This window comes from Kitasatospora sp. Ki12 (assembly GCF_054601375.1).
In genome coordinates this window covers 228850-690222 of record NZ_BAAIHT010000001.1, presented here as the reverse complement: position 1 = coordinate 690222, position 461373 = coordinate 228850, and the positions used below count along the sequence as shown (strand labels likewise).

Genomic DNA, 461373 nt, shown 5'->3' with positions numbered 1-461373 from the left:
GCAGGCCGGTGAGGTGCAGGCGGGTGACGCGCAGGCGGGTGGCGTGCAGGCCGGTGGGGTGCAGAGCGGCATGCGGATCGACGTCGTCTCGATCTTCCCGGAGTACCTGGAGCCGCTGAACATCTCGCTGGTCGGCAAGGCCCGGGCGCGCGGCCAGCTGGACGTGCACGTCCACGACCTGCGCGAGTGGACCCACGACGTGCACCGCACGGTGGACGACAGCCCGTACGGCGGCGGCCCCGGCATGGTGATGAAGCCGGAGCCGTGGGGCGAGGCGCTGGACGCGGTGGTCGCCGGCGGGCCCGAGGGTGAACTGCCCACGCTGGTCGTGCCGACCCCGAGCGGGCGCCCGTTCACCCAGGAGCTCGCCCAGGAGCTGGCCGGCCGCCCCTGGCTGGCCTTCACCCCCGCGCGGTACGAGGGCATCGACCGCCGGGTGATCGAGGAAGCGGCCACCCGGATGCCGGTGGTCGAGGCCTCGATCGGCGACTACGTGCTGGCCGGCGGCGAGGTCGCGGTGCTGGTGATGGTCGAGGCGATCGCCCGGCTGCTGCCCGGGGTGCTCGGCAACGCCGAGTCCCACCGCGACGACTCCTTCGCGCCCGGCGCGATGGCCGACCTGCTGGAGGGCCCGGTGTACACCAAGCCCGCCGAGTGGCGCGGCCGGACCGTGCCGGACGTGCTGCTCAGCGGCAACCACGGCCGGATCGCCCGCTGGCGGCGCGAGCAGGCCTTCGCCCGCACCCTGTCCAACCGGCCCGACCTGGTCGAGCGCTGGCAGTACGGCTCCTTCGACAAGAAGGACCGGGAGGCGCTCAGCATCCTCGGTCTCGCCTGGGACGAGCGGCTCGGCCGATTTCGGTCCGCGGCCGGTGATGTGGAAGAATAGGCCGCTGCTGTCTGTCGCTGGTCCCCTCCCGTAGGGGGCACGTGGACCGGCGCCCTCGCCACGGGGGGATCGTCGTCAGCCGATGCGGCCCGCAGCAAACCCCATTGTGACGACTTTCCGTGGGCGGCCCGTGGCGCCTGCGATGGAGAGCACCATGAGCAACAAGCTCGCTGCTGTCGACGCGGCCTCGCTGCGTAGCGACATCCCGGCCTTCCGCGCCGGTGACACCCTGAAGGTTCACGTCCGGGTCATCGAGGGCAACCGCTCCCGTGTCCAGGTCTTCCAGGGCGTTGTCATCCGCCGCCACGGCGCCGGCATCGGTGAGACCTTCACCGTTCGCAAGGTCAGCTTCAACGTCGGCGTGGAGCGCACCTTCCCGGTGCACACCCCGGTCGTCGAGAAGATCGAGGTCGTGACCCGCGGTGCGGTTCGCCGCGCCAAGCTGTACTACCTGCGTGACCTCCGCGGCAAGGCCGCGAAGATCAAGGAGAAGCGCGACCGCTGATCCACCGACCCCCGGCCTCGCCGGGGGACCGGAGTTCTTCGGGGGGCCGAACGGCCGCACGGTAAGCTCACCCCCCGATGAGCACGCACGAACCACCCGCGGACCGCGACGGCAGTCCCGCACCGACCGGTGCGGACTCGCTGTCGCGGTCCGCGGTCGTTTCCGGAGTGGGTTCCGGGGTCGCTTCCGGTGCCGCCGCCGAGAGCCCGGAGCGGGGCCGTGAGCGGGCTGGCGATCGGGACAGTGAGCCGGCCGGCGACCGGACCGGCGACCGGGCCGGCGACCGGGCCGGTGATTCCGTTGGTGATCCGGTTGCGGATCCGGTCGGCGATCCGGACGAGGCCGAGGGCCCGGAGCAGGAGGACCAGGAGTCCGGCCGGCCCGGCCACTCGCGCTCGCGTGACCTCCTGCTGTTGGTGGGGATCTGCCTGGCGGCCCTGCTCCTGGTGAACGCCTTCGTCGCGCGCCCGTTCTCGGTGCCCTCCGGGTCGATGGAGGACACCCTGCGTCCGGGCGACCGGCTGATCGCGAACCAGTTGGCGTACGCCTTCGGCGGCCACCCCCAGCGGGGCGACATCGTGGTCTTCGACGGGACGGGCTCCTTCCTGCGGGAGTCGGCGAAGCCGACCGGCTTCTGGGACGGCGCTCGGTCGCTCGCCCGGGACCTCGGGCTGGCCCCGGCCGGGGACACCCTCTACGTCAAGCGCGTGATCGGGGTCGGCGGGGACCGGGTGACCAGCACCGGCCCGGGGGCGCCGATCACCGTCAACGGCGTGCCGGTGGACGAGACGTCCTACCTCTCCCCGGGGGACGACCCGTCGAGCGTCGCCTTCGACGTGGTGGTGCCGACCGGTGAGCTGTGGGTGATGGGGGACCACCGCAGCGCCTCCAGGGACTCCCGCGACCACCTCGGCGAGCCGGGGGGCGGCTTCGTGCCCGAGGAGAAGGTGATCGGCCGGGCGGACTGGGTGGTCTACCCGTTCTCGCGCTGGACCGGTCTGGACCGGCCGGCGGCCTTCGCCGTGACTGCGGGGACGGGTGGTCATGGGGACCAGAGGTAGAGGGCGGCTCGCCGACCGCCCGTCCCGCGAGCCGGCCCGCCCGCGGGCGGGTGGCACGGGGTCGGGTAGCACTGGCGAGGGTGGCACGGGCGCGAGTGGCGCCGATCGCGGCACGGAGGGCGCCGGCCCCGGGGCGGAGGGCACCGGTCCCGCCGCGGTCCCGCCCGTGCGCGGCCGGGCCGATCGTCGTCGCAGCGCCCGACGGGCGGCCCGTCGGCGCAAGCGGTCGCTGGTGCGCGAAGTGCCGCTGATCATCCTGGTCGCCCTGTTGGTGGCGCTGGTGATGAAGACCTTCCTGATCCAGGTGTTCGTGATCCCCTCGGGCTCGATGGAGCAGACCATCCGGATCGGCGACCGGGTGCTGGTGGACAAGTTGACCCCCTGGTTCGGCAGCGAGCCGCAGCGCGGCGACGTGGTGGTGTTCAAGGACCCGGGCGGCTGGCTGGAGAGCGACCGCAAGCGCTCCGACGACGGCCCGGTGCTGGGCGGGGCCAAGCACGTGCTGACCTTCGTCGGGCTGCTGCCGTCCGACAACGAGCAGGACCTGATCAAGCGGGTGATCGGCGTCGGCGGGGACACCGTCGAGTGCTGCGACGCTCAGGGGCGGCTCAGCGTCAACGGCCACCCGGTGGACGAGACCTACCTCGCGCCCGGCAACCCGCCGTCCCGGCAGCCCTTCAAGGTGAAGGTGCCGAAAGGCCGGCTGTGGGTCATGGGCGACCACCGGGACGTCTCCGCCGACTCCCGCTTCCACATGGGCAATCCGGGCCAGGGCACGATTCCGCTGAGCGGCGTGGTCGGTCGCGCGTTCGTCATCGCCTGGCCGCTGGACCGCTTCCATCAACTCGATGTGCCGGGTTCACTCTCCTCTCTCGCCCCGGCTCCGCAGGCCGGTGGAACTGCCGCGGAATCCGTGGGCGTTGGGCCGGTTCCGATGGAACCCCCGCTCGTTATGGGTGTGTTGGGCATCCTTCCGCTTGTCGTACGCCGGCCGGGGCGGCCTCCGGAGTGAGCCTCGCAGGCCGCTGACCGGCCGGGCCTCGCGTGTGGGACCGCGAGCCGGATGCCCTGGAGTGATAGAGAAGTGCAGGTGCGGCCGGGAGTGGTCCCGGCCGTGCGCCGAGGCTGTGCTGGTGTCAGGGGAGCCCGCGGTGGGCAACCCTGATGCGTTCATGGTCGTGGCGAGCGTGGTGCCCGCTGTGCGGCACTCTGAGCGCGGGCGCGCGGGCGTCCGCACAGCAGGGAGGAGACGTTGTGGGGGATTTGGTGATCGGCGCCCGCTCGGGCGCCGGAGAGCCCGAGGGCCCAGGCCGTCGGGCGGCCCGGTCCGCCGAGCCGTCGGCGCCCTCGGCCGCGGTCGACGACGCCGCGGCCCAGACCGCCGACGAGCAGGGCACCGGGGCCGAGGACTCGCCGGAACCCTCGCACCCGGAGACCGGGCCGGCGGACGGGTCGGAGTCGGATGGGCAGGCCAAGCCGCGCAAGCAGCGCTCCTTCTGGAAGGAGCTGCCGATCCTGATCGGCATCGCGCTGATCCTCGCGCTCGTGATCAAGACCTTCTTCGTCCAGGCGTTCTCCATTCCGTCGGAGTCGATGCAGAACACGTTGCAGGTCGGCGACCGCGTCCTGGTGGACAAGCTGACCCCGTGGTTCGGGGCCGAGCCCGAGCGTGGCGAGGTCGTGGTGTTCCACGACCCGGGCGGCTGGCTGAACGACGAGCCGACCCCGCAGAGCAGCAACTCCTTCGTCCGTGGTGTGCAGGACGTGCTCAGCTTCGTCGGCCTGATGCCCTCCGCGAACGAGAAGGACCTGATCAAGCGGGTCATCGCGGTCGGCGGGGACACCGTCGAGTGCGAGGGCGAGGGACCGGTGAAGGTCAACGGCGTCGCGCTCAACGAGCCGTACGTCTACCAGGGCAACACCCCCTGCGGTGACCACCCCTTCGCGCCGGTCAAGGTGCCCGAGGGCCGGATCTGGGTGATGGGCGACCACCGCGCCAACTCGCTGGACTCCCGCTTCCACATGGACCAGCCGGGCGGTGGCACCGTTCCGGTGGACAACGTGATCGGGCGCGCCTTCGTGGTGGCCTGGCCGATCGACCACTGGTCGACGCTGCCGGTGCCGGGCACCTTCGACCAGAAGGGGCTGGCGGCGGCCGCGCCGATGGCGCCCCCCGTGGCCGGTGCGGTGGGGGCCGTCGCGCTGCTCCCGCTGGTGCGTCGGGTGCGGGGCCGGAAGGAGCGCCGGCAGGAGTCCTGAGCTCCACCGGATCGTCCCCGACCCTTGCGCGGGCCGTGGTACCGACGAGTAATCTGCTCGGACGTGCCACGGCCCGTCGGCATTCCCGCCGGTGCCTCCGGCGTGCCAGTGGTGTTCTCCGGTCGGCCAGAGGTGGACGGTGACGATGAGCAGTGTCGTGGAGCAGACGGCCGATCACCCGGTCGCGCCCGCCCGTGAGCGCCGTCGGCCCGCCGCGGTGCTGCAGGGCGTCGCGCTGGCGCTCGGGCTGGTGCTGATGATCGGCGGGTTCGCCCTCATCGCGATCGACTACCGGCCGTACAACATCCCCACCCCCTCGATGCACCCGACGCTGCAGGCCGGGGACACCGTGCTCGCCCGCAAGACCGACGGCGCGGCCGTCGGCCGGGGCGACGTCGTGGTCTTCCGGGACCAGGCCTGGGGCGGCGAGCTCATGGTCAAGCGCGTGGTCGCGGTCGGCGGGGACACCGTCGCCACCACCGGGGACAACCGTCGGCTGACGGTCAACGGACAGCCGGTCGACGAGCCCTACCTGGCGACGCAGGGCCGCCAGGGCGAGTCGTTCAGCGTGACGGTGCCGCAGGGCCGGCTGTTCCTGCTCGGCGACAACCGGGTCGGCTCGCTCGACTCCCGCACCCACCTGGAGGCCGACGGCGGGACCGTCCCGGCCGACGCCGTCGAGGCCAGGGTCGAGGCCACCCTGAAGCCCTTCGGCCGGACGGGCCTGCTCGACCGGAGCACGGCCTTCGACGCCTTCACGGGGCCGAAGGCGTCGCAGCCGGGCCCGCTGGAACCCGCCGCCTACGCCACCGTCGCCGGTGCCGCCCTGATCCTGCTGACCTCGGCGGTCGGCGGGGTGGCGCGCCTGGCCCGCCGACTGCGCCGGGGGCGCAGCTCCTGAACGGGGCCGTCGCGGCGCGGGCCGCTCTGCCGAACATCGCCCCGGACGGCCGCGCCGGGTGGCAGGATCGGTAGCACCACCGATGCGGACGGAAGGAGCGTGGAGCGCTGCCATGACAGCACAGCGTCGCCGGGCGGCGCGGATCCTGCTGCTGGACGGGCTGGACCGCATCCTCCTCTTCCTGGGCGCCGACCCGGCAGTCCCCGGGGAGACGTGGTGGTTCACGCCCGGTGGCGGCTTGGAAGCGGGGGAGGACGTGCGCGAGGCCGCCGAGCGGGAGCTCGCGGAGGAGACCGGCTTGCGAGGTGTGGACCTGGGGCCCTTGGTGGCGTACGGCACGGTGTCGTTCTCCTTTCGGGGACAGCGCTACGAGCAGGAGCAGTGGTTCCACCTGGCCCGGACCACGGACACGGGGCTGGACCACTCGGGAATGGGCGCGGACGAGCACGCCCAGCTGCTGGCGGTGCGCTGGTGGACGGTCGAGGAACTGAGGGGGACCGCCGAGACGGTCTATCCGGCCGGCCTGGCGGAATTCCTGGAACGGCTGCTGGTCGAGGGCCCGCCGGTGGAACCGGTACGGCTCTGACCGTGGGTGCGGTGGTCCACAATGGGTGGACGTGACAATTGAGGGGACGCCTGGATGAGTGCCGAAGATCTCGAGAAGTACGAGACCGAGATGGAGCTCAAGCTCTACCGGGAGTACCGGGACGTCGTCGGCCTGTTCAAGTACGTGATCGAGACCGAGCGACGGTTCTACCTCACCAATGACTACGAGCTGCAGGTGCACTCGGTCCAGGGCGAGGTGTTCTTCGAGGTGTCGATGGCGGATGCGTGGGTCTGGGACATGTACCGGCCGGCCCGGTTCGTCCGCAAGGTCCGGGTGCTGACCTTCAAGGACGTGAACATCGAGGAACTCGCGAAGAGCGATCTGGAGCTGCCCTCGGACGAGTCCGGCTTCGGGAACTGACGTTGGACGACTCCGTACCGCGTTGTCCAGCCGAATATCGCGGGAGCGGGGTCTCTCACCCCTGCGGGTGACAGAAGTTCTCCGCAGATCCGAGTTATCCACAGGCGAAGGGAATTTCCGGGCCGCGACGTGCGCGGTGGGGCAGCCTCCTCGGCGGAGGTGGTCACCATGCAGCACACCGTCGTGCAGGACCAGGCCGTACCGAACGCGGCCGCGCCGGCCGGTGCAGTGCCGGCCGTGGCAGTACCGGACACGGCCGCACCCGGGAAGAAGCCACGGGCGGTCCCGGACCGCAACACCAGGACCGGACTCGGCCGCTACGGGGAGCGGGTCGCCGCCCGCCGCCTGACGGAGGCCGGGCTCCGCATCCTGGACCGCAACTGGCGCTGCGTCGAGGGCGAGCTGGACATCGTCGCCCTCGACGGCGACACCGTGGCGGTCTGCGAGGTGAAGACCCGCTCCGAGCGGGGCTTCCAGCAGCCCACCGAGGCCATCGACCAGGCCAAGGCCGCCCGGCTGCAGCGCCTGGCCGAGCGCTGGATGGCCGAGCGCTGGCCCGGCCACTTCGCCCGGCTGGCCGGCGCAGACGAGGACGCGGCGCCGACGGATCCGCACTGGCCCCCCGCCCCACCGGGCGGGGTGCGGATCGACCTGGTCGCCGTGGTCAACCGGGCGCGGGGTGCGGCCCTGGTCGACCACCTGCGGGGGGTGGTCTGAGATGGCCTTCGCCCGTACCTGTTCCGTCGCACTGGTCGGTGTCGACGGGGTGGTCGTCGAGGTCCAGGCCGATCTGGAGCCCGGGGTGGCCGCGTTCACCCTGGTCGGCCTGCCCGACAAGGCGCTCACCGAGGCCCGTGACCGGGTCCGCGCCGCACTGGTCAACAGCGGCGAGGTCTGGCCGCAGCGCAAGCTGACGGTCGGCCTCAGCCCCGCCTCGGTGCCCAAGAGCGGCAGCGGCTTCGACCTCGCGGTGGCCTGCGCCGTGCTGGCCGCCGCCGAGCGGCTCGACCCGTCGTCCATCGCCGACCTGCTGATCATCGGCGAGCTGGGGCTGGACGGCCGGGTGCGGCCGGTGCGCGGGGTGCTGCCGTCGGTGCTGGCCGCCGCGGACGCCGGCTACCAGCGGGTCGTGGTCGCCGAGCAGACCGCTCCCGAGGCCTCGCTCGTTCCCGGGGTGACGGTCATCGGCGTCCGCAGCCTGCGCCAGCTGGTCGCGATCCTGACCGGCGCGACGCCGCCGGAGGAACCGCCGGATCCGATCGGCGGCCGCCCGGATCCGCTGATGGCCGGGCTGATGCTGCCCAGCGCGAGCGTGCGGGGTCTGCCCGACGACAAGGCGGCCCGCCTCGACATGGCCGACGTGGCCGGTCAGTACGAGGCGCGGCGGGCCCTGGAGATCGCCGCCGCCGGCGGGCACCACCTCTATCTGAAGGGGCCGCCGGGTGCGGGCAAGACCATGCTGGCGGAGCGGCTGCCCGCGCTGCTCCCGCCGCTGACCCAGAAGGAGGCGCTGGAGGTCACCGCCGTGCACTCGGTGGCGGGCCTGCTCCCGGCCGGGCGCCCGCTGATCGACACCGCGCCCTACTGCGCCCCGCACCACTCCACCACGATGCCCGCGATCGTCGGCGGCGGCAGCGGCCTGCCGAGACCGGGCGCCGTCTCGCTGGCCCACCGGGGCGTGCTGTTCCTGGACGAGGCGCCGGAGTTCCCGGTCCGGGTGCTCGACGCGCTGCGCCAGCCGTTGGAGGCGGGCGAGGTGGTGATCGCCCGCTCGGCAGGGTCGCTCCGGCTGCCGGCCCGCTTCCTCCTCTGTCTGGCCGCCAACCCGTGCCCGTGCGGGCGGTACTCACGGCGGGGCGAGGGGTGCGAGTGCACCCCGGCGATGGTCAGCCGCTACCAGGGGCGGCTCTCCGGGCCGCTGCTGGACCGGGTCGACCTCCAGGTGCAGGTCTCGCCGGTCACGAGGGTCGAACTCATGGAGCGGGACGCCTCGGCGGAGACCACCGAGACCGTCGCCGCCCGGGTGCTGGCCGCACGGGAGCGAGCGGCGGCCCGGCTGGCGAACACCCCGTGGCGGACCAACGCGGAGGTGCCGGGCCACGAGTTGCGCACGCGCTGGCAGCTCGCGTCCGGCGCGCTCAACGACGTCGCGCGCCAGCTGGAGCGGGGGCTGCTGACCGCCCGGGGCCTGGACCGGGTGCTCCGGGTCGCCTGGACGGTCGCCGACCTCGCCGGACGCGACCGGCCGGACCAGCGGGACATGCGCACCGCCCTGGTCCTGCGGACCGGGGTGGAGCACGGGCTGCCGTGGACCGAACGGGTCTTCGGTCGGCTCGGAGGCATCCCGGCCCAGCGCAACGGCTCGCCGGACGACGGTCGGCCGGACGACGGCCGGCCTGGGCGTGACGAACCTGCGGAGAACACGGAGGGCGAGGCATGAACCAGCTGTTGCGGCACCCGCGGACAGACGGTGACGTCGGGGCCGGGGTCGGGCCCGGGCCCGCCGGAGGGCCCGCGGTCGGAGCCGGCACCACCGGCACCACCGGCGCCTCCGCGGCGCCCGACGCCGAGCGCGTCGCCCGCGCGCTGCTCAGCCGTCTCGGCGAGCCCGGGGACGCGGTGATCGGTCGCTGGCTCGCCCGGCTCCCCGCCGTCGACGTGGTCGAGGCGATCCGGACCGGGGCGGTCCCCGACCACCCCGGGCTGGACGCCGCCCGGCTGAGCGGGTACCAGGCGAGACTCCCGGGGCCGGACCCGGAGACGGACCTGAAACGGGTACGGCACGTCGGTGGCCGGTTCATCATTCCGGGGGACACGGAATGGCCCAGCCAACTCGATGATCTGGGCGACGGACGGCCCATCGGGCTCTGGACGGTCGGCACCGGCTCGCTGCGGCTGCTCGCGCTCCGCTCGGTCGCGATGGTGGGCTCCCGCGCCTGCACGGCCTACGGCGCCCACGTCGCCGGGGAGCTGGCGGCCCAACTGGCCGAGCGCGGTTGGGTGGTGGTGTCCGGCGCCGCCTACGGGATCGACGCGGCCGTCCACCGCGGGGCACTCGCCGTCGGCGGGATGACGGTCGCGGTGCTCGCCTGCGGAGTCGACGTCGCCTACCCGAAGGGGAACGCCGAGCTGATCAGGCGGATCGGCGTCCAGGGCCTGCTGGTGAGTGAACTCCCGCCGGGGGAGCACCCGAACCGCTTCCGCTTCGTCCTCCGCAACCGGGTCATCGCGGCGCTCACCCGCGGCACCGTGGTGGTCGAGGCGGCCGTGCGCAGCGGGGCCCTGAGTACGGCCAGACGGGCGCGGGACCTCAACCGCCACACCATGGGTGTCGCCGGCCCGGTGACCTCGGAGCTCTCGGCCGGGGTGCACGCCCTGATCCGCAGCGGCGGCGCCACGCTGGTCACCGACGCGGCCGAGATCACCGAGCTGATCGGGGCGATCGGGGACGATCTGGCCCCGCAGCGCAGCGGTCCGGTCCTGCCGCGGGATCTGCTGGAGCCGCCGGTGGCCAGGGTGCTGGAGGCCGTACCGGCGACGGCGGAGGGTGCGCCGGTCGAGCGGTTGGCCCGACAGTCGGGGCTCCCGCCGGACGAAGTGCTCCAGCGGCTCTACGAGTTGAGCTCGCTCGGCTACGTCGAGCGACACGGCGCGCACTGGCGCATGGTGCGGAGGAGGTGAGTGTCAGGACGGAGAACGAGTGTGCGCCCTGGGAGGGCGTGTCCGGACCGCCCGGCTGACCTGCTGATCCGGTTCTTCCGCTCGCGTGGCCGGATCCGGTGAGTGAACGCCACCGGATCGGGGGACGACCGAGTGGCGGTAGCGCTTTGCAGTGAGTCGGTCACGCTACGCTCCACATGCCTTCCCTATCAGCACATGACTCGGCAGAACGGCGCAGACCAACGCATGCCCACACACATTCCCGGACACAGAGTGACCGGTGGCGCTCGGTCCTCGGGAGGGCCGCGGACCGAGCGGCGCCCGGCAACGGAGTTCCCGCCCAAGCCGGCGGGGACGATGGGCGGCCTGTCGCGCCAGGGCGGCCGGCCGACGGTGGTGCCAGGCCAGCCCGCCGACGCGGCCCGGGGCGCGGAGGCGGACGGTGCCGCCGACGCACCGACCGACGCGCACGCAGACGCGCACACCGGCGTGCTCACCGACACGGCGGCGGTCACGGCGGCGGACGCGCCCCCGGCCACCTCCGCCGGCAGGCCTGCCGACCCTTCCGCCGGTACTCCGGTCGGCACTCCCGTCGGCACCTCCTCGGACACGGCCGCCGGCACCTCCGCCAGCACGGCCGCCAACACCCCCGCCGGTACCTCCGCCGACCCGGGGCAGGCCGGCCGGGGCGCCGTGGCCCAGGGGCGCAGCGCGCTCGAAGAGCTCTGGCGCTCCTACAAGGAGACCGGCGACCAGCGGCTGCGCGAGCAGCTGATCCTGCACTACTCACCGCTCGTCAAGTACGTGGCGGGGCGGGTCGGGGTCGGTCTGCCCTCCAACGTGGAGCAGGCGGACTTCGTCTCCTCCGGGGTCTTCGGACTGATCGACGCGATCGAGAAGTTCGACATCGGTCGCGCCATCAAGTTCGAGACCTATGCGATCAGCCGGATCCGCGGCGCGATCATCGACGAGCTGCGCGCCCTGGACTGGATCCCGCGTTCGGTCCGGCAGAAGGCGAAGGCGGTCGAGCGGACGTACGCGACGCTGGAGGCCCGGCTGCGCCGGACGCCGCACGACCCCGAGGTCGCGGCCGAGATGGGTATCGCGATCGAGGACCTGCACGCCATCTTCAGCCAGCTGTCGCTCGCCAACGTGGTGGCCCTGGACGAGTTGCTCCACCCGGTGGGGGAAGGCGGCGACCGGCTGAGCCTGATGGACACCCTGGAGGACCACGGCGCGGACAACCCGGTCGAGGTGGCCGAGGACCGCGAGCTCCGCAGGCTGCTGGCCCAGGCCGTCAACACCCTCCCGGAACGGGAGAAGACCGTGGTGACGCTCTACTACTACGAGGGGCTCACCCTCGCCGAGATCGGGCAGGTGCTGGGGGTGACGGAGAGCCGGGTGAGCCAGATCCACACCAAGTCCGTCCTCCAGCTGCGCGCCAAGCTCTCGGACATCCGGTAGCGCGCCGGTCCGGGAGTCGGTAGCCGGCAACCGGTGACCGGCCGTCGACAGCCGGGCGCTCGCCGGCGCGGGCCGGACCCGCCCGGTGGGGCCGTGCTCCCGTTCGGATGCGCGGCGCCGTTCCGGCCGTGGGTAGGGCTCCGTACAGTGGGAGCGTGCCGAAGATCCGAGCGGCCACGGTGGCCGAGCATCGCCAGCTGCAGCGGGCAGCCCTCCTCGACGCTGCCCGCGTTCTGCTCACCGAGGGCGGCAAGGAGGCCTTGACCTTCCCCGCGCTCGCGGCGCGCACCGGGCTGGCGCGCTCCTCGGTCTACGAGTACTTCCGCTCCCGCGCCGCCGTGGTGGAGGCGCTCTGCGAGGTGGACTTCCCGCTCTGGGCGGCCGAGATCGAGGCCGGGATGGCGAGCAGGGACACCGCCGCCGAGCGGATCGAGGCGTATGTCCGGGGCCAGCTGGCGCTGGCCGCCGACCCGCGCCACCGCGCGGTCGTGGCGATCTCGGCGCTGGAACTCGACGAGGCCGCGCGGGAGCGGATCCGGGCGGCGCACGGCAGGCTGGCCGGTCTGGTCGTCCAGGCGCTGGAGGACCTGGGCCACGAGCAGCCCAGGCTCGCCGCGGTGCTGCTGCAGGGGGTCGTGGAGGCGGCGGTCCGTCGAGCGGAGCAGGCGGCCTCGGGTGGCCGGGCAGGCCGGGCCGGCTGCCTGTCCGAGAACCCCGAGGAGGTCGCGGACGCCGCTGTCGCTTTCGCGCTGCACGGCCTCAGTCGGGCGTGACGGTCCGCTCGTCCTCGGCTGGGCCCGGGCCCAGCGGCAGCAGTCGTGCCCGGCCCGCGCCGAACAGGGCCAGCGGGTCCAGGTAGCGGCCGCCGCGCAGCAGCCCCCAGTGCAGGCAGTCGCGCCCGGCGCAGTGCCGCCCGTCCGGGGCGAGCCGTCCGATCACCTGCCCGGCGGCCACCGCGGTGCCGACCGGGAGGACGCCGGTGACGGGCAGGTAGGTGGTCCGCAGCGGGGGAGAGCCCGAGCCCGGGTGGGAGACGGTCACCACCGGGCGCCCCGCCACCTGCCCGGAGAAGACGACCACCCCGGCTGCCGCCGCCCGTACCTCCGCCCCGGGAGCGGCGGCGAGGTCCACGCCACGGTGCCCGGCGGCCCAGGGCTTCGCCGGCGGCTCGAAGCGCTCCAGGACCCCGCCGGGCCCACCCACCGGCCAGGCTCGCGCAGCCCCGGAACCACCACCCCCGGACCCGCCCACGCCCACACCGCCCACACCGACGCCGCCCACGCCCACACGGCCCACGCCGGAGGCCCCCGCCGCCCCCGGCGCGCCGAGCGCGCCGACCGCCCCCAGCACCCCCGTCGCCACCCCCACGGCGACCAGCCCCCGAACCCCGACGAACCACGCGCGAGCACCCATGCGCGAAGGCTCGCCGCTCCGGCGCCCCCGCACCACCCACATCGGGACTCCTGTGGACAAACCGTCCCCGCGCCGGAACCCCGTCCCCCGGACGGGTGTACGGGTGCCGCCATCCGGTGTACAAGCGGCATACCAGAGACCGGCCGCGGGCAGGCAGCCCGTCGGAGCCCGCCGCTCCCCAGCCGTCGCCGGGAGCCGCCGTCTCCCCGCCCGTTCCGGCCGTTCCCAGGCTCTTCCCAGGTCCCCGGAGGGTCTCCGGCCGCTCGTGAAGTCGCCCGCCGCTCGGCGCTTCCCGTACACTTCACACGCGACCCGGTCCGCCGGGTCGACTTCGCACGCCCCGCCACCGGTGGTCGGACGCGGTTCGTCCGCAGCCCCGCCAGGTGCGAGTGCCGCTCGGTCCGCCGAGCCCGACCGGCCCCTGGCCGACCGGGCAGAAGCGGCTCGGCACGTTCGGGGCGTCAGGCGTGGCTGTCACCTGGCCGCCACGGACAAACCGAGAATGACCCGGCTGTGAGCGTCGCTCGCAGAGCTGCCGCCGCCGGGCCGTAACACCTGAGGAGCACGGCAATGGCCGTCGTCACGATGCGGGAGCTGCTGGAGAGCGGCGTCCACTTCGGTCACCAGACCCGCCGCTGGAACCCGAAGATGAAGCGCTTCATCATCACCGAGCGCAACGGCATCTACATCATCGACCTCCTGCAGTCGCTGAACTACATCGACCGCGCCTTCGAGTTCATCAAGGAGACCGTTGCCCACGGCGGCAGCGTCCTCTTCGTCGGCACGAAGAAGCAGGCCCAGGAGGCCATCGCCGAGCAGGCCACCCGCGTGGGCATGCCCTACGTGAACCAGCGCTGGCTCGGCGGCATGCTGACCAACTTCTCGACCGTCTACAAGCGCCTGCAGCGCCTGAAGGAGCTCGGCGAGCTGGACTTCTCGGATGTGGCCGGTTCCGGTCTCACCAAGAAGGAGCTCCTGGTCCTCCAGCGCGAGCACGACAAGCTGGAGAAGACCCTCGGCGGTATCCGCGACATGCAGCGCGTTCCCAGCGCCGTCTGGATCGTGGACACCAAGAAGGAGCACATCGCGGTCGGCGAGGCCCGGAAGCTCAACATCCCGGTCGTCGCCATCCTCGACACCAACTGTGACCCGGACGAGGTCGACTACAAGATCCCGGGCAACGACGACGCGATCCGCTCCGTCACCCTGCTGACCCGCGTGATCGCCGACGCCGTCGCCGAGGGCCTGAAGTCCCGCGCCGGTGTCGCCAAGGGCGACGTCAAGGCCGAGCCGGGCGCCGACCAGCCGCTGGCCGACTGGGAGAAGGACCTCATCGAGGGCGAGAAGAAGGCCGAGGAGGCCCCCGCCGCCGCCGAGGCCCCCGCTGCCGCTGAGGCCGCTGCCGAGGCGCCGGCCGTCGAGGCCCCCGCCGCCGAGGCCCCGGCCGAGCAGGCCTGACGTACCAAGGGTGAGGGGCGCCCGCCGGTACGACACCGGTAGGTGCCCCTCTCTCCCGCGCCGGGACCGAACCATCGGTCCCGGCGCATCCCCACGCAGACACGCGAGACGCGAGAAGAGATTCACACCATGGCGAACTTCACCGCCGCGGACGTCAAGAAGCTCCGTGAGCTCACCGGCGCCGGCATGATGGACTGCAAGAAGGCCCTGGACGAGGCCGAGGGCAACGTCGAGAAGGCCGTCGAGCTCCTGCGCATCAAGGGCCAGAAGGGCGTTGCCAAGCGCGAGGGCCGTGACGCCTCCAACGGCGCCGTCGCCGCGCTGATCGCCGAGGACAAGAAGTCCGGCGTTCTGGTCGAGCTGAACTGCGAGACCGACTTCGTCGCCAAGGGTGACAACTTCGTCAAGGTCGCCGACGCCATCGCCGCCCACGTCGCCAAGACCGCCCCGGCCGACCTGGACGCCGCCCTGGCCTCCGAGATCGAGGCCGGCAAGACCGTCCAGCAGTTCGTGGACGAGGCCAACGCGACCCTGGGCGAGAAGATCGTCTTCCGCCGCTTCGCCCAGTTCGACGGTGACGGCTTCGTCGCGGTCTACCTGCACAAGACCAGCCCCGACCTGCCGCCGGCCGTCGGCGTCCTGGTCGAGCTGGACAAGGAGAACGCCGAGGTCGCGAAGGACGTCGCGCAGCACATCGCCGCCTTCGCCCCGAAGTACCTGTCCCGCGAGGACATCCCGGCCGAGGACATCGAGAACGAGCGCCGCGTCGCCGAGGCCACCGCTCGCGAGGAGGGCAAGCCGGAGGCCGCCCTGCCGAAGATCGTCGAGGGTCGCGTCACCGGTTTCGTCAAGGAGTTCTCCGTCCTGGAGCAGGCCTTCGCGAAGGACAACAAGAAGACCGTCGCCAAGGTCCTCGAGGAGAACGGCGTCACCCTCAAGCGTTTCGCGCGTTTCCGCGTCGGCGCCTGAGCCACGTTCCACCTGGTCCCCGGCCCCCTTACGCTGGGAACCGCCCCCGCCCGCTGACCGGGGCGGGAGGAACGCCGAACGGGCTCACCCAGCGCCAACCGTCCACGGGCGGGCTCGCGTCGGCACCATGAACGACGAGGAGGCCATTGCCGTGCAGGACACCGAACCGGTTCCCGCGGCAGTGGCCTCCTCGCGTGTACGCGCAGGCGGGGCATCCGCACACCCACGCCTGTGACCAGTAGGTGCAAAAAGGAGAAGTCCATGCAGGAGACGCAGGAGACCGCGCAGGACCCCAAGGACGGCTCGCGCCGCCGGGTGCTGCTGAAGCTGTCCGGTGAAGCCTTCGCCGGTGGCGGCGGGCTCGGCGTCGACCCGGACGTCGTGCACGCGATCGCCCGGGAGATCGCCACCGTCGTCCGCGCCGGTACCGAGGTCGCGGTGGTCATCGGCGGCGGGAACTTCTTCCGGGGTGCCGAGCTGCAGGTGCGCGGCATGGACCGGGCCCGGTCCGACTACATGGGCATGCTCGGCACCGTCATGAACTGCCTGGCGCTGCAGGACTTCCTGGTCAAGGAAGGCATCGAGACCCGGGTCCAGACCGCGATCACCATGGGCCAGGTCGCCGAGCCGTACCTGCCGCTGCGGGCCGTCCGGCACCTGGAGAAGGGCCGTGTGGTGATCTTCGGCGCCGGTATGGGCATGCCGTACTTCTCGACCGACACCACGGCCGTCCAGCGCGCGCTGGAGATCCACGCCGACGTCCTGCTGATGGGCAAGAACGGTGTGGACGGCGTCTACGACTCCGACCCGCGGACCAACCCGGACGCCGTCAAGTTCGACGCGCTGGAGTACTCCGAGGTCATCGCGCGCGACCTCAAGGTGGCCGACCTCACCGCGATCACGCTGTGCAAGGACAACAACCTCCCGATGCTGGTCTTCGAACTGCTGGCGGAGGGCAATATCGCGCGTGCGGTGAAGAGTGAGAAGATCGGCACACTCATCAGCCAGGATTCCGTCCGGGCCTGAGCCGCAACCAGCCGTACGGAACGGCGCGGGAGCCGCGACCGGCCTCCGCGCCGACACCGGTCGGGACAACAGCAGATGAACCGGACAGGGAGACCACAGTGATCGAAGAGACCCTCCTCGAGGCCGAGGAGAAGATGGAGAAGGCCGTCAGCGTCGCCAAGGACGACCTCGCGGCCATCCGCACCGGCCGCGCGCACCCGGCGATGTTCGCCAAGATCGTCGCGGAGTACTACGGCGCCATCACGCCGATCAACCAGCTGGCCTCGTTCTCGGTGCCGGAGCCGCGGATGGCGGTCGTCTCGCCGTTCGACAAGACCGCGCTGAAGGCCATCGAGCAGGCGATCCGCGACTCCGACCTGGGCGTCAACCCGTCGAACGACGGCTCGATCATCCGCGTGGTGCTGCCGGAGCTGACCGAGGAGCGTCGCCGGGAGTTCATCAAGATCGCCCGTACCAAGGGCGAGGACGCCAAGGTCTCGATCCGTTCGGTGCGCCGCAAGGCCAAGGACGCCATCGACAAGCTGGTCAAGGACGGCGAGGTCGGCGAGGACGACGGCCGCCGCGCCGAGAAGGAGCTCGACGACACCACGGCCAAGTACGTGGCGCAGGTCGACGAGCTGCTGAAGCACAAGGAATCCGAGCTGCTCGAGGTCTGATGAACGACGCCCCTGACGCCCCTGGCTACTGGGGCTCGTCCGACCAGCAGTTCCAGCCCTACCGTCCGGCGCCGCAGCCGCAGCCGCAGGCACCCCGTACCCCGGCCCACCCGGCGCCGGGGTACGGCGAGCCGCCGGCGCCGGTCCAGGGACACCCCGGCCGCCCAGGCGGCCACGCCGTGCCGCCCGGCGCGCCCGGCGGCGTCCCGGGGGAGCGGGGCCTCCGTTCGGATCACCCGCAGCAGCCTCCGGTGTACTGGGGTGGCGACGCGGAGGAGACTCAGGTCATGCCTCCCGTACCGGCCGACCCCGGCCCGCTGCCCGGCGCGCCCGCCCACGGCACGTCAGCTCACGGCGCGTCAGCCCACGGCCCGGCCGACCCCGCCGCGGGACCGGCCCGGGAGGCCGGCCGGCTGAGCGGCCCGCTGTTCCGGGACGAGCAGCCCGGTGCCGCACAGCCCGGTGCTCCTCAGCCCGGTGCTCCTCAGCCCGGTGCCGCGCAGTCCGGGAACGCGCAGCCCGGCGTGACGGAGACGGTCGTGTTGCGCGCCATATCCGACGCCGCCCCCGGCCACGGCACCCCGCCGTACTCGGGGGCATCGGTGCATCCCGCGCCGCCGCCCAGCCACCCGGCGGCCGGCCGGCCCCACTTCGTGCCGTCGTCCCATCCAGGGCAGGAGACACCCGTGGCCGCCCAGCCCGACCCGCAACCGCAGCCGCGCAAGCAGCGCGGTGGCCGTAACCTCCAGGCCGCCATAGGCGTCGGGGTCGGCCTCGGGGCGGTGATCGTCGCCTCGCTGTTCGTGGTGAAGGCACTGTTCCTGGTCGTCGTGATGGCCGCGGTCGCGGTGGGCGTCTGGGAGCTGACCAGTCGGCTCGCCGAGCGCAAGCAGATCAAGGCGCCGCTGGTCCCGCTGGTCGTGGGCGGCATCGCCATGGTCGCCACCGGCTACTGGTCCGGGATCCAGTGGGCCGCGGCCTCGCTCGCGCTGACCGGGCTGGCGGTGATGGTCTGGCGGATGGCCGAGCCGCCGGAGGACTACCTGCGGGACATAACGGCGGGGGTGTTCACCGCCTTCTACGTGCCGTTCCTGGCCACCTTCGTGGCGATGATGCTGGCGGCCGACGACGGCCCCCAGCGGATCGTGCTGTTCCTGATCGTCACGATCTGCAGCGACACCGGCGCCTACGCCGTGGGCTACAAGTTCGGCAAGACCAAGCTGGCCCCGACGATCAGTCCCGGCAAGACCCGCGAGGGCCTGGCCGGCGGCATCGCGCTGTCGATGCTGGCGGGCGCGCTGCTGATGCAGCTGATCATCGACGACGGCAGCTGGTGGCAGGGCCTGATCCTGGGCGGCTGCGCGGCGGTCACCGCGACCCTGGGCGACCTGGGCGAGTCGATGATCAAGCGCGACCTCGGGATCAAGGACATGGGCACGCTGCTGCCCGGCCACGGCGGCATCATGGACCGGCTGGACTCGCTCCTGCCGACCGCCCCGGTGGTCTGGCTGCTGCTGGCGGCCTTCGTGGGCAGCTGATCCGCGCGTAGGAACGCAGGGCCCCGGACGTCTGACGTCCGGGGCCCGCGCGCGTCCGGACACCGGAGCACCGGTATCCGGACCGGGGAGGCGCCCCCGGTGGGCGAACCGGCGCCAGCCCCATTCCCACGGGTATTCCGGCGGCCGGCGGTCTTCCTCGTGCCGGCGGTCTTCGTACCGGAACGGTTGCGTCCTGTTTCCGATGGTCTTCGCACGCACGGGAGCGGTCGCGTCCTCCTGCCGTTCGGGGACGTTCCGACCGGCGGGAAACGGCCCGCCGACGGCCTTGGGGACGCGGTCGCGCCCGTCCGGCAAGCACGCGCGAGGAGAGCGGGCGGGGAGCGAACCGGGACGTGAGCCGGGCCGCGGGGCAGCCGGGAACCCGAGCGGCTCCGACCAGGCCCCACCGGGTCCTCGCAGGCCGGAGCGCTGATCGCACCCCCAGGCGTGGCCGGTGAGCGGTCGTCGGGGAGAATCCGCCGGTCCGGTCCGCACGACCGGGCGGCGGTGATCGGCACAAAGGGGACGGGTCCCCAAACGGACGCGTGATCGTTACCTGAACTCAATGAAAAATTCTCCCGGTCGCATACGATCTCCGGCAGCGCAATGGGGCTCCCGTCAGGGGCGATGGGTGGAGAGGAAGCCGGTGAAAACGGACCTTCAGGCATAAGGCACTTTCTCCCCGCCATTTCGCGTCGTCGCCCCTCAGCCCCCCCTCTTGGAGTTTCCGTGTCCGTACGCCCGGCCCGTCTCAGCACCGCGATGCGCCCGTTCGCCGCGCTGGCACGCCGTCGCCGGCCCGCCGCGGGCGAGGGTGTCGGCCAAGGGCCGGTCCGGGAGCGGACCGCGCCGGAAGCCGCGCCGGAAACCGGGCCGGAGGCCGCGGTGGAGGAGCCGCTCGCCGCGATCGAGCGGCTGGCCCAGGAGCGTGCCGCGCGCGAGGCGGAGCTGATCTCCTCGCTCCCCGGGGTGGCCCGCTGCGGCGACCTGCTGGCGGAGCCGCACCGCACGCTCCTGCCGGGGCAGCGCCGGGACGGAAACCTGGCCGAGGTGGCCGGGGTGCTGAGCGGCACGGGCATCGCGCACGGCATCGTGCCCGACCGGCACCCGCGTCACCGGCTGGCGATATCCCCCGGCGACCGGCCGGCGGTCCTGGAGGCGCTGGCCGCCTCGTTCGCCGGGCAGGCGGTCTACGCGGACCTGCTGGAGCACGGGCGCACCCTCGGCACCGTCCTGGCCGAGCAGCTGCCCGCCGCGGTGGCCCTGGTGGAGGACGCGCCGGGCTCCCCGGACGACGCCCCGGCCGGTGAGCCGGACGGCGACCGGGCGCCGGACGGCGAGGCCCAGGTCGGTCCGATCTGGCCGGAGGACCGGGTCAAGGGCGTGCGGATCTACCGGCCCGCCGCCATCGGCACCCTGCTGTACGGCTCCGACACCGGCTGCGACGTCGAGTTCTGGGACTCCGCCGCCCCCTCCGAGGGCGCGATCGCCTCGATCGACGAGACCCCGCTCGGCTGGTGGGTGCCCTCGCTGGAGGCCACCGCCACCACGACCGTCGACGGCCGGCCCTACCCGCTGCTCGACATCTTCGCCACCGACCTGCCGGACCGGGTCACCTTCCCCGTGGACGTCGTGATCACCTGGGTGGACGACGCCGACCCCGCCTGGCAGGAGCGCCGCGCCGCCGCCCGGGCCCGGCTCGCGCACACCGCGGCCCCGATCGCGGAGGAGGACGGCGTCGCGGCCAGCGGCATCGCGGGCGACGCCGACCAGCGCTTCCGCAACCGCGACGAGCTCAGGTACTGCCTGCGCGCCCTCGCCGCGCACGCGCCGTGGATCCGGCACATCCACCTGGTCACCGACGACCAGGTGCCGCACTGGCTGGACACCGACCAGCCGGGCCTGTCCGTGGTCCCGCACCGCGAGCTGTTCGCCGGCACCGACGCCGGGCCGGTGTTCAACTCGCACGCCATCGAGAGCCGGCTGCACCTGGTCCCCGGGCTGTCCGAGCACTTCCTGTACGTGAACGACGACGTCTTCCTCGGCCGCACCCTCGTGCCGGAGGACTTCTTCCTCGGCAACGGCCTGCCGCGCTGCTTCCCCGACAGCCGAATCGTTCCGCCGGGCGCGGCCGCCGCCGACGACTCGGTCTACGTCGCCGCCCTGAAGAACACCCGCGCCACGCTGGCCGCCGCCGTAGGCAAGACCTACCCGCGCACCCTCAAGCACTCCCCGCACCCGCTGCGCCGGAGCGTGCTGGCCGAGAGCGCCGAGCGGTTCGCGGAGGAGCTGGACGGCACGGTCCGGTCGGCCTTCCGGGCCGCCACCGACCTCGCGCCGGTCACCCTGGCGGTCCACTACGCCCACGCGACCGCCCGCGCGGTGGAGGGGCACCTCTACGACGGCTACTTCGTCACCGACAGCGCCGAGGACCTCGCCCGGCTCACGGACCTGCTGGACGAGCGCTGGGCGGACCACTTCTGCCTCGCCGACGGCACCCGTGACCACATGCCCCCGCAGGAGCAAGAGGCGGCCGTCACCGCCTTCCTGCGGGCTTACTTCCCGGTGCCCTCCCGCTTCGAGGCCCAGCTGCCCGAGGAGGCCGGTCCGGCCCGCCCGGCGGTCCACGCCTCCGCCGCCGCAGGGGAGTAACGCGGGCCGCGCCGCCTCGACCCGCCGCCCCGCCTCGACCCGCCGCGTCGCACGGGGTCCGCAGAGGCGATCGGGCCGTCCCTGGGCCGCCCCGGAGCCCGCCCCGGACCCCTCTCCGCACCGCCCCGCTCCCGTTCGCGACCGGCGGTGTCCGCCACGCACTGACGTGGTGTGATAATCCCTTCGGAATCGCCCCAGGGGCGGACACGACCGGGGCGGGCGAAGGGGCGGGTGCGGGGTGGGGCGGGTGACGACCGCCATGGCGGCGCTGGCCTTGGCACTGTCGCAGACGTGGACGGCACCGGCGGCGCTGACGGCCGGACCGAGGCACCGGCCCGCCGTGGCCGACGAGCCCGCGGGGGTCGTCCAGATCGTCGCCCACCAGGACGACGACCTGCTGTTCATGAACCCGGACCTGTCCAACAGCATCCGGGCGGGCCTGAAGGTGACCACCGTCTACGTGACGGGCGGCGCCGCCGGCAGCGGGGCGGCCTTCGCCGCCCACCGGCAGGACGGCGCCCGGCTCGCCTACGCCCGGATGGCCGGCGAGGCCGCCGGGACCGGGGCCGGTGACTGCGCCGACGACCCGGGCCCGGCCTGCTGGGACCGGGACGACTACCGGCCGATGCCGGACGGTCCGGTGGCCGAACGCTTCACCCTCAAGACGAACCGGTCGCTGCAGCTCGTCTTCCTCAACCTCCCCGAGTTCGCCGACTCCGCCTACCTCGGCGGGAACGCCCTGCGCCGGCTCTGGGACACCAGGGCGAGCGCCGAGCCCGCCCGGACCGGGACGCTGGACATGGACGGCCCCGGCACCGTCTGGCCGCAGACCTACGACGGCGCGCGGCTGATCGACATGCTGCACGCGGTGCTCGCCGACCAGGGCCCGACCCTGGTCAGGGTGCAGGACCCGGCACCGGACCCGACGCTGTGGGCCTCCCACGCGGAGCACGACCACGCGGACCACATCTCCGCCGCGTGGTTCGGGGACGCGGCGGCCGCGGCGTACACGGCGGCTGGGCACCGGGTGGTGATCGAGCACTACCGCGCCTACAACATCTGGTCCTCGCCGGCCGTCCTCTCCTCCGAGGAGACCGCCGACAAGTACGCCACCTTCCGCGAGTACGCCGGGCGGGACACCAAGCTGCCCACCGGAGCGGCCTTCGCCGCGGGCGCGTACGCGGGGTGGCTGTCCCGGCAGTACCAGCGCTCCCCACGGTCCACCCAGGTGGTGGCCGCGGACCGGAGCGGGGCCCTGCACGCCTTCGTGGTGGAGAGCGGCTCGCTCCTGGAGTGGGCCGAGGACGAGAACGAGGCGTGGCACGGCCCGGTCGCGCACGACGGCCCGGGCGGGCCGCTGGCGGCCGGCGTGACAGTCACCCGCCGCCCGGACGGCGGGCTCGCGGTGTTCGGCCAGCGCGCGGACACCGGCGTGATCGTCTCCGGCACCCAGGATCCGGCCGGCGGCTGGACCTGGTCCGACCTGGGCAGTCCCGACCCCGTCGCCGCCCCGGCGGTCTCCAAGCTCGCCAACCCCGCGCTCCAGGTGAGCATGCCCGTGGTGGCCGCCGACGGCGAGGGGCGGCTGCACCTGTTCGTCCGCAACCGGGGCGGCGGCGTCAGCGCCCGGGCGCAGACCGGTCCCGACGGGAGGTGGGGCGCGTGGGCCGCGCTCGGCGGTACGGACGTGCAGGGCGCGCCCTCGGCCGTCACCACCGCGGACGGTCGGATCGAGGTCTTCGCCGTCTCCGTGAAGGCCGCCGGCACGCGCCCGGTCGTACTGCACTGGTCCGGGTCCGGGTCCGGGTCCGCCGACGGCGCGCTGCTGCCCGACCACGACTTCCCGGCCGTCTCCCCGTCCGGCGGCATCGGGGCAGGGACGGACCCCGACGGCCGTCCGGTGCTGTTCTACCGGCAGCTCCCGAGCGGCCCGCTGCCCGGGCCGACCACCCGGTCGGCCCTGATGCGCCTCGTCCGGAGCGCCCCGGACGGGCGCTGGGCGCCGGCCGAGCCGGTCGGCGGCGGGGCCGATCCCGGCGGCAGCGGCGAGCCCGCCGCGGTGGCGCCCGCCTCCGCCGGGCACCCGATGGTGGTGGCGGTGCGCAACGGGGACGGCGGCGTCAGCGTGACCCGGCAGGGCGCCGACGGACAGTTCGGCGACTGGAGTGCCCTGGACGGCTTCACCGTCGGCGCCCCGGCCGCCGGGGTCGACCGCGACGGCCGCACGGACCTGGTGGCGCTCGGCGCGGACGGCCGGCTGCGCCACAGCCGGGAGCGGGCGGACGGTTCGTTCGGCGACTGGAGCACCGTCGAGGAGCCGTGACCCGGCCGCGGCCGGACCCCGCCCCGGCCTGGGCGGGGCCGACTCCCGACGTCTGCGACACTGGAACAACCATGCCTAAGCCCGGAGAACTCACCTTTGTCGCGCCGCGCGGCGCCAAGCCCCCGCGACACCTCGCCGACCTGAGCCCCGCCGAGCGCAAGGAGGCCGTCGCCGAGCTGGGCGAGCAGCCGTTCCGCGCCAAGCAGCTCTCCAACCACTACTTCGGCCGGATGTCGAACGACCCGGCGAGCTGGACGGACATCCCCGCCGCCAGCCGGGAGAAGCTCACCGAGAGCCTGCTGCCCGAGCTGATGTCGGTGGTGCGGCACGTCTCCTGCGACGACGACGCCACCCGCAAGACGCTGTGGAAGCTCTTCGACGGCACGCTCGTGGAGTCCGTGCTGATGCGCTACCCGGACCGGGTCACCATGTGCATCAGCTCGCAGGCCGGCTGCGGCATGAACTGCCCGTTCTGCGCCACCGGCCAGGCCGGTCTGACCCGCAACCTCTCCACCGCCGAGATCGTCGAGCAGATCGCGGCCGGGATGCGCTCGCTCAAGTCCGGTGAGTTCGGGGGGCAGGGGGAGTCGTCCTCCGGGGACGGCAGCGGCCCGGGCGCGGAGGCGCGGCTGTCCAACGTGGTCTTCATGGGCATGGGTGAGCCGCTCGCCAACTACAACCGGGTGCTGGCCTCGATCCGCCGGCTGACCGACCCGGCGCCGGACGGCTTCGGCCTGTCCCAGCGCGGCATCACCGTCTCCACTGTCGGGCTCGTCCCGGCGATGCACCGCTTCGCCGACGAGGGCCTCAGCTGCCGCCTGGCGCTGTCGCTGCACGCCCCGGACGACGAGCTGCGCGACGAGCTGGTGCCGGTGAACACCCGGTGGAAGGTCGCCGAGGTGCTGGACGCGGCGTGGAACTACGCGGAGAAGTCCGGCCGCCGGATCTCCATCGAGTACGCGCTGATCAAGGACATCAACGACCAGGCCTGGCGGGCCGACCTGCTGGGCCGGCTGATCAAGAACCACCGGGTGCACGTCAACCTGATCCCGCTGAACCCGACCCCGGGTTCCAAGTGGACCGCGTCCCGGCCCGAGGACGAGCGGGAGTTCGTCCGCCGGCTGCGGTCGTACGGCGTGCCGACGACCGTCCGCGACACCCGCGGCCAGGAGATCGACGGCGCCTGCGGCCAGCTCGCCGCGGCGGGCTAGTCCCGGCCGGCCGGACCCGGCGGGGACCGACCCGCCGCGGCGCCGGCCCTCACCGGGGCCCGGTGGTCACCGCAGTCCGGCGGCCGCCAGTGCGGCGGTCGCCCCGCCGGTCAGCAGCAGCGTGGTGCCGACCGCCAAGGTGCGCAGCGCGACCGCGCCGAAGAGCAGCCGGGGCGAGGTCCCGAGGCGCAGCAGTGCCTCGGCGACGTCCCGGCGGTCGGTGCGCACTTCGGCGAGCCGGACGGCCACCGCGGCGGCCGCGCAGCCCAGCACCAGGCAGGCCTCGACGGCGGGCAGCGCGTCGGCGCTGTCGGGGGTGCCGATCCAGTAGCGGACGGTGGTGAGCACCAGCGCGACGGCGAGGGTGAGGACGGCGAGCGGCGCGCCGAGGCGCGGGGCCTGGGCGGTGAGCCCTCGTCCGGCGAGCAGCCGCAGCGGGGTGGGCCGGCCGAGGGCGAGCAGCCGTCCGGCCCAGGCCAGCAGCGGTCCGGTGAGCAGGGCGAGGCCGAGCGCGCCGGCGGCCCAGCCGCCGAGGGCGGCGGTGCTGGTGGTGCCGAGTCCGGCGGGCAGGTGGACCGGGCGGCCGTCGGCCGCGGCGCCGGGCCGCAGGGCGATGAGTTCGAGCGCGGCGCCGATCACGACCAGTCCGGTCGGCAGGGCGATCCGCCAGGCGGCGAAGCCGGTGCCGTGGGGGTTGCGACCACCGGGCCGGGCCTCGGTGGCGGGCACCGCGCAAGCGGCGGCGAGGCCGGCCGTGAGCGGGACCAGCGCGAGCAGGGTGACCGGGGCGGCGGCCGGCAGCGGCACGCCCATGCCGAGGTCGGGAGCGAGCGAGGGCCCGGCGATGTCGTTGCGCAGCACCAGGAAGACCAGCAGGGTGAGCACGCTGCCGAGGGTGCAGGCGAGGGCGACCTCGCCGGCGATCAGGGTGCGGATCCGGCGGGAGCCGGCTCCGGCGGCGGTGAGGCCGGCGATCCGCTCGGGGCGCCGGGCGGGCACCGCGCGGGCGGCGACGGCCGCGAACCAGGCGACGGCGGCGAGCGGGGGCAGGCACCAGAGCAGCCGGACCAGCGGGTCGGCGTCGCCGATCCGGTCGCTCATCGCCCGGCCGAGGGAGCGCAGCAGGAAGGCGGCGACCACGGCGGCGGCCACGGCGGTGAGCAGCCAGCGGCCCAGGTCGGGCACCCGGTAGCCCCGGGCCAGACGGAGATAGAACACGTCGACTCTTTCAGCGGCTCGGCGTCGTCAGCGGCGGACGGCCGTGACGGCGGACGCTCCGGAGGCCGCGGACACGGCGGTGCCGCGCGGGACGGGCGCGGCGGGGGCGGTCAGCCGGCCGTCGACGAGGGCGACGGCCCGGTCCGCGAACCGGACGAGCTCGGGATCGTGGGTGGCCAGGACGAGGGTGAGCTGGTGCGAGCGGGCCGCGCTGGTCAGTATCCGCAGGACCTGGTCGGCGGCCTCGCGGTGCAGCGGGGCGGTGGGGTCGTCGGCGAAGACGACGGGCGGCAGCGGGGCGAGGGCGCGGGCGACGGAGACCCGCTGGCGCTGGCTCTGGACCAGCCGGTCCGGGCGCTGCCTGCCGACGTCGCCGACGTCGAGGCGCTCCAGCCACTCGTCGGCGGCGGTGTAGGCGGCCTTGTTGCCGGCTCCGGCGAGCAGCAGCGGCAGGGCGACGTTCTCCCGGGCGGTGAGCTCGGGGACCAGGTGCGGCTCGGAGCCGACGAAGCCGAAGCGGTCGCGGCGCAGCCGTTCGCGGCCGGCCCGGGTGAGGGTGTGCACGGGGGAGCTGTTGAACCAGACCTCGCCCTCGTCGACCGGGAGCTGGGCGGAGAGGCAGGCCAGCAGGGTGCTCTTGCCGGAGCCGCGCGGGCCGGTGACGGCGAGCACCTCGCCCTCGCGGACGCCGAGCGAGATGCCGCGCAGGGCGGGGGTGCCGTGATGGGACTTGACGATCCCTCGGGCCCACAGCACGTCGTTGTCAGGCGGTGCCGCTGACATGAGGTTCCATCCTGGGGGCCGCAGGGATATGACAGTCGTCAGATTAGAACGACCGGGGCGGGGCGCGGTTGCGGCGCACTGGTCCATCACGGGCAAATCACCCGCATTCAGGCATGTTTGGTCGTTGGACTGTGATGTTGGGGTGACGGGGACGTCGCGGTGCGGGAACGCCGAAGGGCGGCCCCGCGGGAAGCGGGACCGCCCTTCGGCGGAGGGTGGGGAAGAGGGCTCAGGGGATCAGAGCTTCGCCCACGCGTCGGTGAGGCTGGTCCGCAGGATCTGCTCGATCTCGTTGAAGGTCGACTGGTCGGAGATCAGCGGCGGGGCCAGCTGGATGACCGGGTCGCCACGGTCGTCGGCGCGGCAGTACAGGCCGTTGTCGAAGAGGGCCTTCGACAGGAAGCCGTAGAGCACGCGCTCGACCTCGTCGTCGTTGAAGGACTCCTTGGTGACCTTGTCCTTGACGAGCTCGATGCCGTAGAAGTACCCGTTGCCGCGGACGTCGCCGACGATCGGCAGGTCGCGCAGCTTGTTCAGGGTGCCCAGGAAGGCGGCCTCGTTGTCGAGGACCTTCTGGTTGAGGCCCTCGCGCTCGAAGATGTCGAGGTTGGCGAGTGCCACGGCCGAGGAGACCGGGTGGCCGGCGAAGGTGTAGCCGTGCAGGAAGGTGTTGTCACCCTTGTAGAACGGCTCGGCCAGGCGGTCGGAGATGATCGTGGCGCCGATCGGGGAGTAGCCCGAGGTCATGCCCTTGGCGCAGGTGATCATGTCGGGCTGGTAGCCGAACTTGTCGGCGCCGAACATGGTGCCCAGGCGGCCGAAGGCGCAGATGACCTCGTCCGAGACCAGCAGCACGTCGTGGCGGTCGCAGATCTCGCGCAGGCGCTGGAAGTAGCCGGGCGGCGGCGGGAAGCAGCCGCCGGCGTTCTGCACCGGCTCGACGAAGACGGCGGCGACGGTCTCGGCACCCTCGTTGAGGATGGCGACCTCGACCTCGTCGGCGCACCAGCGGCCGTACGCCTCGGGGTCGACGGTGCCGTCCGGGCCCTCGAGGAAGGCCGGGGCGCGGTAGATGTTGGTGTTCGGGGCCTTGTGGGTGCCCGGCACCAGCGGCTCGAACGGGGCCTTCAGGCCCGGCAGACCCGTGATGGACAGCGCGCCCTGGGGGGTGCCGTGGTAGGCGACGGCGCGGGAGATGACCTTGTACTTGGTCGGCTTGCCGATCAGCTTGAAGTACTGCTTGGCGAGCTTCCAGGCGGTCTCGACGGCCTCGCCGCCGCCGGTGGAGAAGAAGACCTTGTTCAGGTCGCCCGGGGCGTAGTTGGCCAGGCGCTCGGCCAGCTCGACGGCCTTGGGGTGCGCGTAGCTCCAGATCGGGAAGAACGCGAGTTCCTTGGCCTGCTTGGCGGCGACCTCGGCGAGCTCGGTGCGGCCGTGACCGGCCTGCACGACGAACAGGCCGGCCAGGCCGTCGATGTACTTCCGGCCCTTGTCGTCCCAGATGTAGGTGCCCTCGCCCTTGACGATCGTCGGCACGGGGGAGTTCTCGTACGACGACATGCGGGTGAAGTGCATCCACAGGTGGTCGTAGGCGGTCTTGGAAAGGTCCTTCTGCGCCGGGTCGGCTGTCATCGGGTGCCCCAGGTGTAGGTCTGTTTCCGGAGCTTCAGGTAAACGAAGCTCTCGGTGCTCCGCACGCCGGGAAGCGCGCGGATGCGCTTGTTGATCAGTTCGAGCAGGTGCTCGTCGTCCTCGCAGACCAGTTCGGCCAGGAGGTCGAACGAACCTGCGGTGCAGACGACGTAGTCGACCTCGTCGAGGGCGGCCAGCGCGTCGGCGACGGGCTCGATGTCACCCTCGACCCGGATCCCGACCATCGCCTGGCGGGTGAAGCCGACGGTGAGCGGGTCCGTGACGGCGACGATCTGCATCACGCCCTGGTCGAGCAGCTTCTGGACGCGCTGTCGCACGGCCGCCTCGGACAGGCCGACGGCCTTGCCGATGGCGGCGTACGGGCGGCGCCCGTCCTCCTGGAGCTGCTCGATGATCGCCTTGGAGGCGGCGTCGAGGGGAACGCTGGCGTTCCGGTCGCGGTTGGCCACGCCGCCACTGTGCCTGATCAGATCCGTGTTCGCAAGCTTGGAAACTGCTGATTTCGTCGTGATCTTGGAAATCGCGTACGGATTTCATCGCGTACGCCGACTCCGTCTGTCGATAACGGCAGTCATGCGGCTACCCTGGCACCGTACGCGCGCGGCCCCGCGAGGAGCCGTGCGTACCGCCACCAGTGGACCGCGTCCTCCCGGGCCCGGCCACTCGGCACCCTTCGTGCGTCGGACCCGCCGACGTACCATGGCGCCGGAATCTGCAACGCCGCAGGCTCAGACCGAGGAGAGATCCGTGAGCGACCTTCGTACGCTGCGCAACTACATCAATGGTGAGTTCGTCGACGCGGCTGACGGCCGCACGCTCGACATCGTCGACCCGACCACCGGTGAGGTGTACGCGACGTCGCCGCTGTCCGGTGCCGCCGACGTGGACGCCGCCATGGCCTCCGCCGCCGCCGCGTTCCCGATCTGGCGGGACGCCACCCCGAGCACCCGGCAGAAGCTCCTGCTCAAGATCGCCGACGCGGTCGAGGCCCGGGCCGACGAGATCGTCGACGCCGAGGTGCGCAACACCGGCAAGCCCCGCGCGCTGACCCTCTCCGAGGAGATCGGCCCGATGGTGGACCAGATCCGCTTCTTCGCCGGCGCCGCCCGCCTGCTGGAGGGCAAGGCCGCCGGTGAGTACATGGACGGGATGACCTCGATCATCCGCCGCGAGCCGGTCGGCGTCTGTGCCCAGGTCGCGCCGTGGAACTACCCGATGATGATGGCCGTCTGGAAGTTCGCCCCGGCCATCGCCGCGGGCAACGCCGTCGTCCTGAAGCCCTCGGACACCACCCCGGCCTCCACCGTGCTGCTGGCCGAGATCATCGGCGGCGTCCTCAAGGACCTCGACCTGCCGGCCGGCGTCTTCAACGTCATCTGCGGCGACCGCGAGACCGGCAAGCTGATGGTCGAGCACAGGACCCCGGCGATGGCCTCCATCACCGGCTCGGTCCGGGCCGGCATCCAGGTCGCCGAGTCGGCCTCCAAGGACGTCAAGCGCGTCCACCTGGAGCTGGGCGGCAAGGCCCCGGTCGTGGTCTTCGAGGACGCCGACATCGCCGAGGCCGTCGAGGGCATCTCGGTGGCGGGCTACTTCAACGCCGGCCAGGACTGCACCGCCGCCACCCGCGTGCTGGTGCACGAGTCGATCCACGACGCCTTCGTCGAGGCGCTGGCCAAGGCCGCGGCCGAGACCAAGACCGGCGGCGTGGACGACGAGGACGTCCTGTACGGCCCGCTGAACAACGCCAACCAGCTGAAGCAGGTCAGCGGCTTCATCGAGCGGCTGCCCGCCCACGCCAAGGTCGAGGCCGGTGGCCACCGGGTCGGCGACAAGGGCTACTTCTACGCCCCGACCGTCGTCTCCGGCCTGAACCAGGACGACGAGATCATCCAGAACGAGGTCTTCGGCCCGGTCATCACCGTGCAGAAGTTCACCGACGAGGACCAGGCCGTCGAGTACGCCAACGGCGTCGAGTTCGCGCTGGCCTCCTCGGTGTGGACCAAGGACCACGCCCGCGCCATGCGGATGTCGCGCCGCCTGGACTTCGGCTGCGTCTGGATCAACACCCACATCCCGCTGGTCGCCGAGATGCCGCACGGCGGCTTCAAGAAGTCGGGCTACGGCAAGGACCTGTCGTCGTACGGCTTCGAGGACTACACCCGGGTGAAGCACGTCATGACCGCGATCTAGCGGGTCATGACCGTCGGGCGCAGTATGACCGCGATCTAGCGGGTCATGACCGTCGGGCGCAGTATGACCGCGATCTGATGTAGTTCAGGTCGTATGAACTGACCAAGGGTCCGGGGCTTTTCGCCCCGGGCCCTTGTGGCTTTGCACCCTGTCGACGGATCGCGCGACCGGCTGACACGATGGAACTGCACTTCCCGAGCAACTCGCCCTAGCCTTACCGGCATGAGCATCCCCACCGCTGACTCAGCCGCCGGCCAGGCCGTCAAGGCCGCCGACCGCGCGCACGTCTTCCACTCGTGGTCCGCCCAGGCGCTGATCGACCCCCTCGCGGTGGCCGGCGCCGAGGGCTCGTACTTCTGGGACTACGACGGAAACCGCTACCTCGACTTCTCCTCGCAGCTGGTCAACACCAACATCGGCCACCAGCACCCGAAGGTGGTCGCCGCGATCCAGGAGCAGGCGGCGAAGCTCTGCACCATCGCCCCCGGCTTCGCGGTCGAGGCGCGCAGCGAGGCGGCCCGGCTGGTCGCCGAGCGCACCCCGGGCGACCTGGACAAGATCTTCTTCACCAACGGCGGCGCCGAGGCCAACGAGAACGCCATCCGGCTGGCCCGGCTGCACACCGGCCGGCAGAAGGTCCTCTCCACCTACCGCTCGTACCACGGCGCCACCGCCAACGCGATCGCCCTCACCGGCGACCCGCGGCGCTGGGCCAACGAGACCGGCGTCTCCGGCGTGGTGCACTTCTGGGGCCCGTACGCCTACCGCTCCAACTTCCACGCCGAGAACGAGGCGCAGGAGTGCGAGCGCGCGCTGCGGCACCTGGAGGAGGTGATCGCGTTCGAGGGGCCGGGCACCGTCGCGGCGGTCATCCTGGAGACCGTGGTCGGCACGGCGGGCATCCTCGTGCCGCCGCCGGGCTACCTGGCGGGGGTGCGGGAGATCTGCGACCGCCACGGCATCGTGTTCATCCTCGACGAGGTGATGGCGGGCTTCGGCCGCACCGGCGAGTGGTTCGCCGCCGACCACTGGGGCGTCACCCCGGACCTGCTCACCTTCGCCAAGGGCGTCAACTCCGGCTACGTGCCGCTCGGCGGCGTGGCGATCAGCGCCGAGATCGCGGCCACCTTCGACGAGCGGCCGTTCCCCGGCGGGCTCACCTACTCCGGCCACCCGCTGGCCTGCGCCTCGGCGGTGGCGACCATCAACACGATGGCGGAGGAGGGCATCGTCGAGAACGCCAAGCGGATCGGCGAGGACGTGCTCGGCCCCGGCCTGCGTGAGCTGGCCGAGCGGCACCCGTCGATCGGCGAGGTCCGCGGCATGGGCGTGTTCTGGGCGCTCGACCTGGTGAAGGACCGGACGACCCGCGAGCCGCTGGTGCCGTACAACGCCGCGGGCGCCGCCAACGCGCCGATGGCCGAGCTGGCCGCCGCCTGCAAGCAGCGCGGGCTCTGGCCGTTCGTCAACATGAACCGCTTCCACGTCGTCCCGCCGTGCACCGTCACCGAGGAGGAGGCCAAGACCGGCCTCGCGGTGCTGGACGAGGTGCTGTCGCTCACCGACGCGCACACCGTCTGACGTTCCTACCAGGACGGCCCCGGACACCTGTGTGCCCGGGGCCGTCCCACGCTCCGGAAGGCTCGCCATGCCCAGCTCCACCCTGACCCGCCGTTCGTACGACTCCACCGCCGTGCGCCGGCGTTCCGTGCTCGGCGGGGCCGCGCTGCTCGGCGCGGGCACGCTGACCGGCTGCGGGATCCCGTCCGCGTACGTCGCCGAGGACCGCCGGTCGGCGCCGGACCGCTCGGACAGCGACAGGCGGCTCGCCTTCTCCAACTGGACGCAGTACATCGACACCGACGACCAGGGCGGGCGCCCGACCCTGGACGCCTTCGTCGCGAAGAGCGGCATCGAGGTCGCCTACACCGAGGACATCAACGACAACGACGAGTTCTTCGGCAAGATCAGCCCGGTGCTCACCCAGGGCGCGGACCCCGGCCGGGACCTGATGGTGGTCAGCGACTGGATGGCCGGGCGGTACGTCTCGCTGGGCTGGGTGCAGGCCATGGACCGGGCCAACCTGCCCAACGTCACCGCCAACCTGGACCCGCAGCTCGCGAACCCGGCCTTCGACCCCGGGCGCCGGCGCAGCGTGCCCTGGCAGTCCGGGATCACCGGCATCGCCTACAACCGCAAGGCGCTCGGCCGGGAGATCAGGTCCACCGCCGACCTGTGGGCGCCCGACCTCAAGGGCCGGGTCACGCTGTTCGCCGGGCTGGACGAGGCGCTCGGGCTGCTGATGCTCTCCCAGGGCGCGGAGCTCGCGGCGTTCACCGACGACGACGCGCGCAAGGCGATGGACCTGGTGCAGAAGATGGTCGACACCGGCCACGTCCGCCGCTTCACCGGCAACGACTACACCAGCGACCTCGCCTCCGGTGCGGCCCTCGCCTGCCAGGCCTACTCCGGGGACGCCGTCCAGCTCACCGCCGAGAACCCGGACATCGAGTTCGTGGTGCCGGAGGAGGGCGGCGAGCTGTGGGCGGAGAGCCTGATGATCCCCAACCGGGCCACCCACAAGCGCAACGCCGAGGCGCTGATCGACTACTACTACCAGCCCGAGGTGGCCGCCGAGCTCGCCGCGGCCGTCCAGTACATCTGCCCGGTGCCGGCCGCCCGCGAGGTGCTGGCGGCCAGTGGCGACAAGGAGAAGGCCGAACTCGCCGAGAACCCGCTGGTCTTCCCGACCGAGGAGATGCGCGCCCGGCTGCGCACCATGCGCGACGTCACCTCGGCGGAGCGGCCCGGGCTGCACAAGGTCTGGGGCCGCATCACCGGGGTGTGACCCACCGGACGGACTCCGGCTCAGCGCCGTACGGCGTCCAGCGCGAGCAGGGCGACGTGCAGGGAGAGACAGGACTCGACCTGGTCGAGGTCCACGCCGAGGATCCGCTCGACCTTGTGCAGCCGGTCGTAGAAGGACGGCCGGGACAGGTGCGCGGCGTCCGCCGCGGCCGACTTGTTCCGGCCCTGCTCCAGGTAGATCCGCAGCATCTGCACCAACTGGCCGTTGTGCTCGGCGTCGTGGGCCAGCAGTGGGCCCAGCTCGCGCTCCACGTAGGTCTGCAGCCGGGCGTCGTCGCGCAGCAGGTGGAGCAGGCCGCGCAGCCGGACGTCCGGCAGCCGGTAGTAGGAGGCGGTGCGGCCGCCGGGCGCGTCGTGCAGGGCGGCGTCGGCGACCTGGGTGGCCTCCAGCAGGGTGCGCCGGGCGTCGCGCACCGAGCCGACCGAGGAGCCGACCGCGACCACCGGGCCCGCCGGGTCGGCGCCCTCCCGGGCGGCCTCGGCGGACATCCGGCGCAGCGCGGCCGAGAAGGCGTCCAGCGCGGCGTGCTCGTCCTGCTGGGCGCCGAGCGAGATCAGCAGGCCGACCGCCTCGTCGTCCAGGGCGCCGACCAGCGCGGAGAGCCGGCTGGCCCGGACCGCGCCGGCCGCCAGTTCGGTGAAGTCGCGCAGCCTGGCCTGTGCCTCCAGCGCGGCCGGGATCGGCCCGCGCCGCTGCCGCAGCACCACGCCGACCAGCCGGCGGCCCTCCAGCGGGACGCCGAGCGCCTGGGCGCGCAGCGCCGCCTCGGAGACGGTCAGCGCGTGGGTGAGGATGCCGGAGAGCAGGGTGCGGTGGGTCTGCCGCTCCAGGCTCTCCCGGTCGCGGACCACCAGCCGGTTGAGCGCCAGCGCGGACGCCCCGCGCTCCAGCAGCATGCCGTGCGGGTGGGCCTGGCCCTCGGGCAGCGGGCCGGGCTCCTGGACCAGCACCAGCCGGCCCCAGTCCTGGCCGCGGGCGCCGACGGTGGTGACCAGCCAGCCGCTGCGCGGGTCGTGGCCGGTGCGGCCGGGCGGCCGCACCCCGCGCGAGCGGCGCTCCCAGTGCTCCAGCACCTCGGCCTCCGGACGCCCGGCGGTGTCGTGGGCGAGCACCTGGTGGGCGAGGTTCTCCAGGACGACCGGCGCGCCCGCCATCCGGGCCACCTGCCGGATCACCTCGGGCGGCTCGGCGCCCTCCACCACCAGTTCGTTGAACACCTGGTGGACGGACTCGGAGACCCGCAGCTGCTCCAGCTGGGCGTTGACCACCAGGGCGTGCACGGCCTCGGTGACGGCGACGAAGCGCAGCTCGCGGCGGAGCGTGATCAACGGCAGCCCGCGCTGCTCGGCGGCGTTCACCAGTGCCCGGGGGAGCGTGTCGAAGTAGCGCCGCCCGAACTCGACGACCAGGCCGGCCACCCCGACCTCGTCCAGGTCGCGGATGTAGCGGGCCAGGCCCTCGCGGTCCTCGGGCAGTGCGATGCCGGTGGTCAGCACCAGTTCGCCGCCGCGCAGCATCCCGGCGACGTCGGGCAGTTCGCTGACGTGGACCCAGCGGACGGGCCGCTCCAGGTGGTCGGCGCCGGCCACGACCTGGGGCAGGCCGCGCCGCATCACCTCCAGGTCGAGTACGCGGGCGACGGTGGGGAGCATCGCGGGCCTCCATGGCCGTGGGGCCGGTGCGGGGGATCGGTGCGGGGATCGGTTGTGCGGTTGCGTGGGGAACGGTGTGCGGGGGATCGGCGCTGGTCAGAGTGTCAGGTGAATCATCCATCCTCCCGACGACCTGTCGCCCTGCCGGGACCCTTGCACCCTGTAAGGCCCTTCGTATCGAGATTGCCGCAGTGACCCTTGTCACGCCCCGGCGGCACCGGGCATGGTCAGCGGGTCGGCGCTGTGGCGGAAACCCGACCCCGCGCCGGAATCCGTCGCGTTAACGAGAACGCAACCGTGGAATCCCTTGTCCGGAGCGGATCGGACTGTCAGGATCGCGCAACCCCGATGATCGACCGGACGGACTCCCGCACCCCCGCAGACCCCCACCGCGGAGGCGGGCGCTCCGTCGCCCAGTCGTACACCGGCACTTGGAGGAACCAGATGGACCTGACCGACTTCGGCGCGGGCGCCCAGTACATCGCGGGCCGCCGGACCCGGGGGAGCGGCGAGCCCTTCCAGGTCGTCAACCCCGCCGACGGCAGCGTGGTCCAGCAGGTCGCCCTGGCCACCGTCGGGGACGTCGACGCGGCCGTCGCCGCCGCGAAGGCCGCCCTGCCCGGCTGGTCCTCCGCCACCCCCGGCGCCCGCTCCGAGGCGCTCACCCGGCTGGCCGCCGTACTGGCCGGCGCCGGCGCGGACCTGGCCCGGGTGGAGACCGCGCAGACCGGCAAGCCGGTCAAGCTGGCCACCGAGTTCGACGTCCCCGGCACCGTCGACAACGCGGCGTTCTTCGCCGGCGCCGCCCGCAACCTGGAGGGCAAGGCGGCCGGGGAGTACTCCGGCGACCACACCTCGTACGTGCGGCGCGAGGCGATCGGCGTGGTCGGCTCGATCTCGCCGTGGAACTACCCGCTGCAGATGGCCGCCTGGAAGATCCTCCCGGCGATCGCGGCGGGCAACACCATCGTGCTCAAGCCGGCCGAGCTGACCCCGCTGACCTCGCTGATGTTCGCCGCGGCCTGTACGGAGGCGGGCATCCCGGACGGCGTGGTCAACGTGGTCACCGGCGCCGGCCGCACCGCGGGCGAGCACCTGGTCGGGCACCCGGACGTCGCGATGGTCTCCTTCACCGGCTCCACCGCCGTCGGCAGGCGGGTCGCCGAACTCGCCACCGCGAGCGTCAAGCGCACCCACCTGGAGCTCGGCGGCAAGGCCCCGTTCGTGGTCTTCGACGACGCCGACCTGGACGCCGCCGTGCACGGCGCCGTCGCCGCCTCGCTGATCAACGGCGGCCAGGACTGCACCGCCGCCACCCGCGCGTACGTCCAGCGCCCGCTGTACGAGGCCTTCGTGGCCGGGGTGGCCGAGCTGTTCGCGGCGGTCCGGATCGGCGACCCGCTGAACCCGCGCACCGACCTCGGCCCGCTGGTCTCGTACACCCACCGGGACCGGGTGGCGGGCTTCGTGGAGCGCGCCCGCGGGTACGCCACCGTGGTCACCGGCGGCAGCGTGCCGCGGAAGGGCCACGACGGCTTCGACCTCGCCCGGGGCGCGTACTACCCGCCGACCCTGATCACCGGCGCCGCCCAGGACAGCGAGGTCGTCCAGGGCGAGGTCTTCGGGCCGGTGCTGGTCGTGCTGCCCTTCGACGGCGACGACGAGGGGCTGCGGCTGGCCAACGACACCCCCTACGGCCTGGCCGCCTCCGCCTGGACGGGCAACGTGCACCGCGCGCTGCGCGCCACCCGGGAGATCGCGGCCGGGTGCGTCTGGGTCAACGACCACATCCCGATCATCAGCGAGATGCCGCACGGCGGCTACAAGGCGTCCGGCTACGGCAAGGACATGTCCCAGTACTCGCTGGACGAGTACACGCAGGTCAAGCACGTCATGTTCGACACCACCGCGGTGGCCCGCAAGGACTGGCACCGCACCGTCTTCGGCGACCGATAACCCCCGGACCAGCAACCCCCGGACCCAGGGCGCTTCCCCCACACGCCCCTTCTCCCCCAGGAGGCCCGTTCCATGGCGTTCAACGAGCTCACCGACGGTCTGCCCGAACCGGTCCGTAAGGCCTGGGAACGCAGCCTGACCAGCGGCCGGGCCGCGCTCGGCCGCCGCGCCCTGCTGCGCGCCGCCGCCCTGACCGCCGGAGCGGGCACCCTGGCGGCCTGCGGCATCCCGGCGGCGCCCCGGGCGACCGGTGACTCCACCGCGAACGCCGCCAAGGACCTCTCGGACACCGAGAAGGAGGTCTCCTTCTCCAACTGGCCGCTCTACGTGGACACCGACGAGCAGGACAAGGAGAAGCACGGCACCCTGGAGGCCTTCACCGCGGCCACCGGGATCAAGGTCAAGTACACCGAGGACGTCAACGACAACGTCGAGTTCTTCGGCAAGATCAAGCCGCAGCTCGCCTCCGGCCAGGACACCGGCCGCGACCTGATGGTGCTCACCGACTGGATGGCCGCCCGGCTGATCCGGCTCGGCTGGGTGCAGAAGCTCAACCCGGCGAACGTCACCACCGCGATCACCAACGTCGAACCGCGCTTCCGCGCCCCCGACTGGGACCCGGGCCGGCTCTACTCCTACCCGTGGGCCGGCATCCAGGTCGTCGTCGCCTACAACAAGAAGGCGACCAAGGGGAAGGAGGTCACCAGCGTCTCCCAGCTGCTGGACGACCCCGACCTCAAGGGCCGGGTCACCTTCCTCTCCGAGATGCGCGACAGCATCGGGATGGTCCTGCTGGACATGGGCAAGGACCCGGCGAAGTTCACCGCCGACGACTTCGAGGCCGCGATCGCCCGGGTGCAGAAGGCCGTCGACAGCAAGCAGATCCGCCGCTTCACCGGCAACGACTACGGCCAGGAGCTCTCCTCCGGGGACATCGCCGCCTGCGTCGCCTGGGGCGGCGACCTGATCCAACTGCGCGCCGACAACCAGGACATCGAGTTCGTCGTCCCGGAGAAGGGCTTCATCTCCTCGACCGACAACCTGCTGGTCCCGGCCAAGGCGCAGCACAAGGCGAACGCGGAAAAGCTGATCGACTTCTACTATCAGCCGAAGATCGCGGCGCAGCTGGTCGCGGGCATCGGCTACGTCTCCGCCGTCACCGGGATGAAGGACGAGCTCACCGCCCTCGCCCCGGACAGCGCGGCCAACCCGCTGGTCGTACCCACCCCCGAGATGGCGGCCAAGGCGCACGTGTTCCGCACGCTCACCGAGAGCGAGGAGACCGACTTCGAGCAGAAGTTCTCCAAGCTCATCGGCGCCTGACCCCCACCCCCGGCAGAGAGACCCAGGAAGACACCACCCCATGACAGACCAGCAGCGCGACGCGGCCGCCGGCGGCGACGTCCGGCTCACCGGCATCGGCAAGACCTACGGTTCCTTCACCGCCGTCCACCCCCTCGACCTGACCGTCCCCCAGGGCTCCTTCTTCGCCCTGCTGGGTGCCTCCGGCTGCGGCAAGACCACCACCCTGCGCATGATCGCCGGCCTGGAGGAGCCCACCAGCGGCACCGTCCTGATCGGCGGCCAGGACGTCACCGCCCTGCCCCCGTACAAGCGGCCGGTGAACACCGTCTTCCAGAGCTACGCGCTCTTCCCGCACCTGGACATCTTCGAGAACGTCGCCTTCGGCCTGCGCCGGCGCGGCAAGAAGGACGTCAAGAAGCAGGTCGAGGACATGCTGGAGCTGGTCGAACTCGGCCAGTACGCCCGGCGCAAGCCGCACCAGCTCTCCGGCGGCCAGCAGCAGCGCGTCGCGGTCGCCCGCGCGCTGATCAACCACCCGCAGGTGCTGCTCCTGGACGAGCCGCTCGGCGCGCTCGACCTCAAGCTCCGCCGCCAGATGCAGCTGGAGCTCAAGCGGATCCAGACCGAGGTCGGCATCACCTTCGTGCACGTCACCCACGACCAGGAGGAGGCCATGACCATGGCCGACACCATCGCGGTGATGAACGGCGGCCGGGTCGAGCAGCTGGGCGCGCCCGCCGACCTGTACGAGAACCCCGCCACCACCTTCGTGGCCAACTTCCTCGGCCAGTCCAACCTGCTGCCCGCCGAGGTCACCGGCACCGCCGGCGAGGACCTGCTGCTCAGCGCCGCCGGCACCCGCCTCACCGTGCCGAAGGCCCGCTGCGCCACCGACGCCAAGCGCGTCCACCTCGGCGTCCGCCCGGAGAAGATCACCATCACCCACGTCACCGAGGAGGTCGCCGAGGGCCGCAACGCGCTCGTCGGCACGGTGCTCGACTCCAGCTTCATCGGCGTCTCCACCCAGTACGTGGTGCGCACCGACGGCGGCCAGGAGGTCACCGTCTTCGAGCAGAACATGGAGCGCGACGCCCGGATCGTCCCCGGCGCCGGCGTCCGGCTGCACTGGAACCCGGCGCACTCCTTCGCCCTGGACGCCTCGCAGGCGATCGACGCGGGCACCGGGGAGGAGGCCGCATGACCACCACCACCCCGGCGGCGCCGCCCCAAGTCATCCCGTTGACCCCCGCGGAGGGCAAGCCCCGGCGCAAGCTCACCCCGTACTGGCTGCTGCTGCCCGGCATCGCCTGGCTGGTGGTCTTCTTCGCCGTCCCGATGCTCTACCAGGCGTCCACCTCGCTGCAGACCGGCTCGCTCGAAGAGGGCTTCAAGGTCACCTGGCACTTCTCGACCTACTGGGACGCCCTGGTCGAGTACAAGTGGCACTTCGTCCGCTCGTTCTCCTACGCGGCCGTGGCCACCGTGCTCTGCCTGGCCGTCGGCTACCCGCTCGCGTACACGATCGCCTTCAAGGCGAGCAAGCGCTGGCGCAACGTCATCCTGATCCTGGTCATCGCGCCGTTCTTCACCAGCTTCCTGATCCGCACGCTGGCCTGGAAGACCATCCTGTCCGACGGCGGCCCGGTGGTCGGCGCGCTGAACGCGCTGCACGTCCTGGACCTCACCAACCTGGTCGGCCTGACCTCCGGCGACCGGGTGCTGGCCACGCCGCTCGCGGTGGTCTGCGGCCTGACGTACAACTTCCTGCCGTTCATGATCCTTCCGCTGTACACCTCGCTGGAGCGGATCGACCCGCGGCTGCACGAGGCGGCCGGCGACCTCTACGCCCGCCCGTTCACCACCTTCCGCAAGGTCACCTTCCCGATCTCGCTGCCGGGCGTGGTCGCGGGCACCCTGCTGACCTTCATCCCGGCCTCCGGCGACTACATCAACGCCCAGCTGCTGGGCTCGCCGAGCGAGCAGATGGTCGGCAACGGCATCCAGAAGCAGTTCCTGAACGTGCTCGACTACCCCATGGCGGCCGCGCTGAGCTTCATCCTGATGGCCCTGATCCTGGGCATGGTGACGGTCTACATGCGCAAGGCCGGGACGGAGGAACTGGTCTGATGTCCCGGATTCTGAAGTGGGTCCGCGCCCACCTGGTGGTGCTGGCCGGACTGCTGGCCCTCGCCTACCTGGTGCTGCCCAACCTGGTCGTGCTCGCCTTCTCGTTCAACAAGCCGGTGGGCAAGTTCAACTACGAGTGGAACGAGTTCTCCACCGACGCCTGGACCAACCCCTGCGGCGTGGCCGACATGTGCCAGTCGCTCTCGCTCAGCCTGCAGATCGCGGTGCTCGCCACCATCGGCGCCACCGTGCTCGGCACCATGGTCGCCTTCGCACTGGCCCGCTACCGCTTCCGCGGCCGCTCCGCCACCACCGCGATGATCTTCCTGCCGATGGCCATGCCCGAGGTGGTCATGGCCGCCTCGCTCGGGACGCTCTTCCTCAACATGCGCATCCCGTTCGGCTTCACCACCATCCTCATCGCGCACATCATGTTCTGCCTCAGCTTCGTGGTGACGGCGGTCAAGGCCCGCGTGATGAGCATGGACCCGAGGCTCGAACAGGCCGCCCAGGACCTCTACGCGACCCCCGTCCAGACCTTCCTCCGGGTCACCCTGCCGCTGGCGGCACCCGGTATCGCGGCGGGCGCGCTGCTCAGCTTCGCGCTCTCCTTCGACGACTTCATCATCACCCAGTTCAACTCGGGCCCGACCACGGTCACCTTCCCGATGTTCGTCTGGGGCGCCTCGCAGCGCGGCATCCCGGTGCAGGTCAACGTGATCGGCACCGCGATGTTCCTCGCCGCCGTCGTGTTGACCGTCGCCGGCCAGTGGCTCGGCAACCGCCGCAAGGCCACCGCCTGACGTGCCGCACGGCCACCGCCTGACGTACGGTCGGACGGCGGTGGCCCGTAATGTCATCTATCCGTGGAAAGTGGCTGATAATGCATGGACTCCGCCCGCGCGCTCAGTGACGCCAGGCCCACCCCCTTCTGGCTGGAGGACCCCGGCCGGCCGGCGGCGCTGCCCGCCCTGGTCGGCGACACCACCTGCGACCTGCTGGTCGTCGGCGGCGGCTACTCCGGTCTGTGGACCGCCCTCATCGCCAAGGAACGCGACCCCTCACTGGACGTCGTCCTGGTCGAGGGCAACGAGGTCGGGTGGGCCGCGTCGGGGCGCAACGGCGGGTTCTGCGCGGCCAGCCTCACCCACGGCTTCGGCAACGGCCTGGAGCGCTGGCCCTCCGAACTCGCCCAGCTGGAACGTCTCGGCGCCGCCAACCTCGACGGCATCGAGGCGACCGTCAAGCGCTACGGCATCGACGCAGAGTGGGAGCGCACCGGCGAGATCGACGTCGCCACCCAGCCCCACCAGGTCGAGGAGCTGCACGAGGTCGCCGAGGCGGTCGCCCGCTACGGCCTCGACATCACCGTGCTGGACGCCGACCAGCTGCGCGCCGAGGTGAACTCGCCGACCTTCCTCGGCGGCCTCTGGGACAAGGAGGGCGTGGCCATGGTCCACCCCGCCAAGCTCGCCTGGGGCCTCAAGGCCGCCTGCCTGAGCCAGGGTGTGCGCGTCTACGAGCACACCCGCGCCACCGACCTGCGCGAGTACGGCAGCGGCATGGCCGCCCGCACCACGTACGGCCGGGTCTTCGCCCGTCGGGTCGCGCTCGGCACCAACGTGTTCCCGTCCCTGCTCAAGCGGGTCCGCCCGTACATCGTGCCGGTGTACGACTACGCGCTGATGACCGAACCGCTCGACGAGGCGCAGCTCGCCTCGATCGGCTGGCGCGGGCGCCAGGGGCTCGGCGACAGCGCCAACAAGTTCCACTACTTCCGGCTCTCCGCCGACAACCGGATCCTGTGGGGCGGCTACGACGCGGTCTACCACTACGGCGGCCACGTCCGGCACGAGTACGACCAGCGGCCGGAGACCTTCCGCACCCTGGCGAACAACTTCTTCCGCTGCTTCCCGCAGCTGGAGGGGGTGCGCTTCACCAACGCCTGGGGCGGCGCGATCGACACCTGCAGCCGGTTCTCGGCCTTCTTCGACACCGGGTACCGGGGCAAGGTCGCCTACGCGGTCGGCTACACCGGGCTCGGCGTCGGCGCGACCCGCTTCGGCGCCGAGGTGATGCTCGACCTGCTCGCGGGCGAGCGCACCGAGCGCACCTCGCTGGAGATGGTGCGCAGCAAGCCGCTGCCGTTTCCGCCCGAGCCGGTCCGCTGGGCCGGGATCGAGATCACCACCCGCTCGCTGGAGCGGGCCGACCGCAACGGCGGCCACCGCAACCTCTGGCTGCGCACGCTCGACCGGCTGGGGCTGGGCTTCGACAGCTGACCCCGCGCGAGCAGGTCCGAAGCTTCCCCGGACCCGTGTAAGAGGGACCCGCCGTCCGCCTCTCCTTGGTGGCGGCGGGTCGCGGTCCTTCCCGCCGCCGCCCGAACAGTACGAACGGCGAGAAGCGGGGACAGACATGGAGAGCACCGGACTGCACTGGCTCGCCCAGGTGGCACCGGACCCGGAGTCCTTCCGGAAGCAGTGGGAACGCACCGGGCTGGGCCTGATGCTGCTACCGGCCGGCCGCCGCTGGGACGTCCTCTCCGTCCCCGGACGGCTCGGGCACCCGGCCCTGGAGCTCCTCGACGGCGGCCTCCGCGGCCCCGTCCTCACCGACTTCGGCGCGGAGCACGTCAGCTTCCTGGTGCCGGTCGGCACCGCCGCCCGCTGGGTCGGCACCGGGGTGCGCGGCGCGGGGGAGGGCACCTGGATCGTCGTCCCGCACCCCGAACGCACCAGCCGCGGCGTGCGCTGGCTCGTCCCGCCGGACGGCTCCGGGCGGCTGAACGACCCGGTACTGCTGGAACTCGCCCTGCACGAGGCGGCGGCCGGACTCGGCGGGTGGTGACCGCATCGGCGGTGGCGCGCCGAGCGGGCGGCCGGGTCAGACTGGAGGGGTGACCAGCGCCCCGCACACCGTCGACGCCTCCCTCCGGCCGGGCCGCGCCCAGCTGCGCCTGGCCGGTCTGGCCGCGCCGGTCTGCGACCGGTACGGGCTCGTCCTCGCCGGCGGGCACGCGCTGCGCGCCCACGGCATCGCCGCCTGCGCGCAGGACGGGCTCACCCTGGCGACCGGCGGCGCCGACCTGCCGGAGGTCGCCGACGCCCTCACCGAGGCGTACCGCGCCGCGGGCGGCGGGGTGGCCGAGCGGCCGGGCACCCCCCGGCTGGAGCAGCTCACCGTACGGCTCGCGCTGGGCGGCCGGACGCACTCGGTGGAGCTGCGCAAGGAGCCGCTGGCCCACCGGCCGGTCCGGCTCGACCTCGGTGCGCCCGGGCCGGACGAGCCGCCGGTGGTCCTGCCGGTCGTCGCCCTGGAGGACGCGGCGGCGCTGACCACCGTGCTGCTCGTGGACCGGGGCATGCCGCGCGACCTGATCGACGTCCACGCCCTCACCCGCTTCTACCGGGAGGGCGAACTGATCGCCCTAGCAGGTGAGTTGGACCCGGACCTCCAGCCGGCGGCGCTCGCCGACCGGCTGGAGACGCTCGCCGAGGCGGCCGACGGGCGGTTCCGCGCCCGGGGCGTGCCGGCCGGAGCCGTGGGTGAGCGGAAGCGGTGGGCGCTGGCGTGGGCGCAGGACCTGCGGCTGGACCTGCTGGAGACCCGGGAGGCGGCGGACGGACTGCACGATCCGTACCTGGAGGACCCGTACCCGGAGGACCCGTACCTGGAGGAGTCGTCCCCGGAGGACGAGGAGGCCTGAGGACTCGCGGCTGGGCGGGGCCGGGGGCCGGGGGGAGCAACACGTTCGGAGTAGCGACCGGACGACCTGTAAGGCTGAATCCGAGATCCCCGTCAGCCTGTTCGTTGAGCCCGGCCCGGTCGGGGACCAGACTGGGAGACGAGCGCGGTAGCCCCGTGAATTTCCGTCGCCCGGCCCACTCGCGGGCGGCGCCAGACCGGACCGGTGGCAGGACGCCGCCCGGGACTTCGGAGGCAGACGGACCTTGAGCAAGCACATCATTCACTGGATCTCCGGCAAGCCGGTCGCCACCGCCGGTGCGGCGCCCCGCCGCGGTGACATCTTCGACCCGGCCACCGGACAGGTCGCCGGCCAGGTCGACTTCGCCGGCATCGCCGAGGTCGACCAGGCCGTGGCCGCCGCCGCCTCGGCGTTCACCGAGTGGCGCACCGCCTCGGTCGCCAAGCGGTCGACCGTGCTCTTCGCCTTCCGCGAGCTGCTGAACGCCCGCCGCGAGGAGCTGGCCTCGATCATCGTGTCGGAGCACGGCAAGGTCCACTCCGACGCCCTGGGCGAGATCGCCCGCGGCCTGGAGGTCGTGGAGTACGCCTGCGGCATCCCGCAGCTCATCAAGGGCGGCTTCACCGAGCAGGCCTCCACCGGCATCGACGTCTACTCGATCCGCCAGCCGCTCGGCCCGGTCGCGATCATCTCGCCGTTCAACTTCCCGGCCATGGTGCCGATGTGGTTCTTCCCGATCGCGATCGCGGCCGGCAACACCGTCGTGGTCAAGCCCTCGGAGAAGGACCCGTCCGCCGCCAACTTCCTCGCCGGACTGTGGAAGGAGGCCGGCCTGCCGGACGGCGTCTTCAACGTCGTGCACGGCGACAAGGTGGCCGTCGACCGCCTGCTGGAGCACCCGGACATCAAGTCCGTCAGCTTCGTCGGCTCCACCCCGATCGCCCGCTACGTCTACGAGACCGGCACCCGCTACGGCAAGCGCGTGCAGGCCCTGGGCGGCGCCAAGAACCACATGCTGGTCCTGCCCGACGCCGACCTGGACCTCGCCGCCGACGCCGCCGTCAACGCCGGATTCGGCGCGGCCGGCGAGCGTTGCATGGCGGTGTCCGTCCTGGTCGCGGTCGACCCGATCGGCGACGAGCTGGTCGAGAAGATCAAGCAGCGGGTCGCCGGCCTCAAGGTCGGCCCGGGCTGCAACGGCGACTCCGAGATGGGCCCGCTGGTCACCGGCCAGCACCGGGACAAGGTCACCTCCTACGTGGAGTCCGGCATCGCCGACGGCGCCGAGCTCGCCGTGGACGGCCGCAAGCACCCGATCGCCGCCGAGGACAAGGACGGCACCCCGACCACCGACGGCTTCTGGCTCGGCCCGACGCTGTTCGACCACGTGAAGCCCGGCATGTCCGTCTACAACGACGAGATCTTCGGCCCGATCCTCTCGGTCGTGCGCGTCGCCTCCTACGAGGAGGGCCTGGAGCTGATCAACGCCAACCCGTACGGCAACGGCACCGCCCTGTTCACCAACGACGGCGGCGCCGCCCGGCGCTTCCAGTTCGAGGTGGAGGTCGGCATGGTCGGCATCAACGTCCCGATCCCGGTGCCGGTCGCCTACTACTCCTTCGGCGGCTGGAAGGCCTCGCTCTTCGGCGACGCCCACGCGTACGGCCCGGACGGCGTGCACTTCTTCACCCGCGGCAAGGCCGTGACCCAGCGCTGGCTGGACCCGTCGCACGGCGGCATCAACCTCGGCTTCCCCACCAACAGCTGAGCCCGCGCTTCACCGACCCGTCGACCGGACCCCATCTCCCCGGGGCCCGGTCGACGGGCGTTTGCCTGCCGTTTGCATCCGACCGCAGGAGAGCGTAGAGTTCTTCGAGCTGCCTGGCAGGGAGCACCGGACACGCATCTGCGCGGACGGTCCCGGGGCAGCCAATCCTCTGAAACACCACTTCCCAGTTCGGGCTGGGTCGCGTTCGCATTTCCGCGTCGTGGCTCGGTTCTTATTCGGCGTGCTCGTTTTAATGGGTTGCGGTCGATTCGCTTTTCGGAGCGGGGATCGGCTAGAGTTTGAAACGTCGGACGGGGCGTCAAGCCGCAGAAGACACCGGCGAGTTGGATGAGGAAGCCCGGAAACGGCGCGGAAAACATCTGATAAGCTGGAAACACGAAAGAACGAAGCCCGGAGGGCCTGCTGGAAGGCAGTCCGAAGGAAGCGTCCGTTCCTTGAGAACTCAACAGCGTGCCAAAAGTCAACGCCAGATATGTTGACATCCCCGGCCTCAGATTTTTCTGGGGTTGGAGATTCCTTTTGAAGTAAAACACTAGCGAGGACGCAGTGCGCGGGGCCGCCCTATTCCGGTGGTTGCCGTGCCGCTCAACGCGGGTGTCGACCCGATTACGGGTATACATTCACGGAGAGTTTGATCCTGGCTCAGGACGAACGCTGGCGGCGTGCTTAACACATGCAAGTCGAACGGTGAAGCCCTTCGGGGTGGATCAGTGGCGAACGGGTGAGTAACACGTGGGCAATCTGCCCTGCACTCTGGGACAAGCCCTGGAAACGGGGTCTAATACCGGATATGACCTTCCTCCGCATGGGGGTTGGTGTAAAGCTCCGGCGGTGCAGGATGAGCCCGCGGCCTATCAGCTTGTTGGTGGGGTAATGGCCTACCAAGGCGACGACGGGTAGCCGGCCTGAGAGGGCGACCGGCCACACTGGGACTGAGACACGGCCCAGACTCCTACGGGAGGCAGCAGTGGGGAATATTGCACAATGGGCGAAAGCCTGATGCAGCGACGCCGCGTGAGGGATGACGGCCTTCGGGTTGTAAACCTCTTTCAGCAGGGAAGAAGCGCAAGTGACGGTACCTGCAGAAGAAGCACCGGCTAACTACGTGCCAGCAGCCGCGGTAATACGTAGGGTGCGAGCGTTGTCCGGAATTATTGGGCGTAAAGAGCTCGTAGGCGGCCTGTCGCGTCGGATGTGAAAGCCCGGGGCTTAACCCCGGGTCTGCATTCGATACGGGCAGGCTAGAGTGTGGTAGGGGAGATCGGAATTCCTGGTGTAGCGGTGAAATGCGCAGATATCAGGAGGAACACCGGTGGCGAAGGCGGATCTCTGGGCCATTACTGACGCTGAGGAGCGAAAGCGTGGGGAGCGAACAGGATTAGATACCCTGGTAGTCCACGCCGTAAACGTTGGGAACTAGGTGTTGGCGACATTCCACGTCGTCGGTGCCGCAGCTAACGCATTAAGTTCCCCGCCTGGGGAGTACGGCCGCAAGGCTAAAACTCAAAGGAATTGACGGGGGCCCGCACAAGCAGCGGAGCATGTGGCTTAATTCGACGCAACGCGAAGAACCTTACCAAGGCTTGACATATGCCGGAAACACCTGGAGACAGGTGCCCCCTTGTGGTCGGTATACAGGTGGTGCATGGTTGTCGTCAGCTCGTGTCGTGAGATGTTGGGTTAAGTCCCGCAACGAGCGCAACCCTTGTTCTGTGTTGCCAGCATGCCTTTCGGGGTGATGGGGACTCACAGGAGACTGCCGGGGTCAACTCGGAGGAAGGTGGGGACGACGTCAAATCATCATGCCCCTTATGTCTTGGGCTGCACACGTGCTACAATGGTCGGTACAAAGGGCTGCGATGCCGCGAGGCGGAGCGAATCCCAAAAAGCCGGCCTCAGTTCGGATTGGGGTCTGCAACTCGACCCCATGAAGTTGGAGTTGCTAGTAATCGCAGATCAGCATGCTGCGGTGAATACGTTCCCGGGCCTTGTACACACCGCCCGTCACGTCACGAAAGTCGGTAACACCCGAAGCCGGTGGCCTAACCCGTAAGGGGAGGAGCCGTCGAAGGTGGGACCAGCGATTGGGACGAAGTCGTAACAAGGTAGCCGTACCGGAAGGTGCGGCTGGATCACCTCCTTTCTAAGGAGCACATGGCCGCTTGCAGGCGAATGTTCTGCACGGTCGCTCATGGGTGGAACGTTGACTATTCGGCACAGCTCGTAAGGGCCTGTTAGTACTGCTTCGGCGTGGAAAACAGAGCACTGCGGGTTGTGTCGGGCACGTTGTTGGGTCCTGAGGGAACGGGTTTCCGTTGTCTCAGTGCCGGCCTCACTCGAGGCGCTCTTCGGAGTGTTGAGGGTGTGTGACTGGTCGTTGTTTGAGAACTGCACAGTGGACGCGAGCATCTGTGGCCAAGTTTTTAAGGGCGCACGGTGGATGCCTTGGCACTAGGAACCGATGAAGGACGTGGGAGGCCGCGATAGGCCCCGGGGAGCTGTCAACCGAGCTTTGATCCGGGGGTGTCCGAATGGGGAAACCCGGCAGTCGTCATGGGCTGTCACCCGCTGCTGAACACATAGGCAGTGTGGAGGGAACGCGGGGAAGTGAAACATCTCAGTACCCGCAGGAAGAGAAAACAACCGTGATTCCGGGAGTAGTGGCGAGCGAAACTGGATGAGGCTAAACCGTATTGGTGTGAGACCCGGCAGGGGTTGCCAATGCGGGGTCGTGGGATTTTTCTTGATCGGTCTGCCGGCCGGTCGGCGAGTCAGAAACCGTATGGGTAGTCGAAGGACATGCGAAAGGTCCGGCGTAGAGGGTAAGACCCCCGTAGACGAAATCTGTACGGCTCGTTTGAAGAACTCCCAAGTAGCACGGGGCCCGAGAAATCCCGTGTGAATCTGGCGGGACCACCCGCTAAGCCTAAATATTCCCTAGTGACCGATAGCGGATAGTACCGTGAGGGAATGGTGAAAAGTACCGCGGGAGCGGAGTGAAATAGTACCTGAAACCGTGTGCCTACAAGCCGTGGGAGCGTCGTTCATCAGCTTGCTGGTGGGCCGTGACTGCGTGCCTTTTGAAGAATGAGCCTGCGAGTTTGCGGTGTGTAGCGAGGTTAACCCGTGTGGGGTAGCCGTAGCGAAAGCGAGTCCGAATAGGGCGACCCAGTTGCATGCCCAAGACCCGAAGCGGAGTGATCTAGCCATGGGCAGGTTGAAGCGCGGGTAAGACCGTGTGGAGGACCGAACCCACCAGGGTTGAAAACCTGGGGGATGACCTGTGGTTAGGGGTGAAAGGCCAATCAAACTCCGTGATAGCTGGTTCTCCCCGAAATGCATTTAGGTGCAGCGTCACGTGTTTCTTGCCGGAGGTAGAGCACTGGATAGGCGATGGGCCTTACCGGGTTACTGACCTTAGCCAAACTCCGAATGCCGGTAAGTGAGAGCGTGGCAGTGAGACTGTGGGGGATAAGCTCCATGGTCGAGAGGGAAACAGCCCAGAACACCGACTAAGGTCCCTAAGCGTGTGCTAAGTGGGAAAGGATGTGGAGTCGCAGAGACAACCAGGAGGTTGGCTTAGAAGCAGCCACCCTTGAAAGAGTGCGTAATAGCTCACTGGTCAAGTGATTCCGCGCCGACAATGTAGCGGGGCTCAAGCACATCACCGAAGTCGTGTCATTCACATGCGAAGGCCTAACGGCTGTGGATGGGTAGGGGAGCGTCGTGTGCCGGGTGAAGCGGCGGTGGAAACCAGTCGTGGACGGTATACGAGTGAGAATGCAGGCATGAGTAGCGATACAAGAGTGGGAAACTCTTGCGCCGATTGACCAAGGGTTCCTGGGTCAAGCTGATCTGCCCAGGGTAAGTCGGGACCTAAGGCGAGGCCGACAGGCGTAGTCGATGGACAACGGGTTGATATTCCCGTACCCGCTTTGAAGCGCCAACGCTGAACCTCTTGATGCTAAGCCCGTGAAGCCGTCCTGGAGCCTTCGGGCAAAGGGAAGTGGTGGAGCCGGTGACCCAACAGGGTAGTAGGTGAGCGATGGGGTGACGCAGGAAGGTAGTCCAGCCCGGGCGGTGGTAGTCCCGGGGTAAGGGTGTAGGCCGAGTGATAGGCAAATCCGTCACTCATTGAGGCTGAGACCTGATGCCGAGCCGATTGTGGTGAAGTGGATGATCCTATGCTGTCGAGAAAAGCCTCTAGCGAGTTTCATGGCGGCCCGTACCCCAAACCGACTCAGGTGGTCAGGTAGAGAATACCGAGGCGTTCGGGTGAACTATGGTTAAGGAACTCGGCAAAATGCCCCCGTAACTTCGGGAGAAGGGGGGCCATTCCTGGTGATGGGTCTTGCACCTTGAGCTGGGGGTGGCCGCAGAGACCAGCGAGAAGCGACTGTTTACTAAAAACACAGGTCCGTGCGAAGCCGTAAGGCGATGTATACGGACTGACGCCTGCCCGGTGCTGGAACGTTAAGGGGACCGGTTAGCTCCATTTCGGTGGGGCGAAGCTGAGAACTTAAGCGCCAGTAAACGGCGGTGGTAACTATAACCATCCTAAGGTAGCGAAATTCCTTGTCGGGTAAGTTCCGACCTGCACGAATGGCGTAACGACTTCTCGACTGTCTCAACCATAGGCCCGGTGAAATTGCATTACGAGTAAAGATGCTCGTTTCGCGCAGCAGGACGGAAAGACCCCGGGACCTTTACTATAGCTTGATATTGGTGTTCGGTTCGGCTTGTGTAGGATAGGTGGGAGACTTTGAAGCAGCAACGCCAGTTGTTGTGGAGTCGCCGTTGAAATACCACTCTGGTCGTGCTGGATGTCTAACCTGGGTCCGTGATCCGGATCAGGGACAGTGTCTGGTGGGTAGTTTAACTGGGGCGGTTGCCTCCTAAAGGGTAACGGAGGCGCCCAAAGGTTCCCTCAGCCTGGTTGGCAATCAGGTGTTGAGTGTAAGTGCACAAGGGAGCTTGACTGTGAGACTGACGGGTCGAGCAGGTACGAAAGTAGGGACTAGTGATCCGGCGGTGGCTTGTGGAAGCGCCGTCGCTCAACGGATAAAAGGTACCCCGGGGATAACAGGCTGATCTTCCCCAAGAGTCCATATCGACGGGATGGTTTGGCACCTCGATGTCGGCTCGTCGCATCCTGGGGCTGGAGTAGGTCCCAAGGGTTGGGCTGTTCGCCCATTAAAGCGGTACGCGAGCTGGGTTTAGAACGTCGTGAGACAGTTCGGTCCCTATCCGCTGTGCGCGTAGGAGTGTTGAGAAGGGCTGTCCCTAGTACGAGAGGACCGGGACGGACGAACCTCTGGTGTGCCAGTTGTCCTGCCAAGGGCATGGCTGGTTGGCTACGTTCGGGAGGGATAACCGCTGAAAGCATCTAAGCGGGAAGCCTGCTTCGAGATGAGCACTCCCACCTCCTTGAGAGGGTAAGGCTCCCAGTAGACGACTGGGTTGATAGGCCGGATATGGAAGCCCTGTAAGGGGTGGAGTTGACCGGTACTAATAGGCCGAGGGCTTGTCCTCAGTTGCTCGCGTCCACTGTGTTGTTCTGAAACAACGACCCACCCGATTCTTGGTCGGGTGTCGGTTGACAGTTTCATAGTGTTTCGGTGGTCATAGCGTGAGGGAAACGCCCGGTTACATTCCGAACCCGGAAGCTAAGCCTCACAGCGCCGATGGTACTGCAGGGGGGACCCTGTGGGAGAGTAGGACGCCGCCGAACAATCATTCCAAAAAGCCCCATCCGGATCCCGGATGGGGCTTTTTGCGTTACCCTCTGCCAATGCAGAATCTGACCCTCACCTGGCAGTCGGCCGGGGGCGCCGCCGCCGGCCTCTACGCGGGCGCGTACGTCGCGTCGAGGGTTCGGAAGCCGGGGCTGACGGCGTTGCTGCGGGAGGCCGGCACGCTGCTGGCGCTCTTCGCGCTGTGGCAGCTGGTCGGGCACCTGTCGGTGATGAGCGCGGACCACGCGCTGGACCGGGCGGACTGGATCCACCACACCGAGCAGGTGATCGGGTTGCCGGACGAGGCGTCCTGGCAGGCGGCGGTGACGCCGTACCCGGTGCTGGTGCGGCTGGCGAACTACTACTACGCGGTCATGCACTTCGCGGTGATGCTCGGCGTCCTGCTCTGGGTGTTCGTGCGGCACCGCGAGCGGTACGCGTGGGTGCGGAACACGGTGGTGATCACGACCGCGGTCTGTCTGCTGGTGCAGTTCATCCCGGTGGCGCCGCCCCGGATGCTGCCGGGGAGCGGTTTCGTCGACGTGGCCGCGCAGTACGGGCAGTCGGTGTACGGGGGCGCGATGGGCGGCGTCGTGGTGGCGGACCAGCTGTCGGCGATGCCCTCGGTGCACGTGGCCTGGTGCGTGCTGGCCGCGGTCGCGGTGATCCGGGTGTCCCGGAGTTCGCTGCGGTGGGCCGTGGTGCTGCATCCGGTGTTGACGGTCGCGGTGGTCGTGGTGACGGCCAACCACTTCTGGGCGGACGGCGTCGTCGCCGTGGCGATCCTCCTGTTCGCCTACGCCGTCCTGGCGCTGGCGGCACGCCGACGGGGCCGGGTCTCCGTCGGGACGGAGACCCGGCCCCGCACCGCCGATGAGCGGTTGGAGCAGGTCGGTTGAGCCTCGGTCGAGCTGGCGGTCGAGCCGTCAGCGACTCAGCCGTCAGCGTCTCACTTGACCGGTAGGGCGAGCTTTCCCCAGGCGCCGTTGCTCAGCGCGGAGGTGGCCCAGTACCAGGCGGCGAGCCCGGAGGCGGCCGCGACCCAGCCGGCGAGCTTGGCCAGGCCGCCGTAGCCGCCGAAGGTGGCGATGGCGGACAGGAGCAGGGAGAGCGTCAGCAGGCCGTAGACGGCGCGGCTGAGCAGGCCCGCGCCCCAACCCGCCGCGGTGAGGGTGAGGGCGAGCAGGGCCCACAGGAGCAGGAACAGTCCGGCGGCGTTCTTGCCCGCTCCGCCGGCGGCGGACCAGGTCGCCCAGAAGGCGCCGAGGGTGGTGAACGCGGTTCCGGTGAAGCCCTCGCCGCCGCGGAGCTGCCAGAGGCCCGCGATGAAGAGGGTGACGCCGCCGAGCAGGTGGGCGAGGTGGGCCGCGTCCCCGACGCCGGCGCCGTGCAGGATGCCGGTGGAGAGCAGGCCGTAGGCGAGCAGTGTCAGGCCGAGGGCGAGGTAGCCGAGGTTACCCGCGTCGGCTCCGGTGGAGCGGGCGTTCGTTGCCCCGGTAGCGTCATTGCTCACCGGAGGCTCCTTTCACTCTGGGCGCGCGCAGGGCGCAGTAACGCTGTGGTGTGGTTCCGATGGGTGGATGCGCGCGACCGCGCCGAGGACGCACGGCTGTGAGCGTGCGTGGGCTGCGGTCGGAAGTGATGGGCCAGCGGAGAGCCCGCTGGTCACGTCCCCGCCGGGTGGATTTCCCGGTGGGATCGGTCTACCCGGCGTCGGGCGCTTGTACCCTTGTGAAGATAACAATTTGTGACTGCGTCAGCTGTGGAACGCTCACGGCTGGCGCTGGTTGGGCACCCGCAGGGTCAGGATCGCCATGTCGTCGGAGGGCGGCTCGGGGGCGAAGCGCTCGACGGCGCGCTGGACGCGGGCCGCGACGGCGCCGGCGGTCAGGCCGGTGCAGCCGGTGAGCACCTCGGCGAGGCCGTCGTCGCCCAGCATCCGGCGGCCCTCCCGGCGTTCGGTGACGCCGTCGGTGACGCAGAGCAGGACCTCGCCCGGGGAGAGCACCAGGTGCTCGGCGGTGAGGTCGAGGTCGTCCATGACGCCGAGCAGCGGCTGCGGGGTGGCGGCGCGGTCGACCCGGCCGTCGGTGCGCAGCCGCAGCGGCAGCGGGTGGCCGGCGCAGACCAGGGAGAGCTCGGTGCTGCCGTCCGGGCGGGGCGTCAACTCGCCGTAGAGCAGGGTGAGAAAGCGGCTGCGCGCACCCTCGTCCAGGATGGCCGCGTTGAGGCGGCGGAGCACCTGCGGGGCGTCCAGGCCCTCGCGGGCGAGCAGGCGCAGCGAGTGCCGGGCCAGGCCGGTGACCGAGGCGGCCTCGGGGCCGGTGCCGCAGACGTCGCCGATGGCGAAGCCGTAGGTGCCCTCGCGGATGGTGAACAGGTCGTAGAAGTCCCCGCCGACCTCGTTGCCCTCGCCGGCGGCCTGGTAGTAGACGTCCACCTCGACGCCGGGGATCTCCGGCAGGTCCGGCGGGAGCAGGCTGCGCTGCAGGGCCTGGCTGGTGGCGGTGCGCTCGGAGTAGAGGCGGGAGTTGTCCAGGGCGAGGGCGGCGCGGCGGGAGAGGTCCTCGGCGAGTTCGAGGATCTCCTGGCGGAAGCGGACGCCGGACGGGACGCCCAGCGCCAGCAGGCCGATGACCCGGTTGCGGGCGGTCAGCGCGATGACGACGGTCTCGCCCAGCAGACCGGCGAGTTCGGGGCTGTCGGTGAGGCCGCCGGCCTCGGCGGTCTCGGCCGGTGCCCGCCAGAAGCGGACGCCGTGGGTCGGGCCGGCCTCCGGGACGGGGGTCTTGTCGAGCAGGTCGCGCAGCGGGTCGATGCGGTCCTCGTCCTCGTGCAGGACGAAGGCGAGCCGGGCCGGGGAGGTGTGGTCGGCCGTGGTGTAGAGCGCGCACCAGGAGGCGAGGGTGGGCACGGCCATCTGGGCCATGAGGGCGAGGGTCTGCTCGTGTTCGAGGGTGCCGGCCAGCAGGTCGGAGGCCTCGACGAGGAAGGAGAGCGAGCCCCGGCGCAGCCGTTCGAGTTCGGTCAGCCGGGTGCTCTCGACCGCGAGGGCGACCCGGTCGGCGGCGAACTGCAGGCGCAGCGCGTCCTCGTTGTCGTAGCGGCCGGGGGCGGTGGCGGCGATGCCGAGCGAGCCGATCAGGCGGCCCTCGACCTTGAGCGGCACGGTCAGCAGGGAGCGCATGCCGCTGTCGGAGAGCAGGGGCAGGCCGGTGGGGCGGGCGGAGAGGTCCTCGTGGACGGAGGGCAGCCGGGCGGAGTGGTAGCGGCTGCCGGTCTCGACCGGGAAGCGGGTGTGCCGGCGGTGCCCGGAGGTGAGGCCGGTGGCGGCGCGGACCTCGAACTCGGTCTCGTCCTCGGTGGTGAGCAGCAGGTACGCGGCGTCGCCGTCGAGCAGGTCGCGGGCGCGTTCGACGGTGCGCTGCAGCAGGGTGTCGAGGTCGTCGGTGGCGACCGGGCCGGCCAGCAGGTCGAGCCGGGGGCCGGCCTGGTCGGGGCGCTCGCCGGGCAGGGCGCGGGCGGGGGAGCGCAGCACGGCGCGGTCGGGTTCGAGGACGAGCAGGCAGAGCGTGGAGGGGACGCCCTCGGTGTCGCGGACCCGGACCTGGACGCCGTACACCTCGACCTCGTGGCCGTCCCGGCGGCGGATCCCGTAGCCGCCCTCCCAGCGGGCCATCCGCAGGGTGTCGGCGAGGCCGGGGCCGCGGCCGGGGGACTGCGGCCAGACGGCCAGGTCGGCCCAGGGGCGGCCGAGGACGGTGGCGGCGGGGTACCGGAAGAGGGCTTCGGCGTCCGGGTTCCAGGCCAGGACGCGGCCGTCCTCGTCGAGTTGGACGACGGCGACGTGCACCGGGCCGGGGCCGCTCGGCAGGTCGCTGCCGGGGGTGGCGGGAACGGCGTAGCGGGTGCCGACCACCTGTGCGGGCAGCAGGAGGCGGAACCAGACGGTCTTGCGGCCGGCCCCGTACTCGACGCCCCACCGTTCGGCGAGGGCGGAGCACATCAGGAGTCCGCGGCCGCCCTCGCCGTCGGGGTCGGCGTAGCGGTCGGAGGCGGTGACGGGTCCGTCGCCGAGGGAGGGCAGGCCGCGTTCCGGGTGGTGGTCGGTGACCTCGATCCGGACGGTCTCCTCCTCGCGGAGGCAGCAGACCTCGGCGGCGGTGCCGGCGTGCACGACGGCGTTGGTGACCAGCTCGCTGACCAGGACGACCGCGTCGTCGACGACCTCGGGCAGGCCCCAGCCGAGCAGCGCGTCCCGGACGAAGCCCCGGGCGGCGGCCGCGGACCGGCCGTCGGGGTCGAACGTGGCGGCTGCGCGTGCGGTGACCACGTTGCCACTTCTCCTCTGCTGCTCTGGCCCTGGCTGTCCGGGGTGCGGCGACTTCCCCGTACGCGCCGCCGGGGGGTGAGCGGCGGCGCTGGGTCGGGTCGTGGCCCGGTGCAGCGCTCCACCCTACTTTCCGCTTGGTTCCCCGTGGGGGCGGGGCGCCGAAACAGGCACCTGAGGGTGATTCTGCCCACCTGTTTCGGACGGTGCGGTACCAACCGTGCGCAACCGGCCGTGCACCGGGCGCAGGTGCTGCCAGACTGGGGGGTCCGCGATGACCGGTACGAGCAGTACGGTCGTGTGGGTGCCGGCGCGCCGAAGGCCGCCGGTACGCAGCCCAGCCGGGCCGGTGCCCGGGCGCGTGCCGGGCCCGGCACGGGCGGCCACCGGACGGTTCACGATGTGGGAGGGGCCCGTTGAGTTCGGCCACCAAGGACGCAACCGGTACGACGCCGCCCGCCCAGCGCGGCGGCCGCTCCGGGACCGCGCCGCGGAACGCGGCCGGCCGGCGAGCGAGCCACAACCGTGGCGCGGAGCCCGCCGACCTGCGCAAGCTGCTGTCCGCGCTGACCGCGATGCGGGACGGGAACTTCCGCCGCCGGCTGACCGTGCCGGGTGACGGACCGCTGGCGGAGATCGCCGCGGTGTTCAACGAGGTCGCCGAGCGCAACCAGCACCTGACCGGCGAACTGGCGCGGGTGCGGCGCGCGGTGGGCCGCGAGGGCCGGCTGAACGAGCGGCTGGAGACCGGCGCGGGCGAGGGCGCCTGGATGGCGGCGGTCGACAACTGCAACGCGCTGATCGACGACCTGGCCCGGCCGATGGCCGACGTGGGCCGGGTGCTGACCTCGATCGCCGAGGGCGACCTGGACCAGAAGATGGAGCTGCGCTCGCTGCACGGCAACGGGGTGAGCCACCCGCTGCGCGGCGAGTACCTGAGGATCGGGCGGACCGTCAACGGGCTGGTGGACCAGCTCTCGGAGTTCACCGACGAGGTGACCCGGGTGGCCCGCGAGGTCGGCACCGAGGGCAAGCTCGGCGGCCAGGCCAAGGTCCGCAGCGTGTCGGGCAGTTGGAAGGACCTGGCGGACTCGGTCAACACCATGGCCGGGCGGCTGACCGCGCAGGTGCGCAACATCGCCCAGGTGACCACCGCGGTGGCCAAGGGCGACCTGTCCCGCAAGGTCACCGTCGAGGTGGCCGGCGAGATGCTGGAGCTGAAGAACACCGTCAACACGATGGTGGACCAGCTGAACGGCTTCGCCGCGCAGGTCACCACGGTGGCCAGGGACGTGGGGACGGAGGGCCGGCTGGGCGGCCAGGCGCAGGTGCCGGGCGTGGCCGGGGTGTGGCGGGACCTCACCGACTCGGTGAACTTCATGGCCGACAACCTGACCGGCCAGGTCCGCAACATCGCCCAGGTGACCACGGCGGTGGCGCGCGGGGACCTCTCGCAGAAGATCGAGGTGGACGCGCGCGGCGAGATGCTGGAGCTGAAGAACACCATCAACACGATGGTGGACCAGCTCTCCGGCTTCGCCGAGCAGGTGACCAGGGTGGCCCGTCAGGTGGGCACCGAGGGCCGGCTGGGCGGCCAGGCGCAGGTGCCCTGGGCGGCCGGGGTGTGGCGGGACCTGACCGACAACGTCAACTTCATGGCGAACAACCTCACCGATCAGGTGCGCAACATCGCCCAGGTGACGACCGCGGTGGCCAAGGGCGACCTGTCGCAGAAGATCCAGGTGGACGCGCGCGGGGAGATCCTGGAGCTGAAGAACACCATCAACACGATGGTGGACCAGCTGGGCGCCTTCGCGGACGAGGTCACCAGGGTGGCCCGGGACGTCGGCACCGAGGGCATCCTCGGCGGCCAGGCCAGCGTGCCCGGGGTGGCCGGCATCTGGAAGGACCTGACCAACTCCGTCAACCTGATGGCCAACAACCTGACCAGTCAGGTCCGCAGCATCGCCGAGGTGACCACGGCGGTGGCGCGCGGCGACGTGTCGAAGAAGATCACCGTCGACGCCCGGGGCGAGATCCTGGAGCTGGTGACGACCGTCAACACCATGGTCGACCAGCTGTCGGCCTTCGCCGACGAGGTGACCCGGGTGGCCCGCGAGGTGGGCACCGAGGGGATCCTGGGCGGCCAGGCGCGGGTGCGCGGGGTGTCGGGCATCTGGAAGGACCTGACCGACAACGTCAACTTCATGGCGTCCAACCTGACCGGCCAGGTGCGCAACATCGCCGAGGTGGCCGGCGCGGTGGCCCGCGGCGACCTCTCCAAGAAGATCTCCATCGACGCGCAGGGCGAGGTGGCGGCGCTCGCCGGGACCCTCAACACCATGGTCGACCAGCTCTCCTCCTTCGCGGTGGAGGTGACCCGGGTGGCCCGCGAGGTGGGCACCGACGGCACCCTGGGCGGCCAGGCGAGCGTGCCGGGCGTGGCCGGCATCTGGAAGGACCTGACCGACAACGTCAACCTGATGGCCAACAACCTCACCGGCCAGGTGCGGAACATCGCGCTGGTGATCACCGCGGTGGCCCGCGGCGACCTCTCGCAGAAGATCGACGTCGACGCGAGCGGCGAGATCCTCCAGCTCAAGACCAGCATCAACACCATGGTCGACCAGCTCTCCGCGTTCGCCGACGAGGTCACCCGGGTCGCCCGCGAGGTGGGCACCGACGGACGCCTCGGCGGCCAGGCCCGGGTGCCCGGGGTGGACGGCACCTGGCAGGACCTGACCGAGTCGGTGAACGAACTGGCCAACAACCTGACCCGGCAGGTGCGCGCGATCGCCCAGGTCGCCACCGCGGTGACCAGGGGCGACCTGAGCCTGCGGATCGACGTGGACGCCGCCGGCGAGCTCGACGAGCTCAAGGACAACATCAACCAGATGATCGCCAACCTGCGCGAGACCACCCGCACCAACCAGGAGCAGGACTGGCTCAAGACCAACCTGGCCCGGATCTCCGGCCTGCTCCAGGGCCGCCGGGACCTGGAGGCGGTCGCGTCGCTGATCATGACCGAGCTGACCCCGGTGGTCTCCGCCCAGCACGGCGCCTTCTTCCTCGCCCAGCCGGCCGGCCGCACCGCCGAGCTGATCACCGAGGACGACGACGAGAACGACACCGTGCTGCGGCTGATCGGCAGCTACGGCTACCAGCGGCGGGCGATGCCGACCACCTTCCGCCCCGGCGAGTCGCTGATCGGCCAGGCCGCGGTCGAGAAGCGGGCGATCATCCTCAAGGAGGCGCCGCCCGGGTACCTCAAGATCGCCTCCGGTCTCGGCGAGGCCTCCCCGGCCCACATCGTGGTGCTGCCGGTGCTGTTCGAGGGCCGGCTGCTCGGGGTGATCGAGCTGGCCACCTTCAGCTCCTTCACCACCGTCGCGCTGGACTTCCTGAACCAGATCGCCGACCTGATCGGCGTCACCGTCAACACCATCAGCGTCAACACCAAGACCGAGGGCCTGCTGCTGGAGTCCCAGCGGCTCACCGCGGAACTCTCCATGCGGTCGGCGGAGTTGGAGGCGCGCCAGGAGGAACTGGAGCGCACCAACGAGGAGTTGCAGGAGAAGGCCGAGCAACTCGCCCAGCAGAACCGCGACATCGAGATCAAGAACAGCGAGATCGAAGAGGCCCGGCAGGTCCTGGAGGAGCGCGCCGAACAGCTCGCCCTGGCCTCCCGGTACAAGAGCGAGTTCCTCGCCAACATGTCGCACGAGCTGCGCACCCCGCTCAACTCGCTGCTGATCCTGGCCAAGCTGCTCTCCGACAACAACGAGGGCAACCTCTCGCCGAAGCAGGTCGAGTTCGCCGACACCATCCACGGCGCCGGCTCCGACCTGCTCCAGCTGATCAACGACATCCTCGACCTCTCCAAGGTCGAGGCCGGGAAGATGGACGTCCGCCCGGCCCGGATCGCCCTGGTCCAGCTGGTCGACTACGTGGAGGCCACCTTCCAGCCGGTCGCGCTGGACAAGAACCTGGACTTCGCCGTCCGGGTCTCGCCCGCCCTGCCGGTCACCCTGCACACCGACGAGCAGCGGCTCCAGCAGGTGCTGCGCAACCTGATCTCCAACGCGGTGAAGTTCACCGACGCCGGGGCCGTGGACTTCTCGATCCGCCCGGCCGGCCAGGAGGTCCCGCAGCACGTGCGGGAGCGGCTGCTGGAGTCCGGCTCGATCCAGGGCCCGGACGACGGGCTGATCGCCTTCTCGGTCTCCGACACCGGCATCGGCATCCCCGACAACAAGCTGCGGGAGATCTTCGAGGCGTTCAAGCAGGCCGACGGCACCACCAGCCGCAAGTACGGCGGCACCGGCCTCGGCCTGTCGATCAGCCGGGAGATCGCCCGGCTGCTCGGCGGCGAGATCCACGCCGAGAGCGAGCTGGGCAAGGGCTCCACGTTCACGCTCTACCTGCCGCTGCGCACCGAGGCCCCGGACCCCGCCGGGGAGCCGCGCCCGGGCGAGCGCCTGGCCGGGTCGAACGCCCAGGCGCCGCGCGCCTCGGTCGGCGTGACCCCGGTGGGCCTCCCGGTGCCGGTCGGGGAGAACCCGGCCGACCACTGGGCCCAGGAGGTCCGCGAGCTGGCCGAGGAGCGCCGCCGCGGCGCCGTGGAGCGCCGGCGCAGCGCGGCGCTGGAGAGCGCCGCCGGGCCGCGGCCGGTGGAGCCGGTGCGGCCCCGGCCGGTCAACGGCGACCGGCGCTTCGACGGCCAGCAGGTGCTGATCGTGGACGACGACGTCCGCAACGTGTTCGCGCTCACCAGCGTGCTGGAGCAGCACGGTCTGACCGTCCTGTACGCCGAGAACGGCCGCGAGGGCATCGAGATGCTGGAGCAGCACGAGAACGTGGCGCTGGTCCTGATGGACATCATGATGCCGGAGATGGACGGCTACGCGACCACCGAGGCGATCCGCCGGATGCCCCAGTTCGCCGGTCTGCCGATCATCGCGCTGACCGCCAAGGCGATGAAGGGCGACCGGGAGAAGTCGCTGGAGGCGGGCGCCACCGACCACATCACCAAGCCGGTGGAGACCGACCACCTGTTGTCGGTGATGCACGAGTGGCTGAGCGGGGACCGTGCGTGAACGGGCGTACCGGGGCGGGCGCGTGGCGGCCCGGGGAGGCGTGAAGCCCGGGCCGGGCCCCGCGGTTCACGCCTGCCGGTCGGTCGGTTTGCTGGCGGTCGGCCCCGGGAACCCGGTAGGGTCACCGATCGTTGCGAACAGTGACCGGATGGCAACGCCCTGCTGAGCGTGCGCCGGAGCACTGGCCGCGCGCCGCTCCGGATCGGGTCCCGACGGGGCGATGTGCCGGGCGAGGGGGTGCGGCTAGCATGACCGGGGTAGCGGTGGGCGGTACGCGGGTGCCTGCACCGGCGAGCAGGCAGGCGACAGGAGGGCGGGCCCTGATGCAGAAGGCGAAGATCCTCCTGGTCGACGACCGACCGGAGAACCTGCTGGCGCTGGAGGCGATCCTCTCCGCGCTGGACCAGACGCTGGTGCGCGCCGCCTCCGGCGAGGAGGCGCTCAAGGCGCTGCTCACCGACGACTTCGCGGTGATCCTGCTGGACGTCCAGATGCCCGGGATGGACGGCTTCGAGACGGCCGCCCACATCAAGCGCCGCGAGCGCACCCGGGACATCCCGATCATCTTCCTGACCGCGCTCAACCACGGCCCGCACCACACCTTCCGCGGCTACGCGGCCGGGGCCGTGGACTACATCTCCAAGCCCTTCGACCCGTGGGTGCTGCGCGCCAAGGTCTCCGTCTTCGTCGACCTGTACGTCAAGAACTGCCAGCTGAAGGAGCAGGCCGCGCTGCTGCGGCTGCAGCTGGAGTCGGGCGGCGGCGAGTCGGCCCTCGGCGGGGCGCTGCTGGGCGAGCTGTCCGCGCGGCTGGCGGCGGTCGAGGAGCAGGCGGAGGCGCTCGGCAAGCAGCTGGACGGGGTCGAGGACGCCGGGGTGGCGGCGACCGCCGCGCACCTGGAGCGCAAGCTCGTGGGGCTGCGCCGGGCGTTGGACGCGATGCGCCCCGGAAGCTCCTGATCCGCTGCCCCGCGTTCACCCGTACGGGTGGTCCGGGTGCGGCGGCCGGGTGAATCCCGGTCAGCGTGACGGTGTGTCTGCGACACGTCCGGGCGGCCCGGCTCCGGCGCATGTGCACCCGTGGTCCACACCGGTAGGCTGCTGACCCATGGCCACTCGCACGCCCGGGAACGCAGCACGTAAGACGAGTCCGGGACCGTCCAAGAAGGCCGCGGCGAAAGCCCCGGGCAAGCCGCCCGCGAAGAAGGCGGCGGCGAAGAAGGCGGCTCCCGCGAAGAGGACGGCGGCCAAGTCGGCCGCGCCGTCCGCGCCGCCGTCCAGGTCGGTGCTGATGGGCGCCCTCAACGCGATCGCCAGCCCGATCGCCGCGATCTTCCGGGGCTTCGGCGACGGGGCCAAGAACCTCGACCCGGCCCACCGCAAGGACGGCGTGGGCCTGCTGCTGTTCGCGCTCGCGCTGGTGACCGCCGCCGGCACCTGGTTCAGTCCGCAGGGCTGGCTGGGCGAGGCGGCCACCGCTGTGGTGTCCGGGCTGTTCGGCCGGCTCGACGTGCTGGTGCCCTTCCTGCTGGCCGCGATCGCGATCCGGCTCTGGCGCCACCCGGAGCTGCCGGAGGCCAACGGGCGGATCGTGATCGGGCTGAGCGCGCTGCTGGTCGGCGTCCTCGGCCTGGTCCACATCGGCTGCGGCGCACCCATGATGGGCAGCGGCGCCTCCCGGATAAGGTCGGCCGGCGGCATCATCGGCTGGGCCGCGTCCACCCCGATGATGGCCGCCGCCGGGCCGGCGCTCGCCGTGCCGCTGCTCCTGCTGCTGGCCTTCTTCGGCCTGCTGGTGGTCACCGCCACCCCGGTCAACCGCATCGGCGAGCGGATCCGGGGCATCGGGATACGGCTCGGCGTGGTCGAGCCCGGGCCGGAGGACGAGCTGCGCCGGGGGCGCACGCCGGAGCGCGAGCTGTCCACCGAACCGCCGGAGGACGCCGACCCCGACGCGCTGCCGTTCACCGTGGACACCGGTGGTGACGGCCCGACGGACGAGGTGGCCGCCCGCCGGCGCCGCCGCCGGCGCGGGACGGGCGACGCGGAGGACCCGGCGGAGGCCGTCCGGGTCTCCCTGGACAAGGAGCCGCTGGACCCGTACGCCACCCGCGACCTGGCCGCCGGCGCGGCCGCCGACCTGGACGGCGCGCTGGTCTACGGCGTGCCCGCCTCCTCCGCGGTGGCGGACATGATGCACCAGGTCCAGGACTACACCGCCGCGCCCGAGGAGCCCGCCGTCCCGGCCGCCCGCAGCGGCGGCCCCGGCGCCCCCGAGGAGCACGGCCCGGCGCCGGTGCGGATGGAGCAGCTCCAGCTCGGCGAGGGCGTCACCTACGCGCTGCCACCGCTCGACCTGCTGGAGCGCGGCGGCCCGGCCAAGGCCCGCAGCGCGCTCAACGACGAGGTGGTCGCCCAGCTCACCAGCACCTTCTCCGAGTTCAAGGTGGACGCCCGGGTCACCGGCTTCACCCGGGGGCCGACGGTCACCCGCTACGAGGTCGAGCTCGGCCCGGCCGTCAAGGTGGAGCGGATCACCGCGCTCGCCAAGAACATCGCGTACGCCGTGGCCAGCCCGGACGTGCGGATCATCAGCCCGATCCCGGGCAAGTCCGCGGTCGGCATCGAGATCCCCAACCGGGACCGCGAGATGGTCAACCTCGGCGACCTGCTGCGCTCGCGCGCGGCCGCCGAGGACAGCCACCCGATGGTCGTCGGCATGGGCAAGGACGTCGAGGGCCACAGCGTGATGGCCAACCTGGCCAAGATGCCGCACATCCTGGTGGCCGGCGCGACCGGCGCGGGCAAGTCGTCCTGCATCAACTGCCTGATCACCTCGATCCTCGCCCGGGCCACCCCGGACGAGGTGCGGATGGTGCTGGTCGACCCCAAGCGGGTCGAGCTGACCGCCTACGAGGGCATCCCGCACCTGATCACTCCGATCATCACCAACCCCAAGAAGGCCGCCGAGGCCCTCCAGTGGGTGGTGCGCGAGATGGACATGCGCTACGACGACCTCGCGGCGTACGGCTTCCGGCACGTGGACGACTTCAACGCGGCGGTGCGGGCCGGCACCGTCACCCCGCCGCTCGGCAGCGAGCGGGAGCTGCGGCCGTACCCGTACCTGCTGGTGATCGTCGACGAGCTGGCCGACCTGATGATGGTCGCGCCGCGCGACGTCGAGGACTCGGTGGTCCGGATCACCCAGCTGGCCCGCGCGGCCGGCATCCACCTGGTGCTCGCCACCCAGCGGCCCTCGGTGGACGTGGTCACCGGCCTGATCAAGGCCAACGTGCCGTCCCGGCTGGCCTTCGCGACCTCCGCGATGGCCGACTCCCGGGTCATCCTGGACCAGCCCGGCGCGGAGAAGCTGATCGGCAAGGGCGACGCGCTCTTCCTGCCGATGGGGGCCAGCAAGCCGATCCGGATGCAGGGCGCGTTCGTCACCGAGGCGGAGATCGCCAAGGTGGTGCAGCACTGCAAGGACCAGCTGACCGCCGTCTACCGGGACGACGTCACGGTCGGCGGCGGGCCGAAGAAGGAGATCGACGAGGAGATCGGCGACGACCTGGACCTGCTGATCCAGGCGGCCGAGCTGGTCGTCTCCACCCAGTTCGGCTCGACCTCGATGCTCCAGCGCAAGCTCCGGGTCGGCTTCGCCAAGGCGGGCCGGCTGATGGACCTGATGGAGTCGCGGGGGATCGTCGGCCCCAGCGAGGGCTCCAAGGCCCGCGACGTCCTGGTCAAGCCGGACGAGCTGGACGGGGTGCTGGTGACCCTGCGGGGCTGAGGGCGGGCCCGCGGGGCCGCGGGTGAGCCTGCGGAGCCGGGGCGGCCCGGCGGGCCCGGTGGACCGGTCGTCCGGCGCCCCCGCGGGCCGGACGAACCCGTGTCCCGGACGAGGTGTCACTCGTTCGGAGGAGGGTAGGCGCGGAGTGGGGAACCGAACGTCCGCGCACCGCGTCACAGGCCGGAAAGCGAAGATCGGGTCCCCAGCGTGCGGCTCCGCTGACGACCGTTCAGCCGGGTGCCGGACCCCGGTCGGACCGGGTGTGCGCATTCGGGCCCGTTCCGCTTGAGAAACGATCCGCCCACGCCCCTAGACTGTTCCCCAGCAGGTGGCCATCCGCTCGAAAGGCGTGCCCCGTGACCATCGGCAAGTCCACCGACCGCGAGAACACCCCGTCGTCCGTCGAGCCGACCGACGACGCGGTGCAGGCGGCCGATGCCCCGAGCATCGGCCGGGTGCTGTCCGCCGCCCGGATCGACGCGGGACTCACGGTGGACCAGGTGAGTACCGCCACCCGCGTCCGGGTGCCGATCGTCCATGCCGTCGAGGAGGACGACTTCGGCCGCTGCGGAGGCGACTTCTACGCCCGCGGGCACATCCGGCTGATCGCCCGCGCCGTCGGCGTCGACGGCGAGGAGCTGGTCGCCCGCTACGACGCCGCGCACGGCGGCTCGCCGGCCGCCAAGCGTCCGGCGAGCGCCCTGATCGACAACGGCCCGATCAAGGTGCCCAGCCGCGGCCGGCCGAACTGGGCGGCCGCCATGGTCGCCGCGATCGTCGCGGTGGTCGCCCTGATCGGCTTCAACCTGGTCAGCGGCAAGGGCGGGCACGGCACCACCGGCTCCGCCAGCGCGCCGCTGCCCAGCGGCTCCGGCACCGGCTCGGTGGCCCCCGCCGCCTCGCCCGCCGTCCAGCCGCCGGCGCCCGCCCCGAGCGCCGCCGCGATCGCCGCCGTCCCGGCCGACAAGGTCACCGTGAAGCTGGTCGCCGAGGGCACCAGCTGGGTCTCGGCGATGAACAGCAACGGCAAGTCGCTGTTCCAGAACAACATCAGCGACGGCCAGGACCAGACCTTCACCGACCCCAAGCAGATCAAGCTGGTGCTGGGCAACGGCGGGGCCGTGCACGCGTACGTCAACGGCAAGGACCTCGGCCTCCTCGGCAAGGACGGGCAGGTGGTGCACGTCACGTACACCCCCGGGGACCCGCAGGCTGGCTGACCACAGGGGCCGCACAGGCCCGGTGATGATCAGCTGATCCGAGGCGCGCGGCCTCCGGGGCGAACGGCACCGGAGGCCGCGCGTTAATCTTGGGCCTATGCCTGAACGCCGTACTGTCGCCCTTGTCACGCTCGGATGCGCCCGCAACGAGGTGGACTCCGAGGAACTCGCCGGGCGACTGGAGGCGGACGGCTGGTCGCTCGTCGACGACGCCGCCGAAGCGGACGTCGCCGTAGTCAACACCTGCGGCTTCGTCGAGGCCGCCAAGAAGGACTCCGTGGACGCCCTGCTGGAGGCCAACGACCTCAAGGGGCACGGCCGCACCCAGGCCGTCGTCGCGGTCGGCTGCATGGCCGAGCGGTACGGCAAGGAGCTCGCCGACGCGCTGCCCGAGGCCGACGGCGTGCTCGGCTTCGACGACTACGCCGACATCTCCGACCGCCTCCAGACCATCCTCTCCGGCGGCCACCACGCGCCGCACATCCCGCGCGACCGCCGCAAACTGCTGCCGATCAGCCCCGCCGAGCGGCAGTCCGCCGCCGAGGCGGTCGCCCTGCCCGGCCACGGCGCCGAGGCCGCCGCCGAGCCGATCGCGGACCTGCCCGAGGGCCTCGCCCCGGCCTCCGGCCCGCGCACCCTGCGCAAGCGCCTGGACGACAACCCGGTCGCCTCGGTCAAGCTCGCCTCCGGCTGCGACCGCCGCTGCTCCTTCTGCGCCATCCCGGCCTTCCGCGGCTCCTTCATCTCCCGCCGCCCCTCCGACGTGCTGCACGAGGCCCAGTGGCTGGCCGGGCAGGGCGTCCGCGAGGTCGTCCTGGTCAGCGAGAACAACACCTCGTACGGCAAGGACCTCGGCGACATCCGGCTGCTGGAGACGCTGCTCGGCGAGATCTCCTCGATCGAGGGGGTCGAGCGGGTGCGGGTCTCCTACCTGCAGCCGGCCGAGATGCGCCCGGGCCTGATCGACGCGATGACCGGGACCGCCGACGTGGTGCCCTACTTCGACCTGTCCTTCCAGCACTCGGCGCCCGCCGTGCTGCGCCGGATGCGCCGCTTCGGCTCCACCGACCAGTTCCTGCAGCTGCTCGGGACCATCCGGGACAAGGCCCCGCAGGCCGGGGCCCGGTCCAACTTCATCGTCGGCTTCCCCGGTGAGACCGAGGAGGACTTCGCCGAGCTGGAGCGCTTCGTCACCCACGCCGGGCTGGACGCGATCGGCGTCTTCGGCTACTCCGACGAGGACGGCACCGAGGCCGCGACCTACGACGGCAAGCTGCCCGAGGACGTGGTCGCCGAGCGCGTCGACCGGCTGAGCCGGCTGGCCGAGGAGATGACCGCCCAGCGGGCCGAGCAGCGGATCGGCACCGAGATCGAGGTGCTGATCGAGTCGATCGAGGACGGCGTGGTCGAGGGCCGGGCCGCCCACCAGGCGCCGGAGACCGACGGCCTGACCACCCTGGAGGGCGTCGAGGCCCCCGAGGTCGGGCAGTTCTGGCGGGCCAAGGTGGTGGCCAGCGAGGGCGTCGACCTGATCGCCGAGGCGCTGGAGCAGGTGCGACTGCCCCGGACCGCGCAGACCGGGACCGCGCAGACCGGCGCCCCGGAGGCCGGCGCCCCGGAGGCCGGGACCTCGGGGGCCGAGGCCTCGGGGGCCGAGGCCTCGGGAGTCGGGGAATGACCCAGGGGCCCGGCGCCCCGGCCGCGGCCCACCCGGGCAGACCGGCGGCCGCGGCGGCGCCGACCCCGGGGATCTGGAACATCGCCAACGTGCTCACGATGGTCCGGGTGCTGCTGGTGCCCGTCTTCGTGGTGCTGCTGTTCGCCGACGGCGGACACGACCCCAAGTGGCGCTCGGTCGCCTGGGCCTCGTTCGCCGTCGCGATGATCACCGACCTGTTCGACGGGGAGCTGGCCCGCCGCAAGGGCCTGGTCACCGACTTCGGGAAGATCGCCGACCCGATCGCGGACAAGGCGATCATGGGCTCGGCGCTGATCGGCCTCTCGGTGCTCGGCGACCTGCCCTGGTGGGTCACCGTGGTGATCCTGGCCCGCGAACTGGGCATCACCCTGATGCGGTTCTGGGTGATCCGCTACGGGGTCATCCCGGCCAGCCGCGGCGGCAAGCTCAAGACGCTGACCCAGGGCACCGCGGTCGGCATGTACGTCCTGGCCCTGACCGGCTGGCTGGCCACCGGGCGGGCCGTGCTGATGGGGCTGGCGGTGCTGCTGACCGTCGGCACCGCGCTGGACTACGTCGGGCAGGCACTGCGCCTGCGCCGGGAGGGACGGGCCGCGGAGCGCGCGGGCCGCTGAGCGACGGGGGAGAGCGGATGGCGGAGCACGACTACCTGCTGGCCGAGCGGGCGCACGCCGCGCTGCGGGCCGGCGGCGGCACGCTGGCCGTCGCCGAGTCGCTGACCGGCGGTCTGCTGGCGGCCGCGCTGGTGGACGTCCCCGGGGCCTCCGCGACCTTCCGGGGCTCGGTCACCGCCTACGCGACCGAGCTGAAGGCCTCCGTGCTCGGGGTGGACGAGGGCCTGCTGGACGTGTACGGGCCGGTGCACCCGGTGGTGGCCCGGCAGATGGCCGAGGGCGTGCGCGGGCTGCTGGGGGCGACGTACGGGCTCGCGACGACCGGGGTGGCCGGTCCGGACCCGCAGGACGGGCAGCCGGTGGGCACCGTACACCTGGCCGTCGCCGGCCCGGGGGGAACTCTGGTCAGTTCACCCCTGCTGTCGGGCGGGCGTGCCAGAATCCGTCAGGGGGCGGTGACCGCCGCGCTGGAGCTGCTCGTCGGCCGGCTCGCGGGCTGAACGGGCGGGCCCCGACGGGGCGGGCTCAGCCGGGCCTCCACCGGAACGGGATCCGGTGGTCTGGCGCCCGGGTATGACACAGCTGGAGGATCGTGTTACATCCAACAGCCTGGTTGGGCAGAAACCAGGTGGCGAACGAGTTGCGTGACGGTGGCCGGGTCGCCCGCGCCGGGTACCACGAGGGGCCCGCAAACCCGGGAACGACACCGGAACGAGGAGGGGGACAGCCTTGCAGCCCACAGTGAACACGACCAGGGTCCCCGCACGCGAAGCGGGCAAGGCGGTACGGTGGGGTCGTGACATCTCGATCCGCAGTCCGAGGAGGGAGGCACCGATGATCCTGCTCCGTCGCCTACTGGGCGATGTACTGCGTCGGCAGCGCCAGCGCCAGGGCCGCACACTCCGCGAGGTGTCGGCGGCCGCCAGGGTTTCGCTCGGATACCTCTCCGAGGTCGAGCGGGGACAGAAGGAGGCCTCCTCGGAGCTGCTCTCCGCCATCTGCGACGCACTCGACGTCCGGATGTCCGAGGTCATGCGCGAGGTCAGCGACGAACTGTCGCTCGCCGAACTTGCGGCGATGGCCACCCTCTCCGAAGGTGATCTGCTGAGGCCGGTACTCGAACCGGTTCCGCTGCCCGCCCCCGGCACCGACCGGGCGAACATGTCGCCCAAGGCCGCCGCGATGGACGTGGTCGCCGCCTGATCCCGGCCTCGCCGAGCGCGGGCAGCACTGCCCGGGGCGAGCGAAGGGATGGCGGTCGTGCGGAGAGACGCGATGATGCGCCCGGTGGCCCGAATACGGGCTCGGGCGCGACTGTTGCCCCGGGAGCGGCGTCCGGTGCGGTGGATCCTGGCAGCCGTGGCGGCCGGGCTCGCCTGGTGGCTCCTGGTCGTCCGGGGACAACTGGCCGACGGTGCGGCCCTCGGGCTGCTCGCGGCCGGAGGGTGGGGACTCGGTCTCATCCCGGTCCACGCCGACCGGAACGCGACCGGACCGGCCCCGCGCCGCCGAGCGGAGACGGTACGACCGGTGGAGGCACAGCCGCCGCCGATCGGGTGATTCGACGTGGCCGGAGGCCGCGGGGTCCACGACCCCGCGGCCTCCGGTGCGTTCCGGCGCGGGCCCGAGGGCGCTACGGGCGCAGCCGCAGGCCGCGCGGGGTGGCGTGGAAGCCGGCCTCCTCCAGGGCGCGGCCGAGGTCCGAGCCGAGGGCGGGCCCGCCGTTGGCCCGCTCCACCGTGACGCTGCCCAGCGCGCCCTCCCGCACCGCGCGGGCCAGCGCCGCGGCCGCGAGCGCCCGGGTGGCGCCGTCCTCCGGCCAGGCCAGCAGGGACTTGCCGCCGCGCTCCACGTACAGCACCAGTTCGCCGTCCACCAGGACCACCAGCGCGCCCGCCTTGCGGCCCGGGCGGTGGGCGGTGGACTCCTTGCCGTCGGGGGCGGCGGGCGGCTCCGGCCAGGGCAGGGCGGCGCCGTAGGCGTTCGCCGGGTCGGCGGCGGCCAGCACCAGCGTCTGCGGCGGCTCGCCGGCCGGGGCGGCCGGCCACTCGGCGGCCCCGGCCCGCTCCAGCCGGCTGTTGACCGAGCGCAGCCGGTCCGGCGCGCCCTCCATGGCGAACTGGGCGCCGCCCAGGCCCTCGACGAAGTAGCCCCGGCGGGCCCGGCCGCGCTCCTCCATCGCGGCCAGCACCCGGTAGACCCCGGCGAAGCCGCCGGGCACCCGCTCGGCCGCCACCGTGCCCCGGGTGAGCAGGCCGTGCCGGTCCAGCAGGCTCTGCGCCCGGGCGGTGGCCCGAACCGTCGGGTCGGCGGCGAAGGCGGGCAGCAGCGACCAGCGGCCGGCCACCGTCGGCGGGCCGCTGCGCAGGGCGCCGCCGGCCCGGCCGAAGGCGCGGCCGGCCCCGCCGTAGCGGCCGCGCGGGGTGGCCCGGGGCGCGCGGTGCGCGGTGGCGCCCGCCGTCCGGCCGGAGCCCAGCAGGGCGCGCAGCGGGGCGAGGGTGTCATTGGTGACGTAGCCGGCCCAGACCAGGTCCCAGAGGGCCTCGACGACCTCGGGCTCCGGGGTCTCCTCCGGGAGCCGCTGGACCAGTTGGCGGAAGAACAGGCCGTAGCCGCCGGCCAGGGCGGACATCAGGGCGCTGTGCAGCGGGGTGTGCGCGGGCGGGACGGGCTCGGGGCGCAGCAGGTGGGCGTTCTCGGCGAGGTGCAGGCTGAGCCAGCCGTCCTTGCCCGGCAGGGCGCCGGCCCCGCACCAGCCGATCTCGCCGGCCGCCGTCAACTCGTCCAGCAGACCGGGGGAGTAGTCGGCGAGCCGGGCCGGGAGGATCAGCTTCTCCAGGGCGGAGGCGGGCAGTGCGGTGCCCTGGAGCTGCTCGACCACCCGCAGCAGGCCGTCCGGGCCGCGCAGCCGGTGGCCGGCCAGGTGCTGCCACTGGGGGAGGAAGGCGGCCAGGGCGCGCGGCGGGACGGGCTCGACCTCCTGGCGCAGGGCGGCCAGCGAGCGGCGGCGCAGCCGGCGCAGCACCTCGGCGTCGCACCACTCGTGGGCGGTGTGCTGCTCGGCGGGCCGGTACTGGCCCTGGACCAGGCGGCCGGCGGCGGTGAGGCGCTGCAGGGTGCCGGTGACGACGGCGGTGCCGAGGCCGAAGCGGTCGGCGGCCTCGGCGGCGGTGAACGGGCCGTGGGTGCGGGCGTGGCGGGCGATCAGATCGCCCAACGGGTCCTTGACCGGCTCGGTGAAGGCCTCGGGGACGCCGACCGGCAGCGGGGTGCCGAGCGCGTCCCGCAGCCGTCCGGCGTCCTCGATCGCGGCCCAGCGCTGTTCGCCGCCGATCCGGACCTGGATCACCCGGCGGGCGGCCTCCAGCTCCAGGGCCCAGAGCGGCTCGGCGCCGCGGACGGTCAGTTCGGCCTCGCTGAGCGGGCCGAGCAGCCGCAGGGCGTCGGCGACCCCCTCGGCGTCCCTGATCCGGCGCTCGGGGGTGAGGCGCTGGAGCTCGGCCTCCAGTTCGGCGAGCACCCGGGGGTCGAGCAGCTCGCTCAGCTCGGCCTGGCCGAGGAGTTCGGACAGCAGCCGGGAGTCCAGCGAGAGGGCGGCGGCGCGGCGCTCGGCCAGCGGGGAGTCGCCCTCGTAGAGGAACTGGGCGACGTAGCCGAAGAGGAGTGAGCGGGCGAAGGGGGAGGGCTCGTGGGTGGTGACCTCGACCAGGCGGACGGCGCGGGACTCGAGGTCCCCCATCAGCTCGACCAGGCCGGGGACGTCGAAGACGTCCTGCAGGCACTCCCGGACGGCCTCCAGGACGATCGGGAACGAGCCGTACTCGGAGGCGACTTCGAGGAGTTGGGCGGCGCGCTGGCGCTGCTGCCAGAGCGGGGTGCGGCGGCCGGGGTTGCGGCGGGGGAGCAGCAGGGCGCGGCCCGCGCACTCGCGGAAGCGGGAGGCGAACAGGGCGGAGCCGCCGACCTGGTCGGTGACCAGCTGCTCGATCTCGGCGGGGTCGAACAGGGCGGCGTCGGCGCCGACCGGGGCGTCGTCAGGTGCGCCGTCGGGGGCCGGGCCCGCGGGGTCGGAAGGGCTGCCGAAATCGAAGTCGGGGGCCAGCAGGTCGGCGTCCGGCAGGCGGAGCACGATGCCGTCGTCGGCGTGCATGACCTGGGGGTCCAGCCCGTGCTTCTCGCGCAGCCGGGCGCCCAGGGCGAGGGCCCAGGGGGCGTGCACCTGGGCGCCGAAGGGGGAGTGGATGACGATCCGCCAGTCGCCGAGCTCGTCCCGGAAGCGCTCGACCACGATGGTGCGGTCGTCCGGGAGGTGGCCGCAGGCGGCGCGCTGCTCGGCGAGGTAGTCGAGCAGGTTGGCGGCGGCCCAGTCGTCCAGGCCGGCCCGCTTGAGGCGCTCGGTGGCGGCCGCGGGCTCCAGGGCGCCCAGCTCGCGGGTGAACGCGCCGAGGGCGCGGCCGAGTTCGAGCGGACGGCCGAGGGTGTCGCCCTTCCAGAACGGCAGCCGGCCGGGCACACCGGGGGCGGGGGTGACCAGCACCTTGTCGTGGGTGATGTCCTCGATCCGCCAGGAGGTGGTGCCCAGGGTGAAGACGTCGCCCACCCGGGACTCGTAGACCATCTCCTCGTCGAGCTCCCCGACCCTGCCGCCGCCCTTCCCGCTCTTTCCGCCGGTCTTTGCGTCGGACGCGTCCGAGCCGGCGATGAAGACGCCGAACAGGCCGCGGTCGGGGATGGTGCCGCCGGAGGTGACGGCCAGCCGCTGGGCGCCGGGGCGGCCGGTCACGGTGCCGGCCACCCGGTCCCACACCACCCGGGGGCGCAGCTCGGCGAAGGCGTCCGAGGGGTAGCGGCCGGCCAGCATGTCGAGCACGGCGTCGAAGGCGGACTGCGGGAGGGCCGCGAAGGGCGCGGCCCGGCGGACCACGGCGAGCAGCTCGTCCACCGGCCAGGCGTCCAGGGCCGTCATCGCGACCAGCTGCTGGGCCAGGACGTCCAGCGGGTTGCTCGGGACGCGCAGCGCCTCGATCAGGCCGTCCCGCATACGCTCGGTGACCACCGCGGACTGCACCAGGTCACCCCGGTACTTGGGGAAGAAGACACCGGTGGAGACGGCGCCGACCTGGTGGCCGGCCCGGCCGACCCGCTGGAGGCCGGAGGCGACCGAGGGCGGGGACTCGACCTGGACGACCAGGTCGACGGCGCCCATGTCGATGCCCAGCTCCAGGCTGGAGGTGGCGACCACGGCGGGCAGCCGGCCGGCCTTCAGCTCCTCCTCGACCAGGGAGCGCTGCTCCTTGGAGACGGAGCCGTGGTGGGCCCGGGCGATGACGGCGGGGGCGCCCTTGGCCGCCCCCGAGCCGCCCATCAACTGGGCCGGGGCGTGCGCCTCGGGGACGGCGGTGCCGGTGGCGCGCTCGTGGGCGATCTCGTTCAGCCGGTTGCACAGGCGCTCGGCCAGGCGGCGGGAGTTGGCGAAGACGATGGTCGAGCGGTGTGCCTCGACCAGGTCGACGATCCGCTCCTCGACGTGCGGCCAGATCGAGGCCTGCCGCTTCGGGTCGTCGTCGGCGGCGCCGCCGGTGGCCGGGGCGGCGGGCAGGTCGTCCAGGTCGGGGACGGGGACGACCACCGAGAGGTCGAAGGCCTTGTCGGCGGGGGGCTGGACGACGACGGCGCCGCGCCGCGGGCTGAGGAAACGGGCCACCTCCTCGACCGGGCGGACCGTGGCGGACAGGCCGATCCGGCGGGCCGGGCGGTCCAGCAGCTCGTCCAGCCGCTCCAGGGTGAGGGCGAGGTGGGCGCCGCGCTTGGTGCCGGCGACCGCGTGCACCTCGTCCAGGATCACCGTGTCCACGCCGCGCAGGGCCTCCCGGGAGGCGGAGGTGAGCAGCAGGAACAGGGACTCGGGGGTGGTGATCAGGATGTCCGGCGGGTGGGTCGCGAAGCGGCGGCGGTCGGCGGCCGGGGTGTCGCCGGAGCGGATGGCGACCTGGACCTCCGGCTCGGGCAGGCCGAGCCGGACGGCGGCCTGGCGCAGGCCGGCCAGCGGGGCGCGCAGGTTCCGCTCGACGTCCACCGCGAGGGCCTTGAGCGGTGAGACGTAGAGGACCCGGCAGCGGCGCTTCGGCTCGGCCGGTGGCGGGGTGCTGCTGAGCCGGTCCAGGGCGGAGAGGAAGGCGGCGAGCGTCTTGCCGGAGCCGGTGGGGGCGACCACCAGGACGTCGGTGTCCCGGCCGATGGCGCGCCAGGCCTCGGCCTGGGCGGCGGTGGGGGCGGAGAAGGCGCCGGTGAACCAGGCCCGGGTGGCCGGGGCGAAGCCGGCCAGGGGGTCTTGGGCGGACGAGGGGTCGTCGGCGGACGGGGTCGGGTGCTGGGGCGCCATGCCCCCATGGTGCCGGGTGGGACTGACAACCGGGGGGTCGTGGGGGTGGGGGTGAGGGCGGTCGTGGGGCGGTGGTGAGGGTGGGGCGGGCGCGGTCGTGCGGGTGGGGGTGAGGGTGGGGTGTACGTCGAGAAGCGGAAGCGACAATCCGCTCATATGGTGATGATTCGGAAACATGATCCATCCGAGACCCACCGGACCGACGAGCGGAGGCCGTGCGATGGCGCAGGCGAACCCGTCGGGCAGGCCCGGACGGCCCCGCCGGGTCCGCGGGCCCGTCCGGGCGCTGCTCGCGATGCTGCTCACGGCGCTCGTGGTGGGCGGGGCCGTCCCGTACGTCTCCGGGCCCGGGCGGGCCTACCTCAGCTACCTGGTGCTGGCCGGACGGGAGGACGCCGCCGGCGCCGAACTGGCGGGCGCGGAGAGCCGGGCGGCCGGCGGGCGGGTGGTGCAGGAGTACCCGCAGATCGGGGCCGTCCTCGCGTACGCGACCGGGGGGTTCGCTGACCGGGTGCGCGCCCGGCCGGGGATCGCCGCCGTCGGGGCGACCCGGACCGCGCCGGTGGTGGCACCGCCCCGGGCGGTGGACGGGGCGGGGGACTTCACGGCCGGCGTGGCCGGTGGGGCCGGTGGGGCCGGTGTGTCCGGTGCGGCCGGTGGCGGGCGGGGGGCTTTCGGGGCGGACCGTGCTGGGACCGACACTGCCAGGGCGGGTGACGCCCGCGTCACCGGTCGTGCCGGTGGTGGCCGGGCGGACAGCGGCGCCGGCACCACCACCGTCCCGGACCCGGCCGAGGGGGGCGCCTGGAACCTCGCCCTGATCGGCGTGGGCACCCGGACCGGGGCCGGCGACGCCTCCCCGGTCGCGGGCGGCGTACCGGACCCCGGCACGCTGCACCGGGTGCTGGTCGCGGTGCTGGACTCCGGCGTGGACGACACCCACCCGGACCTGCGCGCCGCCGTCGACCCGAAGGCCTCCGCCTCCTGCGCCGACGGCCGCCCCGACGCCCGCACCGGCGCCTGGCGGCCCGACCCCGGGGTGGGCGAGAGCGGCCACGGCACCCACGTCGCCGGGATCGTCGGCGCCGCCCGGGACGGCCGAGGCGTCACCGGGGTCGCGCCCGGCGTGCGGATCGCCGCCGTCCGGCTGCTCGGGCCGCTCGGGCAGTACTACGCCGAGAACATCGTCTGCGGACTGCTCTGGGCCGCCGACCACGGCGCCAAGGCGGTCAACAACAGCTACTTCGCCGACCCGTGGAAGTACAACTGCCCCGAGGACCGGGACCAGGCCGCGCTGACCGCCGCCGTCGACCGGGCCGTCCGGTACGCCCGGGGCAAGGGCGCGGTGGTGGTCGCCTCGGCCGGCAACGACGCGCAGGACCTCGGCGCCGCCCGGACCGACGAGCGCAGCCCCAACGACCGGGTCTCCGGCCCGGCGCAGACCCGCTTCCTGGGCACCGAATGCGTCCGGCTGCCCGGCGAACTGCCCGGCGTCCTCACCGTCACCGCCGTCAACCGGGACGGCCACCCGTCCGGCTACTCCAACTACGGCCGCGGCCGGGTCTCGCTGGCCGCCCCCGGCGGGGACCCGGACGGCGGGTCGCAGAACGCGGTCGTCTCCGACTGGCCCGGCGGGCAGTACGCGGCGCTGGCCGGCACCTCGATGGCGGCCGCGCACGTGACCGGCGCGGTCGCGGTGGCGGCGGCGCTGCACCCCGACTACGGGTCCGACGCGCTGGCGGCGCTGCTCGCGAGCACGGCGGCGGCGGGGTGCCAGGGTGGGCCGTACGGCTGTGGGGACCGTGCTTATTTTGGGGCGGGGGCGGTGGTGGTGTCGCGGTGAGGGGCCGCTGCGCGGGGCTTTGTGGGGGTGGGGCTTTCGGGAGGGTGGGGGCGGGGCGGCTCCGGGGGTGGGTGCTCCGGGGGCTGGATGATTTTCAGACTGCCGACTCTGTGGGGTGGGGCTGGTCGCCGTTGGCAGTCTGAAAATCACCCGCAACGCCCCTCTCCGCACCCACCCCCTGCGCCGCCCCTTCCGCGGCGCGTCCCTCTCGCCGGTGAGGGGGAGGGGAGGGGGTGGGTGGGATGGGGGGTGGGGGTGGGTGGGTGTTGGGGGTGGGGTGGGGGTGGTGGGCTTCGGGAAAAGCGGGTGACGGGGTGGTGGGGGGCGGGTGAGGATCGGGGGATGGATGATCTGGGCAGGTCTGTGCACCTCACTACTGAGCGGCTGGTGTTGCGTCGCTTCACGTCCGCGGATGCCGACGACCTTGTGGGGCTGGACGGTGACCCGGAGGTGATGCGTTTCCTCACCGGGGGGAAGCCCAGTGCGCGGGAGTGGGTCGAGTCCACGTTGATTCCGCGGTACCTGGAGCACTACCGCCGGTACGGAGACCTCGCCTGGTGGGCGGCGGAGGAGCGGGCGAGTGGGGAGTTCCTGGGCTGGTTCGAGTTCCGGCCGACGGTGGAGGGTGTGCGCGCCGAGGTCGAGCTCGGCTATCGGTTGCGTCGGGCGGGGTGGGGGCGCGGGTATGCGACGGAGGGCGCGCGGGCGCTGATCCGCCGCGGCTTCACCGACGCGGGGTCGGGTGTCGAGCGGGTGGTGGCGTACACCATGACGGTGAACGAGCGCTCGCGGCGGGTGATGGAGAAGTGCGGGCTCGGGTACGTCCGCACCTTCCACGAGGACTACCCGGAGATGATCCCCGGCAGTGAGCACGGCGAGGTCGAGTACGCGCTGACCGCCGAGCAGTGGCGGGCCCGGGATAATTGAGCCATGAGGCTGACGGAGTTCTGGCGACGGATGTACGAGCACTTCGGGGAGGCGTACGCGGAGTCGTTCGCGACCGACCACGTGATGACCGAGCTGGGCGGGCGGACGGTGCGCCAGGCGCTGGACGCGGGCTGGGAGGCCAAGGACGTCTGGCGCGTCGTCTGCGCGACCCAGGGGGTCTCGACGCTGCTGCGCTGAGCCTCCGGCGCCGCTGAGTCGGCCGGGGCCGCCCGGTCGGTATGGGACAGACTGTCCGGGTGGCAAGCAGCGCAGATCAGAAGAATTCGGACAGGGCGGGGTGGAAGGGCGGCGGGGCCCTGTGGGGTGGCGGGATGCCGCGCTGGCTGCCCCGGGCGATGGTGCTGTTCCTGGTGCTGGTCGGGCTGTTCCAGCTCGCCGACTGGGCCTTCCGGCAGCTGATCGACCTCTTCGTGATGCTGCTGGTGGCCTTCTTCCTCTCGCTCGCGCTGGAGCCGGCCGTGGACCGGATGGCGGCGCGCGGGGTGCGTCGGGGGGTCGGTACCTTCCTGGTGTTCGTCGCGGTCGGGGTCGCGGTGCTCGGGTTCCTGGCGGCGCTCGGCACGCTGCTGGTCGACCAGGTGGCGAAGATCGCCGGGGATCTGCCGCACCTGGTCGACAACCTGATCGGCTGGATCAACCGGACTTTCCACCAGGACCTGTCGCTGGGGCAGTTGCAGCAGAAGCTGCTCAAGGACTCCGGGACCATCGAGAACTACGCCCAGCAGGCCGCCGACAACGTCTGGGGCGTCTCCTCCACCGTGATCGGCGGGCTCTTCCAGGCCTTCACGGTCGGGCTGTTCACCTTCTACTTCACCGCCGAGGGCCCGCGGGTGCGCCGGACGGTCTGCTCGCTGCTGCCGCCCGCCAAGCAGGGCGAGGTGCTGCGGGCCTGGGAGATCGCGCTCGCCAAGACCGGCGGCTACCTCTACTCCCGGGCGCTGCTCGCGGTGGTGTCGGCCGCCGGGCACTGGGTGATGTTCGCGCTGCTGGACCTGCCGTACTCGGCGGCGCTGGCGATCTGGGTGGGCGTCATGTCGCAGTTCGTGCCGACCATCGGGACGTACCTGGCCGGGGCGCTGCCGGTGCTGGTGGCGCTGACCGTGGAGCCGGTGGACGCGCTCTGGGTGCTGGTGTTCGTGGTGGTCTACCAGCAGGTCGAGAACTACCTGCTGCACCCGAGGATCACCGCGCGGACGGTGGACGTGCACCCGGCGGTGGCCTTCGGCGCGGTGATCGCGGGCGCGGCGCTGCTCGGCGCGGTGGGCGCGCTGATCGCGATCCCGGCGGCGGCGACCCTGCAGGGCTTCGTCGGCACGTACGTGCGGCGGTACGAGGTGGCCGTCGATCCGCGGATCGACCGGGGTGAGCAGCGGCGGGCCCGGCGGGAGCTGCGCCGGGAGGCGGCGCGGCGGCTGCGGCGGATGGTCGGCGGGGACGGGAAGTGAGGCGGGGGCGGCGCCCCGGGGGTGAGTCCCGGGGCGCCGGGGCGCGGACGTGCGAAGCTTGAATCGAACAGATGTTCTTTGTACTCTCCGGCGAAGAGTTTTCCACAGGGCGAGCCCGGTCGGTCTCGTTTGTCAGTGGGACGCGCTAGCGTCGATGACGATGAAGCGCACAGCACAGAACCCGAGGGAAAAAGCCATGGCAGGTACGGACCGCGAGAAGGCCCTGGAAACCGCGCTCGCCCAGATCGAGCGGCAGTTCGGCAAGGGCTCGGTGATGCGCCTCGGCGAGAAGGCCAACGAGCCGGTCGAGGTGATCTCCACCGGATCCACCGCCCTGGACGTCGCCCTGGGGGTCGGCGGCATTCCGCGCGGCCGCGTGGTCGAGATCTACGGCCCCGAGTCCTCCGGCAAGACCACCCTGACCCTGCACCTGGCGGCCAACGCCCAGAAGGCGGGCGGCACGGTCGCCTTCGTCGACGCGGAGCACGCGCTCGACCCGGAGTACGCGAAGAAGCTCGGCGTGGACACCGACGCCCTGCTGGTCAGCCAGCCGGACACCGGTGAGCAGGCGCTGGAGATCACCGACATGCTGATCCGCTCCGGCGCGATCGACCTGGTGATCATCGACTCGGTCGCGGCGCTCGTCCCGCGCGCCGAGATCGAGGGTGAGATGGGCGACTCGCACGTCGGTCTGCAGGCCCGGCTGATGAGCCAGGCGCTGCGCAAGATCGCCGGTGCGCTGAACCAGTCGAACACCACCGCGATCTTCATCAACCAGCTGCGCGAGAAGATCGGCGTGATGTTCGGCTCGCCGGAGACCACGACCGGTGGCCGGGCGCTGAAGTTCTACGCCTCGGTCCGGCTGGACATCCGCCGGATCGAGACCCTGAAGGACGGCACCGAGGCGGTCGGCAACCGTACCCGCGTCAAGGTGGTCAAGAACAAGGTCGCCGCGCCGTTCAAGCAGGCCGAGTTCGACATCCTCTACGGCGTCGGCATCAGCCGCGAGGGCGGCCTGATCGACATGGGCGTCGAGCACGGCTTCATCCGCAAGTCGGGCGCCTGGTACACCTACGAGGGCGACCAGCTCGGTCAGGGCAAGGAGAACGCCCGTAACTTCCTGAAGGACAACCCGCAGCTCGCCGACGAGATCGAGCGGAAGATCAAGAGCAAGCTCGGCATCGGCCCGAAGGTCGAGGAGCCGGCCGAGGCCTCGGCGGACGCCGCCACCGCCGCGACCGCCGACGGCGCCGCGAAGCCGATCACCGCGACCGTCGCCAAGACGGCCGCGGCGAAGAAGACGGCGGCGGCCAAGGCCTGAGCCGTTGACGCAGTACGACACGGTGGGCGACGGCCCGGCGGGCCCGGAGGACGACGACTACGGGCCGCCGGACTGGTTCGCCGCGGTCGCGGAGGAGCCGGAGTCCGCGCCGGAGCCGCCCGCGCCCCCGTCCTCGCGCCGGGGGCGGCGGGAACGCCCGTCCACCGCACGCCGGACATCCGGTCAGGAGCCGGAGTCCGACCAGGCCCCGGCCCGGGCGGCGCGCGGCGCGGCGCCCGGGCCGGCTTCGGAGTGGGAGCGGTCGGCGGAGGCCCCGATCGAGACGCTCGGGCTGGTCTCCGCCTCCGAGCTGCCCACCGGCCGCCGCCGACGGCGTTCGGCCCTGGCAGCCGAGGAGCCCGGAGCGGGCCTGCCCGCCCCGGCACCCGACGGCTCGGCGGGGAACGGCTTCGACGCGGACGGCTCCGAGGCGAACGGCTTCGCGGGGATGGAACGCGGTTTCGGCGATGGTGGGGCGGCCGGTCACGGGGGTGCGGCCGCCTCGACCCTTCGCTCCGGTCCCCGGCGCGGCCGTACCCGGCGCGGGCGTTCCGCCGAGGGTCCGTCGGGTGAGGGGGCGTTCGGGGCGGAGACGCCCGGCGAGGACCCGTCCGGCGGCGGGCGCGCCGGCCGCAGCTCGCGGAGGAAGCAGGACGAGGACTCGGTCGATCCGGAGACCCGCGCCCGGGACATCTGCCTGCGGCTGCTGACCGGTGCCGCCAAGAGCCGTAAGCAGCTCGCCGACGCCCTGCGCAAGCGGGAGATCCCGGACGAGGTCGCCGACGGGGTGCTCACCCGGCTGGAGGAGGTCGGGCTGATCGACGACGCCGCCTTCGCCGCGGCCTGGGTCGAGTCCCGGCACGCCGTCCGCGGGCTGTCCCGGCGGGCCCTCACGCAGGAGCTGCGCACCAAGGGGGTGGCCGCCGACCTGGTCGAGGAGGCCGTCGCCCAGGTCGACCACGACGACGAGGAGGAAGCGGCCCGGGCGCTGGTCGAGCGCAAGCTGCGGTCCACCCGGGGCCTGGACCGGCAGGTCCGCACCCGACGGCTGGTCGGGATGCTGGCCCGGCGCGGCTACTCCGAGGGGCTGGCGTTCCGGGTGGTGCGCGCCGCGCTGGACGAGGAAGCGGGTGAACCGTCGGAGGGCCCGTGGGAGTGACGGTCCGCCCGGATGCGGCGGACGGCCTCGGAGCCGCGCTCGCCCACCCGGGACGGATCCGGGGCACCGTGGGCCGGCGTCCTTTCCCCGGCCGGGCGGGCACTCCCTAACTGGGTGAGTCGACCTGCTGCGGCGCGTGCCGGTCGAGGTGCTCGTGCTCGGGCTCGTGGTCCGCGACGGGCTCCGGGGCGGGTTCGAGCGGGGCCGGGCCGCCGCGGGCGTGGTCGGCCAGGGCGAGGAGGTCCTCGGCGACGGCGCCCTGGGTGGCGCCGACCAGGTGGCCGTCGGGGCGGATCAGCAGCACGGTGTGCGGGCCGGCGCCCGGGTACTCCTCGGTGACCAGCACCTCGGCGGGTACCGGCAGGGCGGCGGCGACCTCGGCGAGCCGGGGCATCAGCCCGGCGCCGAGCCAGTGCTCGGACGACCAGACGGCGGTGCCGGGGGCGACCAGCAGCAGCAGGAAGGTGGCGCCGAGGCGGGCGTGCAGGTGGTCGGGGGTGCCGTCGGTGGCGAGCACCGGCAGGTCCGGGACGAGCACGCCGGGTGCGGTGGCGGGCAGCAGTTCGCTGAGCGAGGTCGCGCCGCGCGCGCCGCGCTGCACCGGGACCCGGGCGGGCACGCCGGAGGGCGCCGCCGGGTAGGCGGGCGCGCCGCCGAAGCGGCCGGTGCCGAGCTGACCGTCGGCGAGCAGCGGGGCGTGCTTGCGGAAGCCGCCGACCAGCAGCGAGCGCCTGGTCTGCTGCCAGCCGCGCAGCGGGCGCAGCAGCGGCATGGACTGGTCGACGGCGCGCAGCCGGGCGCCGACCGCGCCGCGCCGCTCGGCCTCGTAGCCGTCCAGCAGGGAGCCGCCGGGCTGCGGGCCGCCGGAGTGGAGGTGCCAGGCCAGGGCGAGCCGCCAGGCGAGGTTGTCGGCGTCGCGCAGCCCGTCGGTGAGGTTCTGCATGCCGAGCGCGCCGTGCAGGTGGGCGGCGTCGCCGGCCAGGAAGCAGCGGCCGACCCGGAACCGGGCGGCGAGGCGCTGCTGGGCGGTGTGGTCGGCGGCGGCGAGCAGTTCGAAGCGGGGGAGTTCGCCGCACCAGCCGGTGAGGGTGGAGGTGACCCGGGTGAGCAGGGTGTCGCCGGTGACGATGCCCGGCCAGGTGGCGTGCGGGTCGACGTTCTCGGTGGGCGCGGGCCGGCCGGGGGGCAGCCGCCAGTCGAGCCGCCAGACGCCGTCCGGCAGTGGACGGGCGGAGGCCTCGCGGTCGCCGCGCCACGGGGGCTCGCGGTGCAGCCGGGCGCCGTCGAAGGGCAGGTCGACCCGGACGGTGGCGATGGCGTTGCGGTCGACCGCCGGGCGGCCGGGGAAGCGGATCTTCAGGAGCTTGCGGACGGCGGATCTCGCGCCGTCGCAGCCGACCAGGTGGCTGCCGCGCCACCAGGTGGTGGTGCCGTCCTGGGTGCCCACGGTGCGGACGCTGACGCCGTCCCGGTCCTGTTCGAGTTCGAGGACCCGGTTGAGCGGGACCAGCTTGATCAGCGGGGTGCCGGTCAGGGCGTCGCGCAGGCCGCGCTGGAGGCGGTGCTGGGGGAGGTGGAAGGTGGGCGAGTCGGTGAGGTCGATCCGCAGCACCTCCTGGCGGCGCCGCCAGATGGTGAAGGAGTCCCACAGGGCGGAGTCCGAGACCGCCCGGGGGTAGCCGATCCGGGTCAGGAAGGCGGCGCCGTCGGCGCCGACGACGAGGCTGCGGGGGCCCTCGGGGCAGAGCCCGGAGCCCTCGTCCAGGACGACGGTCGGCACCTCGTGCCGGGCGAGGGCGAGGGCCAGGGCCAGACCGACCGGTCCGGCCCCGACCACGATCACCGGGTCCATGTGGGGACCTCCGGGCACGAACCGGCCGATCGGCCGGCGTCAGTTACCGCTGCCGCATATGCCGCGTGGATGCTCCCGGGAGGTGTCACGAAGAGCAATGCAACAGTTCACCTGCGTGTCCGTCAAGCAGCAGCTGAAGTGCGCCGGTTCGCGCCGCGACGGCCGCGTGCCTCGATCCAGCGCGCGAGCGCGGTCAGCAGCAGGCACAGGGCGATGTAGATCGGGCCGATCACCAGCACCACGGGGATGTAGGGGAAGCCGGCGGCGTTCAGCGGCTGGCTGGCGATCTTCTTGCCCATGAACAGCAGCTCGTTGTAGGTGATGATGTACCCGAGCGAGGTGTCCTTGAGGGTGACGACCAGCTGGCCGATCATCGAGGGCAGCATCGAGCGGACGGCCTGCGGCACCAGAATACTGGTCATGACCTGGGTCTTGCGCATGCCGAGGCCGTAGGCGGCCTCGCCCTGGCCGCGCGGGACGGCGTTGACGCCGCTGCGGATGATCTCCGCCTGGACCGAGCCGTTGTAGAGGGTGAGGCCGAGCACCAGGGCCCACATCGGGTCCTTGGCGAAGAAGGCGTAGTAGAGCCCGACGATCAGGATCAGCAGCGGCATCGCCCGGAAGAACTGGACGATGCCGACGCAGAGCCAGCGGACCGGCTTGTGGTCGGAGAGCTGCCCGGCCGCCAGGAGTGCGCCCAGCGTGAGCGAGAACGCCGCCGCCAGGCCGAAGGCCTTCAGGGTGGAGACCAGGCCGTCCAGGATCATCTGCTGGACATACGTGTACTGGAAGGCGTCCCACAGGTCGGCGTCGAACTGGCCGTTGTCACTGAGCGCGGTGACGACGTACCAGAGGAGCCCGGCGACGCCGATCAGGGAGAGGGCGCCGAACAGGCGGTACCGGGCGCGGGTCTTCGGGCCGGGGGCGTCGTAGAGGACGCTGGCCGTCGCGGGGCGGTTCAGAAGACTCATCGGGCCACCGCCAGTCGGTTTTCCAGGAAGCGGAAGAGCGTGGCGACCGTCGCGCTGATCAGCAGGTAGGCGCAGGCCACCCAGAAGAAGATCGCGAAGATCGAGTAGCCGCGCTCGGAGAAGGTCTGCTGGGCGCTGTACAGCTCGCCCACGCTGAACGCGCCGGCGATCGCCGAGTTCCTCGGCAGGGCGATGAACACGCTGCTCATCGGGGCCAGGACGGTGCGGGTGGCCTGCGGCAGGATGACCAGGGTGAGGGTCTGGCCGAAGGTCATGCCGAGGCTGCGGGCGGCTTCCGCCTGGCCGAGCGGCACGGTGTTGATGCCGGAGCGGATCACCTCGCAGACGAACGAGGCGGTGTACCCGCCGAGCGCCAGCACCGCGAAGACCAGGTGGCTGAAGTGCACGCCCAGCGGCGGCAGGCCGAAGGTGACGGCGAAGAACAGCAGGGTCAGCGGGGTGTTGCGGAACAGCGTCACCCAGGTGGTGCCGAAAGCGCGCAGCACCGGCACCGGGGAGACCCGGAAGGCCGCCAGCAGGGTGCCCAGCAGCAGGGCGAGCAGGGCGCTGAGGGCGCTCAGCTCGATCGTCTGCAGGAAGCCGTCGCGGAACAACGCGAAGTTGTCGTCCTCGAACAGGAACCCCATCCGGCGGCCCTCCTCTCAATCAGGGTCGGGAATGTCGATCGACGGGTCGATCGGGGATGTCGTGCGGGCTGATCGGGCGGGCTGATCAGTAGCGGTCGAGGGCCGGGACGTCCGGGGCCGGGGAGCCGGAGGCGCCCAGGGTGGCGTCGTAGGCCTTCTTCCAGTCGCCGTTGTCCTCGTGGGCCTTCAGGGCGTCGCTGATGGCGTTGCGCAGCACCGCGTCGTCCTTGTTGAGGCCGACGCCGTAGTTCTCCTTGGTGAACGGCTTGCCGACGACCTTGAGCTTGCCGGCGTACTTGGAGGCGTAGCCCTTGAGGATGGCGTCGTCGGTGGTGACGGCGTCGACCTCGCCGGAGAGGAGCTTCTCGACGCAGGCCGAGTAGGTGTCGAACTGCGTGATCTTCGGGCTGTACTGCTGGATGTTCTTGATCGAGGTCGAGCCGGTGGCGGTGCAGACGTTCTTGCCGTTGACGCTCTCCGCCCCGGTGATCGTCGTGTTGTCCTGCTTCACCAGGAGGTCCTGGCCGGCGATGTAGTACGGGCCGGCGAAGGAGACGGTCTTCTTGCGCTCGTCGTTGATGCTGTAGGTGCCGACGTAGAAGTCGATCTGGCCCTTGGCGATGGCGGGCTCGCGCTGCGAGGAGACCAGGGTCTGCCACTTGATCTGCTGCGGGGTGAAGCCGAGGTCGGCGGCGATCATCTTGGCGACCTCGATGTCGAAGCCGCTGCGGTCGCCGCTGGCGACGTCCTCCCAGCCGAGGTTCGGCTGGTCGGCCTTGGCGCCGATGATCAGCTGGCCGCGCTTCTTGGCCTCCGCGATGATCGGGGAGTCGACCTTGGCGTCGGTCTTGACCGTGTAGGTCGGGAGCTTCGGGGCGTCGCTCGCGGTGGCGGCGGCGCCGGGGGTGCCGTCCTTGCCGCAGGCGGCGGTGGCGGTGAGCGCGACGGCACAGAGCGCGACGGCGAGGGTGCGGGAAGTCCTCATGAGGGCTGTTCTCCTGGGGCTGGGCCGCGGTCGCAACCGGGCTCTGGCGTCTGGAAGTTCGTGCACGGGCAGGGCCGGTCGGCACAGTCGCCGGTGGCGGCCCGTGTGGTCTGGAGACGTCCGGTGGGCGTCAGTGGTGCAGGATCTTCGAGAGGAAGTCCTTGGCGCGCTCGGAGCGCGGCGCGGTGAAGAAGGCGTCCGGGGTGTTCTGCTCGACGATCTTGCCGTCGGCCATGAACAGCACGCGGTTGGCGGCGGAGCGGGCGAAGCCCATCTCGTGGGTGACCACGACCATCGTCATGCCGTCCGCGGCCAGCTGGCGCATGACCTCCAGCACCTCGTTGACCATCTCCGGGTCGAGGGCCGAGGTGGGCTCGTCGAAGAGCATCACCTTGGGCTTCATCGCCAGCGCCCGGGCGATCGCCACGCGCTGCTGCTGGCCGCCGGAGAGCTGGGCCGGGAACTTGTCGGCCTGCGCGGCGACGCCGACGCGCTCCAGCAGTCCGCGGGCGGTCTTCTCGGCCTCCGGGCGGGGCACCTTGCGCACCTTGACCTGGCCGATGACCACGTTCTCCAGCACGGTCTTGTGCGCGAACAGGTTGAAGCTCTGGAACACCATGCCGACCTCGGCGCGCAGCCGGGCCAGCTCCTTGCCCTCGGCGGGCAGCGGCCGGCCGTCGATGGTGATCGCGCCGGAGTCGATGGTCTCCAGCCGGTTGATCGTCCGGCAGAGCGTGGACTTCCCCGAGCCGGACGGGCCGATCAGCACGACCACCTCGCCCTGGGCGATCGAGAGGTCGATGTCCTGCAGCACGTGCAGCGCGCCGTAGTGCTTGTTGACGTTGCTCAGCACGACCAGTGGGGCGGCTGCGGGGGTGGAGTCCTGGACCGGGCTCTCGGTCATCGCGCCTGCTCCCTCTGTGTATCGAATCGTGCCTACCTGAGAAGTCTCAACTCCCTTGGGAGGCAATGGTGGTGCGAATCCGGGAGCCGCGACCGGCGGAGCCGCAGCCCCCGGTGGGCCGACCTTAGGAGCCGTGACGGCACCCCGTCAGCCGATCTGAGCGGAACTTGAGGATCACGAAACGGCCACACGGTGCGCGCGCACTGTTCGCACGGGTGCCGACGGGGCATGTCACAGCGGGAATCCGCGCCGGCGCTCCCCGTCCCCCACGAGCCCGGTGCGAGGTCGAACCTGGCGTCGGGCCGTCCGCTGGCTCATACTGCGCAGGACCGGACCGGACCGATCGGTCCGATGATCACCGGTGATCACGTGGGGGAAGGAGGAGAACAGGATGCGACTGCTGCTCGTCGAGGACGACGAACGCGTGGCCGCCGCGCTGGTCGCGGTACTGGGCCGGCACGGCTTCCAGGTCCGGCACGCCCGCAGCGGGCACGAGGCGCTCGACGCCCTGGTGCCGGACGGAAACGAGCCGTACCGGGTGGTGCTGCTCGACCTCGGGCTGCCCGATCGCGACGGCTTCGAGGTGTGCAGCCGGATCAGGGCCGGCAGCGGCGTCCCGGTGATCATGGTCACCGCCCGCGCCGACGTCCGCTCCCGGATCCACGGCCTCAACCTGGGCGCCGACGACTACGTCACCAAGCCGTACGACATGGGCGAGCTGCTCGCCCGCATCCACGCCGTCGCCCGCCGCGGCGCCGCCCCCTCCGTGGTGCCGGTGCCCGCGCCCGACGCCGTACCGCAGCAGCGCGGCCCGCTGGAGTCCCGCGGCATCCGGATCGACCGGGAGCGCCGCCGGGTCAGCGTGGACGGCCGCGACGTGCCGCTCACCCGCAAGGAGTTCGACCTGCTCGCCCTGCTCGCGCAGAGCCCGGGCGTGGTCTACCGGCGCGAGCAGATCTTCAGCGAGGTCTGGCGCAGCGGCTGGGAGGGCAACGGGCGCACCCTGGAGGTCCACATCGGCTCGCTGCGCAACAAGCTCGCGCTGCCCGGCCTGGTCGAGGCCGTCCGCGGCGTCGGCTACCGGCTGATCCCCGAGTGCCCGGCGGCCACCCCGGCGGACCAGGCCCCGAACGCCCCCGCGGAGCACTGACCGCACGTGCGCACCCGCCTGCTCGGCATCCTGATCGCCCTCATGCTCTGCGTCCTGGCAGCCCTGGGGCTGCCGCTCGCGGCGGCGGTCGCGGCGGCCGAGCAGACCAAGGTGGTCGTCGACCGGCTCGACGACGCCGCGCGGTTCGCCCAGGACCTGCCCACCTCCGGCGCCAACGACGCCGCCCGCAAGGGCGAGCCCGAACCCGCCCCCGGGGACCTCAGCCGGCAGCACTCGATCGACGCCGAGGTCAACCGCTACTTCGACCTGTACGGCGTACGGCTGGGCATCTTCCAGCGCGACGGCCTGCCGATCGCCGCCGCGCCCGCGAACTGGCGGGTGCCCGCCGCCGGCTGGGGCGCCCAGGCCTTCCAGGAGGCGCTGGACGGGCGGCGCAGCCACAACCCGCCGCAGGTCTGGCCCTGGACCCCGGACCGCACGATCACCGTCGCCGCCCCCGTGGTGCGCGACGGCGACGTGGTGGCGGTGGTGCTGAGCGAGTCCCCGACCGGGGCGCTGAGCACCCGGGTGCTGCACAAGTGGCTGGTGCTCGTCACCGGCGAGGCCGCCGCGATGATCGTCGCCGTCCTGCTGGCCGTCCGGCTCACCGAGTGGGTGCTGCGCCCGGTGCGCACCCTGGACCGGGCCACCCACGACATCGCCACCGGCCGGATGGCCGCCCGGGTCGCCCCCGGCGGCGGACCGCCCGAGCTGCAGCGGCTGGCCCGCTCGTTCAACGAGATGGCGGACCACGTGGTGCTCGCGATGGACCAGCAGAAGGCCTTCGTCGCGGACGCCTCGCACCAGCTGCGCAACCCGCTCTCGGCGCTGCTGCTGCGGGTCGAGCTGCTCGGCCTGGAGCTGCCCGAGGGCCACGAGGAGGAGCTCAGCGGCGTCCGCGAGGAGGGCACCCGGCTGGCCCGGGTGCTGGACGACCTGCTCGGGCTGGCCACCGCCGAGCACGCCCGCCCCGAGCCGGAGCGCACCGACCTCGCCGAGCTCACCCTGGCCCGGATGGACGCCTGGCGGCCGGTCGCCGAGCGGAGCGGGATCGCGCTGCGCTGGGAGGGCCCGGCGCTGGCCATCGGCATGGCCGACCCGATCGGCTTCGGCTCGGCCCTGGACGCCGTGGTGGACAACGCGATCAAGTTCAGCCCGGCCGGCGGCGAGGTGCGGGTACGGGTCGCGGTCCGCCGGGACGAGGTCGCGGTGACCGTCGTCGACGCCGGGCCAGGCCTCACCGAGGACGAGCTGTCCCGGGCCGGCGACCGGTTCTGGCGCAGCCCGCGGCACCAGAACGTGGACGGCTCCGGGCTGGGCCTGTCCATCGCCCGCACCCTGCTGGCGGCCGGCGGCGGCTCGCTCGCCTTCGCACCGGTCAAGCCGACCGGGCTCGCGGTGACGCTGGCGGTGCCGCGGCCGGAGAAGTGACGGCGGCGGGCGGTACAGCGGGCGCTACGGTGGCCGCTACGGCTTGACCGAGCGGTAGTAGCGCGCCGCGCCCGTGTGCAGGGGGAGCGGGTCGGTGTAGACGGCGGTGCGCAGGTCGACCAGCTGGGCGGCGTGCACCTGGGCGCCGATCTGGTCGCGACTGTCGATCACCGCCCGGGTCATGCCCTCGACCAGGCCCGGGTCCACGTCGTCCCGGGTGATCAGCAGGTTGGGCACGGCCATCGTCGCGACCGCGTCCTTGGGCTCGGCGTTCGGGTAGGTGCCCTTGGGCATGGTGGCCGCCCGGTACGCGTCGATGCCGCCGCCCTCCGCCTTGTGCAGCGCCTCGGACAGGTCGTTCAGCGGCACGATCCGGATCTTGACGTGGTCGGAGAGGTCGGTGAGCGCGCTGGTGGGCAGGCCGCCGGACCAGAAGAAGGCGTCCAGCTGGCCCGCGCGCAGCGCGTCGGCGGCCTCGCCGACCCCGGCCGGGACCGCGACGACGTCGTGCTCGGGGTTCAGCCCGGCGGCGGTCAGCAGCCGCTTGGTCACCAGGTTCACCCCGGACTGCTTCAGGCCGACGCCGACCCGCAGGCCCTTGAGGTCGGCCGTGCGGTGCACCGGGGAGGAGGCCGGGACGACCAGCTGCAGGTAGTCGTCGTAGAGCCGGGCGATCGCCCGCAGCCGGTCCTTGCCGGGACCCTGGTAGTCGGCGACCGCGTCGGCGGTGGCGATCGCGAAGGTGTCCCGGCCGGTGATCACCCGGGTGAGGTTGTCTATCGAGCCCTCGGTGTTGTCCAGGGCCAGCCGCACCCCCGGCATCGTCCCGGAGACGTGCGTCTGCAGCAGCTGCCCGTACCGGTCGTAGACGCCGCGCTGCACGCCGGTGGCGAAGCGGACCTCCCCGCGCGGGTACCCGGGCGAGCGGCCCGCCGACAGCCACCAGCCGCCGAACCCGGCGACCAGCAGCACCAGCACCAGCACCGTCCGCCACAGCGGGCTGCGGGCCGCGGTGCGGACGGCGGCGCCGAGACGTGACGGGGTGGTGGGGGTCATGCAGGGATACTGCCAGGCGCTCCGGCGGAACGGGAGGGGAACGGGCCGGGGAAAGCTCCGGGGAAGGGCGGGGAGGGGCTGCGGAGGGAGCGGGGAGAGGTCGGGGAGCTGCCGGGGAGGGGCGGGGGAGTTTCCCGGAACGGACGGGGCCCGCTCCGGGAAAAGCGCTTCGCGGCTGCCCGTACCCTGGTCTGGTGAGCGGTGAGAGCGGATTGAAGAGCTACAAGGTCGTCACGCACGGCTGTCAGATGAACGTCCACGACTCCGAGCGGCTGTCCGGGCTGCTGGAGGAGGCGGGCTACGTCAAGGCCGGGCCCGAGGGCGACCCGGACCTGGTGGTGTTCAACACCTGCGCGGTGCGCGAGAACGCCGACAACAAGCTGTACGGCAACCTCGGCCAGCTGGCGCCGGTCAAGACCCGCCACAAGGGCATGCAGATCGCCGTCGGCGGCTGCCTGGCCCAGAAGGACCGCGACACCATCGTCACCCGCGCCCCCTGGGTCGACGTGGTGTTCGGCACCCACAACATCGGGCACCTGCCCGCACTGCTGGAGCGGGCCGCGATCGAGAAGAAGGCCCAGGTCGAGATCCTCGAATCGCTGGAGACCTTCCCCTCCACCCTGCCGACCCGCCGCGACTCCGCGTACGCCGCCTGGGTCTCGATCTCGGTCGGCTGCAACAACACCTGCACCTTCTGCATCGTCCCCGCCCTGCGCGGCAAGGAGGAGGACCGCCGCCCCGGCGACGTCCTCGCCGAGATCGAGGCGCTGGTGGACGAGGGCGTCATCGAGGTGACCCTGCTCGGCCAGAACGTCAACGCCTACGGCTCCGACCTGGGCGACCGCGAGGCCTTCTCCAAGCTGCTGCGCGCCGCCGGGCAGATCGAGGGCCTGGAGCGGATCCGCTTCACCTCGCCGCACCCGCGCGACTTCACCGACGACGTGATCGCCGCGATGGCAGAGACCCCGACCGTGATGCACCAGCTGCACATGCCGCTGCAGTCCGGCTCCGACCGGGTGCTCAAGGCGATGCGCCGCTCCTACCGGCAGGAGCGTTTCCTCGGGATCATCAGATCGGTCCGCGAGGCGATGCCCGACGCGGCGATCTCCACCGACATCATCGTGGGCTTCCCCGGCGAGACCGAGGAGGACTTCGAGGAGACGATGCACACCGTCCGCGAGGCCCGCTTCACCAACGCCTTCACCTTCCAGTACTCCAAGCGCCCCGGGACCCCGGCGGCGGAAATGGAGGACCAGGTGCCGAAGGAGGTCGTGCAGGCCCGCTACGACCGGCTGATCGCCCTCCAGGAGGAGATCTCCTGGGAGGAGAACAAGAAGCAGGTCGGCCGCACCCTGGAGATCCTGGTCGCCGAGGGCGAGGGCAAGAAGGACGACCAGACCCGGCGGCTCTCCGGGCGCGCGCCCGACAACCGCCTGGTGCACTTCACCAAGCCCGAGGAGCCGGTGCGCCCGGGCGACATGGTGACCGTCGAGATCACCTACGCCGCCCCGCACCACCTGCTGGCCGAGGGCCCGGCGCTCTCGGTGCGCCGCACCCGGGCCGGCGACGCCTGGGAGAAGCGCCAGGCCAAGCCCGCCGCCAAGCCGGCCGGCGTGATGCTCGGCCTGCCGTCCATCGGCGCCCCGGCCGCGCTGCCGCTCGCCGCGCCGGCGGGCGGGGCCTGCTGCGGCGACTGACGGCCTGCTTCCGGCTCGGTGCGGTGAGAGCCGCGCCGAGCCGAAGGGGCGCGCCGGTGCCGAAAGCGAGGAGCGAGGAGGCCCGAGACGGGGGTCCCCCCCGGCCGAAGGCTGGGGGAGAGGGCCTTGGAGCGACGACCGTCGGCACCGGGCCAAGAGCGCCCCGGAGGCGAGCGCGCGAGTCACAGCTTCTGCGGGGCCGCCGTTCCCGTTGGCTAGAGTGATCCACATGCTGGTAGCCGCCGCCGTGTGCCCCTGTCCGCCGCTGCTCGTCCCGGAGGTCGCCGCCGGGGCGGCGGCCGAGCTGGACGCGCTGCGCGCCGCCTGCGACGAGGCGCTGGCGGCACTGGTCGCGGCCGAGCCGGAGCTGGTCGTGGTGGTCGGCACCGGGCCGGAGGCCGAGGTGTGGACCGAGGGCGGGGCCGGCTCCTTCCGCCGCTACGGGGTGCCGCTGGTCGCCAAGCTGCCCGGTGACCGGGTCGAGGGGCCGGAGCTGGCGCCCTCGCTGACCGTCGGCGCCTGGCTGCTGGAGCGCGCCGGGGTGACCCTGCCCACGCACGCCTGCGCGGTGCCCGCCGACGCCCCGGCCGACCGGATGCTCGGCCTCGGCCAGGGCCTGGCCGGGCTCGCCGACCGGGTCGCCCTGCTGGTGCTCGGCGACGGCAGCGCCTGCCGCTCGGTGAAGGCGCCCGGCTACCTGGACGAGCGGGCCGAGGACTTCGACGCCGCCCTGGCCGCCGCCCTGGGCGCGGCCGACCCGGCGGCGCTGGCCGCCCTGGACGCGGGCCTGGCCGCCGAGCTCAAGGCCGAGGGCCGGGCGCCCTGGCAGGTGCTGGCCGGCGCCGCGGAGGGCGCCGGCCTCACCGGGCGGCTGGGCTACCAGGACGCGCCGTACGGCGTCGGGTACTTCGTGGCGAGCTGGGCCCACGGGGCCTAGCCGGTCCCTGGCGGGCCCCGGTCGGGCCCCCGGCGGGTCAGGACTTCGGGGGCTGTCCCGGCTCGCCCGGCTTCGGCTTGTGCGCGAAGTCGTCGACGGCGTGCTTGGCCTTGCCGGCGCCGTGCTCGATCTTGTCGCTGTACTTGCCCTTGGTCGCCTTGTCGATCGCGCCGCCGGCCTTGTCCACGGCCTTCTCGATCTGGTCGCTGTGCTTGCCGGCCAGCTCGCTCGCCTTCTCCTTGAGCTCCTCGGCCTTGCCCTTGAGGTTGTCCATCAGACCCATGGCGGTCTCACCCTTCCCTGTCGTCCGTCCATCCCCGTCCCCTGCACAACGTCCGCGCTCGGCGAAGCGTTCGCAAACCGGGCGCCAACTGGGAAAACGTCCGGAAACGGTCCGGAGAACAGTCATATCGTCGCGCAGCTCCGGGCGACCGGCAGCCCGGTCCCCGTCCCCGCCGCGGTTTTGCGAGACTGGAGCGGTGAGCAGCTCCCTTACCCCGCGTGTCGCCCCTGCCCGTGTGATCTGCGTCGTCGGCGCGACCGCCGCCGGCAAGTCCGACCTGGCCGTCGCCCTCGCCCGCAGCCTCGACGGCGAGGTGATCAACACCGACTCGATGCAGCTGTACCGGGGCATGGACATCGGCACCGCCAAGCTCACCACGGCCGAGCGCGAAGGGGTCCCGCACCACCTGATGGACGTCTGGGACGTCACCGAGGCCGCCAGCGTGGCCGAGTACCAGCGGCTGGCCCGGGCCGAGATCGACCGGCTGCTCGCCGCCGGGCGCACGCCCGTCCTGGTCGGCGGCTCCGGGCTGTACGTCCGGGCGGCCATCGACGAGATGGAGTTCCCCGGCACCGACCCGGCCGTCCGGGCCCGGCTGGAGGCCGAACTGGAGGAGCTCGGCCCGTACGCGCTGCACGGCCGGCTGGCCGGCCTGGACCCGGCGGCCGCCGAGGCGATCCTCACGAGCAACGGACGGCGGATCGTCCGCGCGCTGGAGGTCATCGAGATCACCGGGCAGCCGTTCACCGCCAACCTGCCGAGCAACACCGCCGTGTACGAGGCGGTGCAGATCGGCGTCGCCGTGCCGCGTCCCGAGCTGGACGAGCGGATCACGCTGCGGGTCGACCGGATGTGGGAGGCCGGACTCCTGGACGAGGTGCGGGAGCTGGAGAAGGCCGGACTGCGGGAGGGGAGGACCGCCTCCCGGGCGCTCGGCTACCAGCAGGTGCTCGACCACTTCGCCGGCGAGTGCACCGAGGACGAGGCGCGGGCCGAGACCGTCCGGGCCACCAAGCGCTTCGCCCGCCGCCAGGAGTCCTGGTTCCGCCGCGACGACCGGATCCACTGGCTCTCCCGACCGGCCGGAACCGACCCCGTCGAGATGCTGGAACGGTCCCTCGAACTGATCGGCCGTCAGGGTGTTCCGGCCGCGTAGGACGGGTTCCGGCCAATTCGGCGGTGCACCTGCGCGGGCAGGTGACCGTGCAGGACGAACCGGCGGTCACGGCCCGATCACGTGATGGCCACGGATCACCCGTCGACCCCGGTCAGGCCCGGAATGACCGTCTGGACATGCCATCATCGAAGGCATAGGAGTCGGCCGAACGGGCCGACCGAGCCCGGCCGCGAGTCCGCTCGTGTCGAACTGTCAGGGGAGGCCGTGTGTCGACGGGTACCGGCCCCGAACCCGGTCAGAGCGGGAGTGTCACCGCGCCGGCCGAGGCCTTCGACGAGTCGACGATGGGCGACCTCCCCGTGCTGACCGGACTTGAGGCGCCGACCTCGTACGCGGTCGCGATGCCCGCCCTGGACACCCGTACCCCGCCCGGCGGCGCGGTGCACGAGCGGGAGATCCGGCCGCTGCGCCGGCTGCGCTGGTGGCAGACCCTGCCGATCGCGCTGCTGGGCACCCTCGGCTCGCTGATGTTCGCCTTCCCGCTCGCCTTCGGCTCGGCCGGCGCGCGCGCCACCATGGTCGGGATGCTCGGGCTGCTGCTCACCGCCGCCTCGGTCGGCTGGGGCGCGATGGCCGCCCGGCACGCCGGCTACAAGTGGCCGGGGCTGCCCCGCCGGGGCTCCGGGCAGCGCGCCGGGTGGAAGGCGATCGTGCTCTACACCGTGATCGCGCTGGCCGCCTGCGCGCTCGCGGTCTGGCGCGTCGCCTACCTGCGCTGAGCTCCGCCCGGGTCCCCGCCCCGAGCCGAAGGGGCGCGCCGGTGCCGAAAGGGAGAGCGCGAGGGAGCGACGCAGGAGCGAGGGAGCGCCGACCGTCGGCACCGGGCCGGAGCGCCCCGGAGGCGAGCGGGCGAGTATCAGTACCATCGGGAGGGTGAGCGCATCCTCTTCCCAGCACGGCGGCATCCCCTTCTTCAAGGGGCACGGCACCCAGAACGACTTCGTCATCGTCCCGGACCCGGACGGCGCGCTGGAGATCGGTCCCGCGGCCGTCGCAGCGCTGTGCGACCGGCGGGCCGGCATCGGCGGGGACGGGCTGCTGCGGGTGGTGCGGGCGGCCGCGGACCCGGCCGCCGCGGGGATGGCCGACCGGGCCGAGTGGTTCATGGACTACCGCAACTCCGACGGCAGCGTCGCCGAGATGTGCGGCAACGGCCTGCGGGTCTTCGCCCGCTTCCTGGTCGGGGCCGGTCTGGCCAAGCCGGGTGAGCTGGCGATCGCCACCCGCTCCGGGGTGCTCACCGCGAGGGTCGCCGAGGACGCCGGGGACGGCACGCCCGGTGACGTCACCATCGACATGGGCCGCGCCCGGCTGCCCGGGCCGGACGGCATCGAGGTCGCGGTCGGGGAGCGGCGCTGGCCGGCCCTGAACGTCAACATGGGCAACCCGCACGCGGTGGCCTTCGTGGAGAGCCTGGACCACGCGGGCGACCTGTACACCGCGCCGCTCACCAGCCCCGAGGGCACCTACCCGCAGGGCGTCAACGTCGAGTTCGTGGTGGACCGCGGCCCGCGGCACGTCGCGATGCGGGTGCACGAGCGCGGCTCGGGCGAGACCCGTTCCTGCGGCACCGGCGCCTGCGCCGTCGCGGTGGCGGCGATCCGCCGGGACGGCGTCGACCCGGCGGTCACCGGTGAGGCCGTCGCGTACACCGTGGACGTGCTGGGCGGCCGGCTGGTCATCACCGAGCACCCGGACGGCCGGGTGGAGATGACCGGGCCGGCCGTGATCGTGGCCGAGGGACGGCTGGACGAGCGCTGGTGGGAGTCCGTCCGCCGGAGCTGACAGCCCGGTTTGCCCAATTCGTACGGCGACGAATCCCCCCGATCGGGTGATACCGGTCGCGGACGGGAATCACGGCGTCGCGGAACGTGCTCTGCTCGGTAGCATGGACCACCGGGTCGATCACCCCACGGGGAGGGGCGCCGCCCGGCGACCGTTGCCGGAGGTGCCGATGACCATCGAAGCCGGGCAGTCCCTGACGGGGCAGCCGACGACCGTACGGCAGGCCGGGGCCAGGAGGCCCCTCGGAGAGCTCGGCCGGGCAGCCCTCGGCCGGGCCGGCCGGGCCGCGCTGCTGGCGACCGGCCGGCCGCCGGTGCCGGACGCCCTGGAACCGCTCGTCCGGGTCCACCGCCAGCACCATCCGCAGGCCGACCTCGGCCTGCTCGCCAGGGCGTACCGGCTCGCCGAGGCCAGCCACCGCGGCCAGAAGCGCAAGAGCGGCGAGCCGTACATCACCCACCCGCTGGCCGTCACCATGATCCTGGCCCAACTCGGCGCCGGGACGACCACCTTGGTCGCCTCGCTGCTCCACGACACCGTCGAGGACACCGAGTTGACGCTGGACCAGGTGAGCGCCGGGTTCGGGCCCGAAGTCGCCTACCTGGTCGACGGGGTGACGAAACTGGAGAAGGTCGACTTCGGCGCCGCCGCCGAGGCGGAGACCTTCCGCAAGATGCTGGTCGCCACCGGGGACGACGTCCGGGTGATGGTGATCAAGCTGGCCGACCGGCTGCACAACATGCGCACCATCCGGCACATGAAGCCGGCCAGCCAGGTGCGGATCGCCAAGGTCACCCGGGACGTGCTGATCCCGCTGGCCGAGCGGCTCGGCATCCAGGTGCTCAAGGCGGAGCTGGAGGACATCGTCTTCGCCACCCTGCACCCCGAGGAGCACGCCCGCACCCGTGCCCTGATGGCCGGCCACGAGGCCGAGCCGGACACCGTGCTGGAGCCCTTCGCCCGGCAGCTGGCCCGGCAGCTGGCCGAGGCCGGGGTGGCCGCCGAGGTGACGGTCCGCCCCCGGCACTGCGTCTCGCTGCACCGGGTGCTGCTCAAGCGGTCCGGCGCGCCCGGGCCGGACGGCCGGCCGCAGGGGCCGCGGCCCGCCGACTTCGGGCGGCTGCTGGTGGTGGTCGAGGAGAACGCCGACTGCTACGCGGTGCTCGGCGAGCTGCACACCTGCTGGACGCCGCTGCCCGGGGAGTTCAAGGACTTCGTCGCCGCGCCCAAGTTCAACCTGTACCAGTCGCTGCACACCGCCGTGGCGCTGAGCGACGGCGCGGTGGTCGAGGTGCTGGTCCGCACCCGCCGGATGCACGAGGTCGCCGAGACCGGGGTGGTCACGCTGGGCGGCCCGTCCCCGGCCGGCGCCGCCCAGGACACCGACGAACTGGACCGCACCGACCCGGCCAGGCCCGGCTGGCTCAGCCGGCTCCTGGAGTGGCAGCAGGAGACGCCCGACCCGGACGCCTTCTGGTCCGCGCTCACCGCCGACCTGGCCGGCGACCGCGAGATCACCGTGGTCACGGAGAGCGGCGAAACGCTTCAGCTGCGGGCCGGCGCCACCTGTGTGGACGCGGCCTACCTGCTCGGCGAGGAGACCGGCCACCGATGTATCGGCGTCCGGGTCAACGGACGGCTCAGCGCGCTCTCCACCGTGCTGGAGGACGGCGACCTGGTCGAGGTGCTCACCGAGAGCCCCCCGGCCGGCGGTGGACAGCCCTCCGGCCCCGCCCCCGAGTGGCTGGCGCACGCCCGCACCCCGGCCGCCCGGCTGGCCATCGAACGCTGGCTGGCCGACCCCCCGGCCCGGCTGCCCGCCGTCCGCACCGGCCCGGCCGGGGCCCAGCCCGCCCCGCCCGGCCGCCGTACCGCCGAGAAGCGGTCCGCCCCGGTCGCGGTGACCGGACGGCCCGGGGCGACCGTACGGCTGGCGCGCTGCTGCACGCCCGTCCCGCCGGACGAGGTGGCCGGCTACCCGATCCGCGGCGGCGCGGTGGCCGTGCACCGCACCGGCTGCCCGGCGGGCGAGCGGATGCGGGCGGACGGGCGGACCGCGCTGGAGGTCCGCTGGCAGCCGCAGTCCACCCCGGCCACCGGGCACCGGGCCACCCTGCGGGCCGAGGCGCTGAACCGGCCCCGGCTGCTCGCCGACATCACCGCGGCGATCTCCGCGGCCGGCGTCGGCATCGTCTCGGCCGGGGTCGAGCCGCCGCAGGAGTCGCGGGTCCGGCACACCTACACCGTCGAACTGCCCGAGCCGGGCGCGCTGCCCGGGCTGATGCGGGCGATGCTGCGGGTCTCCGGGGTCTACGACGTCAGCCGCCCGCACGCCCCGGAGGTGGGGTAGGGCCCGCCCGGCCCGCCCGGCCCGGTCGGCCGGGGCCATGGGGCCGGGCGCCGGGCCCGGGGCCGCCGGGCCGGTGCCGCCGGGCCGGTGCCGCCGCGCGGCGAAATGGGGATGACCGGTCCCGGCCGGGCGTGCGACCATCGTGGGGAATTCACGGCCGGTCCACGGCGTTCACAGGGCACAGGAGTCCCGGTGGCACCCGAGGACCCGAGGGGTTAGCTCACCCCCGCCCGGACGGTAGCCGGGGCGGCAGCTGGGCAGACTCCGTACGGGACCGCGCGGCGGTCCCGGAAGGCCACCCTCACCAGCGAGCCAAAGGACAGAATGACCTCCACGTTCGACACCCGCGACCACGCCGACGCCACGCGCCGCATCGACGGTCTGCGGGCGGAAGCCCTCATGGACGAGGACCTCGCGGCCATCGACGAGGACCACGGCCACCACTACGACGGCGACCAGTACGACCGCAGCGAGCGCGCCGCCCTGCGACGGGTCGCCGGCCTCTCCACCGAACTCGAAGACGTCACCGAGGTCGAGTACCGCCAGCTCCGCCTGGAGCGCGTGGTGCTCGTCGGCGTCTGGACCGACGGCACGCTGGAGGAGGCGGAGAACTCCATGGCGGAGCTCGCCGCGCTCGCCGAGACCGCCGGCTCCCAGGTGCTGGACGGCGTGATCCAGCGCCGCGACAAGCCCGACGCGGCCACCTACATCGGCTCCGGCAAGGCGAAGGAGCTGCGCGACATCGTCGCCTCCACCGGCGCCGACACCGTGGTCTGCGACGGTGAGCTCACCCCCGGCCAGCTGATCCACCTGGAAGACGTGGTCAAGGTCAAGGTCGTCGACCGGACGGCCCTGATCCTGGACATCTTCGCCCAGCACGCCAAGTCCCGTGAGGGCAAGGCGCAGGTCTCGCTCGCGCAGATGCAGTACATGCTGCCGCGGCTGCGAGGCTGGGGTCAGTCGCTGTCCCGGCAGATGGGTGGTGGCGGCTCCGGCTCGTCCGGCGGCGGCATGGCCACCCGTGGTCCCGGTGAGACCAAGATCGAGACCGACCGGCGCCGGATCCGCGAGAAGATGGCGAAGCTGCGCCGGGAGATCGCGGACATGAAGAAGGGCCGCGACACCAAGCGCCAGGAGCGCCGGCGCCACCAGGTGCCGTCGGTGGCCATCGCCGGCTACACCAACGCCGGCAAGTCCTCCCTGCTCAACCGGCTCACCGGCGCGGGCGTGCTGGTGGAGAACTCGCTGTTCGCCACCCTGGACCCGACCGTGCGCCGGGCCCAGACCCCGAGCGGGCGGGTCTACACCCTGGCCGACACGGTCGGCTTCGTCCGGCACCTGCCGCACCACCTGGTCGAGGCCTTCCGCTCGACCATGGAGGAGGTCGCCGACGCGGACCTCATCCTGCACGTGGTCGACGGCTCGCACCCCGAGCCGGAGACGCAGCTGGCCGCCGTCCGCGAGGTCATCGTCTCGGTCGACGCGCAGAACGTGCCGGAGATCGTGGTGATCAACAAGGCCGACGCCGCCGACCCGCACGTGCTGCAGCGGCTGCTGCGCCGCGAGCCGCACGCCATCGTGGTGTCGGCCCGCAGCGGCGCCGGCATCGAGGAGCTGCTGACGCTCATCGACGACGAGCTGCCGCGACCGGCCGTCGAGGTGCGGGCCCTGGTGCCCTACACCCAGGGCGCGCTGGTCTCCCGGGTGCACGCGGAGGGCGAGCTGATCGCCACCGAGCACACCGGCGAGGGCACGCTGCTGCACGCCAAGGTGCCGGCCGAGCTGGCCGCCGAGCTGGAGCACTTCGCGGTGGCCCTGCACGGCTGAGGCGCGACCGCACGGAAGGGCCCCCGGACCGCACGGTCCGGGGGCCCTTGCGCGTGCCGGGCGCGCGGAGGCCGCGTTGCGGGGGCCCTGGCGCGCGCGGGTCGGCGATCGCGGTCGGTGCCCGGGAGGTCAGCGGACGTTCTTGGCGAAGAAGTCGAAGGCCTGCTTCGCCTGCTCCTGCAGGGAGGGCCCGGCCTGGTAGCCGGCCGGGTTGCGGTTGCCGATCGCGCCGACGCTGATCAGGTTGGGCTTGCCGTCCTTGGTGATGAACCAGCCGCCGCCGCTCGAACCGGCGGTCATGGTGCAGCCGAGCACGTACATCGGCGGGCGGGTCCGGTCGAAGGAGAGCCGGACGGGCGGCGCCGGGGAGTCGCAGTGCTCCAGTTCCGTGCCGTCGAAGGGCCGCTCGGCGGGGTAGCCGTAGGCGGCGACCGAGGTGATCTGGTCGCGCGGGGCGTCGAACCAGACCGGGACCGAGCCGCCGACCGTCTCCTCCAGGGACTTGCCGGAGTCGTTCTCGGCGCGCACCCGCAGGACCCCGTAGTCGAACTGGTTGTGGGCGCCCACGCCGCTCTCCTGGAGCCAGGTCGGCGACACCAGCGCGCGCACCGCCGTCCACCGGCCGTACGGGGCGGCCAGCGCGTCGGGGTACGGCTTGCCGCGGGTCGCCCGGCCGTCCCGGTTGAAGCCGGGCACGAAGACCAGGTTCTTCAGCCAGCCGCCGCCCTTGCCGTCGTGCAGGCAGTGCGCGGCGGTGTAGACCAGGTTGCTGCGGCCGGGGTTGACCGGGTCGGAGACCACGGTGGCGGAGCAGGCCGCGTCGCCCTGCGGCGTGGTCATGAAGAGCCGGCCGACCACCGCGGTGGCCTGCCCGTACGGGTGCGGCTGCGGCTGGGCGGGCACGGCGGCGGGCGGGGCGTCCCGCTCGACACCGGGGGCCGCCGTGGCGGTGAGCGAGTACTCCGGGGTGGGCCGGGGCTTGGCGGCGTCCATCCGGGCGGTCGTCCAGGCGCCCGGGGCCGCCTCGTTGGCGAACCCGCTCTCCGCGACGTACTTGGTCCACTCCTCCAGCTTCCAGCCCGTCAGGTCGCCCAGGCTGGTCGGTGCGGACTTGGGCAGGGCGGGGGGCGGGGTGGCGGGCCTGGCGGGGCCGTCCGGGCCGCAGCCGGCCGCGGCGAGGGCGGTCACGGCGAGCAGCGCGGCGCCGGCCGTCCCGGCCCGGCGCCCCCGGTTGGTGGTTCTCGGCATGCTCCATCGTCCCCCGTGCTGTGCTGGTGTTCCCGTACCGCCCCCCGGTGGCGGATCACTGCTTCCTGGAGATCCAGTCCAGGGCCTGCTTGGCGACCGCCTCCAGGTAGGGGCCGCTGAGCGAGGTGTGGTCCTGGGTCCCGATCGAGGTGTTGCTGACCAGGGCGGTCCTCCCGTCGGGCATGGTGGCGAACCAGCCGCCGCCGCTGGAGCCCTGGGTCATGTTGCAGCCGATGGTGAGCATCGTGGGGCGCTTGGCGTCGAAGGAGAGCCGGGTCGGCTTGCCGCCGTCGCACTTGTACAGCTCCTGGCCGTCGAACGGCTTGAGCAGCGGGTAGCCGGTGGCCGACACGTTCAGCTTGTCGCGCGGGGCGTCGAACCACACCGGGACGGCCGAACCGACCGTCTCCTCCAGGGACTTGCCGGTGTCGTTCTGGTTGTGCACGCGCATGACGGCGAAGTCGTACTGGTTGGCGGCGTCCCCGGTGCCGCCGCCCTCGACCATCCACTGCGGCGAGGTGGTGACCTGGTCGGCCCACCAGGTGCCGAGCGGGGCCAGCTCGGACAGTGGGGCGCGCTTGCCGCCGCTGGAGGCACCCGAGTTGTTGTAGGCGGGCACGAAGACCAGGTCCTTGTAGAAGTTCCCGCCCTTGCCCTCGTGCACGCAGTGGCCGGCCGTCCAGACCAGGTTGCTCCTGCCGGGGTGCTGCGGGTCGGCGATCACCGTCGCCGAGCAGTTGCCGCGGCCGCCCTTGGCGGAGAAGAACACCTTGCCGGAGGGCTGCTTGGTGTACGGGCGGGGCACCGCCACGGCGTTGACCACCGCGGGCTCCGGGTCGGTCACCCCGTCGTCACCGGGCTTGGGGGTGGCCGGCGAGGGCTTGCTGGCGGGCGGGGCCGGGTCGGCGGGCTTGGAGTCGCCCATCTTGTCCGGGTCCCAGAAGTCCTTCACCACCGGGTTGTTGAAGACGTGCTTGGACGCCCAGGTGTCCCAGTCCTCGAACTTCCACTTCTTCAGGTCGTCCCAGGTCTTCGGCAGGCCCTCCAGCAGACCGGACGGCAGGCCGGACGGCAGGGTGATCCCGCCGATCACGCCGCCTCCGCCCGCGCCGCCGCTTGCCGCGGCCGAGGAGGGCGGCGGCGCGGCGCTGCCCCCGCCGTCGCCCGCCGGGCCGTCCGGCCCGCAGGCGCTCACGGCGAGCAGGGTTCCCGCGACCGCGGCGGCGGCCAGGGCTGACCGGTGGATCGTAGGCATCTGTGCGTTTCCCCCTGTGCTCGGTCGGTCTGTGGTTTCTGTCGGTGCTCGGTGCTCGGTGCGCTGTTGTCGCTCTGTGGGTGCTCGGTGCTTGGTGCTCGGTGCTCGGCGCCCGGTCGGCGGTGCGCGTCCGGTCGCTGACGGCTCGTCCGTGTCCGGCCGGTCCGTGCCGGTCCGTGCCGCGGCGGCCCGCCGTCCTGGAGTCTTCCATCGGGGATGAGGACGGCCGTGCCCGCCCCCCGGGTTGCGGCGCGGGCCGGAGGACTCCGATCCGTGACGCGGGCCCGGTCGGCTCGTTGGCACAGCAGGCCCTTTCGCCCGGGTGGCGGACAATCCCCGATTCTCACCCGGACGAGTGAGCGGTCCTTGTGATCACCCCTCAGGGATAGGTAACCCTTACCTGACGCGACGGTGCGAGCGCCCGCCGCCCCCTCCACCGCAGAGCGCGTCCGCACCCCCACGCGCCCCAAGGAGCAGCCTTGAGCACCGCCCTCACCGGAGCCCCGCCCGAACCGCCGCAGCCGACGGAGCCCCCTCGGGCGTCCAAGGGCGAGCGGACACCGCAAGCGACGAGCGAGGAGCGAACGGTGGGGGCACCCCCGGTCGAAGGCCGGGGGAGAGCGTCGGCGCAGCGGCCCGAGCACCCGGAGGCGGGCGGCCAGGGGCGGCCCGAGCCGGACCCGCTGCTGCACCCCGATCCCGCCGTGGCCGCCGAACAGGCCGCCCTGGAAGCCCTGTTGCGCTGCTGGGCCCGGGAGACCGGGGCCCGGCCGGGCCCCGACGGCCGACTGCGGATCGCCGTCCTCGGCGGCGCCGCGCGGCTCACCGCCCCGGTGCGCTACTGGTCGCCCGGCGGCTGGCACCGCTTCGGCCCGGCCACCCTCGCGGTCGGCGAGGGCGGGGCGGCGGGAGAGGGGGCCGCCGCCCCGGTGGACGCCGTCACCGCCGCCGCGCTGCTCGCCGCCGCGGCCGCCGACCGCCCCGACCCCGGGCAGGTCGCCGACCTCGCGGCCCGGGTCGCCGACTCGGTCGTCCGCACCGCTGAGATCCTCGCCCACCGCCGGACCGCCGCCGAGCCCGGCGGCCCGGAACGCTCCCACTTCCTCGCCGCCGAACAGTCCCTGCTGCTCGGCCACCCGCTGCACCCCACCCCGAAGAGCCGCGACGGCCTCGGCCCGGCCCAGAGCGTCGCCTACTCGCCCGAACTGCACGGCTCCTTCCAACTCCACTGGTACGCCGTGGACCGGGAACTGCTCGCCGCCGGCTCCGCCGTCGCCGAGAGCGCCGAACAGCTCACCGCCGGCCTGCTCGACGGCCGCCTCGCCCTGCCGCCCGGCACCGCCGCCCTGCCGCTGCACCCCTGGCAGGCCCGCGAACTCGCCCACCGCCCGGCCGTCGCCGCGCTGCTCGCCGACGGGCTGCTGCACGACCTCGGCCCGGCCGGCGAGCCCTGGCACCCCACCTCCTCGGTGCGCACCGTCTACCGGCCCGGCACCCCCTGGATGCTCAAGCTCTCGCTGGGCCTGCGGATCACCAACTCCCGCCGGGAGAACCTCCGCAAGGAACTCCACCGCGGCCTGGAGATGCACCGGCTGCTGGAGAGCGGGCTGGCCGCCGAGTGGCGGGCCGCCCACCCCGGCTTCGACATCGTCCGCGACCCGGCCTGGATCGGCGTCGACCATCCGACCCTCGGCGACCCGGGCGGCCTGGACACCGTGCTGCGCGCCCAGCCCTTCGCGCCCGCCGAGCGCGCGCTGTGCGTCGCCGGGCTGGTCGCCGAACAGCCGCTCGGCACCGGCGACACCGTGCCGTCCCGGCTCGGCGACATCCTGCGGGCGCTCGCTGCGCGCAGCGGCCGCCCGCTGCCGACCGTCGCCGCCGAATGGTTCCTGCGCTACCTGGACGCCGTCGTGCTGCCCATCCTCTGGCTGGACGGCCGGGGCGGCATCGCCCTGGAGGCGCACCAGCAGAACAGCCTCGTCCTGCTCGACGAGGACGGCTGGCCGAGCGGCGGCCGCTACCGCGACAACCAGGGCTACTACTACCGGGAGAGCGCCACCGAGCGGCTCACCGCCCGGCTGCCCGGGCTCGGCGCCGACAGCGACACCTTCCTGCCGGACCCGGTGATCGACCACCACTTCGCCTACTACCTCGGCATCAACCACGTGCTCGGCCTGATCGGCGCCCTCGGCTCCCAGGGGCTGGCCGAGGAGCCGGTGCTGCTGGCCGCGCTGCGCCGCTTCCTCGCCGGGCCGCGGGCCGCCGCCACCGGCTCGGCGCTGCCCGGGCTGCTGCTGGAGGCGCCCACGCTGCCCTGCAAGGCCAACCTGCTCACCCGGATCAACGGCATGGACGAGCTGGTCGGCCCGGTCGCCAGCCAGTCCGTCTACGTGGACATCCCCAACCCGGTGGCGGGCGGCTGATGCTGGACGACCTGCCCGGGTGGGGCGCGATCCCCACCCCGGCCGGCGAGTTCCGGCTCAGCCCGGTCCGGCTGCCGGCCGACCTGGACCTGCTCGCCGGATGGATGAACGACCCCGAGGTCGCCGCCTTCTGGGAGCTCGCCGGACCGCCGGAGGTCACCGGGCGGCACGTCCGGGCCCAGCTGGACGGCGACGGCCGCAGCGTTCCCTGCCTCGGCCTGCTCGACGGCGAGCCGGTCAGCTACTGGGAGGTCTACCGCGCCGACCTCGACCCGCTGGCCGCGCACTACCCCGCCCGGCCGCACGACACCGGCGTCCACCTGCTGCTCGGCCCGGCCGCCAGCCGCGGCCGGGGACTGGGCGCCGTCCTGCTGGCCGCCCTCGCGGAGCGGATCCTGCGCCGCCGCCCGTCCTGCCAGCGGGTCGTCGCCGAACCGGACGTCCGCAACCGGCGCTCGGTCCGGGCCTTCGAACGGGCCGGGTTCCGGGCGGCCGCCGAACTCGACCTGCCCGACAAGCGCGCCGCCCTGATGGTGCGGCCGCGCGCCCCCGGCCCGGGCCCGTCTCACCTCGGTCCGGCTCACCCCGGCCCGTCCGACCCCGGCCCCGGCCCCGACCCCGCCTAGGACACCCCGTGGACACCCCCGCACCGCCGCCGCCGTACGACCTGCTCGGCGTCGGCATCGGTCCGTTCAACCTCTCGCTCGCCGCGCTCGCCGAGCCCGTTCCCGGCCTGCGCACGCTCTTCTGCGACCAGCGCCCGGAGTTCCGCTGGCACCACGGGATGCTGGTGGACGGGGCCAGGATGCAGGTGCCGTTCCTCGCCGACCTGGTCTCCCTGGTGGACCCGACCAACCGGTGGTCCTTCCTCAACTACCTGCGCGAACAGGACCGGCTGTTCCCGTTCTACTTCGCCGAGCGCTTCCAGCTGCCGCGCCGCGAGTACGACCACTACTGCCGCTGGGCCGCCGAGCGGCTGGCCAACTGCCGCTTCGGCACCGAGGTCACCGCCCTGCACTGGGACGCCGTACCGGGCGAAGAGCCCTGCTACCGGGTCGAGTTGACCGACACCGCGACCGGCCGGCGGTCCACCGTACGGGCCCGCAACCTCGCCCTCGGCGTCGGCACCCGGCCGGTGCTGCCCGAGGCCTTCGCCGGCCTGGCCGGCCACCCGCGGTCCTTCCACTCCGCCGACTACCTGGAGCGCCGGGCCGGCCTGGCCGACGCCCGGGACATCACCGTGGTCGGCAGCGGCCAGTCCGGCGCCGAGGTCTTCCTCGACCTGCTCCGCCGCCACGAGGGCGACGGCGTCCGGCTGCGCTGGCTCACCCGCACCCGGGCGCTCGCCCCCATGGAGTACTCCAAGCTCGGCCTGGAGCACTTCACCCCCGACTACACCCGCTACTTCCACGGCCTGCCCGGCCCGGTCCGGGACGCCCTGGTCACCGCCCAGTGGCAACTGCACAAGGCCGCCAGCGCCGAGACCCTCGCCGAGATCCACGACCACCTCTACGAGCGCACCATCGGCCGCCCGATCGACACCGCCCCGGTCGAGATCACCCCCGGCACGGCCGTCACCGGGACCCGCCCCGGCCCCTGCGGCGGCCTCGAACTGCACTGCCGGCACACCGACTCCGGCGCCGAGCACGTCCTGCGCACCGACGCCGTGGTGCTCGCCACCGGCTACCGGGCCGCCCGGCCGGCCGCACTCGAACCGCTCGCCGACCTGATCGACTGGGACGAGGCCGGCCGCTACCGGGTCGACCTCGACCACCGGGTCGCCACCCGGCCCGGGCTCACCGGCGGCCTCTACGTCCAGAACGCCGAACTGCACACCCACGGCGTCGGCACCCCCGACCTCGGGCTCGGCGCCCACCGGGCCGCCGTGATCCTCAACGCCGTCACCGGCCGGACCGTCCACCGGCTGCCCGAGCGCACCGCCTGGACCGGCTTCGCACCGCCCGCCCCCGCCCCCCTCGACCGGACCCCCGTCCTCCCTCGCCCCCAGGAGCTGACCCGTGCCGCAACAGCCGGCCGCTGAACCGCCGCTCTACCTGCCCCCGCACCTCACCACCGGGCACTGGCAGCGGGCCGGCCGGGCCCTGCTGGCCAAGATGCTCGGCGAGTTCGCCTACGAGGAACTGCTCAAGCCCGTCCCCGGCGCCCTCGACGGCGAGTACCTGCTGAAGCTCCCCGAGGCCGAGTACCGCTTCACCGCCCGGCGCGGCGCCTACGACGGCTGGCAGGTCGACCCGGAGTCGATCCACTGCTCCGCACCGGACGGCCTGGACCCGCTGCGCTTCCTCCCGTACGCCCGGCAGACCCTCGGGATGCGCGGCGAGACCACCGCCCACCTGATCCGCGAGCTCTCCGCCACCCTCACCGCCGACGCCCGCCAGCTCGCCACCGCCCTCACCGCCGCCGAACTCGCCGACCTCGACCACGCCGCGCTGGAGGGACGGCAGGGCGGCCACCCCTGGATCGTCCCCAACAAGGGCCGGATCGGCTTCTCCGCCGCCGACGCCGCCCGCTGGGCCCCGGAGGCCCGCAGCCCGCGCCCGCTGCCCTGGATCGCCGTCCACCGCCGGCTCGCCGAGTACCGCGGCGTGCCCGGCCTGGAACGGCCCGAGCAGCTGTACGCCCGCGAGCTGGACGACGTGGACGCGCTGCGCGCCGCGCTCGGCCCGGACGCCGACGACTACCTGCTGCTGCCCGTCCACCCCTGGCAGTGGGACGAGACGGTCCTGCCGCTGTTCGCGCCCTGGATCGCCTCCGGCGAGATCGTCCCGCTCCCCACCGACGGCGACCCACGACTGCCCCAGCAGTCCATCCGCTCCTTCTTCAACACCGCCCGCCCCGAACGCTGCACCGTCAAGCTGCCGCTGTCCATCCTCAACACCCTGGTCTGGCGCGGCCTGCCCACCGAACGCACCCTCGCCGCGCCCGCCGTCACCGCCTGGCTGCTCGGCCTGCGCGACGCCGACCCCTTCCTGCGCGACGAGTGCCGGGTGATCCTGCTCGGCGAGATCGCCTCCGTCACCGTCGACCACCCGCTCTACCGGGAGATGCCCGAGGCCCCCTACCAGTACAAGGAGCTGCTCGGCGCGATCTGGCGCGAACCGCTCGGCCCCTTCCTGGACGACGACGAACGCGCCCGCACCCTCGCCGCCCTGCTGCAGACCGGCTCCGACGGGCGGGCGCTCGCCGCCGAACTGATCGCCCGCTCCGGCCTCACCCCGGCCGAGTGGACCGGCCGGCTGTTCGCCGCGATGCTGCCCCCGCTGCTGCACTTCCTCTACCGCTACGGGCTGGTCTTCTCCCCGCACGGCGAGAACGCCATCGTGGTCTTCGACCGGCGCGACGCCCCGAGCCGGCTCGCGGTCAAGGACTTCGTCGACGACGTCAACCTCAGCAACGCCGACCTGCCCGAGCTGAGCGAGGTGCCCGCCGAGGTCGCCGACGTGCTGCTGCGGGACGGCGCCCAGGGGCTCTGCCAGTTCATCCACTCCGGGCTGTTCATCGGCGTCTTCCGCTTCCTCGCCCCGCTGCTGGAGGCGCAGACCGGACTGCCCGAGACCGAGTTCTGGGCCCTGCTGCGCGCCGAGGTCCTCCGCCACCAGGACCGCTTCCCCGAGCTGCGCGAGCGCTTCGAGCTGTTCGACCTCTTCCGGCCCCGGATCGACCGGCTCTGCCTCAACCGCAACCGGCTGCTCCTCGACGGCTACCAGGACCGCCCGCACCGCCCGCACGCCGCCCGGTTCGGGACCGTACCGAACGCCCTGGTGGCCGTGGACGTGCGGCTTCCCGCGCGACGGGACCGGATTGTCACCCCCGCCCCGTAGGGTGGGAGGGTCATGACGAACGACTCCGAATCCCACGACTCCGAATCCCAGCGGGCGGTGGACCTCGGCGACGAGGCCGAGGAAGCCGTCGCCGTCCCGCGCTCGCGGATCCCCGAACTGCTGCACGCCGCGGTGGCGGCCGTCGGCGGCGTCGAGCGCCCCGGCCAGGTCCGGATGGCCGAGGCCGTCGCCGACGCCGTCGACCACGGCGAGCACCTGCTCGTCCAGGCCGGCACCGGCACCGGGAAGTCCCTGGCCTACCTGGTGCCCGCGCTCGCCCACGGGGACCGCGTGGTGGTCGCCACCGCCACCCTGGCCCTGCAACGCCAGCTGGTGGAGCGCGACCTGCCGCGCACCGTGGACGCGCTGCACCCGGTGCTGCGCCGCCGCCCGCTGTTCGCGATGCTCAAGGGCCGCTCCAACTACCTCTGCCTGCACCGGGCCAACGAGGGCACCCCGAGCGAGGAGGGCGAGGGCCTGTTCGACCCGGTGGACGCGCTCGGCGGGCCCACCGGCAAACTCGGGCAGGACGTGCTGCGGCTGCGCGACTGGGCCGACGAGACCGACACCGGCGACCGGGACGACATGAGCCCCGGCGTCTCCGACAAGGCCTGGGCCCAGCTCTCGGTCACCTCCAAGGAGTGCCTGGGCGCCACCCGCTGCGCTTACGGGCAGGAGTGCTTCGCCGAGAAGGCGCGGGAGCGCGCCAAGCTCGCGGACGTCGTGGTCACCAACCACGCGATGCTCGCCATCGACGCGATCGAGGGCGCGCCGGTGCTGCCCGAGCACGGGCTGCTGATCGTCGACGAGGCCCACGAGCTGGTCAACCGGGTCACCGGCGCGGCCACCGCCGAGCTCACCGTCGGCGCCGTCAACCGGGCCGTGAAGCGGGCCGCCCGGCTCGCCAACGAGAAGGCCGTGGACCTCCTCCAGGCCGCCGCCGAGAACTACCACGGCCTGATGGAGACCGCCCAGCCCGGCCGGGTCGAGGAACTGCCCGAGTACCTGGCCTACGCGGTCACCGCGATCCGGGACGCCGCCCGCCAGGTGATCACCTCGCTCGGGGAGACCAGGGACAAGGGGCTCAGCGACGAGGACGCCGTCCGCAAGCAGGCGATGGCCTCGGCCGAGACGCTGCACGAGACCGCCGAACGGCTGCTGGAGGGCTCCGAGTACGACGTGGTCTGGATCGAGCGCAGCGACCGCTACGGACTGGGCACCGCCTCCCTGCGGGTCGCCCCGCTGAGCGTCTCCGGGCTGCTGCGCGAGGGCCTGTACAAGGAGCGCTCGGTCGTCCTCACCTCGGCCACGCTCAAGCTCGGCGGGGACTTCAACGGCGTCGCCGCCTCGGTCGGCCTGCCCTCCGAGACCAGGCTGCCGGACGCCCGCACGGAGGGGGACAACCCGGAGCCCGGCCCCGGCTTCGGCGAGGACGCCGTGCCGCACTGGCGCGGGATCGACGTCGGCTCGCCCTTCAAGTACCCCAAGCAGGGCATCCTGTACGTCGCCAAGCACCTGGCCGACCCCGGGCGAGACCCCGAACGGCCGGACATGCTCGACGAGTTGGCCGAGCTGATCGACGCGGCCGGCGGCCGGACGCTGGGCCTGTTCTCCTCGATGCGCGGCGCCCAGACCGCCGCCGAGGCGATGCGCGAGCGGCTGGACCACCGGATCCTGCTCCAGGGGGAGGACACCCTGGGCGAGTTGATCCGGGAGTTCGCCTCGGACGCCACCACCTGCCTGTTCGGCACGCTCTCGCTCTGGCAGGGCGTGGACGTGCCCGGCTCGGCCTGCCAGCTGGTCGTGATGGACCGCATCCCGTTCCCCCGGCCGGACGACCCGCTGATGAGCGCCCGCCAGCGGGACGTCGAACAGCGCGGCGGGAACGGCTTCATGGCGGTCGCCGCGACGCACGCGGCGCTGCTGATGGCGCAGGGCGCGGGCCGGCTGGTGCGCGCGGCGGACGACCGCGGGGTGGTCGCGGTGCTCGACCCGCGGGTGGAGACCAAGCGGTACGGGAGCTTCTTCCGCTCCTCGATGCCCGAGTTCTGGTACACCACGGACCGCAACCAGGTGCGCCGCTCGCTGGCGGCGATCGACGCCTCGGCGGCGCCGGTGCGGCCGGTGGCGAAGCGGGGCTGAGGCGGCCCCGGGGCGACGGAGGAACGCCGGAGGAACGCCGGAGGGGCTCGCCGCGTGAGCGGTGAGCCCCTTCCCGGTGTCATGGTGCGTGGGTGGTGCCTGTGGGTGGACCTGGGTGGTCCCGCGGGACCACCGTGGCCCCTGTGGGGGCAGCGGACCGCGGGCGCTGTTCAGAGGCGGCGCAGGACCGCGACGACCTTGCCCAGGATGGTCGCGTTGTCGCCGTTGATCGGCTCGTACGCCGGGTTGTGCGGCATCAGCCAGATCCGGCCGTCCTCGCGCTTGAGCCGCTTGACGGTGGCCTCGCCGTCGATCATCGCGGCCACGATGTCGCCGTTCTCGGCGACCGGCTGGCGGCGCACGGTGACCCAGTCGCCGTCGCAGATGGCCGCCTCGATCATCGAGTCGCCGCGCACGGTGAGCGCGAACAGCTCGCCCTCGCCGACCAGTTGGCGGGGCAGCGGGAAGACGTCCTCGACCGTCTGCTCGGCCAGGATCGGCCCGCCGGCGGCGATCCGGCCCACCAGCGGCACGTACGAGGTGGACGGGCGCCCGGCCGTCTCGGCGGTGTTGGGACGGGCCACCTCGACGCCGCGGACCTCGTAGGCGCGCGGACGGTGCGGGTCCCGGCGCAGGAAGCCCTTGCGCTCCAGGGCCATCAGCTGGTGCGCGACCGAGGAGGTGCTGGACAGGCCGACGGCCTGGCCGATCTCGCGCATGGACGGCGGGTAGCCCCGGCGCTGGACGGAGTCCCGGATGACCTCGATCACCCGGCGCTGGCGCTCGGTGAGCCCGGCCTCGTCGGTCCGGATGCCGGGGGGGCGGCCGGGCATCGCCCGGGCGGGCGAGGGGTGGGAGTCATCCATGGTGGCGGAGTGTTCGATCGGCTGGTCGGGCACCCGGTTCGAGCCGGAAAGGGCCGTACCGGAGAGGCGGTGGTCTTCGCTGCGGTCCATGCTGATGTCCACGCTCTGCTGATTCGTGGTGCGCTGCCCCACCTTGAACTGGGAGTGTTCCTGCACCGGGATGGTGTTGCTTTCGATCGTGTTCACGGCGGCCCCTCTCGACGGCTGTCCTCTCCCTTTTCCAGCCCAACGCACCTCCTATCGAAAGGTTGCGCCAAACACACGTTCGAGTGAATTATTCGGGACTTGGCTGACTCGATCAAGGCTTTGTTGTACATCGAGTAAATGTTCGACCGGAACCCGACCCGGGCAGTCTAATCGGCGCCGACACGCCAGGGGTGTCACCTCCCCCGGAGACCTAGATGTAGTGGCTACAGTCCTCTCCGTGCCCAGTACTAGTGGTTGCCGCGCATGATCAGCTTGCCGAGGCCGGGGGCACATCGCATAGACTCAAGAGGTCCGCACGATCTGCCAGGGAGGGATCCCCAGGTGCACTGCCCCTTCTGCCGGCACTCCGACAGCCGCGTTGTCGACAGCCGGACCACCGAGGACGGCAGCTGTATCCGCCGCCGCCGGCAGTGCCCGGACTGCGGCCGCCGCTTCACCACCGTGGAAACGGCCGCGCTGATGGTCATCAAGCGCAGCGGCGTCACCGAGCCGTTCTCCCGGCAGAAGGTCATCACCGGCGTCCGCAAGGCCTGCCAGGGCCGACCGGTCACCGAGGACGCGCTCGCCCAGCTCGGCCAGCGGGTCGAGGAGTGCGTGCGGGCCAGCGGCAGCGCCGAGCTGACCACCCACGACGTGGGCCTGGCCATACTGGGCCCGCTCAAGGAACTCGACGTGGTCGCCTACCTGCGCTTCGCCAGCGTGTACCAGGCCTACGACGGACTGGAAGACTTCGAGGTCGCCATCGCGGAACTCCGCGCCGAGCGGCCCCTCACCCCGGAGACGGACGACGCCTGCGTCTCCGTCCCCGCCGCCGCGCCCTAGGAGGCGCCGGCGCACCGGCCCCCGCCGCGGGGTCCAGCCGCACCACAACGGCCCCACGGGGCCCCGGCGCGCCCGGAAACGGCGCGCAGAACACTACAAACCGTGCGAAAACAGGCAGGGTCTCCGCCTGCCCGCACACCGGAAGAACGAACCAGCGGTGCCCGGACTTTTCAGGGCACTACGGGCGTTTGCCCAGGAGGAGGAGCGAGAAGTGACAGACACCACGAGCGGTTCCGCACGCGGGTCGAAGTCCGAGAAGGCCGTCGCCAAGGGCGCCAAGGCCCCGAAGGGCGGTCTCCGGGCGGAGCGCATCTACACCACTCCCGGCGTGCACCCGTACGACGAGGTCCGCTGGGAGCGTCGTGACGTCGTCATGACCAACTGGCGCGACGGCTCGATCAACTTCGAGCAGCGCGGTGTCGAGTTCCCCGACTTCTGGTCGGTCAACGCCGTCAACATCGTCACGTCCAAGTACTTCCGCGGCGCCGTCGGCACCCCGCAGCGCGAGTGGAGCCTCAAGCAGATCATCGACCGCGTGGTGCTCACCTACCGCGCCGCCGGCGAGAAGCACGGCTACTTCGCCACCAAGGACGACGCCGAGATCTTCGAGCACGAGCTGACGCACGCCCTCCTCCACCAGGTGTTCAGCTTCAACTCGCCGGTCTGGTTCAACGTCGGCACCAAGCAGCCCCAGCAGGTCAGCGCCTGCTTCATCCTGTCCGTCGACGACTCCATGGAGTCGATCCTCGACTGGTACAAGGAAGAGGGCATGATCTTCAAGGGCGGCTCCGGCGCCGGCCTCAACCTCTCCCGGATCCGCTCCTCCAAGGAACTGCTGTCCTCCGGCGGCAACGCCTCCGGCCCGGTCTCCTTCATGCGCGGCGCCGACGCCTCGGCCGGCACCATCAAGTCCGGCGGCGCCACCCGCCGCGCCGCCAAGATGGTCGTCCTCGACGTCGACCACCCGGACGTCGAGGCCTTCATCGAGACCAAGGTGAAGGAGGAGGAGAAGATCCGCGCCCTCCGCGACGCGGGCTTCGACATGGACCTCGGCGGGGACGACATCACCTCCGTCCAGTACCAGAACGCCAACAACTCCGTCCGCGTCTCCGACGAATTCATGACTGCCGTCGAGAACGGCACCGAATTCGGCCTGCGCGCCCGGATGACCGGCGAGGTCATCGAGACCGTCGACGCGAAGAAGCTGTTCCGCAAGATGGCCGAGGCCGCCTGGGCCTGCGCCGACCCCGGCATCCAGTACGACTCCACGATCAACCACTGGCACACCTGCCCGGAGTCCGGCCGCATCAACGCGTCCAACCCCTGCTCCGAGTACATGCACCTGGACAACTCCAGCTGCAACCTCGCCTCGCTCAACCTGATGAAGTTCCTCCGCGACGACGACTCGTTCGACGCCGAGCGCTTCGCCAAGGTCGTCGAGCTGGTCATCACCGCGATGGACATCTCCATCTGCTTCGCCGACTTCCCCACCGAGAAGATCGGCGAGACCACCCGCGCCTACCGCCAGCTCGGCATCGGCTACGCCAACCTCGGCGCCCTGCTGATGGCCACCGGCCACGCCTACGACAGCGAGGGCGGCCGCGCCCTGGCCGGCGCCATCACCTCGCTGATGACCGGCACCGCCTACCGCCGCGGCGCCGAACTCGCCGGCGTGGTGGGCCCGTACGACGGCTACGCCCGCAACGCGGCCGCCCACCAGCAGGTCATGAAGCAGCACGCGGACGCCTCGCTCGACGCCGTCTCGGTCGACGAGCTGGACGCCCCGGTCTGGCTGGCCGCCAACAAGACCTGGCAGGACGTCGTGCGCGTCGGCGCGCAGAACGGCTTCCGCAACGCCCAGGCCTCCGTGCTCGCCCCGACCGGCACCATCGGCCTGATGATGGACTGCGACACCACCGGCGTCGAGCCCGACCTCGCCCTGGTCAAGTTCAAGAAGCTCGTCGGCGGCGGCTCCATGCAGATCGTCAACGGCACCGTCCCGCGCGCCCTCAAGCGCCTCGGCTACCAGGACGAGCAGATCGAGGCGGTCGTCGCCCACATCGCCGAGCACGGCAACGTGGTGGACGCCCCGGGCCTGAAGTCCGAGCACTACGAGGTGTTCGACTGCGCGATGGGCGAGCGCACCATCTCCCCGATGGGCCACGTGCGGATGATGGCCGCGATCCAGCCGTGGATCTCCGGCGCCATCTCCAAGACCGTGAACATGCCGGCCGCCGCGACCGTCGAGGACGTCGAGGAGATCTACTTCGAGGCGTGGAAGATGGGCGTCAAGGCGCTCGCGATCTACCGCGAAAACTCGAAGGTCGGCCAGCCGCTCTCGGCCAAGAAGAAGGACTCCGAGGCCAAGGCCGAGCAGGCCGAGGCCCCCGTCGCGGTCGAGAAGGTCGTCGAGTACCGCCCGGTCCGCAAGCGCCTGCCCAAGGGCCGTCCGGGCATCACCACCTCCTTCACGGTCGGTGGCGCCGAGGGCTACATGACCGCCAACTCCTACCCGGACGACGGCCTCGGCGAGGTCTTCCTGAAGATGTCCAAGCAGGGCTCGACCCTCGCGGGCATGATGGACGCCTTCTCCATCGCCGTCTCGGTCGGCCTGCAGTACGGCGTGCCGCTGGAGACCTACGTCTCGAAGTTCACCAACATGCGCTTCGAGCCGGCCGGTCTGACCGACGACCCGGACGTGCGGATGGCACAGTCGATCGTCGACTACATCTTCCGCCGCCTGGCCCTGGACTTCCTGCCGTTCGAGACCCGCTCGGCGCTCGGCATCCACTCCGTCGAGGAGCGCCAGCGCCACCTGGAGACGGGCTCGTACGAGCCGCTGGAGGCCGAGGAGCTCGACACCGAGTCGCTCGCCCAGTCCGCCCCGGTGGTCGCCGCCAAGCCGGCCCCGGCCGTCGAGGCGCCCAAGCCGGCCGCCCCGAAGCAGGCCCACAACTCCACGGAGCTGATGGAGATCCAGCTCGGCCTCAACGCCGACGCCCCGCTCTGCTTCTCCTGCGGCACCAAGATGCGCCGAGCCGGCAGCTGCTACCTCTGCGAGGGCTGCGGCTCCACCAGCGGCTGCAGCTGATCGCGTTCGACCCCGGTTTCACCCGCTGAGGTGAATCCCTGAGGCGGGGCGAGGACTTCACGTCCTCGCCCCGCCTTTTCGCGTTCTCCTCCGTTCTTCCGGGCCGTCGATGTCGTCGATGTCACGGATCGGGGCCGTGGTCGGTCTGTAGGGGGAAGGGCAGTCGACGGGAGGAGTGGCGTGGTGAACGGGACGGTGCTGGTGACCGGGGCGACGGGGACGTTGGGGCGGGAGGTGGTGCGGCTGCTGGTGGCGCGCGGGGTGGCGGTGCGGGGGTTGAGCCGGCGGGTGCGGGGCGGGGGTGACGGGGTCGAGTGGGTGGTCGGGGACCTGGTGACCGGGGCGGGGATCGCGGAGGCGATGGCCGGGGTCGAGGTGGTGGTGGACTGCGCGACCACGCAGAAGAAGGCGGACGTGGCCGGGGTGCGGACGCTGGTGGCGCGGGCGCGGGAGGCGGGGGTCCGGCACCTGGTGTACGTGTCGATCGTGGGGATCGACCGGGTGCCGATCGCGTACTACGGGGCGAAGCTGGCCTGTGAGTCGGTGGTGCGGGAGTCGGGGCTGGGGTGGTCGGTGCTGCGGGCCACGCAGTTCCACGACCTGTTGCTGAGGTTCTTCGACGCCGGGGTGCGGCTGCCGGTGTTCCCGGTGCTCGACGGGGTGCGGTTCCAGCCGGTGGACGTCCGGGAGGTGGCCGCGGCGGTGGCCGGGCTGGTGGGGGAGGAGCCCGTCGGGTTCGCGCCGGAGGTGGGCGGGCCGCAGGTGCGGTCGTACCGGGAGCTGGCCGGGGCGTACCTGCGGGCGGCGGGCAAGCGGCGGGTGCTGCTGCCGTTGTGGATTCCGGGGGCGGGGGGCCGGGGGCTGCGCGGGGGCGGGCTGTTGGCGCCGGGGCGAGCGGTGGGCCGGGGGACCTTCGAGGAGGCGCTGGAGCGGAGGTTCGGGCAGCGCTGACGCCGGGGTTTTGTCAACCGGGGTTGACATCGTCGTGGCTGTCAACCAAAGTTGACAGCATGAGCGAGAGCGGAGAACTCGCGGCCGCGGCGAGCAGTCGTGACCCTGCGGTGGGGCTCCGGTCGGTCCGCGCCCTGCGTGACCTGGCGGACCGGCTGGAGGCCCTGCAGGTGGGCAACGCCCGGTCGCAGGGCTGGTCCTGGCAGGACATCGCGGTCTGCCTCGGGGTGACCAGGCAAGCGGTGCACAAGAAGTACGCGAAGCGCGGCGCCGGTGGCGACCAGGACGGAGGTTGAGCGATGTTCGAGCGTTTCACCGAACGGGCCCGGCGGGTGGTGACCGGTGCGCAGCAGGAGGCGCGGGAACTGCGGCACGGCTACATCGGGACGGAGCACCTGCTGCTGGCGATCCTCGGCGTGCCGGAGGACCCGGCGGCCGCCGTCCTGGTCGAGGCGGGCCTGGACCACGAGACCGCGCGGCGGGCGGTGCGCCGACTGGTCGGGCCGGGGGACGACGCCGCCGCCCTGGCGGCGATCGGGGTCGACCTGGACGCGGTGCGGGAAGCGGTCGAGTCGGCGTTCGGGGAGGGGGCCCTGGACGTCCGGCCCGAGGAGGAGCCGAAGCGCCGGGGCTGGCTCCGCTCAGGCGGTTCCTCCGTCGGGCGCAGCCCGTTCACGGCCCGGGCGAAGAAGGCCCTGGAGCTGTCGCTGCGGGAGTCGCTGCGGCTGAAGTCGGGGGAGATCGGCGTGGGGCACCTGCTGCTGGGTGTGCTCCGGGAGGGGGAGGGGGAGGGGCCGGCGGTGCGGGTGCTCCTCGATCACGGGCTGGACCCGGGGGCCGTCCGGCGGGCGGTCGAGCGGACGCTGGGCTGAACCGTTCGGGCGTGAACGTTCGGGCACGAGGATTCGGCCGTGAACGTTCGGGCACGAGGATTCGGCCGTGAACCGATGGCACGACGGTTCGGCTGTGAACCGTCGGGTGTGGCCCATCGGCTGTGAACGTGCGGGTGTGAACCCGGCCACTCGGCGGTGCGGCGGTTGCGTCGCCAATCGGTGTACGGGACGTGGATGAAGGAGACTGCCCGTCAACTGGCCACTTGAGGCCAATGTCTGAATCGATATGATCGGCCGAAAGCGTGAACCGATCAGCCGCCCGGAGACGTTTCGTCGCGTCCCCGGGCGGTCTGGCATGCGCCCGACCAGCTGTCGGCGGTCGCGAGAGTCGCCGACCCGCCGCCGTGCCGCCGCCCGCCGCCCGCCGACGTTGCCGAGGACCGCACCGATGAGAGAAGCCACCAGCCCCGACGGCCGGCCGAGCCGACGGCCCGCGCCGCGCACCGTCGCCCTGACGGCGGCCGCCGTCCTGCTGGCACTGGCCGCCGCACCGGTCGGTGTCAGCCGGGCCCTGGACGCGAACCAGCCGCTCACCGCCCTCGCCGTGGGCGCCGTCGCCGTCCTCTGGCTGATCGCCGTCGGTCTGGCGGCGATCGGCGCCGAGCGCTCCCGCCGGCTCGCCGAGGAGGTGGCGGAGAAGCACGAGGAGGCGATGACGGCGCTCGTCGTCGCGGGCTCCGCCCGGCAGTCCGAGGCAGCGGCCAGGGGACGGGCCGGCGCGGCCGAGGCCGAGCGGGACGCCGCCCGCGCCGAGCTGGCCCGGGCCGAGGCGGACGTCGCCACGGTGCGGGCCGAGCTGGCCGGGGTGCGGGCCGAGCTGGACGCCGAGCGGGCCGGCCTGGAGGCGGAGCGGGCGCGGGCCGAGGCGGAGCGCGCCGAGCTGGACCTGATCGCCGAGGGGGTCCTGCCCGAGGTGGTGGAGAGGCTGCGCGCGGGCGCGGCCGTGGACAGCGCGCTGGCCGCCCACCGCAAGCACCCCCAGTACGCGCTGCTGCGGGCCGTCGGCGAGGAGATCGGCCGCGGCGAGCGGCTGCGGGCCGCCGCGCTCGCGGTGTGCGCGACGGCCGCCGGGCGGGTCCAGGCGCTGGCCACGAGCATGCACGCGGAGCTGCGCGAGATGCAGCACCGGCACGACGAGGAGGTCCTCGGCGACCTGCTGAGCCTGGACCACTCGACCGCCCAGGCGGGCCGGATGGCGGACAGCATCGCGGTGCTCACCGGTGCCCGCTCGGGCCGCCGTTGGGCGAAGCCGATCGCGGTGGAGTCGGTGCTGCGCGGTGCGCTCGGCCGGATCGGCGCCTACCAGCGGGTGCGGCTGCACAACGCCAGCTCCGCCGCGGTCGCCGGGTACGCCGCCGAGGGCGTCATGCACGCGCTGGCCGAGCTGCTGGACAACGCCACCAACTTCTCGGCCCCGCCGGCCGAGGTGCACGTCTACGTCGAGGAGGTGCCCGCCGGGCTGGCGGTCACCGTCGAGGACAGCGGCCTCGGCCTGGGCGACAGCTGGCTCCGCCGGGCCGAACGGGCGGTCTCCGCCGAGCCGCTGGACCTGACCACGCTCTCCGCCGGTACCCGGCTGGGCCTCGCGGTGGTCGGCATGCTGGCGCGCAAGCACGGGCTGCAGATCTCCTTCCGGCCGTCGGCGCGCGGCGGTACCGGGGTGGTGATGCTGATCCCGCAGCAGCTGATCACGCACCAGGCTCCGGCGCCCGCCCCGGTGTCCGTTCCCGTGTCCGGCCCGGCGTCCGCCCGGACGAAGGCGCCGGTCGTGGAGTCCGCGCGCCCCGTGCTCACCCCCGCCCGCCCGGCTCCCGCGCCCCTGCCGCCGGCGCCCGCCGCACCGACCGCGCTCACCGCCCCGGCCGCGCTCGCCGCCCCGCCCGTACCCGCCCCCCTCGCCGCGGCCCCCCTGCCGCCCGCGCCCGCCCGGATGACCGACAGCGGCCTGCCGCAGCGCCGGCGCGGGCAGACGCTGGCCACCACCCCGGCGGCGGACCGGACCGCGAAGCCCGTACGGGCCGACGCGGCGACCGCCGCCGCCCGGTTCGGCGCGTTCCGGCGGGCAGCCGCCCGTCCGGTGGAGGGCGAGCAGCGCTCCACCGGGATCCCGACGCCGACCACGGACCCCGACACCACGCCCGACGCTTCCCCCGTCACCGAGAAGGACACCTGATGAGCAGCGCCCCCGATCGCGACCTCGACTGGCTGCTGGAAAACCTGCTGGCGGCAACCCCCGGCACCCGGCACGCCCTGGTTCTCTCCGCCGACGGCCTCAAGCTCTGCCACACGGCCGGGCTGAGCACCGACCAGGCCGACCAGCTGGCGGCGATCGCCTCCGGTCTGCAGAGCCTGGCGCACGGCGCCTCGATCGAGTTCGGCGACGGCAGCGGCGGCGTCCGGCAGTCGATGACCGAGTTCCACGGCGGCATCCTGTGCATCGTGGCGGCGGGCGAGGGCGCGCACCTCGCGGTGGTCACGGACGACGAGGCGGACGTCGGCGTGGTCGGCCACAACATGCACGGCCTGATCGAGCAGATCGGCGTCCACCTCAGCGCGCCGGCCCGCGACACGGCGGGCGGTCCGGTGGACGGCTCGGCGGGCGGACCGGAGGACGGGGCCGCGGCCGGAGCCCCGGACGGCGCCGCCGACCCGAGCGCCGCCACACAGGAGGGCGCGGGGATATGACCGACGGGCCGGTGCTGCCGGGCCGCGACGACGACCCGGACCGCCTCTACACCATCACCAAGGGCCGAAGCCGCTCCCCCGAGAACGCCTTCGACCTGGTCACCCTGATCGTCGCCGAACGGCAGCCGGCGTCGGGGATGCAGTCGGAGCACGTCCGGATCCTGCGGATGTGCGAGGCCCCGACCGCCGTCGTGGAGGTGGCGGCGGAGCTGGCGCTGCCGATCTCGGTGGTGAAGATCCTGCTCGGCGACCTGCTGGAGTCCGGGGCGGTCACCGCCCGCCACCCCAGGTTCGCGCCGAACAAGGCCCGGCTGCCCGACCTCGACACGCTGAAGCAGGTGCTGCATGGCCTCCAACGGCTCTGACGTCCGGCCCGCCGCCCCGCGGACCCCGCTGCGGGCGACCGCCGACAACGCGCTGAAGATCGTCGTGGTCGGCGGCTTCGGCGTGGGCAAGACCACGCTGGTCGGCTCGGTCAGCGAGATCCGCCCGCTGAACACCGAAGAGGTGATGACCCGGGCGGGGGAGGGCATCGACCCGGCCGGTGACTGGGGCAAGCGCTCCACCACGGTCGCCTTCGACTTCGGCCGGATCACCCTCTCCGCGCGCCAGGTGCTGTACCTGTTCGGCGCGCCCGGACAGGAGCGCTTCTGGTTCCTCTGGGACCGGCTGTTCAGCGGCGCCCTGGGCGCGGTCGTCCTGGTGGACACCCGGCGGCTGGAGGAGTCCTGGTACGCGATCGACCGGCTGGAGCACCACGGCACCCCGTTCATCGTGGCCCGCAACAACTTCGGCGAGCCGACCCACACCCTGGAGCAGGTCCGCGAGGCGCTGGACCTGCCGGCCGAGGTGCCGCTGGTGGACTGCGACGCGCGTGACCGCGAGTCCGGCAAGCGGGTGCTGATCGAACTGGTCCACCACCTGGCGGCCCTGGCCGGGGCCGACGAGGCCGACCTGGCCGGGATCGACGAGGCCGTCTTTGCCGGGGCCGACGAGACCGCCGGGGCCGACGAGACCGCCCGGGCCGGGACCGACGAGGCCGACCTGGCCGGGACCGACGAGGCCGTCGCTCCGGCAGCGGCCCCCACCGCGATGTACGAGGAGAGCACCCCGTGACCGAGCCCGCCGCCACCCCGCCCCCGGGCTGCCCGGCGCACGCCGGCGCCACGCCGCTGTACGGGCCGCGCTTCCAGACCGACCCGGCCCAGCTCTACCGCGAGCTGCGTGCCGCGCACGGCCCGGTCGCCCCGGTCGAGCTGGCCGGCGGCGTGCCCGCGTGGCTGGTCATCGGCTACCGCGAGCTGCAGCTGGTCACCGGGCAGCCGCAGTTGTTCGGCCGGGACTCCAGCCGCTGGCACGCCTGGGAGACGCTGCCCGCCGACTGGCCGCTGAAGCCGATGATGGCGCCGGTGCCCTCGATCCTGTACGCCGAGGGCGAGGAGCACGTGCGGCGTTCGCGCGCGGTCACCGACGCGCTGGCCGGGATCGACCCGTACGAGCTGCGCAAGCACTCCGAGGAGATCGCCGACCAGCTGATCGACGAGTTCGCCGGGCGCGGCGAGGCGGACCTGGTCGCCGAGTACGCGCACCGGATGCCGCTGCTGGTGCTGTGCCGGGTGTTCGGCCTGGACGAGGAGCAGGCGCCGCAGCTGATCGCGGCGCTGCTGGCGATGCTGGACGGCGGCCCGGACGCGCCGGCCGGCGCACAGCGGCTGCTGGAGCTGATGCTCGCGCTGGTCGAGGAGAAGGCCGAGTACCCGGGCGCCGACGTGGCCTCGCGGATGCTGGAGCACGAGGCGGGGCTGACCCACGACGAGGTGATGCGCGACCTGCGGGTGCTGCTGATCGCCGGCCACCAGCCCTCCTCGTACTGGATCTCCAACGCGCTGCGGCTGATGCTCACCGACGAGCGGTTCGCCGCCTCGCTGGCGGGCGGCCGCCGCAGCATCAGCCAGGCGCTCAACGAGGCGCTCTGGGAGGACACCCCGACGCAGATCTTCGCCGGGCGCTGGGCGGTCCGGGACACCCAGCTGGGCGGTCAGCGGATCGGCGCGGGCGACATGGTGCTGCTGGGCTTCGCCGGGGCCAACGCGGACCCGTCGGTCCGGCAGCCCGACGGCCGCCCGGCCGAGGGCAACCGGGCGCACATGAGCTACTCGTACGGCGAGCACGGCTGCCCGTTCCCGGCGCAGGAGGCGGCCGAGGTGATCGCGACCACCGCGATCGAGGTGCTGCTGGACCGGCTGCCGGACCTGCGGCTGGCGGTGGCGGAGCACGCGCTGGTGTGGCGGCCGTCGGCCTGGGTGCGCGGGCTGGTGGCGCTGCCGGTCTCGTTCACCCCGGGCCACCAGGCCTGATCCGTCGACGTTCGTCGCCGTTCGCCGACACCCGTCGCCGTTCGCCGACACCCGTCGCTGTCCGTCGACACCCGGCCCGATCGGCCGGGACCCGTCGACGCCCGTCGTCCGAAAGAGAGTTGCGATGACTGCTGCCCCGGCCCCGATCGTCCTCGACCCGCTGGCCCGTGACAACGCGGCCGAGGGCGCCCTGCTGCGGGCCGCCGGCCCGGTGGTGCCGATCGAGCTGCCCGGTGGCGTGGCCGCCTGGGCGGTGACGCAGCACGCGGCGGCCCGCGAGCTGCTGACGGACGCCCGGGTGGTGAAGGACGCCGCGCACTGGGGGGCCTACCAGCGCGGCGAGGTGCCGAAGACCTGGCCGCTGATCGGCCTGGCGGTGCCCGGCCCGAGCATGGTGACCACGGACGGCGCCGAGCACCGCCGGCTGCGGGCGCTGGTCGCGCACGCCTTCACCCCGCGCCGGGTGGAGCTGATGCGTCCGCGCGTCGAGGAGATCACCCACGCGCTGCTGGACGCCCTGGCGGCGGGGGAGGCGGAGGTCGACCTGAAGACGGCCTTCGCCTTCCCGCTGCCGATGACGGTGATCTGCTCGCTGCTGGGCGTGCCGGAGTCGGAGCACGGCGTGCTGCGCGACCTGTACGAGCGGTTCTTCGGCGTCAAGCCGGACCCGGCGGGCATCCAGGCGACCATCGCCGGGCTGAACGCCTTCGTCAACGACCTGGTGGCGCAGCGCCGTTCGGCCCCCGGGGAGGACCTGGCGAGCGTGCTGCTGGCGGCCGACACCGAGGGCGGGGCGCTGACCGACGCGGAGGCGGCGGCCACCCTGCGGGTGATCATCGCGGCCGGTCACGAGACCACGGTGAACCTGATCGGCAACGCGGTGCGGGCGCTGCTGGCGCACCCGGAGCAGCTGGAACTGGTGCGCGCGGGGAAGGTGTCCTGGGACGCGGTGGTGGAGGAGTCGCTCCGCTGGACCCCGCCGACCAGCAACTTCCTGTTCCGCTTCACCGCCGAGGACGTCGCGGTGGGCGACGTGGTGATCCCGGCGGGCGAGCCGGTGCTGGTGTCGTACAACGCGATCGGCCGCGACCCCTTGCAGCACGGGGTGACGGCGGAGCTGTTCGACATCACCCGGGACCCGAGCCGCCACCTGTCCTTCGGCCACGGCCCGCACGTCTGCCCGGGCTCGCCGCTGGCCCGGCTGGAGGCGGCGATCGCGCTGCCGGCGCTGTTCGAGCGGTTCCCGGACCTGTCGCTCGCGGTGCCGGACGCCGAGCTCCGGTCGAGCGGGTCGCTGGTGGTGAACAGCCTGCTGGAGCTGCCGATCCGGCTGTTCTGACGTGCTGGTCTGACGCGCCGGTGACGTGCTGTTGTGGCGCGCTGTCGTGACATGCTGTCGTGACATGTCGTTCTGACGTACCGTCACGACATGGGCCCCGTCCGGGTTTCCGGGCGGGGCCTTCGACTTCTGGTGGCGGCGGTTCGGAAAGCGCCTGGTCGCGGGTCACGGTCGGGACACCGGGTCGTGAAGGTCGAACGTGGACCTTGGCGGGGGGCTGCTGCTGCGTTAACGTCTTCGATCAGTCCGGCCCGCCCGCCGGTCGCCGCCCGTCAGCGGCCGTCCGCGATCCCTGCACGCCCGTCTCCGGTACAGCGCGATGTCGTTCAGCCACCGTCGGCAGCAATGCCCTGGCGAGGAGGACCGCATTGACTCCCAACCCGACCGCGCCGCATCCGAGGCACCGCCGCCGTCTGGCCGCCGTGGCGGCACTGGCGCTGACCGCGGCCTGCTCCAACAGCTCCGGCGGCTCGGGTGACGGCGGGGGCGGTGCGGCCCAGACGCTGTCCGGCGACTGCGCCAAGTACCAGCCGTACGCCGGGCATTCGGGCACGACCGTGACGATGTTCGCCTCCATCCTGAGCCCGGAGTCGGACAACCTGGAGAAGTCCTGGTCCGAGTTCAGCAAGTGCACCGGGATCAAGATCAGTTACGAGGGGTCGAACGACTTCGAGTCGCAGCTCCCGGTCCGGGTGGCCGGCGGCAACGCCCCGGACTTCGCGATCATCCCGCAACCGGGCCTGCTGGCGCAGATGGTGAAGAGCGGCAAGGTGGTCAAGCCGCCCGCCCAGACGGTCGCCAACCAGGACAAGTGGAGCCCGATCTGGAAGACCTACGGCTCGGTCAACGGCACCTTCTACGCGGCCCCGATGAGCGCCAACATGAAGTCGCTGGTCTGGTACTCGCCGAAGGCCTTCACCGCGGCCGGCTACGAGACGCCGAAGACCTGGGCGGACCTCATGGCGCTCAGTGACCGGATCGCGAAGGCGGGCGGCGCCAAGCCCTGGTGCGGCGGCATCGCCTCCGGTACGGCCACCGGCTGGCCGGCCACCGACTGGCTGGAGGAGGTGGTGCTGGGCAGCTACGGCGGTGAGGTGTACGACCAGTGGGTCGGCCACCAGGTGAAGTTCTCCGACGAGAAGATCACCACGGCGATGAAGACGGTCGCCGACTGGATGCAGAACCCGGCCTGGGTCAACGCGGGCTTCGGCGACGTGAAGTCGATCGCCACCACGACCTTCCAGGACGCCGGCACGCCGGTCCTGAGCGGCAAGTGCATGATGCTGCAGCAGGCCTCGTTCTACGAGGCGCAGTGGCCGAAGGGCACCAAGGTCGGCCCGGACGGGGACGTCTTCGCCTTCCACCTGCCCGCGGTGAACCCGTCCGTCGCCAACCCGGTCGAGGGCGGCGGCGAGTTCCTGGCCGCGTTCGCCGGCCGGCCCGAGGTGCAGGCGGTGCAGAACTACCTGTCCAGCTCGGACTGGGCGAGCAGCCGGGTGAAGACCGCGACCGGCTGGGTCTCGGCCAACCAGGGCGTGGACAAGAGCCTGTACACCGACCCGATCGACAAGCTGTCGGCCGAGGCGCTGACCGACCCGGCCGCCACCTTCCGCTTCGACGGCTCCGACCTGATGCCGGCCGCCGTCGGGTCCGGGCAGGAGTGGAAGTCGCTGACCGCCTGGTTCGCCGAGGGGCAGTCGATCCAGAAGACGGCCGCCGACATCGACGCCGCCTGGCCGCAGTAGCCGGGGGCCGGCGCCCGCCGCCCGGCGCCCGGTTCGTCGCCCGGCCCGTGTTGTTCGCGGGTGCGGACACGGGCGCGGGCGCGGGCACGGGCGGTGGGTGCGGGCACGGCGCACCGAGGACCACCTGTCGAGGGCGGTGCGGGGCCACCCACCCGCACCGCCCGCCCCTTCCCACCGACTCGAAGGGACACGCAGCCATGTCCGTATCCGGATCCGCGTCACCCGTCGCCGCGTTGGCCGGCGCCGCGTCACCCGTCGCCGCGCTGGCCGACGAGAGACTGGCGGGCGGCGCCTGGGGCGACGCGGCGGTCAAGTTCGGCAACACCTTCGGCGCCGTCGCCGGCTTCCTCGGCATCCTGCTGGTGGTCTTCCTGGTCGCCGGACGGGCCCGCGGCCGGCTGGCCCGCCCACTGGCCGTCGGGGTCTTCCTCGGCCCGGCGGTGCTGCTGCTGGCGGTCGGCCTGGTGGTGCCGCTGGTCCGCACGGTCTACCTGAGCCTGCAGAACGACGACGGCAGCCGGTTCGTCGGCGGCGAGAACTTCGGCTGGGCCCTCACCACCGACTCGGTCCAGGAGGTGCTGCTCAACACCCTGCTGTGGCTGGTGGTCGCCCCGCTGGTGGCGACCGGGCTGGGGCTGGTGCTGGCGCTGCTGGTGGACCGGATGCGCGGCCAGGCGGTGTACAAGTCGCTGATCTTCATGCCGATGGCGATCTCGCTGGTCGGCGCCTCGATCATCTTCAAGTTCGTCTACGAGTCGCGCGGGCCGGGGCAGCCGCAGATCGGCCTGCTCAGCCGACTCGCCGTCGCGGTGGGCTGGGACGACCCGCCGAACTGGCTGCTCTCCCAGCCGCTGAACACCTTCCTGCTGATGGCGGTGCTGGTCTGGGTGCAGACCGGCTTCGCGATGGTGGTGCTGTCGGCGGCGATCAAGGCGATCCCGGACGAGGTCGTGGAGGCGGCCCGGCTGGACGGCGCGAGCGGGCTGCGGCTGTTCTGGTACGTCACCGTGCCGATGATCCGTACGACGGTGATGGTGGTGCTGACCACCGTCATGATCATCACGCTGAAGGCCTTCGACATCGTCCGCACCATGACCGGCGGCAACTTCGGCACCCAGGTGCTGGCCAACGAGATGTACTCGCAGTCCTTCGTGCAGTTCAACACCGGGCGGGGCAGCGCCCTCGCGGTGATCCTCTTCCTCGCGGTGCTGCCGCTGGTGGCCTACAACATCGTCCAGCTGCGGAAGGAGCGTGAGGTGCGGTGACCTCGCTTCGGAAGGACTCCGTCCCGGAGGGTCCGGTGCCGGAGGACGGCGTACCGGAGGGCGCGGTACCGGGCCGACGTGTGCGCGGGCGCGGTGGCCGCGGTGGTCCCGGGGGCCCGGCGGGCGTCGGCGGTCCGGTCCGGAAGGCCTTCAGCAGTCCGCTGGCCTCGGTGTTCGTGATCGCGATGACGGTGCTCTGGACGATCCCCACCCTGGGCCTGCTGGTGACCTCGCTGCGGCCCAAGCAGGACGTGACCTCCAGCGGCTGGTGGACCGCCCTGCTCCACCCGGACTTCGGTCTCGGCAACTACCGTTCCGTGCTGTTCGAGGGAGGTTCCGGGGCTTCCACGGGCCTGCTGCCGTTCCTGGTGAACTCGCTGGCGATCAGCGTCCCGGCCACCGTCTTCCCGCTGGTGCTCGCGGCGATGGCGGCCTACGCGCTGGCCTGGGTGCGGTTCCGGGGGAGCGACGCGGTGTTCTTCACGGTGTTCGCGCTGCAGGTGGTGCCGCTCCAGATGGCGCTGATCCCGCTGCTGCGGCTGTTCGCCGGCGGCGCGCACCTGGGTTCGCTGACGCTGATCCCGGCGGTGGACCTGAAGGGCAGTTACGCGCCGGTCTGGCTGGCGCACACCATGTTCGCGATGCCGCTGGCGGTGTTCCTGCTGCACAACTTCATCGCCCAGCTGCCGCGCGACCTGATGGAGGCGGCGGTGGTGGACGGCGCCTCGCACTTCAAGATCTTCCGCTCGATCGTGCTGCCGCTGAGCGCCCCGGCGCTGGCCTCGTTCGCGATCTTCCAGTTCCTGTGGGTCTGGAACGACCTGCTGGTCGCGCTGACCTTCGCGGGGGGCACGCCGGAGGTGGCGCCGATGACGGTGCGCCTGGCGCAGCTGTCGGGCTCGCTCGGCGGGCGCTGGGAGCTGCTGACGGCCGGGGCGTTCCTGTCGATCATCGTGCCGCTGATCGTCTTCTTCAGCCTCCAGCGGTACTTCGTCCGGGGGCTGCTGGCCGGGTCGGTGAAGGGGTAGTCGATGGCGGGAGGGTTCTGAACGTGTTCAGAACCAACTTTTGAACCTGTTCAGAATGGTCTACAGTCGGCAGCGGAGGCGGCGCCCGTCGCGCCCGCCGGCGGACTGCCCCGAGGGCGGATTCCGCATGCCCGTTGACCACTGAGGGGGACTCATGTCCGCTCTGCCCGCGCCCGCCCCAGCCGATCCGCCACCCCTGCCCGGGGCGGCCGGCCCGCGCGGTCCCGGCGGTTCTGGTGGTGCCGGCGATGCTGATGGTGCTGGCGGTGTCGGTGGTGCGGCCTACGCGGAGGGGCCGGAGGGGTCGGGGGGACCGCTCGGCCCGGGTGGCCCTGAAGGTCCCGACGGGCCGTACCCCTCGTACGACCCGTACGACCCGTACGGTCCGTACGCCGCCTCGGATCCGTACGCCGCGTCGGGTCCGTACGACAGGTCGGGCTCCTACGGCGCGGCCGGTCCGTACGGTTCGTCGCGTCCGTACGGCGCGGCCGGTCCCCGGCGCTCGCCCGGCGTGCGCGTGGCGGTGGGGGAGAGCTGGCTGCGCCGCAGCGACCCCGAGCGCCGGGCGGCGGCCACGCCCCGGGTGATGCTGGCCGCCCTGCTCACCGGCCTGCTGACGGCCTGGCTGCTGTACGACGGCCTCGGGGTCAACCTGCTGGTCTGCGGTGTCGTCGTCGCCGTCGGGGCCGGTACCGCCGCCCGCACGGCAGGTCGCCGGATACGGCCCTGGACGGCCGTCTGGAGCGTGGCCGCCGTCGCCCTGCTCGTCGTCCCGGCCGTCTGGAACGCGGGCTGGCCGGCCGTGCTGGCGGCCGTGGGCGCGCTCGGCCTGGCCTCGCTGGCGCTGCACGGGGGGCGCCGTTGGCCGGGTGTGCTGCTCGCCCTGCCCGGCTTCCTGTGGCAGCCGGTGCCCGCGGTGGGCTGGGTCCGGGTCGGCCTGGAGGTGCGTTCGCTGCCCGGACGCGACCGGATCGTCCCGGTGCTCAAGGCGCTCGCGGTCGCCGCCGTCCTGCTGACCGTCTTCGGCCTGCTGTTCGCCAGCGCCGACGCCGGCATGGCCGACCTGATGGGCAACCTCAGCCCGGACCTCGACCTCGGCCGACTCCCGGCGCGCGCGGCGCTCTTCGTGCTCGGGACGGTGACCGCGCTGGGCTTCGCCCACATCGCGGCCGGCCCGCGCCGCTGGGACCGGACCGAGATCCGGCCGGGCCGGGAGCGGCGCCGGCTGGAGTGGGCGCTGCCGTTGGTCGCGCTGAACCTGATGTTCGGCGCCTTCACGGTGATCCAGGCCGTGGTGGTGCTCGGCGGCGCGGACGCCGTGCTGAGCAACACCGGGATGAGCCGCGCCGCGTACGCCCGGCAGGGCTTCTGGCAGCTGAGCGTGATCACCGTGCTGACCCTGGCCGTGGTGGCCGTCGCCAAGCGCTGGGCGCCGCGCACCACCGGCGCTGACCGGCGTCTGGCGAAGGTCCTGCTCGGGCTGCTCTGCGTGCTGGCGCTGGCCGTGGTCGCCGCGGCGCTCGGCCGGATGTGGTTCTACGTGGACGCCTCCGGGCTCACCCGGCTGCGGCTCTGGGTGCTCGTGGTCGAGGTCTGGCTGGGCGTCGTCTTCCTGCTGCTGATCGCCTCCGGGCTGACCGGCCGCACCGGCTGGCTGCCGCGCGTCGTCGTCCTCAGCGGGGTGCTCACCCTGGCGGTCTACGGACTGATGGGCCCGGACGCGATCATCGCGAACCAGAACGTCACCCGGTACGAGCGGGCGCTGAAGACCGACCCGGCCACCGCGACCATCGACCTGCGCAACGTCCGCACGCTCTCGGCGGACGCGGTGCCCGCCCTGGACCGCCTCCCCGAGCCTCAGCGCAGCTGCGCGATGCAACTGATCAACGAGGACCTGCGCGGGAAGGCGAAGCCCTGGTACGCGACCGACCTCGCGGCCGCCCGGGCCCGGCAGGTCCTGAAGGAGCGGCCGCTGCTGGTGCAGTCTCCGGCGGACGTCCGCTGGCTCTGCGACCTGACGGGGGCGCGGTAGGACGTCTGGGCGCGAGGGCGCCGGGCTGCCGGGGCGGCCCGTGGACAGCGGAAGGGCCGGCCGGGAGCGTGCTGCTCCCGGCCGGCCCTCGGCGCCGTTCTCCGGCGCCGTTCTCCGGCGTCGCTGTCCGGTGTCGTCGTCCGGCGTCGTTCTCCGGCGCCGTACTCCGGCGTCAGTGCATCGCGACGGCGGAGTCTCCGCTCGGCAGGTCGCCGGCCTTGGCCTTGATCGCGAAGACCGCGACCAGCAGCGCGACCGCCGCGAGCGCGGCACCCACGATGAAGCCGTGCGAAATGCCCTCGGTGAGCACGGTGTTGGCGGCGTCCGTGCCCGCCGGGAACTCGTGGTGCTGCTGGAGGTAGGCCAGCTGGTTCGGGCTCGCGCTCTGCATGAACTTCGGCATCTGCGTGGCGGCCTCGGCCGTGGCGTAGTGCGCGAAGACCGTGGTCAGGATCGACAGGCCGAGCGAACCACCGATCTGCTGCATCGAGTTGAGCAGGCCGGAGGCGGCGCCGGTCTCCTCGCCGGGGACGCCCGCGACCGCGAGCAGCATCACCGGGACGAAGATCAGGCCCATGCCGAAGCCGAAGACCACCGTGGGGCCGAGCACCCCGTCCAGGTAGCCGCTGTCCTTGCTCATCTGGGTGAGCCAGCTGAGGCCGACGGTGACCAGCAGCGCGCCGCCGGCCATGAACGGCTTCGGGCCGTACTTGGCCTGGAGGGTGGACGCGATCTGCGCGGCGATGATGATCGCGACGCTGATCGGCAGGAAGGACACGCCGGCCATCAGCGGGCTGTAGCCGAGCGGGCCCTGCACGAACAGCACCACGTAGAAGAAGATGCCGAACATGGCCGCGGCCAGGCAGAGCATCATCACCAGGCCGCCGGTGCGGTTGCGGTCGGCGAACAGGTGCATCGGGGTGATCGGCTGGTCGGTGCGGCTCTCGATCACGAGGAAGGCGGCCAGCAGGATCACGCCGGCGGCGAAGGAGCCGAGCGTGATGCTGTCCGACCAGCCGTCCGAGGCGGCCCGGATGAACCCGTAGACCAGGCCGACCAGGCCGAGCGTCGAGGTGAGCGCGCCGGGCAGGTCGAAGCGGCCCGGGTAGCGCTTGGACTCGGCGATGTAGCGCGGCGCGGCGACCGCGATCAGCACGGCGATCGGCACGTTGACGAAGAACACCCAGCGCCAGTTCAGGTACTCGGTGAGCAGACCGCCGGCCAGCAGGCCGATCGCGGCGCCCGAGCCGGCCACCGCCGAGAAGACGCCGAACGCCTTGTTGCGTTCCGGCCCCTCCTCGAAGTTGGTGGCGATCAGCGCGAAGGCCGTCGGCGAACAGATCGCGCCGCCGATGCCCTGGAGCGCGCGGGCGGCCAGCAGCAGGGTGCTGTCCTGGGCGAAACCGCCGAGCAGCGAGGCCAGGCCGAAGAGCAGGGTGCCGAAGATGAACACCCGGCGGCGGCCGAGGATGTCACCCGCACGACCACCGAGCAGCAGCAGCCCGCCGAAGGTCAGGGTGTAGGCGTTGATGACCCACGACAGGTCGGTGGTCGAGAAGCTCAGGGCGTCCTTGATGTGCGGCAACGCGATGTTCACGATGGTCGCGTCGAGCACCACCATGAGCTGGGTGGCCGCGATGACGGTCAGGGTGATGCCCTTGCCCCGCCCCTTCGTGGCCTTCGGTGGTGGGTTCTTGCTGAGCGTGTCGGAGATAGCCACGAATGTGCCCCCTGCTGGCTATGTGCTCGGTGCTGTGGACCCGGCGGACCCGCCGGACCCGCCGGTGTCCGGGCGCGGTGCTGCGCCCTTGCGCAGACCGGGAAGGAACGGGATCGTTCACTAATCTGGACGATAACCTGTGCTTGATTGTGAACGCAAGCGTTCCTTAAGGGTGGTGGCGATGGAACGGTTGGTGCGACGCCTGGTGGCGGACCGGTCCGGTCGGTCCGCGGGGCGGTCGACCGGCAGGGCGGCGGGTGCGGCGGCCCCACCTGCGGGGCCCGCGGGTGTTCCGGGCGTCCCCGGTGCCCCGGGCGTCCCCGGTGTTCCGGCTGTCTCGGTTGTGTCCGACGTCCCGGTGTCGGGGGGCCCGGGGGCCGAGTCGCCCCTCTGTCCGGTGCGGGCCGCCCATCAGGCCCTGACGCGGCCCGGGAGGCGCCGGGGGAAGGAGTTGGAGAACGCGATCTTCGAGGCCACGCTCGACCAGCTCACCTCCGGCGGATACGCGCGGCTGACCATGGAAGGGGTCGCCGGCGCGGCGCGGACCGGGAAGGCCGCGCTCTACCGGCGCTGGGCGTCCAAGGACGAACTCGTCATCGACGCCCTGGACGCCACTCTTCCACGCCCTTACGACACCCCCGACCTCGGGTCCGCCCATGACGAACTCCTGCAGCTCATCGGGGCGTTCACGACCGCGGTGACCTCCCGGGTGGGCGCCGCCCTCCACGCGCTGATGGCCGAGATCGACCAGGAGCAGGCCGAGGTCTTCAAGGGCTTCATCGAGGACCGGGTCATCGGGCCGACCACGGCGACCATCCTGGAGATCCTCCGCCGCGGCGCCGAGCGCGGGGACGTCCGGCCGGGCGCGGCCACCCCGCTGGTGGCCGACGTCATCCCGGCGATGCTGCTCTACCAGGCCAAGATCCGCGGATTCCAGGACCTGGGGCCGGACTTCGCGGCCAGGCTGGTGGACGAGGTCCTCCAGCCGATCATCCGCGCCTGAGGGCTCGGCGGGAGCCGGGGCTCGGCCTGGCCGGGCCGGGCCGGGCCAGGCCAGGCCAGGCCGGTGGTCGGGGCGAGGTCGGGGGCGCGGTCGTGGCCGTGGCGGGGTTGCGGGCGCGGGGCCTGGGCCAGGGCCGGGGCCGGGGACGGAGTTCGGGGGCGGGGACGGAGTTCGGGTGCGGGTGTGGGGCGGGCTTAGGCTGGAGGCCGCCCCAGCTGAACGGAAGCCGCCATGCCCATCGTCCCTCCGACGCACTCCGTCGAACGCTCGCTCCGCCGGGCCGGCGCCAAGATCGTCGTCGGCCTGGACGAGGTGGGGCGCGGCGCCTGGGCCGGACCGGTCACCGTGGGTGCGGCCGTCACCGGCCTGCGCAAGGCGCCGGACGGGCTGACCGACTCCAAGCTGCTCACCGAACTGCGCCGCCAGTCGCTCGCCCCGGTCCTCGCCGACTGGGTCAGCGCGTACGCCCTCGGGCAGGCCTCGCCGCAGGAGTGCGACGAACTCGGCATGACGGCGGCGCTGCGACTGGCCGCCGTCCGCGCGCTGGAGGCGCTGCCGGTCGAGCCCGACGCGGTGATCCTGGACGGCAAGCACGACTACCTGGGCGGCCCCTGGCGGGTGCGCACGGTGATCAAGGGCGACCAGTCCTGCATCTGCGTCGCCGCCGCCTCGGTGCTCGCCAAGGTCCACCGCGACGGCCTGATGGCCGAACTGGGCGAATCGTGCCCGGAGTACGGCTTCGCCGCCAACGCAGGCTACCCGTCCCCGGTGCACCGTGCGGCACTGGAGGAACTCGGCCCCACCGAACACCACCGGCTCTCCTGGGCGTACATGGACGGACTGCCGAAGTGGCGTCACCTCAAGCGTGTCCGGGAGGTCGTCGGCGCGGGTCACGCGTCCGCCGACGAACAGTTGACGCTCGGTTTCTGACGGTCCGTCTGGAATTGCCCCAGGTGGGGGTGGCGGCGTTCTGGTGCCCGAAGGGTGGGGCGCCCGTGCGCGTTCGACCGGCATTTGATAGATATCCGGGTATGCCTGTCTTCCCCGAGGAGCCGGAGATTCACGAGAGCCTCCCGGGCCCCGGCGTTCCCTTCCCCCGAGAGTCGGACGCACAAGCCCTCCGCGCGCCTGCCACCGGCGCGCCCGCCACCGCACCCACCACCGTCGCCGCCCCGGCCGCGGTGCCCGGCCCCCGGCCGGCGCCCCCGCGTCCGGCACCGCCGCGCGCCGCCAGGCCCGGTCCGCCCGGGCTGATCCCCAAGCCCGGTCCGGCGCCGCGCCGCCCGGCTCCCGCCGCCCCGAAGGCCGAGGTCCAGCGGATCGCCGCCACCCCGGCCCAGGCGGTGGAGCGCGCGGACGACGCCGTCGACCGGCTGCTGGACTCCGGCCGTGACCCGGGCGAGGTCCTCGTCCTCACGGTCGGCGAGGCGCACCCGTGGCAGCAGCACGAGCTGTCCTTCGGTGAGGAGCGCTACTGGGCGCAGCTCACCGACGGCGGGGACGTGTTCTACGCGGATGCCGCGTTGGACCGTCCGGTTCGCCGCGAGGTGGTCGTCCTGGTGGTCAACGGTGGAACGCCCGCCCGGGCCGCCAAGGCGTACGCCGAGGCGCTCGACCGGGCGACCGCCCTGCTGCTGGTCTGCGGCGACGCCGGCCCGGCGACCGCGGTGGCGACCGGAGCCGCGCCCGCGCGCCCGGTCAAGGCCTGACCCAGCCGTTCCCTCCCGTTTCGTTCCGGGCCCGGTGCCGTACGGTGCCGGGCCCGAAGTCCGTTCCCACGGTGGGCGGTTGTCGTCCTGAACTCGTCCGGTGCCGGTGCGAGTGTCGGAGCCGGTCCCGTGTCCGTCCCTCCGCCGTGCGGTCGAAACGCCGAGGCACAGGGCGCCGGGGCGGTCGGAGGGTCCGACCGTCGGCGCTCCCGCGGTGCGCGCCGCCTGCCGGGTGTCCGCGGGGTGTCCGCCGGGTGTCCGCCCGGCCGGGTCAGCGCGTGCCGGTGCGGCGGGTCGGCTCGGTCGTCGCGACCCGCGCGGGGATCCACGGAGGCTCGGACTGCGGGGAGCGCTGCGCCTCGCCGAGGTGCTCGGCCTGCTCCGCCGCCGGTCGGCGGGTGCGCTGGCCGCGCGGTACGTCGAGGGACGAGCGCGGCGGCAGCTCCGTCACGGTGTGCACCGGCCCGTCCGCCCATGACCCCGCGTGCGGGTTGCGCCCGTTGCGCCCGTCCCCGAGGACCTGCCAGCCCGCCGGGGTGAGTCCGATGTACGCCCCGCAGCGCATCCCGTGCAGTACGGACGCGTCCCGCAGTGCCCACATCCAGGCGCCGTCCTGTTCCGTCCAGCCGGGCGCGCCGTCGCGGCAGCGCACCAGGACGGCCGTGCGGGTCGGCTCGGGCAGTCGGAGGTCGTGCGGGACGACCCGGCGCAGGTGCGCCAGCAGGGCGTTCCGGTGCTGCCAGCCGTCGGTGTCGTGCGGCCAGGGGGTGAAGGATGCCGAGGCGGCGAGGCGGTGGAGCGCGTCCAGGACGGCGACCACGACGGTGCCCGGCTGGGGCAGGTGGCGCTGGTGCAGCTCCAGGACGAACTCGCGGGGGTCGCGCAGCAACGGGATCCCCGAGGCGGCCCAGGCCTCCAGGTCCAGCACCCGTCTGGGTACCGAGCTCCCGGAGAGGGGATGCTGACCTCGGTCGATGCCGTTGATCACGATCCTCCTTCCTGACCCGTGGGAAGACGGGTGCCCGGGTACGCCGAAAGGTGGGTCCGGCGGACCGAGTTTCGGGTACCCCCCAATTCTCGGGGCATCGGGGCCGGAGCGGCAACGATGAAATGATGAACGCCACCCGATAGCCCATGGTCTGCCGGATATGTTCCACCGTGGCCCGGGTGCCGCCGGGGTGCTGCCGGGCCTTGATCCACAACGCCCGAAGTGCGAGGTGAGCCGTCGTCGGCACGGTGACCACTCCTTTCCGGGGTCCGTCGGCCGGTGTGATCGAAATCGCTCCGCTTGATCCTTTCTGTTAGGCCATTCGAGTGAAGGCCGTTGGGCTCTCCACGGCCTTCTGCCGTTCTGTCACCCCTGCACCGCCAGTACCAGAGGCAACACCGCACTCGCCCCGGCCCGGCGCAGCAGCCGGGCGGCCACGGTGACCGTCCAGCCCGAGTCGACGAGGTCGTCCACCAGCAGCACCGGTCCGGCGGCGGCCGCCACCGCCTGCTCCACCTCCGGCGGCAGGACCAAGGCCCCGGCCAGTGAGTGCAGCCGCTGGGCGCTGTTGCTGCGGGCCCCGTGCGGCGGGAGTCCGCCCGCGTACTCGATCCGGCCGAGCAGCGGCAGCCGTCCGATCTCGGCGATCCGCGCGCCGAGGCTGCCGACCAGCTGGGGCCGGGACGAGGAGGCCATGGTCACCACGCCGACCGGCCGCGCCAGCCGGGAGCCCTCCGTCGTCTCGGGCCCGGCCCAGCCGCCCGGCCCGCGCGCCCAGTCGGCGAGCACCGCCACCAGCGCGTCCACCGCCTCGCCGGGCACCGGCACGTCCGGCGCCTGGTCGGCGAGCAGGGTGCGCAGCCGGTTGCCCCACCCGATGTCGGACAGCCGGCCGAGTGCCCGGCCGGACTCGGCCTGCTCGCCCGCCGGGATCCGGCCCTTGAGCGGCACCCCGAGCGCGTCCATCCCGGTCGGCCAGAGCCGGCGCGGCTCGAAGCTCACGCCCGGGCGGCCGAGCGCGGCGCGGGCGGCGGCCAGCGTCTCGGCGGTGACGTCCGGGGTGTGCAGCGGCCCCGCGCAGTTGTCGCACCGCCCGCACGGCGCGGCCTGCTCGTCGTCCAGCTGGCGGCGCAGGAACTCCATCCGGCAGCCGGTGGCCGCCGCATAGTCGCGCATCGCCCGCTGTTCCGCCTCTCGGGAGGCGGCGACCTTGGCGTAGCGGGCGGTGTCGTACGCCCAGCTCTGGCCGGTGGCCGTCCAGCCGCCCTTGACCCGGCGGACGGCGCCGTCCACGTCCAGCACCTTGAGCATGGTCTCCAGCCGGGCCCTGCGGAGGTCCACCCGGGGCTCCAGCGCGGCGGTGGAGAGCGGGCGGCCGGCCTCGGCCAGCGCGTCGATGGTGCGGCGCACCTGCTCCTCCGGCGGGAAGGCCAGCGAGGCGAAGTAGCGCCAGATCGCCTCGTCCTCGCGACCGGGCAGCAGCAGCACCTCGGCCCGGTCCACGCCGCGCCCGGCCCGGCCGACCTGCTGGTAGTAGGCGATCGGCGAGCTGGGCGAGCCGAGGTGCACGACGAAGCCGAGGTCGGGCTTGTCGAAGCCCATGCCGAGCGCGGAGGTGGCGACCAGCGCCTTGACCCGGTTGGCCAGCAGGTCGGCCTCGGCGGTGCGGCGCTCGGCGTCCTCGGTGCGGCCGGAGTAGGAGGCCACCGGGAAGCCGCGCTCGCGCAGGAAGGCCGTCACCTCCTCGGCCGCGGCCACCGTCAGGGTGTAGACGATGCCCGAGCCGGGGAGCCGGTCGAGGTGGTCGGCCAGCCAGGCGAGCCGGTGTGCCGGGTCGGGCAGGGCCAGCACGCCCAGGGTGAGGCTCTCCCGGTCGAGCGGCCCGCGCAGCACCAGGGCGCGCTCGTCGGAGGTGCCGGTGCCGAGCTGCTCGGCGACGTCCGCGGTGACCCGGGCGTTGGCGGTGGCGGTGGTGGCCAGCACCGGGACGCCGGGCGGCAGGTCCGCGAGCATGGTGCGCAGCCGGCGGTAGTCGGGGCGGAAGTCGTGGCCCCAGTCCGAGATGCAGTGGGCCTCGTCGACCACCAGGAGGCCGGTGGAGGCGGCGAGCTTGGGCAGCACCTGGTCGCGGAAGTCCGGGTTGTTCAGCCGCTCGGGGCTGACCAGCAGGACGTCGACCTTGCCGGCGGCGACCTCGGCCTGGACCTCGTCCCACTCGTCGGTGTTGGCCGAGTTGATGGTGCGGGCGTGGATGCCGGCCCGGGCCGCCGAGTCGACCTGGTTGCGCATCAGGGCCAGCAGCGGCGAGACGATCACCGTCGGCCCGGCTCCGCGGGCCCGGAGCAGGGCGGTGGCGATGAAGTAGACCGCGGACTTCCCCCAGCCGGTGCGCTGGACGACCAGGGCGCGGCGGTGGTCGACCACGAGGGCTTCGATGGCCGTCCACTGGTCCTCGCGCAGGGCGGCGCCGGGGCCGGCGAGCTCGCGCAGGACGGCCTCGGCCCGGGCTCGGACCTCGGCGCGGTCGGCGGGGGCGGTGGTGTGGGTGTCGGGCTGCTGCATGGCGTCCATGTAACCCCGTGCCGCCGACAAGCGGCGAATGCCGGGGAGGCGGACAAGGGGAAGACCGGGTGTATTTCATCCGCTGATCCGCTGAACGGCAGTCAAAATCCACTCGGTCGAGGGCGTGTCGCTTGCTCCGAATGAGCGAAGGAAAATCTGAGGCCGGAGTTATCCACAGAAAAAAGTCGGTTTCGGCGCCGTTCGCGGATTGCGTCCACTCTTGCGGCCATGAACGCGATGAACAACGAACACGTCATTCTGTCCCTCGGCCCGGCTTCCGAGCACCGGCCGGTCGTCATGCGCGGTCCGGCCGACATGGCCGAGCTGCTGCCCTACTTCCTGGGGTTCTACCCCGACGACAGCATCGTCGCGGTCGGCCTCCACGGTCCCGATCTGCGCCAGGGCGGGGTGATCCGGGCGGACCTGCCGGACTCGCCCGCGCAGTGGCCGGCCGCCGCGGAGGAGACGGCCGCTCTGTTGGTCGCCCTCGCCGAGCGGCACGGCGCCCGACCGCTCCAGGTGCTCCTCTACCTCTGCCAGGATCCCGGCGCGCCGCACGCCCCGCCGGTGGTGGACGGCCTGCGGCCGCTGGCCGCCGACCTCAGGGCGGCCTTCGGACGCCGGGGCGTCGCGGTCAAGGAGTCGCTGTGCGTCTCCGACGGCCGCTGGTGGTCCTTCCTCTGCCGCGGCACCGGGTGCTGCGACCAGGCGGGCAACCCGGTGCGGCGCGGCCCCGACCCGGGCCCGGCGGCCGCCGCCGCGACGGTCGCCGGCCTGGTGCCGCGCGGCAGCCGCAAGGCGATCCTCGGCGGGCTGGTCCCGATCGGCCCGCCGGAGGACGCCGCGCAGCGCGAGGCGCTCGTCCGGGCCGAGGCGGCCGTGGGCTCCTTCTCCCGGGAGCAGGGCATCGCGCTGCTCGACCAGGCGGTCGCCGAGTTCGCGGCCGGCGCCCGGGAGCTCGATCCGGACCGGACGGCCCGGCTGCTGCTCGCCCTGCGGGACCGGATCGTCCGGGACCGCGGCGTCGAGTACGCCCGGCCCGCCGAGCTGGCTCCCGCCGAGCGGCTCTGGCGCTTCCTCGCCCGGCGGGCCGTCCCGTCGTACGAGAGCTGTGCGGTGGCCCCGCTCACCCTGCTCGCCTGGGCCTCCTGGGTCGCGGGGGACACGGCGACGGCCAGGGTCGTGCTCGGCCACGTCCTGCGGCTCGACCCGGACTACCTGCTGGCCGAGCTGCTCTACGAGTCGCTCAACGACGGGATGAGGCCCGGGGCGCTGCTGGCCGCGGTCGAGGCCCAGCGGCGGCGGCGCGAGCAGCACGCGTCCGGGTCGGCCCCGGACGGTGCCCCGCTACCGGCCGATGACCCGTCGCCCTCCGACGGGGCGGCGCCCGCGGCCCCGGTGCCCTCGGTCACGGCATCCCCGACGCCGGTGGGTGAGGTCCCCGACGGGGGGCCCGGCCGGGCCTCCGGCGCCCGCCGACGCCGCCGGGGCGGCCGTCGGAAGGGCGCGCCCGCGGCACCGGCACCCGCCCCGGCCGACCCCGGGCCGGGCGGCATCCCGCGCCCGTCCGGTCCCGACGGGCCGGCGCCGGACGGTGGCGCCCCCGGTCCGGTCGCCCTGCTGCCCGCACCCGCCCGGGCCTCGGCCCCCGGGTGCGCCCGCCCGGCCGGCGAACGATCCGCCAGGGGCCTGCGGCTCGGCCGCGCGGCGGGGTGCGCGCCGGCCGCTCGCTCCGGAAGCGGCCTGCACCGGTGCCGCGGGGTCCGGCGGGCGGCGAGGGGAGGTCGCCGTGCCCACTGAACCTCCCTCGCCGGACGGGGCGGTGGGCTGCTAGACCTCGCCGTGCGCCATCTTGATCAGGCGGTCCAGCACCTTGCCGCCGCTCACCCGCAGGCCGTCGTGCTCCCACTCGTTGGTGATCCAGGTCCGCAGGCCGCGCACCGCGCGGGCGGTCTCCAGCGAGTCGGCGGTGTCCACGTACATGTCGTCGTGGTACACCGCCGCCACGACCGGGACGCTGTTGGCGGCCAGCCGCGCCCGGTCGTACAGGTCCGGCCAGTCGGTGCGGGCGGCGAGCAGCTCCGCGGTCTCCTTCAGCGGGCGCAGCGCCGGATCGGTGTCGAACATCCAGGGGTAGATCATCTCCCCGGTGAACAGCACCGGTGCGTCGGACCCGAGCGCGGCCCGGGCGTCGAACTGCGGGAACTCCTTGCGGAGCCGCTCGGCCGACCAGGCGGTGCCGCCCTGGTCCACCGACCGCTGGCCGTAGATCGACTCGTGCAGCACCGCGTACAGCGGGCCGCCCGCGAAGGAGAGCTGGGCCTGGGCGCCGGCCAGGAAGGTGTCGGAGAGCTCGGGCCCGGCCGCGCCCTCCACCCAGGCCTCCTCCAGCAGGTAGTGCAGGACACCGGAGCCGCTGCCGCCGCCGAGCAGCATTCCGAGGGCCTGGAACGCCTCGACGGTGAGCACCCCGCCGTCCGGCAGGGCGGCGGGGGAGTGGGCGAGGTGCGCGGCGATCCGCCGCACCGCCTCGACGTCCTGCGGGAACCGGGCGTAGTGGTTCTCGTTCTTGCTGACCACGCGCGGGTAGGCGGCGCGGTAGACGTCGTCGGCCGAGCTGCCGAGGCCGGCCAGCCCGCCGGTGATGAAGGCCTCGGTCAGGCCCTCAGGAGCGATGGAGAGGTAGGTGAGGGTGCAGAAGCCGCCGAAGCTCTGGCCGAGGACGCTCCAGCGCCGATCGGCGCCGAGCAGCCGGGCGCGGATCAGCTCGGCGTCCCGGACGATCGAGTCCGCGCGGAAGTGGGCCAGGTAGTCCGCCTGCTCCTGCGGGCCGCCGCGCCGGACGAGGGTCTGCCGGGTCGCGGGCGTGGACCGCCCGGTGCCGCGCTGGTCGAGCAGGAGGACCCGGTAGTCGTCCAGGGCGCGCTCCAGCCAGGCGTCCCGGCCGAGCGGGCGGGCGGCCTTGCCGCCGGGCCCGCCCTGGAGGAAGAGCAGCCAGGGCAGGTCGTCCCGCTCACGACCGGCGGCCACCACCTCGCGGGCGTACACCTCGATCTGCTCGCCCTGCGGGGCCGCGTGGTCGAGGGGTACCTGGAAGGCGTGGTCGGTCGTGACAATCCCGGGCAGCCGGCTGATGGTGGACATGCAACTCCTCGGTCTCTGCTGGTCACAGCGCTGGCGTCGCGGTTCACGGGGTCACCGGGTGCGGGGCCGCGACCCCCGCACCGTATCCTGGCGGCGGTCGAGCGCCGGTTCGACCGTCCCCGCCGATCCGAGCGGGCGGCCGGCACCGGCCGGAGCCGCCACGAGCCGCCACGAGCCGCACCGACGGCAGTCGGGGAAGCCCGGATCCGGGCCCGGGTCGCGGGCGACGACGGGCCCGCGGCGAGGCCGTGGTGACACTCCGGCGGAAGCGGCACGACCGCCCCGACGGGGCCGGTCCCGACCAGCGGCGGCCACGGCGGGGCGTGACCTGGCGGCGGTGCGCGGCGTTCACCCCGGGGGCCCTGCGCCCGGACGGACTCCGACCGGCGGCGCGGCACCCGGCCGCCCCGGGCACCGACGGTGGCCCGGCCACACGCGGCACCGGGGCCCGGTCGCCACGAGCGGCCGGCCGGTCCGGAGGACGCGGCCCACGGGGCGGGGCGTCACCGGTGGTCCGGGACACCGGGCCCGACGGTGTGCCGGGTACGGCGCCCGGGCCCGACGCGAAGGCACGGCGGTACCGGTTCCGGCCCGGTACCGAGCACCGCTTGGCACGGCCCGGCACCGGGTACGGCCAGACACGGCACATCCGCCGACGGGGAACCCCGCCGGCCCGGCACCATCAGCACGCGATCGAGCATGCTCGCGGCCCACCGGCCTGACCCGGCCACCGGACCGCCGAGGGGAGGAGAGTCCGGTGACCGCCATGAGGCCACCACAGGCCATGCCGGCCGAGAGCGTGGTCGGCGCGCCGAGACCGGTCGGGCGTTCCGACCAGGTCCCGCCGACCGGCCCCGGGGGCGCACCCGTCGGCCCGGGTCGGCCCGCGGCCCCGCCGCGCCCGCAGCCACCCGCCGTCCACCACGCGGTGATCTGCGTCAACGCCCCGGCGATGGCCGCCTCCGGCCCCGACGGCCAGCTGCGCGGCCACGGCCTGCACGGCTTCTACCGCAACGGCGTCCGGGCGCTCGCCCGGATGGAGCTGCGACTGGGCGGCATGGAGCCGCTGCCGCTCCAGGGCGCGCTGACCAGCACCGCGCAGGCCCGCTTCCTCGGCGCCGTCCGCCTCCCCGGCGACCTCGACCCGGACCCGGCGCTCACCGTCGAGCGGCTGCGCCACGCGGACGGCGTGGAGACGGTCGTCGTGCGCAACACCGGCGCCCGACCCGCCCGGCTGCCGCTGGAGATCGCCGTCGGCACGGACCTCGGCCCGGTCGCCGAGATCGCCGCCGGGCACCGCTCGCCCGACCTGCCGGGGCAGGTGCAGTCCGCCGGGCTGCGCTGGTCGGGCCCGGTGCACAGCGCCGTAGTGAGCGCCAAGCCCTCCCCGCACGCCGTCCTGGCCGGCGCCGGGGTGCTCCGCTGGGACCTGGAGGTCCAGCCCGGCGCCCGCTGGTCGGTCGAGCTGCGCACCGAGCTGGAGAGCGCGGCCACCGGTCCCCGCCCGCCCGGTGGCCGCGGCACCGGCGTGCCGCTGCCCTGGTCCGAGCCCGATGTCCGCAGCGACGACTCCCGGGCCGCCCCGCTGGTCTCCCGCTCCCTGGACGCCCTCGGCGGGCTGCTGTTCGCCGACCCGGACCGGCCGACCGATCTCTACCCGGCCTCCGGCGCGCCCTGGCGCTTCGGCCTCGCCCCGGCCGACGCGCTCTGGGCGGCCCGGCTCACCCTCCCGCTCGGCACCCGGCTGGCCGCCGGCACCCTCCGGGCGCTGGCCCGCCGTCAGCAGCTCGCCCCCGCCCCGGGCCGCACCGAGGGCTTGCTGCCCGGCGCCCTGCGGCACGGCGGCCCGGAGCTGCCGCCCACCTGCACCGCCACCGAGGCCACCCTGCTGTTCGTCACGGTGCTGGCGGAGGCCTGGCGCTGGGGCCTGCCCCGGGCGGAGGTCGCCGAGCTGCTCCCCGCCGCCGAACGGGCCTTGGCCGCCCTGCACGAGGGCCTGGCCGACGGCTTCGTCATCGACCTGAGCCGCCCCGCCGAGGAGCGCTCCGCCCACCCGGCGGCCGCCCGCGCCGAAGTCCAGGCGCAGGCCCATCGGGCCGCCCTGCACGGCGCCGAACTGCTGGAGGCCTTCGGCCGTCCGGGCGCCGACGGCTGGCGCAGCTGGGCCGCCGAGCTGCGCGGCCGCTTCCGCGAGCGGTTCTGGATCGACGACCTCTCCGGGGGCCGTCCGGCCGCCGGGCTGGCTCCGGGCGGCCAGCCGCTGCCCGCCGTCGCCTCCTCCCTGGTGCACCTGCTGGACACCGGGCTCGCCGCCGACGGCGAACGGCACGAGAGCCTGCTGGACCGCGAGCAGACGCGGCTGCTCGCCCAGCGCCTGGTCGCGCCGGAGCTGGACAGCGGCTGGGGCCTGCGCACCCTCAGCGCCAAGTCCCCCCGCTTCAACCCGCTGGGCCACCGCGGCGGCGCGGTGCGGGTCCACGAGACGGCGCTGGCGATCGCGGGGCTGGCCGAGGCCGGCCACGAGAACGAGGCCGGCGCCCTGCTGGAGGGCCTGCTCGCCGCGGCCGCCCACTTCGAGGGGCGGCTGCCGGAGATGTACGCGGGGGAGCAGCGCACCCCGGGCTGCCAGCCCGTGCCGCACCCGGCCGCCTGCCGCCCGGCGGCGGTCTCCGCGGCCGGTGCCGTGCACGCGGTGTTCGCGCTGGCCGGGGTCCGGCCCGACGTGCCGGGAGGCCGGGTCCTGGTCCGCCCGGCCAGCACCGCCCCGCTCGGCGAGCTGGAGCTGACCGGACTGCGGGTGGCGGGCGAGCCCTTCTCGGTCCGGGTGAGCCGGATCGGGGTGGCGATGGTCGAGGAGGCGCCTGCGGCCCTGCAACTCGTCGCCCGCTGAGCCGCCTGAGCTGCCCGGCCGCCCGCTGAGCCGCCTGCGGCGCCTGCCGGGCGACCGGCGCCGCTCCGCGGACACCGGCCCGAGAGGCCCGGCCCGCCCGTGCGCGAACCGTTCCGGGCGGGCGGGCCCGCCGGTCTCACGCGGTCCGTGTGCAAGGCCTGTGCTTATCGTCAGAGAGACGACTATGATCGGCGCCATGTCGCGTTACGATCCGTCGGCCTTCCCCCCGTTCGCAGTCACGGTTGACCTGGTGGTGCTGACGGTGCGCGACCACTCGCTCTGCGCCCTGCTGGTCAGACGAGGCGAGCCACCCTTCCAGGGGTACTGGGCCCTGCCCGGTGGCTTCGTCCGCCCGGACGAGGGCCTGGCCGAGGCCGCCTCGCGGGAGCTGGCCGAGGAGACCGGTCTGCGCGCGCACTCGGCACCGGGCCACGAGGCGGTCGGGCCCGGTGCGGCCGGAGCCCACCTGGAGCAGCTCGCCACCTACGGCCATCCGCAGCGCGACCCCCGGATGCGGGTGGTCAGCGTCGCCTACCTCGTGCTCGCCCCCGACCTGCCGACGCCCCGGGCCGGCGGCGACGCCAGCAGCGCCCGCTGGGCCCCGGTCGGCGAGCTCCTCGGCGACAACCCGGTGGACGGCGTGCCGCTCGCCTTCGACCACGGGCTGATCCTCGCCGACGGAGTGGAGCGCGCCCGCTCCAAGATCGAGTACTCCTCCCTCGCGACCGCCTTCTGCCCGACCGAGTTCACCGTCGGCGAGCTGCGCCGGGTCTACGAGGCGGTCTGGGGCGTGGTACTGGACCCGCGGAACTTCCACCGCAAGGTCACCGGCACCCCCGGCTTCCTGCTGCCCTCCGGCGGCACGACGACCCGCCAGGGCGGCCGCCCGGCCCAGCTGTTCACCGCCGGTGGCGCGACCGTTCTCAACCCGCCCATGCTCCGCCCGGAGTCCTGAGCCGCACCGGCCTCGTCCGGGTCGGGCACCCGGGGCCCGCCCGCAGGCGGCTCCCCGCGGCCCGACCGCAGGCCGCTCCCCGGAGTTCGACCCCGGCTGCCTCCCGGGCCCGTCGGCGGGCAGCCGAACGGCCCGGTCCGGCTGCGGTTCCGCGGGGACCGGCGCACAGTGGCCGGTGGACGCTTCGGCCGCCGGGGCCGAAGGCCCTCCGGACCCCGGGAGCCCCGTGATGGTCCCCAAGGACTGCGCGCACCAGCGATTCCTCATCGAGGGGCTGGTGGCCGACTACGAGAGCCTCGACGCGACCACCACCGCCACCGAGCAGGAGCTGGCCGCCCTCGAGGCCGGGCGGGCGGCGCCCGAGTCGATCGCCGCCGTGGAGGAGAGGCTGGCGGCGGAGCGCGAGCAGCTGGGCCAGCTCACGGTCGAGGGTCGGGCGGCCGTCGACGAGTTCCGGGCGGTCTGCGGCGGCGAGAAGCTCCCGCCGCTGCCCTGGTCGCCCGGCTAGGAGCGGCGGCCGGGAGCGGGGCCCTCCGCCCGCGGTCCGGGAGGGGCCGGAGCGCACGGTCACGTGAATCGCAGGATCGGATTTTCCCCTGATCGGGTGAGGCGGGCAGGCGGCGGGCCCGCGCCGTTCCCGTAATGCCCGGAATAGCCCCCGCCGCCCCCTAATGTGCTGGCGCGGAGCCGTGCGGGCGCAGGCCGGCCCATCAGGGGGCGCTCCGTGCCGAGCAGGTCGGCCGAGGGCATGGGAGCAGCCAGCGATGATCCAGATCACCGGACTGACCAAGGTCTACCGCAAGGGGGCCCCGCCCGCGGTGCTCGACCTGACCTTCGACGCCAGGCCCGGCGCGGTGACCGCGCTGCTCGGCGCCGAGGGTGCGGGCAAGTCCACCGCGCTGCGGCTGATGCTCGAACTCGAGCGCGGCCAGGGCGTCACACTCTTCGACGGCCGCCCCTACCGCAGGCTGCGCCGTCCCGAGCGTGAGGTCGGCGTGCTGCTGCCCGGTCCGGGAGAGGGCGTGGCCGCGGTGGCGGGGCACCCCGGTCGCAAGGCGCAGGGCCACCTGCGGATGCTCGCCGCGGCCGTCGGCGTCCCGGCCCGGCGGGCCGACGAACTGCTGGAGCAGACCCGGCTGGCCACCGTCGCCGGGCAGCGGCTGCGCACCTTCTCGCCCGGTATGCACCGTCGGCTGGCCCTGGCCGCCGCCCTGCTCGGCGACCCCGGCACGCTGCTGCTGGACGCGCCCACCGAGGGGCTGTCGCCGCGCAACGTCGAGTGGTTCCATTCCTTCCTGCGCTCGTTCGGCGTCGCCGGGGGGACGGTCCTGGTGACCACCCGCACCCCGCAGGAGGCCTCGCAGCTCGCGGACCGGGTCGTCACCCTGGACCGCGGACGCCTGGTGGCCGATCAGCCGGTCGCGGAGTTCCGCCGGACCAGGCTCAGCCCCGAGGTCGCCGTCCGGGGGCCGCAGATGGCGCGGCTGGCGGACTTGCTGGTCAGCCAGGGCGCCGAGGTCCGCCGTGACGGCAGCGTGGGCCTCGCGGTAGCCGGCATCGACCGCACCGAGATCGGCGAACTCGCCTACCGCCACGGGATCCTGCTGCACGAGCTGGCCGACCGGGTGGTCGAGCAGCCAGCGCCCAGGGTCGTCCTGCCGGTCGCCTCGGGCCGCTCCGGTCACCTCCGGGTCCGTCCGGTACCGGACGCCGAAGCGAGCGCCGAGCCCAGCCCGGAGCCGGTCGTCGACCCGGTGGCCCTCGACCCGGTGGCTCCGGACTCGGGAGCTTCTAAACCGGCGACCGACGAGCCGGCCCCCGGGCCCGCGCTGCCGTCCGCCGTCGGGCCCGCCGAACCCGCCGAACCCGCCGAACCCGTAACTGGACCCGCCGCTGACGCACCCGGCAGCGACCCCGACCGCGTGGCCACCACCCCGCAGCGCCGGGTGCCGCGACCCCAGGACGACGCCTCCCTGCCCACCCGTGCCCTGCCCGTCGCGGTGGTCGCGGCCCTCCCGGCCCTGGGCACACCCGCACCCCGGCCCGCCGAGCACGACGACCGCACCGAACGCGCCCAGCTCACCCAGCGCACCGAACGCGCCGACCGCACTCGGCGCACCGCCCGCGCCGAGCCCGTCGAGCGCAGCGGGATCGGCGCGCCGGCCCCCACCGTCGCCGTCGACCGGCTCTTCCGCGACGACCCCGTCCCGGCCGACGTCCCGGCCGATCACCCGGTCCCGGCCGGGGAGGCGGCCCGTGCCAAGCCCCCGGGCCGCCGGGTGAACGCCGACCTGCTGACCGACGACACCGTCCGCCTCCGTCGCCTCACCTCGGGCGCGACCGCCGCCCCGGCCCCCGCCACCACCGACGACCACCGGAGCGAGTGAACCGTGCGTGTCCTGGCCTACGAGCTGCGCCGCCTGTGCGGCCTGCGTTCCACCTGGCTGCTGCTCGCCGCCGTGCTGATCGGCGACGCCGCCGTGGCCGCCGTCCTGGCGAGCCAGACCCCGGGCGGCCAGTTGGCCGCCCCCGCCGGGGTGCGGCTGCTGACCGCCACCGTCCCGCTGATCCCGCTGCCGTTCGCCGCCCTCGGCGCCGGGGTGCTGGGCGCGCTGTCGTACGGGCACGAGGTGCGCCACCCGGGGCTGCCGGCCTCGCTGGTGTCGTACCCGCGCCGGGTGCGGCTGCTGCTGGCCAAGCTGCTGGTGGTCGGCCCGGTGGCGGCGCTGCTGGCGCTGGCCACCCTGCTGCTGGACACGGTGGCCGTGCACCTCGCGCTGCCGGGCGGGGTGACGGTGGCGGCCTGGGCGGAGCCGGCCGCACTGTCGGCCCGGGTGTCCGAGGTGGTGAGCGGCGCCGGGCTGTCCGGCCTGTCCGACCTGCCGGGCTTCTTGGCCCCGTTGGCGCTGCCGGCGGGTCACGGGGCGCCGGCCGCGCTGCTGGCGTTCGTCCTGCTGACGGTCGTGGCCGCCTGGACCGGGGTGCTGACCGCGTCGCTGACCCGCAGCGCCGCCGTCGGGGTGCTGCTGCTCTGCGCGCTGCCGCCGCTGCTGGAGTCCGGCGTGGCCCTGCTGCTGCGCCGCACCGGTCGGCCGTGGCCGGTGCGCGCGGCCGAGCTGCTGCCGTTCCAGTCCGGCATCGAGTGGGCCTACGGCTGGGTGTACGGCGGGGCGCACGAGGCGGTGGTCGGGAGCGTGTCGCTGACCGACCCGGCGCTGCTGGCGGCGGTCGCGGCCCCCGCGGCCGTGCTGCTGCTCGCCGCCCTGCTCGTCCAGGCCCGCCGTCGTACGCCGTAAGACCTCGCCGTCGCACGCCGTAGAGCCTCGCCGTCGTACGCCGTAGAGCCTCGCCGTCGTACGCCGCGGACTCCCGCCGCCACGGGGTACCGGGGGTCGGCTGCCCCGAAGGACCAAGATCGACCAGCAGTGACCGTATTGAGCGGTTCTTCCTGATAAGAAGTCAATTATCCAGTCACGGGCGATCACCCTTTCGTGTGCTTTTCACGAGAATTCTCAAGCCGCGCCTGCCGATCGCCGACAAAGGAGGCGTGAGTACCCTTGCGCACCCCACCATGACCCCCGCCCGTTCCGCCGATGGGCCCATCCACGGCTCCGGCGACCTGGACCGCTTCTCGTACGCCGACCGGCCGACCCCGCCGGCGCCCCGCTGGGAGGGCGCCGAGTCCGACATCGCCCGGGTCGGCCGCAAGACCACCAGCAGCCGCGGCCGCGGTCTGCACGGCCAGCTGGTCCAGCAGCTCGGCCAGATGATCGTCTCCGGCGACCTCGGCGCGGACCGCCCGCTGGTGCCGGAGGAGATCGGCCAGCGCTTCGAGGTCTCCCGGACGGTCGTCCGCGAGTCGCTGCGCGTGCTGGAGGCCAAGGGCCTGGTCAGCGCCCGGCCGAACGTCGGCACCCGGGTCCGTCCGGTCACCGACTGGAACCTGCTGGACCCGGACATCATCGAGTGGCGCGCCTTCGGCCCGCAGCGGGACGAGCAGCGCCGGGAGCTGTTCGAGCTCCGCTGGGCGATCGACCCGCTGGCCGCCCGGCTGGCCGCCGGCCACGGCCGGGAGGACGTCCAGCAGCGGCTGGTCGAGCTGGTCGAGATCATGGGCCACGCCGCCGCCCAGGCCGACCTCTCCACCTACACCCGGGCCGACGCCGAGCTGCACGGCCTGGTCCTGCAGATGGCCGGCAACCGGATGCTGGAGCACCTGTCCGCGATCGTCGCCTGTGCCCTGCAGGTCTCGGGCGGCCCGGCGATCTCCTGCGAGCGGCCCACCGAGTCCTCGGTCGGCCTGCATGCCCGGCTGGTGGACGCGCTGGGGGCCGGCGACGGCGCCGCGGGCGAGGTCGCGATGCGGGCGCTGCTCACCGTCCACCCCGAGATCGAGCCGTCCGTCCCCGCGCCCCGGGAGCACTGAACGGGCCGTTCCCGACGGGCGGAGGCAGCGGGCCCGACGGCCCGCTCCGCCGGAGGCCCTCCGGTCGCACCGCGCGGCGCAGCCGGAGGGCCTCCGCATGCGTGCGGCGGCCCGGGGTCCGGAAGGGGTGGGCCGACACCCCTCCGCAACCCGCCCGGTCCATGACAAAGGTTTCGGCGCGAGTGCGCGATGATGGAATCCGGCCCGGTGGCCGCGGGCACCACGTGGTGTGACCCGCGACACGAAGGCCATGCGTAACACTTGACGAGTAGCAGCGATGTCTCCTGAGCGGGAGCAGCTCCGGAATACTCCAACATGTCAGAATGCTGTGTTGGTCCGCGGCGCTGCTGCCGTCCTGCAAACCCAGTCCTCAAGCCCGAGTCGGTCGGAATCGACACCGCGCGTCCGACGCGCGATTTCCTTCCCCGCCCGCTCGGGCGGCCGGTACGGGTTCGAGTCCACTCATCGTCCGAGAGGTTGTTCGTGTCGGCCAGCACATCCCGTTCGCTTCCCCCCGAGATCGCCGAGTCCGCGGCTCTGCTGGCGCTCATCGAGCGGGGCAAGGCCCAGGGGCAGATCGCCGGTGACGACGTGCGCCAGGCGTTCGAGGCGGACCAGATCCCGGTCACCAAGTGGAAGAACGTCATGCGCAGCCTCAACCAGGTGCTGATTGAGGAGGGGGTGGACCTCATGGTCAGCGCGGCCGAACCGGCCGGCGCCAAGCGCAAGAGCGTTGCTGCCAAGAGCCCCACCAAGCGCACCGCCACCAAGGCTGTCACCACCCGGACCCCGGCCGCTCCGTCGGCCCCGACCAAGCCGCCCGTGCGGATCGCCCCCGGCGCCCCCGTCGCGGCTCCGGCCGTCGCCGCCGCCGCGGCCCCGGCCCCCACCGTCTCCGCCGAGATCACCGTCGACGAGTCGACCGCCCTCGGCACCGAGGTCAAGGCCGTCGCCGCGAAGAAGGCCGCCCCGGCGAAGAAGGCCGCGGCCAAGAAGACCGCCGCGCCGGCCAAGAAGACCGCCGCCAAGAAGACCGCCTCCGCCAAGTCCGGCAAGGGCGGCGAGGAGGAGCTGCTCGGCGAGGAGGAGCTGCTCGAAGAGACCGCTCTGCCGGGCGACAAGGCCGAGGCCGAGACTCCGGAGGAGGAGTCGGACCAGGGCTTCGTCCTCTCCGACGACGACGAGGACGACGCGCCGGCCCAGCAGGTCGCCGTCGCCGGTGCCACCGCCGACCCGGTCAAGGACTACCTGAAGCAGATCGGCAAGGTCCCGCTGCTCAACGCCGAGCAGGAGGTCGAGCTCGCCAAGCGCATCGAGGCCGGCCTGTTCGCCGAGGACAAGCTCTCGGCCGCCGACAAGCTCGCCCCCAAGCTCAAGCGCGAGCTGGAGATCATCGCCGAGGACGGCCGCCGCGCCAAGAACCACCTGCTGGAGGCCAACCTCCGTCTGGTGGTCTCGCTGGCCAAGCGCTACACCGGCCGTGGCATGCTCTTCCTGGACCTGATCCAGGAAGGCAACCTGGGCCTGATCCGTGCGGTCGAGAAGTTCGACTACACCAAGGGCTACAAGTTCTCGACCTACGCCACCTGGTGGATCCGTCAGGCGATCACGCGCGCGATGGCCGACCAGGCCCGCACCATCCGCATCCCGGTGCACATGGTCGAGGTCATCAACAAGCTGGCCCGCGTCCAGCGTCAGATGCTCCAGGACCTGGGCCGCGAGCCCACCCCGGAGGAGCTGGCCAAGGAACTCGACATGACCCCCGAGAAGGTCATCGAGGTCCAGAAGTACGGCCGTGAGCCGATCTCGCTGCACACCCCGCTGGGCGAGGACGGCGACAGTGAGTTCGGTGACCTGATCGAGGACTCCGAGGCGGTCGTCCCGGCCGACGCGGTCTCCTTCACCCTGCTGCAGGAGCAGCTGCACTCGGTGCTGGACACCCTGTCCGAGCGCGAGGCCGGCGTGGTCTCGATGCGTTTCGGCCTGACCGACGGCCAGCCGAAGACGCTCGACGAGATCGGCAAGGTGTACGGGGTCACCCGTGAGCGCATCCGCCAGATCGAGTCGAAGACCATGTCGAAGCTGCGCCACCCGTCGCGCTCCCAGGTGCTGCGCGACTACCTGGACTGATCGGCGGCGATCGTCGAAGAGGAGGCCCGGAGCCGTTACGGCTCCGGGCCTCCCGGCGTTTCAGGGTCCGTCCAGGGTCTGTCCAGGGTCCGTGCCGGGGAGGTTCGCGGGCCCCGTCGGCTCCGTCGCGGCCGTTCAGGGGCCGCGCAGAGGCTGTTCAGGGGGCCTCCGGGGCTGTTCGGGTCCGGGCGTGTCAGCGTCCGGGTGGTGGTTGTCGCTCGTCCGGGTGGCGGGGCGGCGGGAAGCGGTCGCACCGCGTAGTCGATCACCTACGCTGTGCCGGTTGCCTGCTGCCGAGCCTTCTGGAGTCACGGTGCCGACCGAGCCGGACCGCACTGACCTGTCGATCCCCGCCCCGCTCCGGGCGGACCCGGCCGCCGCCCGGGCGAACCGCCGTCGCCGGGCCGCCGTACTGGCGCTGCTCGCCGCGGTGCCCGTCCCGCTGGTCGCCCTCGGGGCGGCGGCGCCGGCCCAGGCGCAGCGCCGGGTGGTCGGCGGCAACGCCGCGAGCACCGTCGACCACCCGTGGATCGTGGCGCTGGCCAGTCGCCAGCAGTTCGGCAGCGGCCGCTCCGGTCAGTTCTGCGGGGGTGCGCTGGTCACACCGACCAAGGTGGTGACGGCCGCGCACTGCTTCTACGACGAGGCCAAGGGCCGGGTGGAGCGGCCGGGTCTCAAGGTGATCGTCGGCCGGGACGACATGCGCGGGACCTCCGGTCGGGAGGTGGCGGTGCAGTCGGTCTGGATCCACCCGGAGTACTCCTTCGCCGCCAACATGGACGACGTCGCGGTGCTCACCCTGGCCGAGTCCCAGGGTTCGAGGCCGGTGGTCGAGTTGGTCGGCCAGGGCGAGACCGGGCCGTACGCGGCCGGGACCAGGGCGCAGGTGTACGGCTGGGGGGACACCACCGGGCGGGGCGACTACTCGCCGGTGCTGCGCGGGGTGGACGTGTCGGTCGTCCCTGACCAGACCTGTGCGCACGCCTATCCGGGCGGGCAGGACGGCAAGTTCGACGCCCGGGGCATGGTCTGCGCGGGCGAGGAGAAGGGCGGCAAGGACGCCTGCCAGGGTGACAGCGGCGGCCCGCTGGTGGTCGGCGGGCGGCTGGTCGGCCTGGTGTCCTGGGGGACGGGCTGTGCCGAGGCGGCCCACCCGGGCGTCTACACGCGGGTGTCCTCGGTCGCGGACGCGGTGCGCTCGGTGCTGTGAGGGGTCGGGCGCACTCCGTGGGCGTCGCGCCGGGTGAGGCGGCGGTCACGTTCTGACGCCGCGTCGGGCGACGGGCCAGAGGGCGGGCTGAACGCGGGAGAAGCGCCGGGAGAACAGCAGAGCCGGACGACCGGCCCCCGGAGGGGTCGGCCGCCCGGCTCACCGGTCGCACGTGGTGTGCAACCGGACACAGCTCGACGCTGGCTGCTGGTGGCGCCTGGGATCAGCGCTCTTCCTCGGCGGCCGTTGCCGTCGTGGTGGTGGTGAGACGGCCGCTCTCGTCCTGTATCTCCACGGCGATCTTCTTGAGCTCGGGCTCGAACTTCCGGCCGTGGTGGGCGCAGAAGAGCAGCTCGCCGCCGCTGGCGAGTACGACGCGCAGGTAAGCCTGGGCGCCGCAGCGGTCGCAGCGGTCAGCCGCGGTGAGCGGGCTCGCAGGTGTCAGAACAGTAGTCACGTCGCCTCTTCTCTAGCTCGACGAGCTGTCGTACCAGGGTCAACATCCAACCAGGCCGAAAACGTTCCCGCTCGTGGCTTTTCTTCTCTGAGGATTCTGCTGTGTTGATGAGGACGTGCCCCGGGCGCCGGTGGTTCATGCCTGCCGGATACCGGGATCCGCCCGTCGCTCGAACGTCCGATCGGGATCGGGTCCGAGGTCCGCGTAGCATAATCCTCTGCCGGGTTGGAGCATAAGCCCCGTCCCGGGCCCCGGTAGCCTGCATAACGGCAGTTCCGGAGCCTGTGCCAGGCCCCACGAACCGCCAGGACCGGTGCTACCGGGAGGAGATGGCACCCCCGGGCTCACACCCGGGAGCAGTCCTTGTTCGCGCAGCGCGTACAAGCTGCGCGGGGCCGGTTCGTCGTGCTGCGCACCCGGCGGAGGGGCGCGGGCACGCAGAGCGACGGGTGTCGGTGCGGCGTGCTGCACTGGCGTTTGATCCGGATCCGTCCGGATGTGACCGATGAGACAGAACTTCACCGAGGAGAGTGCCGCGTGAGTGCCGAAACGACCGTGCCGTCCGCGCTGCTGGCCGGCGACGACGGTTCCAACTACACCGCGCGGCACCTGCTCGTCCTGGAGGGGCTGGAGGCGGTCCGCAAGCGCCCCGGCATGTACATCGGCTCGACCGACAGCCGCGGCCTGATGCACTGCCTCTGGGAGATCATCGACAACTCCGTCGACGAGGCGCTGGGCGGCTACTGCGACCGCATCGACGTCGTGCTGCACCCGGACTCCTCCGTCGAGGTCCGCGACAACGGCCGCGGCATCCCGGTGGACGTCGAGCCCAAGACCGGGCTGTCCGGCGTCGAGGTCGTGATGACCAAGCTGCACGCCGGCGGCAAGTTCGGCGGCGGCTCCTACGCGGCTTCCGGCGGTCTGCACGGCGTCGGCGCCTCGGTCGTCAACGCCCTCTCCGCCCGGCTGGACGTCGAGGTCGACCGCAACGGCCACACCCACGCGATCAGCTTCCGCCGCGGCACCCCCGGCATCTTCACCGAGACCAGCCCGGACGCGCCGTTCGAGCCCGCCAACGGCATGACCAAGGCCCGCAAGGTGCCGAAGACCCGCACCGGCACCCGGATCCGCTACTGGGCCGACCGGCAGATCTTCCTCAAGGACGCCAAGCTCACCCTGGACACGCTGCACAGCCGCGCCCGGCAGACGGCCTTCCTCGTCCCCGGCCTGACCATCGTCGTGCGTGACGAGCGGCTCACCGAGAGCGAGAAGGTCGAGGAGTCGGTCTTCCGCTACGACGGCGGCATCGCCGAGTTCTGCGAGTTCCTGGCCCCCGACAAGCCGGTCTGCGACGTGCTGCGGCTGCGCGGCGAGGGCAGCTTCAAGGAGACCGTGCCGGTCCTGGACGAGCTCGGGCACATGACCCCCACCGAGGTCACCCGCACCCTCGGCGTGGACATCGCGCTGCGCTGGGGCGCCGGCTACGACACCACCCTGCGCTCCTTCGTCAACATCATCGCCACCCCCAAGGGCGGCACCCACGTCACCGGCTTCGAGCGCTCGCTGGCCAAGACCGTCAACGAGGCCCTGCGGGCGGGCAAGCTGCTGCGCGTGGCCGAGGACGACATCACCAAGGACGACGCCACCGAGGGCCTCACCGCGGTGGTCACCGTCCGGCTGGCCGAGCCGCAGTTCGAGGGCCAGACCAAGGAGGTGCTCGGCACCTCCGCGGCCAACCGGATCGTGGCCGCCGTCGTCGCCAAGGAGCTCAAGGCCTTCCTCACCTCGTCCAAGAAGGACGAGAAGCTGCAGGCCAGGGCCGTGCTGGACAAGGTCGTCGCGGCCGCCCGCACCCGGGTCGCCGCCCGCCAGCACAAGGAGGCCCAGCGCCGCAAGACGGCGCTGGAGACCAGCTCGCTGCCCGCCAAGCTGGCCGACTGCCGCAGCGACGACGTCGACCGCAGCGAACTGTTCATCGTCGAGGGTGACTCCGCGCTCGGCACCGCCAAGCTCGCCCGCAACTCCGAGTTCCAGGCGCTGCTGCCGATCCGCGGCAAGATCCTCAACGTGCAGAAGGCCTCGGTGAGCGACATGCTCAAGAACGCCGAGTGCGCCGCGATCATCCAGGTGATAGGGGCCGGTTCGGGCCGCACCTTCGACATCGACCAGGCCCGCTACGGCCGGGTCATCTTCATGGCCGACGCCGACGTCGACGGCTCGCACATCCGCACCCTGCTGCTCACCCTCTTCCACCGCTACATGCGGCCGATGGTCGAGCAGGGCCGGGTCTTCGCCGCGGTGCCGCCGCTGCACCGGATCGAGCTCACCAGCCCCAAGCGCGGCCAGGAGAAGTACCACTACACCTACTCCGACGCCGAACTGCGTTCCACCCTGCTGGAGTTCCAGCGCAAGGGGCAGCGCTGGAAGGAGCCGGTGCAGCGCTACAAGGGTCTGGGCGAGATGGACGCCGACCAGCTGGCCGAGACCACCATGGACCCGCGCCACCGCACGCTGCGCCGGATCAACCTGGGCGACCTGGAGCAGGCCGAGCGGATCTTCGACCTGCTGATGGGCAACGACGTCGCCCCGCGCAAGGAGTTCATCGTGGACTCGGCGGCCACCCTGGACCGCTCCCGCATCGACGCCTGACGCAGGTCTGCTGACCCGTCCGGCCGGGCCCTCCACCCACGGGTGGAGGGCCCGCGCGTTTTCCTTCCACCCGAGCTCCACCCCGGCTCCGATCAGCGGGAACGCCCCGGTCCGTAGCGTCGGAGAGGTCAGCAGAACCCTTTCCGTCGGGACGGAGAAACAGCCGATGAGTGCCCTCGCCAACCTCCTCGTCATCGCCGTGGTGGTGATCGTGGTGGTCCAGCGCCAGATGCGGGTGCAGCGCCTGGAGACCGAGCGCCGCTTCTGGCTGCTGCCACTGATCCTGGGCGCGCTCGCGCTGCGCGACCCGCAGCTGATCGACCACGGGCACACCGGTCTCTCGGTCGCCCTGCTGGCCGCCGGACTGGTCACGGTGCTCGCCATGGGCTCCGTCTGGGGCTGGACCGTCCGGCTCTGGCGGGACGCCGACGGCACCGTCCTGGCCAAGGGCACCAAGGCCACGATGGCCGCCTGGGGTGGGATGATCGCCGTCCGGGTCGCCCTGTACGGGATCGGCTCGGCGCTGCACGTCCACCAGTCGGGCAGTTCGCTGATGCTCGGCATGGCGGTCCTGCTGCTGGTGCGCTCGCTCGTGGTGAACTGGCGGGCCCGGATGCTGGAGCCCGCGTAGCGGTCCGCCGCGCCGTGCGGCGGACCGCAGTGATCCAGCGCAGTGACCACCGCCGGTGAGCCCCGGGCCACCGTGAGCACGAGGAGGCATCCGTGGCCGGGTGGTACGGGACCCGCTGGCCGTCCCGCGAGGGGCTGGAACGCGAGGCCGAGAGCCGGCCACGGCGGATCCTCACGGTGCTGGGGCGGATCGTCCTGCTGAGCGTGGTCTGCTGGGGCACCTTCTCCGGCGGCCGGTACACCGGCTGGGCCCTCGCGGCGGCGGTGGCCGGACTGGTCGCAGCCGTCGCCCTCAGCGTCGGTTTCCTGCGCGCCACCCGGGAGCAGCGCCCGGTGCCGTCGTCGGTGTCCGCCGTCGCCGTGTTCGGGGCCGGCTGGGTGGCCCACTGGGGGCAGGCCCCCACGCTCGGCGACGTCCTGTGGTGCGGGCTGGCCGTGATCTCGCTGGTCCGGTTGCCACTGGTGCCCGCGGTGGTCGTCGCGGTGGCGGCCATGGGCTCGTACACGGTGGTCAGTCCGGCGGACTGGGTGGGGATCGGCGGCACCGTGGTCGGGATCGCTCTGCTCGGCTACCTGCTGCGGCTGGACGTCGAGGCGCGCGGCACCGCGCGCCGGCTGCTGGTGCAGGAGCGTGCCGCCCGGGCGGCCGAGGCGGAGAGCGCCGCGCTCGCCGAACGGGCCAGGATCGCCCGGGAGATCCACGACGTGCTCGCCCACAGCCTCTCCGCGCAGCTCGTCCACCTGGAGGCGGCCCGGCTGATGCTGGAGCGCGGCACCGACCGGGAGCAGATCCGCGAACGGGTCGTCGCCGCCCGGAGGATGGCGCAGGACGGGCTGGTCGAGACCATGCAGGCGCTCTCCGCGCTGCGCGGGGAGCTCACGCCGGTCGGGGAGTTCCTGGTCGAGCTGACCGGCCGGGAGCGGGCCGCCCTCGTCGTCACCGGCACGCCCCGGCCGCTCGCCGCCGAGCCCGCCCTCGCGCTGCGGCGCACCGCGCAGGAGGCGGTGACCAATGTGCGCAAGCACGCGCCCGGCGCCCGCTGCTCCGTGGAACTGCGCTACCTGGAGGGGGTGGTGGAGCTGGAGGTGCGCAACACCCGCCCGCCGCGCGCCCAGGCCGGGGGTGAGCTGGCCGACAGCGGCAGCGGGTACGGTCTGCTGGGAATGCGCGAACGCGCGGAACTGCTCGGCGGCACGCTGCGGGCGGGGCCGGAGGACGGAGGGTGGCGCGTGCTGCTGCGGGTGCCGGCATGACGGAGGCGGTCACCAGGGTGCTGGTGGCGGACGACCAGACGGTGGTGCGCGAGGGCATCGTGATGCTGCTGGGGCTGCTGCCCGGCATCGAGGTGGTCGGCGCGGCGGGGGACGGGGAGGAGGCCGTCGCCCTGGTGGAGCGGTACCACCCGGACGTGGTGCTGATGGACCTCCGGATGCCGCGCTGCGACGGCGTGGAGGCGACCCGGCGGATCCGGGCGGCGCACCCGGAGACCGAGGTGGTGGTGCTCACCACCTACGCCGACGACGACTCGCTGTTCCCGGCGCTGCAGGCCGGAGCGCGCGGCTACCTCACCAAGGACGCCGGCGCCGAGGAGATCGCCCGGGCTGTCGCGGACGTCCGCGCGGGTGCGGCCGGGCTCTCGCCGCAGGTCCAACTCCGCTTGCTGGAGCGGCTGTCGGAGCAGCCGGGCCGGTCCGGCCCGGCGGCCGAGCGGCCCGCCGCCCGGCCGCGGGAGCTGCCCGACGGGCTGACCGTGCGGGAGGCCGAGGTGCTGGCGCTGATCGCGGAGGGGCTCTCCAACGCCGAGATCGCCCAGCGGCTGTTCGTCAGCCAGGCCACCGTGAAGACGCACATCAACAACCTGTTCGCCAAGACGGCGGTGCGGGACCGGGCGCAGGCGGTCGCGTACGCGTTCCGACACGGAATCACCGGTACGCAGTAGTAGTCGGATGAGTGCCTGTCGGATCATCGACCACCTCATCGAGTGAACGTATCTGCGATGGTCGGAGGGGCCGTCCGGCGGCCTCCATCATGGTTCGGGACAGAACGTCCGGCCCGTCGCAGGAGCAGCAGTGCCACAGCAGCAGACGAGCAGTCCCGGTCAGGGGCAGCGTTTCGACTGGTGGGCCGCTCCGGCTGCCGCCACCCCGTCGGACGCCGTCCCGTCCGACCCCCCTGTGCCCGGTGCCGCTCTGTCCGGCGTCCCCTCGCCCGGTGCCCCGTCCGGCACCCCGTCCGAGCCGCCGGCCCCGCACCGCCGACCGGCCGTACCGGCGCAGCCCGCACCCGCCCGGACGGCCCCCGTCCGGGCGGAGCGGTCACCGGCGCCGGCCACGGCCGAGCCGGTGGCCGGCAGCGCTCCGGCGGGCCGGTCCGCGGGACCGGCGGACCGGCGGGACACCCCGGTCCCGGCGGCGGTCCCGGCGGCCGAGGCCGCCCCGGCCGCCACCACCGACAGCACCGAGGTCTACCGGGCCGTCCAGGCCAGCGCCGCCTTCCAGGACATCCGCCACAGCTACCGGTCGTTCGTCTTCCCGGTCTCCGGCGTCTTCCTCGGCTGGTACCTGATGTACGTCGCCGCCCAGGCCGCCGCCCCCGGCCTGATGCGCATCCAGGTGGCCGGGCCGTTCAACGTCGCCTGGCTGCTGGGCCTGCTGCAGTTCGCCTCCACCTTCCTGCTCACCTGGCTCTACGCCCGCAACGCCCGGACCAAGCGCGACCGCGCCGCCCTGGGGCTGCGCTGGGACACCCAGGACCAACTGCGATGACGAGCGTGATGACCACCCTGATGACCGGCGCGGTGAAGAACACGGTGACGACCGTGCTGACGACCGCCACCCCGCCCCCCGTCGCCCCCACCGGCGACCACCACTCGCTCGCGATCGCGCTGTTCGCCGTCGTCGTCCTGGTCACCCTGGGCATCACCCTCTGGGTCGGCCGCCGGGGCAACGCCGCCGAGGACTTCTACGCCGGCGGCCGCGACTTCACCCCGCTGCAGAACGGCTTCGCGCTCTCCGGCGACTACCTGTCCGCCGCCTCCTTCCTGGGCGTCGCCGGGCTGATCGCCCTGTACGGCTACGACGGCGTGCTCTACAGCATCGGCTTCCTGGTCGCCTGGCTGGTCGTGCTGATGCTGGTCGCCGAGCTGGTCCGCAACGCCGGCCGGTACACCCTCGCCGACGTGCTCGCGCTGCGGCTGCGCCGGCGCAAGGTGCGCGCCGCGGCCGGCGGCGCCAGCGTCGTCGTGACCCTGCTCTACCTGGTCGCCCAGATGGTCGGCGCCGGTTCGCTGGTCGCCCTGCTGCTCGGCACCGACAGCCCGGCCGCCCGGACCTGGACGATCATCGCGGTCGGCGCCCTGATGATCGTCTACGTCACGATCGGCGGGATGCGGGCCACCACCTGGATCCAGATCATCAAGGCCTTCCTGCTGGTCACCGGCTCGGTGCTGCTCACCGTGCTGCTCGTGGTCCGCTTCCACGGCGACCTCGGCGAGCTGATGCGCCAGGCGGCGCAGCACAGCGGCGCCGGGCGCCGCTACCTGGAGCCCGGGCTCAAGTACGGCAAGACCTTCACCAGCCGGCTGGACTTCTTCAGCCTCGGCCTCGCCCTGGTGCTCGGCACCGCGGGCCTGCCGCACATCCTGTCCCGCTTCTACACCGTGCCCACCGCGCGGGCCGCCCGGCGCTCCACGATGTGGGCGATCGGCCTGGTCGGCGGCTTCTACCTGATGGCCATCGCGCTCGGCCTCGGCGCCACCGCGCTGGTCGGCTCGGCCGAGGTGCGGCACGCCAACTCGGCCGGGAACACCGCCGTCCCGCTGCTCGCCCTGGTGCTCGGCGGCGGCAACGGCAGCACCGGCGGGGTGGTGCTGTTCGCGCTGATCTCGGCGATCGCCTTCGCCACCATCCTGGCCGTGGTCGCCGGGCTGACCCTGGCCTCCTCGGCGGCCTTCGCCCACGACATCTGGGCCGGGGCCTGGCGCAACCGGCCACGGCGGGAGCGGACGGGGCGGCAACGGGCGGGGCGGCAACGGACCGGCCTGCGCGGCCGGGTGAGCCGGCCGGCGGCCGAGGGCGTCCCGGCCTCCCGGTCGGGCGAGGACCCGGGGCCCGCGGCCGGCGAGCAGCAGGAGGTCGTGGTCGCCCGGTTCGCGGCCGGCGGGATCGGCGCGGCGGCGATCGTGATCAGCCTCTACGCCCAGCAGCTGAACGTCGCCTTCCTGGTCGGCCTGGCCTTCGCCGTCGCGGCCTCGGCCAACCTGCCCGTCCTGCTGTACAGCCTGTTCTGGTCGCGGTTCACCGCCCGGGGTGCGGTCTGGTCGGTGTACGGCGGGCTGGTCCCGGCCATCGTGCTGGTGTTCTTCTCGCCGGTGGTCTCGGGCACCAAGGTGGCGCTGTTCCCCGGTGTCGACTTCCACTGGTTCCCGCTGGAGAACCCCGGCATCGTCTCGATCCCGCTCGGGTTCCTGGCGGGCTGGATCGGGACGATCACCTCGCCCGAGCCGGCCGACCCGGACCGCTTCGCCGAGCTGGAGGTGCGTGCCCTCACCGGTGCGGGCGCGGCCTGAGCCGTCGCGCCCCGGGGAACCCCGGCGGGCCTGGGGCCGCCGGGGTTCCCGCCTGTCCGGGGGCGGATCCGGGCAGCCGGGGTTAGGGCGTGTCTGACAATTCCCGCCGGGCGCGCGACGCCGGGGCACGCACCTCGCCGCGTTGTCGTCGGTCGCCGATGCTCCGCATGGACTCCCTCCTCCGCCTTGCGATGCACACACCCCAACGCCGCGCGCTGATCCGACGCGAATTGTCAGACACGCCCTAGGCCCGGGCCGCCAGCCCGTAGCGGTGCTCCGGGCGGCCGGTGTCGCCGTAGCGCAGGGTCAGCCGCAGCCGGCTGTCGCGTTCCAGCTGCTTGAGGTAGCGCTGCGCGGTGGAGCGGCTCAGCCCGGTGGCGTCCGCGACCTCCTGGGCGGACAGCGGCCGGCCCGCCCGGCGCAGCACCCCCATCACCAGGTCGGTGGTCGGCGCCGAGTGGCCCTTGGGCAGGGGCCCGGCCGGGGCGGCGGCGCTGCGCAGGGTCGCGAACAGCCGGTCCACCTCGTCCTGGCCCGCCTCCCGGGCGGGCGCGGCCAACGCGTGCCGCAGCTGCGCGTACGCCACCAGCTTCTCGCGCAGGCCGGCGAAGGTGAACGGCTTGACCAGGTACTGCAGCGCGCCGTGCTGCATGGCGGCGTGCACCGTGGACACGTCCCGGGCGGCGGTCACCATCATCACGTCGCAGGCCACCTGGCGGTCCCGGAGCCGGCGCACCAGGGCCAGTCCGGTCTCGTCGGGCAGGTGGTGGTCGAGCAGCAGCAGGTCCACCGGGCGGCGTTCCAGCGCGGCGAGCGCCTCCCCGGCCGAGTGCGCGGTGCCGGTGACCCGGAAGCCGGGCACCTTGGCCACGTACGCGGCGTGCACGTCGGCGACCCGGAAGTCGTCGTCCACCACGAGTACGTCGATCATCACGCCTCCACGAGCCGGTCGGTGAGCAGGGCCTCGGGCAGTTCGACGGTGAACCGGGCGCCGCCCAGCGGCCCGGTGTCGAGCACGATCCGGCCGCCGGTCCGTTCGACCAGCCGCCGCACCATCGCCAGCCCCAGCCCGCGCGGACGGTGCGCGGGTGCGTCCTTGCTGGTCCACCCCTCCTCGAAGACCTGCTCGCGCAGCTCCTCCGGCACGCCCGGGCCGCTGTCCGCGACCTGCAGCAGCAGGGTGGAGCCGGCCGCCGCCAGGCTCACCTCCACCCGGCCGCTCCCACCGGGCGTCACCGCGTCGACCGCGTTGTCGACCAGGTTGCCGAGCACCGTCACCAGCGCTCGGGCGTCCACCACCGTGTCCGGCAGGTGCGCCGCCGGGGCCAGCGCCAGCCGGACCCCGCGCTCGCCCGCCACCGCGGTCTTGCCCGCCAGCAGCGCCGCGACGTGCGGGTCCTGCACCTGCTCGGCGATCCGGGCGGCGACCACGGCGTGCGAGCCGGACTGCTCCGAGATGAACGCCACCGCCTGCTCGTGGCGGCCCAGCTCCAGCAGGCCCAGCAGGGTGTGCATCCGGTTGGCGTGCTCGTGGTCCTGGGCCCGCAGCGCCTCGGTCAGGCTGCGGGTGGTGTCCAGTTCGCGCACCAGCGACTCCAGCTCGGTGCGGTCGCGCAGCGTGACCACCGCGCCGCCCTCGGGGGTGGCCATCCGGTTGACCACCAGCACCCGGTCGTCCCGGACGGCCGGCAGGTCGGCGCCGGTGATCCGCCCGGTGAGCACGTCGGCCAGCCGGCCCGGTGGCAGCACCCGGTCGATCGGGCGGCCGGCGCAGTCCTCCGGCAGGCCGAGCAGCCGGACCGCCTCGTCGTTGGCCAGCCGGATCCGGCCCCGCTCGTCCAGCGCCACCATGCCCTCGCGGATGCCGTGCAGCATCGCCTCCCGCTCCACCAGCAGCGCGGAGATGTCGGCCAGCGCGATGTTGTGGGTGCGGCGCTTGAGCCGGCGGGCCAGGGCCAGCGTGGCGACGGTCCCGGCGGCCAGGCCTGCGCCCGCGCACAGCAGGATGCCGGTGAGCATCTTCAGCAGCCGGCGGCGGATCGAGTCGTCGCTGATCCCGACCGACACCTCGCCGACGATCCGGCCGTCCGCCATCCGCAGCGGCACCTTGCCGCGGGCGGTGCGGCCCAGGGTGCCCTGCTGGATCGCGGTGACGCTGCGGCCGCCCAGCGCGGGCTCCGGGTCGGTGCTGACCCGGTGGCCGATCCGGCCCGGGTCGGTGTGCGAGAGCCGGATCCCGTCCAGGTCGGTGACCACCACGAAACTGGCGCCGGTGGCCAGGCGGATCTGCTCGGCGTTGCGCTGCGCGGTCACCACGTCGCGGGCGGCGGCGGCCCGGGCGATGGTCTCGTCGGTGGCGGTGGCCTGGGCGATCGACAGCGCCCGCTGCATCGCGTCGTGGTCCAGCTCGCTGCTGACCGGGGCCAGGAAAAGCCCGGCGGTCACGGCGGTGACACCGACGGTGACGACGGTCTGGCTCAGCAGCAGCTGCGCGAAGACCCGGCGGGGCCAGTGGGGGAGCTTCATCCGGGCCTCCTCTCGGCGGCTTCGGGCGGTTCTGCGGACCGTTCCGTGGGGGGTGGGGGCGTTCCGGGGGCGTTCCGAGGGGGTGGGGGTGTTCCGAGGGGGTGGTGGTGTCGGCCCGCGGGGGCGGGGATCGGGACACCTTACGTTTCCGGCGTGTTTCTGTCAGCCGCGTCCCCGCAGTTGTAGCGGAAGCAAAACGAGCAGAACAGCCCTCAACGCGGAGAACCCGCACTACGCGGAGAAGGCTCCCGCCGGGGCCGGCGCGCTCCTACCTTTCCGGGGCAAGCACTGATCCGGGAGGAACGCATGAGCAAGACCCCGGCGATCGAGCTGACCGGCGCGACCAAACGGTTCCGCACCCCGTCCGGGGCCCTGCACACCGCCGTCCGCGATCTCGATCTGACCGTCGCCCAGGGCGAGTTCGTCGCCGTCGTCGGGCCCACCGGCTGCGGCAAGTCGACCACGCTGACCCTGGTCAGCGGACTGGAGGAGCCCACCGAGGGCGAGGTCAGGGTGTACGGCGAGCCCGTCACCGGGATCGACCCCAAGGTCGGGTTCGTGTTCCAGCAGGACGCCGTCTTCCCCTGGCGCACCGTCCTGTCCAACGTCATGGCCGGCCCGCGCTTCCGCGGCGTGCCGGCCGCCGAGGCCAGGGAACGGGCCAGGGACTGGCTGGGCCGGGTCGGCCTGGCCGCCTTCGAGGACCGCTACCCGCACCAGCTGTCCGGCGGCATGCGCAAGCGCGTCGCGCTCGCCCAGACCTTCGTCAACGACCCGGCGATCCTGCTGATGGACGAGCCGTTCTCGGCGCTGGACGTGCAGACCCGCGCCCTCATGTCGGACCAGCTGCTGGAGCTGTGGGCCGGAACGGGCTCGTCGGTCGTCTTCGTCACCCACGACCTGGACGAGGCCATCGCGCTCGCCGACCGGGTCGTCGTCATGACCGCCGGACCGGCCACCGTCAAGGAGGTCTTCACCGTCGACCTGCCACGACCGCGCACCGTGGAGGCCGTCCGGCTGGAGCCGAGGTTCGTCGAGCTGTACCGCGAGATCTGGGCCTCGCTCGGCGAAGAGGTGCGCATCACCCGGGAGAGAGGAGCGGGTCGTGCCGCTTGAGACCGAGACCACGTCCGAGACCGCGGTGCCCGGCGCCGGGAAGCCCCCGGCCGTCACGACGAGAACCGAGGCCCGACAACGGGCCGCCCGCAACCGGAAGTTGGGTGTCTACGGCGCCCGGGTGGCGGTCCTGGTCGCCTTCCTCGGGCTCTGGGAGGTCTGCGCCCGCACGGACGTCATCGACCCGTTCAACTTCTCGCAGCCGTCGAGGATCTGGGACCAGATCTGGCAGTGGATCACCCACGGCACCGCTCAGGGCTCGCTCGGCGAACAGATCGGCTACACCCTGTACGAGGCCCTCACCGGCTGGGTGATCGGCGTCGTCGGCGGTGTCCTGCTGGGCATCGCGCTCGGCCGGATCCGCTTCCTGGCCGACGTGTTCGGGCCGTACATCAAGGTGCTCAACGCGATCCCGCGGATCGTGCTCGCGCCGATCTTCCTGATCTGGTTCGGCCTCGGCCCGGCCTCCAAGGTCGCCTCCGCCGTGGTGCTGGTGTTCTTCCCGGTGTTCTTCAACGCCTTCCAGGGCGCCCGCGAGGTGGACCGCAACCTCGTCGCCAACGCCCGCATCCTGGGCGCCGACAACCGCAAGGTCACCTTCCAGGTGGTCATCCCCGCCGCCACCACCTGGATCTTCACCAGCCTGCACGTGAGCTTCGGCTTCGCGCTGATCGGCGCCATCGTCGGCGAGTACATCGGCGCCACCAAGGGCCTCGGCCTGATGGTCGCCGCCGCCCAGGGCACCTTCAACGCGGCCGGCGTGTACGCGGCCATGACCATCCTCGCCGTCGTCGCGCTGCTCACCGAGGGGCTGCTGACCTTCGCCGAGAAGAAGCTGTTCCGCTGGAAGCCCGCCGACGCGGGCGACGGCCGCTGACCCCTGCCAGCCAGAGCCGCTGACCCCGCTCCTGACCCCCCCGCCGCCGGCCAGAGCCGCTGACCCCCGCTGCTGACCCCGCCGCCGGCCAGAGCCGCTGACCCCTGCCAGCCAGAGCCGCTGACCCCCGCTGCTGACCCCGCCGCCGGCCAGAGCCGCTGACCCCCGCCGGCAAGAAGAGAGAGGCACCCCCACCCATGCGCCCCAACCCGACCGGCAGAGTCGCAGCCGCCGCCCTCGCCGCCGCCCTGATCCTCCCGCTCTCCGCCTGCGCCAACGACGCCGCCGCCGGCCACGGCGCGGTCGCCGCCCCCGCCGGGCAGCAGGTCGACGGGCCCAAGGTCAAGATCATGGTCGGCGGCCTGGACAAGGTCATCTACCTCCCCGCGATGCTCACCCAGCGGCTCGGCTACTTCGCCGAGGCCGGCGTCAACGTCGAGCTGATGACCGAGCCCGCCGGTGTCAACGCCACCACCGCCCTGCTCGCCGGGGACGTCCAGGGCGCCGTCGGCTTCTACGACCACACCATCGACCTGCAGGCCAAGGGCAAGCACGTCGAGTCCGTGGTGCAGTTCTCCCAGGCGCCCGGCGAGGTCGAGGTGGTCTCCACCAAGCAGGCCGACGCCGTCCGGTCCGGCGCCGACTTCAAGGGCAAGAAGCTCGGCGTCACCAGCATCGGCTCCTCGACCGACTTCCTCACCAAGTACCTCGCGGTCAAGAACGGCACCGCCGTCAGCGAGTTCAGCCCGATCGCGGTCGGCGCCGGGCAGACCTTCATCGCCGCCCTCCAGCAGGGCAGCATCGACGCCGGGATGACCACCGACCCGACCGTCGCCACCGTCCTGGACAAGGGCCTCGGCAAGGTCCTCTACGACATGCGCACCCCCGAGGGCTCGCGCCAGGCGCTCGGCGGGCTGTACCCCTCGTCCTCGCTCTACATGAACACCGACTGGGTGGAGAAGAACAAGGACACCACCCAGAAGCTCGCCAACGCCTTCGTGAAGACCCTCAAGTGGATGTCCACCCACACCCCCGAGGAGATCGCCGCGAAGATGCCCGCCGACTACGGCCAGGGCGGCGCCGAGCAGTACGCGGCGGCGATCAAGGCGACGCTGCCGATGTTCACCACGGACGGCGTGATGCCGGCCGACGGGCCGAAGACGGTGCTCGCGGTGCTCGCCGCCTTCCACCCGGACGTCAAGGGCAAGGAGGGCTCGATCGACCTGTCCAGGACGTACACCACGGAGTTCGTCGGCAAGGCCACCGGCTGAGCGGGCCGCCCCCGTTGCCGCGGTCCCGCGCCCACCCCCACGGGCGCGGGGCCGTGACCCGTTCCCCGAACGCGGGGCCGTGACCCGTTCCCCGAACGCGGGGACTCCCCGGCCCTCTCGTCAGACTCCCCGGACGGACAGCACGTCCATCCGCGACGGCGTCCCCGCCGCCTTGCCGCAGCTCTCCGGACGCGCCGGCTCGCTCACCGCCTCGATCACGTCCACCTCCCAGGCCCGGCCGTCCCGGTGCAGCACCCCCACCAGCCAGCGGCCCTCGCCGTCCGGCCGCTGGGTCAGCGTCAGCGCGTCCACCGCGGTCTCGCCGGTCGACAGCCGCACCGCGTGCTCGGCCGCCTGACCCGGACGCTCCCACCCCGAGCAGCCCCGCGACCACTCCGGCACCACGTGCCCGGCCGCCGTCGCCGCCAGGACCTCCTTGGCGCTCTCCGGCGTCAGCCGCCCGTACGCGTAGCCGTACGGCAGCACCAGCATCGTCGGGGAGAAGCGGTGCCCGCCCAGGTGGGTCACCTCCCACACCTCGCTGTGCCCGGCCGCGGCCAGCTCCGCCGCGAGCGGGCGGCCCAGCAGCGCGCAGCAGCGGTCCCGCCGCCCGTTGGTGCACACCAGGGCCAGCGGGCCGCCGACGTGCTCCGCCCCGAAACCCGTGTGGTCGCCGGCGCCCAGCGCCGCGAAGTCCAGCCCCAGCAGCTCCGCCGGGTCCGCCACCTGCGCCCGGCGCACCCAGCCGCGGCCGGGCAGCGTGTGGGCCACGATCACCTCGTGCCGCGCCGTCGGCAGGCAGTCCGCGTGCCGGCCCGGCCGCCGGACCAGCGCCACCCGCACGCCCGTCCCCGCCGCGGCCTCCTCCAGCGCCCGCCCGACCGCCGCGTCCAGGTGGCTTTCGCTCAGCGCCTTCGCACCCCACGGCCCGTTCTGCTCCACCAGCAGCCAGGTGCTCGCCACCGCCGCCGTCGCGGCCAGCGGCTCCGAAAGTTCACGCGACACGGTCGCACAGGTGCTCACGCGGGCAAGGCTACCCTCACCTGCCACCGCGGCCACCGAGCCGGGGAACGGAGGGCCCCGGGAACGGTGGACAGCCCAGGGAACGGCGGAGGGAGGGCCACCCGCGGGCGCCCCTCCCTCCGTCCGCGCGCCGTTACGCCGGGCCGGCGACCACCGCGACCGGGGTGGTGACCGGGGTGCCCGAGCCGTCACGACGCGGGTCGCGCTCCGGCAGGTCGACCGGGACGCCCTTGGCGGTGGCCGCGTGGGCCGGGGCGGCGCCGGCCCACGCGAAGGCGAGGGCGTCCTCGCCGCGCAGGAAGCGCTGGCAGCGCACGCCGCCGGTGGCGCGGCCCTTGCGCGGGTACTGCTCGAACGGGGTGACCTTCCAGGTGGTCTGCTCGCCGTCGGACAGCGTGCCGGTGGCCGTGGCCACCGAGACCACCACGGCGTCCGCGGACGGGTCCACCGCCGTGAAGGAGAGCACCCGGGCACCGTCGGTCAGCTTGATGCCCGCCATGCCGCCGGCCGGGCGGCCCTGCGGACGGACCTGGCCCGCCGGGTAGCGCAGCAGCTGGGCGTCCGAGGCGATGAAGACCAGGTCCTCGTCGCCGGTGCGCAGTTCGACCGCGCCGATCAGCTCGTCACCCTCCTTGAGGGCGATCACCTCGAACTCGTCCTTGTTCGCCGGCCACTCCGGCACCACCCGCTTCACCACGCCCTGCAGGGTGCCCAGCGCCAGCCCCGGCGAGGACTCGTCCAGCGTGGTCAGCGCCAGCACCCGCTCGCCGGCCTCCAGCCGCAGGAACTCGCCCACCGCGGCACCGCCGGCCAGGTTCGGCGACGGCGTCGGCGGCAGCGCCGGCAGGTCGATCACCGGCAGCCGCAGCACCCGGCCCGCCGACGTCACCACACCCACGTCCGCACGCGCCGTCGCGTGCACCGCCGACACGATCACGTCGTGCTTGGAACGCTTCTCCGACAGCTCGAACGGCTCGCCGTCCGCCGTACGCGCCAGCAGGCCCGTCGAGGACAGCAGCACCCGGCACGGGTCGTCCGCGACCTCCAGCGACACCGACAGCGCCGCCGACGGCGCCGCGCCCGCCTCCAGCAGGACCGTCCGCCGCTCGGTGCCGAACTGCTTGGCCACCGCGCCGAGTTCGGAGGACACCACGCTGCGCAGCTTGGTGTCCGACTCCAGGATCTCGGTCAGGTCCGCGATCTCCGAGTTGAGCTTCTCCTGCTCCTGCTCCAGCTCGACCCGGTCGAACCTGGTCAGCCGGCGCAGCGGGGTGTCCAGGATGTACGCCGTCTGCGTCTCCGACAGCGAGAAGCGCTCCATCAGGCGCTCCTTCGCCTGCTGCGCGTTGTCACTCGACCGGATGATCGCGATGACCTCGTCGATGTCGAGCAGCGCCACCAGCAGGCCCTCGACCAGGTGCAGCCGCTCCTGGCGCTTGCGGCGACGGAAGTCGCTGCGCCGGCGCACCACGGTGAAGCGGTGGTCGACGTAGACCTCCAGCAGCTCCTTCAGACCCAGCGTCAGCGGCTGCCCGTCCACCAGCGCCACGTTGTTGATGCCGAAGGTCTCCTCCATCGGCGTCAGCTTGTAGAGCTGCTCCAGCAGCGCCTCCGGCACGAAGCCGTTCTTCACCTCGATGACCAGCCGCAGCCCGTGCTCGCGGTCGGTCAGGTCCTTGACGTCCGCGATGCCCTGCAGCTTCTTCGCGTTGACCAGGTCCTTGATCTTCGCGATGACCTTCTCCGGGCCGACGTTGTACGGCAGCTCGGTCACCACGATGCCCTTGCGGCGCGCCGTCACCGCCTCGATCGTCGTCGTCGCCCGGATCTTGAACGTGCCGCGGCCCGACTCGTACGCGTCCCGGATGCCCGACAGGCCCACGATCCGCCCACCGGTCGGCAGGTCGGGACCGGGGACGAACCGCATCAGCGTGTCCAGGTCGGCGGTCGGGTGCTTGATCAGGTGCCGGGCCGCCGCCACCACCTCGGACAGGTTGTGCGGCGGCATGTTCGTCGCCATGCCCACCGCGATGCCCGTCGCGCCGTTCACCAGCAGGTTCGGGAACGCCGCCGGCAGCGCCAGCGGCTCCTGCTCGCTGCCGTCGTAGTTCGGACCGAAGTCGACGGTGTCCTCGTGGATCGACTCCACCATCGCCATCGAGGCCGCGGTGAGCCGCGACTCGGTGTAACGCATCGCCGCCGGCGGGTCGTCGTTGCCCAGCGAACCGAAGTTGCCGTGCCCGTCGATCAGCGGCAGCCGCATCGAGAACGGCTGCGCCATGCGCACCACGGAGTCGTAGATCGACGCGTCACCGTGCGGGTGCAGCCGGCCCATCACCTCGCCCACCACACGGGCGCACTTCACGTGCGCGCGGTCCGGACGAAGGCCCATCTCGTTGGCCTGGTACAGGATCCGGCGGTGCACCGGCTTCAGACCGTCCCGCGCGTCGGGCAGCGCACGCGAGTAGATCACCGAGTAGGCGTACTCCAGGAAGGAGCCCTGCATCTCGTCCACGACGTCGACGTCGAGGATCCGCTCCTCGAAGTCTCCGGGCGGCGGGGTCTGCGAACTGCGGCGGGCCATCGCGGCGGGGCTCCCTTACGTGTCGCTGGCTGTGTCTCGGTCGGACGTCGGTCGGTCCGTGCCGGCCGGTCGCCGGACCCGTCAACCGGACACGGTCGACAGGGCGCGGCGCCCCCATTGTGGACCCTCGCGCGGACACTCCCGGTCAGCGGCCCTCTTCAGCCCCTGGCGAACGACCCGGTCCGCGCGGACACGAACGCGGCTCCCGGACGTTGCACCACAATGGGGGACGCCACACGAACCCCGACATCGACGACGGGAAGGACCCGAGCGCATGGCCAACCCGGCCCCCGCCTCCAGCCGAGGCATCGCCATCACCGAGCACCGCCTGGCCAACGGCCTGCGCGTCGTCCTCTCCGAGGACCACCTCACCCCGGTCGCCGCCGTCTGCCTCTGGTACGACGTGGGCTCCCGCCACGAGGTCAAGGGCCGCACCGGCCTCGCGCACCTCTTCGAGCACCTGATGTTCCAGGGCTCCGCCAACGTCTCCAACAACGGCCACTTCGAACTGGTCCAGGGCGCCGGCGGCTCGCTCAACGGCACCACCAGCTTCGAGCGCACCAACTACTTCGAGACCATGCCCGCCCACCAGCTGGAGCTCGCCCTCTGGCTGGAGGCCGACCGCATGGGCTCGCTGCTCGCCGCCCTCGACGACACCTCCATGGAGAACCAGCGCGACGTCGTCAAGAACGAGCGCCGCCAGCGCTACGACAACGTGCCCTACGGCACCGCGTTCGAGAAGCTCACCGCGCTGTCCTTCCCCGACGGCCACCCGTACCACCACACGCCGATCGGCTCCATGGCCGACCTCGACGCGGCCACCCTGGAGGACGCCCGGACGTTCTTCCGCACGTACTACGCGCCGAACAACGCCGTGCTCTCCGTCGTCGGCGACATCGACCCCGAGCAGACCATCGCCTGGGTCGAGAAGTACTTCGGCTCCATCCCCGCCCACGACGGCAAGCAGCCGCCGCGCTCCGGCGAACTCCCCGACACCATCGGCCGGGAGATCCGCGAGGAGATCCACGAGGACGTCCCCTCCCGCGCCCTGATGGCCGCCTACCGCCTCCCGCACGACGGCACCCGCGAGGCCGACGCCGCCGACCTCGCCCTCACCATCCTCGGCAGCGGCGAGTCCAGCCGCCTCTACAACCGGCTCGTCCGCCGCGACCGCACCGCCGTCGCCGCCGGCTTCGGCCTGCTGCGCCTGGCTGGCGCCCCCAGCCTCGGCTGGCTCGACGTCAAGACCTCCGGCGACGCCACCCTCGCGCAGATCGACGCCGCCGTCGACGAGGAACTCGCCCGCTTCGCCGCCGAGGGCCCCACGCCCGAGGAACTGGAGCGCGCCCAGGCCCAGATCGAGCGCGAATGGCTCGACCGGCTCACCACCGTCGCCGGCCGCGCCGACGAACTCTGCCGCTACGCCGTCCTGTTCGGCGACCCCAAGCTGCTGAACGACGCCCTTCCCAAGGTCCTCGACGTCACCGCCGAGGAGGTCCGGGCCGTCGCCGAGGCCAGGATCCACCCCGGCAACCGGGCCGTCCTCGCCTACGAGCCGACCGCCGCCGAGACCGCGACCGAGAGCGCCGCCGCCGCCGACGCCGACTCCGACGCCGCTTCCGAAGAGGAGGGTGCCGCCGTATGAGCACCGACTACGTCCCCGCCATGACCTTCCACCCCCAGCCGCAGCCCGGCACCCCCAGCCCGTGGGCCTTCCCCGCCCCCGAGCGGGCCGCGCTCGGCAACGGCATCACCGTGCTGCACTGCCACCGGCCCGGCCAGCAGCTGGTCGCCGTCGAGGTCCTCCTCGACGCCCCGCTCGCCGCCGAACCCGAGGGCCTCGACGGCATCGCCGCCATCCTCGCCCGCGCCCTCAGCGAGGGCACCGACACCCTCAGCGCCGAGGAGTTCGCCGGCGAACTGGAGCGCGCCGGCGCCACCCTGGACGCCCACGCCGACCACCCGTGCATCCGGGTCTCCCTGGAGGTCCCGGCCTCCCGGCTCCAGCGCGGCCTCTCCCTGCTCGCCGACGCCCTGCGCGCCCCCGCGCTGCCCGAGGCCGAGATCGAGCGCCTGGTCGCCAACCGCCTGGACGAGATCGTCCACGAGCAGGCCAACCCCGCCCGGCGCGCCGCCAAGGCCCTCTACGCCGAGCTGTTCGACGCCGCCGACCGGCTCTCCCGGCCCCGCTCCGGCACCGCCGACACCGTCAAGTCGATCGACCGGGCCGCCGTCAAGGCCTTCTACGAGGCCCACGTGCGCCCCGCGACCAGCACCGTCGTCGTGGTCGGCGACCTCACCGGCGTCGACCTGCCCGCCCTCCTGGAGAGCACCCTCGGCACCTGGAAGGGCGCGGCCGCCGAGGCCGCCGCGCACGCCCCGGTCACCGGCGACGACCACGGCCGCGTGGTCATCGTGGACCGCCCCGGCTCCGTCCAGACCCAGGTGCTCATCGGCCGGATCGGTCCCGACCGCCACGACCCGGTCTGGGCGGCCCAGACCCTCGGCACCTACTGCCTGGGCGGCACCCTCACCTCCCGCCTGGACCGCGTCCTGCGCGAGGAGAAGGGCTACACCTACGGCGTCCGCGCCTTCGCCCAGCCGCTGCGCTCCGCCGCCGACGGCAGCGGGCGCTCGCTGATCGCCATCAGCGGCTCGGTGGACACCGCCTCCACCGCCCCGGCGCTCGCCGACACCTGGACCATCCTGCGCACCCTCGCCGCCGAGGGCCTGACCGACGCCGAGCGCGACGAGGCCGTGCAGTTCCTGGTCGGCGTCGCCCCGCTGAAGTACGAGACCGCGGGCTCGGTGGCCGGCACGCTGGCCGACCAGGTCGAGCAGCACCTGGCGGACGACTACCAGGCCGAGGTCTACCGGCAGCTCGCCGAACTGCCCACCGCCGCCGCCACCGAGGCGGTCGTCGCGGCCTTCCCGCCGGACCGCCTGGTCACCGTCCTGGTCGGCGACGCGGCCGTGATCGCCGACGACGTGCGGGCACTCGGCATCGGCGAGGTCACCGTCGTCAGCTGACGCCCCTCGCCGTTCACGTCCGGCCCGGTGGAGCACCCGCTCCGCCGGGCCGGAGGCGTTTCTAAATCCCTTGCAGGCCGGTGCCGTTCCGTGGATAGATATCCCCCGGCACACACGTACGAACTCTGACGAACGAAGGGAGGCGGTCACCATGCGGGTCGAGCGAGCCATACGACGACGCTCCCCAAGGCCGTCCTCCCCCTGTGCCCAGGGCGCCTGAGCCCCACCCCGAACTTCCCCGAGCCACGCCGGGATCCTTTCGCGCGGCACCCCACTCTCTCGTGAACCACCCGACCCATGGAGGTCGTTCGATCATGACGTACACCGAAGTCCCCGGCGTCCGGGTCCCGATCCGGATGTGGACCGACCCGGCGACGGTCGAGGGCCAGGCCCTGCAGCAGCTGCGCAACATCAGCTCGCTGCCCTGGCTGCACGGCCTCGCCGTGATGCCCGACGTCCACCTGGGCAAGGGCGCGACGGTCGGCTCCGTCATCGCCATGAAGGACGCGGTCTGCCCGGCGGCGGTCGGCGTCGACATCGGCTGCGGGATGAGCGCGGTGAAGACCTCGCTCACCGCCGACGACCTCCCGGACGACCTGTCCGGCCTGCGCAGCAAGATCGAGCAGACCATCCCGGTCGGCCGAGGCCTGCACACCGACCCGGTCGACCCGGCGGGGCTGCAGGGCTTCCGGGCCACCGGCTGGGACGACTTCTGGCGGCGCTTCGACCACATCGCGGAGGACGTCAAGTGGCGCCGCGAGCGGGCGATGCAGCAGATGGGAACGCTCGGATCCGGGAACCACTTTTGCGAGGTTTGTGTCGATACGTCCGGTTCTGTCTGGCTGATGCTGCACTCCGGTTCCCGGAACATCGGCAAGGAGCTGGCGGAGCACCACATGGGCGTCGCCCGTTCGCTGCCGCACAACCAGGGCCTGATCGACCGGGATCTGGCGGTCTTCCTCGGGAAGACCCCGGAGATGGGCGCCTACCGCCAGGACCTGTTCTGGGCGCAGGAGTACGCGAAGCTCAACCGCGCGGTGATGATGGCGCTCTTCCAGGACGTCGTCCGGCGCGAGTTCGCCAAGGCCGAGGTGACCTTCGACGAGGTCATCAGCTGCCACCACAACTACGTGGCGGAGGAGCGGTATGACGGCGTCGACCTGCTGGTGACCCGCAAGGGCGCGATCCGGGCCGGCTCCGGCGACCTCGGGATCATCCCGGGTTCGATGGGGACGGGGTCCTACATCGTCCGCGGCCTGGGCAACGCGTCGTCGTTCAACTCCGCCTCGCACGGCGCCGGCCGCAAGATGAGCCGCAACGCCGCGAAGAAGAAGTTCACCACGCGTGACCTGGCCGAGCAGACCGCGGGCGTGGAGTGCCGCAAGGACAGCGGCGTGGTGGACGAGATCCCGGGCGCCTACAAGAACATCGAGAAGGTCATCGAGCAGCAGAAGGACCTCGTCGAGGTGGTCGCGCACCTCAAGCAGGTCGTCTGCGTCAAGGGCTGACCACAGCGGATCGGGGTGCCACCGGATTCCGGTGGCACCCCGATCGGGCGTTCGCGAGGCCTCAGGCGGCGGGGAGCTCGTCGAGGCCTTCCTGGACGAGCTTGGCGAGGCGGTCGAGCGCGGCGTCGGCGTTCTCGGCGTCGGAGGCGAGGATGACCTCGTCGCCGCCCTGGGCGCCCAGGCCGAGGAGGCCGAGCATGGAGGCGGCGTTGACCGGGTTGCCGCCGGGCTTGGCGATGGTGATCGGCACGCCGGTGGCCGTGACGGCCCGGACGAAGACGGAGGCGGGACGGGCGTGCAGGCCCTCGGCCCAACCGATGGTGACGCGGCGCTCGGCCATGAGACGTGCCTTTCCGGTGAAGCTGGTCACGGCCGTGCTCGGGGGAGCGGGGGAACGGCCATGTTGTCTAGACCAGTGTTGCATGCAGGTGGCCCCTGCGAGCCGCCGTGTTCAGGAGTTGTGATTGTTTCTTTTCGGGGCATAAACCCCCGCGGCGGATCCCGTCCACCCTGCCGTGGGCACTGGTCCGGCGCCATTCGGCTCGCCGCCGGATAACCTGACGAATGTGGACGACTCCGCGGTGGCGAACCCCGAGCAGCAACCGGACTATCCGCAGCACTGGGAGGCCGACATCCTCCTGCGGGACGGCGGTACGGCGCGGATCCGGCCGATCACGCCCGCCGACGCCGGGCGCCTCGTGGAGTTCTACGAGCAGGTCTCGGACCAGTCCAAGTACTTCCGCTTCTTCGCCCCTTATCCGCGGCTCTCCGCCAAGGACGTCCGCCGCTTCACCCACCACGACTTCGTGAACCGGGTGGGCCTCGCGGTGGTCGTCCGCGACCACTTCATCGCCACCGTCCGCTACGACCGGATCGACGCCGAGGGCCGCCCGTCCGCCACCGGGACCGACGCCGAGGTGGCCTTCCTGGTGCAGGACGCCCACCAGGGCCGGGGCGTGGCCTCCGCGCTGCTGGAGCACATCGCCGCCGTCGCCCAGGAGCGCGGCATCCGCCGCTTCCAGGCCGAGGTGCTGCCGGAGAACCGGAAGATGGTGAAGGTCTTCACCGACGCCGGCTACACCCAGCACCGCAGTTTCGCCGACGGCGTGGTGCACCTGGAGTTCGACCTCGAACAGACCGACCGCTCGCTCGCCGTGATGCGGGCGCGCGAGCACCGTGCCGAGGCGCGCTCGGTGCAGCGGCTGCTGACCCCGCGCTCGGTGGCGGTGATCGGGGCCTCCCGCACCCCGCAGACGGTGGGCCGGGCGATCCTGCGCGACCTGCTGGGCACCGCCCCGGACGGGTTCCCCGTCCACGCGGTGAACCGCAACGCCCCGCCCGGCACCGAGCTGGACGGCGTCCCGGTGCACCGGTCGATTCTGGACATTCCCGGGCCGGTGGACCTCGCGGTGGTCGCCGTCCCCGAGGGCGCCGTCCCGGCGGCCGTCGCCGAGTGCGGCGCGCACGGCGTGCAGGGCCTGGTGGTGGTCACCGCCGGTTACGCGGAGACCGGTCCGGAGGGCCGGGACCGGCAGCGGGCGCTGGTCCGCCAGGCCCGCGCGGCCGGGATGCGGGTGGTCGGCCCGAACGCCTTCGGCCTGATCAACACCGACCCGGCGTACCCGCTGAACGCCTCCCTCGCGCCGCGCCTGCCCGGCCGCGGCGGCTTCGGGATCTTCTGCCAGTCCGGCGCGATCGGGGTGGCCCTGCTGGAGGCCGCCCACAAGCGCGGCCTCGGCGTCTCCTCCTTCGCCTCGGTGGGCAACCGCGCCGACGTCTCCGGCAACGACTTCCTGCAGTACTGGGCCGAGGACGAGGCCACCCAGGTGGTGCTGCTGTACCTGGAGTCCTTCGGCAACCCGCGCAAGTTCACCCGGATCGCCCGCCGGCTGGCCGCCGTCAAGCCGGTGGTGGTGGTCAAGGGCGCCCGGCACACCGGCAGCCTGCCGCCCGGCCACGCCGTCCCGGCCACCGCCACCGCCCTGCGCGACGCGACCGTCGACGCGCTGTTCGAACAGGCGGGCGTCCTCCGGGTCTCGACCATCACCGAGCTGTACGACACCGGAGAGCTGCTGGCCCTGCAGCCGCTGCCGAAGGGGGACCGGGTGGCGGTGGTCGGCAACTCGGACTCGCTCGGCCTGCTCACCTACGACGCCCTGCTGAGCGCGGGCCTGCGCCCGCGCACGCCGGTCGACCTGACGACCGCCGCGACCGGCGAGAACTTCCGGATCGCGCTGGACGTGGCCCTCGCCGACCCGGCCGTGGACGCGGTGATCGCCGTCGCCATCCCGCCGATCGGCACCTCCGCGCACGCCTTCATGGGCGGCCGGCTGACCGGCGAGGACGACCCCGCGATGGGCACCGACGACCCGGAGATCGCCGTCGCCCTGGTCGAAGCCGGTGAGCGCGCCCGGGAGCTGGGCAAGCCGCTGGTGCTCGCCCACCTGGCGCTGACCGACCTGCCGGCCCGGCTGCGCCCCGGCGGCATCCCCGCGTACCCGGCGCCCGAGCGGGCCGTGAACGCCCTCGGCCACGCCGTCCACTACGCGCAGTGGCGCCGCCGGACGGCCGAGGCGGAGGAGACGGCGCGCGTCCCCGAGCTGGACCGGATCGACGAGCCCGGCGCCCGCACCCTGGTGGCGGCGGCGCTGAGCACCCGGACGGCGGTCGCGGCGCGCACCCAGCCGGGCGGCGCCCGGATCACCCTGCCGGACGCCGGGACCCGTGAGCTGCTGGCCCGCTACGGCATCGACGTCTCGCCGACGCTCCCGGCGCCGGACGAGGAGACGGCGGTCGCGGCGGCGGCCTCGCTCGGCTACCCGGTGGCGTTGAAGGCGACCGCCCCGCACCTGCGCCACCGCCCCGACCTGGGCAGTGTCCGGCTGGACCTGACCGGGGAGCCGGGTCTGCGCCGGGCCCACCGCGAGCTGGACGCGCTGCTCGGCGGCGCCGCGCAGGCCGAGCTGGTGGTGCAGCGGCTGGCGCCGCGCGGGGTGGACACCGTGATCGGTGCCACGGTCGACCCGGCGGTCGGCGCGATCCTCTCCTTCGGGCTGGCCGGCGCGCCGGCCGAACTGTTGGGCGACACGGCGCACCGGCTGGTTCCGGCCACCGACCAGGACGTCGCCGGGCTGATCCGGGAGGTACGGGCGGCGCCGCTGCTGTTCGGCTGGCGCGGCGCGGAGGCGGTGGACACCGGCGCCCTGGAGGAACTGCTGCTCAGGGTGTCGCAGCTGGTGGACGACGTCCCGGAGATCGCGTCGGTGGATCTCGAACCCGTGGTCGTGGCCCCGCACGGGCTGGCGATCCTGGGGGCGCGGGTGCGGGTCGCACCCCTGCCGGTCCGCAGCGATCTGGGCCCGCGCGCGATGAGCACGCTGTAACCTTCCTTGGTTGCGCCCTGCCCGGGCGCTGTTGTCCGAAGCTCGGCGCCGTGCCGCCCGCTTCGTCGGCGGACCATGCCAGGATGGAGATATGGCGAAGACCGGTACCACCAGCACTCAGGACCTGCGCTCGGCTATCGAGCGCAGCGGTTACTACCCGGCCCTGGTGTCCGAGGCGGTGGAGGCCGCGGTGGGCCCGGAGCCGATCAGCTCCTACCTGGTGCACCAGGAGACGACCTTCGACGCCAACGAGGTCCGCCGGCACGTGACCGTGCTGGTGCTGACCCCGACCCGGTTCGTGGTGAGCCACACCGACGAGCAGTCGGGGGCCGAGGGCAGCCCCTCGGTGCCGTTCGCGACGACGTCGACGGAGAGCGTCCGGCTGGACCGGATCGGCTCGGTCGTGCTGAGCCGGATGGTGGCGAACCCGGAGACGTACACGCCGGGGACGCTGCCGCGCGAGGTCGTGCTGACGATCGGCTGGGGCGCGGTGCAGCGCCTGGACCTGGAGCCGGCCGGCTGCTCGGACCCGAACTGCGAGGCCGACCACGGCTACACCGGCTCGGCGACGGCCGACGACCTCTCGCTGCGGGTGAGCGAGGCCGGTGACGGCCCGGAGACGGTGTCCCAGGCACTGCTGTTCGCCCGGGCGCTGTCCGACGCGACGATCGACAACGGCCCGCGGGCCTGATCGCCGCCTCCGAACGCTACGAATCCGGTTCCATGTCCTTCGTTCCTGCCGACGGCTACGACGCCTTCGAGATCCTTGACCCGGCCGCGGCCCCCGCGCCCCCCTACGGCAGCGGTTCGCTGAGCGACCTGCTGCCCTCGGTGGCGGCGGGGCTCGGCGTCCCCGGGTTCACCGCGACGCTGCCGATCGCCCCGGCGGACCGGGTGGTGGTGTTCCTGGTCGACGGCCTGGGCTGGGAACTGCTGCTGCGCCACCCCGAGTACGCGCCGTTCCTGTCCTCGCTGGCCGCGAGCTCGCTGGGCGGCACCGGCCGTCCGCTGACCGCGGGCTTCCCGTCCACCACGGCGACCTCGCTGGCCTCGGTCGGCACCGGGACGCCGCCGGGCCTGCACGGCCTGGCGGGGTACACGGTGGCGGTGCCGGGCGCCGGCTACCTGATGAACCAGCTGCGCTGGCAGCCGCCGACCGAGCCGCACGCCTGGCAGCCGTACCCGACGGTGTTCGAGCAGACGCACCGGGCGGGGGTGGCGACCGCGCAGGTCTCCTCCCCGCTGTTCGCCCAGACCCCGCTGACCAGGGTGGCGCTGTCCGGCGGCACCTTCCTCGGCCGGACCACGGGCGAGGAGCGGATGGACCTGGCGGCCTCCTGGCTGGCCGAGCACGACCGGGCGCTGGTGTACACCTACGTCAGCGAGCTGGACGGGGCGGGCCACCGGTTCGGGGTGGACTCGGACGAGTGGCGGATGACGCTGGACGCGGTGGACCGGCTGGCCCGCCGGTTGGCCGAGCAGCTGCCGCCGCGCTCGGCGATGTACGTGACGGCCGACCACGGCATGATCGACATCGCGCCGGAGGACCGGATCGACTTCGACGAGGACTGGGAGCTGGGCGCCGGTGTGGCCCTGCTCGGCGGCGAGGGGCGGGCCCGGCACGTGTACGCGGTGCCGGGGGCCGCGGCCGACGTGCACACGGTCTGGAGCGAGGTGCTGGGCGACCGGATGTGGGTCGCGACCAGGGACCAGGCGATCGAGGCGGGTTGGTTCGGCCCGGTCGTGGACGAGCGGGTGTACGCCCGGATCGGCGACGTGGTCGCCGCGGCGCGCGACGACATCGCGATCGTCGCCTCCCGCAACGAGCCCGGCGAATCCGCGATGATCGGCCTGCACGGTTCGATGACCCCGGTCGAGCAGTTCGTGCCGTTGCTGGAAGTCCGCGGCTGAGCCGCGTCCTTGACCCCTCTGTGCCCGAACTCCCCTGATCTGAAAGGCCCTTGCTCCACCCATGGCTGAACTGGTGTTCTTCTCGGGCACGATGGACTGCGGCAAGTCGACGCTGGCGCTGCAGATGGACCACAACCACACCGCGCGCGGCCGGCGGGGCGTCATCCTCACCCGCAACGACCGGGCGGGCGCCGCGACGATCTCCAGCCGGCTGGGCCTGCGGGCCGAGGCGGTCGAGGTGACGGACGACTTCGACTTCCACGCCCATGTGGTGCAGCGGCTCTCGGCGGGCGGCCGGGTGGACTACCTGATCTGCGACGAGGCCCAGTTCTTCGCCGCGGAGCAGGTCGACCAGCTGGCCCGGGTGGTGGACGAGCTGGGCATCGACGTCTACACCTTCGGCATCACCACCGACTTCCGCACCCGGCTGTTCCCCGGCTCGCAGCGGCTGATCGAGCTGGCCGACCGGGTGGAGGTGCTGCAGGTCGAGGCGCTGTGCTGGTGCGGGGCGCGGGCGACCCACAACGCCCGTACGGTCGGCGGGGTGATGGTGGTCGAGGGCGCCCAGGTGGTGATCGGCGACATATCGGTGAGCGAGGACGAGATCGGCTACGAGGTGCTCTGCCGCCGCCACCACCGCCGCCGGCTGACCGCGGCGACGGCCCGCGCCTCGGTGCTCTCCCCGGACGTGCTGCCCTTCGAGGAGCAGCAGGTCTGAGCCGCGGGCTCCCACCCCGGAGGCGAGCGGGCCCGAGCCCGCGGGGCGGCGTCAGCCCGCCGGTTCCAGGACGGAGAAGTGCCCGCCCTGGGGGTCGGCGAGCCGGGCGGCGCGGCCGTGCGAGGTCTCGTGCGGCTCGACCAGGATCCGGCCGCCGAGCTCCAGCGCGTGACGGGCGGTCAGGGCGGCGTCCCGGACGGCGAAGTGGGTGCGCCAGCGCGGCGGGTGGCCGCGCAGGTCGGCGCGGTGCCGGATGCCGGCGACCGGCCGGCCGTGCACCAGCAGGGAGCTCTCGTCCGCGCCGGGCCGGACCGAGCGGTCGAGCACGGTGGCGTAGAAGACGGCGGCGCCCTCGGTGTCGGGGGTGAGCAGTTCGGCCCAGGCCGGTTCGCCGGGGTCGGTTCCGGCCTCCCGGCCGAGGTGTTCCTCTCCCTGCCAGAGGCCGAAGACGGCGCCGGAGACGTCGGAGGCGATGGCCATCCGCCCGGCGCGTTCGGCCTGGAGCGGCCCGACGGCGACGGTGCCGCCGCACTCCCGGATCAGCTGGGCGGTGCGGTCGGCGTCGTCGACGGCGAAGTAGGTGGTCCACTGCACCGGGAAGCCGGTGGCGGTGGAGAGGCCGAGGCCGGCGACCGGTGTCCCGTCGAGCTCGGCCCGGACGTAGTCGCCGAGCTGGCCCGGCCCCGGGGTGTACGTCCAGCCGAGCAGCTCGCCGTAGAAGGCGCGGGCGCCGGCCAGGTCATCGGTCAGCAGGCTGACCCAGCAGGGCGTCCCCTGGGCCAGTCGGAGTTCCACCGCGGGCAATGCGGGCCTCCTCATGGGTGATTGGCGCACGGGAATCCTCGGGCGCGAGGGTGATGCTTCCACCCTGACGGGCGCCCAACCCTCGGGCCGCGCGGAAATCCCGGCAAAGTCCGCACAAAGAGCGGCGGGTCGGCGGCGCTGCGCGACAATGGCCGCCATGACCACCTACAACGAGGGTTCCCCGCTGATCTCCGCGGCCGAGCTGGGGGAGGCGCTCGCCTCCGCCCGTCCGCCGGTGCTGCTGGACGTGCGCCACCAGCTGGTCGGAGCCGCCCCGGGCGGCCCGACCGCGGCCGAGGAGTACCGGGCCGGGCATCTGCCCGGTGCCCACTTCGTCGAGCTGGACCGGGACCTCGCGGCCCCGCCCGGCGCTCCCGGCCGGGGCGGGCGCCACCCGCTGCCGGACCCGGAGGTGTTCGGTGCGGCGATGCGCGGCTTCGGGGTGAGCGCCGATCGTCCGGTCGTGGTGTACGACGGCGCGGCCTCGATGGCGGCCGCGCGCGCCTGGTGGCTGCTGCGCTGGGCCGGGCACCGGGACGTCCGGGTGCTGGACGGCGGTTTCGCGGCCTGGCGGGCGGCCGGACTGCCGGTGACGGACGAGCTGCCGGAGGCCGCCGAGGGAGACTTCAAGCCGGTGCCGGGTCAGCTGCCGACGGTGGACGCGGACGGCGCGGCGGTGTGGGCGCGCGACGGCCTGCTGCTGGACGCCCGGTCGGGGGAACGCTACCGGGGCGAGGTCGAGCCGGTGGACCCGAAGGCCGGGCACGTGCCGGGCGCGGTGTCCGCGCCGACCACGGAGAACGTCGGTCCGGACGGGCGGTTCCGCCCGGTCGCCGAACTGGCGGCCCGCTTCCGGGGGCTGGGCGCGGGGGAGCGGGAGACCGCGGTCTACTGCGGCTCGGGGGTGACGGCGGCGCACCAGATCCTGGCGCTGGAGGTGGCGGGCCTGCCGGCCACGCTGTACCCGGGGTCGTGGAGCGAGTGGTCGAGCGACGACGGCCGCCCGGTGGCGGTCACCGACCAGCCGGGCTGAGCCGTGCCGGAGGGGCGGGAGGCCGGGCCTCCCGCCCCGTCACGGTGTCCGCCGCTACTCCTGTTTCTTGCGCCGGCTGCCGAAGACGATCTCGTCCCAGCTGGGCACGGTGGCCCGGCGCCCGGGCCGGACGCCGTCCGCCTCGGCCTGCCGGTCGGTGGTGCCGACCAGGCGCTCGCGGTGCGGGGCGACGGCGCGCGGCATCAGGATGTCGGCGTAGGCCGAGCCCGCGCCGACCGCCGGGGCGGCGGCCGCGGCCGACTCCTCGCTCTCCTCGGCGACCTCCGCGGGCACCGGTTCGATCGCGGTGGGGCTGCCGACGGCGAGGTCGCCGCGGAAGGCGGGGACCACGTCGAGCAGGCTGGTCAGCGAGTCCCGGGAATCGGCGGTGGCCTCCCGCGACTCGCGGACCTCGCGGGCCGACATGATGCGGTCGGCCGAGGGCCGGTCGATCATCGGGCGGGGCGGCCGGTCCTGGGGGAGCCGGGCGATCCGCGGGATGAACGGGAAGACCGACTCCTCCTCGCGCTCGACGTTCTCGCCGATCAGCGCGCGGGCCTCGTCGTCGTTGGGCTGGACCAGGCGCCGCGGCGGGTCGTACGTCCAGGAGGCGCTGCGCCCCTCGCCGTCGGCCCGGTAGTAGAGGATGACCTCCCAGGTGCCGTCGTCGCGGCGCCAGGAGTCCCAGCGTTCGGTGTCCTTCTCGGCGCCGCGCAGGGCGAGCCGCTCGGAGACGGCCTCCCCGAGCTGCGGGCCGGTGGACTCGCCGTTGCGGCGGATGGCGGTCTTGCGGGCGCGCTCGGCCATGAAGGCGCGCTCGGCGAGGACCGGGCCCTCGAAGCGGCGCACGCGGTCGACGGAGATCCCGGCGGCCTGGGCGACCTCCTCGGCGGAGGCACCGGCTCGTATCCGGGCCTGGATGTCCCGGGGGCGGAGGTGGCTCTCGACCTCGATCTCGATCTGGCCGAGGCGCGGCCGGTCGCCGCGGATGGCGGCGCGTAGCCGCTCGTCGATGGGGAGGGTGTACTCCGTGCTGTCGGCAGCCTTGAGCACCAGCCGTGTGCCGTCGTTGCTGACGGCCACAACCCGCAGTTCGGGCACGGTTACCTCCCGGGTGGTGCCTGCCGACGTCACCTGCGTCGCTGCTCCCGTACTGAGTGTGGCCTGCCCACTCGCGACTGGCCACAACCTTGCTGAGTTCCCCGGCGTGTCGGGCTTAGGCCCGGACATGCCGCTGTGGCACGGTTGCCTTTTTGCCACGTCATCCGTCGACGTCGCGCCTGGGTGTCCCGGCCGTCCTCGCACGCGCAGTGATCGCGACGATCCGGGACGGGCGTCGCCGTGCGTGCCTGGTCCGTGGCTCCTCGTGAAGCTGCCGGTGTAGGCGCAGTCGACAAGTCGACCCAAGGCTCAGGCTTTACGAACAGTACTCCATTCGTGGCATCCGAAGGGGCGGCTCGCCGCTCAAGTCTCCCGCGATTCACGGGAATCTCAAGAGCGCGCGCCCCCGATGGCGGACCGCCGTCGGGTGAACGGTGATCATCTTCACACAATCCGGGCGTGCGGAACCGCATTTTCGCCCCTTGTGTCCTTCTTTGGGCAAGATGGAGTGGCTTGTTCGAGGAACAGTCGTACGGACCGAGGGATGTTGATGCCGGAGCGGAGCCCCGCCGAGGAGGGCGGCAAGGAGGAGCGTGGGCGAATCGATCTGAGTGTGGCTCAGGTCGTGGCGAGTGCGCTGGCCGCCGTCGTGGGCGCGCTGTTGGCCTCCGAACTGGGCGTGTACGGAACGATCATGGGCGCCGCGGTGGTGAGCATCGGGGCCACCACCGGCGGCGCGGTGTTCCAGCACGTCTTCAGACGGACCGGGGAACAGCTGCGCGAAGCGGTGGACCGCGGGCCGAACCAGACCGTCAACACGCTGCGCCAGGTGCCGGCGGAATCAGGGGAGCCCGCGGGGCCGCCGGTGATCACGGCGGAGTGGAACGAGCCGCAGGTGGTGCGGGCGCGCCGGCGGTGGGGCTGGAAGTCCTACGCGGTGGTGTCCGGGCTGGTGTTCGTGCTGGCGATGACGCCGATCGTGGTGTTCGAACTGGCCACCGGGCAGCCGGTGTCGGCGACGGTCAAGGGCGAGTCCGGCAACGGCACCTCCTTCGGCGGCGCGGTGACGCCCAAGTCCTCCCGCCCGCAGGACGCTCCGCCGGAGCGGCCGGCCCGGGGCGGCGAGCGGGGCGCGGACGCCACGCCGTCCGGCGGTGCCTCGGCCCCGGCGACGAGCCGGCCGAGCCGGGAGCCGAGCTCCACCCCGAGCACCGGCGCGGGGACGGCCTCACCCTCGGCGGGCCCGAGCCCGAGCCCGAGCGCGAGCCCGTCGGCGGGGTCCTCCCCGTCCGCGGGCGGTGGGCAGCCCACCGGCGGCGCCACCTCGCGGCCGCCCGTACCCGGCAACGAGCCGGCCGGGGCGACCGCGACCCCGCCGCCGGCCGACGGCACCCCCGCGAGTTAGGCCCCCAGCACCCGGCGCAGGTAGTCGTTGGCGAAGACCCGCCGCGGGTCGACCTCGTCGCGCAGTGCGGTGAAGTCGCCGAAGTGCGGGTAGACGCCGGCCAGGTACTCGGCGTCGCGGGTGTGCAGCTTGCCCCAGTGGGGGCGGCCCTGATGGGCGGTCATGAGCTGTTCGACGCCGGTGAAGTAGCCCTGGTCGGCGGTGCCCCGGTAGAGGTGGACGGCGATGTAGGCGCTGTCCCGGCCGGAGGCGGTGGAGAGCCAGAGGTCGTCGGCGGGGGCGAAGCGCACCTCGACCGGGAAGCTGACCTTCCAGTCGGACCGTTCGACCAGGGCCTTCAGCTCGCGCAGCACCTCGGCGACGGCCTCGCGCGGCACCGCGTACTCCATCTCCACGAAGCGGACCTTGCGCGGGCTGGTGAAGACCCGGTACGCGGTGTCGGTGAAGCTGCGCTCGGACCAGGCGCGGCTGGCCAGGGCGGCGATCGAGGGGATCGAGCCGGGGAACCGCCGGCCGACCCGGCAGGCGCCCTCCCAGACGGTGTTGGAGAGGAAGTCGTCCTCCAGCCACTCCTTGAACCGGGGCAGCGGGGCGGCCGGCCCCTGGCTGCGGTTGTTGCGCTTGGTGGCGCAGCGGTCGGTGTGCGGGAACCAGTAGAACTCGAAGTGCTCGTTGACGGCGGTGAGGTCGTCGAGGCGCTCCAGCACCTCGTCGAAGTCCATCGGCTGCTCGTGCGCGGTGAGCAGGAAGGCCGGTTCGACGCCGAAGGTGAGTGCGGTGATCACGCCGAGGGCGCCGAGGCCGAGCCGGGCGCCCTGGAAGAGCCGGGGGTTCTCGGTGGGGGAGCAGCGCTTGACGGAACCGTCGGCGAGGACGATCTCCAGGGCGCGGACCTGGGCGGCGAGCGAGCCGGAGTCGCGGCCGGTGCCGTGGGTGCCGGTGCTGGTGGCGCCGGCGACGGTCTGGACCTCGATGTCGCCCATGTTGGTGAGCGAGAGGCCCTCGGCGGCGAGGACCCGGTTGAGGCGGTGCAGCGGCAGGCCGGACTCGACGGTGACGGTGCCGGCCTCGCGGTCGATCGCGCGGACGGCGGTGAGCGCGTGCGGGCGGATCTGGACGCCGTCGCCGGCGGAGGCGATCGAGGTGAAGGAGTGGCCGGAGCCGACGGCCTTGACGGTGCGGCCCTGTTCGGCGGCGCGCAGGATCTCCTTGGCCAGTTCCTCCGCGGTGCCGGGCTCGGCGGCCCGGGCCGGCCGGGCGCTCTGGTTGCCGGCCCAGTTGGTCCACCGGCCGCGGGTCGCGGTACTGGCCTGGGGCATTGCGCTGCCTCCTGCTCCGTGGCCGAACGGGTCGGCGCGGTCAGGGCGGCGGGCCGCCCTACCCACGGGCTTACCCATGGGTAGGGCGAGAGATTAGTCAGTTCACCGTTCGGCGTCTACGGGTCGTCCGGCCTCGTCGGCGGGCTCGTTCGCGGCGACTCCGGCGCGCAGGCGGCCGAGTCCGGAGACCGCGGCGACGACGCCGAGGGCGCCGGCGGCCAGCGGCACCCAGTAGCCCGCCGAGGCGCCGGAGGCGTCGACCACCCAGCCGCCGACCGAGGAGCCGAAGGCCACGCCGAGGGCGAGTCCGGTGGTGGTCCAGGCCATGCCCTCGGTGAGCTTGGCGGCCGGGACGAGCCGCTCGACCAGGGCCATCGCGGAGATCAGGGTGGGGGAGATGGCGACGCCGGCGATCAGCAGGGCGGCACCGGCCGCGATCAGGGCGCCGACGCCGTGCACGGTGGAGGCGACGACCAGGATGGGGATCATGCTGAGCGCCATCATCACCACGCCGACGAGGAAGCGGGTGGACAGCGGGCTCTTGGGCTTGAGCGCCCCGTAGACGACGCCGGCCAAGCCGGAGCCGAGCGCCCAGACGGCCAGGACGACGCTGGAGAGCCCCTTGTGCCCCTGGGCGTCGGCGAATGCGACGGTGACGATCTCGACCGAGCCGAAGATCGCGCCGGTGGCGACGAAGGTCAGCACCAGGACGACCAGGCCGCCGTTGAGGATGGCGCTGCCGCCGCTGTGGGCCGCGGCCGGGTGGACCGGTGGCTCGGTGCGGCGCTGGGCGGTGAACAGGGCTATGCCGACGGCGAGCGCGATGACGGCCACCAGGACGCCGGACTCGGGGAAGACGTTGGTGGCCAGGCCGATGGCGAGGATCGGGCCGACGATGAAGCAGACCTCGTCGACGACGGCCTCGAAGGAGTACGCGGTGTGCAGCTTGGCCGCGTCGTCGCGGTAGAGGTGGGCCCAGCGGGCGCGGACCATGGCGCCGGCGCTGGGCATGACGCCGAGGCCGACGGCGAAGAGGAACAGGGTCCAGGACGGCGCGTGGAAGTGGGCGCAGAGCAGGAGTCCGGTCGCGGCGGCGACGGTGAACGCGGTGGCCGGGAGGGCGATGCGGCGCTGTCCGCGGCGGTCGACCAGCCAGGAGACCGCCGGGCCGAGGGCGGCGGCGGCGACGGCCATGGTCGCCGAGACCGCTCCCGCCAGGCCGTACGACCCCGTCAGCTGGGAGAGCATGGTCACGATGCCGATGCCCGCCATGGAGATCGGCAGACGGGCTATGAATCCGGCGGAGGAGAAGGCCAGGGTGCCGGGGGCGGCGAATATCCGGCGGTAGCTGGACAGCACGGGGGATCTCCGTGGGGAGTGAGGACCGGGGTCAGGGGTGAAGTAAGGAACAAGATTGGCGTACACAGCTTACGTACGTTGGCAAACGGTATTTTCCGGACACCGGCGCGGCCCCGGCGACGGCACCCGACCCCTCAGTGGCAGGATCGGTGCCATGTCCGACGCGCGCAAACCCTCCCCCTCCGGCGCCGCCCCGTACGACGCCCTGCTGCTGCTGTCCTTCGGCGGGCCCGAGGGCCCCGAGGAGGTCGTCCCGTTCCTGGAGAACGTCACCCGCGGCCGCGGGATCCCCACCGAGCGGCTGAAGGAAGTGGGCAAGCACTACTTCCTGTTCGGCGGGGTCAGCCCGATCAACGAGCAGAACCGCGAGCTGCTCGCCGCGCTGCGCAAGGACTTCGCCGAGAACGGGCTGGACCTGCCGGTCTACTGGGGCAACCGGAACTGGGCGCCCTACCTGGTCGACGCCCTGCGCGAGATGGCCGCCGACGGCCACCGCCGGATCGCCGTGCTCGCCACCAGCGCCTACGCCGGCTACTCGGGCTGCCGCCAGTACCGGGAGAACCTCGCCGACGCGCTGGCCGCGCTGGCCGCGGAGGGCGTGCCCGCGCTGCGGGTCGACAAGCTGCGGCACTTCTACAACCACCCCGGCTTCGTCGAGCCGATGACCGACGCCACCCTGGCCGCGCTGGCGGAGCTCCCCGAGGCCGTCCGGGCCGGCGCCCGGCTCGCGTTCACCACCCACTCCATCCCGGACACCATGGCCGAGACCTCCGGCGCCCCGGACGACCCGGCCCGCGGCACGCCGGGCGGCGCCTACGTCGCCCAGCACCTGGACGTGGCCCGGCTGATCGCCGTGGCCGTCGCCGAGCGCACCGGCGTCGCCGACCGGCCCTGGGACCTGGTGTTCCAGAGCCGCAGCGGAGCCCCGCACACCCCGTGGCTGGAACCGGACATCTGCGACCACCTGGAGGCGCGGCACGCCGAGGGCGCGCCCGCCGTGGTGATGGTCCCGATCGGTTTCGTCTCCGACCACATGGAGGTCAAGTACGACCTCGACACCGAGGCCGTCGCCAAGGCCGCCGAACTCGGCCTGCCGGTGGCCCGCGCCGCCACCGTCGGCGCCGACCCCCGCTTCACCGCCGCCGTGCGCGATCTGCTCCTGGAGCGGGCCGCGACCGAGCGCGGCGAGGATGTGACCCGCTGCGCCCTCGGCCGGCTCGGCCCCAGCCAGGACGTGTGCGCGGTGGCCTGCTGCCCCAACCCGCGCGCTCCGCGCCCGGCCGTCGCCGAGCGCTGACCGTCCGTCCCGCGTGCCGGCCGTCCTGCCCGCCCGCCCGCCGACCGTCCGTCCCGCCGTTCCGGAGGAGAATCCCGTGACCGCCCCCGCCCAGCCCGACGACCGGCTCCTCGACGACCTGCTGGACGTCGCCCTGGACGCGGCCCGGCAGGCCGGCGCCCTGCTGCGCGACGGCCGCCCCGCCGACCTCGGTGTGGCCGGCACCAAGAGCAGCCCGGTCGACGTGGTGACCGAGATGGACCTCGCGTCCGAGAAGCTCGTGCTGGAGCTGATCACCGAACGCCGCCCGGCGGACGGCTACCTCGGCGAGGAGGGCGCCGAGCGGTCCGGCACCAGCGGGGTCCGCTGGGTCGTGGACCCGCTCGACGGCACGGTCAACTACCTGTACGGGCTGCCCTCCTGGGCGGTCAGCGTGGCGGCCGAGGTGGACGGCCGGGCGGTCGTCGGCGTGGTGTACGCCCCGGCGCGCGAGGAGCTGTTCCACGCCGTGCTGGGCCGGGGCGCCCGGCTGAACGGCGCGCCGCTCTCGGCCCGCCCGGCCCCGCCGTGGGGGCAGGCGCTGATCGCCACCGGCTTCAACTACGTCCAGTCGGTGCGGGTGCGCCAGGCCGAGGTGCTGCTGGCCCTGATGCCCGAGGTGCGGGACGTCCGCCGGGGCGGGGCGGCCGCCGTCGACCTGTGCGACGTCGCCGCCGGGCGGCTGGACGGCTACTACGAGCGCGGCCTCGCCCCCTGGGACCGCGCGGCCGGCTGCCTGATCGCCGCCGAGGCCGGCGCCCTGACCGGCGGCCGCCCCGGGCACGGCCCGGACCGCGAGCTGACCGTGGCCGCCGCCCCGGGCGTGTACGAGCCGCTGCAGGAGCGCCTGGCCGCGCTGCGCGCCTGGGCGGACTGACCGGCTGGGCGGACTGACCGGCTCCGGTCGGCCCGGACCGGGGTCGGCCGACGGGCCACCCGCCGACCGGCCCCGGGCACGACAAGAGCCCGGGGCCGGCGGCGAACCCGAACACGCGAAACATGCGAAACACGTGAATCGCGCGAAACGTGCGAAGGGCCCGGGCATGCGAAGAGCCCTGGCATACGGGGGATGCCAGGGCCTGGGGTTTCGCACGGCCCCCACAGGGCCGCAGGTGCCGGAGTCCCGGCGACGGGTCGGTGGTACCGGACGGGTCAGGCAGCGGTGCGGTGGCGCTCCAGCACCGTGTCGACGCCGTGCTCGGCGGCGAGTCGGCGGAGGTCGTCCAGCTCGGACTGCTCCACCTCGGCGAGGAACTCGTCCCCGGCCTCGATCGCGCGGTGCAGGTCCTGCTCGGCGTTGGCTATGCGCTGCAGGATTCCGGCCTTGAAGGCGTCCATACGGGCCCCCTTACTGTGTCGGACGTGCACGGTCGTGCGTTCTCCGCCCCGAGGAGGTTCAGCCGGTGAATGCGCCCCGGCCGGCAGGTGGTGGCTCTCCGGTCGGGCGCGGAGACGGCCTTCGGCCGCTCCCGGTGATGTCCCAGCCCCAGGGCCGGCGCGGATGAACGCACGGCGGGTGGGTGCGATCGGCCAAGAACCAGATCGCGGGTGTGCAGCTGTCCTCCCCCGGGAGGGGGCCGGGAAACCTCCCGGCGGAAGAAAGTTGCCCGTGTCACATTCCAAGCGGAGTGATACCGACACGAACGGTCACCGTCGCGGCCCCGGGCGTCCTGCCCGAGTGGCAGCTTATCGCTGCTTTACCGCAGGACCAGGCAGGATGGAGGCACCGTCGGAGCCGTGCGTCCGCTTTCCGGGGCCGGCCTGGAGAAGGGACAACGACCGTGCGGGTTCTCGTCGTCGAGGACGAGCAGCTGCTTGCCGAGGCCGTCGCGACCGGCCTGCGCCGCGAGGCGATGGCCGTCGACGTGGTGTACGACGGGGAGGCCGCGCTCCAGCGCATCGCGGTCAACGACTACGACGTGGTGGTCCTGGACCGGGACCTCCCGCTGGTCCACGGCGACGACGTCTGCCGCAAGGTGGTCGAGCAGGGCCTGGCGACCCGGGTGATCATGCTGACCGCCTCCGGCGACATCAGCGACCGGGTCGAGGGGCTGGAGATCGGCGCGGACGACTACCTTCCGAAGCCGTTCGCCTTCAGCGAACTCGTCGCCCGGGTAAGGGCGCTGGGCCGCCGTGCGACCGTCCCGCTGCCCCCGGTACTGGAGCGGGCCGGGATCTCGCTCGACCCCGGCCGGCGCGAGGTGATCCGCGAGGGGCGCACCGTCCAGCTCGCCCCCAAGGAGTTCGCCGTCCTGGAGGTGCTGATGCGGGCCGGCGGCGCCGTCGTCTCCGCCGAGCAGCTGCTCGAGAAGGCCTGGGACGAGCACACCGACCCGTTCACCAACGTCGTGCGCGTCACCGTGATGACGCTGCGCCGCAAGCTCGGCGACCCGCCGGTGATCGTCACCGTGCCGGGCTCCGGCTACCGGATCTGACCACCGGATCGACCGCCGGCTCCGGCCACCGTTTCCGGCCACCGGATCCGGTCACCGGATCGGCCACCTGATCCCGCCGGGGAGCGACCCGCCCGGCGGGCTCCCCGGACTCATCACCGAGGAGGGCCCCCGCCCCGGGACCCCACCACCCCGCGCCCGCCACGGCGGACGCCCCGAGAGGACGATCATGACCACCCCGCCCCCGGCCGGCGGGGCCTCCGGCGCGCCCGCCGGCGGCCCGCGCGCCGTCCCGCCCAAGCCCGTGCACCCCCCGCGCTCGGCCCGGTCGAACCAGACCTACGTCCCCGGCGACGGCGTGCTCGCCTGGCTGCCCTTCCGCCCCACCATCCGGATGCGGCTCACCCTGCTCTACGGCGGGATGTTCCTGATGGCCGGCGTGGTGCTGCTGCTGGTGATGTACTTCTTCGTCCAGCAGGCCCTCCAGGAGGTCGGCCAGCCGCACCTGGTGCTCAACGGCTCGGGCATCTCGGTGCGCACCCCGGACAACCTCACCCTGACCAGCCAGTCCGCGCTCGACCAGTGGCTGAACGACTACAAGGCCTACCAGGCCAGCCAGGCGCTCAACACCCTGCTGCGCAAGCTGCTCACCGTCCTGGTCTGCCTCGCCGTGATCGCCTTCGCGGCCGGCTACGCGATGGCCGGCCGGGTGCTGCGCCCGCTCGGCCGGATCACCCGCACCGCCCGCGACGTCGCCTCCTCCGACCTGCACCGCCGGATCGAGCTGGACGGGCCGGACGACGAGCTCAAGGAGCTCGCCGACACCTTCGACGACATGCTGGACCGGCTGGACCGCTCCTTCGACTCCCAGCGCCGCTTCGTCGCCAACGCCTCGCACGAGCTGCGCACCCCGCTGGCGATCAACCGCACCCTGCTGGAGGTCCAGCTCTCCGACCCGGCCGCCTCGCCCGACCTGCAGCAGCTCGGCAAGACCCTGCTGGCCACCAACGAGCGCAGCGAGCAGCTGGTCGAGGGCCTGCTGCTGCTCGCCCGGAGCGAGAACGAGCTGACCGACCGCCGCCCGGTGGAGCTCTCCGAGGTGGCCACCCGGGCGCTGGAGCAGACCCGGGCCGAGGCGGACAAGCGCGAGGTCGAGCTGCGCTCGAAGCTCGATCCGGCCGTGGTCGCGGGCAACGGCGTGCTGCTGGAGCGGCTCGCGCTCAACCTGCTGCAGAACGCAGTCCGGTACAACACCGCGGGCGGCTGGGTCGAGCTGGCCACCGCCGCGGTGCCGGGCGGCGGCGAGCTGGTGGTCTCCAACACCGGACCGGTGGTGCCCGGGTACGAGCTGGAACACATCTTCGAGCCGTTCCGCCGGGTGAAGGGCGCCGACCGCACCCGCAGCGACAAGGGGGTCGGGCTCGGCCTGTCCATCGTCCGCTCGGTCGTGCGCGCCCACGGAGGCACCGTGGAGGCCACCCCGCGCGCCGGCGGCGGGCTCACCATGCGGGTCCGCATCCCGTCGCCCCAGGGCGCCGTCCCGGGCTCCGCCCCGCGCTGACCGCCCCTTCCGTGGGCGACCGTTTCCCGCCGCCCCCGCCAGGCCCGTCAAGACGACATAAGGCCTGGCGGGGGCGGCTTGTCTTTTCCGGCCCGAGCAACTTACGGTGTCGTAACCTACGCAACCGTAAGTGGGTCCGCCGGTGCCCCCCGCCGACGGGTCCGCACGTTGCGTGCCCGCCCAGCGCGCCCGTCCCCGCGCGTGCCGTCCTCCGGGAGCAAGACCGTGACCATCGCCCCTGTACAGCGCAGCACCGTGCAGAGCAGCCCCGCCCTCGGATCGAGCGGCTGGACCGACGCGCGGCTCATCCTGGCCCTCGAAGAGGTCGTGGAGAAGGAGCTCAACCGCCACCTGGGCGTGGCCAAGGAGTGGATGCCGCACGAGTTCGTCCCGTGGAGCCGCGGGCGCGACTTCGACGGCGTGCTGGGCGGCGAGGCCTGGTCGCTCGAGCAGTCCCAGGTGACCGCGCTGGGCCGGGTGTCGCTGGTGGTCAACCTGCTGACCGAGGACAACCTCCCCAGCTACCACCACGAGATCGCGAGCATGTTCGGGCGCGAGGGCGCCTGGGGCACCTGGGTGCACCGCTGGACGGCCGAGGAGGGCCGCCACGGCATAGCCATTCGCGACTACCTGCTCGCCACCCGGGCCGTCGACCCGGTGGAGCTGGAGCGGGCCCGGATGAACCACATGTCCGAGGGCTTCGAGTCCGACAACGCGCACAGCATGCTGCAGTCGGTCGCGTACGTGGCCTTCCAGGAGCTCGCCACCCGCATCGCGCACCGCAACACCGGCAAGCACGCCGGCGACCCGCTGTGCGAGCAGCTCCTGGCGAAGATCGCCAACGACGAGAACCTGCACATGGTCTTCTACCGGAACCTGCTGAAGGCCGCCCTGGAGATCGCCCCGGACCAGGCCATGCGGGCCATCGCCGACGTGGTGACCGACTTCCGGATGCCCGGCCACGGGATCCCCGGCTTCGAGCGCGCCGCCGCCCAGATCGCCCTCGGCGGGGTGTACAACCTGCGCATCCACCACGACGACGTGCTGCAGCCGGTGCTGCGCAAGCTCAAGGTGATGGAGATCGACGGCCTCGGCCCGGAGGGCGTGCTGGCCCAGAACGAGCTGGGTGTCTTCCTGGACGGGCTGGACGCCCAGGCGCGCAAGTTCGAGGAGCGCCAGGCCGCGATCCTGGCCCGTCGGGCGGCCCGGAAGGGCGCCGAATAGGGTGCGCCGAGGGGCGGTCGGAGTGGGTGGATTTTCCGTGGTTTGCCCCGGAAGATTCTGAACGTGACCAAGCTCACACCGTGTCGCTCCACGGTCCTGGACAACCTCGGAGAGTGATCATCCGGCCGGGGGTGTCGGTCGCCGTGCGTGACCGGATTCCGTCCTCGGGCGGACCCGTCGCGACGGTCGGCGTCCCTGGTGGGCAAGGGATTCGGTGGGTGTCCGCACCAGCTCTGCTCACTGTGCGTGTCCGGTTCGCCGAGCTCGGGAAGGGGCGGCGATGGCCCAGCGTGAGGCCTTCGCCAGCCCCGAGGATCACCCCGATGGAGGCCCGGCTGAGTGTCGATTGAGTAACAGGGCTTGAAGTAAGGCAAAATCTCCGCCTCGGGTCGGGCACAAGACCGACCCCCCATGCGTTACGTGCCCTGGAGATACCGCACACACCGCACAAACCCGGAGGGGGAGAGCGAAAAATGGCAACCGACTACGACACCCCACGCAAGACCGACGACGAGCTCAACGAGGACAGCATCGAGGAACTCAAGGCTCGGCGGAACGACAAGGGCGGAAGCTCTGTCGACGTCGACGAGTTCGAGGCTGCCGAGGGCATGGAGCTCCCGGGCGCCGACCTCTCGAACGAGGAGCTCGCCGTTCGGGTCCTGCCGAAGCAGGCCGATGAGTTCACCTGCATGAGCTGCTTCCTGGTCCACCACCGCAGCCAGCTGTACAGCGAGAAGAACGGCAACCCGATCTGCCGGGACTGCGGCGCCTGAGCACCGCGGCGGACAGGGCCCGGTGCCCGCGGCTCCCGCGGGACCGGCACACCGCTCCTTCCGGCCCCGGGCAGCGGGGCCGGACGGCAGTTCCGGGGGCCGTCCGTCCGGACGGCCCCGACAGGACGGAGCCGGCCGACACGGCGGCCGGCGCAAAGTCGTAGGGACGGTCCCGCAGCAGCGGAACCGTCCCTCTCCGTTTCACCGGTCCTTCTCGGGCCCTCGTGCCCTGGGCCCGCTCCCTCAGGCGCGGGCGCCGCGCCGGGCCTCCTCCAGCGCCTCCGACAGCTTCATCGGCGAGCGGGTCGACAGGTAGAGGTACGGCGTCGGGTCGGCCGGGTCGCTCACCTCGACCCGCAGCGCCGTCGGGACGTAGCTGCGCAGCAGCATGAAGGCGCGGGGATCGGCCTTGGGACCGCGCCAGGCCGCCGCCTCCTTGGGGCTCAGCGCCTGCGCGGTGCCGAGCGCTTCCACCGGGATCCGGGCCGGTCCGGCCACCAGCGAGCCCTGGACCACGCGGATCCGGGCGGAGCCGTAACTGCTGATCCCGACCGCGCCGGCGGCGATGCCGACCACCAGCCCGACCAGCGCGGCCGGGCCGCTGACCCGGATCAGGATCAGCGCGAGCGTGAGGCCCACCGCGACCGGGAGCAGCCACCAGGAGCGCGGCACCGTGAGGCGTTCGTCGTACATGCCCTCCATTGTGGGCGCCCTGACACCCCGCGCGGGACGCCACCCCCACCGAGGGCCTTCCTACCCCTGGGTAGGGTTGGGCGCCGTGACCGGTACGACAGCCCCCGACACCCCCACCGACCGGCCGGCGCCCACGATGCCGCCGACCCCGACGACCCCGCCGCCGGACGCCGTCCTGCCGCCGCGCGCCCCTCAGGCGCCCGCCCCCGGCACCCGGCTCGGCTCCCACTACGAGCACTGCTTCGGCTGCGGCCCGCAACACCCCGGCGGCCTGAAGATCGACGCGATCGCCGGCGAAGGACTCGACGTCACGGCCGAGTTCACCGTCCGGGACATCCACCAGGGCGGCCCCGGCCTGGCCCACGGCGGCCTGCTGACCACGGCCATGGACGAGACCCTCGGCACGCTCAACTGGCTGCTGCACGCCCCCGCCGTGACCGCCCGGCTGGAGACCGACTTCCTCTCCCCGGTGCCCGTCGACTCGGTGCTGCACTTGCGCGCCTGGGTCACCGGCGTGCACGGCCGGAAGATCTACAGCGCGGCCGAGGCGCGGATCGGCGGCCCGGACGGACCGGTCGCCGTACGCGCTCAGGCGCTCTTCATCGAGGTGAAGCTGGAACACTTCACCACGCACGGTCGTGCCGAGGACATCGAGAAGGTCCTCGACGACCCGGATCTGATGAAGCGCGCACGAGCCTTTGAGGTGAACCCTTGAGCGATACCCCCCGCCCGCTGCTGGACGTCCTGATCAAGCGCATCGACCCCGAGCTGCCGCTGCCCGCCTACGCGCAGCCCGGCGACGCCGGCGCCGATCTGCGCACCACCGTGGACGCCGAACTGGCCCCCGGCGAGCGGGTCGTCCTGCCCACGGGCATCGCCATCGCCCTCCCCGACGGCTACGCGGCCTTCGTCCACCCCCGCTCCGGGCTGGCAGCTCGTTGCGGAGTTGCTCTCGTGAACGCCCCGGGGACGGTCGATGCCGGGTACCGTGGAGAGATCAAGGTGATCGTCGTCAATCTGGACCCGCGCGAGGGGGTCAAGTTCCGCCGAGGGGACCGAATCGCCCAGCTGGTGATCCAGCAGGTCGAGAAGGCCCGCTTCCACGAGGTGGAGGAACTGCCCGGGTCGGCACGTGCCGAGGGCGGGTTCGGGTCGACCGGCGGCCACGCCGCGGTCTAGCATTCCCGCGGCCTCGCAGGAAGCCGAGCAGGTATTCGCATCGGTCTTGGACCGGGAAGGACAGTGACCGTGTTCCGTCGTCGCCAGAAGAGCGAGGACGCTGTCGAGCAGCTCGCCGACGACGCCATCAGCGCCGATGAGACGGCCGATGACGTCGAAGGTTCCGCCGAGAGCGAGAACGTGACCGAGCTGGATGTGGCCGACCGGGTCGGCCTGCCGCCGGCTCCGCGGCCGGACGGTCCGTGGGACCACTCCGAGCTGGAGAACCCCGAAGAGGGACGGGTGGACCTCGGGGGTCTGCTGGTCCCCGGTGTCGAGGGCATGGAGCTTCGGGTCGAGGTCGCCGGTGACGCGATCGTGGCCGCGACCCTCGTGCTCGGCAACAGCGCCATCCAGCTCCAGGCTTTCGCGGCCCCCAAGTCCGAGGGCATCTGGGGAGAGGTCCGGGAGGAGATCGCCAACGGCATCACCTCGCAGGGCGGCCTCATCGAGGAGGAGGAGGGCCCGCTCGGCTGGCACCTCCGCGCCCAGGTCCCCGTGCAGCTGCCGGACGGCACCCAGGGTGTCCAGCTGGTCCGGTTCGTCGGCTGCGACGGTCCGCGCTGGTTCCTGCGCGGCGTGATCTCGGGCCAGGCGGCGGTGCAGCCGGAGATGGCCGGGATCCTGGAGCAGGTCTTCCGGCAGACGGTCGTCGTGCGCGGTGAGTCCCCGATGGCTCCCCGCGACCCGATCGTGCTGAAGCTCCCCGAGGACGCCCAGATGGTGGCCGACGGTGGCGGGGCAGCCGCTGGCGCCGGCGAGGCCGAGAACCGATTCGGCGGCACGGCGCTCGACCCGTTCGCGCGCGGCCCGGAGATCACCGAGGTCCGCTGACCGTCCAGATCGCCCCTGCCCGGGAGTCCGGGCGGGGGCGATTTGCATGTGGCGGGTCGGTCCCCGTACAGTTCCGGAGTCGCCGCGGGAGACCGGGGCGGCAAAGCGGAAAGCGAATCCGATGAATGAAACTCCGGAAAACGGGGCGGAAAACATCTGATAAGCTGGAAACACGAAAGAACGAAGCCCGGAGGGCCTGCTGGAAGGCAGTCCGAAGGAAGCGTCCGTTCCTTGAGAACTCAACAGCGTGCCAAAAGTCAACGCCAGATATGTTGACATCCCCGGCCTCAGATTGTTCTGGGGTTGGAGATTCCTTTTGAAGTAAAACACTAGCGAGGACGCAGTGCGCGGGATCACCCTATTCCGGTGGTTGCCGTGCCGCTCAACGCGGGTGTCGACCCGATTACGGGTATACATTCACGGAGAGTTTGATCCTGGCTCAGGACGAACGCTGGCGGCGTGCTTAACACATGCAAGTCGAACGGTGAAGCCCTTCGGGGTGGATCAGTGGCGAACGGGTGAGTAACACGTGGGCAATCTGCCCTGCACTCTGGGACAAGCCCTGGAAACGGGGTCTAATACCGGATATGACCTTCCTCCGCATGGGGGTTGGTGTAAAGCTCCGGCGGTGCAGGATGAGCCCGCGGCCTATCAGCTTGTTGGTGGGGTAATGGCCTACCAAGGCGACGACGGGTAGCCGGCCTGAGAGGGCGACCGGCCACACTGGGACTGAGACACGGCCCAGACTCCTACGGGAGGCAGCAGTGGGGAATATTGCACAATGGGCGAAAGCCTGATGCAGCGACGCCGCGTGAGGGATGACGGCCTTCGGGTTGTAAACCTCTTTCAGCAGGGAAGAAGCGCAAGTGACGGTACCTGCAGAAGAAGCACCGGCTAACTACGTGCCAGCAGCCGCGGTAATACGTAGGGTGCGAGCGTTGTCCGGAATTATTGGGCGTAAAGAGCTCGTAGGCGGCCTGTCGCGTCGGATGTGAAAGCCCGGGGCTTAACCCCGGGTCTGCATTCGATACGGGCAGGCTAGAGTGTGGTAGGGGAGATCGGAATTCCTGGTGTAGCGGTGAAATGCGCAGATATCAGGAGGAACACCGGTGGCGAAGGCGGATCTCTGGGCCATTACTGACGCTGAGGAGCGAAAGCGTGGGGAGCGAACAGGATTAGATACCCTGGTAGTCCACGCCGTAAACGTTGGGAACTAGGTGTTGGCGACATTCCACGTCGTCGGTGCCGCAGCTAACGCATTAAGTTCCCCGCCTGGGGAGTACGGCCGCAAGGCTAAAACTCAAAGGAATTGACGGGGGCCCGCACAAGCAGCGGAGCATGTGGCTTAATTCGACGCAACGCGAAGAACCTTACCAAGGCTTGACATATGCCGGAAACACCTGGAGACAGGTGCCCCCTTGTGGTCGGTATACAGGTGGTGCATGGTTGTCGTCAGCTCGTGTCGTGAGATGTTGGGTTAAGTCCCGCAACGAGCGCAACCCTTGTTCTGTGTTGCCAGCATGCCTTTCGGGGTGATGGGGACTCACAGGAGACTGCCGGGGTCAACTCGGAGGAAGGTGGGGACGACGTCAAATCATCATGCCCCTTATGTCTTGGGCTGCACACGTGCTACAATGGTCGGTACAAAGGGCTGCGATGCCGCGAGGCGGAGCGAATCCCAAAAAGCCGGCCTCAGTTCGGATTGGGGTCTGCAACTCGACCCCATGAAGTTGGAGTTGCTAGTAATCGCAGATCAGCATGCTGCGGTGAATACGTTCCCGGGCCTTGTACACACCGCCCGTCACGTCACGAAAGTCGGTAACACCCGAAGCCGGTGGCCTAACCCGTAAGGGGAGGAGCCGTCGAAGGTGGGACCAGCGATTGGGACGAAGTCGTAACAAGGTAGCCGTACCGGAAGGTGCGGCTGGATCACCTCCTTTCTAAGGAGCACATGGCCGCTTGCAGGCGAATGTTCTGCACGGTCGCTCATGGGTGGAACGTTGACTATTCGGCACAGTTCGTAAGGGCCTGTTAGTACTGCTTCGGCGTGGAAAACAGAGCACTGCGGGTTGTTTCGGGCACGTTGTTGGGTCCTGAGGGAACGGGTTTCCGTTGTCTCAGTGCCGGCCTCACTTGAGGCAGCCCGGTTGGGTTGTCGAGGGTGTGTGACTGGTCGTTGTTTGAGAACTGCACAGTGGACGCGAGCATCTGTGGCCAAGTTTTTAAGGGCGCACGGTGGATGCCTTGGCACTAGGAACCGATGAAGGACGTGGGAGGCCGCGATAGGCCCCGGGGAGCTGTCAACCGAGCTTTGATCCGGGGGTGTCCGAATGGGGAAACCCGGCAGTCGTCATGGGCTGTCACCCGCTGCTGAACACATAGGCAGTGTGGAGGGAACGCGGGGAAGTGAAACATCTCAGTACCCGCAGGAAGAGAAAACAACCGTGATTCCGGGAGTAGTGGCGAGCGAAACTGGATGAGGCTAAACCGTATTGGTGTGAGACCCGGCAGGGGTTGCCAATGCGGGGTCGTGGGATTTTTCTTGATCGGTCTGCCGGCCGGTCGGCGAGTCAGAAACCGTATGGGTAGTCGAAGGACATGCGAAAGGTCCGGCGTAGAGGGTAAGACCCCCGTAGACGAAATCTGTACGGCTCGTTTGAAGAACTCCCAAGTAGCACGGGGCCCGAGAAATCCCGTGTGAATCTGGCGGGACCACCCGCTAAGCCTAAATATTCCCTAGTGACCGATAGCGGATAGTACCGTGAGGGAATGGTGAAAAGTACCGCGGGAGCGGAGTGAAATAGTACCTGAAACCGTGTGCCTACAAGCCGTGGGAGCGTCGTTCATCAGCTTGCTGGTGGGCCGTGACTGCGTGCCTTTTGAAGAATGAGCCTGCGAGTTTGCGGTGTGTAGCGAGGTTAACCCGTGTGGGGTAGCCGTAGCGAAAGCGAGTCCGAATAGGGCGACCCAGTTGCATGCCCAAGACCCGAAGCGGAGTGATCTAGCCATGGGCAGGTTGAAGCGCGGGTAAGACCGTGTGGAGGACCGAACCCACCAGGGTTGAAAACCTGGGGGATGACCTGTGGTTAGGGGTGAAAGGCCAATCAAACTCCGTGATAGCTGGTTCTCCCCGAAATGCATTTAGGTGCAGCGTCACGTGTTTCTTGCCGGAGGTAGAGCACTGGATAGGCGATGGGCCTTACCGGGTTACTGACCTTAGCCAAACTCCGAATGCCGGTAAGTGAGAGCGTGGCAGTGAGACTGTGGGGGATAAGCTCCATGGTCGAGAGGGAAACAGCCCAGAACACCGACTAAGGTCCCTAAGCGTGTGCTAAGTGGGAAAGGATGTGGAGTCGCAGAGACAACCAGGAGGTTGGCTTAGAAGCAGCCACCCTTGAAAGAGTGCGTAATAGCTCACTGGTCAAGTGATTCCGCGCCGACAATGTAGCGGGGCTCAAGCACATCACCGAAGTCGTGTCATTGCAGCATATAGGGCCAACGCCTGCTGTGATGGGTAGGGGAGCGTCGTGTGCCGGGTGAAGCGGCGGTGGAAACCAGTCGTGGACGGTATACGAGTGAGAATGCAGGCATGAGTAGCGATACAAGAGTGGGAAACTCTTGCGCCGATTGACCAAGGGTTCCTGGGTCAAGCTGATCTGCCCAGGGTAAGTCGGGACCTAAGGCGAGGCCGACAGGCGTAGTCGATGGACAACGGGTTGATATTCCCGTACCCGCTTTGAAGCGCCAACGCTGAACCTCTTGATGCTAAGCCCGTGAAGCCGTCCTGGAGCCTTCGGGCAAAGGGAAGTGGTGGAGCCGGTGACCCAACAGGGTAGTAGGTGAGCGATGGGGTGACGCAGGAAGGTAGTCCAGCCCGGGCGGTGGTAGTCCCGGGGTAAGGGTGTAGGACGTGAGGTAGGCAAATCCGCCTCACACATAGTCTGAGACCTGATGCCGAGCCGATTGTGGTGAAGTGGATGATCCTATGCTGTCGAGAAAAGCCTCTAGCGAGTTTCATGGCGGCCCGTACCCCAAACCGACTCAGGTGGTCAGGTAGAGAATACCGAGGCGTTCGGGTGAACTATGGTTAAGGAACTCGGCAAAATGCCCCCGTAACTTCGGGAGAAGGGGGGCCATTCCTGGTGATGGGTCTTGCACCTTGAGCTGGGGGTGGCCGCAGAGACCAGCGAGAAGCGACTGTTTACTAAAAACACAGGTCCGTGCGAAGCCGTAAGGCGATGTATACGGACTGACGCCTGCCCGGTGCTGGAACGTTAAGGGGACCGGTTAGCTCTGTTTCGACAGGGCGAAGCTGAGAACTTAAGCGCCAGTAAACGGCGGTGGTAACTATAACCATCCTAAGGTAGCGAAATTCCTTGTCGGGTAAGTTCCGACCTGCACGAATGGCGTAACGACTTCTCGACTGTCTCAACCATAGGCCCGGTGAAATTGCATTACGAGTAAAGATGCTCGTTTCGCGCAGCAGGACGGAAAGACCCCGGGACCTTTACTATAGCTTGATATTGGTGTTCGGTTCGGCTTGTGTAGGATAGGTGGGAGACTTTGAAGCAGCAACGCCAGTTGTTGTGGAGTCGCCGTTGAAATACCACTCTGGTCGTGCTGGATGTCTAACCTGGGTCCGTGATCCGGATCAGGGACAGTGTCTGGTGGGTAGTTTAACTGGGGCGGTTGCCTCCTAAAGGGTAACGGAGGCGCCCAAAGGTTCCCTCAGCCTGGTTGGCAATCAGGTGTTGAGTGTAAGTGCACAAGGGAGCTTGACTGTGAGACTGACGGGTCGAGCAGGTACGAAAGTAGGGACTAGTGATCCGGCGGTGGCTTGTGGAAGCGCCGTCGCTCAACGGATAAAAGGTACCCCGGGGATAACAGGCTGATCTTCCCCAAGAGTCCATATCGACGGGATGGTTTGGCACCTCGATGTCGGCTCGTCGCATCCTGGGGCTGGAGTAGGTCCCAAGGGTTGGGCTGTTCGCCCATTAAAGCGGTACGCGAGCTGGGTTTAGAACGTCGTGAGACAGTTCGGTCCCTATCCGCTGTGCGCGTAGGAGTGTTGAGAAGGGCTGTCCCTAGTACGAGAGGACCGGGACGGACGAACCTCTGGTGTGCCAGTTGTCCTGCCAAGGGCATGGCTGGTTGGCTACGTTCGGGAGGGATAACCGCTGAAAGCATCTAAGCGGGAAGCCTGCTTCGAGATGAGCACTCCCACCTCCTTGAGAGGGTAAGGCTCCCAGTAGACGACTGGGTTGATAGGCCGGATATGGAAGCCCTGTAAGGGGTGGAGTTGACCGGTACTAATAGGCCGAGGGCTTGTCCTCAGTTGCTCGCGTCCACTGTGTTGTTCTGAAACAACGACCCACCCGAAGCTTGGTCGGGTGTCGGTTGACAGTTTCATAGTGTTTCGGTGGTCATAGCGTGAGGGAAACGCCCGGTTACATTCCGAACCCGGAAGCTAAGCCTCACAGCGCCGATGGTACTGCAGGGGGGACCCTGTGGGAGAGTAGGACGCCGCCGAACAATCATTCAGAAGAACCCCCATCCGGATCCCGGATGGGGGTTCTTCGCGTTTACGGCGTCATTTCCGTAATTCCGTTGTCAGAGCTTCAGCTTGAACCCGATGTGCGACGGCTCGAAGCCGAGTCGCTCGTAGAAGCGGTGTGCGTCGGTGCGGGTGGCGTCGGAGGTGAGCTGGACGAGGTCGGAGCCGAGTTCGCGGGAGCGTTCGACGGCCCACTGGATCAGGACGGTGCCGAGCCCGCTGCCGCGTTCGTCGGCGTGGATGCGGACGGCTTCGATGATGGTGCGGGTGGCGCCCCGTCGGGAGAGGCCGGGGACGACGGTGAGTTGGAGGGTGCCGACGGTGCGGCCGGCGCGTTCGGCGACGACCAGGTGCTGGTGCGGGTCGCCCTCGATGCGGGTGAAGGCTTCGCGGTAGGGGGTGAGGTCGTCGGGGCTCTCGCGGGTCGCGCCCAGTGGGTCGTCCGCGAGCATCGCCACTACCGCGGGGAGGTCCGCCCCGGTGGCCCGGCGGATCGTGAGATCGGTCCTGTCGCTCATGATCAGAGAATAGAAGCGCTGGTCTCCCACCCTCCACCTGTCTACGCCCGTAGCACCCCTTCACGCCCCTTCTGGGAGGTTCTGGGGGGAGGTGCCGGGGAAGTGCCGGGGGCGAGGTGATCCGCTGTCACTCCCCGGGCCCGGCACTGGTGATGACGGCGAAGGCGGCGCCGTGCGGGTCGGTCAGCTGGGCGAGGCGGCCGACGCCGTGGACGTCGGTGGCCGGGATCCGCACGGTCGCGCCGAGGGTGCTCGCGATGGCGAGGCTGGCGTCCGGGTTGGGGACCTCGAAGTAGGGGAGCCAGTGCGAGCCGGTGCCGGCGGCGGTGCGTTCGGGGCTGAGCTGGGCGATGCCGCCGTGGGCGTCGTCGGTGCCGCCGCCGGCCGGGGTGAGGACGGTGTAGAGGGAGCCTTCGAACGGGACGTCCTGTTCCTGCCAGCCGAAGACCGTCCGGTAGAAGGACTTGGCGCGTTCGGCGTCGACGCTGTGGCACTCGGCCCAGCAGAGGCTGCCGTTCTCGTCGACGACGTCCAGGCCGCGGGTGTCGTGCGGCTGCCAGACGGCGAAGTCGGCGCCGGAGGGGTCGGTGTAGCCGGCCATCCGGCCCGCGGTGAAGACGTCGAAGGGAGGGAACCGGACGGTGCCGCCGGCCTGTTCGACGAGTTCGGTGGTGCGGTCGGCGTCGAGGGTGGCGAAGTACAGGGTCCAGCCGGGCAGGGCGCCCTCCTCGGTGAGGGGGCCGAGGGCGGCGACGGTGCGGCCGTCGAGCCGGAAGAAGCCGTAGCCGCCGGCTTCGGGGCCGGCCGAGGCGAAGGTCCAGCCGAACAGCGCGGTGTAGAAGTCGACGGAGGCCCGGGTGTCGGGGCTGCTCAGGTCGAGCCAGTCCGGGGAGCCGGGGTGGAAGGCGGTGTTGAGCATGTCGGTGCAGCTCCTCGGACGGGGCCGGGCCCGGGAGGGGCGCGGTCGACGGTCCCCCTGCGTCCCTCACAGCCTGGCACCTCGGCCGGGGCGCTGCACGGCAGGCCACCGGCCCGGATCGGCCGGCCGGAGAGTGTGGACCTGTCGGGGCCGGGCGGTACGGTGCGTAGCGCAATGTTCCACCCGTACTGGAGGGGGCCCGGTGAGCAAGCAGGCGCCGTCGGAGCAGCAGCCGCGGCAGCTAGCGCAGGTCGAGGGCGTGCTGGAGCGGATCACCTACGCCAACGAGGAGACCGGCTACACGGTGGCCCGGGTGGACACCGGCCGGGGTGCGAACGATCTGCTGACGGTGGTGGGCGCGCTGTTGGGGGCGCAGGTCGGGGAGTCGCTGCGGCTGCACGGCCGGTGGGGTTCGCACCCGCAGTACGGGCGGCAGTTCACGGTGGAGAACTACACCACGGTGCTGCCGGCGACGGTGCAGGGCATTCAGCGGTACCTGGGTTCGGGGCTGATCAAGGGGATCGGGCCGCGGTTCGCCGAGCGGATCGTGGAGCGGTTCGGGGTGGACACCCTGGAGGTGATCGAGAACGAGCCGGGCCGGCTGATCGAGGTGCCGGGGCTGGGGCCGAAGCGGACGAAGAAGATCGCGGCGGCCTGGGAGGAGCAGAAGGCCATCAAGGAGGTGATGGTCTTCCTGCAGGGGGTCGGGGTGTCGACCTCGCTGGCTGTGCGAATCTACAAGCAGTACGGCGACGGTTCGATCGGTGTGGTGAAGAACGAGCCGTACCGGCTGGCCTCGGACGTGTGGGGCATCGGCTTCCTGACGGCGGACCGGATCGCCCAGGCGGTGGGGATCCCGCACGACAGCCCGGAGCGGGTGAAGGCGGGGCTGCAGTACGCGCTGTCGCAGAGCAGCGACCAGGGGCACTGCTTCCTGCCGGAGGAGCGGCTGATCGCGGACGGCGTGAAGCTGCTGCAGGTGGACGTGGGGCTGGTGATCGACTGCCTGGCGGAGCTGGTGGCGACCGAGGGGGTGGTGCGCGAGCAGGTGCCGGGGGAGGGCGGCGAGTCGATCACGGCCGTGTACCTGGTGCCGTTCCACCGGGCGGAGATCTCGCTGGCCAACCAGCTGCTGCGGCTGCTGCGTTCGGACACGGACCGGATGCCGTGGTTCGCGGACGTGGACTGGCCGGTGGCGCTGGACTGGCTGGCGAAGCGGACGGGCGCGGAGCTGGCGCCGGAGCAGGAGCAGTCGGTCCGGCTGGCGTTGACCGAGCGGGTCGCCGTACTGACGGGCGGTCCGGGGTGCGGCAAGTCGTTCACGGTGCGGTCGATCGTGACGCTGGCGCTGGCGAAGCGGGCCAAGGTGGTGCTGGCGGCGCCGACCGGCCGGGCGGCGAAGCGGCTGGCGGAGCTGACCGGGGTGGAGGCCTCGACGGTGCACCGGCTGCTGGAGCTGAAGCCGGGCGGGGACGCCGCGTACGACCGGGACCGGCCGCTGGACGCGGACCTGGTGGTGGTCGACGAGGCCTCGATGCTGGACCTGATCCTGGCGAACAAGCTGGTCAAGGCGGTGCCGATGGGCGCGCACCTGCTGTTCGTGGGGGACGTGGACCAGCTGCCGTCGGTGGGGGCCGGGGAGGTGCTGCGGGACCTGCTGGCGGAGGGCGGGCCGATCCCGTCGGTGCGGCTGACCAGGATCTTCCGGCAGGCGCAGCAGTCGGGGGTGGTGACGAACGCGCACCGGATCAACGAGGGCAGGCCGCCGCTGACGGAGGGTCTGGCGGACTTCTTCCTGTTCGCGGAGGACGACGCGGAGCGGGCGGCCGGGCTGACGGTGGACGTGGTGGCGCGCCGGATCCCGGGGAAGTTCGGCTTCGACCCGCGCCGGGACATCCAGGTGCTGGCGCCGATGCACCGGGGGCCGGCGGGTGCGGGCGCGCTGAACACGCTGTTGCAGGGGGCGGTGACGCCGGCCCGGGAGGGGCTGGCTGAACGCCGCTTCGGTGGTCGTACGTTCAGGGTGGGGGACAAGGTCACGCAGATCCGCAACAACTACGACAAGGGGCGGAACGGCGTCTTCAACGGCACAGTGGGAGTGGTGACCGCCCTCAGCGTGGACGACCAGCGGCTGACGGTGCTCACCGACGAGGACGAGGAGGTGGGGTACGACTTCGACGAACTGGACGAGCTGTCGCACGCGTACGCGGTGACCATCCACCGCTCGCAGGGCAGCGAGTACCCGGTGGTGGTGATTCCGGTCACCATGTCCGCTTGGACGATGCTCCAGCGGAACCTGCTCTACACCGCTGTGACCAGGGCGCGGAAACTCGTGGTGCTGGTCGGGTCACGGAAGGCGATCGCCCAGGCCGTACGGGCCGTCAGCGCAGGTCGGAGGCATACCGCGCTCGATCATCGGCTGACTACTGGATGATTATCCAACAGGATGGTTGCCTCTAAGGTTCTCTTGACGTGAAGAGATTTACGGCAGAGCCTAGGGTGGTGCCGATCTTGTCCGGTTCGTACCGGCTGCGGCGGCAGGTTTTGTAGGGGCGGGCCCTTTCGGGCCACCCCGGGTGCGCGGCTGTCCTCCGGATGGGGGATCGTGGAGACAGTCAGGGCACCTTGGAAGAGGATTCATTTCGTCGGTGAGGAAGACGTGAGCGACAACTCGGTAGTACTGAGGTACCAGGACGGCGAGTACGAGTACCCCGTCGTCGAGAGCACTGCGGGCAACGCCGGCTTCGACATCTCGAAGCTGCTCCCGCAGACCGGCCTGGTCACCCTGGACAACGGCTTCGGTAACACCGCCGCGTACAAGTCCGCGATCACCTTCGTGGACGGCGACAACGGCATCCTGCGGTACCGCGGCTACCCGATCGAGCAGCTCGCCTCGCAGGGCGGCTTCGTCGAGACCGCGTACCTCCTGATCAACGGTGAGCTGCCCAACGAGACCCAGCTGGCCGAGTTCAACCGCGAGATCACCCAGCACACCCTGCTGCATGAGGACGTCAAGCGCTTCTTCCAGGGCTTCCCGCGGGACGCCCACCCGATGGCCATGCTGTCCTCGGTCGTCGGCGCGCTGTCCACGTTCTACCCGGAGAGCCACAACCCGTTCGACGCGGCCCAGCGCCACCTGTCGACGGTCCGCCTGCTCGCCAAGCTGCCGACGATCGCCGCGTACGCGTACAAGAAGGCGATGGGCCAGCCCTTCGTCTACCCGCGCAACGACCTGAGCTACGTCGAGAACTTCCTGCGGATGACCTTCGCGGTCCCCGCCGAGGACTACGAGCTCAACCCGGTCGTCGTCAACGCCCTGGACAAGCTGCTCATCCTGCACGCGGACCACGAGCAGAACTGCTCGACGTCCACCGTGCGCCTGGTCGGCTCCAGCCACGCCAACCTGTTCGCCTCGATCTCGGCCGGCATCTCGGCCCTGTGGGGCCCGCTGCACGGCGGCGCCAACCAGGCCGTGCTGGAGATGCTGGAGAGCATCCAGAAGGACGGCGGCGACGTCGACGCCTTCATCACGAAGGTCAAGAACAAGGAAGCCGGCGTCAAGCTGATGGGCTTCGGCCACCGGGTCTACAAGGCGTTCGACCCGCGTGCCGCCCAGGTCAAGCTGCTCGCGCACGAGGTCCTCGGCCAGCTCGGCAAGAGCGACGAGCTGCTGGACATCGCGCTCAAGCTGGAGGAGCACGCCCTCAAGGACGACTTCTTCATCTCGCGCAAGCTGTACCCGAACGTGGACTTCTACACCGGCCTGATCTACCGCGCCATGGGCTTCCCGACCAGCATGTTCACCGTGCTGTTCGCCCTCGGCCGGCTGCCGGGCTGGATCGCCCACTGGCACGAGATGATCAACGACCCGACCAGCCGGATCGGCCGTCCGCGCCAGATCTACACCGGCACCGCGATCCGCGACTACGTCCCGCTCGAGGGTCGCTGACGAGACGCGCGACGACGCTGACGACGGGCACCGGCCCGAGCGGAAGCTGAAAGGGGCCCGGCCGCTGCTGAGCGGTCGGGCCCCTCCGCGTCCCCGCGCGGTGCCCCCGAGGGGGTCCGTGCCGGGACGGAACCGTACGGCGCACGACTCCGGGGTCGGCCGCAGCCAGGGGACGGCCGCTCAAAGCGTCCCTGGCCCGCCAGGACCCCGGCGCCGTGCGCGAAGGCCGTCGAGGACGACGACCGTTCCCGGGGCCCGCCGGAGCCCCGTCGGCGACAGCCGATGGAAGCGCGGGGACGCGTTGCCGTTCATCGCGTCCTCGCCCGTCGGAAAAACTGCCGCACTACCAACCTAAGACGTATCAGGGTGCGAGAAGTTACGCCCGGGGGGTGTGAGCTGCCTCTCGCCACGCTCCGTGTGCGCGTCGTACCCCGCCCATATCACACCTTCTCTCGCGCGGGACGTCACCCTCCCCGCAGTCACGGCAACCGAGCGTGATAGGAATCGTGGCATTCCGGTACGGACCGTCGCGCACTCGCAGCGCGGCGGCGGAACTGGGGAGGGAGTGCGCAGATGGCCAGGAACGTCGTCGTCACCGGCGGTGGCACGGGAATCGGGTACGAAGTCGCGCGGCGGTTCGCCGAGATGGACGACCACGTGGTGATCGTGGGCCGCCGGCGGGCGGTCCTGGAGAAGGCGGCGGCCGACCTCGGGCCGAACGTCACCCCGCTGGTGTGCGACCTCGCCGACCCGGACGACGTCGAGGCCGCGCTGCGCGGACTGCCCGAGCGGATCGACGTCCTGGTCAACAACGCCGGCAGCCGGGAGACCGTGGTCGGCGGCGGCCCGCACGCCCTGCTGGCCCGCTGGCGCGGCGACTTCGAGCGCAACGTGCTGACCGTGGTGCTGCTCACCGAGTCGATCCGCGACCGGCTCACCCCCGGCTCCGGCCGGGTGGTCACCATCAGCTCCATCGCCGCCCTGCGCGGGGCCGGCTCGTACGGCGCGGCGAAGGCTTCGCTGCACGCCTGGAACCACTTCCTGGCCGCCCAGTTGGGCACCTCGGGCATCACCGCCAACATCGTCGCGCCGGGGACGGTCAGCGGCACCGAGTTCTTCGGGCCGCGGCTGGACGAGGCCGAGGTCGCCCGCCGGGCGGCCCGCACCCTGCTCGGCCGGATCGGCGAGACCGGGGAGGTCGCGGCGGCGGTGCACTTCCTCGCCTCGCCCGAGGCCGGGTTCATCACCGGCGAGATCCTGCACTGCAACGGCGGCGAGCTGCTGGGGCGTTGACGCCCGCGTCGTGACGAGGGGCCCGGACCGTCGGCGGTCCGGGCCCCTCGCACTCTCCGGTGCTGAGCCTCAGGCGGGCCGGAAGCGGCGCAGCCGCAGGCTGTTGGTGACCACGAAGACCGAGGAGAAGGCCATCGCGGCCCCGGCGATCATCGGGTCGAGCAGTCCGGCGGCGGCCAGCGGGATCGCCGCGACGTTGTAGCCGAAGGCCCAGAACAGGTTGCCCTTGATGGTGCCGAGGGTCTTGCGGGAGAGCCGGATGGCGTCGGCCGCGGCCAGCAGGTCGCCGCGGACCAGGGTGAGGTCGCCGGCCTCGATGGCGGCGTCGGTGCCGGTGCCCATGGCCAGGCCCAGGTCGGCCTGGGCGAGCGCGGCGGCGTCGTTGACGCCGTCGCCGACCATCGCGACGACCCGGCCCTCGGCCTGCAGCCGCCTGACCGTCTCGACCTTGTCCTGCGGCATGACCTCGGCGATCACGTGCTCCGGTGCGATGCCGACCTCGGCCGCCACGGCCTCGGCGACCAGCCGGTTGTCGCCGGTCAGCAGCACCGGGGTCAGGCCCAGCGCGCGCAGCTTGCCGATGGCCTCGGCGCTGGTCGGCTTGACCGCGTCGGCGACCTCCAGCACGGCCCGCGCCTCACCGTCCCAGCCGACCGCGACCGCGGTGCGCCCGGCGGCCTCCGCGGCGGCCTTGGCGCGGGCCAGGGAGGGGGGCAGGTGCAGCGCCCGGTCGGCGAGCAGGGCCTCGCGCCCGGCGACCACCGTGCGGCCCGCCACGACACCCTCCACGCCCCGGCCGGGGACGCTGCGGAAGCCCTCGACCGGCGGCAGCTCGCCCGTCCGCTCGACCGCGGCCGCGGCGACGGCGGCGCCGATCGGGTGCTCGGAGGCGTGTTCGACGGCCCCGGCCAGCCGCAGCGCCTCGGTCTCGTCGACGCCCTCGGCGGTGTGGACGGCGACCAGGGTCATCCGGCCGGTGGTGACGGTGCCGGTCTTGTCCAGGACGACGGTGTCGACCTTGCGGGTGGTCTCCAGGACCTCCGGGCCCTTGATCAGGATGCCGAGCTGGGCGCCGCGGCCGGTGCCGACCATCAGGGCGGTCGGGGTGGCCAGGCCGAGGGCGCACGGGCAGGCGATGATCAGCACGGCCACCGCCGCGGTGAAGGCGGCGGTGGGGCTGTCGGTGGCCAGCAGCCGGCCGACCAGGGTGGCCAGGGCGATCAGGACGACCACCGGGACGAAGACGGCGGAGATCCGGTCGGCGAGGCGCTGGGCCGCGGCCTTGCCGTTCTGGGCCTCCTCGACCAGCTTGGCCATCCGGGCCAGCCGGGTGTCCGCGCCGACCCGGGTGGCCTCGACGACCAGCCGCCCGCCCGCGTTGACGGTCGCGCCGGTGACCTCGTCGCCGACCCCGACCTCGACCGGGACGGACTCGCCGGTCAGCATCGAGGCGTCCACGGCGGAGCTGCCCTCGACCACCGTGCCGTCGGTGGCGATCTTCTCGCCGGGGCGGACCACGAAGCGCGTGCCGACGGCCAGCCGGTCCACCGGCAGCCGTACCTCCCGGCCCCCCTGGAGGACCGCGACCTCCTTGGCGCCGAGGTCGAGCAGGGCGTGCAGCGCGGCGCCGGCCCGGCGCTTGGAGCGGGCCTCCAGGGCGCGGCCGAGCAGGATGAGCACGGTGACGGCGGCGGCGGTCTCCAGGTAGAGGGTGGAGGAGGCGTCACCGGAGCCGACGGTCAGCGAGAAGTCGTGGTGCATCCCGGGCATGCCGGCGTGGCCCCAGAACAGCGCCCAGAACGACCAGCCGAAGGCGGCCAGGGTGCCGAGCGAGACCAGGGTGTCCATGGTGGCGGCGCCGTGCTTGAGGTTGGTCCAGGCGGCGCGGTGGAACGGCAGGCCGCCGTACACCACGACCGGGCCGGTCAGCGCGAAGGCCAGCCACTGCCAGTTGGCGAACTGCAGGGCGGGGATCATCGACAGCATGACCACCGGGAGGCTGAGGACGGCGCTGATCCGCAGCCGGTCGAGCAGGGGGTCGAGTCGGGGGTCGGCGGTGGGCCGCTCGGGCGCGGCGGCGGCGGGGTCGGTCGGCTCGGAGGCGATGGGGGTGACGGGGGCCGGGGGCGGCGGGAGCTCGGCGGTGTAGCCGGTGCGCTCGACCGTGGCGATCAGGTCCTCGACCGTGACCCCGGGGCCGTAGTCGACCCGGGCCTTCTCGGTGGCGTAGTTGACGGTGGCCTCGACGCCGTCCAGCCGGTTGAGCTTCTTCTCGATCCGGGCCGCGCAGGAGGCGCAGGTCATCCCGCCGATCGACAGCTCGACCCGGTCCCGGGCCTCGACGTCCGGGGCGGACGTGCTCATGCGGATCAGCTCCTCGGTGGGGGCGTGGGCGGGGCCGAGGTCCGGCCCCGCCGCACCTCGGCGGTTCAGGAGCTGCGGCCGACCAGCTCGTAGCCGGCCTCGTCCACGGCGGCGCGGACCTGCTCGTCGTCCAACGGCGCGGCGGAGGAGACCGTCACGGTCCCGGCCTTGGAGTCGGCGGCGACGTCGGTGACACCGGACAGCGCGGAGAGCTCCTCGCTGATCGCCTTCTCGCAGTGGCCGCAGCTCATGCCGGACACGGTGTAGGTGATGGTGCTGGACATCGGGGCCTCCGGAAGGTCGGTGCGGTTCCTGTGCTTTCCTGTGCTGACACCATACCCCTCTGGGGTATTTCACGGAGAGGTGGGGGAGGTGCAACGCATCGTAGGCGACAGGGCGGATGGGTGAGTGCCGTGATCGTCCCTTATGTTCGGTATGTGTTTCCGATCCGCCGCGCCCAGTCGCCCTCGGCTCCCACGGCAGCCGGACTGCCGCCGGGCCGGCAGCGCGGCGCCCTGCTGGCCGCCGACCTCCAGGACGTGCCGCTCTGGCGGCGCGCCACCCCCGCCGTGGCCGCCATGCTGCTGGTCGCGCTCGCGGACTTCCTCTCCGGCAAGGACCGCTACCTCGCCCCGCTGATGACCGTCGTGCCGACCGTCGCGGCACTGACCCTCCGGCCCCGCGAACTGCTCGCGGTCTGCGCGGTCGGCCTGCTCGCCGTGTTCGGACTCAGCCACTACGACCAGGTCGACAACATCAACGACGCGCGCTTCCTCTACGGAGCCATGGTCAGCTACCTGGTGGTCACCCTCTTCTCCGCCTGGGTCGCCAAGCTCCGGATGCGGCGCGCGGCCGCCTTCGCGGCGGTCAGCTCCGTCGCCGAAGCCGCCCAGCGGGCGCTGCTCCGGCTGCCCGGGCCGACCGTCGGGCCGCTGCGGCTGGCCGTACGGTACGTGTCGGCGGCCGACGCCTCACAGATCGGCGGGGACCTGTACTCCGCCCTGGAGACGCCGCACGGGACCCGGGTCGCCGTCGGGGACGTCCGCGGCAAGGGGCTCGCGGCCGTGCAGACCGCGGCCGTGGTGCTCGGCGCCTTCCGCGAAGCCGCGTACGACGAGGCCGGGCTGCGGGGCGTCGCGGCCCGGATCGAGGCCAGCGTCGAACGGCACGTGCCGGACGGGGAGTTCACCACCGCGCTGTTCGCCGAATTCCGCTCTCCGGGAGTCATGGAACTGCTGCAGTACGGGCACGTGCCGCCGATCCGGGTCGACGGCGAGGGACACGCGCACGTCCTGGACGCGCCGGACCCGTGGGTGCCGCTCGGCCTCGGCCGGCTCGCCTCCGGGGAGCCCACCACCTGGGGGCAGGCGTTCGGGCCGGAGGACGTGCTGGTGCTCTGCACGGACGGGGTGATCGAGGCGCGGCACCGCAGGAGCGGGGAATTCTACCCGCTGGCGGAGCGGGTGGGGCCGCTGGTGCGGGACGCTGCGCGCTCGGCGGGGGAGCTGGAGGCGGCGGTGGAGCGGGTCTACGGGGATCTGCTGGCGCACACGGGTGGGGAGTTGCGGGATGACGCTTTGTTGTTGCTGATTACGCGGACGGATGGGTGAGGGGCCGCTGCGCGGGGCTTGGGGGTGGGGGTGGGGCTCTCGGGAGGGTGGGGGCGGGGCGGCTCCGGGGGTGGGTGCTCCGGGGGCTGGATGATTTTCAGACTGCCCACTCTGTGGGGTGGGGCTGGTCGCCGTTGGCAGTCTGAAAATCACCCGCAACGCCCCTCTCCGCACCCACCCCCTGCGCCGCCCCTTCCGCAGCGCGTCCCTCTCGCCGGTGAGGGGGAGGGGAGGGGGAGGTAGGTGCGGGAGGTGGGGTGGGGGTGCGGGGGGGGGGGGCTTAGGTGGTGAGGGTTTCGGCGAGGGTGCGGAAGATGAGGGCGGTGGAGGTGGCGCCGGGGTCTTGGTGGCCGATGCTGCGTTCGCCGAGGTAGGAGGCTCGGCCCTTGCGGGCTTGGAGGGGGGTGGTGTCGCGGGCGCCCTGTTCGGCGGCGTCGGCGGCTGCGGTGGCGGCTTCGGGGAGGGTGGCTCCGGTGGCGGCCGCGGTGCGGAAGGCGGTGACGGCTGGGGTCCAGGCGTCCACGATGGTTTTGTCGCCGGGTTCGGCCTTGCCGAGGAGGCGGACGGCGTCGAGGCCGGCGGAGAGGGCTTCGGCGAGGGTGGCCGGGGCGGCGGGGCCTGGCAGGGCGGCGCCGATGGCGCGGAAGGCTTTGCCGTAGAGCGGTCCGGAGGCGCCGCCGACCTTGGAGATGAGGGTGGTGCCGGTTTTGGTGAGGACGGCGCCGGGGTCGGCGGGTCCGAGGGCGTCCAGGGCGGTGAGGGCGGCCGTGAAGCCGCGCTGGAGGTTGCTGCCGTGGTCGCCGTCGCCGATCGCGGAGTCCAGCTCGGTGAGCCGGGGCTGCTCTTTCTCGACGGCCGCGGCGATCGCGCGGATCCAGGACTCGGCCAGCGGGCCGTCGAAGCGGGGGGTGTCGGGCATCGCGGCTCCTCTTCAGGCCCGCTTGAGGGCGGGGGTGTCGACCGGGGCGTCCCAGAGTTCCAGCAGTTGGGTGTCGGCCTTGGTGAGGGTGAGGGAGAATCCGGCCATGTCGAGGCTGGTGACGTAGTTGCCGACCAGGCTGCGGGCCACGGTGATGCCGCGCTCGGCGAGGCGGGCGGCGACCTCGCCGTAGACCACGTACAGCTCCAGCAGCGGGGTGGCACCGAGGCCGTTGAGCAGGGCGATCACCTCGTCGCCGGGGGTGAGGTGGTGGTCGGTGAGGATGGTGTCGACCACCTCGGCGGCAAGGTCCCGGGCCGGGCGGAGCTTCTCGCGGCGGCGGCCGGGCTCGCCGTGGATGCCGACGCCGACCTCGATCTCGTCCTCGGGCAGGTCGAATCCGGGCTTGCCGGCGGCCGGGACGGTGGCGGCGGTGAGCGCGATCGCGAAGGAGCGGGAGGCGGCGTTGACCCGCTCGCCGAGCGCGGCCACCTCGTCCAGCGGGGCGCCGCGCTCGGCCAGCGCGCCGGCGGTCTTCTCGACCAGGACGGTCGCGCCGGTGCCCCGGCGGCCGGCCGTCCAGGTGGAGTCCTCGACCGCGACGTCGTCGTTGACCAGGACGGTGCGGACCTCCAGGCCCTCCTCGGCGGCGAGTTCGGCGGCGAGCTCGAAGTTCATCACGTCGCCGGTGTAGTTCTTCACGACGAAGACGACGCCGGCGCCGTTCTCCACGGCCTTGGCGGCGGCCAGCATCTGGTCCGGGACGGGCGACGTGAACACCTCGCCCGGGCAGGCGGCGTCGAGCATGCCGGGGCCGACGAAGCCGCCGTGCAGCGGTTCGTGGCCGGAGCCGCCGCCGGAGATCAGCGCGACCTTGGGCCCGGCCGGGCGGGCGGCCCGGGTGATCACCCGGTTGGGGATGTCCACCGCCAGCTCCGGATGGGCGGCGGCGACCCCGGCCAGGGCGTCCTCCAGGACGCTCTCCGGGGTGTTGATCAGCTTCTTCAACGCTCTTCGCTCCCTTGGTGAGGACGCTACGGCGGTCAACGCTGTTGACCCGACGCTACGCCAGACGGGGGTGGCGGGCACGGGCTGCGACACGCGCGTTTCCCGTCACTCTCCCGGAGCAGTGGGATCGGACCGTAGGGTCGTCCGCATGAGTGGAAACGTGGGCATCGTCCTGGTCTCGCACAGCGCCCGGCTCGCGGAGGGGCTGCGCGAGCTGCTCGCCGAACTGGCCTCGGACGGCGTGCGGGTGGTGGTCGCGGGCGGCACGGAGGACGGCGGGCTCGGGACCAGCTACGAGCTGATCGCCGGGGCGGTCGCCCGGGCGGACGGCGGGGCGGGCGTGGTCGTGCTGCCGGACCTCGGCAGCTCGGTGCTCACCGCCGTCACGGTGCTGGAGGACGAGCCGCGCCCGGGCGTGCGGCTGGTGGACGCGCCGTTCGTGGAGGGCGCGGTGGCCGCCGCCGTCACCGCCTCGACCGGGGCGGGGCTGGCCGAGGTGGTCGCGGCGGCCGAGGAGGCGCGCTCCTTCCGGAAGCTGTAGCGGCCGCCCCGGGCCGGCCGGTCACTTGGCGTCGGCGTAGCAGTCCACCACCGCCGTGGTGAGCGGGAAGCGCACCGGGGTGTCGCCGAACACCAGCCGGCGGGCCTCGTCGGCGGCTTCGGCGACGGCGGCGGCCACCTGGTCGGCGAGGTTGGCCGGGGTGTGCACCAGCACCTCGTCGTGCTGGAAGAACACCAGGTGCGGGCGGTCCTCCGGGCCGGCCGCCGGCAGCTCGGCGAGCCGTCGGCGCAGCGCCGCGAGGAGGGCGAGGGCCCAGTCGGCGGCGCTGGCCTGGATGACGAAGTTGCGGGTGAAGCGGCCGCGGGCGCGGGCGGTGCGGCCGCCGGCCTCGCTCGCGGTGTCAGCCTCGGTGAGGTCGAGGAAGTCGGCGGAGGCCGGCGGGCAGACCCGGCCGAGCCGGGAGGAGACCACACCGCCGTCCTCGCCGGTGCGGGCGGCGGCCTCGACGTAGCCCATCGCGGCCGGGTAGCGGCGGCGCAGGGTGTTCAGCAGCGGGCCGATGTCGCCGCTGGTCTGCCCGTACATGGCGCCGAGCAGGCCGAGCTTGGCCTTGTCCCGGTCGCCCTGGAAGGCGGTGGCGGCGAGCGCCTCGTACAGGTCGCCGCCGGCGGCGGTGCGGGCCAGCCCGGCGTCCTGGGAGAGCGCGGCGAGCACCCGGGGCTCCAGCTGGGCGGCGTCGGCGACGACCAGCAGCCAGCCCGGGTCGGCGACCACGGCCCGGCGCAGGATGCGCGGGATCTGCAGGGCGCCGCCGCCGCGGCTGGCCCAGCGGCCGGAGACCACACCGCCGACCACGTACTCGGGCCGGAAGCGGCCGCCGCGGGCCCAGGCGTCCTGCCAGGCCCAGCCGTGGGCGACGTGGATCCGGGCCAGCTCCTTGTAGCGGACCAGCAGCCGGGCCGCCGGGTGGTCGATCTCCTTGAGCTCCCAGGAGCGGGTGGAGGTGAGCTGGATGCCGGCCTCGGCGAAGGCGCGCAGCACCTGGGTGTGCGAGTCGGGGTTGAACGGCTTGCCGCCGAGGGCCTGCTGGAGCTCGACGGCGAGGTCGGCGAGCAGCCGGGGCTGGGTGCCGGGGACGCTCGGGCGGGGGCCGAGCAGGTCGGTCAGCAGCCGGTCGTGGACGTCGGCGCGCCAGGGCAGGCCGTCCTGGGCGATCTCGGCGGCCACCAGGGCGCCGGCCGACTCGGCGGCGACCAGCAGCCGGAAGCGCTGCCGGGCGGCCGGGTCGGCGACGGCGGCGATCCGGCGCTGCTGCTCGGCGTGGACGGCGACCACGGCGGCCAGCGGGTCGGCGCCGGGCGGCAGTTGCAGCCGGTCGGGGGCGAACAGGGTGTCCTGGCCGTCGTCGGCGTCGGCCGGGCCGGGCTCGGGCAGGTCCGCCGGGACGGGCAGGCCGCGCAGCCGGGCCCAGGCCGCGCCGAGCGAGCGCGGCGCGCCGAACCGGCCCTCGTGCGCCAGCAGCAGCGCCTCGACCAGCCGCAGGTCGTGGCAGCGGGCGACCCGGTCGGGCAGCCGGGGCAGCAGCGGGGCGTACCCGGAGTCGGCGGCGGCCCAGACCCAGCGGGGGCGGTCGGCGGCCTCCCGGGCGGCGACCGCGGCGGCGAGGTCGGGGACCGGCTCCGGCGGGCCGAGCGGGGTGCCCGCGTCGTCGAGCGGCTGGAGCCGGCCGCCGGGGCCGTGCGGGTCGGGCGCGAGGGCGATCCTGGGTGCCACGGGGGCTGCTCCTCTCCGGCGCGCGGTCGGGCGTGCTGGTACGGCACTGGTGTGCGGGCTCGCGGCCCGCGGCTGACGGGCCTCCTGCGCTGACGGTAACGGGTGGGTACGACAACGGGTGAGGGCCGCGTAGGCAGGGCGGGTGACACCGCGTATGGTCGGCGAAATGACCGAGAACCCGTTCTTCCGGCCCAGCACGCTGGACTACGAGCTGCCCCCCTTCGCGGAGATCCGGGAGGAGCACTACCTGCCCGCGTACGAGCGCGGGATGGCCGAGCAGCTGGCCGAGATCGCGGCGATCACCGCCGACGGCAACCCGCCGACCTTCGAGAACACCCTGGTGGCCCTGGAGCGCACCGGGGAGCTGCTGCGCCGGGTGGACGTCGTCTTCCGCAACCAGTCCTCCTCGGACACCACCGACGTGCTGGACGAGGTGGAGGCCAAGGTGAGTCCGCTGCTCGCCGTCCACCACGACGCGATCCACCTGGACCGCGCGCTGTTCGCCCGGATCGAGGAGCTGTACCGCACCCGCGATCGGCTCGGCCTGGACCCGGAGTCGCTGCGGCTGCTGGAGCGCCGGTACGGCGCCTTCGAGCGCTCCGGCGCCCGGCTGGGCGAGGCCGAGCAGGCCCGGCTGCGCGGGCTGAACGCCGAACTCGCCGCGCTGGGCACCACGTTCCAGCAGAACGTGAACGCCGCGAACCGGGCCTCCGCGCTGGTCCTGGACTCGGCGGCGGAGCTGGCCGGGCTGTCCGAGGACGCGATCGCCGGCGCCGCGGAGAACGCCCGGGTGCTCGGCCACGAGGGCAGGTACGTGCTGAGCCTGCAGAACACCTCCGGCCAGCCCGCGCTGGCCCAGCTCACCGACCGCTCGGTGCGCGAGCGGCTGCTCGCCGCCTCGCTCGGCCGGGGCATCGAGGAGAACGGCCCGATCGCGATCCGGATGGCCGGGCTGCGCGCCGAGCGGGCCGAGCTGCTGGGGCACCCGAGCCACGCCGCGTACGTGGTGGCGGACGAGACGGCCGGTACGGTCGAGGCGGTCTCCGCCCTGCTGGCCCGCCTCGTCGGGCCGGCCGTGGCCAACGCCCGCCGGGAAGCCGCCGAGCTGGCCCGGGTGGCGGCCGCGGACGGGGTCGAGGAGATCGCCGCGCACGACTGGGCGTACTACTCGGAGAAGGTCCGGCAGGAGTCCTTCCAGGTGGACGCGGCGGTGCTGCGCCCTTACTTCGAGCTGGAGCGGGTGCTGCGCGACGGTGTGTTCTTCGCGGCGAACCTGGCGTACGGGCTGTCCTTCACCGAGCGGCCGGACCTGACGGCGCACCACCCGGACGCGCGGGTCTTCGAGGTGTTCGAGGAGGACGGCACCGCGCTGGGCCTGTTCATCGGCGACTTCCACGCCCGGGCGTCCAAGCGCGGCGGGGCCTGGATGGACTCGCTGGTCGAGCAGTCCGAGCTGACCGGGCAGCGGCCGGTGGTGCTGAACAACCTCAACATCCCGCGGGCGGCGCCCGGCGAGCCGGTGCTGATGTCCTGGGACGAGGTGCGCACGCTCTTCCACGAGTTCGGGCACGCGCTGCACGGCCTGTTCTCCCGGGTGCGGTACCCGCTGTTCTCGGGCACCGCGGTGCCGCGGGACTTCGTGGAGTTCCCGTCGCAGGTCAACGAGATGTGGATGGTCCGGCCCGAGGTGCTGGCCAACTACGCCCGCCACCACGGGACCGGGGAGGTGCTGTCGCCGGAGCTGGTCGAGCGGATCACGGCGGCCGAGGGCTTCGGACAGGGCTTCCGGACGGTGGAGTACCTGGCGGCCACGCTGCTGGACTGGGCCTGGCACACGGTGCCGCGGGGCGAGGAGATCACCGACGTCGAGGAGTTCGAGGCGCGGGCGCTGGCGGCGGCCGGGATCGCGGTGGACGCCGTCCCGCCGCGCTACCGGACGGCGTACTTCCAGCACATCTTCGCCAGCGGCTACAGCGCGGCCTACTACGCCTACATCTGGTCCGAGGTGCTGGACGCCGACACCGTGCAGTGGTTCGAGGGCAACGGGCGGCCGGTGCGGGAGAGCGGCGAGGTGTTCCGGCGTGAGCTGCTGGCGCGCGGGTTCAGCCGGGACCCGCTGGAGTCCTTCCGCGCGGTGGTCGGCCGGGCGCCGGAGACCGGGCCGCTGCTGGCCCGCCGCGGCCTGCTGTAGTACGGCGGTAGGCGCCGGTGGCGCGGTGGGCCCGGCCGCGGTGCGGTGTCACCGGGGTGGATGTCACCGGGCGGTGAGGGTGACCGTCACGGCGGTGCCCGGGCGGGCGTGCGGGAGCCGGATCCGTACGGTTCCGGCGCGCCCGTCCGCCGGCTGCTCGACCTCGACCCGGGCGCCGGCGGGGGAGACCGCGACGCCCGCCCCGTGCGGGAACGCGGCCGGGGGCAGGACGAGTTCGCTGCCGCGCCCGGTGCCGTCGGCGCTCCAGCGGACGGCGGCGGTGCCGTCCGCGCGGACCTCGGTGCGCACGTCGGTGCCGGCGACGGCGGCCGGGTACGGGCCGAAGGCGGGCTGCTCACCGGGCGCCGGGTGCCCGGCCGGGTCGAGCGCGCAGTAGCCGCCGGTGCCCCGGCACCAGTACCAGAGCGTCCAGCCCTCGGCGAAGCCGTCCATCGCGGCGACCTGCCGGCGCACCAGCTGGGTGTTGCCGGGCGTCCGGGAGTCGGGCGGCCCCCACTCGCCTACCAGGACCGGCAGGCGGTGGGCGGCCGGGTAGGCGGTGATCGCGGCGGTGTACCGCTCGACGAAGCCGTCGGCCGGGTCCCAGTCGGCGCCGTTCTCGACGGCGGTGGAGTAGAAGTGCGGTGCGTAGCCGAGCCGGGGCGCGCCGGGGCGGGGGTCGGTGAAGCCGGGCAGCCGGGTCGGCACGCCCTGGCCGACCAGGACCGTCGGTTCCACGAACAGCCAGGCACGGGTGTCGGCGCGGCGGACGGCGGTGATCAGCCGGCGGTACATGTCGGCGAGCCGGCCCTGTTCCAGGGCGGCGGAGGCGGCGGCCAGCACCGCCGGGTCGCTCGGGTCGCCGTCCACCGGGCCGAACGGCTCGTTGAACAGGTCGTAGCCCAGCAGCGAGCGGTGGCCGCGCAGTTCGCGGGCGAGCCGGGTGTAGAAGTCGGCCTGCCAGGCGCGCAGGTCGGGGTCGTCGTAGAGGTGGCGGAAGGCGGCCTGGACGGCGGGCTGGAAGTAGCCGGCGAACCAGTCGTCCGGGTCCGGGGTGAAGGGCAGGCCGTCGTCCCGGGTGGCCCAGACCGGGATGCCGTTGGTGCCGCCGCCGAACCGCGGTCCGTAGACGTCCTGGTGGAAGTCGACCAGGACGAGCAGGCCCAGGCGGTCGGCCCGGTCGAGGAGCCGCCGCAGCCGGCCCAGTTCGGTGGGGTCGAGGGCGCCGCGTCGCGGTTCCAGCCTGGTCCAGGAGACCGGCAGCCGGACGAGCGTGAAGCCCTGGGCGGCGACGGAGGCCAGGTCGGCCTCGGTGGCCTCGGCGTACTTGTCGAGGTTGAAGCCGCGCAGTTGGAGGCGGCGGCCCTGGGCGTCGGTGAGGGCGGTGCGGCCGTCCGGGGCGGTGGCGGTGCCGGTGGGGAAGCGGTCATGGTGCCCGCTGCGGGCCGTGGCGTCGGTGTCCGTGGCTGCGGCCGGGGCGGCCGGGGCGGCTGGGGCCGGGCTGGCCGGGGCGGCTGGGGCGGCCGGGGCGGCGGTGAGGACGGCGGTGGCGGCGAGCAGCAGGGCGACGGCGGTTCGGCGCAGGCGCATCGGGGACCTCGCACGGCGGGGGGTGGGGGCCCGATGATGCCCGTGGCGCCGTCCGCCGCACAAGAGTTGTGCACACATGTGCGGACAAGGGCTTTGCGCTGAAGGGGCGTGCGCGGAAGGGGAGTTCAGCCCGCCGCCGGGGCCGGCGGCTCGACCGGGGCGGTGGGCAGGACGGCGGTGGGCAGGTCGGCGGCGGCGGCCAGGCGGCCCCAGAGCAGGTCGGCCAGCGCCTGCACCATCCGGGTGCGGGAGCAGGGTCTGCTCTCCAGCCACCAGTCCCCGGCGGCCAGCACCATGCCGGTGATGCCCCGGCCCCAGGCCTCGGCGAGCAGGTCGCGGTCGGCGCCGAGGTCGACCTGGCTCTGGACGGCCCGGGTGATCTCCTCGGCGATCTGCCGGAGGGCCGGGGCGAGCGCGTTGCCGGCGCCGCTGGGGTCGCCGGGTTCGGGGTGGGTGAGCAGCCGGTAGACCTGGGGGCGGGCCTCGATCCCGGCGAGGTAGGTGTCCAGGACGTGCTCGACCCGGTCGCGGCGCTCCAGCGGTTCGGCGAGGGCGGCCCGGACGGCGGCCAGCAGTCCGCCGGTGTGGCGCTCGGTCAGGGCGCCGATCAGGCCGTTCCGGTCGCCGAAGTGCCGGTAGAGGATCGGCTTGGTGATGCCGGCCTCGGCGGCGATGGCGTTCATGCTGGCGCCGGGCCCTTCGCGCTGGATGACCCGGTCGGCGGCGTTGAGCAGCTGCTCACGGCGGGGCTCTCGGGACATGCGCTGCTCCTCGGGGTCGGGGGTCTGACGGGGCGTCGGCGCCGGTCGCGGGCGTTGACACCGGTTACCAATCAGTAGCAGACTCCGACGATGTTACCCGGGGTAACACCCCGGTCGGCCGCACACGTCTTCGGAGGCAAGCACCCATGAGCAGCACGTTCTCGCTGGACCCGGGCGCGGACCAGCTCGCCGTACGCGACTGGCTGCACGGCTTCGCCGCCGACGTGATGCGCCCGGCCGCGGCCGAGTGGGACGAGCGCGAGGAGACCCCCTGGCCGATCATCCAGGAGGCCGCCAAGCTGGGCATCTACTCGCTGGACTTCTACGCCCAGCAGTACTTCGACCCCTCCGGCGTCGGCATCCCGATCGCCATGGAGGAGCTGTTCTGGGGCGACGCGGGCCTCGGGCTGTCCATCGTCGGCACCACGCTGGCCGCCGTCGCCGTGCTCGCCAACGGCACCGACGAGCAGATCGGCACCTGGACCCCGCAGATGTTCGGCACCCCGGACGACCTCAAGGTGGCCGCCTTCTGCTCCTCCGAGCCGGACGCCGGATCCGACGTCTCCGCCCTGCGCACCCGGGCGGTGTACGACGAGGCCAAGGACGAGTGGGTGCTCGACGGCACCAAGACCTGGGCCACCAACGGCGGGATCGCCGCCGTCCACGTCGTCGTCGCCACCGTCGACCCCGGGCTCGGGGCCAAGGGCCAGGCCTCCTTCGTCGTCCCGCCGGGCACGCCCGGGCTGAGCCAGGGCCAGAAGTTCAAGAAGCACGGCATCCGGGCCTCGCACACCGCCGAGGTCGTGCTGGACGGTGTCCGGGTGCCCGGCAGCTGCCTGCTCGGCGGCAAGGAGAAGCTGGACGAGCGGCTGGCCCGGGCCCGCGAGGGCGTCAAGCGCCCGGGCGGCCGGGGCAACGCGGCGATGGCCACCTTCGAGGCCTCCCGTCCGGCCGTCGGCGCCCAGGCGATCGGCATCGCCCGCGCCGCGTACGAGGTGGCCCTGGACTACGCCAGGACCCGGGTGCAGTTCGGCCGTCCGATCATCGACAACCAGGGCGTGGCCTTCCAGCTCGCCGACATGAAGACCCGGATCGACGCGGCCCGGCTGCTGGTGTGGCGGGCCTCCTGGATGGCGGCCACCAACCAGCCGTTCACCGCGGCCGAGGGCTCGATGTCCAAGCTGTACGCGGGCGAGACCGCCAAGTACGTCACCGCGCAGGCGATGCAGATCCTCGGCGGCAACGGCTTCACCCGCGAGTACCCGGTGGAGCGGATGCACCGGGACAGCGCGATCTACTCGATCTTCGAGGGCACCAGCGAGATCCAGCGGCTGGTGATCGCCCGGGCGATCTCGGGGATGCCGATCCGCTGAGCGGTGAGCGGGACGGCCTGCGCCGTCCCGCGCCGTCCCGCGGGGGCCCGGCGCCGGACGGCCTGCGGCCGGTCGACCCGCGCTACCGGGCGGCCCAGAAGGTGAGCCCGGCCGTGAGCGCGCCCACCACCGTGCCGACGACCGTCTGGGCGACGGTGTGGTCCCGCAGCACCACCCGGGACCACCCGACGAGCGGGACCAGCAGCGAGAGCAGCAGCCAGAGCGGCCCGAGCGCGACGGCCAGGCAGACCACCGCGCCGGCGGTCACCGCGGTGTGCACGGAGACCTTCCACCAGACGGTGATCACCAGGATCGGGATCAGCGAGGCGAACATCGCCAGCACCAGGGCGGTCAGGTCGGCCGGGGCGTCCAGCCGGATCATCACGGCGAAGCTGAGCAGCACCGAGCCCATGATGAAGGGGAGGACGGTCAGCCGGCGCTGCCGGTGGCCGACGTGACGGTCCTCCACCGTGCCCTTGCGCATGCCGCGCCGGATGAACAGGGTCGGGACGACGGCCGCGAACAGGGCCGCGAAGGCCGCCCAGCCGATGCCCTGCCAGCCGTAGCGAAGGCCGCCCAGCAGCGGGAGCAGCGCGATGATCACGTTCTTCGGCTCGACGCCGTCGGTGATGCGGCGGGCCCAGATCGTCCGGGGGCTGGGGGCGGTGGCCTCGGTCGTGGCCTCGGTCGTCATCGGGGCGTCGCTCCGGGGTCGGCGTAAGCGGTAGGCGTACGTGGTGGGGGTACGTGGTGGGCCGGCGGTTCGACGTCGGCCGGACGATTGTACGGGTGCCGCCCCGTCCCCGGTCGGCCGGTCCCGGTGCGGAACCGCCGGGCTCAGAACCGCGGCGGGCGGCCCTCCAGGAAGGCGGCGAGGCCCTCGCGCACGTCCGGGGTCTCGCGGGAGCGGCGCTCCCACGGCGCCAGCGCCTCGGCCGCCCGCTCCGGCGGGACGGACAGCGCGGCCTTGACGGCGCCGATGGTCTGCGGGGAGCGGCGGGTCAGCACGCGGGCGAAGTCCAGGGCGGCGGCGTCCAGTTCGGCGTCCGGCAGGACGCGTTCGGCGAGGCCCAGCGGCAGGGCGTCCCGGCCCGGCACCAACTCGCCGGAGAACAGCAGGTACTTGGCGCGGGCCGGACCGACCAGCCGGGCCAGCCGCAGGGTCGGCACCGCCGGGTAGACCACGCCGAGCTTGGCCGGGGTGATGCCCAGCCGGGCGTCCTCGGCGACGAACCGCAGGTCGCAGGCGACGGCCAGTTGGCAGCCGCCGCCCACGCACGCGCCGTGCACCACGGCGACGGTCGGGTGCGGGAAGGCCGCCAGCGCCTCCTCGGCGGCGACGTTGACCGCGTGGTAGGCGTCCGCACGCTTCGGGTCGCCGTACACCTCGGCCAGTTCGCCGATGTCCGCGCCCGCGCTGAAGGTGTTGCCGGCGCCGGTCAGCAGCAGGGCGCGCACGCCCGGGTGGCCGGCGAGCTGCTCCAGCGTGTCGGGCAGCGACTCCCAGATCGCCAGCGTCACCGCGTTGCGGCGGTGCGGGCGGGCGAACTCCAGCACCGCGACGCCGTCCTCGCCGACGTACGCGTTGAGGCCCTCCGCCCGCGCGGGCAGGGCGGAGCGGTCCCGTGTGAGCAGCGGCTGGTCCATGCGCACCTCCGGTCGGTCGTGGTGCGCCCACTCTCTCAGGCGGTGTCGGTGCAGTAGTCCCCGAGGCCCCGTTCGACCAGGGCGAAGGCCCGGTGGGTCGCGTCCAGTGCGGCGGGCAGGGTGTCCGCGGCGGACTCGCCGGCCAGCATCCGGCGCTGGTTCTCGCCGGTCAGGGCCAGTTGGACGGCCACCAGCTGGGCGGCGGCGACCCTGGCGGTGAGCTCGTCGTGGGCCGGGTCCTGGGTGCGGAGTTCGTCGGCCAGCAGGACCTGTGCCTTCTGGTCGAAACCGGCGGTGGCGCGCATCAGCAGGGTCGGGGTCCGGTGGATCACCCGGACCACCTTGAGGACGACCGGGTCGTCGCTCAGCCCGGTGGAGGGGTCGAACAGCTCCAGCGCGGCCAGGAAGTGCGTGCGCAGCGCCGCCACCGCCGAGGTGCCCGGGGCGCGTTCGCGCACCACCCGGGCCGGCTCGTCGAGGTGCTGCTCCATCGGGCCCATGACCAGGTCTTCCTTGGTGGGGAAGTAGTTGAAGACGGTCATCTTGGACACCTCGGCGGCGGCCGCGATCTCGGCCACCGACACCTGGTCGAAACCCCGCTCGGCGAACAGCCCGACGGCGGTGCGCCAGAGCCGGATGCCGGTCTGGATCTTCTTGCGCTCCCGCAGCGGGAGCGCGTCGAGGTCGAAGCCGTGGTCGAGGCCGCGGGTGAAGCCGGTCTGGGGCGCCATGGGGTGACTGTACCAGGAACAAGGATTGACCAGGCTCATTGATGTGCCCGGATGAAATATGTCCCCAGCTTAAGGATTGACCGAGTCCAAAAACCCTGTCATGGTGGTGCCGTTCCCGCCGGACCGCCCCGGTCCGGGACCGAACTCCACCGACCCTGGGGGGACCTGACGATGACACCGACCACCCTGATGACACCGGCCCAGCGAGGGCTGGGCATGGTGATCTGCCTGGTCACGATCGTGCTGGCGGTGCTCGACATGAACATCGTGTCGGCGGCCAGCGTGCCGATCGTCCGCGAGCTCGACCCCGTCCACGGTGTCGACCGGCTGCCCTGGCTGGTCAGCGCCTTCGCTCTGGCCGCCACCGCGCTGCTGCCGCTGTACGGCAAGCTCTGCGACCTGTACGGCGCCAAGCGGGTGCTGCTCGGCGCGGTCGGCACCTTCCTGCTCGGCTCGGGGCTCTGCGGGGCCGCGCAGAGCATGGAGCAGCTGATCGCCTTCCGGGCCGTCCAGGGCATCGGCGGGGGCGGGCTGATGAGCGTCACCATGGTGGTGATGGCCCACCTCAAGGACCCTGAGGAGGAGGGTGGCGGCAAGGGCGGGGCGACGGGCGGCATCGTCGCCGGCCTCGGCATGGCGGTCGGCCCGCTGATCGGGGCGCTGTTCACCGACCACCTCAGCTGGCGCTGGATCTTCTACGTCAACCTGCCGCTCGGCCTGCTGGTCCTGGTCGGCGCCGCCCTGGTGCTCAAGCTGCCGGCCTCGGCCGGCCGCCGGTCCCTGGACTTCCTCGGCGCGGCCCTCGCCGCCGCCTTCGCCACCACGCTGCTGCTGGTCACCGAGTGGGGCGGCAAGGACTACGCCTGGACCTCCCCGGAGATCCTCGGGCTCGCCGCCGCCGCCCTGGTCTCGCTGGCCCTCTTCCTGTGGCGCCAGGCCACCGCCGCCGAGCCGGTGCTGCCGCTGTCGCTGTTCCGGATCCGCGCGGTGCGGCTGGGCTTCGCGATCCAGGGCCTGGTCGGGGTGGCCATGACCGGTTCGATCATGTTCGTGATGATGTACCTGCAGATCGCCCGCGGCGTCGCCCCGACCTCGGCGAGCCTCTACCTGATCCCGATGGCGGCCGGGATGACCGCGGTCGGCCTGCTGATCGGCAGGCTGACCGCCCGCGGCCACGCGCCGCAGACCTTCCTGGTGGCCGGCTCGGCGGTCGCGGCGCTCGCCCTCGCCCTGCTCGGCCTCAGCGGGCCGGCCACCCCGCTCTGGCAGGTGATGGCCGAACTCGCCCTGCTGGGCTGCGGGCTGGGCCAGCTGGTCGGCCAGCTGATCATGCTGGTGCAGGAGGCCGCGCCCGCCCACCAGCTCGGCGTCGCGACCACCGGGGTGCGGTTCTTCCAGACCCTCGGCAGCGCGCTCGGCGCGGCGGCCTTCGGCACCGTCCTGACCCGGGCCTACGAGGCGGGCGAGCCCGGCGGGACGCTCGGCGCGGTCCGGACGCTCACCGGCGCGGCCCGAGAGCACGCGCTGGGCAGCTTCACGGACGCGGTGGACGTGGTGTTCCTGTCGGCGGGCGGGGTGCTGGCACTGGCGCTGGTGCTCGCGGTGCGGCTGCGGGCGGCCGGGCCCACGGGGGCCCGAGCGGCGGGGGAGCGTCCCGAGGAGGAGCGGCCGGTGCTCGCGGCCTGAGACGGCCGGAGTATCGGTGAGGACCGAGGGGCCCGGTGGACCGCAGGGGAGTCCACCGGGCCCCTCGCCGTGGCGGTTGCGGGAGACGTGACCGGCTCCGCCGTCAGGCCTGGGCGGACCACTCGTGGGCCAGGATCGCCCAGATCTCCTTGTCGAGGCGGACCCCGTTGTGCAGGTACCACTCGCGCAGCACGCCGTCCCGCTTCATGCCGACCCGCTCGGCGACGGCGCGGCTGCGGGCGTTGACGGAGGTGCACCACCACTCGGCCCGGTGCAGGCCGCGGGTGACGAAGGCGTAGTCGAGGAGCTGCCGGACGGCGGCGGTGATCAGCCCGCCGCCCTCGCCGGCCGGCTCGGTCCAGGCACCGATCTCGCAGACGCCGGACGTGGTGTCGAAGCCGACGAACATCACGCCGCCGACCAGCGTGCCCTCCCGCCAGATGCCGTAGATCCGCTTCTGGTCGGCGGCCTGGCCGTCGGCGTAGCGCTGCAGGGTGGCGCGGGCGGAGTCCAGGTCGGTGGAGAAGGTGGCCCAGGGGATCCACGGATCGGTGTGGGCGCGGGCCCGGTCGATGTGGGCCAGGAACTCGGGGGCCTGCCACGGCTCCAGCGGGCGCAGTTCGGCGTTCTCGGTGAGCTGTACGGCAAACACGGGCGGGCCTTTCGGGCTGGAGCGCGGGTTGGTCGGAATCATTCATAACAAACGTTTGGTATGTACGATAGACCTTATGACACCGGCCCGCGGAGACCATGACGCCCGTCGCTCGGACGTGTCCGAGGGGGTGTGGCGGGTGCTCTCGACCCGGGGCTTCGAGGGGCTGACCCTGCGCGCCGTGGCCGCCGAACTGGGCGCCTCCACCGGGATGCTGACGCACTACTTCCCGAACAAGCGGGCGTTGCTCAGCCACGCCCTGGAGGAGCTGGACCGGCGCTCGGGCGCCAGGCCCCGGCGCACCGCGCCCGCCGACGGCAGCCCGCCGCCGCCCGCCGGGCTGCCCCGGCTGCGGGCGGCGCTGCTCGACGTCCTGCCGCTGGACCGGGACGCAGCGTCCGGCAACCGGATCTGGGTCGGCTCCTGGGACCACGCGCTGGCCGATCCGGAGCTGGCGGCCGCGCACGCCGGCCGCTACGCCCGCTCGCGGGTGGCGCTCACCGCGCTGGTCGCGGACGCCCAGCGGCTCGGGGAGCTCCCGGCGCAGGCCGATCCGGCCGAGATCGCGGCCGGCGCGCAGGCCTTCGTGCTCGGGCTGGTGGTGCAGGCGCTCTTCGCGCCGGAGGAGTTCCCGCCGGAGCGGCAGACCGCGCTCCTGGACGCCCACCTGGCCGGGCTGACGGGCTGACACGGCTGGCGGGCTTACGCGGCTGATGGGCTTACGCGACTGACGGGCCGACGGTCCGGGCGGCCCGTCCTCCGACGGCTTCGCGGGGGACCGGCCGCCTCCGGAACGCCGTCGGAATGGACCGGGGTGGGGGATTCGCCGGGATTCGCCCGGGATTTCCGTCGTGCGAGGAGCCCGGTGTGATTGTCCGAACCGCGCCTTTTCCCGGGACCGCGCACAAAGGCGGGCGGCGGTTTTCGCTGCGGCCATGACACGGAATGTCACGGGTTATGCGCGGTGGGTGCCCGATGGGCGCCCGGTATTACGGGGTGGAAAGGTGCGACTACGCTTGGTCGCGACCGGCGCGACAGCCTGCGCGAATTGCGGGGTGGCGCCCCCAGCAGGATTCGAACCTGCGACCTACCGCTTAGAAGGCGGGTGCTCTATCCGCTGAGCTATGGGGGCGGGACGGGCGGCGCCCGGGTGGGCGCGACCGTGGCCGGGATCGGGCGACGAGCGCCGGGGCGCACGCTGTCCGGCCCCGTGCCTGAGGGTGGGGGTGGGGGTTGGTGGGCCCTCGCCCTGTCGGGGACAGGATAAGGGTGTCCAGTTCCTCGGCCGGGTGTGACGACACCGTCGTTGGTGTGTCGGTTCGGTGGAGCGGTCCGATAATCGCAGGTGAAGGCCGTGAGTGCAGCGGTCTGGGAGTGTTCCGCGCCGGACGTTGTGCAGTCGTTACGGGGCTGCCTCCTCACCCGTTATGGATTCGACACGGAGAATGTGCCGCCGGGGGTGCGGGTGGGGGGCGCAAATCACGGTTGCGCCGGTCGGATGACGTGCGCGGACGGTCCCCGGGGGCGTTCCGGCGGGCGCCGGCCGGGGCGGCGATCAGCGGGTTTGTTGTCATGGCCGCGAAGAGTCGAGGGCGAAGCGCTCCAAGAAGGCCGAAATTCACCCCTGCGAGTGACAACTCTTCCACAGGGCCGAGTTATCCACAGGATTTCGGAAGTCACTGGCCCGGATTTCTCCTGAAGTGCACGCTCAAGGCGCACCGGTCGATTCCGTACGGTGCTTCGGCGAGAACGGAGAGTGTGCCGTGAACGAGACGCATGTGACGGTCGTCGGCAATGTCGCGACGGAGGTGAGCTACGGGGAGACGGCCGGCGGGGTGCCGATGGCGAACTTCCGGCTCGGCTGCACCGAGCGGCGGTACGACCGGCAGCGCGAGTGCTGGGTGGACGGCGAGACGCAGTGGGTGACGGTCACGGCCTGGCGGGCGCTGGCGGTGAACCTGATCGGCTCGCTGGCCAAGGGCGATCCGGTGCTGGTGAGCGGTCGGCTGCGGGTGCGGGAGTGGACGGAGGGGGAGGCGAAGCGCAGTCGGGTGGAGATCGACGCCCGATCGGTCGGACACGATCTCACCCGTGGTACCTCGGCGTTCCGTTGGGCGGCCGGGGTGCGGGGGCAGCCGCCGGGCGGTGCGGGGCCGGCCGGCGCGGGGGTCGGGGGCGAGCCGGTGCCGGAGTGGATCGTGAGCGCACTGGAGGCGCGCAAGGCCGCCGCGGTGGCCGCCGCGGCGCTGCCGGGAGGGGCTCCGGCGGTGGCTCCGGCGCCCGGTCCGCGGGCGTTGCCGCCGGGCGACCGGTCGGTGACGGACGACCAGGGCGTGGTAGCCGGAAGGGGGCGGGGAGGTGGCGGGCCGGATGCGCGGAGCTGACGGGTCGATGGCCTTCTCTGTCGACAAATATGTTGATCGAGAAGGTTGTTGTTCCCGCGTGCGCAATCCGACCGGATAACCGAAAGTCAGCCCGGAGTTTCTGTCCGACCGTCAGTTTGTGGGGATCCTGAGGGGGTTGATAACGATCCAGATACGGAATCGTCCTGATTTCGCATGGGGGTTTCGGGGCCTCTGGGGGTCAATAGGATTCGTCTGGTTCATACCCGCAGCAGTGCCACAGGGGGCACGCGCGGCACGGCAAGTCGGCGGGTCCGCCCCTCGGAGCGGCCCGGCCCGGAGGGATCCCAGATGTTCCAGAGGCAGGGGCGGAGTCTGTCCCGGATAACCACTGTCATGCTCACGACCGGCTTGACCTTGGGCGGAGGCCTGTTCGCGGCCGGTGCGGCGGTCGCGGCGGACACCCCGGGAGCGGGCGTGACCGCGGTGGTGCAGCCCACCATGCTCGGCGAGAAGATCGACGTCGACGGTGGCACCGTCGACGGCGGCCTGTTCACGCTGAAGACCGCCGACGGCGAGCTGCAGACCTACTGCATCGACTTCGGGTTCCCGGTGGACATCCGGAAGAAGATCCAGTACCAGGAGTCGGACTGGGCTTCCAGCTCCCTCGGCGACAAGAACAAGACCGAGGCGGCCGCCAAGATCCGCTGGATCCTGGAGAACTCGTACCCCCAGGTCAAGGACCTCACGGCGCTCTCCAAGGCCGCCGGTACGGGCAACCTGAGCCCCGAGGCCGCGGCCGCGGGCACCCAGGCCGCGATCTGGAAGTTCTCGGACAACAAGAACGCCGTCCCGCACGACGAGAACGCCAAGAAGCTGCGCGACTACCTGACCGGTGCCGCCAACAAGGGCATCGCCGCCGAGCCCAAGCCGTCGCTGACCCTCAGCCCGGACTCGGTCTCCGGCAAGTCCGGCGCCAAGCTCGGCCCGTTCACCCTCAACTCCAGCGCCTCCGAGGTGAAGCTGGCCGTCAGCGGCGACGCCGCCGACAAGGTCAAGCTGCTGGACAAGGACAACAAGCCGGTCGGCGGCTCGATCGCCGGTCCGATCGCCAAGGACACCCAGCTGTTCCTGGACGTGCCGGCCGGCACCCCGGACGGCTCGGTCACGGTCAACGCCAGCGCCTCCACCGTCGTCCCCAGCGGCCGGGTCTTCCTCAGCAAGGGTTACACCCGCGAGGAGCACAGCCAGACCATGATCCTGGCCGGCTCCAGCAAGCTCAGCGTCGCCGACGCCGCCAAGGCCACCTGGAAGCAGGGCAAGGGCGCGCTGATCGACAGCACCGCCAAGGTCGAGTGCGCCAGCGGTGGCGTGCGCGTCTCCGTCACCAACGGTGGCGACGAGGCCGGCACCGTCACGGTCGGCAAGCAGTCGCTGACCGTCCAGCCGGGCAAGACCGAGAGCGTGCTGGTCAAGGTCGACGAGAAGACCGCGTACGACATCACCGTCTCCGGCCCGAACGGCTACAGCCGCGAGTTCAAGGGCGTCCTGGACTGCAAGACCGGCACCGGCACCGGCACGCCGACCCCCGGCCCGTCCACCCCGGCCCCGACCGGCACGCCTTCCGGCACCCCGTCCGGCACCCCGTCGGGCACCCCGAGCGCCGGCGCCGGCCAGCCGGCCCCGTCGACCACCAGCGCCGCCCCCGGCACCGGTGGCCTGGCCCAGACCGGTGCCAGTGACTCGACCCCGATCCTCGCCGCCGTCGCCGGTGGCCTGGTCGTGGCCGGTGGCGCCGCCGTCTTCGTCCTGCGCCGCCGCGGCCGCCACGGTCGCACCACCGCCTGATCCGCTCCGCGGGCCGAGGGGGCTGACCCCCTGAGGCCGTGAAGCAGGAGCCCGGCCCCCCACACGCGCTGCGGGGGGCCGGGCTCCTTCGCGTCGGTGGGTCCGTGGTCGGTCCCCGGCGGGGGCCGCGGGCGTCGGCCCGGTGGGAGAAGGGGAGTGCCGGGCCTCGGACGCCGTCACCGGCGGGCCGGGGATACCCCCGAGGGGCACCCCGGCGGTTCGGGGCCCGCGGCCGGGTGCGGCACAATGGAAGGCTGCAAGCCGAATACTCCCGACGACGCCGGAGCGATCTCACGTGGCGGAATACATCTACACGATGCGCAAGGTGCGCAAGGCTCACGGAGACAAGGTCATCCTTGACGACGTGACGCTCAGCTTCCTCCCCGGAGCGAAGATCGGCGTCGTGGGCCCCAACGGCGCCGGTAAGTCCACCGTGCTGAAGATGATGGCCGGCCTGGAGCACCCCTCCAACGGCGACGCCTTCCTCTCGCCGGGCTTCACCGTCGGCATGCTGCTCCAGGAGCCGCCGCTGGACGAGACCAAGACGGTCCTGGAGAACGTCGAGGACGGCGTCAAGGAGATCAAGGGGAAGCTCAACCGCTTCAACGAGATCGCCGAGCTGATGGCGACCGACTACTCGGACGCGCTGCTGGACGAGATGGGCAAGCTTCAGGAGGACCTGGACCACGCCGAGGCGTGGGACCTGGACGCCCAGCTGGAGCAGGCCATGGACGCCCTGGGCTGCCCGCCCGGCGACTGGCCGGTCACCAAGCTCTCCGGTGGTGAGAAGCGCCGCGTCGCGCTCTGCAAGCTGCTGCTGGAGGCGCCCGACCTGCTGCTGCTCGACGAGCCCACCAACCACCTGGACGCCGAGTCGGTGAACTGGCTGGAGCAGCACCTGGAGAAGTACAAGGGCACCGTCGTGGCCGTCACCCACGACCGGTACTTCCTGGACAACGTCGCCGAGTGGATCCTCGAGCTCGACCGCGGCCGCGCCTACCCGTACGAGGGCAACTACTCCACCTACCTGGAGACCAAGCAGTCGCGTCTCAAGGTCGAGGGCCAGAAGGACGCCAAGCGCGCCAAGCGCCTCAAGGAAGAGCTGGAGTGGGTCCGCTCCAACGCCAAGGGCCGCCAGGCGAAGTCCAAGGCCCGTCTGGCCCGCTACGAGGAGATGGCGGCCGAGGCGGACAAGATGCGGAAGCTGGACTTCGAGGAGATCCAGATCCCGCCGGGCCCGCGTCTGGGCAGCGTCGTCATCGAGGTCGAGAACCTCAACAAGGCCTTCGGCGAGAAGGTCCTGATCGACGACCTGAGCTTCACCCTGCCGCGCAACGGCATCGTCGGCATCATCGGTCCGAACGGCGCCGGCAAGACCACCCTGTTCAAGATGCTCCAGGACCTGGAGACCCCGGACAGCGGCTCGGTCAAGGTCGGTGAGACGGTCAAGATCAGCTACGTCGACCAGAGCCGCGCCAACATCGACCCGAAGAAGACCCTCTGGGAGGTCGTCTCCGACGGGCTGGACTGGATCAACGTCGGCCAGGTCGAGATGCCGTCCCGTGCCTACGTGTCGGCCTTCGGCTTCAAGGGCCCGGACCAGCAGAAGCCGGCCGGGGTGCTCTCCGGTGGTGAGCGCAACCGCCTGAACCTGGCACTCACCCTCAAGCAGGGCGGCAACCTGCTGCTCCTCGACGAGCCCACCAACGACCTCGACGTCGAGACGCTCTCCTCGCTGGAGAACGCCCTGCTGGAGTTCCCCGGCTGCGCCGTGGTCATCTCCCACGACCGCTGGTTCCTGGACCGAGTGGCCACCCACATCCTCGCCTACGAGGGCGAGAGCAAGTGGTTCTGGTTCGAGGGCAACTTCGAGTCCTACGAGAAGAACAAGATCGAGCGGCTCGGCGCCGACGCCGCCCGTCCGCACCGGGCCACCTACAAGAAGCTGACCCGAGGCTGACATCCAGCCGTCACAACGGCCCGGCAGACTGCCCTCCGGGGCGGCCTGCCGGGCCGCGGCCCACCGCCGCACCCCGCCGCCGTCCGTCGGCACCGGGGGGCGGCGGCGGGCGACCGGAACTTAGGAGAACACCCGTGGCCCGCCACATCTACGCCTGCCCGCTGCGCTGGTCCGACATGGACGCCTTCGGGCACGTCAACAACGTGGTCTTCCTGCGCTACCTGGAGGAGGCCCGGATCGACTTCATGTTCACCCAGGCCGCCGAGGCCGGCGCCGGGGAGTTCGCGGGCGGTTCGGTGGTGGCGCGCCACGAGATCGACTACAAGCGCCCGTTGGTGCACCGGCCGGAGCCGGTCACCATCGAGACCTGGGTGACGAGGATCGGCGGCGCCTCGCTGACCGTCTCCTACGAGATCAAGGACGTCGCCGAGGACGGCACCGACATCGTGTACGTCCGGGCGTCCACCGTGGTCGTCCCCTACGACCTGGCCGAGGGCCGGCCGCGCCGGATCTCGCCGGTGGAGCGGGAGTTCCTCGGCCGCTTCGTGGACGAGCCCGTCCCCGCCGCCGTCTGACCGCCGCCGTCCGACCGCACCTGCTGACCGTGCCCGCCGTCCGGACCCGCTGACCGCACCCGCCGTCGGTACCCGCCGTCCGTACCCGCCGTCCGGACCTGCCGACCGCACCCGATGATTCGAGCTGAGCTGCGTTGACCGTCACCGCCCGTCTCGCCCTGGCCGACGCCGGGGAGGCCGCCGACCTCTCCGCCTTCCTGCTGCGCCTGCTGCGCTTCGACAAGGCGGCGGCCGTGCGCCTGCAGGCGGTGGGGCCGGGTGCGGAGGACGGCGTGCTGGCGGTGTTCGGGCGGCTGCCGCTGGGCGGTTCGGGCGCGCTGGCGATCCGCACCGCGCGGCTGGACGGCCTGGACGAGCCGGTGGACCTGACCGTCTCGGCGGGTCAGCTGCTGGACGGCGTGGACGCCGGGCAGGGCGCCGTCGCGCTGCCGGCGCCGGTGACCGGCCCGGCCTGGGCCGGGCTGCTGCCGCCGCGCACCGGCTGGCGGTCGGCCGGGGCCCCGCCGGTGGCCGAGGTGTACCCCGAACTGATGGCCGGGGTCCGGGAGTTCCGCGAGCGCAGCGAGGCCGTGCCGGAGCACCACCGGACCCGTGCGGTGCTGGACGCGCTGGCGGACGAGATCTGGTCCCGCCCGGTGTCCGTGCTGCCGGAGCTGCCGTTGCGGGCGGTGCACGCCGCGTACGTGGTGGGCTTCCTGAAGCCCGGCGCGCCGCTGTCGGTGCACCGGGCGGGCGGCTGGCTGCGGTTGAGCGCCCCGGCGGGTTCGGTGGCGGTGCGCACCGCGGCCGCCCCGGGAGCGGGGCTGGGGCTCAGCCCGCTGCGCTGACGCCCGCCGCGCTGACGCGTGGCTCGGCGGTTCAGTCCCCGGCGCTTCAGCCCTCGGCGCTTCAGCCCTCAGTGTTGATCATCGAGGCGGCGGCGTACGTCAGGTAGTCCAGCAACTGCCGCTCGTGGTCGGCCTCCAGCTCCAGGCTCGCGACGGCCGCCCGCATGTGCCTCAGCCAGGCGTCGTGGGCCGCGCGGTCGACCTTGAACGGCGCGTGCCGCATCCGCAGCCGGGGGTGGCCGCGCCGGTCGCTGTAGGTGCGGGGGCCGCCCCAGTACTGCATCAGGAACAGCGCCATGCGCTCCTCGGCCGGGCCGAGGTCGCCCTCGGGGTACATCGGCCGCAGCAGTTCGTCCTCGGCGATGCCCTCGTAGAACCGGTGGGCCAGCCGCCGGAAGGTCGACTCACCGCCGACCTGCTCGTAGAAGGTCTCCTCGCTCAACGTGCCTCGCCGGATCTCGCTCACCCGACCATGGTCGCAGACGCCGACGGGGGCGTACACCGGGACCGAGGTCGTGGGTCCTGAGGCGTACGACCCCGTCGGGTCGGGTGCGGGAGGGATCGGGTGTCAGCGGCGAACGCCCGGGCCGGTCAGGCCGGTCAGTCGTCCTCCCACTTGAACAGCTTCCAGGCGACGGCGGTGAGCACCGCGGCGAAGAGCAGCAGGCCGCCCATGGTCGGCAGGGCGTCCATGACGCCGCCGCCGCGGGTCAGCACCGACTGGGCGGACTTCACCAGGTAGTGCAGCGGCATGACCTCGGAGATGGCCTTCAGCCAGCCCGGCGCGTCGTCCAGCGGGAAGAACGAGCCGGAGAGGAAGGACATCGGCAGGACGATGACCTGCGAGATGCCGTTCGCGGCCTCCTCGGTCTTGGCGACCGAACCGGCCAGCAGGCCGATCGACATGAAGGCGAGGGTCGCGCAGATCACCAGCGGGATGACCAGCCACCAGTCCCCGGTGAGCTTGAGCCCGAAGAAGCTCGTGGCGACCACCAGGAAGACGGCGCTCTGCAGGAGCGCGGTCAGCAGGGAGACCACGACCCGGGAGCTGACGACCGTGCCCGCGCTGATCGGGGCCAGCCGCAGCCGGCGCAGCACCTTGGTCTTGCGCCAGTTGACCAGGGTCAGCGCGGCGCCGAACACCGCGCCGGTGGCGACGGCCCAGCCGAGCAGGCCGGGGGTGAGGAACTGGATCGGCTTGAGCGACTTGTCCTCGACCTGCTGGGCGTCCAGCACATAGGCCGGGGGCTGGCCGGTGGCGGCCTGGTTGGCGCTCTGGACCACGGAGTTGAGGATGCCCTGGAGCGCGCCGGCGCGGACGGTGTCGGCGGCGCTGTAGCGCAGCTCGACCTTGCCGTCCGGGCCCTGCTCGATCATCGCGTCGAAGTCGCCCTTGCGGACCTTCTCCAGCGTGGCCGCCTCGTCGTCGGTCCTGGTGATCGTCAGGACCTCGTTCAGCCCGTTGCGGGCGTCGCCCTGCATCGAGTCGAACAGCTTGACCGCGCCGACCTGCGCCACCTTGGCGTGCGGGCTGCCGGAGCCCTGGGTCACGGTGCCGAAGAAGACCAGGAACACCAGCGGGAAGAGCAGGATGAAGAAGGTCGCGGTGCGGTCGCGCTTCATGCCGAGCAGCATCGCGCGGGACAGGCTCCAGAACGCGCTGACCCGTTCCCGCTCGCCGGCGGCACCGGCCCGACCGCCCCGCTGGGCGGGGACCTTCGGCTCGGTGGACGTGGTGGGGGTCATGCGCGGAACTCCCGTCCGGTCAGCTGGAGGAAGACGTCCTCCAGGGTGGCGCCGCGCACCTCGAGGCCGCGCAGCGCGTTCTGCTCGGCCAGGACGCTGAGCACCGGGGCCGGAAGGCGGGTGGAGACGGAGAGCGAGACGGTGTCGTCCTCCAGGTTGGCGATGTCGGCGCCGGCCGCGGTCAGCAGCTCGCGGGCCCGGTCGAGCGGGAGCTGGCCGGAGGCGATGCTGATCCGGACGGTGTCGTCGAGTTCGCGGATCAGCGCCGCCGGGGCGCCGGTGTGCAGGATCTTCCCGTGGTCCATGATCGAGACCCGGTCGCAGAGCACCTCGGCCTCGTCCAGGTAGTGCGTGGTGAGCACGACCGTGCGGCCCTCGGCGTTGATGTCGCGCAGGAGGTCCCAGAGGTTGCGCCGGGACTGCGGGTCGAGGCCGGTGGTGGGCTCGTCCAGGAAGACGAGCTCCGGGTCGTGCGCCAGTGCGCAGGCGATGGACAGGCGCTGGGCCTGGCCGCCGGACATCTTCTCGGTCAGGCTCTCGGCCTTGTCGCCCAGACCGACCCGCTCCAGCATCGCGTCGGCCCGCTTGGGGCCGACCCCGTAGAACGACGCGAAGGTGCGGATGGTCTCCCGGGCCGTCAGTTTCCGGAAGAAGGCGGAGGCCTGGAACTGCACGCCGATTCTCGGCAGCAGTTTCGGATTGCGCGGCCAGGGGTTCATCCCCAGCAGCTCGACCCGGCCCTCGTCCGGTTTCCGGACGCCTTCCAGGATCTCCATGGTGGTGGTCTTCCCGGCGCCGTTGGGGCCCAGGATCCCGTAGAACTCGCCGGCCTCGACGGTGAAGGACACCCCGTCGACGGCCTGCACATCCCCGTACCGCTGACGGATGCCGTCGGCGGATATAGCTGCAGTCATGTGCCCTGAGAGTAGGGGTTCCGGAGCGTCCTGTGCACATCGCGGAGCGGGATTTGCGGATCCTTTGAGCAACCGGGAAGAACGGCCGGGCCGGGTGAAACGGTGAATTCCACCCGGCCCGGCCGGAATTGTCGCTGACGCGCGCTCAGAGACGGGTCAGGCGCGGTGCACCGTGATGGTCGTCCAGGCGCCGACGTGGATCCGGTCGCCGTCGTTGAGCGGCACCGCGGTGTGCGGGGCGATCGGCTCCGCGCCGCCGTTCACGGTGGTGCCGTTGGTCGAGTCCTGGTCCACCAGCACCCAGCTGCCGTCCGCCTGTTCGGCGAGCAGCGCGTGCTGGTGGGAGGCGCCCGGGTCCTCCGGCGGGACGGACAGGTCGATCTCGGGCACGGTGCCGCGGTGCTGGCTGCGCCGCCCGATCCGCAGCTGGCCGCGGCCGGTGAGCGGGATCCGGCGCTCGGGGCAGTACGGCGGGAAGAACAGTCCGGCCGCCTCGGGGCCGCTGCGGGCCATCATGTCGGTGAAGTAGTCCCGGTCGGCCGCGACCACGGCGATCCAGGTGGTCCGCACCGGCTCGGCCGGGGCGGCCTCCTGCTGCGGGTGCTGGGGCTGCGGCGGGGCGAGGTGGAAGGACGTGCCGAAGTCGCCGCCGCGGTTGTTCGGACCGGGGCCGGCCGGCTGGGCGTACACCGGGCCGGAGTCCTCGCGCACCGGCGCCTCGGGGAACGCCCCCTCGGGCGGGGGGTAGCCGTAGGTGTGTGGCTGCGCCGGGGCCTGCGGCTGCTGCGGGACGGGCGGGGCCACGGCCTGCTGGGCGGCCTGGGGCTGCTCCGGCTGCGGGTGCGGGTAGCCGTACGGGGCCTGCGGCTGCTGCGGGGCGCCGCCGTACGAGGCCGGGATGTTCAGCGGGGCCGGGGCCGGCGCTGGTGCGGGCGCGCCGGCGCCGGGGACCTGGCGGCGCGAGGGCGTGGAGAGCTCGTAGTCGTAGCCGCACTCCTCGCAGAAGCGGCCGGTCTGCGGGCTGCGGCAGATCGGGCAGAGGACCAGGCCCTCGGTGAGGCCCTGCTGCGCGCCGGGCGGCGGGTAGCCGCCCGGGGGCGGGTACCCGCTCGGCGGGGGCAGCGTGCCGGCGGGCGGGACGGCCTGCTCCGGCGGCATCGCGGGCGGGGGCGGCGGGCCGCCGAAGGACGCACCGCCCGGGTACCCGGCGGGTGCGCCGGGCGCGGGGCCGGTGCCGGGCGGGTATCCGGCGGGTGCGCCCCCGTGGGCGCCGGGCGCGGCGGCCGGCGGGGTCATCGGGAAGCCGCAGAAGTCGCACCAGTCCTCGGCCTGCGACTCGTGGCCCCTCGGGCAGATCGGCATCAGGTCCCCCTCGTTTCGGGCCGGCTCGGTGCGGCGTCGCGCCGGGGTGCCGGCCCGGTCACGTCTTCAGCGGTCACTTCTTCACACGTACCGTCTTGGTCGACCGGGTCTCAAGGGTCATCGAGTCGGCCTCGCTCACGTTCTTACGGAACCGAACGGTACCCTCCTTCGGGTCCACCACGTCCACCACCTTCTGAAGCAGTTTGTAGGTGCCCTCGTTCCCGGTCGCGTGCGCGATCCGGACGGCGGCGCCCAGCTTGGCGGTGGCGGTGTCGACGTCCCCGGCGCGGTGGGCCTCCAGGCCCGCCTGGATGGAGGAGGCCAGCTCGGCCTGCCCGGTGTAGTGGGCGACCTGCGGGCTGATCCGGGTGGAGGAGGCCAGGTCGTCGGTCCAGAGCGCCTTGACCAGGCCCTGGCTGAGCACCTCGGGGGTGCCGCCGCCGACCTGCGGGGGCAGCACCAGGCTGATCCGGGCGGCGAGCATCTCGCTGCCGATCGCGGCGGCCGGGACCTCGACGCAGACGTGGTAGTCGCGGCTCTCGTCGCCCCAGGAGCCGGTGGGGTAGTCGCCGGCCCGGGGGCCGGCCTCGGCGCGGCGGGCGGTCAGGTCCTCCACCGAGGGGGCGACCTGCTTGACGAACTTCACGGTGGCGTTGGCCGGGGTCCAGATCCGCAGCGCGACGTCGGCGACCTGCTTGCCCATCGCGCCGGTCATCATCGAGCGGAAGTCGTCGGCCAGGCCGGAGGGTTCGGCGACGATGTCGACGGTGCCGAGCAGCGCGGAGGAGATCTTGCGCAGCTCGTCGATCCGCCAGTCGGTGCCGACGCCGCGGCAGTCGGCGGTGAAGTGGCCGGTGACCCGCTCGACGGTGCGGGCGAGGTCTTCCGCCGACTCGTGCTCGTTGTTGCCGTCGGTGAGCAGGATGGTGTGCCGGATGGCGATGTCCCGGCGGGTGAGGAAGAGCTTGTCGGCCTTGGCCAGCCAGGTGCCCATCGCGGTGCCGCCGGCCGCGGTGAGCCGGCGCAGCGACTCCTTGGCCTCGGCGCGGGTGGCGGCGGAGGCGGTGGCGAGGGTGCCGTCGCCGGGGTAGATGTCGCGGGCCTCGTGGGTGCCGGCGACCACGGCGAAGGCGGTGCCGTCGCGCAGCGCGTCGACGGCGGCGGCGGTGGCCTCCCGGGCGCCGTTGATCTTGCTCTTGGGGTAGTCCATCGATCCCGAGCAGTCCACCAGGATCACCACGGCCGCGGCCGAGTCGGCGTTCGCGGGCGAGGCGTCGGTGATCCCGAGCGGGCGGCCGCCCGAGGTGCCGCCGCCGGTCGCGGTGACGGTGACGATGGCGTTGACCTCGCGGGCGCCGTCGGCCAGGTACTCGTTCTGGAAGATCTCCACGTCGAACCTGGGCAGGTTCGGCTTCGCCAGTGTTGCCATGGGGCGGTCGGCTCCCGTCGGGTGAGGGGTGGATGTGATCAGGACGGTGGGGCGGTCCGCCGGCCGGGGCCGGCGCACCGTGGCGCCGTGGCGTGCGCCGGGCGGCCGGTCGGGCCGCCCGGCGGTCGGGTCAGGCCGTCGGCGGGTGCGGCGGCAGCGGCGGGACGGGCGGTGCGGTGGGCGGGGCCGGGGGGACCGCCGGCGGTGCGGGCGGTGCGGGCGGTGCGGGCGGGACCGGCGGGGCCGGCGGCAGCGGGGCGGCGGGGGAGCCGATCACCGGGAGGTCCGGCAGGGTCGGATCGTGGTCCTCGTCGTCCTCCGGGACGGGCCGCCGGGTGATGACCGGCAGGTCCAGCGCCGTGGGGGTCTGCTCGGCCTCCTCGACCGGCACGGCCGGCGGGTCGATCGGCAGTACGGCGACGGTGATGTTGTCGTGGCCGCCGGCGGCGACCGCGAACTTCACCAGGGTCTGCGCCGTCGCGAGCGGCTCGGTGCGGGCGTCCGGACGGACGTAGTACGCCAGGTCGGTGGCCGCCTCGGCGTAGTTCCACAGGCCGTCGGTGCAGATCAGCACCACCCCGGGGACGTGCGGGGTGAAGTCGAGCGTGTGCGGCACGACCTCCTCGGCGTCGGCGCCGAGCCAGCCGGTGATCGCGTGCGCCCGGGGGTCGGCGTACGCCTCGGCCTCGCCCATCAGCCCGGCCTCGACCATCCGGGCCGCCCAGGAGTCGTCCTGGGTGAGCCGGAACGGCTCGGCGGCGGCGCGGTCGTCCGGGATCCAGTACGCCCGGGTGTCGCCGACCCAGCCGATGGTGACCCGGCCGCCCGCGGCTATGGCGCTGACGTAGGTGCAGGCGGGCGCGTTGAGGTCGGGCCGGACCGGGCCGGCGCCGTCGGTCGCCAGGTCGGCGACGGCCTTGGCGGCGTCGGCGATGGCCGCGCGCATCGCCTCGCCCGGGTCGCGGCCGGCCTCCAGCGAGGTCAGCAGCGACTCGGAGGCGCAGTCGACGGCGGTCGCCGAGGCCTCGTCCGGGCGGTCGGAGGAGGAGACGCCGTCGCACACCACGGCGACCACGACCGGCTCGCCGCCGGGCAGCGAGGTCGCGGCGACGGTGAAGCTGTCCTCGTTGCGGTGGTGGCGCACGCCGCGGTCGCTGACCCCGGCGACGCCCCCGAGCGCCTTCTCCATGTGGTCGCGCGGGCGCGGCTGGGCGCCGCCGCAGCCCTCGCAGTAGCCGTCCGCGGTGACCTGCGGCTGCCCGCAGTGCACGCAGACCGGCCCGCGCTGCTGCGGTACGGCCTCACCCCGGGCGGCGGCCCAGCCCGTGGGCATCGCGCCCGGGGCCGTCCGGCCGTCCCGACCGGCGCCGCAGGAGTTGCAAAAGGCGTCCTCCGGGTCCATCGGCTCGGAACAGCTCGGGCACTCGGTCTGCTGCGGCATCGGCTACACCCACGTCCTGGGACGGGCACGGTTGGCCCGTTCCACCATCTCGATCCTGGTCTCCGCCCGGTCGGCCAACCGGGCGAGTACCCGGTAGGACTGCTCCAGGGCGAAGCGCAGTTCCCGCTCCTGCGCGGGACGTCCCAGTACCACCAGCTCGGCGGCCGGCCGGGCACCGGCCGAGCCGGCGCCGACCCAGCCGAGCGCCGCGCCGAGCACCTCGACCGAGAGCTCCTCGCGGCGGCGGTCGTCCAGCCGCAGCGCGGTCAGCTGCGCGGAGCTCGCGCCGAGGTCGGCGGCCAGCTCGTCGGTGGCGGGGCGCTCGCGCAGCCGGGCCCGGACGGCGGCGATCCGGGCGGCGGTGTACTGGCTGGAGGTGGCCGGGACGGACTCCAGGACGCGGACCGCGCCGGCCCGGTCGTCCTCGGCCAGCCGGACCCGGGCCAGCCCGAATGCGGCGCTCAGGTAGGCCTGGTCGGTGGCCCACACCAGCCGGTAGAACTCGGCCGCGTCGCCGCCGTCGCCGAGCAGTTCGGCGCAGTTGGCGAGGGCCAGCTTGGGCGCGGCCTCGCCGGGGAAGGCGTCGTAGATCGCGTCGAAGGCCTCGGCGGCGGCGCGGAGGGAGGTGGTGCGCCCGCTCGCCTCCGGCTCGCCGGAGACTCCTTCGCCGGTGCCCTCGGCGGCGCCGACCAGGGCGGTGAGGCCGCGGTACCAGACCACCCGCCAGTCGTCCGGGTGGTCCTGTTCCAGTGCGGCGAGGTGGGCCACGGCGTCGCGGTGGCGGCCGAGTTCGAGCAGGGCGCGCAGTTCGCGCAGCCGGCTCTCCACCGAGGAGGTGGGGGCGCCGGCCAGCGCGGTGAGCGCCTCCTCGGGGTCGGGGGAGAGCAGGGTGGCGAGGAAGCCGGCGTTGGGGTCGCCCGGGTCGACCCGGGGGATGGGCAGGGCGAGGGCGGCGGCGGCCGGGTCCAGGGCGGTCACCCGGAGCTGTCCGGCGGCTTCGGTGGGCAGGACCAACTCGGTGTCGACGACGCGCAGTTCGGGGCCGAAGAGGGTGGAGAGCGCGGGGTAGGGCCGGTCGTTCTGGAGGGCGAGGATCTCCCGCAGCACGCCGGTCAGCTGGTCGGCCATCTCCTCGGCGGAGGCGAAGCGGCGGGCCGGGTCCGGGTCGGTGGCGCGGACCAGCAGCCGGTAGTACGACTCGTACGTGGCGAAGGCCTCGACGTCCTCGGGGCCGGGCAGGGAGTCCCGGTAGGTGGTGCTGTAGCCCGGGAAGTCGAAGGTGAGCACCGCGAGGGTGCGGGCGACGGTGTACAGGTCGGAGGCGGGGGAGGGGCCGTCGGTGGCGATCTCCGGGGCCTGGTAGCCGATGGTGCCGTAGATCGGGCCGTCGTCGTCGAGGCGGCGGACGGCGCCCATGTCGATGATCTTGAGCGTGTCGCCGCTCTGGATGGCGTTGTCGATCTTGAAGTCGCAGTACACCAGGCCCCGGCCGTGCAGGTAGCCCAGGGCCGGCAGCGCCTCCAGCGCGTACGCGATCGCCTGCTCGACCGGCAGCGGCTCCCGCCGTCCGTCCGGGGTGCGGCGGTCGTTGGCGATGTCCTTGAGCGACTTGCCGCCGACGTACTCCATCACGATGTAGCCGTCGGTGGCGCCGGTGCGCAGGTCCGGGTGCTCGGCGAAGTTGATGATCCGGACGATGTTCGGGTGGTCCACCTCGGCCAGGAAGCGCCGCTCGGCGACGGCCGCGGCCAGCGCGTCCTCGTCCCCGGTGTCCAGCAGGCCCTTGAGGACCACCCACTTGTCGTCGAGCCGCCGGTCCACCGCCAGGTAGATCCAGCCGAGCCCGCCGTGCGCCAGGCAGCCCACCACCTCGTACTGCCCGCCGACCAGGTCCCCCCGGCGCAGCTTGGGCGTGAACGAGTAGGGCGTGCCGCACTTGGTGCAGAAGCCGTCCGGGCGGCCGGGGCGGCCGTTCTTCTCCCGGCCCACCGGGGCCTCGCACTTGGAGCAGAACCGCTTGCGCTCGGGCACCTCGGGGTTGGCCAGCACCGCCTGGGCCGGGTCGGCCGTCGCGACGGTCGGCACGGTGACCAGGCCGGCGCCCAGCCGGTTGCGGGTGCCCGCGCTGACGCTGCCCCGGGTGCGTACGGAGACCGAGCGGCTGCTGCCGGTGCGGGTCGAGCGGTTGGAGCGGGAGCGGCCGGACATCGAGCGGGCGGAGCCGGTGCGGGCCGACATCGAGCCGCTGCGGCCGGAGTCCGGGGAGACCCGGGCGGACGGGACCCAGGGCTGGGTGACGCCGGTGTCGGCCTCGGGCGGGGTCAGGCCGCACTCGTCGCAGTAGCCGTCCGTGTCGATGCTGCCGGAGCAGTCGCGCGGGCAGGGCGCGCCGGGGCCGGCGGCACCCGCCCCCGCCGCGGACGCCCCCGCGGACGCCCCCGCGGACGCCCCCGCGGGCGCCTTCGGCGTCGCGGTGGTCCCGCCCGCCGGGGCCAGCCCGCACTCGTCGCAGTAGCCGTCGGCGTCGATGCTGCCGCTGCCGGAGCAGTCCGGCCGTACGCAGGTCTCGCCCATCAACCTCAGCCCCCCTGAACCTGTCCGTCGACCGGCGGCCGGCCGGCCGCCTCCTGAACCTGCCCGCCCTCGGCCTCGGTCTGGGCCGGGCGCAGCGACTGCTGGAACCGGGCCACCGCGGCGGCCGCCGCCCGCAGGTCGCACGGCGCGCTCCACAGCAGCCAGCGCGCCTTCTCGTACCGTTCGAGCACTTCCGGGTCCTCGGCGACCCGCAGCCGGGCCGCCATCGCCTTGTAGGCGTCCAGCCGGCCGCGCAGCTCGGCCCGGACGGCCAGCGGCTGGGTCACCTCGGTGAGGGACTGCCGGGCCCGGGCCAGCTCCTTGGCGGCGGCGTCCTCCAGCGTGTCCAGCAGCGGCGCCAGTCGGCCCCACTGCCCGGCCTGCCGCAGGTCCAGCGCCGCGATGATCCGCTCGCGCAGCGCCGAGGCCGGGCCCGGTACCGCCGGGACGTCGCTGGCGGCTATCTTCGCCAGCACCTCGCCGCGGGCCCGGCGGGCCTCGGCCAGTGTGGCGTCGGCCCGCTGGAGCAGGTCGCCGACGCCCTGCAGCCGCTCCTCGGCCTCGTCGCGCAGCCGCAGCAGGTCCTCCAGCTCCAGCCGGACGCCGTCCAGCGCCCGCCCGGCCCGGTCGAACCGCTCGGTGTCCACCACCCCGGCGGGCCCGGCGAAGGCCGAGCCCTCCGGCACCGTGCCGCGCTGGGCGGGCACCCGGGCCGGGCGCCACAGCGCCAGCGGGTCGCCGCGCACCTCGGTGCGCAGCTCGGTGAGGTCCTGTTCGATGCCGGTCAGGTCGTCGCCCAGCGGGTGGACGCCGGAGCGCACGCCGAGCGAGCCGGCCAGGGTCCGCACCCGGTGGAGCTCGGCCAGCAGCAGGTCGATCCGGGCCGGCAGCGCCGACCAGACGGCGTCGGCGGCGCTGACCACCTCCAGCACGGTGGCGTACCAGGAGTTCATCCGGGCCATCAGCGCGTCCAGGCTGACCCGCTCGACCAGCTTGGCGGGCGCGCCGAGCAGTTGCGGCCCGTCCGGCACCGCGCCGCCCGGGACGGTCACCGCGTCACCGGTCAACAGTTCGTTCAGTTCGGCGAGTTCGGGCGCGCCGGGCTTGGCCTTGCGGGCCCGTACGGCGCGCGCCGAGGCCAGCGCCTCGGAGTAGCGGTCGAACAGGGCCCAGAGCAGCGGCAGGCCCTTCCCGGCGACCGACCAGCGCTCCAGGGTGCGCCCGGTGAGCTCGGCGCCCTCCAGCAGTCGCAGGCCCGGGTGGTCCTGCAGGGCGAGCAGCGCGGACTCGACCGCGTCCCGCTCCGCGCCGAGGCGCGCGAGCGCGCGGTCCACCTCCTCCCGGCTCAGTGCCGGGCCAGCCGATGCCGCCACCGCGGTGTCCTTCCTTCCTCGCGTGCGATCCCGACGTGCCTGACGTGCGGTCCCACGACAACCCCCCGTTGTCCACCACCGGTCTCCCCGCGGTGATCGTCCCGAACCCTAGCCGGTGGCCGTTCGGGCGGTACGGGCGCGGGGCGTCAAGACGGTGTCAACACCCCGGGCCCGGACGTCCTGCCGGTGCCTCAGCGCGTGCCCGGCCAGAACCGCTCCGCGTCGTTGAGCATGTACGGCTTGAGCCAGCGGTCGTACGAACGGGCCCAGTCGCCGCGCGCGTAGTAGTCCGCCAGCACCTGATTGACCCGGGCGGTCAGGTCGGGGCTCTCCTTCAGCATGGCGACGCCCACCACCTCCGGCTGCGCCTCGCCGTCCACGATCCGCACGGTCTGGTCCTGGGCGGCCTGACCGGCCGCCAGGCCGTTGTCGGTCATGGTGGCGTCGACCTTGCCGAGCTGCATCAGCACCAGGCAGTCCAGCTGGTTGCCGACGGTGACGACCTGTCCGGCGGTGTTCATGTCCTTGATCACGGCCTGCCCGGTGCCGCCGTCGGCGACGCAGACAGTCCTGCCCTTGACCGCGTCGTCGATGGTCTTCGCGGGCGAGGCCTTGGGCACCAGGACGCGCTGGCTGATGTTGAAGTACGGCTTGGAGAAGGCGACGTCCTCCATCCGCTTGCAGTTGATCGTCATGGTGCGGACGATCAGGTCGACCCGGCCCTTCTTGATGGCGTCGATCCGGTCGGCGGTCGCCACCGGCTTCAGCACCACCTTGTCCGCGTCGCCCATGACGGCGGTGCCGATCGCCCGGGCGAGGTCGATGTCGAAGCCCTCGATCTGGCCGGTGTTCGGGTTGCGGGCGCCCCAGCGGTAGCTGTTCTGGTCGACGCCGATCACCAGGGTGCGCTTGGCCTTGATGGCCTTCACGGCCGGGCCGTCCTCGGTGCTCGGCGGCACGCTCTTGGTGATGTCGCAGTCGGCCTGGTCCTGCTGTGCGGCCTCTGCGGCCTGGGCGGCCTGGGCGGCCTGTGCGGCCTGTGCGGCTTGGGCGGCCTGGGCCGTCTGCGGGGCGGTGCCCGTGGCGGTCGCGGCCGTCGGCGCGGCGCCGACCGGGCCGCCGCCGGCGAGCACGACGGCGCCCGCGGCCAGCAGCGCCACGGCGGCGGCGGATCGGGTCGGTACGGTTCTCTTGCGCATCTGTCCGTTTCCCCCTTGCCGGTTACCGGTACTCGGCCAGTCGTCGGCCCAGGCCGCGCAGCGCGGCGGCCGCGGCCACCAGACCGAGCAGCGCGGCCGCGACGGCGGTGGTGCGCAGGTCGCCGCCGGTGCCCTCGGCGGACCGCTTGAACCTGTCCTGCTCGATGTCGGCCGCTTGGGCCAGCGCCCGGTCGGTGGAGTTGAAGAAGGCGTCGGCGGTCGGCGTGCCGGCGTCGGCCGTCACGGTCGCGTCCAGGGCGCCCTGGTAGTCGGCGTTGTCGACCTCCAGCTTCCGGGCCGCGTCGTGCCGGTCGCGCCACAGGTCGAACTGCTCCGCCGCCCCCCGCACGCTCGCCTCGGCGGCCGGCGGCGCGAGCCGGACGGCCTCCGGGAGCGAGCCGGCCCGGCGCTCCAGCGGAGCGTCCCTGGCCCCGGCTGCTTCCAGGTGCTCGGTGGCCTTGGTCCACTGGTCGGCGTACTTGGTGGTCGAGCCGCGGGCGACGAGGTGCAGGTTCTCGGCCAGCCGGGCGGTCAGTACGTCGACCCGGGCGGCGTTGAGCGCCCGCAGCGGCGTCGCGCCCTCGCGGTCGCTGCTCTTCAGGGCCGCGTTGGTGGTCAGACCGGTGACGGTGAGCCAGAGCGCGCCGGCCAGCACGGCTGCGGTGGCGCCCAGCAGTCCGATGTTGAACACCCGGTTGGTGCGGCGGAACAGGGTCAGCTGCACCCAGGCCAGCGCGGCCAGGACGACCACCGCCAGGCCGTACGCGCCCCAGGGCACCGACTTGGCCGCGGCGTAGTCGGCCGCCAGCTCGTTGTTCTCGGCGGTGGCCAGTTCGGCGGCGGCCGGCAGCAGGACGGTCTGCATCTGCTCGGAGGCGTACCGCAGGTAGGCGCCGCCGAGCGGGATGCCCTGCCGGTTGTCGGCCCGGGCGGTTTCCACCAGACCGGCGTACGACGGGAGTTGCTGGTTCAGCCGGGCTAGCGAGTCCTGCGCGGGGGAGGTCGAGGTGGTCCGGGCGGCGGCCTCGGCGACCAGCCGGGCGGCCGTGGCGAGGTCCTGCTCGTAGCGGTCCCGGACGGCCTTCGGCTCGGCGCCGGCCAGCAGGAAGCCGCTCGCCGCGGTGGTGGCGGCGTCGGCCAGGTTGCGGTGGATCTCGGCGGCGTCCCGGCTGAGCGGCTGGCTGTACGAGACCACCCGGTCGGCGGCCTCCGCCCTGGTCTCCAACTGCCAGGCGGTGAGCCCGCCGAAGGCCACGGTCAGCGCCGCGAGCACCACCCCGGCCAGCCGCAGCCGGCCGGGCGCGGTGCGGGTGGCCTGGGCGAGCCGGGCGCGGGCGCCGGTGACCACGCCCGTCGGGGGGCGCCGGACGGGCGCCCCGCCGGGTCTGCCCGGCTTCACGAGTGGTGCCGATGCCGTCGCGGCCGCCGGTCCCGGCGGGCGGCCCGGCCGGGCCGGGACCGCGGCGTTCGGTGCGCCGTTGCCTACTGGTGTCGCCACCCGCCTCATCCTCCCCTGGGGCCGGACCCGTTCCCCGGGGCCCGGCCGATGGCAGCAGTATGGCCGCGACTCCCCCCGGCCACACCCGACTTGCGTCGATCTTGAGCTTGTCGTTCACGGTTTCCGCCCGCCCCGCGCGGTCCGCACACGCGGTCCGGGCGGTCGCACGGCCGGTCCGCGCACCGTACGGGGCCCCGCTCGTGTCGCCGTCCGCGCGGAGACTCGTGTCGCCGTCCGTACGGAGACTTCGTGTCGCCGTCCGTACGGAGAGGTGGCGAACCGTCCGACGCGGCCCGCACCCTACGCGGTTCCCCCGACCGGGCGGAGCGCGGGGGTCCGTTTGCGGGCGCGCGCCCGGGCGCGGCACCCCCCGCTCCGTACCATGGGCACATGCGCCTGCTTGGAACGATCTCGCCCGACCGCCCGCTGCTCGTCGTGGCCGTCCGCGAGGAAGCCGCCCACCTGGACGAGCGACTGCCCGTGCTGCTCACCGGGATAGGGAAGGTCAACGCCGCCGCCGCGCTGGCCACCGTCCTCGCCCGGGGCGAGAAGCCCTCGGAGGTGATCAACCTCGGTACGGCCGGCGCGCTGCGCCCCGGCTGGGAGGGCACTCACCACGTGGTCCAGGTGATCCAGCACGACCTCGACACCGCGAGCCTGCACGCGCTGACCGGGCGCCAGTACGGCGCGCCGCTGGAGGTCGGCAAGGGCGACGGGCCGGTCCTGGCCACCGGCGACCTGTTCGTCTCCGACGCCGCCGCCCGCGACCGGCTCGCCGAGCACGCCGACCTGGTCGACATGGAGGGCTACGCCGTCGCGACCGTCGCCCACCGGGCCGGGGTGCCGGTGCGGCTGGTCAAGCACGTCAGCGACGAGGCCGGGGACGGCGCGGGCCACACCTGGCGGGAGTCGGTGGACGACTGCGCCCGGCACCTCGCCGCCTGGGTGGTCGCGCAGGGCTGGTGACGGACGCTCAAACCCGGTGTCCCGGCGGGTCGGTGCTGGCTAGGGTGGCGCGGTGACCGAGAACACCGCGCCCGCACGCAAGCGCTCCGACAACCGCCCGCCCGGCATCAACGCCGACGAGCCGACCACCCTGGTGGCCTTCCTCGACTACCTGCGCGAGGCCGTGATCGGCAAGCTCGCCGGGCTCTCCGACGAGGACGCCCGACGCCCCGGCGTCGCCTCCGGCACCAGCCTGCTGTGGCTGGTGCGGCACCTGACGGTCGTCGAACTCAACTGGTTCGAGTGGGCCTACCGGGGGCTGGGGGAGGAGCCGCGCGAGTCCGACGACATCCCGCTGGACGGCGCCACGGTCGCCGAGGAGATCGCCGCGTACCGGGACGCGATCGCCCGCTCCAACGCGGTGACCGCCGCCGTCGGCGCCGACCTCGACCGCCCGGGCGTCCGCTCGCTGCGGCCGAACGCCGAAGGCCCGTCGCTGCGCTGGGTGCTGGTCCACATGATCGAGGAGACCGGGCGGCACGCCGGGCACGCCGACATCATCCGCGAGCAGCTGGACGGCGCGGTCGGGCGCTGACGGCGTTGCGAATGCCGAAGGGGGAGGGCGGTGGCCCTCCCCCTTCGCCGCCCTAGCGGTCCCGGAAGTCCGAGAGGTCCAGCGCGGCCAGCCGCTCCGGGTCGGTGAGCACGTCGATCGCGACGATCGCGTCGTCCACCACGGTGAACGCCATGATCGACAGCGCCCGGCCGTTGTCGCCGATGACCACCGCGCCCGCGGTGCCGTTGATCAGCGCCGGGCGGGCGAACGGCGACAGCTTGCCCCACAGGACGGCCTGGCCGGCCACCGTGGCGGAGCCCGAGAGCACCACCGAGTGCCGGGCCATCCCCACCCCGCCGTCCGAGCGCAGCACCACGTCCGGGTCGAGCACGGCGACCAGCGCGCCCAGGTCCCCGTTGCGGGCGGCGGCGAAGAAGGCGTCCACCGCCACCCGCTGCCGGCCGAGGTCCGGGTCCGGCGCGGGCGCCTGGCCCTGCACCTTGCGGCGGGCCCGGCTGGCCAGCTGGCGGGTGGCGGCCGCCGTCTTCTCGATCAGCGGGGCGATCTCGTCGAACGGCACGGCGAACATGTCGTGCAGCACGAAGGCGACCCGCTCGGCCGGCGACAGCGACTCCATCACCACCATCAGCGCCAGCCCGACCGAGTCCGCGAGCATCACCTCCTGCTCCGGGTCCACCACGCCCTCGCGCCGCAGCAGCGGGTCCGGGATGCGCGGGCCCGGCTCGCCGCCCGGCCCGGCCGGCTCCAGCGGCTCCTCGCGGCGCTGGGCACGGGCGCGCAGCAGGTTCAGGCAGACCCGGGAGACCACGGTGGTCAGCCAGCCGCCCAGGTTCTCCACCTCGGCGGTGTCGGTGCGGTCGTACCGCAGCCAGGCCTCCTGCAGGGCGTCCTCGGCCTCGCTGATCGACCCGAGCATCCGGTAGGCGACCGCGCGCAGGTGAGGGCGCTGCTCCTCGAAGAGCACGGCCCGGGAAAGTTTTTCGTCCACCGCGTCGTCCACGTGTCACATTCCTTCGTCGCCAGGGGTCAGGGCAGCAGGAGCAACCAAACAACGGCTGCGGCGGGGAGATCAACTCCCCGCCCGGGACGAATCGGAGACGATCGTGACGAACGACCTCATGCTGGTCACCGGCGGAACCGGCACCCTCGGCCGGCAGGTCCTGCCGCTGCTGCGCGCGGCCGGGCGCCCGGTGCGGGTGCTCAGCCGGCAGGAGCGCGCCGCCGCCGACGGCGTGACCTACGCCCGCGGCGACCTGCTCGGAGATCCGGCCGAGGCGGCCGCCCGGCTGGACGAGGCGATGGCCGGCGTGCACACCGTGCTGCACCTCGCGGGCGGCCCGAAGGGCGACGACGCGGCCACCCGGCTGGTGGTCGACGCCGCCCGGCGGGCCGGGGTGCGGCACCTGGTGTACATCTCGGTGATCGGCGCCGACCGGATCCCGCTCGGCTACTTCCGGGCCAAGCTCGCCGCCGAGGAGGCGGTGGCCGGCTCGGGCCTGCCGTACACCGTCCTGCGGGCCGCCCAGTTCCACGACCTGGCGTTCACCGTGGTCGAGAAGATGGCGAAGCTGCCGGTCGTCCCGGCGCCGGGCGGGGTCCGCTGGCAGCCCGTGGACGTGCGCGAGGTCGCCGCCCGGCTGGTGGAGCTCGCCCTGGGCGAGCCGGCCGGCGCGGTCCCCGACCTGGCCGGCCCCACGGTGTACGAGATGGGCGAGCTGACCCGGCGGTACCTGGAGGCGCGGGGCCGCAGCCGCCGCCAGCTGCCCGTCCGGGTGCCCGGCAAGGTCGGGCGCGCCTACCGGGCCGGCGACAACCTGACCCTGACGGGGGCCGAGCACGGGCGGCGGACCTGGGAGGAGTACCTGGCGGAGCGGCTGGCGGCCTGAGCTCACGTCGGCCTGAGCGCTCGTCAGCTGAGCATCCGTCGGCCAGGGGCACGACCGCCGGGGGCCGTGTCGGCGGCGCGCCGTAGGGTGGCCGCCATGTCCCTCCTCGACGCGATCCACGCCAACCCCGTCGCCGCCGACTACCTGGCCTGGCCGGGCGAGTTCGACCCCTCCCGGTGCTACGAGCACGTCGAGGAGGTGGTGCTCGCCTCCGGCGCCGCCCTGGAGCCGGTGGCCAAGGACGGCGCGGGCGGCACCTACTTCCTCTGCGGCGAGGGCGGCGAGGAGCGTCCCGTGCTGTACGCCGACTCCGAGGGCGGCGCCGCCCTGCTCGCCGTCGGACTGCCGGAGCTGGTCCGGCTGCTGCTGGCCGTGCCGTGGTGGCGGGACTGCCGGCGGCTCACGGTCGCGGAGAGCGCGGAGGCGGCCGAGGACTACCTGGAGGAGGAGCCCGGCCACTACGCCGACCGGGACGCGGCCGCCGCCGCGCTCGGCCTCTCCGTGCCCACCGAGGCCGAGGCGTTGGCACGGCTGCGGGAGGTCGCGTTCGGCCTCGGGGCGTCGTACGTGCTGCTCAACGCGGAGGAGGGCAACGCGTACCAACAGCTGCTCCGGGCCTGATCGTTCAGGCCTTTGCCGCCTCCAGGACCTTCTCCGTCGTGACCACCTTGGCGAACCGCATGGCGTGCAGGGTGGTCGCGGTGGCGCGGGCCAGGTCGGCGGCGGGGACGGTGGTGCCGTCGGGGCCGGTCATGTCGAAGGAGTGCATGGCGTCGGTCGGGAAGATCGCGTCGTAGCCGAGGTTGCCGGCCATCCGGGCGGTGGTCTCGTTGCACACGTTGGTGATGATCCCGGTGACCACCAGCTGGCGGGCGCCGCGTTCCTGCAGCCAGGCGTGCAGGTCCGGGGTGCCGTAGAAGGCGCTGTTCACCGTCTTGGTGACGTGCAGCTCCGGGGTGATCTCCGCGACGAAGTCCTTCAGCTCGTACCCCGGCGTGCCCTTCGCCAGCGGCCCGGCGGCGGAGGCGTGCTGGACGGTGACGATCGGGCGGCCGGTGGCCTGCCAGGCGGCGATCAGTTCGGCGATCCGCTGTTCGGCCTGCGGGTTGTCGCGGGGGCCCCAGTAGTCCTGGTCCTCGAAGCCCCGCTGGACGTCGATGAGCAGCAGGACGGCGTCGGAGTCGAGGGTGAGGGGGGCGTCGAAGGCGTCGGTGTTCATGCGTCCATCGTGCTCGGGCGGGTGCCGGGGCCGTGAGAGGCGGAGATGCCACCCATCGATAGGTTCCTGCCACCGGTCTGCCGTAGCTTTCCGTCATGCGCACAGTGGGCTGCTTGATCTTCGACGGTGTCCGGGCCTTCGACTACGCGGTGATCGGCGAGGTGTGGGCGAACCGGACCTCCCGGCCCGGCCTGCCCGCCTTCGACCTGCGGGTCTGCGGCCCCGACGGCACCCGGGTACGGCTGGGCGGCGGGCTGGAACGCGTCCCCGACCACGGGCTCCCCGCACTCGCCGACTGCGACCTGGTCGTCGTCCCCGGCATCGAGGACCCGGACGCCGCCCGCGACCCCGCCGTCCACGCCGCCCTCCGGGCCGCCCGCGCCCGCGGGGTCCCCGTCGCCTCGCTCTGCGCGGGCGCCTTCGTCCTCGCCGAAGCCGGCCTGCTCGACGGCCGCGAGGCCACCACCCACTGGGCGCTCGCCCCCGAACTCGCCCGCCGCTTCCCGGCGGTGACGGTCCGCCCCGAGGTGCTCTTCACCGGCGGGGACGGCCTGTGGACCTCGGCCGGCGTCGCGGCCGGCATCGACCTCTGCCTCCACCTCGTCCGCACCGCCCACGGCCAGCAGACCGCCGCCACCATCGCCCGCGCCATGGTCACCGCCCCCTTCCGGGCCGGCGGCCAGGCCCAGTTCATCCCCACCCCGGTCCCGGAGCCCACCGCCGACGACCCCCTCGCCCGGGTCCGCGCCGAGATCCTCGCCTCCCTCGACACCCCCTGGACCGTCCCCCGCATGGCGGCCGCCGCCCTGATGTCCGACCGCACCTTCGCCCGCCGCTTCACCGCCACCACCGGCACCACCCCGACCCGCTGGCTCCTCGACCAGCGCGTCCTCACCGCCCAACGCCTCCTGGAGGAGACCGACCTCCCCGTCGACACCGTCGCCACCCGCTGCGGCTTCACCTCGGCGGTCTCCCTCCGCCCGGTCTTCACCGCCCGCGTCGGCGTCGCGCCGAGGGAGTACCGCCGAGCCTTCCGCGGCCGGGAGGACGCCTAGGAACCCGACGCCGTCGGCGACGCCGAGCCGGAGGGAGGGAGGGGTGGCGGCCCTCAGCGCCGCCACCCCACGGTTGGGTTCTCGGCATCGGGGCCGTGGTTCGTTGAGCCAAACCCCACGGTGGGGTGAAAGGGGGTGGGGATCTCCGTGGGGTTTGGCGCAGGTACTGCGATGGTGCGCGGACGGGGCCTACAGCGCGGCGAGTTCGCCGGCGAGGTCGTCGAGGCCGAGGGAGCCCTGGGCGAGGGCTTTCATGTGCCAGGACTTGAGGTCGAAGGCGGCGCCGTGGCGGCGGCGGGCGGCTTCGCGGCCCTGGAGCCAGGCGCGTTCGCCGAGCTTGTAGCCGATGGCCTGGCCGGGCCAGCCGAGGTAGCGGACGATCTCGCTGTCGCGCAGTTCGGCGGGGCTGCCGTTGTAGGTGGCCATGAACTCGGTGGCGAGTTCCGGGGTCCAGCGCTCGCCGGGGTGGAACTCGGCGTCGGCGGGGACGGTCAGGCCGAGGTGCATGCCGATGTCGATGATCACCCGGATGGTGCGCAGCATCTGTTCGTCGAGGAAGCCGAGGCGGTTGGCGGGGTCGTCGAGGAAGCCGAGCTCGTCCATCAGGCGTTCGGCGTACAGGGCCCAGCCCTCGACGTTGGCGCTGACCATGCCCAGGGTGGTCTGGTAGCGGCTGAGCCGGTCGGCGAGGGCGACCCACTGGGCGAGTTGCAGGTGGTGGCCGGGAACGCCCTCGTGGTACCAGATGCTGACGAGCTGCCAGGTGGGGAAGGAGTCCCGCCCGAGGGTGGGGAAGTAGGTGCGGCCGGGGCGGCTGAAGTCGAGGCTGGGCCCGGAGTAGTACGGGGAGGCGGCGCTGCCGGCGGGCGCGAGCCGGGACTCCACCTGGCGCAGCGGTCCGGTGATGTCGAAGTGGGTGCCGTCGAGGGCGGTGATCGCCCGGTCCATGACCTGCTGCAGCCAGTCCTGGACGGCCTCCTCGCCTCGGACGGTGTGGCCGTGCTCCTCCAGGTGGCGCATCGCCGCGAGGACGCCCGCTCCGGGCAGGACGCGTTCGGCTTCGGCGCGCATCTCGGCGGCCGTCCGGCGGAACTCCTCCCAGGCCCAGGCGTAGGCCTCGTCCAGGTCGACGTCGGCGCCGGTGTGGTGGCGTACGGCGATCCGGTAGCGGTCCCGGCCGACGGCGTCCGGGGTGTCGGCGGTGGCCGGCGCGTAGGTGTCGCGCAGCCAGTCGCGGAAGTCGGCGACGGCGGCGGTGGCGCCGAGGGCGGCGGTGTCGAGTTCGCCGCGCAGCCGTTCGGGGCCGGGGGTGACGAAGTCGGCGAACCAGCCGGCGCCGCCGGTGCCCTCGCCGGTCCAGGCGGTCAGCTGGTCGACGACGGCGGCGGCCTGGCGGGGCGCGACGAGCAGGCGCCGGCCCATCCCCTCGGTGAGGGTCGCGCGGTACCCGTGGAGGGCGGCGGGCAGGTTGCGCATCCGGCCGGCGACCGCGGCCCAGTCGCCGTCGGTGTCGGTCGGCATGTAGGTGAAGACGTCCCGGACGCTGTGGACGTGTGCGGCGATGTTGCGCAGCTGCCGGTAGTTCTCGCCGGAGTCGTGGACGGCGAGCTCGGCGGTCAGGCGTTCGCGGAGCAGCCGGGCGCAGGCCCGGTCGGCGGGGTCGGTCGCGGGGTCGGTCGCGGGGTCGGTCGCGGGGGTGGCGGTGGTGGGGGCGGCGTCGAGTGCGGTGAGGGTGCGGCGGGCGAGGTCGGCGAGCGCCTCGAACCCGTCCGGTGAGAGGTCCGGCTGCCGGTCGTCGCCCGGGTGCAGGCCCAACCAGGCGGCGCTGACCGGGTCGTGGGCGGCCACCTGGTCGAGGTGGCGGTCGGCGATGGTGCGAGCGGTGATCGTTTCATCTGCCATGGCGCCATGATGGCGCACCCGCCAGGGGCCCTGACGGTGAGTGGTGCGGTGGCCGCCCGGCGGGCGGCGCGGCTGCTCCCCTCGCATGAAGCCTCTGCCGCGTCGCGCCGCAGATCACCGGGGATCCGGTGTGCCGTCCTCACAATGGGCCCTCGGCCGGGACCTCGACGTCCATGCACACCGGAGACCAGGGCGGAGCACATGACGCTACTCAGTTCACCGACACACCGGCACGGCAGGGGAGGGAGGAGGGGGCGGGCGCTGCTGCGGCTGAAGGCGGGGGCAGCGGCCGCGGCGGGCCTGCTGCTGTTCGGGTTCGCGACGCCGGCTCAGGCCGTCGAGAGCACCATCTCGTTCAACAACAAGCGCACCGGGTGGGACGCGAACGAGCCGAACCTGTCGCCCGCCCAGGTGTCCGCCGCGGGCTTCGGCCGGCGCTGGTCCACCCCGGTGAACGGGTCGGTGCTGGCCCAGCCGCTGGTCACCGGCACGAACGTGGTCGTCGCGACCGAGAACAACTACGTCTACGGCATCGACCGCGTCACCGGGAAGACCAACTGGACCCGCCAGGTCGGCCAGGCCTGGCCCACCTCGTCCGTCCACTGCAACGACCCGGCCGCGTACACCGGGATCACCTCCACCCCGGTGTACGACCCGGCGTCCAACACCGTCTACCTCACCAGCAAGGTCAACGACGGGCCGGACGTCCAGCACCCGCACTGGTACGTCCACGCGATGAGCGCCTCCACGGGCATCGAGCGCGCGGGCTGGCCGGTGACCATCCAGGGCACGCCGACCAACAGCCCCGGCCACCCGTTCAACGCGTTCACCGCCGCGCAGCGTCCCGGCCTGCTGCTGATGAACGGCGCGGTGTACGCCGCCTTCGCCTCCTACTGCGACACCGGCCCGTACGTCGGCCAGGTGGTCGGCGTGAACACCGGCACCCGCAGCCTCACCCTGTGGTCCGCCGAGGCCGGCTCGGACACCCAGGAGGCCGGCATCTGGCACAGCGGCGGCGGGCTGGTCTCGGACGGCTCCGGCCGGATCTTCCTCACCACCGGCAACGGCGCCGGCACGGGCGCCTCGCCGAGCCCCGGCCCCGGCAACCAGCCGCCCGGCCACCTCGGCGAGTCGGTGGTCCGGCTCGGCGTGAACGGCGACGGCAGCCTCACCGCCAAGGACTTCTTCAGCCCGACCGACAACCGGACCATGGACATCAACGACACCGACCTCGGTTCGGGCGGCCCGGTCGGCCTGCCGAACGGCTTCGGCAGCACCGCGCACCCGCACCTGCTGGTCGAGGTCGGCAAGGACGGCCGGGTCTTCCTGCTGGACCGGGACAACCTGGGCGGCATGGGCCAGGGCCCGAACGGCACCGACAACCCGGTGAGCATGGCCGGGCCCTTCGAGGGCGTCTGGGGCCACCCGGCCGTGTTCGGCGGTGGCGGCGGCTACGTCTACACGGTGGCCACCGACACCGGCAACGGCCGCTCCCCGTTGCGCGCGCTGAAGTTCGGGCTGAACGGCGCCGGCGTCCCGACCCTGACCAGTGTGGGCACCAGCAACGAGGGCTTCGGGTACGGCTCCGGATCCCCGGTGGTCACCTCCAACGGCACGAGCCCCGGCTCCGCGCTGGTCTGGGCGGTCTGGTCCGGCTCCGGGGCCGGTGGCGTCGGCGGCGAACTGCGGGTCTACGACGCGGTGCCCGTCAACGGCACCATGCACCTGCGCCGGTCCTTCCCGATCGGCACGGCGGCCAAGTTCGTCGTCCCGGCGGTCGACGGCGGCCGGGTCTACGTCGGGACCAGGGACGGCCACCTGGTGGCCTTCGGGGCCCAGTAGGCGACGCGGGACGTTCCAGGGCGTGCCCGACCGGTCGACGGTCGGGCACGCCCTCGTCGTGCGGTGCGGGGGCCGCCGTACGGGCTGATCAGAGTTCGAGCAGCAGGCCGTCCTCGGCGACCGCCGCGCCGGCCGCCGCCAGGTCGGCCAGGAGGCCCGCCGTCCCGGGGGAGGCGGGGTGGGCCAGCGGGTTGGTGTTGTTGAGGTGGGTGTAGAGGTAGCGGGGCCCGGGGTTGCGGGCGAGGTGGGGGAGTGAGTCCCGGACGGCGAGGTGGCCCATGCCGGGTGAGCGGCGGGCACCGCCGGTCCGCTCGGCGAGCTCGTCGGCGGTGCTGAAGGTGCCGTCGAGGAGGACCACGTCCGCCCCGGCGACCGCGCGGTCCACGGCCGGGGTCCAGTCGGTCAGCCCCGGGGCGTACACGGCGCAGGCCCCGCCGTCCTGCTCGGTGAACCGGTAGCCGGTCACCCAGTCCGTACGGTCCGGCCCGTCCTCGCCCGGCAGGTCGGCCGCGTACCGGGGGCGCTTGCCGCCGAGCGCGAACGGGTCCGCGCGCAGTCCGCCGGCGAGCTGCACGGGCTCGCCCGGGGTGACGGTGTGCCACTGGGCCTTGGTGTACGGCGCGAGCAGCGGGCCCACGGGGAAGGCGCTGTGGAGGGCGCGGCGTACCGGCGCGGTGGCGTGGACGGTCAGGCCGGCGGCCTCGCGCAGGGTCAACAGCCCGATGGTGTGGTCGAGTTCGCCGCTGGTCAGCAGGACGCCGTGGAGCGGGGTGTCCCGGGTCCCCGGGGCGGGGGCGAGTTCCGGGGCCGTGAGCAGCTGGGACCGCAGGTCGGGGGGGGCGTTGACCAGGTACCAGGCCCGGCCGTCGCCGCTGACCGCCAGGCAGTCCTGGCTGCGGGCGGCGCCGGTGCGGCGGGCGGCGGTGCAGTCGGCGCAGCCGCAGTTCCACTGCGGCAGGCCGCCGCCGGCGGCCGTCCCGAGCAGCCGGATCTTCAACTCGCCCTCCTGGTACGGTGATTAAGGATAAAGGCGTCGATCGAGACGGTCTAGCGGAAGCGGCGCGGCGCGGGGGCCGCTTCGCCGACCGGCACCGGGGCGGTGACCAGGTGGTGGTGCGGCGAGAGGTGGCAGGCCGGGTCGGTCGCGGCCGGATCGCCGGTGAACTGGTAGGCCTGGCAGCGGCAGCCGCCGTGGTCCAGTTCGCGCAGATCGCAGCTGCGGCACGGCTCCGGCATCCAGTCGGTGCCCCGGAACCGGTTGAACGCGGGCGAGTCGTGCCAGCTCGCCGCCAGTCCGTCGGTGACGGCGTTGGGCACCGTCAGGCCGGGCAGCTGGGCGGCGGCGAGGCAGGGCAGCACGTCGCCGTTGGGGGCCACCGCCAGCTGCTCCTGCCCCCAGCCGTTCATGCACGGCTTCACTGTGCCGCCGTGCAGGTCGGCGGCGACGTGCACGATCTCGATCCGCCCGCCGTGGCGCTGCCGGGCGGCGGCGACGTCCCGTTCGGCCTGCCGGACCTGCTCCTCGCTGGGCGCGAGGTGGGCCCGGTTGCGCCAGGCCCAGCCGTAGTACTGGACGTGGGCGAGTTCGACCCGGTCGGCGCCCAGCGCGACGGCCTGGTCGGCGAGGGCGCCGAGCCGGGCCAGATTGCCCCGGTGCAGTACGGCGTTGACGGTCAGCGGCAGGCCGGCGGAGGTGAACTGCCGGGCCGCGGCGAGCTTCCGGTCGTGGGCGGCGAGCCCGGCGACGGCGTCGGCTTGGCGGGCTTCGGCGTCCTGGAGCGAGAGCTGCACATGGTCGAGGCCCGCCTCGGCGAGTTCGGCGGCGCGCCCGGCGGCCAGCGGGATGCCGCTGCTGACCAGGTTCGTGTAGAGGCCCAAGTCGCGGGCGTGCGCGACGAGTTGCGCCAGGTCGGGGCGGAGCAGCGGCTCGCCGCCGGTGAGGTGCAGCTGGAGTACGCCGAGCCCGCGGGCCTGGTCGAGGACGCGCAGCCACTGGCCGGTGTCCAGCTCCGCGCGGTAGCGGGCGAGTTCGAGCGGGTTGGCGCAGTAGGTGCACTGGAGCGGGCAGCGGTAGGTGAGTTCGGCGATCAGCCCGAGCGGGGCGGGTGCGCGGACGGCCGTGCCGGGCGGCGCGACGGCGGTGGTGGGCAGGACGGGGGCGCCGGTTCCGTCCAGGGCGAGCAGCCGCCGTTCGGCGAGGTCGGCGAGCAGGGCGTCCACCTGCGCGCCGACCACCCCGTCGTACTCCTCGGCGAGCCGCGCGGTGACGGTTCGTGCGTTCCGGCGCCCGTCGCAGTGCCGCAGGACGGCGGCGGCGGTGTCGTTGAGCAGCAGCACGCCCTCGGGGTGGAGCAGCGCGGGCCGACCGCGGGCCGGGTCGTGCACCAGCCGGACGCCCGCGCGCAGGCCGGGGACGGACCTCTCGGTGGGGAGCGCCGGGGGTGCCGGGTCGGCCGGGTCGGCGGTCACCGGTCGGCCCCGTAGTCGACGGCGTCCAGCATGGCCCGCAGCACCTCGCACTTGAAGGCCAGCGCGTCCACGGCGGCCTGCTGCTGGGCTTCGGTGACGCAGTGGTCCAGGACGAGTTCCAGGGTGCGGGCGCTGTCCGCGCGGGCGACCGGGATGCGGTGCTCGAAGTAGGCGTACCCGGCCGGGTCGATCCAGCGGTAGTGCTCGCGCCAGGCGGTGACCCGGTCGGCCATGTGGTCGGGCGAGAACATCTCGGTGAGCGCCGCGGCGACGCCCTCGGTCCAGGGCCGGGTCTGGCAGAAGTGCAGATAGCCGTCGACGGCGAAGCGCACGCCGCGGGCGACGTGCCGTTCGTCGAGGACCTCGGCGCGGTCCAGGCCGACCGCCTCGGCGAGTACCAGCCAGTCGGCCAGCCCGCCCTCGCCGCCGTCGCCGGTCCCGTCGCTGCCGCCGGTTCCGCCGTCGCCGGTCCCGTCCTGGTAGCCGAGCCGGCCCGCCCAGGAGCGACGGACCTCCGGGAGCGGGCAGTTGGCGATGATCGCGGCGTTCTTGCGGGTCAGGCACAGCTGGTAGTACCAGCGGTTGGCGACCCAGCGCCGCAGCTCCGGTGGCGTGCAGCCACCGGAGTGCAGGCGCAGGTGGAACGGGTGGGTGTCCCAGTACCGTCCGCGCAGGTCGTGCAGCCTGGCCGCGAACCCTTCGCGGCTCAGCGGTCGCGCCACTGCGCGGCCCGTCCGGCGTACGCGGTGACCTCGGCGCCGGTGCGGTGGCACTCCACCGCGGGCGCGGACCAGGCGGGTCTGGCGCCCGCCGGGTGGGGCGGGGGCGAGGCGGTGGCTCTCGGCGGTGGGGTACGGGCGGCATCCATGGCTGCCTCCTCGGTCGGGTGAGTCGGAGAGGGCGATGCGCGCGGCCCTCTGCCCGGGACGCTACGAGCCCCCGCCACCGCCCGCCGGTCGGGACCGGTGCGGTGCGGTGTCGAACACCCTCGAACGGGGGAGGTCGCAGGGGCCCGCCGCCTTCCGGGAGCGGGCACGGCCGGGCCCGCGAGGAACCGGGCGGCCCGCTCACCCGACCGAGTGACGGCCCGGTGGGGGAGCGGGGGCCGGAGCGGGGGCTGGAGCGGGGCCCGAGCGGGCTTCGGCCTCAGCCCGCGGGGGAGTCGCGCAGCAGCTTCTTGTCCGGCTTGCCGACGGCCGTCAGCGGGATCTCGTCCAGCAGGCGCAAGGCCTCCGGCGCGTACATCCGCCCCTTCCTGGCGGTGACGAAGGCCCGGAGGTCGTCCAGTTCGGGCCGCTGCCCGGGGGCGGGGACGACGGCGACGTGGACGTGCTCCGCCTCCTGCGCGTCGCGCACCCCGTAGACCGCGCACTGGGCGATCGCCGGGTGGGTGAGCAGCAGCTCCTCCACCTCGGCCGGGTAGACGTGCCCGCCGACCACGATGATCTTGTCCTTGAGCCGGTCGGCCAGGTAGAGGTAGCCGTCCTCGTCGAGGTAGCCGATGTCCCCGGTGTTCAGCCAGCCGTCGCGCAGGACCTCGGCGGTGAGGTCCGGCCGCTTCCAGTACCCGGCCATCACCGTGGCCGAGCGGACGTGGATCTCGCCCTGCTCACCGGTCGGCAGCCCGGTGCCGTCGGCGGCGCGGATCACCACCTCGACGCCCGGGAGCGGCTTGCCGACGGAGAGCTGGCCGCCGTGGCCGATCCGGTCGTGCTCGTGCGGGGGCAGCATGGCGATGTTCTGCGCCTCGGACTGTCCGTAGCCGCTCACCAGGACGGGCCCGAACACCTTGATCGCCTCCCGGATCCGGCTCGGCGAGGCGGCGCAGCCCCCGTACGAGACCCGGCGCACGCTGGACAGGTCGGTGCGGCCGACCGCCGGGTGGTCCAGCAACTGGTAGAGCAGCGGCGGCAGGACCCACAGGTCGGTGATCCGCTCGCGCTCGACGGCCGCCAGCACCTCGCCAGGGTCGAAGGAGCGCTGGATGACCACGGTGCCACCGCTGTGGAAGGTCAGGTCGGCGAGCACCCCGGCGAGGTGCGCGAGCGAGGTGGCGGCGAGGAGGCGCGGCGGGACGTCGTCCGCGCCGCCGTCGTACGACATGTCGAAGGCGCTCCGGTACGGGCCGTGCAGGCTGCGGATGCCCTTCGGGATGCCGGTGGTGCCGCCGGTGTGGCGGATGCCCAGGTCGTCGTCCGGGCCGATCCGGACGGCCGGTGGCTCGGCGGGGTGGTGGGCGGAGGCGGCGACGACGTCCTCGCCGATCGCCTCCGCGTCCGGGCCCGGGCCGAGGGTGAGGACGGTCGGTACGTCGACCAGCGGCAGCAGCTCGGCGGCCGTGGCGTACCGTTCGGCGTCCACGAGCAGGATGCCGGTGTCCACGCTCGTGGTGATCTCGGCCAGGGTCGGCGCGCTCATGCCGTCGTACAGGTTCACCACCCGCGCCCCCGCGAGCCCCGCGGCGTACCGGGCGCTCAGCGCCTCGGCGGTGTTGCCGGTCAGGAGGGTCACGGTGGTGCCGAGCGCCGCGCCCCGGGCGATCAGCTCGTGCGCGAGGCGGTACGTGGCCGCCGCGAAGTCGCCGGCGGTGATCACCTCGCCGTCCGCGGTGGTGATGGCCGGTCGGCCGGGGTCGGCGGCCAGGGACCGCAGGACCAGGGCCGGGGCGCTGACGAACTCCGGCTCTTCGGTGGCTACTTGGTGGGTTTCGTTCGCAACCATGGGCACAGACTAGCCCCATCCTTCGTATCCGATCGGGAGGTTCGCCCTCCCGGGTGGGTGGGTTTCAAGTAGGGGGCCTCGCACGGGAAGTCGGCGGGGCCGACTTCCCGTGCGAGGCCGGAGAGCGGCGACCCGGCGCGCGGAATCAGCGCTGGATCTCGGCCCGCGCCCTTTCGTTCGGCGTGCCGATGTCCCAGAAGCGGACGGTGCCGCGCGCGGCGGCGTAGGCGCCCGTACCGCCGGTGACGGCCATGTCCAGCGGGTCGCTCGCCCCCGTCGTCCAGAGCGCCTGCATCGTCAGGGAGCCGCCCTCGACCTCCATGGTGATCAGGCACTGCTTCGTGATCTCCGCGCCGTGGACCTGGACGACCTGGCACGATCCGCCCCCGCGCCCGACATTGCGGCCGTCCTTGACGGAATAGCCCGAGTAGACGTCCAGGTCGCCCAGGCTCGGCCCGGCCGCGCCGAGATCCAGAACCTCGTACTGGTCGTTCTGGACCTTGAGTTCGAGGACCTCGACGCGACCCCTCTGCGGGGTGTCGGCGTCCGCGGTGCCCACGGCGGCGAGCCCGATCGCGGCTGCGGCCAACGAGGCGGCGACGAGCCTCCTGACCGTCACGTAACCGCTGCGGTTTCCGTTGCTGACCATGGTGGATCCCCCTTGCTGTGGACTCGTGTGCGAACTCCCTCGACGCTATGACCTGCGAGCCGGTCGTTTCCAAGACCAATCCGGTTATCGCGCCATGCCCTCGCGGGCATGATCGGCGCATCCCGTCAGGAGGCCGTCGTCTCGGCCGGTGGGGTGTTGTGGGCCACGATGAGCTGACTGACCCGGTGCATCCGGTGCCAGACCTGCGGGCTGTCGTCCTCGGTGAGCGCGGGCAGGACCTCGTCGAGCTGGCCGAGGATGAACCGCACGGTTCCCATGCCCCGTTCGTGGAGGGAACCGCCGTTCTTGACCCACGTGAACACGCAGCCCGCCAGCCTGACCTCGGTGGACAACAGATCGACGCCCGCCACTTCGAGGGTGAGAAACCGCTTGGGCATGGGCCAACGGAACTCGGCCTTGTGGTCCTCCCACAGGCGTTCCACCACGGCGAAAGGCTCTTCAGCAGCATCCATGCCCCCATCATCGCGGGGCCAACTGTGCCGGTCTCAGGGGTTGGTGGTGTGTGCTGCGGCTTGGGTGCGGCAGTGGGTGAGGGCGTAGGTGATGCGGGTGTCGGGGTTGGTGGTGGTGAGGAGTTCGCCGGCGGTGGTGAGGGTGGTCCAGTAGGTGGTGGGGTTGCCGGTGCGGGGGAGGGGTCTGGCGGCGGTGAGGGAGAGGTAGGCGGTGGTGAGGTTGCCGGTGGTGAACCAGCGGGTGAGGCCGTGGTGGTGGCCGGGGCGGATGCCGCCCATGGCGTCGATGGCGACCAGGAAGAGGTCGATGACGGCGTGTTGGGTGGGGGTGAGGGTGGCGGGGATGTCGAAGACGCCGAGGGCTTCGAGGAGTTCGCCGGTGTCGTTCTCGGAGCTGGGGCGGGGGTGGGCGAGGAGCGAGTGGTAGCAGTCGTTGAGGCGGCGGGTGGTCTCGGCGAGGGGGATGGAGAGGGCGAGGCAGACGGCGCGGGCGGAGGGCAGGGGCTGGTGGGTGCGGCGGGCGAGGAGGGCGTAGGCCTGGGCGGGGGTGGCGGCGTGGTTGAGGGCGTCGCGGGCGAGGGTGGTGAGGCAGGGCTGTCGCATCGGTGGGTGGCTTTCAGGCGGCGAGGCGGTTGGGGGCGGGGGCGATGTGGGCCCAGACGAACTTGCCGATGCCGCCGGTGCGGGGACGGTGGCCCCAGCGTTCGGCGAGTTCGTTGACGAGGTGGAGGCCGCGTCCGTGTTCCTCGTCGGGGCTGGCGGACCGGATGGAGGGGTGGCCGGTGCCGGCGTCGTGGACTTCGAGGCGGAGGCGGTCGCCGATGAGGGCGAAGCGGATTTCGATGAGGCGGTCGGTGGGGGCGTCCGAGTGCTGGACGGCGTTGGCGAAGAGTTCGCCGAGGAGGAGTTCGGCGATGTCGCGGTAGCGGTCGCCGGCGGGGAGGGCGGTGAGGTAGGCGCGGAGGAGGTGGCGGGCGATGGGGGTGGAGGCGGGGTGGGAGTCGAGCCGGGCGGCGAACGTGCGGGGGCGGCGGGAAGCGGGCATGGCTGTGCACCTCGGGGGGCGGAAGGGGGAGCGCGGAAGGCGCGCGCGATTACGCTACGCATGCAAATGACTGCGTTCTGGTGTCAATCATCGGGGCTGCGGAGGTACGGTGACGCCAGATCGACGTGCGGGACGTGCGCAGCACAACTGGGGGCAGTCATGGCACAGCGGAAGACCAAGCAGGGTACGACGGCCAGCTCCGCGATCATGTTCGGCGAGGAGCTCAAGTACGCCCGCGAGGCGGTGGGATACACGCAGGAGGACGTCGGCAGGCTCCTGCACTGCGACCGCACGGTGGTCTCCCGGACCGAGGGCGGGAAGAGGAAGCCCTCGGTCGAGGAAGTCGAGGAGGTCACGCGGCTGTTGAACGCCGGTGACCATCTGATGCGGCTGTATCGCCGGGTCGACTGGGACGCGTCGATCGAGCACCCGGACTGGTTCCAGGAGTACGCGGACGCGGAAGCCATCTCGGTCGGGATGCGGGTGTGGCAGGACGGCACCATGTACGGCCTGCTGCAGTGCGAGCAGTACGCGCGTGCGCTCTTCGAGACTGGCGATGCCGCTGGCAAGCCCCAGGAAATCGATGAGTTGACCAGGGCTCGACTCGGTCGCCAGCGTCGCTTTCTCGTGCCGGATGGGCCGCTGTTGCTCGTCATTCTCGACGAGAGCGCCATTCGATCGGTCGTGGGCGGACCGAGCGTGATGAGATGTCAAATGGAGCACCTGCTGCGGGTGGCTCAGCTCCCAAACGTCATCGTGCACGTGATGCCGTTCTCGCACAGGCGGGCGCTCATCAAGACGGCTATGGTGTTGCTGGAGCTGCCGGACGGACAGCACTTGCTCTACTCGGAAAGTCTCGAGCAGGGGCATCTGAGTGACGCTTCCGCCACCGTGGCCAAGTACCAGCGCCACTATGATCGGCTCCGTGCCGAATGCCCGTCGGAGCGTGACTCGCTTCGGCTGATCGCCGATGCGCTGGAGGGTTTCAGAGATGATGAGCAACGAGCTCGCCATGACCGCCTGGCGGAAGAGCAGCTACAGCGGCAACGACGGCGGCAACTGCATCGAGGTGGCCCCCGGCTTCCCCGGGCTCGTCCCGGTGCGTGACTCCAAGGACCCGCACGGCCCGGCGCTCGTTTTCCCGGCTGCCGCCTGGGAAGCCTTCGTGACGGCCGTCCGTGAGGGCGACTTCCCGGCGTAAGGATCATCGAGGAGTTGGCCATGCCGGTCTGGCGGAAGAGCAGCTACAGCGGGGACAACGCGGGCGAGTGCATCGAGGTGGCCCTCGGATCCCTTCCCGGCGCGGTCCCCGTCCGTGACTCCAAGGACCCGCACGGCCCGGTCCTCCTCTTCCCCGCCTCCGCCTGGGACTCCTTCCTCCACGCTCTCCGCGCCGGCGAGCTCCCCGGCGGCGACTGACGCTCCCGCCTCCGGGTGGCAGTCGGGGTAGGGGTGTTCAGGCATCCTTGCGATCAGTGCCATGTTGGTCACCCGCCGTGATGGGGCTCTATCATGGTCCCCGTAAGCCCCAGCCGATCGCCAGCGGGAGGCCACTCATGAGTGCCTCGGAAGTTGAACGCCCGATCTACCCGCCCGTGCGCCCACGAGTCACGGTGGAAGAACTGCTGGCTGCCAAGAACACGCAGCCGATCCGCTCCGTCGACGACCTCCAGGCCGACACCTTCGAGTCGGACGAGGAGTTGGACGAGTTCCTGGCGTTCGTTCGTGCCGAACGTCAGCGGAATGTGGCCTGAGGAGCAAGGTGCAGCCCGTCATCCTGGACACCGATGTTGCGTCGCTGACTCACAAGCGCAGGTTGGCCGATCCGCTGGCGAGCCGCCTTGTGGGTCGGCGGCCGGTGATCACCTTTGTGACCTTCGGCGAACTGGCGAAGTGGAGCGAGGTTCGTGACTGGGGCGGGAGACGTCGTCAGGAACTCGCGGACTGGCTGTCGGGCATTCCGGTGCTCCCTGGCGACGAGGCGGTGGCCGCGACGTGGGGCAGGCTCTCGGCGGCGGGCCTGAAGGCCGGCCTTCCGCGTCCCGTCAATGACATGTGGATCGCTGCCTGCTGTCTCACCTACGACCTTCCGCTGGCGACGTTGAACCTGAAGGACTACGCGTACTTCAGGGAGGAGCACGGTCTGCGCGTGCTGGGCGAGGAGTAACCCCTCGCATCGAGGCCGGAAAGAATTGGTCAGAGGCACCCCTCCGGATGGTCTATAGTTAACCCATCACCCAGATGCGCGGGTGGCGGAATAGGCAGACGCGCTGGATTCAGGTTCCAGTGCCCGAAAGGGCGTGGGGGTTCAACTCCCCCCTCGCGCACAGCGAACGGCCGGTCGATCTTCGGATCGACCGGCCGCTTTGTTTTGTTCCCGGCCCCGCGACCTTCAGGGCTACTCCCAGCTGATGCGCCGCAGCCCGAGGTCGTCCAGCAGGTACGTCGCGTCGTCCCGGCGGATCCCATCGGTCGTGGCGATCGCCTCCAGTTCGCCCAGGAGGCGATCGCGGTCTTCTGCGGGCAGCTCGCTCAGCCAGTGCACGATGCGGGGGAACTCCATGTCCAGGTTGGCGAAGTCGAGCGAGACCAGGAGCGCGGCACGCGCGTCCTCGTAGGCCGCCGGCTTCGCGCTCCCGAGAGCTTCCTGCTTTCTCCATCCGCTGACCATGGGACGAACCATACGTCGTCCGCTCCTCCCCGAAGGCGTTCGCCGGAGCCCGCGCGGACGTGCACCATGGTGCTGCCGACGGTCCGTGACGCGAGGGGGCGGGATGGACGCGCTGCCGTTCCTTCCCAACTCGGCCGCCGAAGTGGCAGGTTGGTTGCTCTGACGGGCCGGATGGATCCGGCTCGACCCGGCCTACGACCTGCTCCGGGCCACCGGGCGCCGTGCCAGCCTCCCGGGAAGGGACGCCGGGACTGCGGGGAGCACGCGTGGGACAACCACGACGGCGTCACCGCACGTTGCTACCACTGTGAGGTGGGCGAGCGGGCGTGGCGCTGACCAGGGCTTCTCCCTCGATCGGGGGAGGTCGGCTCCGGACGGGGTGGCGATACTTGCACGCATGATCAAGGTTCTTCGGCCGCTGCTGCGCGGTTCCACGTACACAGGTGTGCTGTTCGCCGTTCTCGGGGCGCTGGCGGCTCTGCCGTTGGCGCTGGTCGCGCTGGTGCCCGTGGCCGGGATGCGGGCGGACCCGTACCTGCTGTCGGCGGTGCTGTCCCTGCTGTTGTGGGTGGCGTTGATCGGGGCGGTGGGGCTGGCCGGGGTGACGCGGCGGATGCTGGTGCGGGGCGCGCGGCGGCTGCTGCGGGTGACGGTGCCGGACCCGGTGAAGGGGGCCTCGGGGGAGCGGTGGCGGACCCCGGTGTTCCTGGTGGTGCACGTGCTGTCGGGGTGGGTGCTGCTGTTCGGCGGGAGCGTCCTGCTGACGATGGCGGTGGCGCTGCCGGGGAACTGGGCGTCGGGTGACGTGCGGATCAGCCTGTTCGGGTGGGCCACCGACCTGACCGGCGGCTGGAGCTGGGTGGTCGCGGCGGTCTGCCTGGCAGCTGCGGCGGTGCTGTTCGTGGCGGTGTCCGGTGGCCTGCGCCGGCTGGCGCCGCGGCTGCTGGGGCCGTCGGCGGCGGAACGGCTGGCGATGGCGGCGGAGCGGGAGCGGGCACTGGCCGAACGGAACCGGCTGGCGCACGAGCTGCACGACTCGATCGGGCACACGCTGACCGCCGCCACCATCCAGGCCGCCGTCGCCGGGGAGGTGCTGGCGGCCGATCCGGTGGCGGCACGGGCGGCGATGCGCAGCATCGAGGAGTCGACCCGGGCGGCGCTGGAGGACCTGGACTACGTGCTGGGCGTCCTGCGGGACGAGCAGGCGGGCACGGCGCCGACCCGGACGCTCGCGGACCTGCCCGAACTGCTCGACCGGCTGCGCCACGCAGGCGCGGTGGTGGAGCCGGAGATCGTCGGCTCGCCGGAGCGGGTGCACGGCACGCTGTCCCGGGCCGCGTACCGGATCCTTCAGGAGGGCCTGACCAACGCGCTGCGGCACGGGGCGGGCGGTCCGATCCTGCTGCGGGTGGTGGCGGGCGAGGACGGGCTGGAGCTGAGCGTCGACAACGAGGCGAAGTCGGGGCCGAGCGGCTTCCCGACCTCGGGCCACGGCCTGCCCGGTCTCGCCGAGCGGGTGCGGCTGCTGCACGGCGAGTTCGAGGCCGGGCCGTACGGGGGCGGGGGCGTCGGGGGTACTGGAGGCGGTGGTCCGCAGCGTTGGCGCCTGGCCGTGCGGCTGCCGGTACGGTGGGCGGCGTGAGCAGCCCGGAAGCCCCCGTCGCCGTCCTGATCGCGGACGACGACCCCGTGACCCGCAGCGGGCTGAGCACCCTGCTGGGCGCCCAGCCGGGCCTGACGGTGGTGGGGCAGGCGGCGGACGGGGTCGAGGTGGTCGAGCAGGTGCGGCGGCTGCGGCCGGACGTGGTGCTGATGGACGTCCGGATGCCGCGCCGCAACGGGATCGAGGCGACCCGCGAACTGCTGAACGCGGGCGACGGAACCCCGCCGAAGGTCGTGGTGATCACGACCTTCGAGAACGACGACTACGTGACGGCCGCGCTCAGCGCCGGGGCGAGCGGCTTCGTCCTGAAGCGGCGGCCCGTCCCGCAGATCGCGGAGGCGGTGCGGGTGGCGGCGGCCGGGGAGGCGATCCTGTTCCCGGCCGCGCTGCGCCGGATGGTGGCGGCCCGCCCGCTGAACTCGGCGGAGGCGCTGCCCCGGGCCGCGCTGACCGGGCGGGAGGAGGAGGTGCTGCGGCTGATGGCGACGGGCTCGTCGAACCCGGAGATCGCCGAGTCGCTGGCGGTGAGCCTGGAGACGGTGAAGACGCACGTCGGGAACGTGCTGACCAAGCTCGGCGCGCAGAACCGGACGCACGCGGTGGTGATCGCGTACGAGTCCGGGCTGGTGGTTCCGGGCCTGCAGGGGGCGTGAGCCGTCGTCAACCGGCGTCGAGTACTGAGGGGGAGACTGTGAATCGAGAACCGCGAGACGGTGATGGGGCCCGAACCGGCCGTGGGGGACGGACCGGCCGTGGGGGACGGCTGGTGGGCGTCGGGCTGGCCACGCTGGGCCTGGTGCTGGTCGCGGCCGGGGTGTTCGCGCTGCTCCGGCTGGTGCCGGCGGACTCCGGCGGCGGGTCGGTGCTCCGGACGGCGGGCGGCGGCCTGTTGGCCGGTCTCACGCTCGCGTGGGGCGCCTACCTGGGCCGGAGCCTGCGCCGGCGGTAGCCGTCGTCCGCCCCGCCGGCCGTCCCGTAACGCCCCGCCGCCGCCCCGCCACCGTCCCGCTGCCGCCTCGCTACCGTCGGGGGTCGATCGGGGTGAGCACGCCCAGGCGGTCCTCGACGGCCTGGGCGGCGGCCAGGCACAGGTCCTCGCGGAAGGCCCGTCCGATCAGCTGCACGCCGGTGGGGAGGCCGTCCTCGGCGAGCCCGGTCGGGACGGCGACCGCCGGGACGCCGACGAAGCTGGTCACCGAGCACAGCCGCATCGCCATGGCGACCCGGTCGCGGCCCGCCCGGTCCCGCGACTCCAGGCCCGGTTCGACCGGCGGCTCGGTGAAGACCGGGCCCAGCAGCAGCGGGTACTCGTCCAGGAACTCCGTCCAGGAGCGGCGGATGTTCATCCACGCGCTCATCAGCCGGATCAGCCCCGGGGCGTCGGCGGGCGGGGCGCTGCGCATGGTCAGCTCGATGTAGCGGTCGCCGCCCTCGCCGAGCAGCTGCCGTACGGCGGGCCAGCTCGGGGCGAACTCGGTGACGGTGAGCCGGTGGTAGGTGTCGTACGCCTCGTCCAGCCGCGGGACGTCGGGCACCTCCCGGACCTCGTACCCGGCGTCGCGCAGTGCCTCGGCGGCGACCTTGACGGCCCGGCGGACGGTGGGGTGGACGCCGTGGCCGCCCGGGTCGGCGACCACGGCCACCCTGAGCGGCCGCCGGAGCGGTTCGCCGTACAGCGGCGCCGGGACGGCGCGCGGGTCGCGGGGGTCGGTGCCGGCCAGCGTCTCGTAGGCGAGCCGGAGGTCGGCCACCGTACGGGCCAACGGGCCGTCGGTGACCAGGACTTGGGAGGCCGGGCCGGGGTCGTCCGGGCCGATCAGGCGCTGGTCGGCGGGGAAGCGGCCGGTGGTCGGCTTGAGGGCGGCGACGCCGCAGAAGGCGGCCGGGATCCGGACCGAGCCGCCCGAGTCGTTGCCGAGCCCGAGCGGGGCCAGGCCGGCGGCGACCGCGGCGCCGTCACCGCCGCTGCTGCCGCCAGGGGTGCGGCTCGGGTCCCAGGGGTTGCGGGTGTCGCCGTACAGCTCGCTGCGGGTGTGCATCCCGGCCAGGATCAGGGTCGGCAGGTTGCTGTGGCCGATCGGGATCGCCCCGGCGGCGCGCAGCCGGGCCACCGGGACGGCATCGGCGGGGGCGACGTGGTCACGGAAGCGCGGGGTGCCGAAGGTGGTGGGCACGCCCTCGATCGGCGTGCACTCCTTGACGGTGAACGGCACACCCGCGAGCGGCCCGACGGCCTCGCCGGCGGCCCGGCGGCGGTCGGTGTCCCGGGCGGCCGCGCGGGCCCGGTCGGCGAGGAGCCGGGTCACGGCGTTCAGGTGCGGGTTGACCTCGGCGATGCGGTCGAGGTGGCTGTCGACCACGTCGAGGGCGGAGACCTCGCCGGTGCGGACGGCGGCGGCGAGTTCGGTGGCGGGTTTGCTCCACAGGGGCATGGGGGCGGGGCTCCTCGGGCTCGTTCCGATGCGGTTGCATCGGAACCATAGCCGAGGAAGCGATACGCTTGCATCGGAATAAGGTGGGAACTCGGAACGTCGGGATCCCGCACCGTCGGGAACTCGGCCAGGAGGCGGCATGCCCAAGCAGGTGGACCACGAGAGCCGTCGCCGGCTGATCGCCGACGCCGTCTGCGCACTCGTGGACGAACGCGGCCTGGGAGCCGTCACCCTGCGGGACGTCGCCACCCGCGCCGAGGTCTCCATGGGCGCCGTCCAGCGCTGCTTCCGCACCAAGGAGGAGATGCTGGGATTCGCCCTCGCGCACGTCGGCGAGCGCGTCACCGAGCGGGTGCGGGTCCGGCTGACCGCCGGGCCGGCCCAGTCGGCCGCCAGTGAACTCGGGCTGGTCGCCGGGGAAGTGGCGCTGCTGCGCGAGGAACACCGGGCCGAGGCCAGGATCTGGCTCGCCTTCGTCGCCGCGGCCGCCGTCGACCCCGGGCTGGCGCAGACCCTGCGCGGCAGCTACGCGGCGCTGGAGGAGCTGGTGGTGCGGCTGGTCACGGAGGCGTCCGACGACGGGCGCGGGGTGCTGGAGGCGCGGACCGAGGTCCGGACGCTGCTCGCCCTCGCGGACGGGCTCACCGCGCACGTCCTGATCGGGCACCGGACGGCGGCGGAGGCGGAGGAGGTCCTGCACGCGCACCTGGCCGGGCTCTGGGAACGCCGCTGAGGGCCCCGGAGTTCGGCGCGCTGTCCGGAGTGCCGCTGAGCCTTGGGAGTTCGCCGGGCCGTCGTCGTCCAGTCCGTGGAACGTCGCGAACGGCAGGGAGCCGGTGCGGCAGGATCGGGACCGACGCCACCGGACGCACCTGTGTTGGGAGAGCCTGCCGTGACCGCCGTCCAGATCCCCGGGTCCAAGTCCATCACCGCCCGGGCGCTGTTCCTGGCCGCCGCCGCCGACGGCGAGACCACCCTGCACCGGCCGCTCGCCTCCGACGACACCGAAGGCTTCGCGCAAGGGCTGGCCGCACTCGGCTACCGGGTCGAACGGGCGGCCGACGCCTGGCGGGTGACGGGCCGGCCCGCCGGGCCCGCCGTCGAGACGGCCGAGGTGTACTGCCGGGACGGCGCCACCACCGCCCGCTTCCTGCCCACCCTCGCCGCCGCCGGCCACGGCACCTACCGCTTCGACGCCTCGGCCCAGATGCGCCGCCGCCCCGTCGCCCCGCTCACCCGGGCACTGCGCGACCTGGGCGTCGACCTGCGGCACGAGCAGGCCGAGGGGCACCACCCGCTCACCGTCGTCGCCGACGGCGTCCGCGGCGGCGAACTCACCCTGGACGCCGGGGAGTCCTCGCAGTACCTGACCGCGCTGCTGCTGCTCGGCCCGCTCACCCGCGACGGCCTGCGGATCACCGTCACCCGGCTGGTCTCGGCCCCGTACATCGGCATCACCCTCGCGATGATGCGCTCCTTCGGCGTCGAGGTGAAGCGGGAACGGACGCCGCACGGCGAACTCTTCGACGTGCCCCCCGGCGGCTACCGGGCCACCGGGTACGCCGTCGAACCGGACGCCTCCACCGCGAGCTACTTCTTCGCCGCCGCCGCCCTCGCCGGCCGCGAGACCACCGTCCCCGGCCTCGGCCGCGACGCCCTCCAGGGCGACCTGCGCTTCGTCGACGTCCTGCGGCGGATGGGCGTCCGGGTCGACGTCGGGGACGACCGTACGACCGTGGCCGGCGACGGCACGCTCGGCGGCCTCACCGTCAACATGCGGGACATCTCCGACACCATGCCCACCCTCGCCGCGATCGCGCCCTTCGCCACCGGGCCGGTCCGGATCGAGGACGTCCACAACACCCGGGTCAAGGAGTGCGACCGCCTGGAGGCCTGCGCCGCCAACCTCCGCGCGATGGGCATCACCGTGAACACCGGCGACGACTGGATCGAGATCTACCCCGGCACGCCCCGCCCGGTCGAGATCGCCACCCACGGCGACCACCGGATCGTGATGTCCTTCGCCGTCACCTCGCTGCGCACACCGGGCATCACCTTCGACGACCCGGGATGCGTGCGGAAGACCTTCCCGGGATTCCACGAGGCGTTCGCGCGGCTGCGGGCGGAGTGGGGCGTCTGAGGGCTGCGGCCGGGGCTGTGAGCTGGATCACGCTTGAGGTTGACCCAGGGGCGGGGTGGAGGCTCGGCGCAGCGGCCCGACACGGGAGCGGGCCGACGGACGCGAAGGAGCGCCATGTCCACCACCCTGTCCACCGCCCTGTCCGGCCCGGGGTCTGACCGTCCGGAGCTTCGGGCGGCGATCGAGGAGCTCGTCGAAGCGGGCTTCCTCGGCGTGCAGCTGCGGGTCGACGACGAGCGCGGCGAGTGGGTCGGCAGCGCCGGTGCGCGCGAGCTCGGCCGGGCCGATGCGCTCTCCGACGGGCACTTCCGGGTCGGCAGCTCCACCAAGAGCTTCGTCGCCACCGTGGTGCTGCTGCTGGTCGCGGAGGGCCGGATCGGCCTCGACGCCCCGGTCGCCGACCACCTGCCCCGGTTTGGGCTGGACCGGCGGATCACGGTGCGGATGCTGCTGCAGCACACCAGCGGGATTTTCAGCCACACCGGCGAACTCCTCGACGACGGGACGGTCGTGCCCGGGATCCCGTGGCGGGGCAAGGAGTGGGTGGACGGCCGGTTCCGTACCTACCCGCCCGAGGAGCTGGTACGGCTGTCGCTGTCCCGCCCGGCGCGGTTCGCGCCGGGCGCGGGCTGGAGCTACTCCAACACCAACTACGTGCTCGCCCGGCTGGTGATCGAGGAGGTCACCGGCCGGCCGTTCGCCGAGGAACTGCGACGACTGGTCCTGGCGCCGCTGGGGATGACGGGCACCGTGGCGCCGGGCACCTCGCCGGAGGTCCCCGAGCCCCACAACCACGGCTACTACCGCTACCAGGACGCGGGGCGGGAACGGACGGTCGACGTCACCCGGCACAACCCCTCCTGGGTCGCGGCCGGCGGCGACATGATCTCGACCACCCGGGACCTGCACACCTACTTCTCCGCGCTGATGGGCGGCCGCCTCCTGCCGGCCGGCCTGCTGGCGGAGATGCGCACGCCGGAGGCGACGATCGGCTACGGCCTGGGCGTGTTCGCGCAGGACCTGGGCCAGGGCCGCGGCACCGTCTACCACCACAACGGCGCCACCATCGGCTCGGCGGCGCTGATGTACGGCAGCCCCGACGGCGGCACGACCCTCACCGCCGGGCTGACCTTCGTGGACGACGCGGACCTGTCCATCGCACCGGCCTTCCAGCGCGCCCAGCAACTGCTCGTCGACGAGGTGTTCCGCGCGGGCTGAACGGCCGTGGGCCGTACGCCCGTGGCCCGTACGCTTCGGGAGCGGGGCGGGGTGGGCGACGACCAGCGAACAGTCGAGAGATGTCGGGGGATGGCGGGCGGATGACGGGCGGAGTCACGATCGGGCAGGCGGCGGCCTTCGTCGGCGTCACGGTGAAGACGGTGCGGCACTACCACCGGCACGGGCTGGTCGAGGAGCCGCGACGCGACGCCTCCGGCTACCGGCGGTACGGGTCGGCGGAGTTGCTGCGGCTGGTGCGGGTCCGGACCCTGGCCGCCGCCGGGGTGCCGCTGGCCGAGGTCGGGCCCCTGCTCGACGCCGACGCCGAGGAGTTCGCCGCCTCCCTCGCCGACGTCGGGCGGCGGCTGACCGAGCGGATCGCGGAGTTGAGCGCCCGTCGCGACACGCTGCACCGGCTCGCCGAGGGCGACCGGGCCCTGCTGCCCGAACGCGCCTGCGCCGTCCTGGACCGGATGCCCGGCCTCGGCTTCGGCCCCGACTACGTGGCCGCGCAACGCGAGGCCCTGGTGCTGGCCCGGGCGATGGTGCCGGAGGGCTTCGACGGGTTCCTGGCCCGGCTGGAACACTGCCTCGACGACCCCGAGTACGTCGAGCTGACCAAGCGCGGCCTGGAGGCCGAGACCTGGGAACCGGACGACCCGCGGATCGAGGAACTCGCGACCGCCATGGCCGACCACTACCTCGCCCACCCCGCCCTACTGGCGAGCCCCGCCAGCCTGCGGGCCTGGCGCAGGGCTTCCGCCCAGTACCGGATGATCAACGAGCACGGCGGTGACCGGGCGCCGGTCTCGGCCCGGCTGACCGCGCTCACCGAGGCCAGGCTCCGAGCCGCCGGGGTAGCCCTGCCGCGGTCGTGACGGTGGGCGCCGGTGGCGGGCGCCGGCCCTCGGCCCCGGCCCCCGGGAATCCCGGTTGCCGGTGGGCGGGTTCGGCGGCGAGGATCCTGTTCGTGTCCGAGTTCGTGTCCGAGACGACGGCGTTCGACGGGGCCGAGCTGCGGCCCTACCCCAAGATCCCCTCGCGCGGCCGCTCCGGCGGGCCCGGCGGCCGCGAGTGGACCGCGACGGAGAAGGTGCACGGCGCGCACTTCGCGGTGGTCTGCGAGGGCGGGGAGGGCGGGGATGGCGGGGATGGCGGGGATGGCGGGGCGGTGCGGGCCGCGAAGCGGCGCGAACTGCTGGACGACGAGGAGCTGGACGGCTTCTTCGGCGTGAGCCGGATCTGGCCCGAACTCACGGTCGCCGCAAGCCGGTTCGCCGCGGCCGTGCGCTGGCACGGGCGCGGGGCGTGGGGCCTCTCGGCCACGGTGACGATCTACGGCGAGCTGGCCGGCGGACGCTACCCGCACCCCGGGGTGCCCGCCGTCGCCGGGGTCGACCCGGTGCAGACCGGCGTCTGGTACGACCCCGGCCTGCGCTGGCTGCCGTTCGACGCCACCGTCGAGACGCCCGAAGGCCGTTGGTGGATCGCCGACCGCGCCCTGCGCGCGGCCGCGAGCACCGCCGGACTCACCTGCGTCCCGCTCCTCGGGCACGGCGCGCTGAACGCCCTGCAGGACCTGCCGGTGCTGTTCCCCAGCCGGGTGCCGGCCCTGTTCGGGCTGCCCGACCTGGCGGACAACCTCGCGGAGGGGTACGTCCTCAAACCGGCCGGGGAGTGGCGGGAGCGGCGGGAGTCGGGCGAGGCCGGGGCAGCGGCCCGTCCACTGGTGAAGGTCAAGCAGCAGGCCTTCGCCGAGGACGGCCGCTACGGCGGCGCCCGCCCGTACCTGCCCCCACCGGAGGGCGCGGCCGGCGTCCCGGCCTGGCTGCTGGTCCAGGCATCCGCGCTGCTCACCCCCGCCCGGGCAGCAGCCGCGGTCAGCAAGCTCGGGCCACGGACGGCGCCGGCCGCGGTGGCACGGGAGATCGCCCAGGACACGGCCGAGGAACTCGCCGACGCCCTGGGCGGTTTGGACCCGTCCGTCCTGGCAGCACTGCACCGGTCACTGGAACCCGCGGCGCTGGCCCTGGCATCCTTCGACGCGGAAGACCGGCGCAACTCCTGACCCCGGGGGCCTGCGGTACCTTGATCATCGGCGTTGCCGGGGGGCGTCTCGGCGCCCGGAGGAAATCCTCGGAGAAATCTCTCGGAGAAGTTCTCGGCCGATGTCGAGGGCCCGTCCCGCGGCTCCGACTGAGAGGTGACAGCGCGCCGACGGGGCGCGCGGGACCGAGGGGACACCCGAGATGAAGTACGTCGCGATGATCTACGGCAACCAGGCCAAGTGGGACTCCTTCCCGGCCGAGGCGTGGCCCGAGGCGATCGCCAAGCAGGAGGCGTTCAACACCAGGTACCGCGAGAGCGGCGAGCTGATCGGCGCCTACGGACTGGCCGACGCGGCCGCCGCGCAGCTGGTGCGCCGGGCCGAGGGCGTGCCGGTGGTCACCGACGGGCCCTACCTGGAGACCAAGGAGTACCTGGCCAGCTTCTACCTCCTCGACTGCGAGAGCCTGGAACGCGCCCAGCGGATCGCGGCCGACATGCCGTTCGCGGACGTCGAGCCGGTCGAGCTGTGGCCGATCCTGCACGAGTCGCCGGTGAACGAGCTTTCGGTGAGCGAACTTCCGGTGGACGAGCTGCCGGTGGACGAGCTCCCGGTGAGCGAGTGAGCGTCGGGAGCGACCGCGTCGAGGACCTGCTGCGCGAACTCGCGCCGCAGGTCCTCGGCGCGCTGGTGCGACGGCACGGCGGGGCGTTCGACGCGTGCGAGGACGCGGCGCAGGAAGCACTGCTGGCCGCCGCACTGCAGTGGCGCCGGGACGGGCTGCCCGCGAACCCGCGCGGCTGGCTGGTGACCGTCGCTGACCGCAGGCTCGTCGACCAGGTGCGCAGCGAGTCGGCCCGGCGGCGGCGGGAGGAGGCACTGGCCCTCGCCACCCCGCAGTCGGCCCTCCTCGCCCCGGCCGCCGACGAGCCCGACCCGGTGGCCGACGACTCCCTGGCCCTGCTGTTCCTCTGCTGCCACCCGGCCCTGTCCGTGCCGAGCCGGGTCGCGCTCACCCTGCGCGCCGTCGGAGGCCTCACCACCGCGCAGATCGCCGCCGCGTTCCTGGTGCCCGAGACCACCATGGCGCAGCGGATCAGCCGGGCCAAGCAGACCCTCAGGACCGCGGGCGGACGGCTCGCCCTGCCCGAAGGAGACGACGGCGCCGCCCGGCTCGGCGAGGTCCGGCACGTGCTGTACCTGATCTTCAACGAGGGCTACACCGCCAGCGACGGCGAGGAACTGACCGTACCGAGGCTCGCCGCCGAAGCGATCCGGCTGACCCGCCTGCTGCTGCGCCTCACCCCCGGCGACGCCGAGACCGCGGGCCTGCTCGCCCTGATGCTCCTCACCGACGCCCGCCGGCCCGCCCGTACCGGACCGTACGGCGAACTGGTCCCGCTGGAGGAGCAGGACCGCGGCCGCTGGGACCGCGAACCGCTCGGCGAAGGACTGGAGTTGATCGCCGCCACGCTCCCGGGCGGACAGCCCGGGCCGTACCAGGTGCAGGCGGCGATCGCCGCGGTGCACAGCGAGGCGCCGACCGCCGGAGCCACCGACTGGCCGCAGATCCTGGCGCTGTACGACCTGCTGCTGCGCTTCGACGCCAACCCGATGGTCGCCCTCAACCGGGCCGTCGCCGTGGCCATGGTCCACGGGCCGGCGGCCGGGCTCGCCCTCCTCGACGGACTCGCCGCCGACAAGCGCCTCGCCCGCCACCACCGCCTGCTCGCCGCCCGCGCCCACCTCCTCGACCGACTCGGCACCGACCCGGCCACCGCCGCCCACACCTACCGCGAAGCCGCCGCCCGCACCTCCAGCGCCCCGGAACGCCGCCACCTCACAGCCCAGGCCCAACGGGTCGAGCGGGGCGGGTGAATATGTCGGTCGGTCTACTGATTTCCGGGGGTGCGAGGCGCAGCGCGCACAGGAAGTCGGGCTGGTCGACTTCTCGTGCGCGGTCCGGAGTTCGGTCCGGGGGAATATGCAGACCGGTCTATAGATTTGGCGCCGGGGTGGCGCTTGTTGCGTGAGAAGTCGGGCGGGCCGACTTTTCGTGCGGAGGTGCGGGGTGTGGCCTGCGGCGGGCCGGGAGGGATATGTCGGTCGGTCTACTGATTCCTGGGCGCCGGGCGGGCCGTCGTAGGAAGTCGGGCTGGTCGACTTTCTGTGCGCGGGCCGGAGTTCGGTCGGGGGGGAGTATGCAGACCGGTCTACAGATTCGGTGCCGGGGTGGCGCTTGCTGCGTGAGAAGTCGGGCGGGCCGACTTTTCGTGCAGCCGGGGGCGACAGAAGAGGTAGACCGGTCTGCATAATTTTTCCGGGATGTGGGCTCGGGTGGGTCGAGGGTGGGTTCAGGGGGCGTCGAGGAGGCTTCCAAGTCTGCTGGGACTGGCCCATCATGGGCTCCCGCGTTCAGGCAGAACCGCCCCCAGGAGGCAGACGAGATGACGATCCCCTTCCCCGTCCGGATCCAGGCCGCCTTCGTCCGGGGTGCGTACGCCCTGCCGGAGGGGCTGCGGCGGGCGTTCGCGGGCAAGCCGGTGGTGCGGGACGGGCAGACGCTCGCGTTGGACGCGCAGTTGATCCTCAAGCTGCAGCGCCTGTCGAAGGCGTCCCTGGTGATGCCGGGCGGGGTCGCGTCCTCGCGGGTCGCGATGGAGTACGCGCGGCATCTGGTGGGCGGTCCGGTGCTGCGTTCGGTGGCCGCGCGTGCCGTCGGGATCCCGCAGGAGCAGGGGGAGTTGGCCGCGACGCTGTATACGCCGGACGGGCTGGCGGAGGGTTCCGGCCTGCTGGTGTTCCTGCACGGCGGGGGCTGGGTGGTCGGCAGTCGGGCCAGCCACGACCACGTCGCCCGGTTCCTGGCGCAGCGGGCGAACGTCCGGGTGCTGTCGGTGGAGTACCGGCTGGCGCCCGAGCACGTGTTCCCGGCGGCCGCCGAGGACGCGCTGGCCGCGTTCGACTACGCGTACGCCAAGGCGGCGGACCTGGGCGCGGATCCGGAGCGGATCGCGGTCGGTGGGGACAGTGCGGGCGGCAACCTGGCCGCCGTCGCGGCGCAGGCGGCCGTGCGGCGGGGCGGTCCCGCGCCGGTGTTCCAGCTGCTGCTGTACCCGGCGACCGACGCCTCGGTCCGGCGCCCCTCGCGCGACCTGTTCGCCGACGGGTTCTTCCTGACCAGCGCCGGCATGGACTGGTTCGCCGACCGGTACGCGCCCGAGCCCGCCGACCGCGCCGACCCGCGCCTGTCGCCGCTGCTCGCCGAGGACCTGACCGGCCTGCCGCCCGCGTACGTCGGCACCGCGGGCTTCGACCCGCTGCGCGACGAGGGCGAGGCGTACGCGCGGGCGCTGGGGGAGGCGGGGGTGGAGGTGCGGCTGAGCCGGCAGTCGGACCTCATCCACGGGTACGCCAACTACATCGGCGTCGGCCACCGCTTCCGGGAGGCGACGGCCGAGGCGGCCGAGGCGTTGCGGCAGGCGCTGGGTGGTGCGGCGTAGTCGCTGCGCCGTAGCCGTCACGGCGGATGGGTGAAGGGCGGGGCCCCGACGGGCTCCGCCCTTCGTCGTGCCCGCCGTTCGTCGTGCCCGCCGTTCGTCGTGCCCGGGGCAAGGGCCGGTGCACAGGGGGTTCTCGGCGGCGGGCTCTTATTGTACTGTCCGTCTAATAAGCGGGTGAGCGGGAACCCGCAGGAGCAGGCACCTGGAGGCAGCCATGGCTCTCACCGACCCGGTGGCGCGGGGGCGGGACCACCACCACGACGGCGGCCGGGAGCACCGGCACACCACGGCCGACGACGACGTCTCGAAGCGGCTGCTGGAGTCGGCCGCCACCCTCTCCTTCGACCCCTCGACCGAGATCGACTGGGACGCCCCCCTCGCGGAGGGGCACTACGGGCTGAACCCGGAGTGGAGCACGCTCTACGGCACCCGGCTGTGGGACGAGATGACCGAGCGGCAGCGGGTCACCCTGACCCGGCACGAGGTCTGCTCGATCATGAACACCGGTATCTGGTTCGAGATGATCCTCCAGCAGATGGTGCTGCGCGACCAGTACCTCAAGGACCCCGCCAGCGCCGAGTTCCAGTTCGCGCTCACCGAGATCGCCGACGAGTGCCGCCACTCGATCATGTTCGCCCGGGCCTGCGCGAAGATGGGCGTCCCCGCCTACCGCCCCAACAAGCTGATAGCCCAGGCCGGTCGCGCGTACAAGGCGCTCGCCAGGGGTGAACTCGCGTACGGCGGAATCCTGGTGGCCGAAGAGGTGCTCGACGTCATGCAGCGCGACTGGATGCGCGGCGAGAACGTGCTGGAGATCGTCCGCGGCACCTCCCGGATCCACGTGGTGGAGGAGTCGCGGCACATGAAGTTCGCCCGGCAGGAGATCCGCGAGCGGATGCGGTACGCGAGCCCGTCGCGCCGTCGCGCCTCGGCCACCGGCATCGCCATGGGCGCGTACGTCATCGTCACCAGCATGGTCCACCCGGGCGTGTACAAGGCCGCCGGGCTCGACGTGCGGCGGGCGCTCGCCGAGGTGCGGGCCAACGAGCACCGCAAGGCGATGATGCGCACCAGCTCCCGGCATTTGATGGCCTTCCTCGCCGAGACCGGGTTGCTGACCAGCCGCTCCGCGGCCGTCTACCGCCGGGTGCACATGCTCTGACGGTTCGTCAGGCGAGCTCGAGACCCAATCCCCCACGCGCAGCGAGGACTCCACCCCGGCCATGGCCTACGCGATCACCCAGACCTGCTGCAACGACGCCTCGTGCGTGTCCGTCTGCCCGGTCAACTGCATCCACCCGACCCCGGACGAACCGGAGTTCGGCACCACCGACATGCTGTACATCGACCCGCAGGCGTGCATCGACTGCGGTGCCTGCGCGGACGCCTGCCCGGTGGACGCGGTGTTCCCGGTCGACCGGCTGCGCGGTCCGGACACCGTGTTCGGCGACCTCAACCGCGACTGGTTCCGCGACCACCCCAGCGATCACGCCTGGGGCCGGCCCAGTTTCCCGCGCAGCCTGCCGGGCGAGCTCGGCGTGCTGCGGATCGCCGTCGTCGGCACCGGCCCCTCCGCCGGGTACACCGCGCAGGAACTGCTGCGCAGCACCAGTGCCGAGCTCACCATGATCGACCGGCTGCCGGTCACCGGCGGACTGCTGCGGCACGGCGTCGCGCCCGACCACCAGTCCACCAAGCGGATCGCGGAGAGCTTCGCGAGCGTCTTCCACGACCCGCGGCTGCGGATGCACCTGAACGTGGAGGTCGGCGCCGACGTCACTCACGAGGAGCTCGCCGCCCACCACCACGCGGTGATCTACGCGGTCGGCGCGGCGGCCGACCGCCGGCTCGGCGTACCCGGCGAGGAGCTGCCCGGCAGCCTGCCCGCGACCGCCTTCGTCGGCTGGTACAACGCCGACCCGACCGTGCCCGCCGACGCGGTGGAGCTCTCGGCGGAGCGCGTGGTCGTCGTCGGCAACGGCAACGTCGCCGTGGACATCGCCCGCATCCTGCTCACCGACCCCGACCGGCTCGCCGCCACCGACATCGCCGACCACGCGCTGGCCGCGCTGCGTCGCAGCCGGGTCCGGGAGGTCGTGCTGCTCGCCCGGCGCGGCCCGGAGCAGGCGGCGTGGACCAGGGCGGAGTTCCTGGCGCTGCGGCAGCTGCCGGGCGTCGAGGTGGTGGTCGAGGACCACCCGGAGGTGCGGGCGGCGATCGAGGCGGCGTCCGGCGCGCAATCGGCAGCGGACGCGCAGGCGGTGTCCGGCTCGCAGGCGGCGTTGCTCGCCGGGCTGCCGCTGGTCCCGTACGACGGGGCCGCGGAGCCGGGGCCGGGGCGGCGGATCGTGCTGCGGTTCCTGTCGGCGCCGGTCGGGCTGGCGGGGGACGGGCGGGTCGAGGAGCTGACGGTCGAGCGGACCACGCTCGTGGACGGCGAGCGGGCCGAGGCGACCGGGAGGACGGACGTCCTGCGGACCGGCCTGGTGGTGCGCTCCATCGGGCACCGTGGCGTCCCGGTGCCGGGGCTGCCGTTCGACGAGCGCACCGGGACGGTCGCGCACCGGGGTGGGCGGGTCGTCGACCCGGCGACCGGGCGGCCGCTGCCGGGGGCGTACGTGGTGGGGTGGGCCAAGCGCGGGCCGTCCGGCGGGATCGGCGCCAACCGGGCCTGCGCCCGCGAGACCGTGGACGCGCTGCTGGACGACGCGACCGCCCGCGCGCTGCCCGTGCCGGGGGCCGGGCACAAGGAGTTCGACCGGCTGGTGCGGAGCCGGCGGCCGGACGCCGTGGGGCTGAAGGAGCTGCGGGCGGTGGACCGCGCGGAGCGCGAGCGGGGCGAGGCCGAGGGCCGGCCCCGGGTGAAGCTCGCCACCGTGCCCGAGCTGCTGGCGGCGGGCCGGCGGCGGTAGGCGCCGGGGCGGTCGAACTCCCTTACAGCTGTCGGGCATCCGTACGGCACGCGGCGGGGGGCGGGACGTGGTCGCACGGGAAGTCGGCCGGGCCGACTTCCTGCGCGCCCTTCCTGTGCACCCTCCGGTACGACTCCCGGGCGGTGCTTTGTGAGGGGGCTGATGCGCGGCCTGTCGGGTTGACGCGACCGTGTCCCGGTGCGGGCGGGGTGCGTTGGGCGGGTGTGAGTGGATTTGGGGTGATGCCGGTACCGCGGCGGCGGCCGGTCGAAGAAACGATCCTGCTTGGGGTGGAGCCACCCGAGGAGCCCGATGTCGGGGCACCCATCTATGCCGAGCTGGCCCGGCGCTGGCAGGCGGAGGGACGGGCCGTCCCCGGACTGCCCGACCCGGTGTGGGAGACGCTGGCCGCGCCGGGCGGCGGGGGCCAGCCCGGCGGGGGTCAGTCCGCTGGGGGGCAGTCCACCGGGTTCGCCTCCGGGGAGAGATTCGCCGCCGGGTGGACCGAAGGGGTCGGCTGGACCGAAGGGGTCGGATAGGCCGACGAGGCGGGATGCGCCGAAGGGGCCGGAGCGTCCGGATAGAACTGCCGCGCCCAGCGGCGGAACAGCCCGATCGAGCGCTCCCCGGGCACCAGTCGCGGCTGCGCCAGGTACCGCTTGTGCGCCAGGACCGGCCGGTCCTGCTTGATGATCCGTACCGAGGCCTGCAGTGCCAGCCAGGACGCCGCCCGGTCGAGCGCCTTCGCCGACCCGACCCCCGGGACCGGCACCGTGCTGGTCACCGCGAACCGTACCCTGGTGCGCCACGGCGCGACCGGCGTCGCCAGCACCCAGACCCGCAAGGTGGCGCCCAGTTCCGGCAGTTCGGCCACCAGGCGCATCATGCCGAGCCCGGCCAGCGTCACCGGCTGCTCCAGACTGACCGCGCCCAGCCCCGGGAAGCGGGTCGTGGTGCGCTGGTGGACGGTGAACAGCGGGCCGTCCACCTCGGGCGGCGCGGTCTCCCGGGTGTCCAGGCCGTGCAGCACGCTCACGTGCCGGAAGTCGACGCTGTTCTCCATCACCTCCTGCGGGTGCGAGAGCACCTCCCCGCTCCACCAGGCGAGCGGACGCACCCCGACCGCCGGCGGCAGCTCCCACCCGGGCGGTTCGCCGTCCGGCCCGTGCCAGACGAACAGCGCGCCGTCCCGCTCGCAGAGCCGGCGCCGCGTCAGCGACGCCCGGAACCGGGTCCCGTCCGGCGAACCGGTGCAGGAGCCGTCCGGACCGAAGGCGAAACCGTGGAACGGGCAGACCAGGTCCTCGCCCCGGACCGCCCCGCCCGCCCCGAAGTGCGCGCCCAGGTGCGGACAGTGCGGACCGACCGCGCGCACCGCCCCCCGACGGGTCCGGTACAGCACCACGTCCTCGCCCATCAGCCTGGCCGTGCGCACCCGGCCGGGCGGCAGGTCCCGGACCCGTCCGACGCAGAACCAGCCGCTCGGGTACGGCAGCGGGGCGGGGCGCTCGTCCATGGCGGGGGTCACCTCGAAGGCTTGACGGCGGTGTGAACGTACCAGGCGACGTACTCGCGGACGGCGTACATCTCCACCGTGGAACGGAGATTGAGCCACTTCGACGGATCGCCGAAGCGCCGCAGCACCTCCCACGGCAGCCGGAAGTACGCGTACACCGCCTCCGAGGTGGGCGTGTAGTACGGCGTCGCGTCCAGCGCCTCCTCGACCTCGAACCCGGCCTCGGACAGCAGGTCCGACAGGTTGCCGGCGTGGTAGAGCCGGGCCCCGGTCATCGCCATCGCGTCCAGGTACGGTTCGAGCAACGCCCGGGCCCGCGGCTCCAGTTCGTCCAGCGGGACGGTGCTCATCGGGCCGAGGAGCACCAGCCGGCCGCCCGGGCGCAGCACCCGGTGGAACTCCGCCAGGGCGCGCGGCGGATCGTAGGAGTGGACGAGCGTCTCCATCGAGTAGGCGCCGTCGAACTCGCCCTCGGCGAAAGGGAGTCGGTGGAAGTCGCCCCAGCCGAAGGCGGTCCGCCCGTCCAGTGCGGCGCGGGCGCTGAGCCGGCGGGCCTCGGCGAGGTGGAAGTCCAGGACGTCGACGCCGGTCACCTCCAGTCCGAACCGCGCCGCCATCGCCCGGGCCACCACCCCCGCCCCGCACCCGGCGTCCAGCACCCGGGCCCCCGTCGGCAGCGCCAGCTTGCGCCCCAGCACGTCCTGCAGCTGCCGCTGCGCCCGCCACAGCCGCCATTTCGACTGCCCGGGCTCCGTCCAGCCCCAGTGCCGGGCGTTGCGCGCGACCCGGGTGTAGAACCACCGGCTCCCGGGCCGCCCGTACACCCGGCGCAGTCCGGCCAGATCGAGTTGCTGAGCGCCCATGCGGACACGCTAACGGCGGGCCCGGGCCGGCTCCCGGCGGCGCCACGGAGGTTGCCCCGCCGGGAGGGGTCGTACGGTCATCGGACTTAAGTGTTTGAGCGACTGTCGGACCGGCGTGACCAGTGCGGCGGGCGTGACCGGCGTGACTCGTGGGGCTGGAAGGGCCGGCAGGGCGGGAGAGCTCAGCCGATCAGTGCCGTCCGGAGCCAGGGGACGATCAGTGCCATCGCCTCGTCGAACCGGGAGACGGCGCAGTGGCCGGTGTCCGGGATCAGTTCGATCCGGGTGGCCCGGCGCCCGGCGAACACCAGGGTGTCGTACTGCGGGACGTGCACGTCGTCCGTGCCGTTGAGTACCAGCATCGGCCCGTTGGCGTCCAGGTCCAGCAGCGGGCGCAGGTCGAAGGCCGTGAAGGCCTCCGCCAGCTCGGACGCGCTCGGCGGCGCGTCGAAGCCCAGGGCGTTGCCGACGATGCCGTCCATGCCGAACGCGAAGCCGCGGCCCGGCGCGAAGGAGCGCTCCACCGGGCCGCCCAGCACCACCGCCGCGTCCACGGCGCCGCTCAGGCCCGCCCGGGCGGAGTAGTAGCCGCCCATCGAGATGCCGAAGTGGCCCACCGTGCCGTCGCCGATCGTGCGGGCGAACGCCACCAGACCGTCGATCACCTCCGCGCCGCCGTCCGGGGTCATCGGCAGATGGGCGGTCTCGCCGGTGCCGGGGAGGTCGAACAGCAGCAGCCGGACCGGCAGGGCCAGCGCCAACTGCTCCCACATGCCGTGCAGGTCGGTCTTCCAGGAGTCCACGCCGCCGCTGGCCAGGACGACCGGGGCGTCGGCGGCCAGACCGGGGGCGGCCATCAAGTGGACCGGCAGGGTTGCCTCGCCGCCGCGGTACGGGACGGTGAGCGTGCGGCGCTCGAACTCCACCGCGAAACCGGAGGCGGCGAGCACGTACTGCTCGACCTGCCGGGCGAGTGCGGTGCGCTTCGGCCGGTCGGCCAGCGAAGGGAACTTGGCCCAGCCGTACGCCTGCGCGGCCTCGCGGTGGCGCCCGGCGGCGGCGTGGCGGGCGGCCAGGGCGGACCACTCGTGGACCCAGCCGCCGGGCCGGTCGGGCCACATCTCGGTGACGGCGGCGCGTACCGCGTCCACCTCGGCGGCGGGCAGGCCGAGGGTCATCTGCGGGTGGCGCTCGGTGAACAGGTCCTGCGGGTCCAGCGGCCAGGTGAAGGGCATGTCGGTGCCTCCTGCAGCATTAAAGCCGGAACGCTTGCGTTAGCGACTATGCGCCCGGGCAGCCGCTAAACGCAAGTGGTCCTGCGTTAAGGTGGCGGGCGAGGTGATCGACATATGAGCGATGTGAGCGGTACGACCGGTGCCAGCGGTTTGAGTGGTACAGGTGCGGAAGACCCGGCGGACGTCCGGCGCCGACCCGGCGGACGGGCGGCGCGGGTGCGTGCGGCCGTACTGGCGGCGGCCATGGAGGCGCTGGCGGAACACGGCATCGCCCGGCTCAGCATCGCCGACGTCGCGGCCCGCGCCGGGGTCAACGAGACCACCGTGTACCGGCGCTGGGGCAGCCGGGAGAAGCTGGTGCTCGACGCCATGCTCACCGCCAGCGACGAGGGCATCCCGGTCCCCGACACCGGCGCCGTCCGGACCGACCTGGCCGCCTTCGCCCGAGCCCTGGCCGACTACCTGGCCACCCCGCTCGGCCGGTCCGTCGTCCGGGCGGCCGCGCTCAGCTCCGACGACCCGGTGCTCGCCGAGTCCTGGCGGACGTTCTGGCAGTCCCGCCTCGCCCAGGCCGGCGTCATCGTCCGGCGGGCCGCCGAACGCGGCGAACTCCCGGCGGACACGGACGCCGGCCTCGCCCTGGAACTGCTCTGCGCCCCGCTCCAGACCCGCGCCCTCCTCGGCCACCGTCCCGTCGAACCGGACCTCCCGGAACGGCTCGCGGACCTGGTCCTGGACGGCCTGCGGGGCAGGGGCCAGGGCGGGGGAGTGGGCCTCGGCTGCTCATGAGGGACGCTCATGACCAGCACCTATGAGGAACTCTCATGAGTGACCCCCTATGAGCGAGCCTCATGGTGCAGCACCCATGAGCGACGCTCATGAGCGGGCACCTATGAGGAACGCTCATGGGCAACCCCTTATGAGCGTCCCTCATGTGCGGCACCCATGAGGAACGCTCATGACCAGCCCCCATGAGCTGCGCGAGCCCCCGCCGTCAGCCCACCCCGCCGAGGATGTCCCGGCCGTCCCGCCCCCGTAGTGCCAGGGCGGCGGGCACCACCGCCGCCGTGAGGGCGATGACCGCGCAGCAACCGGTCAGCGTGCCCAGCTCGGTCCAGGGCACGACCGCCGGGGTCGGGCCGACGAGGTTGGTCAGGGCCGCCCAGGAGCCGCCGAGGCTGACGGCCGTGCCGAGCAGGCCCACGAGGGCACCGGCCGCCACGCACAGCAGCGTCTCGACGGCGACGGAGCGCAGCACCTGGGCCTTGGTGGTGCCGGCCAGCCGTAGCAGGGACAGTTCCCGCTTGCGGTCGGTGACCGTCATCACCAGCGAGTTGGCGAGGGCGACGGCCGCGTAGCAGATGGCCAGGCCGAGGATCATCAGCAGGGCGTTCCAGGTGGCCTCCTCCTCGCCGTCGGCGCGCGCCGCCCCGATCTCCTCCGGGGTGGCGAGCCGGGCGCCCAGCCCGTCGACGGCGGTCCGCAGGGCGGCGACGGCCTGCTGCCGGTCGGTGCCGGGCAGGATCCGCAGGTGCACCTGGCTGGTCAGGGCGGGGCCGCCGACGCCGTCGGTGACGGCGTTGGCCGCGGTCACCCAGGCCTGGGTGGTCTCGGCGCCGGTGCCGAGCAGGGCGGCGACCCGCAGGTCCCTGGGGGTGCCGTCGGCCAGCCGGACCGGGACGACCTGCCCGACCCGGGGCGCGCCGGGCCAGGTGCGGCTGAGTACCACGGAGTCGGGGCCGAGGTCGGCGACCGAGCCCGCGACGACGGGCAGGCGGTCGACGGCGGCCAGTGCGGCGGGGTCGGCCGCGGCGGCGCGGAAGGCGACCAGGGACTCGCCGTCCAGGTCCGCCATGACCGAGGTGGGGGTGATCGCCAGGGCCTGGACGCCGGGGACGGCGCGGACCCGGTCGACCACGGCCCGGCTGAGCCCGGGCGTGCCGGCCGGCGCGACCACGTAGTCGGTGGCGGACAGCTGTCGGCGCGCCTCGGTGACCAGCGAGCGGTCGATGGTGCGGACGCTGCCGAGCAGGCAGCCGGTGAAGGCGATGATCAGCACCACCGGGGTGACGGTCGCGGCGGTGCGCCGGACGGCGGTGAGCGCGCTCAGCCGGGCGGTGGCCCAGGCGATGCCGCCGGCCTCCTCCACCGGGCGCCCGCGCAGCCGACCCGGGAGGCCGGGCAGCAGCGCCAGCAGCCGGACCGCGGGGCCGGCCAGCACACCGGCGAGCAGGACGCACCCGGCCACGACCGTCAGCAGCAGTCCGAGCGAGTCCGCGACGTTGGCCGCGGCGTCGGGCCAGCTGCGGGCGACGATCGCGACGGCCGCGACGGCGCCGCCCAGGACGAGCAGGCCGCCGGCCCAGCGGAAGGCCAGCACGGCGCGCGAGGGCCGTTCGACGTCCGCCTCCGCCAGCGCCTCGCCGGGGCTGATCAGTCCGGCCTTCAGCGAGGAGGCCACCACGCCGCAGATCGCGGTCAGCAGTCCGATCAGGGCCGCGACGAGCAGCCCCCACCAGGTGACCGGCACGGTGAAGCCGGCCGGTACCAGGTCGCGCCCGACCAGCCACCGGCCGGCCGGCGCCGCCCCCGCCGCGCCGAGCGCGCACCCGGCCGCGGAGGCCAGCACGCCGACCACCAGGGCCTCCCGGTTGACCAGGGTGCGCAGCTGCCGCCGGGTGGCACCGATCAGCCGCAGCAGCGCGAGTTCGCGGCGGCGCTGGGCGATCGACAGCGCGAAGGTGCCGGCCACCACGAACACGGCGGTGCCGCCGGAGACCGCGGCGGACAGGCCGAGCGGGGTCTGCACGCCGTCCAGCCGGCTGCTGACCTCGGCGTAGTGCGGGTCGGCCTGGCGGCGCTCGGTGCCGGTGAGTACCCGGGCGACGCTCTCGCCGCCGGCCGCGTCCACGGCCCGGCGTACCGCGTCGGCGTCCCCGAAGGCGGCCAGCACGCCGACGGCGGGGCAGAACCGGGCGGCCCGGGCGTCGGTGAAGAAGACGGCGTGCTCGAACGGCTCGGCCTCCGTCACCCCGGAGACCGTCGCGGTGTGCGGGCCGTCGGCGGTGACGAACCGGACGGGCCGGCCGACCTGGTCCGGTCGGCCCCCGCCGATGACGACCTCGTCGTCGGCGGACGGCGCCGAGCCGGCGGCCAGCCGGTAGCCGCCCAGGGCGGCGGCGGACCAGGCCCGCCCGACCTGGTCGCGCGGGCCGTCCGCGAGCTGGGCGTAGAAGGTGCGGTCCTCGACCGTACGGCCGGTCCCGGCGACGGCGGCGAGCAGCCCGGCGGGCAGGCCCGGCTGGACGGCGACGGGCGTCGGCACGGTCTCGCCGCGGGCGGCCGCGAAGTCCACGCTGAGGTTGGCGGTCACCAGGACCGGGGCCTCGGAGAAGCGCTGGCGGCCCTGGTCGGGGACGCCGGAGGTGGCGGCGATGACCAGGATCGAGGTGGCCATCAGGGCGACGCCGAAGGCCAGGGCGACGAAGCTGCCGACGAACGAGGCCCAGCGCAGCCGGACGGTGGCGAGGGCGAGGCTCAGCATGCGACGGCCTCCACACGCGTCACGTTCTCGACGCCCTCCACGGCCCCCGCGCTCGCCGCGCTCTCCAGCGCGGTCATCCGGGCGGCGACCTGCTCGGCGGTGGGCCGCTCCAGGGTGTCGGCCAGCCGGCCGTCCCGGAGGAACAGCACCCGGTCCGCGTACGAGGCGGCCACCGGGTCGTGGGTGACCATGACCACCGCCCGGCCGGGGTCGTCGGCCGCGCCGCGCAGCAGGGCGAGGACCTCGCGGCCGCTGCGGCTGTCCAGCGCGCCGGTCGGCTCGTCGGCCAGCAGGACCGCCGGGCGGGTGAGCAGTGCCCGGGCGATGGCGACGCGCTGCTGCTGACCGCCGGACAGCTCGCCCGGCCGGTGCCCGGCCCGGTCGGCGAGGCCGACGGCGGCCAGCGCGGCGGTCACCTCGGCGGGGGTGGGGCGGCGGCCGGCCAGGCGGGCCGGGAGCGCCACGTTCTGCGCCGCGGTCAGGGCGGGCATCAGGTTGAAGGACTGGAAGACGAAGCCGATCCGCTCCCGGCGCAGCACCGTCAGCGCCTTGTCGCGCAGTCCGCCCAGGACGGTGCCGTCGACCAGCACCTCGCCCCCGTCGATCGCCTCCAGGCCGGCGGCCGCGCGCAGCAGGGTCGACTTGCCGGAGCCGGAGGGGCCCATGACGGCGGTGAAGGTGCCGAAGGGGAACCCGGTGCTCACCCCGTCCAGGCCGATGACCGGCTCGGGCCCGCGCCGGTAGGTCCGGCGGACGGAGCGGAGTTCGACGGCAAAGTCCGTGACGTTCATGATCACATCCCATCGCACGCGACGGGTGTGCCTCAATGACCAGGGGTTCACTCCCGGGGGTGTACCCAGCTACACCCCCGGGCGCCGGAACACCCCGGCGCCGTCACCCCCCGGCGCCGGAACACCACAGCCCGCCTCACCCCCGCCAGACCCGCTTCAGCTCCTCCCACCGCCGCGCCTGCGCCGGTGTCAGGGCGCCCCGCAGCTCCGCCAGCTTCAGCAGCTGGGCCTCCGCGTCGGCGCCGAGCGGCTGGGCCTCGGCGCGGTAGTGGTCGGCGAGCAGGGCGTCGAGCTCGGGCCGGGTGAGCGCGGGGTCGAGGCGCTGGGCGAGTTTGGCCATGTTGCGGTACGAGCCCTGGAGCAGGAACGGGGGCTCGGTGCGGGTGCGGTCGTCCTGGGCCGCGGAGTCCAGGTAGGCGCGGTTGACGGCCAGGACGGTGGCGCGCAGGTGCAGCAGACCGGACAGGACGGCGGTCATCCGCTGCACCTCGGCGGCGGGCCAGGCGCCGGCCAGCGTGCCGCCGGGGGTGCCCGCCGCCCGGGCGAGCAGGGTCTCCAGGTCGCCGCGTTCGGCGGTGGCGAGCGGGGCCAGGTGGGCGTTGGCGGGCAGCGCGTTCTCGACGAAGCTGAGCGCGAAGAGGTCCTCGCGCCCGGCGACGGCGTCGCCCAGGTTCCACACGTCGGCGCGGTTGGCGAGCATGTCGGGCAGCCGGAAGAGCCGGCCGGACTCGGTGTAAGGGTTGGCGGCCATCACCACGGCGAAGCGCTTGCCGCGCAGGTCCCACTCGCGGGCCTCGCCGTCCCAGACGCCGTCGATCCGGCGCTGGGCGTCGCAGAGCGGGATGAAGCGCTGCAGGAACTCGGGCGAGGTGTGCTGGACGTCGTCCAGGTAGAGCAGCACGTTGTCAGCCGCGTGGAGGGCGAAGTTGAGCTTCTCGACCTCGCGGCGGGAGGTGGCGTCGGGGGCCTCGGCCGGGTCCAGCGAGGTGACCCGGTGGCCGAGCGCCGGGCCGCTGACGGAGACCAGCAGCAGGCCGAGCCGCTCGGCGAGGTACTCGACCAGGGTGGTCTTGCCGTAGCCCGGCGGGGAGACCAGGAGCAGCATGCCGCTGCGGTCGACGGGGCCGCCGGACGCGGCGGTGCCGAGCTGCTTGGCGAGGTTGTCGCCGATCAGCGGCAGGTACACCTGGTCGATCAGCCGGTTGCGGACGAAGCCGTTGAGCGGGGCGGGCCGGTACTGGTCGAGCCGCAGCCGGGCGTGCTCGGCGGCCAGCAGCTCGCCGCGCAGCTTCTGGTAGGCCCGGTAGCCGGGCGCCTCGACCTCCTCGAACTCCCGTACCCGGGCGAGCAGTTCGTCGATGCGCAGGTCGAGCGTGCCGCCGGTCACGCGCGGGTGGTCGCCGAGCAGCCCGGTCAGCCGGGTGGCCACCGCGCCGTCGACGGGCCGGCGCGGCAGCGACGGGCAGAGCAGCACGGCGGCGGCCTCGGCGAGGTCGGCCGGGTCGGCGCCGGCGGAGCCCGCCGCCAGCCAGGCGGCGGCGAGTTGGTGCCGTACGGGCAGCAGTGCGGGTTCGTCGGGGAGTGCGGCCAGCGCCTCGGTGAGGCCGGCCGACTCGGGGGTGGCGCGGAACTTGTCGAGCACCGCCGCGGCGCTCGCGGAGTAGGCGAACGCCGGCTCCCCGGAGGCGAGTTCGGCGACCAGGTACGGTCCGGACTGCTCCGCGAGCGCCGCGCCGGTGCCGGAGGGGAGGAACTCGGCGACGGCGGTGGAGAGTTCGGCGGCGAGCGCGTCCAGCGCCGGAACCTCGCCGAAGGCCTGCCGGGCGAGGCCGAGCGAGCGGGCCCGGGTGTGCCAGATCAGCCGCAGGCGCTCGTCGGCGCCGTGCGCCCAGTACAGCTGGGCGGCCGCCCGGGCGGCCGCCGGGTGTCGCAACAGGCCTGCCTCGGCGTCGAGTTCGATCAGGGCGCGGAGCAGCAGCGCCGCGTCGTGGTCGTGCACGCCGCGCTGGTAGCCCTCGTCCGGGCGCTGCTCGGCGGCCCGACGGACGTACTCCAGCAGGTCCGCCGGGTCCGTACCGGGCACGGGGAAGTCTGCGCCGAGGCCAGGGAAGTCCACACCGGACGACCCCGCCCCGCCCGCCAGCAGGAGGCTCGCGGCGAGGTACTCGGCGCGGTAGAGCCGCGGGGTCTCCGAGGGCAGCGGGCGGTCCCAGTAGCGCTCGGTGGCGGCGAAGGCCGGGTCGGTGACGGGGGAGCGGTAGTCGGTGCCGGTGAGGGTGAAGGCGGGGCGTCCGCGCCAGGGCACGAGGGCGAGTTCGGGCCGCTGGGTGGTGACGGCGAACAGGTGCCGGCCCAGCCGCAGGGTGCCGGGGCCGTCGCCGGCGAGTTCGGCGCGGTCGCGCAGGGCGCGGTGGGCGCGGCCGCGGGCGGCGCGCAGCCGTCCGGTCAGCTCCTCGGCCCGGACCCGGTCGCCGAGGGCGGTCAACTGGGCGGCCAGGTCGCGTAGTTTGACGGCCGTCGGGTCGGCGGCGAGGGCGGCGTCGATCTCGGCCGCGGTGTCCAGGGCGGACAGCCGCCGGTGCAGGGTGTCGAGGACCCGGTCGGCGGAGGCGGCGAGCCGGTCGGCGCGCCGGGCCCGTTCCTCAAGCAGGTGCTGGCGGCGGGCGGTGAGCGCGTCGTGGATCTCGGTGCGCCGGTCGGCGAGCCGCTCGCCGAGGGCCGGGTCGGCGTCGGCGAAGCGGGTCTCCAGCTGTTCGATCCGCAGCAGGAGCCGGCCGAGCTGGTCGTCGCAGGCCTCGGGGGTGTCGGCGGCGGCGAGCGCGGCGGTGGTGGCCTGGCCGAGCAGGGCGGTCTCGGCGGCGAACTCGGCGGCGGCCTCGCGGGTGCGCAGCTCCCGGCGGCGCACGGTGAGCGCGGCCCGGGCCCGGTTGAGCAGTCCGAGGACGTCGGCGAGCCGGTCCAGGATGGCGGTGCGGGTGGTGGCGTCGGCCAGGTCGAGGGTGCCGACCAGCTCGGAGACGGTCTGCAGCGCCTCGCTCTGCCCGGTGATCCGCTCGCTCAGCGGCTCGGCCTCGGCGGCGGTCGCGATGGCGGCGCACCGCTCGGCCAGTTCGGCGGCGCGCTCCCGGTGCGGTTCGAAGGCCGCGGGTTCGGCGAGCTGGCCGACGGCCCGGTCGGCGGCTTCGGCCAGGCCTTCGGCGAGGTGTGCGGCGAGCGCGTCGATCCGCTCGGGTTCGGCGCGCGGCAGGTCGCGCAGCGCCTCGACCCGGCCCTGGGCGCGGCGCAGCCCGGCGAGCCGGTCGACCCACTCGGCGGCGTCGGCCAGGGTCTCGCCGCGGGCGGTGCGCAGCAGGCCCTCGACGTGCTCGGCCGTCTCCTCGGTCTGCCGGGCGGCGTGGGCGGTGAGCTGGGCGACCGCCTCGTACTCGGCGATCACCCGCCGGGCGGTGTCGCGGATCTCGGCGAGCGGCGCGGCGAGGTCGCCGAGGCCGCTCTGGCCGAGCCAGTGGTGGCGGTCGGCGGTGCGGGTGCAGGCGGTGAGGACGGCCCGGTGGCCGGCCAGGGTGTCGGAGCCGGCCGCGGCCAGTCGGGCGAGGGCGAGGCAGTCGGCCAGGCCGCGGACCAGGTCGGCGTTCCCGATCCGGGCCAACGGGCCGGTGCCGGGCGGCTGTTCGGCGGCGAAGCGCTCGCTGGTGAACGGGGTCTGCCAGAGCTGGACGGGGTGCAGCCGGGTCGGTCCGTCCTCGGCCGGGCGCAGCGCGACGAGGGTGCCGTCGGCGAGCAGCGCGTAGCCCTGGCAGGGCAGCGGAGCGGCGGCCTCCTGGCGGACGCTGTTGTACGGCTGCAGCAGGGCGCGGCCGTCGGCGGGGGAGCGGAACTCGTACAGCACGTCCTCGCCGTTGGGCGAGAGGACGGTGCGCTCGTACACCAGGCCGTCCACCGGCTGGTCGAAGGTGCGCACGGTGCCGTCCACCAGATGGCAGCCGCCGGGGAAGGCCACGCCCTGGTCGGCGGGCAGCCGCAGGCAGGCCTGGCCGAGGGCGTCGATCCGGGTGACCGTGCCGGTGGGCAGGTGCACCACCAGGTGCCGGACGGTCTCCTCCTGGTACGGGCGCACCCGCACCAGCAGCAGGGTACCGAGCCGGGCGTGGGCGATCTGCGCGTCGGCGAGGGTCTGCAGGGCCTCGGTCAGCGGTTCGCGGTGCAGCTCGGTGCCGTCCGGGGCGGTGAGGGTCAACCGGCCGCCGTCGACGCCGAGGTGGAGCTCGCCGGCCAGGTCGGCGCGGGGCGGGCGGCCGGGGCCGGCGGGCAGCTGGTCGTCCCGGGTGAGGGCGGTCCAGGCGAGCTGCTGCCCGTCGGCGGGGGTGTGGTCGCGTTCGCCGCGCCCGTCCAGGTAGGCGGGCCGGGCGTCGTCGGCGCCGTCGTCGAGGCGCCAGCGCAGCACCCGGACGTCGGTGGCGGCCGGGCCGGTGCGGAAGACGGCGAGCAGCCGGCCGTCCGCCGGGCGCAGCCGGGTCAGGCGGGCGTCGCGGAAGTAGCGCCGCAGGTCGGCGAGGTCCTGGCGCAGCCGGGGGTCGTCCAGCAGGGTGCCCTCGGCGGGGGCGGGGGAGAGGTCGGGCCGGTGCAGGCCGAGGACGTCGGTGAAGTCCTCGGCACCGTCCGTGAGTTCGGTGGGGCGGGTGCCGAGCAGCAGCAGTCCGCCGGCCGCGGTGAGGTCCTGCGGGAGGCAGGCCCGGGCGGTGGTGAGCCGCCCGGTGCCGGTGAGCCGCAGCTCCCCGCCGCCGAACTCATCGACCCGGCGGGCGTTCAACGCCTGTGCGCGGTCGGCGAGTTCGGCGGCGGACCGGGCGAGCCGGTCGCGCAGGACCTCATAGGTGCCGGCGTCGAGCCGGTCGTCGAGGGCGTCCACGGTCAGTTCCTCGGGTGCTCGGTGGATCGTTGCCTGGAGCCGTACGTCACTTCGAACCGTTCGCCGGGGAGCCGGCAGTGGCGCCGGCAGTGGCCCCCGTGCCGGCCCCGGCCAGCGTCCCGATCGGCGTCTCGGCGATGCCCAGCTTCCGCGCCGACTCCAGCAGTTGGCGCAGCTGCCCGGACTGCTCGCCGGCCCCCGAGCCGATCAGCCTCATCAGCAGCGCGGACACCGTCAGGTTCTGCACGTCCGCGGTGGAGACCGAGGAGAGCACCCGGGTGAGGTCCTCGGTGAAGCTGGCCCGGCCGTCCAGCCAGGGCCCGGCCAGGGCCTGCGCGGTCTGCGAGTGGCCGACGAAGGCGTCCACGCTCTTGCCGGCGGTCACCGACTGCACCAGCCGGTCGAAGAACACCGAGTCCCCGCCGACGATGTCGATCTTGGCTTTCTCCAGCCCGGTCGCGACCAGCGCGGCCTGCGCCTCGGCGATCTGCCGCTGCGTCTCCAGCCCGGCCAGCCGGACGTCCTTCTCGGCGGCCAGCCGCAGCCGGTACTCCTCGTGCCCGCGCGAGGCCTCGTCCAGCTTGGCCATCGCGGCGGCCTTCTCGGCCAGGCCCTCGGCCTCGGCCTTCAGCTTGGCGCCGACCTCCAGCGCGGCGGCCTTGGCCTTCTCGGTCTGCACCACGGCCTCGGCGAGGCCGACCTTCTCGACCGCCGCGGCCTCCTGCTCGCGCACCTGGACGCGGGCCAGGCCCTCGGCGGCGGCCTCCGCCCGGACGCCCTCGGCCATCCGGATCTTGGCGGCGGCGTCCAGCTCGGCGGCGCGCTGGCGGGCCTCGGCCAGCACCAGCGCCTCGCGGGCCTTGTGGGTGGCGGCCTGCTCGGCGGCCTCGGCGGCCTTGATGTCCTTGACGAGCTTCTCCTGCGCCTCCGCCTCGGCCTGGATGACGACGGCCTTGCGGACGCGCTCGGCCTCCTCGGTGGCCCGCAGCGTCTTGACGGCCTCCTCCTGCTCGGCGACGGTCCGGTCCACCGCGACCCGCTCGCGGACCACGTCGGCGACGTCCCGCTTGGCGGACTCCACCTCCTTGGTCTTGGCGATCGTGGCGAGTTCGGTCTCCCGCTCGCGGCCGACGACCTCCAGCAGGCGGTCCTTCTCGATCCGCTCGTTCTCCACCGCGATCACCCGCTCGCGGTTCTTCTGCGCCACCGCGACCTCGCGGGCCTGGTTCTCGCGCTGCACCCCGAGCAGCTCCTCGGTGCGCAGGAAGGCGGTCTGCGCGTTGAGCCGCTCCTCCTCCTGGACCCGGGCGATCACCGCGTCCTCCTTGGCCCGCAGGGTCTCGATCTCCCGGCGCTGGCGGATCTCGGCGTCGGCCTGGCGGCGTTCGAGCTCCAGGACGGTCTCCCGGGCGTCGACGTTCTGCCGGGTGATCTCCTTCTCCTCGGTGCGCTGGTACTCGTTGGTGCGCACGTGCTCGATCGCGGTCAGCTCGGTGATCTTGCGGATGCCCTGGGCGTCCAGGATGTTGTCGCCGTCCAGCTGGCTCATCGGGGTCTGTTCCAGGTGGTCGATGGCAGCGTCCTCCAGCGTGTAGCCGTTGAGGTCGGTGCCGATGACCGCGATGATCTGGTCCCGGAACTCGTGCCGGTGGGTGTACAGGTCGGTGAAGTCCAGCTGCTTGCCGACGGTCTTGAGCGCCTCGGCGAACTTCGCGGCGAAGAAGTCCTGGATCGCCTGCGGGTCGCTGGCCCGGACGGTGCCGATCGACTGCGCGACCTTGACGACGTCCTCGACGGTCTTGTTCACCCGGACGAAGAAGGAGATCCGGATGTCCGCCCGGATGTTGTCGCGGCAGATCAGACCGTCCCGGCCGGCCCGGTGGATCTCCACCGTCTTGGCGGTGATGTCCATCAGCTCGGCCTTGTGCAGGATCGGCAGGACGATCGCGCCGGTGAAGGTGACGTCCACCTTCTTCGTCCGGGAGACGATCAGGGCCTTGCCCTGCTCGACCTTCTGGAACAGGCGGCCCACGAACAGCAGCACGGCGAGCACGATGAGCAGCACGACGGCGACGAGTACGCCGAAACCCACGGCGATGGTGTCCATCACGGAGTCCTTTGACGAGATGGTGCGAAGAGGAAGAACGCGGAAGTGGAGCGAGGTGAGGTGAAGTGACTGAGCGTCAGATCCGGCTCAGGTGAGGCCCGGTGGTGACGGATCGAACGGTGCCACCAGGAAGTGCTCGCCGTCGGCGTCGTAGTCGTAGATCAGGGCGGTCCGCCCGGCCTTCAGCTCGGGCTCGGGCGTGGGGGTGCGGACCTGGACGGTCGCGGTGGAGCCGTCCTCGGCGGTGACCTCGGCCTGCCCGAAGTCGGCCGTCACCCGGCCGGTCCGGATCACGCAGACCCGGCCGACGAAGTCCCCCCGGGTGATCGGCCGGTCCTCCGGGAACAGCCGCCGCAGCGGCTTGACCAGCACCCGGGTGCCCGCCCAGGCGGCGACCAGCGCCACGGCGAACACGCCGCCGCGCGCCGGCGCCCCCGAGGTGAGCACGGTGCCCGCCAGGCTGACGAACCAGGCGATCGCGACCAGCAGCGACACCGCCACGGTCACGGGCACCCCGCCCAGGCCCAGCGCGTCCGGCACGCCACCGTGGTGGCCGGCCCCGGCGTGGGAGCCGTTGCCCCCGTGCCCCCCGCCGGCGTTGCCGCCCGCGCGGTGGCCGTCGGTGCCGTGGCCGTCGGTGCCGTGCCCGCCGGGCGCCCCGTGGGCCACGTGCCCCCCGACACCGTGCCCCCCGACACCGTGCCCCCCGGCACCGTGCCCGACGTGACCCACCTGCCCGACGTGCCCGGCATGGCCGACGTGGCCGATGTGCCCGGCGTCCAGGTGATGTCCGACGCCGTGCCCCCCGTGCAGGGCGTCGAACCCCAGTCCGCCGAGCAGCATCAACAGCCAGTACCCGACGACCACCACCAGCGCGAAGCTGAACAGCGCGGTCGGGAAGGCCAGCGCGGCCGCGAAGAATCCCCCCACCCCGGCCACGCTCCCCCGTCTTCCCCACGGCACCGCGCTTCGGCGCCGGGGAGATCATGACAGTGGCGGAGCCCGCCGCACATTGCCAGGATCCGGCAATCTTTACGGCCTCTTGACACCCTGGTACACGCGTCCCACGTGACACTGCAACAGTCGGGCAACAGGCCGGTCGCCGGGCCGTCCCGGCGGGCCCGCGCGGGTTTGCGCGGCGGGCCCGAACGGCTCGCCGCGCCCCCGCTCGCGCCGCCCTACAGCGGCTGCTCCGGCCAGTTCAGCAGCCGGGCGCCCATCGCCGCCGTCTCCAGGGTGAAGCGCTGCAGCGCGTCCGACGGGTCGTACCCCGTGAGCGCCTTGATCCGCTCCAGCCGGTAGCTCAGGGTGCGCACGCTCAGCCCCAGCCGGCGCGCCGCCTCCGCGTTCACGTACGCGGCCTCCGCCTGCACCGCGATGGTGTCCAGCAGCGGACGGGCGCCGCCGCGCGCCTCGGTCAGCGGGCCGAGGACGCTGCGCACCAGGTCGGCCATGGCCGCCCGGTCGCGCATCAGCACCGGGAAGACCAGCAGCTCCTCGGCCTTCAACTGCTTGGCCGACAGGCCGAGGCGCTGGGCGTAGTCCAGCGCGTCCAGCGCCTCCTCGTAGCTGCGCAGCACCCCGCTCGGGCCCGAGTGCCGGCGGCCGGTGGCCACCCGCAGCACCGGGCGGTAGCCGGCACCGGGGCGCAGCGTCAGGTCGGCGAAGGCCTCCAGCACGGCCCGATCGGAGTCCGGGGCGATGCAGACCAGCCGGCCGTCCTTGCTGGCCAGCAGCACGTCCCGCTCGCCGAACCGCCCGGACAGCTCCCGTTCCACCCGGTGCACCAGCGGATGCACGTCCGCGAACGGCTCGTCGCCCACCGCGACGGCCACCGTGTACGCGCCCGCCAGCCGCAGTCCGAACCGCTCCGCGCGCTCGGCGAGCAGCCCGAGGTCGCTGCGGCCGAACAGCAGGTCGTCGATGAACTCCCGCCTGGCCGCCTCCTCCTGGCGGACCGCCAGGCGCTGCGCGCGCTCGTGCCCTTCGCCGAGTGCGGCCAGCGCGGCGTCGGTGGCGGAGAGGACGGCGTCGCCCATCCGGCGCAGCTCGCCGACGCTGGTCGCGGCCGTCGTCCCGGGCAGCGTCTGCCAGGCCCGGCGGGCCGCCGCCAGGCAGTGCGACACCACTTCGCGCAGCCCGTACCCCGCCTCGGCGCAGTGCTCGCCGAGCTTGCGCAGCCCCTCCAGCTCGTCGCGGCGCAGCAGCCGGCCGGTGCGCGAGACGTCGGCGAGCAGGACGAGGTAGGCCTCGGCCAGCTCGGTGGGTATGTCGTACTCGATCCCCTCGGTCATCGCGTCCTGCCATCCCCCGTACGACCTGGTATTTCGGCGCTGAACACTAGCAGGATCGATACGCCCGGAGACCGGTGCCGCCGGCCCCGCGACGGGCCTGCCGCGCCCGCCGGAACCCGGGGTGGAACCCGGGGTGGAACTCGGCGCTACCGGTCGCGGAAGTGCAGCACGAAGCGCGCGCTGCTGCCGTCGATCCGCCGCCGGACGTACAGCGCCGGGGTGCCGTCCGGGGTGCAGCTGACGCCCTCGCGGACCAGCAGGGCGGTGCCCGGCGGGACGCCCAGCAGCTCGGCGTCCGCGAGGTCCGCGCCGACCGCGCCGAAGGCCCGCCAGTCGTACTCCAGCTCCACCCCGGCCGCCCGCGCCAGGGCCGGCACGAGGTTCCCCGGGCGGCCCGGGCGGACCAGCTCGGCGGGCAGCGGGCCGAACGGCACCCAGTAGCTGCAGGCCGCCCGGGCCCGCCCGCCCAGCCGGATCACCGAGTCCACCCGGGACAGCTCCCGCGCCGTACGGCCCAGCCGCCGGGCGGCCTCCGCGTCCTCCGCGGAGCCGGTCACGGCGGGCGCGGCCACGACGAACTCGCCGTCCCCCGGGGCGCGGCCCTCCCGGTCGCCGTCGGGCAGCGCGGCGTGCACGCTGCCGAGGTCGAAGCGCTGGCTGCGCGGGTCCACGGTGATCGACACCCGGACGGCGGGCGGGCGCACGAAGGTGCCCACGCCCCGGCGGATCTCCACCACGGCGGCCCGCTCCAGCTCCGCGACGGCCTGCCGTACGGTCAGCCGGTTCACGCCGAACTCGGCGGCCAGTTCCGGCTCGCTCGGCAGCCGGGCGCCGGCCGGGTACGCGCCGGCGTCGACGCGCTCCTGGAGCCGACGGGCCAGGCGGCGGTACACCGGGGCGTTCGGCTGGTCGGCCGCTTCGTTGCTGCTCGGCTGGTTCGTGCCCACGCACCGATCCTACGGAGGACTCCCGCCGGCCCGGGTCGCCGCCACCCGCTCCGGTTGCCCCTGCCACCGTCCGCCCCGGTCGCCCCGCCCGCGCCGTCCGCCCCCGCCCGCTCCGGTCGCCGCCGCCCGCCGACAGGAGTGGGATGGAGAGATGCGCCGGTTCCGCGGCTTGCCCGGCACCCCCGGGACGGGTTAGACATCTAGACGTCTAGATGTCCTGCCCCCGTCCCGCTCCCCCCGGGCGCGGGCGCGCCGCCGAGCGGCTCCACCGAAAGGCCTCCGCATGTCCCTGGTCAACTTCCGCGACGCCGCCGCCCTCGGCGACCCCGAGGGCCGCCTGGTCCGCCCCGGAGTGCTGTACCGCTCCGCCCAGCCGTTCCCGGCCGCCGACGAGGCGACCGTCGCCCAGCTGCGCGCCTGCGACATCCGCACCATCGTGGACCTGCGCGACCCGCGCGAGACCGACCCCGCCGACTGGGCCGCCGCCGAGGCCGCCGGCATAGCCGTCGTCGCGGCCCCGGTGAACCCCGCCACCGACGCCCTCACGGCGCGGATGAGCACCATGGCCACGGCCGCCGACCTCGGCGACTTCTACGTGCTGCTGGCCGAGTCCGCGCCGGAGGCGCTCGCCGCCGCCGTCGAGGCCACCGTCCGCCCCGGGGCCGTCCTGCTGCACTGCGCGGCCGGGAAGGACCGCACCGGTCTGCTGACCGCCCTCCTGCTCGACCTCCTCGGCGCTTCGGCCGAGCGGATCGTCGAGGACTACGCCCGCACCACCGACGCCCTCCCGCAGATCTTCGCCGGCCTCGCCGAGCGCCACCGCACCGCGCTCAACGACCGGTCCACCTCCCGGGTCACCGACTCCCAGGGCCGCAACCTCACCATCCCCGCGCCGCTCCTGGAGGCCCCGGCCGAGGCGATGTCGGTCTTCCTCGACCGGGTCCGCGCCCACCACGGCGGCGCCGCCTCCTTCCTCCCCGCCTGCGGCGTCCCCGCGGCCACCCTCACCGCCTTCCGCACCAAGGTCGGCGCCACGGCCACGGTCTGACCCGGCCCCTGCCCCTGTTACCCCCATCCCCACCCGCGCGGCAATTCCGTTGCGCCACCCCGCCCGGCCTGGCAGCGTGCCGGGCCAAGGGGTACGGGGGCGACGACCAAGGGGTGCGCGGAGATGACCGCACTGCGCGAGATCCGCGCCGACCACGACGACCGGACGATCGTGCTCTACCAGGCCTACCCGCCCGCCGTCGCCGACGCGGCGCTGGCGGCGGGGCGCTTCGTCGCGCCGTTCGGCTTCCACCGGATGACGTGGATCAAGCCCTCGTTCCGCTGGCTGATGCACCGCAGCAACTGGGCCCAGAAGCCGGGGCAGACCCGGGTGCTGGCGGTCCGGATCACCCGCGAGGGCTGGGAGGAGGCGCTCGCCCGGGCCGTGCCGACCACGGCGCACCCGGACGAGCTGGCCCGGGCCGCGGTGCACGTCCAGTGGGATCCGGAACGGACCCTGCGCGGGGCGGCGCTGAACCACTACAGCATCCAGGTGGGCGTCGGCCGCTCGCTGGTCCGGGCCTTCGCCGAGGAGTGGGTCACCGGGCTCACCGACCTGACCCCGCAGGTGCGGCGGATCGCCGCGCTGGTCCGCGGCGGGCAGGCGTCCAAGGCCCAGCGGCTGCTGCCGCCCGAGCGTCCGTACCCGCTGCCCGCCGCGACCGCGCGGCGCCTCGGCCTCGGCTGACCGCCGGGTCGGCGCGACGCCTCGGCCTCGACCGACCGCCGGGGGCCTCAGACGTCCCGCCGCCGGACCAGGACCACCGTCACCGCCACCGCGACGATTGCCCACACCCCCATCGTCACCCAGGCGTCCAGCACGCTCGGCGCGTACTTCCCCATCGTGGCCGACGAGTTCGGGTTGAGCGTGAGCCGGCTGACGGTGCTGAGCGGCAGGTGGGTGCCGATCTCCTTCAGCCAGCGGTAGCGGTCCCCGCCGAACATCAGCGGCATGATGAACATCAGCACCACCAGCGACACGATCGAGGCGGTGGCGTGCCGCAGCACCGCGCCCAGCGCCATCCCGATCAGCGCGCAGACCGGCACGATCGCCGCATAGCCGAGGACGGCCCGCAGGCAGCCCTCGTCGGTGATGGAGAGCCCGACGTGCCGGGAGGCGAGCATCGCGTTGGTGGCGAAGAAGGACCCGGTGGACACCACGGCCCCGGCGAGCGCGGTGATCCCGCCGATCAGCACCACCTTGGCGGCGATCACGCCCCGCCGGTCCGGCACCGCGGCGAAGGTGGTGCGGATCAGGCCGGTGGTGTACTCGCCGAACACGGTGATCGCGCCGAGGCTGCCGGCCGCGATCGCCATCAGGTCGCCGGCGATGCTGCCGAGCCCGTGGAACAGCGGGTCGTACCGGTACGCCGGGAGGCCGTCCGGCGGCGGGGGCGCGTGGTCGATGTACGTCAGGTCGGTGTGGACGGCGTTCAGGTTGACCGCGATCGCCGCCAGCGAGGCGAGGGCGAGCACCCAGTACGTCGACCGCAGCGAGCGCAGTTTGATCCACTCGGCGGCGAGCAGGTCGGTGAACCGGGCGCGCGGTTCGACGGGCGGGGCGAAGGAGTTCATCGGGTCTCTCCAGCCAAGTATTCGACACTGTCGGCGGTCAGGGACATGAACGCCGACTCCAGGGACGACGTCCGGGCGGCGAGTTCGTGCAGCACGACGCCGTGCCGCAGGGCGAGTTCGCCGACCCGCTCGGCGGGCAGCCCGGTGACGATCCCGAACCGCGGCTCCACCTCCTGGACTTCGGCCCCCTCGGTGCGCAACACCTCGGCCAGCACGGCAAGTTCGGGCGACCGCACCGCCACCGACGTCGCCGCGTCCCGGGCGGCGAACTCGGCCAGGCTCTCGTCGGCGATCAGCCGGCCGCGCCCGATCACCACCAGCCGGTCGGCGGTGTGCTCCATCTCCGCCATCATGTGGCTGGAGACGAACACCGTCCGGCCCTCGTCGGCCAGGCGCCGGAACAGGCCGCGCACCCAGAGCACGCCTTCCGGGTCCAGCCCGTTCAGCGGCTCGTCGAAGAGCAGCACCGGCGGGTCGCCGAGCAGGGCGCCCGCGATGCCGAGCCGCTGCTTCATGCCCAGCGAGTAGCCGCCGATCCGGCGCCCGGCGGCCTTGCCGAGGCCGACCTCCGCCAGCACCTCGTCCACCCGGGCGTCCGGGATCCGGTTGCTCCGGGCCAGCGCCGACAGGTGTGCCCGGGCGCTGCGCCCGCCGTGCACGTCGCCGGCGTCCAGCAGCGCGCCGACGTGGCGCAGGCCGCGCGGCCGGCTCGCGAACGGGACGCCGTCCACGGTGACGGTGCCGGCGGTGGGGGTGTCCAGGCCCAGGATCATCCGCAGCGTGGTGGACTTGCCCGCGCCGTTGGGGCCGAGGAAGCCGGTGACGGTGCCCGGCCGGACGGTGAAGGTCAACTGGTCGACGGCCGTGGTGGCGCCGTACCGCTTGGTCAGTCGCTCGATCTCGATCACGGGGACAACACTGCTGGTCACCGCCCCGTCCGGGCATCGGGCCGCGGGCCACAACCGGCCGGCGCCGTACTGGCCCGGGGGATTACGCCCGCGGGCCGATGTGGCGCCGGACGGGCCGCGGCTACCATCGCTCCATGATCATCGAAGCTCGGCGCCCGCTGCTCCGGCGCCTGCCCGCCGGTGTGTGGGTGGGGGCGTTCTGGACGGCCCTGGTGGTGTTCCGGGTCTTCACCCGGGACGAGGAGCTGCACCACCTCTTCAACTACCAGGGCAACATGGAGGACATGCCGCTGGTGGTCACCGCGGTCGTCACCACCCTGGTCGCGACGCTGCTGGTCCGGCTGCCGCTGGCCGCCGTCGCGGTGGCGCTGGCGGGCTGCGTCTACTCGCTCGGGATGTGGACGGTGCCGGAGACCGCCGTGCTCCAGTTCCTGATCGCCGACGCGGTGGTCGGCCACTGCGCCGCCTCCCGCTCCCGCCGGGTCTCGCTGACCGCCCTGGGGCTGCCGCTGGCCACGCTCGCCGGGCTGTTCCTCTGGGGCTTCGCCAGGGACTTCCCCGTCAACCCCTTCGCGTACGGGGGCCTCGCGGCCACCGCGCTGATCGCCTGGCTGATCGGCAATACCGTCCACCAGGGCCGCGCCCACACCGAGGCGCTGCGCGGCCGCGCCACCGAACAGGCGGTGACCGCCGAACGGCTGCGGATCGCCCGCGAGTTGCACGACATGGTCGCGCACAACATCGGCATCATCGCGATCCAGGCCGGCATGGGCAGCCGGGTCATGGACACCCAGCCCGCCGAGACCCGCAACGCGCTCGACGCCATCGAGACCACCAGCCGGGAGACGCTGGCCGGACTGCGCCGGATGCTCGGCGCCCTGCGGGCCGGTGAGGGGGAATCCGCGCCGCTCGAAGTCGCCCCAGGGCTCGCCGAGTTGGACCGCCTGGTGGAGAAGAGCGCGGGTGCCGGCGTCCGGGTCGCGGTGACCCGCGCCGGCGAGCCGCGCGCCCTGCCCGCCGACGTCGACCTGGCCGCCTTCCGGATCGTCCAGGAGGCGGTGACCAACGTGGTCAAGCACTCCGGCACCCGCGACTGCCACGTCACCGTCGACTACCGGCCCGACGAACTCGCCGTCACCGTCGTCGATCTGGGCGCCGGCCCGGCCACCGGCGGCCCCGGCGCCGGCTACGGCCTCGTCGGCATGCGCGAGCGCGCCGCGCTGCTGCACGGCGAGTTCAGCGCCGGCCCGCGCCCCGGAGGCGGCTTCCGGGTCGCCGCCCGACTGCCGATCCCCGTGGAGGTGGGACCGTGATCCGTGTCGTACTCGTGGACGACCAGCCGCTCATCCGCACCGGCCTGCGGGTGCTCATCGCCGACGCCCCGGACCTGGAGGTGGTCGGCGAGGCCGGCGACGGCGCCGAGGCCGTCGAACTGGTCACCCGGCTGCGCCCCGACGTCGCCGTGATGGACATCCGGATGCCCGGCACGGACGGCATCGAGGCCACCCGCCGGATCACCGCCGACCCGGACCTGCCCACCCACGTCCTCGTCCTCACCACCTTCGACGACGACGACTACGTCTACGGCGCGCTGCGGGCCGGCGCGAGCGGCTTCCTGGTCAAGGACCTCGCCCTGGAGACCATCCTGGACGGCGTCCGGATCGTCGCCGCGGGGGACGCCCTGATCGCCCCGGGCATCACCCGCCGCCTGATCGGCGAGTTCGCCGCCCGCCCGGACGCGGCGGCCGCGAACCGGCCCCGGCGGGCCGTCGTCGAGAGCGTCACCGAACGCGAGCGCGAGGTGCTCACCCTGGTCGGCCGCGGCCTGTCCAACGCCGAGATCGCCGCGGAGCTCACCATCAGCGTGGCCACCGCAAAGGCCCACGTCGCCCGGCTGTTCACCAAGCTCGGCGCCCGTGACCGGGTCCACCTGGTCATCCAGGCCTACGAGTTCGGGCTGGTCAGCCCGTAGCGGCGGGCGGGGGCGGGGGCGGGTGCGCGGAGCCCCGGGGCGGGCCCGCACAGCCCGCCCCGGCGCTTCCCCTCCGGAGCTCCCCACCCCGGAGCTGCCCCCTCGACCGACCGCCGTCAGTCGTCTCCCGACCGCTACCGGCCGGGAATCAGGGGACGACCGGGAATCAGTGGACGACCGGGTGCGAGATCTCGCAGCCGCCCGCACCGCCGTTGTAGTCGTTCGCCCAGGTGCCCTGCATGGCGAAGGAGCCGGTCGCGAAGGCCACGTTCTGCGAGCCGCCGACCCCGCCGGTGCCCTTCCAGGCGCACTTGTCGGCGTTCTCGTAGCCGGTCGAGTCGGTCCAGCCGCCCGCCGGGTTCTGGTCGGTGACGGTCTCCGAGTACTCGTGCCCGTACACCATGGTCACGCCGTCCAGCAGGCCCGCGCTGCCGCTGTTGACGTAGTTCTGGCCGCAGGAGGTGCCCATGTCCGTCACGTACGGGTCGTTGGTGAAGGCCAGGTCGCCGTACGGGGACGGGGCCGCGCCGCCGCTCAGCGTGGTGTCGCCGTTCCAGTCGTGCCAGGCGCAGAAGTTGCCCGAGGAGGTGTTGAAGCCGTCCGGGTGGGTGCCGGTCGGCGACAGCACCACGTACTGCACGTTGCGGTTGGCGGCGGCCGTGGTGTTGCCGAAGTGCCCGGCGGCCTTGACCGCCTCGGTGGCCAGCTGGTTGCCGGTGGCCTGGCCCGGGGCGGCGGCCGAGGAGTCCACCCAGACGCCGGCCAGCGCGCCGCCGGTCGGGTAGCCGACGTGGGCGGCGGTGGACGGGCAGCTGGTGGAGCCGGTGGCGACGCCCTCGCAGTACTGCGTCATGACGCCGGACCAGGTCTCGCCGTTGGTGCCCAGCCCCTTGAACAGCTGCTGGGCGCGGACGGCCTCGCCCATCGGGTCGCCGGAGAGGGTGGTGTAGCCGTTGGCGTCGGTGCCCTGGGTGCCCCACTGGGAGCCCCAGAAGATCAGGTAGACCTTCGGCGCGCCGGTGGTGACGCCGATGCCGTCGACACCGCCGCCGTACTTCAGGTTCGCGGTCCGCTTCCCGGTGGCGGCGGCGCCGGCCTCCTTGGTGGGGACGACACCGTGCCGGTAGGGGTGGGTGTGCCCGGCGGTCTCGTTGACCGGCTGGTCGGCCTGGGCGGCCGGAGCGGCCGCGAATCCGGTGGCGGCGAGCGCCAGCGCGCTGAGCCCGGTCAGGGCCCGGGTCCGCGTCCGGCGGGAGGTGGGGGACATGCCCATCGTGAGGGTTCCTCTCTCATGTGCCGACCGCACGCCGGTAGGGCGCGGCGGCACCGTGGGGGGACGAAGGGGAGTGCGACGACGGCAGGCCGGAGCCGCGGACCGCCCGGCACGGGCGGTCGGCGAGGTGGGGATGGGGGCCGGATCACCGTCGACGGCCGGAAGCAAAGCAGAGCCGCGGAAACCGGGTCAACGACGCAGGAGGTAAGACCCGCCCCATGGAAGGCCCTTGCGGACGTATCAAACGTCAAAAGCCCCCAGCTGGGGCGTGGCCGACGCGCGTAGCGCAGCCGAATGTCAACAGTTGCGGGGAGCTTCTACACCGTATTCACCGCGGCCGGACGGCCCGTGGCCGCCCAGAACCGCAGCCGCCCAGGCGCCCGGCGGCTCACTCCCCGCCGACCTCCGCGATCCGCATGATCCGCCCGTGCGAGTCCAGCACCACGTCGTACGCGTTCCCGTGGCAGCCCCACGGGTCCGCCGGGTCCCGTTCCGCCAGGCAGTCGTTGAGGTGGATGATCAGGTCCTCCAGCGGCACCGCGCGGGCCGGGTCGCCGCTCGGCCGGTCGACCAGGGTCGCCGCCACGCCGGCCGCCGCGAAGCCGTAGTGCACGGGGGAGCCGGTCGGCTCGTAGCGGCCGGGGTCGCAGCTGTAGCGGGCGGGCTGGGCGGTGACCTCGGCGGGGCCGGCGGAGACGACGACGAGCACCTCGTGGCCCGGGAGTTCCTCGGGGGCCGTGCAGTCCGGAGCGGCGGCCGGGGTGGTCGCGGACGCGCCGTCGGCGGGGGAGTAGGCCTCCTCGTCCTCCTCCGCCAGGAAGTCGTCGTCCTCGTCCCAGAGGTCGTCCGTCCCCTCGTCGTCGGCCGAGGCGGAGGCGGCGGCGGCCGTCGTGGGGTGGGGGTCGGCGGGGGTGCAGCCGCTGAGTGCGGCTGCGGTGCAGCAGGCCAGGACGGCTGCGGCGAGGAGGTTGCGGGGCACGGCCATGGCACAAGTCTCCCCGGCGGTGGCGGTTGTCGGTACTCGGTTGTACACGACGGTTGCCGGGAGCGCGGTTCCCTCCCCCGCCGGGAGCGCGGTTCCCTCCTCCGCCGGACGTGCGGATCCGGCGGAGGAGGGAGGTCTTGGACGAGGGGTCAGGCCGCGACCGGCCGCGGTCCCTCGTAGGCTTCGCGCACCCGGGCCTGGGCCTCGGTGCCGGCGTCCAGGTGGTCGAGTCCGAGCAGGGCCGCGCCGAGGACCGGCGGCGCCACGACGACCCGGGGTTCGGCCAGCGGCGCGGCCGCGGCGAGGCGGGCTCTGAGGTTGTCCAGCAGCAGCGGCTGCCGCGAGGCGAGGACGCCGCCGCCGAGCACCACCGGGGTGGGGGCGTCGAGCAGTCCCAGGCGGCCGAGCGCGACCACCGCGAGCCGGACGATCTCGTCGGCCTGGCGGTCGATCAGCTCCAGCGCGACCTCGTCCCCGGCGTTCGCGGCCGCGAACAGCACCCGGACGATCTCGTGCAGCCGGGTGCCCGGCAGCCGGCCGAGGTGGACGGCCTCGGCGACGGCGCCGGCGCTGGGCAGGCCGAAGTGCGCGGCGATGGCGGGGGCGAGCGCGGTGGGCCCGCCGCGGCCGTCCTCGGCGCGTACGGCGTGCCACATGCTGGTGAGGGCGAGGCCGGAGCCGCCGCCCCAGTCGCCGGTGAGTTCGCCGAGGGCGGGGAAGCGGGCGGTGCGGCCGTCCGGGAGGAGGCCGACGCAGTTGATGCCGGCGCCGCAGACGACGGCGACGCCGCGCGGGCCGTCGGTGCCGGCCCGGAGCAGGCCGAAGGTGTCGTTGACGACGGTGTTGCTGGCGCCCCAGGGGTGCGATTCGAGGGCGTCGCGCAGCGCCTCCTCCTCGACCGGCAGGTCGGCGTTGGCGAGGCAGGCGCTGACGTGGCTGGTGAGCACGCCCTGCCAGGTGGGGTGGCCGGCCTCGGCGGCGGCCTGCGCGACCAGCGGGGCGAGGCCGGCGACGGCCGCCGCGCCGCCGATCTTCTGGGGTTCGAAGCCGCCGCCGCGGGCGCTGCCGAGGACGGTGCCGTCGGCGCCGATCAGGGCGACGTCGGTCTTGGAGTTGCCCGCGTCGATGGCGAGAACGCCCGGCAGGAGTGGGGCGGGCAGGAGCGGGGCGGGCAGGAGCGGGTCGGGCAGGAGTGGGTCGGGCTGGTGGGTCATCAGGTCCCCGCGGCTCGTACGTGGCCCGGCCGTCGGTGGCGGCCGGGGTGCCCGGTCGTGGTGTCCGAACGGGTGGTGCCCTGCCGGGAGTTCCCCGGCCGGGGGTGGAGGTCTCCTCGCGGTGCCCGGCCCGCGCCCCGTGGGGCCGGCGGGCCGGGCACCGCGGGCCGGGTCAGGCCCAGGCGAGGTGCTCGCGGTTGTGGGCGAGCAGCCGGTCCGTGAGCCGGTCGGCGAGGTCGATCTGGCCGACCAGCGGGTGGGCGAGCAGCGCGTCGAAGACCCGGTCGCGTCCGCCGTGCAGGGCGGCGTCGAGGGCGAGGTGCTCGTACGCGGTGACGGCGGCGACGAGGCCCGCGTACAGCGGCTCCAGGGGGCGCTGCGGCAGCGGGCGCACGCCCGCCGCGTCGACCTCGGCCGGCACCTCGATGACGGCGTCGTCCGGCAGGAAGGGCAGCACGCCGTCGTTGCGGGTGTTGACGACCTGGACGGAGGTCGCGCCGCCGGTGCCGAGCAGCGCGGCGATGAGCTGGACGGCGGCCTCCGAGTAGAAGGCGCCGCCGCGCTCGCCGAGCAGTGCGGGCTTGGTGTCGAGGGCCGGGTCGGCGTACAGCTCCAGCAGCCGCCGCTCGATCTCGGCGACCTTCGCGGCCCGCGAGCCCTGCTCCCTGAGCTCGGCGACGACCGCGTCGTGCTGGTAGAAGTACCGCAGGTAGTAGGAGGGCACGACGCCGAGCCGCTCGATGACGGCCCGCGGCAGGTGCAGGTCCTCGGCGATCTCCTTGCCGAAGCCGCCGAGCAGCTCCGGCAGCACCTCCCGCCCGCTCGTGGAGCCCGGCCCGTCCAGCAGGGTCACCCCGCGCTCCCAGGTCAGGTGGTTGAGCCCGACGTGGTCGAGGCGGATCAGCTCCGGGTCCACGCCGAGGTGCCCGGCGAACTTGCGCTGGAAGCCGATGGCGACGTTGCACAGCCCGACGGCCTTGTGGCCGGCGCTCTGCAGGGCCCGGGTGACGATGCCGACCGGGTTGGTGAAGTCGACGATCCAGGCGTCCGGGTTGGCCCGGCGCACCCGCTCGGCGATGTCCAGCACCACCGGGACGGTGCGCAGCGCCTTGGCGAGCCCGCCGGCGCCGGTGGTCTCCTGCCCGACGCAACCGCACTCCAGCGGCCAGGTCTCGTCCTGGTCGCGCGCCGCCTGCCCGCCGACGCGCAGCTGCAGCAGGACGGCGTCGGCGTCGGCGACGCCCGCGGTCAGGTCGGTGGTGACGGTGACGGTCGCGGGGTGCCCCTGCTTGGCGAAGATCCGCCGGGCGAGCCCGCCGATCAGCTCCAGCCGGTCGGCGGCCGGGTCGATCAGCACCAGTTCGCCGACCGGCAGGCTGTCGCGCAGCCGGGCGAAGCCGTCGATCAGCTCCGGGGTGTACGTCGACCCGCCGCCGACGATGGCCAGCTTGAGCATGGCGGCTCCGGACGTCTTCGGTGCGGACATCAGCCCTTGACCCCTGTCAGTGTCACGCCTTCGATGAAGGCCTTCTGAGCGAAGAAGAAGAGGACGATCACCGGCGCCATCACCAGCAGGGTGGCGGCCATGGTGAGGTTCCAGTTGGTGTGGTGGGCGGCCTTGAACGACTCCAGGCCGTAACTGAGGGTCCAGGCCCCGGGGTTGCTGCTGGCGTAGATCTGCGGGCCGAAGTAGTCGTTCCAGCAGTAGAAGAACTGGAACAGCGCGACCGCCGCGACGGCCGGCTTGGCCATCGGCAGGACCACCCGCAGCAGGGTGCGCAGGTCGCCGCAGCCGTCGATCCGGGCGGCCTCCAGGTACTCCTTGGGGATGGTCAGCAGGAACTGGCGCAGCAGGAAGATGGAGAACGCGTCGCCGAAGGCCATCGGGATGATCAGCGGCCAGAGCGAGCCGCCCATGCCCATCTGCTTGGCCCAGAACAGGTACATCGGGATGACGGTGACCTGCGGCGGCAGCATCATCATCGCGATGACCGCCGTCAGGGCCAGGTTGCGGCCGCGGAAGCGGAACTTGGCGAGCGCGTAGGCCACCGGCAGGCTGGAGACGACGGTCAGCAGGGTGCCGAGCCCGGCGTAGAGCAGGGTGTTGCGCCACCAGGTGAGGAAGCCGGGGGTGTCCCAGACCTTGCTGTAGTTGCCCCACTGCCAGGTGGCCGGCCAGTAGTCGGTGGTGAGCGCCTGCTGGTCGGTCATCACCGAGGTGAGGAAGACGAAGACGAAGGGCAGCAGGAAGAACAGCGCCGCGGTGACGGCCAGCGAGTGGACGGCCACCCAGTTGAGCAGGGCGCGGCGCCGGGCGGCCCGGGCGGCGGGGCCGCCGGGTCGGGCCGGGCGGGCCGGTCGGGTGGAGCCGGTCGGGGACGGTGCCCCGCTGAGCGTGTTGCTGAGAGTCATGATCAGGTCCTCACTGGCCCGCTAGTCGTCGCTCGCCATGAAGCCGGACTTGCGGCGGAGCAGGATCGAGGTGACGGCCATGGAGATGGCGAACAGCACCAGGGCGACGACGCAGGCCGCGCCGTAGTTGAAGCGCTGGAAGCCGAGGTTGTAGACCATCTGCGGCAGGGTCCAGGTGGAGCCGTTCGGGAAGCCCGGCTCGAACTGCTGGCCGGAGTTGCCCGCGATGCCGCCGGCGACCTTCCCGGCGACGATCGCCTGGGTGTAGTACTGCATGGTCTGGATCACCCCGGTGACCACCGCGAACATGATGATCGGCGAGATGTTCGGCAGCGTGACGTACCGGAACCGCTGGAACGGTCCGGCGCCGTCCAGTTCGGCCGCCTCGTACTGCTCCTTGGGGACGTCCAGCAGCGAGGCCATGAAGATGACCATCAGGTCGCCGACGCCCCACATGGCGAGCAGGGTCAGCGCCGGCTTGGACCAGTCCGGGGAGGCGAACCAGCCCGGCTGCGGCAGGCCGAGCTCGCCGAGCAGGTGGTTGACCGGGCCGGTGCCGGGGTTGAACAGGAAGGCGAAGGCCACCGTCGCGGCCACCGGCGGGGCCAGGTACGGCAGGTAGAAGGCGGTGCGGAAGAAGCCGGCACCGGTCTTGACCTTCGTGATGAGCATCCCGACGCCGAGCCCGAAGGCCACCCGCAGGCTCACCATGACGACGACCAGCCACAGGGTGTTGCGTAGGCCCTGCCAGAAGGTCGGCAGGTGGTTGAAGACGTAGTCCCAGTTCTTCAGGCCGGTGAAGCTGGGCTGGCCGAAGCCGTTGTAGCTGGTGAAGGAGAAGTAGGCGGTGGAGACGAGCGGGTAGGCGAAGAAGACGCTGAACCCGATCAGCCAGGGGGAGAGGAAGGCGAGGGTGCGGGCCGCCTCCCGGCGGCGCTTCCGGCGCAGCAGGTGCTGCGTGGAGGGCGCCGCCGGGGCGGACGGTCCGGCGCCGGCCTTGCCGCCGTTCCCCTTGCGGGTGCCGAACGCGAGTGACATGGGAACTCCGTGGGCCGTCGCCGGCCCTTACTTGGCCTGGGCGATGTCGGTGTCGATCTGCTTGGCCGTGGCGGCCAGACCGGCCTGGAGGTCGGTCTGCTTGCCGGACTCGTAGTCGTAGCCCAGGTTCTGCAGGGAGACGATGTAGCCGCTGCCGTTGACGGCCGCCGGGGTGGTGCCGGAGTTGGCGTTCTTGGCGACGTTCAGGAAGGTCTTGAAGTTGTCGTCGCTGACCAGCTTCGGAGAGTTGAGCGCCTCGAAGGTGCTGGGCACGTTGTGGATCGCGTTGGCGAAGTCGACGACCGCGTCGGTGTCCGTGGTCAGGTACTTGACCAGCTCCCAGGCCGCGGCCTGCTTCTTGCTGGTGCTGGCGATGCCGACGATGGTGCCGGTCTGGTAGCCGCGGCCGTAGGTGTCGGCCTGGTCGTCCGGCACCGGGAAGGCGGCGGTGGCCCACTCGAAGCCGGGCTTGTTCTCGGCGAGCGAGGCGGTGCGCCACTCGCCGTCCAGGGCCATCGCCACCTGGCCGGTGTGGAAGGGGTTCTTGGCGCTGAACTCCTCGCCGAAGGTCGAGCGGAACTTCTCCAGCTTGTCGTAGCCGCCGAGCTGGTCGACCAGGCCCTTCTGCCACTTGAGCATCGCGGCGACCTTCGGGTCGGTGGCGAGGTTGGACTTGCCGTCGGGGCCGAAGTAGGTGGGGCCGTACTGGCCGAGGTAGTGCTCGGTGGTGGACTCGTAGCCGTGGTACAGCGGCATGAAGCCGAGCTGCTTGTACGAGTCGCCGTCGGCCTTGGTCAGCAGGGCGGCGTCCGAGGCGAACTCGCTGAAGGTCTTGGGCGGGTTGGCGATGCCCGCCTCGGCGAAGGCCTTCTTGTTGTAGTACAGGCCGTACGCGTCGCCGAGCAGCGGCAGCGAGCACTGGTTGCCCTGGAACTGCGTGTAGTTGAGCATCGCGGCCGGGAAGGTCTTCGCCGGGTCGATGCCGCTCTTCTGGAGCAGCGGCTTGAGGTCGACGAAGGCCTTGGTCGAACAGAACATGCCGACGTTGTTGGTGGTGAAGGAGGACACCACGTCGGGCGCGTCGTCACCGCCGGCCCGCAGGGCCTGGTTGAGCTTGTCGTCGGCGATGTTGCCCACGGTCTTGACGTGGATGTTGGGGTGGGCCTTCTCGAAGGCCGCGATGTTGGCGTCGATCGCCTTGGTCTCGTTGTCCTGGTTCCACCCGTGCCAGAAGGTGATGGTGACGTCCTTGCCGCTGGCCGAGTCGTCGTTTCCGCCCGAGTCGCTGGAACCGGTGCAGGCGGTGGCGAGCAGGGCCAGGACGGCGCTGCCGGCGACGGCGACGATCGTGCGGCGGCCTCTGCGGGAGGTGGTGGCGAGCACTTCGTGGTCCTCCTGGTGGTGCGCGGGCAGGCGTCGTTGCCTCGGGTCCCGCGTTCGGGGGTAGGGGAGAGGTGGGTGCGGGGAGCGTCGGGGGGCGGGAGCGCGGGTGGGTGGAGAGAGCGTCAGTGGGTGGAGAAGACCGCCTCGCGGGCGTCCGCCAGGGCGCGCTGCAGGGCGCCCAGCAGGACCGGTGAGCCGGGCAGGGCGCTGCTCCGCACCTCCGGGCGGGCGATGGAGAGCTTGGCCAGTTCGTCCTCGACGAGCGCGCGCAGGCGTTCGCCGCCCGCGCTGGGCACCGCGCCGGAGAGGACCACCAGCTGGGGGTCGACGACCGAGACGATCACGGTCAGGCCGACGGCGAGCCGCCCGGCCAGCTCGGCGAGGAACGCGTCCCCGGCCCCCGGGGTCGCCAGGGCCTTGGCGACGGACTCCTCGGCGGTCGGCGCGCCGAGCCCGTGCTCCCGGGCCAGCGCCCGGACGGCGGGCGCGCCGACCAGCGCCTGGAACCCGCCGAAGTTGCGGCGCCGCGGGTCCCACTCGACGGGCGAGTCGGGCACCGGCATGTAGCCGACCTCCCCGGCGCCGCCGGTGAAGCCCCGGTGCAGCCGCCCGGCGATGACGATCGCCGCGCCGACACCCGCCTCGGCCCAGAGCAGGACGAAGTCCTCGCAGCCGGCCGCTGCACCGGAGGCCTGCTCGGCGACGGCGGCCAGGTTCACGTCGTTCTCGATCGACACCGGCGCGCCGATCGCCTCGGACAACTCCTCGACCAGCCGCGGCGAGTGCCATCCGGGCAGGTGGGAGGCGTAGCGCAGCTTGCCGGTGACCGGGTCCGGGGCGCCGCCCAGGCCGATCACGACGGTACGCAGGCTGCCCTCGGCGAGCCCGGCGGCCCGGACCGTCGCGGCGACCGCGGCGGCGACCTTCGGGACCGTCCCGGCGGCCGGCACGCCCTTGGTGGTGACGGTGTGCTCGGCCAGCGTGGTGCCGGTGATGTCGGCGACCGCGACCCGGATCCCGTGGTTGGTGACATCCAGCCCGGCGACGTACCCGGCGGCCGGATTCACCTGGTACAGCTGCGCGTTGGGCCCCGGCCCGCCCGCCGTGGTCCCGACCGGCAGTACCAGCCCGCCCGCCTCCAGCCGGGCCAGCAACTGGGAGGCGGTGGGCTTGGAGAGCCCGGTCAGGGTTCCGATCTGAGTACGCGAGAGCGGGCCGTTCTCCAGCAGCAGCTCGAGGGCGGCACGGTCGTTGATGGCCCGCAGCAGGCTGGGGGTACCGGCGAGGGGGGCCTTGGCGGTGCTCTTGGTCATGCCCGGAATCCTCCTCGTTCGGCTCGCCCCGGAGAACTGTTAGGAAACTTTCCAGTCGCTTGGGTAGGACCGTAAGGGCCGCGTCAGCGGGGTGTCAATGCCCGGTCCCCCGGAGGATGCCGAAGCGTTACCACCCAGCCCCAACCCCGGCCCCCAAGGAAGGAACTCGATCGCGAGAGAAGTGAGAAGGGGGAAGAAGGGTGTCGGCCTCTCCCGTCGAAAGGGCAGCAGAAGTCCCGATCGACAGCGGCCCCCCTTGGCACGCCGAGGGGGGCCGCGACAAAAGCATCAGCAGGTCGACCCGGGCACGTGCAGCTCATACCCCAGCGCTTCAGACCCCTTCCGCAGTACCAGGGCTCCGTGTTCGGACGTCAACCGCGGCAGGGACAAATGTCGCCCCTCGGCACGCTGGGGATCCCGTCGCCGCTTCGGCATGGCCGAAGCGGCGACGGCCGACTTCCGGCCCTCTGCGCAGGAAGTCGGCCAGACCGACTTCCTGCGCGTAAGCCGGGTGCCCTCGAAGGAGCAAGCGGTCGTCGCACGCCAGACCGACCAGCTGTAGTGCCACGCTGAGCAGAACCGGACGACGGAGAGTCACGTGCTTGGGCACCTCATCACTCACGACGACAACCTGCGGATGGTCCCCAGCGACCGGGACGAGCTGACCACCGCCGTCGGCCGACTCCACGAGGAACTGCGGGCTCTGCCCGAGGAGAGCGACCCCGCTCGCGCTCGGGTCCTGACCAGGTGGATCGGTATCGGCCGGATGTGCCTGGGCCACCACGAAGAGGCCCGTGCGTTCCTCCGGCAGTCGCTCGACCTGGCCGCGGCGATCGGCAACACCCGGGCCGTCGTCGCCACCGGGCTCAACCTCGGTGACGCGCACCGCTACGCCGGTGACGCGCAGACGGCGGACGCGCTCTACCGCAGTGCGCTGAACACCGCGCGAAGCCGGCACCCGGAACTTGTCGACTTCGCGCTTCAGCACACCGGAAAGCACCTGATGGAGCGCGGTGACCTCGTGGATGCCCAGGCCCACTTCCAAGAAGCGCTGCGGCTGCGGATCGCCAAGGGCGACGCCGGGCTGATCGAGTCCACCCAGGCCGCCCTCGACCGGGCCACGTTGCTGATCGGCCAGGCCGACGCATCGGCGGCAGGCAGCGCGGTGCCGCGCCGGTGGAGCGGTCCCGCTACCTATTGATCAACCCGGACCCCGGCCGCCCGCAACCGCCGGCGGCGGGCCCGCCCCGTTCTGTGGCTGCCCCTGAGAGCCACCGGGGTACGGGCGGGGCCTACGGTTCCGGCTTCGGGGCGGGGATCGGCTCGGTGGCCTTGAAGCGGGCCGAGTTCGGGTCGGCGAGTGCGGAGGGTGCCGCCTGCTCGGCCGCAGGGGCGGGTACCGGTGCGATCACCACGCCGGTCGCCGCGCTCGCCGCCGCCGCGCCGGCGGCCGTCAGGGCCTCCTCCTTGACCTTGATCCCGGCCCGGTCGAAGGCGATCTTCAGCCGCTGCCGCAGTGCCCGGGAGACCACCGCCGACTTGCCCGGTGCGGTCCTGGCCTCGATCCGCACCATCACCGAGTCCGCCGCGACGGACTCCACGCCCAGGATCGACACCGGCGCCCAGACCAGCTCGTCGTACGGAGCCTCCTTGGCCAGCTCCTCGGCGGTCTGCAGGATCAGGTCCTCGGCCCGCAGCAGGTCCTCCTTGTAGCCGATCTGGACGTCCACCGAGGCGGTCGACCAGCCCTGGCTCATGTTGGCGATCCGCTTCACCTCGCCGTTGCGGATGTACCAGATCTCGCCGTTCGCCCCGCGCAGCTTGGTCACCCGGAGGCCGACCTCCAGGACCGTGCCGGTGGCCACCCCGGTGTCGATCTCGTCGCCGACGCCGTACTGGTCCTCCATGATCATGAAGACCCCGGAGAGGAAGTCCGTGACCAGGTTGCGGGCGCCGAAACCGATCGCCACACCGGCCACACCGGCGCTCGCCAGCAGCGGCGCCAGGTTCACCCCCAGCGCGGACAGCACCATCAGCGCCGCCGTGCCCAGGATCGAGAACGAGGCCACGCTGCGCAGCACCGAACCGATCGCCTCCGAGCGCTGCTGGCGCCGCTCCGGGTTCACCACCCCGGTGTTGGCCAGCAGCCCGCCCAGCCGGCTCTCCTCCTGGTGCTCGGCGGTGCGCGCCATCCGCCCTATCAGCTGGGAGATCAGCTTGCGCACAACGGCCCGCAGCACCAGCGCCAGCACCACGATGAAGACGATCCGCAGCCCCGAGGCCAGCCAGCCCTGCCAGTGGGTGTCGAACCAGCTCGCGGCCTGCTTGGTGGTGTCCGAGACCTCCTGCGCGCTGGTCGGGATTCTCAGGTCCAGGTTCGGCAGCTGCGCGGTGGGGCTGGGGGCCGGCGTCGGAGCGGAGGGCGTCGAGGACGCGTCGGACAGACCGGTGGCTCCGGAGCTGAACACGTGCGGACCTTCCTTGCAGGGAGCGTGTCGGGCCCGCACCGCCGGCAAGCGGCCCGCGGACCGTGCGCCTTAGCCTATCCGGCACCGGACACCCGGCCGGACACGCCGAAGATCGTCCGAGGCCCCGCGCGGGTCCTCCGCAAGCCGCCGGAAGCCGCCGGAGGCCGCCGCACGGCGTACGGAACAGCCCGGACGCCCCGTCAACGCTCCGGTGCGCTCCCCCCGCACCCCGCCCCGGATCCCGCCGCTCCCCGCCCCCGCACTGCTCCGACCGGCCGATCCGTCCCCCGGGAGGGCCACCGGACGGTACCCGGAGGGCACCCGGGTGCAACCCGACCGTCCCCCGGGCATACCGGTTATGACAGAGACCACACCCGGAGTTCACGTCAGGTCCGTTACACAGGAGTGGTGGCGCCGTACAAAGGCGTAAGGCGACACTGGGGGAGATCGCGCACTCGTTGTGCGATCCAACCGCTCGTCCCGGCGCGAGCCACGCGCCGCAGGCGTCCAAGGAGGCATCCGTGCCGCATGTCCTGGTCCTCAACGCGTCCTACGAGCCACTCGGCGTCGTATCGATGCGCCGCGCACTCATCCTGGTCCTCAACCACAAGGCGGTCAGCCTGGAGGACTCGGGAGTCACTCTGCACAGCGCCACCAGCGCCCTTCCGGCGCCGTCCGTCGTCCGTCTGACCCGCTTCGTCCGGGTCCCGTTCTGCGGGCCCGTCCCGCTCACCCGCCGGGCGCTGTTCGCCCGCGACCACGGCCGTTGCGTCTACTGCGGGGCCGCCGCCACCAGCGTCGACCACGTCATCCCGCGAAGCCGGGGCGGCCAGCACCGGTGGGACAACGTGGTGGCAGCCTGCCGCCGCTGCAACCACACCAAGGCCGACCGCCACCTCACCGAACTGGGGTGGCGGATGAAACGGCCACCCGCACCGCCGAGCGGCCTCGCCTGGCGGATCATCGGCACCGGCATCAAGGACCCGCGCTGGCGCCCCTACCTGGAGCCGTACGGCGGTGCCGACCAGCTGCGAGCCGCGCAGTGGGGCGAGTACGAGCACCACGACCATACCGAGGCCGGTCACTCGGTCCCGATCGGCCGGGCGCACAGCGCCCACCCCGCCCCCGTCCGCCGCGGCGAGCAGCCCGAACCGCTCTCCGCCTGACCGAAGCGACACAAAGGGCCCGCCCGTCACACCGTCGGTACGCGCCTCATGGGCCGCCGAGCCCCCCGCACCGGGGAGCCGGCGGCCCGCCGCTTTGGCCCCCCTTTTTTGGCCCGGCTCGCCTCCGGGGCGCTCGAACCCGGCGCCGACGGTCGGCGCTCCAAGGCCCCTCGTTCCTCAGGGCCTCCTCGCTTCTCCCTTTCGGCACCGGCGCGCCCCTTCGGCTCGCCGGGCTCCGCGTACGGTTGCCGCTACCCGCTACCCGCTACCCGCCCCGGTCACGGCTTCGGCGGCGCCGCCGGGGGAGCCGTGGAGGTGCCCGGTGCCCCGCCCGGCTGTGCGGGCTGGCCGGGCTGGGCGGGCTGCCCGGCCGGGGGCTGGGGCTGGGCCGGCGGGGTCACCGCGTAGAGCTCGACCCCCCACAGCGAGTAGCCGTACTTGGTGGCCCGCGCCACGCCCTGGACCCGGACGAAGCGGACCCCCGGCGCGTCGAAGCGCACCGTCTCGTCGCCGCCCTTGCCGTTGTCCACGGTCGCCGCGTCGGTCCAGGAGTTCCCGTCCGCCGAGACCTGGATCCGGTACGAGCTGGCGTACGCGGCCTGCCAGTGCAGCACCGCCGCGCCCAGCCGGGTCGCCTGCGGCAGCTCCAGCCGCACCCACGCGTCGTCCTTGGCCGGCGAGGACCAGCGGCTCTTCGGGTCGCCGTCGGTGACGGCCGAGGCCGGGTAGTTCGCCGTCTCGTCACCGGAGGAGGTGGCCTTGGCGGCGAGTGCCAGGTCCGCACCGCCGGTCGGCGGCACCACGTGCACCTGGAGCACCTGCCGGACGGTGGTCGTCCCGGCCACGAACTGCACCGGCACCTGGTACGTCCCGGACGGCGTGTCCGGTGCGGCGCTGACCTGCAGCGGCACCCCGACCCGGCCGCCGCGCGGCACGGTGACCGGGCCGGACGGGGTCACGGTGAGGCCCTTGGCGGCGGCCGGCACCTCGGTGCGCAGCTCGCCGGTGGTGCCCTCGGGGCGGCCGGCCTCCACGGTGGCCCGGGTCTGGGCGGGGGCGGCCGCGCCGGTGACCACGTCCAGGGCGGGGTCGGACAGGCTCAGCCGGGCCGCCGGGGCGTCCGCGTACCAGGGGATGACCTGGTTGACGACCGGCGGGTCGCCGCCGGGCTTCCAGGTCATCCGGAACGCGTCGGCGATCTGGCCGCCGGCCGGCAGCTCGTTGTAGCCGGGCTGCACGGTGCCGATGTCCGTCCAGGTGCCGTCGGCGCGCCGCACCGCGACGGTGGCGGTGGCGCGCACGCCCGGGTCGGTCAGTACGGTGAGCCGGTCCAGCGGGCGGGCGGTGCCGAGCTCGACGGTCAGCGGCTCGTCCTGCGCGGTGGGCGCCTTGGCGGCCCGGTACGCGGTGTCCGGGTTGCCGTCGAGGACGGCGGCAGCGGAGGAGCCGGGCAGCGCGTCGGGCCCGCCGGTGACGCTGGTCGGGGCCTCGTCCGGGGCGGTGACGGTGAACTCGCGGACGGCGACGGCGGTCTTCTGCGCCGAGGTGGCCCGCAGCCGTACGGCCCGGACGACGGTGCCGGGCGGGAGCTGGGCGCTGACCGTCTTCTGGTTCCTGACCACGGCGAGCTGCTTCCAGCCGCCTTCGCCGGTGGAGTACTCGAGCACGCCGTCGCGGATGTAGTCGTCCACGGCGGTGCGGGCGTCCGCGCCGTTGCCCCAGCCGCCCATCAGGACGGTGACGCCGCTGACCGGGCGGCCGGCGCCGAGGTCGAGGCCGACCGCGTCGCCGGGCTGCGGGGGAGCGGAGCTCCAGTAGAAGGTGTCGGCCACGCCGTCGGTCATCAGCGCGGGCAGGTGGTCCTGCGCGGTGCCCATGGTGGTGGTCGCGGTGACGCCGCCGCTGACCACGCCGGCCCAGTTGTCGGCGGCGCGGACGGCGCGCTCCAGGAACGGGCCGAGCACGCCGGCGCCGATGGTGGCCGGGGCCCGGTCGAGCTGCTCGCGCAGCCGGTTGAGCTCCACCCGGGCCTTCCAGGCGGCCGCGCCGTCGCCGCCGTGCTGGGCCAGCAGCATGTTCAGCGCGGCCTGCCCGGCGAGCCCGTAGTCGCGCAGCGGGCCGAGCCAGGGCGCGGCCTCGCCGGCCAGCTGGGCGGTGGCCGGGGTGCCGGCGAGGGTCTGCTGGGCGGTGGCCATCGCGGCGAAGGCGTCGCGCAGCGGCGCGGCGGCCTCTATCAGCCTGGTGAGGTCGGGGGCGGTGCCGGAGGTGGGTTCGGCGGCGGCCCAGAAGCGGTCGAGCAGCGGGGTCAGGTAGCCGGACTCCTGCTTGGACAGCGGTGAGGAGGTGCTGTTGCCGGCCAGCGCGGTGACGGCGGGCAGGGCGGTCCCGGCGGGTGTCGCGGCGGCGCCGGTCGGCCCGGCGAGCGAGCGGACGGCGGCCTGCCAGGACTCGTCGGGCTTGTAGCCGGTCGGGTTCCAGGCGAAGTCGCCGGCCGTGGCGATCGCTATCCGGGAGGCCACCGGCTGCTGCATGGCGCCGGTCAGCATCACCGCGGAGCGGGTGGCCACGCCCGGGTCGCGCCCGGTGTAGGCGCCGAGGAAGAGCCGGTCCGGGGTGGCGTCGTTGACCGGGTAGTTGTCCATGGTGACCAGCGGGTGCCCGTACAGGTCGGCGGTGTCGGAGGCCTGGGCGGTGGTGATCTTCTCCGGGATCACGCCGACCCCGCTCCAGGCCACCTGTACGCCCTGCGGCAGCGCCGCGGCCAGCGCCTTGCGGTACGGGGTGGCGCCCTGCTGGTGGTACTCGGTGGGGACGACGGACAGCGGGGCCAGGCCCGGGTTCCTGGCGATCAGCCGGTCCTGCACCTTCTTCACCAGCGCGGCCTGCGCCTTGGCGGCCGCGGCCGGGCCGGTGCCGTACTCGTCGCGGTCGTCGTCGCAGTGCCACTCGTCGTAGCTGACGTCGAGGAACTGCAGCTGGAAGGCGGTGAAGCCGAGCTTGCGCAGCCCGTCCAGCTTGGCGACCAGCGCGTCGGTGTCCTTGCCGGAGCTGAAGCAGAGGGACTGCCCCGGGTCGATCGCGTAGCCGAGGGTGACGTGGTTGCGCCGGGCCCGGTCGGCGAGTTCGCGCAGCTCGTCGGCTTGCGCGGCCGGGTAGGCGTTGCGCCAGCGGGAGAGCCGGTACGGGTCGTCACCGGGGGCGTAGAGGTAGAAGTTCTGCTTGGAGCGGCCGAGGAAGTCGACCTGCTCCAGCCGCTGCTGCGCGGTCCACGGGGTGCCGTAGAACGCCTCGGCGGTGCCGCGCACCGGCGCGCCGGTCGGCCAGTCCCGCAGGGTGATCCCGGGCAGGCCGAGGCCGTTCGCGCCGGCCGCCTGCCCCTGCCCGACGGGTACGGCGGCGAGCAGCTGACGCAGGCTCTGCGCGGCGTAGAAGGTGCCGGTGGTGTCCGCGCCGGCCAGCACCACGGCGCCGTAGGTGCCGCCGCCCTGGGCGGGCAGCTGACCGGCCGACAGCACGTAGCCGCCGGTCGGCAGGTTCGCGGTCGACGGCGCGCTGCCGTCCTTGCCGCCGGCCGCGGCGGCCAGCTGCCGCAGCACCCGGTCCACCTCGCCGTCGGCGCCCTCGGACGGGCCGCCGACGTACACCACCAGCGAGCCGGCGGCCGGCGTCCCACCGTCGGCCTGCGGCGTCACCTCGGTGGCCCCGGCGACGGCCAGCACCTCACGGACGGCCAGTACCGCGCCGATGTCCGCCTTGGACGAGGCCACCAGCGCCACCTCGGCGGGCACCACGACCGGCTTGCCCGCCACGGTCTGCTCCTGCGGCCGCGGGAACACCCGGGGGTCGGTCACGCTCCCCAGCGGCGTCTGCGGCGCGGTGCTCACCACGTCGGGCCCGGGCGCCGCCGCGTACGCCGTCGGCAGCGGCCCGGCCAGCAGCCCGCCGAACACGGCCGCCGCCGCGACCCCGGCCGCGATCTGCATCGCCCGCCGCCCGGGCCGGCCCGCGGCCCGCTCCGCCCGCACCGACGCCAACAGCGGTTCCGTCCCCTTGAGATCGGCGATCAGCCGGTCGGCCGTCCTCGGCGCCAGCTGACGGCACGTCCGCGCCGTCGCCCGCCGCGCGACCAGCGCCGCGGGGTGCTGCAGCACCTCCCGCAACGCCGGACTCTGCTCCAACTGCGACCGCAACCGCCGCCCGGCCGCGACGGACACTCGGGCTTGCACAGGAGCCTCCTCGCCAGGCCGGAACCACATCGCCGCCACCCCACCAGCTACCCAACCCGGTGTCAACGTCGTCGACGGCTATGCCGTCCTTGCCCCGATTCATCCCCTCCTCGAATCTTCACCGAACCCTCGCCGACGACCCGTCCGACCACCTCTGACGTGGTGATCCGGCCTCACGGCCGCCACCGCGCCCGCGAGCCGCCGCCGGAGCCGGATCGCCGCCGTCGTTCCGGGTACTGACGGTCCGCCGACACGCCACCCGGCGCCGTCTCCCGTCCGCCGTCGTGTCGCGCAGCGTCGTCGGGCGGTTACCCGGGTAGGACTTGGGGAGCCCTGACCGGGCGTAGCCGAGACATCGCAGGAGCCGCGAGTGGCCGCTTACCACGACAGTGACGGAGCCGAGCAGGTACCGGCGCAGGACGCTCCGCCGCCACCGGCCGAACTGGTCGCGCTGGCACAGGCGTACGGGGTGGACACCCGATATCCGGGGCCGGGCGGGCAGTTGGTCGGGGCGCGGACGCTGGTCGCCGTGCTGACGGCGCTGGGCGTGGCGGCCGGCACGCCGGAGGAGGTGCGGGGGGCGCTGGAGCGTCACCGGGCCGAGCAGCAGGCGAGGTTGCTGCCGCCGTGCGTGGTGGTCCGGCAGGGCCGGCGCACCGCGCTGGACGTCCCGGCGGACGCCCGGCTGCGGGTGGAGCTGGAGGACGGGGGGAGCTGGGAGCTGCCCCGGGGGCACTCGCACTGGCTGCCGGCCGACCTGCCGCTGGGCCGGCACAGGCTGAGGGCGGAGAGCAACGGACGGGCCGCCGAGGCGGCGCTGGTCGTCGCCCCGGAGCGGTTCCCCCGGCTGCCGGGCCGGAGTTGGGGCTTCCTCGCCCAGCTGTACTCCGTCCTCTCGGACCGCTCCTGGGGCATGGGCGACCTCGGCGACCTCGCCGAACTGGCCCGGTGGGCGGGCGCCGGCCTCGGCGCGGGCTTCGTGCAGATCAACCCGCTGCACCAGGGCCTGCCGGGAACCCCCTCCGACCCGTCCCCCTACCGCCCCTCCTCGCGCCGCTTCGCGGACCCGGTGCACCTGCGGATCGAGGCCGTCCCCGAGTACGCGTACCTGGATGCGGAGCAGCGGGCGCGGACCGAGGAGCTGGCCCAGCGGGCCGCCCGGCTGCGCGACGAGGTCCTGGCCCACGACGGGCTGATCGACCGGGACGCGGTCCGGACGCTCAAGCGCGAGGCCCTGGAGCTGCTGCACGAGGTCCCGCGCGGGCCCGGCCGGCAGGCCGCGTACGAGGCGTTCCGGCGCCGCGAGGGCGAGTGGCTGCGCCGGCACGCCCTGTGGAGCGCCCTGGCCGAGGTGCACGGCTCCGACTGGCACCACTGGCCGAAGGGCCTGCGTCACCCGGACGGCTCACACGTCGAGCAGGCCGGCAAGGAGCTCCAGGAGCGGGTCGAGTTCCACCTCTGGCTGGCCTGGCAGGTCGACCAGCAGCTCGCCGACGCCCAGCGCGCCGCCCGCGAGGCGGGGATGCCGGTCGGCCTGATCCACGACCTCGCCGTCGGCGTGCACCCGGACGGCGCCGACGCCTGGGCCCTGCAGGACGTGCTGGCCGGCGGCATCTCGGTCGGCGCCCCGCCGGACGCCTTCAACGCCCACGGCCAGGACTGGGGCCTGCCGCCCTGGCGCCCGGACGCCCTCGCCGAGGCCGGCTACGCCCCGTACGCGGAGCTGCTGCGGGCCGCCGCCCGGCACGCGGGCGCCCTGCGCATCGACCATGTGATGGGCCTCTTCCGCCTCTGGTGGGTACCGGCCGGCCACCCGCCCACCGAGGGCGCGTACGTCCGTTACGACGCGGAGGCGATGCTCGGTGTGCTGGCCCTGGAGGCGCACCGGGCCGGGACGGCCGTGATCGGCGAGGACCTGGGGACGGTCGAACCGGGTGTCCGGGAGGAGCTGGCGGCGCGCGGGGTGCTCGGCACCTCGGTGCTCTGGTTCGAGCGGGACTGGCAGGGCGACGGCGCCATCCTGCCCCCGGACCGCTGGCGGCCGGGCTGCCTGGCCACCCTCACCACCCACGACCTGCCCAGCACGGCGGCCCGGCTCTCCGGCGAGCACGTCGAGCTGCGCCACCGCCTCGGCCTGCTGGCCCGCCCGCTGGGCGAGGAGCAGGAGGAGGCGGCGGCCGAGCTGGCGGACTGGCGGGCGGAGCTGGCCGCGCGGGGACTGCTCACCGCGGACGAGCCGCTGTCGGCGCCCGTGCTGTACCGCTTCCTGCGGTCGACCCCGGCGGAGCTGGTCGGTGTCTGGCTGCCGGACCTGGTCGGGGACCCGCGCCCGCAGAACCTGCCGGGCACCTGGGACCAGTACCCGAACTGGCGCCTCCCGGTCGCCGACGGCGCCGGCACCCCGGTCACCCTCGACCGCCTGGCCGACAATCCCACCGCCCGCCTGCTGGCCCACCTCCTCGCCCCACCGGCCCCCCGCGGCCCCGGGTCCCCGCCCACTGACCACCACTGACCACCACTGACCACCACTGACCCCGCGCGCGGGGCCGGTCGAGCGCCCCCCACCCGCCAGGCCGACCCCGACGCGCGCCCTCCCATAAGCGGCGGGTAAGTTGGAAACGTGGACAAGAGGAACGCTTTGCGAGCCGGCGCGGTCTCCGCAACGGTCACGCTGATGATGCTGCTGTCGTCGCCCGCCATGGCCTTCACCCGGGACGACGGCGATGACCCCGGTTCCGGCCTGAGCGTCGGCCAGACCCTCGGCCTGTACGTGTTTCTCCCGCTCGTCGCCTTCGCGCTGATCGCCGCTCTGGCCGGTCTGCCGTACGGCAAGGGCAAGAAGAAGTAACACCCCCGCGCGCAGCGTCCCGCCCGGGCGCCCCGCGGGGTGTCCTCGCAGGGTGTCCGTCAGGACCCGTACAACCCCCGAAGGGGCGCCGGACGATCCCGTCCGACGCCCCTTCCGGCTTATCCGCGGACCGTCAGCGGGTGCCCGCCGCGCGGTCGGCCGCCTGGGCCTTGAGCGCGCGGTCGATGCCGGCCCGCGCCTCGACGACCTGCCGCCGCAGCGCCGGCGCCGGGTCGGCCGAGGCCAGCCAGGCGTCGGTGGCCTCCAGGGTCGAGGCCGTGACCTGCAGGCCGGGGTAGAGCCCGACGATGATCTGCTGCGAGATCTCGTGGCTGCGGCTCTCCCAGACGCCCTTCACGGCCGCGAAGTACTTGGCCGCGTACGGTGCGAGCAGTTCGCGCTGGTCGGACTGCTGGAAGCCGGCGATCACCGCTTCCTGGACGTAGTTGGTCAGCTTGTCGGACTCCACCACCGACGCCCAGGCCTGCGCCTTGGCCTCGGCGGTCGGCCGGGCGGAACGGCAGGTGGCCGCGTGCTCCTGGCCGGCCGCGGTGTTGTCGCGCTCCAGCTCGGCGGCGACCGCCGCCTCGTCCGCGCGGCCGGTGGCCGAGAGCCGGGTGAGCAGCGTCCAGCGCAGCTCGGTGTCGACCGCGAGGCCCTTGATCTCGACCGAGCCGTCCAGCAGACCGGCGAGCAGGCCGAGCTGACCGTCGGTCCGGGCGACGGCGGCGAGGGTGCGGGCCCAGGCCAGCTGGTGGTCGCTGCCGGGCTCGGCGGCGCGCAGGTGCTCCTCGGCGGCGGCGGCCCAGCGGGAGAGGCCCTCCTCGCGCCAGTCCGGGTCGGTGTAGGCGTCGAGGGCGAGCTTCACCTGGCGCTGCACGGACTGCACCACGCCGATGTCGGACTCGCGGCCGATGCCGGACAGCGCGAGCGACAGGTAGTCGCGGGCGGCGAGTTCGCCGTCGCGGGTCATGTCCCAGGCGGAGGCCCAGCACAGCGCGCGGGGGAGCGACTCGGTGAAGCCGCCGAGGTGGTCGGTGACGACGGCCAGCGAGTCCTCGTCGAGCCGGATCTTGGCGTACGAGAGGTCGTCGTCGTTGAGCAGCACGACGGCCGGGCGGTGACGTCCGACCAGCTCGGGCACCTCGGTGCGCGGGCCGTCGACGTCGAGCTCGATCCGGTCGGTGCGCACCAGCGCGTCGCCGTTCAGCTCGTAGAGGCCGATGGCGATGCGGTGCGGCCGCAGCACGGCCTCGCCCTTGGCGCCGGCGGGCAGCGCGGGGGCCTCCTGCAGCACGGCGAAGGACTCGATCTCGCCGTCGGTGTTCAGCACGATGGACGGCCGCAGCACGTTGATGCCGGCGGTCTCCAGCCAGGACTTGGACCAGGCCTTGAGGTCGCGGCCGCTGGCCTCCTCCAGGGCGCCCAGCAGGTCGCTCAGCCGGGTGTTGCCCCAGGCGTGGCGCTTGAAGTAGGCCCGCACGCCCTGGAAGAAGGCGTCCTGGCCGACGTAGGCGACCAGCTGCTTGAGCACCGAGGCGCCCTTGGCGTAGGTGATGCCGTCGAAGTTGACCTGGACGTCCTCCAGGTCGTTGATCTCCGCCATGATCGGGTGGGTGGACGGCAGCTGGTCCTGCCGGTAGGCCCAGGTCTTCATCTGGTTGGCGAAGGTGGTCCAGGAGTGCGGCCACTTGGAGCCGGGGGCCTCGGCCTGGCAGACGGCCTCGGCGTAGGTCGCGAAGGACTCGTTCAGCCAGAGGTCGTTCCACCACTCCATGGTGACGAGGTCGCCGAACCACATGTGGGCGAGCTCGTGCAGGATCGTGGCGGCGCGGGCCTCGTAGGCGGCGTCGGTCACCTTGGAGCGGAACACGTACTGGTCGCGCAGGGTGACGGCGCCCGCGTTCTCCATCGCGCCGGCGTTGAACTCCGGGACGAAGAGCTGGTCGTACTTCGCGAAGGGGTAGGGGAAGTCGAACTTCTCCTGGAAGTAGTCGAAGCCCTGCTTGGTGACCGCGAAGACGGCCTCCGGGTCCAGGAATTCGCGCAGCGAGGGCCGGCAGTAGACGCCGAGCGGCACCTTCTGCTCGCCGTTCTCGTAGCTGTCGAAGACGCCGACGTACGGGCCGGCGATCAGGGCGGTGATGTAGCCGGAGATCCGGCCGGTGGGCTCGAACGCCCAGACCTGGGTGTCGCCGTCGCCGACCGGGGCCGGGGTCGGCGAGTTGGAGACCACGACCCAGCCCTTGGGGGCCGTCACGGTGAACGTGAACGCGGCCTTCAGGTCGGGCTGTTCGAAGTTGGCGAAGACCCGGCGGGCGTCCGGCACCTCGAACTGGGTGTACAGGTAGGTCTCGCCGTCGACGGGGTCGACGAACCGGTGCAGGCCTTCACCGGTGTTGGTGTACTCGCAGTCGGCGACGACCCGCAGCTCGTTCTCGGCGGCCAGGTCCGGCAGCGGGATGCGGCTGTCGGCGAAGCTCGTCGGGTCGAGCGGCGCACCGTTGAGGGTGATCTCCTCGACGCGCGGGGCGACGAGGTCGATGAAGGTGGCCGCGCCGGGCGTGTTGGCGGTGAACCGGACCACGGTGGTGGACCGGAAGGTGCCGCCCTCACGGGCCGAGGCCAGGTCGAGCTCGATGTCGTACGCGTCCACGCGGAGGAGATCGGCCCGGTTGCGGGCTTCCTCGCGGGTCAAGTTTGTGCCGGGCACTCGCTGCACTCCTTTGTCGGGCTGATGGTGCGAATCCTCGCATGTCCAACGCCCGGGCCCGCCGGAAAATCACACGCGGGGCGGGCCCGGGCAGATGCCCGTACCCGCCCCGCCTGTGGTTCGACACGGCCGCTACCGGCCACGACGAGGGGTCATGCCCCGAGCGGGGGGCACGACCCGGACGTCACTTCTTCCACTTGGTCAGCGGACCGTCGGTGGAGCTGTAGCGACGGAAGGCGTAGACGGCGCTGCCGTCGTCCGAGACGAGGTACTCGGAGGTGCTGGTGCCGATGTCCAGGCCGTTCGGCATCGCGATGGTGCCGATGTCGGTCATCGAACCGTCGGTCGGCGAGAGCGTCACCAGACGGGCCGGCTTGTCGTAGCCCTGCTCGACGACGGCGCGGACCTTGCCGTCCTTGTCGACGCCGGAGACCAGCCGCATGTCGTTGCTGGTGCCGGCCGCGGCGGCCGCCCACAGGCGCTTGCCGGTGTTCAGGTCGTAGGCGTTGATGCCCGGCTTGGTGCCGCTGACCTGGACGTACAGGGTGGAGCCGCTGACCACGTTGCGGGTGAGGGCCTCGTCCTGGCCGGACAGGCGGAGGCTGTCCGAACCGGCCTCCTTGACGGACATCTGGTTGCCCGGCTTGTTGTCCTTGTCGAACGGCAGGACGTAGTCGCCCTGCGGGCCGCTGGACATCAGCAGGACGAGCGGCTTGTCCGAGACGACCTGGTCGACCTGCTCGATGGTGCCGGTCAGGGTGATCGGCGTGCTGGCCGCCTTGCCCGTCTCGGCGTTGACGATGACCAGCTGCGACTTGGGGCCGCTGCCGCCGTAGCAGCGGTCGCTGACGGCGATCTGGGTGCCGGCGGCGCGGCCGCGCACGCTGCAGTCCTTGTCGCGGGGCTGGAACTGCCAGGCCGGCTGGCCGTTGGCGATGTTCAGGGCGCCGACCATGTTGCCGCCGATGGCGACGACGTTGTCGGTGACGCTCAGGGTCGGCGAGGACATCCGGTCGGCCGAGACCTTGACGCTCCAGAGCAGCTTGCCCTGGTTGAGGTCGACGGCGCCGACGGTGGAGCAGTCGCTGTCACCGGTGTTGAAGGAGAGCGCGGCGACGCCCTTGGAGTTGGCGCCGTACGAGGCGGTGCACAGCTCCTTGACGCCGGCCGGGACGGGGATCGTCCAGGCCTCCTTGCCGTCGGTCAGGTTGTAGGCCTTGATGCCGTTGCTGTCGACGCGGATGGCGAGCTTGTCGGTGCCCCAGACGCCGAGCATCTGGTTCGAGCCGTCCGTGTTGGCGCCCTTGGGGGCGCTCCACGCGACGTTGAAGGTGGCGCCGCCCTTGGGGCCGGGGCCGGGGGTGGCGTCGTTGCTCGGACCGTCGCTGGTGCCGCCGCTGCTGGCGACCGGGCCGGGGCCCGGCGTCGGGTCCGGGTCGGGGTCCTTGAGCAGGACGACCAGGGCGACCACGATCGCGATCGCCAGCACACCGCCGATGATTCCGCCCCACAGCATCACCGGGTTGCGCTTGGGCGCGGTCGGGGCGCCGGGGTAGCCGTACCCGGGCTGCTGCTGCGGGGGGTAGGCGTAGCCGCCGGTGGTGTTGTAGCCCTGCCCGGCGTCCGGGCCGTAGCCGCCGGCCACCGGGTCGTACGGGCCGACCGGCGCACCGGGCGGCGGGGCCTGCGCGGGGAAGCCGCCGGCCGCGGTGGGCGCGTACGCCGCGTACTCGGCGCCGCCGACGGGCGGCTGGGCGGGCGGTGCCGGCGGCTGGGCGGGCGGCGGTCCGGCGGGCGCCGCCGGGCCCGGGATGGCCGAGCCGTCGAGCTGCGTCATCTGGTCCGCGACGGCGGCGGGATCGACACCGCCGCCCGGCGGGCGTCCGAACGATACGCCCCGGTTGTCCTGCGGACCGCTGCCGGGCGTTTCGCCTGTCCCCGGCGTAGGGTGATCCCCTGCCATCTGATTCCCCGTCATGTCTGGAAGTGTCCCCCTGCCGGTACCGTCCACGGTCCGGATGGGACGGGTGAGAAGTGGGCACCATGCTAGTGGTGTGTGGTTTTCGGCCGCCGCCAGGACGGCCGAACCCCGTCCCCGCAGGTCCCGGCCGTGCAACACCTTCACCCGGCGATCACCCCGCACCCACCCCCGACACCCGGGCGTGACCACGCCCCGGCCCTCCGGGCCCGTACGCTCCCGTCGCCGCCGCTCGCCGTCACCCGGCCCGCTCCGGAGCCGCCCGGCGCCCGCCCGGCGCCCTCCGCCACCCGACCGCCCCCGTCGGCACACCCCGCCCCGCCCCCGGGCCGTACCCTTCAGGAGTTGAAGGGGACGCCCGGCGTAGGGTTCCCCGCCCCTGGGAGGGTGGATCATGTCGACCGACACACCGGGCTCGCAGTCGTCCCTGCACCGGGCGAACCTGGAGCGGGTCCTGCGCGCGGTGCGGATGGCCGGCTCGCTGACCCAGGCCGAGATCGCCCGCGGCACCGGTCTCTCCGCCGCCACCGTCTCCAACATCGTGCGGGAGCTGAAGGAGAGCGGCACCGTCGTGGTCGCCGACACCTCCTCCGGCGGCCGCCGCGCCCGCAGCGTCTCGCTCAGCGGCGACGCCGGCATCGTGGTGGGCATCGACTTCGGCCACACCCACCTGCGGGTCGCGGTCGGCAACCTGGCGCACCGGGTGCTGGCCGAGGAGAGCGCCCCGATCGACGTGGACGTCTCCGCCCAGCAGGGCTTCGACCGCGCCGAGGCGATGGTCGAGCGGCTGCTGGCGCAGGCCGGGTTCCGGTCGGACAAGGTGATCGGCGTGGGCCTGGGCGTGCCCGGTCCGATCGACGTGGAGACGGGCGCGCTGGGCTCCACCGCGATCCTGCCCGGCTGGACGGGCATCGCCCCGGGCCGGGAGCTGGGGGAGCGGCTCGGCATGCCGGTGCACGTGGACAACGACGCCAACCTCGGCGCGCTCGGCGAGCTGGTCTGGGGCGCGGGCCGCGGGCTGAGCGACCTCGCCTACATCAAGATCGCCAGCGGTGTCGGTGCCGGCCTGGTGGTCAACGGCCAGATCTACCGCGGTCCGGGCGGTACGGCGGGTGAGATAGGGCACATCACGCTGGACGAGGCCGGGCCGGTCTGCCGCTGCGGCAACCGCGGCTGCCTGGAGACCTTCGTCGGCTCCCGCTACCTGCTCTCCCTGCTCACCTCCACGCTCGGCCCGGACCTCACCCTGCCCCGGGTGGTCGAGCTGGCCCACCAGGGCGACCTCGGCTGCCGCCGGGTGATCGCCGACGCCGGCCGGCAGATCGGCACCGGCGTGGCCACCCTGTGCAACCTGCTCAACCCGCGCCGGGTGATCCTCGGCGGGGACCTCGCCGAGGCCGGTGAGCTGGTGCTCGCCCCGATCCGGGACTCGGTGGCCCGCTACGCCATCCCCAGCGCCGCCCGCCAGCTCTCGATCGTGCCGGGCACCCTCGGCGGCCGGGCCGAGGTGCTCGGCGCGCTGGCCCTGGTGATGAGCGAGATGGGCGAGTCCGGGGCCCTGGGCCGCGCCTAGCCGCGGCCGCCCGGCGGGACGGGGACGAGGCGGGAACGACACCGGGACGGGACGGCGAGATAAAGATGATCGAACGCCCGTACGTCAATCTGACGTGACCCGCACCCCCCGGCCGACCTCCGGGAATGGCGGTAACCGAACGGTGGCACCGGGCGCGCCGCTCGGCGTCCGGCAGGCGGACATTAGACTCGACCGGTCGGTACCGGCCGCGACCGCCGGTCCGCCGCCGGACCGGGCAGCGACGCCCGTCGGACCGTCCACGGTCCGCGAACACTGAACGAGGAGGAACGGGTGGCCCTGCTGACCCGCATTCGGGGACCGCGCGATCTCGACCGGCTCACGCCCGGACAGCTGGCCGCACTGGCCCAGGAGATCCGGACCTTCCTGGTGACCGAGGTCTCCAAGACGGGCGGCCACCTCGGCCCCAACCTCGGCGTGGTGGAGCTCACCATCGCGCTGCACCGGGTCTTCGACTCGCCCCGCGACCGGATCCTCTTCGACACCGGCCACCAGAGCTACGTCCACAAGCTGCTCACCGGCCGCCAGGACTTCTCCCGGCTGAAGATGAGCGGCGGCCTGTCCGGCTACCCGTCCCGCGCCGAGTCCGAGCACGACGTGATCGAGAACTCGCACGCCTCCACGGTGCTCTCGTACGCGGACGGCCTGGCCAAGGCCAACAAGATCCAGGGCAAGGCGGACCCGGTCGTCGCCGTGATCGGCGACGGCGCGCTGACCGGCGGCATGGCCTGGGAGGCGCTCAACAACATCGCCGACGCCAAGGACCTGCCGGTCGTCATCGTCGTCAACGACAACGAGCGCTCCTACTCGCCGACCATCGGCGGCCTGGCCAACCACCTCGCCACCCTGCGCACCACCCAGGGCTACGAGCGCTTCCTGTCCTGGGGCAAGGACGCGCTGCAGCGCACCCCGGTGGTCGGCCAGCAGCTGTTCGAGACGCTGCACGGCGCCAAGAAGGGCCTCAAGGACTTCATCGCCCCGCAGGGCATGTTCGAGGACCTCGGCCTCAAGTACATCGGCCCGATCGACGGCCACGACCTGACCGCCCTGGAGTCCGCGCTGACCAAGGCGCGCGGCTTCGGCGGCCCGGTGATCGTGCACTGCCTCACCGAGAAGGGGCGCGGCTACCACGCCGCCGAGAACAACGACGAGGACCGCTTCCACGCCGTCGGCGTGATCCACCCGGACACCGGCCTGCCGGTCAAGAGCTCGGGCAAGGACTGGACCTCCGTCTTCGGCGAGGAGATGGTCGCGCTCGGCCACGAGCGCGAGGACATCGTCGGCATCACGGCCGCGATGCTGCACCCGGTCGGCCTGGCCCCGTTCGCCGAGGCCTTCCCGGACCGCATCTTCGACGTCGGCATCGCCGAGCAGCACGCCGTCACCAGCGCCGCCGGCCTGGCCACCAACGGCCTGCACCCGGTGTTCGCGGTCTACGCGACCTTCCTCAACCGGGCCTTCGACCAGGTCCTGATGGACGTCGCCCTGCACAAGCTGGGCGTCACCTTCGTGCTCGACCGGGCCGGCGTCACCGGGACGGACGGCGCCTCGCACAACGGCATGTGGGACATGTCGATCCTCCAGGTCATCCCGGGCCTGCGGCTGGCCGCCCCGCGCGACGCCGACCAGGTACGGGCGCAGCTGCGCGAGGCCGTCGAGGTCAAGGACGCCCCGACCGTGGTCCGCTACTCCAAGGGCACGGTCGGCCCGGCCGTTCCCGCGGTCGGCCGGGTCGGCGGCATGGACGTGCTGCGCGCCGCCGGGGAGCCCTCGGGCGCCCACCGCGCCGACGTGCTGATCGTCTCGGTCGGTGCGATGGCCCCGACCAGCCTGGAGGTGGCCGACCTGCTGGCCGCCCAGGGCATCACCGCCACCGTGGTGGACCCGCGCTGGGTCAAGCCGGTGGACCGGGCCCTGCCGGGCCTGGCCGCCGAGCACCGGGTGGTCGTGACGATCGAGGACAACGGCCGGGTGGGCGGCGTCGGCGCGGCCGTGGCGCAGGCGCTGCGGGACGCGGACGTGGATCTGCCGGTGCGCGACTTCGGGATTCCGCAGGAGTTCCTGGACCACGCGAGCCGGAACGAGATCCTGGCCGAGATCGGCCTGAACGCCCCGGACATCGCCCGAAAGGTGACGGCCCTGGTGGCGAGCCTGGACGCGACGCCGGTCGACGCCTGACCGAAGGCTGTCAAAAAGGGCGACAGCCCGATTCCGACGGGTGATGGGCCGTTCCGGCGACAACCGTTCGTCGTAACTCTGTAACAGTTCGTCACGAAACAAGCCGACAATAGTACTGAAAGGCGGGACCGGCGCCATCGGCGCCGATCCCGCCCGGTAGGTTGTCAACCGTGCCGACCCCCACCCGCCCCCGCCTCGCCGGACTGGCCGAGCGCCTGCCCGAGCGTGTCCGTACCCATGTCCAAGCCGGGTACTGGACCAGGCTGGTGCCGGTCCTCGTGCTGGTCGCGCTCCTCACCCACATCCCCTCCTTCGCCCGGCCCGTCTGGAGCCCGGACGAGGGCTTCCTGGCCACCCAGGCCCGGATGCTGGCGGACGGCGGGGTGCTCTACGACACCGTGGTGGACCGCAAGCCCCCGCTGCTGCCCTGGCTCTACCAGGCCTGCTTCGCGGTCTTCGGCTCCGCCTCGCTCTGGCCGCTGCGCACCCTGGCGGTGGTGGCCCACCTGGTCACCGCGATCCTGCTGGCCTCGATCGCCCGCGGCCGCTGGGGCAACCGGGCCGGCGCCGGCGCCGGGCTGCTCTACCTGCTGGTCTCCATCGGGCTCTCGCCGGAGGACACCCAGGCGGCGACCTTCGAGGTCTTCATGCTGCCCGCCATGGTGGCCGCCTTCCGGTACGCCGAGCGGCGCCGCTGGCTGGCCGCGGGCATCGCGGTGGCGCTCTGCTCGCTGACCAAGCAGACCGGCGGCGCGGTGCTGCTGCCGGTGCTCTGGATGCTGTTCCAGGACGCCCGCCGGCGCGGGGTGCGCTGGCCGCCCGCACTGTTCAAGATCGGGTTCGGCTTCACCCTGCCGATAGCGCTGGTCGCGGTGATCCTCACCAAGCCCAAGGGCTTCCTCTTCTGGGTGGTCACCGGCAGCGGCGACTACGCCACCTTCGGCGGCGCCTGGCTGCAGATGGTCGGCCGCGCGCTCGGCAACTCGGCCATCCTGGTCGCGGCCGGCCTGGGCTTCCTGCTCCCGGTCGGGCGCCGGCTCTGGCTCAAGTACCGCCACCGCCCGCTGCCGGTGGCCGGCGAGGAGCACGGCTCGACCACCGACCTGTGGGTCTGGCTGCTCTCCTCGGCCGTCGCGGTCAGCGTGGGCTTCCACTTCTTCGGCCACTACTACCTGCAGCTGATCCCGCCGCTGGTGCTGCTGGGCACCGGGGCGGTCGCCACCTCGGCGATCCGCTGGAAGCCCGTCCTGGCGTACACCACGGTCGCCGCGACGGTGTTCTGGGGCCTGGCGCTGGCCTGGCCGGGGGAGCGGCTCAACCGCACCACCGAGGTCGCCACCGCCGTCGCCGCGCAGACCACGCCCAAGGACACCGTGCTGGTCTGGGGCATGCACCCCGAGCTGTACTGGCTGGCCGACCGCAAGCCCGCCACCCGCTACCTGACCGCCGGCTTCCTCACCAACTACAGCGGCGGCAAGGACGGCAGCGGCAACGTCGGCGAGCAGTTCAGCGTCTCCAACGCCTGGCAGACCTTCGACAAGGAACTCGCCAACGGCCTGCCCGAGGTCGTGGTCGACGACTCCGGCATCGCCCCGTACCAGCCGGTCCTGGTCCCCCGGATCGAGAACCTGCTGGACACCCACTACGAGATGGTCGGCGTCTTCGCGGACACCGTCGTCTACCGCCTCAAGCACTGAGACGCCCGTACACGGGCCGCCTTGCTGAAACGCCCGTACACGGGCCCGCCCGCGGAAACGCCCGTAGACACGGAGGAGCCCCGGTGACCTGGTGGTCACCGGGGCTCCTCCGTGTCTACGGGGCCATGCGCTACGCGGGCACCGAGGCCAGGCCGGGGGCCAGGAACGGCTTGCCGTTCACGCGCTCCGAGATGCCCTCACGGTCCAGGTACGGGGTGATCCCGCCCAGGTGGAAGGGCCAGCCGGCACCGGTGATCATGCAGAGGTCGATGTCCTGCGCCTCGGCGACGACACCCTCCTCCAGCATCAGGCCGATCTCCTGCGCCACGGCCTCCAGGGCGCGGGCGCGGACCTGCTCCTCGGTGAGGACCGAGTCGCCGAAGGTCAGCAGCTCCAGCACCTCGGGGTCGAGGACCTGCTGGCCGTCCGTCCAGGTGTAGAAGCCGCGCTTGCCGGCCTTGACCACCTTGGCGAGGTTCTCGGAGACGGTGAACCGCTCCGGGAAGGCGCCGTGCAGGGTCTCCGAGACGTGCAGCGCGATGGCCGGGCCGACCAGCTCCAGCAGCACGATCGGGGACATCGGCAGGCCGAGCGGCTCGACGGCCTTCTCGACGTCGGCGATCGGGGTGCCCTCGTCGATGATGCCCTGGATCTCGCCCATGAAGCGGGTCAGGATCCGGTTCACCACGAACGCCGGGGCGTCCTTGCAGAGCACCGACGTCTTCTTCAGCTTCTTCGACACGGCGAAGGCGGTGGCCAGCGACGCGTCGTCGGTCGCGTCGCCGCGGACGATCTCCAGCAGCGGCAGGATCGCGACCGGGTTGAAGAAGTGGAAGCCGACGACCCGCTCGGGGTGCTTCAGCTTCGAGGCCATCTCGGTGACCGACAGCGAGGAGGTGTTGGTCGCCAGCACACAGGTCGGCGAGACCACGTTCTCCAGGTCCGCGAAGACGGTCTGCTTGACGCCCATCTCCTCGAACACGGCCTCGATGACGAAGTCCGCGTCACCGAAGGCGGCGGCCTTGTCGAGCGAGCCGGAGACCAGGCCCTTGAGGCGGTTGGCCTTGTCGTTGCCGATGCGGCCCTTGGAGAGCAGCTTGTCGATCTCGGCGTGGACGTAGCCGACGCCCTTGTCGACGCGCGCCTGGTCGATGTCGGTGAGGACCACCGGCACCTCCAGACGGCGGGCGAACAGCAGCGCCAGCTGCGAGGCCATCAGACCGGCGCCGACGACGCCGACCTTGGAGACCGGGCGGGCCAGCGACTTGTCCGGAGCGCCGACCGGGCGCTTGGCCCGACGCTGCACCAGGTTGAAGGCGTAGATGCCGCTGCGCAGCTCGCCGCTCATGATGAGGTCGGCCAGGGCCGCGTCCTCGGCGTCGAAGCCGCCCTGCAGGCTGGCCTTGTCGGCGAGGTCGGCGTCCTTGACGGCGGCGATGATGTCCAGTGCCTTGTAGGCGGCCGGAGCGGCACCGTGCACCTTGGCGTCGGCGACCAGCCGGCCCCAGGCGACGGCGTCGTCCCAGCCCTTGCCGCGGTCGATCGCCTCGCGCTCGACGACGACGTCGCCCTTGAGGACCTTGGCGGCCCACAGCAGCGACTGCTCCAGGAAGTCGGCCGGCTCGAAGATCGCGTCGGCGATCCCCAGCTCGAACACGTCCTTGCCCTTGAGCTGCTTGTTCTGGTTCATCGAGTTCTCGATGATGACCTTGACGGCCTTGCCGGCACCGATCAGGTTCGGCAGGATCGTGCAGCCGCCCCAGCCGGGGACGAGGCCCAGGAAGACCTCGGGCAGCGAGAAGGCCGGGACGCCCGCCGACACCGTGCGGTAGTCGGCGTGCAGGCCGACCTCGACGCCGCCGCCCATCGCCGCACCGTTGTAGAAGGCGAAGGTCGGGACGGGCAGCGCGGCGATCCGCTTGAAGACCTCGTGGCCGCCCTTGCCGATGGCCAGCGCGTCCGCGTGCTCCTTGAGGAGCTCGACGCCCTTGAGGTCGGCGCCGACCGCGAAGATGAACGGCTTGCCGGTGATCGCGGCACCGACGATCTTGCCCTCGGCGGCCTCGGCCTCGACCTGGTCCAGCGCGACGGACAGCTTGAGCAGCGAGCCCGGGCCGAAGGTGGTCGGCTTGGTGTGGTCGAAGCCGTTGTCCAGGGTGATCAGAGCCAGCTTGCCGGCCTGCAGGGGCAGGTCCAGGTGACGGACGTGGGCCGTGGTGACGACCTCGCCCGGGAACAGCTCGGCGCCGTGCTGGAGCAGCTCAGTGGTGTTGCTCATGGTCACTTACCACCCTCGAAGTGGGGGTTCTCCCAGATGATGGTGCCGCCCATGCCGAAGCCGATGCACATCGTGGTGAGGCCGTAGCGGACGTCCGGGCGCTGCTCGAAGCGGCGGGCCAGCTGGTTCATCAGGCGCACGCCCGAGGAGGCCAGCGGGTGACCGAAGGCGATCGCGCCGCCGAACGGGTTGACCCGCTCGTCGTCGTCCGCGATGCCGTAGTGGTCCAGGAAGGACAGCACCTGGACGGCGAAGGCCTCGTTGACCTCGAAGGCCTGGATGTCGTCGATGGTCAGACCGGCCTTGGCCAGCGCCTTCTCGGTGGCCGGCACCGGGCCGATGCCCATGACCTCGGGCTCGACGCCCGCGAAGGCGTAGGAGACCATGCGCATCTTGACCGGGAGGCCGAGCTCCTCGGCGACGTCCTCGGCGGCCAGCAGCGAGGCGGTGGCACCGTCGTTCAGACCGGCCGAGTTGCCCGCGGTGATGTTGCCGTGCGGGCGGAACGGGGTCTTGAGGTTCGCCAGCGACTCCATCGTGGTGCCCGGGCGCATCGGCTCGTCCACGGTGGCCAGGCCCCAGCCGGTCTCGCCGACCTCGGGGTTGGTGTTGCGGATCGAGATCGGCACCAGGTCGGGCTGGATGTCGCCGTTGGCGTACGCCTTGGCGGCCTTCTCCTGGGAGCGCACGGCGAAGGCGTCGCAGCGCTCCTTGGTGATGTGCGGGAAGCGGTCGTGCAGGTTCTCCGCGGTCATGCCCATGAACAGGGCGGACTCGTCGACCAGCTTCTCGGAGACGAAGCGCGGGTTCGGGTCCACGCCCTCGCCCATGGGGTGGCGGCCCATGTGCTCGACGCCACCGGCCACGACCACGTCGTACGCGCCGAAGGCGATGCCGCCCGCGGTGGCGGTCACGGCGGTCAGCGCGCCGGCGCACATGCGGTCGATCGAGTAGCCGGGCACGGACTTCGGCAGGCCGGACAGCAGGGCGGCGGTGCGCCCGATGGTCAGACCCTGGTCGCCGATCTGCGTGGTGGCCGCGATGGCGACCTCGTCGATGCGCTCGACGGGCAGGTTCGGGTTACGGCGCACGAGCTCCCGGATGCACTTGACGACGAGGTCGTCGGCGCGCGTCTCGTGGTAGATGCCCTTCGGGCCGGCCTTGCCGAACGGGGTGCGGACGCCATCGACGAAGACGACGTCCCTCGCGGTACGAGGCACGGGGGCTCTCCTCCCAGGGACCAACATTTGAGGTGGGCAGGCTGCCGCCGGCGAAAAAGACCCGAGCGGCGCCGCATCACGGCCATGCTACCGGTCGGTAACCAACCTGCCCAGGCCCCGCGGTCGGTTCTGACCATGTGTCCCGCGACACGTCCGACCAGGAACGCCGTGCCCGGGCCCTCCGCGGGCCGCTCTCAGTCCCTCTGCGGGCCGGCCGTGGGCCGCTCCCGGGGACGGCGAAGGGGGTGCCGCCCGTACGGACGGCACCCCCTTCCGGGTTCTGCCGGGTCAGCCCTGGTCGGCGGCCGCGGTCACGGCCGCGGCGAACGCGGCGGCCATCGCCGGCGCCACCAGGTCCACCTGCCACTGCCGGGCGCCGAGCCGGCGCAGCGCGGTGGCCACGCCCTCGGGGCCCCGGTCGGCCGGCGGCTCCCAGGAGACCCGCCGGACCAGGTCCGGGGTGATCAGGTTCTCGGCGGGCAGGTTGTGCCGCTCGGCCAGCTCGCTGACCGCGGTGCGCGCCCCCGACAGCCGGGCGGCGGCCACCGGGTCCTTCTCGGCCCAGGCCCGCGGCGGCGGCGGTCCGTCGTGCGGCGCGGCGGCCGGCGGCAGCTGGTTCTCCGGGATCTCCCGGCCGCGCTGCACGGCCGACAGCCACTGCTCCAGCTGGCGCCGGTGCACCCGGGGCCCGAAGCCCTGGACGGCCTGCAGCGCGGCGATGTTCAGCGGCATGGCCAGCGCGGCGTTGACGATCGCGGCGTCCGAGAGCACCCGGCCGGGGGAGACGTCCCGCTCCTGGGCCATCCGGTCCCGGGCCAGCCACAGCTCGCGCACCACGGCCAGCTGGCGGCGCCGGCGGACCTTGTGCAGCTGCGAGGTGCGCCGCCACGGGTCGGTGCGCGGCGCCGGGCGGGGCGCGGCGGCGATCGCGGCGAACTCCTCCAGGGCCCAGTCGAGCTTGCCCTGGGCGTCCAGCTCCTGTTCGAGTGCGTCGCGCAGCTCGACCAGCACCTCGACGTCCAGAGCGGCGTAGCGCAGCCACGGCTCGGGCAGCGGGCGGGTGGACCAGTCGACCGCCGAGTGCTCCTTGGCCAGGCTCAGGCCCAGCACGTTCTCGGTCATCGGTCCGAGGCCGACCCGGGCGAAGCCGGCGATCCGCCCGGCCAGCTCGGTGTCGAACAGCCGCTTGGGTCTCATGCCCACCTCGGCCAGGCAGGGCAGGTCCTGGGTGGCCGCGTGCACCACCCATTCGGCGTCCCCGATGGCGGCGTCGAGCGCGCTCAGGTCGGGGCAGGCGATCGGGTCGATCAGGGCGGAGCCGGAACCCGCGCGGCGCAGCTGGATGAGGTAGGCACGCTGCCCGTAGCGGTAGCCGGAGGCGCGCTCGGCGTCCACGGCGACCGGTCCGGAGCCCGCGGCGAAGGCGGCGATCGTGGCGGCCAGCGCCTGCTCGTCCGCCACGACGGGCGGGATCCCCTCCTTCGGCTCGAGGAGCGGGACCGGGGCTGCTTCTTCTGGGATGGCTGCTACGGCGTCGGTCACCTACCAAGGGTACGACGGTCCTCGGGACCGGGAGTGTTGTCGGACTGGTCAGACAGTTACGGACGGGGTTGTGACCCGTCCGCCCTGTGACTCGCCCGCTCGCGGGGTTGTCGGCTCGGGGCGGGTACTCGCCCGCTCGCGGGGTTGTCGGCTCGGGGCGGGTACTCGCCCGCTCGCGGGGTTGTCGGCTCGGGGCGGGTGCTCGCCCACTTGCGGGGTTGTCGGCCTCCGCTCCGGCCTCCCCCCAACGACGGCGCGGCGGCCGAGGAGGAAACGTTCCTCCTCGGCCGCCGCGGCGGTCCGGAGCGCTGGGCTCAGTGGATGATTCCGGTGCGCAGGGCGACGGCGACCATTCCGGCGCGGTCGCCGGTGCCCAGCTTGCGGGCGATCCGGGCGAGGTGGCTCTTGACGGTGAGCGCCGACAGGCCCATCGCCACACCGATCGCCTTGTTCGACTGTCCCTCGGCGACCAGCCGCAGCACCTCGACCTCGCGGCCGGACAGCTCGCGGTAGGCGGCCTGCTGCGGGCCCGGCGCACCGGGGGCTCCGGGGGCGCCCGGAGCGCCGACGGCGCCCGGCATGCCCGGCATCCCGGGGCGCCGCATCCGGCCGGCCAGCCCGGCGGCGCCGAGCGGCATCCCGGGGCGGCCCGGCATCGCGACGTTCGTCCGGGTGCCGGTGACCACGTAGCCCTTGACGCCGCCGGCCAGCGCGCTGCGGACCGCGCCGATGTCGTCGGCGGCGGACAGCGCCAGGCCGTTGGGCCAGCCCGCGGCGCGGGTCTCGGCGAGGATGGTCAGCCCGGAGCCGTCCGGGAGGTGGACGTCGGCGACGCAGATGTCGCGCGGGGTGGAGACCCGGGGGCGGGCCTCGGCGATCGAGGACACCTCGATCACGTCCCGGACGCCGAGCGCCCACAGGTGACGGGTGACGGTGTTTCGGACGCGGGGATCTGCGATGACCACCATGGCGGTGGGCTTGGTCGGGCGGTAGGCGACCACGTTTGCGGGGTGCTCAAGAAGGACCGACACCAGGCCTCCTGCGGGGAGTGGCGGACGGAACCCCGATGGGGGCGGTCGGAGTGTTCCGCGTTCGGAAAGGGTCACAGTCTGCTTCGGCAGCTACCGTGCCCGGCTTTAGCGAAAGATCACGATCTAGTGAGTAACAATACGGACAAATCGCGCAAATGATTGATGCGACATGCCTGGTATTCGCACAAAATCGATCAGATTCGATGCGGATCGGTCACTCTCGACCGGTTAATTGACGCAGAGCGGGTCCGAAGTCACACTCCGTCAGTCCTGGGGGTGGCGTCCGGCCGTCCCGGTGCCGTCAGGCCCGGGCGCCACCCGTCAGTGCGACCGGGGGCGTCGCCGCGCGGGCATCGGGACCACTCCACCGAGTGACGGCACCTCGGCCGGGCCCTGCGGGGCGGGCGCGGCCGGGGGCAGGCCGGCGCCGATGCAGAGCAGCTCCGCCCAGGCGGCCAGGTGCCGCTCGAAGCGCCCGTCGGCGGGCGTCCAGGAGGCCCGGATCTCGATCTCGGTCGACGAGGGGCGGTCCGCCAGGCCGCCGAAGTACTGGGACGCGCACCTGGTCACCGTGCCGGACGGCTCCGCGTACCCGGCGCCGTGCGTCTGCAGGGCGTCCATCAGCCAGGCCCAGCCGACCTCGCACAGCATCGGGTCGCCTGCCATCTCCGGCTCCAGCTCGGCCCTGGTCATCGTGACCACCCGGAACTCGCCGTTCCAGGCCTCCTGCCCGGCCGGGTCGTACAGCAGCACCAGCCGGCCGTCCGCCAGCTCCTCGCCGTCCACCTCGACCGCGGCGGTCACCGCGAAGGAGTACGGGGCCAGCCGGCGCGGAGCCGGCGCGGCGGAGAGCTGGACCTCGGGCCGCAACCGGGCCCCGTCCAGGGCCGCCACGGCAGCCCGGAACTCGTTCGGCGCCCCCTCGCGACCCGTTCCGCCACCTGCTCCGCCACCCTGCGCGGGGTGCCCTCCGACGCCTGCCATGCCCCGAAGACTAGGTCGAGAAGCCGGGTTATCGCCGCAACTTCTCTCCCAGCGGCGTGCCGGAACGGCAAACCCGGGCAGATCTTGGAGGAACCCACGAGACCGGCCGGGAAGTGCCCCCCGGGACGCGTGCGAAGATTTGACGCGTGAGCGAGACTACGGCAGACCCGACGGCGGCCACCCACGACGGCCGGACCACCCCCGCGCGCCGCGGCGCCGCGTACGACTCCGCGTTCCTGCGCGCCTGCCGGAACGAGCCGGTGCCGCACACGCCCGTCTGGTTCATGCGCCAGGCCGGCCGCTCGCTGCCCGAGTACCTGAAGGTCCGCGAGGGCATCCCCATGCTGGAGTCCTGCATGCGGCCCGAGCTGGTCAAGGAGATCACCCTGCAGCCGGTGCGCCGGCACAAGGTGGACGCGGCGATCTTCTTCAGCGACATCGTGGTGCCGCTCAAGGCGGTCGGCATCGACGTCGACATCAAGCCCGGCGTCGGCCCGGTCATCGCCGACCCGATCCGCAGCTTCGAGGACCTGCGGCGGCTGCGGCCGCTGGAGCCCGACGACGTCCCCTACATCACCGAGGCCATCGGCCTGCTGGTGGACGAGCTAGGCGGGACCCCGCTGATCGGCTTCGCCGGCGCGCCGTACACGCTGGCCAGCTACCTGGTCGAGGGCGGCCCGTCCAAGAACCACGAGAACACCAAGGCCATGATGTACGGGCAGCCCGAGCTGTGGGCCGCCCTGGTGGACCGGCTCGCGGACATCACCTCGGCCTTCCTGAAGGTGCAGATCGAGGCCGGCGCCTCGGCGGTCCAGCTGTTCGACTCCTGGGTCGGCTCGCTCGCGCCGGACGACTACCGCCGCTCGGTGATGCCGGCCAGCACCAAGGTCTTCGACGCCGTCGCCGAGTACGACGTGCCGAAGATCCACTTCGGTGTCGGCACCGGCGAACTGCTCGGCCTGATGGGCCAGGCCGGCGCGGACATCGTCGGCGTCGACTGGCGGGTGCCGCTGAACGTCGCCGCCGAGCGGGTCGGCCCGGGCAAGGGCCTGCAGGGCAACCTCGACCCGGCGGTGCTGTTCGCGCCCACCGAGGTCGTGGAGGCCAAGGCCCGCGAGGTGCTGGACGCCGCCCGGGCACTCGGCACCAGCGGCCACATCTTCAACCTCGGCCACGGCGTGCTGCCGTCCATGGACCCGGACGCGCTCAGCCGCCTCGTCGCCTACGTCCACGAGGCCAGCGCGCGCTGACCCCGCGACGGCGGGCCTCCGGCTCCGGAGGCCCGCCCCCGGCGGCGACCCCGCCCCCGCCCGCCGCAACACCCCCGCCGCCACCCCGCCCCGAGGGGGCGCAGCTCCCCGGTGAACGTCCCGTCGTACACCTGCCCGCAGCCGCAGGACGGGCTGCGCGCCATCGGCACCGCCCGCCGCGCCCCCGCCACCTCGGCGGCCGCCGGCGCCGCCCGAGCGCCGGCCAAGAACCCGCCCCCTCCGAGCCACCACCACGGCCCGCCCGGCCTCCACCAGCCGCACGGCGCCGTCGGGGCTCCTCGCCCGCCCGTCGTACCGGCAGGGGACCCCGCCAGACACGCGCTCACCACGATCGGTTCCGTAGCACACAGATTGAGCGGGGGTCCGTCGGCCCCTTGAACTCGCTATCTTGGGGGCATGAGCGAGCTGCCGGACTGGATGTACGCGCCCAGAGACGAGGGCTGGTTTGCGGATGACCTCGACCACCTGCCGCAGGCGCCGCGGCACACTGAACTGATCGATGGAGCACTGGTCTTCATGATGTCCCCCCAGCGTTGGTGGCACGGAGATGTGGTCACGGACCTGGTGTACGCGCTGCGCCGCCAGCTGCCGCCGGGATACCGGGTCGGGCGGGAGATGACGATCAAGCTCGACAAGCGGAACCGACCCGAGCCGGACGTCCTCGTCGTCAAGGCCGAATTCGATCCCGACCGCACCCAGTTCGCTCCCGACGAGGTGGCGCTGGTCGTCGAGGTCGTATCTCCGGAGTCCGCGCACCGCGACCGCACGGTCAAGGTTCGCAAGTACGCCGAGGCCGGGATTCCGCACTACTGGATCGTCGAGGAGGAGGACGGCCTGCCGGTCGTGCACACCTTCGAGCTGGAGACGGTGACCTCCTCCTACGTCTCGGCCGGGATCTTTCGGGGGAGGCTCGAACGCCCGGTGCCGTTCCCGATCGCCATCGACCTGGACGGGCTGGTGCCGCGGAGTGCGAAGCGTGCGGGGGATTGAGGGTTCGGTGTAAAGACCTGCGAGACTGCGGGGCATGTCGGATGCGCGGGTCGTCGTCGTCGGTGGTGGGATCGCGGGGCTGGCCGCGGCCGCTTTTCTGAGCGGGGCGGCCGGGGGCGCGCCGCGGGCGCGGGTGACGCTGCTGGAGGCGTCGGGGCGGGTCGGCGGGAAGCTGTGGGGCGGGGAGGTCGGCGGGGTCCGGGTGGACCTCGGGGCCGAGTCGGTGCTGGCCCGGCGGCCGGAGGCGGTGGAGCTGGCCCGGGCGGTCGGGCTGGGGGAGGCACTGGAGCCGCCGACCACCGCGAAGGCGGCGATCTGGACGCGCGGGGCGCTGCGGCCGCTGCCGGGCGGGCAGGTGATGGGCGTGCCGGGCGACCTGGCGGCGCTGGAGGCCTCCGGGGTGCTCAGCCCCGAGGGGCTGGAGCGGGCCCGGCACGAGGAGCCCACCGAGGTGGGCGAGGACGTCGCGATCGGGCGCTACGTCGCCGACCGGCTGGGCCGGGAGGTGGTGGACCGGCTGGTGGAGCCGCTGCTGGGCGGCGTCTACGCCGGGCGCGCCGACGAGATCTCGCTGCGCGCCGCCGTGCCGCAGCTGCTGGCGATCGCGCGCGGCGGCGGTTCGCTGGTCGAGGGCGTGCACGAGCTGGCCTCCCGGCCGCAGACGGTCGGCACCCCGGTCTTCAACGGCCTGCGCGGCGGTCTCGGCACCCTGCCGGAGGCGGTCGCCGCGGCCTGTGCCCGGGCGGGGGTGGACCTGCGCACGGACGCCCCGGTGGACGAGCTGCGCCGCACCCCCGGCGGCTGGCGGGTGGTGACCGGCGGCGAGGTGCTGCACGCGGACGCGGTCGTGCTGGCCGTGCCGGCCCCGGCCGCGGCCCGGCTGCTGCGCGCGGACGCCCCGGCGGCCGCCACCGAGCTGGACGCCGTCGAGTACGCGGGCATGGCCCTGGTGACGCTGGCGTTCCGGCGTTCCGACCTGGACGGACTCCCCGGCGGCAGCGGGTTCCTGGTGCCGCCGGTGGACGGACGGCGGATCAAGGCGTCGACCTTCTCCTCCAACAAGTGGGGCTGGCTGGCGCGTTCCGCGACGGACGCGTTCCTGCTGCGCACCTCGCTGGGCCGGCACCGGGAGGAGGAGGCGCTGGGCCTGCCGGACGAGGAGCTGGTGGCCCGCTCGCTGGCGGACCTGCGGGAGGCGGTCGGGCTGACCGCCCGGCCGTACGACACCTTCGTCTCGCGGTTCGCGGCCGGTCTGCCGCAGTACCCGGTGGGCCACCCGGACAGGGTGGCCCGGGCCCGGGCGGCGGCCGAGCGGGTCGGCGCGCTGGCGCTGTGTGGCGCCGCGTACGACGGGGTGGGGATTCCGGCGTGCATCGGTTCGGCCGCCGCCGCGGCGGCGGCCGTCGACAGACTGTTGACCCCGGCGACCGGGGAAGGTTCCACGGAGAGGACAATGGGCGCATGACTGAGAGCGTTGAGCGGGAGCCGGAGCAGCGGCCCGAGAAGAAGAAGGCGCGCGACCTGAACCAGGTCATCCGCTACACCATGTGGTCGGTGTTCAAGCTCAAGGGCGCCCTGCCCGAGGACCGCACCGCGCTGGCCGCCGAGGTGGACGGGCTGTTCGAGCAGCTGGCCGCGAAGGACGTGACCGTGCGTGGCACGTACGACGTCTCCGGTCTGCGCGCGGACGCCGACATCATGGTCTGGTGGCACGCCGAGGACTCGGACGACCTGCAGGAGGCGTACAACCGCTTCCGCCGCACCGCTCTGGGCCGGGAGCTGGAGCCGGTCTGGTCGAACATGGCGCTGCACCGCCCGGCCGAGTTCAACAAGTCGCACATCCCGGCCTTCCTGGCCGACGAGCGCGCGCGCGACTACGTCTGCGTGTACCCGTTCGTGCGCTCCTACGAGTGGTACCTGCTGCCGGACGAGGAGCGGCGCGCGATGCTCGCCGAGCACGGCAAGATGGCGCGCGGCTACCCGGACGTGCGGGCCAACACGGTGGCCTCGTTCGCGCTCGGCGACTACGAGTGGCTGCTCGCCTTCGAGGCGGACGAACTGCACCGGATCGTCGACCTGATGCGCGACCTGCGCCCCTCCCGGGCCCGGCTGCACGTCCGCGAGGAGGTGCCGTTCTTCACCGGCCGCCGCAAGCCGGTCGCCGAGCTGCTCAACGGCCTGGTCTGAGCGACGCGACACGGCCCGGTCCGGCCCGGCCCGAGCGACCGCGGTCCCCTTCGGAGGCCGGTTCCCCCCTGTACGGGCGGGGAGCCGGCCTCCGGCGTCGTTACGGCTACGGGCGAGGCCCGGCCGGACCCGCCCCGGCTCCGGTCAGGTGCGGTGGGGGCGGAGGGCGGCGCGCAGGCGGGCGTCGGGGAGGACGGCGGGGCCGTTCATGGCGACGGCGGTGAGCAGTTCGCGTTCCTCGTCGTCGGCGAGGCCGCGCTGGCGGGTGGGGCGGACCTCGCGCAGCACCTCCTGGCCGATCGGGGAGGCCCAGCGGGTGTAGGGGTAGACGTCGACCCGGGCCATCAGCAGGGTGCCCGAGGTGAGCACCAGCGGCAGCGAGAACCAGGCGAGCGGGGCGACGGTGTCACCGCCGGTGAAGCCGCTGAGGGCGAGTGAGGCGGCCAGCAGGAGCAGGGACAGCAGCAGCGCGTGCCGGACCTGCCGGACCACCACGACGGTGTTGCGCTGCACCAGGGCCGGGGTGGCCAGGCCGGCCAGCGCGAGCCGGGCGCCGATCTCCAGCACCGTGGGGTGCTCGGCCATCGCCCGGCGCAGTTCGTCGGTGCGGCACTGGCCCTCGGGGCCGACGGTGGCGATGACCGCCCGTTCCAGCCGGCTGCGGCCCTTGGGGTCGACGACGGTGGTCCAGCCGGTGTGCGCCAGGTGGAGGCGGCCCCGGCCGGCCATCAGGACGAGGGCGAGCTCGACCACCCGGTCCGGGCCGCCGGCCAGGTAGGCGGTCTCGTACAGCCCGATGCCGACGGCTTCCGGGGGGCGTAGCCCGTCCTGGTCGGTGAGGGCGTCGGCGGTGGCGGTCATCCGGACCAGCCGGAGGCAGGAGAGCACTGCCGCGACACAGGCCGGTATCAGGAACAGCAACCACATGGCCTTGTTGTATGCCGGGCCCGATGGCGTGGGGAACGAGTTCCCGGTCCGCGATACCGAACTGTGACGTCGGCGGCGCCGCCGGCCGCGGCCCGTCAGGAGCCGCAGCCGCCCCCGCCGCAGCTCGATCCGCAGCTCGATCCGCAGCTGGAGGAGGACGAGGACCCGCAGCTGGAGGACGAGGACGAGCCGCAGCTGGAGGACGACGAGGACCCGCAGCTGGAGGACGAGGACGAGCCACAGCTGGAGGAGGACGAGCCGCAGCCGCTGCTCCCGCCGCAGCCGGAGGACCCGGAGTCGGAGGAGGAGCCGCACCAGGTGTCGGAGCCACCGGAGGAGCACGACGAGGAGGACGCGGAGGAGCACGAGGACGAGGAAGAGGAGGACGACGACGAGGACGATCCCGAGGAGTTCGAACCGTACGAGGCGGCGGCGGCCTGCCGCATCGCCTCCTCCTCGGCCGCCCCGGCCAGCATCGCGGCCTCCAGCTCCTGGTTGTCCAGTCCGGCGGCGGCCAGCCCGCCGAGCGCGAGCGCGCCGAGCAGCGCGCCGCCGGCCAGCGCGGGCGGGAAGCCCGAGTGGGGCGTCCACGGCGAGCCGGCCATCAGGGACAGCTGCTGCCTCCCGGCCGGGGTGATCCGGCCCTTGGCGGGCCTCGTGGCGAGCAGCGTGACGAGGCCGCCGACCACCAGGACGGCGGGGACCGTGAGGTCGGGGCGCTCGTGGCCGTAGGCGCCGTCGTCGATCACCTCGGCGGCCACCGCGAAGGCCACCACGACGAGCAGCGCGAGCCAGAGCAGCCGACGGGCGGTGCGGGCCCGCCGCAGCCGCTCGGGGCGGCGCAGCAGGCCGCGGTCGGCGAGCCGGTCGCCGATCTCCTGGACGGCGGCGGAGCGCATCACCACCCGGCGCAGCGGGGCGATCTCGCGGCTTCCGGTGGGGCCGACGGCGTCGTGGATCGCCTGGTCGACCGCGTCGTACGGTTGGCCGCCGGTGAGCGTGACCAGGCCGGAGCGGCTGATCACCACCTGCTCGCCCAGGTGCATCCGGACCAGCGCGGTGTCGAAGACCCGGCCCGGTCCGCCGGCCAGGAAGGCGGCGTCGAGCAGCGGCAGGCCGCGGCCGGGCAGGCCCTTGGCGTAGCGGACCTTGGCGACGTGCTGCCGGGCCTGGACGGCGAACAGGGCGGCGGCCACCAGCAGGACGGTTGGGACGGTGAAGTAGCTGTTGTGCCACATGGGCGGTTCCCCCGGAAAAGACGATGGGTCGTGACTAGCGGCGCAGGGCCCGGCGCAGTCGCGCGAGCGGGCCGGACGGCCGTACGGGTGCCGGGCGGAGCCACTGCTCCAGGGCCCGGCGGTGGTCGGCGGCGAGCGGGCCGCCTTCGGTGAGCACCCACTGGGCGAAGGTCCGGGCGTCGGCGCGGTAGCCGCCGGTCTGCGGGTGGGTGCGGGCGTACGCGAGGAAGAGCGGCCCGTACCGCTCCCCGAGCAGGCGGGGAAGGTCCGGGGCCACCTTGGCGGTGGTGCCGCGCCGCTTGGCGGCGAGGCCGGTGGACTGGGCGCGGACCTGCGCCGGGTCGAAGCCGGGCGGGACGGGCCCGCCGGCCACCAGGGCGGCCAGCAGCTCCTCCTGGCGCCGGGCCAGCCGCTGCCGGGCGGCGGCGAGGTCCTGGTCGTCGGCGGGGGCCTGGGCCGTGATCCGGTCGCTCATCGCCGGGTGCTCCCCTCCAGCACCCGGCGGATGGCGTCCAGTTCACCGGCCAGCTCGCTGGGCGGCGGGAAGTCGGCGTCCCGCTCCAGCAGGACGCCGGGCGGTGCGACCCGGGCGCAGAGCTCGGCCAGCACCTCCAGCACCGGTTCGGTGACCGGGTGGGCGTGGGTGTCGTGCCAGACGCCGTCGACCGTGGTGCCGCCAGCGACGTGCACGTAGGCGAGCGCCTCCAGCGGCAGCCGGTCGAGTTCGGCGGCCGGGTCGATGCCGAGGTTGACCCGGTTGGTGTGCAGGTTGGCGACGTCGATCAGCAGCCGGACGCCGGTCCGCGCGACCAGCTCGGCGAGGAACTCACCCTCGGTGAACTCGTCGTCCGGCCAGGCGAGTTGGGCGGCTATGTTCTCCAGGGCGAGCGGTACCGGGAGCTGCTCCTGGGCGATCCGGACGTTCTCGGCGATCACCCGCAGCGAGTCCCGGGTGCGGGGGACGGGCAGCAGGTGCCCGGCCTCCAGGCCGCCGGCCCGGACGAAGGCCAGGTGCTCGGTGACCAGCGGGGAGCCGAGCGCCAGCGCGGTGTCGGCGAGCTTGGCGAGCCGGGCGGGGTCGGGCAGTGCGGCGCCGCCGAGGCCGAGGCCGACGCCGTGCGGGACGACGGTGACGCCGCGTTCGCGCAGCACCGTCAGGGATTCGGGCAGGTGGCCGGCGCAGATGTTCTCGGCGACCACTTCGACCCAGTCCAGGCCGGGTTGGCGCTCGATCACGGTGTCGATCTCGGCGCGCCAGCCGAGGCCGACGCCCAGGCGGGTGGCGGCGGGGCCGCCGGTGGCCCGTGCGGGCAGGTCCAGGGCAGGGGAAGTCATCGGTTCGCCCCCTTCGGAGGGCTGGGGTGGGAACGGCCGTCGGGTGGTGCGGGCGCCGTCGCCAGGACCGCGCGGCCGTGTTGCTGAGGATGTCCCCGGGCGGGGAGGCTGCCAAGCCTCACCCGGTCTTCTCAGAGCATTATTTGAGCTTGCCACCACGGTGATCAGGGACTTTGGTCCCCAGCTGCGACCATTTCCGCAGGTGGAGTGCCCCATCGGCGGCAAAATCGAAAGCGCCGGCCGTGCGCACGCGGTTAGTCCGGCCGCCCGGGCCGTCCACGACCTGTCCCGAGCGGTGAGACAATTGGTCTCGACCACAGGGTGCGAATCCGGACAGCCCGGGAGGGACCGGGTCATGAACTCCGCGCGTTCGTACAGGTTTTGCCCCGCCCTTGACGCATCATGGGCATAATCGCGCACATGACGATCAACCGTGCGAACGTGAGCGCGATTGCCGAGGACCTGTACGTGTGGCTCCCCCCGAAGCGGGGCTGGGGCCTGGCCAACTGCGGCCTGCTGGCCTCCGAGACGACCGCGCTCTGGATCGACACGCCGTACGACCCCTCGATGGCCGGGGAGTTCCTCGCCGCGAGCCGCCGGCTGCTGCCCGCCGGCGTCGAGATCGACCGGGTCGTCGTCACCCACGCCAACGGCGACCACCTGTGGGGCGCCGGGGTCGTGCCGGACGCCGAGGTGATCGCCACCCGCGAGGCCCTGGAGCACATCCACTGGGAGCCCACCCCGCAGCAGCAGCACGCCCTGGTCAACGGCAGCGACCCGGACTCGCTGCTCGGCGGCTACCTCAAGGAGCACTTCGGCCGGTTCGACTGGTCCGCCACCGAGCCCGTTCAGCCGGACACCGTCTTCACCGGTGAGCTGGAGCTGCGGGTCGGACGCTACCCCGTGCGGATCACCAGCCTGCCCGCCGCGCACACCGGCGGCGACCTGATGGTCCACCTCCCGCACCAGCGCGCGGTGTTCACCGGCGACGTGATCTTCTCCTCGACGCCCGAGCAGCCCGGCGACCACCCCTCGCACTGGGCCGGCCCGCTGGAGAACATCATCGGCGCCTGCGAACAGGCCCTGGCCACCGGCGCGGAGATCTTCGTCCCCGGGCACGGCCCGGTCCTCGACCGCGCCGGCGTCCAGGAGCACATCGGCTACCTCGCGTACGTCCGGGAGCGCGCCCACACCCTGCACGCCGCCGGGATACCCGCGCTGGACGCCGCCCGGCGGGTGATCGCCGAACAGCGCCACCCCGAGCTCGGCCTGCCCGAGCGGCTGGTGCTCACCGTCGCCGCCGAGTACCGGCACCTGGACGGCACCGAGGCACCCGGCGTGCTGGACGCCATGGGGCAGGTCGCCCTGGTCGCCCGGGAACTGACCGAGGACACCGCCCGGATCCCGCGCCCGCGCACGGCCGGGAGCTGACGACCCGAGCTGACGCCCTGAGTTGACGCCCGGAGTTGATGCCCGGAGTTGATGCCCCGAGCTGACACCCGGAGCCGGCGCCCCGAGCCGACGCCCGTACGGATCCCGAGCCCCCGCCCGCCCCGGCCGGCCCACCCACCCACCCACCCGGCCGGCCCGCCCCGTCCGCACCCCCGAGGACTCCGATGACGCAGATCGCGCTGATCGCCCTGGCGCTGGTCGCCGCCGTGGCCGCGGCCGTGCTCGCCCGTGCCCGCGCGGCGGCCGGTGCCCGGGCGGCGACCGCCGAGACCGCGCTCACCCGGAGCGAGGAGCGTGCCCGGGTCGCCGAGGGCCGGCTCGCCCGCGCCGAGCAGCAGCTGCGCGAGGCGCAGGAGAACGTCCGGCGCGCCGTCGAGGACGCCCGCCGGGTCGAGGGTCTCGCCCGGGCCGCCGAGGACGCCTCCCGCGCCGCGCACGACGCCGCCCGGGCCGCCGAGGACGCCGCCCGGGACACCGCCCAGCAGGGCGCCGCCGCGGCCGCCCGTGCCGAGGAGGCCGACCGCCGCGCCGCCGCCGCCGAGGCGCGTACCGCCGCACTGCTCGCCGAGATCGGCCACCTCGCCCAGGAGCGGGTGGCCGCCACCGCCGTCCGGCTCACCCACACCAACGCCCCGCTGGTCGGCCCGCTCGACCCGCCGGCCGTCGGCCCGGAGGCCGTCCGGGCGCTGCAGTCCGTCCTGGACGCCACCGCCACCGCCCTCGCCGACGAGCGCGAACGGGTGGACGCCGCCGCCCGCGCCGCCATGCGCGGCGCCACCTCCCGGATCCAGACCCTGCTGTACCAGATCCAGAGCCTGGTCCAGCAGCTGCAGCACGACAACGACGACCCCCGGCTGCTGGAGGTCGACTTCCGCAACGAGGTCGCGCTGCGCCGGATCCAGACCGTCGCCGTGCTCTGCGAGGCCTGGCCCGGCCTGGCCCGCACCGACTCGCCGCTCGCCGAGGTGGTCGTCGGCGCGCTCTCCCGGGTGCCCGGCTACGCCCGGATCAAGGTCGCCAACCACCTGCGGGAGCAGCGGCTCGCGGTGGTCGCCCGGGCCGCCGAGCCGATCGCCGTCACCATCGCCGAGCTGCTCGCCAACGCCACCGCCTACTCGCACCCGGAGACCGACGTCCCGGTCACCGTCCAGCAGGGCGGCCGCGGCGCGCTGGTCATCATCGACGACAGCGGCATCGGCATGGACGAGGACCAGCTGCGCCGCGCCCGCCGACTGCTCGCCGGCCCGCCGGACCTGCTGCTCACCGAGCTCGGCAACCCGCCCAAGACCGGCTTCGCGGTGGTCGGCAAGCTGGCCCGTCAGTACGGCTTCTCCTGCCACATCGAGCCCTCGCCGTACGGCGGCATGCGGACCATCCTGCGGATCCCGGCCGGGCTGGTGACCGTCGTCGACGACGGGCAGCCGCTCTCGGTGCTCACCCCGCTGCCGCTGCGGGCCAGCTCCGGACCGGCCCCCGCGCCCACCGTCGCCGCCGTCCCGCCGATGCGCGACGCCGACGAGCAGGACGGCCCGCAGCTCGCCGACCGCCACCACCAGCCGGGCCCGCACCCGGCCCCGGCCATCCACGTGGTGCCCGACCCGGGCGGGGAGGCGACGGTGGCGGACCCCGTGACCGCCGCGAACCGGGCGGACGACACGGTGGATTCCCCGGCGGACGACGGCAGCGGCCTGCCCACCCGCGCGCCGCCGCCCGCTGGCCGCCGAGGAGCCGGAGGCGTCCGCGACCCCCGCCGTCCCCGCCGCCGGTCGCACCCCCGAGCGCGCCGCCGCCCACTGGCAGGCGCTGCAGCGGGGCACCGACTCCGGCCGGGCCGCCGTGGCGCGGGCCGCCTCCGAGTCCGGCGGCCGCGACGGCGTCGCCACCCGGGGCAGCGGCACCACCGAACACAGCGACACCACCCCAGGCGACACCACCCCCGGCCGCCCCACCGGTGACCACACCGCCGGTGACCACACCACCGGCCCCACGACCGTTCCGACGCCCTTAGAAGGAGCCGAGCAGTGAGCAGCACGCCCAGCCCGACCGCCACCGACGAGATCTCGTGGGTGCTGACCCCGCTGCTGGAGCTGCCGGGGGTGCTGCACGCGGTCATCGCCACCGGCGACGGCCTGGTCGAGGGCGCCTCGGACGGCCTGGAACGGGCCTCCGCCGAACGGGTCGCCGCGATGACCGCGACCGTGCACGCCGCCGCCCGGGCGTTCACCACCGCGTTCACCGACGCCGAACGGCCGCGACTGGCCCAGACCGTGGTGGAGTCGGACCTCGGCTACGCGATCGTCGTGCCCGCCGGGGAGAACACCTCGCTCGCCGTGTTCACCACCCCGGACGCCCAACTCGGCAACGTCTCCTACCAGATGCAGGTACAGGTCGCCGCCCTGGGCCGCGCGCTCGCGAGCCCGTCCCGGCGGCAGGACGACACCGTCCGGTCATGACCGCCGTACCCCGCAGGCGGATGGTGCCCGCCTACCTGGCCACCGGCGGCCGCAGCCGCCCCGGCGGCGAGGGCTTCGAGCGGCTGACCGTCCTGTTCGCCGACCGGGCCGAACCGCCGACCGGGCTCGAAACCGAACACCGCCGGCTCTGGGACCTGCTGCGCCCCGGCGCGCTGACCGTGGTGGAGGCCGCCGCGCACCTGCGCCTGCCCGTCAGCGCCACCGTCTTCCTCGCGGCCGATCTGGTCGAGGCGGGCTGCCTGCGCGCCCGGGCGCCGATCCCGCCCGCCCAGCAGACCGACCGCTCCATCGTCGAGAGGCTCCTCGTTGGACTCCGTGCGCTCCGGTGACCCTGCCGGTGACCCGCCGTCCGGCCCGTCGGGCGACCCGTCCGGCCGGGTCGGCTACCTGCCCGACCGGGACCAGACGCTGATGAAGCTGGTGGTCGCCGGCCCGTTCGGGGTCGGCAAGACCACGCTGATCCGCACCCTCTCGGAGATCGCCACCCTGCACACCGAGGAGGCGATGACCGAGACCGGACGGCCGGTGGACGACCTGGCCGGCCTGCCCGAGAAGACCACGACCACCGTCGCCGTGGACTTCGGGCGGCTCACCCTGCCCGGCAACGTCGTGCTCTACATGTTCGGCACCCCCGGCCAGCGCCGCTTCTTCCCGCTCTGGCAGGACATCGCCCGCGGCGCGCTGGGCGCCCTGGTGCTCGCCGACACCCGTCGGCTGGCCGACTCCTTCGAGATCATGGACATGGTCGAGGAGCAGGGGCTGCCGTACGCCGTCGCCGTCAACCGCTTCCCGGACGCGCCGGTCCACCCGGAAGAGGTGCTCCGCGCCCACCTGGACCTGCACCCCGCCACCCCGCTGCTGCTCTGCGACGCCCGCGAGCGCGAGGCCAGCCTGGACGCGCTGATCGCGCTGGCCGAGCACGTCCTCGACGCCCTGCCCGCCGCCTCCCCCGCCACCCAGGAGCGCTCGTGACCGTCGAGACCCGTCCGACCCCGATCCACGGCCCGGCCTTCGCCGCGGACCCCCAGCTGGTGTACGAGCGGCTGCGCCGGCACGGCCCGGTCGCCCCGGTGGAGATCGCGCCGGGCGTGGAGGCGCTGCTGGTCACCGACTACCAGGCCGCGCTGGACCTGCTGCGGGACAGCGACACCTTCTCCAAGGACTCCCGCGCCTGGCAGCGGACCCTCCCGCCGGACTCCCCGCTGCTGCCGGTGCTCGGCTACCGCCCGACCGCCCTGTTCAGCGACGGCGACACGCATGCCCGCTACCGCGCGGTGATCACCGACGCCCTCGCCCTGTTCGAACCGCACCGGCTGCAGCGGCAGGTCGCCGAGACCGCCCACCGGCTGATCGACCGCTTCGCCGCCGTCGGCCGCGCCGACCTGATCGCCGAGTACGCCCGGCAGGTGCCCGCCTCGGTGCTCACCACCTGGTTCGGCGTGCCCGAGGAGCAGCACGCCGAGGTGGTCGCCGCGATCACCGGGCTGATCGAGTCCGGCGCGCAGGCCGGCGCCGCGTACGGCAAGCTCCTCGCGGTGGTCACCGCCATGGTCGCCGAGCGCCGCGAGCGCCCCCGGCACGACCTCGCCTCCTGGTTCGTCACCCACCCGGTCGGGCTGGACGAGGACGAGGCGATCCGGCAGATCAGCCTGACCATGATCGCCGGGCACGAGCCGACCACCAACCTGATCGGCAACGCCCTGCTGCGGCTGCTCACCGACGCCCGCTACGCCGGCTCGCTGTTCGGCGGCGCGATGACCGCCCACCAGGCGATCGACGAGGTGCTCTGGCACGAGCCGCCGCTGGCCAACCTCTCCGCCCACTACCCGCGCTACGACACCGTCCTGCACGGCCGCGAGATCAAGGCCGGTTCCCTCGTCCTGGTCTCGTACGCGGCCGCCAACTCGCAGGCCGCGCCGCCCACCGACGGGAGCGAGCTGCGCAGCGGCGAGAGCGCCCACCTGGCCTGGGCGGCCGGCCCGCACGCCTGCCCGGCCCGCGACCCGGCCCTGCTGATCGCGATCACCGCGATCGAGCAGCTGGGCAGCCGCCTCAGCGACCTCGAACTCGCCACCCCGGCAGCAGAGTTGCTCTGGCGCCCGGGCCCCTTCCACCGCGCCCTGGTCCACCTCCCGGTCCGCTTCGAACCGGCCGCCCCCTGACGCCGCACAGGAAGTCGGTCGAATCGACTTCCCGCGCGGCCGGGTCCCCGCGACTATCTCGCTGGGATCGGGCAGCCGGAAAAACAGAATCGATATTCGGAGGGGGGTCCGGCCAATTTGTCCGGGCCGTCCAAAAATCTCGGGAATCTGTTTGCGCTGAACAATCGGCAAAATTTTAGGCGGGCCCGGGTGCTCGCACCCGGGCCCGCCTCAATGCATAGTGCCCCACCCACCCACCCACCCACCCACCCACCCACCCACCCACCCACCCGGGGAGCATCCATACGTGGCAAGCTCGGTGGGATTGGGGTAGCGGAAAGTGAACCTTGAGAATGGGTGGGCGGCCCGGCCGAATTGGCCGGGCCGCCCGAAACAGCGGGAAGCTGGTCTTGTGAGTGCCCAGCCCACCTGCCCCCGCTGGAAATGCACAGCAACGGCGGCCTCGGCCAGGGCTCGCCTCCTCACCTTGTGCGTCTTCTAAACAGGAAGTCGATCTGGTCGACTTCCTACGGCCGCCGCCTACGACGGGGTCCTCGGGACCGGCGGAAGCTTCGCCGCTGCTCTTGCCGACGCCGCGCCTGTGAACGTTTCCTGGAGCCATGCCGGGGCGACTCTGGCGGTTCTCACGAGCCTGATGGAGGGAAGACGAGTGGATCGCCGAGGGTTCCTCGCAGCCGGCGTTGCTCTGTCAGCGTCAACGAACAACTGGGTCACGGCCATCGGGCACACCCTCCTCGAGCCACGGGCGACGCCTGTCGACCACTCCTCCCTGCTGGCCGGTTTGGAAGGCCGACTCCAGCTCCTACGCCACGTCGATGACGAACTCGGCAGCGGCGAGGTCTTCACGGCTGCGCGCAGCGATCTTGCCCTGGCGGTGGCGGCGATCAAGTCCCGGCGCTACAAGGGCGATCAGCTGTCGCGCTTGTACGCGATCACCACCGAGGCCGCCCGACAGGTCGGCTGGGCGGCCTTCGACCAGGGTCGCGTCGGCCTCGCCCAGTCCTACTTCGACGCCTCCTTGCGCGCCTCCGCCGAGTGCGGCGATGTGACCGCCGGCGCTTACACTCTGTCCTTCGCAGCCATCCAGTGCTACTCCTCCCCAGGCCTGGCTGGCCGGGCGGTGTCGTTCGTGGACACGGCCCGTATGCAAATGCGCGGCCGGAGCACCCCGCGCATGGAGGCGATGCTCGCCGCCCGCGCCGCCCGCGCATGGTCGAAGGACAGAGCGAAAGAAGAGACCAAGCATCAGCTCCACCTGGCACGAGCAGCGCTGGACAAGGGGCGGCGCGAAGACGACCCCGGCTTCCTCTACTGGGTGGACTACGGCGAGATCGAGATGATCGCCGGCTCCTCCGCCCTGGAGCTGGGAGACCCTGCCGAGGCTCTGCGGCGATTCGAGGCCGGGATGCAGGCGTACCCGGGCGACGAGCAGTACCCCCGCAGCCACGCCATCTACCTTGCCCGCGCCGCGGAGGCGCACCTCGCGCTGCACGACCTGGATGCCGCCGTTGCCACCGGCCGGCACGCGGCAGCCTGCCTCGGCTCGGTCGACTCAGCGCGCTCCGCGTCCCAACTGCGGGGACTGCGCGAGAAACTGGCGCCGCACACCGGCCACGCCGGGGTGCGCGACTTCCTAGAGGGCGGGCAGGCGCAGTAGCTCGCGCAGCCGCCGCACGACCACGTCCTCGTCCAGCCCGAGCACCGGGGTGAAGCCGAGCCGCTGGGCGGCAAAGAGATTGTCCTCGCTGTCGTCCACGAAGAGGCATTCCTCGGCGCTGACACCGAGGCGATCCAGCACGATCTGAAAGGCTTCGGGTTCGGGCTTGCGGACACCGTGGTCCGCCGAAAGCACCACCGCGTCGAAGGTGCCGTCCAGGTCGAAGCCGGCGTAGGGGTCGTAGGGTTGCCGCCCGAGGCTGTTGGACAGCACCGCGGTCCGCACCCCCGCCGCGCGGGCCTGCCGCGCGACCTGGAGGACCGGGTACGCCGGGAAGGCGTCGTGGAGGTACCTGGCCAGCAGGTTGTCCGGTTTCACGCCCATCAGGGCCGCGAACCCGGTGTTCCAGTCCTCCTGGCTGATCCGGCCAAGCTCCAAACGCCGGAACAGGTCCTGCCCGCGCGGGTCCGACCAGGCGCGCAGGAACGTCCCCGGGGCGATCCGCTCCCGGTTCTCGAACCAGGTGATGATCTCCACCATGTTCGAGGTCAGGACTCCGAAGAAGTCGAAGACCACCGCACGAAACGAACTCGCTGCCGCCCGATCCATCCGCACAGCGTACGGGGAACCCGCCGTGGGCCGACACCCGGCGATACGCGTGAGGGCGGGGCCGTGGAGGTGTCCACGGCCCCGCCCTCACGCGATGGGGACGGCTACTCGGCCGGCTTCAGTGTCAGCGAGATGCTGTTGATGCAGTAGCGCTGGTCGGTCGGTGTGCCGTAGCCCTCGCCCTCGAAGACGTGGCCCAGGTGCCCGCCGCAGCGCGCGCACCGCACCTCGACCCGGCGCATGCCGAGCGAGGTGTCCTCGATGTACTCGACCCGGTCGCCGGCCAGTGGTGCGTAGTACGACGGCCAGCCGCAGTGGCTGTCGAACTTGGTCTCGGAGCTGAACAGCTCCGCGCCGCAGGCCCGGCAGCCGTAGACGCCGACCGTCTTGGTGTCGGTGTACTCGCCGACGAACGGGCGCTCGGTGCCCGCCTCGCGGAGCACGTGGTACTCCTCGGGGCTGAGCTCGGCGCGCCACTCGGCCTCGGACTTCTCGATCTCGTAGCTCATCACGACTCCCGCTCGGCGTACGTCAGACGTTGGAGGCAACGTTCGCGAGGTGCTCCAGAATTTCGGGCCCGAGGTTGGTGACGTCGCCCGCGCCCATGGTGAGCAGCAGGTCGCCCGGGCGGGCGAGGCCGGCCAGCAGGGCGGGGGCGGCGGCGAAGGAGTGCTCGGCGGTGACCTCGGCGCCGGCCCGGCGGGCGGCGTCGATGATCAGCTCGCTGGTCACGCCCGGGATCGGGTCCTCGCGGGCCGGGTAGATGTCGAGGACCACGGAGGTGTCCGCGAGGGCGAGGGCGGCGCCCATCTCCTCGGCGAGCTGCTGGGTGCGGCTGAACAGGTGCGGCTGGAAGACGACGAGGACGCGGCCCTCGGTGGCCTCGCGGATGGCCTCCAGGTCGGCGGTCATCTCGGTCGGGTGGTGGGCGTAGGAGTCGATCACCTGGACGCCGGCGGCCTCGCCCTTGAGCTGCAGGCGGCGGCGCACGCCGGTGTAGGCGCCGAGGGCCTTGGCCAGGTCGGCGGCCGGGACGCCCAGCGCCACGCCGGCGGCCAGCGCGGCGACCGCGTTGTGGGCGTAGTGGCGGCCGGGCACCGAGACGGTGAAGGCCAGCTCGGTGCCGTCCAGGAGGACGGTGACCTCGCTGGTCATGCCGTGGGCGACCACCGAGAGCACCCGGAGGTCGGCGTCCTCGGCGGAGCCGACGGTGACCACGTTCAGGCCCTCGCGGCCGGCCACCCGGGAGGTCAGCTCGCGGGCGCCGTCGTGGTCGGCGGAGACCACCAGGGTGCCGCCGGGGACGATCCGGCCGGCGAAGGTCTCGAAGGACTCGTAGATCTCGTCGATCGAGGCGTAGTTGGCGTGGTGGTCCAGCTCCACGTTGAGCACGATCGCCACCTCGGGCGCGTACTTGTGGAAGCTGCGGTCGCTCTCGTCGGCCTCGGCGACGAAGATCTCGCCGGTGCCGTGGTGGGCGTTGGAGCCGGGCGCGTCGAGGTCGCCGCCGATCGCGTAGGACGGGTCCAGGCCCAGTTCGCCGAGGGCGACGGCGAGCATGCTGGTGGTGGTGGTCTTGCCGTGGGTGCCGGCCACGGCGAGCGCGCGGCGGCCGCCCATCAGCGCGGCCAGCGCGTCGGAGCGGTGCACGACCGGGATGCCGCGCTCCTGGGCGGCGGCCAGCTCCGGGTTGTCGGCGCGGATCGCACTGGAGACGACGACGCTGCTTGTGCCGTCCGGTACGTGCTCGGCGGCGTGGCCGACGTGCACGGTGGCACCGAGGGCGCGCAGCGCGAGGACGGTCTCGGACTCCTTGGAGTCGCTGCCGGAGACGCTGGCACCGCGCACTGCGAGGATCTTCGCCAGGCCGGACATCCCGGCGCCGCCGATGCCGATGAAGTGCGGGGCGTGCAGGTCGTGCGCGGCGTCGTTCAAGGCGTGGCTCCGTACGGGCGGGGGCAGACAGGTCGGGCGGACGGCTCGGGGTGGGTCGGCGTGGGAGCCGACGCCGGAACCGTCCTCGCGGGCGGACCGCAAGGACGATTCTGCACCACCGGCGCGCGGAGCCAGGGTTCTAGGAGTCGCTGGCGAACAGCCTCAGCACCGGGACCCCCACCTTGTGCCGGGCCTGGGAGGCCCAGTCGCGGTGGAAGAACTCCTCCACGAAGTGCGGTGAGGTGAGCACCACCACCTCGTCCGCCCGGTGCTCCTCGACGGCCGCGCGCAGCCGTTCCAGGGGCTTCTCCTCGACCAGCTCGCCCACCGCCTCGGCCCCGGCCGCGCGCAGGTGGCGCAGGCTGTGCTCCAGCGACTCGGTGGCCACGGTCGGGCCGCTCTCGGACTCGTCGTGCTCGTGCACCACCTTGTCGAGGTGGCCGAGGGCGACGTCGTCGAGCGCCCGCAGCAGTTCGTCCTGCTTGCCGCGCGGCTGCATCAGGACGACGAAGGAGACCTTCTCGTCGCTGTGGAGCGTGGTGACGAGCTCCACGTCCGCGTCGGAGAGAGCCTTTTCGATCATCAGTACCGTCTTGAACACGTGAGTCCCTTCCAGTGGCCGGCCCCCGGGCCCCGGCATCGCATAACGGGATCACGATCGGGGGGTCACGGGGTCATTCCGAACCCAGGTGACGCAGGTAGCGGGTGAAGAGGAATCCTTTCTGCTCGATCAATGAGACCAGCCGCATCCGCTGCACGTCAGGCATTTCCGCATCGTGGAGGATGCGCGGCGCGTCGCCGCCGGTGAGCAGCGGGGCCAGGGAGAGGCACAGCTCGTCCAGCAGGTCCGCCGCGGCGAGCTGTCCGAGCAGGCGCGGGCCGCCCTCGGTCAGCAGCCTGGTCCAGCCCCGTTCGGCCAGTGCCGCCACGCCCGCCCGCAGGTCCACCGCCCCGGTGCCGGCGAGCACCAGGTCGGCCACCTCGGCGACCGCCCGGCGGCGCTCCTCGGGGGCGTCCTCGGTGGTGATCACCACCGTCCTGACCAGCGGTTCCGTGAACAGCGGCGCGGTCAGGTCCAGCCGCAGCGAACGGGTCACGACGGCGATCGCCGGGGCCGGCGCCTGCCCCGCCGCCGCCCGGGCGGCCGCGAACTCCTTGCGGGCCCGGGCCGGCCGGTAACCCTCGGCGCGGACCGTCTCCGCGCCCACCAGCACCACGTCGGACAGCGCCCGCAGCACCCCGAAGATCCGCTTGTCGGCGTCCCCGGAGAGCCCTTCGGACAGACCGTCGAGCCTCGCCCCGCCGTCCAGGCCGGCCACCATGTTGGCGCGCAGCCACGGGCGGCCCCGATTCACCTGTTCGGGGTACGCGTACACGGCGGCGAGCGACTCCAGGGCGGCCGGATCGGCGACCGGCTCACCCAGCGGGCTGATCAACTGTTGCATGCCCTCAGTCTTCCACCGCCGGTCGCCCGGAAGCGGGTCGGAAGCGGGTCGGAGGCGGTTCGGGGGCGGTTCGGAGGCCGCGGGGAGCAGGCGTACCCTCTACAGATGTGCCCGCAGCCTCCCGCCCCGACACCGCGACCGAGTCCATAGCCGCCGCGAGCGCGGCCGGCTCCCCGATCGCACTCACCGACCGCCGTCCCGTGGTGCCCGCCGAGCGGCTGGTCGCCGAGATGGTCCCGCCGCCCCGGTTCGCCGGCGTGAGCTTCGGGTCGTACATCCCGGACCAGAGCCAGCCGAGCCAGTACGAGGCCGTGCAGGTCCTGGAGCAGTTCGCGGCCACCCTCGCGGGAGGAAACGGTTCCGCGCCCAAGCGCGGCTGGTTCCGCCGCTCCGCCCCCGCGCCCACCGGCCCGGCCGGGGTCTACCTCGACGGCGGCTACGGCGTCGGCAAGACCCACCTGCTCGCCTCGCTCTGGCATTCCGCCCCCGGCCCCAAGGCCTTCGGCACCTTCGTCGAGCTGACCAACCTGGTCGGCGCGCTCGGCTTCCAGCAGGCCGTCCGCACCCTCTCCGGGCACACGCTGCTCTGCATCGACGAGTTCGAGCTGGACGACCCGGGCGACACCGTGCTGGTCTCCACCCTGCTCGGCCGGCTGGTCGAGGCCGGCGTCAAGCTCTGCGCCACCTCCAACACCCTGCCGGAGAAGCTCGGCGAGGGCCGTTTCGCCGCCGCCGACTTCCTGCGCGAGATCCAGGGCCTGTCCGCGCACTTCCGCCCGCTGCGGATCGACGGCCAGGACTACCGCCACCGCGGCCTGCCCGACGCCCCGCCGCCGTACTCCGACGAGGCCGTCGAGACCGCCGCTGCCCGCACCCCCGGCGCCTCCCTCGACGACTTCGACGCCCTGCTGACCCACCTCTCCGCCGTCCACCCCAGCCGCTACGGCGCCATGCTGGACGACGTCTCCGCGGTCTGCCTGCGCGGCGTGCGCCAGGTCGACGACCAGTCCACCGCCCTGCGCCTGGTCGTCCTCGCCGACCGGATGTACGACCGCGAGCTGCCCATCACCGCCTCCGGCATCCCCTTCGACCAGGTCTTCCCGGAGGAGATGCTCCGCGGCGGCTACCGCAAGAAGTACCTCCGCGCGATCTCCCGCCTCGTCGCCCTGGCCCGCGACAGCGCCAAGTAGGCCCCGCTTGTCAGTGGTGGGTCGTACGGTTGATGCGTGCGTCCCATCACGAGTATTGAGCGGTCCGTGGCGCCCTTCGAGGTCGTCAGTCCCTTCCAGCCGAACGGTGACCAGCCGGCGGCGATCGCCGAGCTGGAACGCCGGATCAGGGGAGGGGAGAAGGACGTCGTCCTGCTGGGCGCCACCGGTACCGGCAAGTCGGCCACCACGGCGTGGATGATCGAGAAGCTGCAGCGGCCCACCCTGGTGATGGCGCCGAACAAGACGCTGGCCGCGCAGCTGGCGAACGAGTTCCGCGAGCTGCTGCCGAACAACGCCGTCGAGTACTTCGTCTCGTACTACGACTACTACCAGCCCGAGGCGTACGTCCCGCAGACGGACACCTACATCGAGAAGGACTCCTCGATCAACGAGGAGGTCGAGCGGCTGCGCCACTCGGCGACCAACTCGCTGCTCACCCGCCGGGACGTGATCGTGGTCGCGTCCGTCTCCTGCATCTACGGCCTGGGCACCCCGCAGGAGTACGTGGACCGGATGGTGCGGCTGCGGGTCGGCGAGGAGATCGACCGGGACGTCCTGCTGCGCCGCTTCGTGGACATCCAGTACGCCCGCAACGACGTCGCCTTCAGCCGCGGCACCTTCCGGGTGCGCGGCGACACCATCGAGATCTTCCCGGTGTACGAGGAGCTCGCCGTCCGGATCGAGATGTTCGGCGACGAGATCGAGGCGCTGTACACCCTGCACCCGCTCACCGGGGAGATCATCAGCCAGGACGACTCGGTCTACGTCTTCCCCGCCTCGCACTACGTGGCCGGCCCCGAGCGCATGGAGCGGGCGATCACCGGCATCGAGACGGAGCTGGAGGGGACGCTCGCCCGGATGGAGAAGCAGGGCAAGCTGCTGGAGGCGCAGCGGCTGCGGATGCGCACCACCTACGACATCGAGATGCTGCGCCAGATCGGCACCTGCTCGGGCGTCGAGAACTACTCGATGCACTTCGACGGCCGCGAGCCCGGCTCCCCGCCGAACACGCTGCTGGACTACTTCCCGGAGGACTTCCTCCTGGTCATCGACGAGTCGCACGTCACCGTCCCGCAGATCGGCGCGATGTACGAGGGCGACGCCTCGCGCAAGCGCACGCTGGTCGAGCACGGGTTCCGGCTGCCGTCCGCGATGGACAACCGCCCGCTGAAGTGGGAGGAGTTCCTGGAGCGGATCGGCCAGACGGTGTACCTGTCGGCGACGCCCGGCGCGTACGAGCTGTCGCGCGGCGACGGCCAGGTCGAGCAGATCATCCGCCCGACCGGCCTGATCGACCCCGAGGTGATCGTCAAGCCGACCGAGGGCCAGATCGACGACCTGGTGCACGAGGTCCGCAAGCGGGTCGAGCGGGACGAGCGGGTGCTGGTCACCACGCTGACCAAGAAGATGGCCGAGGACCTCACCGACTACATGCTCGGCCTGGACATCCGGGTCCGGTACCTGCACAGCGACGTGGACACCCTGCGCCGGGTGGAGCTGCTGCGCGAGCTGCGGGCCGGCAAGTACGACGTGCTGGTCGGCATCAACCTGCTGCGCGAGGGCCTGGACCTGCCCGAGGTGTCGCTGGTGGCGATCCTGGACGCGGACAAGGAGGGCTTCCTGCGCTCCGGCACCTCGCTGATCCAGACGATCGGCCGCGCGGCCCGCAACGTCTCGGGCCAGGTCCACATGTACGCGGACCGGATCACGCCGTCGATGGAGAAGGCCATCGACGAGACCAACCGCCGCCGGGCCGTGCAGCAGGCCTACAACAAGGAGCACGGGATCGACCCGCAGCCGCTGCGGAAGAAGATCGGCGACATCCTGGACACCCTCGCCCGCGAGGACGTGGACACCGACGAGCTGCTCTCCTCCGGCTACCGCGGCCAGGGCAAGGGCAAGGCCCCGGTGCCCTCGCTGGGCGCCGAGCGCAAGCCCGCCAAGTCCCTGCCGGCCGCCGAGCTGGCGGAGCTGATCCAGGAGATGACCGACCGGATGCACACGGCCGCCGCCGACCTGCAGTTCGAGGTCGCGGCGCGGCTGCGCGACGAGGTCAAGGAGCTGAAGAAGGAGCTGCGGCAGATGCGCGAGGCCGGGGTGGCGTAGCGGGATCCGTGTGGAGCGGGATCCGCAGGGGAGTGCCCGGCGCCCGTCGGGGCGGGGCGTGACGGCTGGGACGCCCGGGCTTGGCCGGAATGGCACCGGTCAAGCCCGGAGGTGTCTCAGCCTTGCCACAAACGGGGAAACCCTGAGGAGGTCGGGGTGTCGCAGGGCCTAGGCTGGCCTGCGGCATCGTGTCCGCTGGACGGGCGCGGGCCGTAGCAGAGGGGGCCTCAGCCGGGGGACGGCGACGGGGTGTTCCACCGGGGAGCCGGGCGGCAGCGACCGCGTGGCCGGCAGAGAGGACAACGTCGTGTCGGTGAACCTTGCCAAGGGGCAGCGGGTCAGCCTCCAGAAGGGGGCGGGCGCCGCCCTGACCGTGGTCCGGATGGGCCTCGGCTGGCAGGCGGCTCCCAAGCGGGGCCTGTTCGGCAGTCGCACCAGGACGATCGACCTGGACGCCTCGGCGCTGCTGTACGCCGAGAAGACCCCGTCCGACGTGGTGTTCTTCCAGCACCTGGAGAGCGAGGACGGCTCCGTCCGGCACACCGGGGACAACGTGCACGGCGGCTCGGGGCACGAGGACGACGAGGCGATCCTGGTCGACCTGATGCACGTGCCGGCGCACATCACCCAGGTGGTGTTCACGGTGAGCTCCTACACCGGGCAGACCTTCGCCGAGGTGGAGCGGGCGCACTGCCGCCTGGTGGACGAGACCACCGGGCTGGAGCTGGCCCGCTACGAGCTGGCGGGCGGCGGTCCGCACACCGGGCAGATCATGGCCAAGGTGGTCCGGGACGGCGAGGGCGGCTGGGAGATGCAGGCGATCGGCGCCCCGGCCAAGGGCCGGACCTTCCAGGACCTGCTGCCGGCGATCGATCCCTACCTCTGACGGTCCCCACCCCTGACGGTTCTTTACCTTCTTTACCTTTCCTTGCCTCTCCTGTTACTCTCGATGGCAGCGGAGGGGAGTATTCCTCGACAGCCGACCCCGTCATCACGGGTGCCCGTCGTGGCACCCCGGGGCGCTGGCCCGACGGGCGGAAGAGACCTCCGGCAGTGACGATGACTGTCTCGCCTACCTGCCGGAGGAGCAGTAGTGGACGTTTCCGTAACCATGTGGGTCACCACGATCGGTGTGTTGATCGCCCTGATCGTGGCCGATTTCTTCATCGGCGGCCGCAAGCCGCACGAGGTCTCGATCAAGGAGGCCGGGATCTGGACGGCCGTCTGGGTCGTGCTGGCGCTGATCTTCGGCGGGTTCCTCTGGTGGCACTCCGGCGGGCAGCCGGCGGGTGAGTTCTTCGCGGGCTACATCACCGAGAAGTCGCTCAGTGTCGACAACCTCTTCGTGTTCATCCTGATCATGGGCAAGTTCGCGGTGCCCAGGATCTACCAGCAGCGCGTGCTGATGTTCGGTGTGATCATCGCGCTGGTGCTCCGGGCGGTGTTCATCGCCGGCGGCGCCGCGCTGGTCGCCCAGTTCTCCTGGGTCTTCTTCATCTTCGGCGCCTTCCTGATCTGGACGGCGTGGAAGCTGATCAAGGAGGCCAGGGCCGACGAGGAGGACGAGGAGTTCGAGGAGAACCGCCTGCTCAAGTCGATCGAGCAGCGCTTCCCGTCGACCGACAAGTACCACGGCACCAAGCTCTTCATCAGGGAGAACGGCCGCCGGCTGATGACCCCGATGCTGATCGTCATGCTGGCGATCGGCACCACCGACGTCCTGTTCGCCCTGGACTCGATCCCGGCCATCTTCGGCCTCACCCAGGACCCGTACGTGGTCTTCACCGCCAACGCCTTCGCCCTGATGGGCCTGCGCCAGCTGTACTTCCTGATCGGCGGCCTGCTGAAGAAGCTGGTCCACCTGTCGTACGGCCTGTCGGTGATCCTCGGCTTCATCGGCGTGAAGCTGGTGCTGCACGCCGCGCACGAGGCGGGCGCGACCTGGGCCCCGGAGATCGGCATCCCGTTCTCGCTGGGCTTCATCGTGGTGGTGCTGGCCGTCACCACGTTCACCAGCCTGCGGGCCTCGAAGAAGGCCGCGGCCCTGGCCGAGCGCGAGCAGGAGAAGCTCGACGCCTGAGGTGCCCGCTGAACGCCGAGGCCCCCGTGACCGGTCACCGGTCGCGGGGGCCTCGGCGTACCCGGGGTGCGCGGCGTACCCGGCGCACCCGGGGTGCGCGGGCTACCAGCCGCGCTCGCGCCACTCGTCGAGGTGCGGGCGCTCGGCGCCGAGGGTGGTGTCGTTGCCGTGGCCGGGGTAGACCCAGGCCTCGTCCGGGAGGGCGTCGAAGATCTTCTCGTTGACGTCCCGGAAGAGCGTGCGGAAGGCCTCCGGGTCGCCCCAGGTGTTGCCGACGCCGCCGGGGAAGAGGCAGTCGCCGGTGAACACGTGCGGGTGGCCCTGCGGGTCGTCGTAGATCAGCACGATCGCGCCGGGGGTGTGCCCGACCAGGTGGCGGACGGTGAGCTCGACGTCGCCGACGCGCAGCCGCTCGCCGTCCGCGAGCAGCAGTTCGGTGGGCACGGGGATGCCCTCGGCGTCGTGCTCGCCGGCGGCGGTGCGGGCGCCGGTGGTGGCGACCACCTCGGCCAGCGCGCCCCAGTGGTCCTGGTGCCGGTGGGTGGTGACCACGGTTTCGAGGTCGTCCCCGACGGTCTCCAGCAGCACCGGGGCGTCGGCGGCCGCGTCGATCAGCAACTGCTCGTCGGTGGCCCGGCAGCGCAGCAGGTAGGCGTTGTTGTCGTACGGTCCTACGGCCACCTTGGTGATGATCAGGTGGGCCAGCTCGCGCACGTCCGGCGGTCCGCCGACCTTGACCGCTCCGTGGTACGTCATGCCACTGCTCCTCGTCCGGCTACAGGGTTCAGGGTCATCCTCGCGCCGTCAGCCCATCGGGGGAAGCGGGGGGAGGTCGGTGTCGGGGGTGCGGCGCAGGTCGGCGCCGGCGGAGCGGCCGGAGAGCCAGGCTAGGAGGGCGCGGACGGGGCCCTCGACGGTCAGGGCGGGCTCGCCGGTGCCGATGACGGCGCGGTCCTCGGTGTCGGTGGCGACCAGGCGGACGGCGGGCAGGCCGGCGCCGGCCAGGCTCTCGGCGAGCTTGCGGAACTGGGCGGTGGCGAAGTCTTCCGGCCAGTGCGCGGGGGTGTGGCCGGCGGCCAGGTCGACGTGGTGGTACTCGACCTCCAGCAGGCGCTTGTGCGGGATGTCGGAGGCCGGGAAGACGTAGCCGGTGCGGTGGCGGACCTCGGCGGTCCAGGCCTCGTCCGGCAGCAGCGCGGCGGCCTCGGCGAAGCGGGCGTGCGAGTCGCGCAGGTCGGCGAGGTGGACTTCCAGCGGGCGGGGCGCGTCGCGCTCGATGTCCGCGTCGCGGGCCTCGCCGCTGGCGTACTGCGGGATGTCGGTGCCGGTGCGGGCGCCGTTCAGCAGGTTGACCAGGGAGTCGGCGTTGCGGGCGAGGTGGGCCAGGACGTGGCCGCGGGTCCAGCCGGGCAGTGCGGAGGGCTCGGCGACGGCGTCGGGCTTCAGCTCGGCGACGGTCTGCAGCAGGCGCTGGGTGCTCTCCTCGACCTGGTCCAGCCAGGAGGCGGCGGAGGCGGCGGCGGACTGCGGGTCGGTCATCGAATCTGCCTTCTGTCGGGAGGCGGAGCGTTGCCCACCGGGGGCCTCGCTCGTTGACCAGACGACGCTATCGCCGAATCCGGGCCCTGAGCAGGGGGTTTTTCGGTCCGGGTGCGGACGGTCCCGGGGCGGTCCTCACTCGTTCGGGTGGTCTCCACTGGACGAAGTCGAGATTCGAACGTCTGAGCTATAGGCTGGCTGCCGCATCCTGGAAGAAGACCCACCTCCCAACGCCAGTAGTCTCGCCCCGGAGAAAGGCGCCAGAAGCAGTGGCCGACCGCCTCATCGTCCGCGGTGCTCGCGAGCACAATCTCAAGAACGTCTCGCTCGACCTGCCCCGCGACTCCCTCATCGTCTTCACGGGCCTCTCCGGCTCCGGCAAGTCCTCGCTCGCCTTCGACACGATCTTCGCCGAGGGCCAGCGCCGCTACGTCGAGTCGCTGTCCTCGTACGCCCGTCAGTTCCTCGGGCAGATGGACAAGCCCGACGTGGACTTCATCGAGGGCCTCTCCCCGGCCGTCTCGATCGACCAGAAGTCCACCAATCGCAACCCCCGTTCGACCGTCGGCACCATCACCGAGGTCTACGACTACCTGCGCCTGCTGTTCGCCCGGATCGGCAAGCCGCACTGCCCGCACTGCGGCCGCCCGATCGCCAAGCAGTCGCCGCAGGCGGTCGTGGACAAGGTGCTGGAGCTCGCCGAGGGCACCCGCTTCCAGGTCCTCAGCCCGGTGGTGCGCGAGCGCAAGGGCGAGTTCGTCGACCTCTTCGCCGACCTTCAGTCCAAGGGCTACTCCCGCGCCCGGGTGGACGGCGAGACGATCCAGCTGGCCGAGCCGCCGAAGCTGAAGAAGCAGGAGAAGCACACCGTCGAGGTGGTCATCGACCGCCTGACCGTCAAGGAGAGCGCCAAGCGGCGGCTCACCGACTCGGTGGAGACGGCCCTGCGGCTGTCCGGCGGCATGGTCGTGCTCGACTTCGTCGACCTCCCCGAGGACGACCCGGAGCGCGAGCGGATGTACTCCGAGCACCTCTACTGCCCGTACGACGACGTGTCGTTCGAGGAGCTGGAGCCGCGCTCGTTCTCCTTCAACTCGCCGTTCGGCGCCTGCCCGGACTGCTCGGGCCTGGGCAACCGGATGGAGGTCGACCCGGAGCTGGTCGTGCCGGACGTCGAGCGCTCGCTCGACGAGGGCGCGATCCACCCGTGGTCGGCCGGGCACGCCAAGGAGTACTTCCAGCGCCTGATCGACGCGCTGGCCGGGGAGCTCGGCTTCCGCACCGACATCCCCTGGGCCGGGCTGCCCGCCCGCGCCAAGAAGGCGCTGCTGTACGGGCACAAGCACCAGGTGGAGGTCCGCTACCGCAACCGCTTCGGCCGGGAGCGCTCCTACAGCACCGGCTTCGAGGGCGCCGTCCCGTTCATCCAGCGCCGGCACACCGAGGCGGAGAGCGACAGCAGCCGCGAGCGCTTCGAGGGCTACATGCGCGAGGTGCCCTGCCCGACGTGCCAGGGCACCCGGCTCAAGCCGGTGGTGCTCGCGGTGACGGTCGAGGGCCGGTCGATCGCCGAGGTCTCCTCGATGTCGATCAGCGACTGCTCCGAGTTCCTGGGCGCGATGAAGCTCAACGCGCGGGACAAGCAGATCGCCGAGCGGGTCCTCAAGGAGGTCAACGAGCGGCTGCGCTTCCTGGTCGACGTCGGCCTGGACTACCTCTCGCTCGACCGCGCGGCCGGCACCCTGTCCGGCGGCGAGGCCCAGCGCATCCGGCTGGCCACCCAGATCGGCTCCGGCCTGGTCGGCGTGCTCTACGTGCTGGACGAGCCCTCGATCGGTCTGCACCAGCGGGACAACCACCGGCTGATCGAGACGCTGGTGCGGCTGCGCGACATCGGCAACACCCTGATCGTGGTCGAGCACGACGAGGACACCATCAAGACCGCGGACTGGGTGGTCGACATCGGCCCGGGCGCCGGCGAGCACGGCGGCAAGGTGGTGCACTCCGGCTCGCTCAAGGAGCTGCTCGGCAACGAGGAGTCGCTGACCGGCCAGTACCTCTCCGGCAAGCGGGCCATCCCGATCCCGGCGGCCCGCCGGGAGCGGGACAAGAAGCGCCAGCTGACCGTCCACGGCGCCCGCGAGCACAACCTCAAGGACGTCACGGTCGGCTTCCCGCTGGGCACCTTCACGGCGATCACCGGCGTCTCCGGCTCCGGCAAGTCGACGCTGGTCAACGACATCCTCTACACCCACCTCGCCCGGGAGCTGAACGGCGCCCGCAGCGTGCCCGGCCGGCACACCCGGATCACCGGCACCGACCAGGTGGACAAGGTGGTGCACGTCGACCAGTCGCCGATCGGCCGTACGCCGCGCTCCAACCCGGCCACCTACACCGGCGTGTTCGACCACGTGCGCCGGCTCTTCGCGGAGACGCAGGAGGCCAAGGTCCGCGGCTACCTGCCCGGCCGGTTCTCGTTCAACGTCAAGGGCGGCCGCTGCGAGAACTGCTCGGGCGACGGCACCATCAAGATCGAGATGAACTTCCTGCCGGACGTCTACGTGCCGTGCGAGGTCTGCCACGGCGCCCGGTACAACCGGGAGACGCTGGAGGTGCACTACAAGGGCAAGTCCATCGCCGAGGTGCTGGACATGCCGATCGAGGAGGGGCTGGCCTTCTTCGAGGCCGTCCCGGCGATCGCCCGGCACCTGAGGACGCTCAACGACGTCGGCCTCGGCTACGTCCGGCTCGGCCAGTCCGCGCCGACGCTCTCCGGCGGCGAGGCGCAGCGCGTCAAGCTGGCCTCGGAGCTGCAGAAGCGCTCCACCGGGCGGACGGTCTACGTGCTGGACGAGCCGACCACCGGTCTGCACTTCGAGGACATCAGCAAGCTGATCAAGGTGCTCAGCGGGCTGGTGGACAAGGGCAACACGGTGATCGTCATCGAGCACAACCTCGATGTGATCAAGACGGCCGACTGGATCGTCGACATGGGCCCCGAGGGCGGCTCCGGCGGCGGCACGGTGGTCGCCGAGGGCACCCCCGAGGAGATCGCCGCCGTCCCGGAGAGCCACACCGGCAAGTTCCTGCGGGACATCCTGCCGAGCGACTTCGCGGACGCCCCGGCCGCCGCCCCGGCCAAGAAGGCCGCGGCGACCAAGGCTGTGGCGACCAAGGCCGCGGCGACCAAGGCCGCGGCGACCAAGGCCGTGGCGACCAAGGCCGTGGCGACGAAGGCCGTGGCCAAGAAGGCGGCACCGCGCAAGCGCGCTGCCCCGTCGAAGAAGTAGCCGACGAGCCGTCCCGTCCGCCCCGCCGCTTCCGGCCCCACCCGACGGTGGGAGTACCGGGAGCGGCGGGGCGCGTGCGGCATAGAATTCCGTGGTCCCCGCAGCCGCAGCAGCAACCGTAGGAGCGCACCGATGTCCGAGGCCCCCGAAGGCAGCCCCACCGCCTCCCGCCGCACCCTGCTCTGCGGGGCGGCGGCCGTCCTGGCGGCCGGCGGCACCGTGGCGGTCACCGGCTGCAGCTCGTCCTCGTCCTCCTCCTCCGGCGGGGGCAGCACCGCCAAGGGCCCGGTGGACCTCGGCCCGGCCTCGGCGGTGCCGGAGGGCGGCGGCAAGGTCTTCCGCGAGCAGAAGATCGTGGTGACCCAGCCGGCCGCCGGCCAGTACAAGGCCTTCAGCGCCAAGTGCACCCACGCCGGCTGCATCGTGGACCAGGTGAAGAACCAGCAGATCCAGTGCCCCTGCCACGGCAGCCGGTTCGCCATCGCCGACGGCGCCGTCCAGGACGGCCCGGCCCCCTCCCCGCTGCCCGCCTACACCGTCACGGTGGAGGGCGGGAACCTCAAGGTGACCCCGAGCTGAAGCAGTTGACCGTCTCCCGAGAGATCCCGTCCCCGCGGCCCCGCCCCCACTCGGTACGGTGGACCCATGGCTGACCCGAGCACCTACCGCCCGGCGCCCGGTGCGATCCCGACCTCCCCGGGCGTCTACAAGTTCCGTGACGCCCACGGCCGGGTCATCTACGTCGGCAAGGCCAAGAGCCTGCGGCCGCGCCTGTCGTCCTACTTCCAGGACCTGGCCGGCCTGCACCCGCGCACCGCGACCATGGTCACCACCGCCGCCTCGGTGGAGTGGACCGTGGTCGGCACCGAGGTCGAGGCGCTCCAGCTCGAGTACTCCTGGATCAAGGAGTTCGACCCGCGGTTCAACGTCAAGTACCGCGACGACAAGAGCTATCCCGAACTCGCCGTCACCCTCGACGAGGAGTACCCGCGGGTCCAGGTGATGCGCGGGGCGCACAAGAAGGGCGTGCGCTACTTCGGCCCGTACGGGCACGCCTGGGCGATCCGGGAGACGGTCGACCTGCTGCTGCGGGTCTTCCCGGTCCGCACCTGCTCCAACGGCGTCTTCAAGCGGGCCCGGCAGGTCGGCCGGCCGTGCCTGCTCGGCTACATCGGCAAGTGCGCCGCGCCCTGCGTCGGCAAGGTCTCGGCGGACGAACACCGGGAGCTGGCCGAGGACTTCTGCGACTTCATGGCCGGGCGCACCGGCAACTACCTGCGCCGGCTCGAAGAGGAGATGCGGGAGGCCGCGGCCGGGCTGGAGTACGAGAAGGCGGCCCGGCTGCGGGACGACATCGGCGCCCTCAAGCGGGCGATGGAGAAGAACGCCATCGTGCTCGCCGACGCCACCGACGCCGACCTGCTGGCCCTCGCCGAGGACGAACTCGAAGCCGCCGTGCAGATCTTCCACGTCCGCGGCGGCCGGGTGCGCGGCCAGCGCGGCTGGGTCACCGACAAGGTCGAGGACGTCGACACCGCCGGCCTGGTCGAGCACGCCCTCCAGCAGCTGTACGGCGGCGGCGAGTCCGTCCCGCGCGAGGTGCTCGTCCCCGCCCTGCCCGACCCGGCCGGGCCGGTGCGCGAGTGGCTGGGCGGGCTGCGCGGCAGCCAGGTCGACCTGCGCGTCCCGCAGCGCGGCGACAAGAAGGACCTGATGGCCACCGTGCAGCGCAACGCCCAGCAGGCGCTCGCGCTGCACAAGACCAAGCGGGCCTCCGACCTCACCACCCGCAGCCGCGCCCTGCAGGAGATCGCCGACGCGCTGGAGCTGGACTCCGTCCCGCTGCGCATCGAGTGCTACGACATCTCCCACCTCCAGGGCGAGGACGTGGTGGCCTCGATGGTCGTCTTCGAGGACGGCCTGGCCCGCAAGAGCGAGTACCGGCGGTTCCAGATCAAGGGCTTCGAGGGCCAGGACGACGTCCGCTCGATGCACGAGGTGATCAGCCGCCGGTTCCGCCGCTACCTCCAGGAGCGCGAGCAGACCGGCGAGTGGGCCGTCCCGGAGTCCGAGGACGACCGGCCCGAGGACCGGCCCGAGGAGGGGCCCGGGGACGGCCCGCGCACCGAGGAGGGCCGCCCCAAGCGCTTCGCCTACCCGCCCCAACTGCTGGTGGTCGACGGCGGCCAGCCGCAGGTCGCCGCCGCCAGGCGCGCCCTGGACGAGCTCGGCATCGACGACGTCGCGCTGTGCGGCCTGGCCAAGCGGCTGGAGGAGGTCTGGCTGCCGGGCGAGGACGACCCGGTGGTGCTGCCCCGCTCCAGCGAGGGCCTCTACCTGCTCCAGCGGGTGCGCGACGAGGCCCACCGCTTCGCGATCGGCTACCAGCGCACCAAGCGTTCCAAGCGACTCACCGCCGGGGAACTGGACTCCGTCCCGGGCCTCGGCGAGACTCGCCGCCAGGCGCTGCTCAAGCACTTCGGCTCGCTGAAGAAGCTCCGGGCCGCCACCGTGGACGAGCTCTGCGCGGTACCCGGCATCGGACGCCGCACCGCGGAGACTGTTGCGGCGGCGTTGTCCTCCCGTACACCCGCCGCACCCGCGGTCAACACCGCGACCGGCGAGATCATCGAGGACGGGGCCGACCAGGCCGCAGAGCCGGTGGCAGCAGCACCCCAGACCGCACCATCCCAGGAGACGCCATGACGGCCGACGCCGCCCGTCAGCCGGTGTGCCCCGGCCCCGCCCGCCTGCCCGGGCCGGGGAAGGGCGGCCGCGCCGTGAGCGTTCTCCCCAGCAGAAAGACCGAGAGCGGGGAACCGAAGTGACCGTGTCAGACGTGGCCGAGAACGCGCCGGAGCTGGTGATCATCTCCGGCATGTCCGGAGCCGGCCGCTCCACCGCCGCCAAGTGCCTGGAGGACCTCGGCTGGTTCGTGGTGGACAACCTGCCGCCGGCCCTGATCCCGACCATGGTCGACCTGGGCGCCCGCTCCCAGGGCAACGTCGCCCGGATCGGCGTGGTGGTGGACGTCCGAGGCCGCCAGTTCTTCGACGACCTGCTCACCTCGCTGGACGAGCTGGAGAAGCGCGGCGTCCGGCTGCGGGTCGTCTTCCTGGACTCCTCCGACGACGCGCTGGTGCGCCGCTTCGAGAGCGTCCGCCGCCCGCACCCGCTGCAGGCCGACGGCCGGATCGTGGACGGCATCGCCCAGGAGCGCGACCTGCTGCGCGACCTGCGCGGCGAGGCCGACCTGGTGATCGACACCTCCAACCTCAACGTGCACCAGCTGCGCGCCAAGCTGGACGCCCAGTTCGCCGACCACGACGAGCCCGAGCTGCGGGCCACCGTGATGTCCTTCGGCTTCAAGTACGGCCTGCCGGTCGACGCCGACCTCGTGGTGGACTGCCGCTTCCTGCCCAACCCGCACTGGGTGCCCGAGCTGCGGGCCCGGACCGGCACCGACGCGGACGTCGCCGACTACGTGTTCCAGCAGCCCGGCGCCAACGAGTTCCTGGACGGCTACACCGAGCTACTCCGGATCGTGACCGAGGGCTACCGGCGCGAGGGGAAGCGTTACATGACGCTTGCCGTAGGCTGCACCGGTGGCAAGCACCGCAGCGTCGCCATGTCCGAGCGTCTGACCAAGCGTCTCATCGCCGACGGAGTCGAGACGGTGCTCGTCCACCGTGACATGGGACGGGAGTAACCGCCGCCCTCCTCGCCGGGCCCACCGGCGCAGCGGGTGACGGGGCCGAGGAACGCGAGGTGATGTGTGGCGGGATACCTGCCCGGGCGGCAGCCGCAGATCAGGACCGGTGACCGGGCGGGCAGCCCGGCCCGGCCCCCGGCTCCGAGCCGTCCGCGCAGCAGTCCCGCCCGGACGAATCCGGCCCCCCGGATCACCGCGCTGGGCGGCGGCCAGGGCCTGTCCGCCTCGCTGTCCGCGCTGCGCCGGCTGACCAGCGACCTCACGGCCGTGGTCACCGTCGCCGACGACGGCGGCTCCAGCGGACGGCTGCGCACCGAGCTGGGCGTGCTGCCCCCGGGGGACCTGCGCAAGGCGCTGGCCGCGCTGTGCGGGGACGACGACTGGGGCCGCACCTGGTCCGAGGTGATCCAGCAGCGCTTCACCGGCAACGGGGAGCTCGGCGGCCACGCCGTCGGCAACCTGCTGATCGTCGCGCTCTGGGAGAAGCTGGGCGACCCGGTGGAGGCCCTGGACTGGGTCGGCCGGCTGCTCAACGTCCAGGGCCGGGTGCTGCCGATGTCGGCGGTGCCGCTGGACATCGAGGCGACCGTCCGCGGCCACGACCCGGAGCGGCCCGGCGAGCTGTCGGCGGTCCGCGGCCAGGCCGACGTCGCGGTGACCCCCGGCACGGTGCAGTCGATCCGGCTGCTGCCGGACGAGCCGCCGGCCGTCCCGCAGGCCGTCACCGCCGTCCGGGAGGCGGACTGGGTGGTGCTCGGCCCCGGCTCCTGGTTCACCAGCGTGCTGCCGCACCTGCTGGTGCCCGAGCTGGCCAAGGCGCTCACCGAGACCCGCGCCCGCCGGCTGCTCACCCTGAACCTGGCCCCGCAGCCCGGCGAGACCGAGGGCTTCACCCCGCAGCGTCACCTGGAGGTCATAGCCGACCACGCCCCCGAGCTCGCGGTGGATGCGATCCTGGTGGACGAGCGCGCCGTCACCGGCGGTGCCTTCGGCCAGGCGGACCTCGCCGGTCTGGAGAAGGCGGCCGAGCGGATGGGCGCCGCCCTGGTGCTCGGTTCGGTGGCCCGCACCGACGGCACGCCGCGACACGACCCCGAGCTGTTGGCAGCAGCGTACGACCGGATTTTCCGGACACATGGAAGGATCGGGCCATGGCGATGACTCCAGCGGTGAAGGACGAGATCAGCCGGCTCCCGGTCACCCGGGCCTGCTGTCGCAAGGCGGAGGTGTCGGCGATCCTGCGGTTCGCGGGCGGACTGCACATCGTGAGCGGCCGCATCGTGATCGAGGCGGAGCTGGACACCGGGGCGGCGGCACGGCGGCTGCGCAAGGACCTGCTGGAGATCTTCGGGCACTCCTCCGACCTGGTCGTGATGGCGCCCGGCGGGCTGCGCCGCGGCAGCCGTTTCGTGGTCCGCGTGGTCAAGGACGGCGAGCTGCTCGCCCGGCAGACCGGTCTGGTGGACGGCCGGGGCCGCCCGATCCGGGGGCTGCCTCCGGCGGTCGTCTCCGGCGCCACCTGCGACGCCGAGGCCGCCTGGCGCGGTGCCTTCCTGGCGCACGGCTCGCTCACCGAGCCGGGCCGCTCCTCCTCGCTGGAGATCACCTGCCCCGGCTCCGAGGCGGCGCTGGCCCTGGTCGGCGCGGCCCGTCGGCTCGGCATCCCGGCCAAGGCCCGCGAGGTGCGCGGCGTGGACCGGGTGGTCATCCGCGACGGTGACGCGATCGGCGCGCTGCTGACCCGGCTGGGCGCGCACGAGTCGGTGCTCGCCTGGGAGGAGCGCCGGATGCGGCGCGAGGTGCGGGCCACCGCCAACCGCCTCGCCAACTTCGACGACGCCAACCTGCGCCGCTCGGCCCGCGCCGCGGTGGCGGCCGGCGCCCGGGTGCAGCGCGCGCTGGAGATCCTCGGCGAGGAGGTGCCCGAGCACCTGGCCGCGGCCGGCCAGCTGCGGATGCAGCACAAGCAGGCCTCGCTGGAGGAGCTGGGCGCGCTCGCCGACCCGCCGCTGACCAAGGACGCGGTGGCCGGCCGGATCCGCCGGCTGCTGGCGATGGCCGACAAGCGCGCCTCCGAGCTCGGCCTGCCGAGCACCGAGGCGAGCCTGACCGACGAGATGGCGATGAACTGACGCCCCCCGTCCGTGATCGAGACACGGCCGGCGCCCGGCTCCACGGGCGCCGGCCGTCGGCGTTTCCGGACGGTCCTCCGCAGGCGTTCCCGGACGGCCGTCCGGAGGTGTTCCCGGACGGTCGTCCGCAGGCCGTCCGGAGGCGTCCGCAGGCCCGAATTGGTAGAGACCAATGGTCCCGGGACCAACTGCCCGCCGGACCAAGGGCGGACGGCCTGAAATCGGGTTTCGGGTGCGCCACGCCACGTCTCACGAGGTGGCGCGATGTGCCCCTTCAGGCCCCGGAGGGGTAGGGTCATAGGCGGTCGGGGACTTCCCAAATCTCACCCCCGTCGGGCTCCGGCCCGGCGTACCTAACGAGGAGATCGGTTCGTGACGATCCGGGTAGGCATCAACGGCTTCGGCCGCATCGGCCGCAACTTCTTCCGCGCGGTCAAGGCCCAGGGCGCGGACATCGAGATCGTCGGTGTCAACGACCTCACCGACACGAAGACCCTGGCTCACCTGCTCAAGTACGACACCACCCTGGGTACCCTCCAGGCCGAGGTCTCGCACACCGAGGACAGCATCACCGTCGACGGCCACACCTTCAAGGTGACCGCCGAGCGTGACCCCGCCAACCTGCCGTGGGCCGCCCTGGGCGTCGACATCGTCGTCGAGTCCACCGGCATCTTCACCAAGGCCGAGGCCGCGAAGAAGCACCTCGCCGCCGGCGCGAAGAAGGTCATCATCTCGGCGCCCGCGACCGACGAGGACGTCACCATCGTCCTGGGCGTCAACGACGACAAGTACGACGCCGCCAAGCACGACATCATCTCCAACGCCTCCTGCACCACCAACTGCGTGGCGCCGATGGCCAAGGTGCTGAACGAGAGCTTCGGCATCGTCAAGGGTCTGATGACCACCGTCCACGCGTTCACCAACGACCAGGTGACCCTGGACTTCCCGCACAAGGACCTGCGCCGTGCTCGTGCGGCCTCGCAGAACATCATCCCGACCTCGACCGGTGCCGCCAAGGCGACCGCCCTGGTCCTGCCGGAGCTGAAGGGCAAGCTGGACGGCACCTCGCTGCGCGTCCCGGTCCCGACCGGCTCCATCACCGACCTGGTCGTCACCCTCGAGCGCGAGGTCACCAAGGACGAGGTCAACGCGGCCTTCCAGAAGGCCGCGCAGGAGGGCCCGCTCAAGGGCATCCTGGCCTACACCGAGGACCCGATCGTCTCCTCGGACATCGTCAACGACCCGGCCTCCTGCATCTTCGACAGCCAGCTCACCATGGTCCAGGGCAACCAGGTCAAGGTGCTCGGCTGGTACGACAACGAGTGGGGCTACTCGAACCGCGTCGTCGACCTGGTCACCCTCGTCGGTGGGCAGCTCTGACGCGGTGGGGGCTGACGTGATGTGAGGACGAGGGCCCGGACGGCGCACCATGCCGACCGGGCCCTCGTTCCGCGCTCATGGACTTCTCAGGCGGCCCCTGCGCCGTGCCGCCTCTGCGCATCGACCATCTCCCCAGGAGTAACCGAATCCCCGTGAAGACCATCGAAGACCTCGAAGTCGCCGGCAAGCGCGTGTTCGTGCGCGCCGACCTGAACGTCCCGCTGTCGGGCGACCGGATCACCGACGACGGCCGGATCCGCGCCGTCGCCCCGACCATCGCCAAGCTCGTCGAGCGCGGTGCCAAGGTCGTCGTCGCCTCCCACCTCGGCCGCCCCAAGGGCGAGCCGGACCCGCAGTACTCCCTCGCGCCGGTGGCCGCCCGCCTCGGCGAGGTCCTCGGCCGGCCGGTCGCCTTCGCCGCCGACACCGTGGGCGAGAGCGCCCGGGCCGCCGTGTCCGCGCTGGCCGACGGCGAGGTCGTGCTGCTGGAGAACCTGCGCTTCAACGCCGGCGAGACCAGCAAGGACGACGCCGAGCGCAAGGCCTTCGCCGAGCAGCTGGCCGCCCTCGCCGACCTGTACGTCGGTGACGGCTTCGGCGCCGTGCACCGCAAGCACGCCTCGGTCTACGACCTGCCCGGCCTGCTGCCGAGCGCCGTCGGCGACCTGATCGCCACCGAGGTCGGCGTGCTGAAGAAGCTCACCGAGGACGTCGAGCGCCCGTACGTGGTCGTGCTCGGCGGTTCCAAGGTCTCCGACAAGGTCGGCGTGATCGACAACCTGCTCGGCAAGGCCGACCGCATCCTGATCGGCGGCGGCATGGCGTACACCTTCCTGTACGCGCTGGGCAACGAGGTCGGCATCTCGCTGCTGCAGAAGGACCAGGTCGACACCGTCCTGGAGTACCTGGAGCGGGCGAAGCAGAACGGCGTCGAGTTCGTGCTGCCGGTGGACGTCGCGGTCTCCGCGTCCTTCCCCGACACCAAGACCCACGCGCCGGTGGAGGACTTCGCGGTCGTCGACGCGGACAAGATCCCCGCCGACAAGGAGGGCCTGGACATCGGCCCGAAGACCCGCGAGCTCTTCGCCTCGAAGCTGGCCGACGCCAAGACGGTGTTCTGGAACGGCCCGGTCGGTGTCTTCGAGCACCCGACCTTCGCCGAGGGCACCAAGGCCGTCGCCCAGGCCCTGGTGGACAGCGACGCGTTCACCGTGGTCGGCGGCGGGGACTCCGCCGCGGCCGTCCGCATCCTGGGCTTCGACGAGAACGCCTTTGGACACATCTCGACCGGCGGTGGCGCGAGCCTCGAGTACCTGGAGGGCAAGACCCTTCCCGGTCTCGCCGCCCTGGAAGGCTGACAGCATGACCGACCGTCTCCCGCTCATGGCGGGCAACTGGAAGATGAACCTCAACCACCTCGAGGCCATCCAGCACACCCAGAAGCTGGCCTTCGCGCTGGCCGACAAGGACTACGAGGCCGTCGAGGTCGCCGTCCTGGTGCCTTTCACCGACCTGCGCTCGGTGCAGACCCTGGTCTTCGGCGACAAGCTGAAGATCAAGTACGGCTCGCAGGACATCTCGCGGCACGACGGCGGCGCCTACACCGGCGAGGTCTCCGGCCCGATGCTGGCCAAGCTCCAGTGCACCTACGCGGTGATCGGCCACTCGGAGCGCCGCCAGTACCACGGCGAGAACGAGGAGATCGTCAACGCCAAGGTGAAGGCCGCCTACCGCGCCGGGGTCACCCCGATCCTGTGCATCGGCGAGCCGCTGGAGATCCGCAAGGCCGGCACCCACGTCGAGTACACCCTGGCCCAGCTGGACGGCGCCCTGGCGGACGTCCCGGCCGACCAGGCCGAGTCCATCGTGGTCGCCTACGAACCGGTCTGGGCGATCGGCACCGGCGAGGTGGCCACCCCGGAGGACGCGCAGGAGGTCTGCGCCGCCATCCGCGGGCGGATCGCCGAGCTGTACAGCGCCGAGCTGGCCGACAAGGTCCGCGTGCTGTACGGCGGTTCGGTGAAGTCGTCGAGCGCGGCCGGCCTGATGGCCAAGCCCGACATCGACGGCGGCCTGATCGGCGGTGCCTCGCTGGACGCCGAGGAGTTCGTCAAGATCGTGCGCTACCGTGAGCAGGCAGTAGGCTAACGCCGCCGCAGCAACGTAGGCTTTGGGGCCGGACCGCCGTACGCGGCCCGGCCCCTTCGCCGAAGATACGAGAGAGTTGGTCCCGCCGTGGTTCTCGGGTTCTCGATTGCCCTGATCATCTTCAGCCTGCTGATGATCCTCCTGGTGCTGCTGCACAAGGGGAAGGGCGGCGGTCTGTCGGACATGTTCGGCGGTGGCGCGATGTCCACCGGCGGCGGCTCGGCGGTGGCCGAGCGAAACCTCGACCGCATCACCATCGTGGTCGGCCTGGGCTGGTTCGCCAGCATCATCGTGCTCAGCCTGCTGCTGAAGTACAAGAGCTGACACAAGCCTGACGCCCCGTCGCCCGAGCGCCTATCCTGGGACGGTCGGGGGCGCAGGCAGTGGTGGCGGAGGCTTAACTCCTGCTTACACTAGGACGACTTTCGCCACCGACGCGCACCGCGGCGGGTCGGCGCACCAGTACGCAGGGAGTCAGACCGTGGCAAGTGGCAATGCCATCCGTGGCAGCAGGGTTGGGGCCGGCCCGATGGGCGAGGCGGAGCGCGGCGAGTCCGCCCCGCGCAACCGGATCTCCTTCTGGTGCGCCAACAAGCACGAGACCCGGCCCAGCTTCGCCGCGGAGGCGGCGATCCCGGACACCTGGGACTGCCCGCGCTGCGGCTTCCCGGCCGGGCAGGACCAGCACAACCCGCCGGCTCCCTCGCGCAACGAGCCGTACAAGACGCACCTCGCCTACGTCCGGGAGCGGCGCACCGACGCCGACGGCGAGGCGATCCTGGCCGAGGCGCTGGCGAAGCTCCGCGGCGAGATCTGACCGCGCGAGCGCCGTGCCGGCGGAAGCCGAAGGGCGCCACCGTCATCGACGGTGGCGCCCTTCGGCGTTCCTGCCCTACGCCGAGGCCGGCGGGTAGAGCTGCGGCGGGATCCGCTCCGCGGCGGCGCGGTCCAGCAGCATCAGGGTGCGGCTGCGCCCGTACGCCCCGGAGGCGGGCGCCTGGATCTCGCCGGGGCCGGACAGGGCCAGCGCGACCGCGCCCGCCTTGTCCTCGCCGGCGGCCAGCAGCCAGACCTCGCGGGCGGCCCGGATGGCCGGGAGGGTGAGCGAGACCCGGGTCGGCGGGGGCTTGGGGGCCCCGCGCACGCCGATCACGGTCAGCTCGGTCTCCCGCACGCCCGGGTGCTCGGGGAAGAGCGAGGCGACGTGGGTGTCCGGGCCGACGCCGAGCAGCAGCACGTCGAAGGCGGGGACGCCCAGCCGGTCGCCCGGCCCGGCCGCCTTCCGCAGCTCCTCGGCGTAGCGGGCCGCGGCGGCCTCCACGTCCGAGCCGTCCACCCCGTCCGAGGCGGGCATCTCGTGCACCCGCGCCGGGTCGAGCGGGACGGCGTCCAGCAGCTCGGCGCGGGCCTGGACGGCGTTGCGGTCCGGGTCGGCGGCGGGCACGAAGCGCTCGTCGCCCCACCAGAGGTCCAGCCGGCCCCAGTCGACCGCGTCGCGCGCCGGGGAGGCGGCGATCGCGGCGAGCAGGGCGTTGCCGTTGCGACCGCCGGTGAGCACCACCGAGGCGGTGCCGCGGGCGGCCTGGGCGTCCACGATCCGGGTGATCAGCCGGGCCGCGGCCGCCTGGGCCATCAGCTCCTTGTCCCGGTGGACGACCAGCTGCGGGGTCGCGTTGGTCATGCGCCGTCCTTGCCCGCGCGCTTGCCGACGGCCTTCTTCGCGGGCTTCTTCTCCGACGCGTCGGAGGTGACCCGGTCGGGGTTGGCCACCGGCTCCCCGGCGGCGACCGAGACCGCGTGGGCGACCCGCTCGGCCGCCGCCGTCTCGGCGTTGGCCGGCTCGCGCAGCCGGTCGACGGGCGTGCGCACGGCTGTCGAGTAGATGTCGTCCGGGTCCAGCCGGCGCAGCTCCTCGGCGATCAGCTCCGCCGTCTCGCGCCGCTTGAGCGCCACCTGGCGGTCCGGCGAGCCGGGCATGGAGAGCGTGCCCATCAGGCCGTCCGGACGGTCCAGGGTGATGTCCCCGTCCTTGGTGCGCAGGTGCACCGCGGTGATGCCGGGGCCACCGGTGACGACCCGCTCGACCGGCACGTGCAGCCGGTTGGTCAGCCACAGGCCGAGCAGCTCGACGCTGGGGTTGTAGGACTCGCCCTCGACCGCCGCGGAGACGATCGTGGACGGCCGCTGGTCCAGCGCGGCGGCCAGCATCGAGCGCCAGCCGGTGATCCGCGTCCAGGCCAGGTCGGTGTCGCCCGGGGTGTAGCTCTGCGCCCGCTGGGCGAGCTGGCCGACCGGGGACTCGGCGGTGACGGCGTCGGTGATCCGGCGCTGGGCGAGCGAGCCCAGCGGGTCCTGCGCCGGGTGCAGCGGCGCGTTGTCCGGCCACCAGACCACGACCGGGGCGTCCGGCAGCAGCAGCGGCAGGACGACCGACTGGGCGTGCGCGGCGAGCTCGCCGTGCATGCGCAGGACGACCGTCTCCCCGGAGCCGGCGTCCGAGCCGACCAGGATCTCGGCGTCCAGCCGGGTCTCGGCGCGGGCCCGCGGCGAGCGCCCGGCGCGCTTGATCACCGCGAGGGTGCGCATCGGGTGCTCGCGGGAGGCGTCGTTGGCGGCCTTGAGGGCGTCGTAGGCGCTGCCCTCGTCGGTCACGATCACCAGGGTGAGCACCATGCCGGCGGCGGTGGCTCCGCTGCCCCGGCGCGCCTCCATGAGCGCGGCGTTGATCTTGCTGGACGTCGTGTTGGTGAGGTCGATCTTCATGGCCGACGCCAGCTCCTGCCGTCTCGTGCGAGCATCTCGTCCGCCTCAGTGGGGCCCCAGGTACCGGAGGCGTACTGGGCGGGCTTGCCGTGGGTGTCCCAGTACTTCTCGATCGGGTCGAGGATCTGCCAGGAGAGCTCGACCTCCTGGTGGCGCGGGAACAGGTTGGCGTCCCCGAGCAGCACGTCGAGGATGAGCCGCTCGTACGCCTCCGGGCTCGACTCGGTGAAGGACTCGCCGTAGGCGAAGTCCATCGTGACGTCCCGGACCTCGAAGGAGGTGCCCGGCACCTTGGAGCCGAACCGCACCGTCACGCCCTCGTCCGGCTGGACCCGGATGACCAGGGCGTTCTGCCCCAGCTCCTCGGTCGCGTAGGAGTCGAAGGGCAGGTACGGGGCGCGCTGGAAGACGACCGCGATCTCGGTGACCCGGCGGCCCAGGCGCTTGCCGGTGCGCAGGTAGAACGGGACGCCCGCCCAGCGGCGGTTGTTGATCTCCAGCTTGATGGCCGCGTAGGTGTCGGTCTTGGAGTCGGGGTCGATGCCGTCCTCGTCCAGGTAGCCGGCGACCTCCTCGCCGCCCTGCCAGCCGGCGGCGTACTGGCCGCGCACGGTGTGCCGCCCGAGGTCGGCCGGGAGCTTGACGGCGCTGAGCACCTTGAGCTTCTCGGCCACCAGCGCCTTGGGGTGGAAGGACGCCGGCTCCTCGATGGCGGTCAGCGCCATCAGCTGGAGCAGGTGGTTCTGGATCACGTCACGGGCGGAGCCGATGCCGTCGTAGTAGCCGGCCCGGCCGCCGATGCCGATGTCCTCGGCCATGGTGATCTGCACGTGGTCGACGTACGAGCGGTTCCAGATCGGCTCGAACATCTGGTTGGCGAAGCGCAGCGCCAGGATGTTCTGGACCGTCTCCTTGCCCAGGTAGTGGTCGATCCGGAAGACCTCGTCCCGGGGGAAGACCTCGTGGACGACCTTGTTGAGCTCCTGGGCGCTCTCCAGGTCGTGCCCGAAGGGCTTCTCGATGACCGCGCGGCGCCAGGAGCCCTGCGGCGGGTCGGCCAGGCCGTGCTTCTTGAGCTGCTGGACGACCGTCGGGAAGAACTTCGGCGGGACGGACAGGTAGAAGGCGAAGTTGCCGCCGGTGCCCTGCGCCTTGTCCAGCTCCTCGATGGTCTCGCGGAGCTTGTCGAAGGCCTCGTCGTCGTCGAAGGTCCCGTGGATGAAGCGCATGCCCTTGGCGAGCTGCTGCCAGACCTCCTCCCGGAACGGGGTGCGGGCGTGGTCCCGGACGGCGTCGTGGACCTCCTTGGCGAAGTCCTCGTCGTCCCACTCGCGGCGGGCGAAGCCGACGAGGGAGAAGCCCGGGGGAAGCAGACCGCGGTTGGCCAGGTCGTAGATGGCCGGCATCAGCTTCTTGCGGGACAGGTCTCCGGTGACCCCGAAGATGACCAGACCGGACGGCCCCGCGATGCGCGGGAGCCGTCGGTCGGAGGGGTCACGAAGCGGGTTGACAGGGGCGGGCGGGAGGTCGTCCGCGTCCGATTCCGAAGTCAACTCAGGGAAATCAGTGCTCACTTGATGGGCTCCGCTTTCGTGCGCTGGCTGTGAGCAGGGGTCACTTCTCGTCGGCGAAGGAGGCGAGCGAGGCGGTGACGGTGTCGAGCAGCTCGTTCCAGGACTGCTCGAACTTCTCCACGCCCTCGTCCTCCAGGACCTGGACCACGTCGTCGTAGTCCACGCCGGCGGCGGCGATCGCGTCCAGCGCGGCCTTGGCGTCGGCGTAGTTGGGGACGATGGTGTTGCCGGTGATCACGCCGTGGTCGCCGGTGGCGTCCAGGGTGGCCTCGGGCATGGTGTTGACGGTGCCGGGGGCGACCAGCTCGGTGACGTACAGGGTGTCCGGCAGGGCCGGGTCCTTGACGCCGGTGGAGGCCCACAGCGGGCGCTGCGGCTTGGCGCCGGCGGCCTCCAGGGCGGCCCAGCGGGCGCTGCCGGCGGTCTTGCCGTCGACGCTGCCGAAGACCTCCTCGTACGCCTGGTAGGCGAGGCGGGCGTTGGCCAGCGCGGCCTTGGAGCGCAGGTTCTTGGCCTCGCCGCCGATCTTGTCCAGGCGCTTGTCGATCTCGGTGTCCACGCGGGAGACGAAGAAGGAGGCGACCGACTCGATCTGGGAGAGGTCCAGGCCCTTGGCCTTGGCGGACTCCAGACCGGTCAGGTAGGCGTCGATGACGGCCTTGTAGCGCTCCAGCGAGAAGATCAGCGTGACGTTGACGCTGATGCCCTTGCCGATGACCTCGGCGATCGCGGGCAGACCGGCCTTGGTGGCGGGGATCTTGATGAGGACGTTCGGGCGGTCGACCAGCCACCACAGCTGCTTGGCCTCGGCCACCGTGGCGGCGGTCTCGTGCGCCAGGCGCGGGTCGACCTCGATCGACACCCGGCCGTCGCGGCCGTTGGAGGCGTCGTAGACCGGGCGCAGCACGTCGGCGGCGTCCCGCACGTCCGAGGTGGTGATCATGCGGATCGCCTCGTCGGTGGTGACCTTGCGGACGGCGAGGTCACGCAGCTGGCCGTCGTAGGAGTCGTCGCCGCTGCCGGCGATCGCCTTCTGGAAGATGGTCGGGTTGGTGGTGACACCCACCACGTGCTTGTTCTGCACCAGTTCGGCCAGGTTGCCGGAGTTCAGCCGCTTGCGGCTGAGGTCGTCCAGCCAGATCGCAACGCCTTCGTCGCTGAGGCGCTTCAGTGCGTCAGTCATGGTGCTTCAGTCCCTTGCTCTTCTGCTTCGTGGGGTAGTCAGAGGAGGCCGCGTACCCGCGTGCGGGCGAGTACGCGGCCCTGGGTGCTAGCGGTTGACGGCTTCGAGGGAGCGCAGGGCGTTGTGGGCCTCGGCCACCACGCGCTCGGCGGTGATGCCGAACTCCTCGAACAGCACCTTGTAGTCGGCGGAGGCGCCGAAGTGCTCCAGCGAGACGATCCGGCCGTGGTCGCCGACCAGCTCGCGCCAGCCCTGGGCGATGCCGGCCTCGACCGACACCCGGGCCTTCACCGACGGCGGCAGCACGCTGTCGCGGTAGGCCTGGTCCTGCTCCTGGAACCACTCGAAGGACGGCAGCGAGACCACGCGGGTCGCGATGCCCTCGGCCTCCAGCACCTCGCGGGCCTTGACGGCCAGCTGGACCTCGGAGCCGGTGCCGAGCAGGATCACCTGCGGGTCGCCGGTCGAGGCCTCGGCCAGGACGTAGCCGCCCTTCGCGGTGCCCTCGGCGGAGCCGAAGACCTCGCGGTCGAAGGTCGGGACGCCCTGGCGGGTGAGGGCCAGGCCGACCGGGCCGGGGTGGCTGGTCTGGCGCTCGATCACGGTGCGCCAGGCGACGGCGGTCTCGTTGGCGTCGGCCGGGCGGACCATGGCCAGACCCGGGATGGCGCGCAGCGAGGCCATGTGCTCGACCGGCTGGTGGGTCGGGCCGTCCTCGCCGAGGCCGATCGAGTCGTGCGTCCAGACATAGGTGACCGGCAGCTTCATCAGCGCGGCCAGGCGGACGGCCGGGCGCATGTAGTCGGCGAAGACCAGGAAGGTGCCGCCGTACACGCGGGTCTTGCCGTGCAGGGCGATGCCGTTCATGGTCGAGCCCATGGCGTGCTCGCGGATGCCGAAGTGGATCGTCCGGCCGTACGGGCTCGCCGACTTCAGCGGGTTGCCCTCGGGCAGGAACGAGCTGTCCTCGTCGATGGTGGTGAGGTTGGACTCCGCGAGGTCGGCCGAGCCGCCCCACAGCTCCGGGATCACCGCGCCGAGCGCCTTGAGGGTGTCGCCGGAGGCCTTGCGGGTGGCGACGTCCTTGCCGGCCGGGAAGGACGGGACGGCCTTCTTCCAGCCCTCGGGCAGCTCGCCGGCCTGGATGCGGTCGAACTCGGCGGCGCGCTGCGCGTCGGCGGCACGCCAGGCCTCGAAGGACTGCTGCCACTCGTCGCGGGCGGCCTTGCCGCGCTGGATGACCAGGCGGGCGTGCTCGATGACCTGGTCGCTGACCTCGAAGGTCTTCTCCGGGTCGAAGCCCAGGACCTTCTTGGTGGCGGCGATCTCGGCGGCGCCGAGCGCGGAGCCGTGCGCCTTGGCGGTGTTCTGGGCGTCCGGGGCCGGCCAGGCGATGATCGTGCGCATCGCGATCATCGACGGGCGGGAGGTCTCGGCCTTGGCCGCGGCCAGCGCCTCGGCGAGGGCGGCCACGTCGATGTCGCCGTTGGCCTTCGGGGCCACCCGCTGGACGTGCCAGCCGTACGCCTCGTAACGCTTGAGGACGTCCTCGGAGAAGGCCGTCTCGGTGTCGCCCTCGATCGAGATGTGGTTGTCGTCGTACAGGGCGACGAGGTTGCCCAGCTGCTGGTGGCCGGCCAGCGAGGACGCCTCGGCGGAGATGCCCTCCTCCAGGTCGCCGTCGGAGACGATGGCCCAGACGGTGTGGTCGAACGGGGACTCGCCGGCCGGGGCCTCCGAGTCGAACAGGCCGCGCTCGTAGCGGGCGGCCATCGCCATGCCGACCGCGTTGGCGATGCCCTGGCCGAGGGGGCCGGTGGTGGTCTCCACGCCGGCCGTGTGGCCGTGCTCGGGGTGGCCGGGGGTGCGGCTGCCGGCGACGCGGAAGGCCTTGAGGTCGTCCAGCTCCAGGCCGTAGCCCGACAGGTACAGCTGGGTGTAGAGCGTCAGGCTGGTGTGCCCGGGGGAGAGGACGAAGCGGTCACGGCCGACCCAGGCCGGGTCGGTCGGGTCGTGGCGCAGGAATCGCTGGAAGATCAGGTACGCGGCCGGGGCCAGCGACATGGCCGTCCCGGGGTGTCCGTTGCCGACCTTCTGGACAGCGTCCATCGCGAGGACGCGCGCGGTGTCAACCGTGCGCTCGTCCAGATCGGTCCACTCGAATGCGTTCGTCGGCGCAGTGCTCACCCTGTCTCAGGGCTCCTTCCGTATTGAAGAGTGACCCCGTGAATGGGGACCGGGTCGGCCACGGCGCTGTGGTCCCGACGCTGGGTGGTGCCGGTCACGGAGGGTAGATCCCGCTTCTGCGTGCGAGCCTACCGTCCGGGCCGGGGCTCACCCTCCGTGCTGAGACAACCGGGATTTCCGCATGGTGATTCCCACTAGGCCGGTGTGACTGCTTTTGTCCCAGGCTCTCCCGTTTCGCGGCCGCCCGCCGCCGGGGTGGTCAGGACGGGCTAGCGGGGGCGGCCGGAGACGCTTCGTGGCTTCACCCAGTCGGTTCACCCGGGGGTGTGCGGTTCCGCCTCGCCGGGGGACCCCGGAGCCGGATGGGATATATGGAGCGTCTATGGTGTCGTGGTACGCGCAGAGCGGACGATTCGGGACCCTTCGTTCCTGTGGACGCCTGCGAGGATTCATCTTCAGTTGGGGTGTTAGTGACCGCCGTCGAAACCCGTCCCGCCGGGGTCACCGGGGCGACTCCTGCGCACCGGCCGATCGGGGCCCGTGTCGGCGCGTTCGTCGCACTGACCAAGCCGCGGATCATCGAGCTGCTGCTGATGAGCACCGTGCCGGTGATGTTCCTGGCGCAGCAGGGCGTGCCGAACATGCTGCTGGTGCTGAAGGTCGTGATCGGCGGCTACCTCTCGGCGGGCGGCGCCAACGCCCTCAACATGTACATCGACCGCGACATCGACGCGATGATGACCCGCACCGAGCGGCGGCCGATCGTCACCGGGATGGTCTCGCCGCGCGAGGCGCTGGTGTTCGGCGTCGTGCTCGCCGTCGTGTCGACGCTGCTGCTCGGCTTCGGCGTCAACTGGCTGTCCGCGGGGCTGGCGCTGGGCGCGCTGCTCTTCTACGTGTTCGTCTACACGCTCGGGCTCAAGCGGCGCACCTCGCAGAACATCGTCTGGGGCGGCATCGCCGGCTGCATGCCGGTGCTGGTCGGCTGGTCCTCGGTCACCAACTCGGTGTCCTGGGCGGCCGTGATGCTGTTCCTGGTGGTGTTCTTCTGGACGCCGCCGCACACCTGGGTGCTGTCCATGAAGGTGCGCGACGACTACCAGCGGGCCGGGGTGCCGATGCTGCCGGTCGTCAAGGGCAACGTGGCGGTCGGCAAGCAGGTCGTCGCCTACTCCTGGGTGATGGTCGCGGTCTCCCTGGCGGTCTGGCCGCTCGGGCACATGAGCTGGCTGTACCCGGTCGCCGCGACGCTGCTGGGCGCGGCCTGGCTGCGCGAGGCGCACGCGCTGTACGCGCGGGCCAAGGCCGGGATCGTGGGCGCGAAGCTCAAGGAGATGCGGCTGTTCCACTGGTCGATCACCTACCTGTCGCTGCTGATGGTGGTCTGCGCGGTCGACCCGTTCGTGAAGTAGGACTCGTCTGACGTCGAAGAGCCCCGGTCCTGGTGGACCGGGGCTCTTCGCGTCGTCAGCGTGCCGGGAGCTCGGAGGGGCCGACATGGCCGTCCAGCCACTCCCGCAGCGGGAGGGAGGCGTGCAGGAAGCCGCTGATCCGGGTGTGTGCGGCGCGGGTGCCCAGCCACTTCGCCGGCTCCCACTCCTGCCAGGCCACCAGGCCCTTGTGGCGCAGCAGCTCGATCCTGGGGTGGTCCTTGGGGTAGCCGCGCGGGGCCGACTTGAGGGAGTCCCGGCCGAACACCTGCGGTCCTTCCTTCTCCACCCGGGCGATCACCCGCTCCAGCTCGGCACCGGTGACGTCCTCGGCGACGGCGGCGCGGTAGCGCTCCAGCTGGTCGGGGGCGAGCTGGTACATGCCGTTGCCGCAGGCCAGGCCGTCGGCGGAGAGCTGGATGTAGCCGCCGCTCTCCAGGTGCGCGCCGATGTGCGTCTTGTACGGGGACTTGTCGGCGCTGAAGCGGACGTCGCGGTTCGGGCGGAAGATCTTCCCCGGCCCGAACTCCGGCTCCAGCTCGGCGAGCAGCTCCTCCATCGGGGCGCGCACGGCTTCCTCGTAGCGGTCCTTGTGGGCCTGCCAGAAGGTCTTCGAGTTGTCGGCCTCCAGGTGCTCGTAGAAGTCGAGCGCCTCGGTCGGCCAGCCTTGGAACGTCACTCCTCCAGTATGTGTCCCGGTGCACAGGACGCTCCCGTCGCCAGCCGCACTACCGGTGGGTAGCATGCGGGACATGAGCAGCGCAGAGACCGCCACCGCCGCCGCGCCGGACGCCCGCACCGAGCGCCGCGCCAAGCGCATCGCCAAGAACCTCACCAGCTTCGCCCGGCAGCACGGGGGCAGCGCCGACGCGGTCGTCGAGTACGTCGGCGCCGTCGCCACCCGCATCGTCGTGGTCGGCGCGGACGGCGCCTGGGGCGACCAGGTGGCCCCCAGCTACGCCGTGGGCCGCCGGGCCGCGGAGCTGGCCGGACTGACCCTGCACGACGACTTCGAGGGCGAGCTGGGCCTCAAGGTGAAGACCGGCCCGTACGAGTGGAAGCGGATGGCCGGTATCCAGCTCGGCGGCTGATCCCGCCCGGTCCGAACGTCGACGGCCCGGCTCCCCCTCGGCGGGGGAGCCGGGCCGTCGCGTCGTACGTTCTCGCGTCAGATCGGCAGGTCCCAGCCCGGCCCGTCCTCGTGTCCGATCCAGACGCGTTGCCCCGATCCGGAGACGGTGATCCCGAAACCGTCCTGGTGCGGCTCGCCGGCCTGCTGCCAGGCTTCGACGGCGCTCTCCACCTGGTCCCAGAGCCGGAGCGGGCCGCGCTGGACCACGGTCCACCCGCCTTCAGGGGTGGGCATGGTCCGGGCCTGTGAGCCGGTCGCCACGCCGAGAGGATCTGGTGTCCGCCGGCTCCCATGCGTTCGGCGGATGGTGCCGCGAGCTGCGCCACCCAATTGCCTGTCCAGCTGCTGATGATCTCCGGGTTGATCCGGGTCGGGCGTTCGTCGCCGGGGAGCAGCGAGAGGCTTTGGCGGGGTGGCCGGTCGTGCGGGCGGGCGATCATGAAGCTGGTGTAGCCGGGCAGCAACCGGCCGGTGGCCTCTCCGGGGCCGGTCACGACCAGCAGCGCGAGACCGAAGCCGAAGGACCAGCCGGACAACGTGACCAGGATCCGACCGCCCGGCTTCACCTGGTGCAGCCACGGGGGCGGAACGTAGCGGACCGAACAGGTGGCGATGAGCCGGTCGTACCGGTCCCCGTCCGGGTCGCCGAGCAGCCCGTCGCCGATGATCAGCCGAGGGGAGTGGCCGGCTGTCTTGATGGCGGTGGCGGCGGCCTCGCCCACCACCGGGTCGTACTCGATGCTGGTGAGGTCGGCGTCCCCGAGCCGGTGTGCACCGAGGGCGGTCGAGTAGCCCGTCCCGGTGCCGATCTCCAGTACCCGGTGTCCGGACTCCACGCCGAGCTGGTGCCACATGCGCAGCACCAGCGACGGCAGGGTGGACGAGGAGGACGGGGTGCCGGTCGTGGTGCCGACGTGCACGTCCTCGGGGCGGGTCCGCCCGTCGAGCTGGGTGATCAGCGTTTCGTTCGCGTAGACGCGCTCCAGCCACCCGGGCTCGTCCCTGTGGACCGGACGGTAGGCAGTCGGGTTGCTTCCCGGAACAGGAACGAAGAACGACCCGGCGAACAGCTCCCGGGGAACCGTTCTGGCGGCGTCCTCCCACGCCGGGTCGGTGATCTTGTCATCCCCGGTGAGGCTGTCCACCAGGGCGGCGCGCAGCTGAGCCGATGTGCTCACGAGTCGGGACCTCTCTCCAACTGGTCGGCAATGGCCCGGGCGATCGCGGCAGTGGTCTCGGCCGGCTGCCACGCCCACTGGCCGTTGGGGTTGCACTCAAGGAAGTACCAGTCGCCGCGGGTGGTGATGGCAAAGTCGAACGCGCCGTACACCAAACGGAATTCATCGAGATTCGCCGTGTGCTCGCCCATGAACCCGGCAACCTGCGTCTCGGGGTCGATGACGGGCGTGAGGGCGGGGATGGGGCTGGACTCGGGGTACGGGCCCATGCGGGTGATGCCCCATGGTGCGGTGGTCATCTGGACTGTTCCTCCTTGGGCATGGTGGTCGAGGACCGGATCAACGACTCGGCAAGCCAGCCGAGTGGAGCGGCGCGGGCGTCGGGAGGTCGGCGTGGACGACCTTGCCGAAAGGGAGGGGCGTGACGCCCCAGCGGCCGTGGGTGAGGCGGTGGACCATCGCCAGGCCCCGGCCGGACGTGGCGTCGGGCCCGGCTTGGACCATCACGGGCATCGAGCGGGAACCGTCACCGACGAGGATGCGCAGCGTCCGGTCGCTTGGACGGCGGACGCCGACAAGCATGCGGGTCTGGCAGCAGGTCTCGACGGCGTTGGTGGCCAGCTCGCTGACGATGACGACGGCGTCGTCCACCAGCTCGTCCAGCCCCCAACCCCGCAACCTCGCACGCACGAAGCGCCGGGCAGTGCCCACCGAATCGGGCCGGTACGGCAGGCAGATGGTTGCTAGTCCGGCAGGCAGGTGGACGCTCGCGTCCGGTCCCTGTTGGAGCACGGCGTCGCCTCTCACAACGTTCGAGAGGACGGTCATCGGCGCTTCTCCTTGGCGACGGGGGCAAGGCTGCTGACACGAATAGGCAACTGCAGTTCGCGGCCAACCGGCTGGGCCCAAGCCCGCTGCGCATGATTCATGCAGATCCGGCATCACCAGTTGTCCCCGTGTGGCTACGCTCGGCATATCGGGTGTGATCGGTGCCGGTAGGAGGATCCATGTCGTGGATGGCCAAGGGGTACTCCGTGGAACTCGCGCCCGGCGAAGTGATTCGCCGGGCGCGAGTGCTCAGCGGCCGGTCTCAGGCAGATGTGGCTTCCGAGTTGGGTTACCACCAGTCGAAGATCAGTCGGCTGGAGAGCGGTAAGGGAACGCAGGACGTGGGTGTCCTACGGGCGGTTGCAGCTGTGCTCGGGATTCCTCCGGGGAGCCTCGGGCTTGCCTCTCCTACCAGTACGGACGGCAGGACGGATGACATGCATCGGCGCAACTTTCTGGCGGCGAGCGTTGCTGCGCTTGCAGCTCCGGCAGGACCGCCCCGCGCGGGGATGGAGCTCGTTCGCGAACTGTTGCCCGGACCAGTACTCTCCGATCGCCCACTGCAGCCGTCGACGGCACTTGCAGCCCGGCTGTCTCAGGCCCGCAGGAACTTCTATTCCTGCCGGTACGCTGAACTTGAAGCGTCTCTGCCGCTGCTGATCGCAGACCTCCGGCATGCCCAGAGCGCGGCGGGAGGTGACGACCAAACCCTCTCCGGAATGCTTGCGACGGCCTATCAGACCGCTGTGAGTCTGTTGCTCAAACTCGGCGATCAGGGCAACGCCTGGCTCGCGGTGGGCAGGGCGATGGCTGAGGCTGAGCGGAGCAATGATCCGGTGGTGCTGGCCTCCAGCGTTCGCGTTCAGGTCCACGTTCTCGCGCGCGATCGGCACACCGCACCCGCCATCAGCCTCATTCATCACACCGCAGACCAACTCGGCGGCGGCTATGACCGGAGAACGCCCCAGTACCTTGCGGCATTCGGGCTCATGCTCCTGCGTGGCGTGACCGCAGCAAGTGCAGGTGGCGACCGAGCGACCGCAGCGGAACTTCTTGCCGAAGCCCGGAATGTCGCGCGCCAGGTCGCCCTTGACAGCCCGGACTCCTGGGCGAACTTCAGCCCCACCAACGTTGCACTGCATGCAGTCAGCTCGGCCGCGGTTCTCGGTGACGCCGGCGCGGCGCTGGAAGCTGCTCAACCCCTGATGCGGCGCCGCATCCCCGTTCCGGAGCGGAGGGCCGCGCTCTGGGTCGATGCTGCACGGGCCTACAGCCAACAAGGCAGACTGGCTGAGGGGTACCAGGCACTCAGGATCGCGGAGAGCTGTGCTTCTGAGGACATTCGCCGGCGTCCCAGCGTGCTGGAACTGGTCGGTGACATGGCCGCGCGGGACCGACGCGGTACTGTCCCGGAACTTCGCCGTTTCTGCCATGAGTTGGGAGTTCGGATTTGACTGAGAACCACGAGCCTTTTCTCTACGTCATCGTGTGTGCTTCGGGGATAGCCGACGGCGTGGGCGAGCTGATCGCCGCAGCCCATGCCGAGGGCTGGAAGGTCGGTGTGATTGCTACCCCCAGCGCTCTCGGATTCATTGACCAGGAAGCCATCGAGGCCCAGACCGGCTATCCGACCCGCTCTGCGTGGCGCACGCCGAGCATTCCGCAACCGTTGCCTCCGGCAGATGCCATTGCGGTCGCTCCCGCGACGTTCAACACCGTCAACAAGTGGGCCGCCGGCATTTCCGACACGCTTGCGCTCGGCATCCTCTGTGAGGCGTACGGGCTCGGCATCCCCGTTGCCGTTCAGCCTTACGTCAACTCCGCCCAGGCCGCTCACCCGGCCTATTCGGAGAGCCTGGCCCGACTGTGCTCGATGGGCGTCCTGATCGGCGACTACGTGCCCCACAAGCCCAAGTCCGGCGGAGGCCGCGACAAGTACAGCTGGACCCACGTCCTCGATCTGCTTCGTCCTACCCTCGGCAGCCTTTCCGAGCGGGCCACGTGACGGGCGGCAGCTGTTGTGACACGTCGAAGGCCCCCATCCGACGCGGATGGGGGCCTTCGACGATGCTCAGACAGCCGCGGCTTGCGGGGTCTGGGAGGGCAGGTGGTCGGCGGGCTCTTCGGTCTCGCGGGTGCGGAGGGCGAGGGGGATGCGGAGGGCGGCGATCCAGGTGAGGGTGGCGCCGAGCATGTGGAGGCCGACCATGAGCTCGGGGGCGTCGGTGAAGTACTGGATGAAGCCGAGGACGCCCTGGAGGAGCAGCACTGCCAGCAGTTCCTTGGCGCGGGCCTTGGCCGGCTGCGGGGCCTTGACGGCGGCGAAGACGAAGATCATCGCGATGGTCAGGCCCACGGACACGAAGGCGAAGTCGGCGTGGAACTGCGCGAGCCTGTCGTAGTCGATCGGGATGCGGGGGACGATCTTGTTGTCCTTGGGCGTGCCCGGGTGGTGGCCGGCGCCGGTGACCAGGGTGCCGGCTGCGACCAGGAGGCCGACCACGGTGACCAGGACGTAGGAGAGCTGGTGGATGGGGCGGGCGACCGACAGCTCGGCCGGGCCGTCGCCTTCCTTGGAGCGCTCCCACATGAGGAGTGCGACCCAGACCAGCGCCATGGCGGCGATCATGTGCAGCGCGACCGTGTACGGGTTGAGGCCCGTGAGGACCGTGATGCCGCCGAGGACGGCGTTGCTCATCACCAGCCAGAACTGGGCCCAGCCGAGCTTGGTCATGCTCCGCCGCCACGGGCGGTGGCAGCGGGCGGCCAGGATGGCCCAGCCGACGGCCGCGCTCAGCACGTAGGTGAGCATCCGGTTGGTGAACTCGACGATGCCGTGGAAGCCCATCTCCGCCGTGGGCGTCAGGCTCTCGGCGGTGCAGCGGGGCCAGGTCGTACAGCCGAGGCCGGAGGCGGTGAGGCGGACGGCGCCGCCGGTGACGACGATCACCACGCTCATCACCAGCGCGGCGAACGTGGCGCGCCGGACCATCGCGGCGGAGGGCTGCCAGCGCTCGGCGAGCAGGGAGAAGGGGTTCAGCACGCGCTCCATCGTAGGCGGCCTTACGGGCGATCTTGGGGCGGGGCGCGGGGTGCGGCGGCCGGGGGCCAAAGCGGACTGTTCGGACAAGGTGGTCAATGGTCTTGACCAATCACCCACTCGGCCGAAAGAGTGCGGATTGGTCCATACCTTTTTTCGGGCCTCTCCCACTCCTCCCGCACCCAAGCGGAGATCCTGCACATGCGCATACCCACTTCCGCCGCCGCGCTCGCGATCGGCGGCTCGTTCGTACTGGCCGGTCTGGTCGCGCCGGCCGCCCAGGCCGTCGGCGCCGATCAGGAGTGCCGCGGCCTCGGGGTCGCCAACCTCTACGGCGAGTTCATCGAGGGCGACGACGCCCACACCCCGGACGCCGAGGGCGCGGTCGCCGTCGGCGGTGACGCCGACTTCACCGGCGGCTTCTCGGTCGGCCAGGAGCTGACCCCCGCCGAGGTCGACGCGCTGCCCGGCAAGAACGCGCTGGTGGTGGCCGGCCGCATCACCGGCCGCAACACCCAGGTGATGAAGGGCAACGGCGTCTACGGCTCCAAGGCCGAGGGCGCGGTCGTCCAGGCCCACCAGGGCGTCGTCGCCCAGGGCGCCTCGCCGATCGACTTCAAGGCCGAGTTCGCCAAGCTGCGCGCCGCCGCCACCTCGCTGGCCGCCGTGCCGCAGACCGCGGGCGCCACCGTCCAGGCCGAGGGCGCCAAGCTCACGTTCACCGGCGGGGACGCGAAGTACAACAGCTTCACCGTCGACGCGGCGAAGCTGCAGGGCGCCAAGGACGTCTACCTCAAGGTGCCGGCCGGCTCGGTGACGGTGGTCAACGTGACCGGCGGCTCGTACGACATGGCCGTGGCCGGGACCACCGGCTTCCACCTCTGGGACACGGGCACCTCGGCCTTCGTCCTGGACGACAAGGCGCAGAGCGCGGCGGGCGGGGCGATCCGGGCCAAGCTGCTCTGGAACTTCCCGACCGCCACCAAGGTGGTCAAGAACAGCCAGGCCGCCTGGGCCGGTACGGTGCTCGCGCCGAACGCCGCCTTCGACCTCGGCAGCGGCGGCCCGGTCAACGGCTCGGTGATCGCGGCCTCGCTGACCGGCAAGGGCGGCGCGGAGACGCACCACTACCCGTTCACCGGCTGCCTGCCGGGCACCACCGTCCCGACCCCGACCGGCACGCCGACCGTGCCGCCGGTGGTGCCGACCGGCTCGCCGTCGGTGACGCCGGGCGGTTCGGCCTCCCCGAGCGGGTCGGCGAGCCCGTCGGGCACCCCGTCCGCGCCGGGCAGTGGCAAGCCCAGTGCGAGCGGCTCGGCGAGCCCGTCGGCCGGTGCCTCGACGGCCGCTCCGGCGGTCTCCGGTTCGGCGAGCCCGTCCGCCCAGGCGAACGGTGGCGGAAACCTGGCGCACACCGGCGCCGGCCCGGTGCTGCCGCTGGCGATCGGCGGTGCCGTGGTGATCGCCGCCGGTGGCGCGATCGTGGTGGCCGCGCGGCGCAAGGCGGCCAAGAAGGCCTGACAAGAAGGCCTGATAGGGACCGAAAAGCCCGAATGTCCGTCGGGTGATTGAAGTGGCGCCCCCGGTGATTGAACCCGATCACTGGGGGCGCCGTTCTGTCTGAAAGGTGACTAAGTTCATTCAAGTTTGCCGAATCCGCGTTCAGCGAGGTGGCGGCTGTGATGGGCTGGTCATGCACATCGAAGACTGGACGGACAGACGAATTCCGGTCGTACGGCGGGGTGTGGCGGGATGCGGGAGTGCCGGTAGAGTCCCCCGGACAGTCGTAGCGGGCCACCGCGAACCAGTCAACACGCCTGCTGCACAAGACCGTTCGGAGGGGAACAGCCTAATGGCGCGACAGCAGCGGCACATCGGGATCGGCGCGGCGGCACTCGCCGGCACAGCGGCGGCCGGTTTTCTACTGCCCCTGGCACTGGCCGGCAACGCCTCGGCGCACGTGCCGAGTTGGTCGGTGACCTGCGACAAGGTCGTGATCGACCTGATCAACTACAGCCCCAAGCCTGACGTGAAGAACACCGTCAGCCTCACCATCGACGGCGAGAAGGTCCTGGACGCCAAGGCCTTCCCCGCCGAGTTCCACGGCACCTTCCCGGTGAAGGACCACACCGCCCCGATCAAGGCCAACCTGGTGGTCGCCACCTCGGAGAAGCCGGACGAGAAGGGCTGGAACATCAACGAGACCAAGACCATCGAGCCGTGCCACACGCCGACTCCGACCCCCACGCCCACCCCGACCCCCACGCCCACCAAGACGCCGACGCCCACGCCGACGCCCACGGTGACGCCGTCGAAGACCCCGACCCCCACGCCGACGCCGACCGGGACGCCGTCCACGGCCCCGCCGGTCACGCCGCCGCCGAGCACCCCGTCCCCGGCGCCCAGCAGCAGCGGGCCGGTGCTCGCCCAGACCGGTAGCAGCGACGCGACCCCGATGATCGCGGCGGCCGGCGGCGGCGTGCTGCTGGTCGGCGGCGCGCTCGTCCTGCTCGCCCGCAAGCGCCGCAGCGGCAGCCAGGGCTGACGCGACCCGGGCTGAACAGCACGACGCCCCCCGGCCGGGAAAGGCCGGGGGGCGTCGTGCGTCGCGGGTACGGCTCGGGGAGCGGTCCTATCTCCCCGCGGGGAGCGGTCCTACTCCCAGCGGAAGAACCGGGCGGCCGCGGCCAGCCCGAGCACCGACCAGCCGGCCAGGATCCCCAGGTCCGCCCAGGGCACCCCGGCGCCGGTCTGCAGCACCGACCGCAGGCCGTCCGAGAGCGCCGAGATCGGCAGCAGCTCCAGCACCGACCGCACGGCGTCGGGGAACTTGCCCAGCGGCACGACCACCCCGCCCGCGAGCAGCAGCAGGATGAACACCAGGTTGGCGGCGGCCAGCGTGGCCTCGGCCTTCAGGGTGCCGGCCATCAGCAGGCCGAGCCCGGAGAAGGCGGCGGTGCCGAGGACCAGCAGCGCGACGACGGCCAGAGGGTTGCCGTGCGGGGACCAGCCGAGCGCCAGCGCGATCACCGACAGCAGCGCGACCTGCAGCGCCTCCGTCACCAGGACGCAGCCGGTCTTGGCGGTCAGCAGCGTCCAGCGCGGCAGCGGACTGGCGCCGAGCCGCTTCAGCACGCCGTAGCGGCGCTCGAAGCCGGTGGCGATGGCCTGCCCGGTGAAGGCGGTGGACATCACGGCGAGCGCGAGCAGGCCGGGGGCCAGGAAGTCGACCCGCTTGCCGGGGCCCTCCACCGCGACGATGTCCACGGCGGAGAACAGCACCAGCAGCACGGTCGGGATGACCACGGTGAGCAGCAGCTGCTCACCGTTGCGCAGCAGCATCCGGGTCTCGAACGCGGTCTGGGCGAGCAGCATCCGGCCGACCGGGGCGGCGCCCGGCTTCGGGGCGTAGTCGGTCGTGGTCACGAGCGGAGCTCCCGTCCGGTCAGGTCGAGGAAGACGTCTTCGAGGCTGCGGCGCTGCACGGACAGCCGTTCGGGCAGGACGCCGACGGCCGCGCACCAGCCGGTGACGGTGGCCAGCAGCCGCGGGTCGACGGCCGCCTCCACCCGGTAGCTGCCGGGGGCGGTCTCGACGGCGGCGGCGCCCTCGGGCAGCTCCTTGAGCAGCGCGGCGAGGTCGAGTCCGGGCGGGCCGTCGAAGCGCAGGGAGCTCTCGGCGCCGCCGCGGCACAGCTCCTCGGTGGTGCCGTCGGCGATCACCTTGCCGCGGTCCACGACGGCGACGCGGTCGGCGAGCTGCTCGGCCTCGTCCATGTGGTGGGTGGTGACGACCACGGTGACGCCGTCCCGGCGCAGGTCGCGGACCAGCTCCCAGGTGGCGCGGCGGGCCTGCGGGTCGAGGCCGGCGGTGGGCTCGTCCAGGAAGACCAGCTCGGGGCGGCCGACCACGGCCATGGCCAGGGCGAGCCGCTGCTGCTGGCCGCCGGACAGCCGCCGGTAGGTGGTGCGGCCGCAGGAGCCGAGGCCGAGGCGCTCGACCAGGGCGTCCACGTCCAGCGGGTGGGCGTGCAGCCTGGCGGTGTGCCGGAGCATCTCGACGGCGCGGGCGCCCGCGTACACGCCACCCGACTGCAGCATGACGCCGATCCGGGGGCGCAGGGCGGCGCTCTGGGTGACCGGGTCGAGGCCGAGGACGCGGACGGTGCCGGCGTCGGGGCGGCGGTAGCCCTCGCAGGTCTCGATGGTGGTGGTCTTGCCGGCGCCGTTGGGGCCGAGGACGGCGGTGATCGCGCCGCGTGCGATGGTGAGGTCGAGGCCGTCCACCGCGGGCTTGTCGCCGTATCGCTTGACCAGCCCGGCGATCTGGACCGCGGGTTCGGAATGCATACCGGCGAGTCTAAGAGGCGCTCACGCGCGGGCCCCACGGCGGCCTCGGTGATCGTTTTCCCAGGTCAGGTAAGGCTTACCTGCGTGATCGATGACACCGGTGAGGCCTGGATCACGGCTTGTCCCAATGGAAGTAATTACGCAACACTGGTGTTGTGAAAAACATGCGCGAGCACGCCACGCACCAGGAGGCCGAGTCGGCCCCCGGCTGTGACGTGCCCGTGACGGCGGCCGAGGTGCTGCTGGAGGGCCACCGGGCCACCCGGGACCGGGTCGCCCGGTCGATCCTGGACCACGGCCCCTCCTCCGCCGCCGACCTGGCGAACCGCCTCGGCCTCACCGCCGCGGCCGTCCGCCGCCACCTCGACGGACTGACCGCCGCCCGTTTGGTCGAGTCCCGAGAACAGCGGGTCTACGGCAGCCGCGGCCGGGGCCGTCCGGCCAAGGTCTTCGCCCTCACCGACGCCGGCCGGGACGCCTTCTACCAGGCGTACGACCAGCTCGCCGCCGACGCGCTGCGCTGGATCTCGGACTCGGTGGGCGGCGGCAAGGCGGGCGAGGAGGCGGTCGCCGCCTTCGCCCGGGCCAGGTTCGGCAAGCAGGGCGAGAAGTACCTGGAAGCGCTGCACCGGGCCGACGCCGGGGAACGCACCGAGGCACTCGCCCAGGCGCTCAGCGCGGACGGGTACGCTGCCACGGTGCGGCGTGTCCCGTCGGCCGCGGCCAAGGCCCCGGCGGGCGCCCAGCTCTGCCAGCACCACTGCCCGGTCGCGCACATCGCCGAGCAGTTCCCGCAGCTCTGCGAGGCGGAGACCGAGGTCTTCTCCCAGCTCCTGGGCACCCATGTGCAACGGCTGGCCACCATCGCCCACGGCGACGGGGTCTGCACCACCTATGTGCCGGCACCCGGTGCCGCATCGTCGCCCGTCCGGGGTTCCGCGGACCGCGGCTCCGATGCAGTGCCGACTGCCAGTACATGAAAATCCCGCGTCCACCGAAGATTCAGCGTCCGCGCGTTAGGAAGCTCGCATGACTGACACCGTTTCGCACCCCGAGCTCGAAGGCCTCGGCAACTACGAGTACGGCTGGGCCGACCCGGACGCCGCCGGTGCCACGGCCAAGCGCGGGCTCAGCGAGGAGGTCGTGCGCGACATCTCCGCGAAGAAGTCCGAGTCCGAGTGGATGCTCAACCTGCGGCTCAAGGGCCTCAAGCTGTTCGGCAAGAAGCCCATGCCGACCTGGGGCTCCGACCTCTCCGGCATCGACTTCGACAACATCAAGTACTTCGTCCGCTCCACCGAGAAGCAGGCCGAGTCGTGGGAGGACCTGCCCGCGGACATCAAGGCCACCTACGACAAGCTGGGCATCCCGGAGGCGGAGAAGCAGCGCTTGGTCGCCGGTGTCGCCGCCCAGTACGAGTCCGAGGTCGTCTACCACCAGATCCGTGAGGACCTGGAGGAGCAGGGCGTCATCTTCCTGGACACCGACACCGCGCTGCGCGAGCACCCGGAGATCTTCAAGGAGTACTTCGGCACCGTCATCCCGGTCGGCGACAACAAGTTCGCCGCGCTGAACACGGCGGTGTGGTCCGGCGGCTCGTTCATCTACGTGCCGAAGGGCGTGCACGTCGACATCCCGCTGCAGGCCTACTTCCGGATCAACACCGAGAACATGGGCCAGTTCGAGCGGACGCTGATCATCGTCGACGAGGACGCCTACGTCCACTACGTCGAGGGCTGCACCGCGCCGATCTACTCCTCCGACTCGCTGCACTCCGCGGTCGTGGAGATCATCGTCAAGAAGGGCGGCCGCTGCCGCTACACGACCATCCAGAACTGGTCGAACAACGTCTACAACCTGGTCACCAAGCGCGCCGTGGCGTACGAGGGCGCGACCATGGAGTGGGTCGACGGCAACATCGGCTCCAAGGTCACCATGAAGTACCCGGCCGTCTACCTGATGGGCGAGCACGCCAAGGGCGAGACCCTGTCGATCGCCTTCGCGGGCGAGGGCCAGCACCAGGACGCCGGCGCCAAGATGGTGCACATGGCGCCGAACACCTCCTCCAACATCATCTCCAAGTCGGTGGCGCGAGGCGGCGGCCGGACCTCCTACCGCGGTCTGATCGAGATCGGTGAGGGCTCCAAGGGCGCCAAGTCCAATGTGCTCTGCGACGCGCTGCTGGTCGACACCATCTCCCGCTCGGACACCTACCCGTACGTGGACGTCCGTGAGGACGACGTGTCCATGGGCCACGAGGCGACCGTCTCCAAGGTCAGCGAGGACCAGCTGTTCTACCTGATGAGCCGCGGCATGACCGAGTTCGAGGCGATGGCGATGATCGTCCGCGGCTTCGTCGAGCCGATCGCGCGCGAGCTGCCGATGGAGTACGCGCTGGAGCTCAACCGGCTGATCGAGCTGCAGATGGAGGGCGCGGTCGGCTGACGCCCGGCCGCTACCGCCGTCCACCGAATTCCGAGGAAGAGAGCACTACGAACAGCCATGGCTGAGCAGAACACCACCGGCTCCACCACCGCCGGGTCGATCGAGGTCGGCACCGCCGGCGCGGGCGCGCAGCTCGCCGGCCCCGGCACCGGTCGGACCACCGTCCACCAGCCGATCGACGCGCGCGTCGCGGTCAAGCCGTCCTTCGACGTGAACGACTTCCCGGTGCCGACCGGCCGCGAGGAGGACTGGCGGTTCACCCCGCTGCACCGCCTCGGCGGGCTGCACGACGGGACCGCCGCCGCCGGCGAGCGCGGTGAGGACAAGGTCGGGTTCACGCTGCCGGACGGCGTCACCGCCGAGACCGTCGGCCGTGACGACGCCCGCCTGGGCAAGGCCGGCACGCCGGTCGACCGGGTCGCCGCGCAGGCGTTCAGCGGGTTCGAGCAGGCCCTGGTGGTCACCGTCCCCAAGGACGCGGTGCTGACCGAGCCGGTCCGGATCGACGTGCGCGGCGAGGGCGGCGTCCGCTTCGCCCACGTGGTGATCGACGTCAAGCCGTTCGCCGAGGCCGTCGTGGTGCTCAACCACGAGGGCACCGGCACCCGGGCCGCCAACGTCGAGCTGCTGGTCGGCGACGGTGCCAAGCTCACCTTCGTCTCCGTCCAGGACTGGGACCGCGACGCCGTCCACGCCGCCCAGCACAGCGCGCTGGTCGGCCGGGACGCCTCGTACAAGTCCGTGGTCGTGACCTTCGGCGGCGACCTGGTCCGCCTGCACCCGCGGGTCAGCTACGCGGGCCCCGGCGGCGAGGCCGAGCTGTTCGGCCTCTACTTCGCCGACGCCGGCCAGCACCTGGAGCACCGCCTGGTGATCGACCACGACACGCCGCACTGCCGGTCGAACGTGGCGTACAAGGGCGCGCTGCAGGGCCAGGACGCGCACGCCGTCTGGGTCGGCGACGTGCTGATCCGCGCCGCCGCGGTCGGCACCGACACCTACGAGCTCAACCGGAACCTGGTGCTCACCGACGGCGCCCGGGTCGACTCGATCCCGAACCTGGAGATCGAGACCGGCGAGATCGTCGGCGCCGGCCACGCCTCCGCGACCGGCCGCTTCGACGACGAGCAGCTGTTCTACCTGCAGGCCCGCGGCATCCCCGCGGACGAGGCCCGGCGCCTGGTCGTGCGCGGCTTCTTCGCCGAGCTGCTCCAGCAGATCGGCGTGGCCGAGGTCCAGGACCAGCTCATGGAGAAGATCGACGCCGAGCTGGAAGCGGCGGTCTGACCCCGATGACCTTCCTCCGTGCCTGTGCGCTGAGCGACCTCCAGGAGGACGTGCCCAAGCGCGTGGACCTCAACGGCGTGCCGGTCTCCGTCGTCCGCACCGACGAGGGGGTGTTCGCGATCAACGACATCTGCTCGCACGCGAACGTCGCGCTCTCCGAGGGCGAGGTCGAGGACTGCATGATCGAGTGCTGGCTGCACGGTTCCAGCTTCGACCTGCGCACCGGCAAGCCCTCCGGCCTGCCCGCCACCAAGCCGGTCGCTGTCTACCCCGTAAAGATCGAAGGGGACGATGTGCTCGTCTCCGTCAACCAGGAGTCCTGAGTACACATGGCAACCCTTGAAATCCGCGACCTGCACGTCTCCGTGGACGCCGAGAACGGCCCGCGCGAGATCCTGAAGGGCGTCGACCTCACCGTCAAGCAGGGCGAGACCCACGCCATCATGGGGCCGAACGGCTCCGGCAAGTCCACCCTGGCCTACTCGCTGGCCGGCCACCCCAAGTACACCGTCACCGGCGGCTCGGTGCTGCTGGACGGCGAGGACGTCCTGGAGATGTCCGTCGACGAGCGCGCCAAGGCCGGCGTCTTCCTGGCCATGCAGTACCCGGTCGAGGTCCCCGGCGTCTCGGTCAGCAACTTCCTGCGCACCGCCGCCACCGCCGTCCGCGGCGAGGCCCCCAAGCTGCGGCTGTGGGTGAAGGAGGTCAAGGAGGCGATGGCCGCCCTCCAGATGGACCCGGCCTTCGCCGAGCGCAACGTCAACGAGGGCTTCTCCGGCGGCGAGAAGAAGCGCCACGAGATCCTCCAGCTGGAGCTGCTCAAGCCGAAGATCGCGATCCTCGACGAGACCGACTCCGGCCTGGACGTCGACGCGCTGCGGATCGTCTCCGAGGGCATCAACCGGGTCCGCTCCACCGGCGAGGTCGGCACCCTGCTGGTGACCCACTACACCCGCATCCTGCGGTACATCCAGCCCGACTACGTCCACGTCTTCGCGGGCGGCCGCATCGTCGAGTCCGGCGGCGCCGAGCTCGCCGACAAGCTGGAGAACGAGGGCTACGAGGCGTACGTGAAGGGGGGCGCTTCCGAGTGACCCATACGTTTACGGGACTGCTCGACACCGACGCGATCCGTAAGGACTTCCCGGTCCTGCAGCGGCTCCTGCACGACGACAAGCCGCTGGTCTACCTGGACAACGCGGCGACCTCGCAGAAGCCGCGCCAGGTGCTGGAGGCGCTGACCGCCTACTACGAGCGGCACAACGCCAACGTCCACCGCGGCGTGCACGTGCTCGCCGAGGAGGCCACCGCGCTGTACGAGGGCGCCCGGGACAAGGTCGCGGCCTTCGTCAACGCGCCGAGCCGCAACGAGGTGATATTCACCAAAAACGCCTCGGAGTCGCTCAACCTCGTCGCCAACATGCTGGCCTGGGCGGAGGAGCCCTACCGGGTCGACGCCGACTCCGAGATCGTCATCACGGAGATGGAGCACCACTCCAACATCGTCCCGTGGCAGCTGCTGTCGCAGCGCAGCGGCGCGAAGCTGAAGTGGTTCGGGCTGACCGACGAGGGCCGGCTCGACCTGTCCAACATCGACGAGCTGATCACCGAGAAGACCAAGGTGGTCTCCTTCACCCTGGTCTCCAACCTGCTCGGCACCGTCAACCCCGTCGAGACGATCGTCCGCAAGGCCCAGTCGGTCGGCGCGCTGGTCGTCATCGACGCCTCGCAGGCCGCGCCGCACATGGTGCTGGACGTGCAGGCGCTGGAGGCCGACTTCGTCGCCTTCACCGGCCACAAGATGCTGGCCCCGACCGGCATCGGCGTGCTCTGGGGCCGCCAGGAGCTGCTGGAGGACCTCCCGCCGTTCCTCGGCGGCGGCGAGATGATCGAGACCGTCACCATGGGCTCGTCCACCTACGCCCCGGCGCCCCACAAGTTCGAGGCAGGCACCCCGCCGATCGCCCAGGCGGTCGGGCTCGGCGCGGCCATCGACTACCTCCAGGGCATCGGCATGGAGAAGATCGCGGCGCACGAGCACGCGATCACCGAGTACGCCGTCGAGCGGCTGCTGGAGGTCCCGGACCTCCGGATCATCGGCCCGCGCACGGCCGTGGACCGCGGCGCGGCGATCTCCTTCACCCTCGGCGACATCCACCCGCACGACGTGGGCCAGGTGCTGGACGAGCAGGGCATCGCCGTGCGCGTCGGCCACCACTGCGCGCGGCCGGTCTGCCTCCGGTACGGAATTCCGGCGACCACGCGGGCGTCGTTCTACCTGTACTCGACGCCGGGCGAGGTCGACGCGCTGATCGACGGCCTGCACCACGTCCGGAACTTCTTCGGCTGACGGGACGGGGCAGGACGACCATGAAGCTCGACTCCATGTACCAGGACATCATCCTGGACCACTACCGCAACCCCCACGGCAAGGGGCTGCGGGACGGCGACGCCGAAGTGCACCACGTCAACCCGACGTGCGGCGACGAGATCACCCTGCGGGTGAAGCTCGACGGCCCGACGGTGGTCGACGTCTCGTACGAGTCCCAGGGCTGCTCGATCAGCCAGGCGAGCGCCTCGGTGCTCAACGACCTGGTGGTCGGCAAGACCGTGGGCGAGGCGCAGGCGGTCCAGGAGGCCTTCCTGGAGCTGATGCAGAGCAAGGGCCAGGGCGAGGGCGACGAGGAGGTGCTGGAGGACGCGGTCGCGTTCGCCGGCGTCTCCAAGTACCCGGCCCGGGTCAAGTGCGCCCTGCTCAGCTGGATGGCCTGGAAGGACGCCACCGCCCAGGCGCTCGCCCAGCACCCCGCCGTGAACGACTGATCCCGCAGAGGAGGAACAGACCATGAGTGACGAGAACACCACCGCCGACGCCACGGCCTCCGCTGCGGAGGAGCAGACCGGCATCATCGTCGGCACCACGGCCGGCACCGTTTCGGTCGAGGACCTGACCGAGGCCCTGATGGACGTCGTCGACCCCGAACTGGGCATCGACGTCGTCAACCTGGGCCTGATCTACGGCGTCCACATCGACGAGTCCGACGTGGCCACCATCGACATGACGCTCACCTCGGCGGCCTGCCCGCTGACCGACGTCATCGAGGACCAGGCCAAGACCGCCACCGACGGCCTGGTCAAGGACCTGCGCATCAACTGGGTCTGGATGCCGCCGTGGGGCCCCGACAAGATCACCGACGACGGCCGCGACCAGCTGCGGGCGCTGGGGTTCAACGTCTGAGGTCGCTGGGCGATCGTTGTTCCGCTGCGGCGCGAACCCCTCGGGGGTCGCGCCGCAGCGGCGTTTCCGGGGTGAACACCCGCGCAGCATCCCCTTGTTGAGCAGGTTCACCGCCGTTCCCCGCCGTCCACCCCCCACCCCGGGCCTGGCCGAGCCCGGCGTTGATGGAGCAGGGTGATGTACCTGCCGGAGCCCTTTCGGGCTGGTGGGAGAGCGCGTCTCAGGCGGCGATGTGTGCAGGCCGACTGCCGGCTATTGCGGAGCGCAGGGCAGTTCGGACTCGTTCGGCACCTGCGGTGGCCACGTCCGCGCCCTGGCGGGCCGTGGGGGTTCGGGTGGTCAGGCCGGCGCACGGGCGGCAGATGCCCGGCCGGGGCACGGGGTCGTGGCACTTGGCGCACTCGGCGTACCGGGCCGGTGGCCGCGCGGCAGGCCCGGCGGGCGGCATCTTGCGCTCCAGGCGGTAGCGGAGCACGGCGGCCGCCGAGTGCACCGGGGTGGGCAGGCCCGGCAGCAGAGCCTGGGCGAGGTCTGCGTGGGCCGCGCCGCGTTGCAGCCACTGCGCCACCAACGGTGCCAGTTCCCATGCTTCGGCCTCGCCCAGGCGCAGCCGGGGCTCGGGGCGGATCACCCGGAACAGCGTGGCCGCTGCCTCGTGGATCTCGGGTGCTTCCTCCTTTCCTCCCCGGTCGCTTTCGTCTGCCGGGCTTGTGGGGAGGGAGGGTTCTTGGTGCCGGTTCTTTACAACAGGGCTGCCAGCAGGGCCGGTTGCCGCTTCACCGGGCGCCGGACGGGTGGTACCCGGTGGCGCCGTGGGGTGCGGGGTGTCGTAGACGTGGGTTTCGGTGATGATCGTGCCGTCGGGCATGCGGATCTTCTCGACCCGGTAGTACCCGGCCTCGGTCAGCTCCTTCAACGCCTTGCGGATCGCGCCGCGTCCCTGGGGGCTGCTGTCGGCCATGTGCCGTCCGTCTTCGCGCCAGCCGTCGGGGCGGGAGAGGAGGTCCGCGAGCAGGCCTCGGGCGGTGTAGGACAGCCGCCGGTACTGGAGGACGGCGTTGGGTAGCACGGTGAAATTGCGCACGTGGGCGCTACGATGGACGCGCATCGGGAGTGTCAGCTCCTGTTGCCGGGCCCCGGGGTGTTCCAGCACCGCCGGGGTCACCTGTTTTCGGTTGGGTTACGGAACGTACCACGGCATTTGACGCAGCGTGAGACGTTCGCGACATTCAGTGCGCGACCAGTGTGCTGACGCAGTTGCCGGATTGCCGCTACCTGGCGGCGAGAAGGTCCCCGCGTTCGACGGCCTTGCGGAGGACCGCGGCGATCTCCTGAGGCAGGAGGTTGATCGCGTCGAGGGCTTCGGTGGTGAGGGGGATCTCCTCCAGGAAGTACTCGCCCCGGCCTGCCTGGCTGAACTCGGGCCCGGTGCGATCCTCGAAGCTCCACTTGTCGACGGTGGCGAGGTAGAAGTCCTGGCGCTCGTCGTCCGTCTCGATGGTGTGGAGAAGGCTGACGATCTCGGCCTCGCCCGCGATTTCCTCGCGGACCTCGCGTAGCAGGGCTTCCTCGGGGCTGGCGTCGGTCGGTTCGATCTTTCCCCCGACGATCACCCAGTACGGGTCGATGCCGGGGCGGATGCGCTTGATCAGCAGCGTGGTGTTGTTCGGGGTGAGGAGGACGGCTCGGACGCGGTGCTGCACGGTGGTCTGCTTTCTGTTCGTTGCCATGAGGCGGTGAGCGGAGGCGCCTTCGAGGATGCTGGCAGCTGTCCCTATTGCACGCACACCCCGGTTGAGCGTGTCGCTGCGGTAGGGGCGCTTGAAGCTGCGGAGCGGGGAAGGAAGGCCCGGTCGGAGCAGGCCTGCCCGGACACTTGCACCGAACGGTAGTTGTCCCTCGCGCTCTCCGTCATGGCACGTGGCGGTCGAGCACAGCTGAGATCGCCCGTTCGTGGACGACGCCAGCACGGACGAGGCGGGCGGCCGGCGTCGAGCAGTCGACGATGGTGAGGTGGTTGGCGGCCGGTGATACTCCCCCGTCGAGGATGACGCTCGCCTTGACGCCGGTGGAGTCGAGGAAGCCCTGGACCTCCCCGACCGTGATCGCTGGCCCTGGTGCGTCGACTGCCGCGTCGCCCGAGATGTTGACGGTCGTCGCTGCCACCGGCGTACCAGCCACCGCCGCAAGAGCTCCGAGCGGGCCCGCCGAGTTGGTGGTGAGCGCCGGCGAGCCGACCGCGGGGTGCCGCGCCCCGATCTCCGCGCTCTGCCAGGGAAGGAGCATGGCGAGGTCGCCAGGCCAGAAGGCATCGGCCAGTTGCCTGGCCTCGGGGTGGATGACGAACTGCTTCTCGCACGCCTCCAGGGACGGGGTGACGAGTACGAGGGACTTGGCGCGTGGCCGCTGCTTGCCGTCGAAGATGCTGTTGCAGGCGGCCCGGTTCGTGGCGTCGGCGCAGATCATGTACCAGCGCTCGGTGGGCACGATGACGAGTTCGCCAGCTTCCAGGGCACGGGCGGCGGCGTTGAGTTGTTCTGGCGGGATCGGTCGCATGGGTGTCCGTCCGTCTTGGGAGTCAGTGGACGGGCCGGGCGTGATCCCGGCCCTGCTGGGAGTTCACGCGGGCCGCGACAGCTGCGGGTAGTCGAGCCACGGGTCTTGCAGCGCCTGCAGCCGTCGCCGTGCGTGGTCGGGGTGCTGTACGCGGAAGTACGCCATGATCCGTGGCCCCGGGCTGAGGTTGCGGCCAACGGCGTGGGGGACGAGGTGGTGCATCAACAACAGGTCGCCAGGCCGGCCGAGGAACGGGATGCCGGCGCGGGTGTCGATGTCGGGTGGGACCTGCTCGGTGATGCCGAGCGACCACTGGGTGCGGAACCACTCGGCCATGGCCAGGTGCCCGCCCGGTTGGTAGCGCAGGGCCCCACCCCGCGGGTCGGTGATGTCGGACAGCACCACGCCGACCAGCAGCGAGAAGGTCCGCAGCTCCGCGGGGTCGAGGTGCGGGCAGGCGACGCCGTCCACATGCATCTCCTTCTCCGGCTGGGCTTGTTCGAGTTGGCCCTCGGGGATGCGGATCTGGAGCTGCACGGTGGAGACGGGTTGAACGGTGCCGAGCAGGTCCTGGGCGAGCTCGGCGGCCGGGGACGCCGAGAAGAGCGCGAGGAGGTCGGGGTGGCTTCCGAGCTCCGGTGCGAAGGTCCGCTGCGTGTAGGCGTTAATGAGCTCGGGGTTCATCGTCTCGCGGTACCAGTCGGTAACCAGTTCACGGGCTCGGACGATCTGGTCGTCGGGGACGGCGCCGCGTCTGACGAGCAGGCCGTCGCGCATGAAGGCGTGCCTCTCTGCGGGGGTGAGGGCCACGGGATCTCCTGGTGGGCCGGGGACGGTTACGGGGTGTGGCTGGTGACGTGGGTGAGTACGTTGTCGGCCGCATCGAGGGCGCTGTCGAGGATGGCTCGGCCGGCGTCGGCGGTTGCCCGGCGCGGGTCGCCTCCGAGGACGCCGCAGGTGGCGATGGTGGTGTCGCCGGAGGTCCACGGCCAGGTCGTGCCGCGGTCCAGGACGAGCCGCTTCACCTCGGTGTCGTTGGCGGTGAAGTCCACTGGGAGGCGGTCGAGATGGACGTCCTCGGGAGCGAGTTCGAGCATCATGGCCGTCTCGCGGATACCGGCGTGGATCTCCGGGATGCTCTCGCCACCGACCTGGACAGCAGACAACGAAGCCGGATGGACGACGCAGACAGAGATGGCGTGTACGCGTTTCAGCTCGTGGAGGGCGGGCTCCAGGATTCCTCGGTTGCCGCCGTGGCCGTTGATGATCAGGAGCCTGCGCGCAGGGGTCGCCCGCAGGTGCTCCGTGACCACGACGTCGAGCAGAGACATGAAGCTCGCGATCCGTAGCGACACGGTTCCCGGCGACCAGGCGTGTTCGAGTGAGAGCCCGTACGGGATGGCCGGCAACGCCCACAGGTCGTGCTGTCCGCCGTACCGCTGGACCAGCATGCCGGTGAACCGCTCCGCGATCACGGTGTCCGTGTTGAGCGGCAGATGGGGACCGTGCTGCTCCTGGGAGCCGATGGGCAAGCAGAGCACGGATTCGGTGGTGAGCTCGGTCAGGACCGCGGGTGCGGCCAGCCGCCCGTATTGGCGGGCGGCTGGGCCGTCTGCTCGTATCACTCGGTGCCCCGCCGGCCGATACGGATGAGGAACTCGTTGTCCTCCGGGAAGACGTCCTCGGTGCTGTGCTCGGCGAGGGCGGTCTCCACGGCCGCCTCGAACTCGTCAAGGCGGCCTCCGAAGAGGTGCGGTGCGGCAAAGCTCGTGGAGTAGAGGTAGCCGAGGATGCTGTTGGTGCTCCAGGTCCGCTGGACGGGCACCCGGATCTCCTCGACCCGGTTGAACGGGGACTCCTCCATGATCTCGCTGTAGGGCCGGTCGTGGTGCTTGAAGGTGCTGTTGCCGGCGCGCCGTTCCTCTCCGAGGAAGCTCTGGACGACCGCGCGGACGGACTGCTTCCAGGGGCTGTCGGCAGACCAGAAGCTGTTGTCGCCGAAGATGGCGACGGCACCGCCGGGGGCGACCTGGTCGTCGAGGAGGGCGAGGACGGTGGCCTGGTCGAGCCAGTGGAAGGCCCGACAGATCGTGACGAGGTCGGCCTGCCAGCCGGTCGGGGGCTTGAAGTCCTCGGCCGTCGACTCGATGAGCGACAGGCTGGCTCCATCGGCGAGGTGGGGTCGGAGGGCCTCCTCAGCGACCTTGAGCATGTCGGCATCGTTGTCGATGGCGATGATGTCGTCGAACCGGCCGAGGAGCGCCTCGGCGACCAGCCCGGTGCCGGTGCCGACGTCCAGGAGCCGGCGAGGCTTGCCGGGTGCGACGGCCTGGTCGAGGACGGTCGCGACCTCCTCCGGGATTCCCGGGCGGTACTGGCGGTAGTAGCTGGCGGTGCCGGTGAACAGGCTCATGGGTTCCTCAGATCGAGTAGGTGACGGACGGGCTGGACTGCGTCGGCGAGATCGTGGGCAACGAGCACGTCGTGTTCAACGAGGACGTGCTCATCGGGGACCGTACGGCCGTGGGAGAGCCAGACGGCCGCGAACCCGGCGGTCGTGGCGCCGCGGATGTCGCATTCCCAGTCGTCGCCGACATGGACCATGGTCGCGGCCGGTACCTGGTAGGCGTCGGCAACGGTCCAGAATGCGCGGCAGTCGGGCTTGGCGAATCCGATGCGGCAGGACGGGAAGTGGGCGCTGACCCATGGGGAGAGGAGCGCGAGGAGCCGGTCGGGGTCGGCCTCGGTGCAGGTGACATTCGAGAGCGTGACCACGGTGGCGTAGTCGCTGAGCTGCTGAAGTGACTCGACAACTCCGGGGAACAGGACGAGCGGAGAGACGGGCAGGTCTGTCGGGAAGTCCGACGGCTTGATGTCCAGTTCCGCGCAGACCTGCTCGATCACGACGTCGGTGATCTCCGGGGCGGTGTGCAGGATGTCTCGCATCACGCGGCGGGCCTGCTTCGGCCCGAGCGATGAGGCGGCGGCGAGCCGGACCGCCAAGCCGGGGCCCTGAGCATTGCCGAGGGTTCCCCCGATGTCCAGGCTGACCAGGGGACGGGCTGATGCACTCATGTGGCGTCGCCTCCGGCCGGAGGCAGGGCGGAGACGATCGCCGCGATCCGCGCGGTGCGGATTTTCCCGGTGGTGGCCTCGCCGAGGAAGGTCAGCGCGTACCGCTGCTCGGCCGCATCGAGCGCGTCCAGGTCGCGGCTGCTGATCTTGGCGGCGCGGGCGAGGTCAGCGGGGACCACGCGCGGGCGAAGTCCGTGCGGGAGGTGGAGGATTCCGGCCCAGACCGGGCTGGGAGCCTCGATCGCCTCCAGCGGTCGGAGCACGGTGACGTCGTCGAGGGTGAGGATTCGCACGGCCGCCGTCCCCTGGCCGAGGTCGAGGAGGCCGGAGAGGAAGGTGTCGTGCCCGTCGAGCCGCCGGTCCAGGACGAGGAGCAGGCCGTGTTCGTCGTGACGGGTTGTTCCTTGGACGGGGAAGGTGCCGATGGTCCGGGTCATCGCAGTCTCCGGGGTTGGGTTCCGAGTCCAGGGGCCTCGGGGGCGGGGAAATGGCCGTTCTTGGGTACCCACGGCTCGGCGTAGAGGAGTTGGCGACGCGGCTCCCACTGACGGCGGTACTCGACGGCCGGGACGTCGCCGGCGAAGGCGGCAGCGAGCTGGATGCCGGGCACCATCGATCGGCCGTGGGGGTAGACAGGGACGCCGGCCTCACGAGCGATCGCCGTGATCTCGACCGCGCGGGTGAGGCCGCCGCAGCCGACGACGTCGATGGTCAGCGCGGCGGGCCGCACGAAGTCCAGGAGCGTGTCCAGGTCCTCGTCAGGCCGCAGGCGCTCGCCCACCGCGACCGGCACGCCGGCAGCGGCCAAATGACCGTAGACGCGGGGGTAGTGCTCCGGCAATGGGTCCTCCAGCCAGGCCAGCATCGGCCGATCGAGGCGGTCGGCGACAGCAGTAGCGAGCTGCGGACTCCATGTGCCCACCGCGTCGACGGCGAAGGGCTCGCCGATGGCCGCCGCAGCGTCGGCCAGTGCCGCGACCAGGTTCCTGGCCTCCGCCGCGACGCTTGTCCCCGGGTGTCGACGCAGTCCCCACTTCGTGAAAGCCCAGCCCTCTTCGAGAACCTGGACCAGAGCGCCGTGGCTGGTAGGGCCGCTGAGATCGAGTCGGAGCCACGAGGCGTACGCCGAAACCGCGCGCGCCCTCCACACCGGTGACAGGAGGTCGGCCACCGGCTTGCCGACCAGGCAACCGTGGAGGTCCCACACCGCGCAATCGATCGTCCCGACGGCCCAGTCGGAGACCTCCGGTGCAGCTGCCCGAAGCTGAGTTCGAAGGCCCTGGTGATCGAGCAGTGGGGCTCCTACGGCGGCCGGTCCGATCGTCTCAACAGCTCTGCCGAGCGCGATGCTCACTGGCCCGTACCAGCCGATCCGTCCGTAGCCATGGACCGCGACGAAGACCCTGTCGTCACCGGCCTCTGTCGACCCGCCGACCCGCACGGTCTCCACCTTGTCGATGAGCGGCTCCGTCATCGCGCGGCCTCCAGCCTGGTGGCGAGCCGACCGGCGGCCTGAAGCAGTCCGGCCGTGTCCAGGCCGAGTTCACACGCGAGCGCGTCTTGTGGCATCGGTCCCGACGGCTCGCGCCAGCCGATCACCTCAACGGGCCGCCGCAGGCGTCCCGCCAGCAGCCCCCACACTGCTGCTGGATGCCCAAGCGCGGCGACCAGGACGGCCGCACGTTCGCCGAGGTACTGATCGACCTCATCCCTGGTCAGGCCTTTCGGCCAGCGCTGGGGATCGCCGAGTACGGTCAGGTCGAGAACGCCCACGACACGGATTCGGCAACCCAGCCGGTCGCGAAGGGCCGGCACCGCCTCCTTGACCGCCTCGGCCGGCAGGTCTCCTGCTACGACGATGGTGAGGTCGGGATCCTCCTTGGCGCTCAGGTGTGGCCAGATGGCGAGCCCACGTGCCAGTTCCTCCTCGACGGTCTCGGGCGGGATCCGCAGTTCGCTGTGCTTGCCCGCGACCAGGACGTTGACGCGGCCCGTCGAGCTCAGCATCGTGTCGAGCGTGGCAGCGGTCCGCAGGGTGTCGGCCGGAACCAGCACCCTCACCGCAGGGTCTTCCGTCGCGAGCAGGGCCGTGGCGAGCGATGGATCGCCGTGGGTGAAGACGTTGTGCCACCCGTACGAGGTCAGCAGCAGGTTGAGGCTCGGGTGCGCCATGTCCCCGGTGAGGCGGCGGTGCTTCAGGTGACCGATGATCCCGGCGGTCATGAGCGGAGCGAACGCCTCGTAGGACACCAGGACCCCGCGTCGGCCGCTGCTGATCCAGCCGGACAGCCAGCCGAGGAGAACCTCCTCGGCCAGCACTTCGGATACCCAGGGCTCGTCCCGCAGGGCAGCGAGACGGTTCGAGGACAGTTCGTCCGGGCTGAAGACCCGGAAGTCACCAGCTGCGGCGTGCCTGCGGAGCACGCCGCTCACCACCTCCCCGAAGCGGCTGGCCTGGCCGTGAACGATCGGCTTCGAATGAGCGTAGGCGGGCCCTCTGGAGCCATCTGCGATGTGTCTCATTGCCGAGTCCAGGGCATCGGCCAGTGGACCGCTCGGCTGCCCGTCCGAGTCGAAGAGCTCGGTGGGCCGGTACGACGCCAACCACTTTTCCAGCTGTCTGCGCTGGGCTTGAGAGTGGCGAGCCCCGTCAAGGGGTGTCTTATGGACCGCAGCCGTCCCGAGCACCTGCCGCCCGCCGACCGTCTCCGGTCCGCCCCAGCCCTTCACACAGCGGAGAAACACGGCCGTCCGGGCACCGTCAGCGACCTCATCGGCGGATGCCGCCAGTGCGTCCCGAAACGCCTGGTGTTCATCGGCCGCGGCTGAGGCTACGTGTACCACCCGGCCACGCCATCCCAGGCCGGCCGCGTACGCGAGGAGCTCGGCGTCGGTCATCGCCCCCAGCAGCGACTGGGCACCCATACGGAAGCCGTTGACGTGCACGACCGGCAGGACGGCGCTTCCCCGTAGAGCCCGAGCCGCAAGCCACGAAGCGGCAGTCGTAGGGGTCTCGCATTCGCCGTCGCCGATGATCGGCACCACGACCCGCCCGGGCGCGTCAAGCGCCAGGCCGTGGCCGAACGCGAGCGCGCCACCAAGGCACCCTCCGGGAGCTGCTCCCGCCAGCAGCAGCGGATGGGTTTCCGCGCCGAGTCCGTCGACGTCCGGAAAGTCGCGAGCAAGGCGCTTTAGGCCAGCCGCGTCAGGGGAGTACTGCGGGCGGACGGAGGCCAGCTGGCCGGTGAGCCAGGCATAAGCGAGCTGGACCACTCCTGCGTGGCCGGCCCCGATCACCGGGACCAGCTCGCGGCCGGGCTCCAGTTCCCCTGCGGCGAGAACCGTGTGGGCGAGGGCCCACGCAGTCCCGGGCACGGTGCCCCAGTGGCCAGCGGGCTGAGGCTTGACGTGGTCGGCCTTGAGTGGCTCGGCCAGCAGTTGGTTGTCGTCGAGGTGCAGCAGCGCCACCGCGACATAGGTGGCGGCCCTCCACAGCGCGTCAGCCCGGTTCAGCATGGCGGCACCAACTGATCTTCGCCGAACGTGAAGTACCAGAGCGGCCGGTAGCACTCCCATGCCGCCGGGCGGAGGCCGGTCGGCCCGACGATGTCCTCGATGTCCCGGCGAGCCTGGAGGTAGTACTCCAGGGAGTCGGAGCCTTCTGCCCGGAGGCCCGCCATGATCGCGTTGTGCGCCTGGTACACCTGGAAGTTGGGGAACTCGGTGACGAACGGCATCAGCTCGGCCGCGCCGGCCCGGAGGTCGGTGAGCCGGTCCAGGCCGACGATGTAGGTGAACGAGGTCGCGTGGCCGACGCGCATCGCCCGCCGCAGAACCCCGGGCATCTCCTCGGTGGTGAGCGTCGCCTTGCTCGCTTTGAGGAGCAGGTCTCGTCGGCTGAAGCATTCGGCGGTTAGCCGCAGCACGAACGGGGCGACGTGCTCCGCCAGTTCCTCGAACGCCCCGCTGGAGCGGATGACCGAGGTGAGGAACCCGATCCGAGCGCCGACGCCGTGGGCGGCGAGCACGTCGCGCAGGCCTATCAGGTGGTCGACGGCCGCCCGCTCCCGCTCGAAGCACCCGGTCGACACGGTGACCTCACGGAGTTCGGTGAGGTTGTGGCGGGGGTGCTGCTCGACCATCGCGGCCAGCAGTTCGGCCAGCTCCCGCTCCTCCGAGAGACGGGGATCGGCTGCGGCCTCCAGGGTGTTCGGGCAAAACGAGCACCCCACACAACGGCTCCGGGCATTGGGGTTGAGCGTCGCGGCTCGTCCGTCGTCCCTGAAGTACCCGCCGACCGCCTCGTCGGCGGCGACGCGGTCGATGGTTCCGACTACAGCGCCGCCCAGCGACAGCTCGTCGCCGGCCAGGCGGAACGGCGAGGCCTTGGCGTTGAGCGGGACGATCACCATCCAGGCGACGTCCGGCCGGGTCGTGAGACGAACCGAGATCCGGGCTCGGTGACGGCCGTGGGCGGAAGAGATTCCGAACAGGTTGATCGCGATGAGTAGGGCGTCCTCCACCGGCACGCTGTGGAGCTCCGCCATGCCCCTGACGGCCGGAAGCGTGAGGACCGCTGCCGGTTTGCTGCCGAGCGCTGTTTTCATGATCCACTCTCCGTCGCTGACTCGACCGGGCTTCGGTGCCCTGGCCGTCGTTCTCTGCTGGATCTGCTTCACTCCCCTCGGCGCGCCGAGGGAGATGGGCCCGTGTGGGCCTGCCGGTATCCGTCCGGAAGGCCCACACGGTTCCTTCGCTCAGCGACCGGGGTACGGCGGCTGCGGGATCGGCGGTGCCGGCGGCGGCGGGGGCGGAGGAGGCGGAGGCTGGGGCGCCTGCAGGCGCGCGATGGACGACATGGCGGTGTTCCCTTCTCGCTCGGTGGTGCCTGTGGCGACGAGGCGTGACTCCGTTGTCAGGCCTCGGTTTCGACCGCGGGAGGCTGCTCAAGGTCGCGGTCGGGCTCGTGATCGGCCGCCAGGACGGGGCCGAAGTGATCGGAGCTGAGCTGGTGGTGGGCTGCCAGGCCGAGCAGGGCGAGGACGATGAGGTGGCCGAACGCCCAGAGCCAGGTGAGTACGGCTTCAACGGGGTCCCGATGAGCAGCGCGGTAGATGTCCTCCTGCGGCTGGTAGTCGGTCATGCCGCGTCGGTCCTGAGCTCGGCCCAGACCACGGTGCCGTCGCTCGTCACGTCGACACCCCAGCTCTCGCACATCTGGCTCACGAGGAGGAGTCCCCGGCCGTTCTCAGTCAGGGGAGGCGGGGCAGGCCGGTCGAAGGGCCCAGGGCCCGCGTCCGTGACCTCGATTCGTAGACCGCGAGGCTGCGGTGTCAGTCGGACACCGAAGCAGCCGAGGAACGATGCCGCGCCGTGAAGAACGGCGTTGGTGCAGAGTTCGGTCGCGACCAGCTCGACGTCTTGGCCGAGCGGCCTGGCGATGTCCCACGCACCGACGACTCTCCGGATCAGCGCCCGGGCCAAGGGCACGGAGGCGTGAGCGTGTAGGAAGCTCATCTGCACCGACAGGCATCCGGCCACCTCGATGGCTTCCTCTGCTCGAAGGTCCTGATGTGCCACCACGATCAACCCTCCTTGTCGCTCAATCACCCGTCAGGCAGAGCTGCTTGAGGGCGCGTCAGAACGCTAGGGGGATGAATGGAGGGGAACCCGGAAAATCCTTCCGGGGTAGGCGGCGGGGACGCCCTCAGGCTGAGAGCATGCCTGGAATGAGTGAGACGCTGAGCGTCGGCGAGCGCGTCGCCTGGTACCGCCGTCGGCGGGGTATGTCCCAGGAGGTCCTGGCCGGCCTGGTCGGGCGAACAGCCGACTGGCTGAGCAAGGTCGAGAACGGCCGCATCGAGATCGATCGACTGTCGGTCATCAGGGCGCTGGCCGATGCCCTCGACATTCGGCTCGGCGACCTGCTGGCGGAGCCGTCACTCCTCGACTGGCGGCCCGGTGACACGCAGGGCGGAGCCGTCTCGAAGCTCCGCGAAGCGCTCATGGACTACAAACAGATGTCGCCGTTCCTGGCGGCCGACGACGCCGAACAGCCGCCCGATCTCGACATCCTGCGCGCCGAGGTGGGCTTCGCCTGGTCCGCCTACCAGGACGCCAGGTACTCCCGGGCGACGAGACTCATCCCGGGCATCCTCAACCAGGCCCAGCGCGCGGTGCGCATGCACGAGGGCGATCAACAACAGCAAGCCAAGACGCTACTTGCGATGGCCTATCAAGGCGCCGCGATGGTCCTGACGAAGATAGGCGAAGCCGACCTCGCTTGGATGTCAGCCGACCGCGGCCTCACGGCAGCCCAGGAGTCGGGCAACATCGTCGTCACCGGCTCGCTGTTCCGATCGGTCTCCCACTGCCTACTCAGCAACGGACGCCTCACCGCCGCCAGGGACCTGGTCATGAACTCGGCCTCGTTCCTGGAGGCCGGCTTGGAGGACGGGTCCCCGACCTACCTGTCGATCTACGGCACCCTGTTCCTCGTCGGGTCGATGGCCGCCGCGAGGATCGAGGACCGCAGCACGGTGCGTGACTTCCTCGCCGAGGCGGACCGGGCCGCACAGCGCCTCGGTCACGACGCCAACCACATGTGGACGGCCTTCGGGCCCACCAACGTGGCCATCCACCGGATCTCGACCGCGATGGAACTCGGCGACGTTCAGATCGCCCTCGACCAAGGGCCGCGCGTGGACTCATCGACCCTGCCGCTTGAACGCCGAGTACGGCACGCACTCGAAATCGCCCGCGCCCACAGCGCGCAGAACCGCATGGACGAAGCTCTCGCACTCTTACTGGACGCCGAGGAACTAGCCCCCGAGCAAGTCCGCTACCACTTCATCCCCCGACACCTGGTGACCAACTGGGTCCGCCAGCAACGAGGCAAGCCCAGCTACTTGCTGGCAGGCGTTGCTCAGCGGCTCCAGATCGTCATGTGACGGGACCGGGCGGCTACAGTCGTCGCCATGAGCGACTCCCAGTTCCACGAGGTCGTGGCCCAGCCCCGTACCGCCGCCGGCGTGCTCTTCTTCGACGAGGACGACCGTGTCCTCCTCGTGAAGCCGACCTACAAGCCCGGCTGGGAGATCCCCGGCGGCTACCTGCATGCCGGTGAGACCCCGAGCGAGGGCGCGGCCCGGGAGGTCAAGGAGGAACTCGGTATCACTCCGCCGATCGGCCGCCTGCTCGTCGCCGACTGGGCGCCCCATCCCACCGAGGGCGACAAGCTCCTCTTCGTCTTCGACGGTGGCGTCCTCCCGACTGGCGAGCTCGACAACATCACCGTCGACCAGGTGGAGATCGGCGAATACGCCTTCCACACCACCGACCAGCTCGACGCACTCCTCATCTCTCGCCTCGCCCGCCGCGTCCACGCGGCGTGCGTCGCCAGGGCGAAGTCAGAGACCGTCTACCTGGAACACGGAGCGACCCGCCCGTAACTGCGCGGCGACAACATCCGCTTCACCGTTTACGACCTTGCCGGAGAGGCGCCCGTCCCGGTCAGCGTCGTCACGCTGCTGCCCGACCCGTCCGTCCGCACCGCCGAGTTCCCCGGCCCCTCGGTGATCACGTCTCTTCTGGCGTGGGCCACGAGGACGATTCGCGCCGCGCCGTGGGCTGGAGGCCACTCGCCATGTCCGTCCCGGCCTCGTACTTGGTGCACCCCCGCGTCACCCGGGTAGGGGCCGCTTTCGGCACCTCGTTGCACCAGCTGGCCGGTGGCAGCGGCCCGGACCGCGCCCGGACGGCGTACGCCCACAACGCCTGGAGGACCATCGCGTGACCGTCGAACTCCGCCACCACACCACCCTGTCCCCCGAGGCCCGGCAGGACCTGCTGGACGTGTACACCGACGTGCGGGCCCCTCTGCTGCACCTGCCGAACTACCGCGTCGACGTGTTCGCCGAACGCCTCGAACGGCATGCCACCGAACCCGGCTTCGAGCTCGTCCTCGGCTACGACGGCGAGGTGCCGGTCGGGTACGCCTACGGCAACACGATCGAGGCGGGCGACCGGTACTGGAAGCGCATGGCCGAGCCCCTTCCGGACGGCTACACCGAGGCCCCGGCTCTGGCCATCAAGGAGATCGGCGTCCGGATCCCATGGCGGGGCACGGGCGCCGCCCGCCGGATCCACGACGGCCTGCTCCGCCGCCGGTCCGAGGGGCGTGTCACCCTTCTGGTCAACCCGCTCGCAGGGGACGGCAAGGTCCAGCGGCTCTACGAGACCTGGGGCTACCAGGCGTTCAACGCGCAACAGCCCTCCCCGGACTCGCCCCGGCTGACCGCGATGATCCGCCCGATCCACTGAGCCTGGGGCGGCGGCGCCTGGTAGTACGCGCCGATGTTGCCGTGCTTGCTGCGTGTGGCCGCCCGCAGCGTGAGGGGCGGGCCATTTCGTCAACCAGCCGCTGCGCAGTGATGTGGGTTCCTCGAAACTCGGCGGCCCGCTTCATCGACGCCGATACGACCTTCCCGCCCATCCTGGAGGAGCAGACGTGACACAGCAGACTGCGGAGGAACGCCCGGGCATTGCCGCCGCGATCGTGGTCCACGAAGGCCGCGTCCTGATGGTCCGGCGGCGGGTCAGTGAGGGCCAGCTCTCCTGGCAGTTCCCAGCCGGTGAGATCGAGGACGGCGAGTCGCCCGAGGAGGCGGCCGTTCGCGAGACGGCAGAGGAGACCGGACTGGGTGTGGCCGCCGTCAAGCTCCTGGGCGAGCGGGTGCACCCGAAGACCGGCCGACTGATGTCGTACGCGGCCTGTGAGGTCGTCAGCGGTACCGCCGAGGTGGTGGACGCGGATGAGCTGGACGCCCTCGCGTGGGTGGCCCTCGCCGAGATTCCCGAGTACGTGCCGTACGGGCTGTTCGAGCCGGTACAGGCGTACCTGGACATCGCGCTCAATGCGTGACCACCAGCTCTATGGGTGACCACCCATGGAGCCGGTGGTCGCGCCTGCACCTCCCACGCGGCAGCACTCCGCCCGCTGGATCACATCCAGCGGGCGGAGGCGAAACCCACCATTTCGACCTGTTCCGGAGGCCGCCCCCGGCAGTCGGGGGCGGCCTCCGGGCCCTTGCCGGCGTCCGACAGGTACTCGCCGTGGTTCATCAGCGCCGCATGCCGCCTGGCGGGGCGGCACGCGGCGAGGGCGGGGGCGGGCACCCGCCGGAAGGTGGGTGGGGGGGTGGATGGTGGGGAACGGCGGTAGACCTGCTCGGCGGAGTAGATGGTGTGCGGGTGTTTACCCGGAGGCGTTTTCGGCGGTCCGGCCGTCACACCGCTGTGACGGCGGGCGGGACAGGGTGGTGGATCGAGGTGGCCGTCTGCGTGCGGGCGAACCAGGAGACGTTCGGTACCAGCAGCAGCGGCCGGTGTGGCACTCTGGCCCGGATACCCGGTCGGCGGGCCGGTGGCGGGCGATCCAGTCCAGCGTCGGCCGGTCCACCACCTGGCGGTCCGGCAGTCGGCCGGTGCCAGCCAGCTCGTGCGGCGACGGTCCGCCGCCGCGTCGGGGGGGGGCGAGATCATGAAGGTCCTCGAAGGGTCGGGTGCGATGGGCGTCACACTGGGCGTGGTGGTGCTGACGATGGGAAACCGGCCTGCGGAGCTGGCGGCGCTGCTGGAGTCAGTACGGGCCCAGGACGGCGGCGACAGCGGCGTTCGGACCGTCGTGCTCGGCCAGGGCGTGAAGCTGCCCGAGTTGCCGGAGTGGGTGGACGCGGTGGAGCTGCCGGAGAACCTCGGCATCCCCGGGGGCCGCAACGCCGGCGTCGAGCGGCTGCGCGAGCTGGGCGGCACGGACGTGCTGGTCGTCCTGGACGACGACGGGCTGCTGCCCCGCACCGACACGTTCCGGCTGATCCGGGATGCCTTCGAGCGGGACTCGGAGCTGGGCATCGTCAGCTTCCGGATCGCGGATGAGACCGGGTTCACCCAGCGCCGCCACGTGCCGCGCTTCGGCGAGAGCGATCCGCTGAAGTCCGGTCCGGTCACGACGTTCCTGGGTGGCGGGCACGCCATCCGTATGAGCGTGATCGACCAGGTCGGCCTGTTCCCCGCCGAGTTCTTCTACGCGCACGAGGAGACCGACTTCGCGTGGCGCGCGCTGGACGCGGGCTGGCGGATCGACTACCGCGCCGACCTGGTGCTGCAGCACCCCCGTACCGACCCGGCCCGTCACGCCGCCTACTACCGGATGACGGCCCGGAACCGGGTGTGGCTGGCCAAGCGCCACCTGCCCGCCCCTCTGGTGCCGGTCTACCTCACCTCCTGGGTGCTGTACACGCTGGTCCGCCGGCCGCCGATGTCCGGGCTCAAGGCGTGGTGGTCGGGGTTCTTCGAGGGTGTTCGGGTGCCGTGCCCGCCGCGGCGGCCGATGCGGTGGAGCACGGTGTGGCGGATGACGCGGCTGGGCCGGCCGCCGGTGATCTGACAGCCGGCCCGGCACGCGGGGGTCAAGGACGGCGTGGCATCCGGCCGAAACCAGAAGGAGCTGAACACGGTGCGCTCAGCCATGGCCGTCTACGGCAGGCGCGGAATCCCCGGCGCCCTGCCTCCAGCGCCGGGCCCTCGTCGGCTTCCGGCAGGTACTCGCCGTGCTTCATCAGCGGCGCGTGCCGCCTGGCGGGGCGGCACGCGGTGAGGGCGGGGGCAGGCACCCGCCGGAAGGCGGGGGGATGGTGGAGAACGGTGGTCGAGCTGCTCAACGAGGCAGCTGATGCGCGGGTGTTCACCCGGTGGCGGAAGCACCGCTGCCCGGGACTTCTTCGGAAGTTCCGGGCAGCGGCGTTTCCACTCGTAGTTACACCCCCCAGGGGCCCCAGCCCTCGGTGCTGATCTCAAATCCGAACGGCTCCGGCAGTTGAACGGTTTCGCCGAACTTCCATTCGCCCAGCATCTCGTACGTTCCCTCGGCCTTGTTCGGCGTGCCGAACAAGGTGACGCCGGGCTGCCGTGGATCGCGATCCACCAGGAGGTAGTAGGGGATTCCGGCTCGCGCGTAACCATTCCACTTGGTGGACTTGACCTGGCGACCGAACATGGGGCGACGATCGTGCCGAGCGTTCGACGCGGACGTCACCTCGATGACCAGTTCAAGATCGCTCGGATCGACGTACAGCACGTCCTTCGCACGATTGGCCGCATCGACATCCCGGTGCACGAGCGCCATGTCCGGAATGTAGCCCTCACCTGTCTCGACGAGATCCAGATTGATCGTCCCGGTGGCCCTCCACTGGAACTCCGAATGGGCGAGCTTCGCGATCGTCACCGACTCCTTGATATCCACGAGGATTCCCTCATGGAGAAACACCGGCGATGGCGACACGACGATTTCCCCTCCGACCACTTCCACCCGCGTGCCGTCGTCCGGAAGCCGTAGGTACTCGTCCAGTTCTCCCCGGACCCACATGGCGTACGGCGAGTCAGGCAGAAGCAACTGCGCAAACGCAACTACCGACATGACTTCGCTCCCTCCAAGGTCGCGGCTCCAGCCTGGCCGCCCGGTCGCAGATATACCACTGCCACACAAACTTTCCTCCGAAAGGTGATGTTTGGACCTCAGTCTGTTGACGACCTGTCCCGGGGGCGGGTACCCGCCGGCAGGTGGGTGGGGGGTGGATGGTGGGGAACGGTGGGGGAGCTGCTCAACGGAGCAGATGATGCGCGGGTGTTCACCCGGTGGCGGGAATGCCGCTGCCCGGGACTTCCGAAGAGGAAGTCCCGGGCAGCGGCGCTTCGGGTGTGCGGGTCAGGCGAGGTGCTTGGGCTTGCGGGCGACGGCGAGGGCCAGGGCGGCGCAGAGCACGGCGGCGAGGGTGGCGAAGCCGCTGACGGCGGGGAGGAGGCCGTAGGCCTGGACGAGGGCGCCGACGATGACGATGGGCAGGGAGCTGCCGAGGTAGACGATCACCCAGAGGGCGGAGAGCTCGGAGCCGCGGCGTTCCGGGTTCAGGGCGGCGACGGCGGTGGTGAACAGGGAGCGGAAGGCGACGCCCTGGCAGGCGCCGCCGAGGACGCTGCCGATGAACAGCAGGGCCGGGGTGCCGGTGTACCCGGCGGCGACCACCAGGGCGAGGCCGGTGGCCAGGCCGGTCATGCCGAGGGCGATCACCAGGCGGTCCGAGGTCGGCGGGACGATCAGCTGGGCGGCGGCCGAGGAGCCGAGCAGCAGGGCGGCCACGATCGCGCCGGTCAGGTGCGAGGGGGAGTGCAGCAGCTTGGCGGCGAAGGCCGGGGCCAGGCTGAGGTAGACGCCGAAGACCGCGTAGGAGATGAAGCCCGCGGAGGCGGCGAGCAGGAACTCGCGCCGGCCGGTGCGCGGCAGTCGCAGGCGCTGCGGGCGCAGGTGGGCCGGGGTGGTGATCCGGGGCGGGGAGGCCGGCGGGCGGTTGCGGCCGGGCATCCGCGGGTGGACCAGGGCCAGCGGCACGCAGAGCGCGAGCAGGGCGATGGCGTGCAGCAGGAACGGCGTGAGCAGCGGGTCGGAGCCGCCGGCCAGCAGGGCGCCGACGACCGGGCCGAGCGCGACGCCCCCGGCGGAGCAGGCCAGGGTGAGCTTGGCGGCCAGCGTGGGGTGGTCGGGCAGCAGGTCGCCGAGGGCGGCTCCGGCGGCGCCGGTGGACAGGCCGACGGCGACGCCCTGGACGGCGCGGCCGACCGCCAGCTGCCAGAAGCTGCCGGAGGTGGCGAAGACGACGTCGCCCGCGGCGGCCAGTGCGACGGCGGGCAGGATCAGGGCGCGTCGGCCGAGGTGGTCGGACCAGTGGCCGACCGCGGCCAGTACGGGGACCAGCGCGAACACGTAGATCGTGAAGAGGATCGTGGTGTCGAGGGGACCGAGCCCGAGGCGCTGCTGGAGCAGCGGGTAGATCGGCGTCGCCAGGTTGGCACCGATCAGCATCAGCAGCAGGGCGGTCGAGACCAGGCCGACGCGGACTCCGCGGAGCGCGTTCCAGCGGCTGATCGCGGCGAGCTGGAGCTGGGCGCGCGGCGCGAGCTCCAGGGGGAGCAGGGCCTCCGACAGTCGGCGTCCGTCGAGCTGCGCGGTGCGCAGGCCGGAGCCGGCGGGGGAGAGGTCCGCCATGTGAGGGGTCTCCTGTGGCAGGGCACCACCGGGTCGGCGGGGTATGCCGGCGCGCCCGTCCTGAGGCGCTGTGGTGGTGGCCGCGGTGCGGGGCTCCCAGGTGGAGCGGATGAGCTGAGGATCGGGGCTTCGTTGCCCCGGCGGTCCGCGCGGGGTGTGCGCGATACCAGATCGAAGGATAAGGGGTGGGCGCACGTATACGGCGCGCGCCCCTGTGTGCGCCCCTTGCGGCCGGGCATCGGGGGTGTCACACCTATACGCTGAGGTGGTAGATCGGTACGCGGAGCTGTTTGGGCTGACCGCTGGCTGAGGGAGAGCGCAAACGATGGCCGGACGACGTCGGAAGAACGCCGGGGCTTCGGGGGGAGAGGGTGCGGCCGAGACGGTGCTGCCCGCCGATCTGGAGCTGGAGGACCTCTACGGGGCGTTCGCCGCGCACGGGCTGGACGACGAGGACCTGGACGACGCGGCGGTGCTGGTGCCGCCGGTGAAGCTGCCCCCCGAGGGGGAGCTGGCCGAGCAGGCGAAGGCCGTCCCGATGTTCGGGTACGCGCTGACGCTGGCCCGCTGGGCCGCCCCGCACCGGGCGGTGGACGAGTTCGGCGACCTGGTGGAGGAGGACCGGGCCCCCGCCGCGCGGCTGCTCGGCCTGGCCCCGGCCGAGGGCGAGGTGGCGGAGGAGGCCGAGGTCGAGGCGCTGCGGGCCTGGTCGCTGGCCTGCGACCTGGACCTGGTGGAGCTGGGCACCACCGCGGAGGGCGAGCACGTCGCCGTCCCCGGCCCGGACCTGGAGCCCGCCGAGCAGGGTGATCCGGAGACCGTCCTGGAGCTGTGGCTGACCGCCGCCGGGATCGTCCGGGAGCTGGCCGTGGAGGCGGACTCGCTGCCGGAGGAGCACGGCGAGGCGGAGGAAGCGCCGGCGGAGGAGGAGGACGAGGACGGGCTCTCCGAGGTCGAGGAGGCCAGGGACGAGGCCGCCGAGCTGCTGGACGAGGCGCTGCAGGTGCTCTACGAGACCACCGCCTTCGCCGACCCGGGCAACGAGACCGTGCCGCTCGGCGTGCTGGCCGCGCTGCTGGTGGTGCCGGAGGGCGAGGAGCCGAGCGAGGAGCTGCTGGGCGACATCACCGACGTGATGGTCGCGCTGGACCCGATGCTGGGCGACCTGGCCGAGCTCGGCCTGCTGGACTACCGCCCGATCGACCCGGACCTGTTCGACGAGGAGGAGGGCGACGGGTCCGCCGTCGTCGGCGAGGAGCCGCTGGACGAGGAGGAGTCGGCCCGCTTCGGGCTGGTCCGGCTCACCCCGCTCGGCCAGTACGGCATCCGGCAGTGGCTGCTGGAGGACGGCTACGACGCGCCGCTGGTCGGCGAGCTGGCCCAGGGCGACGCGGCCGAGCTGCTGCGCGGGGTGTGCGAGTCGGCCAACGTGCTGCCCGAGGAGGAGCTGCGGGTGTGGACCGCCGGCCGGGAGCCGGTGGCGGCGGCGGGTGAGCTGCTCGCGGCGGCGCGCGGCGGCGACGCGTACGGCCCGCTGCGGCGGATGCTGTGCGTCTCGGCGCTCGACCTGCTCGGTCCGGGCGCCGAGCCGGCCGTCCGGGAGGTGCTGGACGACCCGGAGCTGGGCGGCGCGGCGCGGGCCTGGCTGACCGCGCAGGGCGCGACGGACGTGCCGGCGCCGGCACGGGCGGTGGCGCTGTGGACGGTGGTCGACACCTTCGCGGCCCAGCTGCTGGACAACGGCGGTGACGCCGAGCTGCTGCGCGACCTGGTCACGGACCTTCCGGTCAAGGGCGATCCGGCGACCTGGTTCGGGGAGCTGTGGCGGGTCGACCACCCGTACACGGCGGACGTCCTGGAGGCGATCGGGGAGCTGCACCTGGACCGGGCGGTGGCCAAGGAGGCGCGCAAGGCGGCCTTCAAGGCGCGCTCCAAGAACTGAGGCGAGGGGCCCCGGGGCGGGGGAGGCCCGTGGCCTACGGGCTGCGGGCCTACTGCGGGAGGTCCAGCGAGCCGTCCTCGGTGAAGGGGAAGAACGGGTTGTGGGCCAGCTCCCAGAGGTGGCCGTCCGGGTCCTCGAAGTAGCCGGAGTAACCGCCCCAGCCGGTCGGGACCGGCGGCTTGACCAGCACGGCGCCGGCCTCGACGGCCGTCGTCATCGCGGCGTCCACCAGCGCGGGGGACTCCAGGTTCACCGCGAGGGTGACGCCGCGGAAGGACGGCTCGCCGGTGGCGGGAACGCCCGCGTCGGCGGCCAGCTCGTCGGTGGGGAAGAGGCCGAGCACCGAGTCCGCGGTGCGGAACCAGACGATCTCCGGGCTGGAGGCGGTGGAGCGCCGCCAGCCGAGGTCCTCGTAGAAGCGGGCGCTGCGGTCGAGGTCGGAGACGCCGAGGGTGACGATGCTGATCCTGGCGGGGAAGGCGCCGGGTGCCGTGGTGCCGTCCGGGGTGGTGCTGCTCTGTGCTGTCATGCCGCCAGGTTAGGGAGGGCTGCTGACAACCGCTCGTCCTGACACGGCCACCGCCCCCGACCGGCGGCCGAGCTGATGACCCGGCAGCTGCGGCCACGTAAGGTGGCGTAGGCGGTGCGGGCGCGAGGAGTCGGGGGTGCGGCAGAGGATGATGCGGGAGAGCGGCGGCAGGCACCAGGAGTGGAACTCGGGGCCGTCGGGCCGCGCGCCGGCCCCGGAGCGGCCGGGTCAGGAGGATCGTTTCGCCGACCAGGAGGAGTTCTCCCGCCGGACCCTCGCCGCGGTCGACTTCCCGGTGTACGGCGTGGCCGCCGGGCCGGCCCGTACCGGCGAGGCGCTGGCCGCCTTCGAGACCTCCGACGGCGAGCTGCGCTGGGTCGAGGTCCAGTGCGGCGACTGGCGCTCGGCCGCCGGACCGTACGTGACCGTGCGCACCTACCGGCCGGGCGCCGAGCAGGGCGAGCCGCTGCCCGAGCTGGAGGACGTGGTCGAGGACGAGCGGGACCGCGTCTACGAGCAGCTGGGCGTCGACGAGGGCGACGGGCCCGGCCGGGTACGGGCGCTGCGCGAGTGGATCACGGTGGACGGCGAGCCGTGCGCGCTGGAGGTGCACGAGGACCGGCCGGTGCTGCGGCCCGGGGCGGCGGCGGTCGGCGGGCCCGAACCGGTGTGGGCCGGGCGGCTGCGGGTCGGCGGGCTGACCGTGACGGTCTGCGGGCGCGGGGTGGCCCCCGGCGGGGTGGAGCTCGGCGGGATCCGCGACTTCGAGCGGTACCTGCGCGGGCGCACCGACCTGCTGCGCGACCTCGCCTCCCGGCAGTCCCGGTACGTCCCGGTGGAGGAGCGCGAACTGCCGCCCGTCGTCGGGCTGGAGGCGCACCGGTCGCTGATTGCGCAGAGCATCGCCGAGACCGCCGCGATCGAGGCGCAGGTCCGGGCCGGGCGCACGCCGAGGCTGCCGCGCGGGCTGCGCGGGGACGTCTGCGCGGTGCGCTGGGAGGCGGCGGTGCGCCAGCAGATGCGGCTGGCCACCGAGACCCGGGAGGAGGCTGCGGCGGCGGTCACCGCGATGGTCAACCACCTCAACCGGCTGTCCCAGCAGACGCACTGGCTGGTCGGTACGGCGGACGGGGAGGCGGCCGTCGAGGAGGTCGTCCGGTACACGGTGTTCGCGAGCCAGGTGGCGAGCCTGCCGGCCCAGCGGGCCTGGGAGCAGCTGTGGCGGGAGCGGCCGGGCGGGGCCGGGGCGTGGGAGGAGCACCGGCTGGCCGAGCAGCTGTGGCTGGCGGCCTGGGAGCAGTGGCGGACGGCACGGGGGTGACGGCTGCCCGTGGTACGAGCGGTACGAGCAGTACGAGTGCTGCGAGCGGTGCAGGCGGTGCGGTGCAGGCCGTGTGGTGGATTCTGGCAGGCCTGACGGTGTCTTGGCAAAGTCCAGGTCATGTGTCGGTCATCGGTCGGCAAATGGCCGCCGGGATGTGAGGTGGGCGTCACCCCGGGTTCACCCGCCCGGCGGAGCCTGCTGGGCGTCGGCATCCGCCCCGACGACCGCTCACCTCAGGAGTTGCTGCCATGTCGCTGTCCCGCCGGGACTTCGTCAACCGTTCCACCGTCGTCGGGGCCGGCGTGCTGATCGCCGGCAGCGCCGAGGCCCTGGCCAGCGCCCCCGGTGCGATCGCCGCCCCGGCCGGTGGCGAGGCCCCGGTCGCCGCGGCCGCCGGGACCAACGCGGCGGGCGGCACCGCCGTCGGCTACGGCCCGCTGGTGCAGGACCAGGCCGGGCTGCTGTCCCTGCCGAAGGGCTTCTCGTACAAGGTCCTCAACCGGGCCGGCGTCACCAAGCTGCGCACCGGCGAGTTCACCCCGAGCAACCACGACGGCACCTCCGCCTTCGAGGACGAGCACGGCGGCAACTACATGGTCGTCAACCACGAGCTGTCCGGCGCGCGCGCCAACTGGCCGCACCCGGTGCCGCTGACCGAGGGCCACGTCTACGACCCGGGCGCGGCCGGCGGCTGCACCGTCGTGCACGCCAAGCGCGACGGCTCGGTCGAGCAGTGGGTCGGCATCGCCGGCACCGCCACCAACTGCGCGGGCGGCGTGACCCCGTGGGGCACCTGGCTGTCCGGCGAGGAGACCGAGGACAAGGCCGGCAAGAACGGCTTCACCAAGGACCACGGCTACATCTTCGAGGTCGACCCCTTCGACGACGACTACAACCGCGACCCGCAGCCGGTCAAGGCCTTCGGCCGCTACGCCCACGAGGCCGTGGTCGTCGACCCGAAGCGCGGCCAGGTCTACCTGACCGAGGACGCCTCGAACCCGAACGGCCTGCTGTTCCGCTGGACCCCGCCGGCCGGCTTCAAGCACGGCCGCTACCAGCTGCGCAAGCTGGCCGCCGACGCCGGTGTGCTGGAGGCCTTCAAGGTCTTCGACGCCCAGGGCAAGTTCGTCGACGACCTCTCCCGCGCCACCAAGGTCGGCACCACCTACGGCGTGGACTGGGTCAAGGTCCAGGACCGCGACGCCAGGACCGTCTCGATCCGCAAGCAGTTCAAGGACGGCGAGGTCAGCCGCGCCCGCAAGCTGGAGGGCATGTGGTGGGGTGACGGCGGCTTCTACTTCGTCTCCAGCTTCGCCCGCTCGGAGAGCCCGCTGCAGCACGACGGCCAGGTCTGGTTCTACAACCCGGCCCGCCGCACCATCACCCTGAAGGTCCTGCTGGGCGTCAACACCGACGTCTGGGGCGACCACGACAACTTCGACGGCCCGGACAACATCACCGTCTCGCCCTACGGCGGCATCGTGATCTGCGAGGACGGCGAGGGCGTCTCGCACCTGTTCGGCGCCACCGAGGACGGGCTGGTCTACCCGATCGCCCGCAACGAGCTGAACATCGGCACCGCCGAGAAGCCCGAGTTCAGCGAGTTCACCGGGGTGACCTTCTCGGACGACGGCAAGACCCTGTTCGCCAACATCCAGACCCCGGGCATCCAGCTGGCCATCACCGGCCCGTGGCGCCGACTGAACGAGCACAAGCGCGGCCAGGGCTACGGCGAGTGACCCTTTCGCACCGAGCCTCAGGGATGTGACCGGCTGCCCGCGGACCACTCGTCCGCGGGCAGCCGCAGTTGCAGCATCGCCAGCAGCCGCTGCTGCGGCTGGGCGAGGTCGATGCCGGTCAACTGCTCGGCGCGGCGCACCCGGTAGCGCAGGGTGTTGGGGTGGATGTGCAGGGCGTCCGCGGCCACCCGGACCTCGCCGAGCGCGTCCAGCCAGGCCAGCACCGACTCGGCGAGCCGGGTGCCGTGCCGGCGGTCGTAGTCGGTGAGCGCGGTGAGCCGCGGGTCGCGCAGGCCGGTGCGCTCCTGCAGCAGCGCGACCATCTCGCTGACCAGTACCTCCGCCTGCACGTCGATCAGCGCCGCGACGTCGAGGTCCACTCCGCCGCGGCCCATCGCGTCCAGGATGCGGTCCGCCTGCGCGCGGGAGTCCGGCACCTGGGCCAGGCCGTCCACGGTCGAGCCGATCGCGGCCCGCAGCGGGACGCCGAGGTGCTCCCGGGCGGCCGCCACCACCTCGGAGGCCCAGCCGCGCACGGTGGCCATCGGCAGGCCGGGCGGCAGCTCGGGCAGCAGCACGTACACCCGGGACTCGATCGGGGCGAGCAGCGCGGTGCGGTGCCGGGCGGCGGTGTGCACCGAGATCAGGCCGGTGACGTCGGAACGGTGCAGCGCCTCGGTGGTGTGCGCGGCGTACGCCAGCACGGTGGCCGGGCGGCGCAGGTCCAGGCCGAGGTGGGTGGCGAGCGACTGGGGGCCGGTGGAGCCCTCCAGCAGACCGGTCAGCAGGGTCCGGGTGAGCCGGACGTCGGCGGACAGCTCCCGGCGGCGGCGGACCAGCTGGGCGGCCGCGACCCGGGCCGCGCCGACCAACGCCTGCTCGGCGTGCGCGGCCAGCGGCTGCGCGCCCTCCTGCACCCAGATGGTGCCGAGCGGCTGCGCCCCGGCCCGGATGCCGACGGCCAGCCGGCGGCGCAGGCCCAGCTCGGGGTGCGGCTCGACCGCGATCGGGGTGTCCGAGCTCCGCAGGTGCTGGAAGATGCCCCACTCGCGGAGCTTGGACAGGTACGGCTCCGGGCCCTGCCAGCCGAGGATGGAGAGCCGGCGCAGGTCGTCGACCTCGTCGGAGTCGGAGGAGCGGGAGTAGGCCAGCACCCGGCTGGAGGTGTCCTCGATCGAGACGATGCCGTTGGTGAGCACGGCGACGGTCTGCGCGAGGGAGAAGAGGTCGCCCGCGTTGGGCTCGGGGGCGCCGGGCGCGTCCGGGGCGTCCGGTCCGGCGATGATCGCGCGGGCCAGCGAGTCCAGGTGCTCCCAGCGGGTCTCCCGGCGCACCGACAGCAGGGCGACGCCGGCCTCGGTGGCCGCCTCGCGCAGCGCGTCGGCCTGGCCGGGCCCGTCCAGCTTGACCGCCACGGCGGCCGCGCCGGCCCGGCCGGCCGCGCGCAGGGCGGGGAGGGCGGCGCGGCCGCGGGCGCCGATCGCGAGGACGAGCTCGCCGGGGGCGGCGGTCGGCGGGTCCTCCGGGTCGAGGATCGCGACGTCGCGGACCGGGACGTCCAGCCCCAGTGGGGCGGCCTGGAGTTCGACCAGGGGCTCGCCGAGGGACATCAGCAGTTGGCGGAGCGGGAGGCCGGGGGTGGTCACTCCGGGCCTCCTTCATCCGCTCGGACAACGCCGTGTGGTTGATTTTAGCCGGACGGACAGAGTTCTGGCCCGTCACTCCTGAATAGTTGATTCCGACTATTCGATGTCGGATAGTCGGTACTGACCAAGTGATGAGGAACGCTCTCATGGCGAAGCGACGCAAGGTGTCGAATCCGCTGGCCCTCGCGGTCATGGCCGAACTCGGAGCCGAGCCGATGCACCCGTACGAGATGGGGCGCCGGCTCAAGGAGCACGGCAAGGACCGCAACATCAAGTACAACCGCAGCTCGCTCTACATGGTCGTGGAGCAGCTGCGGAAGGCCGGGTTCGTCGCCGAACAGGAGACCGTCCGCGACACCCAGCGGCCGGAGCGCACCGTCTACGCCCTCACCCCCGAGGGTCAGACGGAGCTCCTCGACTGGATGCGCGAATGGATCGCCGAACCGCAGGAGGAGTACCCCGCCTTCGGGGTCGCCCTCTGCCTGCTGGTGGTGCTCCCCACCGAGGAGGCGGCCGAGCTGCTCGGCCGCCGGCTGGAGGCGCTGGACGCGCGGATCGACGCCTCGCGCGCCCAGCTGCACAAGGCCGCCGGGATGGACGTCCACCCGATGTTCGTCATCGAGGAGGAGTACGCCCTCGCGCTGCTGGAGGCGGAGCGCCGCTACACCGAGAACCTCATCGGCCGGATCGGGGAGCCGGAGTTCAACCGGACCCTGCGGGAATTCATGAGGAGCCTGGAATGAGCACCAACGGAACCACCAGCACTGACGGGACCACCGGAACGGGCCGTAGGGTCCTGGTCGTCGGTGGCGGCATCGCCGGACCGGTGACGGCCCTGGCGCTGCGCAAGGCCGGCCTCGAACCGGTCGTGTTCGAGGCCTACCGGACCTCCGCCGAGGGCATCGGCGGGACCTTCATGATCGCCCCCAACGGGCTCGGCGCGCTGGCCGTCGTCGGGCTGGGGGAAGAGGTCGGCGGGATCGGGCAACCGGTCGGGCCGATGGTGATCGAGGACGGCAAGGGCGGCGTGCTGGCCGAGTTCGCCGGCCTCGCCGACCTGCCGCGCGGCCGGCTGATGCGCCGCGCCGAGCTCTACGAGGTGCTGCAGCGGCGCCTGGCGGAGGCCGGCGTCGAGGTCCGGTGGGGCAAGCGGCTGGTCGGCGTCGAGGAGGGCGCCGACGGGATCACCGCCCGCTTCGCCGACGGCACCACCGCCACCGGCGACCTGCTGGTCGGCGCCGACGGCACCGGCTCCACCGTCCGCACCCTGATCGACCCGGCCGCGCCCGCCGCGCGGTACACCGGGCTGCTCGGCGTCGGCGGTTACAGCTCCTACCGGCTGCCCGGCCGGGCCGGACGCGGCGAGTCCGTGCACTTCGCCAACGGCGCCCGCGCCTTCTTCGGCTACTGGGGCCTGGCCGACGGCAGCGGCACCGCCTGGTTCAGCAACATCCCGCAGCCCGAGCCGCTCGACCCGGAGGAGGTCCGCGCCCTCGGCGCGGCGGAATGGCTGCGCCGCTGCCGCGAGCTGCACGCCGACGACCTGCCCGCCCGCGAGGTGCTGCGGACGGCCGACGCGCAGAGCATGGAGACCTTCCCCCGGCTGGAGATCATGCCCTCGGTGCCGCGCTGGCACCGCGGCCGGATGGTCCTCGTCGGCGACTCGGTGCACGCACCCTCCAACAGCTCCGGCCAGGGCGCCTCGCTCGCCGTCGAGAGTGCAGTCGAACTCGCCCGCTGCCTGCGCGACCTGCCCGACCACACCGCCGCCTTCGCCGCCTACGAGGCGCTGCGCCGGCCCCGGGTCGAGAAGATCGCCGCCGACGCGGCCCGCACCAACAACCAGAAGGCCTCCGGGCCGGTCGGGCGGATGGTGTTCCGGCTGGTCGCGCCGATCGCGATGCGGACCTTCATGAGCCCGGAACGGACGCTGCGGCCGGTGCACGGCTACCGGATCGACTGGGACCGGCGGGTGGCCCCGGCCGGGCCGGCCGTGACCGCGGCGTGATCCCTTAGTCGTCCCGGACAACGCCGTACGGGGGAATTTAGCCGCCCGGCCAATCAAGTGGCCCGGTAGCCAGGAATAGCGTTCGTGCTGTGGCCCGCGTGCGACCCGCGCAGGCCTTCCCCGCACCGAACGAAGGAGAGCGTGCGCTTCATGGATGCTGTGACCCAGGTCCCCGCGCCGGTGAACGAGCCGGTCCACAGCTACGCCCCCGGGAGCCCGGAACGGGCCCGTCTGGAGGCCAAGCTGAAGGAGCTGGGCGGCCAGGAGCCGGTCCAGCTGACCATGACGATCAACGGTGAGCGCCGGATGGGCGGCGGCACCGAGATCCACGTCGTCCAGCCGCACAACCACGCGGCGAGGCTCGGCACCCTGCGCAACGCCACCCAGGCCGACGCGCAGGACGCCATCGACACTGCCCTGGCCGCGGCCCCGGCCTGGCAGGCGCTCTCCTTCGACTCCCGCGCCGCGATCTTCCTCAAGGCCGCCGACCTGCTGGCCGGCCCCTGGCGCGAGACCCTGGCCGCCGCCACCATGCTCGGCCAGTCCAAGACCGCCCAGCAGGCCGAGATCGACACCCCCTGCGAGCTGGTCGACTTCCTGCGCTTCAACGTGCACTTCGCCCGCCAGATCATGGCCGAGCAGCCGATCTCCTCGGACGGCGTGTGGAACCGCAGCGACCACCGCCCGCTCGAGGGCTTCGTCTACGCCATCACCCCGTTCAACTTCACCGCGATCGCCGGCAACCTGCCGACCGCGCCCGCGCTGATGGGCAACGTGGTGCTGTGGAAGCCGTCCCCGACCCAGCAGTTCTCCGCGCACCTGCTGATGCAGCTGCTGGAGGAGGCCGGCCTCCCCAAGGGCGTCATCAACATGGTGACCGGCGACGGCCTGGCCGTCTCCGAGGTCGCGCTGAAGCACTCGGCACTGGCCGGCATCCACTTCACCGGCTCCACCGCCACCTTCCAGCACCTGTGGCGCGAGGTCGGCAACAACATCGCCGGCTACCGCACCTACCCGCGGATCGTCGGCGAGACCGGCGGCAAGGACTTCCTGGTCGCCCACCCGTCGGCCGACCCGAAGGTCCTCAAGACCGCGATGACCCGCGGCGCCTTCGAGTTCCAGGGCCAGAAGTGCTCGGCGCTCTCCCGCGCCTACGTCCCCGCCTCGCTGTGGGCCGGGCTCAAGGACGAGTTCGCCGCCGAGGTCGACGGCCTCACCATGGGTGACGTCAGCGACCTGTCCAACTTCATGTCGGCCGTCATCGACGAGCGCGCCTTCGCCAAGAACAAGGCCGCCATCGACCGCGCCCAGGCCGACTCCTCCGTGGAGGTCCTCGCCGGCGGCACCTACGACGACTCGGTCGGCTACTTCGTCCGCCCGACCGTCCTGGTCTGCCAGGACCCGGCCAGCGAGTACTTCAAGGACGAGTACTTCGGCCCGATCCTCGCCGTGTACGTCTACGAGGACGAGAAGTACGACGAGATGCTGACCCAGATGGAGTCGGCGTCGGCCTACGGCCTGACCGGCGCGATCATCGCCCAGGACCGCGCCGCGGCCCAGGACGCGATGCACAAGCTGCGCTTCGCCGCCGGCAACTTCTACATCAACGACAAGCCGACCGGCGCCGTCGTCGGCCAGCAGCCCTTCGGCGGCGGCCGGGCCTCCGGCACCAACGACAAGGCCGGCGCCAAGCAGAACCTCACGCGGTGGACCTCGACCCGCTCGGTCAAGGAGACCTTCGTCCCGCCGACGGACTACCGCTACCCGCACATGGGCTGACCAGCCACCCGACCATCCGGCTCGTTCCGTAGCCAACGGTCACCCGCGACGCCCGGCCCCGCAGCCGGGCGTCGCCCCTGCCGGGGCGGCGACTTCACCCCCGTATCGCCGCCCCGGCCCTTTCTGCCACCCTTGGAAACACCAGCTCCAGGAGTCACGATGCTCCGTTCCGCCCTTCTCGCGGCCTCCCGGTCCCCGCAGGTCCGCACCGTGGTCGAGAAGTTCCCCCCGACCCACGCGATAGTCGAGCGCTTCGTCGCGGGCGAGGCCCTCGACGACGCGGTCACCGCCTGCGACGACCTGGTCGCCACCGGCCGGAAGGTCACCCTGGACCACCTCGGCGAGGACACCCAGGACGCCGCCCAGGCCGCCGGCACCGCCGAGGCCTACGAGCACCTGCTCAAGGCCCTCAAGGAGACCGGCCTGGCGGCCGGCGCCGAGGTCTCGGTCAAGCTGTCGGCCGTCGGCCAGTTCCTCCCGGTGGACGGCGAGAAGATCGCGCTGGAGAACGCCCGCCGCATCTGCGAGGCCGCCGCCGACGCGGGCACCACGGTGACCCTCGACATGGAGGACCACACCACCACCGACTCCACCCTCGCCATCGCGCGCGAGCTGCGGGCGGACTACCCCTGGCTGGGCGTCGTGCTGCAGGCCTACCTGCGCCGCACCGAGGCTGACTGCCGCGAGTTCTCCGGCCCCGGCTCCCGCGTGCGCCTGTGCAAGGGCGCCTACAAGGAGCCCGAGTCGGTCGCCTTCCAGGGCAAGCACGAGGTCGACCTCGCGTACGTCCGCGCGCTGAAGATCCTGATGGCCGGCGAGGGCTACCCGATGATCGCCTCGCACGACCCCAACATGATCAAGATCGCCGGCCAGCTGGCCCAGTGGAACGGCCGCAAGCGGGACTCCTTCGAGTACCAGATGCTGTTCGGCATCCGCCCCGAGGAGCAGCTGCGCCTCGCCGGCGAGGGCAACACCATGCGGGTCTACCTCCCGTACGGGCAGGAGTGGTACGGCTACTTCATGCGCCGCCTCGCCGAGCGCCCGGCCAACCTGACCTTCTTCCTGCGCGCCATGGCCACCCGCGGCTGACGCCGCCGGTTCGGAGGAACGGCTCGTACCCCCTGTGTGGGAGGGGGTGCGGGCCGTTTCGCGTCTCCTAGAGGAAGGGCTTGGTGTCGAGCTCGAAGTCGAAGGGCGCGGGGAGGGCGAGTGGCTCGCCGAAGGCGGCCAGGTGCACCTCGGTGTACTCCTCGCGGTGAGGCTGGCCGAAGAGGCTCACCTGCGACCTCTCGCGGTCGATGAGGAGATAGAGCGGGATGCCGGCCCGGGCGTAGCAGTGCCGCTTGGCGATGCGGTCCTGGTCGGGCTTGCTGGACGTGACTTCGGCGACCATGGCGACGCCGTCCGGTTCCATCCACGGAGGGGCGCCACGGAAGAGGCGGAGCGCCTTGGGCACGACGGTGAGGTCGGGGATGACATGGTCGGGCGGGTGGCCTCCGCCCCCGGGCAGGCGGAGACCTTTGTGGCCGGACACCTGCATCTCGGCGGCGGCTTCGCCGTGCATCTGGTCGATCAGGTGGCTGAGGATGTGCTCGTGGTGTCCGTCAGGGGGAGGCTCGACGATGATGTCGCCGTTCACGAGCTGGGCCCGAAGACCCTCCGGCATCTCCAGCTCCAGGAAAAGCTCCAGGAGGATCTCGCTGTCCGTCATGCTCGCCTGAACTCCCTTCAGTGACTCGCCGACAGGTTAGGTGTGCCGGTTGTCCGACGGGCGGTGGATAGGTGATCGCCACTCGATGGTGTGAGTTCGGGGCCCGGCATAGGATCCGGTGCTGGTGAACTGGCCTTTTACTCGGAGGAGTTGGGGATGCTGAAGGGGTTCGAGGGGTTGTCGACGCCGTTGGTGGCGGATGCGTGTGTGCGGGTCGGGGTGGGGGTGCGGGTGGCGCCGGTGGGGGTGGCCGGGGTGGTCGGCGGGGGCCGGGTGGCGGGGCGGGTGCTGCCGGTGCGGCACTACGGGAGCGTGGACGTGTTCCTGGAGGCGTACGGGGCCGCCCGGGACGGGGACGTGCTGGTGATCGACAACGGCGGGCGGACGGACGAGGCCTGCATCGGGGACCTCGCGGTGCTGGAGGCGCGGGCCGCCGGGGTGGCCGGGATCGTGGTGTGGGGGCTGCACCGGGACACCCCCGAGCTGGTGGAGATCGGGCTGCCGGTGTTCAGCTACGGCGCGCTGCCGCTCGGGCCGGTGCGGCTGGACGAGCGGGAGCCGGAGGCGCTGCTGTCGGCGCGGGTCGGGCCGCACGCGGTGACCGCCGAGGACGTGGTGTTCGCCGACCCGGACGGGGTGCTGTTCGTGCCCGCCGACCGGGTCGAGGAGGTGCTGGAGACGGCGGGCGCGATCGCCCGGACCGAGCGCGCCCAGGCCGGGCGGATCGCCGCCGGGGACACGCTGCGCCGGCAGACCGCCTTCGACGACTACCTGGAGCGCCGCGCCGCCGACCCGGCGTACAGCTTCCGGCAGCACCTGCGGCGGGTCGGCGGGGCGATCGAGGAGTAGACCCCCGCGGTTACAGGGCCCGGTACATGACGTGCAGGCCGACGTAGCCGTCGACCGGGTGCAGGAAGGCCTCGGGGACGGTGCCGACGACCTCGAAGCCGAGCGACTCGTAGAGCTTCACGGCGCGGTGGTTGTTGGCGACGACCGCGTTGAACTGCATGGCGCGGAAGCCCGCCCCGCGGGCCCAGTCGAGGGTGTGCTCGACCAGGGCCCGCCCGATGCCCTTGCCGTGGTGGGCCGGGTCGACCAGGTAGCTGGCGCTGGCGACGTGCGAGCCGTTGCCCGGGCGGTTGCGGTTCATGGTGGCGCTGCCGACGATCCGCCCGTCCTCGTCCACCGCGACAACGGTGCGGTCGGGGGCGGTCTTCATCCACCATTCCCGGCCGAGCTCGAAGGACATGTCGAGCGGGTAGGGGAAGGTCTCGCCGGCGGCGACGACGGCCTGGAAGAACGGCCAGATGGCCGGCCAGTCCTCGGGGGTGGCTTCGCGGATGATCATCCGGTCAGGATGCCCCGGGCGCGGGCCGCGCGGCCACCGGTTTTCGGCTCAGCCGCCGCGGACGGCGTGCTCGACCACGGCGGCGGCGCCGGCCTGGCCCCGGGCGTTCGGGTGCACCAGTCCGTACGTCAGCGGGAGGACGGTGCTCAGCACGCCGTCGACCCAGCGGTCGGCGTCGCAGACGCTGTGGCCGGCGCTGGCGGGGTAGAGGTCGACGAAGGTGTCCCCGTGGTCGGCGCTGCTCCGCGCGACGACCGCGTTGAGCGGCTCCAGGATCGCCGTCCGGGCCCAGGCGAGGTCGCCGGTGCTGAAGGTGGCGAACTGCAGCAGGTCGCCGTAGGTGCAGAGGCCGGCGTCCTCGGGGACGAGGTGCGGGTAGCCGACGGTGATCACCTTGGCGGACGGGGCCTTGGCGTGCAGCTCGGTCAGCATGGTGCCGTAGGCGGTGCTCAGCCCGGCGAGGCGGTCGGGCAGGACGGCGTCGTACCGGTCCTTGCAGGGGGTGCCCTGGCCGAGGTGGGTGGCGCCGAGCTCGATGCAGTCCTTGAGGATCCCGGCGAAGCCGAGGTCGTTGCCGCCGATGCCGACGGTGATCAGGTCGGTGTCCGGGCCGGCGGAGTCGATCTGCGGCGGGACGGGCGGGTAGGGGGCGTTCGGGTCGGTGCCGAGCGGCGGGAGCGGGCGGCCGAGCGGGGAGAGCTTGGCGGTGCGGACGTTCTCGGTGGTGGCGCCGCTGCAGCTGACGTTGCGCAGGTCGGTCAGGGCGCCGAGGTCGCGGCGGATGATCTCGGGATAGGACTCGACGGTCCGGGCGCAGCCGTCGCGGGGCTCGGTCTCGGCGCCGGTGGCCTCGATGACGCCGGCGGTGAAGGAGTCGCCCATGGCCACCCAGGACAGCGCCCGGGTGCGTTCGGCCGGCTTGGCGGCGGCCTGGACGGTGGTGGGGGTGGTCAGCGTGGCGGCGAGGACGGCGGCGGTGCCGGCGACGGCGAGGCGGGACAGGAAGCGTGGCACGGTCTCTCCTCAGCGGGTGCGGGGGAGAGTGCGATTCACCCCCCTGAGAGTCAATCGAGTCGGTCCGTAAACGACTTGATGCCTCAGGAGGGTGAATTCGCGGCCGTGGGCGTGACGGCGCGGTGGGTCAGAGCAGCGCGGCGGCAGGCTCGATCATCGCGCGGGCGGTCTTGCCGTCGACGTACTCGCCGAGCGCCGTCATCTCCCACTCGCCGCCCGGGCGGCGGACCAGCTTGCACATCACCACGCCGGTGCGGGCCTCGGAGTGGGTGAGGTCGAAGCGGACGAGCTCCTCGTTGGTGGCGGCGTCCAGCAGGCGGCAGTAGGCGTTCTTCACGTCGGTGAACTTCTGGCCGGAGAAGGAGTTGACGACGAAGACCAGGCCGTGGACCTCGGCGGGCAGGCCCTCCAGGTGGACGGTGATCAGCTCGTCGTCACCGTCGCCGCCGCCGGTGAGGTTGTCGCCGGAGTGGGCGATGGCGCCGTTGAAGATGTTCAGCTTCATGAACCAGGCCGTCTCCAGCCGCTTGTGGCGGGCGTCGAAGGCCAGGCAGGAGGCGTCCAGGTCGACGCTGCGGCCGCGGGCGGCGGGCTCCCAGCCGAGGGCCATCCGGACGGAGGAGAGGAAGGGGCGGCCGTTCTTGACCAGGGAGACGGAGCTGCCCTTGACCAGGCTGACCCGGCCCTTGTCCAGGGTGATCCGGGCCGGCGCGGCGGGGGCCGGGGGCGCGGCGGGCGGCGCGGGCGGGACCGGGGGCAGCGGGTGGGAGCCGGTGGCGAGGGCGATCCGCGGGTCCACCGGGGCGGCGGGCGGCGGGGGCGGGGTGTCGAACGGGTCGGCCGGCGGGGTGGGCAGCTGGAGGGTCCGGTCGGCCGGGGCCGGGGCCGGCGCGGCCACCGGGGCCGGGGCGCGGGCGGGGCGACGGGCGCGGCCGGGGTGGCCGCGGCGGCCGGCGCCGGGGAGTCGTCGACGCTGACACCGAAGTCGGTGGCGATGCCCGCGAGCCCGTCGGCGTAGCCCTGGCCGACCGCGCGGACCTTCCAGGCGCCGTTGCGCAGGTAGACCTCGACCACGATGAGCGCGGTCTCCAGGCCCAGCTGGGGCGGGGTGAAGGTGACCAGGACCTCGCCGGTGTCGGCGTCGCGGACGGTGGCGGTGGGCTCCGTCCCGGCGAAGGTGGAGACCTGGTCGGCGGGGCTGGCGGTGACCACGATCTTGGTGATGTCCGCGGGGACGGCCCGGGTGTCGACGGTGATCGCGTCGGGGGAGCCGGCGGCGGCCGGGCGGTGGCTGACGCCGGGGCCGTTCGGGGCGTTGAAGAAGACGAAGTCGTCGTCCGAGCGCACCTTTCCGGCATCGGTCAGCAGCAGGCCGGAGACGTCCAGCGCCTTGGGCGCGGTGACCTCGACGGTCACTCGCGCGGCGGTCAGCGGTGCGTTGCCGCCTTGGGTCAGGACGGTGGGCACGGACTCCTCCTCGGGTGCGGAACGGCGGCCCGGGCAGGGGCCGTTTGGGGGCGCCCGGCCGGGTGCTGCCCACAGTAACGAACGGGGGTGCGGGGATGCGCCCGTCCGGGCAGGTCAGCTGTCGGATCGTCGGACGGTTGGGACCGTGTGACAGCCGACCGCCGCCCGGGCGGTGGCGCGGGCGGGGCGGGCGCGGCCGTCAGCGCGGCGCGGTGACCGGTGGGGCGGCGGGGCCACCGGGGGCACTGGGGGCCTGACCTGCGGCGCCCGGGAGGCCGGGGCCCTGCGGCGGCGCGGCGGGCGGCGGCGGGGCGGCGCCGAAGGTGCCGAGCGCGGCCACCGCGCGCGGGTGGCAGAGGGCGAAGGCGGAGGCGCTCCAGCTCTCCGTCGGCGCCGACTTGCGGACCGCGGACGGGTCGGCGGCGGCCGGGCGGGCGCCGCGCACGCCGAAGGTGTAGCGGCCGGGCCGGACGTCGGTGCCGGGCGGCGTGGTGAAGCGGTAGACCAGGGTGCCGCGCTCCTGCTGGACGGTGACCACGGCGCCGGGCAGATCGGTCCAGGCGGTGCCGGTACCGGCGGCCGAATCGCCCGGGACGAGCCGGAATTCGGCCTGCAGCGCGGTGAGCGGCTCGCTCACGGTGAGGCCGAGCTCGTGCCGCAGGCCGTCGCGGCCGAACGGGGTGACCAGGGGGACGCCGGCCAGGGCGTGGTCGGCGCTCGGGTCGGGCGCGGTGGGGCCGGAAGGCCCGGGGGGCGCGGTGGGACCGGGGGCGGCCCCGCCGGGCGGCGGCACCGGGCGGGCGGGCGCCGTCGGCGCGGTGGGCGCGGTGGGCTTGATGACGGGCACGTGCGGGGACTCGCCGGCGGCGGGCTGCCCGGCAGGCTGTCCGCCCGGCTGCCCGGTGGGCTGTCCGGTGGGCTGTCCGGTGGGCGGGGTCGGCGAGGGCGAGGGCCCCGCCGTGGCCGGTGCGCCCGGCTCCGTGCCGGTGAGCTGGGTGCCGGAGGCCTGCGGGTCCTGCCCGGTGGCGGTCAGCCCGCCGGCCGGGGCCCCCGGGTGCGCCGAGCGGTCGGCGGGCGGGGTCGCCACGACCGGGGCCGCGCCGGTGGGGCGGACCGCGGGGTGCGTGGACGGGTGGGCCGGCTGCCGGGCGGCGGACGGCCCGCCGGAGGCCGGGGTGGCGGTGGGGGTCTGGGCGGAGACCGCCTCGGCCTGGTCGGTGGCGCCCGGGGTGGGCGGCGGGGTGGAGCCGACCCGGGCCACGCCGGCCCGACGGCCGATCCCCTGCTGCTCGTTGAGGAGGAGGGTGGTGGCGATGCTGATGCCGACGACGGTGGACATCGCCATGGCGGCGCCGGAGAAACGAATGGTGGGCAGTCGCAGTCGGCCGCCGAACGGGCGTGGCCGGCCGTGTCGGCCGTGCCGTTCGGGCTCGTGCGACACGTCCAGCGCGGTGTCCTCGCGCACAGCCACCGGACCCCTCCCTCCCCGAAGCCGCCGTCGCGTCGCCGTATTCTCCCACGCGCTGGCACCGGGCCCGGCTCCGGCCGTCCCGGGCCGTTCCGCGGCGGGCCCGCGCCGGGGAGGGGGAGAGCGTACCAGCGGCCGGTCATACGGTGGACGGGTTCCATCCATTTCTTGGACATCCGTTCGACGTACGGAAGTTGACACTCCGTCCGACAAGCGCGGGTAAGGGGCGGTCGCACCGGAAGGGGGTTATTGCAACCCTCTTGCAACCCTTGCCCGCCGGGCACGCCGTGGCGCACGCTGAGGACATCCCACGCCGTCCCGGAGAGACCGTCATGCCGCCCGACCCGCTGTCCGCAGCCTCAAGTGCACCCCTCGCCGCCACCCCCACGGGCGGCGATGGGGACGGCTCCACCGCCGCTCCGGCGGCGGTGGAGGAGGTGCTGCCCCTGCGGATCTCGCTGGGGGAGGAGGTGGTCGGCGAGGTGCGCACCCGGTTCCGGTTCGACGCCGCCCGCCCGTACGAGGTGCTGCTGACGTTCCACCTGGGGCGGCCGGACGAGGCCGACTGGGTGTTCTCGCGCGAGTTGCTGCGCGACGGCCTGTGCACGTTGAGCGGCCAGGGCGACGTCAAACTGTGGCCGGCGTACTGCCCGTGCCACGGGTCGACGTTGCACCTGGCGCTCGAATCCCCGCACGGCAGCGCCCTGCTGGAGGCCTCCAAGCCCGTGGTGCAGGCCTGGCTGGACCGGACCTACGCGCTGGTCTCCGAGGAGCAGGAGCGCGACTGCGGCCCGACCGACGCCGACCTGGCCGCGCTGCTGGCGAGCGGCTGACGGCCGTCACCCGGTGATCCGCGGGCGGGCGCGCCGCGGACCGGTCTCAGCGGGCGAGCGGGGCGTCCCCGGGCGTACGCGGCGGAGGGACGGCCGCCGTGCCGGGCAGCAGGGCCGTCCCGGTCGCCAGCGCGGCCCGCAGCCGCCGGACGGCCGGGGCCGTGGAGGCGGGCAGCAGGTCGTACGGGTCGTCCGGCCCGTCCACGGTGACCAGCACCGACTCGGCGATCCGGTACGGCCGGTGGGCCAGCAGCCCGCCGAGGTAGCGGCGCAGCCGGGACAGCTCGGCGCGCACCGTGACCGTCCGGCCCGCGTCGCCGAACAGCGCCTCGGCGAGCTGGGCGGCGCTGCTGCCCTCGCGCCGGGTAGCGAGCAGGAGCAGCAGTTCGGCGTGGCGCGGGCTGAGCGGGTGGGACCAGCTGCCGGCCGCGCCCCGGACGGACAGCTCGGGGCGGTCCGCCCGGCGCAGGTCGAGCCGGAGCCGGGCGCCCTCGGCCTGTTCGCCGCCCACGGTGCCGGCGCCGCCCTCCCCGGGCGGCCGGACCGGGCGCACCAGCCAGCCGTCGGCGAGCGGTTCCAGCACGCACTCGCCGAGGCCGGGCACCCAGTGCACGGCGGCCGGGGCCCAGCCCTCGCTGGGTACCCGCAGCCGGTTGGGCGGCGGCAGTCCGGCGGCGGCGGCGGTCCAGCCGGCCGCGTCCACCACCAGGGCCGGGCCGCCGACCCGGGCGAGCATCGGCGCGGCCAGGGTGCGCAGCTGGTGCAGCGCCTCCAGCCGGTGGGCGCGCAGCTCGGTCTCGGCCAGCCGGGCGGCGGTGGCGGTGAGCTGGAGCAGGTAGGGGCGGATGCTGTGGGCCGGGCCGCTCAGGTTGATGGCGCCGACCAGCTGTCCGGTACCGGGGTCGTGGACGGGCGCGGCCACGCAGGTCCAGGAGTGGTGGCTGCGCAGGTAGTGCTCGGCGGAGTGGACGTGCATCGGGCGCCGGGCGCGCAGGGCGACCGCGATGCCGTTGGTGCCGACGCTCTCCTCGATCCAGCGGGCGCCGGTGATGAAGCCGATCCGGTCGGCGCTGCGGCGCAGGCCGCGCTCGCCCTCCTGCCAGAGCACGTGGCCCTCGGCGTCGGCGATGGCGAGGATCAGCGGGAGCGCGTCGGTCGGCTCCAGCAGGGTCTGGCGCAGCACCGGCACGACCGTGTCGAGCCCGCTGGCGCGGCGTCTCTGTTCGATTTCGGCCGGGCCGAGCAGGACGGCGGCGGCGCCGCTGTCGGGGTCGAGGCCGAGCCGGCGCAGCCGGGCCCAGGAGTCGCCGATCTCGGGTCGGGGTTCGAGCAGGCCGGGGGCGCCGTTCTCCTCGGGGGAGGCGGGTCCGGTCAGCTCGCGGGCGGCGGCTTCGGCGAGGGTGCGCTCGTGGACCTTGGACAGCTCCGCCGCGGTCGGCGGGGTGCGGCGCTCTGGTCGTCGGGACTGCCGTCCGGTCTGCCGCACTCGGTCCGCTCCTCGCCGCCGTTCGAGGTCGCGCCGGGGCCGACGCGCTGACGAAAGCGTACGGGGGCGCTGGGTCCGTGGGGATGGGGTCTGCCAACTCGGCATACCGGACGGTACGGAACGGCGGCCGCGGGCGGCGCGGCCGCCGTCCCGCGCCGTGCGGGCGGTTTCAGTGCCGCGCGCGGCACGCTTCAGCGCCGTGCGACCGGCTTCAGTGCCGCGCCTCCGCGCCCTGCTGAGCCGCCTCGACGACGTGGTGCAGGTCGGCGGTGGCCTCCAGGGTGGCGCCGGTGCTCAGGGCCAGACAGGCGGCCAGGGCCAGCGCGACGGCCCGCAGCCGGGTACCGGGGGCGGCGGCCGGCCGGGGCTGCAGCAGCGCGGCGACCCGGCGCGGGACCGGCCCGGAGTGGGCGGCGGGGGCCAGCCGGGGCCGGTCCGGCCGCGGGGCGCGGCTCGCGGCCAGGGCGGCCCGGCCGACCGCCCGGGCGGTCACGGTGCGGTCGCCGACCCGGGCCGCCGCCACCTCGTCGGCCCAGCGCTCCAGGTGGTACCCGAGGGGCGTGCGCAGCGCGCGGAGCGCCGGGTGGATGCCGGCGGCGTGCTCGGCGACGGCGAGGAAGACGTGGTGACGGGCGGCCAGGTGGGCACGCTCGTGCGCGAGCAGGGCGGAGCGCTCCGGCCCGCTGAGGGCGCCCAGCATGCCGGAGGTGACCACGATCCGGCCGGGCTCACCCGGTCGGCCGGGGCGGCGCAGCCGGCCGGGCAGGGCGAAGGCGTCGGCGCGCTCGTCGTCGAGGACGGCGAGCGGCGGCTCGGCGGGGCGCAGCAGGGCGGTGAGGGCCGTGAGGGCGGAGCGGAGGGGGCGGCGGAGCGGGGGCCGGGGCGGAGCGGTGAGGCGGTCCGGGGTGGCGAGGCGGTCCGGGGTGCGCGTTCGGCGCACGGTGGCGCGCCGGGGGCGCATGTCCGGATGCTGGTCGGCGGGCGGAAGGGCGGCCCGGGCCGTGCGCAGTTCCCGCCGTCGGCGGCGGGCCGTGCGCACCGCCAGCGCGGTGAGCGCGGCCAGGGCCAGGGTGGCCGCGAGGGCGGCGAACGGGGCGTCCGGGGCGGCCGCGGTGAGCCAGGGCAGCGAGAGGTGGCCGAGGGCGGCGACCGGCGGCAGCTGGAGCAGCCCGTCGGCGGCGAGCAGGCCGAGCGAGCAGAGCGTGCCCCCGGCCAGTACGGCGGTGCTGCCGGCCAGGGTCCAGGCGGCGGCCCGCGGCGACAGCGCCTCGGCGAGGCGGCGGGCCAGCGGCGCGGCCAGGAACGGCAGCAGCAGCGGGGCCCAGACGGCGATCATCATCGGCCGACAGCCCCCGGGCGGCCGTCGTGGGGGCCGTCGGCGCCGGTTCCGAGGACGGCGGGGCCGCCGGCTCCGGTGTCCGGGGTGGCGGGGCCGTCGCCGAGCAGGTCGCGGAGCAGCTGTTCGTCCTCGGCGGAGAGGTCGGAGACGAAGCGGGCCAGCACGGTGGAGCGGTCGGCCTCGCGGCGCAGCTCGGTGTGCATCCGGCGGGCGGCCAGACCGGCGGTGTCCTGGACGGTCGGGGTGTAGGCGTACGCGCGGCCGGCCCGGGTGCGTTCGACCGTCCCCTTGTCGTGCAGCCGGGCCAGGATCGTGGCGATGGTGGTGCGGGCGAGGTCCCCGCCGAGCGCCGCCTGGACGTCCTGCGGCGTCAGCGGCCGCCGGGCCGACCAGAGCGCGGCCAGCACCTCGGCCTCCAGCTCCCCGGCGGGCCGGCGGGCGGACGGTACGTCGGACATGGCGGCGTTTCCTCCAAGTTTCGTCTACAGTCTCGTAGACCGTCTACGCGACTGTAGACGGCCTGGGCGTGTCCTGCGGTGAGCCGCCCTCCAACGTACGGGAGGTCCTTCGGTCGTGCTCCGGTTCCCCGGCGATCGCGCCCGCCCGGCCCGTCCGGTGCTCCGAACGGTGCCAGTTCCGCCGCGTCGCGTACGGGAGCGGCCGGTCCGCTCGTTCACCCTCCGGCGGGCCGTCGGCAGTGCGGTCGAGGCGATCGGCACGGTCCGGGCGGCCCGCGGGGTGCGCGCCGGGCGCGGGCCCGGCACCTCGCCGCCCGGACGCGACCGATATCGGCCGCCCACCATCGGTCTGGTAGTAGTTGTCCCCGTGCTCCCCAATGTTCTCGAACTGTTCAGCGCCCGTAAGGCGCCACGTCACGGAGGTGACGCGTGATGTCCTCCCGGGCCCTGGCCGTCTACGACGGCAGCGGCATCGACGGCAGCCTCTACACCCGGGTCAACGGGTGGGCGCAGTCGGCCCCGCACTGGCTGGACGAGCTGATCAAGGCCTGGTCGGCGTTCGGCCTGGGACTGTTCGCGCTCTTCATGTTCTGGTCGTGGTGGCGGGCGCGCGGCGCCGACTCCGCGGTGATGGCGAAGGTGCTGGCCTCGCCGCTGATCGTGGTCATCGCGTACGCCGTCAACTCGGTGTTCAAGGGGATCGTCGAGGAGACCCGACCCTGCGCGCAGATCCCCGGCAGCCTCTCGCTGGAGGCCTGCCCGGGCGCCGGGGACTGGTCCTTCCCGAGCAACCACTCGGTGATCGCCTTCGCGGCGGCGGCCGCGCTCTGGTTCGTCGACCGGCGGCTCGGCTGGGTGGCCGGGCTGTTCGCGGTGCTGATGGCCGCCTCCCGGGTCTGGGTCGGCGTGCACTACCCGCACGACGTGGCGGTGGGCGCGCTGGTCGGCCTGCTGGCCGCGGTGGCGCTGGCGCCGGTCGCGGGGCGCTGCGGGCCGCTGGTGGACCGGATGCGAGCCGGCGCGCTGCGGCCGCTGCTCGGGCCGGGCGAGCTGCCGGTGGTCAGCCGCGGCTACTCCGCGTCGGGGGCGCAGCGGCACTGAGGCGGCCGGGCGCGGGCGGGTCCGGCGATCCCGCCGGTCCTTCCGATCCCGCCGAACCCGCCGATTCCACCCGTTCCGCGACCCTTGTCCGTCCGGGGTGGCGGGTAGAGCATGTGAGCCGGGCGTGGGGCCTCCTGAGGGGGCGCCCGCCCGGCTCAGTCGTGCTCGGGGCGCGTGGGCGCCGGGCGTGCCAGCGGAGGGAGTGCCGAATGCCGTACAGACTCGACATCACGCAGGGGGACTGGCCCGGCGATCTGCTGCACAAGGGCGTCGAGGGGCTGCTCGCGGAGGCGATGGTGCTCACCCTCGCCACCGCCGGCCACGAACACGGGCCGCACGCCAACCTGGCCTTCTTCGCCTACGACGAGGAGCTGGTCCTCTACTTCGTCAGCGAGCGCTCCACCCGGCACAGCCACCACCTCGCCGAGGAGGCCCGGGCCGCCGCCACGGTGTTCCTGCCGCCGCCGGTCTTCGGCGAGCAGCTGCGCGGGCTGCAGCTGACCGGCAGCGCGAGCGAGGCCTGGGGGCGGCAGGCGGAGGCGGCACTGGCGGCGTACCAGGGTCGGTACCCGGCCTTCGCGCAGGACGAGGACGTCCGGCGGCAGTTCCTCACCGGGGGCGGCGCGGCGGCCCTCTACCGGTTCCAGGTCGAGGAGCTGACGGCGGTGGACGAGCCGAACTTCGGCCGGCGCAACTACCTGCGGGCGCGGGTGGTACGGGGGTAGGACCCCTCTTCGGACCCCGGCCGCGGGGCGACACCGGGGCACGCGCCCCGACAGGCCCCAGGGCCCCTCTTCGGGCCCCCGGCCGCGGGGCGTTCGAAGGAGGCCCCGGCCGCTTCCCGCCGCGGGTGGACGTCGTGTCGGCGCCCGCCGCCCCACCGGTGCGGGGGCTTGCCGGTCACCCCGTGGTTCCGCGGGGGCGGTTGCCGAGGTGGGCGAGGCAGAGGACGAGGGCCGCGATGGCGGCGTTGAGTCCGATGACGGACCACAGGGAGGCCGATGAGGCCGCCTCGCCCGGGAGTTTGGGGGCGACGCGTCCGGCCGGGTCGATGCGGACGGTGACGGTGTCGCCGGGCTTGAAGCGTTCGGAGTCCTGGGCCAGCGGCCCGCCGGGGACGGTGGCGCCGTCCGCCGAGGTGAGGGTGTAGCTCCAGGTCGTCGAGCCGCGGGACGACCTGTCGGCCTTCTCGGACGCCACCACGGCGTTCACCTCGCGCCCGGAGGACAGCACGAGGTTCTGCCAGGCGTCGCCGCCCGCGGCGGTGGCCAGAACGACGGCCAGGGCCACCAGGGCCAGCGCCCCGCCGGTGTCCTTGTAACCGGGGTCGCTGCCGGGCCCCCGGAGCTTCGCCAGTCCCACGCCCGCCACCACGAGGTAGAGGATCACCAGGCCGACGACGAGGGCGGTGCCGACGTAGGCGCCGGCGAGGACGACGGTGACGAACAGGCCGGTCAGGACGGCGGCGAGGGCGCAGGCCCGGCGGACGGGGGCGGTCGTCATCCGAAGGCCTTCCGGATGTTGTCCCACTGCTCGGCCGGCAGGCCGTCGGCGCTCTCGTCCCGGGGCGGGTGGAAGGAGATGCCGCGGAACGCGGTGGCGAGCAGGGGCAGCCACTCGTCCCAGTGGTCGAGGTCCTCGGTGGTGAAGACGGCGGCGACCACGTGGGGGCTCCACGGGTGGGGGAGCAGCAGTTCGAGCTGGCGCACCGTGCTGACGGTGGATTCGGGGACGCCCCACACCGCGCCCGGCACGGGGACCTCGACGTCGCGCGCGACGAGGGCGGCCCGGCCGACCGGGAGGTCGACCACGCCGACGTCGGCGTCGGGCCAGGCCTCGGCCAGCTCCTCGGCGACGCGGGCGGGGTAGCTCCCGGGCGGGCCGAGCTCCTGCGGGCGGAGGAAGACGGTGAACATGCCGTGGACGGGCTCGCCGTCCCCGGCGCGGACCAGGCAGCCGGACACGTGGACGGCGCCCTCGCGCAGTTGGGCCTGGAACGCGGTCTCGGCGGCGATCACCGCGCTGAGCTTCTGCTCGGGCGCGGCGTCGGGGAAGAGCGCGTCCAGCTGCTCGGCGGTGCGGGCCATCCGGTCGCCGAGGTCCTCGGTCGGGTCGACGGAGGTGAAGCCCCCGGGGAGGGTGAGCCAGAGCGGCGGGTTCTCAGCGTCCATAGCCGGCCGCCCATCCGCCGAGGCCGAGCAGGTTGCCGACGGTGGACACGGTGCCGACGACGGCGTTGGCCTTGCCGCCGCCGGCGGCGAGGCCGCCCGAGCCGAAGAGGTTGTTGGCGCCGGTGGTGTAGTTGACCGCGCTGGTCAGGCCGTTGCTCGGGTTGTCCTGGGTGAGGGCGTACGCGGTCGGGGCGTTGAGTCCGGCGGTGGTGACGGCCTGGACGCCGTCGGAGACGTCCATCGCGGCGGCCTTGGAGAGCCCGAGCTTGATCGCGGGCTTCTCGATCGCGGTGGTGAAGATCGGGTTGGCCGGGTCGACCGCGCGGGCGGCGGACCGGACCTCGGTCGTCCCGGCGGTGACCGCGCCGCGCACTCCCTTCCCGGCGAGGCTCGCCTCCCGGGCGGCGGTCACGCCCTTGGCGGCGACGCCCACGCCGGGGATCGCGCCGAGCACGTCGCCGCCCAGGGTCAGCCAGTTGCCGATGTTCTTCTGCGGCGGCCACAGCTGGCCCTTGACGGCGTACTGGGTGGCGTGCGCGCCCGCGGCGGCGGCGCTCAGCAGGATGGCGGGCAGGGCGAGCGCGGGGAAGAAGATCGCGGCGACGCCGCAGACGCCGGCCGCCACCGTCAGCAGGTCCGCGCCGTGGTTCTTCAGCCAGTTGCCGACCTTGCTGAGCCAGCCCGGCTCCGGCGGGGCCTTGCTGTCGGCGGCCTTGCGGATGGCGTCGGCCGTCTTGTGGGCGTCCGACGTGTGGGCCTCGGCGAGTTCGTGGGCCTGGTTCCGCAGGCCGGTGAGTTCGTCGGCGGCGCTGGTGACCAGGTCGGCGGCCGCGTCGAGGTGGCTCTTCGCCTTGGTGTAGCGCTGTTCGGCGGCGGCGAGGGAGGCGTCGTCGGGGAAGCTCTGGCCGGCCAGTTTGAGGTCGGGGGCCGCCGCCGCGGTGGCGTGGGCCTGCTCGGCCTGTTCCTTGTGCTGTTTGGCGGTGACCGCGGCGCGCGCCAACTCGGCGGCCTTGGGCTGGTGTTCGGTGAGCGCCCGGTACCAGACGTCGAGTGCCTGGTAGGCGGCGGTGATGGAGTCGGCGGCGTCCTGCAGGTACGCGGGGAGCTTGCCGAACTGGCCGGCGAAGGCCTTGGCCGCGTCGCCGGTCCACTGGCCCTGGTTGGCGGAGAGCTGGGCGAGCGTGGTGTGGACGTCGGTCAGGTGCTGGCCCACCCGGCGCAGGCTTCCGCTGAGGCCGGTGACGGCGGCGGAGTCGCCGGGGGTGGGGTTGAAGCCGAGGCCGGACCAGTCGGGCGGCGTGGGTGCGGTCATGACTGCCCCGCCGCGGGGGTGAGGGCCTTGGTGATGCTCTGCTCGGTGCCGTCGTAGTTCTGCTGCACCTTGTCCAGGCCGTCGTCGAGGATCTTGACGCACTCGCGGACCTTCTTCAGGCCGTACTCCCACTTGCTCTGGAAGTGCCCGCAGGCGTCGTCCAGGAAGTCGAACCCGGTGCCGGTGCGGCTCGCCTCCCGGAGTGCCTTGAGCCCCTGGTCGAGTTCGTCGCCGCAGCCTTTGAGGTCTTGGGCCAACTTGGCGAGGAATTCGGTGCTGACCGTGAAATCGGCCACTTTCGCCCCCCGTGCGTCGATTGTCGGACCGGGTGAGCATAGCCCTCGCCAGTGCGCGGTTGATCGGTTCCTGTCGATCAACTTGCCTGTACGGACGTATTTTTGACGATACCTTTACGGGCCGTCGACGCCGCCTCGGCGCCGGCGGCCCCGGCCGGACGGGTGCGGTGGCGTCAGCGGCGCCAGAAGCCGCGCTTCTTCGGGGTGACGAGGTCCACGACCGCCGCGACGAAGAGTTCGGCGACGGGGGAGGGGCCCCGGCCGTGGTTGAGGTGGCTCTCGGAGGTCCACTCGCCGAGGACGGTGCCGGGGCTGCCGTCGAGGGGATCGAAGGCGTGCTCCAGGGTCACGTAGCGGATGGTCCGGGAGCCCCGGGGGTGGACGGCGGCGACGTAGTGGGCCTCGGTGGCGCCGACCGGGGTGGGCAGGGTGACCAGCAGCATGTGGTGGCCGTCGACCGAGAGGTGGCGGCAGTCGAGGCCGTGGGTGGGCAGGCGCTCCTCGGGCGGGAGGGTCCGGCCGAGGTCGTCCCAGATCTGGGTGACGACCGGCAGCAGGCTGCCGCCGTCCGGGGTCGGGGTGGCCACGCGGGGGCCGAACTCCAGTACTTGGCGGGCGAGCTCGCGGTGGGCGAAGCGGTAGTGATGGCGCCGGGGGTCCGTCATGGGGGACACGGTAGCGAACGGCTCGGGGCGGGAAGTCGGGGGTCCGACTTCCCGCCCCGGCAGGCGAGTTGGGCAGCTTGTTCGCGAACTGACGACAGGTCAGGTGGCCGTCAGTGGCTGCCCTTGAGGTTGAGCACGACCACCCCGACGATCACCAGCGCGAGCCCCAGCCACTGCAGCCGGCCGAGCGACTCGCCGAAGGCGACCACGCCGATCCCGGCGACCGCCGCGGTGCCGGCCCCCGACCAGACCGCGTAGGCGACCGAGACCGGGATGTGCTTGAGCGCCCGGCCGAGCAGGTAGAAGGAGAGCGCGTAGCCGATGCCGACCCCGAGGCTGGGCCAGAGGCGGGTGAACCCCTCGGTGAGTTTGAGGCAGCTGGTGGCGCAGACCTCGCTCAGGATGGCGAGGGCGAGCAGGACGTAAGGCATGTCGGTGTCAAACCGCCGGGGCGGCGGTGAGCTTCCCGAGCAGCGCGAGATCGGCCTGCTCCAGGCTGCCGAGCAGGGTGATCCGGGCGCCGTCCGGCATCGGGGTCGGGGTGGAGGGTACGGCGAGCACGGCGCAGCCGGCCGCGCTGGCGGAGGCGACCCCGGTCGGGGTGTCCTCGACGGCGAGGCAGACCGCCGGGTCGAGGCCGAGCCGCTCGGCGGCGGCGAGGTACGGGTCGGGGGCGGGCTTGGTGCGCACGGTGTCCTCGGCGGCCAGGGTGACGGCGAACCAGTCCCGGCCGATCACGGACAGCACCAGGTCCACCACCTCGCGCGGGGAGGCGGAGACCAGCGCGGTGGGCACCCGGGCGTCCCGCAGCGAGGCCAGCAGGGCGAGCGCGCCGGGGCGCGGCACCGTCTCCGCGGCGACCTTGCCGGCGAAGGACTCGCCCAGGCGGGCGGCGAGCTCGGCCTCGCCGAGCGCGGTGCCGCTGACCCGGTGCAGGTGGGCGGCGGTGTGCTCGACGGCCTGGCCGAGCACCTCGGGGGCGTCCTGGTCGGTGAGCGGGTGGCCGAGCTCCTCGGCGATCTCGGCGGCGGTCTGCCACCACAGCTGCTCGGTGTCGACCAGGGTGCCGTCCATGTCGAAGAGGACGGCGGCGGGCAGGGCGGCGGCGGGGGTTCCCGGGGCTCCGGGCAGGGCGGATTCGGGCAGGGCGGATTCAGGCATGGCGGTACCTTCGGTGGTTCTCAAGGACGGAGCAGGGACGTGCAAGGCTCTCAGGCCGGGCGGCGGTCCACCAGCACGGGGCGCTCCGGCAGGGTGAGCTCGGCGCGCGAGCCGGCCGGCAGGGCGGCGGTGGCCTCGG

General features: G+C 72.8%; 378 protein-coding genes, 2 tRNA genes, 6 rRNA genes and 4 pseudogenes (1 of these 390 only partly in view). 232 read left to right on the top strand and 158 right to left on the bottom strand.

Translation table 11 applies throughout. The features are described 5' to 3' along the window. Positions 1 to 70: 70 nt before the first annotated feature. From trmD to ACYP53_RS02865, 13 genes are all read left to right on the top strand, one after another. A complete protein-coding gene (trmD, locus tag ACYP53_RS02925) occupies positions 71 to 889 on the top strand; it encodes a tRNA (guanosine(37)-N1)-methyltransferase TrmD (protein WP_189923621.1) in 819 nt (272 codons plus the stop codon). Positions 890 to 1043: 154 nt separating this feature from the next. After that, on the top strand, positions 1044 to 1394 hold the full coding sequence (gene rplS, locus ACYP53_RS02920; RefSeq protein ID WP_030306736.1) for a 50S ribosomal protein L19: 351 nt from the start codon (positions 1044 to 1046) through the stop codon (positions 1392 to 1394). A 77-nt stretch (positions 1395 to 1471) separates the two neighbouring features. After that, positions 1472 to 2455 carry a signal peptidase I gene (gene lepB / locus ACYP53_RS02915; RefSeq protein WP_459646571.1) on the top strand — a complete coding sequence of 328 codons (984 nt, stop codon included), beginning with the start codon at positions 1472 to 1474 and terminating at the stop codon, positions 2453 to 2455. 232 nt (positions 2456 to 2687) lie between these two features. Next, positions 2688 to 3467, top strand: coding sequence for a signal peptidase I (gene lepB / locus ACYP53_RS02910; RefSeq protein WP_308437641.1), 780 nt, complete (start codon positions 2688 to 2690; stop codon positions 3465 to 3467). A 242-nt stretch (positions 3468 to 3709) separates the two neighbouring features. Further along, the gene (lepB, locus tag ACYP53_RS02905) at positions 3710 to 4714 is read left to right on the top strand and encodes a signal peptidase I (RefSeq protein WP_459646570.1); all 1005 of its coding nucleotides are present in this window, start codon (positions 3710 to 3712) and stop codon (positions 4712 to 4714) included. Positions 4715 to 4859: 145 nt separating this feature from the next. Then, on the top strand, positions 4860 to 5615 hold the full coding sequence (gene lepB / locus ACYP53_RS02900; RefSeq protein ID WP_459646569.1) for a signal peptidase I: 756 nt from the start codon (positions 4860 to 4862) through the stop codon (positions 5613 to 5615). Positions 5616 to 5727: 112 nt separating this feature from the next. After that, the gene (locus tag ACYP53_RS02895; RefSeq protein WP_189923553.1) at positions 5728 to 6201 is read left to right on the top strand and encodes an NUDIX hydrolase; all 474 of its coding nucleotides are present in this window, start codon (positions 5728 to 5730) and stop codon (positions 6199 to 6201) included. A gap of 54 nt (positions 6202 to 6255) precedes the next feature. Continuing rightward, positions 6256 to 6582 carry a DUF2469 domain-containing protein gene (locus ACYP53_RS02890; RefSeq protein WP_030056781.1) on the top strand — a complete coding sequence of 109 codons (327 nt, stop codon included), beginning with the start codon at positions 6256 to 6258 and terminating at the stop codon, positions 6580 to 6582. Positions 6583 to 6750: 168 nt separating this feature from the next. Further along, entirely contained in the window at positions 6751 to 7299 is a 549-nt protein-coding gene (locus ACYP53_RS02885) for a YraN family protein (RefSeq protein ID WP_189923555.1), read from the top strand. A 1-nt stretch (position 7300) separates the two neighbouring features. Further along, positions 7301 to 9022 carry a YifB family Mg chelatase-like AAA ATPase gene (locus ACYP53_RS02880; RefSeq protein WP_459646568.1) on the top strand — a complete coding sequence of 574 codons (1722 nt, stop codon included), beginning with the start codon at positions 7301 to 7303 and terminating at the stop codon, positions 9020 to 9022. Further along, the gene (dprA, locus tag ACYP53_RS02875; RefSeq protein WP_189923565.1) at positions 9019 to 10263 is read left to right on the top strand and encodes a DNA-processing protein DprA; all 1245 of its coding nucleotides are present in this window, start codon (positions 9019 to 9021) and stop codon (positions 10261 to 10263) included. Before ACYP53_RS02880 ends, dprA begins: the two co-directional genes overlap by 4 nt. Positions 10264 to 10935: 672 nt before the next feature. Beyond that, positions 10936 to 11706 (top strand): RNA polymerase sigma factor WhiG, encoded by a 771-nt coding sequence (gene whiG, locus ACYP53_RS02870; protein WP_189923623.1) that lies wholly within the window; start codon positions 10936 to 10938, stop codon positions 11704 to 11706. Between the two features lie 179 nt (positions 11707 to 11885). After that, complete coding sequence (locus ACYP53_RS02865; RefSeq protein WP_189923625.1) at positions 11886 to 12479, top strand: TetR/AcrR family transcriptional regulator; 594 nt, start codon at positions 11886 to 11888, stop codon at positions 12477 to 12479. On the opposite strand, the gene ACYP53_RS02860 is transcribed toward ACYP53_RS02865, so the two are convergent. After that, entirely contained in the window at positions 12466 to 13119 is a 654-nt protein-coding gene (locus tag ACYP53_RS02860; RefSeq protein WP_459646567.1) for a peptidoglycan DD-metalloendopeptidase family protein, read from the bottom strand. The two genes, ACYP53_RS02865 and ACYP53_RS02860, sit on opposite strands and share 14 nt — an antisense overlap. Before the next feature lie 570 nt (positions 13120 to 13689). On the opposite strand from ACYP53_RS02860, the gene rpsB reads away from it, so the two are divergent. The 8 genes from rpsB (at position 13690) to rlmN (ending at position 24952) form a co-directional block, all read left to right on the top strand. Next, complete coding sequence (gene rpsB, locus ACYP53_RS02855) at positions 13690 to 14577, top strand: 30S ribosomal protein S2 (protein WP_189923569.1); 888 nt, start codon at positions 13690 to 13692, stop codon at positions 14575 to 14577. A gap of 129 nt (positions 14578 to 14706) precedes the next feature. After that, complete coding sequence (gene tsf, locus ACYP53_RS02850; protein WP_189923571.1) at positions 14707 to 15546, top strand: translation elongation factor Ts; 840 nt, start codon at positions 14707 to 14709, stop codon at positions 15544 to 15546. A 261-nt stretch (positions 15547 to 15807) separates the two neighbouring features. Further along, the gene (pyrH, locus tag ACYP53_RS02845) at positions 15808 to 16572 is read left to right on the top strand and encodes a UMP kinase (protein ID WP_189923573.1); all 765 of its coding nucleotides are present in this window, start codon (positions 15808 to 15810) and stop codon (positions 16570 to 16572) included. Between the two features lie 98 nt (positions 16573 to 16670). Further along, the gene (gene frr, locus ACYP53_RS02840; protein WP_189923575.1) at positions 16671 to 17228 is read left to right on the top strand and encodes a ribosome recycling factor; all 558 of its coding nucleotides are present in this window, start codon (positions 16671 to 16673) and stop codon (positions 17226 to 17228) included. A 287-nt stretch (positions 17229 to 17515) separates the two neighbouring features. Continuing rightward, entirely contained in the window at positions 17516 to 18766 is a 1251-nt protein-coding gene (locus ACYP53_RS02835; RefSeq protein WP_459646566.1) for a phosphatidate cytidylyltransferase, read from the top strand. Positions 18767 to 19495: 729 nt separating this feature from the next. Then, positions 19496 to 21418 carry a Stealth CR1 domain-containing protein gene (locus tag ACYP53_RS02830; protein ID WP_459646565.1) on the top strand — a complete coding sequence of 641 codons (1923 nt, stop codon included), beginning with the start codon at positions 19496 to 19498 and terminating at the stop codon, positions 21416 to 21418. A 247-nt stretch (positions 21419 to 21665) separates the two neighbouring features. After that, positions 21666 to 23741 (top strand): PIG-L family deacetylase, encoded by a 2076-nt coding sequence (locus tag ACYP53_RS02825; RefSeq protein WP_459646564.1) that lies wholly within the window; start codon positions 21666 to 21668, stop codon positions 23739 to 23741. A 71-nt stretch (positions 23742 to 23812) separates the two neighbouring features. Further along, positions 23813 to 24952 carry a dual-specificity RNA methyltransferase RlmN gene (gene rlmN, locus ACYP53_RS02820; protein WP_459646563.1) on the top strand — a complete coding sequence of 380 codons (1140 nt, stop codon included), beginning with the start codon at positions 23813 to 23815 and terminating at the stop codon, positions 24950 to 24952. A 66-nt stretch (positions 24953 to 25018) separates the two neighbouring features. Here rlmN and ACYP53_RS02815 read toward each other — a convergent pair whose 3' ends face one another. From ACYP53_RS02815 to ACYP53_RS02800, 4 genes are all read right to left on the bottom strand, one after another. Continuing rightward, complete coding sequence (locus ACYP53_RS02815; RefSeq protein ID WP_459646562.1) at positions 25019 to 26170, bottom strand: hypothetical protein; 1152 nt, start codon at positions 26168 to 26170, stop codon at positions 25019 to 25021. A gap of 27 nt (positions 26171 to 26197) precedes the next feature. Beyond that, the gene (locus tag ACYP53_RS02810) at positions 26198 to 26953 is read right to left on the bottom strand and encodes an ABC transporter ATP-binding protein (RefSeq protein ID WP_189923584.1); all 756 of its coding nucleotides are present in this window, start codon (positions 26951 to 26953) and stop codon (positions 26198 to 26200) included. Positions 26954 to 27190: 237 nt separating this feature from the next. After that, positions 27191 to 28585, bottom strand: coding sequence for an aspartate aminotransferase family protein (locus ACYP53_RS02805; RefSeq protein ID WP_459646561.1), 1395 nt, complete (start codon positions 28583 to 28585; stop codon positions 27191 to 27193). After that, the gene (locus tag ACYP53_RS02800) at positions 28582 to 29055 is read right to left on the bottom strand and encodes an Lrp/AsnC family transcriptional regulator (protein WP_030243538.1); all 474 of its coding nucleotides are present in this window, start codon (positions 29053 to 29055) and stop codon (positions 28582 to 28584) included. Before ACYP53_RS02800 ends, ACYP53_RS02805 begins: the two co-directional genes overlap by 4 nt. Before the next feature lie 250 nt (positions 29056 to 29305). Between ACYP53_RS02800 and ACYP53_RS02795 the strand changes: the two genes are divergently transcribed. The 3 genes from ACYP53_RS02795 to ACYP53_RS02785 all read left to right on the top strand — a co-directional run bounded on the left by ACYP53_RS02795 (position 29306) and on the right by ACYP53_RS02785 (position 33647). Then, a complete protein-coding gene (locus ACYP53_RS02795) occupies positions 29306 to 30799 on the top strand; it encodes a gamma-aminobutyraldehyde dehydrogenase (protein WP_189923590.1) in 1494 nt (497 codons plus the stop codon). Positions 30800 to 31021: 222 nt separating this feature from the next. Continuing rightward, entirely contained in the window at positions 31022 to 32380 is a 1359-nt protein-coding gene (locus tag ACYP53_RS02790; RefSeq protein WP_189923592.1) for an aspartate aminotransferase family protein, read from the top strand. Positions 32381 to 32447: 67 nt separating this feature from the next. Next, complete coding sequence (locus ACYP53_RS02785; RefSeq protein ID WP_189923594.1) at positions 32448 to 33647, top strand: polyamine ABC transporter substrate-binding protein; 1200 nt, start codon at positions 32448 to 32450, stop codon at positions 33645 to 33647. A 20-nt stretch (positions 33648 to 33667) separates the two neighbouring features. Here ACYP53_RS02785 and ACYP53_RS02780 read toward each other — a convergent pair whose 3' ends face one another. Next, positions 33668 to 35320 (bottom strand): PucR family transcriptional regulator, encoded by a 1653-nt coding sequence (locus ACYP53_RS02780; protein ID WP_189923596.1) that lies wholly within the window; start codon positions 35318 to 35320, stop codon positions 33668 to 33670. A gap of 444 nt (positions 35321 to 35764) precedes the next feature. On the opposite strand from ACYP53_RS02780, the gene ACYP53_RS02775 reads away from it, so the two are divergent. The 13 genes from ACYP53_RS02775 to ACYP53_RS02715 all read left to right on the top strand — a co-directional run bounded on the left by ACYP53_RS02775 (position 35765) and on the right by ACYP53_RS02715 (position 52840). Beyond that, complete coding sequence (locus ACYP53_RS02775; protein ID WP_459646560.1) at positions 35765 to 37276, top strand: gamma-aminobutyraldehyde dehydrogenase; 1512 nt, start codon at positions 35765 to 35767, stop codon at positions 37274 to 37276. Positions 37277 to 37348: 72 nt separating this feature from the next. Next, entirely contained in the window at positions 37349 to 38599 is a 1251-nt protein-coding gene (locus ACYP53_RS02770) for a polyamine ABC transporter substrate-binding protein (RefSeq protein WP_459646559.1), read from the top strand. Positions 38600 to 38639: 40 nt separating this feature from the next. Further along, entirely contained in the window at positions 38640 to 39782 is a 1143-nt protein-coding gene (locus ACYP53_RS02765) for an ABC transporter ATP-binding protein (RefSeq protein WP_189923602.1), read from the top strand. Next, complete coding sequence (locus ACYP53_RS02760) at positions 39779 to 40708, top strand: ABC transporter permease (protein ID WP_459646558.1); 930 nt, start codon at positions 39779 to 39781, stop codon at positions 40706 to 40708. The genes ACYP53_RS02765 and ACYP53_RS02760 overlap by 4 nt, the downstream gene beginning before the upstream one ends. After that, on the top strand, positions 40708 to 41511 hold the full coding sequence (locus ACYP53_RS02755; protein ID WP_189923606.1) for an ABC transporter permease: 804 nt from the start codon (positions 40708 to 40710) through the stop codon (positions 41509 to 41511). Before ACYP53_RS02760 ends, ACYP53_RS02755 begins: the two co-directional genes overlap by 1 nt. An 84-nt stretch (positions 41512 to 41595) precedes the next feature. Next, positions 41596 to 42990 carry an NAD(P)/FAD-dependent oxidoreductase gene (locus ACYP53_RS02750; RefSeq protein ID WP_189923609.1) on the top strand — a complete coding sequence of 465 codons (1395 nt, stop codon included), beginning with the start codon at positions 41596 to 41598 and terminating at the stop codon, positions 42988 to 42990. A 136-nt stretch (positions 42991 to 43126) separates the two neighbouring features. Then, positions 43127 to 43558 carry a hypothetical protein gene (locus ACYP53_RS02745; protein WP_189923611.1) on the top strand — a complete coding sequence of 144 codons (432 nt, stop codon included), beginning with the start codon at positions 43127 to 43129 and terminating at the stop codon, positions 43556 to 43558. A gap of 49 nt (positions 43559 to 43607) precedes the next feature. Next, a complete protein-coding gene (locus ACYP53_RS02740) occupies positions 43608 to 44417 on the top strand; it encodes a nucleotidyl transferase AbiEii/AbiGii toxin family protein (RefSeq protein ID WP_459646557.1) in 810 nt (269 codons plus the stop codon). A gap of 244 nt (positions 44418 to 44661) precedes the next feature. Beyond that, entirely contained in the window at positions 44662 to 46185 is a 1524-nt protein-coding gene (locus ACYP53_RS02735) for a CoA-acylating methylmalonate-semialdehyde dehydrogenase (protein WP_189923615.1), read from the top strand. 640 nt (positions 46186 to 46825) lie between these two features. Beyond that, positions 46826 to 48349, top strand: a 16S ribosomal RNA gene (locus tag ACYP53_RS02730). Between the two features lie 270 nt (positions 48350 to 48619). After that, positions 48620 to 51738: ribosomal RNA gene (locus ACYP53_RS02725) — 23S ribosomal RNA — on the top strand. A gap of 82 nt (positions 51739 to 51820) precedes the next feature. Next, positions 51821 to 51937 (top strand): 5S ribosomal RNA (gene rrf / locus ACYP53_RS02720). The 16S, 23S and 5S rRNA genes sit together here, the layout of an rRNA operon. 60 nt (positions 51938 to 51997) lie before the next feature. Then, positions 51998 to 52840, top strand: coding sequence for a phosphatase PAP2 family protein (locus ACYP53_RS02715; RefSeq protein WP_459646556.1), 843 nt, complete (start codon positions 51998 to 52000; stop codon positions 52838 to 52840). 50 nt (positions 52841 to 52890) lie between these two features. Here the strand turns inward: ACYP53_RS02715 and ACYP53_RS02710 are convergent, their stop codons facing one another. After that, positions 52891 to 53454, bottom strand: a complete 564-nt coding sequence (locus ACYP53_RS02710) for a GPR1/FUN34/YaaH family transporter (RefSeq protein ID WP_459646555.1) — start codon at positions 53452 to 53454, stop codon at positions 52891 to 52893. Between the two features lie 258 nt (positions 53455 to 53712). Further along, on the bottom strand, positions 53713 to 56388 hold the full coding sequence (locus ACYP53_RS02705; protein WP_459647946.1) for a SpoIIE family protein phosphatase: 2676 nt from the start codon (positions 56386 to 56388) through the stop codon (positions 53713 to 53715). Between the two features lie 299 nt (positions 56389 to 56687). On the opposite strand from ACYP53_RS02705, the gene ACYP53_RS02700 reads away from it, so the two are divergent. From ACYP53_RS02700 to ACYP53_RS02660, 9 genes are all read left to right on the top strand, one after another. Then, on the top strand, positions 56688 to 61367 hold the full coding sequence (locus ACYP53_RS02700) for a HAMP domain-containing protein (protein ID WP_189922263.1): 4680 nt from the start codon (positions 56688 to 56690) through the stop codon (positions 61365 to 61367). 320 nt (positions 61368 to 61687) lie between these two features. Further along, positions 61688 to 62326, top strand: coding sequence for a response regulator (locus ACYP53_RS02695; protein ID WP_189922437.1), 639 nt, complete (start codon positions 61688 to 61690; stop codon positions 62324 to 62326). 148 nt (positions 62327 to 62474) lie between these two features. Further along, on the top strand, positions 62475 to 65156 hold the full coding sequence (locus ACYP53_RS02690) for a DNA translocase FtsK (RefSeq protein ID WP_459646554.1): 2682 nt from the start codon (positions 62475 to 62477) through the stop codon (positions 65154 to 65156). A 356-nt stretch (positions 65157 to 65512) separates the two neighbouring features. Next, positions 65513 to 66376, top strand: coding sequence for a helix-turn-helix domain-containing protein (locus ACYP53_RS02685; protein WP_459646553.1), 864 nt, complete (start codon positions 65513 to 65515; stop codon positions 66374 to 66376). Positions 66377 to 66473: 97 nt separating this feature from the next. Further along, positions 66474 to 68054, top strand: coding sequence for a 30S ribosomal protein S12 methylthiotransferase RimO (gene rimO / locus ACYP53_RS02680; RefSeq protein WP_459646552.1), 1581 nt, complete (start codon positions 66474 to 66476; stop codon positions 68052 to 68054). Continuing rightward, positions 68051 to 68689, top strand: coding sequence for a CDP-diacylglycerol--glycerol-3-phosphate 3-phosphatidyltransferase (gene pgsA, locus ACYP53_RS02675; protein WP_189922271.1), 639 nt, complete (start codon positions 68051 to 68053; stop codon positions 68687 to 68689). The genes rimO and pgsA overlap by 4 nt, the downstream gene beginning before the upstream one ends. Before the next feature lie 17 nt (positions 68690 to 68706). Next, complete coding sequence (locus tag ACYP53_RS02670; RefSeq protein WP_189922273.1) at positions 68707 to 69189, top strand: CinA family protein; 483 nt, start codon at positions 68707 to 68709, stop codon at positions 69187 to 69189. 334 nt (positions 69190 to 69523) lie between these two features. Beyond that, positions 69524 to 69892, top strand: coding sequence for a helix-turn-helix domain-containing protein (locus ACYP53_RS02665; RefSeq protein WP_049660741.1), 369 nt, complete (start codon positions 69524 to 69526; stop codon positions 69890 to 69892). Positions 69893 to 70027: 135 nt separating this feature from the next. Further along, a complete protein-coding gene (locus tag ACYP53_RS02660) occupies positions 70028 to 70249 on the top strand; it encodes a hypothetical protein (protein WP_459646551.1) in 222 nt (73 codons plus the stop codon). Between the two features lie 73 nt (positions 70250 to 70322). Here the strand turns inward: ACYP53_RS02660 and ACYP53_RS02655 are convergent, their stop codons facing one another. Next, entirely contained in the window at positions 70323 to 75071 is a 4749-nt protein-coding gene (locus ACYP53_RS02655; RefSeq protein WP_459646550.1) for an ATP-dependent helicase, read from the bottom strand. Positions 75072 to 75291: 220 nt separating this feature from the next. Between ACYP53_RS02655 and ACYP53_RS02650 the strand changes: the two genes are divergently transcribed. The 6 genes from ACYP53_RS02650 (at position 75292) to recX (ending at position 81787) form a co-directional block, all read left to right on the top strand. Then, on the top strand, positions 75292 to 76914 hold the full coding sequence (locus ACYP53_RS02650) for a S8 family serine peptidase (protein WP_459646549.1): 1623 nt from the start codon (positions 75292 to 75294) through the stop codon (positions 76912 to 76914). A gap of 342 nt (positions 76915 to 77256) precedes the next feature. Beyond that, the gene (locus tag ACYP53_RS02645) at positions 77257 to 77841 is read left to right on the top strand and encodes a GNAT family N-acetyltransferase (protein WP_189922280.1); all 585 of its coding nucleotides are present in this window, start codon (positions 77257 to 77259) and stop codon (positions 77839 to 77841) included. A gap of 3 nt (positions 77842 to 77844) precedes the next feature. Then, positions 77845 to 78039, top strand: coding sequence for a DUF3046 domain-containing protein (locus tag ACYP53_RS02640; RefSeq protein WP_189922282.1), 195 nt, complete (start codon positions 77845 to 77847; stop codon positions 78037 to 78039). 134 nt (positions 78040 to 78173) lie between these two features. Beyond that, complete coding sequence (locus ACYP53_RS02635) at positions 78174 to 79307, top strand: AI-2E family transporter (protein ID WP_459646548.1); 1134 nt, start codon at positions 78174 to 78176, stop codon at positions 79305 to 79307. Positions 79308 to 79503: 196 nt separating this feature from the next. After that, positions 79504 to 80628, top strand: coding sequence for a recombinase RecA (gene recA / locus ACYP53_RS02630; protein ID WP_189922284.1), 1125 nt, complete (start codon positions 79504 to 79506; stop codon positions 80626 to 80628). Between the two features lie 4 nt (positions 80629 to 80632). Then, positions 80633 to 81787: a recombination regulator RecX gene (recX, locus tag ACYP53_RS02625; protein WP_459646547.1), complete on the top strand. Its 1155-nt coding sequence runs from the start codon at positions 80633 to 80635 to the stop codon at positions 81785 to 81787. Between the two features lie 106 nt (positions 81788 to 81893). Here recX and ACYP53_RS02620 read toward each other — a convergent pair whose 3' ends face one another. The 5 genes from ACYP53_RS02620 to ACYP53_RS02600 all read right to left on the bottom strand — a co-directional run bounded on the left by ACYP53_RS02620 (position 81894) and on the right by ACYP53_RS02600 (position 87146). Further along, positions 81894 to 83639: an FAD-dependent monooxygenase gene (locus tag ACYP53_RS02620; protein ID WP_189922286.1), complete on the bottom strand. Its 1746-nt coding sequence runs from the start codon at positions 83637 to 83639 to the stop codon at positions 81894 to 81896. Positions 83640 to 83761: 122 nt separating this feature from the next. After that, entirely contained in the window at positions 83762 to 84610 is an 849-nt protein-coding gene (locus ACYP53_RS02615; RefSeq protein ID WP_189922288.1) for an amino acid ABC transporter permease, read from the bottom strand. Beyond that, entirely contained in the window at positions 84607 to 85257 is a 651-nt protein-coding gene (locus tag ACYP53_RS02610; protein ID WP_189922290.1) for an amino acid ABC transporter permease, read from the bottom strand. The genes ACYP53_RS02615 and ACYP53_RS02610 overlap by 4 nt, the downstream gene beginning before the upstream one ends. A gap of 85 nt (positions 85258 to 85342) precedes the next feature. Continuing rightward, complete coding sequence (locus ACYP53_RS02605) at positions 85343 to 86242, bottom strand: glutamate ABC transporter substrate-binding protein (protein WP_459646546.1); 900 nt, start codon at positions 86240 to 86242, stop codon at positions 85343 to 85345. Between the two features lie 130 nt (positions 86243 to 86372). Continuing rightward, complete coding sequence (locus tag ACYP53_RS02600) at positions 86373 to 87146, bottom strand: amino acid ABC transporter ATP-binding protein (RefSeq protein WP_189922295.1); 774 nt, start codon at positions 87144 to 87146, stop codon at positions 86373 to 86375. 391 nt (positions 87147 to 87537) lie between these two features. On the opposite strand from ACYP53_RS02600, the gene ACYP53_RS02595 reads away from it, so the two are divergent. After that, entirely contained in the window at positions 87538 to 88296 is a 759-nt protein-coding gene (locus tag ACYP53_RS02595; protein ID WP_189922297.1) for a response regulator transcription factor, read from the top strand. Between the two features lie 6 nt (positions 88297 to 88302). Next, positions 88303 to 89727: a sensor histidine kinase gene (locus tag ACYP53_RS02590; protein ID WP_189922299.1), complete on the top strand. Its 1425-nt coding sequence runs from the start codon at positions 88303 to 88305 to the stop codon at positions 89725 to 89727. Between the two features lie 36 nt (positions 89728 to 89763). Here the strand turns inward: ACYP53_RS02590 and ACYP53_RS02585 are convergent, their stop codons facing one another. Then, positions 89764 to 90783 carry a TAXI family TRAP transporter solute-binding subunit gene (locus tag ACYP53_RS02585; protein ID WP_189922301.1) on the bottom strand — a complete coding sequence of 340 codons (1020 nt, stop codon included), beginning with the start codon at positions 90781 to 90783 and terminating at the stop codon, positions 89764 to 89766. A gap of 194 nt (positions 90784 to 90977) precedes the next feature. Here ACYP53_RS02585 and miaB point away from each other — a divergent pair, with 194 nt between their 5' ends. Both miaB and ACYP53_RS02575 read left to right on the top strand, forming a co-directional pair. Then, positions 90978 to 92480, top strand: coding sequence for a tRNA (N6-isopentenyl adenosine(37)-C2)-methylthiotransferase MiaB (gene miaB / locus ACYP53_RS02580; RefSeq protein WP_459646545.1), 1503 nt, complete (start codon positions 90978 to 90980; stop codon positions 92478 to 92480). Between the two features lie 229 nt (positions 92481 to 92709). Next, positions 92710 to 93417, top strand: coding sequence for a class III extradiol ring-cleavage dioxygenase family protein (locus tag ACYP53_RS02575; RefSeq protein WP_459646544.1), 708 nt, complete (start codon positions 92710 to 92712; stop codon positions 93415 to 93417). A 37-nt stretch (positions 93418 to 93454) separates the two neighbouring features. Here the strand turns inward: ACYP53_RS02575 and ACYP53_RS02570 are convergent, their stop codons facing one another. Next, positions 93455 to 93700, bottom strand: a complete 246-nt coding sequence (locus tag ACYP53_RS02570) for an antitoxin (protein ID WP_189922305.1) — start codon at positions 93698 to 93700, stop codon at positions 93455 to 93457. Between the two features lie 196 nt (positions 93701 to 93896). Between ACYP53_RS02570 and miaA the strand changes: the two genes are divergently transcribed. From miaA to hflX, 5 genes are all read left to right on the top strand, one after another. Continuing rightward, on the top strand, positions 93897 to 94856 hold the full coding sequence (gene miaA, locus ACYP53_RS02565) for a tRNA (adenosine(37)-N6)-dimethylallyltransferase MiaA (RefSeq protein ID WP_459646543.1): 960 nt from the start codon (positions 93897 to 93899) through the stop codon (positions 94854 to 94856). Positions 94857 to 95083: 227 nt separating this feature from the next. Next, complete coding sequence (locus ACYP53_RS02560; protein ID WP_189922309.1) at positions 95084 to 95596, top strand: hypothetical protein; 513 nt, start codon at positions 95084 to 95086, stop codon at positions 95594 to 95596. Positions 95597 to 95750: 154 nt separating this feature from the next. After that, positions 95751 to 96662 carry a diaminopimelate epimerase gene (gene dapF, locus ACYP53_RS02555; protein ID WP_459646542.1) on the top strand — a complete coding sequence of 304 codons (912 nt, stop codon included), beginning with the start codon at positions 95751 to 95753 and terminating at the stop codon, positions 96660 to 96662. A gap of 169 nt (positions 96663 to 96831) precedes the next feature. After that, positions 96832 to 99012, top strand: a complete 2181-nt coding sequence (locus ACYP53_RS02550; RefSeq protein WP_189922311.1) for a RelA/SpoT family protein — start codon at positions 96832 to 96834, stop codon at positions 99010 to 99012. Positions 99013 to 99336: 324 nt separating this feature from the next. Next, on the top strand, positions 99337 to 100839 hold the full coding sequence (gene hflX / locus ACYP53_RS02545; protein ID WP_459646541.1) for a GTPase HflX: 1503 nt from the start codon (positions 99337 to 99339) through the stop codon (positions 100837 to 100839). 129 nt (positions 100840 to 100968) lie between these two features. Here hflX and ACYP53_RS02540 read toward each other — a convergent pair whose 3' ends face one another. Then, positions 100969 to 102087 carry a trypsin-like serine peptidase gene (locus ACYP53_RS02540; protein WP_459646540.1) on the bottom strand — a complete coding sequence of 373 codons (1119 nt, stop codon included), beginning with the start codon at positions 102085 to 102087 and terminating at the stop codon, positions 100969 to 100971. Between the two features lie 55 nt (positions 102088 to 102142). Beyond that, entirely contained in the window at positions 102143 to 103342 is a 1200-nt protein-coding gene (locus ACYP53_RS02535; protein ID WP_459646539.1) for a trypsin-like serine peptidase, read from the bottom strand. Positions 103343 to 103929: 587 nt separating this feature from the next. Between ACYP53_RS02535 and ACYP53_RS02530 the strand changes: the two genes are divergently transcribed. The 5 genes from ACYP53_RS02530 to ACYP53_RS02510 are packed head-to-tail and all read left to right on the top strand — an operon-like array spanning position 103930 to position 111749. Further along, a complete protein-coding gene (locus tag ACYP53_RS02530) occupies positions 103930 to 105765 on the top strand; it encodes an IucA/IucC family protein (RefSeq protein ID WP_459646538.1) in 1836 nt (611 codons plus the stop codon). Continuing rightward, a complete protein-coding gene (locus ACYP53_RS02525; RefSeq protein WP_229929030.1) occupies positions 105657 to 106391 on the top strand; it encodes a GNAT family N-acetyltransferase in 735 nt (244 codons plus the stop codon). The genes ACYP53_RS02530 and ACYP53_RS02525 overlap by 109 nt, the downstream gene beginning before the upstream one ends. Before the next feature lie 8 nt (positions 106392 to 106399). Next, positions 106400 to 107806 carry a lysine N(6)-hydroxylase/L-ornithine N(5)-oxygenase family protein gene (locus ACYP53_RS02520; protein WP_459646537.1) on the top strand — a complete coding sequence of 469 codons (1407 nt, stop codon included), beginning with the start codon at positions 106400 to 106402 and terminating at the stop codon, positions 107804 to 107806. Next, entirely contained in the window at positions 107784 to 109607 is a 1824-nt protein-coding gene (locus tag ACYP53_RS02515; protein ID WP_459646536.1) for an IucA/IucC family protein, read from the top strand. The genes ACYP53_RS02520 and ACYP53_RS02515 overlap by 23 nt, the downstream gene beginning before the upstream one ends. 12 nt (positions 109608 to 109619) lie before the next feature. Next, complete coding sequence (locus tag ACYP53_RS02510) at positions 109620 to 111749, top strand: ATP-dependent DNA helicase (protein ID WP_189922321.1); 2130 nt, start codon at positions 109620 to 109622, stop codon at positions 111747 to 111749. 170 nt (positions 111750 to 111919) lie between these two features. Here the strand turns inward: ACYP53_RS02510 and lexA are convergent, their stop codons facing one another. Continuing rightward, complete coding sequence (gene lexA, locus ACYP53_RS02505) at positions 111920 to 112615, bottom strand: transcriptional repressor LexA (protein ID WP_189922451.1); 696 nt, start codon at positions 112613 to 112615, stop codon at positions 111920 to 111922. A gap of 528 nt (positions 112616 to 113143) precedes the next feature. Between lexA and nrdR the strand changes: the two genes are divergently transcribed. From nrdR to ACYP53_RS02425, 16 genes and pseudogenes are all read left to right on the top strand, one after another. Beyond that, positions 113144 to 113644 carry a transcriptional regulator NrdR gene (nrdR, locus tag ACYP53_RS02500; RefSeq protein ID WP_189922323.1) on the top strand — a complete coding sequence of 167 codons (501 nt, stop codon included), beginning with the start codon at positions 113144 to 113146 and terminating at the stop codon, positions 113642 to 113644. A 211-nt stretch (positions 113645 to 113855) separates the two neighbouring features. Further along, a complete protein-coding gene (locus ACYP53_RS02495; RefSeq protein WP_459646535.1) occupies positions 113856 to 116735 on the top strand; it encodes a vitamin B12-dependent ribonucleotide reductase in 2880 nt (959 codons plus the stop codon). Between the two features lie 180 nt (positions 116736 to 116915). Then, positions 116916 to 117686 carry an SDR family oxidoreductase gene (locus ACYP53_RS02490; RefSeq protein WP_459646534.1) on the top strand — a complete coding sequence of 257 codons (771 nt, stop codon included), beginning with the start codon at positions 116916 to 116918 and terminating at the stop codon, positions 117684 to 117686. A 59-nt stretch (positions 117687 to 117745) separates the two neighbouring features. Further along, positions 117746 to 117982, top strand: a complete 237-nt coding sequence (locus ACYP53_RS02485; RefSeq protein WP_189922329.1) for an RNA polymerase subunit sigma-70 — start codon at positions 117746 to 117748, stop codon at positions 117980 to 117982. 3 nt (positions 117983 to 117985) lie between these two features. Next, a pseudogene (locus ACYP53_RS02480) lies at positions 117986 to 118091 on the top strand (Clp protease N-terminal domain-containing protein); the annotation flags it as partial. After that, on the top strand, positions 118067 to 118558 hold the full coding sequence (locus tag ACYP53_RS02475; RefSeq protein WP_459647945.1) for a Clp protease N-terminal domain-containing protein: 492 nt from the start codon (positions 118067 to 118069) through the stop codon (positions 118556 to 118558). The pseudogene ACYP53_RS02480 and the gene ACYP53_RS02475, both read left to right, overlap by 25 nt. Positions 118559 to 118967: 409 nt before the next feature. After that, positions 118968 to 120752 (top strand): sensor histidine kinase, encoded by a 1785-nt coding sequence (locus tag ACYP53_RS02470; RefSeq protein WP_459646533.1) that lies wholly within the window; start codon positions 118968 to 118970, stop codon positions 120750 to 120752. After that, positions 120752 to 121156 (top strand): annotated as a pseudogene (locus tag ACYP53_RS02465) (roadblock/LC7 domain-containing protein); the annotation flags it as partial. The gene ACYP53_RS02470 and the pseudogene ACYP53_RS02465, both read left to right, overlap by 1 nt. Positions 121157 to 121260: 104 nt before the next feature. Continuing rightward, entirely contained in the window at positions 121261 to 121629 is a 369-nt protein-coding gene (locus ACYP53_RS02460; RefSeq protein ID WP_189922335.1) for a DUF742 domain-containing protein, read from the top strand. After that, positions 121610 to 122380, top strand: coding sequence for a GTP-binding protein (locus tag ACYP53_RS02455; protein ID WP_459646532.1), 771 nt, complete (start codon positions 121610 to 121612; stop codon positions 122378 to 122380). Before ACYP53_RS02460 ends, ACYP53_RS02455 begins: the two co-directional genes overlap by 20 nt. Next, positions 122377 to 123621 carry a cytochrome P450 gene (locus ACYP53_RS02450; protein WP_459646531.1) on the top strand — a complete coding sequence of 415 codons (1245 nt, stop codon included), beginning with the start codon at positions 122377 to 122379 and terminating at the stop codon, positions 123619 to 123621. Before ACYP53_RS02455 ends, ACYP53_RS02450 begins: the two co-directional genes overlap by 4 nt. 124 nt (positions 123622 to 123745) lie before the next feature. Then, entirely contained in the window at positions 123746 to 124960 is a 1215-nt protein-coding gene (locus ACYP53_RS02445; protein WP_189922341.1) for a cytochrome P450 family protein, read from the top strand. Between the two features lie 368 nt (positions 124961 to 125328). After that, positions 125329 to 126705, top strand: coding sequence for an ABC transporter substrate-binding protein (locus ACYP53_RS02440; protein WP_459646530.1), 1377 nt, complete (start codon positions 125329 to 125331; stop codon positions 126703 to 126705). A gap of 197 nt (positions 126706 to 126902) precedes the next feature. Then, a complete protein-coding gene (locus tag ACYP53_RS02435) occupies positions 126903 to 127970 on the top strand; it encodes a carbohydrate ABC transporter permease (RefSeq protein ID WP_459646529.1) in 1068 nt (355 codons plus the stop codon). Continuing rightward, a complete protein-coding gene (locus ACYP53_RS02430; RefSeq protein WP_229929020.1) occupies positions 127967 to 128998 on the top strand; it encodes a carbohydrate ABC transporter permease in 1032 nt (343 codons plus the stop codon). The genes ACYP53_RS02435 and ACYP53_RS02430 overlap by 4 nt, the downstream gene beginning before the upstream one ends. Before the next feature lie 511 nt (positions 128999 to 129509). Continuing rightward, positions 129510 to 131030, top strand: a complete 1521-nt coding sequence (locus ACYP53_RS02425; protein WP_459646528.1) for a DUF4153 domain-containing protein — start codon at positions 129510 to 129512, stop codon at positions 131028 to 131030. A 172-nt stretch (positions 131031 to 131202) separates the two neighbouring features. On the opposite strand, the gene ACYP53_RS02420 is transcribed toward ACYP53_RS02425, so the two are convergent. After that, positions 131203 to 132750, bottom strand: coding sequence for an MFS transporter (locus ACYP53_RS02420; protein ID WP_373313874.1), 1548 nt, complete (start codon positions 132748 to 132750; stop codon positions 131203 to 131205). A 451-nt stretch (positions 132751 to 133201) separates the two neighbouring features. Here ACYP53_RS02420 and ACYP53_RS02415 point away from each other — a divergent pair, with 451 nt between their 5' ends. The 3 genes from ACYP53_RS02415 (at position 133202) to ACYP53_RS02405 (ending at position 135462) form a co-directional block, all read left to right on the top strand. Then, the gene (locus tag ACYP53_RS02415) at positions 133202 to 133753 is read left to right on the top strand and encodes a TetR/AcrR family transcriptional regulator (protein WP_189922350.1); all 552 of its coding nucleotides are present in this window, start codon (positions 133202 to 133204) and stop codon (positions 133751 to 133753) included. A gap of 231 nt (positions 133754 to 133984) precedes the next feature. Beyond that, positions 133985 to 134683, top strand: coding sequence for a ribonuclease HII (locus ACYP53_RS02410; RefSeq protein ID WP_189922352.1), 699 nt, complete (start codon positions 133985 to 133987; stop codon positions 134681 to 134683). Positions 134684 to 134784: 101 nt separating this feature from the next. Then, on the top strand, positions 134785 to 135462 hold the full coding sequence (locus tag ACYP53_RS02405; protein ID WP_189922354.1) for a hypothetical protein: 678 nt from the start codon (positions 134785 to 134787) through the stop codon (positions 135460 to 135462). Between the two features lie 271 nt (positions 135463 to 135733). On the opposite strand, the gene ACYP53_RS02400 is transcribed toward ACYP53_RS02405, so the two are convergent. Next, positions 135734 to 136438 carry a hypothetical protein gene (locus ACYP53_RS02400; protein WP_229929032.1) on the bottom strand — a complete coding sequence of 235 codons (705 nt, stop codon included), beginning with the start codon at positions 136436 to 136438 and terminating at the stop codon, positions 135734 to 135736. A 378-nt stretch (positions 136439 to 136816) separates the two neighbouring features. After that, positions 136817 to 139012, bottom strand: coding sequence for a RecQ family ATP-dependent DNA helicase (locus ACYP53_RS02395; RefSeq protein ID WP_189922356.1), 2196 nt, complete (start codon positions 139010 to 139012; stop codon positions 136817 to 136819). Between the two features lie 228 nt (positions 139013 to 139240). On the opposite strand from ACYP53_RS02395, the gene ACYP53_RS02390 reads away from it, so the two are divergent. Next, positions 139241 to 140812 carry a DUF4192 domain-containing protein gene (locus tag ACYP53_RS02390; RefSeq protein ID WP_189922359.1) on the top strand — a complete coding sequence of 524 codons (1572 nt, stop codon included), beginning with the start codon at positions 139241 to 139243 and terminating at the stop codon, positions 140810 to 140812. 30 nt (positions 140813 to 140842) lie between these two features. Here the strand turns inward: ACYP53_RS02390 and ACYP53_RS02385 are convergent, their stop codons facing one another. Beyond that, entirely contained in the window at positions 140843 to 142156 is a 1314-nt protein-coding gene (locus ACYP53_RS02385) for an alpha/beta fold hydrolase (RefSeq protein ID WP_459646527.1), read from the bottom strand. Positions 142157 to 142922: 766 nt separating this feature from the next. Here ACYP53_RS02385 and ACYP53_RS02380 point away from each other — a divergent pair. From ACYP53_RS02380 to ACYP53_RS02345, 8 genes are all read left to right on the top strand, one after another. Then, complete coding sequence (locus tag ACYP53_RS02380) at positions 142923 to 145046, top strand: glycogen debranching N-terminal domain-containing protein (RefSeq protein WP_459647944.1); 2124 nt, start codon at positions 142923 to 142925, stop codon at positions 145044 to 145046. Between the two features lie 196 nt (positions 145047 to 145242). Continuing rightward, on the top strand, positions 145243 to 146001 hold the full coding sequence (locus ACYP53_RS02375) for an NUDIX hydrolase (RefSeq protein WP_189922363.1): 759 nt from the start codon (positions 145243 to 145245) through the stop codon (positions 145999 to 146001). 229 nt (positions 146002 to 146230) lie between these two features. Further along, positions 146231 to 146509, top strand: coding sequence for a hypothetical protein (locus tag ACYP53_RS02370; protein WP_189922365.1), 279 nt, complete (start codon positions 146231 to 146233; stop codon positions 146507 to 146509). A 256-nt stretch (positions 146510 to 146765) separates the two neighbouring features. Continuing rightward, on the top strand, positions 146766 to 148388 hold the full coding sequence (locus ACYP53_RS02365) for an ATP-binding cassette domain-containing protein (protein WP_459646526.1): 1623 nt from the start codon (positions 146766 to 146768) through the stop codon (positions 148386 to 148388). Between the two features lie 3 nt (positions 148389 to 148391). Beyond that, positions 148392 to 149297 (top strand): hypothetical protein, encoded by a 906-nt coding sequence (locus ACYP53_RS02360; protein WP_189922375.1) that lies wholly within the window; start codon positions 148392 to 148394, stop codon positions 149295 to 149297. 197 nt (positions 149298 to 149494) lie between these two features. Beyond that, the gene (locus tag ACYP53_RS02355) at positions 149495 to 150427 is read left to right on the top strand and encodes a FadR/GntR family transcriptional regulator (protein WP_308437616.1); all 933 of its coding nucleotides are present in this window, start codon (positions 149495 to 149497) and stop codon (positions 150425 to 150427) included. A gap of 477 nt (positions 150428 to 150904) precedes the next feature. After that, the gene (locus ACYP53_RS02350; RefSeq protein ID WP_189922380.1) at positions 150905 to 152557 is read left to right on the top strand and encodes an RNA polymerase sigma factor; all 1653 of its coding nucleotides are present in this window, start codon (positions 150905 to 150907) and stop codon (positions 152555 to 152557) included. A gap of 346 nt (positions 152558 to 152903) precedes the next feature. Then, the gene (locus ACYP53_RS02345; RefSeq protein WP_189922462.1) at positions 152904 to 153767 is read left to right on the top strand and encodes a S1 family peptidase; all 864 of its coding nucleotides are present in this window, start codon (positions 152904 to 152906) and stop codon (positions 153765 to 153767) included. Positions 153768 to 153990: 223 nt separating this feature from the next. Here ACYP53_RS02345 and ACYP53_RS02340 read toward each other — a convergent pair whose 3' ends face one another. Then, positions 153991 to 154224 (bottom strand): DUF7455 domain-containing protein, encoded by a 234-nt coding sequence (locus ACYP53_RS02340; protein ID WP_189922382.1) that lies wholly within the window; start codon positions 154222 to 154224, stop codon positions 153991 to 153993. Positions 154225 to 154761: 537 nt separating this feature from the next. Between ACYP53_RS02340 and ACYP53_RS02335 the strand changes: the two genes are divergently transcribed. The 6 genes from ACYP53_RS02335 (at position 154762) to ACYP53_RS02310 (ending at position 162071) form a co-directional block, all read left to right on the top strand. Further along, positions 154762 to 156873: a DNA gyrase/topoisomerase IV subunit B gene (locus ACYP53_RS02335; protein ID WP_189922384.1), complete on the top strand. Its 2112-nt coding sequence runs from the start codon at positions 154762 to 154764 to the stop codon at positions 156871 to 156873. A 166-nt stretch (positions 156874 to 157039) separates the two neighbouring features. Next, positions 157040 to 157504: a DUF1453 domain-containing protein gene (locus ACYP53_RS02330; protein WP_459646525.1), complete on the top strand. Its 465-nt coding sequence runs from the start codon at positions 157040 to 157042 to the stop codon at positions 157502 to 157504. Positions 157505 to 157596: 92 nt separating this feature from the next. Beyond that, a complete protein-coding gene (locus ACYP53_RS02325; RefSeq protein WP_459646524.1) occupies positions 157597 to 158757 on the top strand; it encodes a sensor histidine kinase in 1161 nt (386 codons plus the stop codon). Further along, positions 158754 to 159443 carry a response regulator transcription factor gene (locus ACYP53_RS02320; protein WP_459646523.1) on the top strand — a complete coding sequence of 230 codons (690 nt, stop codon included), beginning with the start codon at positions 158754 to 158756 and terminating at the stop codon, positions 159441 to 159443. Before ACYP53_RS02325 ends, ACYP53_RS02320 begins: the two co-directional genes overlap by 4 nt. A 130-nt stretch (positions 159444 to 159573) precedes the next feature. Further along, positions 159574 to 160269 (top strand): DUF485 domain-containing protein, encoded by a 696-nt coding sequence (locus tag ACYP53_RS02315; protein WP_229929022.1) that lies wholly within the window; start codon positions 159574 to 159576, stop codon positions 160267 to 160269. After that, positions 160266 to 162071, top strand: coding sequence for a solute symporter family protein (locus ACYP53_RS02310; protein ID WP_459646522.1), 1806 nt, complete (start codon positions 160266 to 160268; stop codon positions 162069 to 162071). The genes ACYP53_RS02315 and ACYP53_RS02310 overlap by 4 nt, the downstream gene beginning before the upstream one ends. A 244-nt stretch (positions 162072 to 162315) precedes the next feature. Here ACYP53_RS02310 and ACYP53_RS02305 read toward each other — a convergent pair whose 3' ends face one another. Further along, positions 162316 to 163002 carry a response regulator gene (locus ACYP53_RS02305; protein ID WP_380664541.1) on the bottom strand — a complete coding sequence of 229 codons (687 nt, stop codon included), beginning with the start codon at positions 163000 to 163002 and terminating at the stop codon, positions 162316 to 162318. After that, positions 163002 to 164597 (bottom strand): sensor histidine kinase, encoded by a 1596-nt coding sequence (locus ACYP53_RS02300; protein WP_189922394.1) that lies wholly within the window; start codon positions 164595 to 164597, stop codon positions 163002 to 163004. Before ACYP53_RS02300 ends, ACYP53_RS02305 begins: the two co-directional genes overlap by 1 nt. A 306-nt stretch (positions 164598 to 164903) precedes the next feature. Here ACYP53_RS02300 and ACYP53_RS02295 point away from each other — a divergent pair, with 306 nt between their 5' ends. From ACYP53_RS02295 to ACYP53_RS02285, 3 genes are all read left to right on the top strand, one after another. Then, a complete protein-coding gene (locus ACYP53_RS02295) occupies positions 164904 to 165713 on the top strand; it encodes an ABC transporter ATP-binding protein (protein WP_189922396.1) in 810 nt (269 codons plus the stop codon). Positions 165714 to 165738: 25 nt separating this feature from the next. Beyond that, positions 165739 to 166590, top strand: a complete 852-nt coding sequence (locus ACYP53_RS02290; RefSeq protein ID WP_189922468.1) for an ABC transporter permease — start codon at positions 165739 to 165741, stop codon at positions 166588 to 166590. 197 nt (positions 166591 to 166787) lie between these two features. Next, entirely contained in the window at positions 166788 to 167861 is a 1074-nt protein-coding gene (locus ACYP53_RS02285) for an ABC transporter substrate-binding protein (protein WP_459646521.1), read from the top strand. Positions 167862 to 167981: 120 nt separating this feature from the next. Here ACYP53_RS02285 and ACYP53_RS02280 read toward each other — a convergent pair whose 3' ends face one another. Together ACYP53_RS02280 and ACYP53_RS02275 are read right to left on the bottom strand one after the other, a co-directional pair. After that, on the bottom strand, positions 167982 to 168884 hold the full coding sequence (locus ACYP53_RS02280) for a sucrase ferredoxin (RefSeq protein ID WP_459646520.1): 903 nt from the start codon (positions 168882 to 168884) through the stop codon (positions 167982 to 167984). Between the two features lie 133 nt (positions 168885 to 169017). Continuing rightward, complete coding sequence (locus tag ACYP53_RS02275; protein ID WP_459646519.1) at positions 169018 to 171468, bottom strand: DNA gyrase/topoisomerase IV subunit A; 2451 nt, start codon at positions 171466 to 171468, stop codon at positions 169018 to 169020. Positions 171469 to 171742: 274 nt separating this feature from the next. Here ACYP53_RS02275 and ACYP53_RS02270 point away from each other — a divergent pair, with 274 nt between their 5' ends. The 3 genes from ACYP53_RS02270 to ACYP53_RS02260 all read left to right on the top strand — a co-directional run bounded on the left by ACYP53_RS02270 (position 171743) and on the right by ACYP53_RS02260 (position 176006). Continuing rightward, positions 171743 to 173113 (top strand): M16 family metallopeptidase, encoded by a 1371-nt coding sequence (locus tag ACYP53_RS02270; RefSeq protein ID WP_459646518.1) that lies wholly within the window; start codon positions 171743 to 171745, stop codon positions 173111 to 173113. Positions 173114 to 173133: 20 nt separating this feature from the next. Continuing rightward, the gene (locus ACYP53_RS02265) at positions 173134 to 174498 is read left to right on the top strand and encodes a M16 family metallopeptidase (protein ID WP_459647943.1); all 1365 of its coding nucleotides are present in this window, start codon (positions 173134 to 173136) and stop codon (positions 174496 to 174498) included. Between the two features lie 314 nt (positions 174499 to 174812). Then, entirely contained in the window at positions 174813 to 176006 is a 1194-nt protein-coding gene (locus ACYP53_RS02260) for an RtcB family protein (RefSeq protein WP_459646517.1), read from the top strand. Between the two features lie 61 nt (positions 176007 to 176067). Here the strand turns inward: ACYP53_RS02260 and ACYP53_RS02255 are convergent, their stop codons facing one another. Continuing rightward, positions 176068 to 176346, bottom strand: coding sequence for an HPr family phosphocarrier protein (locus ACYP53_RS02255; RefSeq protein WP_189922403.1), 279 nt, complete (start codon positions 176344 to 176346; stop codon positions 176068 to 176070). Between the two features lie 241 nt (positions 176347 to 176587). On the opposite strand from ACYP53_RS02255, the gene ACYP53_RS02250 reads away from it, so the two are divergent. The 4 genes from ACYP53_RS02250 (at position 176588) to ACYP53_RS02235 (ending at position 182018) form a co-directional block, all read left to right on the top strand. Continuing rightward, positions 176588 to 179389, top strand: coding sequence for a bifunctional acetate--CoA ligase family protein/GNAT family N-acetyltransferase (locus ACYP53_RS02250; protein ID WP_459647942.1), 2802 nt, complete (start codon positions 176588 to 176590; stop codon positions 179387 to 179389). 91 nt (positions 179390 to 179480) lie between these two features. Next, positions 179481 to 180080, top strand: a complete 600-nt coding sequence (locus ACYP53_RS02245; protein ID WP_189922404.1) for a DUF5998 family protein — start codon at positions 179481 to 179483, stop codon at positions 180078 to 180080. Positions 180081 to 180112: 32 nt separating this feature from the next. Continuing rightward, positions 180113 to 181300, top strand: a complete 1188-nt coding sequence (locus ACYP53_RS02240; RefSeq protein ID WP_459646516.1) for an alkaline phosphatase family protein — start codon at positions 180113 to 180115, stop codon at positions 181298 to 181300. A gap of 61 nt (positions 181301 to 181361) precedes the next feature. Further along, on the top strand, positions 181362 to 182018 hold the full coding sequence (locus tag ACYP53_RS02235) for a thymidine kinase (protein WP_459646515.1): 657 nt from the start codon (positions 181362 to 181364) through the stop codon (positions 182016 to 182018). A gap of 51 nt (positions 182019 to 182069) precedes the next feature. Here the strand turns inward: ACYP53_RS02235 and ACYP53_RS02230 are convergent, their stop codons facing one another. Further along, complete coding sequence (locus ACYP53_RS02230; protein WP_459647941.1) at positions 182070 to 182813, bottom strand: VOC family protein; 744 nt, start codon at positions 182811 to 182813, stop codon at positions 182070 to 182072. A gap of 166 nt (positions 182814 to 182979) precedes the next feature. Here ACYP53_RS02230 and ACYP53_RS02225 point away from each other — a divergent pair, with 166 nt between their 5' ends. Beyond that, on the top strand, positions 182980 to 183855 hold the full coding sequence (locus ACYP53_RS02225) for a sulfurtransferase (protein WP_459646514.1): 876 nt from the start codon (positions 182980 to 182982) through the stop codon (positions 183853 to 183855). A 54-nt stretch (positions 183856 to 183909) separates the two neighbouring features. Here ACYP53_RS02225 and sepH read toward each other — a convergent pair whose 3' ends face one another. Beyond that, on the bottom strand, positions 183910 to 184989 hold the full coding sequence (gene sepH / locus ACYP53_RS02220; protein ID WP_189922412.1) for a septation protein SepH: 1080 nt from the start codon (positions 184987 to 184989) through the stop codon (positions 183910 to 183912). A 517-nt stretch (positions 184990 to 185506) separates the two neighbouring features. On the opposite strand from sepH, the gene ACYP53_RS02215 reads away from it, so the two are divergent. Continuing rightward, positions 185507 to 186361, top strand: a complete 855-nt coding sequence (locus ACYP53_RS02215; RefSeq protein WP_459646513.1) for a hypothetical protein — start codon at positions 185507 to 185509, stop codon at positions 186359 to 186361. Here ACYP53_RS02215 and ACYP53_RS02210 read toward each other — a convergent pair. After that, the gene (locus tag ACYP53_RS02210) at positions 186358 to 187680 is read right to left on the bottom strand and encodes a D-arabinono-1,4-lactone oxidase (protein ID WP_459646512.1); all 1323 of its coding nucleotides are present in this window, start codon (positions 187678 to 187680) and stop codon (positions 186358 to 186360) included. The genes ACYP53_RS02215 and ACYP53_RS02210 overlap by 4 nt on opposite strands. Before the next feature lie 102 nt (positions 187681 to 187782). Then, on the bottom strand, positions 187783 to 189039 hold the full coding sequence (locus tag ACYP53_RS02205) for an MFS transporter (protein ID WP_189922418.1): 1257 nt from the start codon (positions 189037 to 189039) through the stop codon (positions 187783 to 187785). A 154-nt stretch (positions 189040 to 189193) separates the two neighbouring features. On the opposite strand from ACYP53_RS02205, the gene ACYP53_RS02200 reads away from it, so the two are divergent. After that, positions 189194 to 190336 carry a ferrochelatase gene (locus ACYP53_RS02200; protein ID WP_459646511.1) on the top strand — a complete coding sequence of 381 codons (1143 nt, stop codon included), beginning with the start codon at positions 189194 to 189196 and terminating at the stop codon, positions 190334 to 190336. Positions 190337 to 190412: 76 nt separating this feature from the next. Beyond that, on the top strand, positions 190413 to 191231 hold the full coding sequence (locus tag ACYP53_RS02195; RefSeq protein WP_459646510.1) for an inositol monophosphatase family protein: 819 nt from the start codon (positions 190413 to 190415) through the stop codon (positions 191229 to 191231). A 275-nt stretch (positions 191232 to 191506) separates the two neighbouring features. On the opposite strand, the gene ACYP53_RS02190 is transcribed toward ACYP53_RS02195, so the two are convergent. Further along, entirely contained in the window at positions 191507 to 191692 is a 186-nt protein-coding gene (locus ACYP53_RS02190) for a hypothetical protein (RefSeq protein WP_030057688.1), read from the bottom strand. Positions 191693 to 192135: 443 nt separating this feature from the next. On the opposite strand from ACYP53_RS02190, the gene ACYP53_RS02185 reads away from it, so the two are divergent. The 4 genes from ACYP53_RS02185 to ACYP53_RS02170 all read left to right on the top strand — a co-directional run bounded on the left by ACYP53_RS02185 (position 192136) and on the right by ACYP53_RS02170 (position 196305). Next, positions 192136 to 192789, top strand: coding sequence for a response regulator transcription factor (locus ACYP53_RS02185; protein ID WP_063349384.1), 654 nt, complete (start codon positions 192136 to 192138; stop codon positions 192787 to 192789). Between the two features lie 187 nt (positions 192790 to 192976). Then, positions 192977 to 194308 (top strand): sensor histidine kinase, encoded by a 1332-nt coding sequence (locus tag ACYP53_RS02180; protein WP_189922424.1) that lies wholly within the window; start codon positions 192977 to 192979, stop codon positions 194306 to 194308. 225 nt (positions 194309 to 194533) lie between these two features. Continuing rightward, complete coding sequence (locus tag ACYP53_RS02175; RefSeq protein WP_189922427.1) at positions 194534 to 195532, top strand: acyl-ACP desaturase; 999 nt, start codon at positions 194534 to 194536, stop codon at positions 195530 to 195532. 473 nt (positions 195533 to 196005) lie between these two features. Next, a complete protein-coding gene (locus ACYP53_RS02170) occupies positions 196006 to 196305 on the top strand; it encodes a DUF4193 domain-containing protein (protein ID WP_189922429.1) in 300 nt (99 codons plus the stop codon). Positions 196306 to 196548: 243 nt separating this feature from the next. On the opposite strand, the gene ACYP53_RS02165 is transcribed toward ACYP53_RS02170, so the two are convergent. Then, entirely contained in the window at positions 196549 to 196998 is a 450-nt protein-coding gene (locus ACYP53_RS02165; protein ID WP_373313875.1) for a DUF3093 domain-containing protein, read from the bottom strand. 136 nt (positions 196999 to 197134) lie between these two features. Between ACYP53_RS02165 and ACYP53_RS02160 the strand changes: the two genes are divergently transcribed. The 6 genes from ACYP53_RS02160 (at position 197135) to rrf (ACYP53_RS02135) (ending at position 204582) form a co-directional block, all read left to right on the top strand. Then, entirely contained in the window at positions 197135 to 197713 is a 579-nt protein-coding gene (locus tag ACYP53_RS02160; RefSeq protein WP_459647940.1) for a PaaI family thioesterase, read from the top strand. After that, positions 197710 to 198177, top strand: coding sequence for a dUTP diphosphatase (gene dut, locus ACYP53_RS02155; RefSeq protein WP_189922433.1), 468 nt, complete (start codon positions 197710 to 197712; stop codon positions 198175 to 198177). Before ACYP53_RS02160 ends, dut begins: the two co-directional genes overlap by 4 nt. 69 nt (positions 198178 to 198246) lie before the next feature. Further along, positions 198247 to 199050: a DUF3710 domain-containing protein gene (locus ACYP53_RS02150; protein ID WP_189922435.1), complete on the top strand. Its 804-nt coding sequence runs from the start codon at positions 198247 to 198249 to the stop codon at positions 199048 to 199050. Between the two features lie 416 nt (positions 199051 to 199466). Next, a 16S ribosomal RNA gene (locus tag ACYP53_RS02145) occupies positions 199467 to 200990 on the top strand. A 272-nt stretch (positions 200991 to 201262) separates the two neighbouring features. After that, positions 201263 to 204383, top strand: a 23S ribosomal RNA gene (locus tag ACYP53_RS02140). Positions 204384 to 204465: 82 nt separating this feature from the next. Then, positions 204466 to 204582 (top strand): 5S ribosomal RNA (gene rrf / locus ACYP53_RS02135). Between the two features lie 78 nt (positions 204583 to 204660). Here rrf (ACYP53_RS02135) and ACYP53_RS02130 read toward each other — a convergent pair. Both ACYP53_RS02130 and ACYP53_RS02125 read right to left on the bottom strand, forming a co-directional pair. Continuing rightward, a complete protein-coding gene (locus tag ACYP53_RS02130) occupies positions 204661 to 205122 on the bottom strand; it encodes a GNAT family N-acetyltransferase (RefSeq protein ID WP_189916548.1) in 462 nt (153 codons plus the stop codon). Between the two features lie 127 nt (positions 205123 to 205249). Beyond that, positions 205250 to 206041: a VOC family protein gene (locus ACYP53_RS02125; protein ID WP_459646509.1), complete on the bottom strand. Its 792-nt coding sequence runs from the start codon at positions 206039 to 206041 to the stop codon at positions 205250 to 205252. 202 nt (positions 206042 to 206243) lie between these two features. Here ACYP53_RS02125 and recD2 point away from each other — a divergent pair, with 202 nt between their 5' ends. The 3 genes from recD2 to ACYP53_RS02110 all read left to right on the top strand — a co-directional run bounded on the left by recD2 (position 206244) and on the right by ACYP53_RS02110 (position 211283). Next, positions 206244 to 208475: an SF1B family DNA helicase RecD2 gene (gene recD2 / locus ACYP53_RS02120; protein WP_459646508.1), complete on the top strand. Its 2232-nt coding sequence runs from the start codon at positions 206244 to 206246 to the stop codon at positions 208473 to 208475. Positions 208476 to 208700: 225 nt separating this feature from the next. Continuing rightward, entirely contained in the window at positions 208701 to 209990 is a 1290-nt protein-coding gene (locus ACYP53_RS02115; protein ID WP_189916545.1) for a citrate synthase, read from the top strand. A 573-nt stretch (positions 209991 to 210563) separates the two neighbouring features. Continuing rightward, positions 210564 to 211283, top strand: a complete 720-nt coding sequence (locus ACYP53_RS02110) for an SDR family NAD(P)-dependent oxidoreductase (protein ID WP_189916544.1) — start codon at positions 210564 to 210566, stop codon at positions 211281 to 211283. Between the two features lie 69 nt (positions 211284 to 211352). Here the strand turns inward: ACYP53_RS02110 and ACYP53_RS02105 are convergent, their stop codons facing one another. Both ACYP53_RS02105 and ACYP53_RS02100 read right to left on the bottom strand, forming a co-directional pair. Next, a complete protein-coding gene (locus tag ACYP53_RS02105; protein WP_459646507.1) occupies positions 211353 to 213647 on the bottom strand; it encodes a heavy metal translocating P-type ATPase in 2295 nt (764 codons plus the stop codon). 65 nt (positions 213648 to 213712) lie between these two features. Beyond that, on the bottom strand, positions 213713 to 213931 hold the full coding sequence (locus tag ACYP53_RS02100; protein WP_189916542.1) for a heavy-metal-associated domain-containing protein: 219 nt from the start codon (positions 213929 to 213931) through the stop codon (positions 213713 to 213715). Positions 213932 to 214084: 153 nt separating this feature from the next. Between ACYP53_RS02100 and ACYP53_RS02095 the strand changes: the two genes are divergently transcribed. Continuing rightward, positions 214085 to 215257, top strand: coding sequence for a PP2C family protein-serine/threonine phosphatase (locus ACYP53_RS02095; RefSeq protein WP_229928632.1), 1173 nt, complete (start codon positions 214085 to 214087; stop codon positions 215255 to 215257). Between the two features lie 280 nt (positions 215258 to 215537). On the opposite strand, the gene dhaL is transcribed toward ACYP53_RS02095, so the two are convergent. Together dhaL and dhaK are read right to left on the bottom strand one after the other, a co-directional pair. After that, on the bottom strand, positions 215538 to 216176 hold the full coding sequence (gene dhaL / locus ACYP53_RS02090) for a dihydroxyacetone kinase subunit DhaL (RefSeq protein ID WP_189916541.1): 639 nt from the start codon (positions 216174 to 216176) through the stop codon (positions 215538 to 215540). Between the two features lie 12 nt (positions 216177 to 216188). Then, a complete protein-coding gene (gene dhaK, locus ACYP53_RS02085; protein WP_189916540.1) occupies positions 216189 to 217184 on the bottom strand; it encodes a dihydroxyacetone kinase subunit DhaK in 996 nt (331 codons plus the stop codon). Between the two features lie 148 nt (positions 217185 to 217332). On the opposite strand from dhaK, the gene dhaM reads away from it, so the two are divergent. After that, a complete protein-coding gene (dhaM, locus tag ACYP53_RS02080) occupies positions 217333 to 217725 on the top strand; it encodes a dihydroxyacetone kinase phosphoryl donor subunit DhaM (protein ID WP_189916539.1) in 393 nt (130 codons plus the stop codon). A 21-nt stretch (positions 217726 to 217746) separates the two neighbouring features. Here dhaM and ACYP53_RS02075 read toward each other — a convergent pair whose 3' ends face one another. After that, positions 217747 to 219459, bottom strand: coding sequence for a bifunctional 3'-5' exonuclease/DNA polymerase (locus ACYP53_RS02075; RefSeq protein ID WP_459646506.1), 1713 nt, complete (start codon positions 219457 to 219459; stop codon positions 217747 to 217749). Between the two features lie 166 nt (positions 219460 to 219625). Here ACYP53_RS02075 and ACYP53_RS02070 point away from each other — a divergent pair, with 166 nt between their 5' ends. Next, positions 219626 to 221650: a M3 family metallopeptidase gene (locus ACYP53_RS02070; RefSeq protein WP_459646505.1), complete on the top strand. Its 2025-nt coding sequence runs from the start codon at positions 219626 to 219628 to the stop codon at positions 221648 to 221650. A gap of 63 nt (positions 221651 to 221713) precedes the next feature. Here ACYP53_RS02070 and ACYP53_RS02065 read toward each other — a convergent pair whose 3' ends face one another. Continuing rightward, entirely contained in the window at positions 221714 to 223240 is a 1527-nt protein-coding gene (locus ACYP53_RS02065; RefSeq protein ID WP_459646504.1) for a cellulase family glycosylhydrolase, read from the bottom strand. Between the two features lie 125 nt (positions 223241 to 223365). Next, the gene (locus ACYP53_RS02060; protein ID WP_459646503.1) at positions 223366 to 224001 is read right to left on the bottom strand and encodes a TetR family transcriptional regulator; all 636 of its coding nucleotides are present in this window, start codon (positions 223999 to 224001) and stop codon (positions 223366 to 223368) included. Between the two features lie 146 nt (positions 224002 to 224147). Between ACYP53_RS02060 and ACYP53_RS02055 the strand changes: the two genes are divergently transcribed. Further along, the gene (locus ACYP53_RS02055; RefSeq protein WP_459646502.1) at positions 224148 to 225374 is read left to right on the top strand and encodes an acyl-CoA dehydrogenase family protein; all 1227 of its coding nucleotides are present in this window, start codon (positions 224148 to 224150) and stop codon (positions 225372 to 225374) included. An 82-nt stretch (positions 225375 to 225456) separates the two neighbouring features. Here the strand turns inward: ACYP53_RS02055 and ACYP53_RS02050 are convergent, their stop codons facing one another. The 3 genes from ACYP53_RS02050 to ACYP53_RS02040 all read right to left on the bottom strand — a co-directional run bounded on the left by ACYP53_RS02050 (position 225457) and on the right by ACYP53_RS02040 (position 227752). Continuing rightward, on the bottom strand, positions 225457 to 226068 hold the full coding sequence (locus ACYP53_RS02050; RefSeq protein WP_229928631.1) for a hypothetical protein: 612 nt from the start codon (positions 226066 to 226068) through the stop codon (positions 225457 to 225459). A 143-nt stretch (positions 226069 to 226211) separates the two neighbouring features. Further along, positions 226212 to 227021, bottom strand: coding sequence for an enoyl-CoA hydratase/isomerase family protein (locus ACYP53_RS02045; RefSeq protein WP_189916533.1), 810 nt, complete (start codon positions 227019 to 227021; stop codon positions 226212 to 226214). A 35-nt stretch (positions 227022 to 227056) separates the two neighbouring features. Further along, a complete protein-coding gene (locus ACYP53_RS02040) occupies positions 227057 to 227752 on the bottom strand; it encodes a TetR family transcriptional regulator (RefSeq protein WP_189916532.1) in 696 nt (231 codons plus the stop codon). 171 nt (positions 227753 to 227923) lie between these two features. Between ACYP53_RS02040 and ACYP53_RS02035 the strand changes: the two genes are divergently transcribed. Further along, a complete protein-coding gene (locus ACYP53_RS02035; protein WP_229928630.1) occupies positions 227924 to 229438 on the top strand; it encodes an MFS transporter in 1515 nt (504 codons plus the stop codon). Between the two features lie 103 nt (positions 229439 to 229541). Here the strand turns inward: ACYP53_RS02035 and ACYP53_RS02030 are convergent, their stop codons facing one another. Beyond that, positions 229542 to 230090, bottom strand: a complete 549-nt coding sequence (locus ACYP53_RS02030) for a GNAT family N-acetyltransferase (protein ID WP_189916531.1) — start codon at positions 230088 to 230090, stop codon at positions 229542 to 229544. Positions 230091 to 230166: 76 nt separating this feature from the next. Here ACYP53_RS02030 and ACYP53_RS02025 point away from each other — a divergent pair, with 76 nt between their 5' ends. Further along, on the top strand, positions 230167 to 230778 hold the full coding sequence (locus tag ACYP53_RS02025) for a TetR/AcrR family transcriptional regulator (RefSeq protein WP_189916530.1): 612 nt from the start codon (positions 230167 to 230169) through the stop codon (positions 230776 to 230778). Positions 230779 to 231146: 368 nt separating this feature from the next. On the opposite strand, the gene ACYP53_RS02020 is transcribed toward ACYP53_RS02025, so the two are convergent. Then, positions 231147 to 231222 (bottom strand) — tRNA-Arg (locus tag ACYP53_RS02020). A gap of 631 nt (positions 231223 to 231853) precedes the next feature. Here ACYP53_RS02020 and ACYP53_RS02015 point away from each other — a divergent pair. The 5 genes from ACYP53_RS02015 to ACYP53_RS01995 all read left to right on the top strand — a co-directional run bounded on the left by ACYP53_RS02015 (position 231854) and on the right by ACYP53_RS01995 (position 237642). Continuing rightward, positions 231854 to 232474, top strand: coding sequence for a single-stranded DNA-binding protein (locus ACYP53_RS02015; protein ID WP_189916529.1), 621 nt, complete (start codon positions 231854 to 231856; stop codon positions 232472 to 232474). Between the two features lie 354 nt (positions 232475 to 232828). After that, positions 232829 to 234280, top strand: coding sequence for a Cys-Gln thioester bond-forming surface protein (locus ACYP53_RS02010; protein WP_189916528.1), 1452 nt, complete (start codon positions 232829 to 232831; stop codon positions 234278 to 234280). Between the two features lie 295 nt (positions 234281 to 234575). Beyond that, positions 234576 to 236240, top strand: coding sequence for an energy-dependent translational throttle protein EttA (gene ettA, locus ACYP53_RS02005; protein WP_189916527.1), 1665 nt, complete (start codon positions 234576 to 234578; stop codon positions 236238 to 236240). Between the two features lie 134 nt (positions 236241 to 236374). Continuing rightward, the gene (locus ACYP53_RS02000; protein WP_189916526.1) at positions 236375 to 236815 is read left to right on the top strand and encodes an acyl-CoA thioesterase; all 441 of its coding nucleotides are present in this window, start codon (positions 236375 to 236377) and stop codon (positions 236813 to 236815) included. 134 nt (positions 236816 to 236949) lie between these two features. Then, on the top strand, positions 236950 to 237642 hold the full coding sequence (locus ACYP53_RS01995; protein WP_459646501.1) for a hypothetical protein: 693 nt from the start codon (positions 236950 to 236952) through the stop codon (positions 237640 to 237642). A 61-nt stretch (positions 237643 to 237703) separates the two neighbouring features. On the opposite strand, the gene ACYP53_RS01990 is transcribed toward ACYP53_RS01995, so the two are convergent. From ACYP53_RS01990 to ACYP53_RS01945, 10 genes are all read right to left on the bottom strand, one after another. Then, positions 237704 to 238108, bottom strand: a complete 405-nt coding sequence (locus tag ACYP53_RS01990) for a globin (RefSeq protein ID WP_189916524.1) — start codon at positions 238106 to 238108, stop codon at positions 237704 to 237706. 134 nt (positions 238109 to 238242) lie between these two features. Next, positions 238243 to 239388 carry an ABC transporter permease gene (locus ACYP53_RS01985; RefSeq protein WP_459646500.1) on the bottom strand — a complete coding sequence of 382 codons (1146 nt, stop codon included), beginning with the start codon at positions 239386 to 239388 and terminating at the stop codon, positions 238243 to 238245. After that, entirely contained in the window at positions 239385 to 240302 is a 918-nt protein-coding gene (locus tag ACYP53_RS01980; protein WP_189916523.1) for an ABC transporter ATP-binding protein, read from the bottom strand. The genes ACYP53_RS01985 and ACYP53_RS01980 overlap by 4 nt, the downstream gene beginning before the upstream one ends. 156 nt (positions 240303 to 240458) lie before the next feature. Further along, a complete protein-coding gene (locus tag ACYP53_RS01975) occupies positions 240459 to 241664 on the bottom strand; it encodes an FHA domain-containing protein (protein WP_459646499.1) in 1206 nt (401 codons plus the stop codon). 73 nt (positions 241665 to 241737) lie between these two features. Next, positions 241738 to 243093 (bottom strand): vWA domain-containing protein, encoded by a 1356-nt coding sequence (locus ACYP53_RS01970; protein ID WP_189916521.1) that lies wholly within the window; start codon positions 243091 to 243093, stop codon positions 241738 to 241740. Between the two features lie 130 nt (positions 243094 to 243223). Next, positions 243224 to 244534, bottom strand: coding sequence for a PP2C family protein-serine/threonine phosphatase (locus tag ACYP53_RS01965; protein WP_459646498.1), 1311 nt, complete (start codon positions 244532 to 244534; stop codon positions 243224 to 243226). 3 nt (positions 244535 to 244537) lie between these two features. Beyond that, on the bottom strand, positions 244538 to 247108 hold the full coding sequence (locus tag ACYP53_RS01960; protein WP_459646497.1) for a serine/threonine-protein kinase: 2571 nt from the start codon (positions 247106 to 247108) through the stop codon (positions 244538 to 244540). Positions 247109 to 247113: 5 nt separating this feature from the next. After that, positions 247114 to 248481 (bottom strand): hypothetical protein, encoded by a 1368-nt coding sequence (locus tag ACYP53_RS01955; RefSeq protein WP_459646496.1) that lies wholly within the window; start codon positions 248479 to 248481, stop codon positions 247114 to 247116. Positions 248482 to 248672: 191 nt separating this feature from the next. Continuing rightward, entirely contained in the window at positions 248673 to 249680 is a 1008-nt protein-coding gene (locus ACYP53_RS01950; RefSeq protein ID WP_459646495.1) for a glutamate ABC transporter substrate-binding protein, read from the bottom strand. A gap of 22 nt (positions 249681 to 249702) precedes the next feature. Beyond that, positions 249703 to 251178, bottom strand: coding sequence for a hypothetical protein (locus tag ACYP53_RS01945; RefSeq protein ID WP_459646494.1), 1476 nt, complete (start codon positions 251176 to 251178; stop codon positions 249703 to 249705). Positions 251179 to 251568: 390 nt separating this feature from the next. Between ACYP53_RS01945 and ACYP53_RS01940 the strand changes: the two genes are divergently transcribed. Further along, complete coding sequence (locus ACYP53_RS01940; RefSeq protein ID WP_189916516.1) at positions 251569 to 252144, top strand: nucleosidase; 576 nt, start codon at positions 251569 to 251571, stop codon at positions 252142 to 252144. 52 nt (positions 252145 to 252196) lie between these two features. After that, entirely contained in the window at positions 252197 to 252718 is a 522-nt protein-coding gene (locus tag ACYP53_RS01935) for a DinB family protein (RefSeq protein WP_229928627.1), read from the top strand. Positions 252719 to 252770: 52 nt separating this feature from the next. Here ACYP53_RS01935 and ACYP53_RS01930 read toward each other — a convergent pair whose 3' ends face one another. Next, positions 252771 to 253700: a sigma-70 family RNA polymerase sigma factor gene (locus ACYP53_RS01930; RefSeq protein ID WP_459646493.1), complete on the bottom strand. Its 930-nt coding sequence runs from the start codon at positions 253698 to 253700 to the stop codon at positions 252771 to 252773. 118 nt (positions 253701 to 253818) lie between these two features. Here ACYP53_RS01930 and ACYP53_RS01925 point away from each other — a divergent pair, with 118 nt between their 5' ends. Both ACYP53_RS01925 and ACYP53_RS01920 read left to right on the top strand, forming a co-directional pair. Further along, positions 253819 to 254586 carry an SDR family oxidoreductase gene (locus tag ACYP53_RS01925; RefSeq protein WP_189916577.1) on the top strand — a complete coding sequence of 256 codons (768 nt, stop codon included), beginning with the start codon at positions 253819 to 253821 and terminating at the stop codon, positions 254584 to 254586. A gap of 96 nt (positions 254587 to 254682) precedes the next feature. Continuing rightward, positions 254683 to 255207 (top strand): hypothetical protein, encoded by a 525-nt coding sequence (locus tag ACYP53_RS01920; RefSeq protein ID WP_189916514.1) that lies wholly within the window; start codon positions 254683 to 254685, stop codon positions 255205 to 255207. 4 nt (positions 255208 to 255211) lie between these two features. Here the strand turns inward: ACYP53_RS01920 and ACYP53_RS01915 are convergent, their stop codons facing one another. Further along, complete coding sequence (locus ACYP53_RS01915) at positions 255212 to 255805, bottom strand: cysteine hydrolase family protein (RefSeq protein ID WP_459646492.1); 594 nt, start codon at positions 255803 to 255805, stop codon at positions 255212 to 255214. Between the two features lie 95 nt (positions 255806 to 255900). Here ACYP53_RS01915 and ACYP53_RS01910 point away from each other — a divergent pair, with 95 nt between their 5' ends. Further along, positions 255901 to 256860 (top strand): GlxA family transcriptional regulator, encoded by a 960-nt coding sequence (locus ACYP53_RS01910; protein WP_459646491.1) that lies wholly within the window; start codon positions 255901 to 255903, stop codon positions 256858 to 256860. A gap of 189 nt (positions 256861 to 257049) precedes the next feature. Here the strand turns inward: ACYP53_RS01910 and ACYP53_RS01905 are convergent, their stop codons facing one another. Beyond that, on the bottom strand, positions 257050 to 258762 hold the full coding sequence (locus tag ACYP53_RS01905) for a DUF885 domain-containing protein (RefSeq protein ID WP_459646490.1): 1713 nt from the start codon (positions 258760 to 258762) through the stop codon (positions 257050 to 257052). 201 nt (positions 258763 to 258963) lie between these two features. On the opposite strand from ACYP53_RS01905, the gene ACYP53_RS01900 reads away from it, so the two are divergent. Further along, complete coding sequence (locus tag ACYP53_RS01900) at positions 258964 to 260604, top strand: outer membrane protein assembly factor BamB family protein (RefSeq protein ID WP_189916510.1); 1641 nt, start codon at positions 258964 to 258966, stop codon at positions 260602 to 260604. 88 nt (positions 260605 to 260692) lie between these two features. Here the strand turns inward: ACYP53_RS01900 and pqqB are convergent, their stop codons facing one another. The 9 genes from pqqB to ACYP53_RS01855 all read right to left on the bottom strand — a co-directional run bounded on the left by pqqB (position 260693) and on the right by ACYP53_RS01855 (position 267961). Next, positions 260693 to 261601, bottom strand: coding sequence for a pyrroloquinoline quinone biosynthesis protein PqqB (gene pqqB, locus ACYP53_RS01895; protein WP_459646489.1), 909 nt, complete (start codon positions 261599 to 261601; stop codon positions 260693 to 260695). A 50-nt stretch (positions 261602 to 261651) separates the two neighbouring features. After that, positions 261652 to 263073, bottom strand: a complete 1422-nt coding sequence (pqqE, locus tag ACYP53_RS01890; RefSeq protein ID WP_459646488.1) for a pyrroloquinoline quinone biosynthesis protein PqqE — start codon at positions 263071 to 263073, stop codon at positions 261652 to 261654. Then, complete coding sequence (locus tag ACYP53_RS01885) at positions 263070 to 263795, bottom strand: thiaminase II/PqqC family protein (protein ID WP_189916507.1); 726 nt, start codon at positions 263793 to 263795, stop codon at positions 263070 to 263072. The genes pqqE and ACYP53_RS01885 overlap by 4 nt, the downstream gene beginning before the upstream one ends. After that, positions 263780 to 263941: a pyrroloquinoline quinone precursor peptide PqqA gene (pqqA, locus tag ACYP53_RS01880; RefSeq protein WP_189916506.1), complete on the bottom strand. Its 162-nt coding sequence runs from the start codon at positions 263939 to 263941 to the stop codon at positions 263780 to 263782. The genes ACYP53_RS01885 and pqqA overlap by 16 nt, the downstream gene beginning before the upstream one ends. Before the next feature lie 278 nt (positions 263942 to 264219). Then, positions 264220 to 265794, bottom strand: a complete 1575-nt coding sequence (locus ACYP53_RS01875) for an AMP-binding protein (RefSeq protein WP_459646487.1) — start codon at positions 265792 to 265794, stop codon at positions 264220 to 264222. 145 nt (positions 265795 to 265939) lie between these two features. Further along, positions 265940 to 266443: an allene oxide cyclase barrel-like domain-containing protein gene (locus ACYP53_RS01870; protein WP_189916504.1), complete on the bottom strand. Its 504-nt coding sequence runs from the start codon at positions 266441 to 266443 to the stop codon at positions 265940 to 265942. A 125-nt stretch (positions 266444 to 266568) separates the two neighbouring features. Further along, entirely contained in the window at positions 266569 to 266916 is a 348-nt protein-coding gene (locus tag ACYP53_RS01865) for a hypothetical protein (protein WP_189916503.1), read from the bottom strand. Positions 266917 to 266949: 33 nt separating this feature from the next. After that, a complete protein-coding gene (locus ACYP53_RS01860) occupies positions 266950 to 267519 on the bottom strand; it encodes a hypothetical protein (protein ID WP_459646486.1) in 570 nt (189 codons plus the stop codon). A gap of 13 nt (positions 267520 to 267532) precedes the next feature. After that, positions 267533 to 267961: an ATP-binding protein gene (locus ACYP53_RS01855; protein ID WP_459646485.1), complete on the bottom strand. Its 429-nt coding sequence runs from the start codon at positions 267959 to 267961 to the stop codon at positions 267533 to 267535. A gap of 159 nt (positions 267962 to 268120) precedes the next feature. Here ACYP53_RS01855 and ACYP53_RS01850 point away from each other — a divergent pair, with 159 nt between their 5' ends. The 6 genes from ACYP53_RS01850 to ACYP53_RS01825 all read left to right on the top strand — a co-directional run bounded on the left by ACYP53_RS01850 (position 268121) and on the right by ACYP53_RS01825 (position 270288). After that, positions 268121 to 269068: a helix-turn-helix domain-containing protein gene (locus ACYP53_RS01850; RefSeq protein ID WP_459646484.1), complete on the top strand. Its 948-nt coding sequence runs from the start codon at positions 268121 to 268123 to the stop codon at positions 269066 to 269068. Then, on the top strand, positions 269031 to 269162 hold the full coding sequence (locus ACYP53_RS01845) for a DUF397 domain-containing protein (RefSeq protein ID WP_459647939.1): 132 nt from the start codon (positions 269031 to 269033) through the stop codon (positions 269160 to 269162). The genes ACYP53_RS01850 and ACYP53_RS01845 overlap by 38 nt, the downstream gene beginning before the upstream one ends. A gap of 20 nt (positions 269163 to 269182) precedes the next feature. After that, complete coding sequence (locus ACYP53_RS01840; RefSeq protein WP_459646483.1) at positions 269183 to 269380, top strand: DUF397 domain-containing protein; 198 nt, start codon at positions 269183 to 269185, stop codon at positions 269378 to 269380. Positions 269381 to 269517: 137 nt separating this feature from the next. Next, entirely contained in the window at positions 269518 to 269715 is a 198-nt protein-coding gene (locus ACYP53_RS01835; protein WP_459646482.1) for a hypothetical protein, read from the top strand. Positions 269716 to 269723: 8 nt separating this feature from the next. Continuing rightward, positions 269724 to 270128, top strand: coding sequence for a PIN domain-containing protein (locus ACYP53_RS01830; protein WP_459646481.1), 405 nt, complete (start codon positions 269724 to 269726; stop codon positions 270126 to 270128). Positions 270129 to 270204: 76 nt separating this feature from the next. Then, positions 270205 to 270288, top strand: a tRNA-Leu gene (locus ACYP53_RS01825). 71 nt (positions 270289 to 270359) lie between these two features. On the opposite strand, the gene ACYP53_RS01820 is transcribed toward ACYP53_RS01825, so the two are convergent. Then, entirely contained in the window at positions 270360 to 270632 is a 273-nt protein-coding gene (locus ACYP53_RS01820; protein ID WP_459646480.1) for a hypothetical protein, read from the bottom strand. Positions 270633 to 271029: 397 nt separating this feature from the next. Between ACYP53_RS01820 and ACYP53_RS01815 the strand changes: the two genes are divergently transcribed. From ACYP53_RS01815 to ACYP53_RS01805, 3 genes are all read left to right on the top strand, one after another. After that, a complete protein-coding gene (locus ACYP53_RS01815; RefSeq protein ID WP_459646479.1) occupies positions 271030 to 272274 on the top strand; it encodes a sensor histidine kinase in 1245 nt (414 codons plus the stop codon). After that, positions 272271 to 272948, top strand: a complete 678-nt coding sequence (locus ACYP53_RS01810) for a response regulator transcription factor (protein WP_459646478.1) — start codon at positions 272271 to 272273, stop codon at positions 272946 to 272948. The genes ACYP53_RS01815 and ACYP53_RS01810 overlap by 4 nt, the downstream gene beginning before the upstream one ends. A 113-nt stretch (positions 272949 to 273061) precedes the next feature. Next, on the top strand, positions 273062 to 273244 hold the full coding sequence (locus ACYP53_RS01805; protein WP_459646477.1) for a hypothetical protein: 183 nt from the start codon (positions 273062 to 273064) through the stop codon (positions 273242 to 273244). A 70-nt stretch (positions 273245 to 273314) separates the two neighbouring features. On the opposite strand, the gene ACYP53_RS01800 is transcribed toward ACYP53_RS01805, so the two are convergent. Further along, entirely contained in the window at positions 273315 to 274727 is a 1413-nt protein-coding gene (locus ACYP53_RS01800) for an amidase (protein WP_459646476.1), read from the bottom strand. A 139-nt stretch (positions 274728 to 274866) separates the two neighbouring features. Between ACYP53_RS01800 and ACYP53_RS01795 the strand changes: the two genes are divergently transcribed. The 10 genes from ACYP53_RS01795 (at position 274867) to ACYP53_RS01750 (ending at position 286547) form a co-directional block, all read left to right on the top strand. Further along, complete coding sequence (locus tag ACYP53_RS01795; protein WP_459646475.1) at positions 274867 to 275460, top strand: TetR/AcrR family transcriptional regulator; 594 nt, start codon at positions 274867 to 274869, stop codon at positions 275458 to 275460. Between the two features lie 159 nt (positions 275461 to 275619). Continuing rightward, positions 275620 to 276867: a 3-phosphoshikimate 1-carboxyvinyltransferase gene (gene aroA, locus ACYP53_RS01790; protein WP_459646474.1), complete on the top strand. Its 1248-nt coding sequence runs from the start codon at positions 275620 to 275622 to the stop codon at positions 276865 to 276867. 114 nt (positions 276868 to 276981) lie between these two features. Beyond that, positions 276982 to 278085 (top strand): serine hydrolase domain-containing protein, encoded by a 1104-nt coding sequence (locus ACYP53_RS01785; RefSeq protein ID WP_459646473.1) that lies wholly within the window; start codon positions 276982 to 276984, stop codon positions 278083 to 278085. 101 nt (positions 278086 to 278186) lie between these two features. Further along, complete coding sequence (locus ACYP53_RS01780) at positions 278187 to 278963, top strand: MerR family transcriptional regulator (protein ID WP_459646472.1); 777 nt, start codon at positions 278187 to 278189, stop codon at positions 278961 to 278963. A gap of 92 nt (positions 278964 to 279055) precedes the next feature. Continuing rightward, positions 279056 to 280153: an RNA ligase family protein gene (locus ACYP53_RS01775; protein WP_459646471.1), complete on the top strand. Its 1098-nt coding sequence runs from the start codon at positions 279056 to 279058 to the stop codon at positions 280151 to 280153. Positions 280154 to 280334: 181 nt separating this feature from the next. Continuing rightward, positions 280335 to 280757 carry a YciI family protein gene (locus ACYP53_RS01770; RefSeq protein WP_459646470.1) on the top strand — a complete coding sequence of 141 codons (423 nt, stop codon included), beginning with the start codon at positions 280335 to 280337 and terminating at the stop codon, positions 280755 to 280757. Beyond that, the gene (locus ACYP53_RS01765; protein ID WP_459646469.1) at positions 280754 to 282010 is read left to right on the top strand and encodes an RNA polymerase sigma factor; all 1257 of its coding nucleotides are present in this window, start codon (positions 280754 to 280756) and stop codon (positions 282008 to 282010) included. Before ACYP53_RS01770 ends, ACYP53_RS01765 begins: the two co-directional genes overlap by 4 nt. A 569-nt stretch (positions 282011 to 282579) precedes the next feature. Then, the gene (locus ACYP53_RS01760; RefSeq protein ID WP_189916486.1) at positions 282580 to 283635 is read left to right on the top strand and encodes an alpha/beta hydrolase; all 1056 of its coding nucleotides are present in this window, start codon (positions 282580 to 282582) and stop codon (positions 283633 to 283635) included. A gap of 214 nt (positions 283636 to 283849) precedes the next feature. Beyond that, the gene (locus tag ACYP53_RS01755; RefSeq protein ID WP_459646468.1) at positions 283850 to 284797 is read left to right on the top strand and encodes an AurF N-oxygenase family protein; all 948 of its coding nucleotides are present in this window, start codon (positions 283850 to 283852) and stop codon (positions 284795 to 284797) included. A gap of 61 nt (positions 284798 to 284858) precedes the next feature. After that, complete coding sequence (locus tag ACYP53_RS01750; RefSeq protein WP_459646467.1) at positions 284859 to 286547, top strand: 4Fe-4S binding protein; 1689 nt, start codon at positions 284859 to 284861, stop codon at positions 286545 to 286547. A 442-nt stretch (positions 286548 to 286989) separates the two neighbouring features. Here the strand turns inward: ACYP53_RS01750 and ACYP53_RS01745 are convergent, their stop codons facing one another. The 3 genes from ACYP53_RS01745 to ACYP53_RS01735 all read right to left on the bottom strand — a co-directional run bounded on the left by ACYP53_RS01745 (position 286990) and on the right by ACYP53_RS01735 (position 290161). Then, positions 286990 to 288063, bottom strand: coding sequence for an aromatic ring-hydroxylating oxygenase subunit alpha (locus ACYP53_RS01745; protein WP_459646466.1), 1074 nt, complete (start codon positions 288061 to 288063; stop codon positions 286990 to 286992). Between the two features lie 8 nt (positions 288064 to 288071). After that, on the bottom strand, positions 288072 to 288926 hold the full coding sequence (locus ACYP53_RS01740; protein WP_459646465.1) for a class I SAM-dependent methyltransferase: 855 nt from the start codon (positions 288924 to 288926) through the stop codon (positions 288072 to 288074). Between the two features lie 182 nt (positions 288927 to 289108). Further along, the gene (locus ACYP53_RS01735) at positions 289109 to 290161 is read right to left on the bottom strand and encodes an alpha/beta fold hydrolase (protein ID WP_459646464.1); all 1053 of its coding nucleotides are present in this window, start codon (positions 290159 to 290161) and stop codon (positions 289109 to 289111) included. A 216-nt stretch (positions 290162 to 290377) separates the two neighbouring features. Between ACYP53_RS01735 and ACYP53_RS01730 the strand changes: the two genes are divergently transcribed. Next, on the top strand, positions 290378 to 290950 hold the full coding sequence (locus ACYP53_RS01730; RefSeq protein WP_459646463.1) for a TetR/AcrR family transcriptional regulator: 573 nt from the start codon (positions 290378 to 290380) through the stop codon (positions 290948 to 290950). A gap of 205 nt (positions 290951 to 291155) precedes the next feature. Here ACYP53_RS01730 and ACYP53_RS01725 read toward each other — a convergent pair whose 3' ends face one another. From ACYP53_RS01725 to ACYP53_RS01695, 7 genes are all read right to left on the bottom strand, one after another. After that, a complete protein-coding gene (locus tag ACYP53_RS01725; RefSeq protein ID WP_459646462.1) occupies positions 291156 to 293705 on the bottom strand; it encodes an FtsX-like permease family protein in 2550 nt (849 codons plus the stop codon). Then, complete coding sequence (locus tag ACYP53_RS01720; RefSeq protein WP_459646461.1) at positions 293699 to 294496, bottom strand: ABC transporter ATP-binding protein; 798 nt, start codon at positions 294494 to 294496, stop codon at positions 293699 to 293701. The genes ACYP53_RS01725 and ACYP53_RS01720 overlap by 7 nt, the downstream gene beginning before the upstream one ends. 136 nt (positions 294497 to 294632) lie before the next feature. Continuing rightward, positions 294633 to 299405, bottom strand: coding sequence for a DNA repair ATPase (locus ACYP53_RS01715; protein WP_459646460.1), 4773 nt, complete (start codon positions 299403 to 299405; stop codon positions 294633 to 294635). A 46-nt stretch (positions 299406 to 299451) separates the two neighbouring features. Continuing rightward, positions 299452 to 301512: a flotillin family protein gene (locus ACYP53_RS01710; protein WP_459646459.1), complete on the bottom strand. Its 2061-nt coding sequence runs from the start codon at positions 301510 to 301512 to the stop codon at positions 299452 to 299454. 87 nt (positions 301513 to 301599) lie between these two features. Further along, positions 301600 to 302442, bottom strand: a complete 843-nt coding sequence (locus tag ACYP53_RS01705; RefSeq protein WP_459646458.1) for a hypothetical protein — start codon at positions 302440 to 302442, stop codon at positions 301600 to 301602. Between the two features lie 248 nt (positions 302443 to 302690). Then, the gene (locus ACYP53_RS01700) at positions 302691 to 303806 is read right to left on the bottom strand and encodes a PucR family transcriptional regulator (RefSeq protein ID WP_459646457.1); all 1116 of its coding nucleotides are present in this window, start codon (positions 303804 to 303806) and stop codon (positions 302691 to 302693) included. Between the two features lie 146 nt (positions 303807 to 303952). After that, on the bottom strand, positions 303953 to 304753 hold the full coding sequence (locus ACYP53_RS01695; protein ID WP_459646456.1) for a GntR family transcriptional regulator: 801 nt from the start codon (positions 304751 to 304753) through the stop codon (positions 303953 to 303955). Between the two features lie 283 nt (positions 304754 to 305036). On the opposite strand from ACYP53_RS01695, the gene ACYP53_RS01690 reads away from it, so the two are divergent. Continuing rightward, complete coding sequence (locus ACYP53_RS01690; protein ID WP_189916474.1) at positions 305037 to 305801, top strand: tyrosine-protein phosphatase; 765 nt, start codon at positions 305037 to 305039, stop codon at positions 305799 to 305801. Between the two features lie 123 nt (positions 305802 to 305924). Next, positions 305925 to 306488, top strand: a complete 564-nt coding sequence (locus ACYP53_RS01685) for a DUF4291 domain-containing protein (protein WP_189916473.1) — start codon at positions 305925 to 305927, stop codon at positions 306486 to 306488. A gap of 47 nt (positions 306489 to 306535) precedes the next feature. On the opposite strand, the gene ACYP53_RS01680 is transcribed toward ACYP53_RS01685, so the two are convergent. Both ACYP53_RS01680 and ACYP53_RS01675 read right to left on the bottom strand, forming a co-directional pair. After that, positions 306536 to 307375, bottom strand: a complete 840-nt coding sequence (locus tag ACYP53_RS01680) for an ABC transporter permease (RefSeq protein ID WP_459646455.1) — start codon at positions 307373 to 307375, stop codon at positions 306536 to 306538. Then, entirely contained in the window at positions 307372 to 308283 is a 912-nt protein-coding gene (locus ACYP53_RS01675; RefSeq protein ID WP_459647938.1) for an ABC transporter ATP-binding protein, read from the bottom strand. The genes ACYP53_RS01680 and ACYP53_RS01675 overlap by 4 nt, the downstream gene beginning before the upstream one ends. Positions 308284 to 308417: 134 nt before the next feature. Between ACYP53_RS01675 and ACYP53_RS01670 the strand changes: the two genes are divergently transcribed. Both ACYP53_RS01670 and ACYP53_RS01665 read left to right on the top strand, forming a co-directional pair. Continuing rightward, on the top strand, positions 308418 to 309596 hold the full coding sequence (locus ACYP53_RS01670) for a sensor histidine kinase (protein ID WP_459646454.1): 1179 nt from the start codon (positions 308418 to 308420) through the stop codon (positions 309594 to 309596). Beyond that, on the top strand, positions 309593 to 310255 hold the full coding sequence (locus tag ACYP53_RS01665) for a response regulator (RefSeq protein WP_189916470.1): 663 nt from the start codon (positions 309593 to 309595) through the stop codon (positions 310253 to 310255). Before ACYP53_RS01670 ends, ACYP53_RS01665 begins: the two co-directional genes overlap by 4 nt. Before the next feature lie 166 nt (positions 310256 to 310421). On the opposite strand, the gene ACYP53_RS01660 is transcribed toward ACYP53_RS01665, so the two are convergent. From ACYP53_RS01660 to ACYP53_RS01625, 8 genes are all read right to left on the bottom strand, one after another. Further along, complete coding sequence (locus ACYP53_RS01660; RefSeq protein ID WP_459646453.1) at positions 310422 to 311528, bottom strand: hypothetical protein; 1107 nt, start codon at positions 311526 to 311528, stop codon at positions 310422 to 310424. 388 nt (positions 311529 to 311916) lie between these two features. After that, positions 311917 to 312513: a hypothetical protein gene (locus tag ACYP53_RS01655; protein ID WP_459646452.1), complete on the bottom strand. Its 597-nt coding sequence runs from the start codon at positions 312511 to 312513 to the stop codon at positions 311917 to 311919. A 149-nt stretch (positions 312514 to 312662) separates the two neighbouring features. Then, positions 312663 to 313727, bottom strand: coding sequence for an N-acetylglucosamine kinase (locus ACYP53_RS01650; RefSeq protein ID WP_459646451.1), 1065 nt, complete (start codon positions 313725 to 313727; stop codon positions 312663 to 312665). 172 nt (positions 313728 to 313899) lie between these two features. Continuing rightward, positions 313900 to 315183 (bottom strand): 6-phospho-beta-glucosidase, encoded by a 1284-nt coding sequence (locus ACYP53_RS01645; RefSeq protein ID WP_459647937.1) that lies wholly within the window; start codon positions 315181 to 315183, stop codon positions 313900 to 313902. Positions 315184 to 315212: 29 nt separating this feature from the next. Beyond that, the gene (locus tag ACYP53_RS01640) at positions 315213 to 316139 is read right to left on the bottom strand and encodes a carbohydrate ABC transporter permease (protein WP_459646450.1); all 927 of its coding nucleotides are present in this window, start codon (positions 316137 to 316139) and stop codon (positions 315213 to 315215) included. A 21-nt stretch (positions 316140 to 316160) separates the two neighbouring features. After that, positions 316161 to 317177, bottom strand: coding sequence for a carbohydrate ABC transporter permease (locus tag ACYP53_RS01635; RefSeq protein ID WP_189916466.1), 1017 nt, complete (start codon positions 317175 to 317177; stop codon positions 316161 to 316163). Between the two features lie 27 nt (positions 317178 to 317204). Continuing rightward, positions 317205 to 318560 carry an ABC transporter substrate-binding protein gene (locus tag ACYP53_RS01630; RefSeq protein ID WP_459646449.1) on the bottom strand — a complete coding sequence of 452 codons (1356 nt, stop codon included), beginning with the start codon at positions 318558 to 318560 and terminating at the stop codon, positions 317205 to 317207. Positions 318561 to 318682: 122 nt separating this feature from the next. Beyond that, positions 318683 to 319873 carry an ROK family transcriptional regulator gene (locus ACYP53_RS01625; protein WP_189916464.1) on the bottom strand — a complete coding sequence of 397 codons (1191 nt, stop codon included), beginning with the start codon at positions 319871 to 319873 and terminating at the stop codon, positions 318683 to 318685. A 598-nt stretch (positions 319874 to 320471) separates the two neighbouring features. Between ACYP53_RS01625 and ACYP53_RS01620 the strand changes: the two genes are divergently transcribed. Beyond that, entirely contained in the window at positions 320472 to 321074 is a 603-nt protein-coding gene (locus ACYP53_RS01620; protein WP_459646448.1) for a tetratricopeptide repeat protein, read from the top strand. 91 nt (positions 321075 to 321165) lie between these two features. Here the strand turns inward: ACYP53_RS01620 and ACYP53_RS01615 are convergent, their stop codons facing one another. Then, the gene (locus ACYP53_RS01615) at positions 321166 to 322341 is read right to left on the bottom strand and encodes a mechanosensitive ion channel family protein (RefSeq protein WP_459646447.1); all 1176 of its coding nucleotides are present in this window, start codon (positions 322339 to 322341) and stop codon (positions 321166 to 321168) included. Positions 322342 to 322862: 521 nt separating this feature from the next. Here ACYP53_RS01615 and ACYP53_RS01610 point away from each other — a divergent pair. Next, positions 322863 to 323507 carry an HNH endonuclease gene (locus ACYP53_RS01610; protein ID WP_189916461.1) on the top strand — a complete coding sequence of 215 codons (645 nt, stop codon included), beginning with the start codon at positions 322863 to 322865 and terminating at the stop codon, positions 323505 to 323507. 278 nt (positions 323508 to 323785) lie between these two features. Here ACYP53_RS01610 and ACYP53_RS01605 read toward each other — a convergent pair whose 3' ends face one another. Next, a complete protein-coding gene (locus ACYP53_RS01605) occupies positions 323786 to 327733 on the bottom strand; it encodes a beta-N-acetylglucosaminidase domain-containing protein (protein ID WP_459646446.1) in 3948 nt (1315 codons plus the stop codon). A gap of 370 nt (positions 327734 to 328103) precedes the next feature. Here ACYP53_RS01605 and malQ point away from each other — a divergent pair, with 370 nt between their 5' ends. Continuing rightward, positions 328104 to 330245, top strand: a complete 2142-nt coding sequence (gene malQ, locus ACYP53_RS01600; RefSeq protein WP_189916457.1) for a 4-alpha-glucanotransferase — start codon at positions 328104 to 328106, stop codon at positions 330243 to 330245. Positions 330246 to 330353: 108 nt separating this feature from the next. Next, a complete protein-coding gene (locus ACYP53_RS01595) occupies positions 330354 to 330581 on the top strand; it encodes a hypothetical protein (protein WP_189916456.1) in 228 nt (75 codons plus the stop codon). A gap of 133 nt (positions 330582 to 330714) precedes the next feature. Here ACYP53_RS01595 and pepN read toward each other — a convergent pair whose 3' ends face one another. Both pepN and ACYP53_RS01585 read right to left on the bottom strand, forming a co-directional pair. Then, positions 330715 to 333294 carry an aminopeptidase N gene (gene pepN, locus ACYP53_RS01590; protein ID WP_459646445.1) on the bottom strand — a complete coding sequence of 860 codons (2580 nt, stop codon included), beginning with the start codon at positions 333292 to 333294 and terminating at the stop codon, positions 330715 to 330717. Between the two features lie 184 nt (positions 333295 to 333478). Continuing rightward, the gene (locus tag ACYP53_RS01585; protein WP_459646444.1) at positions 333479 to 335131 is read right to left on the bottom strand and encodes an outer membrane protein assembly factor BamB family protein; all 1653 of its coding nucleotides are present in this window, start codon (positions 335129 to 335131) and stop codon (positions 333479 to 333481) included. Between the two features lie 535 nt (positions 335132 to 335666). On the opposite strand from ACYP53_RS01585, the gene ACYP53_RS01580 reads away from it, so the two are divergent. The 3 genes from ACYP53_RS01580 to ACYP53_RS01570 all read left to right on the top strand — a co-directional run bounded on the left by ACYP53_RS01580 (position 335667) and on the right by ACYP53_RS01570 (position 340738). Beyond that, a complete protein-coding gene (locus ACYP53_RS01580; RefSeq protein WP_189916453.1) occupies positions 335667 to 336845 on the top strand; it encodes an ROK family transcriptional regulator in 1179 nt (392 codons plus the stop codon). Between the two features lie 291 nt (positions 336846 to 337136). Beyond that, a complete protein-coding gene (gene dxs, locus ACYP53_RS01575; RefSeq protein WP_189916452.1) occupies positions 337137 to 339041 on the top strand; it encodes a 1-deoxy-D-xylulose-5-phosphate synthase in 1905 nt (634 codons plus the stop codon). Positions 339042 to 339211: 170 nt separating this feature from the next. After that, positions 339212 to 340738: an ArnT family glycosyltransferase gene (locus ACYP53_RS01570; RefSeq protein ID WP_459646443.1), complete on the top strand. Its 1527-nt coding sequence runs from the start codon at positions 339212 to 339214 to the stop codon at positions 340736 to 340738. Positions 340739 to 340868: 130 nt separating this feature from the next. Here ACYP53_RS01570 and ACYP53_RS01565 read toward each other — a convergent pair whose 3' ends face one another. From ACYP53_RS01565 to ACYP53_RS01545, 5 genes are all read right to left on the bottom strand, one after another. Beyond that, the gene (locus ACYP53_RS01565) at positions 340869 to 343016 is read right to left on the bottom strand and encodes a 3-hydroxyacyl-CoA dehydrogenase NAD-binding domain-containing protein (RefSeq protein ID WP_459646442.1); all 2148 of its coding nucleotides are present in this window, start codon (positions 343014 to 343016) and stop codon (positions 340869 to 340871) included. Between the two features lie 2 nt (positions 343017 to 343018). Beyond that, on the bottom strand, positions 343019 to 344236 hold the full coding sequence (locus tag ACYP53_RS01560; protein WP_459646441.1) for a thiolase family protein: 1218 nt from the start codon (positions 344234 to 344236) through the stop codon (positions 343019 to 343021). A 288-nt stretch (positions 344237 to 344524) separates the two neighbouring features. Continuing rightward, entirely contained in the window at positions 344525 to 345778 is a 1254-nt protein-coding gene (locus ACYP53_RS01555; protein ID WP_459646440.1) for an HRDC domain-containing protein, read from the bottom strand. Between the two features lie 314 nt (positions 345779 to 346092). Continuing rightward, positions 346093 to 346809, bottom strand: coding sequence for a response regulator transcription factor (locus ACYP53_RS01550; protein WP_189916448.1), 717 nt, complete (start codon positions 346807 to 346809; stop codon positions 346093 to 346095). 321 nt (positions 346810 to 347130) lie between these two features. Further along, entirely contained in the window at positions 347131 to 347793 is a 663-nt protein-coding gene (locus ACYP53_RS01545; protein WP_189916447.1) for a DUF3000 domain-containing protein, read from the bottom strand. A gap of 236 nt (positions 347794 to 348029) precedes the next feature. Here ACYP53_RS01545 and hemE point away from each other — a divergent pair, with 236 nt between their 5' ends. From hemE to hemQ, 4 genes are all read left to right on the top strand, one after another. Beyond that, on the top strand, positions 348030 to 349043 hold the full coding sequence (hemE, locus tag ACYP53_RS01540) for a uroporphyrinogen decarboxylase (RefSeq protein ID WP_459647936.1): 1014 nt from the start codon (positions 348030 to 348032) through the stop codon (positions 349041 to 349043). A gap of 417 nt (positions 349044 to 349460) precedes the next feature. Next, positions 349461 to 350054 carry a Uma2 family endonuclease gene (locus tag ACYP53_RS01535; RefSeq protein ID WP_459646439.1) on the top strand — a complete coding sequence of 198 codons (594 nt, stop codon included), beginning with the start codon at positions 349461 to 349463 and terminating at the stop codon, positions 350052 to 350054. 34 nt (positions 350055 to 350088) lie between these two features. Continuing rightward, positions 350089 to 351519 (top strand): protoporphyrinogen oxidase, encoded by a 1431-nt coding sequence (gene hemG / locus ACYP53_RS01530; protein WP_459646438.1) that lies wholly within the window; start codon positions 350089 to 350091, stop codon positions 351517 to 351519. Further along, entirely contained in the window at positions 351516 to 352241 is a 726-nt protein-coding gene (hemQ, locus tag ACYP53_RS01525) for a hydrogen peroxide-dependent heme synthase (protein ID WP_189916442.1), read from the top strand. Before hemG ends, hemQ begins: the two co-directional genes overlap by 4 nt. A 144-nt stretch (positions 352242 to 352385) precedes the next feature. Here hemQ and ACYP53_RS01520 read toward each other — a convergent pair whose 3' ends face one another. The 4 genes from ACYP53_RS01520 to ACYP53_RS01505 form a co-directional block, all read right to left on the bottom strand. Beyond that, entirely contained in the window at positions 352386 to 353168 is a 783-nt protein-coding gene (locus ACYP53_RS01520) for a TIGR04222 domain-containing membrane protein (RefSeq protein WP_189916441.1), read from the bottom strand. Positions 353169 to 353263: 95 nt separating this feature from the next. After that, entirely contained in the window at positions 353264 to 354406 is a 1143-nt protein-coding gene (locus tag ACYP53_RS01515; protein WP_459646437.1) for a TIGR04222 domain-containing membrane protein, read from the bottom strand. 34 nt (positions 354407 to 354440) lie between these two features. Beyond that, complete coding sequence (locus ACYP53_RS01510; protein WP_459646436.1) at positions 354441 to 354881, bottom strand: hypothetical protein; 441 nt, start codon at positions 354879 to 354881, stop codon at positions 354441 to 354443. Next, a complete protein-coding gene (locus ACYP53_RS01505; RefSeq protein WP_459646435.1) occupies positions 354878 to 355741 on the bottom strand; it encodes an MbnB/TglH/ChrH family RiPP precursor modification enzyme in 864 nt (287 codons plus the stop codon). The genes ACYP53_RS01510 and ACYP53_RS01505 overlap by 4 nt, the downstream gene beginning before the upstream one ends. 420 nt (positions 355742 to 356161) lie before the next feature. On the opposite strand from ACYP53_RS01505, the gene ACYP53_RS01500 reads away from it, so the two are divergent. The 7 genes from ACYP53_RS01500 to ACYP53_RS01470 all read left to right on the top strand — a co-directional run bounded on the left by ACYP53_RS01500 (position 356162) and on the right by ACYP53_RS01470 (position 363486). Further along, the gene (locus ACYP53_RS01500; RefSeq protein ID WP_189916439.1) at positions 356162 to 357172 is read left to right on the top strand and encodes an MBL fold metallo-hydrolase; all 1011 of its coding nucleotides are present in this window, start codon (positions 356162 to 356164) and stop codon (positions 357170 to 357172) included. A gap of 185 nt (positions 357173 to 357357) precedes the next feature. After that, positions 357358 to 359148 carry an ATP-binding protein gene (locus tag ACYP53_RS01495; protein ID WP_459646434.1) on the top strand — a complete coding sequence of 597 codons (1791 nt, stop codon included), beginning with the start codon at positions 357358 to 357360 and terminating at the stop codon, positions 359146 to 359148. Positions 359149 to 359214: 66 nt separating this feature from the next. Beyond that, positions 359215 to 359646 (top strand): roadblock/LC7 domain-containing protein, encoded by a 432-nt coding sequence (locus tag ACYP53_RS01490; protein ID WP_189916437.1) that lies wholly within the window; start codon positions 359215 to 359217, stop codon positions 359644 to 359646. Then, positions 359643 to 359996: a DUF742 domain-containing protein gene (locus ACYP53_RS01485; protein WP_189916436.1), complete on the top strand. Its 354-nt coding sequence runs from the start codon at positions 359643 to 359645 to the stop codon at positions 359994 to 359996. The genes ACYP53_RS01490 and ACYP53_RS01485 overlap by 4 nt, the downstream gene beginning before the upstream one ends. Before the next feature lie 82 nt (positions 359997 to 360078). Then, a complete protein-coding gene (locus tag ACYP53_RS01480; RefSeq protein ID WP_189916569.1) occupies positions 360079 to 360639 on the top strand; it encodes a GTP-binding protein in 561 nt (186 codons plus the stop codon). After that, positions 360636 to 361829 (top strand): cytochrome P450, encoded by a 1194-nt coding sequence (locus tag ACYP53_RS01475; RefSeq protein ID WP_189916435.1) that lies wholly within the window; start codon positions 360636 to 360638, stop codon positions 361827 to 361829. The genes ACYP53_RS01480 and ACYP53_RS01475 overlap by 4 nt, the downstream gene beginning before the upstream one ends. A 580-nt stretch (positions 361830 to 362409) precedes the next feature. Next, on the top strand, positions 362410 to 363486 hold the full coding sequence (locus ACYP53_RS01470; RefSeq protein WP_459646433.1) for a hypothetical protein: 1077 nt from the start codon (positions 362410 to 362412) through the stop codon (positions 363484 to 363486). Here ACYP53_RS01470 and ACYP53_RS01465 read toward each other — a convergent pair. The 5 genes from ACYP53_RS01465 to ACYP53_RS01445 all read right to left on the bottom strand — a co-directional run bounded on the left by ACYP53_RS01465 (position 363463) and on the right by ACYP53_RS01445 (position 367475). Beyond that, on the bottom strand, positions 363463 to 364095 hold the full coding sequence (locus ACYP53_RS01465; RefSeq protein WP_459646432.1) for an HAD family hydrolase: 633 nt from the start codon (positions 364093 to 364095) through the stop codon (positions 363463 to 363465). The two genes, ACYP53_RS01470 and ACYP53_RS01465, sit on opposite strands and share 24 nt — an antisense overlap. A 104-nt stretch (positions 364096 to 364199) precedes the next feature. Further along, positions 364200 to 364604, bottom strand: a complete 405-nt coding sequence (gene msrB / locus ACYP53_RS01460) for a peptide-methionine (R)-S-oxide reductase MsrB (RefSeq protein ID WP_459646431.1) — start codon at positions 364602 to 364604, stop codon at positions 364200 to 364202. A 22-nt stretch (positions 364605 to 364626) separates the two neighbouring features. Further along, positions 364627 to 366009, bottom strand: a complete 1383-nt coding sequence (gene murC, locus ACYP53_RS01455) for a UDP-N-acetylmuramate--L-alanine ligase (RefSeq protein ID WP_459647935.1) — start codon at positions 366007 to 366009, stop codon at positions 364627 to 364629. Positions 366010 to 366169: 160 nt separating this feature from the next. Continuing rightward, a complete protein-coding gene (locus ACYP53_RS01450) occupies positions 366170 to 366631 on the bottom strand; it encodes an indole-3-glycerol phosphate synthase (RefSeq protein WP_189916431.1) in 462 nt (153 codons plus the stop codon). A gap of 73 nt (positions 366632 to 366704) precedes the next feature. Beyond that, positions 366705 to 367475 carry a pyrimidine reductase family protein gene (locus ACYP53_RS01445; protein WP_459646430.1) on the bottom strand — a complete coding sequence of 257 codons (771 nt, stop codon included), beginning with the start codon at positions 367473 to 367475 and terminating at the stop codon, positions 366705 to 366707. 146 nt (positions 367476 to 367621) lie between these two features. Here ACYP53_RS01445 and zapE point away from each other — a divergent pair, with 146 nt between their 5' ends. From zapE to ACYP53_RS01425, 4 genes are all read left to right on the top strand, one after another. Further along, entirely contained in the window at positions 367622 to 368665 is a 1044-nt protein-coding gene (gene zapE / locus ACYP53_RS01440; RefSeq protein WP_229928637.1) for a cell division protein ZapE, read from the top strand. 36 nt (positions 368666 to 368701) lie between these two features. Next, a complete protein-coding gene (gene uvrB, locus ACYP53_RS01435; protein WP_189916429.1) occupies positions 368702 to 370792 on the top strand; it encodes an excinuclease ABC subunit UvrB in 2091 nt (696 codons plus the stop codon). A 307-nt stretch (positions 370793 to 371099) separates the two neighbouring features. Continuing rightward, the gene (locus ACYP53_RS01430; protein ID WP_189916428.1) at positions 371100 to 371678 is read left to right on the top strand and encodes a TerD family protein; all 579 of its coding nucleotides are present in this window, start codon (positions 371100 to 371102) and stop codon (positions 371676 to 371678) included. 207 nt (positions 371679 to 371885) lie between these two features. Beyond that, positions 371886 to 372872 carry a TerC family protein gene (locus ACYP53_RS01425; RefSeq protein ID WP_189916427.1) on the top strand — a complete coding sequence of 329 codons (987 nt, stop codon included), beginning with the start codon at positions 371886 to 371888 and terminating at the stop codon, positions 372870 to 372872. Positions 372873 to 372974: 102 nt separating this feature from the next. Here the strand turns inward: ACYP53_RS01425 and ACYP53_RS01420 are convergent, their stop codons facing one another. Together ACYP53_RS01420 and ACYP53_RS01415 are read right to left on the bottom strand one after the other, a co-directional pair. After that, entirely contained in the window at positions 372975 to 373628 is a 654-nt protein-coding gene (locus tag ACYP53_RS01420; protein ID WP_189916426.1) for an MBL fold metallo-hydrolase, read from the bottom strand. 48 nt (positions 373629 to 373676) lie between these two features. Then, the gene (locus ACYP53_RS01415) at positions 373677 to 374411 is read right to left on the bottom strand and encodes a maleylpyruvate isomerase family mycothiol-dependent enzyme (RefSeq protein WP_459646429.1); all 735 of its coding nucleotides are present in this window, start codon (positions 374409 to 374411) and stop codon (positions 373677 to 373679) included. Positions 374412 to 374680: 269 nt separating this feature from the next. Between ACYP53_RS01415 and uvrA the strand changes: the two genes are divergently transcribed. The 11 genes from uvrA (at position 374681) to ACYP53_RS01360 (ending at position 387890) form a co-directional block, all read left to right on the top strand. Beyond that, entirely contained in the window at positions 374681 to 377701 is a 3021-nt protein-coding gene (gene uvrA, locus ACYP53_RS01410; RefSeq protein WP_459646428.1) for an excinuclease ABC subunit UvrA, read from the top strand. Positions 377702 to 377833: 132 nt separating this feature from the next. Then, on the top strand, positions 377834 to 378280 hold the full coding sequence (locus ACYP53_RS01405) for a Rieske (2Fe-2S) protein (RefSeq protein WP_189916423.1): 447 nt from the start codon (positions 377834 to 377836) through the stop codon (positions 378278 to 378280). A gap of 66 nt (positions 378281 to 378346) precedes the next feature. Further along, complete coding sequence (gene uvrC, locus ACYP53_RS01400) at positions 378347 to 380407, top strand: excinuclease ABC subunit UvrC (RefSeq protein WP_459646427.1); 2061 nt, start codon at positions 378347 to 378349, stop codon at positions 380405 to 380407. Between the two features lie 118 nt (positions 380408 to 380525). Then, positions 380526 to 381410 (top strand): RNase adapter RapZ, encoded by an 885-nt coding sequence (rapZ, locus tag ACYP53_RS01395; protein ID WP_229928619.1) that lies wholly within the window; start codon positions 380526 to 380528, stop codon positions 381408 to 381410. 66 nt (positions 381411 to 381476) lie between these two features. Further along, the gene (locus tag ACYP53_RS01390) at positions 381477 to 382574 is read left to right on the top strand and encodes a gluconeogenesis factor YvcK family protein (protein WP_189916421.1); all 1098 of its coding nucleotides are present in this window, start codon (positions 381477 to 381479) and stop codon (positions 382572 to 382574) included. Then, positions 382565 to 383545 (top strand): DNA-binding protein WhiA, encoded by a 981-nt coding sequence (gene whiA / locus ACYP53_RS01385; RefSeq protein WP_030238424.1) that lies wholly within the window; start codon positions 382565 to 382567, stop codon positions 383543 to 383545. Before ACYP53_RS01390 ends, whiA begins: the two co-directional genes overlap by 10 nt. Before the next feature lie 372 nt (positions 383546 to 383917). Further along, positions 383918 to 384925, top strand: a complete 1008-nt coding sequence (gene gap / locus ACYP53_RS01380) for a type I glyceraldehyde-3-phosphate dehydrogenase (protein ID WP_189916420.1) — start codon at positions 383918 to 383920, stop codon at positions 384923 to 384925. Positions 384926 to 385077: 152 nt separating this feature from the next. Then, positions 385078 to 386283 (top strand): phosphoglycerate kinase, encoded by a 1206-nt coding sequence (locus ACYP53_RS01375; RefSeq protein WP_189916419.1) that lies wholly within the window; start codon positions 385078 to 385080, stop codon positions 386281 to 386283. A gap of 4 nt (positions 386284 to 386287) precedes the next feature. Beyond that, complete coding sequence (gene tpiA, locus ACYP53_RS01370) at positions 386288 to 387073, top strand: triose-phosphate isomerase (RefSeq protein ID WP_189916418.1); 786 nt, start codon at positions 386288 to 386290, stop codon at positions 387071 to 387073. Positions 387074 to 387160: 87 nt separating this feature from the next. Continuing rightward, entirely contained in the window at positions 387161 to 387397 is a 237-nt protein-coding gene (secG, locus tag ACYP53_RS01365) for a preprotein translocase subunit SecG (protein ID WP_189916417.1), read from the top strand. Positions 387398 to 387602: 205 nt separating this feature from the next. After that, a complete protein-coding gene (locus tag ACYP53_RS01360; protein ID WP_030238413.1) occupies positions 387603 to 387890 on the top strand; it encodes an RNA polymerase-binding protein RbpA in 288 nt (95 codons plus the stop codon). A gap of 75 nt (positions 387891 to 387965) precedes the next feature. Here the strand turns inward: ACYP53_RS01360 and pgl are convergent, their stop codons facing one another. The 5 genes from pgl to tkt all read right to left on the bottom strand — a co-directional run bounded on the left by pgl (position 387966) and on the right by tkt (position 394780). Further along, the gene (gene pgl / locus ACYP53_RS01355; RefSeq protein ID WP_189916416.1) at positions 387966 to 388754 is read right to left on the bottom strand and encodes a 6-phosphogluconolactonase; all 789 of its coding nucleotides are present in this window, start codon (positions 388752 to 388754) and stop codon (positions 387966 to 387968) included. Next, positions 388751 to 389836, bottom strand: a complete 1086-nt coding sequence (gene opcA / locus ACYP53_RS01350; protein WP_189916415.1) for a glucose-6-phosphate dehydrogenase assembly protein OpcA — start codon at positions 389834 to 389836, stop codon at positions 388751 to 388753. Before opcA ends, pgl begins: the two co-directional genes overlap by 4 nt. Next, entirely contained in the window at positions 389833 to 391389 is a 1557-nt protein-coding gene (zwf, locus tag ACYP53_RS01345; RefSeq protein ID WP_189916414.1) for a glucose-6-phosphate dehydrogenase, read from the bottom strand. Before zwf ends, opcA begins: the two co-directional genes overlap by 4 nt. Positions 391390 to 391450: 61 nt before the next feature. Beyond that, positions 391451 to 392593 (bottom strand): transaldolase, encoded by a 1143-nt coding sequence (gene tal / locus ACYP53_RS01340; RefSeq protein WP_189916413.1) that lies wholly within the window; start codon positions 392591 to 392593, stop codon positions 391451 to 391453. 87 nt (positions 392594 to 392680) lie between these two features. Then, positions 392681 to 394780 carry a transketolase gene (tkt, locus tag ACYP53_RS01335; RefSeq protein ID WP_189916412.1) on the bottom strand — a complete coding sequence of 700 codons (2100 nt, stop codon included), beginning with the start codon at positions 394778 to 394780 and terminating at the stop codon, positions 392681 to 392683. Positions 394781 to 395244: 464 nt separating this feature from the next. Between tkt and ACYP53_RS01330 the strand changes: the two genes are divergently transcribed. Continuing rightward, a complete protein-coding gene (locus ACYP53_RS01330; RefSeq protein WP_189916411.1) occupies positions 395245 to 396192 on the top strand; it encodes a heme o synthase in 948 nt (315 codons plus the stop codon). Positions 396193 to 396247: 55 nt separating this feature from the next. Here the strand turns inward: ACYP53_RS01330 and ACYP53_RS01325 are convergent, their stop codons facing one another. Further along, positions 396248 to 396889 carry a DUF2461 domain-containing protein gene (locus ACYP53_RS01325; protein WP_229928618.1) on the bottom strand — a complete coding sequence of 214 codons (642 nt, stop codon included), beginning with the start codon at positions 396887 to 396889 and terminating at the stop codon, positions 396248 to 396250. 73 nt (positions 396890 to 396962) lie between these two features. Between ACYP53_RS01325 and ACYP53_RS01320 the strand changes: the two genes are divergently transcribed. Beyond that, on the top strand, positions 396963 to 397301 hold the full coding sequence (locus ACYP53_RS01320; protein WP_189916409.1) for a hypothetical protein: 339 nt from the start codon (positions 396963 to 396965) through the stop codon (positions 397299 to 397301). 77 nt (positions 397302 to 397378) lie between these two features. On the opposite strand, the pseudogene tgmC reads toward ACYP53_RS01320, so the two are convergent. The 3 genes and pseudogenes from tgmC to ACYP53_RS01305 all read right to left on the bottom strand — a co-directional run bounded on the left by tgmC (position 397379) and on the right by ACYP53_RS01305 (position 399348). Beyond that, a pseudogene (gene tgmC, locus ACYP53_RS01315) lies at positions 397379 to 398520 on the bottom strand (ATP-grasp peptide maturase system methyltransferase). Further along, complete coding sequence (gene tgmA / locus ACYP53_RS01310; RefSeq protein WP_459646426.1) at positions 398517 to 398819, bottom strand: putative ATP-grasp-modified RiPP; 303 nt, start codon at positions 398817 to 398819, stop codon at positions 398517 to 398519. Before tgmA ends, tgmC begins: the two are co-directional and overlap by 4 nt. A 40-nt stretch (positions 398820 to 398859) precedes the next feature. Then, positions 398860 to 399348: an ATP-binding protein gene (locus tag ACYP53_RS01305; protein WP_459646425.1), complete on the bottom strand. Its 489-nt coding sequence runs from the start codon at positions 399346 to 399348 to the stop codon at positions 398860 to 398862. 179 nt (positions 399349 to 399527) lie between these two features. Here ACYP53_RS01305 and ACYP53_RS01300 point away from each other — a divergent pair, with 179 nt between their 5' ends. Beyond that, positions 399528 to 400802 (top strand): helix-turn-helix domain-containing protein, encoded by a 1275-nt coding sequence (locus ACYP53_RS01300; RefSeq protein WP_459646424.1) that lies wholly within the window; start codon positions 399528 to 399530, stop codon positions 400800 to 400802. Then, positions 400799 to 401353, top strand: a complete 555-nt coding sequence (locus ACYP53_RS01295) for a flavoprotein (protein WP_459646423.1) — start codon at positions 400799 to 400801, stop codon at positions 401351 to 401353. Before ACYP53_RS01300 ends, ACYP53_RS01295 begins: the two co-directional genes overlap by 4 nt. A gap of 66 nt (positions 401354 to 401419) precedes the next feature. Here the strand turns inward: ACYP53_RS01295 and ACYP53_RS01290 are convergent, their stop codons facing one another. Beyond that, on the bottom strand, positions 401420 to 402400 hold the full coding sequence (locus ACYP53_RS01290; protein WP_459646422.1) for a COX15/CtaA family protein: 981 nt from the start codon (positions 402398 to 402400) through the stop codon (positions 401420 to 401422). Positions 402401 to 402589: 189 nt separating this feature from the next. On the opposite strand from ACYP53_RS01290, the gene ACYP53_RS01285 reads away from it, so the two are divergent. Both ACYP53_RS01285 and ACYP53_RS01280 read left to right on the top strand, forming a co-directional pair. Next, positions 402590 to 403909 (top strand): choice-of-anchor A family protein, encoded by a 1320-nt coding sequence (locus ACYP53_RS01285; RefSeq protein ID WP_459646421.1) that lies wholly within the window; start codon positions 402590 to 402592, stop codon positions 403907 to 403909. A gap of 331 nt (positions 403910 to 404240) precedes the next feature. Further along, a complete protein-coding gene (locus ACYP53_RS01280; protein WP_189916401.1) occupies positions 404241 to 404933 on the top strand; it encodes an LAETG motif-containing sortase-dependent surface protein in 693 nt (230 codons plus the stop codon). Between the two features lie 110 nt (positions 404934 to 405043). Here the strand turns inward: ACYP53_RS01280 and ACYP53_RS01275 are convergent, their stop codons facing one another. Together ACYP53_RS01275 and ACYP53_RS01270 are read right to left on the bottom strand one after the other, a co-directional pair. Continuing rightward, positions 405044 to 405763 carry an ABC transporter permease gene (locus tag ACYP53_RS01275; RefSeq protein ID WP_189916565.1) on the bottom strand — a complete coding sequence of 240 codons (720 nt, stop codon included), beginning with the start codon at positions 405761 to 405763 and terminating at the stop codon, positions 405044 to 405046. Positions 405764 to 405810: 47 nt separating this feature from the next. After that, on the bottom strand, positions 405811 to 406737 hold the full coding sequence (locus ACYP53_RS01270; RefSeq protein WP_459646420.1) for an ABC transporter ATP-binding protein: 927 nt from the start codon (positions 406735 to 406737) through the stop codon (positions 405811 to 405813). 164 nt (positions 406738 to 406901) lie between these two features. On the opposite strand from ACYP53_RS01270, the gene ACYP53_RS01265 reads away from it, so the two are divergent. Genes ACYP53_RS01265 through ACYP53_RS01230 form a run of 8 tightly spaced genes read left to right on the top strand, consistent with a single transcriptional unit; the run spans position 406902 to position 413707 of the window. Then, on the top strand, positions 406902 to 407717 hold the full coding sequence (locus ACYP53_RS01265; RefSeq protein WP_189916564.1) for a helix-turn-helix transcriptional regulator: 816 nt from the start codon (positions 406902 to 406904) through the stop codon (positions 407715 to 407717). A gap of 49 nt (positions 407718 to 407766) precedes the next feature. After that, positions 407767 to 409182 (top strand): Fe-S cluster assembly protein SufB, encoded by a 1416-nt coding sequence (gene sufB / locus ACYP53_RS01260; RefSeq protein ID WP_189916399.1) that lies wholly within the window; start codon positions 407767 to 407769, stop codon positions 409180 to 409182. 57 nt (positions 409183 to 409239) lie between these two features. After that, on the top strand, positions 409240 to 410469 hold the full coding sequence (sufD, locus tag ACYP53_RS01255; RefSeq protein ID WP_189916398.1) for a Fe-S cluster assembly protein SufD: 1230 nt from the start codon (positions 409240 to 409242) through the stop codon (positions 410467 to 410469). Positions 410470 to 410474: 5 nt separating this feature from the next. Further along, positions 410475 to 410792, top strand: a complete 318-nt coding sequence (locus ACYP53_RS01250; RefSeq protein WP_030055938.1) for a non-heme iron oxygenase ferredoxin subunit — start codon at positions 410475 to 410477, stop codon at positions 410790 to 410792. A gap of 6 nt (positions 410793 to 410798) precedes the next feature. After that, the gene (sufC, locus tag ACYP53_RS01245) at positions 410799 to 411563 is read left to right on the top strand and encodes a Fe-S cluster assembly ATPase SufC (protein ID WP_189916397.1); all 765 of its coding nucleotides are present in this window, start codon (positions 410799 to 410801) and stop codon (positions 411561 to 411563) included. After that, entirely contained in the window at positions 411560 to 412819 is a 1260-nt protein-coding gene (locus ACYP53_RS01240) for a cysteine desulfurase (RefSeq protein ID WP_189916396.1), read from the top strand. Before sufC ends, ACYP53_RS01240 begins: the two co-directional genes overlap by 4 nt. 20 nt (positions 412820 to 412839) lie before the next feature. After that, positions 412840 to 413292: a Fe-S cluster assembly sulfur transfer protein SufU gene (sufU, locus tag ACYP53_RS01235; RefSeq protein WP_459646419.1), complete on the top strand. Its 453-nt coding sequence runs from the start codon at positions 412840 to 412842 to the stop codon at positions 413290 to 413292. 22 nt (positions 413293 to 413314) lie between these two features. After that, positions 413315 to 413707: a metal-sulfur cluster assembly factor gene (locus ACYP53_RS01230; RefSeq protein WP_189916394.1), complete on the top strand. Its 393-nt coding sequence runs from the start codon at positions 413315 to 413317 to the stop codon at positions 413705 to 413707. Positions 413708 to 413927: 220 nt separating this feature from the next. Here ACYP53_RS01230 and ACYP53_RS01225 read toward each other — a convergent pair whose 3' ends face one another. The 13 genes from ACYP53_RS01225 to ACYP53_RS01165 form a co-directional block, all read right to left on the bottom strand. Further along, the gene (locus ACYP53_RS01225) at positions 413928 to 414815 is read right to left on the bottom strand and encodes a hypothetical protein (RefSeq protein WP_459646418.1); all 888 of its coding nucleotides are present in this window, start codon (positions 414813 to 414815) and stop codon (positions 413928 to 413930) included. 163 nt (positions 414816 to 414978) lie between these two features. Beyond that, the gene (locus ACYP53_RS01220) at positions 414979 to 415437 is read right to left on the bottom strand and encodes an NUDIX hydrolase (RefSeq protein WP_459646417.1); all 459 of its coding nucleotides are present in this window, start codon (positions 415435 to 415437) and stop codon (positions 414979 to 414981) included. Positions 415438 to 415618: 181 nt separating this feature from the next. Next, positions 415619 to 416263 (bottom strand): L-threonylcarbamoyladenylate synthase, encoded by a 645-nt coding sequence (locus ACYP53_RS01215; RefSeq protein WP_459646416.1) that lies wholly within the window; start codon positions 416261 to 416263, stop codon positions 415619 to 415621. Between the two features lie 63 nt (positions 416264 to 416326). Beyond that, a complete protein-coding gene (locus ACYP53_RS01210; protein ID WP_459646415.1) occupies positions 416327 to 417073 on the bottom strand; it encodes a phytanoyl-CoA dioxygenase family protein in 747 nt (248 codons plus the stop codon). Between the two features lie 26 nt (positions 417074 to 417099). Next, positions 417100 to 417888, bottom strand: a complete 789-nt coding sequence (locus ACYP53_RS01205) for a creatininase family protein (RefSeq protein ID WP_459646414.1) — start codon at positions 417886 to 417888, stop codon at positions 417100 to 417102. Further along, complete coding sequence (locus tag ACYP53_RS01200; RefSeq protein WP_459646413.1) at positions 417885 to 418676, bottom strand: class I SAM-dependent methyltransferase; 792 nt, start codon at positions 418674 to 418676, stop codon at positions 417885 to 417887. Before ACYP53_RS01200 ends, ACYP53_RS01205 begins: the two co-directional genes overlap by 4 nt. Then, positions 418673 to 419338, bottom strand: coding sequence for an HAD family hydrolase (locus ACYP53_RS01195; protein WP_459646412.1), 666 nt, complete (start codon positions 419336 to 419338; stop codon positions 418673 to 418675). The genes ACYP53_RS01200 and ACYP53_RS01195 overlap by 4 nt, the downstream gene beginning before the upstream one ends. Continuing rightward, positions 419335 to 419775, bottom strand: a complete 441-nt coding sequence (locus ACYP53_RS01190; protein WP_459646411.1) for a hypothetical protein — start codon at positions 419773 to 419775, stop codon at positions 419335 to 419337. The genes ACYP53_RS01195 and ACYP53_RS01190 overlap by 4 nt, the downstream gene beginning before the upstream one ends. Next, positions 419772 to 420812 carry an enolase C-terminal domain-like protein gene (locus ACYP53_RS01185; RefSeq protein WP_459646410.1) on the bottom strand — a complete coding sequence of 347 codons (1041 nt, stop codon included), beginning with the start codon at positions 420810 to 420812 and terminating at the stop codon, positions 419772 to 419774. Before ACYP53_RS01185 ends, ACYP53_RS01190 begins: the two co-directional genes overlap by 4 nt. Continuing rightward, complete coding sequence (locus ACYP53_RS01180; RefSeq protein ID WP_459646409.1) at positions 420809 to 422854, bottom strand: phosphoketolase family protein; 2046 nt, start codon at positions 422852 to 422854, stop codon at positions 420809 to 420811. Before ACYP53_RS01180 ends, ACYP53_RS01185 begins: the two co-directional genes overlap by 4 nt. Continuing rightward, positions 422848 to 423945, bottom strand: coding sequence for a hypothetical protein (locus ACYP53_RS01175; RefSeq protein WP_459646408.1), 1098 nt, complete (start codon positions 423943 to 423945; stop codon positions 422848 to 422850). The genes ACYP53_RS01180 and ACYP53_RS01175 overlap by 7 nt, the downstream gene beginning before the upstream one ends. 308 nt (positions 423946 to 424253) lie before the next feature. Beyond that, the gene (locus ACYP53_RS01170) at positions 424254 to 424481 is read right to left on the bottom strand and encodes a hypothetical protein (RefSeq protein WP_459646407.1); all 228 of its coding nucleotides are present in this window, start codon (positions 424479 to 424481) and stop codon (positions 424254 to 424256) included. Then, entirely contained in the window at positions 424478 to 424921 is a 444-nt protein-coding gene (locus tag ACYP53_RS01165) for an ATP-binding protein (protein WP_459646406.1), read from the bottom strand. The genes ACYP53_RS01170 and ACYP53_RS01165 overlap by 4 nt, the downstream gene beginning before the upstream one ends. Positions 424922 to 425067: 146 nt before the next feature. Here ACYP53_RS01165 and ACYP53_RS01160 point away from each other — a divergent pair, with 146 nt between their 5' ends. The 6 genes from ACYP53_RS01160 to ACYP53_RS01135 all read left to right on the top strand — a co-directional run bounded on the left by ACYP53_RS01160 (position 425068) and on the right by ACYP53_RS01135 (position 429785). Then, positions 425068 to 426288 (top strand): helix-turn-helix domain-containing protein, encoded by a 1221-nt coding sequence (locus tag ACYP53_RS01160; RefSeq protein ID WP_459646405.1) that lies wholly within the window; start codon positions 425068 to 425070, stop codon positions 426286 to 426288. A 27-nt stretch (positions 426289 to 426315) separates the two neighbouring features. Then, positions 426316 to 426789 carry an NUDIX domain-containing protein gene (locus ACYP53_RS01155; RefSeq protein ID WP_459646404.1) on the top strand — a complete coding sequence of 158 codons (474 nt, stop codon included), beginning with the start codon at positions 426316 to 426318 and terminating at the stop codon, positions 426787 to 426789. A gap of 194 nt (positions 426790 to 426983) precedes the next feature. Next, positions 426984 to 427133, top strand: coding sequence for a hypothetical protein (locus tag ACYP53_RS01150; RefSeq protein ID WP_459646403.1), 150 nt, complete (start codon positions 426984 to 426986; stop codon positions 427131 to 427133). After that, positions 427130 to 427660, top strand: coding sequence for a GNAT family N-acetyltransferase (locus tag ACYP53_RS01145; protein WP_459646402.1), 531 nt, complete (start codon positions 427130 to 427132; stop codon positions 427658 to 427660). Before ACYP53_RS01150 ends, ACYP53_RS01145 begins: the two co-directional genes overlap by 4 nt. A gap of 187 nt (positions 427661 to 427847) precedes the next feature. Next, a complete protein-coding gene (locus tag ACYP53_RS01140; protein WP_459646401.1) occupies positions 427848 to 428261 on the top strand; it encodes an NUDIX hydrolase in 414 nt (137 codons plus the stop codon). Positions 428262 to 428906: 645 nt separating this feature from the next. Next, entirely contained in the window at positions 428907 to 429785 is an 879-nt protein-coding gene (locus ACYP53_RS01135; protein WP_459646400.1) for a glycosyltransferase family 2 protein, read from the top strand. 369 nt (positions 429786 to 430154) lie between these two features. On the opposite strand, the gene ACYP53_RS01130 is transcribed toward ACYP53_RS01135, so the two are convergent. Next, positions 430155 to 430814 (bottom strand): Uma2 family endonuclease, encoded by a 660-nt coding sequence (locus ACYP53_RS01130; protein WP_459646399.1) that lies wholly within the window; start codon positions 430812 to 430814, stop codon positions 430155 to 430157. 288 nt (positions 430815 to 431102) lie between these two features. Beyond that, positions 431103 to 432437 carry an MFS transporter gene (locus ACYP53_RS01125; RefSeq protein ID WP_189916377.1) on the bottom strand — a complete coding sequence of 445 codons (1335 nt, stop codon included), beginning with the start codon at positions 432435 to 432437 and terminating at the stop codon, positions 431103 to 431105. 325 nt (positions 432438 to 432762) lie between these two features. On the opposite strand from ACYP53_RS01125, the gene ACYP53_RS01120 reads away from it, so the two are divergent. Next, positions 432763 to 434379: a hypothetical protein gene (locus tag ACYP53_RS01120; protein ID WP_189916376.1), complete on the top strand. Its 1617-nt coding sequence runs from the start codon at positions 432763 to 432765 to the stop codon at positions 434377 to 434379. Between the two features lie 49 nt (positions 434380 to 434428). Here the strand turns inward: ACYP53_RS01120 and ACYP53_RS01115 are convergent, their stop codons facing one another. Beyond that, a complete protein-coding gene (locus tag ACYP53_RS01115) occupies positions 434429 to 434908 on the bottom strand; it encodes a VOC family protein (protein WP_189916375.1) in 480 nt (159 codons plus the stop codon). Positions 434909 to 435044: 136 nt separating this feature from the next. Here ACYP53_RS01115 and ACYP53_RS01110 point away from each other — a divergent pair, with 136 nt between their 5' ends. Together ACYP53_RS01110 and ACYP53_RS01105 are read left to right on the top strand one after the other, a co-directional pair. Next, positions 435045 to 436229 carry a hypothetical protein gene (locus tag ACYP53_RS01110; protein WP_189916374.1) on the top strand — a complete coding sequence of 395 codons (1185 nt, stop codon included), beginning with the start codon at positions 435045 to 435047 and terminating at the stop codon, positions 436227 to 436229. A gap of 251 nt (positions 436230 to 436480) precedes the next feature. Next, positions 436481 to 437971, top strand: coding sequence for an alkaline phosphatase PhoX (locus ACYP53_RS01105; RefSeq protein WP_459646398.1), 1491 nt, complete (start codon positions 436481 to 436483; stop codon positions 437969 to 437971). Positions 437972 to 437988: 17 nt separating this feature from the next. On the opposite strand, the gene ACYP53_RS01100 is transcribed toward ACYP53_RS01105, so the two are convergent. Beyond that, the gene (locus ACYP53_RS01100) at positions 437989 to 439617 is read right to left on the bottom strand and encodes a PucR family transcriptional regulator (RefSeq protein WP_229928613.1); all 1629 of its coding nucleotides are present in this window, start codon (positions 439615 to 439617) and stop codon (positions 437989 to 437991) included. A 146-nt stretch (positions 439618 to 439763) separates the two neighbouring features. Between ACYP53_RS01100 and ACYP53_RS01095 the strand changes: the two genes are divergently transcribed. The 4 genes from ACYP53_RS01095 (at position 439764) to ACYP53_RS01080 (ending at position 444493) form a co-directional block, all read left to right on the top strand. After that, on the top strand, positions 439764 to 440360 hold the full coding sequence (locus tag ACYP53_RS01095; RefSeq protein ID WP_189916372.1) for a PadR family transcriptional regulator: 597 nt from the start codon (positions 439764 to 439766) through the stop codon (positions 440358 to 440360). Beyond that, positions 440357 to 441625, top strand: coding sequence for an FAD-dependent oxidoreductase (locus ACYP53_RS01090; protein ID WP_459646397.1), 1269 nt, complete (start codon positions 440357 to 440359; stop codon positions 441623 to 441625). Before ACYP53_RS01095 ends, ACYP53_RS01090 begins: the two co-directional genes overlap by 4 nt. A 150-nt stretch (positions 441626 to 441775) precedes the next feature. Further along, positions 441776 to 443404 (top strand): L-glutamate gamma-semialdehyde dehydrogenase, encoded by a 1629-nt coding sequence (pruA, locus tag ACYP53_RS01085; protein WP_459646396.1) that lies wholly within the window; start codon positions 441776 to 441778, stop codon positions 443402 to 443404. 159 nt (positions 443405 to 443563) lie between these two features. After that, entirely contained in the window at positions 443564 to 444493 is a 930-nt protein-coding gene (locus ACYP53_RS01080) for a proline dehydrogenase family protein (RefSeq protein WP_189916369.1), read from the top strand. A gap of 67 nt (positions 444494 to 444560) precedes the next feature. On the opposite strand, the gene ACYP53_RS01075 is transcribed toward ACYP53_RS01080, so the two are convergent. Beyond that, a complete protein-coding gene (locus ACYP53_RS01075) occupies positions 444561 to 445115 on the bottom strand; it encodes a Uma2 family endonuclease (RefSeq protein WP_459646395.1) in 555 nt (184 codons plus the stop codon). Between the two features lie 156 nt (positions 445116 to 445271). On the opposite strand from ACYP53_RS01075, the gene ACYP53_RS01070 reads away from it, so the two are divergent. After that, on the top strand, positions 445272 to 445964 hold the full coding sequence (locus tag ACYP53_RS01070) for an RraA family protein (RefSeq protein WP_189916367.1): 693 nt from the start codon (positions 445272 to 445274) through the stop codon (positions 445962 to 445964). Positions 445965 to 445974: 10 nt separating this feature from the next. Here ACYP53_RS01070 and ACYP53_RS01065 read toward each other — a convergent pair whose 3' ends face one another. From ACYP53_RS01065 to ACYP53_RS01050, 4 genes and pseudogenes are all read right to left on the bottom strand, one after another. Continuing rightward, positions 445975 to 446463: an N-acetyltransferase family protein gene (locus ACYP53_RS01065; protein WP_459646394.1), complete on the bottom strand. Its 489-nt coding sequence runs from the start codon at positions 446461 to 446463 to the stop codon at positions 445975 to 445977. A gap of 48 nt (positions 446464 to 446511) precedes the next feature. Next, a complete protein-coding gene (locus tag ACYP53_RS01060; protein WP_459646393.1) occupies positions 446512 to 447477 on the bottom strand; it encodes an SGNH/GDSL hydrolase family protein in 966 nt (321 codons plus the stop codon). A gap of 127 nt (positions 447478 to 447604) precedes the next feature. Beyond that, positions 447605 to 448932 (bottom strand): annotated as a pseudogene (locus ACYP53_RS01055) (TerD family protein). A 211-nt stretch (positions 448933 to 449143) separates the two neighbouring features. Then, a complete protein-coding gene (locus ACYP53_RS01050; RefSeq protein ID WP_459646392.1) occupies positions 449144 to 450415 on the bottom strand; it encodes a hypothetical protein in 1272 nt (423 codons plus the stop codon). Positions 450416 to 450744: 329 nt separating this feature from the next. Here ACYP53_RS01050 and ACYP53_RS01045 point away from each other — a divergent pair, with 329 nt between their 5' ends. Beyond that, positions 450745 to 451245 (top strand): SsgA family sporulation/cell division regulator, encoded by a 501-nt coding sequence (locus ACYP53_RS01045; RefSeq protein ID WP_189916363.1) that lies wholly within the window; start codon positions 450745 to 450747, stop codon positions 451243 to 451245. Positions 451246 to 451291: 46 nt separating this feature from the next. On the opposite strand, the gene ACYP53_RS01040 is transcribed toward ACYP53_RS01045, so the two are convergent. From ACYP53_RS01040 to ACYP53_RS01030, 3 genes are all read right to left on the bottom strand, one after another. After that, positions 451292 to 452731, bottom strand: a complete 1440-nt coding sequence (locus ACYP53_RS01040) for a GAF domain-containing protein (RefSeq protein WP_459646391.1) — start codon at positions 452729 to 452731, stop codon at positions 451292 to 451294. Positions 452732 to 452942: 211 nt separating this feature from the next. Further along, complete coding sequence (locus ACYP53_RS01035; RefSeq protein ID WP_459646390.1) at positions 452943 to 454070, bottom strand: M56 family metallopeptidase; 1128 nt, start codon at positions 454068 to 454070, stop codon at positions 452943 to 452945. Continuing rightward, positions 454067 to 454528: a BlaI/MecI/CopY family transcriptional regulator gene (locus ACYP53_RS01030; RefSeq protein ID WP_189916360.1), complete on the bottom strand. Its 462-nt coding sequence runs from the start codon at positions 454526 to 454528 to the stop codon at positions 454067 to 454069. The genes ACYP53_RS01035 and ACYP53_RS01030 overlap by 4 nt, the downstream gene beginning before the upstream one ends. Before the next feature lie 432 nt (positions 454529 to 454960). Between ACYP53_RS01030 and ACYP53_RS01025 the strand changes: the two genes are divergently transcribed. Next, entirely contained in the window at positions 454961 to 455629 is a 669-nt protein-coding gene (locus ACYP53_RS01025; protein ID WP_459646389.1) for a phosphatase PAP2 family protein, read from the top strand. A 209-nt stretch (positions 455630 to 455838) separates the two neighbouring features. Continuing rightward, positions 455839 to 456354 carry a pyridoxamine 5'-phosphate oxidase family protein gene (locus ACYP53_RS01020; protein ID WP_459646388.1) on the top strand — a complete coding sequence of 172 codons (516 nt, stop codon included), beginning with the start codon at positions 455839 to 455841 and terminating at the stop codon, positions 456352 to 456354. A 175-nt stretch (positions 456355 to 456529) separates the two neighbouring features. Here the strand turns inward: ACYP53_RS01020 and ACYP53_RS01015 are convergent, their stop codons facing one another. The 8 genes from ACYP53_RS01015 to ACYP53_RS00980 form a co-directional block, all read right to left on the bottom strand. After that, positions 456530 to 457132: a hypothetical protein gene (locus ACYP53_RS01015; protein ID WP_459646387.1), complete on the bottom strand. Its 603-nt coding sequence runs from the start codon at positions 457130 to 457132 to the stop codon at positions 456530 to 456532. Beyond that, positions 457129 to 457800, bottom strand: coding sequence for a hypothetical protein (locus ACYP53_RS01010; protein WP_459646386.1), 672 nt, complete (start codon positions 457798 to 457800; stop codon positions 457129 to 457131). The genes ACYP53_RS01015 and ACYP53_RS01010 overlap by 4 nt, the downstream gene beginning before the upstream one ends. Then, entirely contained in the window at positions 457790 to 459112 is a 1323-nt protein-coding gene (locus tag ACYP53_RS01005; RefSeq protein WP_459646385.1) for a putative T7SS-secreted protein, read from the bottom strand. The genes ACYP53_RS01010 and ACYP53_RS01005 overlap by 11 nt, the downstream gene beginning before the upstream one ends. Next, the gene (locus ACYP53_RS01000; RefSeq protein WP_189916354.1) at positions 459109 to 459408 is read right to left on the bottom strand and encodes a hypothetical protein; all 300 of its coding nucleotides are present in this window, start codon (positions 459406 to 459408) and stop codon (positions 459109 to 459111) included. The genes ACYP53_RS01005 and ACYP53_RS01000 overlap by 4 nt, the downstream gene beginning before the upstream one ends. Before the next feature lie 173 nt (positions 459409 to 459581). Then, the gene (locus ACYP53_RS00995) at positions 459582 to 460073 is read right to left on the bottom strand and encodes a hypothetical protein (protein WP_459646384.1); all 492 of its coding nucleotides are present in this window, start codon (positions 460071 to 460073) and stop codon (positions 459582 to 459584) included. Positions 460074 to 460183: 110 nt separating this feature from the next. Further along, entirely contained in the window at positions 460184 to 460504 is a 321-nt protein-coding gene (locus ACYP53_RS00990; RefSeq protein WP_189916352.1) for a DMT family transporter, read from the bottom strand. Positions 460505 to 460511: 7 nt separating this feature from the next. Next, positions 460512 to 461234, bottom strand: a complete 723-nt coding sequence (locus ACYP53_RS00985) for an HAD family hydrolase (protein ID WP_459646383.1) — start codon at positions 461232 to 461234, stop codon at positions 460512 to 460514. Between the two features lie 50 nt (positions 461235 to 461284). Continuing rightward, positions 461285 to 461373, bottom strand: the 3' portion of a protein-coding gene (locus tag ACYP53_RS00980) for an ABC transporter ATP-binding protein (RefSeq protein WP_459646382.1). The gene runs 997 nt beyond the window's last position; 89 of the gene's 1086 nt are visible here — the last part of the coding sequence; the start codon falls outside the window, past its right edge; it ends in the stop codon at positions 461285 to 461287.

What these genes read in the sequence shown, in the direction of transcription:
- hemG (WP_459646438.1), top strand. Translation starts at nt 350,089, where the DNA reads ATGTCGGATGCGCGGGTCGTCGTCGTCGGTGGTGGGATCGCGGGGCTG.
- ACYP53_RS01025 (WP_459646389.1), top strand. Translation starts at nt 454,961, where the DNA reads ATGTCCTCCCGGGCCCTGGCCGTCTACGACGGCAGCGGCATCGACGGC.
- ACYP53_RS01505 (WP_459646435.1), bottom strand. Translation starts at nt 355,741, where the DNA reads ATGACTTCCCCTGCCCTGGACCTGCCCGCACGGGCCACCGGCGGCCCC.
- ACYP53_RS01320 (WP_189916409.1), top strand. Translation starts at nt 396,963, where the DNA reads ATGAGCAGCGCAGAGACCGCCACCGCCGCCGCGCCGGACGCCCGCACC.
- ACYP53_RS02760 (WP_459646558.1), top strand. Translation starts at nt 39,779, where the DNA reads ATGACCACCACCACCCCGGCGGCGCCGCCCCAAGTCATCCCGTTGACC.
- ACYP53_RS00990 (WP_189916352.1), bottom strand. Translation starts at nt 460,504, where the DNA reads ATGCCTTACGTCCTGCTCGCCCTCGCCATCCTGAGCGAGGTCTGCGCC.
- ACYP53_RS01300 (WP_459646424.1), top strand. Translation starts at nt 399,528, where the DNA reads ATGTCGTGGATGGCCAAGGGGTACTCCGTGGAACTCGCGCCCGGCGAA.
- ACYP53_RS01175 (WP_459646408.1), bottom strand. Translation starts at nt 423,945, where the DNA reads ATGAAAACAGCGCTCGGCAGCAAACCGGCAGCGGTCCTCACGCTTCCG.
- ACYP53_RS01250 (WP_030055938.1), top strand. Translation starts at nt 410,475, where the DNA reads ATGACCTTCCTCCGTGCCTGTGCGCTGAGCGACCTCCAGGAGGACGTG.
- ACYP53_RS01190 (WP_459646411.1), bottom strand. Translation starts at nt 419,775, where the DNA reads ATGACCCGGACCATCGGCACCTTCCCCGTCCAAGGAACAACCCGTCAC.
- ACYP53_RS01680 (WP_459646455.1), bottom strand. Translation starts at nt 307,375, where the DNA reads ATGAACTCCTTCGCCCCGCCCGTCGAACCGCGCGCCCGGTTCACCGAC.
- ACYP53_RS01095 (WP_189916372.1), top strand. Translation starts at nt 439,764, where the DNA reads ATGGCGAAGCGACGCAAGGTGTCGAATCCGCTGGCCCTCGCGGTCATG.
- ACYP53_RS01510 (WP_459646436.1), bottom strand. Translation starts at nt 354,881, where the DNA reads ATGAGCGACCGGATCACGGCCCAGGCCCCCGCCGACGACCAGGACCTC.
- ACYP53_RS01080 (WP_189916369.1), top strand. Translation starts at nt 443,564, where the DNA reads ATGCTCCGTTCCGCCCTTCTCGCGGCCTCCCGGTCCCCGCAGGTCCGC.
- ACYP53_RS01700 (WP_459646457.1), bottom strand. Translation starts at nt 303,806, where the DNA reads ATGACCGAGGGGATCGAGTACGACATACCCACCGAGCTGGCCGAGGCC.
- ACYP53_RS01545 (WP_189916447.1), bottom strand. Translation starts at nt 347,793, where the DNA reads ATGGCAGGCGTCGGAGGGCACCCCGCGCAGGGTGGCGGAGCAGGTGGC.
- ACYP53_RS01135 (WP_459646400.1), top strand. Translation starts at nt 428,907, where the DNA reads ATGGGCGTCACACTGGGCGTGGTGGTGCTGACGATGGGAAACCGGCCT.
- ACYP53_RS01750 (WP_459646467.1), top strand. Translation starts at nt 284,859, where the DNA reads ATGGCCTACGCGATCACCCAGACCTGCTGCAACGACGCCTCGTGCGTG.
- ACYP53_RS01185 (WP_459646410.1), bottom strand. Translation starts at nt 420,812, where the DNA reads ATGACGGAGCCGCTCATCGACAAGGTGGAGACCGTGCGGGTCGGCGGG.
- ACYP53_RS02835 (WP_459646566.1), top strand. Translation starts at nt 17,516, where the DNA reads ATGCCTCCCGTACCGGCCGACCCCGGCCCGCTGCCCGGCGCGCCCGCC.
- ACYP53_RS02690 (WP_459646554.1), top strand. Translation starts at nt 62,475, where the DNA reads ATGGCCACTCGCACGCCCGGGAACGCAGCACGTAAGACGAGTCCGGGA.
- ACYP53_RS02665 (WP_049660741.1), top strand. Translation starts at nt 69,524, where the DNA reads ATGATCCTGCTCCGTCGCCTACTGGGCGATGTACTGCGTCGGCAGCGC.
- ACYP53_RS02605 (WP_459646546.1), bottom strand. Translation starts at nt 86,242, where the DNA reads ATGAGGACTTCCCGCACCCTCGCCGTCGCGCTCTGTGCCGTCGCGCTC.
- ACYP53_RS02050 (WP_229928631.1), bottom strand. Translation starts at nt 226,068, where the DNA reads ATGACGACCGAGGCCACGACCGAGGCCACCGCCCCCAGCCCCCGGACG.
- ACYP53_RS01655 (WP_459646452.1), bottom strand. Translation starts at nt 312,513, where the DNA reads ATGGCCGTGCCCCGCAACCTCCTCGCCGCAGCCGTCCTGGCCTGCTGC.
- ACYP53_RS02635 (WP_459646548.1), top strand. Translation starts at nt 78,174, where the DNA reads ATGCCGCGCTGGCTGCCCCGGGCGATGGTGCTGTTCCTGGTGCTGGTC.
- ACYP53_RS02715 (WP_459646556.1), top strand. Translation starts at nt 51,998, where the DNA reads ATGCAGAATCTGACCCTCACCTGGCAGTCGGCCGGGGGCGCCGCCGCC.
- ACYP53_RS02300 (WP_189922394.1), bottom strand. Translation starts at nt 164,597, where the DNA reads ATGAAGCTCCCCCACTGGCCCCGCCGGGTCTTCGCGCAGCTGCTGCTG.
- ACYP53_RS02600 (WP_189922295.1), bottom strand. Translation starts at nt 87,146, where the DNA reads ATGACCGAGAGCCCGGTCCAGGACTCCACCCCCGCAGCCGCCCCACTG.
- ACYP53_RS02770 (WP_459646559.1), top strand. Translation starts at nt 37,349, where the DNA reads ATGGCGTTCAACGAGCTCACCGACGGTCTGCCCGAACCGGTCCGTAAG.
- ACYP53_RS01195 (WP_459646412.1), bottom strand. Translation starts at nt 419,338, where the DNA reads ATGAGTGCATCAGCCCGTCCCCTGGTCAGCCTGGACATCGGGGGAACC.
- ACYP53_RS02395 (WP_189922356.1), bottom strand. Translation starts at nt 139,012, where the DNA reads ATGCAGCAGCCCGACACCCACACCACCGCCCCCGCCGACCGCGCCGAG.
- ACYP53_RS01770 (WP_459646470.1), top strand. Translation starts at nt 280,335, where the DNA reads ATGAAGTACGTCGCGATGATCTACGGCAACCAGGCCAAGTGGGACTCC.
- ACYP53_RS01285 (WP_459646421.1), top strand. Translation starts at nt 402,590, where the DNA reads ATGCGCATACCCACTTCCGCCGCCGCGCTCGCGATCGGCGGCTCGTTC.
- ACYP53_RS02510 (WP_189922321.1), top strand. Translation starts at nt 109,620, where the DNA reads ATGACGAACGACTCCGAATCCCACGACTCCGAATCCCAGCGGGCGGTG.
- ACYP53_RS01160 (WP_459646405.1), top strand. Translation starts at nt 425,068, where the DNA reads ATGAGTGAGACGCTGAGCGTCGGCGAGCGCGTCGCCTGGTACCGCCGT.
- ACYP53_RS01640 (WP_459646450.1), bottom strand. Translation starts at nt 316,139, where the DNA reads ATGACTCTCAGCAACACGCTCAGCGGGGCACCGTCCCCGACCGGCTCC.
- ACYP53_RS02445 (WP_189922341.1), top strand. Translation starts at nt 123,746, where the DNA reads ATGACTGCTGCCCCGGCCCCGATCGTCCTCGACCCGCTGGCCCGTGAC.
- ACYP53_RS02535 (WP_459646539.1), bottom strand. Translation starts at nt 103,342, where the DNA reads ATGCCTACGATCCACCGGTCAGCCCTGGCCGCCGCCGCGGTCGCGGGA.
- ACYP53_RS02025 (WP_189916530.1), top strand. Translation starts at nt 230,167, where the DNA reads ATGACACCGGCCCGCGGAGACCATGACGCCCGTCGCTCGGACGTGTCC.
- ACYP53_RS02805 (WP_459646561.1), bottom strand. Translation starts at nt 28,585, where the DNA reads ATGACAGCCGACCCGGCGCAGAAGGACCTTTCCAAGACCGCCTACGAC.
- ACYP53_RS01625 (WP_189916464.1), bottom strand. Translation starts at nt 319,873, where the DNA reads ATGACCAAGAGCACCGCCAAGGCCCCCCTCGCCGGTACCCCCAGCCTG.
- ACYP53_RS02305 (WP_380664541.1), bottom strand. Translation starts at nt 163,002, where the DNA reads ATGATCGACGTACTCGTGGTGGACGACGACTTCCGGGTCGCCGACGTG.
- tsf (WP_189923571.1), top strand. Translation starts at nt 14,707, where the DNA reads ATGGCGAACTTCACCGCCGCGGACGTCAAGAAGCTCCGTGAGCTCACC.
- ACYP53_RS02380 (WP_459647944.1), top strand. Translation starts at nt 142,923, where the DNA reads ATGAGGCCACCACAGGCCATGCCGGCCGAGAGCGTGGTCGGCGCGCCG.
- ACYP53_RS02310 (WP_459646522.1), top strand. Translation starts at nt 160,266, where the DNA reads ATGACGAGCGTGATGACCACCCTGATGACCGGCGCGGTGAAGAACACG.
- sufB (WP_189916399.1), top strand. Translation starts at nt 407,767, where the DNA reads ATGACTGACACCGTTTCGCACCCCGAGCTCGAAGGCCTCGGCAACTAC.
- ACYP53_RS02165 (WP_373313875.1), bottom strand. Translation starts at nt 196,998, where the DNA reads ATGTACGACGAACGCCTCACGGTGCCGCGCTCCTGGTGGCTGCTCCCG.
- ACYP53_RS02245 (WP_189922404.1), top strand. Translation starts at nt 179,481, where the DNA reads ATGGCGAAGACCGGTACCACCAGCACTCAGGACCTGCGCTCGGCTATC.
- ACYP53_RS02435 (WP_459646529.1), top strand. Translation starts at nt 126,903, where the DNA reads ATGTCCGTATCCGGATCCGCGTCACCCGTCGCCGCGTTGGCCGGCGCC.
- ACYP53_RS02890 (WP_030056781.1), top strand. Translation starts at nt 6,256, where the DNA reads ATGAGTGCCGAAGATCTCGAGAAGTACGAGACCGAGATGGAGCTCAAG.
- ACYP53_RS01585 (WP_459646444.1), bottom strand. Translation starts at nt 335,131, where the DNA reads ATGACGCAGCTCGACGGCTCGGCCATCCCGGGCCCGGCGGCGCCCGCC.
- ACYP53_RS02885 (WP_189923555.1), top strand. Translation starts at nt 6,751, where the DNA reads ATGCAGCACACCGTCGTGCAGGACCAGGCCGTACCGAACGCGGCCGCG.
- ACYP53_RS01220 (WP_459646417.1), bottom strand. Translation starts at nt 415,437, where the DNA reads ATGGCAACGAACAGAAAGCAGACCACCGTGCAGCACCGCGTCCGAGCC.
- ACYP53_RS01280 (WP_189916401.1), top strand. Translation starts at nt 404,241, where the DNA reads ATGGCGCGACAGCAGCGGCACATCGGGATCGGCGCGGCGGCACTCGCC.
- ACYP53_RS01690 (WP_189916474.1), top strand. Translation starts at nt 305,037, where the DNA reads ATGTCCCTGGTCAACTTCCGCGACGCCGCCGCCCTCGGCGACCCCGAG.
- ACYP53_RS02650 (WP_459646549.1), top strand. Translation starts at nt 75,292, where the DNA reads ATGGCGCAGGCGAACCCGTCGGGCAGGCCCGGACGGCCCCGCCGGGTC.
- ACYP53_RS02375 (WP_189922363.1), top strand. Translation starts at nt 145,243, where the DNA reads ATGTCGCGTTACGATCCGTCGGCCTTCCCCCCGTTCGCAGTCACGGTT.
- hemQ (WP_189916442.1), top strand. Translation starts at nt 351,516, where the DNA reads ATGACTGAGAGCGTTGAGCGGGAGCCGGAGCAGCGGCCCGAGAAGAAG.
- ACYP53_RS02275 (WP_459646519.1), bottom strand. Translation starts at nt 171,468, where the DNA reads ATGGCCCGCCGCAGTTCGCAGACCCCGCCGCCCGGAGACTTCGAGGAG.
- ACYP53_RS02755 (WP_189923606.1), top strand. Translation starts at nt 40,708, where the DNA reads ATGTCCCGGATTCTGAAGTGGGTCCGCGCCCACCTGGTGGTGCTGGCC.
- ACYP53_RS01130 (WP_459646399.1), bottom strand. Translation starts at nt 430,814, where the DNA reads ATGTCGGTAGTTGCGTTTGCGCAGTTGCTTCTGCCTGACTCGCCGTAC.
- ACYP53_RS01290 (WP_459646422.1), bottom strand. Translation starts at nt 402,400, where the DNA reads ATGGAGCGCGTGCTGAACCCCTTCTCCCTGCTCGCCGAGCGCTGGCAG.
- ACYP53_RS02610 (WP_189922290.1), bottom strand. Translation starts at nt 85,257, where the DNA reads ATGGGGTTCCTGTTCGAGGACGACAACTTCGCGTTGTTCCGCGACGGC.
- ACYP53_RS02190 (WP_030057688.1), bottom strand. Translation starts at nt 191,692, where the DNA reads ATGGACGCCTTCAAGGCCGGAATCCTGCAGCGCATAGCCAACGCCGAG.
- pgl (WP_189916416.1), bottom strand. Translation starts at nt 388,754, where the DNA reads ATGACCAACGCGACCCCGCAGCTGGTCGTCCACCGGGACAAGGAGCTG.
- ACYP53_RS02645 (WP_189922280.1), top strand. Translation starts at nt 77,257, where the DNA reads ATGGATGATCTGGGCAGGTCTGTGCACCTCACTACTGAGCGGCTGGTG.
- ACYP53_RS01780 (WP_459646472.1), top strand. Translation starts at nt 278,187, where the DNA reads ATGACGGGCGGAGTCACGATCGGGCAGGCGGCGGCCTTCGTCGGCGTC.
- ACYP53_RS02485 (WP_189922329.1), top strand. Translation starts at nt 117,746, where the DNA reads ATGAGCGAGAGCGGAGAACTCGCGGCCGCGGCGAGCAGTCGTGACCCT.
- ACYP53_RS02795 (WP_189923590.1), top strand. Translation starts at nt 29,306, where the DNA reads ATGGCGCCGGAATCTGCAACGCCGCAGGCTCAGACCGAGGAGAGATCC.
- ACYP53_RS01875 (WP_459646487.1), bottom strand. Translation starts at nt 265,794, where the DNA reads ATGGTTGCGAACGAAACCCACCAAGTAGCCACCGAAGAGCCGGAGTTC.
- ACYP53_RS02570 (WP_189922305.1), bottom strand. Translation starts at nt 93,700, where the DNA reads ATGGGTCTGATGGACAACCTCAAGGGCAAGGCCGAGGAGCTCAAGGAG.
- ACYP53_RS01420 (WP_189916426.1), bottom strand. Translation starts at nt 373,628, where the DNA reads ATGACGTACCACGGAGCGGTCAAGGTCGGCGGACCGCCGGACGTGCGC.
- ACYP53_RS01940 (WP_189916516.1), top strand. Translation starts at nt 251,569, where the DNA reads ATGCGCCTGCTTGGAACGATCTCGCCCGACCGCCCGCTGCTCGTCGTG.
- ACYP53_RS02055 (WP_459646502.1), top strand. Translation starts at nt 224,148, where the DNA reads ATGAGCAGCACGTTCTCGCTGGACCCGGGCGCGGACCAGCTCGCCGTA.
- ACYP53_RS01635 (WP_189916466.1), bottom strand. Translation starts at nt 317,177, where the DNA reads ATGTCACTCGCGTTCGGCACCCGCAAGGGGAACGGCGGCAAGGCCGGC.
- ACYP53_RS02260 (WP_459646517.1), top strand. Translation starts at nt 174,813, where the DNA reads ATGACGTACACCGAAGTCCCCGGCGTCCGGGTCCCGATCCGGATGTGG.
- pqqA (WP_189916506.1), bottom strand. Translation starts at nt 263,941, where the DNA reads ATGGATGCCGCCCGTACCCCACCGCCGAGAGCCACCGCCTCGCCCCCG.
- ACYP53_RS01480 (WP_189916569.1), top strand. Translation starts at nt 360,079, where the DNA reads ATGAAGCTGGTGGTCGCCGGCCCGTTCGGGGTCGGCAAGACCACGCTG.
- ACYP53_RS01215 (WP_459646416.1), bottom strand. Translation starts at nt 416,263, where the DNA reads ATGCGACCGATCCCGCCAGAACAACTCAACGCCGCCGCCCGTGCCCTG.
- ACYP53_RS01975 (WP_459646499.1), bottom strand. Translation starts at nt 241,664, where the DNA reads ATGCCGATCTGCCCGAGGGGCCACGAGTCGCAGGCCGAGGACTGGTGC.
- ACYP53_RS01180 (WP_459646409.1), bottom strand. Translation starts at nt 422,854, where the DNA reads ATGCTGAACCGGGCTGACGCGCTGTGGAGGGCCGCCACCTATGTCGCG.
- rplS (WP_030306736.1), top strand. Translation starts at nt 1,044, where the DNA reads ATGAGCAACAAGCTCGCTGCTGTCGACGCGGCCTCGCTGCGTAGCGAC.
- ACYP53_RS02460 (WP_189922335.1), top strand. Translation starts at nt 121,261, where the DNA reads ATGACCGACGGGCCGGTGCTGCCGGGCCGCGACGACGACCCGGACCGC.
- rpsB (WP_189923569.1), top strand. Translation starts at nt 13,690, where the DNA reads ATGGCCGTCGTCACGATGCGGGAGCTGCTGGAGAGCGGCGTCCACTTC.
- ACYP53_RS02765 (WP_189923602.1), top strand. Translation starts at nt 38,640, where the DNA reads ATGACAGACCAGCAGCGCGACGCGGCCGCCGGCGGCGACGTCCGGCTC.
- ACYP53_RS02170 (WP_189922429.1), top strand. Translation starts at nt 196,006, where the DNA reads ATGGCAACCGACTACGACACCCCACGCAAGACCGACGACGAGCTCAAC.
- ACYP53_RS02790 (WP_189923592.1), top strand. Translation starts at nt 31,022, where the DNA reads ATGAGCATCCCCACCGCTGACTCAGCCGCCGGCCAGGCCGTCAAGGCC.
- uvrC (WP_459646427.1), top strand. Translation starts at nt 378,347, where the DNA reads ATGGCTGACCCGAGCACCTACCGCCCGGCGCCCGGTGCGATCCCGACC.
- ACYP53_RS01150 (WP_459646403.1), top strand. Translation starts at nt 426,984, where the DNA reads ATGTCCGTCCCGGCCTCGTACTTGGTGCACCCCCGCGTCACCCGGGTA.
- ACYP53_RS02405 (WP_189922354.1), top strand. Translation starts at nt 134,785, where the DNA reads ATGCCTGTCTTCCCCGAGGAGCCGGAGATTCACGAGAGCCTCCCGGGC.
- ACYP53_RS02285 (WP_459646521.1), top strand. Translation starts at nt 166,788, where the DNA reads ATGCGCCCCAACCCGACCGGCAGAGTCGCAGCCGCCGCCCTCGCCGCC.
- ACYP53_RS02060 (WP_459646503.1), bottom strand. Translation starts at nt 224,001, where the DNA reads ATGTCCCGAGAGCCCCGCCGTGAGCAGCTGCTCAACGCCGCCGACCGG.
- ACYP53_RS01650 (WP_459646451.1), bottom strand. Translation starts at nt 313,727, where the DNA reads ATGACCCACCAGCCCGACCCACTCCTGCCCGACCCGCTCCTGCCCGCC.
- ACYP53_RS02615 (WP_189922288.1), bottom strand. Translation starts at nt 84,610, where the DNA reads ATGAGTCTTCTGAACCGCCCCGCGACGGCCAGCGTCCTCTACGACGCC.
- tal (WP_189916413.1), bottom strand. Translation starts at nt 392,593, where the DNA reads ATGACTGACGCACTGAAGCGCCTCAGCGACGAAGGCGTTGCGATCTGG.
- ACYP53_RS02160 (WP_459647940.1), top strand. Translation starts at nt 197,135, where the DNA reads ATGCCGCCGACCCCGACGACCCCGCCGCCGGACGCCGTCCTGCCGCCG.
- ACYP53_RS01265 (WP_189916564.1), top strand. Translation starts at nt 406,902, where the DNA reads ATGCGCGAGCACGCCACGCACCAGGAGGCCGAGTCGGCCCCCGGCTGT.
- ACYP53_RS01500 (WP_189916439.1), top strand. Translation starts at nt 356,162, where the DNA reads ATGACGATCAACCGTGCGAACGTGAGCGCGATTGCCGAGGACCTGTAC.
- ACYP53_RS01745 (WP_459646466.1), bottom strand. Translation starts at nt 288,063, where the DNA reads ATGGACGAGCGCCCCGCCCCGCTGCCGTACCCGAGCGGCTGGTTCTGC.
- ACYP53_RS02235 (WP_459646515.1), top strand. Translation starts at nt 181,362, where the DNA reads ATGGCTGAACTGGTGTTCTTCTCGGGCACGATGGACTGCGGCAAGTCG.
- sufC (WP_189916397.1), top strand. Translation starts at nt 410,799, where the DNA reads ATGGCAACCCTTGAAATCCGCGACCTGCACGTCTCCGTGGACGCCGAG.
- ACYP53_RS02880 (WP_459646568.1), top strand. Translation starts at nt 7,301, where the DNA reads ATGGCCTTCGCCCGTACCTGTTCCGTCGCACTGGTCGGTGTCGACGGG.
- dhaL (WP_189916541.1), bottom strand. Translation starts at nt 216,176, where the DNA reads ATGCCCGACACCCCCCGCTTCGACGGCCCGCTGGCCGAGTCCTGGATC.
- ACYP53_RS01495 (WP_459646434.1), top strand. Translation starts at nt 357,358, where the DNA reads ATGACGCAGATCGCGCTGATCGCCCTGGCGCTGGTCGCCGCCGTGGCC.
- ACYP53_RS01850 (WP_459646484.1), top strand. Translation starts at nt 268,121, where the DNA reads ATGGCACAGCGGAAGACCAAGCAGGGTACGACGGCCAGCTCCGCGATC.
- ACYP53_RS01200 (WP_459646413.1), bottom strand. Translation starts at nt 418,676, where the DNA reads ATGAGCCTGTTCACCGGCACCGCCAGCTACTACCGCCAGTACCGCCCG.
- ACYP53_RS01970 (WP_189916521.1), bottom strand. Translation starts at nt 243,093, where the DNA reads ATGGCAACACTGGCGAAGCCGAACCTGCCCAGGTTCGACGTGGAGATC.
- ACYP53_RS02215 (WP_459646513.1), top strand. Translation starts at nt 185,507, where the DNA reads ATGCCGGAGCGGAGCCCCGCCGAGGAGGGCGGCAAGGAGGAGCGTGGG.
- ACYP53_RS01520 (WP_189916441.1), bottom strand. Translation starts at nt 353,168, where the DNA reads ATGTGGTTGCTGTTCCTGATACCGGCCTGTGTCGCGGCAGTGCTCTCC.
- ACYP53_RS01580 (WP_189916453.1), top strand. Translation starts at nt 335,667, where the DNA reads ATGTCGACCGACACACCGGGCTCGCAGTCGTCCCTGCACCGGGCGAAC.
- ACYP53_RS01735 (WP_459646464.1), bottom strand. Translation starts at nt 290,161, where the DNA reads ATGCCCTTCACCTGGCCGCTGGACCCGCAGGACCTGTTCACCGAGCGC.
- ACYP53_RS01065 (WP_459646394.1), bottom strand. Translation starts at nt 446,463, where the DNA reads ATGATCATCCGCGAAGCCACCCCCGAGGACTGGCCGGCCATCTGGCCG.
- ACYP53_RS01795 (WP_459646475.1), top strand. Translation starts at nt 274,867, where the DNA reads ATGCCCAAGCAGGTGGACCACGAGAGCCGTCGCCGGCTGATCGCCGAC.
- trmD (WP_189923621.1), top strand. Translation starts at nt 71, where the DNA reads ATGCGGATCGACGTCGTCTCGATCTTCCCGGAGTACCTGGAGCCGCTG.
- ACYP53_RS01860 (WP_459646486.1), bottom strand. Translation starts at nt 267,519, where the DNA reads ATGCGACAGCCCTGCCTCACCACCCTCGCCCGCGACGCCCTCAACCAC.
- ACYP53_RS01660 (WP_459646453.1), bottom strand. Translation starts at nt 311,528, where the DNA reads ATGGGCATGTCCCCCACCTCCCGCCGGACGCGGACCCGGGCCCTGACC.
- ACYP53_RS00995 (WP_459646384.1), bottom strand. Translation starts at nt 460,073, where the DNA reads ATGACGGACCCCCGGCGCCATCACTACCGCTTCGCCCACCGCGAGCTC.
- ACYP53_RS02130 (WP_189916548.1), bottom strand. Translation starts at nt 205,122, where the DNA reads ATGAGCGACAGGACCGATCTCACGATCCGCCGGGCCACCGGGGCGGAC.
- ACYP53_RS01685 (WP_189916473.1), top strand. Translation starts at nt 305,925, where the DNA reads ATGACCGCACTGCGCGAGATCCGCGCCGACCACGACGACCGGACGATC.
- pyrH (WP_189923573.1), top strand. Translation starts at nt 15,808, where the DNA reads ATGCAGGAGACGCAGGAGACCGCGCAGGACCCCAAGGACGGCTCGCGC.
- opcA (WP_189916415.1), bottom strand. Translation starts at nt 389,836, where the DNA reads ATGAAGATCGACCTCACCAACACGACGTCCAGCAAGATCAACGCCGCG.
- ACYP53_RS02585 (WP_189922301.1), bottom strand. Translation starts at nt 90,783, where the DNA reads ATGACCCCCACCACCCCGTCACGTCTCGGCGCCGCCGTCCGCACCGCG.
- ACYP53_RS02200 (WP_459646511.1), top strand. Translation starts at nt 189,194, where the DNA reads ATGTCCGACGCGCGCAAACCCTCCCCCTCCGGCGCCGCCCCGTACGAC.
- ACYP53_RS02640 (WP_189922282.1), top strand. Translation starts at nt 77,845, where the DNA reads ATGAGGCTGACGGAGTTCTGGCGACGGATGTACGAGCACTTCGGGGAG.
- ACYP53_RS02410 (WP_189922352.1), top strand. Translation starts at nt 133,985, where the DNA reads ATGCCCATCGTCCCTCCGACGCACTCCGTCGAACGCTCGCTCCGCCGG.
- ACYP53_RS01445 (WP_459646430.1), bottom strand. Translation starts at nt 367,475, where the DNA reads ATGCAACAGTTGATCAGCCCGCTGGGTGAGCCGGTCGCCGATCCGGCC.
- ACYP53_RS02065 (WP_459646504.1), bottom strand. Translation starts at nt 223,240, where the DNA reads ATGCGCCTGCGCCGAACCGCCGTCGCCCTGCTGCTCGCCGCCACCGCC.
- ACYP53_RS01950 (WP_459646495.1), bottom strand. Translation starts at nt 249,680, where the DNA reads ATGCGCAAGAGAACCGTACCGACCCGATCCGCCGCCGCCGTGGCGCTG.
- ACYP53_RS02035 (WP_229928630.1), top strand. Translation starts at nt 227,924, where the DNA reads ATGACACCGACCACCCTGATGACACCGGCCCAGCGAGGGCTGGGCATG.
- ACYP53_RS01925 (WP_189916577.1), top strand. Translation starts at nt 253,819, where the DNA reads ATGCTGGTCACCGGCGGAACCGGCACCCTCGGCCGGCAGGTCCTGCCG.
- ACYP53_RS01225 (WP_459646418.1), bottom strand. Translation starts at nt 414,815, where the DNA reads ATGCGCGTCCATCGTAGCGCCCACGTGCGCAATTTCACCGTGCTACCC.
- ACYP53_RS02270 (WP_459646518.1), top strand. Translation starts at nt 171,743, where the DNA reads ATGGCCAACCCGGCCCCCGCCTCCAGCCGAGGCATCGCCATCACCGAG.
- ACYP53_RS02670 (WP_189922273.1), top strand. Translation starts at nt 68,707, where the DNA reads ATGGCGGAGCACGACTACCTGCTGGCCGAGCGGGCGCACGCCGCGCTG.
- ACYP53_RS02780 (WP_189923596.1), bottom strand. Translation starts at nt 35,320, where the DNA reads ATGCTCCCCACCGTCGCCCGCGTACTCGACCTGGAGGTGATGCGGCGC.
- ACYP53_RS02070 (WP_459646505.1), top strand. Translation starts at nt 219,626, where the DNA reads ATGACCGAGAACCCGTTCTTCCGGCCCAGCACGCTGGACTACGAGCTG.
- ACYP53_RS01785 (WP_459646473.1), top strand. Translation starts at nt 276,982, where the DNA reads ATGTCCACCACCCTGTCCACCGCCCTGTCCGGCCCGGGGTCTGACCGT.
- ACYP53_RS01670 (WP_459646454.1), top strand. Translation starts at nt 308,418, where the DNA reads ATGATCATCGAAGCTCGGCGCCCGCTGCTCCGGCGCCTGCCCGCCGGT.
- ACYP53_RS01015 (WP_459646387.1), bottom strand. Translation starts at nt 457,132, where the DNA reads ATGACGACCGCCCCCGTCCGCCGGGCCTGCGCCCTCGCCGCCGTCCTG.
- ACYP53_RS02550 (WP_189922311.1), top strand. Translation starts at nt 96,832, where the DNA reads ATGACCATCGAAGCCGGGCAGTCCCTGACGGGGCAGCCGACGACCGTA.
- ACYP53_RS01910 (WP_459646491.1), top strand. Translation starts at nt 255,901, where the DNA reads ATGCGCACAGTGGGCTGCTTGATCTTCGACGGTGTCCGGGCCTTCGAC.
- ACYP53_RS02390 (WP_189922359.1), top strand. Translation starts at nt 139,241, where the DNA reads ATGAACGCGATGAACAACGAACACGTCATTCTGTCCCTCGGCCCGGCT.
- ACYP53_RS01855 (WP_459646485.1), bottom strand. Translation starts at nt 267,961, where the DNA reads ATGCCCGCTTCCCGCCGCCCCCGCACGTTCGCCGCCCGGCTCGACTCC.
- ACYP53_RS02370 (WP_189922365.1), top strand. Translation starts at nt 146,231, where the DNA reads ATGGTCCCCAAGGACTGCGCGCACCAGCGATTCCTCATCGAGGGGCTG.
- ACYP53_RS02040 (WP_189916532.1), bottom strand. Translation starts at nt 227,752, where the DNA reads ATGGCGCCCCAGACCGGCTTCACCCGCGGCCTCGACCACGGCTTCGAC.
- ACYP53_RS01415 (WP_459646429.1), bottom strand. Translation starts at nt 374,411, where the DNA reads ATGACCGACCCGCAGTCCGCCGCCGCCTCCGCCGCCTCCTGGCTGGAC.
- ACYP53_RS02255 (WP_189922403.1), bottom strand. Translation starts at nt 176,346, where the DNA reads ATGGCCGAGCGCCGCGTCACCATCGGTTGGGCCGAGGGCCTGCACGCC.
- ACYP53_RS02385 (WP_459646527.1), bottom strand. Translation starts at nt 142,156, where the DNA reads ATGTCCACCATCAGCCGGCTGCCCGGGATTGTCACGACCGACCACGCC.
- ACYP53_RS01760 (WP_189916486.1), top strand. Translation starts at nt 282,580, where the DNA reads ATGACGATCCCCTTCCCCGTCCGGATCCAGGCCGCCTTCGTCCGGGGT.
- ACYP53_RS02540 (WP_459646540.1), bottom strand. Translation starts at nt 102,087, where the DNA reads ATGCCGAGAACCACCAACCGGGGGCGCCGGGCCGGGACGGCCGGCGCC.
- ACYP53_RS01005 (WP_459646385.1), bottom strand. Translation starts at nt 459,112, where the DNA reads ATGACCGCACCCACGCCGCCCGACTGGTCCGGCCTCGGCTTCAACCCC.
- ACYP53_RS02010 (WP_189916528.1), top strand. Translation starts at nt 232,829, where the DNA reads ATGCTCACGACCGGCTTGACCTTGGGCGGAGGCCTGTTCGCGGCCGGT.
- ACYP53_RS01515 (WP_459646437.1), bottom strand. Translation starts at nt 354,406, where the DNA reads ATGTGGCACAACAGCTACTTCACCGTCCCAACCGTCCTGCTGGTGGCC.
- recA (WP_189922284.1), top strand. Translation starts at nt 79,504, where the DNA reads ATGGCAGGTACGGACCGCGAGAAGGCCCTGGAAACCGCGCTCGCCCAG.
- ACYP53_RS01035 (WP_459646390.1), bottom strand. Translation starts at nt 454,070, where the DNA reads ATGATGATCGCCGTCTGGGCCCCGCTGCTGCTGCCGTTCCTGGCCGCG.
- ACYP53_RS02895 (WP_189923553.1), top strand. Translation starts at nt 5,728, where the DNA reads ATGACAGCACAGCGTCGCCGGGCGGCGCGGATCCTGCTGCTGGACGGG.
- ACYP53_RS02100 (WP_189916542.1), bottom strand. Translation starts at nt 213,931, where the DNA reads ATGTCCAGCACCATCACCTACACCGTGTCCGGCATGAGCTGCGGCCAC.
- ACYP53_RS01720 (WP_459646461.1), bottom strand. Translation starts at nt 294,496, where the DNA reads ATGAACGTCACGGACTTTGCCGTCGAACTCCGCTCCGTCCGCCGGACC.
- sufU (WP_459646419.1), top strand. Translation starts at nt 412,840, where the DNA reads ATGAAGCTCGACTCCATGTACCAGGACATCATCCTGGACCACTACCGC.
- lexA (WP_189922451.1), bottom strand. Translation starts at nt 112,615, where the DNA reads ATGGATGACTCCCACCCCTCGCCCGCCCGGGCGATGCCCGGCCGCCCC.
- ACYP53_RS02620 (WP_189922286.1), bottom strand. Translation starts at nt 83,639, where the DNA reads ATGGACCCGGTGATCGTGGTCGGGGCCGGACCGGTCGGTCTGGCCCTG.
- ACYP53_RS01740 (WP_459646465.1), bottom strand. Translation starts at nt 288,926, where the DNA reads ATGGGCGCTCAGCAACTCGATCTGGCCGGACTGCGCCGGGTGTACGGG.
- ACYP53_RS02240 (WP_459646516.1), top strand. Translation starts at nt 180,113, where the DNA reads ATGTCCTTCGTTCCTGCCGACGGCTACGACGCCTTCGAGATCCTTGAC.
- rimO (WP_459646552.1), top strand. Translation starts at nt 66,474, where the DNA reads ATGCCTGAACGCCGTACTGTCGCCCTTGTCACGCTCGGATGCGCCCGC.
- ACYP53_RS01020 (WP_459646388.1), top strand. Translation starts at nt 455,839, where the DNA reads ATGCCGTACAGACTCGACATCACGCAGGGGGACTGGCCCGGCGATCTG.
- ACYP53_RS01010 (WP_459646386.1), bottom strand. Translation starts at nt 457,800, where the DNA reads ATGGACGCTGAGAACCCGCCGCTCTGGCTCACCCTCCCCGGGGGCTTC.
- ACYP53_RS01105 (WP_459646398.1), top strand. Translation starts at nt 436,481, where the DNA reads ATGTCGCTGTCCCGCCGGGACTTCGTCAACCGTTCCACCGTCGTCGGG.
- dprA (WP_189923565.1), top strand. Translation starts at nt 9,019, where the DNA reads ATGAACCAGCTGTTGCGGCACCCGCGGACAGACGGTGACGTCGGGGCC.
- msrB (WP_459646431.1), bottom strand. Translation starts at nt 364,604, where the DNA reads ATGAGCTACGAGATCGAGAAGTCCGAGGCCGAGTGGCGCGCCGAGCTC.
- ACYP53_RS02045 (WP_189916533.1), bottom strand. Translation starts at nt 227,021, where the DNA reads ATGGACCAGCCGCTGCTCACACGGGACCGCTCCGCCCTGCCCGCGCGG.
- ACYP53_RS01915 (WP_459646492.1), bottom strand. Translation starts at nt 255,805, where the DNA reads ATGAACACCGACGCCTTCGACGCCCCCCTCACCCTCGACTCCGACGCC.
- ACYP53_RS01405 (WP_189916423.1), top strand. Translation starts at nt 377,834, where the DNA reads ATGTCCGAGGCCCCCGAAGGCAGCCCCACCGCCTCCCGCCGCACCCTG.
- ACYP53_RS02655 (WP_459646550.1), bottom strand. Translation starts at nt 75,071, where the DNA reads ATGGCGCCCCAGCACCCGACCCCGTCCGCCGACGACCCCTCGTCCGCC.
- ACYP53_RS01645 (WP_459647937.1), bottom strand. Translation starts at nt 315,183, where the DNA reads ATGCTCAAGCTGGCCATCGTCGGCGGCGGGTCGACGTACACCCCGGAG.
- ACYP53_RS01840 (WP_459646483.1), top strand. Translation starts at nt 269,183, where the DNA reads ATGCCGGTCTGGCGGAAGAGCAGCTACAGCGGGGACAACGCGGGCGAG.
- ACYP53_RS02470 (WP_459646533.1), top strand. Translation starts at nt 118,968, where the DNA reads ATGAGAGAAGCCACCAGCCCCGACGGCCGGCCGAGCCGACGGCCCGCG.
- ACYP53_RS02810 (WP_189923584.1), bottom strand. Translation starts at nt 26,953, where the DNA reads ATGTCAGCGGCACCGCCTGACAACGACGTGCTGTGGGCCCGAGGGATC.
- ACYP53_RS01960 (WP_459646497.1), bottom strand. Translation starts at nt 247,108, where the DNA reads ATGGGCGAGACCTGCGTACGGCCGGACTGCTCCGGCAGCGGCAGCATC.
- ACYP53_RS01090 (WP_459646397.1), top strand. Translation starts at nt 440,357, where the DNA reads ATGAGCACCAACGGAACCACCAGCACTGACGGGACCACCGGAACGGGC.
- ACYP53_RS02210 (WP_459646512.1), bottom strand. Translation starts at nt 187,680, where the DNA reads ATGCCCCAGGCCAGTACCGCGACCCGCGGCCGGTGGACCAACTGGGCC.
- ACYP53_RS01865 (WP_189916503.1), bottom strand. Translation starts at nt 266,916, where the DNA reads ATGGATGCTGCTGAAGAGCCTTTCGCCGTGGTGGAACGCCTGTGGGAG.
- ACYP53_RS01710 (WP_459646459.1), bottom strand. Translation starts at nt 301,512, where the DNA reads ATGGACACCATCGCCGTGGGTTTCGGCGTACTCGTCGCCGTCGTGCTG.
- ACYP53_RS01155 (WP_459646404.1), top strand. Translation starts at nt 426,316, where the DNA reads ATGAGCGACTCCCAGTTCCACGAGGTCGTGGCCCAGCCCCGTACCGCC.
- ACYP53_RS02225 (WP_459646514.1), top strand. Translation starts at nt 182,980, where the DNA reads ATGACCACCTACAACGAGGGTTCCCCGCTGATCTCCGCGGCCGAGCTG.
- ACYP53_RS01985 (WP_459646500.1), bottom strand. Translation starts at nt 239,388, where the DNA reads ATGACCCCCACCACGTCCACCGAGCCGAAGGTCCCCGCCCAGCGGGGC.
- ACYP53_RS01070 (WP_189916367.1), top strand. Translation starts at nt 445,272, where the DNA reads ATGCTGAAGGGGTTCGAGGGGTTGTCGACGCCGTTGGTGGCGGATGCG.
- ACYP53_RS01125 (WP_189916377.1), bottom strand. Translation starts at nt 432,437, where the DNA reads ATGGCGGACCTCTCCCCCGCCGGCTCCGGCCTGCGCACCGCGCAGCTC.
- ACYP53_RS01465 (WP_459646432.1), bottom strand. Translation starts at nt 364,095, where the DNA reads ATGGATCGGGCGGCAGCGAGTTCGTTTCGTGCGGTGGTCTTCGACTTC.
- whiA (WP_030238424.1), top strand. Translation starts at nt 382,565, where the DNA reads ATGGCGATGACTCCAGCGGTGAAGGACGAGATCAGCCGGCTCCCGGTC.
- ACYP53_RS01075 (WP_459646395.1), bottom strand. Translation starts at nt 445,115, where the DNA reads ATGACGGACAGCGAGATCCTCCTGGAGCTTTTCCTGGAGCTGGAGATG.
- rlmN (WP_459646563.1), top strand. Translation starts at nt 23,813, where the DNA reads ATGCCTAAGCCCGGAGAACTCACCTTTGTCGCGCCGCGCGGCGCCAAG.
- ACYP53_RS01485 (WP_189916436.1), top strand. Translation starts at nt 359,643, where the DNA reads ATGACCGCCGTACCCCGCAGGCGGATGGTGCCCGCCTACCTGGCCACC.
- sufD (WP_189916398.1), top strand. Translation starts at nt 409,240, where the DNA reads ATGGCTGAGCAGAACACCACCGGCTCCACCACCGCCGGGTCGATCGAG.
- ACYP53_RS02455 (WP_459646532.1), top strand. Translation starts at nt 121,610, where the DNA reads ATGGCCTCCAACGGCTCTGACGTCCGGCCCGCCGCCCCGCGGACCCCG.
- ACYP53_RS01870 (WP_189916504.1), bottom strand. Translation starts at nt 266,443, where the DNA reads ATGGTCAGCAACGGAAACCGCAGCGGTTACGTGACGGTCAGGAGGCTC.
- ACYP53_RS02105 (WP_459646507.1), bottom strand. Translation starts at nt 213,647, where the DNA reads ATGAGCACGTCCGCCCCGGACGTCGAGGCCCGGGACCGGGTCGAGCTG.
- ACYP53_RS01275 (WP_189916565.1), bottom strand. Translation starts at nt 405,763, where the DNA reads ATGCTGCTCGCCCAGACCGCGTTCGAGACCCGGATGCTGCTGCGCAAC.
- ACYP53_RS02575 (WP_459646544.1), top strand. Translation starts at nt 92,710, where the DNA reads ATGCTGGTAGCCGCCGCCGTGTGCCCCTGTCCGCCGCTGCTCGTCCCG.
- ACYP53_RS01230 (WP_189916394.1), top strand. Translation starts at nt 413,315, where the DNA reads ATGAGTGACGAGAACACCACCGCCGACGCCACGGCCTCCGCTGCGGAG.
- ACYP53_RS01565 (WP_459646442.1), bottom strand. Translation starts at nt 343,016, where the DNA reads ATGAGCAACACCACTGAGCTGCTCCAGCACGGCGCCGAGCTGTTCCCG.
- ACYP53_RS02320 (WP_459646523.1), top strand. Translation starts at nt 158,754, where the DNA reads ATGACGGAGGCGGTCACCAGGGTGCTGGTGGCGGACGACCAGACGGTG.
- ACYP53_RS02180 (WP_189922424.1), top strand. Translation starts at nt 192,977, where the DNA reads ATGACCACCCCGCCCCCGGCCGGCGGGGCCTCCGGCGCGCCCGCCGGC.
- ACYP53_RS01045 (WP_189916363.1), top strand. Translation starts at nt 450,745, where the DNA reads ATGCCGCCCGACCCGCTGTCCGCAGCCTCAAGTGCACCCCTCGCCGCC.
- ACYP53_RS01900 (WP_189916510.1), top strand. Translation starts at nt 258,964, where the DNA reads ATGACGCTACTCAGTTCACCGACACACCGGCACGGCAGGGGAGGGAGG.
- ACYP53_RS02750 (WP_189923609.1), top strand. Translation starts at nt 41,596, where the DNA reads ATGGACTCCGCCCGCGCGCTCAGTGACGCCAGGCCCACCCCCTTCTGG.
- ACYP53_RS02775 (WP_459646560.1), top strand. Translation starts at nt 35,765, where the DNA reads ATGGACCTGACCGACTTCGGCGCGGGCGCCCAGTACATCGCGGGCCGC.
- ACYP53_RS01305 (WP_459646425.1), bottom strand. Translation starts at nt 399,348, where the DNA reads ATGACCGTCCTCTCGAACGTTGTGAGAGGCGACGCCGTGCTCCAACAG.
- ACYP53_RS01980 (WP_189916523.1), bottom strand. Translation starts at nt 240,302, where the DNA reads ATGACTGCAGCTATATCCGCCGACGGCATCCGTCAGCGGTACGGGGAT.
- ACYP53_RS01725 (WP_459646462.1), bottom strand. Translation starts at nt 293,705, where the DNA reads ATGCTGAGCCTCGCCCTCGCCACCGTCCGGCTGCGCTGGGCCTCGTTC.
- pgsA (WP_189922271.1), top strand. Translation starts at nt 68,051, where the DNA reads ATGACCCAGGGGCCCGGCGCCCCGGCCGCGGCCCACCCGGGCAGACCG.
- ACYP53_RS02365 (WP_459646526.1), top strand. Translation starts at nt 146,766, where the DNA reads ATGATCCAGATCACCGGACTGACCAAGGTCTACCGCAAGGGGGCCCCG.
- ACYP53_RS01535 (WP_459646439.1), top strand. Translation starts at nt 349,461, where the DNA reads ATGAGCGAGCTGCCGGACTGGATGTACGCGCCCAGAGACGAGGGCTGG.
- ACYP53_RS01755 (WP_459646468.1), top strand. Translation starts at nt 283,850, where the DNA reads ATGGCTCTCACCGACCCGGTGGCGCGGGGGCGGGACCACCACCACGAC.
- ACYP53_RS01270 (WP_459646420.1), bottom strand. Translation starts at nt 406,737, where the DNA reads ATGCATTCCGAACCCGCGGTCCAGATCGCCGGGCTGGTCAAGCGATAC.
- ACYP53_RS01920 (WP_189916514.1), top strand. Translation starts at nt 254,683, where the DNA reads ATGTCCCTCCTCGACGCGATCCACGCCAACCCCGTCGCCGCCGACTAC.
- ACYP53_RS00985 (WP_459646383.1), bottom strand. Translation starts at nt 461,234, where the DNA reads ATGCCTGAATCCGCCCTGCCCGAATCCGCCCTGCCCGGAGCCCCGGGA.
- ACYP53_RS01030 (WP_189916360.1), bottom strand. Translation starts at nt 454,528, where the DNA reads ATGTCCGACGTACCGTCCGCCCGCCGGCCCGCCGGGGAGCTGGAGGCC.
- lepB (WP_459646569.1), top strand. Translation starts at nt 4,860, where the DNA reads ATGAGCAGTGTCGTGGAGCAGACGGCCGATCACCCGGTCGCGCCCGCC.
- ACYP53_RS02110 (WP_189916544.1), top strand. Translation starts at nt 210,564, where the DNA reads ATGGCCAGGAACGTCGTCGTCACCGGCGGTGGCACGGGAATCGGGTAC.
- ACYP53_RS02265 (WP_459647943.1), top strand. Translation starts at nt 173,134, where the DNA reads ATGACCTTCCACCCCCAGCCGCAGCCCGGCACCCCCAGCCCGTGGGCC.
- ACYP53_RS01820 (WP_459646480.1), bottom strand. Translation starts at nt 270,632, where the DNA reads ATGGTCAGCGGATGGAGAAAGCAGGAAGCTCTCGGGAGCGCGAAGCCG.
- ACYP53_RS01815 (WP_459646479.1), top strand. Translation starts at nt 271,030, where the DNA reads ATGATCAAGGTTCTTCGGCCGCTGCTGCGCGGTTCCACGTACACAGGT.
- ACYP53_RS02295 (WP_189922396.1), top strand. Translation starts at nt 164,904, where the DNA reads ATGAGCAAGACCCCGGCGATCGAGCTGACCGGCGCGACCAAACGGTTC.
- ACYP53_RS02125 (WP_459646509.1), bottom strand. Translation starts at nt 206,041, where the DNA reads ATGCTCAACACCGCCTTCCACCCCGGCTCCCCGGACTGGCTCGACCTG.
- ACYP53_RS01360 (WP_030238413.1), top strand. Translation starts at nt 387,603, where the DNA reads ATGGGCGAGGCGGAGCGCGGCGAGTCCGCCCCGCGCAACCGGATCTCC.
- ACYP53_RS02330 (WP_459646525.1), top strand. Translation starts at nt 157,040, where the DNA reads ATGAGTGCCCTCGCCAACCTCCTCGTCATCGCCGTGGTGGTGATCGTG.
- ACYP53_RS01905 (WP_459646490.1), bottom strand. Translation starts at nt 258,762, where the DNA reads ATGGCAGATGAAACGATCACCGCTCGCACCATCGCCGACCGCCACCTC.
- ACYP53_RS01115 (WP_189916375.1), bottom strand. Translation starts at nt 434,908, where the DNA reads ATGACAGCACAGAGCAGCACCACCCCGGACGGCACCACGGCACCCGGC.
- ACYP53_RS01835 (WP_459646482.1), top strand. Translation starts at nt 269,518, where the DNA reads ATGAGTGCCTCGGAAGTTGAACGCCCGATCTACCCGCCCGTGCGCCCA.
- dhaM (WP_189916539.1), top strand. Translation starts at nt 217,333, where the DNA reads ATGAGTGGAAACGTGGGCATCGTCCTGGTCTCGCACAGCGCCCGGCTC.
- hflX (WP_459646541.1), top strand. Translation starts at nt 99,337, where the DNA reads ATGACCTCCACGTTCGACACCCGCGACCACGCCGACGCCACGCGCCGC.
- ACYP53_RS01120 (WP_189916376.1), top strand. Translation starts at nt 432,763, where the DNA reads ATGGCCGGACGACGTCGGAAGAACGCCGGGGCTTCGGGGGGAGAGGGT.
- ACYP53_RS01170 (WP_459646407.1), bottom strand. Translation starts at nt 424,481, where the DNA reads ATGACCGACTACCAGCCGCAGGAGGACATCTACCGCGCTGCTCATCGG.
- ACYP53_RS02745 (WP_189923611.1), top strand. Translation starts at nt 43,127, where the DNA reads ATGGAGAGCACCGGACTGCACTGGCTCGCCCAGGTGGCACCGGACCCG.
- ACYP53_RS02860 (WP_459646567.1), bottom strand. Translation starts at nt 13,119, where the DNA reads ATGGGTGCTCGCGCGTGGTTCGTCGGGGTTCGGGGGCTGGTCGCCGTG.
- ACYP53_RS02595 (WP_189922297.1), top strand. Translation starts at nt 87,538, where the DNA reads ATGCGACTGCTGCTCGTCGAGGACGACGAACGCGTGGCCGCCGCGCTG.
- tgmA (WP_459646426.1), bottom strand. Translation starts at nt 398,819, where the DNA reads ATGACCACCGCACCATGGGGCATCACCCGCATGGGCCCGTACCCCGAG.
- lepB (WP_459646571.1), top strand. Translation starts at nt 1,472, where the DNA reads ATGAGCACGCACGAACCACCCGCGGACCGCGACGGCAGTCCCGCACCG.
- ACYP53_RS01800 (WP_459646476.1), bottom strand. Translation starts at nt 274,727, where the DNA reads ATGCCCCTGTGGAGCAAACCCGCCACCGAACTCGCCGCCGCCGTCCGC.
- ACYP53_RS01965 (WP_459646498.1), bottom strand. Translation starts at nt 244,534, where the DNA reads ATGCCGCAGCAGACCGAGTGCCCGAGCTGTTCCGAGCCGATGGACCCG.
- pruA (WP_459646396.1), top strand. Translation starts at nt 441,776, where the DNA reads ATGGATGCTGTGACCCAGGTCCCCGCGCCGGTGAACGAGCCGGTCCAC.
- ACYP53_RS02785 (WP_189923594.1), top strand. Translation starts at nt 32,448, where the DNA reads ATGCCCAGCTCCACCCTGACCCGCCGTTCGTACGACTCCACCGCCGTG.
- tpiA (WP_189916418.1), top strand. Translation starts at nt 386,288, where the DNA reads ATGACCGACCGTCTCCCGCTCATGGCGGGCAACTGGAAGATGAACCTC.